Here is a 461,373-nt window from a genome sequence, read left to right as displayed (position 1 = left end):
AATGCGGGCGAAAGTCGATTTGTCGGTTTGCGCCTGGCGCACTTATGTCCTGATCGTGCGGTATCCACCCTTTCTACATGCGGCACTGGCTGGCGGATTGGGCTACGGGATAATCATTGCATTCAACACCTGTGCACCGTTGATATTGCAGGGGCGTTTTGAATGGAGCGCGGCGCAGTACGGCTGGCTGGGCTGGCCGATCAGCGCGGCGTATCTGGTGGGCGCGTTGATGGTCAATCGCTTCGTCGCTCGCGCGGGACGGTTGATGATGATGGGGTGGGGCGTGACGTTGGTGTTGGCGGGAACGACAGTGATGTTGCTGGGCAGTGTGTTTGCCAGCGAGCTCGCCGTACTGCTGTGGCTACCGTATTGCCTGGCCATAGTGGGGCAGTCGATGAGTTACCCGATCAGTTTGTCACTGGCCAGCGATGAATCACCGATAAGTGGCTCCTATGCCATGGCGCTGAGCGGTTTCATGCATCAGTGGATGGCCGCATTGATTGGCGGTGTGGCGAGCCTGCTGGTGAGTCAGCAGGCATGGCCATTGTCGCTCTTGTGTGTGGCATTGGCGGGCGGTGCAGGGGTGTGCGTCGCCCGCTGCCGTGCAGATCAAAACGCGCTGCGAAAAATCTCCTCGATCTGACGCTGATCCGCCCGTCGTGGGTTGGTCAGACCGCATGCATCCTTTAGCGCATTACTCGCCAGCAGCGGAATATCCTGCAATTTGGCGCCAAGTTCGCGCAGGCCGGCGGGAATTTCCACGTCCTGGGACAGGGCGCGAATCGCGACGATAGCGGCCTGCGCGCCCTCTTCCGGGGTAACGCCCTTGATATCAGCCCCCAACGCGCGCGCCACGTCACTCAAACGCTTGGCGCTGACACTGGCATTGAAACTCTGCACGTGGGGCAGCAGCACCGCATTGCACACGCCATGGGGCAGGTCGTAGAGGCCGCCGAGCTGATGCGCCATGGCGTGCACGAATCCCAGCGACGCGTTGTTGAACGCCATGCCCGCGAGGAACTGCGCATACGCCATGTTTTCCCGTGCGGCTATGTCGCTGCCATCGCGCACGGCCAGGCGCAGGTTGGCGCTGATCAGTTCGATCGCCTTGATTGCGCAGGCGTCGGTGATCGGTGTGGCGGCGGTGGACACGTAGGCTTCGATGGCATGCGTCAAGGCATCCATGCCGGTGGCAGCGGTGAGGCCCTTGGGCATTGCGACCATCAATGCCGGGTCGTTGACCGACAGCAGCGGCGTGACATTGCGGTCGACGATGGCCATTTTCACGTGGCGGGTTTCGTCGGTGATGATGCAGAAACGGGTCATCTCACTGGCCGTGCCGGCGGTGGTGTTGATCGCCACCAGCGGCAATTGCGGCTTGCTCGATTGATCGACACCCTCATAGTCGCCGATACGCCCGCCGTTGGTGGCGCACAGGGCGATCCCCTTGGCGCAGTCATGGGGCGAGCCGCCGCCCAGGGACACCACAAAATCGCAGGCGCTCTGTTGCAGCAGCGCCAGGCCTTTTTCGACGTTTTCTACCGTGGGGTTGGGCCTGGCGCCATCGTAGACCACCGAATCGATGTCCTGCAGCGCAAGCTTTTCGGCGACCATGCTGGCCATGCCGGCTTTGCACAGGCCCTGGTCAGTGACGATCAACGCCTTGCGAAAGCCGTAGTTGCGTATAGCAATCATGGCTTCGTCGAGGCAGCCGATGCCCATGATGTTGACGGCGGGAATAAAGAACGTGCTGCTCATGGTCGATCCTCAGGGGCTTTATGCCCACAGAATCCACCGGTACCACTTGCCGCATCTTGACCAGGATCAACGCCGGCTCGTGATAAAGTCACCGTCCAGCCGATTTCGAGTAGACCCGCCGCAATGAAGGATTTCCAGGATATTGACGCCCACCTTGAAGACTGGAGCGCACTGCGCGGCGCCATCGACTTCAACGGGATTCTGATCGGCAACGGCGCAAGCCGCACGATTTGGGAAGACTTTGCCTACGACTCACTGTTTGAAAACGCCCGCACAGTGGAAGAAAAGCCACTGGGCCAATCCGAACTCAGCGTATTCGACGCGCTGCAAACCCGCAGCTTCGAGCAGGCCCTGGGCGCACTGAAAACCACCAGTCGCGTCAACAAGGCCCTGGCAGTCAGCTCGGCGGCGCCACGCAATCGCTACTACGCGATCAAGGAAGCGCTGATCAATACGATCCACGCCGTGCACATCCCCTGGCGTCTGGTGCAGCCCTCGACCCTGACGGCCCTGAACACCGAAATGGCCCGCTACGCCACAGTCTTCACCAGCAACTACGACCTGCTCAACTACTGGGCGATCCTGCACACGCCGGGTATCGACGACCTGTTCCGCAGCGCCGACTCAAGCTTCGACCTGCGCGATACCCGCACCGACGCCACGCGTATCCTGTACCTGCACGGCGGCCTGCACCTGGTGCGCAACCTCGACGGCACCGCACGCAAACTGCCGTCCACCGACAGCACATTGCTCAGCAGTTTTGCGATCAACAACACGATCAAGACCCTGGACGACGTGCCGCTGTTCGTCAGTGAAGGCCCGGTGCACGAGAAGCTCAAGACCATCCGCAGCTCGGATTATCTGTCGTTCTGTTATGAACAGTTGCTCACCCACGAAGGCGCGCTGTGCATCTTCGGCCATGGCCTGGGGCCGCAGGATAAACACTTGGTGGATGCGATCCGCCAGGCCAACATCACCACCCTGGCGATTTCGGTATCGGGGCGCAGCGACGGGTTTATTCGTCAGCAGAAGCAGCGGTATTCGCAGTTATTCCAAGGCACCGGCATGGAACTGAAATTCTTTGCCGCGCGTACTCATCCACTGGGTAATCCGGCGCTGTCGGTGCCAGTCGAACACTGATCCAGTGAACGAAGAAGACCAAATGTGGGAGGGGCTTGCTCCCGATAACGGTGGATCAGCCAATGAATGTGTCGGCTGACACACCGCCATCGGGAGCAAGCCCCCTCCCACATAGGCCCCGCGCTTAGTTCAAGAAACTATCGGCGCGCAGCAGGGTTTCCAGGCAGTGTTCGGTGATGTGGTAGAACGCCTTCAATGCCTGAATCTTCTCCAGCAACGGCGCAGTGTCCACCGGCTCGGCGCGTTTGACCGCCAGGATCATCTTGTTCTTGTTGGTGTGCTCCAGCGAGATGAACTCAAACACCTTGGTCTCATAACCACAGGCTTCGAGATACAAGGCGCGCAAGCTGTCGGTGACCATTTCTGCCTGTTGGCCCAGGTGCAGGCCGTATTGCAGCATTGGCTTGAGCAGCACCGGGCTCTGGATCTGCAGGCGAATCTGTTTGTGGCAGCACGGCGAGCACATGATGATCGACGCGCCGGAACGGATGCCGGTGTGAATCGCGTAGTCGGTGGCGATATCGCAGGCATGCAGGGCGATCATCACGTCCAGCTCGCTCGGCGCGACGCTGCGCACGTCGCCGCACTTGAATACCAGCCCTGGGTGTTCCAGGCGTGCGGCGGCGGCGTTGCACAGGGTTACCAGGTCTTGACGCAGCTCGACACCGGTCACTTCGCCTTCGGCCTTGAGGGTGTTGCGCAGGTAGTCGTGGATCGCAAACGTGAGGTAGCCCTTGCCCGAGCCGAAATCGGCGACGCGCACGGGTTGGTCCAGCTGCAACGGCGAGGATGTCAGCGCATGGCTGAACACTTCGATGAACTTGTTGATCTGCTTCCACTTGCGCGACATCGACGGGATCAGCGCTTGGCTGGCGTCGGTCACGCCCAGGTCGGCGAGGAACGGCCGGCTCAGGTCGAGGAAGCGATTTTTCTCGCGGTTATGCTCGGCAGATGGCGCCTCACGCAATTGTTGCGGCTTGCTTTTGAACAGCGAGCTTTTGTTCTTCTTGCTGTATTCCAGCTGAGCTTCGTCCGTCAGCGACAACAAGTGTGCGTTCTTGAACGAGGCTGGCAGCAGCTCGGCAATCGCCGCCACGGCGTCGGCCAGCGGGAAGTTCTTGGTAATGTCGCGGGTCTTGTAGCGGTAGACGAAGGACAGGCAGGGCTGCTCCTTGACCGTCACGGGCTTAATGATCAGCCGCTGCAGTTCGGCTTCCGTGCCCACGTATTTGGCCAACACCAGCTTGATGAAGGCGTTCTGCGCCAGGCTTGCGCTCAGCAGTTCGATGAACTGGGCGTGATGATCCGGCGCAGGGCTGGCAGGTTGAGCGGTGACGGACATGAACAAAAACGCCTCGGGCAAAGAATGCGGGGCATTTTAGGGGGGATAACTGGCCAGGGCACGGAGTTATTTGACCAATGGTACGTTCCAACAGCCAAAGTAGATCCAAATGTGGGAGGGGGCTTGCTCCCGATGGCGGTGTGTCAGTCAACTTATTCATTGCCTGACATACCGCCATCGGGGGCAAGTCGAATCGTCGCACCGCCCCTCCCACATTTTAGAACGGTGTTGGCTGGGCTATTCGAGTACGACCAGACGGTTCGGCAGTTCATTACGCGTCTGCGTCACCGGCACATGCACCTTGAGCAATTCCCCACACGCCTCGATGCAGGCAATGAACCCCGCCAACGTCTGCCCCTGCTTCACCTGCTGGGTAAACGCCTTGACGATGCCATCCCAGTTGCTGTCATCCAGCCGTTTGGAGATGCCCTCATCCACCAGAATTTCCACATAACGCTCGGCCTCGCTGACAAAAATCAGCACACCGGTGCTGCCCAGCGTGTGGTGCAGGTTCTGCTCGAGGAACTGGCGGCGTGCCAGGTTCGAGGCGCGCCAGTGGCGGACCGAGCGAGGGATCAAGCGGGTGGTGACCTTGGGCAGGCGAAACAGCAGGCACAACACAATGAAGGTCGCCCACTGCGCCAACAACAAGGTGTACATGGTCAGGTAGCCCGACAGGTAATGCACCACCCCGGGTACCACCAATGCGATCAGGCTGGCCCACAGCAACGGAATGTAGGCGTAGTCATCGGCGCGTGCAGCCAGCACCGTGACCAGCTCGGCGTCGGTCTGTTGCTCGACCCGGGCGATCGCTTCGGCCACTTGGCGCTGCTCGTGTTCAGTCAGTAATGCCATGGTTGTAGATGCTCTTTTCTCGTTATTGTCATTACCAGCCGCCCGACGCCCCGCCACCGCCGAAACCACCACCGCCGCCGCGAAAACCACCGCCGCCGCCTCCCCCACTACCACCGCCGCCACCGCCACCGCCGCCACCTCCACGCCCGATGAGGCTGAGGATAACCAGCAGGATAGTGCCCACCGGCAGGCCCATGCGATGACACAGCCACAACACGCCGATCAGCAGGATGAAGAAACCGATGGAGAGCGCGGGATTATCTTTCGGCGCGGACCACGGATCCGCCACACGGGCCGGCACGGCCAGCGGTTCACCGCCCACCACCTGGATCATCGCCGCGACACCGTCGCTGATGCCCTGGCTGAAATTGCCGGCCTTGAACTTGGGCGCGATCACCTGGTTGATGATCACCCAGGACTGCGCATCCGTCAGCACGCCTTCCAGGCCGTAGCCGACTTCGATGCGCAACTTGCGCTCGTCACGGGCGACGATCAACAGTGCGCCGTTATCCTTGCCCTTCTGGCCGATCCCCCACTGGCGGCCCAATTGATAACCGTAATCTTCAATCGGCACGCCCTGCAGGTCGGGCACGGTGACCACCACGATCTGGTCACCGGAGGTCTGTTCCAGCGCCTGCAATTGCTGCGTCAGTTGCTGGCGCACCGCCGGGTCGATCATCTGGGCGTTGTCCACCACCCGCCCGGTCAACGCCGGGAAGGTCAGGGCCGCCTGGGCCACGCCCACGCAGGCCAGCAGCCACAGCGCCAGGCCTATCCGTAATAAACGCATCGACACCTCAAGGCAGCGTTATTTGAACTTCACCTGCGGCGCCTTATCGGCATCGGCGCTGGTGGCTTCAAATGTGGCGCGGATCGGCAGGTCGCTGTACATCACGCTGTGCCACAGGCGGCCTGGGAAGGTGCGGATTTCGGTGTTGTAGGCCTGCACGGTCTGGATGAAATCGCGACGGGCCACGGCGATACGGTTTTCAGTGCCTTCAAGCTGCGATTGCAGGGCCAGGAAGTTCTGGTTGGCCTTCAGGTCCGGATAGCGTTCGGACACCACCATCAAACGGCTGAGTGCGCCGCTGAGGCCGTCCTGGGCTTGCTGGAACTGCTTGAGTTTTTCCGGGTTGTCGAGGGTGCTGGCATCCACCTGGATCGAGGTGGCCTTGGCCCGCGCCTCAATCACGGCGGTCAGGGTGTCCTGCTCATGGGCGGCATAGGCCTTCACCGTTTCCACCAGGTTGGGGATCAGGTCGGCACGGCGTTGGTACTGGTTCTGCACCTGGCCCCAGGCCGCCTTGGCCTGTTCGTCGAGGGTCGGAATGTTGTTGATGCCGCAACCGCTCAATACGCTGCTGATCAATAACAGCGCCGCGGCTTTCAAGCCCCAGCGGTAACCTTGTGCTGCTTGCATGGTGTATCTCCTGCCAATCTGGATGGAATGTGATGACTAACCCTATAAACCACGCGCTTGGGGCATAATCCGCCACCACTGGAATGCTTCGAGCCAATCAGCTACAAAGATGCCCAGCGCGAAAAAGAGTTCAGAGTGTGCTGCATTTATCTGAACAACACCCGAACAACAATAGACGCTCCCCACATTTTGGCCGATCAGCCTGACCGCTGTGCAGTGAGCCGAAAAAGGATATTCATGAAGAAGCTGTGTTTGCTCGGCCTTGTTGCCACTCTGGCCAGCCACCCCGCATGGGCAGAAACAAAGCCTGCTGCGCTTGACGACAAGGACGCCTTCGTCAGCGACCTGCTCAAGCAGATGACCCTCGATGAAAAGATCGGCCAATTGCGCCTGATCAGCATCGGCCCCGAGATGCCCCGCGAGCTGATCCGCAAGGAAATCGCCGCCGGCCGCATCGGTGGCACGTTCAACTCCATCACTCGCCCGGAAAACCGTCCCATGCAGGACGCGGCCATGCGCAGCCGGTTGAAGATCCCGATGTTCTTCGCCTACGACGTGATCCACGGCCACCGCACGATTTTCCCGATCAGCCTGGCCCTGGCCTCCAGCTGGGACATGGACGCCATCGGTCGCTCCGGGCGCATCGCCGCCCAGGAAGCCGCCGCCGACAGCCTCGACATCACCTTCGCGCCGATGGTCGACATCTCCCGTGACCCGCGCTGGGGCCGCACCTCCGAAGGCTTCGGCGAAGACACGTACCTGGTGTCGCGCATTGCCGAAGTCATGGTCAAGGCGTTCCAGGGCGCCAGCGCCGCGAACGCCGACAGCATCATGGCCAGCGTCAAGCACTTCGCCCTGTACGGCGCGGTAGAGGGCGGGCGCGATTACAACGTGGTCGACATGAGCCCGGTCAAGATGTACCAGGACTACCTGCCGCCCTACCACGCGGCGATCAAGGCCGGTTCCGGCGGCGTGATGGTGGCGCTCAACTCGATCAACGGCGTGCCCGCCACCGCCAACACCTGGCTGATGAACGACCTGCTGCGCAGGGACTGGGGCTTCAAGGGCCTGGCCGTGAGCGACCACGGTGCGATCTTCGAACTGATCAAGCACGGCGTGGCCAAGGACGGGCGTGAAGCCGCCAAGCTGGCGATCAAGGCCGGCATCGACATGAGCATGAACGACACGCTGTACGGCAAGGAACTGCCGGGGCTGCTCAAGTCCGGCGAGATCGAACAGAGCGACATCGACAACGCCGTGCGCGAAGTGCTCGGCGCCAAATACGACATGGGCCTGTTCAAGGACCCGTACCTGCGCATCGGCAAGGCCGAGGATGACCCGGCCGACACCTATGCCGACAGCCGCCTGCACCGTGCCGACGCGCGTGACATCGCGCGCCGCAGCCTGGTGTTGCTGAAAAACCAGAACCAGACGCTGCCGCTGAAAAAATCCGCGACCATCGCGCTGGTCGGCCCGCTGGCCAAGGCGCCGATCGACATGATGGGCAGCTGGGCCGCCGCCGGCAAACCGGAGCAGTCGGTGACGCTGCTGGACGGCATGAACGCCGTGATCGGCGATAAAGGCAAAATCATTTACGCCCGCGGCGCCAACATCACCAACGACAAGGCCGTGGTCGACTACCTCAACTTCCTCAACTTCGACGCCCCGGAAGTGGTGGATGACAAGCGTGCGCCGCAAGTGTTGATCGATGAGGCGGTCAAGGCGGCCCAGAATGCGGACGTCGTCGTGGCCGCTGTGGGCGAGTCCCGTGGCATGTCCCACGAGTCTTCCAGCCGTACCGACCTGAACATCCCGCAAAGCCAACGGGACCTGATCAAGGCCCTCAAGGCCACCGGCAAACCGCTGGTACTGGTGCTGATGAATGGCCGGCCGCTGTCGATTCTGGAGGAAAACCAACAGGCCGACGCCATCCTGGAAACCTGGTTCGCCGGCACCGAAGGCGGCAACGCCATTGCCGACGTGCTGTTCGGCGACTACAACCCGTCGGGCAAACTGCCGATCACCTTCCCGCGTTCGGTGGGGCAGATTCCCACCTACTACAACCACCTGAGCATCGGCCGGCCGTTCACGCCGGGCAAACCGGGCAACTACACCTCGCAGTACTTCGATGACACCACCGGCCCGCTGTTTCCGTTTGGCTATGGCCTGAGCTACACCACGTTCAGCCTGTCGGACATGGCGCTGTCGTCCACCACCCTGAACAAGACCGGCAAGCTCGACGCCAGTGTCACTCTGAAAAACACCGGCAAGGTCGATGGCGAAACCGTGGTGCAGCTGTACATCCAGGACGTAGCCGGCTCGATGATCCGCCCGGTGAAAGAGCTGAAGAACTTCCAGAAGGTCATGCTCAAGGCGGGAGAGGAGCGCACGCTGCACTTCACCATTACCGAGGAAGACTTGAAGTTCTATAACGCCCAGCTGAAATTCGCCGCAGAACCGGGTGAGTTCAATGTGCAGATCGGGCTGGACTCGCAGGATGTGCAGCAGCAGAGCTTTGAACTGCTTTAAAGCCTGAACTCGGTCAAAAATGTGGGAGGGAGCTTGCTCCCGATAGCGGTAGATCAGTAACAAATATGCTGACTGATCCACCGTTATCGGGAGCAAGCCCCCTCCCACATTGACCTCATTGATCTTGTTAGCCGCGTCGATCCAACAGGTTCACCACCAACCGATCAATCCATCCCCACACCCGCTGCTTCACCCGCCGCCACAACGGCCGGGCCTTCCACGCTTCCAGGCTGACCGCCAGGCTCTGGGCAAAATCACGCTCGAAACTGCCCGCCACCGCCGCCGTCAATGCCGGGTCCAACGCCTCCAGGTTGGCCTCCAGGTTGAAGCGCAGATTCCAGTGGTCGAAGTTGCACGAGCCAATACTGACCCAGTCGTCCACCAGCACCATCTTCAAATGCAGGAAGCACGGCTGGTACTCGAAGATCTGCACCCCCGAACGCAGCAAACGCGGGTAATAACGGTGCCCGGCGTAGCGCACCGACGGGTGATCGGTGCGCGGGCCGGTGAGCAGCAAGCGCACATCCACCCCGCGCCCGGCCGCGCGGCGCAAGGCACGGCGCACGCTCCAGGTGGGCAGGAAGTACGGCGTGGCCAGCCAGATCCGCTGCTGGCTGCTGTTCAAGGCGCGGATCAGCGACTGCAGGATATCGCGATGCTGACGGGCGTCGGCATAGGCAACCCGCCCCAGGCCCGGCCCGGTCGCGGGCACCTTGGGCAAACGCGGCAAACCAAAGTGGGTGGCGGGCTTCCACTCGCGGCGGGCGGCGTTGGCGTGCCATTGACGATCGAACAGCGCCTGCCAATCCAGCACCAACGGACCGCTGATCTGCACCATCACTTCATGCCAGTCGGCGGTGTCCTGGCCCGGCGTCCAGAACTCATCCGTCACACCGGTGCCGCCAACCACCGCGATACCCTGGTCGACCAACAACACCTTGCGGTGGTCACGGTACAGGTTGCGCATCCAGCGCCGCCAGCTCAGGCGGTTGTAGAACCGCAACTCCACACCCGCGTCGGTCAGGCGCTTGCGCAGCCCGAGGGTAAACGCCAGGCTGCCGTAATCATCGAACAGGCAACGCACCTGCACACCGCGTTCAGCTGCGAGCACCAGCGCCTGCACCATCGCTTCGGCGCAGGCGCCGGCTTCCACCAGGTACAACTCCAGATCGACCTGCTGCTCAGCCCGCGCAATCCCGGCCAACATCTGCGGGAAGAAACTCGGCCCGTCGATCAGCAACTCGAAACGGTTGGCGCTGCGCCACGGGAATACCGCGCCGCCCACGTCAGCGCGCCGTAAAGATCAGCACCGCACCCACCGGCACCGACAAACTGATCGATTTAAGACCTGCGACCTTGCGCAGCGCGGCTACGCCTGGCGCGAGGTCAAAATCCTCGGCATGCAGCACCACCGGCTCCAGGGTCACCACCTGGAAGCGCCGGTCATCCAGGCGCGTGGCCAATAGCTCGGCCGTGTAGGTCTGGGTCTTGCCATGCAAGGTGATGCTCAGCGGCAGGCGCAACTCCAGTTGCGCGCCAGAGGCCAGGTCATTGATCGGTTGCAGGTTGATCTGAGTGCTGACCAACGCTTCGGGAAACTGCTTGATCTCGAACAACTCTTTGCGCATGCGCTCGTCACGCAGCGGGACGCCACTGTTGATCGACTCCAGCTCCACCTGCACCTGGGCCGCGCCCTGGCTGTCGACCTTGCCATGCAGCACGAGGAAGCGCTGCACTTCGGCGATTTCAGTGTTTTTGGTGGTGACGAAGGACAGGCGTGAAGACTCGTTATCCAGGTACCAGTCGGCATGGGCAGGCACAGCGGCACAGGTCAGCAGTGCAAAGACCAAAGGTTTGAGATTGAACATAAAGGCTCATGGGGCAAAAAATCTGGATGAACCTTAAGCGCAATCTCACGAACGGCGCAAATCCAATGTGGGAGGGGGCTTGCCCCCTCCCACAGGGGTGATGTGTATATTCAGGGGTACAGGCGACAGCCCTGACGATCGCCCAGCCACCGTGCCGTGTGCGTACGCCCCAGCCCACTCGCCGTCACTTCACTGCGTTCCGGCTTGTCGATCAGCGCGCTGGTCGGCACGTACTGCTTCACGTAACCCCGGCAATACTGCGCCGGGTTGTTTTCCACGTACCTGCACGAGCAATACTCCTTGGCCGTGTACGCCGCGATGATGTCGGGAAAGGCTTGCAGGTTGATGCGCTCATGCCACACCCAGCCCAACAACACGAGCAACAGCAGCAGCAAAACACTGATAAACGGATGACGACGGATCATGACCGCACCGCCGCCAGCACGCGTTTGAGCAGTTCGTTATGTCGGTAGCTGCCGTCGCGGTCATCGCCGTAGCGCACGATGACCAAGTGTTCATCGGGCAGCACGAACAGCGCCTGGCCCCAGTGCCCCAGTGCGGCGAAGGTGTCGGCCGGTGCGTCGGGCCAGGGTGCGGGCGTGCCCTGGTTGAGCCACCATTGCCCGCCTGGCACGGCTTCATCCTGGCCCGCTTTGTAATTGGCGAAGGGTTGACGATTGAACGCGACCCACTCCCTGGGCAGCAATTGTCGTTCGCCCCAACGCCCGTCCCGCGCCATCAACAGCCCGACCCGCGCCAGATCGCGGGCGGTGAGGTAGGCATAGGATGAGGCGACAAACGTCTCGTCGGCATCGGTTTCCCAGGTTGCAGTGCGAATGCCCAATGGCTTGAACAGCGCCTCCCACGGGTAGCTCATATAAGCCTTGTGCCCGAGCATGCCTTTGAGCGCTGCCGACAGAATATTGCTGTCGCCGCTGGAGTAACGGAAAGCCTGGCCGGGTGCATCGGCGGCCTCGGTCTCGGCCGCGAATTGCGCCATATCGGCGCGGCCACGGGTGTAGAGCATCGCCACTACCGAGGATTTGAGCGGCGCGTATTCATAGTCTTCCTGCCAGTCCAGGCCCGAGGCCCAGTGCAGCAGGTCGGCCATCGTCACCTTGGGGTGCTGTTTCATTGGTGGGTAAAAGCGCGCGGCGGGGTCGTTCAGTTTGAAGCGGTTTTCGCCGTAGGCCACCCCCAGTACGGTCGCCATCAGGCTTTTGCTGACCGACCAGGTCAGGTGCGGCGTGCTGGCGCTAGTGGGCGCTGCGTAGCGTTCATAGATGATCTGGCCGTCGCGGATCACCAACAGCGCGTCGGTACGAATACCTTGGCGAGTGTTGTCGTCACGGGGCGGGAATGCGTAGGCATTCAGCGCGTCGACAGCAGGACCTTCGATCAACCTGCCCGTCACCCAGTCATGGCCAGGCCAGGTTTCAGCACGTGCACTCACGGTGATGAATAACAAGACAACGCACAGCAGGCCTCTGACCATGGACGCAAACTCAAGGGGCATTCAAGCCCGCGAGCCTAATCCAGGCCGATGACAGATTGACGACAAGGGGCCTGTCATCCAACCGTCACCGTAACTTCATGGAGATGACACCGAGCCTACATAGCCTGAGTTTGGACAACAAAGTCGACTGGCCGCACAACCTGGCCGGCACTCGGAGACTCGCTATGACTCAGCTCGCCCGCATCAGCGACACCGGCAATGAACGCCGCCTGCAAGCCGAACGCCTGGTTGGCGCCGCGGCCTTGCAGGAAGCCCAGGCCCTGCGGTTCAACGTGTTCAGCGGCGAGTTCAACGCCAAGCTGAAAGGCGCGGAACTGGGTCTGGACATGGATGACTATGATGTTCACTGCAGCCACATCGGCGTGCGTGACTTAAACAGCGGTCGGCTGGTGGCCACCACCCGTTTGCTCGATCACCAGGCCGCCAGCACCTTGGGCCGGTTCTACAGCGAAGAGGAATTCAGCCTGCACGGGCTGCTGCACTTGCAGGGCCCGATCCTGGAAATCGGCCGTACCTGCGTCGACCCGGCCTACCGCAATGGCGGCACCATCGCGGTGCTCTGGGGCGAGCTGGCCGAGGTGCTCAACGAGGGCGGCTACAGCTACCTGATGGGGTGCGCGAGCATCCCGATGCACGACGGCGGCATCCAGGCCCACGCAATCATGCAGCGTCTGCGCGAGCGCTACCTGTGCAATGAACACCTGCGCGCCGAGCCGAAAAAGCCCCTGCCGGCGATGGACCTGCCGTCCAACGTCATCGCCGAAATGCCACCGCTGCTCAAGGCTTATATGCGCCTGGGGGCGAAGATTTGCGGCGAGCCGTGCTGGGATGAAGATTTCCAGGTGGCCGACGTGTTCATCCTGCTCAAGCGCGATGAGCTGTGCCCGCGCTATGCGCGCCACTTCAAGGCAGCCATGTGATGGGCCGCCTGCGCGTGTACGGGCGCATCGCCCGGGTGCTGCTGGTGGTGGCGCTGGGCTTGACCATGGCCAGTGTGTTTGGCCTGTTCGAGCGTTTGGGCGTGGCCAATTCGATGGTGCGGCGCCAGCGTTGGTCGCGGTTCTTCATGGCGCGGTTGACCCACGCCCTGCCCTTTCGCGTGACGGTGCACGGCCAGTTGCCGCAAACGCCGATGCTGTGGGTCAGCAATCATGTGTCCTGGACGGATATTCCGCTGCTGGGCATGGTGACGCCGCTGTCGTTCCTGTCCAAAGCCGAAGTGCGCACCTGGCCGGTAGCCGGCTGGTTGGCGGCGAAAGCCGGCAGTTTGTTCATTCGCCGTGGCTCGGGTGACAGCCAGTTGATTCGCAAACAGATGACCCGTCACCTGGAGCAACAGCACCCGCTGTTGATGTTCCCCGAAGGCACCACCACCGACGGTCGCAGCCTGCGCACGTTTCACGGGAGATTGTTGGCCAGTGCGATCGATGCGGACGTGTCGCTGCAGCCGGTGGCGATTCGTTATCTGCGCAATGGCGAGGTGGACCCACTGGCACCGTTCATTGGCGATGATGATCTGCTGTCGCACCTGATGCGGCTGTTTGCCCATGACCAGGGCGATGTGGAGATTCACCTGCTCAAGCCGATTGCCTGCGCCGGACAGGAACGCGCGGCGCTGGCGTATCAGGCGCAGCAGGCGGTGCAAAGGGCGTTGTTTGGGCCGTTGCCGGAAGCCGAATTGGAAGACACTCGGCCCGCCTATGCGGCCTAAGCGGGCACGGTCAAATGTGGGAGGGGGCTTGCTCCCTCCCACATTCAGTTTTGTGTAGCCAGTTGGATTTGTGCGAATGCCTGTAGCTCTGGGTAGAACTCACTGAAGTCTTTGCTCAGCGGTTCATACAACACACGCAACTCCTGCATCGCATACCCCAACTCCTCAGGCAGGGTCAACCGCCGCGAGATCCCGCGCAACACCTGCTCCATCACCGCGAACTCACGATACGAGCCCAACCAGTCATCCGCCGCCATATATGGCGCAATCTGCGCCAGCCGTCCCGGCAACTGCGGTTCGGCCGCCAGCACGCGGTACACCTGCGCGGTGAAGTGCTCCAGCGGTTGGTCGGCATACCGCGCCCAGTCCCGCGCCAGGCAATGATCGAAAAACACATCAAGCACGATCCCGGCATAGCGCCTGCGGGTCAGGCTGAAACGCGACAACGCCTCCCCTACCAACGGGTGGCTGTCGGTAAAGCGGTCGATGGAACGGTGCAATTGGATCGCCGCTTCGATCGAGGGACTGAACTGGCCCTGCAAGCGGCCTTTGACGAAATCGCCATACAGGCTGCCCAGCAGTTGCGCAGGCAGTTGGCCGCCCAGGTGCAAGTGTGCGAGATAATTCATGGCGCGCAGTCTACCACCGCCGCCAACGTATCGTTATAACCCGATATACCCAATTCGACTGACCTCAGAGCAAAATCATATTGGTATATCGGGATATAACGATTTAAGGTTCGCCTCATCGCGATATAACGTTTTACGACACCGAGCCTCTGCCATGCCCTTCGACCTCGACGACATAATAAAAGCCCTGGCGCACCCAGTACGACGAGACATCCTCACCTGGCTGAAAGACCCGAAAGTGCAATTTCCCGAGCAACTGCACAATCACGAATACGGCATCTGCGCCGGGCAGATCGACCAGCGCTGCGGCTTGTCCCAGTCGACCGTGTCGGCCCACCTGGCCACGTTGCAACGGGCCGGCCTGATCACCAGCCAGAAGGCCGGGCAGTGGCATTTTTTCAAACGCAATGAGGACGTGATCCAAGCCTTCCTCACTGCGCTCTTCACCGAACTCAGCGCCCCCGGCGATGCCGAGCTGGCCCCCACGACCCACTGATCAACTTGAGACAAAGGTGCTTTCCCATGCCGACTATTTTCGATCCCATCAAACTGGGCGACCTGGAACTGAAAAACCGCATCATCATGGCGCCGCTGACCCGCTGCCGTGCCGACGCCGGCCGCGTGCCCAATGCGCTGATGGCCGAGTACTACGTGCAGCGTGCATCCGCCGGGCTGATCCTCAGCGAAGCCACCTCCGTAACGCCCATGGGCGTGGGCTACCCGGACACGCCGGGCATCTGGTCCAACGACCAGGTTCGCGGCTGGTCCAATGTGACCAAGGCGATCCACGGCGCGGGCGGCAAGATCTTCCTGCAACTGTGGCACGTCGGGCGCATCTCCCATGAGTCGTACCTGAACGGCGAAACCCCGGTGGCGCCGAGCGCGATCCAACCCAAAGGCCACGTCAGCCTGGTGCGCCCACTGGCCGACTACCCGACCCCACGCGCCCTGGAAACCGCTGAAATCGCCGACATCGTCGACGCTTACCGCACCGGCGCCGAAAACGCCAAGGCCGCCGGTTTCGACGGCGTTGAAATCCACGGTGCCAACGGCTACCTGCTCGACCAGTTCCTGCAAAGCAGCACCAACCAGCGCACCGACCAGTACGGCGGTTCCCTGGAAAACCGTGCGCGCCTGCTGCTGGAAGTGACCGATGCCGCCATAGAAGTCTGGGGCGCCGGCCGCGTGGGCGTGCACCTGGCACCGCGTGCTGACGCTCATGATATGGGTGACGCCAACCTGACGGAAACCTTCACCTACGTGGCCAGTGAACTGGGCAAGCGTGGCATCGTCTTTATCTGCGCCCGTGAAAAAGAAGGCGCAGACAGCCTCGGCCCCCAACTGAAAAAAGCCTTCGGCGGCGTGTACATCGCCAACGAACGCTTCACCAAAGACAGCGCCAACGCCTGGCTGGCCGCCGGCAAGGCCGATGCGGTGGCCTTCGGCATACCGTTCATTGCCAACCCGGACCTGCCGGCACGCTTGAAGGCCGATGCGCCACTGAACGAGCCGCACCCGGAAACCTTCTACGGTAAAGGCCCGGTGGGTTATATCGACTATCCAACGCTGCCGATCTAATAGATAGTCGGACACAAAATGTGGGAGGGGGCTTGCCCCCGATAGCAGTGGTTCAGTCAACCCATCATTGACTGACACACCGCCATCGGGAGCAAGCCCCTTCCCACATTTTGCCTGTGTGTAGCCCCTTGGAAACATCGCTTCACAGAACCGCAACAAAATCGCTACAAAATACTTAGGCCGCTACCTATCAACCGCCCGCCAGCGCGTATATAAAGTCATCCCTTCAATCAGGCAGAAGGACGATTGACCATCCTTAGGCTTTACTGTTGACACAACTGGACGTAATTACGCATTTTGTCTCAATTGCGCAGGCTGGGGCTCAGGCGCAGCATGTCCAGCCCGGCATCCACCCAGCGTTCGGCGTCCTGATGCAATTGAAAGCTGTCGGGCACCAACAGCCACTGGCCGATCAGGCCTTGGATGAAGGCATGAATGCACACCGCTGCACGGGTGGTATCGAGATTTTCCGGTAATTGCCCACGATGCACCGCATTACGCAACGTCAGGCCGATGCGCAGGTTGCACTCCAGGGTATGGGCCTGGCGCTGGCGGCGCATGTCACACATTTCATCGGTGAATTCGCACTTATGGAACAAGATCTCGTTGATGCGCCGGGTTTTCGGGTCCAGAGCCACTTGATGATAAAGATGAATCAGCAGCTTGCGCATGCACCCCAACGGGTCGACTTCATCCTCGCTTTCACTCGCCCGGGCCAATTCGTCCAAGGGTTCGTGCAGCGTGTCGAGCAGCGCCTGCAGCAAGTCGGATTTGTTGCTGAAATGCCAGTAGATGGCACCGCGCGTCACGCCCGCCAGAGCGGCGATGTCCGCCAGCGTGGTCCGCGCAACGCCCCGTTCATAAAAGGCTTGCTCGGCGGCTTGGAGGATCTGGCTGCGCGTTTCCTGAGCTTCCTCTTTGGTGCGACGAACCATGGCAGTAAAACCTCAATCAGAACACTTGGGACTATCGTTAACGCAAGGTTAATAGACGCGAACGATCATCAGAATAATTGTGGGACGACACCGTCATGGGCGCCGAACGTACTAAAATCGAGGCTTTGGGCGGTGCTTTGTCTACATTCCGCCCTGCCTGTCAAGAGTTTACAAACAACCATGAACGTAAGTATATTGCGTAGCAAGCTACTTATCTACTCACAGCTTGTTTTTCACCCTTCCACACTTCTTGTGCGCACCCTGCGCGCCTGACCCGAGGATCTTCATGCAACTTAAGCCAGCTGTTACCGCTCTGGTCACTGCCGTCGCCCTGGCATCGCTGCTCAGCGGATGTAAAAAGGAAGAAGCGGCACCGCCCGCTCAAACCCCTCAGGTCGGCGTGGTCACCATTCAACCGCAAGCCTTTACCCTGACCACCGAGCTGCCAGGCCGCACCACGGCCTACCGCATTGCCGAAGTGCGCCCGCAGGTGAACGGCATCATTCTCAAGCGCCTGTTCAAGGAAGGCGCCGACGTGAAGGAAGGGCAGCAGCTCTACCAGATCGATCCGTCGGTGTATGAGGCCACGCTCAAGAGCGCCCAGGCCAAGCTGACCCAGACCAAGTCGATCACCGATCGCTACAAGCAACTGGTCGATGAGCAAGCCGTCAGCCGCCAGGAATACGACACTGCCGTCGCCGACCGCATGACTGCCGAGGCCGACCTGCAGAGCGCGCAGATCAACGTGCGCTACACCAAGGTATTCGCGCCGATTTCCGGGCGCATTGGCCGTTCTTCGGTGACCGAAGGCGCGCTGGTCAGCAACGGCCAGGCCGACGCCATGGCCGTGATCCAGCAACTGGACCCGATCTACGTCGACGTCACCCAGTCTTCGGCAGAAATGCTCAAACTGCGTCGCGACCTGGAAAGCGGCCAACTGCAAAAAGCCGGCGACAACGCCGCCATGGTCAAGCTGACCCTGGAAGACGGCAGCGACTACGGCCACCCAGGCAAGCTGGAGTTCTCTGAAGTGTCGGTCGACCAGACCACCGGTTCCGTGACCCTGCGCGCCGTGTTCCCTAACCCTGACCATGTGCTGCTGCCCGGCATGTTCGTGCACGCCCAACTGCAAGCCGGTGTGAACAGCAAGGCCATTCTCGCGCCGCAACAAGGCGTGACCCGTGACCTGAAAGGCATTCCGACCGCACTGATCGTGAACAAGGACAACAAGGTCGAGCAACGCGTACTGGTTGCCAATCGGACTTCCGGCGCCTACTGGCTGGTGGAAAAAGGCCTGGACGCCGGCGACCGCGTGATCACCGAGGGCCTGCAATTCATCAAGCCGGGCATTGAAGTCAAGGTCAAGGACGCCGACAACGCCAAACCCGCCGGTACTGCTGCAGCGCCTGCTGCCGCTGCTGGTCAAGGGGAGTAATCCATGTCGAAATTTTTTATCGACCGTCCCATTTTTGCCTGGGTAATTGCCCTGGTGATCATGCTGGTCGGGGCACTGTCGATCCTGAAGTTGCCCATCAACCAATACCCGGCCATTGCGCCAACCGCTATTGATATCCAGGTGACCTACCCAGGCGCGTCCGCACAAACCGTGCAGGACACCGTGGTGCAGGTCATCGAGCAACAGCTCAACGGTATCGACAACCTGCGCTATGTGGCCTCGGACAGTAACTCCGACGGCAGCATGACCATCACCGCGACGTTCAACCAGGGTACCAACCCGGACATCGCCCAGGTGCAGGTGCAGAACAAGCTGAACCTGGCGACCCCACTGCTGCCGCAAGAAGTGCAGCAGCAGGGTATCCGCGTGACCAAGTCGGTGAAGAACTTCCTGATGGTGATCGGTCTGGTGTCGGAAGACGGCAGCATGACCAAGGACGACCTCTCCAACTACATCGTGTCCAACATCCAGGACCCGATCTCCCGTACTTCGGGTGTGGGTGACTTCCAGGTGTTCGGTTCGCAGTACGCCATGCGTATCTGGCTCGACCCGGCCAAGCTGAACAACTTCCAGCTGACCCCGGTAGATGTCAGCAACGCCATCAAGGCCCAGAACGTGCAGGTGGCCACCGGCCAACTGGGCGGCCTGCCTGCCCTGCCCGGCACCCAGCTGAACGCCACCATCATCGGCAAGACCCGTCTGCAAAGCGCTGAAGAGTTCGCCAAGATCCTGATGAAGGTGAATGCCGACGGTTCCCAAGTGCGCTTGGGCGACGTTGCGCGTATCGAACTGGGCGGCCAGAACTACAGCATCAGTGCACAGTTCAACGGCAAGCCGGCTTCCGGTATGGCGATCAAGCTGGCAGCCGGTGCGAACGCCCTGGACACCGGTAAAGCGATCCGCGCTACCGTTGCGTCCCTGGAACCGTTCTTCCCGCCTGGCATGAAAGCCGTGGTGCCGTACGACACGACCCCGGTGGTGACCGAATCGATCTCCGGTGTGGTGCACACCCTGGTCGAAGCGATCGTGCTGGTGTTCCTGGTGATGTTCCTGTTCCTGCAGAACTTCCGCGCCACCATCATCACCACCATGACCGTACCAGTGGTATTGCTGGGTACCTTCGGGATCCTGGCGGCGTTCGGCTTCACCATCAACACCCTGACCATGTTCGGCATGATCCTGGCCATCGGCTTGCTGGTGGACGATGCCATCGTCGTGGTGGAAAACGTCGAACGGGTGATGGCCGAGGAACACCTGTCGCCCAAGGAAGCGACGATCAAGTCCATGGGCCAGATCCAGGGCGCCCTGGTGGGTATTGCCCTGGTACTGTCGGCGGTACTGCTGCCGATGGCCTTCTTCGGCGGTTCCACCGGTGTGATCTACCGCCAGTTCTCCATCACGATCGTGTCGGCGATGGCGTTGTCGGTACTGGTTGCCCTGATCTTCACCCCAGCCCTGTGCGCCACCATGCTCAAGGCGATCGACCCGGAAAAACACGGCCAACCCAAGCGCGGCTTCTTTGGCTGGTTCAACCGCACCTTCGACAGCGGCGTACTCAAGTACGAGCGCGGCGTGGGCGCGATGATCAAGCACAAAATCCCGGCCTTCCTGGTGTACGTGCTGATCCTGGCCGGCATGATCTGGATGTTCACCCGTATTCCGAGCGCGTTCCTGCCTGAAGAAGACCAGGGCGTGATCTTTGCCCAGGTGCAGACACCGGTAGGCTCCTCGGCGGAACGCACGCAAAAAGTCATCGATGACATGCGGGCCTTCCTGCTGCATGACAAGGAAGGCGAGCCAGGCGAAGGCAAGGGTGTGAAATCGGTGTTCACCGTGAACGGCTTCAACTTTGCCGGTCGTGGTCAAAGCTCGGGTCTGGCCTTCGTGATGCTCAAGCCTTGGGACGAGCGTGATTCGTCCACGTCGGTATTCGAGATTGCCAAGCGCGCCCAGGGCTACTTCATGCAGACCTTCAAGGACGCCATGGTTTTTGCCATCGTGCCGCCGTCGGTTCTGGAATTGGGTAACGCCACCGGCTTCGACGTGTTCCTGCAAGACCAGGGTGGTGTCGGCCATGACAAGCTGATGGCAGCCCGTAACCAGTTCCTCGGTGCGGCAGCCCAAAGCAAGATACTGGCGGGCGTGCGGCCCAACGGCGTGAACGATGAGCCGCAGTACGAACTGACCGTCGATGACGAGAAAGCCAGCGCCCAGGGCATCAGCCTCTCGGACATCCAGCAGACCCTGGCCATCGCCTTGGGCGGTAGCTACATCAACGACTTCATCGACCGTGGTCGTGTGAAGAAGGTGTATGTGCAGGGTGACGCGGCCAGCCGTATGTCGCCGGAAGACCTGGACAAATGGTACGTGCGCGCCGACTCCGGGAAAATGGTGCCACTGTCGGCCATTTCGTCGGGCAAGTGGATCTACGGCTCGCCGAAGCTCTCGCGTTATAACGGTGTAGCGGCGATGGAAATCCTCGGCACGCCGGCGCCTGGCTACAGTACCGGTGACGCGATGGCGGAAGTCGAGCGCATTGCCAAGGAACTGCCGGCCGGCATCGGCTATGCGTGGACAGGCCTGTCGTACGAAGAACGTCTGTCCGGCTCCCAGGCGCCTGCGCTGTACGCCCTGTCGCTGCTGGTGGTGTTCCTGTGCCTTGCGGCATTGTACGAAAGCTGGTCGATTCCGATCGCGGTGATCTTGGTAGTGCCACTGGGTGTGATCGGTGCACTGATCGCCACCAGCATGCGCGGCTTGTCCAACGACGTGTTCTTCCAGGTGGGCTTGCTGGTGACGGTGGGCCTGGCGGCGAAAAACGCCATCCTGATCGTGGAGTTCGCCAAAGAGCTCCACGAGCAGGGCAAGGGCATCGTCGAGGCGGCCATCGAGGCGTCCCGCATGCGTCTGCGCCCGATCATCATGACGTCCATGGCGTTCGTGCTCGGCGTATTGCCGCTGGCGATTTCCACCGGCGCCGGCTCAGGCAGCCAGCACGCGATCGGTACCGGCGTTATCGGCGGTATGATCACGGCCACTGTGCTGGCGATCTTCTGGGTGCCACTGTTCTACGCAACCGTGTCCTCCGCTGGCGAGCGTAAAAAGACTGAAACCAAGCAAACTCCTAAAGAGGCTGGCCAATGAGCAAGTCGCTACTTTCCTTAGCCGTCACCGCATTCGTGCTCAGTGGCTGCTCGCTGATCCCTGACTACCAGCGCCCCGAAGCGCCGGTAGCAGCGCAGTTCCCGCAGGGGCCGGCATATTCGTCGGCCCAGGCGCCGGGCCAGGCTGCCGCCGAGCAAGGCTGGAAGCAGTTTTTCCATGACCCTGCCCTGCAACAGTTGATCCAGACTGCGCTGGTGAACAACCGTGACCTGCGCGTCGCGGCCCTGAACATCGACGCGTATGCGGCGCAGTACCAGATCCAGCGTGCCGACCTGTTCCCGGCCGTCTCGGCCACTGGCAGCGGCAGCCGTTCGCGTACTCCGGCGCGCCTGTCGCAGACCGGCGAATCGACCATTGCCAGCCAGTATTCGGCAGGCCTGGGGATCAGCTCTTATGAGCTGGACCTGTTCGGTCGCGTGCGCAGCCTGAGTGAAGAAGCGCTGCAGCGATACTTCGCCACCGAAGAAGCGCGACGCAGCACCCAGATCAGCCTGGTGGCCAGTGTGGCGAATGCCTACCTGACCTGGCAGGCCGACAAGGAACTGCTCAAGCTGACCCAGGACACTCTCGGCGCGTTCGAGCAGAGCTTCAAGCTCACCTCGCGCAGCAACGAAGTCGGCGTGGCCTCGGCCCTCGACCTCAGCCAGGCGCGCACCTCGGTGGAAAACGCCCGCGTGCAGCTGGCCCGCTATACGCGCCAGGTGGCCCAGGACGAAAACAGCCTGACCCTGCTGCTGGGCACCGGCCTGCCGGCGAATATCGCCAGCAAGCCGCTGTCGGATGACCTGCTCAGCGAAGTCCCGGCCGGCTTGCCGTCGGACCTGCTGCAACGACGTCCCGACATCGTTCAGGCCGAGTACAACCTCAAGGCCGCCAACGCCAACATCGGTGCGGCCCGCGCGGCGTTCTTCCCGAGCATCAGCCTGACCGCCAGCGCCGGTACCGCCAGCCCGAACCTGGGCGGCCTGTTCAAGGGCGGCTCGGGCACCTGGTCCTTCGCGCCGCAGATCAACATCCCGATCTTCAACGCCGGTAGCCTGCGCGCAAGCCTGGACTACTCGAAGATCCAGAAAGAGATCAACGTGGCCAACTACGAGAAGGCCATCCAGACCGGCTTCCAGGAAGTCTCCGACGGCCTCGCCGCGCGTGCGACCTACAAGCAGCAACTGGATGCACAACGTGGCTTCGTCGCCGCCAACCAGGACTACTACCGCCTGGCCGAGCGTCGCTACCGCATCGGTGTGGACAGCAACCTGACCTTCCTCGATGCCCAGCGCCAACTGTTCAGTGCCCAGCAATCGCTGATCACCGACCGCCTGGCGCAGCTGACCAGCGAGGTCAACCTGTACAAGGCCCTCGGCGGTGGCTGGAACGAGCAGACCGCTAAAAATGAGCCCGTGAAAGAAGAGGCTCCGCCGCTGAAGTTGTTCTAATAGCGCCGATGTAAACAAACCGCCTCCCTCACCGGAGGCGGTTTTTTTTACGCCGGCTTTTTATCACCAACTTGCGTTCGATCATCGCCCACAACCCGCCCTCCCCCACTTTCATCGCCCCCGCACCGCCGCGCACCATGGCCGCCACCTGCATAAACCCAATAACAACAGGTCCGAAACCATGAGCACTTTCCACCCGCGCCGGCTGTTGCTGGCTACTGCGGTCGCCAGTCTTGCCCTCCCCGTGGTCGCCGAAGAACACGGCTTTCTCGAAGATGCCAGCGCCAACCTCAACCTGCGCAATTTCTTCTTCAATCGCAACTACACCAACCCGACCAAAACCCAGGGCGGCGCGCAGGAGTGGACGCAAAGTTTCATCTTCGACGCCAAGTCCGGGTTCACTCAGGGCACGGTCGGCTTCGGGGTGGACGTGCTGGGCCTGTACTCGCTCAAGCTCGATGGCGGGCGCGGCACCGGCGGCACTCAGTTATTGCCGCTGGACCACGACGGCCGACCGGCCGATGAGTTCGGGCGCCTGGGCGTGGCATTCAAGGCGCGTTTTTCCAGAACTGAAGTGAAAGTCGGCGAATGGATGCCGGTGCTGCCGATCCTGCGCGCGGACGATGGCCGCTCACTGCCGCAAACCCTGCGTGGCGGGCAGATCACATCCAAGGAAATCGAGGGCCTGACCCTGTATGGCGGTCAGTTCCGTGCCAACAGCCCGCGCGACGACAGCAGCATGGGCGACATGTCGATGACCGGCAAACCTGCGTTCACCTCCGACCGCTTCAACTTCCAGGGCGCCGAATACGCCTTCAACGACAAACGCACGCAAGTCGGGGTATGGAATGCCCAGCTCAAGGACATTTACAGCCAGCAATTCGTCAATCTGATCCACAGCCAGCCCGTGGGCGACTGGACCCTGGGCGCCAACCTGGGGTTTTTCTACGGCAAGGACGACGGCAGCGCCCGCGCCGGCAGCCTGGACAACAAGACCTGGTCCGGCTTGTTATCGGCCCGCCACGGTGGCAACACCTTTTACGTCGGCCTGCAAAAGCTCACTGGCGACAGCGCCTGGATGCGGGTCAACGGCACCAGCGGCGGCACCCTGGCCAACGACAGCTATAACTCGAGCTACGACAACGCCGAGGAAAAATCCTGGCAAGTGCGCCACGACTACAACTTCGCCGCCCTTGGCATACCCGGCCTGACCTTGATGAACCGTTATATCAGCGGCGGCAACGTGCACACCGGCACGGTGACCGACGGCAAGGAATGGGGACGCGAAAGCGAATTGGGCTACACCGTGCAAAGCGGCAGCCTGAAAAACCTGACCCTGCGCTGGCGCAACTCCAGCATGCGTCGCGACTACAGCAACAATGAGTTCGATGAAAACCGGTTGATCGTCAGCTACCCGATAAGTCTGCTGTAAACCGGCGCCGCAGTTACTGTATGGTGCGCGCCTGCCGCTGCTGATCGACCCAGCAGCGGCCTTTTATTCGGGCCCGCGCACAGCATGAAAACCTTCGCTACAGCACTCGCAGTGTTTGCCCTGGCCCTGGGCCTGGCCGGCTGTATCGGTGCGCCCATCGCCCTGACGCCGCAGACCGAACAGCGCCTGCAAGCGCAGGCGCCGATCCGCTTCCTGCTGACCTTCGATGATGGCCCCAGCGCATCGGGGTACAACAACCCGACCCGTTCGGTGATGGCCGACCTGGCGCACAACCCGGTGCTGCCAGGGATCAAGGCGGTGTTCTTCCTGCAGACCGAAGCGGCACGCTCCGGCGGCAGCGCCCGGGGGCGCAAGACCATGGAGCGCGAGTACGCCGCCGGCCATGTCCTGGCCTTCCATACGGCCACGGCGTTTCACACCAACCACCGCTGGCTGAACGATGCCGAGCTGGAACGCACACTCACCGAAGGCGCCGCGCACATTGCCGCCATCACCGGCACGCCACCCCTGCTGGTGCGACCACCGTTCTGGAACTACGACCGCCGCACCTTCGCCGCCTACCAGCGCCACGGCATGCAGGTATTACTCACCGACCTGAGTGCCAATGACGGCAAAATCTGGGGCTTCAACGCCAGCCCGCGCCGCCGCGCCAACCTGTACCGGCAGCTGTCGGTGGTGCGTGAACGCATAGCCTTGGGCGAATTGCCGACGGTGGACGGCGTGATACCGGTGGTGGTGACTTTCCATGACATCAACCGCTACACCGCGCGGCATATGCAGGAGTACCTGCAGATCCTGATGGACAGTGCACGCATCAACGGGATGACTACCGCCGCCGAGCCGTTCTACACCGACACCGCTGCGCTGCAACGCGCGGCGCTGGCACGCACGGTCAAGGATGTGAACGAGCCGGTGCATCTGCCTGGGGTGTGGAATTGGGTGTGGGATGCCGATATGCGCTGATGCCTGAAATTCATGGCCTACAGAGATCTAATGTGGGAGGGGGCTTGCTCCCGATAGCGGTGGTTCAGTAAATGTGTCTATCACTGATATACCGCTATCGGGAGCAAGCCCCCTCCCACATTTGCCTGTGTTCCAGAGTCAGGTCTCGCGGGACTCGACACCCAACTCATCCCACACCGATTCCGCCAGATGAAACGTCGCATTCGCCGCCGGTATGCCGCAGTAGATCGCGCTCTGCATCAGCACTTCCTTGATTTCGGCGCGGGTCACGCCGTTGCTCGCGGCGGCACGTAGATGCAGCTTCAACTCTTCGGTGCGGTTCATGCCGATCAGCATGGCAATGGTGATCAGGCTGCGGGTGTGCCGGGGCAAGCCAGGACGGGTCCAGATGTCGCCCCAGGCATGGCGGGTGATCATTTCCTGGAACTCGCTGTTGAATTCGGTCAGCGCGTTGAGGCTGCGTTCGACATGGGCGTCGCCCAGCACGTCGCGGCGCACTTGCAGACCCTCGGCATAGCGTTGTTTCTCGTCCACGAAAAGCTCCTCAGCGGCCCAGCAGAAATTCAATGACACGGTCGCTGAAGGCAGCGCCGGCCTGGACATTGGACAGGTGCGCCGCATAGAACTCGGCGTATTCGGCGCCCTGTACATGGTTCTGGATAAAGTGGCTGCCGGCAGGCGGTGTTACCGCGTCTTCCGTGCCGGCAATCACCAGGGTCGGTACCTTGATCGACGCCAACTGCTCACGCAAATCCGCATCACGCACCGCCGCGCAGTTGGCGGCATACCCCTCGGGCGAGGTGGCCGCGAGCATGTCGGTGATCTGCTTGGCCTGGTGGGGATGGGCGGCGGCAAAATCGGCGGTGAACCAGCGTGCAATCGAGGCATCGCGCAGCGCGACCATCGCCGCCGCGCCATCGCGCAAGACCATTTCGATACGCGGGTTCCACACCTCTGGCGTGCCGATCTTGGCGGCGGTATTGCACACCACCAGGCGGTTAAGCCGCTTCCCTGCGTTGATGCCCAGCCACTGGCCGATCAGCCCGCCCATGGACAGCCCGCAGAAATGCGCGCGCTGAATATCCAGCGCATCCAGCAACGCGAGCACATCCTGGCCCAGTTGTTCGATGCTGTAGGGCCCTGCGGTGACCAGGGACTTGCCATGACCACGGGTGTCGAAGCGCAGCACACGAAAATGCTCGGTGAACGCCGGAATCTGGATGTCCCACATATGCAGGTCGGTGCCCAGGGAATTGGACAGCACCAATACCGGCGCATCGACGGGCCCATCGAGTTGGTAATGCAGTTCGCCCTCGGCGAGTTGTACGAAAGCCACAGCGGTCTCCTTACGCAGTCAATCCAAAGTGTTCGGTCACGGCGCGGCTGACCCAGGTCTGAGCCTGGCCCAAGTAGTGGGCCGGGTCGAGCAAACGGTCCAGTTCGGCCGACGACAACTCGGCGGTGATCTGCGCCTCGTCCGCCAGCACCGCACGTAAATGGCGCTGCTCGGCGACGGCGCGTTTGCAGCACTGCTCCAGCAGGTGATGCGCGGTTTCACGGCCCAGGCGTTGGGCCAGCACGATGCTGACGGCTTCGGCCAGCACCAGGCCCTGGGTCAGGTCGAGGTTGCGGGCCATGCGCGCGGCATCCACCTCCAAGCCATCGCTGAGCAGCAGCGCCTGTTGCAGCGCACCCGATACCAATCGGCAGATCTCGGGCAAGGTTTCCCATTCGGCATGCCACAGTCCCAGGCTGCGTTCGTGCTCCTGGGGCATGGCACTGAACATCGTCGCAACCAGGCCGGGCACGCGGGTCGCGGCGCTGATCAGCACGGCAGCGCCGACGGGGTTGCGCTTGTGCGGCATGGTTGACGAACCGCCCTTGCCCGGCGCCGAGGGCTCGAACACTTCCGCCGCTTCGGTTTGCATCAACAGGCTGATATCGCGGCCCAGCTTGCCAAGGCTGCCGGCGATCAGGCCCAGCACGCTGGCGAACTCCACCAGGCGATCACGCTGCGTATGCCAGGGCTGATCGGGCAAGCTCAGTTGCAGCTCTGCGGCCAAGGCTTGCGCCACCGGCATGGCCTGCTCGCCGAGCGCCGCCAGGGTGCCCGACGCCCCGCCAAATTGCAGCACCAGCAAACGCGGTTTCAATTCCACCAGCCGCTGGCGACTGCGCGTTACCGCGCCCAACCAGCCGGCGATTTTCATGCCCAGGGTGACCGGCGTGGCGTGTTGCAGCCAAGTGCGTCCGGCCAAGGGTGTTGACGCATACCGCTGCGCCTGGGCGGCCAGCACATCGCCCAGGCGCGCCAGGTCCGCTTCGATCAACCCCAGCGCGCGGCGCAGTTGCAGCACCAGGCCGGTGTCCATCACATCCTGGCTGGTGGCGCCCAAGTGCACATAGCGCTCGGCCCCGGCATCTGCTTCGGCAATCAGCTTGCCCAGCGCCTTGACCAATGGAATCGCCGAGTTACCCGCCGTGGCAATCGCCACGCTGAGCGCGTCCACGTCATACAACGAGGCCAGGCAGGCCTGGGCAATCGGTGCCACGGCGGCCTGCGGGATCAACCCCACCTGGGCCTCGGCCCGGGCCAGCGCGGCCTCGAAATCCAGCATGCCCTGCAAGCGGCCCTGATCACAGAACACCTCGGCCATGCTGTCAGCGGTGAAATAAGCGTCGAACAGTTGGTTGCTCGTGCGCAGTGTCATAGCTCATCCCTTACAAATCATGGTGCAAATAAGCCGCCTGCTTGGGCAGACGCAAGCTGAACAGGAACGCCACCGCCATCATCGCGGTGACGTACCAGTAGAAGGTGTTTTCCATACCGATGGACTTCAGGCTCAACGCGACCACTTCCGCCGAACCGCCGAATACCGCGTTGGCCACCGCATACGCCAGGCCCACGCCCAGGGCACGCACCTGGGGCGGGAACATCTCGGCTTTGACCAGGCCGCTGATCGAGGTGTAGAAGCTGACGATCGCCAGGGCCAGGGTAATCAGGACAAAGGCCAGGAACGGACTGGTGACGGTTTTCAGGGTCAGCAGAATCGGCACCGTGAACAGCGTGCCGAGGCCGGCGAACCAGAGCATGGAATTGCGCCGGCCGATCTTGTCGGCCAGCATGCCGAACAGCGGCTGCATGCACATGTAGAGAAACAGCGCACCGGTCATGATGTAGCTGGACGTCTTGGCGTGCATACCGACGGTGTTCACCAGGTACTTCTGCATGTAGGTGGTAAAGGTATAGAAAATCAGCGAGCCGCCGGCGGTGTAGCCCAGCACCGTGATGAACGCTTTGCCGTGGTCACGGAACAGCGCAACGATACTGCCGGCGTCCTTGTCTTCACGCATTTCCTTGCTGGTGGTTTCCTTGAGGGTACGACGCAGCAGCAGGGAGATCACCGCCGCAATGGCGCCGATCACGAACGGAATCCGCCAGCCCCAGGCGCGTAATTCTTCTTCGGTGAGGATCTGTTGCAGGATTACCACCACCAGCACCGCCAGCAATTGCCCGCCGATCAGGGTCACGTACTGGAACGAGGCGAAGAAACCGCGCTGGCCCTTGAGTGCCACTTCGCTCATGTAGGTGGCGGTGGTGCCGTATTCGCCACCCACCGACAACCCCTGGAACAGCCGCGCCACCAACAACAGCGCCGGGGCCCAGGCGCCGATATCCTTGTAAGTGGGCAGGAAGGCGATGACCAGGGAGCCGGCGCACATCATCAGCACCGATATCATCATTGAGTTCTTGCGGCCATGCTTGTCGGCCACCCGGCCAAACAGCCAGCCTCCGATGGGGCGCATCAGGAACCCGGCGGCGAATACGCCAGCGGTGTTGAGCAGTTGGACGGTGGGGTCATCCGACGGAAAAAACGCCGGGGCAAAGTAGATGGCGCAGAAGGCATAGACGTAGAAGTCGAACCATTCGACCAGGTTGCCGGAGGAAGCACCGACAATCGCAAAAATCCGTTTGCTGCGTTCTTCTCCGGTGTAGTGACTGGTTTTTGTTGTCATGGTTTTTACTCAATGGGAACGGTTAAAGCCTAGACATACTTTGCAACAACCATGTTCCGCAAGCAGACTTTTCGGACAGTGTTGCCTGGGAGGGCCCCTATCGGGGGCAAGCCCTAATGCCAGTCAGTTAAGAAGTAGAAAGGGTAAAAAGTAACCTGTGGCGAGGGAGCTTGCTCCCGCTGGACTGCGCAGCAGTCCCATTTTTGGGGCCGCTTCGCGGCCCAGCGGGAGCAAGCTCCCTCGCCACAGGTACAGTGTTCGTCCTTAACTGACTGGCATTAGGGCAAGCCCCCTCCCACACTTGATAGGCGGCGCGGTCAAAATGTGGGAGGGGGCTTGCCCCCGATGAGGCCCTCCAGCCAACTCAGTAATCGAAGAACACCGTTTCCTTATCTGTCCCTTGCAAAATTACATTCCACTGATGCACACCCGCCGCATCCGGCTTGGCAATCAAAGTGCCGCGCCGCTCGGCCGGCACACACGCCAGCAGCGGGTCATCACCATTCAACGCTTCACCGTCAAAATAAATCCGCGTCAGCAGGTGCTTCACCAATCCTCGGGCAAACACCAGCACGACAAGATGCGGCGCCTGGGTCGTGCCCTTGAGCCCCGGCACGCTGCCCGGCTTGATCGTGGTAAAGCGAAAGCGCCCTTCGGCATCCACCGGCACGCGGCCGAAGCCTTCAAAGTGGGGGTCCAGCGCTTTGTCCTGCTCGTCTTCAGGGTGGGCGTACTTGCCGGCGGCGTTCGCCTGCCAGACCTCGAGCATGGCGTCGTTGACCACCTCACCATTGCCGTCCAGCACCTGCCCGCTGATCGCCACGCGCTCGCCGAGGGTGGCGGCCACGGTCAGGTCTTCGCGGTTAAGCCAGGTCAGGCCAATGTGGTAATACGGCCCGACGGTGTGGGACGTGGTTGCGTAAAGGCTCATCTCATTTCTCCATCGGCGTGGCGTCGCGGCCGCGCAGGACGATGTCCCAGCGGTAGCCGAGGGCATAGGAAGGAATGGTTTTTTCCAGGTCGAAGCTGGCGATCAGGCGTTGCTTGGCGCGGGTGTCCGGCACACAGTTGTAGATCGGGTCGTATTCGAGCAGCGGGTCGCCGGGGAAATACATTTGCGTGACCAACCGCGTCAGCACACTCGGGCCGAACAGCGAAAAGTGGATATGCGCCGGACGCCAGGCGTTGTGGTGGTTGCCCCACGGGTAGGCACCGGGCTTGATGGTCTGGAACTGGTACCAGCCCTCGGCATCGGTAACGGTGCGCCCGGTACCGGTGAAGTTCGGGTCCAGCGGCGCATCGTGCAGGTCGCGCTTGTGGTTGTAGCGGCCGGCAGCGTTGGCTTGCCAGATCTCCACGAGGATGCCCGGCACCGGCAGGCCGTTCTCGTCCAGCACACGCCCGTGAATGATGATGCGCTCGCCCTGGGGCTCGCCTTCATGCTGGGCGGTGAGGTCGTTGTCCTGGGCCTCGATACGCTCGGCACCGATGGTCGGGCCGGTGATTTCCGACAACGAATGGGGCAGGAACACCAACGGCTGGGACGGCGAACGCAGGTTCGTCGACTGATAGGCCGGGTGCAGGTAATCAGGTTGAGTGCCCGCTTGCGGGCGCCGGTAACCGGGCTTGTCACTCATGGAGCAATCCTCTCTTGTTAGATGCGTTCAATCGCCAGGGCCAGGCCTTGGCCGACGCCCACACACATAGTCGCCAGGCCTTTACGGCCGCCGGTTTTTTCCAGCTGATGCAGGGCGGTCAGTACCAACCGCGCACCGCTCATGCCCAAGGGATGGCCCAGGGCGATGGCGCCGCCGTTGGGGTTGACCTGCGGCGCATCGTCGGCGAGGCCCAGCTCGCGCAGCACCGCCAGGCCTTGGCTGGCGAAGGCTTCGTTGAGCTCGATCACGTCAAAATCGGTGATCGCCAGCCCCAGGCGCTCCACCAGCTTGCGCACCGCCGGCACCGGACCGATGCCCATCACACGCGGGGCGACGCCGGCACTGGCCATGCCCAGTACCCGGGCGCGGGCGGTGAGGCCGTGTTTTTTCACCGCCTCGCCAGAGGCCAGGATCAGCGCGGCAGCGCCATCGTTGACCCCCGAGGCATTGCCGGCGGTCACGGTTTTGTCCGGGCCATTCACCGGTTTGAGTTTGGCCAGCGCCTCCAGGGTGGTGTCCCTGGGATGCTCGTCGTGCTCCACCAGGGTTTCGCCTTTTTTATGGGCGACCCGCACCGGTACGATTTCTTCGGCGAAGAAGCCGGCAGCTTGCGCGGCGGCGGTACGCTGCTGGCTGCGCAGGGCGAACGCGTCCTGGTCGGCGCGGGAAATGTGGTAGTCGTCGGCGACGTTATCGGCGGTCTGCGGCATCGCATCCACGCCGTACTGGGCCTTCATCAACGGGTTGATAAAGCGCCAGCCAATGGTGGTGTCTTCCAGTTTCATGCTGCGCGAAAACGCCGCATCGGCCTTGCCCATCACGAACGGCGCGCGGGACATCGACTCGACGCCACCGGCAATCGCCAACTCCATCTCGCCGCTGGCAATCGCGCGAAAGGCCGTGCCGATGGCGTCCATGCCCGAGGCGCACAGGCGGTTGAGGGTCACGCCTGGGGTGCTTTCCGGCAGACCCGCCAACAGCAGCGCCATGCGTGCCACGTTACGGTTGTCTTCGCCGGCCTGGTTGGCGCAGCCGAGGAACACTTCATCAACGGCATTCCAGTCCACCGTCGGGTTGCGCTCCATCAGTGCCTTGATCGGCAAGGCCGCCAGGTCATCGGCACGCACCGTGGACAGGCCACCGCCGAAACGACCGATGGGGGTTCGAATAGCATCACAGATAAAGACATCACGCATCAGGCTTCTCCCGGCGCTTGGCCATGGGCGGCCGCGGTGCGGGCTTCAAGGTTACGCAACGCGCTCAGTTCAACCTCGGTCGGCTCGGCGGTGGTCTCGACCTGCTCGGCAAACCGAATGGCCCAGCCGGTCGCCGCTGTCACCTGCTCACGGGTCACGCCCGGGTGCAACGCGGTGACCACGAACTCATGGGTGCCCTCCTCCGGCTCCATGATGCACAGGTCGGTAATGATGCCGACGGGACCGGCGCCCGGCAGGCCCAGGCGTTTACGCGAATCGCCACCTTCGCCGTGGCCGACCGAGGTAATGAAATCCAGCTTGTCGACAAACGAACGGGACGACTGTTTAAGGATGATCAACACGCTCTTGGCGGAACCGGCGATCTCCGGCGCGCCGCCGGCCCCCGGCAAACGCACCTTGGGCTGGTGATAATCGCCGACCACGGTGGTGTTGATATTGCCGAAACGGTCAACCTGAGCCGCGCCAAGAAAGCCCACGTCGATGCGCCCGCCTTGCAGCCAGTAGCGGAAGATCTCACCGGTAGGCACCACCGTATCGGCGGTTTCCGCCAGTTCACCGTCGCCGATGGACAGCGGCAGCACCGATGGCTTGGCGCCAATCGGGCCGGACTCGTAGATCAGCACCACGTCGGGCGACGAGGTCAGGCGCGCCAGGTTGGCCGCCTTGGACGGCAGGCCGATGCCGACAAAGCACACCGAGCCGTTCTTGAGGCGACGCGCGGCGGCGACGGTCATCATTTCATTGGTGGAGTAAGCCATCACTTGGCCTCCTGCGCAGCAGCCAGCTTGGCCTGGAATTCACGGAAGTCGGCGGTGCCGTGTATGTATTCGTCGATCCAGGCGGTAAAGGTCCCACGGTCGCGGGCAATCGGGTCCCACGCCTGGTAGAAACGGTTGTCCCGCTCGTTGTAGCCGTGGGCGTAGGACGGATGCGCGCCACCGGGCACGTGACACACGGCGGTCAGGGCCCAGGTCGGCAATACGCAGCTATTCATCGGCGCGTTCAGGTCATCGACGATTTCCTCGACGGTGACGATGCAGCGCTTGGCCGCCAGGGCCGCTTCCTTCTGCACGCCGAGAATGCCCCAGAGCAGCACGTTGCCCTTGCGATCGGCCTTCTGCGCATGGATCACCGTGACATCCGGGCGTACCGACGGCACCGCCGCCAGCACCTCGCCGGTGAATGGGCAGGTGACGGTCTTGATCAGCGGGTTGACCTTGGGCAAGTCGGAACCGGCGTAGGCACGCAACACCGCAAACGGCAGGCCGGAGGCGCCGGCGACGTAGGCATTGGCCAGGTCGGCATGGCTGTGTTCTTCGATCTCCAATGGCTGCGGCCAGTGTTTTTCCACGGCGTCGCGCAGGCGATGCAGGGAACCCACACCAGGGTTGCCGCCCCAGGAGAAAATCAACTTGCGCGCACAGCCGGCACCGATCAACTGGTCGTAGATCAGGTCAGGCGTCATACGCACCAGCGTCAGGTCTTTCTTGCCCTGACGAATGATTTCATGACCTGCGGCTGTAGGGATCAGGTGAGTAAAGCCTTCGAGCGCGACGGTATCGCCGTCGCTCACGAAGCGCTTGACTGCATCACGCAGGGTAAGAATTTCAGCCATGGGGTTGGGCTCCCGGTGTTGATCGAAAAAGGCGCTGAGGTGGCGCCGAAGTGCTTGAAGATTAAGCCGGGGAAATGGGTGGAACAATCCGATAATCGACTCAGTGTTCGGTTATCGAACGAATTGTTGCCTACCCTAATCTCCTCAACGAACACGATTCAATGTGGGAGGGGGCTTGCCCCCGATAGCGATATATCAGTCAGGAATTAGTCAACTGACCCACCGCTATCGGGAGCAAGCCCCCTCCCACAGTTAACCGCGCCAGACGTCAGGTCGCGTCGGCATGGCTGACCATGCCTTTGATCACCACGGCAGCGGTGGCCAGCGCTGCCGGAATCACCAATGCCGTCAGCACCTGCTCGAAATTCCAGCCCAGGCCCAGCAAGGTAGCCCCCATCCACGCTCCCAGAATTGCACCGAAACGGCCAATACCGAGCATCCACGACACGCCGGTGGCGCGGCCTTGGGTCGGGTAGAAACGCGCGGCCAGGGAGGGCATCGCCGATTGCGCACCGTTGACGCACATTCCGGCAATCAGCACCAGGGTTGCCAGTAAGGTGATATTGCCCAGGCTCTGCCCCACCGCGTAGGCAAATACCCCGGCCAGCAGATAGAAAGTGCCGATCACCTTGTGCGGGTTGAACCGGTCCATCGCCCAGCCCACGCCCACTGCGCTCAATACGCCGCCAAACTGGAACAACGCGCCGATGAACGCGGCCTGTTCCATGCTGGCGCCACTGTCGCGCATCAGAGTTGGCAGCCAACTGGTGAGCAGATAAACGATCACCAGGCCCATGAAGTAGGTAAGCCACAGCAACAACGTGCCGGCGCTGTAGGTGCCAGAGAAAATCACCGCGAGCACGTTGCGTGTCTTGACGGTCTTCTGCTCCGGCACGCTGAAGGCGCTAGCCTGGGCAACGATAGCGGGCTCAATGGGAGACAGGGCCTTGCGCACCTTGTCGGTGCCACGGTTGCGCACCACCAGGTAACGCGCCGATTCCGGCAACCACACCAACAGCACGGCGGCCAGGATCAACGGCAGGATGCCGCCGATCAGCAACAGGCTGTGCCAGCCGAACGCCGGGATCAACTTGGCCGAGATAAACCCGCCACCGGCCATGCCCAGGTTGAAGCCGCAGAACATGCTGGTCACCAGCAGCGACTTGTGCCGCTCGGGCGTGTATTCAGAAAGCAGCGTGGTGGCGTTGGGCATGCCGGCGCCAAGGCCCAGGCCCGTCAGGAAACGCAACACCAGCAGTTGGTCGACATTGCTGCTGTAGGCCGATGCCAGGCTGAAGGCGCCAAACACCAGCACCGCGCCCACCAGCACGCCTTTACGCCCGAAGCGGTCGGCCAGCGGGCCGGAACCCAGCGCGCCGAACACCATGCCGATCAATGCGGCGCTCATCACCGGGCCGAGGCTGGCGCGGTCGATGCCCCAGTCCTGGGACAGCGCGGGCGCGATAAAGCCCATGGCGGCGGTGTCGAGGCCGTCGAGAAAGACAATCAGGAAACACAGGATCACCACACGCCATTGATAACGCGACAACGGCTGGGCGTTGATGAAGGACTGCACGTCCAAGGTGGTACCGACAGAGGGCTGATTCATTATTTTTATTCCACACCGATGGCGGGTCAGCGACCGGGGGTCGCCGTTATTATTGGAGCGCTTGGGAGCGCTGCCGCACATTAATGAGCCAGGGGAAACAGCGTCAATCGATCAAGCCGGGATCTGTGCGGTCACCGAACACTTAGGCAAACAGTTGCGTACTCAGCTCGCGACTGGCGCTGAGCATGCTCGGCAGGAAGCGCTGCTCCAGCTCGCTGCGGCTGACCCGCCCGGCATGGGTACTCACATTGAGCGCGGCCAACACCTGGCCGGACGCGTCGTACACCGGTACGGCGATGGAGCGCAGGCCCTGCTCCAGTTCCTGATCGACGATGCACCAACCCTGCTGACGAACCTGTTGCAGGCATTCGAACAAAGCCTCAGGCGTGGTCAAGGTGCGACTGGTCTTGGTTTGCAGGTCGGCGTGGTCGAGATAATCCTGCAGCGAGGCATCGTCCAGGGCGGCCAGCAGGATACGGCCCATGGAGGTGCAGTACGCCGGCAAGCGGCCGCCCACGGAAAGGTCCACGGAAATCAGGCGCTGAGTGGTGGCGGAACGGGCGATGTACAGAATGTCGTCGCCTTCGAGGGTCGCCATGTTGCAGGCTTCGTGAAGCTGTTCGCTCATGCGGTCCAGATAAGGCTGGGCCGACACGGCCAAAGGCGTCGATGACAGATACGCATGGCCAAGCGTCAGCACTTTGGGCAGCAACGAGTAGGTACGGCCATCGGTGGTGGCGTAACCGAGTTTGATCAAGGTGTGCAGGCAACGGCGCACGGCGGCGCGGGGGATTTCGGTGCGGTGACTGATCTGGGCGATGGTCAGGTGACGCTTGCGCTCCTGAAACGCCTGCACCACGGCTAGGCCACGGGCCAGGGAGGTCATGAAGTCCGGATCACCGGTGAAGGCCTGGATGCGCTTGGCGGGTGAAGCCACGATCGGCGGCGCCACGGACGCGAAAGAATTGCGCAATTGATCGTTCATTTCAGGGATCCTTTTTCTTGTTTTCAACCACAGAAGGGCTGGCTGTCATTTCTAGCCGCGCCAGTAGAGATGTACAAGACGGGGCCGGCAACATTGGGCGATTATCGGACGATCATTCGATTATCGCAATTTTCAGTGGCCAAGCCTGTTTCAAAGCCTTGTGGAAGAAAAACCAGATGACCATGGATAGATATGTTCAGCCAACACTTACGTTGTGATGTAACAAAACCCGCATATGAAGTTGATGCTTTTAACTTTATGCCGATAGCGTTATTCACATGCATCGCTATAATGCAGCCTGTGCAGAGGTCAGCCCAATTTACCTGTTGGGATCAGAGCTCGCCCGGCGCCGCATACTCGAGCGCAGGGTCGATTAAAGTATCGGATTGAAAAAGCGACCGCGGGTCCCCACTTCAAACTTGGACGGTCCGTCTGTTCAAGTTCGTACACCCCAGGGCCGCCTTTTGGCATGACGTTGCACTTTTATTAAACTCAACTCAATTAGGTACAACTGTGACGAAAGATGAACTGCGCGCGGAACTTGAGCGCCAGGAGCAACGTTACAAGGATGTTTACGGCGGGGAAGTCACCACCTACGCCGCCCAGCCTGAGCCGGAACGTAAGCCATGGCGCAAGCGCGCCAGCCTGCTGGACCAGGCATTCGCCCAGGAAATCCAGAAAATCGAGCAGGAACTCAAGACCGAAGAGCCCTGAGTGCTCTTTGGGTTGGTCCCAGGGTTTTGCTGCCTCGGCCGGCCCGCCACCGGACGAGGGCAGCACGCATTAGCCGCCGCTGGTCGGCGCCCTACTGCCGCCAACGAATTTTCATACAAATGTTTCACACATGACGTTTTCGTGACGAAACCGTGTCTTTTCGCGCCCCGGCGTTAAAAATCAAAGACTTGCCAAAGCCCCGAAAACCCTGGGATACGCCCGTTTCCAGCGGTTTTTTTCAAAGTAGATTGTTACCGATGAGCAGCTAATGCATCGATTACTGAGGTTTTCTGGCATAATCGCGCCCCCTTACGACCGGGTCAGAAAACCTTCATGATCGATTTATTCAGCGGACTGGATGCTTGGGTTCTAGTGAGCCTGTTGCTCGCCCTGGCCTTTGTCCTCGCCTTCGAGTTCATCAATGGCTTTCATGACACCGCTAACGCGGTGGCCACAGTCATCTATACCAAAGCGATGCCGCCACACCTGGCGGTGTTCTTCTCCGGGGTGTTCAATTTCCTCGGCGTGCTGCTCGGTGGTGTGGGTGTCGCCTACGCCATCGTGCATTTGCTGCCGGTGGAGTTGCTGATCAATGTGAACACCGGCCATGGTCTGGCGATGGTCTTCTCGTTGTTGGCGGCGGCAATCACCTGGAACCTGGGCACCTGGTACTTCGGGATCCCGGCCTCCAGCTCCCACACCCTGATCGGCTCGATCCTCGGCGTGGGCCTGGCCAACGCCCTGATCAACGATATTCCCCTGGCTGACGGTGTGAACTGGCAGAAAGCGATCGATATCGGTGCGTCCCTGGTGTTCTCGCCGATGGCCGGTTTCCTGGTCGCAGCCCTGGTGCTGATCGGCCTGAAGTGGTGGCGCCCGCTGTCGAAGATGCACAAGACCCCGGACCAACGCCGCAAGCTTGATGACAAGAAGCACCCGCCGTTCTGGAACCGCCTGGTCCTGGTGATTTCCGCCATGGCCGTGAGCTTCGTGCACGGCTCCAACGATGGGCAGAAAGGTATCGGCCTGATCATGCTGGTACTGATCGGTATCGTGCCGGCGCAGTTCGTGCTCGACCTGGGCAGCACCACCTACCAGATCGAACGGACCCGCGATGCCACTGTGCATCTGAGCCAGTTCTACCAGCGCAACAACGCCACCCTCGGCGAGTTCCTGGCACTGGGCAAAAGCGTGAAGGACGACCTGCCGGGCAAGTTCCAGTGCAACCCGCAGCAGACCGAGCCGACCATCAACGCGCTCGTTGACACGCTCAAAGGTGTGTCCGACTACCACTCGTTGAATGCCGACCAGCGCATTGAAGTGCGTCGCTACCTGCTCTGCCTGGACGATACCGCGAAGAAAGTCGGCAAGCTGCCTGGCCTGGATGCGCGTGAGAAGTCCGACCTCGACAAGCTGCGCAAAGACCTGACCGCCACGACCGAATACGCGCCGTTCTGGGTGATCCTCGCGGTCGCACTGGCCCTGGGCCTGGGCACCATGGTGGGCTGGAAACGCGTGGTACTGACCATCGGTGAGAAGATCGGCAAGCAAGGCATGACCTATGCCCAGGGCATGTCGGCGCAGATCACCACCGCCACCATGATCGGCTTTGCCAATATCTTCGCCCTGCCGGTGTCCACCACCCACGTGTTGTCTTCTGGCGTGGCCGGTACCATGGTCGCCAACAAAAGCGGCCTGCAAGGCGGCACGGTCAAGACCATCCTGATGGCGTGGGTGCTGACCCTGCCGGCAACCGTAGGCCTCTCGGCCGGGTTGTTCTGGCTGGCGTCCAAGGCGCTGGGCAGCTGATAGCGGCCTGCAATGAACAAGGTGCGATTCGCGAGAATCGCACCTTTTTTTATGGCCCTGATGATCGTTCCCACGCTCTGCGTGGGAATGCGCCCCGTGACGCTCCGTGTCACCCATGCGCAGGCCTCAACAGCGGGACGCGGAGCGTCCGAGGCGGCATTCCCACGCAGAGCGTGGGAACGATCGGCCAAAAAAAAAGGCGACCGAAGTCGCCCAAAATGCCTTGCGTGCCCTGTAACCCGGAAAGACTTATGGTTTTTTACGCTTGTGTGCGTCTTTCCAGATAAAAATGCCAAACCCTACAAAAAACAGCACCATGAGGCTTACGGTCAGCACTCCGGCAAATACCACATTATCGATAAACATGACCGGCCTCCTGCACTTGCCCTGTTGCGATAGGGCTAAGTTAATCGAGAAGGCGGATTGGAAAATTGACGGGGATCAATGTCGCCCTCGACGGGGCGTAAAGAAAGGCAATAACTGACCTGCATCAATGGAGGCCAGTTGATTCAACGTTTTTTCGGCTTGTTCTTCGATTTCTTCTTGGCCTTACCCAGGGGCATGGCCTGTTCAAACGCCTGGCGCACTTCATTCAGGCGTTTGTCATTGAGATCATGCACACGCTTGGCGCGCTCGGCATTCAGGTCGATCAGCTTGTCATCATCACTCATGGCTTGGCTTACGTTATGGCGGGAATGTCGCAATAATGCGGCCTCCTCCGCTCGACCGCAAATCAGCCGGCGATCAAACCTCGATATCCACCCACAGGCCCTGGCGCGGCGCGTCTTCAATCAGCGGCGCCACGGGGACAGTGTTGTCGGCGTTGAGCAGATCGCCGGGGATCGGCAGGTGCTGCTCGGGGTCCTCGCTGGCTTCACGCTGACGCTTTTGCTGCTCTTGCTGACGGCGCTGTTCTTCGCGCAGCAAAAAGGTCGATTGCTCGGCATCGCCTTTTTTCAGGTCGATGGTGCTCTCGTTGGAGCCTTGTTGAACCGGCACCACGGGCGGGATATCCGGCTTCTGGCGTACCGGATCGAGTTGTGACGTGACCGGCACAACGCTGACGGGCAGCATGGGTGGCAACATAATCTTGATTCTCCTGATCAACAGGCTGTCGGCGCGCCCCGGGGCGACTTGAACATTCGCTGGTCAAGCTGTGACCCAGTCGACAGTTATGAGTGCCCGCCACCCGTCGATTCGCCCTGCGGGCCTGGGCGCTGACGCAGTACTTTTTGTCAGAGTACTTTTTGTCAGAGTACTTTTTGTCGGAGTCCTTGGGCGTGAGGCCTTGTTCCGTTAAGATAGTCGGCTTTTTCACGGCGGGAGTCAGGCAGCATGGCGCAGCAGTATCAACCGGGGCAACGCTGGATTAGTGACAGCGAAGCAGAGCTGGGGTTAGGCACCGTTCTGGCACAGGACGGCCGCTTGTTGACCGTGCTCTATCCGGCCACTGGCGACACCCGCCAGTATGCGCTACGGAATGCGCCCCTCACCCGCGTGAGGTTTTCGCCGGGCGACAGCATCACCCATTTCGAAGGCTGGAAGATGACCGTGCAGGAAGTCGACGACGTCGACGGCCTGCTGGTTTACCACGGCCTCAACGGGCAGAACGAACAGGTCACCCTGCCGGAAACCCAACTGTCCAACTTCATCCAGTTCCGCCTCGCCAGCGACCGCCTGTTCGCCGGGCAGATCGACCCGCTGGCCTGGTTCTCGCTGCGCTACCACACCCTGGAACACACCAGTCGCCAATTGCAGTCCGCACTGTGGGGCCTGGGCGGCGTGCGTGCGCAACCGATTGCCCACCAACTGCACATCGCCCGTGAAGTCGCTGACCGTATCGCGCCACGGGTATTGCTGGCCGACGAAGTGGGCCTGGGCAAGACCATCGAAGCCGGCCTGGTGATCCATCGCCAGCTGCTGTCGGGCCGTGCCAGCCGCGTGCTGATCCTGGTCCCGGAAAACCTGCAGCACCAGTGGCTGGTGGAAATGCGCCGGCGCTTCAACCTGCAGGTTGCGCTGTTCGACGAAGAGCGCTTTATCGAAAGCGATGCCACCAACCCGTTCGAAGACACTCAGCTAGCGCTGGTCGCCCTGGAATGGCTGGTGGACGACGAGAAGGCCCAGGACGCGCTGTTTGCCGCGGGTTGGGACCTGCTGGTGGTCGACGAAGCCCACCACCTGGTGTGGCACGAAGAAAAAGCCAGCGCCGAGTACTCGCTGGTCGAGCAACTCGCCGAAGTGATTCCCGGCGTGCTGCTGCTCACCGCTACGCCGGAACAACTGGGCCAGGACAGCCACTTCGCGCGCCTGCGCCTGCTGGACCCGAACCGTTTCCACGACCTGCACGCCTTCCGCGCCGAAAGCGAGAACTACCGCCCGGTGGCCGAAGCCGTGCAGGAGCTGCTGGACAAGGGCCGCTTGTCGCCCGCCGCGCACAAAACCATCCAGGGTTTCCTCGGCAATGAAGGCGAAGCCCTGCTCACCGCCGTCAACGATGGCGACAGCGAGGCCAGCGCGCGCCTGGTGCGTGAACTGCTCGACCGCCACGGCACCGGCCGCGTGCTGTTTCGCAACACCCGCGCCGCCGTGCAGGGCTTCCCCGAGCGGAAACTGCACGCCTACCCGCTGCCGAACCCAGACGAATACATGGAGTTGCCCCTGGGCGAACATGCCGAGCTGTATCCGGAAGTCAGCTTCCAGTCGCAGCCGGACATCGAGGAAGACAACCGCTGGTGGCGCTTCGACCCGCGCGTGGAGTGGCTGATCGACCAGCTGAAAATGCTCAAGCGCACCAAGGTCCTGGTGATCTGCGCCCACGCCGAAACCGCCATGGACCTGGAAGACGCGCTGCGCGTACGTTCCGGCATTCCGGCCACGGTGTTCCACGAAGGCATGAATATCCTCGAGCGCGACCGCGCCGCGGCCTACTTCGCGGATGAAGAGTTCGGCGCCCAGGTGCTGATCTGTTCGGAAATCGGCAGTGAAGGCCGTAACTTCCAGTTCTCCCACCACCTGGTGCTGTTCGACCTGCCGTCGCACCCCGACCTGCTGGAACAGCGCATCGGCCGTCTGGACCGGATCGGCCAGAAACACGTGATCGAACTGCACGTGCCGTACCTGGAAACCAGCCCGCAAGAGCGCCTGTTCCAGTGGTACCACGAAGCGCTGAACGCATTCCTCAACACCTGCCCGACCGGCAACGCCTTGCAGCATCAGTTCGGCCCGCGCCTGCTGCCACTGCTGGAAAACGCCGACGACGGCGAATGGCAGGCCCTGATCGACGAAGCCCGTACCGAGCGCGAGCGTCTGGAGCAGGAACTGCACACCGGTCGTGACCGCTTGCTGGAGCTCAACTCCGGCGGTGCCGGTGAAGGCGATGCGCTGGTCGAAGACATCCTCGAGCAAGACGACCAGTTCGCCCTGCCGATCTATATGGAAACCCTGTTCGACGCCTTCGGCATCGACAGCGAAGACCATTCGGAAAACGCACTGATCCTCAAGCCCAGCGAGAAGATGCTCGACGCCAGCTTCCCCCTGGGCGACGACGAAGGCGTGACCATCACCTACGACCGTAACCAGGCGCTGTCCCGTGAAGACATGCAGTTCATCACCTGGGAACACCCGATGGTGCAAGGCGGCATGGACCTGGTGCTGTCCGGTTCCATGGGCAACACCGCCGTGGCGCTGATCAAGAACAAGGCGCTCAAGCCGGGCACCGTATTGCTCGAACTGCTGTATGTCAGCGAAGTGGTTGCCCCGCGCTCGCTGCAACTGGGTCGCTACCTGCCACCGGCAGCGCTGCGCTGCCTGCTGGATGCCAACGGCAATGACCTGTCCGGCCGCGTGTCGTTCGTGACCTTGAACGAGCAGTTGGAAAGCGTGCCCCGGGCCAGCGCCAACAAATTCGTGCAGGCCCAGCGCGACCAATTGACGCCGCGCATCAATGCCGGCGAAGAGAAAATCGCCCCGCGTCACGCCGAACGTGTGGCCGAGGCCAAGCGTCGCCTGGCGGCAGACACCGACGAAGAGCTGGCGCGCTTGACCGCGCTGCAAGCGGTCAACCCGACCGTGCGCGACAGCGAGCTGGTCGCCCTGCGCAACCAGCGCGAGCAAGGCCTGGCCATGCTCGACAAGGCGGCGTTGCGACTGGAAGCGATTCGGGTGTTGGTCGCGGGTTGAGTACCGCCCTGCCCTGGTGAATAGAGGCCCGCGCAATACGGGCCTTTTTTTCACTGGCAAATGGCTGTGGCTGTGAGGGCCTCATCGGGGGCAAGCCCCCTCCCACACTCGAATGTATTCACAGTTCAAATGTGGGAGGGGGCTTGCCCCCGATAGAGTCACCGCGATCTCAAGCCGTAGCCAACGCCGGCACCTCCACCGCACTTAGCCCCTCTTTCATCCGCTTGGCATCGCGCACAAAACTGCGCGACGCCTGGAACAGAAACAGCATGGTCAGGAACAACGCCACCGGAATCAGGTACATGGCGTCGTGCAAACCTACAGCCTTGTAGGCCTCGGTCATCTGCTCGGCCCCCGCCGCATACATCGCCGCATGCGCAAAGTGATCAGACAGCCCGCCCACCACAATCGGCCCCATCCCACCGCCCAGCAGATACAAGCCGGCAAAGAACAACGCCATCGCCGTGGCCCGCAGGCGCGGTTCAACCACGTCCTGGATTGCCGTGTACACGCAGGTATAGAAGTTATAGGCAAACAACCAGCCCACACTGAACAGCGCGACGAACACGCCGATCTCGATCCGCCCGGCATGCAATGCCCAGGCGGTGGTGAGCGTGGAGATGATCAGACTGCACGCGGCAAACAGCAGCCGGCCATTGGCGACCCGCTGATGGATCTTGTCGGCAATCCAGCCGCCCAGGGTCAGGCCCACCAGGCCGGTCACGCCGACGATGACACCGGTGGCCACCGCTGCGTCCTGCAACGGCATCAGGAAGTAACGCTGCAGCATCGGCACCAGGAACGAGTTGCACGCATAGGTGGCGAAGTTGAAGCACAGCCCGGCCAGCACCAGCCACAGGAAGGTCGGCACCGCGAGTACGCGGCGGATCGGGCGGTCGACGCGTTCCTGGGGCACTTGCACCGTTTCCGCCGCGCCGCGTTTGGGCTCCTTGATGTAGAACATGAATACCGCGAGGATCAGCCCCGGTACGGCGGCGATAAAGAACGGCGCACGCCAGCTGTCGAACGCCTTGACCATCCAGCCAATGGTGAAGAACGCCAGCAGCAAGCCCAACGGCAGGCCCAGCATGAAAATGCCCATGGCGCGCGCGCGGCGGTGGGCGGGAAACAGATCGCCAATCAATGAATTGGCGGCGGGGGCATAGCTGGCTTCCCCGATGCCAATGCCCATGCGCACCACCAGGAAACTCCAGAAACTGCCGGCCAGGCCATTGAGCGCAGTCAGCCCGCTCCAGGCAAACAAGCCCCAGCCCATCAATTTGCTGCGCGAGCCGGTGTCGGCCAGGCGCCCCAGCGGCAGCCCGGCGATGGCATAGACGATGGTGAAAGAGGTACCGATGATGCCGAGCTGAAAGTCGCTCAGGTGCCATTCCATGCGGATCGGCTCGATGATGATCGCGGGAATGGTCCGGTCGAAGAAGTTGAACAGGTTGGCGAGGAACAGCAGGAACAGAATGCGCCAGGCATTCGCCGCTTGGGTCGAGTTCTGCATGGGTCCGTCTCTTTTATTGTTATGAGAGCTGCGATGCCCACTGCATCCTGCTCAGGTATCTGCAACATAGTCAGACTGGCGGCGCTTGTCTGTAATGATTCGTAAAGCTGATAGGACGTGATTTCACCCGACATTACGGGGCTTTCCCTACAAAAAATATATGTGTGCGCCCCCCTTCCCAACGGCCAGCGCCCGGATAGAATGGCGAGCCTTCCCGCAGTCCCCCTTACCTATTCTTAATCGATGACGCCCATGTCCGAAGCCAGTCCGTGTCTGAATTGCGGTGCCTGCTGTTCATACTTTCGTGTGTCTTTCTTCTGGGGCGAGTGCGCCTCATCGGGCGGCACCGTGCCCGATGACCTGGTGGTGCAGATCAACCCCACCCGCGTGGCGATGATCGGCACCGACCAGAAGCCCGCACGCTGCTGCAGCCTCGAGGGTGAAGTGGGCAAAGGCACGCGCTGTTCGATTTATGAACAGCGCTCAAGCCCCTGCCGCGAGTTCGACGCCTCCTGGAGCCAGGGCGTGCAGAACGTCGATTGCGATGCTGCCCGTGCTGCCTTCGGCCTGGCGCCGCTCGAAGAGCCGCTTTTTGCGCTGGATTTGCCCATCAGCGCTTAGCATCAAACGCTATGACTGGCATGCAAAAAGAGTTGTATCAAAGTGCCATTATTCCTGGAAAATCCCGCGAGGCTTCTATACTCGACCTCATAGGTCATCGCCTGAGGCAATGACGCGACACTATGACGGGACACGCTATGGAATGGCTGGGACTGCACTTTTTCACCGACCTTCCAGACAACGGGCACTTATTACTCAATTGCAGTCATAACCCCTTTCTGGTGCTGCTGGCGTACCTGGTCGCCTGCGCGGCCGGCTTTGGCACGCTGGACATGGCCGAGCGCGTCGGTCATGTCGAAGACCCCACCGCCCGCCGTCGCTGGTGTTGGTTGGGCGCCGGTTGCCTGGCGGGCGGTATCTGGTCGACCCACTTCATCAGCATGCTGGCCTTCCAAGCCCCCGTCGCCATTCATTACGAATTGCTCATGACCTTCGCCTCGTTGGTGATTGCCCTGATCGCTTCGCTGTTCGCCATGCAAACCCTCGGTCATGCGCACCTGCGGCTCCATCAGTACCTGCTGGCCTCGGTGTGGATGGGGCTGGGTATCGCGCTGATGCACTACGTCGGCATGTCAGCCATGCGCTCCCAGGCCCAGGCCTACTTCGACTCCGGGCTGCTCATGGCCTCGGTCGCGATTGCCATCGGCGCAAGCCTGGCAGCGTTATTGCTGTCGAGCTACCTGCGCGACGGTACCGGCGTGTTTCATCAATTGCTCAAATACGCCGCCAGCCTGGTGCTGGGCGCCGGCATCCTGAGCATGCATTTCACCGGCATGGCGGCCATGCAAATGCTGATACCGGACGGCGCGGATCTGTCGTTGCCCGTCAATAACAATCCGCTGCAACTGAGCCTGTCGGTGGCGACGATCACCTTGCTGGTTGTCGGCAGCAGCATCAGCGCAGCGTTGGCCGACAAAAAGCTGCAGCATAAGGAACGCGATTTGCGCCGGGTCAACGCACTGCTCAGCGAGCTGGACCAGGCCCGTGCCTCGCTGCAACAGGCGGCCCATTACGACGCGCTGACCAGCTTGCTCAACCGGCGTGGCTTCAATCAGATCTTCGCGGAAAAGGTCGCGGAAAAAACCGCGACACGCGGCATGATGGCGGTGATCTTCCTCGACATCGATCATTTCAAGCGCATCAACGACAGCCTTGGGCATGATGCCGGTGACCAATTGCTCTCCGTGCTGGCCAGCCATATCAAAGGCTCGGTACGCAGCCATGCCGACGTGGTCGCGCGTTTTGGCGGGGATGAATTCTGCATTCTGATCAATATCCATCATCGCGACGAAGCGCGGCACCTGGCCCAGCGCATCATGCAAAAAATGAAGGAACCCATCGAGTTGGCAGGCCGGCGCATGGTCATGACTACCAGCATCGGTATCAGCCTGTTTCCCGACGATGGCCAAACCTGTGAAGAACTGCTGAAAACCGCCGACCTGGCGCTTTACCAGTCCAAGGATGCTGGGCGCAATAGCTTGCACTTCTTCAGTTCCAACCTGAAAACCCGCGCTTTCCTTGAGTTGCAACTTGAAGAGCAACTGCGCGCGGCCCTGCGCGGGCGCAATGAGTTGGTGCTGTTTTATCAGCCGATCTTCGACATGAAGCTGGGCAAGGTCACGCGCCTGGAGGCCCTGGTGCGCTGGCAGCACCCACAATATGGGTTGCTGGCGCCGAACCGGTTTATCGGGATTGCCGAGAATAACGGCTTGATTGCCGAACTGGACCACTGGGTATTGCGCCAGGCTTGTCATGACTTGAGCCTGTTGTCTGATCGCGGCTATAGCGAGTTGACCATGGCCGTGAATTGCTCGGCCCTGAACCTGGCCCGTGATGAACTGGCGGATGAAATCGAAGCGGCCCTGCGCTTTGCCGGCATTGCCGCCAATCGCCTGGAGCTGGAAGTCACCGAAAACGCATTGATGGGCAATATCAGCAGCACCCTGGCCCTGTTGCGGCAAATCCGCGCCTTGGGCGTATCCCTGGCGATCGATGACTTCGGCACCGGCTATTCATCCCTGGCCTACCTCAAGCGCCTGCCGCTCAACACCTTGAAGATCGACCGGTCGTTTATCCAGGACATACCCAGGTCCACCGCCGACAGCGAAATCGTCCAGGCCATCATTGCCATGGCTCATACGTTGCACTTGGAGGTGGTGACCGAAGGGGTGGAAACCCAGGCGCAATTCGAGCTGTTGCAGCAGCATGGCTGCGATTTCATTCAGGGTTATCTGCTGAGCCCGGCGGTGGCCTTCAGCGACATCATTGGCGTCATGCAAGGCATGCAGATACGCAACCCGCTCCACACATTCAGCGCAGACGGTAATAAAGACGCCCCGCCGCCAAAGGAACCTGCCCCGACGTGCATCAGCACGCCTTCAGTCGTCAGGCCCATCCGCTGACGTGGCAGGCTGCCAGTAGTCGGGCGCCAATACCTTGAAACAATTTCCCAGCCGTTACGCCAGCGCTCCAACTGTTCCCGTGACGTTAACGTCACCGTCACCTGTGACCTTTCTCTACGGCAACGTGCCATCACGGGGGAAGCGGTTACTCCGCTACACACTTGCGCAGGCGCGAGCCGTGCACCCATTTGGCTCAGTGGTTTCTTACGCTGCCCTTTCCTGGATCAAAATCCACGGCGAGACCACCACCGCCCACAGGCCCGGGTCACGCGTGACCAAGTCCACCGTCCGCGTCGCAGACACTTCGCCAAGACTCCCCGCAGCCAGCCAGGCAGCGACTTTGTCGCGATTGTCTTCGGCCATCGCTTCGGCCGCTTCGATCAAATCCACGCCGGCGTCGACCCACAATAGGGCACCCTTGGCAAAGAACGGTTCGAGCTCCTTCCAGAAAATTTCGGCGGTTTCACCGAGCAGCTTGGCATAGAGGGTGCTAGGTTCTTGCGTCATGGGAGTTCACCTGAGTAAAAAATCGGCGCAATCATAACGTCGTGTCTCAGTTGGAAAAACCCAGTAGCAAATAAGCTGGCGATTGAAAGTGTCGGAAAAGCCAAGGAATGCTCGGAAGGCTGGCATTACCCCGCCGCAATTCTGTCTTTTTCTTTCATTTAAGCGACACAACCCGGTTTTGCCCCCAGCAGCCAGCTTTCCAAGCGATCAACCGGCGCTCTACACTGTACCGGTACAGTTGCCAGGGCATCGCCGGGGGATATCCGAGATATCTGATCCGGTTCTGCAGCTCACAAGGCCGCTAGAACTATAAAAAATACAACAGTAAGAGTGGAGCACTATGAATAAGGCTACTAAGCAGATTTCCAAACTGTTTGCCGCTATGGTCCTGGCTGGGGTTGCCGGCCATTCGTTCGCAGCCGACACCATCAAGATCGGCATCGCCGGCCCCAAGACCGGGCCTGTAACGCAATATGGCGACATGCAATTCATGGGTGCCAAGCAGGCCATCGCCGACATCAACGCCAAGGGCGGCGTCGACGGCAAAATGCTTGAAGCCAAGGAATACGACGACGCGTGCGATCCGAAGCAAGCCGTTGCCGTCGCCAACAAAGTGGTCAACGACGGCGTCAAGTTCGTGGTCGGTCACCTTTGCTCCAGCTCCACTCAGCCAGCCTCCGATATCTATGAAGACGAAGGCGTCATCATGATTACCCCGGCTGCCACCAGCCCCGAGATCACCGCCCGTGGCTACAAGCTGATCTTCCGCACCATCGGCCTGGACAGCGCCCAGGGCCCGGCGGCCGGCAACTACATCGCCGACCACGTCAAGCCGAAGATCGTTGCCGTACTGCACGACAAGCAGCAATACGGTGAAGGCATCGCCACCGCCGTCAAGCAGACCCTCGAGAAGAAAGGCACCAAGGTTGCCGTCTTCGAAGGCCTGAACGCCGGCGACAAGGACTTCTCCTCGATCATCCAGAAACTCAAGCAAGCCAACGTCGACTTCGTCTACTACGGCGGCTACCACCCTGAGCTGGGCCTGATCCTGCGCCAAGCCAAGGAAAAAGGCCTGAACGCCAAGTTCATGGGCCCAGAGGGCGTCGGCAACGACTCCATCTCGCAAATCGCCCAGGGCGCTTCCGAAGGCCTGCTGGTGACCCTGCCTAAATCCTTCGACACCGACCCGGCCAACAAAGCCATCGTTGAAGAGTTCGCCAAGAACAAGCAGGACCCAACCGGTCCGTTCGTGTTCCCGGCCTACTCGGCCATCGAAGTGATCGCCGGCGGTATCAAAGCCGCGAAGAGCGAAGACACCGCCAAGGTGGCCGAGGCCATTCACGCGGGTACCTTCAAGACCCCGACCGGCGAGCTGAGCTTCGACGCCAAGGGCGACCTGAAGGACTTCAAATTCGTGGTCTACGAATGGCACTTCGGCAAACCAAAAACCGAAGTATCCCCTCAGTAAGCCAGGCATTACTGGTCAACAAGCCCACTGTGAAAGCAGTGGGTTTTGTTTTACGAGGTTTATGGGCCATGTCACCCGCGATCCGGGCGCTGGCTCACCTGAAAATCTTAAAACCGTCACCAGCGGTTCGCTGGCAAACGCTTTGTGCAAATGTGCTCACAGAACACAGCGCAGGGCCGGAACATGACTCCACCAGTGAAATGCGTATCGGGTTTTTAGGAGCGCTGTAATGCCTGAGATCTATCATTTTTTCCAACAGCTGGTTAATGGCCTGACCATTGGCAGCACCTATGCCTTGATAGCCATTGGCTACACAATGGTTTACGGCATCATTGGAATGATCAACTTCGCCCATGGCGAGGTGTACATGATTGGTTCCTACGTGGCCTTCATCGCCCTTGCCGGGCTGGCCATGATGGGTATCCACTCCCTGCCGCTGTTGATGACCGCTGCGTTCCTGGCATCGATCGTCGTGACCAGTGCCTATGGCTACAGTATCGAGCGCGTTGCCTACCGCCCCTTGCGCGGCAGCAACCGGTTGATCCCGCTGATTTCCGCCATCGGCATGTCGATTTTCCTGCAGAACACCGTATTGCTGTCCCAGGACTCCAAGGACAAGTCCATTCCCAACCTGATCCCGGGGAGCTTCTCCTTCGGCCCCGGTGGTGCGCAAGAAGTACTGATTTCCTACATGCAGATCCTGGTCTTTGTCGTCACCCTGGTGGCGATGCTCGGCCTCACACTGTTCATTTCCCGCTCTCGTCTGGGGCGCGCCTGCCGGGCCTGCGCCGAAGACATCAAGATGGCCAACCTGTTGGGCATCAACACCAATAACATCATCGCCCTGACCTTCGTGATCGGTGCCGCGCTGGCGGCGGTCGCGGCCGTATTGCTGAGCATGCAGTACGGCGTGATCAACCCCAACGCCGGTTTCCTGGTGGGCCTCAAGGCCTTTACCGCGGCGGTGCTGGGCGGTATCGGCAGTATTCCGGGCGCCATGCTCGGTGGGCTGGTGCTGGGTGTGGCCGAAGCCTTTGGCGCCGATATCTTCGGTGACCAGTACAAGGACGTCGTGGCGTTCGGCTTGTTGGTCCTGGTGTTGTTGTTCCGTCCGACCGGCATCCTGGGCCGTCCGGAGGTTGAGAAAGTATGAGCAGATATCTTAAATCGGCGTTTTTCAGCGCCTTGCTGGTGTGGGCCGTGGCCTTCCCGGTACTCGGCCTCAAGCTGAGCATTGTCGGCATCAACCTGGAAGTGCATGGCACCGGCCCCGTGACCCTGACCATCATCGCCCTGTGCTCGGTGCTGATGTTCCTGCGCGTGCTGTTCACCCAGCAGGTCGGCGCCCTGTTCAAGGGCAACCGTGCGCCGTTGGTGTCGCCCAAGGTCAGCCAATTCCTGACCCTGCCGCGCACCCAGCGCTACATCATCATCGGCCTGATCGTGGCCGCGTTGATCTGGCCGTTCTTCGGCTCGCGCGGTGCAGTCGACATCGCCACCCTGATCCTGATCTACGTGTTGCTGGGCCTGGGCCTGAACATTGTGGTGGGCCTGGCCGGCCTGCTCGACCTGGGTTATGTGGGCTTCTATGCGGTGGGTGCCTACACCTACGCGCTGCTGTCGCACTACCTGGGTTGGAGCTTCTGGGTCTGCCTGCCACTCGCCGGCCTGATGGCGGCCACGTTCGGCTTCCTGCTGGGCTTCCCGGTGTTGCGTTTGCGCGGTGACTACCTGGCGATCGTGACCCTGGGCTTCGGTGAAATCATCCGTCTGTTCCTGCGTAACCTCACCGATATCACCGGCGGCCCCAACGGCATCAGCAGCATCCCCAAGCCGACGTTCTTCGGGCTGTCGTTCGACCGCACCGCGGCAGAGGGCATGCAGACTTTCCACGAGTACTTCGGGATTGCCTACAACCCGGTGAGCAAAGTGGTGTTCCTGTACCTGGTAGCGCTGTTGCTGGCACTGGCGGCACTGTTCGTGATCAACCGCCTGCTGCGCATGCCGATTGGCCGCGCGTGGGAAGCGCTGCGCGAAGATGAAATCGCCTGCCGTGCACTGGGCATGAACCCGACAGTCATCAAACTTTCGGCCTTCACCCTTGGGGCAACATTCGCCGGTTTCGCCGGCAGCTTCTTCGCCGCACGCCAAGGCCTGGTGACCCCGGAGTCGTTCACGTTCATCGAGTCGGCGATCATCCTCGCCATCGTGGTACTGGGTGGCATGGGCTCGCAACTGGGTGTGATTCTGGCCGCGATCGTGATGATCCTGCTGCCGGAAATGATGCGAGAGTTCAGCGAGTACCGCATGTTGATGTTCGGCGCCATGATGGTGCTGATGATGATCTGGCGCCCTCAAGGCCTGCTGCCCATGCAACGTCCACACATGGAGCTGCGCAAATGAGCCGCGAGATCCTGAAAGTCGAAAATCTGAGCATGCGCTTTGGCGGCTTGCTCGCGGTCAACGGCGTCGCCCTGACCGTCAAAGAGAAGCAGGTCGTCGCGCTGATCGGCCCCAATGGCGCCGGCAAAACCACGGTGTTCAACTGCCTCACCGGTTTCTACAAGCCGAGCGGCGGCAGTATCCTGCTGGACGGCCAGCCGATACAGGGCCTGGCCGGTCACGAGATCGCCCGCAAGGGCGTGGTGCGCACGTTCCAGAACGTGCGCTTGTTCAAGGACATGACAGCGGTCGAGAACCTGCTTATCGCCCAGCACCGTCACCTGAACACCAACTTCTTCGCAGGCCTGTTCAAGACCCCGGCGTTCCGCAAGAGCGAGCGCGAAGCCATGGAGTACGCGGCGTATTGGCTGGACAAGGTCAATCTCACCGAGTTCGCCAACCGCCCGGCCGGCACCCTGGCCTATGGTCAGCAACGTCGCCTGGAAATCGCCCGTTGCATGATGACCCGCCCACGGATCCTTATGCTCGACGAACCGGCGGCGGGCTTGAACCCCAAGGAAACCGAAGACCTCAAGGCGCTGATCGGCGTGTTGCGTGAGGAAAACAACGCCACCGTGCTGTTGATCGAACACGATATGAAACTGGTCATGAGCATTTCCGACCATATCGTGGTGATCAACCAGGGCACGCCGCTCGCCGACGGGACGCCGGAGCAGATCCGCGACAATCCCGAAGTGATCAAAGCCTATCTGGGGGAAGCGTAAAATGCTGCAATTCGAAAACGTTTCCACTTTCTACGGCAAGATCCAGGCTCTGCACAGCGTCAACGTGGAAGTGCGTCAGGGTGAGATCGTGACCCTGATCGGCGCCAACGGCGCTGGCAAGTCCACGTTGCTGATGACCCTGTGCGGCTCGCCCCAGGCCCACAGCGGCAGCATCCGCTACATGGGTGAAGAGTTGGTGGGCAAGCACTCCGCCGAAATCATGCGCAAGAGCATTGCGGTGGTACCGGAAGGCCGTCGCGTGTTTTCGCGCCTGACCGTGGAAGAGAACCTGGCCATGGGCGGGTTCTTTACCGACAAGGGCGATTACCAGGAACAGATGGACAAGGTGCTGCACCTGTTCCCTCGGCTCAAGGAGCGCTTCAGCCAGCGCGGCGGCACCATGTCCGGCGGCGAGCAGCAAATGCTCGCCATCGGGCGGGCATTGATGAGCAAACCCAAGCTGTTGCTGTTGGACGAGCCTTCCCTGGGCTTGGCACCGATCATCATCCAGCAGATCTTCGACATCATCGAGCAACTGCGCAAGGACGGGGTAACGGTGTTTTTGGTGGAACAGAACGCCAACCAGGCGCTGAAAATCGCCGACCGGGCCTACGTGCTGGAAAACGGCCGGGTGGTGATGCAGGGCACCGGCGAGCAATTGCTGACCGATCCTAAGGTGCGTGAGGCCTACCTGGGCGGTTAAAACGGTCGCTGGATGAACCGGCTTTAAAGTGTGGGAGGGGGCTTGCTCCCGATAGCTGAGTGTCAGTCAGTATATTTATCAACTGACCCACTGCTATCGGGAGCAAGCCCCCTCCCACATTTGCTTTGTGTGATGCTCAAATTTTTTTCCGGCTGGCTTGTAACGAAGTTCGTCCCCCTCTCTCTAGTGGTGCAAGCAGGCAATCAAGCCTGCCAACTCGACCACTGCTGGAGATACCCCATGACCACCAAACTGTCCGCTGCCGCCCTCCTCCTGGCCCTCGGTTCGACCCTGAGCCTGACCGCCCTGACCACCACCGCCCATGCTGCCGACGACATGCAGAAATGCTTCGGCATCGCCGAGGCCGGCAAGAACGACTGCGCCGCCGGCGCTGGCACCTCGTGCGCCGGTACGTCCAAAACCAAGGACCAGGCCAACGCCTGGAAACTGGTCCCAGCCGGTACCTGCCTGAAAACCCCAAGCACTACCTCGCCGACCGGTTTCGGCCAGGAAGCCGCTTTCACCGCAAAGTCCTGAAGCCCAGCGCGACCTGAGTACTGATGATGACCCTTTCATCCCTGCAAGCCGTCTCCCAGGCTCAGGCATCCGGCCTGCCGCGTCGGGCCGGATTGGGACTTAAGACCCAGCACTTCACTGAAGTGCTCGGCTCTTCACCAGACATTGGTTTCTTTGAAGTGCATGCCGAAAACTACATGGTCGCCGGCGGCCCTTTTCACCATTACCTGGGGTTGATCCGCGAACGCTACCCACTGTCGTTGCACGGCGTGGGCCTCTCCATCGGTGGCGAAGGTCCGCTCGACCCTGAGCACCTGGCACGGTTGGCCGGGCTGATCGAACGCTATCAACCCCACTCATTTTCCGAACACCTGGCCTGGTCCAGCCACGGCGCGGTGTTTCTCAATGACCTGCTGCCCCTGGCCTACGATGCACAAACCCTGGCGCGTGTCTGCGCGCACGTAGATCAGGTGCAAAGCACGCTCAAGCGGCCGATGCTGCTGGAAAACCCATCCACTTATGTGCAGTTCCAACGCTCCACCCTGGACGAAGCGGAGTTCATCAGCGACGTCATTCGGCGCACCGGCTGCGGGTTGCTGCTGGACGTGAATAACGTCTACGTGTCGTGCATCAATCATCAGCGCGATCCGCTGGCCTACATCGATGCCTTACCTTTGCACGCAGTCGGCGAGATCCATCTGGCCGGGTTTGCCGAAGACAGCGACAGCCTGGGCGACAGGCTGCTTATCGATGATCACGGTGCGCCGGTCGATGACGCGGTGTGGCAGCTATACGCGCAACTGCTCAAGCGCACGGGGCCGGTAGCCACGCTGATCGAACGGGATAACCAGGTGCCGAGCTTCAGCACGCTGCACGCCGAGGCCAGGCACGCCGAATGGTATCTGTCGCAGGTGATGTCATGAGCTTTCAGGACGCGTTCACCAACGCCCTGCTCGCGGCGCACGGTTCCTGCCCGGAGGGGGTGTTCAGCAGTAACGGCGCCGACCCCGCCAGCCGCTTTGCGGTGTATCGCAATAACGTCCACAGCTCGTTGATCAATGCCCTGGCGGCCAGTTACCCCGTGACGCTACAGCTGGTGGGCGAGGAGTTTTTCCGCGCCATGGCTGGCGTTTTCGTCCAGGCCAACCCGCCCACCAGCCCGCTGATCAACGCGTACGGCAGCACATTGGCCGAGTTTATCCAGGCATTCGCACCAGCCGCCAGCGTGCCCTACCTGGCGGATGTCGCGCGGCTGGAGCGCCTGCGGGTGCGTGCTTATCACGCGCCCGACATTCCGGCGCTGTGCCAGCACGCTGTTCTCCAGCATCTGCAAGGTCAAGCAGGCGTAGAGCGGTTGAGCCTGACGCTGCATCCATCGCTCGCCACCTTGAGCTCTCCTTACGCGGTCGTGACGGTATGGGCCGCGCACCAGGCGGACGGCGACCTCGCTGGCGTGGCCGGATGGCCTGCCCAGAACGCGTTGGTGTTGCGCCACGGGTTGGCGGTCAAGGTCTTCGCCATCGACAGCGGCTCGGTGGCCTTTATCAACTGCCTGAACCAGGGCGCGGGACTGGAGATGGCGGTGGAGCATGCCTTGCAGGCCTCCTCCGAATTCGATCTGCATCGGTGCCTGACGCTGTTGATCAGCCACGACGCCATTACTCATTTACCCCTGGAACCCAAGGTATCGCCATGAACAATTCCGCCGCCAGCCTGCTGAAACAGGCCATCGCACTTTTTGAAAAAATTCCCTACAGCCTGATCGCCTTTATCGCGCGCTTCTCTATCGCGGCGGTGTTCTGGAAATCCGGACAAACCAAGGTCGAAGGGTTTGCCATTGATCTGATCAGCGGCACCTTCCAACTCGGCGCCCCCAAACTGGCCGCCTCGACCTTGCCGTTATTTCGCAGCGAATACCACGTGCCGCTGTTGTCACCCGAAGTCGCCGCGCACCTGGCAGCGTTTGCCGAGCACTTTTTCCCGCTGCTGATCCTGCTGGGATTCGCCACGCGATTCTCGGCCCTTGCCTTGATCGGCATGACCCTGACCATTCAGTTGTTTGTCTATCCGGACGCCTACCCGACCCATGGCACCTGGATCGCGCTGTTACTGCTGCTGGTGGCTAAGGGCCCGGGCCGGCTGTCCATCGACCACTGGATCGCCCGTCACTCCCGCTGAAGACGGTCCAGGGCCGCGCCGCTGCGCTTGAACCAGTCCACCAAATAGTCGGCCAGTACCTGGGTGCGCCGCGGCAGGCCACCTTGATAGGGATGCACCAGGTACATCGGCTGGCTGCGCGTTTGATAATCGCGCAGCAGCCAGCGCAATCGACCCTCCGCCAATTCCGTTGGTAGCAGGTAGGACGGCAGGCGCGCGATACCGGCGCCCACCAATGCGGCTTTCTTCAAGAGGTTGTAGTGATTGGACGCGAAAGTGCCACTGACCCGCACCCGCAACAGCTCATGCTGCTGGTGGTACAGCCACTCCTCGCGGCCGCTGTAGTGACTGTTGAGCAAACAGGTATGGCCCGCCAGGTCCGCCGGGTGCAGCGGTTCACCGTGCTGTTCCAGATAGGCCGGACTGGCGCAGGTCATCTCGTGCCAGGCCAGCAGCGGCTTGATCACCAGGCGCTCATTCTCGATGGCCCCCGAGCGTACGCCCAGATCGAAGCCGTCTCGCGCCAGATCCCGATAGCTATTGTTGAGCTCCAGCTCGATCTGCACCTGTGGGTAGTGCTTGGAAAATTCCAGCAACAAGCCATCGAAGAAGGTTTCTCCCAATGACACCGGAACCGTCATACGTACTGGCCCGGCCAAATCATCCTTGAGTCGGGCCAAGGCCTGACGCGCACGCTCCACCTGTACCACCAGCGCCTGTGCCTGGGGCAGCAAGGCCGCGCCTGCGGCGGTCAGGCTCAGCTTGCGCGTGGTGCGATGCAACAGCACCACGGCGTACTGCGCTTCGAGCTGGCTGATTCGCTTGGACAACTGGCCCTTGCTGCACCCCAGTTGCTCCGACGCCACGGTGAAACTGCCGGCTTCGATCAACACGGCAAACGCCGCCAGGTCATCCATTTCGCTCATGGATTGTTTCCAATTGAAAACCAAAGGTTGCCTATTAGCAGGTTTATCCTGTGAAAAAGCCACCCTAGACTCAACCTTCACCCAGCCTCTGAAGGAACAACACGATGAAAATTCTTTTGATTGGTGCCAACGGCACGATCGGTTCAGCGGTCAAGGCAGAGCTGGCGCAGCGTCACGAGGTGATCGCCATCGGCCGCCGCAGCGGCGACTTCCACGTCGATATCAGCGACAGCGCCTCGATTCGCACGCTGTTCGAGCAGACCGGCAAGTTCGACGCGCTGGTGTGCGCGGCAGGCAGCGTGAACTTCGTGGCGCTGGGCGACATGAGCGAAGCCGACTTCGAACTGGGCCTGCGGGACAAGCTGATGGGCCAGGTCAACCTGCTGCTGATCGGCCGGGAGTTCGCCAATGACGGCGCGTCGTTTACCTTTACCAGCGGCATTTTGAACCGCGATCCGATTCGCACCGGCGCCTCGGCGGCCCTGGTCAACGGCGCGCTGGATGCCTTCGTCAAAGCAGCGGCAATCGAACTGCCACGCGGCTTGCGCATTAATGCCGTGAGCCCGACGGTGCTGGTGGAAGCCATGGGCAGCTATGCGCCGTATTTCCGTGGATTCAAACCGGTCGCCGGCGCTGAAGTGGCCTTGGCCTATGCAAAAAGTGTCGAGGGCTTACAGACCGGTCAGACCTTTGTCGTGGGCTGAGTTTCAGATCTGTAAGAATCGCCTGAAGCTGGGCCACGGGCTTGTGATGCGGCGCGAGCCTGCGTAACGTGGCGGCACTTGTCTGGAGACCGAAAATGCGTGCCGCCTCGACCCTAACGTTGCTAGCCCTGTTCCCCTTCTTCGCCGCTTGCCAGATGTTCGACAGCGAGCCCGCCAAGCTGTCTACCGCCGGGCTGACCCGCATGCAAGGTGAATTGACGGCGGTGGACGGCAAGCTGTTGTTCCAGCCCTGCAACGACCAGCGCAACTACGTGGTCAACGACACCGGTGGCACCAGCATCCTGCAGGAAGCCGCCTCGCTGGCCGGTCAGCAGGGCGCGTTGTTTGCAGATTTGCGTGGCAAGTTTTCCGGCGTTGCCAGCGGCACCCAGGGTTCGGTGGACCTGCAACAGCTGTATCGCGTCGAGCGCTCGACCTCAGCCTGTGGCGACCCGGACTTCAAGCGCATGATCCTGCGGGCAAACGGCCATAAGCCGGCCTGGGCGATGAGCGTCACGGCCAAGGGCATGGTGCTGGAGCGCGAAGGCCAACCGCCCCTGGCAGTGCCTTATGTCGAAGAGCAACTGGGTGACGGGCGCTTCAACCTGATGACCGACGCCAATAACCAGCACATCGAATTGTGGGTCGCCCCGCAGCGATGCGTCGACAGCGTGAGCGGCAGCCTGCAGCACATGACCGCCCAATTGCGTGTCAACGGCCAGGTCCAGCGTGGTTGCGCAGCCTTTGGTGGCTCGCGGGACGACTGATTGCGTCCTGCGCTGTTTTTTAACCTGACGGAAAGACGCCATTGGGGCTTATAATCGCCGGTTTGCAAAACAGCCGGCCTTCTTGCCCGCCGCCTACCGGATCCTGTCATGTTACGAATCACCGAACTCAAGCTGCCCATCGACCATCCCGAAGAAGACCTGCGGCCCGCCATCGTGCAGCGCCTGGGCATCGCCAGTGATGACCTGCTCGATTTCACCCTGTTCAAGCGCAGCTACGATGCCCGCAAGAAGTCCTCGGAGCTGTGCTTCATCTACACCGTCGACTTGAATGTAAAGGGTGAAGCCGCCCTGCTGCTCAAGTTCGCCGATGATCGCAACGTCAATCCGGCGCCGGATGTCAGTTACCACGTAGTGGGGCAGGCACCGGAAGGCTTGGTCGAACGGCCGGTGGTGGTCGGTTTCGGCCCATGCGGCATCTTCGCCGGGCTGCTGCTGGCACAGATGGGCTTCAAGCCGATCATCCTCGAGCGTGGCAAGGAAGTACGCCAGCGCACCAAGGACACCTGGGGCCTGTGGCGCAAAAGCGTACTCAACCCCGAGTCCAACGTGCAGTTCGGCGAAGGCGGCGCCGGGACCTTCTCCGACGGCAAGCTGTACAGCCAGATCAAGGACCCGAAATTCCACGGTCGCAAGGTGCTGCATGAGTTCGTCAAGGCCGGCGCCCCGGAAGAGATTCTCTATGTCAGCAAGCCGCATATCGGCACGTTCCGTCTGACCGGCGTGGTGGAAAACATGCGCCAGCAGATCATTGCCCTGGGCGGTGAAGTGCGCTTCGAAAAACGGGTTACCGACGTCCTGATCGAGGAGGGCCAGTTGAAGGGCGTGATCATCGACGGCGGCGAGCAGATCCTCTCCAGGCACGTGATCCTCGCCTTGGGCCACAGCGCCCGCGACACTTTCCGCATGCTTCACGGCCGTGGCGTGTATATGGAGGCCAAGCCGTTCTCGGTGGGCTTCAGGATCGAGCACCCACAGTCGCTGATCGACGCCGCGCGCCTGGGCAAATACGCCGGGCACCCGAAACTCGGCGCCGCCGATTACAAGTTGGTGCACCACGCCAAGAACGGTCGCTCGGTCTACAGCTTCTGCATGTGCCCTGGCGGCACCGTGGTGGCCGCGACGTCGGAGCCCAATCGCGTCGTGACCAACGGCATGAGCCAGTATTCGCGCAATGAGCGCAACGCCAACTCGGGCATCGTGGTCGGTATCACGCCTGAGGTGGACTACCCAGGCGGCCCGCTCGCCGGTATCGAACTGCAGGAGCGCCTGGAGTCCCATGCCTACGTGCTCGGCGGCAGTAATTACGAGGCCCCGGCACAGTTGGTCGGCGATTTCATCGCAGGTCGGCCGTCCACGGCCATCGGCAGCGTAGAACCGTCCTACAAGCCTGGGGTAGCCCTGGGTGACCTGGCCCTGGCCCTGCCGGACTTCGCCATCGAAGCTATCCGTGAAGCCTTGCCGGCGTTCGAAAAGCAGATCAAAGGCTACTCGCTGCACGATGCGGTCTTGACCGGTATCGAGACGCGCACCTCATCGCCGCTGCGCATTACCCGCAACGAGTCGATGCAGAGCCTCAACGTGAAAGGCTTGTTCCCCGCCGGTGAAGGCGCAGGCTATGCCGGGGGTATCCTGTCGGCGGGCGTCGATGGCATTCGGATTGCCGAGGCTTTGGCGCGGGACATGCTAGGCATCAAGGCCTGAGAACGCCGCTGTACACATGTGGGAGGGGGCTTGCCCCCGATAGCAGTCGTTCAGTCGGAGCATCTTTGACTGATACACCGCAATCGGGGGCAAGCCCCCTCCCACATTTGGTTTGCGGTATATCAGATATTGGCGCGCAGGACAGTGTCGGGTAGCGCATCACCGCGTTCGACACTTGCTGCGACTGCGGCGATCAGGCCCTCCAACTCATAGCCCTGCGCCGCCAGCCACGCCTGATCATAGTAAGTCGTGGCATAGCGCTCGCCGCCATCACACAAGATCGCCACGATCGACCCCGACTCCCCCGCCGCTTTCATCTGCTGCGCAGCTACCAGAGCACCGATCAGGTTGGTCCCGCTGGAACCGCCCACGCGCCGCCCCAACCGCTCGGCCAGGTAATGCATGGCCGCCAGAGACAGCGCATCCGGCACCTTGACCATCGCATCGATCACAGCGGGCAAAAACGAGGCTTCGACCCGTGGCCGGCCAATCCCTTCGATCCGTGAGCCGCAGTCCAGACGCAGGCTGGCGTCGCCGCTCAGGTAATAATCGAAAAACACCGAACGTTCGGCATCGGCACATAGCACTCGCGTGCAATGCTGGCGATAACGCACATAGCGCCCCAGGGTCGCGGTAGTGCCGCCAGTTCCGGGGCTGGAAATCAGCCAGCTCGGCTCCGGGTGCTGCTCGAAACGCAATTGCTGGAAGATCGACTCGGCGATGTTGTTGTTCGCGCGCCAGTCGGTGGCGCGCTCGGCGTAGGTGAACTGGTCCATGAAGTGGCCGCCGCTTTCCTGGGCCAAACGTTCGGATTCGGCGTAGATCTGCGTGGGATCCTGCACCAGATGGCTCTTGCCACCATAAAAGGCGATTTGGGCGATCTTCTCCTGGGAAGTGGTGGCGGGCATCACGGCGATAAACGGCAGGCCGAGCAGGCGCGCAAAATAGGCTTCGGAGATCGCCGTCGAACCGCTGGAGGCCTCGATCACGGGGGCGTGCGGCTTCAGCCAGCCATTGCACAACGCGTACAGGAACAGCGAGCGCGCCAGCCGATGTTTCAGGCTGCCGGTCGGGTGGCTGGATTCGTCCTTGAAATACAACTCGATACCCGGCAAACCCGGCAATGGCAAAGGGATCAGATGGGTGTCTGCGCTGCGCTGGAAATCCGCTTCAATGATACGAATGGCTTCGCGGGCCCAGGGACGGTGATCGCTCATGAGGAGGTTTCTCTAAGAATTTCAGCCCCGATATTAGGGGGTTTCCTACACTGCACACAGATACAGTGAGGACTCAATTGGACACACAATTGCTAGGCTTTGAAACAAGGCCCGCTCTGACCAACGCTTATAACAAATAAGAATATAACTTTTGTTTTAACAACTAACGGTACGGGTTAGGGTACCCACCTATTGAACCTGGATTGGAGAGCATCCCTTGCCTCTGCGAAGCACTTTCACCCGTTTTTTCCAGCTGGAAGCCGCCAGCGGTCTGTTGTTGATTGCTGCTGCCGCGTTGGCGCTGATTATCAACAACTCACCTTTGTCGCACCTGTATGGCGCCTTTCTCGACACTCCGGTGGTGGCACAGGTTGGCGCGCTGCAAATCGCCAAGCCCGCCTTGCTATGGATCAACGACGGCCTGATGGCCCTGTTCTTCCTGCTGATCGGCCTCGAAGTCAAACGCGAGCTGCTCGATGGGCACCTGTCCAAACCGTCCCAGGTCGTACTACCCGGCGCAGCGGCTATCGGCGGCATGGTCGTCCCCGCGCTCATCTACTGGGCGTTGAACAAGGACAACCCTGCAGCACTCGCCGGCTGGGCGATCCCGATGGCCACGGATATCGCCTTTGCGCTCGGCGTCCTGGCGCTGCTGGGCAAGCGCGTGCCGGTGTCGCTGAAACTGTTCCTGATGACCCTGGCAATCATTGACGACCTGGGTGCCATTATCGTCATTGCGCTGTTCTATTCCGCCGACCTGTCCGGCGCGTCCCTGGCGGGCGCAGCGGCCTGCCTGATCGCCCTGATCGCGATGAACCGCCTGGGGGTGGTCAAGCTCGGGCCGTACATGATTATCGGCCTGATCCTGTGGGTGTGCGTGCTCAAGAGCGGCGTCCACGCCACCCTGGCCGGGGTAACCCTGGCGTTCTGCATTCCACTGCGCACCAAAAATGCCGAAACCTCGCCCTTGCTGACCCTGGAGCATGCGCTGCACCCGTGGGTGGCCTACGCCATCCTGCCGCTGTTCGCGTTCGCCAACGCGGGGGTGTCCCTCACCGGCGTCAGCCTTGAGAGTTTCACCCACCACGTGCCCATGGGCATCGCCGCCGGCCTGTTGATCGGCAAGACCATCGGTGTGTTCGGCCTTACCTGGCTGGCCATCAAGACCGGCATCGCCTCACTGCCCAGCGGTGCGAACTGGGGCCAGGTGCTGGGCGTGGCGATCCTGTGCGGCATCGGCTTTACCATGAGCCTGTTTGTCGGCTCACTGGCATTTGTACCGGAAGTCAGCGAGTTCGCCGGAGAAGATCGCATGGGGATTCTGACCGGGTCGATAATTGCGGCGTGTATTGGTTATGCGGTGACGGCGATGGCGAGTCGCAAGAAAGCCGTTATTTCATAGTTGAGGTGACATCCAAACACCAAAAAGCCGCCTCGACCTGAATCGAGGCGGCTCCACTTCTCAGACCTTACAGGTCATCAAAGCTGTCCCGCAGGAATACCCATACGTGATAAAAACGCAGGGCATTCACTAAGAACGGCGTCGATACTAGCTGAGCGGCCCGTCGAAGGTGTGACCAAGCACAGAATGACTCGTAATATTTATTGCCATTTTTTTCTGACAAAAAAAGTATCAGAAGCGATAGTTCCTCTTAGAGCTGCATCTTGCGTGAAGCATCAACCGACAGTAGTATTCCGACATGTCATTGCGTTCTGTGAGCATGCAAGCCAAGCTTCATAATGGCCTTGCGATAAAAAACCGCCCTACTAAGGCGGTTTTTTATTGCCTGCAACTTATGCGTTTTTAAAAAGATCAGGCCCACAGGCAAAAAACCCCAACCAGTCACCCGGTTGGGGTTTTTCTTTACTTGTTGCTTACGCTTTTAGCGAGTAACGCGGCTGGTGCCGTCGACCGTCATGATGCGCACACGGTCGCCAATTCGGAAAATTTCATTTTCCTGCACGGCTTGTACGTAGGAACGCATGCTGCCGTCGTCTTCACGAACGGTGATTTCCACGCCCTGGGTACGGGTCAGGCCTTCTTCGGTGGCCGAGCCCAGCAGGCCACCGGCTACCGCGCCGATCACAGCGGTAACGATGCTGCCACGGCCGCCGCCGATGGCGCTGCCGCCAACGCCGCCGATGACCGCACCCGCAGCACCGCCGATTGGGGTCTTGGTGCCTTCGATCTTGACCGGACGCAGGGATTCGATGGTACCCATGCGGACGGTCTGTACACGACGCGCCTCGTCACGGGAGTACGAGTCGCCGGTCAGACTCGAGGCGCAGCCACCCAACAGCAATGACAGGGTGGTAAAGCAGGCAACTAGTAAAACGGACTTACGCATAGCATCAACTCCAAAGGACAGGTATTCATTAAACGCTGCAGCCTGGCGCCTGTCACGGCGAGCCAGGCAGAAAAGTGCTTTCATTCAGCCTGAGTACAGGCTGTCGGCACCACACAGCTCGACGAACGGTAGCTTAACCAAAACATGCCATAGCGTGGTTAGTCAGTGTAGCCATACAGCCGAAAACGCCGAAGTCTCCTGCATAAAGACTTCGGCGCAAAGGGCATGATTCAAATTAGATGACGAAAGGGGACGCTCAGGGCGCCAGACGCTCGCGCGTCCATTGGCCCGCTTGCAGCCGATAGTTGAGACGGTCATGCAGGCGGCTGGCGCGGCCTTGCCAGAACTCGATGCGCTCGGGCAACAAGCGATAACCCCCCCAATGCTCGGGGCAGTCGGGCTGGGTGTCGCTGAAACGCTGTTCGGTCGCCTTGAGCAGCGCCTGCAGTTCTTCGCGATCACCAATGACCTTGCTCTGCGGCGATGCCCACGCCCCGAGGCGGCTGCCCAGAGGTCGTACCTGATAATACGCATCCGATTCTTCAGGCGTGACCTTGACCACGCGACCTTCAATGCGCACCTGGCGCTCTAGGGTCGGCCAGAAAAAGGTCATTGCCGCGAATGGCCGCGCCGCCAGTTGTTCACCCTTGGCGCTCTGATAGTTGGTAAAGAAGGTAAAGCCCTGCGCATCCAGGCCCTTGAGCAACAAGATGCGACAGTGCGGTCGACCCTCCTGGTCGACCGTGGCCAGGGTCATGGCATTGGCCTCCACCGGTGCCTGCTCGGTTTTCACCGCATCGGCGAACCATTGGTGGAACAAGGCAAACGGCTCGTCCGGGGCCTGGGCCTCGCTCAAACCGTCCCGTGTGTAGTCACGGCGCATATCGGCCAGTGCCTGGGTCATGCGGCGTTATCCTTCTGGTTCAACGGATCAGTTTTTCGCCTGGTCGTTACTCGCCGGTGCAGCAGCCTTGGCCTTGGCCGGAGCGGGTTTCTTCGCAGCCGGTTTGGCCGGGGCTTTTTTTGCGGCTTTAGCAGCTGGCTTGGCGGCGGCCTTCTTGGCTGGCGCTTTCTTCGCAGGGGCTTTTACCGCCGGGGCCGGTGCGGGAACATCCTGCACGGCAACCATTTCCGCCACAGGCGGGGTCTTGCCCGAGTTGTACTTGTTCAGCAGCGCCAACATAGTTGTACGCTGAGTGAACATGATTTCCATGCGACGATTCAGCGCACGGCCCTGGGAACTGTCGTTGGCAGCGCGTGGCATCAGGTCGCCCATGCCACGCAGCATCAGGCGATCCTGCTTCAAACCGCTGAGGCTGAAAATCGAGGCAATCGACTGCGCACGTTCTTTGCTCAGCGCCTGGCTGGCCGGCGCGCTACCGGTGGCATCCACGTGGCCCAGCACCAGTACGGCGGTCTTTGGATCCGCTTCGACGGCCTTGGCGACGCGAGTGAACGGGCCCAGGGTCACCGGCAGCAGCATCGCTGGACGTTTCGGGTTGTAGGAGCCGTCCACCGGGGCAATCACTACCAGCACGTTGTCACGACGTTCCAATTGCAGGTTGCTGTCCTTGATGGCGGCACGCAGGCGCGGCTCGTAATCGTCCAACCAGGCCTGGGTGATTTTCGGATCAGGCATCGGCACGTTGGTCACATCGACCTTGGCCAGCGGCTTTGGCTTGGTGTCGAACGGCCACCACCAGTGGGCTTCGGTATCGGTCTTGGCCACGACCGGAGCACCGTCCGGAGCCGGGGTTGCGGCCTTGAGGTCAGCTTTCAGGTCGGCCTTGGCCTCGGCGGCCTTTTCGTCGGCGCTCTTGGTGGAGAAGGGCCACCAGCTGGAGCCTGTGTCAGCCTTGGCTGCCGGAGCAGGTGCTGCGGCAGCGGCAACAGGCGCGGCATCCTTGGCGCCGGCAGCGGGCTTGGCGTCCGGCTTGGCGTCGGTTTGGGTCACTGCGTCCTTGGTAGCCGCCTTATCAGACCCAAATGACCACCAGTGCCCACCTTCGGCATCATTCTGTGGTGTTTGTGCACAGCCGGTAATAGTGAGGCACAGCGCCAGTGCCAAGGACTTGTTCGATAACATGAGATATCCACAAAATGAGAAAAAACCAGGGGGGCCAGGTGCCCCGTTAAACCGACGCTTAAAGAACATTGAAGTTACATCATTGCGTTCAGCGTCTTCTTATACGTGTCTTTGTAACAAAAAATTGTGAAACAGCAAGGGGTTTATAGACAACCGGCCAATATTCCGACCAACTTCTGCGCACGTGGGTCCATAAGTACATAGGGCCCCAGGGTATTAGTCACGAAACCGAACGCTACATCATGCTCAGGGTCGGCAAACCCTACCGAGCCCCCTGCCCCGGGATGCCCAAAGGCGCGCGGGCCAAGGCCGAATGTCGCATTGGGCAACTGCGGTTGATCCAACATGCAACCCAGGCCGAAACGGGTTTGGGTCAATAAGGTTTTATCCGGGCCAATACTGTGTTCACGGGTCAATTGTTCGAGCATGTCGCTTTCCAGCAAACTACCGTCCAATAAACCGCTATAAAACCCGGCCAGGCTCCGTGCATTCCCGTGACCATTTGCCGCCGGTTGCTGCATACGCCGCCACTCGGGTTTATTAGTGCTGGTCAGAATAGACGGCGGGTTGGCAAATGCACGGGTAGTCATGGCCGTGGGTTCACGCATCATTACTTGAAGTAACCGTTGTGCCGCTGCATCGCCCATATTGCCTTTGCTGCGAGCTATATGGGCGACACGATAGAATTCTTCGTCCGCCAGGCCGACGTGAAAATCCAGCCCCAATGGCCGCGCCACCCGGGCCACGATGGACTCTCCAGGCCCGCGCCCGTCGGCACGGCGCAGCAGCTCGCCGACCAGCCAGCCATAGGTGATCGCCTCGTAGCCATGGCCTTGGCCGGGTGTCCACCACGGCGCTTCGGCCGCCAGGGTATCGACCATCAGTTGCCAGTCGTACAGGGCTTCGGCGGGCAGCATCTCGCGGATCGCCGGCAACCCGGCCTGGTGGCAGAGCAACTGGCGCAGGGTGACGGACTCCTTGCCCGCCGCCGCGAATTCCGGCCAGTACTCGGCCACGGGCGCGTCCAGCTTCAGCTTGCCTTCGGCCACCAGTTGCAGCGCAGCGACCGCAGTGAAGGTCTTGGTGCAAGAGAACAGGTTGACGATCGTGTCGCTGTGCCAGGCTTCGGCGCCGTCCTTGTCGGCGGTGCCGGCCCACAGGTCGACGACCGTCTCGCCGCCGACTTGGATGCAAAGTCCGGCGCCGCGCTCCTGAGGGTCATCGAACAATGCGGCGAACGCTTCACGTACCGCTTCGAACTGGAGCTCGTAATGACCCTGAATCTGCACCTGAGCGACCTCGAAAAACATCATGAAAAGTGGCCGACATTGTTCCAGCCATTAGGGGTTTTGTGAACCCATCAACGACGAATCAATGCCCATTTGCGGAGTGCCCGCCGGCGTGCCCGGCGCCCTGGCCTGCGTCTTTGCCGGCCTGGCCTGCCCGGCCGCCCTCGCTCTCGCGTGCCGCGCCGGCCGCCTTGGCTTTTTCGGCCGCTTTACCCAACTGCTCGACCGCCGCGAGATTGCTTTTGCGCACGCTGTCGACAAAGCCCTGAAAGGGCACGTCGGTAATGCCAACGAGGCCGAAGTGGCCGTTTTCACCGTCCAGCAAACGCCCGGTCACCGGCTGGTCCAGGTACTGGAACCAGTGCACGCCGACAATCGACGGCTCCGCCATGGCTTGCTTGAGGAAGGCCGCGTACGCCGCGCCACGCTCTTCTTCGGCGGCCAATTGGGTGACGCCGCCCCAGAACGGGCCACGGTCGGTCGAGCCAAAATTGAATTCGGTGATCAGTACCGGCTTGTCGAGTGCACGCAGGGCGGCGAAGTCATAACCATCCTGGGGCTTGAGGGTGTACATGTTGAAGCTCAGCACATCGCAGTACTGGGCACAGGCTGCCACGGCTTCGGGGGTGCTCACCGCATAACGCCCACCCAGCAGCAACTGGTTGGGCGCGTGCCATTTCAGCGAATCGGAGATGGTCTTGAAGTAGGCGTCGGCGAAGGTCTTCTGGAAATACTTGAAGTCAGCCTCGATTTCGGGATGCTCCGGGTTAGGCATCGGCGGCTCGAAGCCAGGGTCTTCCATCAGTTCCCAGCCGGCCAGGTGGATGCCCCAGGCTTTCGACAGACCTTCTTCATTGCGGTATTTGTCGCGCAGTTGCTTGAGGAAGGCACGCTTGGCCGGTACGTCGGTGGTCATGCGCAGGGTGCCGTAGGCCAGGGCGTAACGGGATTTTGCATCTTCGCCAGGGCCGGCCCAGGCCAGTTCGTTGTCGGCAAAGAAGCCGATCAGCCACGGGTCGTCGCGATGATCGCGAGCGGCAATGGCCACGGCGCGTTCAGTGGCCATGGCGAAACGTGGGTCGAACGGGTCGGGCATGCCGCCCCACCAGTCGGTGCCGGTGCTGATGCTGGCGTAGTCACCCACAATCGACAGCGGCAAGGTGTAGGGCACGCGGTCGGCCGTGGCCAGGTCCGGATCGCTCCAGTTGCCCACGGTGTTGAAGCCCCAGGCTTGCAGGCGATCGAGGGTGTGGCTCACCCAGCGCTTCTGGTCGAAACCGTCGGTGCCGGTTTCAGTGCCATAGGTGCGCTGCAGGTTGGCGCCATAAAAATCATACCAACGCCCTGCGCCAAAACCGCGCCCCTCGCCCGCGCCGTTGCCGGTGCGGTTATCGCCGCTGCCGTAGTACTTGTCGAAGGGCTCGCCGGCCTTGGGCAGCGCCGCAAACATCCACTCACGCCCGGCCACGTAGGTCTGGCTGTTGTCCGGGGCCACGGTGTTGACACCCAGCGAGTAGAACGGATGGCCTTGGGGTGTGACCAGATACCAGCGACCGTCGCGCTTTTCGGTGCGGAAGAAACCGCTGGCGTCGAACGCCGGGCCCTTGTTCCAGCCGCCGTATTGATCCAGGGACGACTTGTCACGCTCGGCAAGCCACACCTTCAGTTGTTGTTGCTCCTTGGCCGCCGCAGCCTTGAGCTGCTCGTCGTTGCTGACTTTTTCCGGCCAACGTGCGCGGGTGGACTGACCGTAAGCGTCCACCAGTTCGCTGTAGGCAGCTTTCATCACCGGCTCGCTGTCCTGCACGCCAAAGCGCTCCAGCAGGATGCTTTGGGCGGCATTCGGCTTGATCATCGACAGCGTCACCGACACCACCTGGCTGCGGTCGATTTCCCCGGCACTGGCGGCCAGCAACACACGCTGGCCGTCCACGGTCATGGGCATCGGCGGGCCGGCCTTCATGCCCTGGCTCAGCGGCGAGTGGGCTTGCAGCGGCACCAGCAAGGTCTGGGCGGGGCCGGCCGGCAGGTCGATGCGACTGACCAGGGTCTTGCCGTCGGCACTTTGTACTTTTACGTAGAGGGTCAACGCCCAGTTCATGGCGCTCTGGATACGCAGGCTCATGGCGCCCGACTGCGACCAGTCCCACACGCCCGTTTGCGGGCTGAGCACCAGGCTCGGCTCGGCCGCCGGGTTGAAGGTGATGCGGCGCAGCACCTCGCCTTCGGGGGTTTGTTCGGCGTTGTATTGCGGCAGGCTGGCGTCCTGGGTCGCCACCTTGACCACATCGGCGGGCCGGACGAAATTGAACAGGGTTTGTTGCCCGGCCGGCGCGGCCAACAGCGGCGCGGCGAACAGCAGGGCAAAAAGAGCAGGCAGCGTGCGAATCATACGAACAAGGTTCTCCCAAACGGCCGATGGCTGGCCTGATGACATACAGTGAGATAGACCACGCAGTGGACGAATTCGCCCACGGTGGCTTAAGAAATTTCGCGCCTGAACGGCGGCAAGGCATTCAGGATGGCCTTGCCATAGCGCTGGGTGACCAGGCGACGATCGAGCAAGGTGATGGTGCCCCGGTCCTGCTCGGTGCGCAGCAAGCGCCCGCAGGCCTGCACCAGTTTCAGGGAAGCATCGGGCACCGAGATTTCCATGAACGGGTTGCCGCCTCGGGCTTCGATCCATTCGGCCAGCGCGGCTTCAACCGGATCGTCCGGCACCGAGAATGGGATCTTGGCGATGACCACGTGTTCGCAATAGGCGCCGGGCAGGTCTACGCCTTCGGCAAAGCTCGCCAGGCCGAACAACACGCTGGAATCACCGCCATCGACCCGCGCCTTGTGCTTGTTCAAGGTTTCCTGCTTGGACAAGTTACCCTGGATAAACACCTGTTTACGCCAGTCGCGATCAAGGCCGTCAAACACGTCCTGCATCTGCTTGCGCGACGAAAACAGCACCAGGGTGCCCCGCGAGCCTTCCACCAATCCGGGCAGGTCGCGGATGATCGCCGCCGTGTGCGCCGGCGCGTCCCTTGGGTCGGCCTTGAGGTCGGGCACCCGCAGCACGCCGGCGTCGGCGTGGTGAAACGGGCTCGGCACCACCGCAGTGACGGCCTTTTTCGGCAGGCCGGCGCGCATGCGGAAGCGGTCGAAGGTGCCAAGGGCGGTCAGCGTGGCCGACGTCACCAGGCAGCCGTAGGCTACGTTCCACAGGTTGCGGCGCAGCATTTCGGCGGCAAGGATCGGGCTGGCATTAACCTCGATATCGAACAGCGCACCGCTTTCCGACAAGGTCAGCCAACGCGCCATGGGCGGGTTGTCTTCCGGGTCTTCGACGGTAAAGGCGGTCCACAACTCCCAGTTGCCCTGGGCGCGGGACAGCAGGCTACCGAACAGCGGGTACCACTCTTCGGCCTGGTTGCTGGCGATGCCGATATTGACCTCGCCATCCATGCCTTCCTTGAGCAAGTCCGTGAGACGGGTGAACAGGTCGGTCAGGCGTGAAAAGCCTTTCTTCAGTTCAATGCCCATTTCGCGCATATGCTCGGGAATCATCCCGCCAACAAACCGGTGACGCGGCCGCTCACGGCCTTCCACGTCTTCGCCGGGCTTGAAGTCGGCCACCTGCTCGCAGGCGCTGAACATGAACTGCTGCTGGGTCTTGATCTCCCGAGCCAGCTCGGGCACCTGTTCGATCAGCTTGCCCAGGTCACCGGGCAGCGGATGCTGGGCGAGCAGCTTGGCGAGGTTCTTGGCGGTGGTTTCCAGCCAGTCGGCGGTAGAGCGCAGGCGCGTGTAATGGGCGAAGTGGCCGATGGCCTTGTCCGGCAGGTGATGGCCTTCGTCGAACACGTACAGGGTGTCGCGCGGGTCCGGCAATACGGCGCCGCCGCCCAGGGCCAGGTCGGCCAGCACCATGTCGTGGTTGGTGACGATCACGTCGACCTTGCCCATGCCTTCGCGGGCCTTGTAGAAGGCGCACTGGCCGAAGTTGGGGCAATGGCGGTTGGTGCACTGGCTGTGGTCGGTGGTCAGGCGCGCCCAGTCGGAATCCTCCAGGGCGGTGGGCCAGCTGTCGCGATCACCGTCCCATTTATTGCCGGCGAGTTTCTCGATCATGCTGGTGAACAGCTTCTGGCTGGCCTCATCGACCTCGATCTTGAAGCCTTCTTCTTCGAACAGCGAGGCCGTGGCGGTCTGCGCGTGGCCTTCCTGCAGCAACACATCGAGCTTGGACAGGCACATGTAGCGGCCACGCCCCTTGGCGAGGGCAAAGGTAAAACTCAAGCCGCTATTGCGCATCAGGTCAGGCAGGTCTTTGTAGACAATCTGCTCCTGCAGTGCGACGGTCGCCGTAGCGATCACCAGGCGCTTGCCTGCGGCCTTGGCGGTGGGGATCGCAGCCAGGCTGTAGGCCACGGTCTTGCCGGTGCCGGTGCCGGCCTCGACGGCCACGACCGCCGGTTCGCCCGCACGGCGGCCCTCGTCGTCAGTGTCGATATCCCCGAGGACTTTCGCCACTTCGGCGATCATCAGGCGTTGGCCGTAGCGCGGTTTCAAGCTCTTGGCTTCGAGAAAACGCGTATAGGCGCCCTGGATCGTAGTTTTGAGTTCAGTGCTGATCATGGATAGTCGGGCGCAAAAAACGCTGGATAAATTTTCAGTGGTTCGGATCGGCCGCTATCATACCCCGCTAATTAATCCCGCGCAGAACGGAGTACCACAATGACCGCGTTTAGCCTCGCTTACACCCTGCATGTATTGGCCGCCCTGATCTGGGTCGGCGGTATGTTTTTCGCCTGGATGATCCTGCGCCCCGCCGCCATGGCGGCCCTTGAGGGCCCTGCCCGGCTGAAGCTGTGGGCAAATGTGTTTCAACGTTTTTTTGTATGGGTGTGGGTGGCGGTGCTGATTTTGCCGATCAGCGGCGTCGGCCTGTTGCACCTGCGCTTCAACGGCTTTGACACCGCACCGCGTTATGTACAGGTGATGATGGGCTTGTACCTGGTGATGACGGCGCTGTTTATTCGCATCCAGGCGTTGAAGTTTCCGGCGCTGAAGACGGCGGTGGCGGCCGAGGACTGGCCGGCGGGCGCGGCTGCATTGGGGCAGATTCGCAAACTGGTGGGCGTTAACTTGATTGTGGGGCTGGTGGTGGTGGCGATTGCTTCGGCTCGGCCGATGTTCTAAGCACAGCGCCAAGCTTCAAGCCTGAAGCTGCAAGCTTTGAACTTGCAGCTTTAAACTTGAAGCTTGAAGCTACGGCGCTTCAGAGCCGTTGAATGGTCACAGTCCCCGCAGGCCCAGCCGGCCCCGGCTGCCCTTCCAACCCAGGCCGGCCTTTGTCGCCGCCATCGGCGCGGTACACCAGGCAGCCCTTGGACTGCCCGCCCTTGCCAGGTTTGCCCGCTACACCGGCCAAACCACCGGCGCCGCCGTCCACCAAGACCTTGATCTTGTCGCCAGGGAAATCCTGGGGCAGCTCAATACGCACCGCCGCACCCGACGCCCCCGGCAACCCATCGCCGCCGTTATCGCCATTGAACCCGCGCCCGGCTGAACCCCAGGTGCAACCCGGGTCGACGCCATTGGCGCCATCCAGCCCCGCATACCCTTGGGCACCGGCGCCACCACGGGCATCCACCGACAGTTCTTCAGCCGTCAGCGAATCAATGCGCAAGGTCAGGTCACGCCCGGCTTTGGCCGGTTTTTCATGAGTGCCGGGTGCGCCTCGGGAAGTGATCTGGCTGCCGTGCTCCAGTTGCGCCTGGCGCACCTGCAACTGCAGCGCGGTATTGCCGGGGACAATCGCGATGCGGGCGTCACGCCCCAGATGCAGTTCTTCCACCGCGATCTGACTGATGGTGGCCGGAATCAGCAGGGTGCCGTAGTCCGCCACGTCCAGGCGCTCCAGTTGCAACACGCTGGTGCTGCTGGGCAGGCGCATCAACGAGTTGGTTTCGACACTGACACTCTGGGCCAGGGCAACGGGGCTGACCAACAGGGCCAGCAGAAAAACCTTACGCATCATGGGGCTCCCGAGTGTTTTCAAATTTTTCTTTGGACGCACAGTAACGACTTCTGCAGGCGCTTTGCCAGTGAAGGATCAAAAAACTTCGCACGCAACGACTCAAGTGCCGGCGGTATTACCCTGATGCTCTAGGCCCGCACGCCCAGGCGCGCTAGTCTCTACGGTCCTGATGTGAGGATCTGCGATGACCGCTGGAATTTCTGCCCGTACGCCCCAGCAAGCGTTGGCTGCGCTGTTGGACCTGCACGCTCCCAAACGCCTGCTGCTGTTGGGCGCCAGCCACTTCCCGGCACTGGATGCGTTTAAAACGGCGCACCCCGATGTGCATGTCAGCGTCGCGCAACCCGGGCCACTGCCTGCCGACCTGGCGGCGCAGCGTTTTGACCTGGCGCTGGTGGTCGATTGCCTTGAACACCTGCCCAAACCCCAGGGTCTGAGGTTATTGGGTGGTATCCGTAACCTCAATGCCAGTCGCATCGCGGTGCTGGTGGACATGGATGCCTGCGCCTGGAAGGACACCGACTTTTTCTCCCTGGCGTTGCAAGCCGGTGAGCGTTTCCAGCGTGATGAGCAAGTGCTGACGCTGTTTACCTACGATCTGCTTGACTATAAACAAGTGCCGGACTGGCTCAACGCCCGCTTCTGGGCCAATCCGGAAAATTTTGGAAAGTATTGGTGGTAACACGATGAGTACATCCATTTGCCCCTGCGGCAGTGGCAATCTGCTGGACGCCTGCTGCGGCCATTACCACGCCGGCCACCCGGCACCCTCTGCCGAGGCGCTGATGCGTTCGCGTTACAGCGCCTACGTGTTGGGACTGGTGGACTATCTGGTGAGCACCACCCTGCCGGCGCAGCAAGCGGGCCTCGATCGCAACGCGATTGCCGCCTGGAGCGCTCAAAGCACCTGGCTCGGCCTTGAGGTGGAAAGCTCAGAAGTGTTCGGCGGCCAGCCGGAGCACGCCTTTGTCACCTTCACGGCGCGCTGGCACGACAGTGCTGGTGAACACAGCCACCGTGAACGCTCTTCTTTCGTACAGAACGAGGGGCACTGGTACTTCATCGATCCGACGGTGGAGGTGAAGGCCGCGCGTAATGATGTATGTTTGTGTGGCAGCGGACAGAAATTCAAGAAGTGCTGTTCCAGCTACTTTTAACGACCTGACAGGGATAACGCCAATGCACCGCACCTTCAGCTTGATGCTGGCGTTAACCCTGGGCCTTACCGGCTGCGCCTCGTGGTTCGAAGACGATTCGCCGCCGCCCCACGTCTCCCTGGTGAATGTCGAAGTGGTGCGGGCCAAACTGCTGGAGCAGAAGTTCAAGCTCTACTTTCGCGTGGACAACCGCGACGACGCTGACCTGACCGTGCGTGGCCTGATCTACAAGGTCACCCTTGGCGATCTGGTGCTGACCGAAGGTGAGTCCAACGAATGGCTGACCGTGCCGCCGCGCAGTCATAAATTCTTCCGGGTGTCGGTGCGCACCAACCTGTGGCCACGCATACGCGATGTAGTGCAGATGCTGAAGAATCCCGACCGCCCCGTGCCCTATCGCCTGGAAGGCGAGCTGAAAACCGGATTATTCATCGGTAATGACGTGCAGGTGGCCCACAATGGCGAGATAATCCCCGGCGATTTTATTCCGGAGCGACATCGATGACTCAGCAACCCCATGTCCATGGTCCTGACTGCAACCACGATCATGCTCACGATCACGGTCACGATCACCATGATCACGACCACGGCCATGTCCACGGCCCGAACTGCGGCCACGCTCACCAGGAGCCGGTGCGCAACGCCTTGAAAGATGTTGGTCGCAATGACCCTTGCCCCTGCGGCAGCGAGAAAAAATTCAAGAAGTGCCACGGCGCTTAAGCCACCCAATATCCAATGTGGGAGGGGGCTTGCTCCCGATAGCGGTGTGCCAGTTGACATAGGCATCGACTGGATGACCGCTATCGGGAGCAAGCCCCCTCCCACATTGATTTGCGCATAAGCCTGAGTACTCACGTAATTACAAAACTCCCGCTTGCGTCGTTTCGCCGCGCTCACTAACGTAGCGCCTTTAATGACGCTACCCCCCGCAGGAGCTTTGCCATGGCCTCGCCAGCCCTTACACATTTTCTTCCCCGGTTCGGCGTTGCCGCGGCAGTGGCCAGTGCGTTAAGCCTGGCCGGTTGCCAGCTCCAGAGCACCCAGGACACCCTGCCCCCCATGGCCGGCGTACAGCCGATCAAGGGCCTGGCGCAAAACGTGTCGATACGCCGCAACGCCCAGGGCATGCCGCTGATTGAGAGCAACACTTTCCACGACGCGCTGTTCAGCCTCGGCTATGTACACGCCAGCGACCGGATCACCCAAATGGTCACCCTGCGGCTGCTGGCCCAGGGCCGTCTGGCGGAAATGTCCGGCCCTGAGGTACTCGATGTCGACCGCTTCATGCGCGCGGTCAACCTTAAAAAGAGCGCCGGCGAGCTGTACAACGCCTCATCGCCACGGCTCAAGCGGTTCTTTGAAGTCTACGCACGGGGCGTTAACGCCTACCTGTTCCGCTACCGCGACAAGCTGCCGACAGACCTGGCCCAGACCGGCTACAAGCCCGAGTACTGGAAACCGGAAGATTCGGCGCTGCTGTTCTGCCTGCTGAATTTCAGCGAGTCGAGCAACCTGCAGGAAGAAATTTCGTCGCTGGTGCTGGCGCAGAAAGTCGGTGTCGACAAGCTCGCCTGGCTTATCCCAAGCGCGCCGGACGAGGCCATCCCGCTGGCCGAAGCCGATAAGCTCAAGGGCGTGAACCTGAGCCAGATCACTGGCCTCGCCGGGTTGGACACGGTCAGCCAGCAACTCAACAGCCTCAATGCCCTGGGCGTGACCACGTCCAGCAACTGGGCCATCGGACCGCAACGCAGCCGCAGCGGCAAAAGCCTGCTGGCCAACGACCTCGCCGCCCAGCCGCAAGCGCCGTCACCGTGGAGCTATGTGCAGATCCGTGCCCCGAAATATCAGGCGGCCGGCGCGTCGATTGCCGGCCTGCCGACCCTGCTGTCGGGCTTCAACGGCAAGGTCGCGTGGAGCATGAGCGCGGTCAAGGGCGATACCCAGGACCTGTTCCTGGAGAAGGTCAAACGCCAGGGCAGCGCGTTGTACTACGAGAACAACGGAAAATGGCTACCGGCCGGTGTGCGTAACGAGACCTTCTTCATCAAAGGTCAACGCTCGGTTCACGACGTGGTGTACGAAACCCGCCACGGCGCCTTGCTCAACAGCAGCCAGGCCCTCACCAGTGGTTATGGCCTGGCCCTGCAAACCGCCGATTTGAAGGACGACAAGAGCCTGGATGCGTTCTTCGACCTGTCCCGCGCGCAAAACGCCGGTAAGGCCTCGGACGCCACCCGCGAAATTCGCGCCATTGCGTTGAACATGATCTTCGCCGACGCCAGCAACATCGGCTGGCAAGTCACCGGCCGCTTCCCCAACCGCCGCGAAGGCGAAGGCCTGCTGCCCTCGCCGGGCTGGGATACGCGCTTTGACTGGGACGGTTACGCCGACGCCATGCTGCATCCCTATGACCAGGACCCGGCGCAAGGCTGGATCGGCACCGCCAACCAGCGCACCGCCCCGCGTGGCTATGGCATGCAGCTGTCCAATTCCTGGGATGCGCCGGAGCGCAGCGAGCGCCTGGCGCAACTGGCCAATGCTGGCAAGCATGACAGCCGCAGTCTGATCGCCATGCAATACGACCAGACCACCCTCTTTGCCGCCAAACTCAAAGGCATGTTCCAGGCGCCGGGCATGGCTCAGCCGCTGAAACAGGCAATCGATGCGCTGCCTGCGGCCGAACAGGCCAAGGCGCGCGAAGCACTGGGCCGCCTGATGGCCTTCGATGGTCGCCTTGCGCCAACGTCCGCCGACGCGGCGCTCTACGAGCTGTTCCTGCAAGAGAGCGCCAGACAGATCTTCCTCGACAAACTCGGTCCGGAGCAGAGCGCCAGCTGGAAAGCCTTTGTCAGCAACGCCAGCCTGTCCTACTCAGCCACCGCAGACCATTTGCTGGGCCGTGAAGACAGCCCGCTGTGGGATGACACGCGCACGCCGCACAAAGAAGACAAGCCGGCGATCCTCGCACGCACCCTGGCCGCCACGATCAGCACCGGCGACAGTCTGCTGGGCGCTGATCACAAGGCCTGGCAATGGGGCAAGCTGCACACCACCACCTGGAAAACCACCAGCGGCCAGGTGATCCGTGGCCCGTTGGCCAGTGGTGGCGACCACAACACCCTGAACCCGGCACCGTACCGCTGGGGGCAGGACTTCAATGCGGCCCAGACGTCGGCGTTGCGCATGATTGTCGACTTCGGCCAGCCGGAACCGATGATGGGCCAGGGCGGCACCGGCCAGTCCGGCAACCCGGCCAGCCCGAACTATGCCAACGGCATCGACCCGTCGCTCAAGGCGCAATACCTGAGCTTCCCGATGCAGCCGCAGAATTTTGACAAGGTGTATGGCAAGACCCGGTTGACCCTGACACCCGGCAAGTAACCCGGCGCTCTGATCGTTCCCACGCTCTGCGTGGGAATGCCTTTTGCGACGCTCCGCGTCGCGCGAACCGAGCCGAGTTTCAGCTACCGTGCACAGGTGACGCAGAGCGTCACGGGTTGCATTCCCACGCGGGAGCGTGGGAACGATCCTTGATAGCAGTAGTTCAGTCAATGAATGTGTTGCCTGTCACACCGCTATCGGGAGCAAGCCCCCTCCCACACTTGGACCCCACGCATTCAGATAGAACTTCTCTCACCGTCATATCCTCCTAAATGATAAGCCCATCTCCTCGGTCATCCCATGGACCTTGTCATTGCCCGACCCGAAGGCCTCTATTGTCCCGCCGGGGATTTCTACATCGACCCCTGGCGCCCGGTGGAACGCTCCGTCATCACCCATGCCCACGGCGACCATGCCCGCACCGGCAATCAACATTACCTGGCCGCCGCCCCCGGCGAAGGCATCCTGCGTTCGCGCCTGGGCCAGGACATCAACCTGCAAACCCTGGCCTACGGCGAACAGTTGGTGCACCACGGTGTGACCTTGAGTTTTCATCCGGCCGGGCATGTGTTGGGCTCGGCCCAGGTGCGCCTGGAATACCAGGGCGAAGTCTGGGTCGCGTCCGGCGACTACAAGGTCGAGCCCGATGGCACGTGCGCGCCGTTCGAACCGGTGCGCTGCCACACTTTTATTACCGAATCTACCTTTGGCCTGCCGATCTACCGCTGGCAGCCGCAGGCGCAGATTTTTGCCGGTATTAATGACTGGTGGCAGGCCAATATCGCTGCCGGCAAAGCCAGCGTGCTGTTCTGCTATTCCTTCGGCAAGGCCCAGCGCATTCTGCATGGCATCGATGCCAGCATCGGCCCGATCCTCAGCCATGGCGCCGTCGAGCCGTTGAACCGGGTGTACCGCGAAGCCGGGGTGTACATTCCGCAAACGCTGTACGCCGGCGACTTCAAAAAAAACGACCCGCTGCTGCGCCAGGCCTTGATCATCGCCCCGCCCTCCACCAGCGGCAGCACTTGGATACGGCGCTTTGGCGATTACAGCGACGCGTTCGCCAGCGGCTGGATGCGCCTACGCGGGACTCGGCGGCGGCGCGGGGTCGACCGTGGCTTTGTGCTGTCGGACCACGCCGATTGGCCCGGACTGTTGTGGGCCATCGAACAGACCGGCGCCGAACGGGTGATGGTCACCCACGGCTCGGTCGGCGTACTGGTGCGCCATCTGCGCGAAAAAGGCCTGGATGCCCAGGGGTTCAGCACCGAATATGGCGATGACGAAGAGGAGGCCAGCGCATGAAAGCCTTCGCCGAGCTGTACGCTAACCTCGACGCGACGACCTCCAGCAATGCCAAGCTCGCGGCGCTGCAAGACTACTTTCAGCAGGCACCGCCGGAGGATGCGGCATGGGCGGTGTACTTCCTCTCCGGCGGGCGGCCGCGGCAACTGGTACCGACCCGTCTGCTGAGGGATATGGCGACACAAGCGGCGAGCATCGAGCCGTGGTTGTTCGAAGAGAGTTACCAATCCGTCGGCGACCTGGCCGAGACGATTTCCCTGCTGCTACCCGAATCGACCTACACCTCCGAAGACGGCCTGGCGGTGTGGCTGGAAGAAAAACTGCTGCCGCTGCGCGGCCTTGCGCCCGCTGAACTGGCCGAACGCCTGCCTGCGCTGTGGGCGCAGCTGGATCAACCGAGCCTGATGGTGTGCATCAAGTTGATCACCGGCAGCTTTCGCGTGGGCGTGTCCAAGCTGCTGGTGACCCGCGCGCTTGCCGCCATGGCCGGGCTCGACAGCAAGCGCGTGGCGCAACGGCTGGTGGGCTACACCGACCTGTCCAATCGCCCTACGGCTGCGGGCTACCTCAAGTTGATCGCTGCCGAATCGTCCGACGAACATGCGCAACGTGGCGGTCAGCCCTATCCGTTTTTTCTCGCCCATGGCTTGGCGCAACCAGTGGAGCAGTTCGATGCCCTGCTCGGCTCCCCCGCCGACTGGCAGGTGGAATGGAAGTTTGATGGCATACGCGCGCAACTGGTCAAGCGTGAGGGGCGCCTGTGGGTGTGGTCGCGCGGCGAAGAGCTGGTGACCGAGCGTTTCCCCGAGCTGCACAGCCTGGTCAGTGGCTTGCCGGATGGCACGGTGATCGACGGTGAGATCGTGGTCTGGAAGGACGCGGTGCAACCCTTCGCCCTGCTGCAGCAGCGGATCGGCCGCAAAACCCTGAGTAAAAAAGTGCTGGAAGATGCGCCGGTGGCGGTGCTGGCCTACGACCTGCTGGAGCATCAGGGCGACGACTGGCGCAACCACACCCTGGCTGAACGGCGTGCGCAGCTCGAAAGCGTGATCGCAGCGTGTGACCAACCGGTGTTATTGCCCTCCCCGCTGCTTGAGGGGCCAACCTGGCAAGCGTTGGCCGAGCAGCGCGAAGCCTCCCGCAGCCTGGGTGTGGAAGGCATGATGCTCAAGGATCGCAAAGGCCTCTACGGCGTGGGCCGCACCAAGGATATGGGCCTGTGGTGGAAGTGGAAGGTCGACCCGTTCAGCGTCGACGCGGTGTTGATCTACGCTCAGCGCGGCCATGGCCGGCGCGCCAGCCTGTACAGCGATTACACCTTCGCGGTGTGGGACGGCCCGCCGGGCAGCGAGCGCACCCTGGTGCCGTTCGCCAAGGCCTATTCCGGGCTGACTGACGAAGAAATGCGCAAGGTCGACGCGATCGTGCGCAAAACCACGGTGGAAAAATTCGGCCCGGTCAGCAGCGTTACGCCGAGCATGGTGTTTGAGTTGGGTTTCGAAGGCATCGCCCTGTCCAAGCGGCATAAAAGCGGGATTGCGGTGCGGTTCCCACGGATGTTGCGTTGGCGCCAGGACAAACCGGTGGAGGAAGCCGACAATCTCGCCACGCTGCAGGATCTACTGACCTGACACAAATCAACTGTGGGAGGGGGCTTGCTCCCGATGGCGGTGTGTCAGTCACAGCATTTGTGTCTGATCCACCGCCATCGGGAGCAAGCCCCCTCCCACATTTAGATTTCCGTTCGATCTTAAATGGTGCACTACTCTATCAATGCCCACTAATGGGCATTTCCTACGCTCAAAAATCCCTCATCCCACCTTTTAAAACGATCATTCGGAACTATGGTGCAGAAATTGCTACTTGGGATCCGTCTGACACCGTTCAGTAACAGTCCTAAATGCGCCACAAGCGCTTATCTTGGTTTCCAGGGAATACATAATGAAAAAAGCATTGCTGACCCTTTCTGCACTGGCTCTGTGCATGGCTGCAGGTGTTGCAACCGCCAAGGAATACAAGGAATTGCGTTTCGGTGTCGATCCCTCCTACGCGCCGTTCGAATCCAAAGCCGCCGACGGCAGCCTGGTGGGCTTCGACATCGACCTGGGCAATGCCATCTGTGCAGAGCTGAAGGTCAAGTGCAAATGGGTTGAAAGCGATTTCGACGGCATGATTCCGGGCCTGAAAGCCAACAAGTTCGACGGTGTGATTTCGTCCATGACCGTGACCCCGGTACGTGAGAAGGCGATCGACTTCTCCAACGAGCTGTTCTCGGGGCCAACCTCGCTGGTGTTCAAGAAAGGCGCCGGGTACTCGACGCCTGAGTCGCTCAAGGGCAAAACCGTGGGCTACGAGCAGGGCACCATCCAGGAAGCCTACGCCAAGGCTGTGCTGGACAAGGCCGGCGTGACCACCAAGGCCTACGCCAACCAGGATCAGGTGTATGCGGACCTGACGTCCGGCCGTCTCGATGCCTCCGTGCAGGATATGCTGCAGGCTGAACTGGGTTTTCTGAAGTCCCCAGCCGGTGCTGGATACGAAGTCAGCGCAGCAATCGATGATCCGCTGCTGCCGTCGAAAACCGCGATCGGTATCAAAAAAGGTAACACTGAGCTCAAGGCTCTTTTGGATAAAGGTATCAAAGCGTTACACGATGATGGCACCTACGCCACTATTCAGAAGAAACACTTTGGCGATCTGAACCTGTACAGCGGCAAATAATGCCTGGGGCGCCCCTTTTTTGAAGGGGCGCTTTTTTATCGCCATAGGTCCTGATTTATGTTCGAAGATCTGTTGCAAACCCTCGGGCTGAGCGCGTTCAGCTTGAAGGGTTTCGGCCCGCTGTTGCTGCAAGGCACCTGGATGACCCTTAAATTGTCGGTGCTGTCCCTGGCCGTCAGCGTGTTGCTGGGCCTGCTCGGCGCCAGCGCGAAACTCTCCAGCCTGCCCTTCCTGCGTATCCCCGCCCAGCTCTACACCACCTTGATTCGCGGCGTACCCGACCTGGTGTTGATGCTATTGATTTTCTACAGCCTGCAAACCTGGCTGACCGGCCTGACCGACGTTATGGAATGGGAGTACATCGAGATCGACCCATTCAGCGCCGGGGTCATCACCTTGGGCTTTATCTACGGTGCCTATTTCACCGAGACTTTTCGGGGCGCGATTCTCGCCGTGCCCCGTGGCCAGCTGGAAGCCGCCACCGCCTACGGGCTCAAGCGCGGCCAACGGTTTCGCTACGTGACCTTCCCGCAGATGATGCGCTTTGCCCTGCCGGGCATCGGCAATAACTGGATGGTGATGCTCAAGGCCACCGCCCTGGTGTCGATCATCGGCCTGGCCGACCTGGTGAAAGCCGCCCAGGATGCCGGCAAGAGCACCTACCAACTGTTCTACTTCCTGGTGCTCGCCGCGCTGATCTACCTGTTGATCACCAGCGCGTCCAACTTCGTCCTGCGTCGTCTTGAACGGCGCTACGCCGCAGGCTCACGGGAGGCCGTGCGATGATCGAGCTTTTGCAGGAATACTGGCGCCCCTTCCTTTATAGCGACGGCCAGCACATCACCGGCCTGGCCATGACTATGTGGCTGCTCAGCGCGGCACTGGTGATTGGGTTTGTGGTGTCGATTCCACTGTCTATCGCCCGTGTCTCGCGCAGGCGCCTGGTGCGCTGGCCGGTGCAGTTCTACACCTACCTGTTTCGCGGCACGCCGCTCTACATTCAGTTGCTGATTTGCTACACAGGCATCTACAGCATCGCCGCCGTGCGCGCGCAACCGGTGCTCGATGCGTTCTTTCGCGATGCGATGAACTGCACGATCCTGGCCTTCGCCCTCAACACCTGCGCCTACACCACGGAAATTTTCGCCGGGGCGATCCGCAGCATGGCCCACGGCGAAGTCGAAGCGGCCAAGGCCTACGGGCTGAGCGGTTGGAAATTGTATGCCTATGTGATCATGCCGTCGGCGCTGCGCCGTTCGTTGCCTTACTACAGCAACGAGGTGATCCTGATGCTGCATTCGACCACCGTGGCGTTCACCGCCACCATCCCGGACATCCTCAAAGTCGCCAGGGACGCCAACTCGGCCACCTTCATGACCTTTCAATCGTTCGGCATCGCCGCCCTGATCTACCTGGCCGTGACCTTCGCCCTGGTCGGCCTGTTCCGATTGGCCGAACGCCGCTGGCTGGCCTTCCTCGGGCCGAGCCATTAAGGAGCTTTCATGCGTCATCAGCAACATGACCTGATTGCGCCGGTGCCTGGCACGGCGCGGCAGATTCACAGTTTCCATTTCGGCCCGGAACAGGCCGACCGCAAGATTTACATCCAATCGTCCCTGCATGCCGATGAACTGCCGGGCATGCTGGTGGCCTGGCACCTGAAGGCGCAGCTGGCGCAGTTGGAGGCTGCCGGGCGCATGCGCAGCGAAATCGTCGTGGTGCCGGTCGCCAATCCGGTGGGGCTGGAACAGGTGCTGATGGACATCCCCCTGGGCCGCTACGAGCTGGAAAGCGGGCAGAACTTCAATCGCCTGTTCGTCGACCTCAGCGACGCGGTCGGCGATCAGGTTGAAAACTCGCTGAGCGATGATCCCCAGCACAACGCCCGATTGATCCGCACCGCGTTATCCGACGCCCTCGCCGCGCAAACCGCATCGAGGCAATTGCAATCCCAGCGCCTGGTGCTGCAACGCCTGGCGTGCGATGCCGACATGGTGCTGGACCTGCATTGCGATTTCGAAGCGGTGGCGCACCTTTACACCACGCCCGAGGCCTGGCCGCAGGTGGAGCCGTTGGCGCGTTACCTGGGATCGGAGGCCAACCTGCTGGCCACCGACTCCGGCGGGCAGTCCTTTGATGAGTGTTTCACACTGGTGTGGTGGCAGTTGCGGCAACGCTTCGGCGCGCGCTTCCCCATCCCCCTGGGCAGTTTTTCCGTGACCGTCGAGTTGCGCGGCCAAGGCGACGTCAACCACGGCCTCGCGACCTTGGACTGCCAGGCGATCATCGATTACCTGATTCACTTCGGTGCGATTGAAGGCGACACGACGCCCCTGCCCGCGCTGCCCTACCCGGCCACGCCATTGGCGGGTGTGGAGCCGGTGACCACACCCGTGGGCGGCTTGCTGGTGTTCAGCGCCTTGCCGGGGGAATACCTGGAAGCAGGGCAACTGGTCGCCGAAATCATCGACCCCATCACTGACCGCGTAACGCCCGTGCACTGCCAGCATGCCGGCCTGCTTTACGCCCGTTCGCTACGCCGCATGGCCACTGCCGGGATGGTGATCAGTCATGTCGCCGGCACTGAGGCCTACCGCAGCGGCTACTTACTTTCGCCTTGAGGATGCACGCCCCATGTACAAATTGACCGTTGAAGGCCTGCATAAAAGCTATGGCGACAATGAGGTGCTCAAAGGTGTCTCGCTCAAGGCCAGGACCGGTGACGTGATCAGCCTGATCGGCGCCAGCGGCTCGGGCAAGAGCACCTTCCTGCGCTGCATCAACTTCCTGGAAACGCCCAACGACGGCGCCATGACCCTGGACGGACAAACCATCCGCATGGTCAGCGACCGCCACGGCATGCGCGTGGCCGACGATGCCGAGTTGCAGCGCTTGCGCACACGACTGGCGATGGTCTTCCAGCACTTCAACCTGTGGAGCCACATGAGCGTGCTGGAAAACATCACCATGGCGCCGCGCCGGGTGCTGGGGTGCAGCAAGAAAGACGCCGAAGACCGCGCCCGGCGCTACCTGGACAAAGTCGGCCTGCCCGCGCGGGTGGCCGATCAATACCCGGCATTCCTGTCTGGCGGCCAGCAGCAACGGGTAGCGATTGCCCGCGCGTTGGCGATGGAGCCCGAGGTGATGCTGTTCGACGAACCCACCTCGGCACTGGACCCGGAGTTGGTCGGTGAAGTATTGAAGGTGATCCAGGGCCTGGCCGAAGAAGGCCGCACCATGATCATGGTGACCCACGAAATGAGCTTTGCGCGCAAGGTTTCCAGCCAGGTACTGTTCCTGCATCAAGGCCGGGTGGAAGAGCAAGGTGCGCCGGCGGACGTGCTGGGCAATCCGAAGAGCGAGCGCCTGCAGCAGTTTTTGAGCGGCAACTTGAAGTAAACCTTTGTGACGCCTGGAGGGTCTGTGCAATAGAGCCTCCAGAGCGTCAGCTGCCGCATGGCAAAACCCGTCGACTTCGCAAAACAATGGTTTGCCACCCGTGGCTGGCGTGCGTTCGCATTCCAGAAAGAAGTGTGGAAGGCCGTCAAGGACGGTCAATCCGGCTTGCTGCATGCCAGTACCGGCGCGGGTAAAACCTACGCGCTGTGGTTCGCCGCCCTCAATCGTTTCGCCATCACGCGCCCGCCCGCTACCGGCAAGCGCAAGGCGCCGGCCGAACCACTGACCGTATTGTGGATCACACCGATGCGCGCCTTGGCCGCCGACACCGCGCGCGCCCTCGAGGCGCCGCTGGCGGCCTTGCAGATCCCCTGGAGCGTTGGCCTGCGCACGGGCGACACCAGCAGCGGCGAACGCGCCCGCCAGACCCGCCGCCAGCCCACTGTACTGATCACCACCCCGGAAAGCCTGACGCTGATGCTTGCGCGCGCCGACAGTGAGGTCAGCCTGGCGCATCTGCGCATGGTGGTGGTGGACGAATGGCATGAACTGATCGGCAATAAGCGCGGTGTGCAATTGCAACTGGCGTTGGCACGGCTGCGACGCTGGCACCCCGACTTGCTGGTCTGGGGCATTTCCGCGACCTTGGGTAATCAGGCCCACGCGCTGGATGTATTGGTCCCACAGGGTGGCGGGGTCAATGTGCAGGGGCAATCGCCCAAACAGTTGCTGGTTGACACACTGCTGCCTCCCATCGCCGAACGCTTTCCCTGGGCCGGCCATATCGGTTTGAAAATGCTCCCGCAAGTGGTAGCCGAAGTAGATGCCAGTAGCAGTTGCCTGGTGTTCACCAATACCCGGGCGCAGTCGGAAATCTGGTACCAGGCGCTGCTGGAGGCCAGGCCGGAGTGGGCCGGCCTGATTGCGCTGCATCACGGCTCGCTGTCGCGCGAGACCCGGGACTGGGTGGAACGTGCGCTCAAAGACGGCCAACTCAAGGCGGTGGTGTGCACCTCCAGCCTGGACCTGGGCGTAGATTTCCTGCCGGTGGAGCGGGTGTTGCAGATAGGCTCGGCCAAAGGTGTGGCGCGCCTGATGCAACGCGCCGGCCGCTCGGGGCATGCACCGGGACGGCCATCACGGGTGACCCTGGTACCGACCCACAGCCTGGAGCTGGTGGAAGCCGCCGCCGCAAAGGATGCGATTGCCCAGCGACGCATCGAAGCCCGCAAATCGCCCCATAAACCCCTGGATGTGCTGGTGCAACATCTGGTCAGCATGGCCCTGGGCGGCGGGTTTGTTCCCGATGCGCTGCTGGCGGAGGTCCGCGGGGCCTGGGCCTACCGCGATCTTACCGACGCCGATTGGACCTGGGCGCTGGCCTTTGTACGCCATGGCGGACTGTCGCTTACCGCCTACCCGGATTACCGCCGCGTAGAGCCCGACGAACAGGGCATCTGGCGCGTACCCGATGCACGACTGGCACGCCGCCATCGCATGAGCGTGGGCACCATTGTCAGCGATGCGAGTATGCACCTGAAGTACTGGAGCAAAGGCGGTGGCGGCAAAAACCTCGGCAGTGTCGAGGAAGGTTTTATTGCGCGACTCAAGCCGGGCGACGGCTTTCTGTTCGCCGGACGCCTGCTGGAGTTGGTGCGCGTGGAAAACATGACCGCGTACGTGCGCCGCAGCACCGCGAAAAAAGCCGCCGTGCCGCGCTGGAATGGCGGGCGCATGCCGCTTTCCAACGAGCTGGCGCAGGCAGTGATCGAGCGCTTCGACGCGGCGGCGCAGGGTCGTTTCGACGGCCCGGAGATGCAGGCGGTGCAGCCACTGCTGCTGACACAACTGCGTTGGTCCGGCCTGCCGACCCGTGATCACTTGCTGGCGGAGTTTCTCAAGTCGCGCGAAGGCTGGCACCTGTTTCTCTACCCCTTCGCCGGGCGTCAGGTGCATCTGGGGCTGGCGAGTCTGCTGGCGTGGCGCGTCAGCCGGCAGCAACCCGTGACCTTTTCCATTGCGGTCAATGATTATGGGTTGGAATTGCTGAGCGCCACCGAGGTGCACTGGCCCCAGTTGTTGACCGAGGCGCTGCTCAGCCCAGAGGATTTGCTCACGGACGTGGCAGCCAGCCTCAACGCCGGTGAACTGGCGTTGCGGCGCTTTCGCGAAATCGCACGCATCGCCGGGCTGGTGTTCGCCGGTTACCCCGGCGCGCCGAAAAGCACCCGGCAGGTGCAGGCCTCCAGCGGCCTGTTCTTCGAAGTGTTCAAACAATATGATCCGCACAACCTGCTGCTGACCCAGGCAGGGGAAGAAGTCCTGCGCAACGAACTGGACATTCAGCGCCTGGAAGAGACCTTGCTTCGCTTGTCGGCGCTGCAGCTGGACCTGCATCTGATCCAACGGCCAACCCCCCTGGCCTTTCCGCTGCTGGTGGAGCGAATGCGCGAAAGCCTGAGTTCGGAAAAACTCTCGGAGCGCATTGCGCGGATGGTCAAGGACCTGGAAAAAGTCGCGGACAGAGGGAAAGCTTGATGGTGTGTTCGGTAACGCTTGAGGGTGAGCAAGTATGGTTGCTGGCGGACAAGGCGATGTACTGGCCGGAGCATCAATACTTGCTGATCGCCGACGCTCACTTCGGCAAGGCCTCGGCCTACCGCAGCCTCGGGCAACCCGTGCCCCAGGGCACCACGAGCGAAAACCTGCAGCGCCTGGATCGGTTGCTGGCGGCCTTTGCCTGCGTTCGAGTAATCTTCCTCGGAGATTTTCTCCACGGCCCAGGCTCCCACGCCAGCGGCACCCTGGGCGCGCTCAGGGCCTGGCGAGCGCGCCACGCTGAGTTGCCGATCACGTTGATTCGCGGCAATCACGATCAACGAGCAGGCGACCCGCCTGCCGACCTGAACATCGAGGTGGTGACGGAGCCACTATTGATAGGGCCGTTCGCGCTACAGCACGAGCCGCACGCCCATCCCAGCCATCATGTGCTGGCCGGGCATGTCCATCCGGTGTATCGCTTGCGCGGCAAGGGCCGGCAAAGCCTGCGCCTGCCGTGCTTCCAGATTGGCAAGCGGGTCAGCCTGCTGCCGGCGTTTGGCGCCTTTACCGGCGGTTACGCAGTGGAGCTGGACGATGAGCGCCGAATCTTTGTGATCGGCGATCATGAGGTCTGGCCGGTTCAGTGACGCGCAGGCGTGTGTGCTGGATCAGGCAACAGGTGCGGGAGGCGGCTCATCCGGCAGGGTGGGCTCACCCGGTTCGGTAGGCTGCTGCGGATAGTCCGGGTCAGGTTGGCCGGGGATGCCGCCCGCATAAGCAGGGTCGGCCATCAAGGACCAGGCCAGAACACCAATCTGGTTGGGTTCAAGCCGGGCAAGTTCTGCGCTGATTCGCGGGTTGATCTTCATAGGGCACTCCTCAAGCGTGGCTCGACGCGTTTTACACGCGCCGAAGCAGTACACCTAGATAGAGTCAATTTCCGCAGACTAATTCCCTTTACCCGTAGGAGCTTTCGATCAAGCGCGTGGGAGCGTGACGCCACGCTGGCCCTGATACTTGCCGGCACGGTCCTTATAGGACACTTCGCACGCCTCGTCGGACTGCAGGAACAGCATTTGCGCCACGCCTTCGTTGGCGTAGATTTTCGCTGGCAAGGTGGTGGTGTTGGAGAACTCCAGGGTCACATGGCCTTCCCACTCGGGTTCCAGCGGGGTCACGTTGACGATGATGCCGCAACGGGCGTAGGTGCTTTTACCCAGGCAGATGGTCAATACGTCACGCGGGATACGGAAGAACTCCACGGTGCGGGCCAGGGCGAAGGAGTTTGGCGGGATGATGCAAACATCGCTCTTGACGTCGACGAAGCTTTTTTCGTCGAAGTTCTTCGGATCGACGATCGCCGAGTTGATATTGGTGAACACCTTGAATTCATCGGCGCAGCGCACATCGTAGCCATAGCTGGAGACTCCGTACGAAATCACGCGCGCGTCGCCTTCACCACGGATCTGGCGCTCGACGAACGGTTCGATCATGCCGTGTTCCTGCGCCATGCGGCGAATCCACTTGTCCGATTTGATGCTCATGGCGGTGTCCTGAATGCGAGGTGAAAAAATTCTGTGGGGCATCTTACCGGGGCCGGCTGTGGGGTTCAAAGGGCGCAGGACTTTTAATGACGAATGCACCGGCCTCCATTACCCGCAGCCAACGGGGCCGGGGCTCTTGGCGCGACTTTCGGGGACAATAAATACCACCGCCAGTCACGAAAATAGAGAAACCTTCGGAAATACCATTGGCACGTTCCGGAAAAAGGGTTAAGGTGGCGTCACTGTGTTGCTTGTGTCACTGAGAATCTCTACACGATATGTTGAATTTCGATCCAACCATCTCCAAGAATTTTTCCTGCTCTTTGCACTCAGTCTCGGCCAGGGCTTTTCCTGAGTCGCAGTTAACTTTGTTCAAGGAGTTACACCATGTCTAATCGCCAAACTGGTACCGTTAAGTGGTTCAACGATGAAAAAGGCTTCGGCTTCATCACTCCACAATCCGGTGACGACCTGTTCGTTCACTTCAAAGCTATCCAATCCGACGGCTTCAAAAGCCTGAAAGAAGGCCAACAGGTTTCTTTCATCGCTACCCGCGGTCAGAAAGGCATGCAAGCTGAAGAAGTTCAAGTTATCTAACTTGTACTGACTTAGTCGAAAAGACCCCGCCCTTAAAAGCGGGGTTTTTTTATGCCGATCGTTCCCACGCTCTGCGTGGAAATGACTCTTGTGACGCTCTGCGTTACGCCATGGGACGCAGAGCGTCCTGGTGCTGCATTCCCACGCGGAGCGTGGGAATGATCAGCAAACGATGGGCATAAAAAATGTGGGAGGGGGCTTATACCCCCTCCCACATTCGACATTCAAGCAGCGTTGTTTATTGAAACAACGACTCACTCGACAAGCCGTTCTTCTCGAGGATCTCGCGCAAGCGCTTGAGCCCCTCTACTTGAATCTGCCGAACCCGCTCACGGGTCAGGCCGATCTCCAGGCCTACGTCCTCCAGGGTGCTGCTCTCATGGCCGCGCAGGCCGAAGCGGCGGATCACCACCTCGCGCTGCTTATCGGTGAGTTCCGACAACCACTGGTCGATGCTTTGGGACAGATCATCATCCTGCAACAGCTCGCACGGATCTGTCGGGCGATCATCTGTCAGGGTGTCCAGCAGGGTTTTATCCGAATCCGGACCCAGCGAGACATCGACCGAAGACACCCGCTCATTCAGGCCGAGCATGCGCTTGACCTCCCCTACCGGTTTTTCCAGCAGGTTGGCGATTTCTTCGGGCGAAGGTTCATGATCGAGTTTTTGTGTCAGCTCACGCGCTGCCCGCAGGTACACGTTGAGCTCCTTGACCACATGGATCGGCAACCGGATCGTACGGGTCTGATTCATGATCGCCCGTTCGATGGTCTGGCGAATCCACCAGGTGGCATAAGTCGAGAAGCGAAAGCCCCGCTCAGGGTCGAACTTCTCCACCGCCCGGATCAAGCCCAGGTTGCCTTCCTCGATCAAGTCCAGCAGCGACAATCCGCGATTGACGTAGCGTCGGGCGATTTTAACCACCAGGCGCAGGTTGCTTTCAATCATGCGTTTGCGCCCAGCCGGATCGCCCTTCTGCGACAGACGCGCAAAATGGACTTCTTCTTCGGGGGTGAGCAGAGGGGAAAAGCCGATTTCATTGAGGTACAACTGGGTCGCGTCGAGCGCCCGCGTGTAATCAATGTACTTGTGTTGCTTTAACGCGGAGGAGTTTTTGGATTTGGTGCGAACTGAGGGTGGTGATGCCCCCTCATTATCTGACATCGGTTCCGTAGCGATACCGGTCTCCATAAGGAGAACCTCATCGTCGATGTCAAACTCCGGCGCTTCTTTACTGAGAGCCATTGTTATAGTCCTTTGGTGAGTTCGACCTCAAGCTCAAGCGACGCCTTTATCCTTGGCAACGCTGGAGCCTGTTCCTTCTACGTGAGGGAACAGGCTGGCAACACATCAACGACGGGGTAGGAATTGCAGTGGGTCTACAGGTTTCCCCTGGCGGCGAATCTCAAAGTGCAGTTTCACCCGGTCTGTACCCGTTGAACCCATTTCGGCAATTGTCTGTCCGACCTTGACCTGCTGCCCCTCCCGAACCAACAACCTGCGGTTATGACCGTAGGCACTGACGTAGGTATCGCTGTGTTTGATGATGACCAGCTCGCCGTAGCCCCGTAGACCACTCCCGGCGTACACCACTGTCCCATCAGACGCAGCCAAAACAGGCTGTCCCAAATCCCCGGCGATATCAATGCCTTTATTCAAACTGCCGTTTGAAGAGAATTTTCCAATTAATACGCCGTTTGAAGGCCATCCCCAACCGGTCGGCGCGGGCCCTGCAGGTGGCAACGGCGCGGGTGCCGGCTTGCTCGCCACCGAAGGTGCGGCGGTACCTGCAGGCCTGGTGATAACCGTGGTTTTGCTCGAAGAAGAAGCCGAAGATCCCGACTTTGTCACAACTGCCGTGGGCGCCGAACCGGCGCGGCCATCGAAGCGAATCGTCTGCCCCGGATGAATCGTATAGGGCACGGGAATGTTGTTACGAGCTGCGAGCGCCTTGTAATCCCAACCATAACGGAAGGCGATCGAGAACAGCGTATCGCCCTTGCGCACGACGTATTGGCCGGTGGTCACCGTCGGCTTCTGCGGTGCCGCATTGGTGCGGTCAACTACCCACGCACCGCCGGATGGCGTGCTCGAGCAGGCTGCCAGTAAGGAACTCAAGACAAGGCCAAGCACCAGTCGCTGAAAGCTTGTTTTACTCATTCGCTGCGCAGGACCTGTGAGACTCACCCGCCGCTCCCTTTGTGGTGGCTGAACGTTAACGCCTGTATCAGGCTTGAAAGATGACGCAAGTATAACTGGGCATTGGCTTTTTACCGGCACACGAGTGAAACGAAAACTTCATCATGTTTAACTCCGGCGCCTTCCCTCGTTGAATCTATAGACCCCGCTGTAAGACACATCTGCGCCTGTGGAATTCACTGCCTGGAAATAAATGATCAGGCCAGCGGGCCGTTGAGCAGCGGCACGAAGCGCACAGCCCCGAGCACATGCCGGGAAAAGCCATCGTCCTCGCGAATAATGAGCATCAATTGTTGCACTTCGCCGGAGCCCACCGGGATGACCAGCCGGCCGCCGGGCGCCAGTTGATCGAGCAGCGCTTGCGGCACATCGGTGGCCACCGCAGTGACAATGATGCCGTTATAGGGCGCCAATGCCGGCCAGCCTTCCCAGCCATCGCCCCAACGAAACACTACGTTACGCAGGTTCAGCTCCACCAGGCGCTCTTTGGCGCGGTCCTGCAGCACCTTGATGCGCTCGACCGAGAACACCCGTTCGACCAACTGAGACAACACGGCGGTCTGATAGCCGGAGCCGGTGCCGATTTCCAGCACCTTGTCCAACGGCCCGGCGGCCAGCAACAGCTCGCTCATGCGGGCGACCATATAAGGCTGGGAGATGGTCTGGTTGTGGCCGATCGGCAACGCCGTGTCTTCGTAGGCGCGGTGCGCCAGGGCTTCGTCGACAAACAGGTGCCGAGGCGTGCGCCGGATCACTTCCAGCACCTGCGCATTGGACAAGCCTTCTTCGTACAGACGCTGGATCAAACGCTCGCGCGTGCGCTGGGAAGTCATCCCGATGCCACGGCGCAGCAAGTCGTCTTGTTCACGAGCCATCAGCGCAGTCCCTCCAGCCAGCCATCAAGTCCACTGAAGGCATCACTGAAGGTGCGATCGAATTGCAACGGGGTAATCGATACATAGCCTTGCATCACCGCATGAAAGTCCGTGCCCTCGCCACCATCCTCGGCATCGCCGGCCGCGGCGATCCAATAGCCTTCCTTGCCACGCGGGTCGACCACCTTCAAGGGTGCCGCCGCACGGGCACGGTGCCCCAGCCGCGTCAGCTGGATACCGCGAATATGGTCAAGAGGCAGGTTGGGGATATTGACGTTAAGCACAGTGCGCGGCGGCAGGTTCAGGGACGCGTGCGCTTGCACCAACTTGCGCGCGTAGTACGCCGCCGTCGCCAGGTTATCCAGTTGCCGTGAGGCGAAGGAAAAGGCGAACCCGATACCGCCGAGAAAACGCCCTTCAAGGGCGGCCGCCACGGTGCCGGAATACAGCACGTCATCGCCCAGGTTCGCGCCCAGGTTGATGCCCGACACCACCAGGTCCGGCGCGTGCTCCAACAAGCTGTTGATCGCCAGATGTACGCAGTCGGTGGGGGTGCCGTTCACGCTGATAAAGCCATTGGCCAGCACCTTGGGGTGCAACGGACGGTCGAGCGTCAGCGAACTGCTGGCGCCGCTCTTGTCCTGGTCGGGGGCCACCACCACGCATTCGGCGTAATCCGCCAGCGCAGCATGAAGCGCGGCGAGGCCGGGTGCGGTGGCACCGTCATCGTTTGATATCAGAATACGCATGGGTTGTCCGTCGGCCCCACCGGCACTAGATCAACGAGTTCGCGCACCAATACAGTGGCGAAGCATCCAGCCGGCAGGACGAATTCCAATTGCAGAATGTCAGGCCCGGGATAATGCCACGTCAACCCGCCAATGGGCAGCCGCAGAATGCGACGTTCTTGGCTCATTCCCGCATTCACCAGCCAATCACGCAGGTCAGCTTCTGCGGCGGCGACAGATTGTTCCAATTCATAGGTACGACCTTTCGCCGGAGACTCGCCCTCCCCCCACTGCGGGCCGGTGGGATGCAGGTCGAGGATCGCCAGGCGCGGGTCGCTGCATTCAGCCTCCCCGGCCGGGAAAAAGCTGCGGCTGTCGGTGAAGGCCAGCAAGTCGCCGACTTGGGCGCGCTGCCAGGAGCCGTCGGCGACACGCGCCGCCAACACTTTGTTGAACAGCAAGCTACGGGCGGTGGACAGCAACCGCGAACGCACATTGCGCTGTTCCGGCAAGGCCTTGCGAGCCGCCCAGTCACGGGCATCGACGACATTGCCGCCATTATGGCCAAAGCGCTGGGCACCGAAATAGTTGGGAATACCGTGCTGGGCAATCTGTTGCAGACGCGCGTCGATGGCGGCGGTATCACCCTTCAACTGGGTCAGGCGCAAGGTAAAGCCGTTGGCCGCATGGGCGCCGCGCTGCAGCTTGCGTTGGTGCCGGGCGGTTTTCAGGATCCGGAGGGTGTCGTTCTCGGCGGCACGCATGTCCGGGTCGGCCTTGCCGGGCAATTGCACGCTGAACCACTGGCGGGTCAATGCCTGGCGATCCTTGAGCCCGGCATAGCTGACGGTGCGCAAAGGCACGCCAGCCGCCTTGGCGATACGCCGCGCCGCTTCCTCGGTATTCAGGCCGCGCTTCTCCACCCACAACCACAGGTGCTCGCCTTCGCCGGTCAGCGGGATGTCGAGCACTTCGTCCACCTGAAAATCTTCGGCAGTGGCCTTCAGGACCGCGCTGCCCAACGCTTCGCCATAGGCACGCGGGCCCAGCAACTCAAGTTCGTTCATGCGCGCAGCAACAAGGCGACGGAGTGCACGGCGATGCCCTCTTCACGACCGGTAAACCCGAGCTTTTCGGTGGTGGTGGCTTTCACGTTGACTTGGTCCAATTCTATTTGCAGGTCTGCGGCAATCAGGGCGCGCATCGATTCGATATGCGGGGCCATTTTCGGCGCCTGGGCCACGATGGTGTTATCGACGTTGCCGACCTTCCAGCCTTTGGCGTGGATCAAGCCGACGACATGGCGCAGCAGCACGCGACTGTCGGCGCCCTTGAAGGTGGGATCGGTGTCCGGAAAGTGCTTGCCGATATCACCTAACGCCGCTGCGCCGAGCAATGCATCGCTCAAGGCGTGCAAGACGACGTCGCCGTCAGAATGAGCCAGCAGCCCATGGTGGTGTGCGATACGCACGCCGCCCAAGGTGATGAAATCGCCTTCAGCGAAACGGTGCACATCGTAGCCGTGGCCAATACGCATAAAAAAACGCCCCGATTTAATTCAGGGCGTGATTCTACCTACTTTTGCCTCACATTAACCGAGCAAAGCACGACCATGATGGCGCAAATGGTCATCGATGAAGCTGGCGATAAAGAAGTAGCTGTGGTCGTAGCCGGGTTGCAGCCGCAGTTCCAGCGGATGACCGGCCGCCTTGGCGGCTTGCTGCAAGGCCTCGGGCTTGAGCTGCACGGTGAGGAAATCGTCGCGATCGCCCTGGTCCACCAACAGCGGCAACTGTTCCGACGCTTCGCTTATCAGCACGCAGGCATCCCATTCGCGCCACTTCGAGCGCTCTTCTCCCAGGTAACGGGAGAAGGCTTTCTGGCCCCAGGGGCAGTCCATCGGATTGTTGATCGGCGAAAACGCCGACACGCTCTGGTAACGCCCAGGGTTGCGCAGCGCGCAGACCAACGCACCGTGGCCGCCCATCGAGTGGCCGCTGATGCCCCGCTTGTCTGACGCCGGGAAATGCGCCTCCACCAACTCCGGCAATTCCTGCACCACATAGTCATGCATCCGATAATGCCTGGCCCAGGGTTCCTGGGTGGCGTTCAGATAGAACCCGGCGCCCAGGCCAAAGTCCCAGGCGCTATCCGGGTCATCCGGCACACCGGGGCCGCGCGGGCTGGTATCCGGCGCCACGATGATCAAGCCCAGCTCGGCGGCCATGCGATGGGCACCGGCCTTTTGCATGAAGTTCTCGTCGGTGCAGGTCAGCCCGGACAGCCAATACAACACCGGTAGCTTGCCGCCCTGCTCCGCCTGCGGCGGCAGGTAGACGGCGAAGGTCATGTCGCAATCAAGCACAGCGGAATGATGCTTATAGCGTTTATGCCAGCCGCCGAAGCTTTTCTGGCAGGACAGGTTTTCCAGACTCATGGCCGACCTCAGAAATGGATGACGGTACGAATGCTTTTGCCTTCATGCATCAGGTCAAACGCTTTGTTGATGTCTTCCAGGCCCATGGTGTGGGTGATGAAGGTATCCAGCGGGATCTCGCCGGTCTGGGCCATTTCCACGTAGCTTGGCAATTCTGTACGCCCGCGTACGCCGCCGAAGGCCGAGCCGCGCCAGACGCGACCGGTCACCAGTTGGAACGGACGGGTGGCGATTTCCTGGCCGGCACCGGCCACGCCAATGATCACCGACTCGCCCCAGCCTTTATGGCAGCACTCCAGGGCCGCACGCATCAGTTGGACATTGCCGATGCACTCGAAGGAAAAGTCCACGCCGCCATCGGTCAAATCGACAATCACGTCCTGGATCGGGCGGTCATAGTCTTTCGGGTTGATGCAGTCGGTCGCGCCCAGTTGCTTGGCGATTTCGAACTTGGCCGGGTTGATGTCGACGGCAATGATGCGGCCAGCCTTTGCTTTCACCGCGCCAATCACCGCCGACAGACCGATACCGCCCAGACCGAAGATGGCCACGGTGTCACCCGGCTTGACCTTGGCGGTGTTGATCACCGCGCCGATACCGGTGGTAACGCCACAGCCCAGCAGGCAGACCTTTTCCAGCGGCGCTTCTTTAGGAATCTTGGCGACGGAGATTTCCGGCAGCACGGTGTACTCGGAGAAGGTCGAGGTACCCATGTAGTGGAAAATCGGCTGGCCCTTGTAGGAGAAACGCGTAGTGCCGTCAGGCATCAAGCCCTTGCCCTGGGTGGAACGGATGGCCTGGCACAGGTTGGTCTTGCCGGACAGGCAGAATTTGCATTGACCGCATTCCGGGGTGTACAGCGGGATCACATGGTCGCCGACGGCCACCGAGGTTACGCCTTCGCCAATGGCCTCGACCACGGCACCGCCTTCATGGCCAAGGATCGACGGGAAGATCCCTTCCGGGTCTGCGCCTGAAAGCGTGTAGGCGTCGGTATGGCACACGCCGGACGCGACCACGCGCAACAGCACTTCGCCCGCCTTGGGCATGGCGACATCGACTTCCACAATCTCAAGGGGTTTCTTGGCTTCGAAGGCTACGGCGGCGCGGGACTTGATCATCCGGGGTTTCTCCATGGAGTAAAAGTTGATTGGACCAGTGTAAAACATGGCTGATTGATTAATAATCCAGGTAAAAGCAAAACATTATTGCTGTATAGGGACAATGGTCATGCTGGAAAATCGCTGGGAAGGCATTGATGAGTTCGTCGCCGTGGCCGAGTGCAGCCAATTCACGGCGGCGGCCGAGCGCCTGGGGGTATCGTCGTCCCATATCAGCCGCCAGGTGGCGCGCCTGGAAGAACGACTGCAAACCCGCCTGCTGTATCGCAGTACGCGCAAAGTGACGCTGACCGAAGCGGGCCAGACGTTCCTGCAACATTGCCAGCGCTTGCAGGACGGTCGCGAAGAAGCCCTGCGCGCCGTGGGTGACCTGGCCAGCGAACCCAAGGGCATGTTGCGCATGACCTGCGCCGTGGCCTATGGCGAACGCTTTATCGTGCCGCTGGTAACAGCGTTCATGGCGCTCTATCCACAGTTGCGCGTCGATATCGAGCTGAGCAACCGCCCGCTGGACCTGGTGCACGAGGGCCTCGACCTGGCGATTCGCCTCGGGCGCCTGCAAGACTCACGCATGGTTGCCAGCCGCCTGGCTGCGCGACGCATGTATTTGTGTGCGTCACCTTCCTACTTGGCCCGGTATGGTCGACCACACAGTTTGTCGGAATTGAGTCGGCACAACTGCCTGATCGGCAGTTCGGATATCTGGCAACTGGCCCAGGACGGCCGCGAATTTTCCCAGCGGGTGCAGGGCAACTGGCGCTGCAACAGTGGGCAGGCGGTGCTGGACGCTGCGCTGCAAGGCATGGGGCTGTGCCAGTTGCCGGACTATTACGTGCTGGAGCACTTGCACAGTGGCGCGCTGGTGTCGCTGCTGGAGGCGCATCAGCCGCCGAATACGGCGGTGTGGGCGTTGTATCCGCAGCAGCGGCATTTATCGCCGAAGGTCAGGAAGTTGGTGGATTTCTTGAAGGAGGGGTTGGCTGGGAGGCCGGAGTACAGCGGGTGATTATTTGTTGCCTGACCAGGCCGCATCGGGGGGCAAGCCCCCTCCCACATTTTGATCTGTGAACCCAATCAAATGTGGGAGCTGGCTTGCCTGCGATGAAGTCGACGCGGTGCGCCTGACTACCTGCGGTTAACCCAGCGCAACCGCAGCCACTCAAGATCTTCCGGCCGCGTCACCTTGATGTTGTCCGAACGCCCTTCGATCAGGCGTGGTGCCTGGCCGGACCATTCCATGGCCGAGGCTTCATCGGTGATCACCGCATCGGCCACCAGGCTGTCCGCCAAGGCGCGGTGCAAGGCGCCCAGGCGGAACATCTGGGGCGTAAAGGCCTGCCAGATCAGGCTACGATCAACGGTCTCGACGACACGGCCGTGTTTGTCGACGCGCTTGAGGGTGTCACGGGCCGGCACGGCCAGCAGGCCACCCACGGGATCGTCAGCCAGTTCACCCAATAGCTTGTCGAGATCATCACGGCTCAGATTGGGCCGCGCTGCATCGTGCACCAGCACCCAATCTTCATCACGGGCGCCCAGAGCATTGAGCTGCAGCAGCGCATTGAGCACGGAACCTGAGCGCTCCGATCCGCCATCCGCACGCTGAATACGCGGGTCGGCGGCACACGCCAGGGTGGGCCAGTAGGGGTCATCAGCCGCAAGACTGACCACCAGCCCTTGCAACGCAGGGTGGTCAAGGAAACAGCCAAGGCTGTGTTCGAGAATGGTGCGCCCGCCCAGATGCAGATACTGCTTGGGACGGTCGGCGGCCATACGGGCACCAACACCCGCGGCCGGAATCACGGCCCAGAAGGCCGGTAACTCGGTGTTCATTGGGCCAACTGGTAGAGGGTTTCGCCCTCCTTGACCATGCCCAGTTCATGACGCGCCCGCTCTTCGACGGTCTCCGTGCCTTTTTTCAGCTCAAGCACTTCGGCATCAAGCACGCGGTTGCGCTCCAGCAGACGTTCGTTTTCGGCGTGCTGGTCGGCAATTTGCTGGGTCAGCTCTTCCACCTGCGCAAAGCTGCCGTTACCGACCCATAGGCGGTACTGCAGGCCAGCCAGCAACAAGAGCAAGACGAGGAACAACCAATTGGGACTGCGCATCGAAATCCGGGTATCCAGTGAAAAAAGACAGTCATGCAAACCTTTTGCAGCAACTGATAGCACGAAGCCTGGATAAACCAGGCTTGTGCTTGTCAGTCAGCAGATTAGCGCCGAAATGCCCACTGTCGTGAGATTTCCGACGCAATCGGCCGACTTTTTACCATTTACTGCTCAGCCGCGAAACTCGCTGCGACCGTTGTACTTGGCTTTACCCGCCAATTGCTCTTCGATGCGCAGCAATTGGTTGTACTTGGACACGCGGTCGGAACGGCACAGGGAACCGGTCTTGATCTGGCCCGCCGAGGTACCCACGGCCAGGTCGGCAATGGTCGAATCCTCGGTTTCGCCGGAGCGGTGCGAGATCACGGCGGTGTAGCCCGCAGCCTTGGCCATCTGGATGGCTTCCAGGGTTTCGGTCAGGGTGCCGATCTGGTTGAACTTGATCAGGATCGAGTTGGCGATCTTCTTGTCGATGCCTTCTTTCAGGATCTTGGTGTTGGTCACGAACAGGTCGTCGCCCACCAACTGGATTTTTTCACCGATCTTGTCGGTGAGAATTTTCCAGCCGTCCCAGTCGGACTCATCCAGGCCGTCTTCGATCGAAATGATCGGGTAGCGCTGGGTCAGGCCCTTCAGGTATTCGGCAAAGCCTTCGGAGTTGAACACCTGGCCTTCGCCGGACAGGTTGTACTTGCCGTCCTCAAAGAATTCGCTGGCAGCGCAGTCCAGGGCCAGGGTCACGTCGGTGCCCAGTGTGTAGCCGGCGTTGGCCACAGCTTCGGAGATCACTTTCAGTGCATCTTCGTTGGACGCCAGGTTCGGCGCAAAACCACCTTCGTCACCCACTGCAGTGCTCAGGCCACGGGCCTTCAGCACAGCCTTGAGGTGATGGAAAATCTCGGTGCCCATGCGCAGGCCTTCGGAGAAGGTCTTGGCGCCAACCGGCTGCACCATGAATTCCTGGATGTCGACGTTGTTATCGGCGTGCTCGCCACCGTTGATGATGTTCATCATCGGCACCGGCATCGAGTACACGCCCGGCGTACCGTTCAGGTTGGCGATGTGCGCGTACAGCGGCAGGTCCTGGTCCTGGGCGGCGGCCTTGGCGGCGGCCAGGGACACGGCGAGGATCGCGTTGGCGCCCAGGCTGCCTTTGTTTTCGGTGCCGTCGAGCTTGATCATCGCGTGGTCCAGGGCTTTCTGGTCCAGCGGGTCCTTGCCCAGCAACAGGTCACGGATCGGGCCGTTGATGTTGGCTACCGCCTTGAGTACACCCTTGCCCAGGTAACGGCTCTTGTCGCCATCACGCAGTTCCAGCGCTTCGCGCGAACCTGTGGAAGCACCGGACGGCGCGCAGGCGCTGCCGATGATGCCGTTATCGAGAAGCACGTCGGCTTCGACGGTGGGGTTGCCACGGGAGTCGAGAACTTCACGACCTTTGATGTCGACGATTTTTGCCATTGTTGTAAACACTCCAAAGTTGACGAAAACGACGCAGCTGAAGGAAATCTTTTGACCGACCGCAAGGGTGGAACAACAGGGCAAGCTTGCAGACGACAAGGCTCAGGCCTGGGGCCTGAGCATAAAGCGTGGGAAATTCTACCGGAGAAACGACGCTTACGCGGTCTCTACCGTCGGAAAACTCTTGACCAGTTCGTCCAACTGTTTGAGCTGGGCCAGGAACGGCTCCAGCTTGTCCAGGCGCAGGGCACAGGGGCCGTCGCACTTGGCGTTGTCCGGGTCCGGGTGGGCTTCCAGGAACAGGCCGGCCAGGGACTGGCTGATGCCCGCCTTGGCCAGGTCCAGCACCTGGGCACGGCGACCGCCGGCGGAATCGGCGCGACCACCGGGCATTTGCAGCGCGTGGGTCACGTCGAAGAACACCGGGTATTCGAACTGTTTCATGATGCCGAAACCGAGCATGTCCACCACGAGGTTGTTATAGCCGAAGCTCGAACCACGCTCGCACAGGATCAACTGGTCGTTACCCGCTTCCACGCATTTGCTCAGGATATGTTTCATTTCCTGGGGCGCGAGAAACTGGGCTTTCTTGATATTGATCACCGCGCCAGTCTTGGCCATGGCGACCACGAGGTCGGTCTGGCGCGACAGGAAGGCCGGCAACTGGATGATGTCGCACACCTCGGCGACCACGGCAGCCTGCTCGGGCTCGTGGACGTCAGTGATGATCGGCACGCCGAAGGCTTGCTTGATGTCCTGGAAGATCCGCATGCCTTCTTCAAGGCCCGGGCCGCGATAGGAGGTCACGGACGAACGGTTGGCCTTGTCGAAGCTGGCCTTGAATACATAGGGGATCCCCAACTTCTGGGTAACCCGCACGTACTCTTCACAGACCTGCATCGCCATGTCGCGGCTTTCCAGTACGTTCATGCCGCCGAACAGCACCATGGGCTTGTCGTTGGCAATCTCGATGTCGCCTACGCGAATGATCTTCTGGGCCATCAGGGTTATGCCTTCTTCTGATGTTGCGTCAGTGCCGCTTTGACGAAACCGCTGAACAGCGGGTGACCGTCGCGCGGCGTCGAGGTGAACTCAGGGTGGAACTGACAGGCCACGAACCACGGATGATCCGGTGCCTCGACCACTTCAACCAGCTTGCCGTCACCGGAGCGGCCGGAAATCTTCAGGCCCGCTTCCTTGATCTGCGGCAGCAGGTTGTTGTTCACTTCGTAGCGGTGACGGTGACGCTCGACGATCACGTCCTTGCCGTAGCAGTCGTGTACCAACGAACCGGCTTCCAGCAGGCAGTCCTGTGCGCCAAGGCGCATGGTGCCGCCCAGATCGGAGGCTTCGGTACGGGTTTCGACGGCACCGGTGGCGTCTTCCCACTCGGTGATCAGGCCCACGACCGGGTGGCCGCTGGTGTGATCGAACTCGGTGGAGTTGGCGTCTTTCCAGCCCAGCACGTTACGAGCGAACTCGATGACGGCCACTTGCATGCCCAGGCAGATACCCAGGTAGGGCACCTTGTTCTCGCGAGCGTATTGCACGGCGGTGATCTTGCCTTCCACCCCACGCAGGCCGAAACCGCCGGGAACGAGGATCGCGTCCACGCCTTCGAGCAGGGCGGTGCCCTGGTTCTCGATGTCTTCGGAATCGATGTAGCGCAGGTTGACCTTGGTACGATTGCTGATGCCGGCGTGACTCATCGCTTCGATCAGGGATTTGTACGCGTCGAGCAGTTCCATGTACTTGCCGACCATGGCGATGGTGACTTCATGCTCAGGGTTGAGCTTGGCGTCGACCACGGCTTCCCACTCGGACAGGTCCGCGCCGTTGCACTGCAGGCCGAAACGCTCGACCACAAAATCATCCAGGCCCTGGGAATGCAGGATGCCCGGGATCTTGTAGATGGTGTCGGCGTCTTCCAGGGCGATCACCGCACGCTCTTCAACGTTGGTGAACTGCGCGATCTTGCGACGCGAGGAAATATCGATCGGGTGGTCGGAGCGGCAGACCAGCACGTCCGGCTGCAAGCCAATGGAACGCAGTTCCTTGACCGAGTGCTGGGTTGGTTTGGTTTTGGTTTCGCCGGCAGTGGCGATGTACGGCACCAGGGTGAGGTGCATCAGCATCGCGCGCTTGGCGCCGACTTCGAAACGCAACTGGCGAATGGCTTCGAGGAACGGTTGGGATTCAATGTCACCCACGGTGCCACCGATCTCGACCATCGCCACGTCGGCATCGCCCGCGCCCTTGATGATGCGGCGCTTGATTTCGTCGGTGATGTGCGGGATCACCTGGATGGTTGCACCCAGGTAGTCACCACGGCGCTCCTTGCGCAGCACGTGCTCGTAGACACGGCCGGTGGTGAAGTTGTTGTTCTGGGTCATGGTCGTGCGGATGAACCGCTCGTAGTGGCCCAGGTCCAGGTCGGTCTCGGCGCCGTCATGGGTGACGAACACTTCACCGTGCTGGAACGGGCTCATGGTGCCCGGGTCGACGTTGATGTAGGGGTCCAGCTTGAGCATGGTGACTTTAAGCCCCCGCGCCTCCAGGATGGCCGCCAATGAAGCGGAGGCAATGCCTTTCCCCAATGAAGAAACAACACCGCCCGTGACGAATATGTAGCGCGTCATGAAAAACCCTAGAAGTCTGCGTTAAAGCGGTACGAGCCGCCGGGGAAAGCGAAGAGAGGCCGAAGCCCCCGATCACCTGCATTAATCACAGTGCACCTTTCAAAAAAACCGCCGCGTTGTGACAGACCAGCAATGGAACACCGGTACGTTGATCGCTACACATTTTTTGGAATCGCCCAGCAAAGACTGCTTGGTAATCGGCAACTGCTGCGATTCAGGCGAATCCACAGAAGTTGTATCAAGAAGGGAGCGTAGTCTACCGGAAAGGCTCTATCAGCTCAAACCTTGATCGCAGGTCTGTGGCAACCAATGCAATTGCCAGTCGTTCGGCGTGCCGGCCCATAGCCCCGCAAGGGTTGGGACAGCCAGCAATCGCTCGCCCCGATAGAGCAGCGGCAATCTGCCACGGACAAACCCAGGCATGCCGCACTCATTGAACAGGCGTTTCAGGTCGCGCCGGCCACGGCCTGGCACTTCGATGATTTCACCGCCCTGGCGGTAGCGGATTTCCAGCGGACCTTCAGGCGCCTCGCCAATCAGTTTCAACTGACCATTGCCGGGTAACTCCAATGGTTTTTGCGGATGGGGCCAGCTCACCGATGCGTCGGAAAATTCCGACCATGTAGAGGGCAGCCACCAGATGCGCTCGCCGCTGCGGTGCAGCTCGCCGTCAGCCAGACGCCATAGGGGCTGCGCATCATCCTTGGCATCGCGCATGGAATACCAGCCAGCCCAGTGGTCGCTGTCGGGCAGGCGGGTGAGTGGAGCCAGCCAATGGCGCAGCGCGTTGCGCTGGCGTGCATCGGAAAGCTCGCGCAAGGGCGCGAGGGCCAGGGAGCGCAAAGGCAACCAGGGAAACAGCGAGGGGTGATCGGCGCGCTGCAGGTCCATGGCGGCCAGCTCATCGAGCAAGCCTTGGGCTTGCTCCAGATGTTCAGCCGTGCGGGCCAGGCTTGACACCACTTGAGGCCAGCGCTGCGCCAGCACCGGGAAGACGCGGTGCCGCAGATAATTACGGGAGAAACGTGGGTCAGCGTTCGAAGGGTCTTCGATCCACTGTAAATGATGGGCCTGGGCGTAGGCTTCCAGCTCGACACGCGTGACGTCCAGCAGCGGGCGCACCAGATGACCTTGCGCCAAAGCGCGATGCGCGGGCATTGCCGCAAGCCCACGCACCCCGGCGCCGCGCAGCAGGCGGAACAACAGGGTTTCAGCCTGATCGTCGCGATGCTGGCCGGTGAGCAGCACCTCCCCTGCCCCGGTCACCTCGGCAAAGGCCAGATAACGCGCGTCACGGGCCGCGCGTTCAAGGCTGGCGCCGGGCTGTACCTGCACGCGCATCACCCGCAAGGGCACGTTTAAGCCGTCACACACTCGCTGACAATGGCCGGGCCAGGCGTCAGCGGCAGTTTGCAGGCCATGGTGAACATGCACAGCACGCAGAGGAGGAATGTTTGCCAGAGAAGCCAGCAGATGCAACAGGACGGTGGAATCGAGCCCACCCGAAAAAGCGACATGCCAGGCCGGGGCGTTGCGCCAGGGGGCCAGGGTTTGCAGGAGCTTGGCGGATAGGAGTGGCTTCATCAGATAGTAACGCCGCAAACCTGGAATACGTTGGCCAAGCATACACAAAGCAAATGTGGGAGGGGGCTTGCCCCCGATTGCTGAGTGTCAGTCACCGAATCTCGTGACGGGTCCACCGCTATCGGGGGCAAGCCCCCTCCCACATTGAGTTACGGCGTCGGCTTAGAGACCGTAGCTCATCAGACGCTCGTAACGACGGGCCAGCAGCGCTTCGTTATCCAGCTTCTTGAGCATCGCCAGTTGCGAGCCCAGTTCGGCACGGATAGTCGCGGCAGCCGCAGCCGGATCACGATGCGCGCCGCCCAATGGCTCGGCGATGACTTTATCAACGATCCCCAGGCCCTTGAGGCGATCAGCGGTGATGCCCATGGCCTCAGCAGCGTCCGGCGCCTTTTCGGCGGTTTTCCACAGAATGGAGGCGCAACCTTCCGGCGAAATCACCGCGTAGGTCGAATATTGCAACATGTTCAGTTGATCGCAGACGCCAATGGCCAGTGCTCCGCCGGAACCACCCTCACCGATCACGGTGGCGATGATTGGCGTCTTGAGGCGCGCCATGACGCGCAGGTTCCAGGCAATCGCTTCGCTCTGGTTGCGCTCTTCGGCATCGATACCTGGGTAGGCACCTGGGGTGTCGATGAAGGTCAGGATTGGCATCTTGAAGCGCTCGGCCATTTCCATCAGACGGCAAGCCTTGCGGTAGCCTTCCGGACGCGGCATGCCGAAGTTGCGACGCACTTTTTCGCGCACTTCACGGCCTTTCTGATGGCCGATCACCATTACCGGCTGGTCGTCCAGCCGAGCGATACCGCCCACGATAGCCGCGTCGTCGGAGAAATGGCGGTCGCCATGCAGCTCGTCGAACTCGGTGAAGATGTGCTGAATATAGTCCAGGGTGTACGGACGGCGCGGGTGGCGAGCCAGGCGCGCGATCTGCCAGCTGGTCAGCTTGCCGAAAATGTCTTCGGTGAGCGTACTGCTCTTGTCTTGCAGGCGGGCGATCTCATCGCCGATATTCAGCGAATTGTCATTGCCGACCAGGCGCAGCTCTTCGATCTTGGCCTGCAGGTCAGCGATCGGCTGTTCGAAATCAAGAAAATTCGGGTTCATAAGCGTCCGTCTTGGGTCGACGGCCAAGGGGTGCCTGGCCAGCCGGTTGTCTATTCGCGCCCTACCTTAAGGGAGAGGCGCGTTTAGGTCGAGATTAAATGTTTGGCCGAGATCAGGCGAATACTCTTCAGGGAAAAGCAAGCGCCTGGCCATCAGCGGTATTGGAGAAAGACGTTGTCACGGCCGAACTGGTCACGCAATGCTTGAATCAAGCCGTCAGCGGGATCGATTCGCCAGGTCTCGCCAAACTGCAACATGGCCTTGGCGTCGTTGCCGGTGTACTCCATGGTCACCGGGCACGCACCACGGTGACGCTTGAGCAGGTCACCCAACCAGCGTAGCTGATCGCCCTTGAGCGCCTCGGTCTTGACCTTCAGGCGCAGGCTTTCGGCCAGGTTGGTACGTGCATCTTCCATGCTCATCACGCGCTTGATGCGCAGGCGCAGGCCGCCGGAGAAGTCGTCGTTGCTGACCTCCCCTTCCACCACCACCATGGCGTCGGTCTGCAGCAGCGACTGGGCGGAGTGGAACGCGTCGGCAAACAGTGACGCTTCGATCCGGCCCGAGCGGTCGTCGAGGGTGATAAAACCCATCTTGTCGCCCTTCTTATTTTTCATCACCCGCAGGGCGATGATCATGCCGGCAACCGTCTGGGTATCCCGGGCCGGCTTCAGGTCGATGATGCGCTGACGGGCGAACCGGCGAATCTCGCCTTCGTACTCGTCAATCGGGTGACCCGTGAGGTACAGGCCCAAGGTGTCTTTCTCACCTTTGAGACGTTCCTTGAGAGTCAGCTCCTTGGCCTTGCGGTGGTTGGCATACACATCCGCATCTTCTTCGACGAACAGTCCGCCAAACAGGTCGGCGTGGCCGCTGTCATGGGTACGGGCAGTCTGTTCGGCGGCCTTGATCGCTTCTTCCATGGCGGTGAGCAACACCGCGCGGTTGCGGTCGATATTGGCCTGGTAAGCCTTCGGCTCATCATGGAAATACGGACCGAGACGGTCCAGCGCACCGCTGCGGATCAAGCCATCGAGGGTGCGCTTGTTGATACGCTTGAGGTCAACCCGCGCGCAGAAGTCGAACAGATCCTTGAAAGGCCCGTCCTGACGCGCCTCGGTGATGGCTTCCACCGGCCCCTCACCCACGCCTTTGATCGCGCCGAGGCCATAAATGATGCGGCCTTCGTCGTTCACCGTGAACTTGAACTCCGAGGCGTTCACGTCCGGCGCGTCGAGGCGCAGCTTCATGGTGCGCACTTCCTCGATCAAGGTCACGACCTTGTCGGTGTTGTGCATATCCGCCGAGAGTACCGCGGCCATGAACGGCGCCGGATAGTGGGCTTTCAACCAGGCGGTCTGGTACGACACCAGGCCGTACGCAGCGGAGTGGGATTTGTTGAAGCCGTAACCGGCGAATTTCTCTACCAGGTCGAAGATGTTACCGGCCAGGTCCGCGTCAATATTGTTGGTGGCGCAGCCCTCGATGAAACCGCCGCGTTGCTTGGCCATTTCTTCGGGTTTCTTTTTACCCATGGCGCGACGCAGCATGTCCGCACCGCCGAGGGTGTAACCCGCCATCACCTGGGCGATCTGCATCACCTGTTCCTGATACAGGATGATGCCGTAGGTTGGCGCCAGTACCGGCTTGAGGCCTTCGTACTGATAGTCGGAGTGCGGGTACGCCAGTTCGGCGCGGCCGTGCTTACGGTTGATAAAGTCATCAACCATGCCCGATTGCAGCGGCCCCGGACGGAACAGGGCCACCAGTGCGATCAAGTCTTCCAGGCAGTCGGGCTTGAGCTTTTTGATCAGCTCCTTCATGCCGCGCGACTCAAGCTGGAACACCGCAGTGGTTTCGGCTTTTTGCAGCAGGCTGTAGGTCGGTTTGTCGTCCAGCGGGATAAAGGCGATATCCAGCGGTTCCTCGCCGACCTTGGCGCGGTCGCGGTTGATGGTCTTGAGCGCCCAGTCGATGATCGTCAGGGTGCGCAGGCCGAGGAAGTCGAACTTCACCAGGCCGGCCGCCTCCACGTCATCCTTGTCGAACTGGGTCACCAGGCCGCCGCCCTCTTCATCGCAGTAGATCGGCGAGAAGTCGGTCAGCTTGGTGGGCGCGATCACCACGCCACCGGCGTGTTTACCGACGTTACGCACCACACCTTCGAGCTTGCGTGCCATGTCCCAGATTTCGGCGGCTTCTTCATCGACCTTGATAAAGTCGCGCAGAATCTCTTCCTGTTCGTAGGCTTTTTCCAGGGTCATGCCCACTTCGAACGGGATCATCTTCGACAGGCGGTCGGCCAGGCCGTAGGATTTGCCCTGCACCCGTGCCACGTCGCGGATAACCGCCTTGGCCGCCATGGAACCGAAGGTGATGATCTGGCTGACCGCATTGCGACCGTATTTCTCGGCCACGTACTCGATCACGCGGTCGCGACCGTCCATGCAGAAGTCGACGTCGAAGTCGGGCATGGAAACCCGTTCCGGGTTGAGGAAACGTTCGAACAGCAGGTCATATTCCAACGGGTCGAGGTCGGTGATCTTCTGCACGTAGGCCACCAGCGAGCCAGCACCTGACCCCCGGCCCGGACCGACCGGTACGCCGTTGCTCTTGGCCCACTGGATAAAGTCCATCACGATCAGGAAGTAACCGGGGAACCCCATCTGGATGATGATATCCAGCTCGAAATTCAGCCGGTCGACGTAGACCTGGCGCTTGGCTTCGTAGTCTTCGGTGGTGTCCCTGGGCAGCAGCACGCTGAGCCGCTCTTCCAGGCCGTCGAACGACACCTTGCGGAAGTACTCGTCGATGGTCATGCCATCGGGAATCGGGAAGTTGGGCAGGAAGTGCTTGCCCAGCTTCACTTCGATATTGCAGCGCTTGGCAATCTCGACGGAGTTTTCCAAGGCCTCGGGCAAGTCGCTGAACAGCTCGGCCATTTCCTCGGCGCTTTTGAGGTACTGCTCTTCGCTGTAGTTCTTGGAGCGACGCGGGTCATCCAGGGCCCGGCCCTCGCCGATGCACACGCGGGTCTCGTGGGCCTCGAAATCTTCCTTCTTGATAAAACGTACATCGTTGGTTGCCACCAGCGGCGCGCCCAGCTTGTCGGCCAGGGCCACGGCGGCGTGCAGGTGCTCTTCATCGTTGGGGCGATTGGTGCGCTGCACTTCCAGGTAGAAGCGGTCAGGGAACACCTGCATCCACTCGCGGGCGAGCACTTCGGCTTCCTGCGGGTTGCCGCCGAGCAGCGCGATACCGATCTCGCCCTCTTTGGCGGCCGAGAGCATGATCAAGCCTTCGCTGGCTTGCGCGACCCACTCGCGCTCGATGATGATCGAGCCGTTGCGCTGACCATCGATGAAGCCACGGGAAATCAGTTCGGTCAGGTTGCGATAACCCACGCCGTTCATCGCCAGCAGGCTGATGCGGCTCAGGGGGTTATCCGGATCCTTGTTGGACAGCCACAGATCGGCGCCGCAGATCGGCTTGATACCTGCGCCCATGGCGTTTTTGTAGAATTTGACCAGGGAACACATGTTGTTCTGGTCGGTAACCGCTACCGCTGGCATGTTCATGCCCACCAGGGTCTTGACCAGCGGTTTGATCCGTACGAGGCCGTCGACCAGGGAGTATTCAGTGTGCAGGCGTAGATGAACGAATGAAGCCGGCATAGTGATCCTGTGCAGTAACGTGGAAACAACAAGGCCCGGGATTGTACCGGGCCTTGAGCAAAACATCAGCCTCGCGACTACACCTCGCTGAGGCTCTCGCGCAGCTCATAAGCCTGGCGCACCGGGGCGAACGAGCGGCGATGGATCGGCGTAGGGCCGAGTCGCGCCAAGGCTTCCAGATGAACGGGCGTCGGGTAGCCCTTGTGGCCGCCCATGCCGTAGCCGGGGTAAATCAAGTCGAACGCCGCCATTTCGCGGTCGCGGCTGACCTTGGCCAAAATCGACGCCGCCGCAATGGCCGGCACCTTGCTGTCACCCTGGACCACGGCTTCAGCGCGCATCGCCAGCTGGGGGCAACGATTGCCGTCGATCATCGCCAGCCTGGGCGTGATATGCAGCCCTTCAACCGCACGCTGCATGGCAAGCATGGTGGCGTGCAGGATGTTCAGTTCATCGATTTCTTCTACTTCTGCCCGAGCGATATGCCAACTCAGGGCTTTTTCGCAGATCTCGTCATAGAGCTTTTCACGGCGGGCTTCGGTGAGCTTTTTCGAGTCATTGAGGCCAAGGATCGGACGGTTCGGGTCGAGAATCACCGCCGCCGTTACGACCGCACCGCACAGCGGGCCGCGCCCGACTTCGTCGACACCGGCGACCAGTTCGTGGGCCTGTGCAACCAGGCTGAAATCCAGGCCCATCTGCGTACTCATAAGGCTTCCTGTCTATGGCCGATCAAGTTCAACACGGCATCAGCCGCCTGGTTCGAGGCATCACGCCGCAGAGTGCGATGAATCGAATCGAAACCACGGGTCTGCTCTTCGCCGCCGTCAATCAAGGGTAGCAGCGTTTGTGCAAGTGCCTGGGGCGTAGCATCGTCCTGCAACAACTCCGGCACCAACAACCGTTGGGCCAGCAGATTGGGCAAAGAAATATACGGGCTCTTGACCATCCGCTTGAGAATCCAGAAGGTCAGCGGCGCCAGGCGATAGGCCACAACCATGGGACGCTTGTACAGCAAGGCTTCCAGAGTGGCGGTGCCTGAGGCGATCAGTACGGCATCGCAGGCGGCCAGGGCCAGGTGCGACTGACCGTCGAGCAGGGTCAACGGCAGGTTGCGCCCTTCAAGCAGTGTTTCGATTTGTGCGCGACGCTGCGGGCTGGCGCACGGCAGTACAAAACGAATGCCCGGCTTGAGCGCTTGCAGACGTTCGGCAGCATCAAAGAACAGGCTACCCAAGCGCCCGACTTCACCGCCCCGGCTACCCGGCATCAGTGCGACCAGCGGGCCATCGGGCAACCCCAGTTCGGTACGCGCTGCGGCACGGTCGGCCTGCAAAGGAATGGCATCGGCCAGGGTATGCCCGACAAACCGCACCGGCACGCCCTTCTCTTCGTAGAACCGCGCTTCGAACGGCAGCAGGGTCAGCATCAAGTCGCAGCCTTCACGAATCTTCAGCACGCGCTTTTGCCGCCACGCCCACACGGACGGGCTGACATAGTGAACCGTCTTGATCCCGGCCTGGCGCAACTTGAGTTCAATGTTGAGAGTGAAGTCCGGGGCATCGATACCGATAAAGACGTCGGGCTTTTCTTCGATCAACGTCTTGATCAGTAGCTTGCGACGCGCGAGCAACTCACGCAGGCGCCCCAGTACTTCTACCAAACCCATGACCGACAGGCGCTCCATCGGAAAGTAGGAGGTGAGGCCTTCGGCCTGCATCAGCGGGCCACCGACGCCAATAAATTCGATGGTCGGGTGCTGGACCTTGAGGGCCCGCATCAGGCCGGCACCGAGAATATCGCCGGAAGCTTCGCCGGCGACCAGTGCGATACGCAACTTGGCCATGGTCAGCGGGTGATGCCGCGAGTCGACGCCTGGATCGAGTCGCGAAACACCGCGACTTCCGGGAACGACGCTGCCGGCTCGGCCAGTTCGGTCAGGGCCTGCTCAACCGTCAGCCCTTGACGGTAAACCGTCTTGTAGGCGCGGCGCAGGGCTTGGATCGCGTCGTCGCTGAAGCCGCGACGGCGCATCCCTTCAAAATTCATGCTGCGGGCCTCAGCGGGGTTGCCGAACACCGTGACGAATGCAGGGACATCCTTGCCGATGGCGGTGCCCATGCCGGAAAAGCTGTGGGCGCCGATATGGCAATATTGGTGCACCAGGGTGAAACCGGACAGGATCGCCCAGTCGTCCACATGCACATGCCCGGCCAAGGCGGTGTTGTTGACCAGGATGCAGTGGTTGCCGATCACGCTGTCGTGGCCGATATGCGCATAGGCCATCACCAGGTTGTGATCCCCCAGCGTGGTCTCTGCCCGATCCTGCACGGTGCCACGGTGAATGGTCACGCCTTCACGGATGATGTTGTGGTCACCGATTACCAGGCGCGTTTCTTCACCCTTGTACTTCATGTCCGGGGTGTCTTCGCCTACCGAGGAAAACTGGTAGATGCGATTGTGTTTGCCAATGCGGGTCGGACCCTTGAGGATCACGTGCGGCCCGATGACAGTCCCCTCGCCGATTTCCACACCTGCGCCGACGATCGACCAAGGGCCGACCTCAACGTCGGCGGCCAGTACGGCCGACGGATCGATGATTGCGCGAGGGTCAATCAAACTCATAGTTTGCGTTCCGCGCAGATGATCTCGGCAGAGCACACCGGCTTGCCATCCACCGAGGCCTGGCATTCGAATTTCCAGATCTGGCGCTTGCAGCTGATGAACTTGGCTTCCAGGATCAACTGGTCACCCGGGGTGACCGGATTGCGAAAACGCAACTTGTCGGAGCCCACGAAATAGTAGAGCGTGCCGTCGGCAGGCTTGAGGTCGAGCATTTTGAAACCAAGGATACCGGCAGCCTGGGCCATTGCTTCGATGATCAACACGCCCGGCATGATGGGATGCGCAGGAAAGTGACCATTGAAAAACGGTTCGTTGATGCTGACATTCTTGTAGGCACGAATGCGCTTTTCCTCAACATTGAGGTCCACTACTCGGTCCACCAGCAGGAACGGGTAACGGTGAGGCAGGTATTCGCGAATCTCGTTGATGTCCATCATTTCGGGGGGAAGCCTGTAATAAAGATTGGGGGCGGGCGGACTAAAAGCACGCCCCGCTAGCAAATCAAGGAGGCAGTCTAGCGGCTGTGCACACTTGATATGGAAATGGTATCAGCCTTCTGATGAAGCATTACCGCCAGGGGTCACGTCTGCAACACGCTTTTCCAGCTGTTTGAGACGTCGCGCCATGTCGTCGAGCTGCCTCAGACGCGCTGCGCTCTTGCGCCATTCAGCCGCTGGCTGCATGGCGGTACCGGATGAATAAGCCCCTGGCTCGGTAATCGAGTGAGTGACCATGGTCATGCCGGTGATGAAGACGTTGTCGCAAATATCGATATGCCCCACCAGCCCCACGCCACCGGCGAGCATGCAATGCTTGCCGATTTTGGTGCTGCCGGAAATCCCCACGCAGGCGGCCATGGCGGTGTGATCGCCAATCTGCACGTTGTGGGCGATCTGAATCTGGTTGTCGAGCTTCACGCCATTGCCAATCACGGTATCGGCCAGGGCCCCGCGATCGACAGCGGTGTTGACGCCGATCTCTACGTCGTCGCCGATCAATACGCCGCCCACCTGGGCGATCTTGTGCCAGACACCCTTGGCGTTGGCAAAGCCGAAGCCTTCACCGCCGATCACCGCGCCCGACTGAATGACCACCCGCTGCCCAATACGCACATCGTGGTAAAGGGTGACGCGAGGCGCCAGCCAGCCATCGGCACCGATGACGCAACGCGCGCCGATAAAGCAATGCGCGCCGACGGTGACGCCTGCGCCAATACGCGCGCCGCTTTCGATCACGGCAAAGGCGCCAACGCTGGCCGCCGGATCGACCTGGGCGTCCTCGGCGATCACCGCTGACGGGTGAATACCGCCAGCCGCCTCAGGCTTGGGATCGAACAGGTGCGACGCTTTCGCGTAGCACAGGTAGGGGTCGTCCACTACCAGCGCATCCCCGATAAACCCTTCGGCGTCAGCCGCCTTCAGCAACACGGCTGCGGCTTGGCAATCGACCAGGTATTTACGGTATTGAGGATTTGCGAGGAAGCTCAACTGAGCTGGGCCAGCCTCCTGCAAGGTGGCTAGCCCAGTGATGTCTTTCTCCGGGGAACCACGCAAGGTGGCTCCCAGGAACTCGGCCAACTCGCCGAGCTTGATGGTCGCGGTCATGGTTTACTTCAGCTGGTTCATGCGCTCGATCACCTGGCGGGTGATGTCGTATTGAGGCTTGACGTCAATCACTGCGCCACGCTCGAACACCAGGTCAAAGGCACCCTTCTTGATGACTTCTTCCACGGCGCTGTCGAGTTTCGGCTTGAGCTGCTTGAGCATTTCGCGGTCGGCAACAGCCTTGGCTTCGTTCAGTTCCTTGGATTGGAACTGGTAGTCACGGGCCTTTTGCTTGAATTCAAGCTCCAAACGCTCGCGCTCGCCTTGCTGCATCTTGTCACCACCGGCAACCAGACGGTCCTGGATGCCTTTGGCGCTGCTTTCCAGGGTTTTAAGCTTGGTCAATTGCGGACCGAATTTCTTCTCTGCATCCACGGCGTACTTCTTGGCCGCGTCAGATTCCAGCAGGGCCATCTGATAGTTCAGCACGGCGATTTTCATTTCGGCGAAGGCCGGGGTGGTTACCAGCACAGTGGCCAGCAGGACCAATTGAGTCAACTTACGCACGATGTACTCCTACAGAATCCGTTGTCGTTATCTTAGGTCAGACGCTTAGAACGTCTGGCCAAGGGAGAATTGGAAAATCTGGGTTTCAGCGTTATCCGGTTTCTTGATCGGCATGGCCAGAGCAAAGCTCAACGGGCCCAACGCAGTCACCCAGGTCACACCCACACCGACGGAGCTGGCCATATTGCTCAGGCTCACATCGTTGCACTGGGTGTTGGACTTCACGCCACTCGGGTTGGTGATCTGGTCGCACTTGGAGTCGAACACGTTACCGACGTCCCAGAAGACCGAGGTGCGCAGGGAACGCTGATCTTTCACGAATGGCAACGGGAACAGAATTTCCGCACCACCCTGGATCAACACGTTACCACCGAAAGGCAGCGGGTCGTTGTCGGAGTCCACTTGCGTGCCCTGGTTACCAGTAAACGCCTGACCACGGCTCGGCGTACCACGAGGACCCAAGGTGCTGTCCTTGAAACCACGTACCGAGTTGAAACCACCCGCGTAGTAGTTCTCATAGAACGGCAAGCCATTGGTCGAACCATAACCGTCGCCATAGCCCAGCTCGGTGTGCAGGCGCATGGTGTAGTTGTCGCTCAACGGCTGGAACAACTGGCCACGGTAGTCGAGCTTGAAGAACGACAGGTCGCTGCCCGGCGTGGTGACTTCCGCAGTCAGGCTCTGGGAATGACCACGGGTCGCCAGTACGCCTTTGTTCAGGGTCGACTCGGACCAGCCGGCAGACGCCTTGAAGTTCAGGAACTTGTCGCCTTCACGACGGGTGAAGTCGAAAATTTCATCCACGGTGTACACACCGGTCTTGATCTCATCCTGCTGCGCGGTCAGGCCGAAGGTCAGGCGCGAGGTCTCACTGATCGGATAACCCACGTTGACGCCGGCACCGAGGCTGTCGATCGCATAGCTTGCAACGTCGACGTCGAGGTCTTTGTAGTCGGTGGTGCGGTAGAAGGCGTTGTAGCCCAGGCTCACACCATCTGCAGTCCAGTAGGGGTCGGTGTAGCCGAAGTTGTATCGGCTCTGGTATTCGCTTCGGGTCAGGCCGATGGATACACGGTTACCGGTACCGAGGAAGTTGTTCTGGGTGATGGAACCACCCAGGATCAAACCCGCGCTCTGTGCAAAACCGACGCTGGCGGTGATCGAACCCGAGGCTTGCTCTTCAACGGCGTAGTTCACGTCGACCTGGTCATCCACACCCGGTACGGCCGGAGTTTCGACGTTGACTTCCTTGAAGAAGCCCAGGCGCTCAAGACGGGTCTTGGATTGGTCGATCAGGTAAGTCGACGCCCAACCGCCTTCCATCTGGCGCATTTCACGACGCAGCACTTCGTCCGAGGACTTGGTGTTGCCACGGAAGTTGATGCGGTTGACGTAGGCACGCTTGCCCGGATCGACGACGAAGGTGATGTCCACGGTGTGGTCTTCATCGTTCGGGGTCGGCACGCCGTTGACGTTGGCGAAGGTATAGCCTTCGTTACCCAGGCGACGGGTAATCAGCTCCGAGGTGGTGGTCATCAGCTTGCGCGAGAACACCTGGTCTTTCTGGACCAGCAACAGGGACTTGACCTGGTCTTCAGGCACCTTCAAGTCACCGCTGAGCTTGACGTCACGAACCTTGTACTTCTCGCCTTCGTTAACGTTGACGGTAATGTAGACGTGCTTCTTGTCCGGGGTGATGGACACCTGGGTCGAAGCGATGTCCATGTTGATGTAGCCACGGTCCAGATAGTAGGAGCGCAGGCGTTCCAGGTCACCGGACAGTTTTTCACGGGCGTACTTGTCATCGTTCTTGAAGAACGACAACCAGTTGGTGGTCTTGAGTTCGAACAGGTCGATCAGGTCTTCATCCGCGAACTTGGTGTTGCCCACCACGTTGATGTGCTGGATGGCCGCCACGGTGCCCTCGTTGATATTGACCTTCAGGCCTACCCGGTTACGCGGCTGCGGGATGACTTCCGTCTCCACGCTTGCCGAGTAGCGGCCCTGGGCAACGTACTGGCGTTGCAGCTCGTTACGCACACCTTCGAGGGTGGCGCGCTGGAAGATTTCGCCCTCGGCCAGGCCCGACTGCTTCAACCCCTTCATCAGGTCTTCAGTGGAGATGGCCTTGTTACCTTCGATCGTGATGCTCGCGACGGAAGGCCGCTCGACGACGGTGATGACCAGGACGTTGCCTTCGCGACCCAGTTGGATATCTTGAAAGAACCCGGTTTTGAACAGCGCACGAGTGGATTCCACCAGGCGACGATCATCAGCCTGTTCCCCGACGTTCAACGGCAAGGCACCAAAGACGCTACCCGCGGAAACCCGCTGGAGGCCGTTGACGCGAATATCGGAGATGGTGAAGGACTCGGCGTGAACTTCGGCGATCATCAATACGGTGAGAACCGCAGTTAGCAGCAGACGTTTCATGAAGTCCTTTCTTATTCCAACTGGCAATAAACAAACTGCCGCAAAATGCGGCAGATTCGCAATTCAGCGAAGCGTTACAGTCGTCCCAGATCGTTGACCAGAGCTAACAACATCACTCCGACAACCAAACTGATACCGATCTGTATCCCCCAACCCTGCACCCGATCCGACAAGGGGCGACCACGCACCCACTCGACCAGATAAAACAGCAGATGCCCCCCATCCAACACTGGAATGGGCAGCAAATTCAGAACTCCAAGGCTGATACTCAGATAAGCCAGGAAATTCAAGAAATCCGCGACACCCGACTGGGCAGAAGCGCCCGCCACTTTAGCAATGGTTATCGGTCCACTCAAGTTTTTTACCGAGAGCTCGCCGAACAACATTTTCTTCAGGGATTCGAGGGTCAGCACGCTCATGGTCCAAGTGCGTTTAGCACCCTCGCCAATCGCTGCCAACGGCCCGAAGCTGATCTCTCGCACCATCGATGGCGGCCACTCGACACCTTTGACCCCGGCACCCAGGTAACCCCCGGCAGCCTTGGCCTCACCACGCACCGACAAGGTTACAGGGACGTCGATTTGAGCACCTTCGCGCTCAACTTTCAGCACAATTTTCGTATCAGGGCGTACACGTACCAGGTCGACCACTTGCTGCCAATCGCCCAGCGCCTGGCCGTCAAGGGCCAACAGCCGGTCGCCGGTTTTCAGGCCTGCGGCCTGGGCCGGGCCTTTAGGGTCCAGCTCGGCGAGTACCGGCGGCAACGCCGGACGCCACGGACGGATGCCCAGGGACTTGATCGGATCCGGCTCGTCAGCGCCTTGAAGCCAATGGTCCAAGGCCAGCTCACGCGGGCTTTCGGCACTGGAATCCGGCTCACGCACCACCACATTGACAGTGCCGCTCTCACCCAGTCGCCGCACCAACTGCAAATTGACCGCGCCCCAACCCGTGGTGGGCTCGCCATCAATCGAAACAATTTCCTGCCCTGCCACCAGCCCGGCCTTGGCCGCCATACTGCCCGTCTCGACCGCGCCGATGACCGGACGCACTTGCTGGCTGCCCAGCATGGCAAGGACCCAGAAGAACACCATCGCCAAGAGGAAATTGGCAATCGGGCCGGCAGCGACGATGGCGATGCGCTGACGAACGGTCTTGCGGTTGAAGGATTGATCCAACCGGTCCGCAGGCACTTCGCCTTCGCGCTCATCGAGCATCTTCACATAGCCACCCAGCGGGATGGCTGCAATCACGAACTCGGTGCCATGACGGTCATGCCAGCGAACCAGCGGCATGCCGAAACCGACGGAAAAGCGCAATACCTTGACGCCGCAACGACGCGCCACCCAGAAGTGGCCGAATTCGTGGAAGGTAACCAGCACACCCAGAGCAACCAGGGTGCCGACAATCATGTAGAGCGCACTCATCTAATTTCTCCGCATTTCAATCCAAGGCCTGAAGGCGCTTACCCGCCTACAGCCTGACGCGCGTTGCGGCCCAGCCATTGCTCGGCCAGGGCCCGAGCCTTTGTATCGGCCTCGAACACGGCCCCCAGGTCATCCACAGCCACAACCGGCTCAGAATCCAGAACGTCCTCGATGATACTCGCGATCTGCGGAAAGCGGATGCGCCGTTCGAGAAACGCCGCCACGGCCACTTCATTGGCTGCATTGAGCATGGCTGGCGCACTGTTGCCCGCCTCAGCCGCTTGCCGGGCCAGACGCAGGCACGGGAAGCGCTGTTCGTCCGGCGCCTGGAAATCCAGGCGCGCGATGGCAAACAGGTCCAATGGTGCCACACCGGAATCAATCCGCTCCGGCCAAGCCAGGGCATTGGCGATCGGCGTGCGCATATCCGGGTTGCCCAATTGCGCCAGTACCGAGCCGTCCACGTAATCCACCAGGGAATGAATCACACTTTGCGGGTGAATCACCACCTCCACCTGATCAGGCCGCGCATCGAACAACCAGCACGCCTCGATCAGCTCCAGCCCTTTGTTCATCATGCTTGCCGAGTCCACGGAGATTTTGCGCCCCATGGACCAGTTCGGGTGCGCGCACGCCTGGTCGGGCGACACATGCTCCAGCTCATCCACCGGAGTCTGCCGGAAGGGGCCACCGGACGCAGTCAGCAAAATCCGGCGCACGCCGACCTGGCCCAGGCCGCGGGCAAAATCAGCGGGCATGCACTGGAAGATCGCGTTGTGCTCGCTGTCCAGGGGCAACAGGACCGCCCCGCTCCTGCGCACGGCCTGTATAAAGAGCGCGCCGGACATGACTAGGGCTTCTTTATTGGCCAGCAGGATTTTCTTGCCCGCATCGACGGCAGCCAGTGTGGGGCGCAAACCCGCAGCGCCGACAATAGCTGCCACGACCGTGTCCACTTCGGCGTCCGCAGACACCTGGCACAGCCCCTCCTCGCCCACCAGCACCTGGGTGGCAAGGCCGGCGGCCCGCAGATCATCCTGCAGGCTTCGCGCGGCAGCGGCCTGCGGCACCACGGCAAAGCGCGGCGAATGACGCACGCATAACGCCAGCAGTTCATTCATGCGCGTAAAGCCGGTCAGGGCGAAAACCTGGTAACGATCGGGGTGACGGGCGATGACATCCAGGCTGCTCAGCCCGACCGAGCCCGTCGCTCCAAGCACGGTGACCTGCTGCAGACGGCTCACGAAGCGATCATCCACAGCAACACGGCAAAGATCGGCAACGCGGCGGTGAGGCTGTCGATACGGTCCAGCACACCACCGTGACCTGGCAGCAGATTGCTGCTGTCCTTGATCCCGGCCTGGCGCTTGAACATGCTCTCGGTGAGGTCGCCCACCACCGAAATGAATACCACGACGGCAGCCCCCAACAGGGCCAGGAAAATCTCTTTCACCGACCAGTCGCGCCACACACCGACCGCCAGCGCGATCAGCAGCGTCAAGGCCAGCCCGCCGTATACGCCTTCCCAGCTCTTGCCTGGGCTGACGGCCGGCGCCAGCTTACGCTTGCCAAAGGCACGGCCTGAAAAGTAAGCGCCGATGTCAGCGCCCCAGACCAGCACCATGACCGCCAGGATCAATTCGTTGCCATTCGGGAAACGCTTGATTTCCACCAAGCCTTGCCAGGCCGGCAGCAGGATCAGCAAGCCAATCACCAACTTGCAGGCCACACTGGACCAGTGACCGCTGGTGCGTGGATAGGTCAGCACCAGGAACGTCGCCAATGCCCACCACAGTACCGACGCCCCGAGCACCCAGGGCGCAATATCGGGCAGGATGTACATCAGGAACAGCAACAGCGCGACGACCGCGGCGTACGCCACGCGTGGCAATTGGTCGCTGAAGCCCGCCAGACGCGCCCATTCCCATGCGCCGAGGGTTACCACCAGGCCGATGAACAGTGCAAAGCCGGAACCCTCGAGCAGGAAAAAACCACACAAGGCAATCGGCAGCAGGATCAGTGCTGTGATGATTCGTTGTTTAAGCATTTAAACCCGGGCTCCAGCTTCGATCTGCTCGCTCGTTTTACCGAAGCGACGCTGACGGGAAGCGAAATCGGCCAGCGCATTGCGCATGGCATCGTGTTTGAAGTCCGGCCAGAACAGGTCGGAGAAATACAACTCGGTATAGGCTAGCTGCCACAGCAGGAAATTGCTGATGCGGTGCTCACCACCGGTACGGATGCACAAGTCCGGCAACGGCAGGTCGCCGGTCACCAGGCAGGTTTGCAGCAGTTCGGGCGTGATGTCGTCGGGCCGCAAATGACCGGCCTGCACTTCGCGGGCCAGTCGCTGCGCAGCCTGGGCGATATCCCATTGGCCGCCGTAGTTGGCCGCGATTTGCAGCACGAAACGGTTGCTGCCGGCCGTGATAGCCTCGGCTTCACGCATGGCTGCCTGCAGCTCCGGATGGAACCGGGAACGGTCACCAATGATGCGCAGGCTGATGCCGTTGTCATTGAGGCGCTTGGCCTCGCGCCGCAGCGCCTTGAAGAACAGGTCCATCAAGGCACTCACTTCTTCGGCGGGCCGCTGCCAGTTCTCGCTGGAAAAGGCAAACAGCGTCAGCACTTCGACCTTGGCCTCGGCGCACACTTCGATGACAGCGCGCACCGCATCGACACCCGCTTTATGCCCGGCAACACCGGGCATAAAGCGTTTTTTCGCCCAGCGATTATTCCCATCCATGATGATCGCGACATGGCGCGGCACCACAGAGGGCACAGTCTGCTTGGTCTTTTCCATGAAGGCGTCCTGACCCCTTATACGGCCATCAGGTCCTTTTCTTTTTCTTCGGTGGCCTTGGTGATCTGGGCCTCCGCATCCTTGGTCAACTTATCGATATCGGCAACGGCACGGCGCTCTTCGTCTTCGCTGATTTCCTTGTCCTTGACCAGCTTCTTCAGGTCACCCAAGGCATCGCGACGGATGTTGCGCACGGCAACCCGTGCATCTTCTGCCGCGCTGCGCGCCTGCTTGGTGAAGCCCTTGCGGGTCTCTTCGGTCAGGGCAGGCATGGAAATCAACAACAACTCGCCCAGGTTGGTCGGGTTGAGGTTCAAGCCGGCACTCTGGATAGCTTTGTCGACCGCCCCGAGCATGTTGCGCTCGAAGGCCACGACCTGCAGGGTGCGCGAGTCTTTTACGGTGATGTTGGCCACCTGGGTAATGGAGGTGTCCGTACCGTAGTAGGGCACCATCACGCTGCCCAGGATGCTCGGGTGAGCCTTGCCGGTACGAATCTGGCCGAATGCGTGGCTCAGAGACTCCAGGGATTTGTGCATACGCTCTTGAGCGTCTTTCTTGATTTCGTTGATCATTGTTGGCCTTCCTCGATCAGAGTCCCTTCTGCGCCGCCGTGTACGATATTCAGCAGGGCGCCGGGTTTGTTCATGTTAAATACGCGCAGCGGCATCTTGTGGTCGCGGCACAGGCAGATAGCCGTCAGGTCCATCACACCCAGCTTGCGATCCAGCACTTCATCGTAGGTCAGATGATCGAACTTCTCGGCATGCGGGTCTTTGAATGGATCTGCAGTGTATACGCCATCCACCTTGGTCGCCTTCAACACCACGTCTGCGTCGATTTCGATAGCACGCAGGCATGCGGCCGAATCGGTGGTGAAGAACGGGTTACCGGTGCCCGCGGCAAAGATCACCACTTCCTTGGCGTTCAGGTGGCGCATGGCTTTGCGGCGATCGTAGTGATCGGTCACACCGACCATGGAAATAGCCGACATCACGATGGCCGAGATATTGGCACGCTCCAAGGCGTCACGCATGGCCAGGGCGTTCATCACAGTGGCCAGCATGCCCATGTGGTCGCCAGTGACCCGATCCATGCCGGCAGCACTCAGTGCCGCGCCGCGGAACAGGTTGCCACCACCGATCACCAGGCCCACCTGAACACCGATACCGACCAGTTGGCCGACTTCGAGCGCCATGCGGTCAAGCACCTTGGGGTCGATCCCGAACTCTTCCGAGCCCATCAGGGCCTCGCCGCTGAGCTTGAGTAGAATGCGTTTATAGCGAGCCTGATAACCACTGCCCTGCTGAGCCATTGCGAATCTCTCCTGCGGCGTATTTTTTAAAAAATTCTTGGCAAGCCGTTTACGGCTTGCGTTCACTCTAGCTGGACGCCATCACAGCGCCATCGGAACACGGCTTTGTAAGCCAGTTCCGAGGGGAAGCCAAATAAATTCGCCTTCCCATTTGAAAAGAGGCTGCGCGCGTGAGCGGGCAGCCTCTTTCGGGCGACAGTTGAAAACTGTCTTATTGCTTGGCGGCAGCCAGCTGGGCAGCAACTTCTTCAGCGAAGTTGTCGACCGGCTTCTCGATGCCGTCGCCTACTTTGAAGTAGGTGAAGGAAACGATTTCAGCACCGGCTTTCTTGGCCAGCTCGCCAACCTTGATTTCAGGGTTCTTGACGAACGCCTGCTCAACCAGGCTTGCTTCAGCCAGGAACTTGCTGATACGGCCCTTGACCATGTTCTCAACAATGTTTTCTGGCTTGCCTTTGATTTTTTCTTCGTTCAGCTGCAGGAACACAGCTTTTTCACGCTCGATCGCTTCGGCAGAAACTTCCGAAGGCAACAGGAACTCAGGGTTGCTGGCCGCTACGTGCATAGCGATATCTTTGGCCAGTTCAACGTTGCCGCCTTTCAGGACAACTGCAACACCGATCTTGTTGCCGTGCAGGTAACCACCTACCACGTCACCTTCAACGCGCACCAGGCGACGGATGTTGACGTTTTCGCCAACCTTGCCGACCAGTACCAGGCGATCCGCTTCTTGAGCTTCGATCAGCGGAGCGGCGTCAGTCAGTTTGTCGGCGAACGCTTTTTCAACGCTGGCGGCAACAAATGCCTTGAAGTCGTCCTGCAGAGCCAGGAAGTCGGTCTGCGAGTTCACTTCCAGCAGTACTGCGGACTTGCCGTCTTCTTTCAGAGCGATAGCGCCTTCAGCAGCCACGTTGCCTGCTTTCTTGGCGGCCTTGATGGCGCCGGAAGCACGCATGTCGTCAATGGCTTTTTCGATGTCGCCGTCGGCCTTTTCCAGGGCCTTCTTGCAATCCATCATGCCTTCGCCGGTACGCTCACGCAGTTCTTTAACCAACGCTGCAGTAATTGCTGCCATTTTCAAATTCCTCTTGGATAGGTTTTCAACCATTCCACCCGATCGAACGGGGGATCAATTCTTCCCGAATATCCGTTGTAGGCTGCTGCACGTTACAGAGCAACGATGCGCCGCCACAAGTGGGCGCCAACAAATGGTTTTCGAGGTGGCAAAAAGGGGGCCAAGCCCCCTTTTTGCTTACTGAGTCAACGCCAGGGCGTCAATTACTCAGCTGCGGCTACCGGAGCTTCTTCAACGAACTGCTCGGTACCACCAGCAACGTGGTTGCGACCACGGATTACAGCGTCAGCCATCGAACCCATGTACAGCTGGATAGCGCGGATTGCGTCATCGTTACCTGGGATGATGTAGTCAACGCCATCCGGGCTGCTGTTGGTATCGACTACGCCGATAACAGGGATGCCCAGCTTGTTGGCTTCGGTGATCGCGATGCGCTCGTGATCAACGTCGATAACGAACAGTGCGTCAGGCAGACCGCCCATGTCCTTGATACCACCCAGGGAACGATCGAGCTTTTCCAGGTCGCGAGTGCGCATCAGCGCCTCTTTCTTGGTCAGCTTGGCGAAAGTACCGTCTTCGGCTTGCACTTCAAGGTCACGCAGACGCTTGATGGAAGCACGGATGGTTTTGAAGTTGGTCAGCATGCCGCCCAACCAGCGGTGATCGACGTACGGCGAACCGCAACGTGCTGCTTCTTCAGCAACGATCTTGCCAGCGGAACGCTTGGTGCCGACGAACAGGATCTTGTTTTTGCCCTGGGCCAGGCGCTCTACGAAAGTCAAAGCTTCGTTGAACATTGGCAGGGTTTTTTCAAGGTTGATAATGTGGATCTTGTTACGCGCGCCGAAAATGTATTTGCCCATTTTCGGGTTCCAGTAACGGGTCTGGTGACCGAAGTGCACACCGGCCTTCAGCATATCGCGCATGTTGACTTGGGACATGATAGTTCCTTAATTAAGTCGGGTTTGGCCTCCACGTATCCCAATGACCAACCAGCGGCTTCAAGGCCTCCGGCACCCAGGTCATCGTGTCGACACGTGTGTGGATTTAAGCTCTGCGGGGCATCCCCGGAAAGCGGCGCATTTTATACCACAGCAAGGGCGAAAACGGAACCCGCAATCACATTTGCCGCAAGCTTCCTTGCGCCAACCCTTTGAATGGCGCCGATATACCCCCACTCTATAGAGAGAAGCGATCGTCAGGGGCTCATGGTTTGTCGCCCGCGTCTGTTAGAATCGCGTTTTTTTGTGGCGTGTGCGAAGTGTCGCACGCCCGTGAACCGTATTGATTTCAGCGCGTCGCGCTAGAGAGAGCCTGTATGACCGTTAGTTTGAAAACCGCCGAAGACATCGCCGGCATGCGCATCGCCGGCAAACTGGCCGCCGACGTGCTGGAAATGATCGCCGAACACGTCAAGCCCGGCGTCACCACCGAAGAACTGAACCAGATCTGCCATGACTATATTGTCAATGTGCAAAAGGCCATCCCGGCCCCACTGAACTACAAAGGCTTTCCCAAGTCGATCTGCACCTCGGTCAACCACGTGGTGTGCCACGGGATCCCGGGTGACAAGCCGTTGAAGGACGGCGACACCCTGAACATCGACGTCACCGTGATCAAGGACCGCTACTTCGGCGACACCAGTCGCATGTTCCACGTCGGCAACGTGCCGGTCTGGGCCGAACGCCTGTCCCAGGTGACCCAGGAATGCATGTACAAGGCCATCGAGATCGTCAAGCCAGGCTGCCGCCTGGGCGATATCGGTGAAGTGATCCAGAAGCACGCCGAAAAGAACGGCTTCTCGGTGGTGCGCGAGTTCTGCGGCCATGGCATCGGTACCGTATTCCATGAAGAGCCGCAGATCCTGCACTACGGCCGCGCCGGCACCGGCATGGAACTCAAGGCCGGCATGACCTTTACCATCGAGCCGATGATCAACCAGGGCAAGGCCGACACCAAGGTGCTGGGCGACGGCTGGACCGCCATCACCAAGGACCGCAAACTCTCGGCCCAGTGGGAGCACACCCTGCTGGTCACCGAAACCGGCTACGAGATTTTCACCCTGCGCGCCGATGACACAATCCCACGCGTTTCGGCCTGATAGCTTGCCCAGGTTTTCCCACAGCGTGTTGTGAATGACTGACAGATAGAAAGGAAAGCCGATCGATGCCCCAGGTGGATCCCGAACTCTTCGACCGTGGCCAGTTCCAGGCCGAACTGGCGCTGAAGGCAAGCCCTATCGCCGCGTTCAAGAAGGCGATCCGCCAGGCCCGCGAGGTGCTCGATGGGCGCTTTCGCAGCGGCCGCGACATACGCCGGCTGATCGAGGACCGCGCCTGGTTCGTCGACAATATCCTGCAAAAAGCCTGGGAACAGTTCAGCTGGAGCAGCGAGGCGGATATTGCCCTGGTGGCGGTCGGCGGCTACGGTCGTGGTGAGTTGCACCCCTACTCCGACATCGACCTGCTGATTCTGCTGGACAGCGCCGACCATGAGATTTTTCGCGATTCCATAGAGCGGTTTCTGACGCTGCTGTGGGACATCGGCCTGGAAGTCGGCCAGAGCGTACGCTCGGTGGACGAATGCGCCGAAGAGGCCCGCGCCGACCTGACCGTCATCACCAACCTGATGGAAAGTCGCACCATCGCCGGCCCCGAGCGCCTGCGCCAACGCATGCTTGAAGTCACCAACACCGCACACATGTGGCCGAGCAAGGATTTCTTCCTGGCCAAGCGTGCCGAGCAAAAGGCGCGGCACCACAAATACAACGACACCGAATACAACCTGGAACCCAACGTCAAAGGCTCGCCGGGCGGGCTGCGCGATATCCAGACGATCTTGTGGGTGGCCCGTCGCCAGTACGGCACCCTGAACCTGCGCGCCTTGGCCGGCGAGGGCTTTCTGGTGGAGAGCGAAAACGCCCTGCTGGCCTCGTCCCAGGAGTTCCTGTGGAAAGTACGCTACGCCCTGCACATGCTTGCCGGGCGCTCGGAAGACCGCCTGCTGTTCGACCACCAACGCTCCATCGCGACCTTGCTGGGTTTTGAAGGCGAAGACGCCAAGACCAGCATCGAAAGCTTCATGCAACAGTACTACCGCGTAGTGATGAGCATTGCCCAGCTCAGCGACCTGATCATCCAGCACTTCGAAGAAGTGATCCTGGCCCCCGAAGACGAAGCGCCGCCGCAACCGATCAATTCGCGCTTCCAGCTGCACGACGGTTACATCGAGGCGCGCAACGACAACGTATTCCGCCGCACGCCGTTCGCCATGCTGGAAATCTTCGTGCTGATGGCCCAGCAGCCGGAAATCAAAGGCGTGCGCGCCGATACCATTCGCCTGCTGCGGGAAAACCGTCATCTGATCGACGATGAGTTTCGTCATGACATCCGCAACACCAGCCTGTTTATCGAACTGTTCAAGTGCAAGATCGGCATCCACCGCAACCTGCGGCGGATGAACCGCTACGGCATCCTCGGGCGCTACCTGCCGGAGTTCGGCTTTATCGTCGGGCAGATGCAGCACGACCTGTTCCACATCTATACCGTGGACGCCCACACCCTCAACCTGATCAAGCACTTGCGTAAGTTGCAGTACACCCAGGTGTCAGAGAAATTCCCACTGGCCAGCAAGCTCATGGCCAAGCTGCCCAAGCCGGAATTGATTTACCTGGCCGGCCTGTACCACGACATCGGCAAGGGCCGGCATGGCGATCACTCGGAGATCGGCGCGGTGGATGCCGAAGCGTTCTGCCAACGCCACCAGTTGCCGTTGTGGGACAGCCGCCTGATCGTCTGGCTGGTGCAGAACCACCTGGTGATGTCGACCACCGCCCAGCGCAAGGACTTGTCCGACCCGCAAGTGATCCACGACTTCGCGCAGATCGTCGGCGATGAAACCCGCCTCGACTACCTCTACGTGCTGACCGTCTCCGACATCAACGCCACCAACCCGACGTTATGGAACTCCTGGCGCGCCAGCCTGTTGCGCCAGTTGTACACCGAGACCAAGCGCGCCCTGCGCCGCGGCCTGGAAAACCCGGTGGACCGAGAAGAGCAGATTCGCCGCACCCAAAGCGCGGCCCTGGATATCCTGGTGCGCGGCGGCAACGACCCGGACGATGTCGAACAACTGTGGTCGCAACTGGGTGACGATTATTTCCTGCGCCACACCGCCGGCGATGTCGCCTGGCACACCGACGCCATCCTTCAACAGCCGGCCGATGGCGGCCCTCTGGTCCTGATCAAGGAAACCACCCAGCGCGAATTCGAAGGCGGCACGCAGATCTTCATCTACGCGCCGGACCAACATGACTTCTTCGCCGTGACCGTGGCGGCTATGGACCAGCTCAACCTGAACATTCATGACGCCCGGGTGATCACCTCCAGCAGCCAGTTCACCCTCGACACCTACATTGTGCTCGACACCGAAGGCGACTCGATTGGCGACAATCCGGTGCGTGTGAAGAAGATCCGCGAAGGCCTGACCGAAGCCCTGCGCAACCCGGATGATTACCCGACCATCATCCAGCGCCGGGTACCGCGCCAGCTCAAGCACTTTGCCTTTGCGCCGCAGGTGACGATCTCCAACGACGCCCAGCGCCCGGTAACCGTGCTGGAGCTGAGCGCGCCGGATCGGCCAGGCCTGCTGGCACGCATCGGCGGGATTTTCCTGGAGTTCGACCTGTCGCTGCAGAACGCCAAGATTGCGACCCTCGGCGAGCGCGTGGAAGACGTGTTCTTTATCACCGACGCCGATAACCAGCCGCTGTCCGACCCTGAGCTGTGCCGCCGTTTGCAGGATGCGATCGTGGAGCAATTGAGCGTGACCCAGGAACCTGGCGTCGCGCTGACGCGCCTGACGATTTGAAACGCCGGCGTATATGGGAGGGGGCTTGCTCCCGATAGCAGTGGATCAGATAAGATCAGCTGACTGACACAACGCAATCGGGAGCAAGCCCCCTCCTACATTGAATTTTCGCCGGCAACCAGACCGCGTGCCGACAACTGAATTGACGAGACTTGCGATGAACAATGCCCTGAACCAGCTGCAGCCTTACCCATTCGAGAAACTGCGCGCCCTGCTCGGCAGCGTCACCCCCAACCCGGACAAACGCCCGATTGCCCTGTCGATTGGCGAGCCCAAGCACAAATCACCGAGTTTCGTGGCTGAGGCGCTGAGCAACAACCTGGACCAGATGGCGGTGTACCCGACCACACTGGGCATCCCCGCATTACGCGAGGCCATTGGCGCCTGGTGCGAGCGCCGCTTCAACGTACCTGCAGGCTGGCTGGACCCGGCGCGCAATATCCTGCCGGTCAACGGCACACGCGAGGCACTGTTCGCCTTTACCCAGACCGTGGTCAATCGCGATGACGACGCGCTCGTGGTGAGCCCGAACCCGTTCTACCAGATCTACGAAGGCGCCGCGTTCCTCGCCGGCGCCAAGCCGCATTACCTGGCGTGCCTGGACACCAATGGTTTCAACCCGGACTTCGATGCCGTGTCGCCAGACATCTGGAAACGTTGCCAGATCCTGTTCCTGTGCTCTCCGGGCAACCCGACCGGCGCGCTGATTCCGGTGGACACCCTGAAAAAGCTGATCGCCCTGGCCGATGAGCACGATTTCGTGATCGCCGCCGACGAGTGCTACAGCGAGCTGTACTTCGATGAGCAAACCCCGCCGCCAGGCCTGCTGAGCGCCTGTGTCGAACTGGGTCGCCAGGACTTCAAGCGTTGCGTGGTGTTCCACAGCCTGTCCAAGCGCTCCAACCTGCCGGGCCTGCGTTCGGGCTTTGTCGCTGGCGATGCTGAGATTCTCAAGGCTTTCCTGCTGTATCGCACCTATCACGGCTGCGCAATGCCGGTGCAAACCCAGCTGGCCAGCATCGCCGCCTGGCAGGACGAAGCGCACGTACAGGCCAACCGTGACCTGTATCGCGAGAAGTTCGACGCAGTGCTGGCGATCCTCAAACCGGTGCTGGATGTGCAAAGCCCGGACGGCGGCTTTTATTTGTGGCCGAATGTGAACGGGGACGATGCTGCTTTCTGCCGTGATTTGTTCGTGGAGGAACATGTGACGGTGGTACCGGGCTCTTACCTGTCCCGCGAAGTGGATGGCTTCAACCCAGGCGCCGGGCGTGTACGCCTGGCATTGGTTGCACCGCTGGCCGAATGTGTCGAAGCGGCTGGGCGGATTCGCGATTTCATCCAGCGCCGCGGTTGAGACACAAGCCGCTCCCAACGGGGCGGCCTCCAGCGTTGTTTCTTGCAACCATTGAGAGGGAACAGAAACACGCAAACCTTACACCTAAGTTCATATAAACACTTAGGTGACCCGCATGACGCTCACGACTTCGCCCACTTCGCCTTATGCTCATTGCGTCACTGCGCCGCTCAATAGAAGTAAGCGCGGCGTCGCCATGCCCGACAAGCTCTGGCCTCAGCATTCGGTGCTGACTATCTCCCTGCTGAACATGACCCCAGAACAAAAAGCGTTGGTAAAGCACAACATCAACGCATGGCCCCCCCATACCAGTCTCTACTTCAAGTTCACCGACAGCCCCAATGGCGATATCCGCATCACTGCGGACGCTGACACGAGAGCAGGATGGTCAAACGTGGGCACCGACGCAAAGAAGGTGCCTTTATCCGAACCGACCATGGGCATTAACTTCACAGTCTCGCCAAGCAGCGTCGCCGCAACGATCCAGCATGAATTCGGCCACGCCATCGGCCTCAAACATGAGCATCAGCACCCCGATCGGACATTGGACCTGAACAGGCAGAACATCTATGACGAATATGCATCGAGAGGAGAACCCTCCTATAAGGCCAAGAACGATATCCTCCGCCCCTTCTCGCGCAAAGAGGTAAAGACTTCAAACTATGATGACAAATCCATCATGCACTATGGGATTCGCGCCTCACACCTGAATAGCGGAAATCCCATCCCGCGCAACTTCAAACTGTCTGAAGGCGATAAAAGCTTTGTGCAGTCACTGTACCCTGAAGATAAAACACTGCTCGGCAAACTGCTCAGTACCGGCATCCGCGCAATGATCAATGCCCAAACTACTTGACGCTGCCCAAGTTCGCTTCACTCATATCCAGATCCGCCAGAACTTCGCGCAATACATCATCGCCAATTTGATGTTGCCGACTCAAACGGTACAACTCCAGCCGCTGCGCGCGCAGCCCCTTGAGCCGCAGCTTGCGTTCCAGCAGGTCCATCTGCAGCGCCAGGGCCTGGGCTTCGGCGGAATCGTTGAATACCTCAAGCTGGTGGCGATATTCCGACATCAATCGCGCCTTGAGCTCAGTGGCCAATGCCGCTTGAGCCGCATCCGACACTGCGGTTTCATCAGGTTCTTCAGCCTCCAGCGCATGGATCGCTGCCACGGCGGTTTTTTTCCAGGCCTCGCGAACCTCCCGGTGACGCTTTTCATCGGGGCTCTTTTCGATCCCGCGAAGCAGCAACGGCAGCGCGATACAGGCGGCGACCAGCGACAACAGAATGACGCCGGCCGCGATAAAGATCAGCAGGTCGCGCTCCGGAAAAGCCTGGCCCGGCGCCAGCAGCAATGGCACCGACATCACGCCCGCCAGTGTCACCGCACCGCGTACGCCGCCCACCGTCAGCAGCCAACAGGATCGCGCCGTGGGTACCAAGGTCAGCTCGCTTTTCCCACGCACACGACGCAGCAAGCCTGACAGCCGCCAAATGCTTTGTACCCAGATAAAGCGCAACACCACCAGCACCACGAAGATCGCAACCACGTCCAGGCAGCGGTACATCAAGGCCGGCCACAACGTCGGCTCATGACTCACCACTGCCTTGATGATGTCCGGCAGTTGCAGGCCCAGCAGCAGAAAGATCAGGCCGTTGAAGGCAAACTCCAGCAGCGACCAGACACTGCGATTGAGCAGGCGTGTACTGGTTTGACGCGGCAGCAGGTCCAGCCAGCTCTGCATCATGCCCGCCGCCACGGCCGACAAAATGCCCGACGCGCCCAAGCGCTCCGCCAGCACGTAGGCCGCGAACGGCAGCAGCAACATGAACACAACGTGGGTGGCCGGGTCATCCCAACCCCGTGCAATCATCCAGGCGCGCAGGCGACCGACCAGCCAGCTCAACGCCACACCGACCGCCAGCCCACCCACTGCGACCAAGACAAAGGTCAGGCTGGCATCGGCCAGGGAAAACACCCCGGTCAACGCGGCAGCCAGGGCAAACTTGAAGGTCACCAGGCCCGACGCATCATTCATCAAGGCCTCACCCTGGAGCATGTGCATCAAGGGCGTAGGCAGGCGATTCTGGGCAATCGCCGACACCGCCACGGCATCCGTCGGCGACAACACGGCCGCCAGGGCAAAGGCTACCGGCAACGGAATCGTCGGCAGAATCCAGTGAATGAAGTACCCCGCGCCGACCACCGTAAACAGCACCAGCCCCACGGCCAAGGTCAGGATCGGCCCGCGCAGGCGCCACAGCTCACGCTTGGGCATGCGCCAGCCATCGGAAAACAGCAGCGGCGGCAAGAACAGAAACAGGAACAGCTCCGGGTCCAGCGCCACATGCAGCCCCAACGTGGGCCAGGCCAGCAGGGCCCCGGCGGCAATCTGTACCAGCGGCAGCGGCAGAGGAATGATGCGCCCGACCAGACGCGACACGCTGACCAGCATCAGCAGGATAAGAACGGTGTAGGCGGTTTGCATAACGCGGGTTTCCCAGACAATCGACTTGCAACGACACACATGAGGCAACAACTGGCCGTTGAAGTGCCATATTACCCGGCTATGGTAACCGGCTATGCGGCGCACTGCCCTTTGCACAAACGTCGCACAGCGCTGACGAACGGCGCCGAAACGCGCTGGGCGTGGCATAATCCGCGATCTTTCATTTTTCATTCGTCCAAAGGGGGCAATTCCTTGACCGCTTCAAGCAAAACCTTGCACCTTTTCGGCATCAAAGCCTGCGACACCATGAAAAAGGCGCGCACCTGGCTTGATGAGCACGCTGTGAGCTATGAGTTCCATGATTACAAAACGGCCGGTATCGACCGCGAACACTTGACCCAATGGTGCGACGAGCACGGTTGGCAGGTGGTTTTGAACCGTGCGGGCACCACCTTTCGCAAACTCGAAGACGAACGCAAAGCCGATCTCGATCAGTCGAAAGCCATTGAATTGATGCTCGCGCAACCCTCGATGATCAAGCGCCCGGTGCTCGATCTCGGTGACAGAACCCTGATTGGCTTCAAGCCAGATAGTTATTCGGCGGCCCTCAAGTAGGCCAGCCTTCCATTTTTGTAGAGGTAACAGCATGTCCAATTCCCTGTTCAGCCTGGGCTTCGGCGTCGGCACTCAGAACCGCCAAGGTGCTTGGCTGGAAGTGTTTTACGCACAGCCCTTGCTCAACCCGTCGGCTGACATCGTCGCGGCCATCGCGCCGATCCTTGGCTACACCGAAGGCAACCAGGCGATTACCTTCACCGTCACCCAGGCCCTGCAACTGGCCGACGCGCTCAAAGGCGTCGACGCCACCCAGGCCGCCCTGTTGAGCCGCCTGGCTGAAAGCCATACGCCGCTGGTTGCGACCTTGCTGGCCGAAGACGCCGCCCTGACCTCCACGCCTGAGGCCTACCTCAAGCTGCACCTGCTGTCCCACCGCCTGGTCAAACCCCACGGCCTGAACCTGGCCGGCGTGTTCCCGCAACTGCCGAACGTGGCCTGGACCAGCCAGGGCGCCATCGACATCGCCGAACTGGCCGAACGCCAGTTGGAAGCACGCCTGCGCGGCGAGCTGCTGGAAGTGTTCTCGGTGGACAAGTTCCCGAAAATGACCGACTACGTCGTACCGAGCGGTGTGCGTATCGCTGATGCCGCCCGCCTGCGCCTGGGCGCCTACGTGGGCGAAGGCACCACCGTCATGCACGAAGGTTTCGTCAACTTCAACGCCGGCACCGAAGGCCCGGGCATGATCGAAGGCCGCGTATCGGCTGGCGTGTTCGTCGGCAAGGGTTCCGACCTGGGCGGCGGCTGCTCGACCATGGGTACCCTGTCGGGCGGCGGCAACATCGTGATCAAGGTCGGCGAAGGCTGCCTGATCGGCGCCAATGCTGGTATCGGTATCCCGCTGGGCGACCGCAACACCGTGGAGTCCGGCCTGTACGTGACCGCCGGGACCAAAGTTGCCTTGCTGGACGAGAAGAACCAACTGGTCAAAGTGGTCAAGGCGCGTGAACTGGCCGGCCAACCGGACCTGCTGTTCCGCCGCAACTCCGAGACCGGTGCCGTGGAGTGCAAAACCCACAAATCGGCCATCGAACTGAACGAAGCGCTGCACGCTCACAACTAAGCAGCCACTCGATGCCCCAGCGGGCCGCACCTTCGGGTTGCGGCCCGCTTATACGAGTCTTGAACATCATGCTTGTGCCCTCCCCCTGGCGTGCCGACTTCCCAGCCATCGCCACCCTGCAACGGCAAGACCAGACCTACCTGGACAACGCCGCCACCACGCAAAAACCCCAAGCCCTGCTGGATGCAATCAGCCATTACTACGCCAATGGCGCAGCCAACGTGCACCGTGCCCAGCATTTGCCGGGAGCCCATGCGACCCAGGCGTTTGAAGACAGTCGCAGCAAGGTTGCGCAGTGGTTGAATGCGGGTGACAGCGGGCAGGTGGTGTTTACCCACGGCGCGACCTCTGCGCTGAACCTCCTGGCCTACGGCCTCGAGCACTTATTCGACGCGGGCGATGAGATTGCCATCAGCGCCCTGGAGCACCACGCCAACCTGTTGCCCTGGCAGCAACTGGCCAGACGTCGCGCACTGACGCTGGTGATACTGCCCCTGGACGCTGACGGCGTGATCGACCTTGACTCCGCTGCCCGGCTGATCGGCCCGCGCACGCGGCTGTTGGCGGTCAGCCAGTTATCCAACGTACTCGGCACCTGGCAGCCGCTCGACGCCTTGCTCGGGCTGGCCCGCAGCCACGGCGCGCTGACGGTGATCGACGGCGCCCAAGGCATTGTCCATGGCCGCCACGACGTGCAGGCTCTGGGCTGCGACTTCTATGTATTTTCCAGTCACAAACTGTACGGCCCAGACGGGGTCGGCGTGCTCTACGGCCGCCATGAAGCCTTGCATCACCTGCGCCACTGGCAGTTTGGCGGAGAAATGGTGCAGCAGGCGGACTACCACAGCGCCAGCTTCCGCCCTGCCCCCCTGGGTCTTGAGGCGGGAACGCCACCGATAGCTGGCGTGATCGGCCTGGGTGCGACCCTGGATTACCTGATCTCGCTGGATCCACAGGCGGTGGTCAGGCATGAAGCGGCACTGCACGATTATTTGCTGCGCGGTTTAAAAGCGCGCAATGGCGTGCGCATACTCGGCGCGCCGCAAGTGGCGCTGGTCAGCTTTGTGGTCGAGGGCGTGCATAACGCCGACCTCGCGCACCTGCTGACCGAGCAGGGGGTCGCCGTGCGTGCCGGTCATCACTGTGCGATGCCGTTGCTCAAGATGCTGCAGCTGCCGGGGGCGATTCGCGTGTCCCTCGCGCTGTACAACGACTCCGATGACCTGGAGCGCTTCTTTGAAGCGCTGGACCAGGCGCTGGAGATGCTGCGATGAGCTTGCCGGTGGATGCGGTGGCCGCGCTGGAAGCCTTTCAGTCAGTCGGCAGTTGGGAACAACGCGCCCGAATGCTGATGCAATGGGGTGAGCGCCTGCCCGCCTTGGCGGATGAGGACAAGGTCGATGCCAACCTCGTACAGGGCTGTGAGAGCCTGGTGTGGTTGGTGGGGCATTTGCACAATGGCCACTGGCAGTTTGCCGCCAGCAGCGAGGCGCGGATGATTCGTGGACTGGTGGCGTTATTGCTGGCGCGGGTGAATGGGTTGTCGGCGGCTGAGTTGCAGGCGGTGGACTTGCCCGACTGGTTCAATCAACTCGGGCTTTCCCGCCAACTGTCGCCGTCACGCAGCAATGGCCTCAATGCAGTCTTGCAGCGCATGCGCGAACTCAGCCATACATAAAACCAAATGTGGGAGGGGGCTTGCCCCCGATGGCTGAGTGTCAGTCGCTGAATAAGCTGATTGATCCACCGCTATCGGGAGCAAGCCCCCTCCCACATTTTCAGGCAGGCTTGACCCGCTCCGACGGCCGGCGCACCCCGGCCACAATCTTGTCCACCGCCTTGGTCGCCGCCACCATGCCGAACGTAGCGGTCACCATCATTACCGCGCCAAACCCTCCCGCGCAGTCCAGCTTCACGCCATCGCCGACAAAACTCTTCTGCAAACAGATGCTGCCGTCCGGCTTGGGATAGCGCAGCTGCTCGGTGGAAAACACGCAGGGCACGCTGTAATGGCGGGTTACCGTGCGTGAGAAGCCATAGTCACGACGAAGAGTGGAGCGCACTTTCGAGGCCAGCGGGTCGTTGAAGGTGCGGTTCAGGTCGCACACCTGGATCAGCGTCGGGTCGATCTGCCCGCCGGCGCCACCGGTGGTGATGATCTGGATCTTGCGGCGTTTGCACCAGGCAATCAGCGCCGCCTTGGCGTTGACCGCGTCGATACAATCGATCACGCAATCGATGTTCGGGGTGATGTACTCGGCCATGGTGTCGCGGGTAACGAAGTCCGCCACCGCATGCACGGTGCAATCCGGGTTGATACCGCGCAGGCGTTCGGCCATCACCTGGACCTTGGGTTTGCCCACGGTGCTGTCCAGCGCATGCAGCTGGCGGTTGCTGTTGCTGACGCAAACGTCATCCAGGTCAAACAGCGAAATCTCGCCCACCCCGCAACGGGCTATCGCTTCCGCCGCCCACGAGCCCACGCCGCCGACGCCGACGATCGCCACATGGGCCGCTTTCAAGCGTTCCAGGCCTTCAATGCCATACAAGCGGGCGACGCCTGCAAACCGCGGATCTTCTGTGCTCATGACCATTACCCTAAAAACCGGCGCGCATTATGGACTACGCCGCGACAAGTTCGAAGCTTCCAGCTACAAGTAAAGAACTTAGGTGAACATTCGCGGACTAACGTCCGGCTTTTCTCTGTCTGCTGTACGCTCAGGGAAAGGCCGGTGTAGGATGCGCGCCGTTCGGTGCAGGCCGACACCTCTTTTCGTTCCACACCCTTTGGAACCCGAAATAACCATGGCATCGCGTAAATTTGGACTCAACCTGGTGATCGTGCTGGCAATCGCCGCGCTGTTCACTGGCTTCTGGGCGCTGATCAACCGCCCGGTCACCGCTCCCAACTGGCCCGAACAGATCTCCGGGTTCTCTTACTCGCCGTTCCAGCAAGGCCAGTATCCTCAGAAAAACCAATACCCGTCTGACGACCAGATGCGCCAGGACCTGGCGATCATGAGCAAGCTGACGGACAACATCCGTACCTACTCGGTCGACGGCACCCTGGGCGATATTCCCAAGCTGGCCGAAGAGTTCGGCCTGCGGGTGACACTGGGGATCTGGATCAGCCCGGACCTTGAGCGCAACGAACGCGAAATCCAGCGCGCCATCGAAATCGCCAACAGCTCGCGCAGCGTCGTGCGCGTGGTGGTCGGTAACGAAGCGTTGTTCCGTGAAGAAATCACCCCGCAGGACTTGATCGTGCTACTGGACCGCGTGCGTGCAGCGGTCAAGGTGCCGGTGACGACTTCCGAGCAGTGGCACATTTGGGAAAAAAACCCGGAACTGGCCAAGCACGTCGACCTGATCGCCGCGCACATCCTGCCGTTCTGGGAATTTATCCCCATGGACAAGGCCGGCCAGTACGTACTCGACCGTGCGCGGGACCTGAAGAAACTGTTCCCGAAAAAGCCGCTGCTGCTGTCGGAAATTGGCTGGCCGAGTAACGGACGCATGCGCGGTGGTAATGAAACCTCACCTGCCGACCAGGCGGTTTACCTGCGCACGCTGGTGAACAAACTCAATCGCCAGGGCTACAACTACTTTGTCATCGAGGCGTTCGATCAGCCTTGGAAAGTCAGCGACGAAGGCTCGGCGGGCGCTTATTGGGGCGTATTCAACGCCGCGCGTCAGCAGAAATTCAACTTTGAAGGCCCGGTGGTCGCAATTCCGCAGTGGCGCGTGCTGGCCATCGGTTCGGTGGTGCTGGCGCTGCTGTCCCTGACCCTGCTGATGATCGACGGCTCGGCCCTGCGCCAACGCGGTCGTACCTTCCTGACGTTTATCGCGTTCCTTTGCGGTTCGGTGCTGGTGTGGATCGGCTACGACTACAGCCAGCAATACAGCACCTGGTTCAGCGTGACCGTGGGCATTCTCCTGGCCCTCGGTGCCCTGGGTGTGTTTATCGTGCTGCTGACCGAAGCCCACGAACTGGCGGAAGCGGTGTGGACCCACAAACGCCGACGTGAATTCCTGCCGGTCGAAGGGGAATCGGACTACCGTCCGAAAGTGTCGATCCATGTGCCGTGCTACAACGAGCCGCCGGAGATGGTCAAACAGACCCTCGACGCCCTGGCCGCACTCGATTACCCGGACTACGAAGTCCTGATCATCGACAACAACACCAAGGACCCGGCGGTATGGGAACCGGTGCGCGACTACTGCGAAACCCTGGGCCCGCGCTTCAAGTTCTTCCACGTCGCGCCCCTGGCCGGTTTCAAGGGTGGCGCGCTGAACTACCTGATCCCGCACACCGCAAAGGACGCCGAAGTGATCGCGGTGATCGACTCGGACTACTGCGTGTCGCCCAACTGGCTCAAGCATATGGTGCCGCACTTCGCCGACCCGAAAATCGCCGTGGTGCAGTCGCCCCAGGATTACCGCGACCAGAACGAAAGCACCTTCAAGAAGCTCTGCTACGCGGAATACAAAGGCTTCTTCCATATCGGCATGGTCACCCGCAACGACCGCGACGCGATCATCCAGCACGGCACCATGACCATGACCCGTCGCTCGGTGCTCGAAGAACTCGGCTGGGCCGACTGGTGCATCTGTGAAGACGCCGAACTGGGCCTGCGCGTGTTCGAAAAAGGCCTGTCGGCGGCGTATTACCACGACAGCTACGGCAAGGGCCTGATGCCCGACACCTTTATCGACTTCAAGAAACAGCGTTTCCGCTGGGCCTACGGTGCGATTCAGATCATCAAGCGCCACACCGCCAGCCTGCTGCGCGGCAAAGGCACTGAGCTGACCCGTGGCCAGCGCTATCACTTCCTCGCGGGCTGGCTGCCGTGGGTGGCCGATGGCATGAACATCTTCTTCACCGTGGGCGCGCTGCTGTGGTCGGCGGCGATGATCATCGTGCCGACCCGCGTCGATCCGCCGTTGCTGATCTTCGCGATCCCGCCGTTGGCGTTGTTCGTGTTCAAGGTGGGCAAGATCATCTTCCTCTACCGCCGTGCGGTCGGGGTGAACCTCAAGGATGCCTTCTGCGCGGCCCTGGCCGGCCTGGCGTTGTCGCACACCATCGCCAAAGCGGTGCTGTACGGCTTCTTCACCACCAGCATTCCGTTCTTTCGTACACCGAAAAACGCGGATAACCACGGCTTCTGGGTGGCGATTTCCGAAGCCCGCGAAGAAATGTTCATCATGCTGCTGTTGTGGGGCGCCGCCTTGGGGATTTACCTGGTGCAAGGCCTGCCGAGCAATGACATGCGCTTCTGGGTGGTGATGTTGCTGGTGCAGTCGCTGCCGTACTTGGCGGCGCTGATCATGGCGTTTTTGTCGTCGCTGCCGAAACCGGCGCCGAAGGCAGAGCCTGTCACCGCCGTGTAAAAACTTGCGCAATGCACTAAACGGCGGCCTCTGGCCGCCGTTTTGCTATAAGATAACGGCCGTTTTACACGCCTTGCACACATCACTGTAGGAGCGAGCTTGCTCGCGAAAATCGTTAACGATGAAGCGGGTACCCTGAATGCACGCGGAGCCCTTGCGTTTTTCGCGAGCAAGGGCTAGCCGCCCGCCTCGCTCCTACAATTAGAACGTCGCTGTCTCGATTTCCGGAGTTTTCCCATGACGGCCCATGCCGACCTTTCGCCGACCCTTCAACTCGCCATCGACCTGATCCGTCGCCCGTCGGTCACGCCGATCGATGCCGATTGCCAGAAGCTGATGATGCAGCGACTGGGCGACGCCGGTTTTGCGCTCGAGCCGATGCGCATTTTCGAGGTGGATAACTTCTGGGCCACCCATGGCAACCAGGAAGGCCCGGTGCTGTGCTTTGCCGGCCACACCGACGTGGTGCCGACCGGGCCGGTGCAGGCCTGGCAGAACGACCCGTTCGACGCGCTGATCGACGAACACGGCATGCTGTGCGGCCGTGGCGCGGCGGATATGAAAGGCAGCCTGGCGGCGATGCTGGTGGCGGCGGAGCGTTTTGTCGCCGACTACCCGGACCACAAAGGCTCGGTGGCCTTCCTGATTACCAGCGATGAAGAAGGCCCGGCGCACCATGGCACCAAGGCCGTGGTCGAGCGCCTGGCCGCACGCAACGAGCGCCTTGACTGGTGCATCGTCGGCGAGCCATCGAGCACGACACTGGTGGGCGATGTGGTCAAGAACGGCCGTCGTGGCTCCCTCGGCGCCACCCTGACCGTGCGCGGTGTACAGGGCCACGTGGCGTATCCGCACCTGGCGAAGAACCCGATCCATCTGGCCGCACCGGCATTGGCCGAACTCGCCGCCGAGCATTGGGATGACGGCAACACCTTCTTCCCACCGACCAGTTTCCAGATCTCCAACCTTAATTCCGGCACCGGCGCCACCAACGTCATTCCCGGCGACCTGACAGCGGTGTTCAACTTCCGTTTCTCCACCGAATCCACCGTGGAAGGGTTGCAGCAGCGGGTCGCAGCGATTCTGGATAAACACGGCCTGGACTGGCATGTGGACTGGGCGCTGTCGGGGCTACCGTTCCTCACCGAGCCGGGCGCATTGCTCGACGCGGTATCGGCCAGCATCAAGGCGATCACCGGGCGTGAAACCAAGGCATCCACCAGTGGCGGCACCTCGGACGGCCGTTTCATTGCGACCCTGGGCACCCAGGTGGTCGAGTTGGGCCCGGTGAATGCGACGATCCATCAGGTCAACGAGCGCGTCCTCGCCAGCGACCTCGATGTGTTGACCGAAATTTACTACCAGACCCTGATCAAGTTGCTCGCCTGATGCTTGCCTGCCCCCTTTGCAGCGCCCCGCTCACTGCGGTGGACAACGGTGTGGCGTGCCCCGCCGGGCACCGTTTCGACCGCGCGCGCCAGGGTTACCTGAACCTGTTGCCGGTGCAGCACAAGAACAGCCGCGACCCCGGCGATAACCTGGCGATGGTCGAGGCGCGCCGCGACTTCCTCAATGCCGGGCACTACGCCCCTGTGGCCAAGCGACTGGCGGAGCTGGCCGCCGAACGCGCGCCACAACGCTGGGTGGACATCGGCTGTGGCGAGGGCTACTACACCGCGCAAATCGCCGATGCCCTGCCCGACGCCGACGGCTACGCCCTGGATATTTCCAAGGAAGCGGTCAAGCGCGCGTGCAAGCGCAACCCGGCGCTGACCTGGTTGATCGCCAGCATGGCCCGCGTCCCATTGGCCGACGCCAGTTGCCAGTTTCTCGCCAGCGTGTTCAGCCCGCTGGACTGGCAGGAAGCCAAGCGCCTGCTCAGCCCTGGCGGCGGCTTGATGAAGGTGGGTCCCACCCGCGGCCACCTGATGGAGCTGCGCGAACGCTTGTACGACGAAGTGCGCGAATACACCGACGACAAACACCTGGCGCTGGTGCCGGATGGCATGGGCTTGGCGCACAGTGAAACCCTTGAGTTCACACTGCGCCTGGCCGAGCCCGGGGACCGCGCCAACCTGCTGGCCATGACCCCTCACGGCTGGCGTGCGAGCGCCGAGCGCCGCAGCGAGGTGATCGAAGCCGCCGAGCCGCTGCAGGTCACCGTGTCGATGCGCTACGATTATTTCGTGCTTCAATAACCGACTTTTCAGCACCCGCGAATGGATTTTCGAATCCCGCAACGAGGAACATCCATGCGCCAACCCGATATTGAGATTTACCTGAAGGACGCCGACGTCGACTACAAGGCCATCGCCGCCTGGCTGGGCGCCGCCCTGGGCCCGTGCACCGACTGGGTCCAGAAGGGCCAGACCTACAAGTGCAAAGCCGGCAACGTGCCGGTGACCTGGCTGCCAAAAGCGGTCGGCAAATGGAACAGCCTGTACCTGGAAAGCGATCAGACGCCGTGGGACGACGACATCGCCTGCGCCCGCGCCGCGTTTGCCGCATTGAATGTTGAAGTGCGCTGCGCGCCAGGGACTTGGGTCGAGGAAGAGGGCGAAGACAGCGCTGACACCTGGATTCGCATCAGCGCAGACGGCGAAGAACAGATCACCTGGAAAACCGCCTGACCCCGAACGCTGCAAACCCAATCAAAAATGTGGGAGGGGGCTTGCTCCCGATAGCGGTGGATCAGTCGATTTATTCAGCGACTGACACTCAGCAATCGGGAGCAAGCCCCCTCCCACATGGGTTTGGCGGTGTAGCAAATTACAGGCCGACCACATCCTCCGCCTGCAAGCCCTTATCGCCTGTCACCACGGCGTATTCCACCTGTTGGCCCTCGGCCAGCGAGCGGTGGCCGTCACCGCGAATGGCGCGGTAGTGCACGAACACATCCTTGCCGTCTTCACGCTGGATAAAGCCATAGCCCTTGGCGTCGTTGAACCACTTCACACTGCCGGTTTCGCGCGTTGTCATCTGTTCACTCCCACTGGTTTTTATTATTGAGTCGCTGGCGTTGAACTGCCGAGTATAAGACACGTTCAAAAACCATCAACCCAACTTTACATCGCCGCTTTTTTGCCGATTTTCGGTGAATACGGCACACTACCCGCCCGAGCGCCTGCTCGGTTTTTTCCACTTGAAGCAGTTCGCCTATGACCCGCTCCCCGTTCCGTCGTCTGGTGTTTGGCACCTTGCGTCGACTGCTGTACCTCTGGGTTCGCTCGGAGACGATCAACCAGTCGTCCCTCACCCTTAACCTGGACCGCAGCCGGCCGGTGTTCTACGTCCTGCAATCGCCCTCCCTGACCGAATTGGCCGTGGTCGATACCGAGTGCACCAAGGCCGGCCTGCCGCGCCCGGTGCTGCCGGTTTCGGTAGGCCCGTTGATGGAACCCGCAGCGTTCTTTTACCTCACGCCGGACCCGGATTGGCTCGGCCGCCAGGACAAGCGCGGCACACCGCCCACCCTGACGCGCCTGGTCAACACCCTGACCGAACATGCCGAAGAGAATGCACAAATCATTCCGGTCAGCGTGTTCTGGGGCCAATCCCCCGCAAGTGAGTCCAGCCCCTGGAAACTGTTGTTCGCCGACAGCTGGGCGGTCACCGGGCGCCTGCGCCGGTTGTTGAGCATTCTGATCCTGGGTCGCAAGACCCGGGTGCAATTCTCCGCGCCCATCAACCTGCGTGAATTGATCGAGCACAATAAAGGGCACGAACGCACCGTGCGCATGGCCCAACGCATCCTGCGCGTGCACTTTCGTAACCTGAAGACCGCCGTGATCGGCCCCGACCTGTCCCACCGTCGCAACCTGGTGAAGGGCCTGGTCAATATGCCGCTGGTGCGCCAGGCCATTGCCGATGAAGCCGAGCGCGAGAAAATCTCGCCGGAAAAAGCCAAGGCCCTGGCGCTGCGCTATGGCAACGAAATCGCCTCGGACTACACCTACACGGCGATCCGCTTCCTGGAAGTGGTGCTGAGCTGGTTCTGGAACAAAATCTACGACGGCATCAAGGTCAATAACATCGAGGGTGTGCAACAGGTTGCCCAGGGCTACGAAGTGATCTACGTGCCTTGCCACCGCAGCCATATCGACTACCTGCTGCTGTCCTACCTGCTGTTCAAGAATGGCCTGACCCCGCCGCACATTGCCGCCGGCATCAACCTGAACATGCCCGTGATCGGCAGCCTGCTGCGTCGTGGCGGTGCGTTTTTCATGCGCCGCACCTTCAAGGGCAACCCGCTGTACACCTCGGTATTCAACGAATACCTGCACACCCTGTTCACCAAGGGTTTCCCGGTGGAGTACTTCGTCGAAGGCGGCCGTTCGCGCACCGGGCGCATGCTGCAGCCGAAAACCGGGATGCTGGCGATCACCCTGCGCAGTTTCCTGCGCTCTTCGCGCATGCCCATCGTGTTCGTGCCGGTGTATATCGGCTATGAACGGGTGCTGGAAGGCCGTACCTACCTGGGCGAGCTGCGCGGTGCGAGCAAGAAGAAAGAGTCGATTTTCGATATTTTCAAAGTGGCAGGCGCGCTCAAGCAGCGCTTCGGCCAGGTCGCGGTCAACTTCGGTGAGCCGATCAAGCTGGCGGAGTTTCTCGACCACGAGCAACCGGATTGGCGCTCTCAGGAACTGGGCCCGAACTACAAGCCGGCCTGGCTGAATGAAACCACTCACCGCCTCGGCGAGCAGGTGGCCCGCCACTTGAACGAGGCCGCTGCGGTGAACCCGGTGAACCTGGTGGCCTTGGCGCTGCTGTCGACCACTCGCCTGGCACTGGATGAGCAGGCCATGGCCCGCCAGTTGGACCTGTACCTGGCGCTGCTGCGCCGCGTGCCCTATTCACCGCATACCACCCTGCCGGAAGGCGACGGCCTGGCGCTGATCAAGCACGTCAAGGACATGAAGCTGCTGTCGGAACAGAGCGATGCCCTGGGCAAAATCGTCTATCTGGATGAGCAGAACGCCGTCCTGATGACCTATTACCGCAACAACGTGCTGCACATCTTCGCCCTGCCCGCGCTGCTGGCGAGTTTCTTCCAGAGCAGTTCGCGGATGAGCCGCGAACAGATCCTGCGCTACACCCATGCGCTCTATCCGTACCTGCAGTCGGAGCTGTTCATCCGCTGGTCTCTGGAGGAGCTGGATGCGGTGGTCGACCAATGGCTGGATGCGTTCGTCGAACAGGGCCTGCTGCGCTTCGAAAACAACGTGTACCTGCGCCCGGCGCCGAGTTCGCGGCATTTCGTGCTGCTGACGCTACTGTCCAAGAGCATCGCCCAGACCCTGCAACGCTTTTACATGGCGATCTCGCTGCTGCTCAACAGCGGCCAGAACAGCATTAGCGCCGAGGAGCTGGAAGACCTGTGCACGGTCATGGCCCAGCGGCTGTCGATCCTGCATGGCCTCAATGCCCCGGAATTCTTCGACAAGAGCCTTTTCCGACATTTCATCCAGACCTTGCTGGAGCAAGATGTGCTGCGCCGCGATGAAGCCGGCAAGCTGAGCTATCACGACCTGCTCGGCGAGCTGGCCGAAGGCGCGGCCAAGCGTGTACTGCCGGCGGACATTCGCTTGTCGATCCGCCAAGTAGCGTTGCATCGCGTCGATGGGGCGGCCGAGCAACCGGTGGAACCGGCGCAATCCCCACAAGATTGAACAAGGCGCCGGGCGGTTTCCGGCGCCGTTGATAAGGAGCTGCACCATGAAGAAGATCATCCTGCTGGGCCTCACGGCCCTGCTCGGAGCCTGCCAATCCATGTCTCCCACCCCCAAGGCCAGCCTCGACGGCGAAGTGTTCTACCTGCAACGCATCGCCCTGCCGCCTACCGCCACCTTGAGCGTCAGCCTGCAAGACGTGTCGCTGATGGACGCCCCGGCCGTGGTGCTCGCCGAACAGAAAGGCCCGATCAAAGGCCAGGTGCCGCTGCCGTTTCACTTAAGTTATGACCCGGCGCAGGTCAAGCCGGGCCATCGCTACTCGGTCAGCGCTCGCATCGAGGTAGATGGCAAGCTACTGTTCATCACCACTGAACGGCACGCCGTACAGCTCGACGGCCAGGATCAACAGCCGCTGCGCGTGCGCGTCGATGCTGCAGCCCACTGAATTCAACCACAAGGAAGCGCCCATGCTCCGTAACCCTCTTCGCCTCACGGCCCTGCTCACCGGCCTGCTGCTGGGCACCAGCGCCATGGCACTGGACCTTGGCAGCCTGTCCCAGGGCGACGCCAGCGGCGGCCTCAAGGACGCCTTGACCCAAGGCGCGCAGATCGCCGTGAAACAACTGGGCACGCCCGGTGGCTTCAGCAATAACCCCGACGTGAAGATCGGCTTGCCGGGCAAGCTGGGCAAGGTCGCTGACAAGTTGAAGATGTTCGGCATGGGCGATCAGGTCACCCAGCTCGAAACCAGCATGAACAAAGCGGCGGAAACCGCCGTTACCCAGGCTCAGCCGATTCTGGTCAATGCCGTGAAAAACATGAGTGTGACCGATGCCAAAGGCATCCTCAGCGGCGGCCAGGACTCAGCCACCCAGTACCTGAACAAGAGCAGTCGCGACCAAATCCGCGCCAAGTTCCTGCCCATCGTCAAGGCTGCCACCGACAAGGTCGGCGTGGCCCAGCAGTACAACGCACTCGCCGGCAAGGCGGCCGCGTTTGGCGCGGTGGACGCCAAAAGCGCCAATGTTGAAAACTACGTGACCGAACAGGCGCTGGACGGCTTGTTCAAGATGATCGCGCAGCAGGAAGAAACGATTCGCAAGAATCCGGCAGCTGCCGCCACCAGCCTTGCCAAGAAAGTGTTCGGCGCGCTGTAGACAGTGTATGCACCCGAGCAGGCGGGGAAGATCACCTGCTCGGGAGCCGCTCACTGCACCGTCAAAACAGCTTGCCGGCCAGCCCGCCAAAGATCACCGCACCCAGCGGCATCACGCCTACGCCGAACTTGATCGAGCCACCACCGCCATGGCAGTCGGGTTTGGGTTTGCACTTGTCATTACAGTCATTTGCAGGTGGCTTGGGCTTTGCGCAGTTACCGCCGCCGAAGCTGCTGCTGACAGAAACGCTCAACGATTTGCCGATGAAAAATCCCATTGGACACTCCTTGAATCATCAGATGTGAGATCCGGCCCGCCGGCGTGAAATCCGTCGGACTGAATACCTGTAATCAGGTAGTCCATGAGTGGCGAAACCTTAAGAAACGTTCCTTGCGAAGATTCCAATCATTGCCGCTTGACCCTGAACCACGCGGCGTAAAGCGCCGGTAGAAACAGCAGCGTCAACGCCGTCGCCACGATCAACCCGCCCATGATTGCCACCGCCATCGGCCCGAAGAACACACTGCGCGACAGTGGAATCATCGCCAGTACCGCAGCGAGTGCGGTCAGCACGATCGGCCGAAAGCGTCGGACCGTGGCTTCAATAATCGCTTGCCAGGGCGCCAGCCCCGCCTTGATGTCCTGTTCGATCTGGTCGACCAATATCACCGAGTTGCGCATGATCATCCCCGACAGGGCGATGGTGCCGAGCATCGCCACGAAACCAAATGGTTGACGAAACACCAGCAGAAACAGTGTGACGCCGATCAAGCCCAACGGAGCAGTCAGAAACACCATCGCTGTGCGTGAGAAGCTGCGCAGTTGCAGCATCAGCAAGGTCAGCACCACCACGATAAACAACGGCACACCGGCCTTCACCGAGTTCTGTCCACGCGCAGAGTCCTCCACGGTGCCACCGACCTCCAGCAAATAGCCGTCAGGCAACTCGGCACGCACGCCTTCAAGGGTCGGCAGGATCTGCTGGACCAGCGTCGCCGGTTGTTCCTTGCCATAGATATCGGCGCGCACGGTCACCGTAGGTAGACGGTTACGGTGCCAGATGATGCCTTCCTCAAAGCCATACTCAAGGGTTGCAATCTGCGCCAAGGCCACACTTTTACCGTTGTCGGTAGGTACGGCGAGGCTGGGCAGCAGCGACAACTCGGTGCGTTCGTGAACGGTGCCGCGCAGGAGGATTTCGATCAACTCGTTATCCTCCCGGTACTGGCTGACGGTGCTGCCGGTCAGGGAGCTTTGCAGGAATTTCGACAGATTGGCGGTGCTCACGCCCAGCGCGCGAGCGCGGTCCTGGTCGATATTCAGGTAGACAATTTTGCTCGGTTCTTCCCAGTCCAGATGCACATTGACCACGTGGGTGTTCTCGCGAACCTTGGTCGCCACTTTGCGCGCCAGGGCGCGGACTTCTTCGATGTGCTCACCGGTCACGCGAAACTGCACGGGGTAGCCCACCGGCGGACCATTCTCCAGGCGGGTGACGCGTGAACGCAGGTCAGGAAACTGTTCGTTCAGGGTTTCGATCAGCCAGGCGCGCAGGCTTTCGCGCTCTTCGATGGTGTTGGCCAGCACCACAAATTGCGCGAAGCTGGCCGCCGGCAGTTGCTGGTCGAGCGGCAGGTAGAAGCGCGGCGAACCGGTGCCCACGTAGGCCACGTAATTGCCGATGCCGGCGTGTTCCTTGAGCAAGGTTTCGAGGCGTTTGACCTGCTCGGCGGTGTTGCTCAGGGAGGCACCTTCGGCCAGTTTCAGGTCGACCATCAGTTCCAGGCGACCGGAGGCCGGGAAGAACTGTTGCGGCACGAAACGGAACAATGCAACCGAGCCGATAAACAACAGCAGCGTCAGGACGATCACCGTCTTGCGCCGACGTACGCACCACTCCACCAATCGTCTTACGCGCTGGTAGAACGGCGTGCCGTAAGGGTCAGGACCGTTGGTGCCGTGTTTGGCCGCATGAATCTTCGCCAGGTCCGGCAGAAGCTTTTCGCCCAGATAGGGTACGAACACCACGGCGGCAACCCAGGACGCCAGCAAAGCGATGGTCACCACCTGAAAGATCGAGCGGGTGTATTCGCCAGTACTCGATTGCGCGGTGGCAATCGGCAGGAAGCCAGCAGCCGTGATCAAGGTACCGGTGAGCATCGGGAACGCGGTACTGGTCCAGGCGAAACTCGCGGCCTTGAGCCGGTCGTAGCCCTGCTCCATTTTGATCGCCATCATTTCCACAGCAATGATTGCGTCATCTACCAGCAAACCCAAGGCCAATACCAGGGCACCCAGGGAGATTTTATGCAGGCCGATGCCGAGGTAGTACATGGCGGCGAAAGTCATCGCCAGTACCAACGGAATCGCCAACGCCACCACCATGCCGGTGCGCACGCCCAAGGAAAAGAAGCTCACCAGCAACACAATGGCCAACGCTTCAGCCAGCACCTGGACGAATTCGCCGACACTGGTTTTCACCGCTGCCGGTTGATCGGAGACCTTGCGCAACTCCATGCCCGCCGGAAGATTCTTCTGCAATCGTGCGAATTCACGCTCCAGGGCCTTGCCCAGCACCAGAATGTCGCCGCCGTCACGCATGGCCACGGCCAGGCCGATGGCGTCGGCGCCCATGTAGCGCATGCGCGGTGCCGGTGGGTCATTGAAACCACGGTGAATATCGGCCACATCGCCGATGCGGAAGGTTCGCTCGCCCACCCGAATCGGAAAGTTGCGGATCTCTTCCACGCTCTTGAAGTTACCCGACACCCGCAACTGCACCCGTTCGGTCGGGGTTTCAAAGAAGCCTGCGGTGGAGACCGCGTTCTGCTCCTGCAGCGCCTGCTGCACAGCGGCCATTGGCAGGCCGAGGGTAGCGAGCTTGAGGTTGGACAGCTCGATCCAGACCTTTTCGTCCTGCAGGCCAAGCAGCTCAACCTTGCCCACGTCCGGCACCCGTTGCAGCTGAATCTGGATGCGGTCGGCGTAGTCCTTGAGCACGGCGTAGTCGAAACCGTCACCGGTCAAGGCGTAGATATTGCCGAACGTGGTGCCGAACTCATCGTTGAAAAACGGCCCCTGGATATCCGGCGGCAGGGTCTGGCGGATATCGCTGATCTTCTTGCGCACCTGGTACCACAGCTCGGGAATCTGCGCCGAGTGCATGGAATCACGAGCGATGAAGGTGACTTGGGATTCGCCGGGCCGCGAGAACGAGACAATGCGCTCGTACTCGCCAGTTTCCATCAATTTTTTCTCGATGCGCTCGGTGACCTGGCGTGAAACTTCCTGGGCCGTGGCCCCAGGCCAGTTGGTCTTGATCACCATGGCCTTGAAGGTGAAGGGAGGGTCTTCGCTTTGCCCCAGCTTGGTGTAGGACAAAGTGCCGACCACCGCCAGCAGGATCATCAGGAACAGTACGATCTGGCGATTACGCAACGCCCATTCGGAAAGATTGAAACCCATCGGGGACTACTCCTTGGCCGCCAGATTCACCACACGGTTGGCGCGATCCACCGGGCGCACTTGCTGCCCCTCATGGAGCACATGCACACCCGCCGCAATCACCCAGTCGGTGGGCGCCAGGCCTTCGAGTACCGGCACGGTCTTCTCGCCAAACGCGCCGATGCGCACGGGTGTGCGCTTGAGGGTGTTATCCGGTTGCACACGCCAGACGTACGACGCGCCGTTTTCCGCACTCAGGGCAGACAGCGGCACCGACAGTGGAATCACACCGTCGACCTGTATGAATACGCGGGCGCTCTGGCCGAGTTCCGCCGGGACTTTACCGCCCGTGAACGCTACCCGCGCAGCGAAGGTGCGCGACTTCGGGTCGGCGGCGGGCGACAGCTCGCGAATGCGCCCGGCAAACCGTTGATCCGGCTGGCTCCACAGCTCAACCGACACCGGCTGGCCGATCTTGAAACGGCCGAAGCCTTGCTCAGGCAGGCTGATCAACACTTCACGCTCGCCATCGGTGGCCAGGGTGAACACAGTTTGGCCAGCGGAGACGACCTGGCCGACTTCAACCGCGCGCCTGGCGACGACACCGTCCTGGGGCGCACGCAGCACCGCATAGCCGGCCTGGTTGCTGGACACGTCGAATTCAGCATTGATCTGCTTGAGACGTGCCTCACCGGCTCGATAAAGATTTTCAGAATTGTCGTACTGGGACCGGCTAACCATCTGACGGTCCATCAGGGTCTTGTAGCGGTCACGCTCGGCGCGCACCAGGCTCAGGTTGGCTTGGGCAGCCGCCACTTGGGCACGGGAGGCTTCCAGTTGCAGGCGCACATCCTGGGGGTCGAGCTCTGCCAGGGGCTGGTTGGCCTTGACCCGCTCGCCCTCTTCCACCAGGCGCTTGCTGACTTTGCCACCGATGCGAAAGGCCAGATCCGGTTCATAGCGGGCGCGCACTTCACCTGGATAGCTGTCTATCGCCTGCGCCGAAGGCTGGGGTTGCACCACCATGGCCGGGCGAATAGTGGTTTGGACCGCGTCTTCGTGGCCGCAGGCGGCTAACAGGAAGACCAAGCTGACAGGCAACGCAAGGGGCAGGAACGTGCTGCGCATGCTGTAGGACCTTTCGCAAATGATGCTAGGAATAATTATACTGGCCGGTATGTTATTAATACCAAACTCACCAGTCCAGTATTAAAGGTGAAAATGTCCGACAATCCTATAAACACCAACAGCCCCGGGCGCCCCAAGGACATGGCAAAACGCCAGGCAATCCTCGAAGCCGCCAAAGTTCTGTTTTTGGGCAATGGCTATGCCAGTACCAGCATGGACGCTGTGGCGCTTGAAGCGGGGGTGTCGAAACTGACCGTCTACAGCCACTTCACCGACAAAGAAACCTTGTTCACTGCCGCCGTCGTCGCCAAGTGCGAGGAACAACTGCCGGTAATGTATTTCGAACTGCCCGATGCCATGCCGGTGCAAACGGTGCTGCTGAACATCGCGCGCGGGTTTCATCGGCTGATCAACAGCGAGGAGTCGGTGAACCTGCATCGCCTGATGATGACGACCGGCAATCAGGACGTGAAACTCTCACAGATCTTCTTCGAAGCAGGGCCCATGCGCATGTTGCAGGGCATGGAGCGTCTGCTCAGTCGAATCGACGAGAGTGGCGCCCTGAGCATCGACAAACCCTTCAAGGCGGCCGAACACTTCTTTTGCCTGCTCAAAGGCACGGCGAACTTCCGTCTGCTGTATGGCTGTGGCGGGCAATTGAGCGAGGCGGACGCCGAGGCGCATGTGCAGGAGGTGGTGGGGTTGTTTATGCGGGCTTACCGCCTATGAAGCCTTCGCCGTCTGGACTGGCGCTATCGCAGCATGGATATCTACACACTTTGCCGTCGCTCTGAACCTGTGACGGCTCGGGAGCCGAAGCCTCTCTAACTGACGCCCCGCGCTCCAAATGTGGGAGGGGCGGTGCGACGATTCGACTTGCCCCCGATGGCGGCCTGACAGACGACCAGGATGTTAGATCAGAGCGAGTACATATCCGTTGCTGCGGTAACGGCGGCTTAGGGTTCCGCCCTTACGGCGTCTCACTTTTGAAAAGCGCAAAAGTAAGCAAAACGCTCTTGCCCCACCACTCGGCACCTCGCCTAGGCTCGGTGTGCCCGTAATCCGACATTGATTTGGGGGGCCGCCGCCACGCGCCATCCATGGCGCGGGGCGGCTAAACCGGCATCCCTGCCGGTTTACCCCCCAAATCACTGTCGAATTCCGGCCAGCGTGGTTTAACGGGGCGCCTAAGATCAAGAGCAAGAGCGGCTCGCTTCGCATCGTGGTTAGCGTAGGCTGCTACGAAGTTGTGTAGATACCTATGCCGCGATGGGGCCCCTGAAGGCCGGATACGTTTTAAGGCTTGAGTGCTTTTTTAGGATAAATATCGTACCGACTGGATTTACCCTCCAGCGCATGGCTCGGCTTGGGCCCCTCAATGCACGGTGCCTTGCGCGGGCGCTTGACCACCACACGGTGGCTGGCCAGGGCCAACGCCGCTGCGAGCAAGGCCGGTGCGTCCGGGTCATCGCCGACCAGTGGCCGGAACAGACGCATTTCCTTCTTCACCAGGGCGGTTTTCTCACGATGCGGGAACATCGGGTCTAGGTAGATCACCTGCGGCGGCTCACCCTCCCAATTGCACATCACCTCGATGGAGTTGCCCTTGAGCAGCTGCATCCGCGCTACGATCGGCGCCACTTCAAAATCCTCTGCAGCGCGTGCCAGGCCATCTTCGAGCAAGGCGCCGATCAACGGCTGGCGCTCGACCAGGCTCATCTCGCAGCCCAGGCTGGCCAGCACGAAAGCATCCTTGCCCAGGCCCGCCGTGGCGTCGAGCACGCGCGGGCGAACGCCTTGGGCGATGCCCACGGCCTTGGCGATCATCTGCCCGCTGCCGCCGCCGTACAGCCGCCGGTGCGCTGCGCCGCCTTCGATAAAGTCGACCCGCACCGGCCCTGGCGCGTCAGGCCCGAGCTGTTGCAACTGCAGGCCTTGTTCCCCGACTTGCAGGGAAAAATCCGCATCATCGAGTTGCACAGGCAAGCCAAGCAGCGCCGCCCACTGCTCGGCGCGGGCCTGGAATCCTTCGGCCAAAGCCTCGACCCGAATGCGGCTGGCCGCTGGTTGTTCGCTCATCAATCGCTACGCTCAAAAATATTAAGGATCGGCAAACACCGGCCGATAAAAACAACAGTCAGGTATTTTGCCAGAGCTGAGCGTCGACCGAAAAAAATGTCAGACATTCTTCCCCTAACTATCGGTGTACTGCCGACCCACAACCACTACGGCCTGCGCAATACTCAAGCGCTGGCCGGGGTGAGCCATGTGTGGCAGGACTTCTTCGCCCGCGCCCTGGCCGAGCAGCTCGGTGCCACGCCGGGCGCGCTGGCCGCCATGGCGACTGCACCGAAAGACCCGGCGGTGGAACCCAGCGAAGGCGCCGACCTGCTCGCGCAGATCCTCACCCAGCGCGAGTGCGACGTAAAAGACACCGTGATCGCCCCGCCTGAGCCGCTGTTCCTGCCGATTGCCGAATTCGAGACCGAGTTGCTGCCACCCGCGGCGGCACCCTTTCCTGATGAAGACATCATCGCCCAGCAACGCCAGCAGAATTTCGAAAGCGGCTGGGTACGCCCGATTGTCCTGAGTGCAGGTCAACCCGTCGCTGAGCCGGGCCCGGCGCCGCAACCCCGCCCGCTGCACTTGCCGATTGCCGAGTTCGAGCTGGACTTGTTGCCACCGGCCGCGACTCCGTTCACCGAACAGGCCCTGGCAGAACAACAGAAGGCCCTGGATTTTGATTACCACTGGGCACGCCCGCTGATCGCCAACAACCTGCGCCTGGCCGCCTGACGCTTAGCGACACATCCACCAGCGGCCCATATCCAGATGGAAGTGGTTACGGTGCGCGGCGTTATAGTCGGGGCTCAACACCCCATTGAAAGCCTGACACGCACTGTCACGCACCTGACGCAAAAACCGTGCATCAGCGCCCTGCCCCGGCCAGTCCTTGAGCACACTGATACGACGTCCATCGGCCAGGCGAAACCCGGCGATATCCAATGCATTGGCCGACGCGTGCTGGCTGAGTCGGCCTTCGGCGCGGTTGTAGACATTGCGACAGGCAAAACTGCCCAGGTGATCGACCCGCGTCACCGCTTGGCCGTATATCGCCTGAGCCGCCGGTTGCAGGCTGTGGCGCTCGAACAAGGCAAACGCTACCGCCAGTGGGCAACTGGCCAGGAAGCTGCTGCTCAAGCCAACCTCTGCGCCCTGTACCCTCAAAGTGTTGCGCAGGGGGCAAGCGGCGTCGGCGCGCGAGTCGGCCTGATGGCTCACCCGCAACCCCGAGGTTTTCAGCACCTGGTCGCACAGCGCGGGATCATCCTGCAGCCGCCCCAGTTTGTAGCGCGTCAACAGGTTCGGACTGGCGTGCACGTCCAGCGGCGCCCATGGGTTCCATTCATGCGGCAACGGCACCCAGCCGCGCCATACGCCTACGGCCAGCGCGCCGCCGAGCACCAGCAACGCGCCCATCCACCTGATCGACCGCACCGCTTAGCCCTTGAAGAATCGATTGGCCTGGTCGAATGGCATCTTGCGCTCGGTGAAGGTAAAGGTGCCCAGCCCGTAGATTTCCTGCGCCGCCCGATAGAACTCGCCATAGGCCGCCAGGGCCAGGGCCGAGCCCACGCTGATGCGCCGCACGCCCAGTTCGTTCAACTGCGCGACGCTGAGGTTCAGGCCACCGGACATCAACACATTCACCGGTTTGGGCGCGACGGCCTTGACCACCGCCAGCACCTCTTCGGCACTGCGCAGGCCCGGCGCATACAGCACATCGGCGCCCGCTTCGGCGTAGGCTTGCAGGCGGCGAATGGTGTCGGGCAAGTCCGGGCGACCATGCAGAAAGTTTTCTGCACGAGCCGTCAGCGTGAAGGGAAACCCCAGGCTGCGGGCGGCGGCAACGGCAGCCTCGACGCGCTCGACGGCGAGGTCGAAGGGGTAGATCGGATCGACGGCAACTCCGGTGGCGTCTTCGATGGAGCCGCCGACGATACCGGTGGCGGCAGCTCGCAGGATGGTCTGGGCACAGCCTTCGGGGGTGTCGCTGAAGCCGTTTTCCAAGTCAGCGGCGACTGGCAGCGAAGTCGCCCGAACTATGGCTCCGGCATTGCCCAGAGTGTCTTCCAGCGACAGCGCGCCTTCCGCATCCGGCCGTCCCAGGCTGAACGCAAAACCCGCGCTGGTGGTGGCCAACGCTTCGAAGCCCAGGCTGGCAAGCATGATGGCGGAGCCGGCGTCCCACGGATTGGGCATGACAAAGGCACGATCGCGCGCGTGCAGGGCTTTGAAGGTTTCGGCGCGAAGGGTTTGGGCATCCATGACTGACTCCTGGCGGGAAAGAAGCCCTAGAGTAACCCCAGTTGCTCCGCGACGGGTTCTCGATGCAAGGTTGGCAGCGGCGCGAGCCCTGGCAAACGCGCCATCAACTGGTCGTGGAAACGCAAGGCCAATTGCGCGGCGAGGCGGTTGTCCGAGGTGTGCAGGAACATGTAGGGAGTGCGCCCCTCTTCGATCCAGCTGGCGATTTTTTCGACCCAGGGCTTCAGGAACGGGTCGTTGGCTTCAAGCTCGGGATGCCCGATAAAGCGCACTTGGGGAAACAGAGTCAGCGCCGCCGGGCGCGGAGGCACCCTGGGCTTTTTCGATTGGGCATGCAGGACGGCCGCCGAGGTGGAGGTGCAACTGAACAGCGCGCGCGGATCGAGGCAGACGCGTTCGACACCGCGATCGCGCAGCAGGCGGTTAAGCCTGCGCTCGGCCTCGCCTTTGGCGAAGAACTCTTCGTGGCGAACTTCAACGGCCAGCGGGCGATCGATGCCATCGAGGAATCCGGCCAGCTCACCGAGGCGCTGCGGGGTAAAAGCCTTCGACAGTTGCAGCCACAGCGGCGAAACGCGCTCGCCCAAGGGGCTCATCAAGCCGACGAAGCTTTCCGCCGCCGGCAACTGCTCGCGCAAGTCACCGGCATGGCTGATATCACCCGGGAATTTGGCGGTGAAGCGAAAGTGCTCGGGCATGATCTCGGCCCAGCGCTGCACCGTGGCGACCGAGGGGCGCGCATAAAACGTGGTGTTGCCTTCAACCGCGTTGAAGACTTGGGAATAGAGTGCCAGGTAATCATTGGAGCGCGCATCGGCGGGATACAGATATTCCCGCCAGGCGTTTTCACTCCAGGACGGGCAGCCGATGTAGTAAGGCAGACGCATCAGATGTGGATATCGAGACCCAGCACTTCCATATCCCATTCGACAAAGCCGGCGGTGGTCAGGTAGCTGGCCAGGGCAGTGGCAACGCTTTTGCTCATGGAGCGGGGGAAGACCATGTCTTGCTGACGGGCGGGAAGACCGCTGATGCGGGCTTGGGTGCTGGGCTGCGCGTCGGAGTGGACTTCAATGAAGTCTGGCGAGTCCTCGACGGAGTCGTCCACAGTAACGTTAGCCTTACGCGGCTTACGTTTGATTGGGTACGACTGTGAGGAAAAGCCATCAATACGCATAGGCGCGAACTCGCTATCAGTAATGGCATTTTAGTGGCGCGATCCGTAGCGCGCAAATGCTCTGGTGATAACTAGAACACATAATTGGAAAAAGGTTTAAAACCCTGCGCAAATTCTGACGATTGGCGCTATTTCCCGCAGATTTACCGCAATTCTGGCGTCAAATAATCCCTCGCTCTGCCTTGGTCTGTGCGACTTTATCGCGCAGGTACACCGGCGCCGCCAGATCCGCCGCAATCGCCTCGCCGCGCTCGAAAGCAAAGCGTGCAAGGGTCAGCAGGTCTTCGGCATGGGGCAGCATCGCAGCGTCCTGATTCGCGAGCTGCACCCCCATACGCTCGCCATAGCCCCAGCCAGTCCCGGCACCGAACCAGTCGCCGCTGGCATCATCGGGCAGTACTGATGACTCCGGCGCTTGCACGGCTTCCACGCCAATCAGGCGCATTTCACCGGCACTCTCGCGGTAGCAGCCCCAATAGACTTCGTCCATGCGCGCATCAATCGCCGCCGCCACTTGCGTGGCGCCATGCTCACGCAGCGCACGTTGGGCCAGTACCGCGAGGTTGGACACCGGCAATACCGGACGCTCCAACGCAAACGCCAAGCCCTGCACCACGCCAATGGCAATCCGCACACCGGTAAACGCGCCGGGGCCACGGCCGAACGCGATGGCATCCACGGCGGCCAGGCTGGTACCGGCGTCTTCCAGCAGTTGCTTGATCATGGGCAGCAGCTTCTGCGCGTGCAGCCGCGGGATCACCTCGTAGTGGCTCGTTACCTTGCCGTCGTGCAGCAAGGCCACGGAGCAAGCTTCAGTCGCGGTGTCCAGGGCCAGCAGGGTGCTCATGGGTGTGGGTGTCCAAGTCGAAAAAAAGTGCGCCAGTATAAACAACAACGGCCCGCAAGCGGGCCGTTGTGAATGCAGCCGATCAACCCATCAGCTCAGTGCTTGCAGCACCTTGGCAGTGATCGCCTCCACGGAGCCGACGCCAGGAATATGGCTGTATTTCGGCTTGCCCTGTTTAGCGGACAACTGCTGGTAGAAGTCCACCAGAGGCTTGGTCTGGGAATGGTAGACCGACAGGCGATGACGTACGGTTTCTTCGGTGTCGTCTTTACGCTGCACCAGGTCTTCACCGGTGACATCGTCCTTGCCAGCCACTTTCGGCGGGTTGTAGACGATGTGATACACGCGGCCCGAGCCTTCGTGAACGCGGCGACCGGCGATACGCTGGACGATTTCTTCGTCTTCAACCGCGATCTCGACTACGGCGTCCAACTCGACACCGGCTTTCACCAGGGCTTCAGCCTGGGGAATGGTGCGCGGGAAGCCGTCGAACAGGAAACCGTTCTTGCAGTCTTCCTGGCTGATGCGTTCCTTGACCAGGTTGATGATCAGGTCATCGGAGACCAGGCCGCCGCTGTCCATCACACTCTTGGCGATCAGGCCCAGCTCGGTGCCGGCCTTGACGGCCGCGCGCAGCATGTCGCCGGTGGAGATTTGTGGAATGCCGAATTTTTCAGTGATGAACTTTGCCTGAGTACCTTTACCGGCCCCGGGAGCTCCCAGCAGAATGACGCGCATCGATGTGCTCCTCAATTTTTTATAGAGATGACGCTCGGATTCGCCGCGTGGGGCCAATCTCGTAAAAATGTGGTTCCAGGCCGATCAAACGGCCAAAGGCTGATCAAGATACACAGCAGGCCCTTACCACACAAGCCGCCAAAAGTAGGAGAAACCCGCGCCAGGCATGCGTCAGCCAAAGGGTTTGCCTGGGCGCAACCTACCCCCTCAAACAACGACCGCCCGTTTCAGGGCGGTCGTCGCGGTTGATTCGCAAGCTATTGAGAACAGGCGAAAAACCTCAACCGGTGTTGCGCAAACCGGCGGCAATACCGGCGACGGACACCAGCAGCGCCTGTTCCAGAGGGCTGTCCTGCGCCGCTTCGCGTTGGCGCGAGCGAGCAAGCAATTCGGCCTGCAGCAGGTGCAAGGGGTCGAGGTAGGTGTTGCGCAGGCGGATGAACTCCAGGGTGTCCGGACTGTGGGCCAACAGCTGCGACTGACCAGTCAGGCCAAGCACCACGTCACACGCCTGCGACAATAGGTCGCGTAAGTGCGCGCCCAATGGCAGCAAGTCGGGCTGCACCAGGCGCTCATCATAGAGGCGGGCGATATCGGCGTCGGCCTTGGCCAGCACCATTTCCAGCATATCAATGCGCGTGCGGAAGAACGGCCACTGCTCGCGCATCTGCCCCAGCAACTCACCCTCGCCGCGCTCCAGGGCTTTGCTCAATGCCGCTTCCCAGCCGAGCCAGGCGGGCAGCATCAGGCGGGTCTGGGTCCAGCCGAAGATCCAGGGAATCGCGCGCAGGCTTTCAATACCGCCGGCGCGCCGCTTCGCGGGTCGACTGCCAAGCGGCAAACGCCCCAACTCCTGCTCCGGCGTGGACTGGCGGAAATACTCGACGAATTGCGGATTTTCCCGCACTACCGCGCGGTAGGCGCTGACGCCGTCGGCCGCCAATTCGTCCATCAGATGACGCCAGGCCGGCTCCGGTGGCGGCGGTGGCAACAGCGTGGCTTCGAGTACCGCCGCCAGATAGAGGTTGAGGTTCTGTTCGGCGATATCCGGCAGGCCAAACTTGAAGCGGATCATCTCGCCCTGTTCGGTGGTGCGGAACCGCCCCGCCACCGAGCCCGGCGGCTGCGACAGGATCGCCGCATGCGCCGGGCCACCGCCACGGCCGACGGTGCCCCCACGACCGTGGAACAACAGCAATTCCACTTGTTGCTCACGGCAGATATCCACCAGCCGTTCCTGTGCCCGGTACTGCGCCCAGGCGGCGGCGGTGGTGCCGGCGTCCTTGGCCGAGTCCGAATAGCCGATCATCACTTCCTGCGGGCCGTGCAGCCGCGCGCGATAGCCCGGCAGTTGCAACAGCCGCTCCATTACCGGCCCGGCGTTATCCAGGTCGGCCAGGGTCTCGAACAGCGGCACGACGCGCATTGGCCGCTGTACGCCCGACTCTTTGAGCAGCAACTGCACCGCCAGGACATCCGAGGCGGCGCCGGCCATGGAAATCACATAGGAGCCCAACGATGCGGCCGGTGCAGCGGCGATTTCGCGGCAGGTGTTCAACACCTCAGCGGTGTCCGCCGACGGTTTGAAATAACCCGGCAGCAGCGGTCGACGATTGGTCAGTTCTTTGCTCAGGAAGTTGATGCGCGTGTCTTCGTCCCAGTCTTCATACCGACCCAGGCCGAGATAGTCGGTGATTTCGGTCATGGCCGACGAGTGACGCGTGGAATCCTGGCGCACATCCAGGCGGACCAGGAACAGGCCGAAAGTGACAGCGCGGCGCAGGCAGTCGAGCAACGGACCATCGGCAATCACGCCCATGCCGCACTCATGCAGCGACTGATAGCACAGCTCCAAGGGGCCGAGCAGGTCGCGATTGTCCTGCAACACCTGCGCCGGTGCCGGTGTAGCGCCACTCAACGCGGCATGGGCCCATTGGCGCGTGGCGCGCAGGCGTTCGCGCAGTTGCTTGAGCAAGGCACGGTAAGGCTCGACGCTGTCCCCCACCTGAGCCAGCAACGCCGGGCTGGCCTGCTGCATGGACAGCTCGGAGGCGAGCTGATCGATATCGCGCAGATACAAATCCGCCGCCATCCAGCGCGCCAGCAACAGCACTTCGCGAGTGACCGGCGCCGTGACATTCGGGTTGCCGTCCCGATCGCCGCCCATCCACGAGGCAAATCGAATCGGCGCGGCCTCAAGCGGCAGACGCAAACCGGTGGCGGCGTGCAAGGCCTGGTCGGCCTTGCGCAAATAATTGGGAATGGCCTGCCACAACGAATGCTCGATGACCGCAAAGCCCCATTTGGCTTCATCCACCGGCGTGGGCCGGACGCGGCGGATTTCTTCGGTGTGCCACGCCTCGGCGATCAGGCGTTGCAAGCGTTCACGGATCTGCTCGCGTTCGGCGCTGGTGAGGTCACGGTGGTCCTGCAGCGCCAGTTGCGCGGCAATCGCGTCATATTTCTGGATCAGCGTGCGGCGCGCGACTTCGGTGGGGTGGGCGGTGAGGACCAACTCGATCTCCAGCCGCGCCAATTGGCGGGCCAGGGATTCGTCACTGTGGCCTTCGCTTTGCAGACGGGCCAGCAACTCCGGCAGCACACGGGACTCGAAGGGCGCCGGCTGCGATTCATCGCGCCGATGAATCAACTGGTACTGCTCGGCAATGTTGGCCAGGTTGAGGAACTGGTTGAAGGCCCGCGCTACAGGCAGCAGTTCATCTTCCTGCAGCTGATTCAGGCTCGCGCTGAGCTCAGCGCCCGCGCCGCGCCGGTCAGCCTTGGCGCCTTTACGGATCTGCTCGATCTTGTCGAGAAAAGCATCGCCGTATTGCTCTCGAATGGTGTTGCCCAACAGTTCACCCAGCAGGTGAACATCCTCACGCAAGCGTGCATCGATATCACTCATCAGCCAATCTCCAGCCAGAAATCCGGGACGCGCAGGTGTTCCAGAGTGCCGTCGGCGGCGCTTTCTGACAAGACACTTTAAACCTTGCGGCTTGCAGCTAGTCTCAAGGTTAAGTCGCCGGGTTATCCACACCGGTGGCTGGTCACTCATTATTGAGGTTGCCATGAAAATTCGAGACCTGCCCCAGCATTGGGAAGAAACCGCCAAGGGTCGACTGACCCAAACCCAATACGCGATTCATCTGGACGTAGAAGCCGCCGCGCGGCTGGCTGCCCTTGCCGAAATGTACCCCAAGCGCCACACCGAAGAGCTGCTTGGCGAACTGATCGGCGCCGCCCTCGAAGAGCTGGAAGCCAGCTTTCCCTACGTCAAGGGCCAGCAGGTGATTGCCACCGATGAAGAAGGCGATCCGCTGTATGAAGACGTCGGGCCCACACCGCGCTTTCTGACGTTGTCGCGCCGCTATCTGCATGATTTGTCAGCGAGTGCTGACGAACCGCAGCACTGATCCTCCCTTATTCAAACCGATTAAACCCCTGTATTCCGGGCCTTTCAGCGGCCCGGCGTACCGCTGCGCGGGGTGAAAGTTCCAATTTTCTGAGGCTGACCATTCAGTCAGATATTTTTTTAGGCAAATCGCCATCTCCGCTGAACTTTTGAAAAAAGCATCCGGTCACAGCCAGTAAGCCATCACTTGGAACGCTCGTTTGAACTGGCGTCATGTGCTTAACCGCCGGGCCCGCAAACGAACGCCACGATGGATTTTTCAGGAGTTATCCAATGGAGTTGAAGACGATGAAGACCAGCACTGCCAAATCCTCGTTTAACCACCTGCGCGGGCTCAAATTGGCCGCGCTGGCAATCGGCACCAGCTTCGTTCTGGCTGGCTGTGCCGGTAACCCGCCGACCGAGCAATACGCAGTGACCCAATCTGCGGTCAACAGCGCGGTCAGCGCCGGCGGTACCGAGTTTGCAGCCGTGGAAATGAAGTCGGCCCAGGACAAGCTCAAAGAAGCCGAAATCGCCATGCACGACAAGAACTACGACAAGGCTCGTCAGTTGGCTGAACAAGCCGAGTGGGACGCTCGTGTCGCTGAGCGTAAAGCCCAGGCTGCCAAGGCTGAGCAAGCGGTGAAGGATTCCCAGAAAGCAGTTGACGAGTTGCGTAAGGAAGGCATGCGCCCGGCTGCTATCCAGCAGAAGTAAGCCGCTGCCCCTTGACTGCATCGCACCTGATATCGAATTGAAAGGACGACACGACTATGCGTAAACAATTGATGATCCCTGCCCTGTTGGCGATGAGCGTTGCCTTGGCAGCCTGCTCCACCCCGCCGAACGCAAATCTGGAAAACGCACGGACCAATTTCACGGCCCTGCAAACCAACCCGCAGGCTACCAAGCTCGCAGCGCTGGAAACCAAAGACGCCAGCGAGTGGCTGGACAAGGCAGACAAGGCCTACCGCGACAAGGAAGACGAGAAGAAAGTCGACCAGTTGGCTTACCTGACCAACCAGCGTGTAGAAGTGGCCAAAGACACCATTTCTCTGCGTGAGTCCGAAGCCAAGCTGAAAAACGCTGGCGACGAACGTGCCCGCGCCCTGCTGGACGCCCGTGACGCGCAGATCAAGCAACTGCAAGACAGCTTGAACGCCAAGCAAACCGATCGCGGCACCCTGGTGACCTTTGGTGACGTACTGTTCGCCACCAACAAGTCCGACCTTAAGTCCAGCGGCCTGGTGAATATCACCAAGCTGGCTCAGTTCCTGCGCGACAACCCGGACCGTAAAGTGATTGTCGAAGGCTACACCGACAGCACCGGTTCCGACTCGTACAACCAGAGCCTGTCCGAGCGCCGTGCGGCTTCTGTGCAACGTGCACTGGCACAGCAAGGCGTGGATATCTCGCGTATCGTGACCCAGGGCTACGGCAAGGAATACCCGGTTGCCGACAACGGTAGCGTATCGGGCCGTGCAATGAACCGCCGCGTTGAAGTGACCATCTCCAACGACAACCAACCGGTCAAGCCACGTTCTTCCGTCGCTAACTGATTGGTTTAAGCAGCATGAAAAAACCCACCTTACGGTGGGTTTTTTTTGGGTTCGTCAAACTGGATGGTGCGGTGAGTATCGTCGGCAGGCATTTCGATTTTGGGGCCATAAGCATTTTGCGACAGCTTATCCATCAGTTGCTTGAGTTCATCGTCCTCAGCGTCTCGCCGCTCCAGCTTCTGATGCTCCCTGGCCATGTCCAACATGTTGCGTATTGCAGCAATGGTTATCGCCACATTCTAGGCCCCGCTTTGTGTAGTTTCATCGCTGTCTGTGGCATCTGACGCGATACGGTTCCAGATATCGCGTCAACAACAAAACCGGTCGCTTGATGCAACCTGAAAAACCGCCAATGAAGGCGGTTTTCCAGAGGCACCCATCAGTAGTCGACGGAGCCTGTACCTTGGGATGGCGGAGACTGGATCTGGCCCTGGCCCTGACCGTCGCTTTGTCCCCCGCTTTGGCCATCTTGTGCGCCTTGACCACCCTGCGCCCCGCCAGCTTTCTGGGCGAGCAGTTTCTTCAGCAGTTCCTCCAATGCCTTGAGAGGATCTTCGCCACCCGCACCGCTATTTCCCTGGTTTCCCTGAGAACCTTTGGATTTAAGCTCCTGAATCTGATTCTTTACATCTTGAATCTGTTGGTCGAGCCCCTGCTGCGAGCCCCCCTGGCGATTGCCCGTATTACCGACACCGCCCAGGCCACCCATGTTTGCACCACCCGATACGCCGTTGATTCCCGCCATAAACGCTCACTCCAACCAATGAATAAAATGGACTGATCGGCAGCGCCAATCAGTCCATATCTGTGGTGGGAGCGTCAGGATGGTTCCGCTCAGCCGGGCGGACTGACAGGTGACAAATCCATAATCTGTAGAGATAACGGCACTTTCCCACGGCGGGGAAGCCGGCTGTTACTGCTGCAGTTGTGGGGTTTCCTGCCCCATGCAACGCACTGCCTGCTTCTTGTTATTCACCAGCACGCCACTCAGGCCTTTCTGGTCGGTGTCGAACATCACCAATACGCCATCAATGCACTGCGCCACTTGAGCGGCAGGGGTCAACGAGATTTTGTAGTCCTCACCCGGCACGGTCTTGAGCATCGTGAAATCGCTGAGCAACAGCGCATCCTCCGGCTTGGCGAAGTGCAGGTAGCCGTAGTACCACAGGCAACCGACAGTACCGATGATGGTGCCGATGCCAGTGAGAATCAGCGGGATCATGTTGCGCTCTTCACTCATTGCGGGCTCTCTGATGGGTCAGCTTCAGGTAGGGGATAATTCGGGATTTCGCCGAGACGCCGCAGGCCGTTGAAGTGCAGCGGGTCATCCAGGTAACGCAGCATCACGGTTTGCCAGGTCTTGTCGGCAAATGTCTGCACATGCCCACCTCGCGTCAGTTGCAACACCCTGGGCGCCGGTGCCGCCTGGTACAGGCGGATACCGTTGGCCAAGGGCACGATCGGATCATCCAGGCTGTGAAACAGCAGCTTGGGCACGCCAGTCAGTCGGGGCATGGCGTTGATCGCGCTGTCGGCGTCGGGCACCAGCCAGGACAGAGGGACCTGCAACGGCCATGTTAACCAGGACGTGCTCAGGGCAAATTGTCCCACGTCACGATAACTGGCGGGCACGCCATCCAATACCAGGGCCTTGAGCCGGGACTGGCGCTCGGGGTGGGCCGCCAGATAATGCACGGCTAACGCACCGCCCAGGCTCTGGCCAAGGACGATCAGCGGCTGGCCGCGGACTTCGGGCGCCTGATCGAGCCAACTGAACGCGGCATCCACGTCCTGATAAATCGCCGGCAATGACGGCTTGCCTTCGGAGAGCCCATAGCCGCGATAGTCGAGCAACAGCACTTGGTAGCCCTGCTCCGGCAACCACCAACTCCCGCCCAGGTGCCAGGCCAGATTGCCACCATTGCCGTGCAGGTGCAGCACCGTACCTTTGAGTGGCACGCCGGGCTTGGCGGGTAGCCACCAGGCGTGCAGCTTTACGCCGTCGGCAGTTGTGAGGGTGACGTCGCGGTACGCAAGGTGGGCTTTTTGCGGCGTGAACGGCAGGCCGGGCTCCGGGTAGAACAGCAGGGAGCTGCAGCCGTTCAATGTGAGTAGCAGGCAAAGAATGCCGAGGATTCTCATCCGTTGAAGCCTCGTGGGTGAGTTGAAAATAGCCAGCATCCTTACAGGATATTGGAGTAGTCCGCCTCGATGCGGTCCAGGCTCAAATGGTTGAGGAAGTTGGAGAAGCACATCCACGCCGCCAGTGCGTTCATGTCGCGAAACTGTTCGGGCAGGTATTTGGGCGGCACTACCAGGCCTTCATCGACCAGCTGGCGCAAGGTGCGCATGTCTTCAAGCGTGGTCTTGCCGCAGAACAACAACGGCACTTGCTCCAACTTGCCCTTGCGCACGGCCAACTGGATGTAGTTGTAGACCATGATAAAGCCCTTGAGGTAGGACAGATCCTTGGTAAACGGCAAGCCAGTGGGCACCGAGCCACGGAACACGCGACTGGCGTTGCCGTAGCTTTCAGCCATTTCAAAGCCTTGCTCGCGGAAGAATTCGAACACCTGCAGGAAGTCGGCGCCCTCCTCCACCATATGAATGGCGCGGGTGCGGTTGGTCAGTTTGCGCAGCCGGCTGGGGTAGGAAGCGAACGTGATGATCTCCATCAGGATCGCCAGGCCTTCCTGGGTCACGGTGGATGAAGGTGGGCCCTTGGACAGGAACGTGCAGATCGGCTGGTTCTGGCCGTTGAGGGTGGTGCCCACATGCACCAGGCCTTCGTGCACTTCCAGGGCGCGCACGTCACGGTCGTTGAACATCGCGTCCGCGCGGATCTTGATGTAGTCGGCGCCCGCCGCCGCGTCGGCGACGATGCCATCGGATTCGAACACGCGGATGGTTTCTTCGGCCTCGCCGAACACTTTGTTCAAGCGCGTTTGCAGCAAGGCGACGGCGTCCTTGGCGGTCAAGGTCTTGGCTTCGTCCTTGAGGTCGCCACGGCCGTCGATATTGTTCAGATAGTCCGAGAGCATCAGGCCCAGATCGGCCAGGGTCGGGTCACCGGCGTGGAAGGCGTCGGACGCGGCGCCGTAGAGTTCCTGGGAAATCAGGCCGAAATCCTCGGTGCCACGGGCCTCGAGCATACGCACGACCATGCGGTACTCCCGGCACATACGGCGCATGATCTGCCCTACCGGGCTGAACTGGCCGAGGCGGCGGGTGATGTCGCGCTCGATGTTCTGGAATTCCAGCTTGACCGCACTGGAGTCGAACGACAACGGGCGGTTCAGGTAGTAATCGCGATCCACGGCGGGCATGGCCTTGCCCTTGGCCTTGAGAAAGCCCTGGCGAATATTCTCGTCCCACTTCACGGCGTCGAGGACGCGGATCGGCGTTTGCGCCAGCACAATGCGATCGGACAAGGTGCGTATCGTCTGCTGGTAATCGTCCACCCGGTGCTTCCTCTTTAAACGTGGCCTTGCTGGTATCAGACCGAAGCCAATACCAGGTGCATGTAACGCTTGAGTATCTCCAGCATCTCGTCACCGGTCAGAGGCTCTGCGCCGCCCAACAGGCCCTGATATTCCATCCGACTGATAATCGCCGTCAACACCTTGGCATCCTGTTGCGGCTCGCGCGAGCCCAATACCTGGAAAAACTGCCCGGTGCCCTGCAACAGGATCTGCTGGTGGGAGCGTACCAGTTCGGCCAGGCGCGGATTCAACAAGGCTTCCTGGCGGAAGGCCTGCTCGGCCATCAGGTATTCACGGCGGTTGGCCAGTTGACGCTGCACGTAGTCGGCGGTCAGCCGCGCAATATCATCGGCCAGCTGCGAACGCGACGCCGGGCTGCCATCGCCATAGGCGACCATCTCGCGCAGCAGGCCTTCGTTGCGTACCCACAGTTTGCCCATGAAGGCAGCGCTGCGCTCGACGTATTGGGCAAAGGTGTCGGTGAGCAGGTCATCGATGTCTTTGAAATAGTACGTGGTCGCCGACAACGGTACGCCGGCCTCCGCCGCCACCGCCCGGTGGCGCACGGCACGGACCCCCTCGCGGACCACGATGCGCATGGCCGCATCGAGAATGTCTTGCCGACGTTGTTCACTGCCCCGGCGGCTGGCCTTGCGGCCTTGGTACTGGACGCTTTCAGCCACGGCAGCGGCAATGCCGGCGGCGCCTTCTTGAGCCATTACGCGGTTCACCACACTTCCTCTTTTAAGTGTGACGCGGAGCGTCACAAGATGCGTTCCCACGCAGAGCGTGGGAACGATCAACCGGTCACCAAAACCTGGCGCTGTTTGCTTGACGCGGGTATACGCCACATAAAAAAGCCGCCTTATAAAAGGCGGCTTCGGATTTCGCTACGGTTACGCTTGTGGCCGCATGTGCGGGAACAAGATCACATCGCGGATCGACGGCGAGTTGGTCAACAGCATCACCAGGCGGTCGATGCCGATACCTTCACCGGCGGTTGGCGGCATGCCGTATTCCAGCGCACGTACGAAGTCGGCGTCGTAGTGCATGGCTTCGTCGTCGCCGGCGTCCTTGTCGGCCACCTGGGCCATGAAGCGCTCGGCCTGGTCTTCCGCGTCGTTCAGCTCGGAATAGGCGTTGGCGATTTCGCGGCCACCGATGAACAGCTCGAAACGGTCGGTGACGTTCGGGTTGTCATCGTTGCGACGGGCCAGCGGCGACACTTCGAACGGGTACTGGGTAATGAAGTGCGGCTGTTCCAGCTTGTGCTCCACCAGCTCTTCGAAAATCATCACCTGCAGTTTGCCCAGGCCTTCGAAGCCCAGCACCTTGGCGCCGGCTTTCTTGGCGATGGCACGGGCCTTGTCGATGTCGTTCAGATCATCGGCGGTCAGCTCAGGGTTGTACTTGAGGATCGAGTCGAACACCGACAGGCGCACGAACGGCTCGCCGAAGTGGAAGACCTTGTCGCCGTACGGCACGTCGGTACTGCCCAGCACCAGCTGCGCCAGCTCGCGGAACAGTTCTTCGGTGAGGTCCATGTTGTCTTCGTAGTCGGCGTAGGCCTGGTAGAACTCCAACATGGTGAATTCAGGGTTGTGCCGGGTCGAGACGCCTTCGTTACGGAAGTTGCGGTTGATTTCGAAGACTTTCTCGAAACCGCCGACCACCAGGCGCTTGAGGTACAGCTCCGGCGCGATGCGCAGGAACATTGGCAGGTCCAGCGCATTGTGGTGGGTTTCGAACGGCTTGGCTGCGGCACCACCGGGGATGGTCTGCAGCATCGGCGTTTCCACTTCGAGGAAGTCACGCTGCATCAGGAAGCTGCGGATGTGGGCGATGACTTGCGAACGCACGCGGAAGGTCTGGCGCACGTCTTCGTTGACGATCAGGTCAACGTAGCGCTGGCGGTAGCGCTGCTCGGTGTCGGTCAGGCCGTGGTGCTTGTCCGGCAGCGGGCGCAGCGATTTGGTCAGCAGGCGTACGCTGGTCATTTCGACATACAGGTCGCCCTTGCCGGAACGGGCCAGGGTGCCTTCGGCGGCGATGATGTCGCCCATGTCCCAGGTTTTCACCGAGGCCAGGGTTTCTTCGGAAAGGGTCTTGCGGTTGACGTAGACCTGGATACGCCCGGTCATGTCCTGAATCACCATGAACGAGCCACGGTTGAGCATGATGCGACCCGCCACCTTGACCGGGATCGCCGCTTCTGCCAGCTCTTCCTTGGTCTTGTCCGCGTACTGCTTCTGCAAGGCATCGCAGTAGTTTTCGCGGCGGAAGTCGTTGGGGAAGGCGTTACCCTTGGCGCGCTCGGCAGCAAGCTTTTCCTTGCGCAGGGCGATCAGGGAGTTTTCTTCCTGTTGCAGGGCTTGCGGGTCGAGTTGTTGGTCGCTCATGTCTTTTGAAATTCCATCACAGATACGTTTTCCCCAGCCTTCGGCTGGGGATCGCGAGGCAAGGACTAGGCGTCCCCCCCACTCCTACAGGGTTCTTTAGAGGCCCGATTTCAGGCTGGCTTCCAGGTATTCGTCGATATCGCCGTCGAGCACCTTGTCGCAGTCGCTGCGTTCGATGTTAGTGCGCAAATCCTTGATCCGCGACGCATCGAGCACATAGGAGCGGATCTGGTGACCCCAACCGATGTCCGACTTGGTGTCTTCCAGTGCTTGAGAAGCGGCGTTGCGCTTCTGCATTTCCTGCTCGTACAACTTGGCCCGCAACATTTTCATGGCGGTGTCCTTGTTCGCGTGCTGGGAACGCTCGTTCTGGCAACTGACCACGGTGTTGGTCGGTACGTGGGTGATACGCACGGCCGAGTCGGTGGTGTTTACGTGCTGGCCACCGGCACCGGAGGAGCGGTAGGTGTCGATACGCAGGTCGGCCGGGTTGATCTCGATTTCCACCTTGTCATCGATCTCTGGCGAGACGAAAACAGCGGAGAACGAGGTATGGCGACGGTTGCCGGAGTCGAACGGGCTCTTGCGCACCAGGCGGTGTACGCCGATCTCGGTACGCAGCCAGCCAAAGGCGTATTCACCCTTGATGTGCACGGTGGCGCCCTTGATGCCCGCCACTTCACCGGCCGACAGTTCCATGATGGTCGCGTCGAAACCGCGCTTGTCGGCCCAGCGCAGGTACATGCGCAGCAGGATGTTGGCCCAGTCCTGGGCCTCGGTGCCGCCGGAACCGGCCTGGATGTCCAGGTAGGCGTTGTTCGGGTCCATTTCGTGGCTGAACATGCGGCGGAATTCAAGCTTGGCGAGGTTTTCCTCGAGACGGGCCAGCTCGGCGACGACATCGCCCACTGCGCCTTCGTCATCTTCTTCGACGGCCATGTCCAGCAAGTCGCGGCAGTCGGCCAGGCCGGTGTTCAGTTCGTCGAGCGTGTCGACGATCTGCGCCAGCGCAGCGCGCTCGCGGCCCAGTTCCTGGGCATATTCAGGTTTGTTCCAGACACTCGGATCTTCAAGCTCGCGATTGACTTCGGTCAGGCGCTCATGCTTTTGATCGTAGTCAAAGATACCCCCGAATAGTTTCGGAGCGCTCGGACAGGTCCTTGATGGTGTTCAGGATCGGGTTGATTTCCATGGCGGGCAGCACTCGTTGGCGAACTTTTGAAAGCCGGCGAGTATAACGGCAAACGCCTGGAAACGGCAGCCCGCCTGGTCGAAAAGGCGCGATTTTGTACACAATCCCAAGGCCAGACAGCGATGCAAATGTGGGAGGGGGCTTGCCCCTGATGGCCATGGATATCTACACAACGTGTAGCAGTCTATGGTAACCACGATGCGAAGCGAGCCGCTCTTGCTCTTGCTTTGGATCTTGATCTCAGTCGCCCCGTTAACCACGCTGGCCGAACGCAGGCTTGAATCCGTGGGTAACCCGGCAGGACGCCGGGTTAGCCGCCCTGCGCCATGGATGGCGCATGGCGGCGGCCCACGGATTCAAGCCTGCGTTCGGGCACACCGAGCCCAAGCGAGGTGCCGAGTGGTGGGGCGAGGACCTTTTGGTTACTTTTGGGTCCTTCCAAAAGTGACCCGCTGTAAGAGCGGAACCATAAGCCGCCGTTACCGCAGCAATGGATATGTACTCGCTCTGATCCAACATCATGGTCGGCTATCAGGCCGCCATCGGGAGCAAGCCCCCTCCCACATTTAGGTCGCGGGGCATCAGTTTGAGAGGCTTCGGCTCCCGAGCCGTCACAGGTTCAGGGCCGTGCCAAAGTTGTATAGATACCCATGGCTATCAGGGGCAAGCCCCTCCCACATTTGGCTTTGAGTCGGCCTTGAGTTACTCGATGCCGACCTGATTGCGCCCATTGTGCTTTGCCATGTACAACCCCTTGTCCGCTGCCATGATCAACTGGCGGCAATCCGTACCTTGCACCGGGGTCAGGGTCGACAAGCCAATGCTGATGGTCAGGCTCGCGCCCTCAGCCGGTGCGATATGCGGGATGTTCAGCGCGGCCACTGCCATGCGCAGTTTTTCCGCGACCAGCCGCGCACCGCCCGGTGAGGTGTTGGGCAGCACCAGGGCGAATTCTTCACCGCCGTAGCGCGCCGGCAGGTCCGAGGGGCGGCTGCTGGCTTCGCGGATGGTGGCGGCGACTTTGCGCAGGGCTTCGTCGCCTTCGACGTGACCGAAGCTATCGTTGAAGGTCTTGAAGAAGTCCACGTCGATCATCAACAAGGAGAGCTGGGTCTGGTCGCGCATGGCACGGCGCCATTCCAGTTCCAGGTATTCGTCGAAGTGACGGCGATTGGACAGCCCGGTCAGGCCATCGGAATTCATCAGCCGTTGCAGCACCAGGTTGGTGTCCAGCAACTGTTGCTGGCTGACCCGCAGCGCGCGGTAAGCCGCGTCCCGCTGCAACAGGGTCATGTAGGAGCGCGAGTGATAACGGATGCGCGCCACCAATTCGATATTGTCCGGCAGCTTGACCAGGTAATCGTTGGCCCCGGCCGCAAAGGCTGCGCTCTTGATCAGCGGGTCCTCTTTGGTGGAGAGCACGATGATCGGGATATTCGCCGTGGCCGGGTGATTGCGGTATTCGCGCACCAGGGTCAGGCCGTCGAGGCCGGGCATGACCAAGTCTTGCAGAATCACCGTCGGCTTGATGCGAATCGCCTGGGAGATCGCCTGGTGCGGGTCGGCGCAAAAGTGGAAGTCGATGTTTTCTTCATGGGCCAGGCCGCGCCGCACGGCTTCGCCGATCATGGCCTGGTCGTCGACCAGCAGCACCATGGCGGCGTTTTCGTCGGTCTTGAAGCCGTCGAGTTGTAAATCAATCATGTGCAGTCACCTGAATTACTGCCTGCAAACCAGCACAGCGGGAGATGTTCGATCATTTTGCAAAGACCTCCAGCAGTCGCGGCGCAATTCTGTCCAGTGGGCGAATTTCAACAGCGGCGTCAATCGCCGCTGCCGCTTTGGGCATGCCATACACCGCCGAACTGTTCTGGTCCTGGGCGATGGTCAAATATCCTTGTTCTCGCATCAACTTGAGGCCCTGGGCCCCGTCGCGCCCCATGCCGGTCAGCAGTACGCCGACGGCGTCACCGTTCCAATGGCTGGCGACACTTTCAAAAAACACATCGATGGAAGGCCGGTAAATTTCGTTCACCGGCTCTGCGGTATAGGCTAGCGTGCCATTTTTCAACAAGCGAATATGGTGGTTGGTACCGGCCAGCAAGACCACCCCGCTTTGGGGCGGCTCCCCTTCACGGGCCAGGCGCACCGGCAGGCCCGACGCACTGCTCAACCACTCGGCCATTCCGGCGGCAAACACCTGATCCACATGCTGCACCAGCACGATCGCGGCAGGAAAGTCACGCGGCAACCCCTTGAGCAGTACTTCCAGGGCCGCGGGGCCACCCGCCGACGAACCAATGGCCACCAGGCTTTGGCGCTTGCCGGTGCTGCGCTGCGGCGCGGTTTCAGCGCGCACACGGCTGCCGCGCTGGCCGATCAGCCAGCCAATATTGAGGATCTTGCGCAACAACGGCGCCGCCGCATCCTTGGGGTTGCCCACCCCCAGCGCCGGCGTGTCCACCACATCCAACGCGCCGTGGCCCATGGCTTCAAAGACCCGGCTGACGTTGGCCTGGCGGTCCACGGTGACGATCACGATCGGGCATGGCGTGTCGGCCATGATCTGGCGGGTCGCTTCCACGCCGTCCATCACCGGCATGATCAAGTCCATCAGGATCAAATCCGGGATCACCTCAGCGCAACGCTGCACCGCTTCCAGGCCATTGCTGGCGACCCATACCACTTCATGGGCAGGCTCGAAACTCAAGGCGCGACGCAACGCCTCGACGGCCAACGGCATGTCATTGACGATTGCAATCCTCATGCCCGGGCGCCTCCAATCAATTCAACCACGGCGTCGAGCAGGGCGTCGTCGTGGAAGCTGGCTTTGGCTAAATAATAGTCGGCGCCGGCGTCGAGGCCACGGCGTCGGTCTTCTTCGCGGTCCTTGTAGGAAACCACCATCACCGGCAACGATTGCAGGCGACTGTCGCGGCGCAAGAGTGTGACCAATTCAATACCGTCCATGCGTGGCATATCAATATCTGTGATAAGCAGGTCGAAATCCTCGGAGCGCAATGCGTTCCAGCCATCCATGCCATCGACCGCAACGGCCACTTCATAACCGCGATTGAGTAATAACTTGCGTTGCAGCTCACGCACAGTCAGCGAGTCGTCCACCACCAGCACGCGCTTGCGCGGCGCCTCGGTGGCCTGCTGGCTGCGCCTTGCGATGCGCTCCAGGCGGCCGGTGTTGAGCAACTTGTCCACCGAACGCAGCATGTCTTCCACGTCGACGATCAAGGCCACCGAGCCATCGTCGAGCAACGCGCCTGCGGAAATATCCTGGACCTTGCCCAGGCGAGCATCCAGCGGCAACACCACCAGGGTGCGCTCGCCGATGAAACGTTCCACGGCAATCCCATACACGGCATCGCGCTCGCGGATCACCACCACTTTCAAGGTTTCCGAAGGGGTCTGCCCCGGTGGACGCTGCAACAGCTGAGTGGCGGCGACCAGGCCGACATGCCGGCCCTCGTGCCAGAAATGCTGGCGACCTTCCAGTTGCACAATGTCCTCGGGGGCCAGGTCGCACATGCGTTCGATGTGCGCCAGCGGGAAGGCATACGCCTCTTCGCCGACTTCCACCACCAGGCTGCGCACCACCGACAAGGTCAACGGCACCTCCAGATGAAAACGGCTGCCCTGCCCTGCCGCCTGCTCCAGCACCACCGCGCCGCGCAATTGACGCACCATATGCTGCACCGCATCCAGGCCCACGCCGCGACCGGAGACTTCGGTGACCTTGTCGCGCAAGCTGAACCCCGGCAGGAACAGGAACGTCAGCAGTTCCTCCTCGCTCAGGCGCAGCGCGGTTTCTACGGGGGACAGGTGCCGGTCGACAATGGTGCCGCGCAGGCGCTCAAGGTCGACGCCGTTACCGTCATCGCTCAACTCCAGCACCAACAGCCCGGCTTGATGCGACGCGCGCAGGCGAATCAAGCCTTCCGCCGGCTTGCCCGCCAGCAGCCGCTGCTCGGGCATTTCGATGCCGTGATCGACAGCATTGCGCAATAAATGCGTCAGGGGCGCCTCAAGCTTTTCCAGCACGTCGCGGTCGACCTGGGTTTTTTCCCCTTCGATCTCGAGGCGCACTTGCTTGCCCAGGCTGCGACCGAGGTCGCGCACCATGCGCGCCTGCCCGGCCAGCACATCGGCAAACGGGCGCATGCGACAGGCCAGTGCGGTGTCGTAGAGCACCTGGGCCCGCTGGCCGGCCTGCCAGGCGTACTCGTCCAGTTCGGCATTTTTTTCCGCCAGCAGCGCCTGGGCTTCGCTCAACAAGCGGCGGGTATCGGCCAGGGCTTCCTGGGCCTCGAGGTTCAAATCGACGACCTTGAGGTGACCGTCCAGGACATCCAGGGCCCGCAGGCTGTTGCTTTGAATGCGTTTGAGGCGCTGCAGGCTGGCGAGGTAAGGCTTGAGTCGCTGGGTTTCCACCAGCGACTTGCTGGACAGGTCCAGCAGGCTGTTCAAGCGCTCGGCCGTGACCCGCAGCACGCGCTCGCCGCCTTCGGTCATAGCTTTGCTCTGACGCGGCGGCTCGCTCAGTACGGCAGGCGCAAGTTCCGGTTCCGGCGCTTCGATCACCGGCGCGGCAGCCGGCTCGGGTTTCGGCGCGACCAGGGCGCTGGATTGCGACGGGTCCAGCAAGCGCTCCATCAGCGCCACATAGGCTGCAATATCCGCAGGCCCGACGTCATTGCCCGGGGTGGCGATGCGCATCAGTAAATCCGTACCCTGCAGCAACGCGTCGATATGTTCGGGCTGCAGGTACAAGCGGCCTTCCTGGGCACTGACCAGGCAATCCTCCATGACATGGGCCACGCTGACGCCAGCCTCCACACCGACAATCCGCGCCGCGCCCTTGAGCGAATGCGCGGCGCGCATGCAGGCCTCGAGCTGGTCGGCCTGGGTTGGGTTGCGCTCCAGGGCCAGCAGGCCTGCGCTGAGCACTTGGGTTTGCGCATCGGCTTCCAGGCTGAACAATTCCAACAGCGAAGCGTCGCGCATCTGGTCGGGGGTCATGCGAGGCTCCGGGTCACGGCGGACAGCAATTGGGCTTCGTCCAGCCAGCGCAGGCTGCGACCTTTCCACTGCACGACACCCTGAGTGAAGCGCGCGCTGGCCTGGGTGCCGGAGGCCGACGCGGCGTTCAAGGTGCGCTCATCAATGGCATGGATGCCATCCACTTCGTCCACCGGCATGACCACCGGGCCATCCTGCGCGGCAATAATCAACATGCGCGGCATGATGCGCCCGCCGGTGGCGCCGGTGCTGCTGCTGTCCAGGCCGAGCAATTCCACCAGCGACAAGCAGGCCACCAATGCCCCGCGCACGTTAGCCACGCCCAGCAAGGCCCGGGAACGCTGGTGAGGCAACGAGTGGATCGGTTGCAACGGCGCCACTTCCACCAGGCAACGGGTGGCAATGCCCAGCCATTCTTCGCCGAGGCGGAACATCAGCAAGGAGCGGGTGACCACCTGATGGTCGAGCTCGCCAGCCGCCTGCGCAGGCCGGTCGTCCTGCTGCAGCGCATAGCGGTCGAGCAGGCGCGTGGCGGCGGCGGAATACACCGAGCAGTTGCGGCAATGGATGTGTTCTGCCAGCAAGGGGCAGGATTTGTCGCCATGAATGCCGATGCGGTTCCAGCAGTCATCAATGGCTTGGGTGTCGGCCAGGGTCAGGTCCAGGCCTGCGGTGCCGAGCGCGTCAGGGCTACTCATCGTTTGGACTCACTGTCAGCTCGCTCGCTACGCGCGGCGCGCGCCTGCAAACGGCGCGCCCCCGCACTGTCGCCCTGGGACTCGAGCAACGCGGCCAGGTGCATCAAGGCCTGCGGATGCTGCGGTTCCAGGTACAAGGCTTTGCGGTAATAACTCTGCGCCTCCACGGCGCTGCCGGCGACATCGCTGAGCAGGCCCAGCCAGTAGAACACGGCGGCGGCCGGCGGATGGCTGTTCAAATAACGTTCGCAGGCAGCACGGGCCTCGGCACTTTTGCCTTGATTGGCGAAGGTGGCGATCTGGTTGAGCATCTCGCCTGCCTCCGGGGGCGGCGCTTTGACCGGTGCCGCCTGGGTGCCGGCCGTGCTGAACGGGCGCGGCTTGAGCGCGATCGGCGCCGGACTGCGCTGCGACGTGGGCGCCGGCATCGGTACAAACACCGGGGCGGGTGCGACCGGTTCCACATGCCGACTGAACGCAAAGGACTGCGGCACGCCAATCGAGCGCATGCCATGGCGCCCCAGCAGGGCACCTTCGGCCGGGCCGATAAACAGCACGCCGTCCACGTGGGTCAGCTCCTTGAGCACATCGAAGACTTGCTTCTGGGTCGACTGGTCGAAGTAGATCAGCAGGTTGCGACAGAACACAAAGTCGTAGGTGGGCTCGTTGGCCAGCAGGGCCGGGTCGAGCAAGTTGCCGACTTGCAGGCGTACTTGTTCGCGAACCCGGTCGGCAATGCGATAGGCACCGCCGTCTTCAGTGAAGTGACGGTCGCGAAACTCAAGGTCGCCGCCGCGAAACGAGTTCTTGCCGTACACGCCGCGGCGCGCACGCTCCACCGACAGCGGGCTGACGTCCATGCCCTGGACTTTGAATTGGTGCGGTGCCAGGCCCGCGTCAAGCAGGGCCATGGCGATCGAATAGGGTTCTTCGCCGGTGGAGCATGGCAGGCTGAGAATGCGCAACGCGCGCATCTGCTTGATTTCGGCCAACCGTGCGTGGGCCAGGCGAGCCAAGGTGGCAAAGGACTCGGAGTAGCGGAAAAACCAGGTTTCGGGGACGATCACCGCTTCGATCAGCGCCTGCTGCTCATCATGGGAGCAGTGCAGGAGCTGCCAGTACGCTTCTGCTGTCTGCGCCTGGGACAACTGGCAACGCTGGCGCACCGCGCGCTCGATGATCGCCTCGCCCACCGAGGCGACGTCCAGGCCGATGCGTTCTTTAAGGAAGGCCCAGAAGCGCGGATCACTGCTCATAGGCTCAACTCGCTGGAAAACAGCAAGGTGCGCACGTCATCGGTCAACAGCTCGGCGACGCCAATCCATTGCATCAAGCCCAGCGCATCTTCGCGCACCGGCCCCAGGTAAGGCGCCTGGCGGTTATCCAGGCCATAGGGCTGGAATTCGGCGGGGTCGCAACGCAAGGTGTCGGTAGCCTGTTCCAGAATCAGCCCCAGCCAACGCGCTTCGCTCCAGGGCTGTGGCTGATAATTGACCAGCACCAGCCGCGTGCTGGTACGCGCTTGGGCCGCAACGCCGAACGTCAAGGCGCTCAGGTCGATGACCGGCACCAGCGCGCCGCGATGGGCAAAGATACCCGCCACCCACACCGGTGCATGAGCGATGGGTTTGAGCGGCAGGCGCGGCAGCACCTCGACCACTTCCGTCGCCTTGAGGGCAAAGCGTTCATTGCCGATGTGGAACACCAGGAACAACGCCTTTTTCGCTGCCGGGACGGCGCCGCGTTTAGCCGCGAGGTCGCTCATCAGACTTTGAAACGCGACACGCCGCTGCGCAGACCGACCGCAACCTGGCTCAGTTCATCGATGGCAAAACTGGCCTGGCGCAGGGACTCGACGGTCTGGCTGCTGGCATCGCCCAGTTGCACCAGCGCGTGGTTGATCTGCTCGGCGCCGGTGGCCTGGGCCTGCATGCCTTCATTGACCATCAGCACTCGCGGCGCGAGGGCCTGCACTTGATGGATGATTTGCGACAGTTGTTCCCCCACTTGCTGCACTTCGAACATGCCTCGGCGCACTTCCTCGGAGAACTTGTCCATGCCCATCACGCCGGCCGACACCGCCGACTGGATCTCACGCACCATCTGCTCGATGTCGTACGTCGCGACGGCGGTCTGGTCGGCCAGGCGGCGCACTTCGGTGGCGACCACGGCAAAACCGCGCCCGTACTCACCGGCTTTCTCGGCCTCGATGGCGGCGTTGAGGGACAGCAGGTTGGTCTGGTCCGCCACTTTGACGATGGTCACTACCACTTGGTTGATGTTGCCGGCCTTTTCATTGAGGATCGCCAGCTTGGCATTGACCAGGTCGGCGGCGCCCATCACCGAGTGCATGGTTTCTTCCATGCGTGCCAGGCCCTGCTGACCGGAACCGGCGGCGACCGAGGCCTGGTCGGCGGCGGTGGACACTTCGATCATGGTGCGCACCAGGTCCTTGGAGGTCGCGGCGATTTCACGGGAGGTGGCGCCGATTTCAGTGGTGGTGGCGGCGGTTTCAGTGGCGGTCGCCTGCTGCTGCTTGGAGGTGGCGGCGATCTCGGTCACCGAGGTCGTGACCTGCACCGACGAGCGCTGTGCCTGGGAAACCAGAGCGGTCAGTTCGGTCATCATGTCGTTGAAGCCGGTTTCAACCACGTTGAACTCGTCCTTGCGCTCCAGGTTCAGGCGCTTGCTCAGGTCGCCGGTGCGCATGGTTTCGAGGATATCGACGATGCGCTGCATCGGCGCCATGATTGCGCGCATCAGCAGCAGGCCACACAGCGCGGCGGCAAGAATCGCCAGCAGCAGCGAGACGCCCATGCTGATTTTCGCGGCCTCGACGGCACTGTCGATGGCGTCGGTGGCGCCGTCGGCGACCTGTTTATTCGCGAGGATGATGTCATTGAGTTTCATGCGGCCGGCGACCCAGGCGGGCGTCAGTTGTTCGTTGAACAGCTTGAGTGCCTCGGCGGCGTTGTTGTTCTGCTGCGCCTCGAGCACCTTGGCGAGGGTCTGGTTGTAGCTCTGATGCAGCTTTTCGAAGGCATCGAACTCGTTGCGGTCCTGAGTGGAGCTGATGGTTTTCGTGTAATCGGCCATGTACTTTTCAAGGCGCGTTTCGAAAGACTTGTAGCCTTGCTTTTCGACCTCGGAAACGCCCTGGTTCTTGTGGATCCCCACCAACTCCTGGGTTTGCAGGTAGCTGTCGACCCAGGCGCTGCGAATCATCGAGCTTAAAAACACGCCAGGCACGGCGTCGTCCCGGACCAGGGTTTCGCTGGATTCGATTTTCAGCAGCCGCGAATACGAGAGCACGACCATCAGCAGCATGATCGCGATGATTACCGCAAAGCTCGCCAAAATCCGTTGGCGCAGGGTCCAGTTCTTCACAGTAATTCCTCGCAGGGCCATTCAAATGGAGGGGAGTATAGCTGAGCGCGGGCGTCTACTAATCAATGGTTTTAGGGGGTTTAGCAACAGTGCCAGTACTGGGCTGCGCCATTGCGGCAACTCAGCCAGACTCGATTTAATGTGGGAGAGGCTTGCTCTCTCCACACTTGAATGGATGCACGGCGCTGCTTATGTGTTGAGGCGTACCTGTTTCTCCAGCTCTGCCTTCAACCCCGGCTCAAGTTTCAGCTGGCGTGCCAGTTCGTCCAGGTAGGCCTTCTCCATGAAGTTTTCCTCGTCCACCAGCATCACGCTGGCGATGTACATTTCGGCGGCCATTTCCGGGGTGCTGGCGGCGCGGGCGACGTCGGCCGGGTCGAGGGGTTTGTTCAGCTCCGCGTGCAGCCAGGTTTGCAGATCGCGGTCGTTGTCGAGTTTGGTGAACTCGCCTTCGATCAACGCGCGTTCACGCTCATCCACGTGGCCGTCGGCCTTGGCGGCGGCAACCAGCGCCTTGAGAATGCCCTGACTGTGCTGCTCGACCTGGGCCGGCGGCAGGCGGTCGATGGTCTGCGGCTCACCCTGGGGCGCGCTGGCCTGCTGCGCCTGCCAATTGCCATAGGCTTTGTAGGCGATGACCCCCAAGGCAGCCAGGCCGCCGTAGGTCAGGGCCTTGCCGCCGAATTTGCGGGCCTTTTTGTTGCCCAGCAGCAAGCCCATGGCGCCGGCCGCCAGTGCGCCACCGCCGGCGCCACCGAGCAAACTGCCGAGCCCGCCGCCGCCAAGCAGCCCACCGAGGGCGCCTTTGTCGGCTGATGGGCGCTGGCCGCCAGCCTTGTTCTGCAACATGTCCTGACCAGACTTGAGCAACTGATCGAGCAATCCACGGGTATTCATGCGTAGCCTCCAGACACTTGGGTTCGTAGGACCAATAGGCCCCCAGCGTAAAACTAAGTGCCAAAAAGCCCCGATCTAGAGTGCTTCCAGATGTAACGCTCACCCTGATATCAGAAATGTCTTGCTGCACAGCGGCGCCATCATCCCGCCATCAATGATTTTTCCTTCACCATCGAACCGCTTAAGCTATCCGGCGTCTGTTTATTGTCCGTTGCGTTTGGCCGAAGGCATGTCCGAACCGTTATTTCTGATCCGTTACGTGCCAGGAACGGCGCGGGATTCGCTCACGACAGGTTGTCTCTATGCACCGCAGGAATTTGCTCAAAGCGTCCATGGCCATTGCGGCCTACACCGGTTTGTCGGCCAGTGGCCTGTTGGCCGCGCAGGCCTGGGCCGGCAACCGTGCCGCCGATGGCAAGGCCGTTGCATTCGATTTTGAAACGCTCAAAGCCCAGGCCAAGCAGCTCGCCGGCAGCGCGTATAAAGATACTCGGCAGGTGCTGCCGCCCACCTTGGCGACCATGACGCCACAGAATTTCAACGCCATCGGCTATGACGCCAACCATTCGTTGTGGAAGGAACTGAAGGGGCAGCTGGACGTGCAGTTTTTCCACGTCGGCATGGGTTTCAAGACGCCGGTGCGCATGCACAGCGTCGACCCCAACACCCGCGAGGCCCGCGAAGTGCATTTCCGCCCTTCGCTGTTCAACTATGAAAAAACCACTGTCGACACTAAACAACTGACCGGTGATCTGGGTTTTTCCGGCTTCAAACTGTTCAAGGCGCCGGAGCTGGACCGGCATGACGTGCTGTCGTTCCTCGGTGCCAGCTACTTCCGTGCAGTGGACTCCACCGGCCAGTACGGCCTGTCGGCGCGCGGCCTGGCGATTGACACCTATGCGAAAAAACGTGAGGAATTCCCTGACTTCACGCAGTTCTGGTTCGAAACCCCGGACAAGAACGCCACCCGCTTCGTGGTCTACGCCCTGCTCGATTCGCCCAGCGCTACCGGCGCCTACCGCTTCGATATCGACTGCCAGGCCAATCAAGTAGTGATGGCCATCGACGCGCATATCAACGCGCGCACCGCCATCGAACAGCTGGGGATTGCGCCCATGACCAGCATGTTCAGTTGCGGCACGCATGAGCGGCGGATGTGCGACACCATCCACCCGCAAATTCACGACTCGGACCGACTGGCCATGTGGCGTGGCAACGGCGAGTGGATCTGCCGCCCGCTGAACAACCCGGCCAAGCTGCAATTCAACGCATTCGCCGACACTAATCCCAAAGGTTTTGGCCTGGTCCAAACCGACCACGAATTCGCCAGTTACCAGGACACGGTGGACTGGTACAGCAAGCGCCCCAGCCTGTGGGTGGAACCCACCACCGCTTGGGGTGAGGGCTCGATCGACCTGCTGGAAATCCCGACCACTGGCGAAACCCTCGATAACATCGTGGCCTTCTGGACCCCGAAAAAGCCGGTGGCGGCCGGTGATTCGCTCAACTACGGCTACAAGCTCTACTGGAGCGCCCTGCCGCCGGTGAGCACACCGCTGGCCCAGGTCGACGCGACCCGTTCAGGTATGGGTGGGTTCACCGAAGGTTGGGCCCCGGGCGAGCATTACCCTGAGGTGTGGGCACGCCGCTTTGCCGTGGATTTCAAGGGCGGCGGCCTGGACCGTTTGCCACCCGGCACGGGCATCGAGCCGGTGGTCACCTGCTCCCACGGCGAGGTGAAAGACTTCAGCGTGTTGGTGCTCGATAACATCAAGGGCTATCGCATTCTGTTCGACTGGTACCCCACCAGCGACAGCGTGGAGCCGGTAGAGCTGCGCTTGTTTATCCGCACCCAGGACCGCACCTTGAGCGAAACCTGGCTGTATCAGTACTTCCCGCCCGCGCCGGACAAGCGCAAATACACCTGAACCATCTGTGGCGAGGGAGCTTGCTCCCGCTGGGCCGCGAAGCGGCCCCAAACGATGGGACTGCTGCGCAGTCCAGCGGGAGCAAGCTCCCTCGCCACAGGTACCGTGTTCGCCTTGCCTGAAGGGCGTCGTGGCGAGCCCGTTTCGTCATTCAGAACCGCGACACGGTTTTCATCGCCCCGATCAGATAGCGCATCGCTACCTGGTCGCTCTCGGTCAGGGCGCGATAATGCGCCAGCAATTCAACTTCATCCGAACTCAAACTGCGGCCACGCAAGGACATCCTGCGGGTCAGAAAAGATAACACCCCACCCGCTACACCATAGGACTTGGCCATGGACTACTTCTCCTGATATCGATCCAATACTCCTGCCTTAAGCTTAGAAAGAATCCAGTTACGTGTGGGATTTTTTTAGAGTATTAACTTAAATAATTAGATCGGTAATAAATACCTACAGTCGATTCCCATGCATTCGTCGCTTAAATCCGCCTTCTTCATATAGGCGAGCAAAAAAAACCCACCGGATCAGGGTGGGCTCTGTAGGCATACGCTAAGGATCAATCCCTGAGATCGGACTCATGAATCGGCTGGTCGCGGTGCGTCGCCCGCTGATATTGCGCCGGCCAGATCGCCTTGCGCCCGCCCAGGTCATCGTCGGCATGCAGCGGCCAGTACGGATCGCGCAACAATTCACGGGCGAGGAAGATGAGGTCGGCCTGGCATGTGCGCAGGATATGTTCGGCCTGGGCCGGTTCGGTGATCATGCCGACCGTGCCGGTAGCGATGCCCGACTCTTTGCGCACGCGCTCGGCAAAGCGCGTCTGGTAGCCGGGACCGGTGGGGATTTCGGCGTTGGCGGCGGTGCCGCCGGAGGACACGTCGATCAGGTCCACGCCCAGGTCTTTCAGCCGGCGCGCCAGTTCGACGGTTTCATCGGGGTTCCAGCCGTCCTCCACCCAGTCGGTGGCCGACACGCGCACAAACAGCGGCAAGTCCTGGGGCCACACGTCGCGCACCGCGCGGGTGACCTCCAGGACCAGGCGGATGCGGTTTTCGAACGAACCGCCGTACTGGTCCTGACGCTGGTTGCTGATGGGCGACAGGAACTGATGCAGCAGGTAACCGTGGGCGGCATGGATCTCTACCACTTCGAAACCGGCAGTCAAGGCACGCTTGGCGGCGGCGACGAAATCGGCGATCACCTGCTGGATCTGCCCTTCGTCCAGCGGTTTGGGTTGAGTGTGCTGGGGGTCGAATGCGATAGGCGATGGGCCGACCGGCACCCAGCCACCGTCTGCCGGCTTGACGCTGCCATGCTTGCCGATCCAGGGCCGATACGTGCTGGCCTTGCGCCCGGCGTGCGCCAGCTGAATACCGGCCACCGCGCCTTGGGCCGCAATGAAGCGCGTAATGCGTTGCAAGGGTTCGATCTGTTCGTCTTTCCAGAGGCCCAGGTCCTGGGCGGTGATGCGGCCATCGGCGGTCACGGCGGTGGCTTCGGTAAAAATCAGCCCGGCGCCACCGACGGCGCGGCTGCCCAGGTGCACCAGATGCCAGTCGTTGGCCAGGCCATCCTCACTTGAGTACTGGCACATCGGTGAGACCGCGATGCGGTTCAACAGGGTGAGTTGACGCAGGGTGTAGGGTTCGAGCAGCTGACTCATGGCGCACCTCTTCGGGTTCTGTGGGCAAGCTCCAAGGCTCTCTTACATGGTGCTTAGAGCCTAGTCGACAACGACGGATCGCACAGGGTTCAGAGGTAAACGGTTCAGAAGTAAACCGGGAGCCATTGCCGGCTCCCGCAGGGCAGCGCCTTACATTTCGACCTGGGTGCCCAGTTCGATCACCCGGTTGACCGGGAGCTTGAAGAAGCGCAGGTTGCCGTTGGCATTCTTCAGCATGAACGCGAATAACGCTTCGCGCCAACGCGCCATGCCCTTGATGCGCGAGGCGATCACGGTTTCACGGCTGAGGAAGTAGGTGGTGCGCATCGGGCTGAAATCCAGTTCGTCCAGATGGCACAGCTTCAGCGCCTCGGGCACGTCCGGCTCATCGGTAAAGCCGAAGTGCAAGATCACCCGGAAGAACCCTTCGCCATAGGCGTCTACTTCGAAACGCCGCGTCGCAGGCACACGCGGGATGTCTTCGTAGACCACGGTCAGCAGCACCACCTGCTCGTGCAGCACCTGGTTATGCAGCAGGTTGTGCAACAGCGCGTGGGGCACGGCGTCAGGCCGCGCCGTGAGGAACACCGCCGTGCCCTGCACGCGATGGGGCGGCTGCACGCGGATACTGCTGATGAATATCGGCAGCGGCAGGCCACCTTCGTCTAGGCGCTCGACGAGCAATTGCTTGCCGCGCTTCCAGGTGGTCATCAGCACGAACAGCACGATCCCGGCCAATACCGGAAAGGCGCCGCCCTGGATGATCTTCGGCACGTTGGCGGCAAAGTACAGCCCGTCCACCAACAGGCAGCAGAGCAACACCGGCACGGCCAGCACCGGCGGCCATTTCCACAGCAGCAGCATCACCGCAGACACCAGGATCGTGGTCATCAGCATGGTGCCGGTCACCGCTACGCCATAGGCCGACGCCAACGCACCGGAAGACTCGAAGCCCAGCACCAGCAGGATCACGCCGACCATCAGCGACCAGTTCACCGCGCCGATATAGATCTGGCCCTGTTCGGCGCTGGAGGTGTGTTGAATGTGCATGCGCGGGATATAGCCCAACTGGATCGCCTGGCGCGTCAGCGAGAACGCACCGGAAATCACCGCCTGGGAGGCAATCACCGTGGCCAGGGTCGACAGCACCACCAGCGGGACCAGCGCCCAGCTCGGCGCCAGCAGGTAGAACGGGTTGCGGGCCGCTTCCGGATCGCCCAGCAGCATGGCGCCCTGGCCGAAATAGTTGAGCACCAGCGCCGGCAGCACCAGGATGAACCAGGCGCGGGCGATGGGTTTGCGGCCGAAGTGGCCCATGTCGGCATACAGCGCTTCCGCCCCGGTCAGGGCCAGCACCACCGCGCCGAGGATGGCCACGCCAATTCCGGGGTGCGCCTCGAAGAAGCGCACGGCCCACATCGGGTTCATGGCGCTGAGCACCTCAGGGTGCAGGGTGATGCCATACACGCCGAGGCCGCCAAGCACCAGGAACCAGGTCACCATCACCGGGCCGAACAGCTTGCCGATGCGGTCAGTGCCGTGTTTCTGGATCAGGAACAGCGCCACCAGTACCACCAGCGCGATAGGGACTACCCACCGTTCCAGGCCATCGAAAGCCAGTTCCAGGCCCTCGACGGCCGACAACACCGAAATCGCCGGGGTGATCATGCTGTCGCCGTAGAAAAGCGCGGCGCCGCACAAGCCGCACACCACCAGGAAACTGCGCAACTTCCTGCGCTCCCCCGCTGCCCGGCGCGCCAGGGCAGTCAGTGCCATGATGCCGCCTTCGCCCTGGTTATCGGCGCGCAGCACAAACAGCATGTACTTGATCGACACGACCCAGATCAGCGACCAGAAGATCAGCGCCAAAATCCCCAATACGCCGTCATGGTTGACCTGCACTCCATAACCGCCGTTGAACACCTCTTTAAGGGTGTAGAGCGGGCTGGTGCCGATATCGCCGTACACCACCCCTACCGCTGCCACCAGCATGCCAATCGGCTTGGCGTTTGAATGCTCGGCACCCGCTGCCTGACTACTTGCCTGACCCATCAACCACTCCTGCCCTTTGACCTGAGGTCTTTTATAAACAACGTGCCCAAACGGCCCCTAGCATGCGCTGTTTTACTTCACGTAACAGACGTTTTGTTGACCTTAGGATTTTACCTACGCGCAACGGCGCGAAGCATAGCGCAGCACTCGTCGCATTTCCCTGCATAAAGCTGGTCAAGTGCGTGGCCCGCCGCTAGAATTGCGCACTTTTTGATCAGAGGCGTCACAAACGCCCGTATACCGCCGTGTCGTGCCCGACTGGCGGCGTCATTCAATACCGAGGTTAGACATGTCCACCACCATCGCAAAAGCCAACCCCAAGGTCGGCTTTGTATCCCTGGGTTGCCCGAAGGCTCTGGTTGACTCCGAGCGCATCCTCACGCAACTGCGTATGGAAGGCTATGACGTCGTGTCCACTTACCAGGACGCCGACGTGGTGGTGGTCAACACCTGCGGCTTTATCGACTCGGCCAAGGCTGAGTCTTTGGAAGTGATCGGCGAAGCCATCAAGGAAAACGGCAAGGTCATCGTGACCGGCTGCATGGGCGTGGAAGAAGGCAATATCCGTAACGTCCACCCAAGCGTGCTTGCCGTGACCGGCCCGCAGCAGTATGAGCAGGTGGTCAACGCCGTACACGCCGTGGTGCCGCCGCGCCAGGACCACAACCCGCTGATCGACCTGGTGCCGCCGCAAGGCATCAAGCTGACCCCGCGTCACTACGCTTACCTGAAGATTTCCGAAGGCTGCAACCACAGCTGCAGCTTCTGCATCATTCCGTCGATGCGCGGCAAGCTGGTCAGTCGTCCGGTCGGCGACGTGCTGGACGAAGCCCAGCGCCTGGTCAAATCCGGCGTGAAAGAGCTGTTGGTGATCTCCCAGGACACCAGCGCCTATGGCGTCGACGTCAAATACCGCACCGGTTTCTGGAATGGCGCGCCGGTGAAAACCCGCATGACCGAACTCTGCGAAGCCTTGAGCAGCCTGGGCGTGTGGGTGCGCCTGCATTACGTTTACCCGTACCCGCACGTTGACGAGCTGATCCCATTGATGGCCGCCGGCAAGATCCTGCCGTACCTGGACATCCCGTTCCAGCACGCGAGCCCCAAGGTGCTCAAGGCCATGAAACGCCCGGCCTTCGAAGACAAGACCCTGGCACGCATCAAGAACTGGCGCGAAATCTGCCCGGACCTGATCATTCGCTCGACCTTTATCGTCGGTTTTCCTGGCGAAACCGAGGAAGACTTCCAGTACCTGCTGGACTGGCTGACCGAAGCCCAGCTGGACCGCGTCGGCTGCTTCCAGTACTCGCCGGTTGAAGGCGCCCCGGCCAACCTGCTGGACCTGGCCGTGGTGCCGGACGACGTCAAGCAAGACCGTTGGGAGCGCTTCATGGCGCACCAGCAGGCGATCAGCTCGGCGCGCCTGCAACTGCGCATCGGCAAGGAGATCGAAGTGCTGATCGACGAAGTCGACGAGCAAGGCGCGGTTGGCCGTTGCTTCTTCGATGCGCCGGAAATCGACGGTAACGTGTTTATCGACGACGCCAGCGGCTTGAAACCCGGCGATAAGGTGTGGTGCACGGTGACTGACGCCGACGAGTACGACTTGTGGGCTGAAAAGCGCGATTGATTGTAAAAAAATGAAAAAGCCCCGCTCCTGAACAGGATGCGGGGCTTTTTTACGTCTATCGTTTTGCCCATCACTCCCAATAAGGCAAAGGGTCGCGGGCATGCGTCAGCATTCGGTCATCCACACACCTAAAACCTGCGACTACCCAGAGTTGACACGCATTTGGGAGGCCTCGGTGCGGGCTACCCACGACTTCTTGCCGGACAGCTACATCCTGCGCCTGAAAAACCAGGTGCTGACTCGCTATCTGGACGCCGTGATGCTGATCTGCACCAAGGACGCGCGCCAACGCATCACCGGGTTCGCCGGAGTGGCTGCGGGCAAGGTCGAAATGCTGTTTATCGACCCACCCTTTCGAGGCCAGGGCCTGGGCCGGCAATTGCTGCGCTATGCGATCGAGTGCATGAATGCCGATGAGCTGGATGTGAACGAGCAGAACCCCCAGGCGCTGGGGTTCTATTTCAAGCAAGGCTTTGAAGTGGTCGGACGCACGGAACACGACGGCCTGGGCCAGCCCTATCCGTTGCTGCATATGCGCCTGCGCCAGCAGCAGCACATAGGCAGTGGCTGACCACCTTTTGAATCGCGCTTTATCAATAAAGCACCGCGCTGAAATGGGGCCGGGATTAACCGGCCCCACACAGGTACAATAGCCGCCCCCTTTTGTTACGGCCCTTGTCATGACTGACCCCATACGCCTCTCCAAACGCCTTATCGAACTGGTCGGTTGCTCCCGTCGGGAGGCTGAGCTGTTTATCGAAGGCGGCTGGGTCACGGTGGACGGTGAAGTGATCGATGAACCACAGTTCAAGGTCACCACCCAAAAGGTCGAGCTGGACGTAGAAGCCAAAGCCACCGTGCCGGAGCCGGTGACCATCCTGCTGCACGCTCCGGCGGGCATGGATGCCGAGACGGCCATGGCGTCGATCAGCGCCGAGACGCTGTCGGAAGAGCACCGCTTCAGCAAGCGCCCGCTCAAGGGTCATTTCCTGCGCCTGACCGCCAGTGCCGACCTGCAAGCCAAGGCCAGCGGCCTGCTGGTGTTCACCCAGGATTGGAAGATTCTGCGCAAGTTGACCGCCGATGCCGCCAAGATCGAGCAGGAATACGTGGTGGAAGTCGAGGGCGACATGGTGGCCCACGGCCTCAACCGCCTGAACCACGGCCTGACCTACAAAGGCAAGGAGCTGCCGGCCGTGAAAGCCAGCTGGCAGAACGAGAACCGCCTGCGGTTTGCGCTGAAAAACCCGCAGCCGGGGGTGATCGCGTTGTTTTGCGAAGCCGTTGGCTTGAAAGTCGTCGCCATCCGGCGCATTCGCATCGGTGGCGTCTCCATTGGCAAGGTGCCCGTGGGCCAATGGCGTTACCTGTCCGGCAAAGAGAAGTTCTAAGCCGGTGCCCTTTTCCCGACACTGCCTGACTGGGCAGTGTCTACCCCGTTGAAAACCAGGATTGCCCACCATGATTCACAACGACGTACTGCGCAGCGTGCGCTACATGCTCGACATCAGCGACAACAAGATGGTCGAGATCATCAAGCTCGGCGGCATGGACGTAACCAAGGAAGACGTGCTGACTTACCTCAAGAAAGATGAGGAAGAAGGCTTCGTGTTTTGCCCGGATGAGGTGATGGCGCATTTCCTCGATGGCTTGGTCATGTTCAAGCGCGGCAAGGACGAAAGCCGTTCGCCGCAGCCGATCGAAACCCCGGTGACCAACAATATCATCCTGAAGAAACTGCGCGTGGCCTTCGAATTGAAGGAAGACGACATGCACGCCATCCTCAAGGCTGCCGAGTTCCCAGTGTCCAAGCCGGAGCTGAGCGCGCTGTTCCGCAAGTTCGGTCACACCAACTACCGCACCTGTGGTGACCAGTTGCTGCGCAACTTCCTCAAGGGGTTGACGCTGCGGGTTCGCGCGTAAGCCATGAGTTATCAGGTCGCGCCCGTCGGCTTCGTACGCTCCTGCTTCAAGGAGAAGTTCGCTATCCCGCGCCAGCCGCAACTGGCGCCGGCTGCCCGTGGTGTGCTGGAGCTGATGGCGCCGTTCGATGGCGGCGAAGCCGTGCAGGGCCTGGAACAGGTCAGCCATGTGTGGCTGCTGTTTCTGTTCCACCAGGCGCTGGAAGACAAGCCACGCCTTAAAGTGCGCCCGCCACGCCTGGGCGGCAACACCGCCATGGGCGTATTCGCCACCCGCGCGACCCATCGCCCCAATGGCATCGGCCAGTCGGTGGTAAAGCTGGACAAGGTAGAACCGGGGCGCCTGTGGATTTCCGGGATTGATTTGCTCGACGGCACGCCGGTGCTGGATATCAAGCCGTATGTGCCCTATGCCGACAGCGTTGATACCGCCACCAACCGCATCGCCAGCGGTGCGCCGCAGCTGATTGGCGTGCAGTGGCTCAAGACTGCACTGCAACAGGCCCAGGGCCATGCGCAGCGTCTTGGCGAGCCGTTAGTGGAGTTGATCGATCAGTGCCTGGCGCAGGACCCGCGCCCTGCCTACCAGACGCCCGGGCCTGAACGCGAGTACGGTGTGCAGTTCTGGGATGTGGATGTGCGTTGGCACTATCCCGAGGCGGGGCTGATTTGTGTGCTGGAAGTGGTGCCGGCCAAATAAACCGGAAACAAATGTGGGAGGGGGCTTGCCCCCGATAGCAGTGTGCCAGTCACTCATCTATGACTGATCCACCGCAATCGGGGGCAAGCCCCCTCCCACATTTTTTATCGCGTTTATTTTTCGACGAACGCACGTTCGATCAGATAATCACCCGGCTCACGCATGCGCGGCGAAACTTTCAGACCGAAGCTGTTCAGCACTTCGCTGGTCTCGTCCAACATGCTTGGGCTACCGCACAGCATGGCACGGTCGTCTTCGGGGTTGATCGGTGGCAGGCCGATGTCGCTGAACAGCTTGCCGCTGCGCATCAGGTCGGTCAGGCGGCCCTCGTTTTCGAACGGCTCGCGGGTCACGGTCGGGTAGTAGATCAACTTGTCACGCAGGGCCTCGCCGAAGAATTCGTTCTGCGGCAGGTGCTCGGTGATGAATTCGCGGTAGGCGACTTCGTTGACGTAACGCACGCCGTGGCACAGGATCACTTTTTCGAAGCGCTCGTAGGTCTCCGGGTCCTGAATCACGCTCATGAATGGCGCGAGGCCCGTGCCGGTGCTGAGCAGGTACAGGTGTTTGCCCGGCTTCAAATCGTCAAGCACCAGGGTGCCTGTCGGTTTTTTGCTGATGATGATCTCGTCGCCTTCCTTCAAATGCTGCAACTGGGAAGTCAGCGGGCCATCCGGCACCTTGATGCTGAAGAATTCCAGATGCTCTTCCCAGTTCGGGCTGGCAATGGAGTAGGCGCGCATGAGCGGGCGGCCGTTGGGCTGTTGCAGGCCGATCATCACGAACTGACCGTTCTCGAAGCGCAAACCCGGATCGCGGGTGCACTTGAAGCTGAACAGAGTGTCGTTCCAGTGATGAACACTGAGGACACGCTCGTGGTTCATGTTGCTCATGTACGGGGACTCCTGGAAATGGGCCTGCGCCACAGATGAAGTGCGCAATTGCACAGCATTCTAATGGCGGCGACAATATCTGTTAACTGGATTATTAAGATAAGGGTTATCGGTTATATCGATATGCGATTCACTCTCCGTCAACTGCAAGTCTTCGTTGCCGTCGCCCAGCAGGAAAGCGTCTCCCGCGCTGCTGGCCTTCTGGCCTTATCCCAATCCGCCGCCAGCACGTCGATTACCGAGCTGGAGCGCCAATCCAGCTGCCAATTATTCGACCGCGCCGGCAAACGCCTGAGCCTCAATGCGCTCGGGCATCAATTGCTGCCTCAAGCGGTGGCCCTGCTGGACCAGGCCAAGGAGATCGAGGACCTGCTCAACGGCAAGTCCGGCTTTGGCTCACTGGCCGTGGGCGCCACCCTGACCATCGGCAATTACCTGGCCACCCTGCTGATCGGCAGCTTCATGCAGCAGCACCCCGAGAGTCAGGTGAAACTGCATGTGCAAAACACTGCGCATATCGTGCATCAGGTGGCGCATTACGAAATTGACCTGGGTCTGATTGAAGGCGATTGCAGCCATCCGGACATCGAGGTGCAGACCTGGGTGGAGGATGAGCTGGTGGTGTTCTGCGCGCCCCAGCATCACTTGGCCAAGCGTGGCGTGGCCAGCATGGATGAGCTGACCCATGAGGCGTGGATCCTGCGGGAACAAGGCTCAGGCACGCGCCTGACATTTGATCAGGCTATGCGCCATCATCGCAGCGCGCTGAATATCCGCCTGGAGCTGGAACACACCGAGGCGATCAAACGAGCAGTGGAGTCGGGTTTGGGGATTGGTTGCATTTCGCGACTGGCACTGCGCGATGCATTCCGGCGTGGCAGCCTGGTGCCGGTAGAAACCCCGGACCTGGACCTGGCCCGGCAGTTCTACTTTATCTGGCATAAGCAGAAGTACCAGACCTCGGCGATGCGCGAGTTCCTGGAACTGTGCCGCGCTTTTACCGCCGGGGTTCAGCGCAGCGACGAAATCGTATTGCCGAGCATCGCATGATCGTTAGATCAGAATGACCGCCCACACCAGCGCGATCATGGTCAGGGCCACGAATTGCGCGGCGCTGCCCATGTCCTTGGCGTTTTTCGACAGCGGGTGGCGGTCCAGGGAAATGCGGTCGATCGCCGCTTCCACCGCAGAATTGAGCAATTCGACGATCAGCGCCAGCAGGCACACGGCAATCAGCAACGCCCGTTCGACGCGGCTGACCTGCAGGAAAAAACTCAACGGAATCAGGATGACGTTCAGCAGTACCAACTGGCGGAACGCCGCCTCGCCGGTGAAAGCCGCGCGCAGGCCATCCAGGGAATAGCCCCCTGCGTTGAAGATACGTTTGATACCGGTTTGACCCTTGAAAGGCGACATAGATGTAGGCAACTGAACCAAAGAAGTGGGGAAGCTAGATCACGCAAAGTCAAAAAAGCGTGAACCGGTTGTAACTTAATGCTGCGAAATTGACTCAAGTTGTTGCAAGAGCAACGCCGCCTGGGTGCGCGTTCGCACCCCCAACTTGCGGAAAATCGCCGTGACGTGGGCCTTGATGGTCGCTTCCGACACGCTCAGCTCGTAGGCAATCTGCTTGTTCAACAAGCCCTCGCAGACCATGGTCAATACGCGGAACTGCTGGGGCGTCAAACTGGCCAAGCCATCACGAGCCGCCTTGGCTTCGTCGGACACGTTGATTTCTTCAAACGCTTGCGGTGGCCAGGACACATCGCCGTCCAGTACGGCACGCACAGCCTTTTGGATATCTTCCATCGCGCTGGACTTGGGAACGAAGCCGCTGGCGCCGAACTCCTTGGAGCGCACCACCACATCGGCGTCTTCCTGGGCCGAGACCATCACCACGGGAATCTGCGGATATTGCCCGCGCAGCAGCACCAACCCCGAAAAACCATAGGCGCCGGGCATGTTCAGGTCGAGCAGCACCAGGTCCCAGTCGGATTTTTCAGTCAGGCGGGCTTCCAGCTCGGCAATGCTGGCGACTTCGACCAGGCGCACGTCCGGGCCAAGGCCCAGGGTTACGGCCTGATGCAGCGCACTGCGAAACAGCGGGTGGTCATCGGCTATCAGGATTTCGTATGTGGCCATTGATTAAATGATCCTGTTTTTAGGGGAGCCCTGATGGGTTCAGGGTCCGCCAGTACACAAGGCAACAGCCAGGCAGCCATCGCCACGGGGCACGCTCAACGTCAAAAACATGCGAAACAACGTCGAAAAACCAAGCTAGCGCCCCAATCGGCGCCCAGCATGCCCAGCGCAGCCTGGGGGGTCAAGCGCTACGCCCATGGGGATTTTAGCGGGTTACGCGATTAAGGTGCCATCATGCGAACGTCGAGGGGTCAGGCCGCGGGGATATAAGGCGCCAAACGCGTGTGGGCACTGTCCGTCGCGTCCAGAGGCAACTGAAACTTGGCGGCCAGATAATGCGTGCTGAATACATCGAGGTAGGCGTCCAGGACTTCGCTGGCGAGCTGATCATCGGCCAACTCCAGACACAGCGCGGCAACCTCGGCGGTGCAGAAATGATCATCACGCTTGGAGCGGCGCAACTTGTAGCGTGACAGCTGCTCCGGCGCCAGGCTCAGCACAGGCAAATGCTCCAGGTAGGGGCTCTTGCGAAACATCTTGCGCGCTTCGCTCCAAGTGCCGTCCAGCAGGATGAACAGTGGGCGCTTGCCCGCCTGGGTATTCACCGCGCTGACCACCCGCTCGGGCGCCACGAATTCGCCGGGGAACACGATGTACGGCTGCCACTGCGGATCGGCCAGCAAGGTGAGCAGGTCCGGATCGACTTCGGTGCGCGACCAGGCGAACGCCGTGGTGTCGTCGATAACGTCGGCGATCAGCCAGCCGGTATTACTGGGCTTCATCGGTTCGACGTCGTGCATCAACAGGCACATGGCAGCGTTGGCCTGAACCGTTGGTCGCCATGCGCACAGGCAATACTCGGGAATCACTCGGCAACCGGAGCACCGCTCGGCACGCGATCCCCGATTAAGGAAAGGCCTGACGGCTCGGGCCAGGCGCTCGGTACGCAAGCGGGAGACGGCGTGGCTCATCGGATGCGCCATACGGACGGGTAAATCGACACAGGGTCACTCAAGAGCAATTGAAGTGCGCGCAGTTTACCAGCGATACGCCTGGCTGTAGTGGCAAGCGCTCACCTATAATTGCGCGCCACTGAACGCACAGCGCAGTGGCTGGTCTATGCACCAGTAACCGAATCAGGAGAGTTTGATGCTGCGTTCCATGCTGCGCCTCGTTGCCCCATCCGTCGCTATCGCGCTGGCCTTGCCTGTGGGCGCCCACGCAGCCTCGCTGCTGGAGGCTCAAATGAACCGGAAGCTGCAAAGCGTCGCGACCGAAAGCAACAAGGACCTGCCCCGGGAAATCGATGAAAAAACCCTGGAAGTGGCCTACACCGTTGAAGGCACGCAACTGATTGATCATCTGAGCGTGCTGCCTGACCGCGCCGAACAGATGCGTGCCAATCCCAAGGCGGTATATTTCCAACTGGGCCGCAGCGTATGCACCAACCCAGGCTACCGAGAACTGATGGCGAAGGGCGCGGTGATGCGCTACGAAATTACCGAGAACAAGACCAACCGTCCTGTAGCCTCGGTAAAATTCGCCGAAGCCGACTGCCCGGCTCCAACCAAGAAGAAAAAGTAACCCTGGCTTGCCATTCGCGCGTGGCTGCCTGGCGACGCGCCCTCCCCCGCTTCAACGACTGACGCCATGGCGAGTGACCAATAAGCGGTTGCCAGCCAAGGGTTTTTCGGCCCATGATCGCATCATTCCATCCGCCCGCCCGCAGCAGCATTCACTGCTGTTCTGCAACGTTTTTTCAGGGCAAAAGAGGCCTGCCCTCCTGCGGCAAGCACGACACATGCAGTGTCGCGGCCCCTGCCGACGCTCGTCGGCTACCCAGGCCCTGTGAAGAAGGAGAAGTTGAATGCCTTATGAATCGAATGACTCCCTGCTCCAGCTTTTTGAACAAAATGGCACCGACCTCACTCAACAAGTGGACGCGCAACTCCAGCTGATCGCCCCCAACAGTGCAAATATCCCCTTGTATCGCGACATGATCCTCACCGTTCTGCGCATGGCCCAGGATGACCGCGACCGTTGGAACGCCAAGATCACCTTGCGCGCCATTCGTGAGTTGGACCATGCCTTCCGTGTACTCGAACAGTTCAAGGGGCGGCGCAAGGTGACGGTGTTCGGCTCGGCACGTACGCCAGTGGAAAGCCCCCTGTATGCATTGGCTCGAGAAGTAGGCGCAACGTTGGCGCGTTCCGACCTGATGGTCATCACCGGCGGCGGCGGCGGCATCATGGCTGCGGCGCATGAGGGCGCGGGCCTGGAGCACAGCCTGGGGTTCAACATCACCCTGCCGTTTGAACAGCATGCCAATCCGACCATCGACGGCACCGACAACCTGCTGTCCTTCCACTTCTTCTTTACCCGCAAACTGTTTTTCGTCAAGGAAGCCGACGCACTGATCCTGTGCCCGGGTGGTTTCGGCACCCTGGACGAAGCCCTGGAAGTGCTGACCCTGATCCAGACCGGCAAAAGCCCACTGGTGCCGGTGGTACTGCTGGACGCACCCGGCGGCGGCTTCTGGCAAGGCGCTCTGGATTTTATCCGCAGCCAGCTGGAGGCTAATCGCTATATCCTGCCGACCGACCTCAAGCTCATACGCCTGGTCTACAGCGCAGAAGAAGCCGTGGACGAGATCAATCGGTTTTATGCCAACTTCCATTCAACGCGCTGGCTGAAGCGTGAGTTCGTAGTGCGCATGAATCATCCACTCAGTGATCGAGCCCTAGCGCATTTGCAGGATGAGTTTGCCAGCCTGCGGCTGAGCGGAGCGTTCCAGCAGCTTGCCTACACAGGCGAAGACCATGACGAGCCAAGGTTCAGTCATTTGACGCGACTGGTCTTCAACTTCAATGGCCGCGACCAAGGGCGATTGCGCGAATTGGTGGATTACATCAACTTGCCGGAAAACTGGGTCCAGGCTCAGGGTGAGACGCAGCAGCGGGTGACGCCACAGCCTGCGTGATTTTTTGCAGGCGAAAAAAAAGGCCCACTATTTTCATAGTGGGCCTTTCGTTTTGTGGCGTTCAGTCGTCCATGTCCCGACCGCTTAACAAGCGGCTGATCATGTCCATCGAAAACCCGCGATAGCTCAGGAAGCGGCCTTGTTTCGCACGCTCCCTGGCATCAATCGGCAGATGGCCTGAAAACTTGCGGCGCCAAGTCTCTTCCAACTGCGACTGCCAACTGATACCGCACTCACGCAGGGCGAGGTCGATATCGGCACGTTGCAGGCCGCGCTGGCTCAACTCTTCGCGAATCCGCGCAGGGCCATAACCGGAGCGCGCGCGGTAGGACACAAAGCTTTCGAGGTATCGGGCTTCCGACAGCAGCCCTTCTTCCGTCAAACGGTCGAGGGCCGTTTCGATCATTTCAGGCTCTGCGCCGCGCTGACGCAATTTGCGCGTCAGCTCGACTCGACCATGCTCGCGACGTGCGAGCAGGTCCATTGCAGTGCGCCGAACGGCAACGAGTGTATCCAGTACAACAGTCATCGTTTGCTTCAGATGTCAGTGTCGGCTTCTTCCATCTCGTCAACCGGCTCACGGTTGGCGGCGGCTTTGACGTCTGGCGCAGGGGTCAGCAGCTTGTCGCGAATCTGCTTTTCAAGCGTGGCGGCGATATCCGGGTTGTCTGCCAGGAACTTGGCCGAGTTGGCCTTGCCCTGACCGATCTTGCTGCCGTTGTAGGCATACCAGGCACCGGACTTCTCGACAAAACCGTGCAGCACGCCCAGGTCGATCATCTCGCCGTTCAGGTAGATGCCTTTGCCATAAAGAATCTGGAACTCTGCTTGGCGGAAAGGCGGGGCTACCTTGTTCTTCACGACTTTGACGCGGGTTTCGCTACCGACAACCTCGTCACCTTCCTTCACCGCGCCGGTACGACGGATATCCAGACGAACCGAAGCGTAGAACTTCAGCGCGTTACCACCGGTGGTGGTTTCCGGGCTGCCGAACATCACACCGATTTTCATACGGATCTGGTTGATGAAGATCACCAGGCAGTTGGCGTTCTTGATGTTGCCGGTGATTTTACGCAGCGCCTGGGACATCAGGCGGGCTTGCAGGCCCACGTGCATGTCGCCCATTTCGCCTTCGATTTCTGCCTTGGGTACCAGGGCAGCCACGGAGTCGACCACGATCACGTCGATGGCGTTGGAGCGCACCAGCATGTCGGTGATTTCCAGGGCTTGCTCACCGGTGTCTGGCTGGGAAACCAGCAGGTCGTCGACGTTGACGCCCAGCTTGCCGGCGTATTCAGGATCCAGGGCGTGCTCGGCATCGACGAATGCGCAGGTGGCGCCCATTTTCTGAGCCTGGGCAATCACCGACAGGGTCAGGGTGGTTTTACCGGAAGATTCAGGACCGTAGATCTCAACGATACGGCCTTTTGGCAGGCCGCCAATGCCGAGCGCGATATCCAGACCCAGAGAGCCAGTGGAGATAGCCGGGATTGCCTGACGGTCGTGATCGCCCATACGCATTACGGCACCCTTGCCGAATTGACGTTCGATCTGACCCAGGGCCGCAGCCAAGGCTTTCTTCTTGTTGTCGTCCATTAAAGTCCTCACGTAATCAATAAGGCCTGACGGCCAACACCTGTATAAGTAGACAGTATTGTTCCACAAAGATCGAAGATCGCCTACCCCTGATTGTCTATTTCTGCTGCAGCTCGTCGCAACAAGCCCTCCAGCGCGGCTTTTACCGTTTGTCGCCGGACTTCATCGCGGTTACCGGGGAAGTGCGCAAGCTCGGCCGTGACCTCATCGCCCACGCCGAACGCCAGCCATACCGTGCCCACCGGCTTGTCCCGCGTACCACCGTCCGGGCCCGCCACGCCGCTGACTGCCACGGCAAACCGCGCCAGGCTTTTTTCCTGTGCCCCTCGCACCATTGCTTCGACCACTTCCTGGCTGACGGCGCCAACTTTGGAAAACAGCTTTTCCGGTACGTTCAATTGCCGGGTCTTCTGTCGGTTGGAATAGGTAACATAGCCCGCCTCGAACCACGCCGAACTGCCCGGTATGCGCGTGATGGCTTCGGCGATACCGCCGCCGGTGCAGGACTCGGCGGTGGTGACATGGGCATTGAGCACCTGCAAACGGCGCCCCAGTTCAGCAGCCAGTTGAGTGATTTCCTTCACGGTCATCTCCAGGAATGGGCGGTGGTTCGCCTACCCTACAGCAGCCCATCGGTCATGCAAGTTGCAGAGTGCATCAAAAGACTAACGCGCGACGGCCCGCACATAGGCCTGGCAGGCACGCAAGGCGATCAGGGCGTTGTCGCCGTCGTCGGTGATGCGGATAATTCGCTGAGCATGCGCCGGGTCAAGTCGGGCTCGTGGGGCTGCATGAACCACGCCGCCGGGGGTGGCGCAGGCGGGCACAAGCGCGCCGCCGGCGGGATCGGTGGCGTCGAGAAGGACTGACAACCGCACATCAGCAGTGGCCAGGCGGTCGCGCAGAGCAGCTTGGTTACGTTGGGCATCGCTCAACTCCTGGGTGTGTTGTTGGTCACTGGCGTTGAGCTGTTGCTCCAGGGCCAGGCGTTTTTGTTGTTCTGCCTGTTGCTGTTCGAACGCGGCCTGGCGCTGCTGACCAAGTGCCAGCGCATGACCCGCCGCCTGCTGCTCAAGCTGCGCACCATAGCGCCAGGCCTGCACTTGCCACACCAGCGCAAGCAGCAGGCAAATGCCGACCCAGCGCAACCAGCCTAGGAAACGCATAGCACTGCCTTTGCCCGTTCCCACAATTGCACGCGATCCTGCAGGCCGTTCAGGCCGCCGTTGATACGCCGGGTAATCGTGGTGAACTGGTCCTTGTCGGCCAATTCGTTGAGGCCGTTGGTTTGCCAGAACCAGGCGGCGGATTCGCAGGCCCATTGGGGTTGTTCAAGCAACTGCGGTTGCTGCAGCAGGCGATCATCGCCAAACAGTGCCTGGCTGCACGCCAGGTAGTTGCGCCGTCCCGTGACCTGAATCAGCCCCCTCCCCCGGTACTTCTGCCCATCACCATCCGCCACCGGTGTATTGCCCAAGCGGGCAGACAGGGTGCCGGTGTCGTACTTGCTGAGGTAGTGATCGCTGCCCAGCTCGCGCACGTAGCGCAATTCGGCGGATTCGTGGCCGATCTGGGCGAGGAAGGCGGCGATGCGTTTGGACGTGTTTATTTGCCGATTCAACATTGCTGAATTGAGGGCCGAGGTGAAAACGCTCGCTTGAGTGCCGGCGTGGGGAAACACTTGCCGGAGCTGGTCAAGGGTCATGTGATGACCTTTCTACGAGCCACCGCACGCGCCGCCAGAATTGCCTCAGGCACCGGCGTTTTATCCTCCATGAACCGCAGGCTATACCAGTCAGTAGAAGCCAGATAAGCCAGCGCCTCGCGAGAATCCGCTTGCGCCTTGACGTCTTGCGGGGTCTGGGTTTTCTCCAGTTTCGTCAGGTCAAACATCGTATTTACGCTCCTGCGATTGGGCTGCCTGGAAAGGGGGCTCCACAGGCTCAAGCGGAAAAGGAACGGGACCGGCCGATACCTGGAGCCTTCCGCTCTGCCACATATAGGCAGGCGCACACGCGTTGACGGCGAGTTTCAGAGTCAACTCAATCTCACCTTTACGCCGACTGACTGGCCCGGCAAATAAATCATGCTCGATCGCCGCCATGGGCAGGGTCATACCTTCAGGGATCGCTGAAAGATCAATCCTCTGGTCATTCACGATCAGTGTTTCTCCGTCTACAAAAGCCGTTGTCGGCGTCGCGATACCGATAGGTCGAAATGGAACGTGGTGAATGATCATGCGTGCCATCTCCCGATTGCAGTCATCGTCACGATGTTGTTAAGGGTTTGGTCGGACAAAAAGAAATAGGAACCTGCATTACCATAGGATCTGGCGGTAGTGTCCCAGTTGACCGATGGATAAACGCTGTGGAAAACCGCCACAGGCGTATCTGCGAACCCCGCCAGCCATCCCACATTGCGCGCAACACCTGCGGTGTAGCCGGTAAAACGTTGCTGACATATCTGCAGGCCGCCAGCGAAACGGAAATACCAATTGTCAAGCGTGCCGCCCCGCTCAATGAGCCCGGAGTTGATCGGTAACACGCCTGACGGGCCGGCGTCGAACACCCCGGAAATTGCATTGCCGTTATGCAAAATGCTGCGCCAATTGGGCGCAGTTGCGCCTGGGTTCACGCTGAACTGGCGAAAGTGAATACCATCACCCGATACGGCCATCGACAACTGCGCGCGCCATTGCGGATCATGTCCCCAGGCCTGTGAAAGCACACTGATCGCACCAAAGCCCGGTACACCGTCGGGGTGGTTGTAATAGCTGTACAGGCCGGTGTTGGCTTTATTGGGCGAGGCGGTTTGGGCTGACGACAGTCCTATCAACTCGCCCGGTGTCACACCTTGTCCGAATCCCAGGGCGAAGACCGACGTATTGATTTCGGCACGCCATGGAGACCACAGGCCATCCCCACGTCGACCTCGCGTAAAAATTGACTCATCAAGCATGGCTTTCGCGGTTTGCCAAACATAGCCGCCCGAGTTGGCAACCTGCAGGATCTGCACAAATGGGTTGGGCAAGTTGACACCGCCATTACCGAACTGAAACAGCCCGCTGACGCGTGGCAATTCATTGGCATCGTCGGTGGGCTGTTTCGGAATGGGCTCGGCGCCCCAGCCTGCATGGCCCATCATGGCCACCCGACCTGGGGTAAAATCATCACTGGCGGTGACTACGTTTTGAGTAGCGGCAGTTCCCAATTGAGCTTGACGGGCGAACAGTTCTTGGGTCATTGCATTGATCTTGATGCTCGCACTGCGTGGGGTATCACCGCCCACGCCAGTAGGTGCCGCACCAATATTGATTTCTTGGCGTGCCATTGGACTCTCCATAGTCAGGGCAATAAAAAACCGCTCAAAGGCGGCTTTATGGGTAAACGTATCGCTCAGGTAGGACGGCGCGGGCGCAACTCTATAGCTGGATAGCCTTCGGCGCCCAGCGTCCATCTGCGCACCTGGGTGCGGTAGTCACGCCATTGGCGATCTGTGCCTGGAAGAGCATCAGGATCAACGTCTTCCAGCGCGATCAATTGATCAGCAATAAATGCCATTTCCGCTGCCCGCCATATAGCCTGCGCCTCTATGAGTGGTTGCAACAGCACGTCAGCCCTTGCATGAGCAGTCGTCAGTTGCGACCAATCGATATTTTCAATGGTCACGGTCAACCTCCTTGAATTCCGGCACTTCGATCATCCCATTCTGGTCAATCGTCATATCAACAGGATGAACTCCATCGAAATTAAACCCCGACACAACAGGAACAAACAGCGATAAGCAAAGTTGTTCATCTTCAACGCTGACACGGTGCGCAAACCATGAGCTTTTCACCGCGATCGGCGCAATTAGTTCGTCCCCGGCCTTCATCCGGGAGAAATCGAACAGTTCGCCGTTTACTTCAATTTGATACGGCCCGACACGTCGATACTTCACGCTGTCGAGACGTTGTTGCGCAATGAACTGGATCTTCATTATCCCCACATCCCTATCATGTTCACGATAAATGACTGGGGCAACGTCTGATCCGGATAAATCACACAGCTGGATCCGGTCGCGTATCCCTTCAATGTTGTCCAGGCATGACTTGGAATCTGGTTAGGCGTACAACTGGCGTACCCCACAAAAGGTAAATACAAGGCGATAGTTATCGGCAAGGCCGCTGTCGTACCTCGATTGTATTGCACTGAATACAGCATCAAACCGGTGGCAAACTTGTGCCATTGGTGGATGCTTCCGTCTCCATCCGTTACGCCGCCTGACTCCATCAACGCGCCTGCCGGTACACGCCCTCCTGCCGCTGCGCTGAAGCCGACCGTGCCTACCGCTGTTGACTGGTCATATACCAGCCGCCAAGGTGACCAGTTGCCGTCGCCATATACGCAGCGAGTCCAAGTGGGTTTACTGACCGCTGCGGTACCACCGATGATGACGGTCCAGACCTGATGCACAGAATCGCCTGTATAACCAAACGTTTCGAGGACTCCATAGGTGTAACCGGGAGGCCGAGTACCTGGCGCGTCAGCGTGAACGTAGTAGCGACCTCGCTGGGCCCTGTCATCGATATTCTTGACATACAGAACAACGTTGCCGCCCAAACCAAAATCGCCGGCCTGCAGCACCTGCTTCCACGGGCTCCAGACGCCTGCCCACAGAAAACGCGTAGAGCGCCCCGGCCCATTGAGCGCAATGGCTTCCTGAGAACAGAACGACCCATCACTGGCCCCAACCACCATGACGTAACAATACGTCATACCTTCGATCTTAGCGCCCGGACCGTCCAGTCCTCCGTTTCCGAAAATATAATTCCCGGTTCGTATGCAATCGTTGAAGCTGGCGGTATCGGCCATCACCACGGGATGCCCTGAAAGCCCCCAGTCCCCGTATTTCAAGACATTCTGGTTAAACGGCCTGACGTCGCCGTCAGGTGTCGTGTTTCGGTTCGCCGCCGTGCCCAGCAGCGCATCACGCGCATAAAGCTCGGTCATCATGGCGTTAATCTTGACGTTTGCACCACGCGGAGTATCACCTCCAATACCGGTGGGTAACGCGCCCAGCAATATTTCTTGTCGTGACATATACATCTCCAGACGCCGCAACGGCGGCCCTTGCAATTAGACAATTAACCAAAAAATGGCGGGGTCGCTCAACGACTCTGCCCCCTTCAGAGACAATGACAACCAAGCCCCTATAGACCAGTCACGTCAGCGATCAACATTCTCTGCGGAGCGCCCCGATTTGGAATCTGCCAGACCCGAGCGACCGCCCATGCGTGAGTCCATTGATACTTGGTCATATATTTGCATTTGAATTTCCCATCAGTTGAAAGGCAGGCGATCCGAACACTGTTGTAACTGGCGCTATAGTTCCTGCCCGACGCTCGTACCAGACGGTAATAGTAATGCGCATTGGAGAACTGGAACGCCAGCTTCCTGGCGCCCTCTGTATAGTCCGTCTGATATTGGTAAGGCGGTGGCAGGTCTTCAGTGGCAACTGACACATAGGGGTCAATAAACACTCCGGCAAGCTTAAGAAATGGCCGTCCAGTCGAAAACTTGAGTTCGCCACTTTCGTTGTAGACTTCGAGACCATTTTTTCCTGGGTTAGGCATTACAGGTCCAAACGAGTAACATTCAAAAGAAGCGCCGACGACATCAGAAAAAATCCGTCCTCCCTGTTCGATCATATGATGACCATCCGGTGATCTATAAAAGCGTAGCGCACTTCCATCCTGAGGAACTTCAGCACTGCCGACATAACTGACAAAGTTAAAACCAGGACCGTTTATATTGAAATTCTGGGTAACTAATGTAGTTTTCCCGTAAAGCACCAGATTTGGATAATCCGACCCAGCGACCTTAAACCCTTTATTATTTAAAACCTCGAAGCCACTCATCAGAATGCCACCACTACAAGAAGTCGTGATCCGGAGAAGCCACCAGCATAGTAGGCGTCATCTAATCGCCAATGGATGGACTGTCCGCTCTTCCAAACGGTCAAGACTTGGGTGTCGCCTTGAAAGTAAGCGAAATCCAAACTGGCCTCTTCAATATCAGGGTACATTTTGCTTCCCGTACCAAGTGATGGTTGGAATATATCAATCACACGTCCGTAGCGCCCAGTACCGTCCATATAAAGAGCCCCCGTTGGACCATAGACCTCTATTCCAGCACTCATGACCAGATACCTGCACGCAGGCACAACTTACCGTTACCGTAAAATATCTGAATCAACTGGTTGGTCATGGTAAGCCGACCGCCGCCCTCAACGTTACCATTGAACTCTACTCCACCGTCCTTACTCAGTTTCCAACCCGTCTTACCCACCTCATAGTTATCAGACTTAAGTTGGTCTCCGATTTTCAGCATATTGATAGAGCCATCCTGGATATACGCAGACTTGATATAAGTCTTATCACCACTGACTGCAAACGGGCTAGTTCCACGCTCCCCGTTGAGGATGACAAAACTGTCAGCGGCAACAATAAACCGACTTTCCAATACACCTGACGCGCCGCCCTCCAAACCTAGCCCGATCCCCGCGTACTTATAGCCTCCCTCAGCCGCCACCTGCATTCGCACAGACCAATTGGCTGCCAGTTTTCCCCTTGTGTCTGCAATCGCGGTTGCGTTTGTTTGTATGCTGACTGATTGCTGTGCAACTTTAGCCTGAACGGTATCGATACTCTGAGCGAGCGTACTGTCGGCCGAAGCCAGGGTAGTTAATTTCGATTCAATGGAAGCGGAGTTGTCCTTGAATCGCGTATCCAGCCTGGTTACCCGCAAGGCAAGCGCTTCATCGCGAGTCGCTGAAGCAGTGTCCACTTGGGAAACACTCGCTTGAGCTTGGTTTAACCGCACTTCAAGGGCGTCGGTCTTCATCGCTTGGACACTGTCGCCTTCGGCAATGGCCGACAGCACCGACCACGTCCCCGCCATCGAAAGATCATCGCCGGCAAACGAAGTTACGTCATCGCCAGACAACTTCGGATTAACCTGGGCGTATACCCCATCTGTTTTTTGCGAGGTACTTGTCAGCTTGCCATCCACAGTCGCGACTTGAGTTTTGAGCCCACTCAATCCGGTCGACGTAGCCGTCAACCCACTGGCCGGATCATCAATCTGACTGCGCACGCTGTCGAGCTTCTGAGCTTGCGCAGTGGCCTTGCCATCAACCACTTCGATTGCGGTTTTATTCTGCTGGATCTGCGTCGCCAGAGCATTGGTGGTTTGCAGGAGAGAGCCTATGTCCAGCCAAAAGGTGGCGCTCGGCGGAGCATTCATAACCGGTACGGCTTTGAGCGCTTGATACAGACGATCGCCTTGGCGTACAAAATCACCCACGACGTAGGTTTTCGAAGCGTCATACAACACTGCACCGCTGATCTGGTCGACCAGCCCCGTCAGCTCTTCGCGGGCGTTGTCCAAACGCTGATTGACCGAACCAACACCGCCTCCATCAATCAACTCGATGCGCTCAAGGAGATGTTTGCCCAGTTCTGTCTCGCCTACCTGCCCGGCAATCAGATCCAGGATCGGCGCAGCATCCGCGCTGGCCTGCCCCCTTACTCCTGCCCCAGTTGGAAACCACGGCCCGATATTGCCGGTACGGTCCACCAATCTCGCCCAGAAGAACAACGACGTCCCCGCCGCCAGCCCCATCATGGTCAAATCAGTCTGCGGATACGCGTAATCCCCCAACTTGGTCGCCAGTGCCAGGTCGGAAGTTTTCCCATACCAGATTTCTGTACGCTGCAAATCCGCCGTGCTCACCCCCTGCGGAATCTGCCATTTCACCTTGATCGCAAAGACCAATGATTCAGTTGTCAGCGCGGCCACGGTCGGCGGCAAGGTCGTCTTGCCATTGAGCACGGTCTCCACCGACTCGCTGTATAACGAGCCAATGTCCAACGCGTTGATCGCCCGCACCTTGGCCACATAACGCCCGGCATAAATGGCGGACACCTCGATAGAACTACCACCCGTGCGGCCAGCGTAGACCCATTCACCGTCGTTCTTGCGCCAGTAAGCCTCATAGGCAATGGCATTGGCCGCCCGCTGCCACTCGATGGTCATGACATTGACCGCGCTGCCCTGCTCGACGAAATGGTCATTGCTGACGGTCACGCCGGTCGGGGCCACTTGCACGCTCGGCGGGATCACGGTGATAGGTGGGCTGTCGATTTTGGCGCCGTTGTCGATGGCGGCAAATTTACTCGGCACGTGCTTGACCGCGCTGAGGCTGTATTTGATTTCGTCATCCGAAAAGTCTTCGGAAATCGACAGCACGCGGAACTGTTGCAAAGCCAGGGTCGCGGAGTCGATGGCCCAGATCGATTGGACCGGGGGCAGTTCGTCGAGCTTGGTTTGCAACACAACCAACTGCTCATCCGCACCTGCGGCGCTGACGGACTTGACCTCCCGGGATACAGCCTTGCCGTTGGGCATCACCAGGGTGATGGTGTCACCTGCGGCTGCCGTAACTTCTGCATCCAGGGTCAGGGTGTCGAGGGTCGCCGCGCGAAGGCGCCCGCCAATACGGCGGCCGGCGCGGTCGTTGTCGGCCACGCGGATGATCTGGCCGGGCCGCGCCAGGGTGCCGTCGAGGCCAACCGTGAAAGTCACGCTTTCGGTTTCCAGGCGGTTGGTGAGCAACGCCCATTTGCCGATGCGCTGGGCTTGCGCCTGGGAGGTGCAACCGGTGGCACTGATTTCGGTTTGCTGGATGCCATAGCGGGCGATGCCTTCGGCGTCGTCGACGTATTGCACCTTCTGGCGATAGAAATCCGTCGGGTCATTCCAACTGACCAGGGCGACTGTGTAGCGGGTCTTTTTCGCCGAGCCGCCATAGATGAACTGGCCGCCGATCACGTTGGCGTTGGAGTAGGTGTAGACCGGGTCTTCCGGCATATCCGCCACCGCCATCACTGACCCTGCGCCCCAATAGGACATGCCGCGGAACGTGGTCGCCAGGTCTTGCAGCACCTTCAATGCGTCGGCACGTACCGACAGGTACAGGTTGCAGGTGAAGCGCGGCTCGGTACCGCCCTTGCCGTCGGACACCGGTTGGTCGCAGTACTGGCCGATGCGGTACAGCTCCCACTTATCCACTTGGCCGGCGTTGAGCAGGTGGCCGAGCCCATAGCGTTGGTGCAACAGCAGATCGTAATAGATCCAGGCCGGATTGTCGGTCCAGGCGGATTTGAACGTACCGTCCCACACGCCGTTATATACGCGGGTTTGCGGATCGTAGTTACTTGGCACCCTGATGATTCGCCCACGCAGTTCGAAGGAGCGCGAGGGGATCGATTGAAATTGCGCGGCGTCGAATTGCAAGCCGATCAGTGCCGAGCCGGGATAGCGCAGCTTGGCGTCAATCACCTCGGTGGACGACTCCACAGTGGTGGTGTCGGCAATCGCGCCACTGGTGGAATTCGGTGTGATCCGGCGCACGCGCAGGGTCCAGCCGACTTTCGCAGGGGGCAAGTCAACGCGGTGGGAACGTTCGTACTTGGTGGTGGTTTTGCCGCTGAACGCGGCCGCCAACACTTCGGTAAAAGCACCGCCATCGGTGGACAGGTCGATGGCGTACTGCACGGTATAACCGTTGGTGTCGCCATTGCTGGTGTTGGTCTGCGACAACCGCGTGACGGCCAGGCGAACCCGTACTGCGGAGAGTTGCAGGTTGGAATAGGACTTGGTCCAGGGCTGGTCGCTGCGCAGCTCGATTGACACCGGGCTTTCGTTTTCCACCGCAGGGAAACCCGGGATATGGGTCTGGTCCTGGCTGCCATTGCGGGTGTCGAGGGTCACGCCACTGAAGTTGAGGCTGCCATCGGCGTTGGCCAACGGGGTCTCGTCGAGAAACACCGAGCGCTTATCGTTTTTCAGACCGACAATCTCGCCTTCGCTGACGAGATCGAGGATACGGGCATAGGCCGTACTTTGCAGGCTGTCTGGCGCCTCCACGGAGGGGCGGGGCTTGGACGCGCCGCCTTTGCTGCCAGCGAGAGTGAGGTCAGTCATGGCTTTCCTTCAGGCGAAATAAAGCCCGCACTCGGCGGGCTGGTTGAAGAGCAGGAACGTTAGAGTTGATCCTGGGTGTAGATCCCGGCGCTGATCACCGAGCTGCCGACGATCAGTTGGCCGTAAAGCAGGCCTACCGGGTTGCCCTGGGCACTGGTGTTGACCGGTCCGTTGAAGCTGTAGCTGGCGCGGTTGTTGGGGCCATCTTGCGCCGCCAGGCCCTTGGGCACGGGTGACAACATTTGCATTACCCCGCCCATTACCATGGAAGCGCCCATCATGATCAGGCTCGAACCAAACGGTGCGCCAGCACCAAAGGTGCCGCCCGTGATAATCGCGCCAACGACGATCAGCACCGCACCGACAATGGTCTGCAGGGCACCTGCGCGCTTGCTGCCGATCAGCACTGGCGCCAGGCGGATGTCGTCATTGCCGACAGGGGCACCGAGGCGCTCCTGGGGAATGTTTTGCTTGCCCATGAACACCGAATAGGTCAGCCCGTTGTCTTTGGATTCCATCAGGAAACGTTCAAAGCCAGGCAGGAGGATGCTCAGGGCCCGGATGGCTTCTGAAACGCTACTGACCGCCAATCGATGCACTCTGCCAAAGCGCGCACCCAGCACGCCATACAGACGAACCGTGCGCACCTTTTCAGTGGCGGCTTGTTGTATGGCTGGCACGCAAGTTGGGGAATCGGGAGTCACCGCAATCTTCCTCATAGTTGGTCCTGTGCATAAATGCCCGCGCTGATTACCGCGCTGCCTACCGTCAACTGACCATAAAGCAGACCCACCGGGCTGCCTTGAATGCTGGTATTGACCGGCCCATTGAAGCTGTAACTCGCACGGTTTTCCGGACGATCCATGGTGCCCAGGCCTTTGGCCATGGGTGACATCAACTGCGCGACGCCACCCATGGCCATGGAAATCCCCATGCTCGCGGCGAAGGTCCAACCGGTGGTGGATGAAGCACCGATCAAGGCAGAGGAACTGCCCGAGGCCAGACCGCCAGAGAAGTACGACGCAGCCACAATCAGCGCCACGCCAATAATGGTTTGCATCGACCCTGCGCGCTTGCTGCCCATCAGCACCGGTGCGATACGGATATCCGCAGCGCCTGGAGGTGCCTTGAGGCGATCCTGGCCAATGTTGTCGCGGCCCAGGAAAATCGAATACGTCACGCCCCGGTCCTTGGACTCCATCAAGAAACGCTCGAACCCCGGCACCAGAATGCACAGCGCATGGATCGCTTCCGAAGCATTGCTCACCGCCAGCCGATGCACACGCCCGAAGCTCGCGCCCAGGCTGCCGTAGAGGCGCACCGTCCTGACTTTTTCATGATGCATGACATCCTCCAGGCGAATGATCCGCCGATGTGGTTAGTGTTTGGCCCGCAGGCCATGTCGCCAATAGCTGACCGTCACCTCGCCCCAATAGCCGCCGTAGGTATCGCGCTTGCTATCGCGACCATACAGGTGGTGCAGGATGGAACCTGAAGCCGGGTAATGCTCGGGTTCGCTTTGCAGCAAACCATCAGCCAAGTAGATCGCGGCATGGTTGGGCACTGGCGACCGGATCTGCATCAGCACGATATCGCCCTGTTGCAGTTGGCTGACCTGCACGAAGCCAGCGGCCGGCAGGTTGTCCAGGTAGAGGTTGCCGCCCTTGTCCCACCAACCGTCTTCACGCTGATAGTCGCCAAGCTCGATGCCCAGCTCGCGGCGGTAGTAGTCGAGGATGATGCTCAGGCAGTCATGCACGCCGTGGGCGAAGGCACGACCGATCAGGGGCGCCTGGTAGCCGTTTGGCGTGCAACTGGCCCATTTACCGGTACGCACCTGTCCGTCGTCGTCGGTGCGTACTTCAACAATGTGCCAGGGCAACCCGGAGGCTTCGCACGCCACGCGGTCTGCTTCACTGGGTGTCGCTGGACAATCCGGATGGCTGTGCACTACTGCGAGGATCTCGCCCCGCTCTTCGGCGGCGGCGTAGTCCTCGGGCGCCAGACGAAAATGTTCGCTGGGCGTGCTCGCCGTATTTCGACACGGCACATACACACGCTTGCGCCCTTCACGAATCAGCAGGCCGCAGCACTCATGGGGATACGCGGCCACGGCGTGCCGGGCAATCGCCGCCAGGTTGGTCTTGTTCATGCTCAGCTCCGCAACAGTCCGGCTGCCGGGAATGAGCCGTAGGGCAGTGGGTTGTTCTCGCCGAAACGTAGCTTGCAGCTGGTCAGCCGCCCACCGCATTTATCCTTGGCCGCGTCTGTGACGATCACGTCATTGGCATCTGCCACCGGGCCGCCGTTGTAGCCGCAATAGGGGCCGCGGTAACCGCCACAGCTGAGCCACCAGCACACGTTGGCGACAATCTGTCGACGTGGCAGTTGCACGCCATTGAAGTCCAGCGCGCTGGCCAGTTCGAACTTCACCGTCTCGCTGCTTTCCGCGACTTTGCGCTCGACATACCAGACGTCCGGCGGCAACTCCTCTTCCGGGTCGGCTTCAGGCTGGCCGTCGAGGTATTTGACCAAAGTGCGATGGCGGATCAGCCGCGCGCCTACCAGATCTTCGAAATACAACACCAACGCCGTGATGAATCCACCGACATTACCCACTGCCAATGTTGGCGTAGGTTGGGTGCCCTGCCCCGACATTTCGAAGCCTTCGGCCTGGATCGGCCAAGGCGAATATTCGTGGCCCTGCCAGAAGATAGGCGACTCTTGGGGATAACCGTGAAACCGGTACAGCTCGGCGCCGAGGGTGGTGGCGTCAAGCTCGAAAAGCTCCACCCAGGCCCCGGGCTCCAGGGTCTGGATATCTGCAGTGATGGGCATATGATTCTCCGGGCAAAGAAAACCCCGCACAGGCGCGGGGTGTGGGCGCCGCAGTTGGCGCTAGGGGTGGAAGGCTTGCTCGAACGTAGCCGTCAGGGAGTACAGCCCGGCGCCCATTGGCGTCGGTTGATACCCCTTGCAGCGATACAACGCAGGCGCTGCCAGTGGCGCGGTCCAACTGAACGCTTTTGCGCCGGCGTGACGGTCCAGGAAAGCGACGATCGCTGTGATCCGTGCTTCGTCGCCCACGAACGTCAGTGGCCAGGACTGGGTCTTGTTGTTGATTCCATCGGCAGCCGTTTGCTGGTAGCCGTCGCCGAACTTGGCCGACTTCAGGCGAAACTCGACGCTACCGACGGGCTCCACCTTGGGCACCCATGTGAAAGTTTCCGTACTCATGTTTTCTCCCGGCTTAGGCCGTTGGTGGTCAGCGACCGTTGATGGCCGACCAGATTTGGCCGCCAGGCTTGAGGTCACGGGCGATCTGCTCGGCGGCGCCCTGGCGGGCAGAGCCTGCATAGGCTCGGGCGACGTTCTGGGCATTCGTGTCGGTGCCTGAGCCTTGGCCGTCGGCAACGTTGATGGTTTGCTGGATCACCACTTGGTTGCTGCTGGTGCTGCCCGTCTGGCTGCCGCCCAGTGCGCGCACGCCAAGGGAACCGTCGGAACCACGGCTCAGCGGCATGATGGCTTCGGGACCGGCTTCGCCGAAGAGGGCCATGGGGGCCACGGTCGGCCCTGCTGCAACGGAGTTGGTGAAAGCGCCACCTTTGGCAAACTTCAAAGGAGACCCATAGGGCGTCAACCCATTGGTACTCATTTGCGGATTGAACGTGTTTGTATAAGGCCCGACCTGAGTCGTGGTGGGTGCGCCCCCACTCCACCAGGCGCTGAGCGCCGAACTGGCAAGCCCGAACAACGAACTCAGCGCACTGGACGCCGCCGTCTTCGCCGCCATCGTAGCCATGTCCTTGAGCACCGATGTGGCGAAATCTGAAAAGTTGAATTTGCCGGTGGTTGCAAACGTCAGCACCGCTTGGTCCATCTTCTCGAAAGCACTGCTGAACACTGCCTTGGATTGCTCGGCCGCAGTGCCCGCCTTGTTCGAATACTCCTCGAAGGCACTGCTCGCCCCCTGGCGCCAGTCATCGAGCAACTGCGTCATTTCGGCGAAGTTACTTTTCACCTGCCGGGTCTTTTCATCGTTCAGAAATGCCATGACTGCTTCATCACCCGACGGCTTCGGTACAGCATCTGCGTACGCCCCACCCGCCGGAAACGTAAGCCCCGCGCGCTCGGTGTACGAGCCGCCAAAATCATTCTGCGCCCCCTGGCTCTGCTTGAGCACCTCCACCAACCGCGCATTTTTCTGGATAAATTTTTCTGCCGCATCCGTGGCCGGGTCATAGGCTTTTTGAAAAGCCTTGAACTGGCCGGATGTGACCTGTAACGCCGCTGCGGCAGAAGCGCTGACCTTTTTGCCGGCGTCCTCGATCTTCTGCTGCATCTCGCGCATGCTGTTTTCGGTAATCCGTGACGCCTTCGCCAGGGCCTGCTCCAGGCTGCCGAGGTTGAGCGTCAGATTACCCTGGGAAGCAGTTGCCATAGGTTTCTCCGGGTCATGGATAAAACCCGTCGAAACGGGTTTCAAGGAAAGTGGCGTCGTCCTTAACGCCACTCGTTCATCGCACGTTCGAGTGACACACCCCGGCGCAGCTCATGGGGCATGAAGTCAATCAGCTCAGCCGTGCCGCCGCCCAGCCGGTGGGTCTGCAGCGCTACCAACGCGCTGCCCGCCTCCAGCCGCCTACCGGCGTGCAGGGAGCCATATCGGTCGATATAGCGCCCCCAGGCCAGGGCTTCGTGGTAGGTCATGCGTTCCTTGGCTTCGGCGATCGTGCGGCCGCCCACTCCGTTCAGCACCAGTTCGTGCCAGAACTCATCGGCGGCCGTCAGCTCTTTGCGCCACCACCCTGGGTGCCATTGACCTCATTGACGGCATTGAGAATCACGAACCCCAATGACGGTTCAAGGCCGAAGGCATCGTCGTAACTCAGCGCTTCATCGCCCTGTGCGCCCAGTGACACTGAGGCTGCGAGGTAGCTGGCGTTGCGGCTCTGTGCCGACTCGCCCTGGCTGAACAGACGCTCGATCACACCGAATGACTGGCGGCGGATGTGCAACGTGAAGGTATCGGTCACTTCCTTGCCGGTTTTGCTGTCCAGGTGCGTCCAGCTGATGTCTTTCTTCACCGGCTGGCCATCGACGATGCCGCCCTTGGCTTTCAGTTGTTTGAGGTTCATGGCGTCTCTCAGGCTTTCTTGATCCAGGCGCTGCCGCCGGTGCGTTGGATGGTGACGGTGGTGGTCACGACTGCATTCAGTGCGAAGTTGAACGGAAAGTCCGAGACGTAGCCGTCGAAGGTGAACCAGGTGCGGGTAGCCGGCAGCTCAAAGCCATCGCCCTTAGCGTTGACGGCTGGCAGCACGTCCTTGCCGTCGGACCAGCCCACGGCCCACTTCACACCGGTATCGCCCTTGGCTTCAGACAGCTGGTGCAGGCGGATATGGCTGGCGTTGGTCGGGTCGGCGTTCAGGCCCAGGCTCGCCGTGCCAGGGGTGCGCAAACCTTTCTTATAGCTGCGCTCTTCGGCATTGAGGCTGGTGTCTTCGATCTGCTCGGCCGGCGCGCCGCCCGGTTCGAACGAGGTGGCGTGCTCGATTTCCAGGACGGTGTAGGGCCCGGTGCCGGAGACCGGCGGGACGAGGGCAAAAATCTGGGTACCTTGGGTAAGAATCGACATCGAGTGTTCTCCATGAACAATAAAAAACCCGCGAAGGCGGGCTGTGGGGTGCAACGGTTGTGCTGCGGCGTACAAGGCAGGTCGAGACGGGATCAGGGCGCCGGCTTGCCATCCAGGTAAGGCGGTGCATTCGGGTCCGGCTCTCGGCTCTTGATCACGTCGACCAATGCCTGGTTGCTCTGGGCCAACAGTCGAATGGCCGCATTGAGCGCCACCTGGCCATCGGTCTGGGTTTGCAGGGCGGCGATCAAGCGGTTGATCGCGGCCAAATCTTCGTCGTTCATAGGCATCTTGGTTCCTGTATCGCGTCGGGTAGGCAGGTGTGTGGGAAGCTTCAACAGTGCGCAGCGGTGACGATCAAGACGCCAATCCACTGGCCATGATCGAACTGCGATACCCCGTCGCCGGGTCGCCGACGTGGGTGACCTTGGTAATCGACCAACGCCCCTGCATGTACGAAGGCCAGGTGTCATCCAGCACGAGCAGCCCTTCGGCGGCGAGTAATGGATTACCTGGGCAATCGATCTGTAATTTCAAACCTTCACGACCCACACGGCGCAGTTCGCCTTCAGCCACGGCGCGGGCTTCGGCTTCGTTCTGGCAGCCCTGGCGCAAGGTCTTGAACGGGGCAATCCCGACCTGGACCACGTGCTGCTTGCCGGCGGCGGCGTCCCACCAGGTCACGCGGCTGCCCATGTACTTGGAGCGCGACTTTTCATCGAGCTTGGCGGTGATAAAGGCGTAGTCACCCGGGCGGTTGTCTTGTGTCACCGACAACTTCACTTCGGGCAATAGCTGACCCGAGAGTGATTTGGCCTGCCCCGCTTCGGCCAGCACATAGAGCTCGTTGAATGGTTTGGTGACCGCGTTGTAGCGCTTGGCAAGGCGCGTGATGAAGGCCATATCGCTTTCGTTGGACTGGTCGATATGCTCAATCGCAATACCGTCCAGCGCCGGTGCCACACGCGGTGAAAAACCGTGACGGCTGACCAGTTGGCGAAACAATGCACCCAGGGTTGTCGGCCCATGGCTGGCGGAACGACGCTGTCGATAGCCGCTTTTATCCACCACGCTGAAGGGCGCGGCGGTGGCCACGATCATCAGGCGCATCGGAAACAGCACCGGGGTTCGTTGGGTGACGACAAACTCGCCTTTTTCCACCAATCCGGTTTCCTGATAACCGACGCGCAGGCCGATCTTGCCACTGAGGCTGGGCAAGCCCTCAAGCCCTTCGATATTGAGCGTCAGTTCCAGACGGTCGGTCTCGATGCCAGCGGCGTCGGTGTGGCTCCAGTGCATCAAGCGGTGGTTGAGCAGCGCCGCGTTGGCGCCGTAGAACTCTACGATCGGCGTAAATCCTTGTGCCATACGCCCTCCTCAATCCCACGCCAGAACGGGTCGTACGGCAGCTGGCCGAGCTTGCATCTCAGGCACGATCACCCAAATGCCGGCTGGCAATACCGAGCCGTATTCGGCCAATTCGGGGTTTAAGCGCCAGAGGGTTTCCTCCGCCGCGTCGTCGCAACGGCCCAGCTCGCGGTAGAGCAACAGGTTGACCGAATCACCGGCGATACTTCGCACTCTACGCATTGACGAATTCCTCCAGCTCAAGGGTCCAGGTCATGACCATGGCGGTGCCGTCGTCGATCACGTTGCCCTGGGTTTCCACCACCGAATTGATCCGCCACAGCCCCCAGTTACGGCCGATGCCATCGACCAGCGGCAACGGCGTCCGCGTATTCTGCAGTGCGCGCAATTCGTCCAGGCGTTGCATGCCGATGGCGTACATGGCCGTGCCGCTGAACGTGAGTTTTTCCAGCTTCTGGCCGTTCTGCCGTGACTGGGGCTTGCTGGCAATAATCGCCAGGTCACTCCAGCCTCCGTCGCTGTTGCGGATCAACGATGAGTAGGCAAAGCCTCGAGACAAACCAAAGATAAAATCGCCGAGCACCATTTGTTGTCGCATCAATCACCTCCTGGGGGATCGGTCAGGGCCGCGTTGCGCCGGATGCCGAGGGAATCGGTGACCATTGGCACGCATTGAAATTGCAGGGCCTGGATCACCTGGTTGACGACTTGCTGCGCATCGGCGGGGTTGACGCCAGTGATCTGGATACTTGGCGAGATCGTGACCTGGACGTTATCGGTACGCGCACTGTTGAGTTCCTTGCTCAGCGCGTTTGGCGCCGGCAGGCGATCATCTGCACCGAACAGTTTGTCTCCGAGCCAACTGCCCGCTTCGCTGCCGAGCAAGCCGCCGATGGCGCCACCGACTGCGGTACCGACGCCAGGCAAGATCAACGTGCCTATCGCGGCGCCAGCGGACGCGCCGGCCCAGGCGCCACCGGCGGTGCTCAGGCCGGCCGCCACAGCGTTGGCATCACCCTGGCGCACGCCTTGGACCACGTCCATGGCGGTGTCCACATACTTCAGCGGGCCGAGGCGGCGGGCACCGACTGACTCCAGTTTACTCATCACTCCCAACAACCCGGAGGCCGGTATTCTTGCCGAGTGAACCGCAGGCATGGCCGAACGCCCACGTTCGGATATCTGCGCGTGCGGCTGGGCAGGTGCGCGAGCTTGCGAAGGCATGGGTACGTGCCTGCGCTCCAAGGCGTCATTCAGCCCCGGAGCTGGGGCCGGTTGCCGGAAATCAGTGTGATTCGTCTGGCTGTTAACCGGGGTGCCACGCGGTTGCAAACCTTGTGTGGCCGCTCCGGCATGGAAGCCATTCGACTGAGCTGCGGGAAAAGACGTGGCGATGCGCTCGGACACCCTACGCAGCGTTGCCATCACACCGCCGCTTCTCAGGGCGGCAAGCCGAGTGGATGCGCGCTTTGCCGCAGGCGCCTGTTTACTCTGCGCGCCCTGGTTCCTTTGCGGGTTTCGGGTCTTTTGTCGTTTCTGCGACTTGCTCCTCTGGGGATTCCTCTTCCCGCCAGAAGCGCCTCTGCGGCTAACGCGGCGACTGCTCAATGGGGCCTGGGCAGCGCAGGAGCAGCAGCACGATTTATCCTTTTCGAAGCCGTCGCTCTTGAACAGTTTGCCAGCCACCCCAGGCAGCTTGCCCAGCGTCACGTCGACCAAGTTGCCAGTCACTCGGGTTTTGATCGTGTCTCCCAAGCCCGAAAAAAAGCCGCTCATCACAGGTGAAATCACCGCCTCAGCGGATTTGAGAGCGGTGGCTGCAGCCGGCGATTGACCGGCCCAGGCGTTGGCGCGGTCCATCACACCGGCCTTGGCGCTCAGCCACGCTTTTTCACCCCACAGCGGCGCGGGCTCAAGCGTCGTGGAAAGCCGCTCTTCACTCTTTGAGGACGCCTCACGCAGTTCCGTCAGCGTCTTTTCCCGGGTGACGGGCGCAGCAAACGATTGTTCAAAGGCGGCGACCGGATCGAGACTCTTTACCTCGCGCAGCATCATGGATTCATGGGTCAGGCGCAGATCTTGCGATGTGCTCGACTTAACATCAGTCGTGACCCTCTGTTCGTTCCGGTTTTTGATTCTGGATGGCTCAATGTCCACCGATTCAAGCTGCGACAAGGCGGTTTCAAGCGCGTCCACACTATCGCGCAGTAACCCCAGCGACAGCGATAGACCACCGAGAGCAAAGCTTGCGTTGGTCAGCGCCAAGCTTGTCGTGGACACTGGCGCCGCCTCTGCCAGGCTTTCAGACGCCAAAGCGCCTGGCTTGACAATAGCGGCACCCTTCGCGGCGTCTGCGTTGCTGAATACACCCTGGCCATCCTTGACCAGGGCATACGCGAGCGAATACTGGTCCTGCATCCCGCTTACTCCTGTTTAACGCCAAGGCGTGTGATCGCGATGTCGTAGCGGCGCAATGCTTTTCCGGCGTCCCAGTCGAGGATTTCCGCCTCATTGACTGAGTAGATCAGCGGCACCACATCGAGGATTACTTCGATGTCGCGCTCCGAAAGAAGTCCGCCGGTTGATTTAAAAAATCGTCGATACGCTCCTGCAGTTCGGTCCAGTCGGGCACGGTCAAACCGGCCAGGTCGGGAATCATCAGGCCGGTGCAATGAGCGGTGATGAACTCGGCACGCTCTTTGTTAGTGGCGAGTTTTTTCATCACCTTGGTAGCGCGCAGCGCCGGCATTTCCAGGGGCAGTTCGGCAAGGGTTCGGCCGGCGGCATCCAGAGGCAATAGCAGTTGGACGGGTTGGTCGTGAGTTGTGGCGTTCTGTTCATTCAGGAAGAACGACGCAGGACGCGTCGACATCTCATGCACGTACTGGGAAATGCTCACGTAGTCCGGGCGTTTGAGTTGGTCGAGCTCTTTTTCCGACAGGCCGGTGGCAAGTTTCGCCAGTTCGAAAAACTGGTCGTCCTCGTCATCACCGGCCCGGGCCAGCGCATCTTTTTGCGCCGCGTAGAACAACGGTTTTAGTTGAACCTGCTGGATCGTCGCGCCGGTGTCGGCGGTGATCGGCGAGAGCAGGTGGTGCAGCGGTGGCATCCAGGCCATGGGACAATTCCTTGTTAAAACTGTATGAAAACACCACCGTTCCAAGCTGGACGCAAGTGATGTGGGAGCTGGCTTGCGTGCGATGGCATCGCCTCGGTACCGCAGGCAAACCAAGTTGCCTGCATCGCGGGCAAGCCCGGCTCCCACATTGCTTGTGCCCGCTTTAGAGCGCAGTAATCCTTAAGGCATCAGGACAGCGCGGCGGGCATCGCCAAGAATGTCGACACCGTTGAGTACGAACTTTTGGGTGCGCACGTCGATATCGATCACCGAAATGCCATTTTCCAGGCGGTTGTAGGTACGGCAGGACAGTTCCAGAGTGGTGGTGGCCTTGTCGCCCATTTTCAGCTTCGCCTCCTCAAGGGATTTGAGCTTGCCGCCGACGGTGTGGTAGGTGAAGTAGGTCTTGCCGTCCTGATCCTGGCCGGCTTCACGCACGTTCAGCAGGATGTCGTCGCCCATGCGCACGCCCAACGCCAGCATGATTTCCGGGCCGGCACCCTGGAGGATCAACTTGGCGTTCAGCACCTTGCCGCTCTTGGCCATTTCCTCGGCGATGAAGCGCCCGCCGGACATGGCTTCCATGTCGAATTCGATCTTCGGCGGGGTGAACTCTTCCACGGTTGCCGACAACGGCAGGCCTTGAAGGGTGGCCGCAATGGCCTGTCTGACTCGGTTGGTAAACATTAGAGAACGTCCTCCAGGAACTGCTCGATGATTTCATCGCGGGCGTTGAGTTGATAAACCATGTGTTCGTTCGGTGCGTAGCGGCCGTAGTCGATGACGATGAACCAGGTGCCGTTCTTGTATTTCTCGACGCTGTTCAACTCCGGATGCAGGTAGACGCTGCCGCCAGGGATGGTTTCGTCGGCAACCAGGGTTTGCAGCCAGTCATTGATGCGCTTGACCTCCTGGTCCATGAAGGACTTGGTGAGGTTCTTGGCCATGGCCTTCTGGCCGGCCTTGACCAGCTTGCGGCTGATGGCGTCTTCGAGGCCAACGTAGCTGATGAACTTGCCGGTGATGGAACGGTTACCCAGCAGCGAGAAACCGCCGAGCACCGTGCGGGCGTAGTAGCTCACGCCGTAACGGTTGAGCAGGTCGCCTTCGGTGGAGGTGTCGAGGATGTTGTATTCGACGACGCGGGAAACGTCTTCGGCGAAGGTCACCTGATTACCAGGGCTTTCCCATTGCTTGACCTTGGCAAGCGCGGCGATGGCCAACGAGGACGGCGACAGGAACACGTTCTTTTTCGCGGCCTTGGAATACACCGAAGGCATGTTGTGCACCAGCAGGCAACGGTCGAAGCCGAGGTCGGCACCGCCCAGTTCGCCGCTGTAGGTCACTTGATCGGCAACCGAAGCGTCCTTGCCATCCAGCACCACACGCGCCTTGATGCGTTTGCCGAAGGAGGCGAACTCACCGGCCACAGCCTTGGTGCCGGTAAAGCCCGGTGCACCGATGATGGTCAGGTCTTCAGGCACGCTGCCCAGGGCAGCCAGGCCGAGTTTGCGGCCGGTGACGGGGTCGTTGCCGCCGATCACATTGTTGACCGTGTCGGCCGGCGTGGCGCCTTCTTCGACGATGACCACATAGACCGGCACCTTCACCACTTTGAGGATCTGGTACACCGCCTGGAACAGCGTGCCCGACTCGGCACCGGTAGGGTCCAGCAGCGCCTGGGTGGTAAAGCTGTTGATGCGGAACGGGGCGTTTTTCGGGATCGAGGCATGGGCGTTGGGGGCAGTGCCCACCAAGCCGATGACGTTATCACCCAGGCCACCCATGGCCTCGGGGGATTCGGTGGCATTCACGGTGATGCCGTTGTGCTCGAAGTTCAAAACCTCAGCCATGATTAGTCAGCCTTCTTGGGGGTGGAGTTGAGGACGCTGGTCAGTTCCAGGCGGCCGGCGGTGCGCAGGGCGGATGCTTCGACGTCCAGCAATTCAAGCTCCTCGCCAGCGGTGGACCAGTGGCCGTTACCGATGGGGAAAGGGATGAGGACGGTGTAGGTTTGGCGGGTGGGCATGGGTGGAAATCTCCGGGTGGAAAATGCAAAAGCCCCTGTGGAAGGGGCTTTGGGGAGGCGAAAAAAAACCGCTTTCGCGGTGGGGTTATTTCAGGAACGTGGGCAACAAGGGCCACTCCAGCGCCGATGGTTCAGCTGCCTGTTCAGGAATATCACGCAATGCTTTGCGATAGGCCGCCACTTCAGTTCGTTGCGCATCGGAAGCGGGATAATCGGGCAGTTGAGTGAAATCGGTTGCCCTTAGCAACTGGTCCCGACGCGCACGGATGGCAGCCCATTCAATTTCAGGTGTCGGCGTAGCAATCTTAAATGTTGGATTTTCGACGTTAGATAGTTCAGACATTTCCATTCCTCCTTAACTAAAAATCACAGTGTCAGCCAACGAGACTTTGGTTTTAAGATCACCGAGATTAAATAGACGACCATTACCGACACGCATGGTGTCTATACGCACAGTGGTGTAGTAAATATTTGGAATCAAAATTCGCATGACAATATTGCCATTTGCGTCTACGTAAACGGCTGGAGTCATATTCCCGAACGTGGACGCGTTGTGCAGCGTCCGATTCGGCTGATAGCAATAACCAACGAGCGTTTCGTCGATAATTTTTGCCGTACCGTAGCTATACCCCTTGATGTTGAACCAGAACATCTCAGAATTGACATTGATATTCAGGGGGATCTGAAAATGTATATAAACGTTGGTACTGGCTCCCAAGTCGGCTGGCTTAAAATCACCTATCGCCAAAGCCTCGTATACGCCACCTGTACCATAGACGTGCCCTTGGAAAATTGTACTGCGGATGGTGCCCGGATAATTTGGATCGCCTTCGACATCTTTTAGACTGCGCCACTCATTGAACTGAGCCAGCGCACCTGCCATCGTCGCATTGATACTTCCAATTTTCCCATTAACCGCAGCGGTCAAATTATTCGCTGCTGTCACCAGCGATGTAATAGTCGATTCTAAACTCACGTGTAACTCCTTAATTTGTTAATGCCCTAACGGCTCGCTTCCAGCGTTATCACACGAAACAACAACTCGGTTTGACGCGCCATATTGTCAATATTCGCAGTGGCAAGTACCGCAATATCCTCCGCCAACAAAATATTGAGATTATCTCCCCCCACCACAATCGTCACGCTATCCGCCGGCAACGGCGAAATATCCAGCGTGAACTTCTGCAGTACCCGCGCCGCCGCTGCTTTATACGTCAGCAACTTCCCTGCCACGGAATACACCGCCAGCAAGGTTCCACTGGCGAGGTAAAAACCGAACTCGCCAATCTCATACTCACCGTCGCCGTCAAACAGCGCGGCCATCCTGAGTTGGCGCTCGCCCAGGTCTTCGTAATCCACGATGGCGACCCGTTGGCGCTCATCGTGCAAGGCCACTTCTGTGCCATCAGGGTTGTAGCGGCCAGTGCCGGCGCCGATGTGGGTGATTTCGGCTTTGAGGCCCTGGTTCTTTGCCTGCAGCACTTCATCCAAACCCTTGGAGGTGAAGCGCACCAGGCGCGTGATTTCATCTGTCATGGCTGCGCCCTGAGGTCGTAGTCGTTAATGGTGTAGTGCCGGGCAACGCCGACACTGTTAAGTCGAGCAGCCAATGCAAACTCCGGCAGCGCGCCGTTTAAATACAGCTCGCCGTCGCTTAGCGGGGCATGAAGGACCTGCGTCAACGCAAGCCGACCTTCGGTTTCGTGAACAACCGTAATCGTCGCCTGATCCCGCTCGCTTTTGGCTGCGTTGATGCGGCGGATCAGCCGGTTGTGGTCGCCACTGGACCAACTGCGCCCAATGATCGCCTGCACGTCGAAGGTATAGGGCGTACCGATTGGCCGCTGCTGATACCAGGCGCTGATGTTGGGGGTGAATCCCAGTGACTCCACCGCATAGCTCAGCGCCTTGGGTGTGCCGGCCTGGCGCTGGATCTGCCAGGACAAGGCCACGGTCAGGCGCTTTTCCGATTCGCTGGCGTCGGCATCCCATTCACTGACGCCGCGGTCGGCGGCCAGGTAAGGAAGAAATTCGCTGGGAGTTTGCAGTGGGTTCATCAACGCCGGAAACGGCGGCGTGACTCGCTCGAGCAACTGGCCGAAGCCCAAGTCCAGGGCCTTTTCCAGCGGTGAACTGTTGGCCGGCAACAAACTCGCGTCAGGTTCACTCATAGCGTACGCACCTCCACCTCGACACCCGTGCAATACGGGGCCTGGAACGCGCTGCTGACAATCGGCGCCAGCGGTTCAAGGATTTGCAGTTGCGCCGCCCCTGCACTGTGGATGGCGTAGTCGATCCAGCTGGGGTCGACGCGCCCTTCCAGGCGATGACAGGAGTCCGCGTAAGTCTGCAGCAATTGCTGCGCCGCCACTTGGGTCAGGCCCGAGTCCGGGCCGGCGTTGATTTTGGCGATGACGCGAATCTTGTAGGGTTGAATTTGTGCGCCCTGGACGGTGACGAGATCGGTTTCCGGCCGTACATCCGGCCGTGCGAAATGTCGGCGTACACCGTCAAGCAAATCGGCAGATGGGGTACCGTCGCCCTCACGAGACAACACGGTGACCATCACCTCGCCGGGCGCGGTGCGACGGCCATTGCCGTCCTTGACCTGTGCCGCATAGCCGTCCGGGTCGAAGGTGTAGTTGACGGTCACCACGCCCGGCGAGGCGCTCTGTACCTTGACGGTGGGTCGCTCGCCAAGGGTGAACACTTCGCGGCGATACTGCATCCGCGAGCCGGCAGCCGGGGCATGGGGCGCGAGGTAATAGCGCAAGCGCGCATCGTCGTCGCTTTCCAGGGTCGGCGGCACGGGCGGGAAGGCCGCCGGATCACCGGGATCGAGCACCTGGCGTTCAAGGCCCATGTCAGCCAAGCGCGCATCCAGATTACTGCCGGTGGCCCACCACGCCAGCATCTGCTTGATGCGTGCATTGTATTTGCGCTCATGGGTTTGCAGGCGCACGCAAAAGGCCTCGAGCGCCAACGTCAGCAGTTCACTTTCGTTGTCGAGGCTGACCTTGAGTTTGGCCGCGCTTTGCGGTGCACGGGTGGCGACGTAATCGACCACGAACGCCTTGAATTCGGCGAGCAGCGGCTCGAACTCATCGACTGCAATAATCGCCGGCTCGGCCAGTTGGTTCTGGCCAGGGATCAGCATGCTCATGTCACGACCTCGAAGGATTGTTGGCGGTTTTTCCAGGTGCCGGCAAAGCGCAGCAGCAGCCCGGCGCCCTGGCGAGTGGCGACGATGACCTCGGGCTGGAAATCGCCGATGCCGTTCTGCGCGTTGTAAAACGCTTGGGCGGCGTGGCTTTGAGCGAGCAGCAGCAGGTCATCGCCAAGGTTCTGCCCGAGCAGTTGCGGGATCAGCGAGCCATACAGCGGACGCTTCTGCCGCGTGCCGACGGGTGTGGTCAGCGCTCGGGTGGCGCGCTGCACGAATTGCAGCCAGTCATCAACGGCTGCCCCGGTGTTGCGATCGATGCCGATCATGGAATGTCCTTATCAGGGGCTGATGACTCGACCTTGGTGGTCTATCACCGGGCCGCTGAAGTGAGCGCCGCCGGCATCCAGCAGCAGTGCGGTGCCGCCGATTTGCAAGGTGATGCCCTGCGGGCTGAGGGTCAGGCTGGCGGCGCCGACCTTGACGTCGACCTGTTCGCGGGAAGCGCTGAACGTCGTCGGCCCGTTGACCCAGTTGAACGTATGACTGGCGTCGTCGTAGTCGCTCTGTGTGCCGTCCTGATGGCGCCGCCGGGTCAAGGACGGCACAGTGGAAACAGGCGGAAAGCGACTACTGTTGAGGCCGAACAGCGCCACAGACTGTGAGCCCCCTTCCCCACCGCCGTAGTTGAGCAGCAGGCATTGCTCGCCCACGGATGGAATACGGGTTTCGGTTTGCGCACCGGCGCTGGGGTTGAAAAAGCGGATGGCCGGCGTGAGCAACTCGCCGTGGCTGACCCTGCAGGTATTGCTGGCGGCGTCGACCTGTTGGCAAACGCCGATGCGGCAGAAGCTTTCAGCGCGTCGGTAGAGGTCTTCGAGTTGGGCCTCCATCTCCGCCAGGCGCTCGACAATCGGCCCCAGTTGCATGCGTAACAGCGCGTCGAACATGGGCTACTCCGCCAGTGGCTTGTATTGATCGGGGTCATCGATGTCCAAGACGTCCCAGGTAGAGGCAAAAAGCGGTTGGCCTGTAGGATCATCGAGCAACACGGGTCCGAGGTAGAGGGTTTGAGTGAAGGACACTGTCCAGGTGTCGTAGGCTGTTGCCGCGGTCGTACGCCCAGAGGGAGCGGCGACGATATTCATTGGCAAATCGCACTGGGACTGGGGCAGGCTCCAACGGTTGTCCAGCACCAGGTCCATCAACTGGCTGGCCAGGTCGCAGGCATCGAACGGCAAGGCGCCGGGGGCAACCATGACGGTGAGCGAAATGGCCAGGGCATGGGCCTTGCGGCCTTCGCGAGAGCGGATGCCAGGACCATTGCCTTCAACGGTGACCATCACGCCGGTTTTTTCGCCGTCGCTCTGGAAGTCCTGGTGGCTGCCGACCCTGAGGTCGGGGAAGGCTGCATGCAGCGCCACGCCGATAGCCTGGGGGAGTTGGGATGGCTTTTCGATAAGGGTCATTTGAGTAGCGTCCTTGCGGTTACTGCGGGTCCTGACGGGAGCCTTCATTGATCCCGATGCGCTTGGCCGCCCAGCGCTCATAAAGGCCGATGGCCACGTCGGCACCAGCCATGGCGGTCAGGCAACCAATGGCGCCGGCGGTCCAGATGGACATACCGGCGGCGTAGCACAGCATCAGGGCCGAAACCCCGCAGACCATGCACGCCCCGGAGCGGAGCGCCAGGCGCCGAATCAGCGACCAGCCGCGGGCGCCCTCCTTGTCGGCGCGCCACATTTCGCCGGACACCCCGCCGATCAACGCCAATATAATCACCAGCCAGATAGGCATTTCCGCTAACGCTTGTTGTTCGTTTGTCATGTCACGCCTCCTGGCTGAGCACTGAATAGTCCGTTTTTCAATTACACATACTTCGATAGGTAGGCATTCCAAAAAGCCCGGTTGCCCAGGCTTTTCAGTAATGCTGTCTGCGGACTTTCGGCGCTACTGGCGCGGTACGGTCCTTTCCTCAATGTTTTTCCGACCACGATCCCTGTCTGCCGGATAACTGCTTCTGGTGCTTTACGCTGCACACCCGGGTCAGTTGCCAACCCTCTGAACCGTTAAGGCCGGTTCATCGCTGCCTGTTTTTGAAGCGCTACCACTAAAGAGCGTCGGCATCCTTGCCGGTGTCGCCTGGCATCCTTGCCATCGCTTCGATGGCGTCCTTGCCGGTGTTGCGTGCCTTCCTTGTCTTCCTTGGCAGCATCCTTGCCGCCTCCACCAGGCCTTGTTGGCTGGCTTGAGATGAAGAATATGCATGTACGCATATACAGTCAATGCACAAATGCATTTATTTTTGCTTGGTTCATGCGCTCGTGCATCAAGAGCCCGTGGGCAAAGGGTTTGCCGGTTTTCCCCAGGCGAAAAAAAACCCGCTCGTTGGCGGGCTTTGTCTTACGTAAGTAGGTCAGCGGGCATACATGCCCCACCAGAACACATGGCCGAGGATGCTGATCTGCTCATCCTGGATATCCTGGAAGCTGTAGTCCTCGTCCGGATGCTCGTCACGATTGAAACTGCGCAGACGAATCCCGGACGGCAGGCGGTAGAGCTGTTTCACCCGCAGCTGGCCATTATGATTGATGGCGTACAGGTCACCATCGACAATATCGCCAATCCCGCTCTTGCCGGCATTCACCCCCACCGTCGCGCCATCGCGAAGCACCGGCAACATACTGTTGCCACGTACCGTCACGCATTTGGCCTGGTCGAACTGCACGCCGTTATGCCGCAGGCTGCGCTTTCCAAAGCGCAGGCTGGCCTTCTCGCTTTCCTCGATGACGAATCTTCCTGATCCAGCAGCCAATTCAACCTCACGCAGAAAGGGGATCGACACCTCGTCATCATTAACGGGGGTGTCGTCGTCCCACAGGCTTATGTCCTTGAGTTCCGAATGCATCGGGTCGCGCCCGTCATCACGCAAGGTACCTACCGCTGCGCGTCCGCGCAGGTGGTCGGTGCTGACGCGGAAGTATTCGGCGATGCGTGAGATGTGTTTGTCCGACGGATCAACGATCTTGCCGCTGAGGATCCGGGACAGGGTGGATTGAGGCACGCCAGTGCGCCGATGAAGCTCCGTGGGGGAGATTCGGTCGCGATCCAGCAGCTCTTTCAAGACGATAGAAACGTTGCGTTTTTGCATAACCGGAATAGTGACGAGAGTTTTTGCGAATGGCAAATGCTAATTTGCATATTTATGCATTAAACAAGCTGATTAGGCGAATCTGAAACAAAATACTGTATATACGAACAGTCAAACAGCCTCTATCATTCCGTGCGACTTCATATACTCGCAGGCGACCGGATGTAAAAGGGCGCAGATTGACAGCCGCCCTTGCTTATCGACAATTCAGGGCCTATGTATAAACTCTGTAACAACCTAGCCAGCAACGACGGAGGTGCTCATGGCTTATTCAGCTCTAGCTGTCGCTAACGCCTTCATTGAACGCGCGAAGGAAGGCAAGCTTTCAGGCCTGACGCCGATGAAGCTGCAAAAGCTCCTGTTCTATACCCAGTCCTGGCATCTGCGCGAGCGGGATCAACCGCTTATGGATGACCACTTTGCCCGCTGGCAATATGGCCCGGTCATTCCATCGCTTTACCATGAGTTGAAATCCTACGGCAGCCGTCCCGTGACTTCGCTGCTCAGCAATTTGAAGCCCGACGACGAAGACATTGTCTTTGTTACACCGAGGGTTCCTGAGAGCGATACCTACACCCATCGTTTGATTGACCGGATCATTAACAAATACGGCAAATGGTCCGGCACTCAACTGTCCAACCTTTCCCACGAGGACGGCACAGCCTGGGCCCTCAAGGGCGCCGACGGTTCCGCCATTGACTGGGAAGACATGGCAGCACTCATTCACCCAAAGAGCCGCATCCGTGAGTGAAGAACTCGACAACCTGGAACTCACCCTGCCCCCCATGGCAGGGCCTGACCAGGACTCCCAAGCCGGTGGCGAGCAAGCCATAGGCACCGACGATGAAAGAAACCAGAATCTGAAAGACCAGAAGGCCGAAAGGCAGCTGCGCAAGAAATATGCGGGGCGCGCCTTTTGGTTTGCTGCCTGCGGCGTGATCTTCTGGGCGGTCCTCCTCGTGTGGAATGGCTGGTCGACGTATTACTCCGGTAAAGCGCCGTTCTCGGATAACGTGTTAATGGCCATCACCACCGCAACTTCGATCAATCTGTTTGCGGCTTTCCTGGGTGTTATCAGAGGTTTGTTTCCTGCCAGCGGTCGCAGGGCAAAGTAAAGCCTCTACAGACGGCACTTCGTGCACCTTTAATGCATAGCCGTTTTTCTTCCCGCGTATTACCTGGCCTTTTGCAAACTGCGAACCCCCGACCTCGCGTGTTAACCTTGCCGCCATCGCAAAAAATGCTGGGCCAAGCGCGCCCTTTGCCCCATCACTTTCAACGAATTTGCCTATTACCCAATGAGTAAAAACGCCTCCGATCTATCCTCCCACACCCCAATGATGCAGCAGTACTGGCGCCTGAAGAACCAGCACCCTGATCAGTTGATGTTCTATCGCATGGGCGACTTCTACGAGATCTTCTATGAGGATGCGAAGAAGGCCGCCAAGTTGCTGGACATCACCCTGACCGCTCGTGGGCAATCGGCGGGACAGTCGATTCCGATGTGTGGGATTCCTTACCATTCGTTGGAAGGTTACTTGGTCAAGCTGGTGAAGCTGGGCGAGTCGGTGGTGATCTGTGAGCAGATCGGCGATCCGGCGACCAGCAAGGGGCCGGTGGAACGCCAGGTGGTGCGCATTATTACGCCGGGGACGGTGAGTGATGAGGCGCTGCTGGATGAGCGGCGCGATAACTTGATCGCGGCTGTCCTGGGTGATGAGCGTTTGTTCGGCCTGTCGGTACTGGATATCACCAGCGGCAATTTCAGCGTGCTGGAGATCAAGGGCTGGGAGAACCTGCTGGCGGAACTGGAGCGTATCAACCCGGTGGAGTTGTTGATTCCGGACGATTGGCCCAAGGACCTGCCGGCGGAGAAGCGCCGTGGGACCAAGCGGCGCGCACCGTGGGATTTCGAGCGAGATTCGGCGCTTAAAAGCCTGTGTCAGCAATTCTCCGTGCAGGACCTCAAAGGCTTCGGTTGCGAAACCTTGACCATGGCCATCGGCGCCGCCGGCTGCCTGCTCAGCTACGCCAAGGAAACCCAGCGCACGGCCCTGCCGCACTTGCGCAGCCTGCGCCATGAGCGTCTGGACGATACCGTGGTACTCGATGGCGCCAGCCGTCGCAACCTGGAACTGGATACCAACTTGTCGGGTGGGCGTGACAATACGCTGCAATCGGTAGTCGACCGCTGCCAGACCGCCATGGGCAGCCGCTTGCTGACCCGCTGGCTGAACCGTCCGTTGCGAGATTTAAGCGTGCTGCAAGCGCGTCAGTCTTCCATTACCTGCCTGCTGGACGGCTATCGTTTTGAAAAGCTGCAGCCGCAACTCAAAGAGATTGGCGATATAGAGCGCATCCTGGCGCGAATCGGCCTACGCAACGCGCGTCCACGTGACCTGGCGCGCCTGCGTGATGCCCTCGGTGCCCTGCCGCAATTGCAGGCGGCGATGACCGAGTTGGACACTGCGCACCTGCAGCAGTTGGCCGTCACCGCCGGCACTTATCCGGATCTCGCGGCCCTGCTGGAAAAGGCCATTATCGATAACCCGCCGGCGATCATCCGTGATGGCGGCGTTCTGAAGACGGGTTACGACAGTGAACTGGATGAGCTGCAGTCGCTGAGCGAAAACGCCGGGCAGTTCCTGATCGACCTGGAGGCGCGCGAAAAAGCCCGCACCGGGCTGGCCAATCTGAAGGTCGGTTACAACCGGGTGCACGGCTATTTTATCGAGTTGCCGAGCAAGCAGGCCGAGTCGGCGCCTATCGATTATCAACGTCGCCAGACCCTCAAAGGCGCCGAGCGGTTTATCACTCCAGAGCTTAAAGCCTTCGAAGACAAGGCGCTGTCGGCCAAAAGCCGCGCCCTGGCGCGGGAAAAAATGCTCTATGAAGCCTTGCTTGAAGACTTGATCAGCCGCCTGGCACCGCTACAAGACACCGCAGCCGCCCTGGCGGAGCTGGATGTGCTGAGCAACCTCGCGGAGCGTGCGCTGAACCTGGATTTGAACTGCCCACGGTTTGTCAGCGAACCGTGCATGCGTATCGTACAAGGGCGCCATCCGGTGGTAGAGCAGGTGCTGACCACGCCGTTCGTCGCCAACGACCTGTCGCTGGACGACGACACCCGCATGCTGGTGATTACCGGTCCGAACATGGGCGGTAAATCCACCTACATGCGCCAGACCGCATTGATCGTGCTGCTGGCCCACATCGGTAGCTTCGTGCCGGCGGCCAGTTGCGAGCTGTCCCTGGTGGACCGGATTTTTACCCGGATCGGTTCCAGTGATGACCTGGCCGGCGGGCGCTCGACGTTCATGGTGGAAATGAGCGAAACCGCCAATATTCTGCATAACGCCACCGAGCGTAGCCTAGTGCTGATGGACGAAGTCGGGCGCGGCACCAGCACGTTCGACGGCCTGTCGCTGGCATGGGCGGCGGCCGAACGCCTGGCTCATTTGCGCGCATATACGTTGTTTGCTACCCACTACTTCGAACTGACCGTGTTACCGGAAAGCGAGCCGCTGGTAGCCAACGTGCACCTCAATGCCACCGAGCACAACGAGCGCATCGTGTTCCTGCACCATGTGCTGCCGGGCCCGGCGAGCCAGAGTTATGGCTTGGCGGTCGCACAATTGGCCGGTGTGCCAAATGATGTGATCACCCGCGCCCGCGAGCACCTCAGCCGCCTCGAAACCATGGCCCTGCCCCATGAAACGGTCGTCGCCAGCCCAGCCAAGGCCAGCAAGAAATCCGCCGTGCCGCATCAGAGCGATATGTTCGCCAGCCTGCCCCATCCGGTACTCGATGAGTTGGCTAAGCTCGACGTGGATGACTTGACCCCACGCAAAGCGCTCGAAATGTTATATGCACTGAAGACTCGGATATAACGCTGACGCTTGCAAGCTGGTAGACTCTCGCGCGGTTTGGGATGCTGCGGGCTATGAGCCTGGCCTGCAGACTATCGCTCCCGAACCTCGCGAGCCCTGCCACACAGGGTTTCGCTGCCGCCGCCTGAGGAGAAAATTAGAAATGACCTTCGTCGTCACCGACAACTGCATCAAGTGCAAGTACACCGACTGCGTAGAAGTGTGTCCGGTGGACTGCTTCTACGAAGGCCCGAATTTCCTGGTCATCCACCCGGACGAGTGCATTGACTGCGCCCTGTGTGAACCAGAATGCCCGGCCGTTGCGATTTTCTCCGAGGACGAAGTCCCGGCAGAGATGCAGGAATTCATTCAGTTGAACGTCGAGCTGGCAGAGATTTGGCCGAACATCACTGAACGCAAAGATCCGATGCCCGATGCAGCGGAGTGGGACGGCAAAAAAGGTAAGATTGCACAGCTCGAACGCTGATAGCGTCACCGTCCCAAAAGGCCCCTTGCCAGACTGTGTGAAAACCTAGCAATCTGCGCAGAGCTCAAAGAAAATGCTCCGTATCGAAAGATACGGAGCATTTTTCGTTATGGCCTACATTCAAGGCGAGTCCCGCAGCCAGACCAGCCTGTTTCCGGTCTCGCTGGATGAGTTGATCCCTGAGGATCACCTTGTTCGCGTCATCGACCTCTACGTCGCCAAGTTGGATCTGGTGCAACTGGGCTTTGATAAAGCGCTGCCCAAAAGTACAGGTCGCCCTGCGTATGATCCTGCCGATCAGCTAAAACTCTATCTCTACGGCTATTTCCAGCGGATTCGTTCATCGCGTCGTCTCGAAGCGGAGTGCCAGCGCAACATCGAAGTGATGTGGCTGATCAACCGGCTGAAACCCGACTTCAAAACCATCGCTGACTTTCGTAAAAACAACAAACTGGCTTTTGTGGCGACGTGCCGTGCCTTCGTCCGGTTTTGCCGCGTGGCCGGCCTGATCGCGGGCGACTTGGTGGCCATTGATGGCAGCAAGTTTCAGGCAGTGGCGTCCTCGCGGCGTCACATGAGTCTCAAACAACTCAAGCGTCAGGAAGAGAAACTGGATAAGCGCATTGCTCAGTATCTGGCCGAACTGGATGAGGCTGACAAGGCCGAGGCGGGAGAGGTGATTGATCGCGGCGCGATTAAAACAGCGCTGGCACAGCTTGAAGTTCGCCAGCAGGACAATCAGAGCTGCCAGGCGCTGATGAGCTCGATGGCCCTCGAACAGTTCAACACCCACGAAAGTGATGCCCGAATGATGCGCACGCCAACAGGGCCGCGGGTGGCTTACAACGTACAAACTGCCGTAGACGCCGCACACTGCCTGATTCTGCACCACGAAGTGACCCAGGACGGCGACGACCGAAAACAGCTTGAGCCAATGGCCAAGGCCGCCAAAGAGCACTTGGAACAAGAGGCCTTGAGCGTGACGGCCGATGCTGGCTACTCAAACGGCCAGCAGTTTCAGGCCTGCGAGGAGGCTGCCATTACCGTCTATGTGCCACCGAATCGCTCCGCTAACCCAGGCGGTGAGGAGCTCTTCGAGCGCAAAGACTTTACCTACGAAGCCAAACATGATCGTTATCAATGCCCAGCGGGCAAGTGGCTGACGCTTAAGCAGCGCAACAAGGGAGATCGGATCTATCAGGCCGATGTCAGTGATTGCACTGCCTGCTCGCTCAAATCCCAATGCACTGGCGCCCAACGCCGTTATGTCTCGCGCCATGCCCATGAGGAAGCCTTTGAGCGAATGGAGCAGCGAATGCTGGCCCATCCGCAGATGATGGTCAGCCGAAGATCCATCGTTGAGCACCCTTTCGGCAACCTCAAGCAATGGCTGTTTGGGAATGGTCGCTTCCTGCTGCGCCAGTTGGAGGGAGCAAAAGCAGAAATGGCATTGGCGGTGAATGCTTACAACCTCAAGCGAGCGATTAGCGTGCTCGGAGCCCGCCAGTTGATGGCGCTGATGGGCTGAAAGGCCTTTTTCCGTCTGTTACTCACACAAAACAAAACGCCCCGAACAAGTTCGGGGCGTTTGTTGGGCTGGCCTTCAGTGCGTTTTCACACAGTCTGTTGCGGGCCTTTTTGCGTTTCTACGTAGCCGGTTTCACTTTTCTACAGGCGAAAAAAGGGGCGGTATGACCCGCCCACATTTTTTCCTTAGTCCCTGTATTCCTTTTCATCGTCCTGATGAATCGCATCCTGCGACATTCCTTCAAACCATCATTCCTTGATGGCCGTGCCAATCCGTGGACACAGGGCTGATGTTAGAGAATCCCAAAATAAGTTCAACGGGATCCAACTGGGCGACTGCAGGGCGCGGGCGTTTACACAGAGATGAATAACTGTTTTATTTCAATCAGTTAGAAACATCGCTCACGGATTCGAGACGCTCACACCCTGTAAAAAAACCGAATACCTACAAAAAAGTAAGCGAATGCTTACACAGGTTGCTGCGGAAAAAGCGTAACGAGCCTGACAGGTCACGTTCCTACGCAAGGTTCAGTCGTCGCTGACCGTGATCGTCGGCATCGCAGGGGCAATCGCTTCCTGCAGCACTATTCTCGCGCCCACATGGCGGGCCAACTTCTGGTAGACCATAGCAATCTGACCATCGGGCTCGGCAGCCACAGTGGGCTTGCCGCCGTCGGCCTGTTCACGAATGGCCATCGACAGCGGCAACGAGGCCAGCAGTTCGACGCCGTATTGAGTCGCCAGCTTCTCGCCACCACCCTCACCGAACAGGTGCTCGGCATGGCCGCAGTTGGAGCAGATGTGAACGGCCATGTTTTCCACCACACCCAGCACCGGGATGTTGACCTTGCGGAACATTTCCACGCCTTTCTTCGCGTCCAGCAACGCCAAGTCCTGAGGCGTGGTGACGATCACCGAGCCGGCCACCGGGACTTTCTGCGCCAGGGTCAGCTGGATATCGCCAGTACCGGGCGGCATATCGATTACCAGGTAGTCCAAATCGCCCCAGGCGGTCTGGGTGACCAGTTGCAGTAACGCACCGGAGACCATCGGCCCGCGCCAGACCATCGGCGTGTTGTCATCGGTCAGGAAAGCCATGGACATGACCTCCACGCCCAGGGACTCGATCGGCACAAACCATTTCTGGTCCTTGACCTTCGGCCGTGTACCTTCGGCGATGCCGAACATCACACCCTGGCTCGGACCATAGATATCGGCGTCGAGGATGCCCACGCGCGCGCCTTCACGGGCCAGGGCCAAGGCCAGGTTGGCGGCGGTGGTGGATTTGCCCACACCGCCCTTGCCCGACGCCACGGCGATCACATTCTTGACGTTGGCCAGGCCAGGGATCTGCGCCTGGGCCTTGTGCGGCGCGATCACGCACTGGATATCGACCTTGGCCGAGCGCACGCCATCGAGGCCTTCGATGGCTATTTGCAACATCTGCGCCCATCCGCTTTTGAACAGGCCAGCGGCATAGCCCAGTTCCAACCGGACCGATACCTGGTCACCCTGGACCTCGATAGCCCGTACACAGCCGGCACTGACCGGGTCCTGGTTCAAATAGGGGTCGGTGTACTGGCGAAGAACGGCTTCCACCGCTGCGCGATTGACGGCGCTCATGGGCAACTCCCGAAAAAAGACTGACTGAAACAGGCGGCTATCCTAACCGTTCCAGGCCGCCAGCGGCATGCTTTCGCAGGGATGGAAAATTCTGAAACAGCACCACGGGGTGAAATAAATTTCCCGGCGCTTTATAGTGGCCGACCTCCGTTTCATCAAGTAGCCGAGCCCCATGTCCGAGCCACGCAAGATCCTCGTCACCAGCGCCCTGCCCTATGCCAATGGTTCCATCCATCTTGGCCATATGCTTGAGTACATCCAGACCGATATGTGGGTGCGCTTCCAGAAGCATCGCGGCAATCAATGCATTTACGTCTGCGCGGACGACGCCCACGGTTCGGCCATCATGTTGCGCGCCGAAAAGGAAGGCATCACCCCGGAACAACTGATCGCCAATGTGCAGGCTGAACACAGCGCCGACTTTGCCGAGTTCCTGGTGGATTTCGACAACTTCCATTCGACCCACTCCGACGAAAATCGTGAGCTTTCGAGCCAGATCTACCTGCGATTGAAGGAAGCCGGGCACATCGACCAGCGGTCGGTCACCCAGTACTTCGATCCGGAAAAGAAAATGTTCCTGGCCGACCGCTTCATCAAGGGCACCTGCCCGAAATGCGGCACCGCAGACCAGTACGGCGACAACTGCGAAAAATGCGGCGCGACTTATGCCCCGACTGATTTGAAGGATCCGAAGTCGGCCATCTCCGGCGCCACCCCGGTGCTCAAGGATTCCCAGCACTTCTTCTTCAAACTTCCGGATTTCCAGCAGATGCTGCAAACCTGGACGCGCAGCGGCACCCTGCAGGACGCCGTGGCCAACAAGCTCGCCGAATGGCTCGACAGCGGCTTGCAGCAGTGGGACATCTCCCGCGATGCGCCGTACTTCGGCTTTGAAATCCCGGGCGAGCCGGGCAAGTACTTCTACGTGTGGCTGGATGCGCCGATCGGCTACATGGCCAGCTTCAAGAACCTCTGCGACCGCACGCCAGAGCTGGACTTCGATGCGTTCTGGGGCAAAGACTCCACCGCTGAGCTGTACCACTTCATCGGCAAGGACATCGTCAACTTCCACGCGTTGTTCTGGCCGGCGATGCTCGAAGGTTCGGGCTTCCGCAAGCCGACCGGCATTGCCGTGCACGGCTACCTGACGGTGAACGGGCAGAAGATGTCCAAGTCCCGTGGCACCTTTATCAAGGCGCGCACCTACCTGGACCACCTGTCGCCGGAGTATCTGCGTTACTACTATGCATCCAAGCTGGGCCGTGGCGTCGACGACCTCGACCTGAACCTGGAAGACTTCGTCCAGAAGGTCAACTCGGACCTGGTCGGCAAGGTCGTCAATATCGCCAGCCGTTGTGCCGGGTTCATCCATAAGGGAAATGCGGGGGTACTGGTCTCTGAAAATGCCGCTCCGGAACTGACCGATGCGTTCCTGGCCGCCGCGCCGAGCATCGCCGACGCCTATGAAGCCCGTGACTTTGCCCGTGCAATGCGCGAAATCATGGGCCTGGCTGACCGTGCCAATGCCTGGATTGCGGACAAGGCACCCTGGTCGCTGAACAAGCAGGAAGGCAAAGAGGCCGAGGTTCAGGCGATCTGCGCCACCGGCATCAACCTGTTCCGTCAGTTGGTGATCTTCCTCAAGCCGGTGCTGCCGCTGCTGGCCGCCGACGCAGAAGCGTTCCTCAACGTCGCGCCACTGACCTGGAATGACCACGCCACGCTGCTCAGCAACCACCAGTTGAACGCGTTCAAGCCCCTGATGACCCGCATAGACCCGGTGAAAGTCCAGGCCATGACCGACGCTTCGAAAGAAGACCTGGTCGCCAGCCAGACAGATACCGGCTCGACTGCGCCCGCAGGTAACGGCGAGCTGGCCAAGGACCCTATTTCCGATGAAATCGAGTTCGACACCTTTGCCGCCGTGGACCTGCGCGTTGCACTGATCGTCAAGGCCGAAGCCGTGGAAGGTGCCGACAAGCTGCTGCGCCTGACCCTGGATTTGGGCGGCGAGCGACGCAATGTGTTCTCCGGTATCAAGAGCGCTTACCCTGACCCGTCCAAGCTCGATGGTCGCCTGACCATGATGGTCGCCAACCTCAAGCCACGAAAAATGAAGTTTGGCATGTCTGAAGGCATGGTGATGGCGGCTGGCCCTGGCGGCGAAGAAATCTACCTGCTGAGCCCGGACAGCGGCGCCAAGCCGGGTCAACGCATCAAGTAAACCCTGCAAGATGCCCTGGCGCTTCGGCGCCGGGCTTTTCAGCCTGCCTGCACCGGTGGGCCTGGCGTCAACGCTATGATCAAAGCATGAACCTCATTCAACGTATCGACGCGCTGCTACCGCAGACTCAATGCGGCAAGTGCGGGCACCCGGGCTGCAAGCCTTACGCCGAAGGCATCGCCAACGGCGAGGCAATCAACAAGTGCCCACCCGGAGGCCAGGAAACCATCGCCGGGCTCGCGCAATTGCTGCGTGTGCCAGTGCTGGCCCTGGATACCAGCCGTGGAGACGCGCCGGCGCAGATCGCCTATATCCGTGAGGCCGAATGCATCGGTTGCACCAAATGCATCCAGGCTTGCCCGGTGGACGCCATCGTGGGCGCCGCCAAGTTGATGCATACGGTAATTATCGACGAGTGCACCGGTTGCGACCTGTGTGTAGCGCCCTGCCCTGTCGACTGCATCGAGCTGCGCCCACTCGCTGACGTCTTGCCTATCGTGGGCGGCCTGGCGGGCAGCGATCACGAACGGCACGAACGTGGCCTCAAACGCGACCGCGCTCGGCGGCGTTTCGAACAGCGCAACGCGCGCCTGCAACGTGAGGAAGCCTGCAAGCTCGCCGAACGCCTGGCGCGGGCCAAGCGCAAGGCCCCGGTGGCCGCGGCACAAGCCGATCCCCATCAGGCCGCTCAGGATGCCGCGATCAAGCAAGCCAAAATCAATCTCGCCATGAGCCGTGCTCAACTGCACAAGTCCCTGAAGGCGTTTGGGCATCCGCCGACTTATGAGCAGCAGTCACAATTGATTGTCCTGCAAAGGCAGTTCGAAGCCTCGGAGCAGGCGCTTGCCGCGCTGGAAGGCAACAGCCCGCCAACGCTGCCGACCACCCAGGGCCCTGAGCTCAAACGCGCCAAGATTCAACTGGCGATGCGCCGGGCCGAGTTGAAAAAGGCCCAGGATCAACAAGCTGATGAACAACAACTGGCCAGCCTGAGCGCCGCGCTGAACGCCGCCGAGCAGACGCTGCATGATGCCGAGGCCGACGCCACCGGCAACACCTGACCCACAGCTGATGCTGCACTGTGTATCGCTTCAATCCCGTCGACCGCCTGCAAGGAAACGTCCGCCCTTATGAACGCTGCAAAACGCCTGGAAATTTTCCGCAGGTTTCACGAAGACAATCCGGAACCCAAGACTGAACTGGCGTACTCCTCGCCGTTCGAGCTGTTGATCGCGGTGATCCTGTCGGCCCAATCCACCGACGTTGGCGTCAACAAGGCCACGGCCAAGCTATTCCCGGTGGCCAATACGCCAGAGGCTATTTATGCCTTGGGTGTGGAGGGACTATCGGAGTACATCAAGACCATCGGCCTGTACAACAGCAAGGCCAAGAACGTGATCGAGACGTGCCGCCTGCTCATGGAGCTACACGCCAGCGAAGTGCCGCAAACCCGGGAAGCCCTGGAAGCGCTGCCCGGAGTCGGGCGCAAGACCGCTAACGTGGTGCTCAACACCGCATTCCGTCAACTCACCATGGCGGTGGACACCCATATTTTTCGCGTCAGCAATCGAACCGGCATCGCTCGCGGCAAGAATGTGGTCGAGGTCGAAAAACAACTGATGAAATTCGTGCCCAAGCCCTATCTGCTCGATTCACACCATTGGCTGATTCTTCACGGGCGCTATGTTTGCCAGGCGCGCAAGCCTCGATGTGGCAGCTGCAGGATCGAAGATTTATGCGAATACAAGCACAAGACATCCGACGATTGAGGGTTCCGGGGTTTTCTCTATCCATCGATTGAAAAAATCTTTTTTACCCGTTCGTGGATTATCGCTATAAGGGGCGCCAACGGCAGTCTTAGCCTGGAGTGAACCTATGAGCACTGGCAAAGAACAAATCGAAGTTGATGACGACCTGGTGGAGCTGGAAGACGATGAGGCGCCAGCGCCCGTCGCAGAGGTAGCCAAGACCAATTTGAGCAAACGCCGAACTATCGACAATCTTCTGGAAGAGCGACGCTTGCAGAAACAATTGGCCGATTACGACTTCGATCTTTGACCCTCTGGCAGACGGTCGGAAGCCTCCCTGACGGGGGCTTTTTTGTGCCGGTTGTTACACGAACGTCAGAGCGGCGGAGCGCCCTGCTCACACCAAGCCATTGCGTTGGGCCAGTTCTATCAAGTCGACCAGGGAGCGGGCATTGAGCTTCAATAGCAGGCGCGTCTTGTAGGTGCTGACGGTCTTGTTGCTGAGGAACATGCCATCGGCGATTTCCTTATTGGTTTTGCCACGGGCCAGTTGCTGGAGCACCATCATTTCCCGCCCCGACAAACGTTCAACCATGTCGGCTTCACTGGCGTTGCCCATCGTGGAGCGTACCGAATTGAGCGCCTGGTTCGGGAAATAGCTGTAGCCGGAAAGCACTGCCTTGATGGCGCTCAGCAACTCGGTCAAATCCTGCTGCTTGCACACGTAGCCGGCAGCCCCGGCCTGCATGCAGCGCATGGAAAAATGACCAGGTGCCTGGGACGTCAGCACCAGTACCTTGAACGATACGGCTTGCTTGGTTGAAGCTAACCGACAAATAACTTCAAGGCCATCGAGCTTGGGTATTCCAATATCCAGTATGACAATGTCCGGCATATGTTCCCGCGCAAGTTGTAACGCATCGACACCGTTATCAGTCTCGGCAACGACCTCATAACCATGACGCTCCATTAGCATGCGCACAGCAAGCCGAATGACGGGATGATCATCCACGATCAGCACTTTATTCATGAGAAAGTCCAATTTCGCTGTTCGAATTATTTAGAGAAAGCACAATAGCCTAGTCATCTGCTAGTTGGCATAGCGTCCCCCCCGAGCAACAGTAGGCAGAGACCCAACCCACAGCAAGATAGGAATTAACCTACAAAAATTCGCCAACTTTGAGGTATTCGGCTTTATGGAGCCTTTCAGACCTTTCCCTGCTCGTACATATTTTGAGTGAAATATCCTCATCCCCGTGCGTACGCGGTAAACGTGGCGCACACGTCTTTCAGGAAATGCCCCTTGTATGACGCCGCAACGTAAACGAAGGGCTAAAAAAACCGCATCAGTTTCAGTTCCATTTAACATATTTATACACACTCCATTTTCCTACAGAAAATTCCATAAATTACATATCAATTGCTCCTGCATGAGTGAAAATTCTGTAAGACATAGTTCCTATGCAGATGTAAAAAACCTTTCCTTGGAGAAGTAAAATGCTGAAATTAAAAAAAACAGCTGCATGGATTTGAAGCAGAATCCTTAAACAAACACTAAACGTTTGTAAACGTCGCACCTCAATTAATGCCCATATGGGTATATTCAGGACAAAAAAAAGCCCCTTGCATAAGGGGCTTTTTCAGGACAAGCGAAACAGTCAGAACAACTTGCGGCCTTTGTTGGCCGCGATGCGCATGCGCAAGGCGTTCAACTTGATGAAGCCGGCTGCATCCGCCTGATTGTAGGCACCGCCATCTTCCTCGAAGGTAGCGATGTTGGCGTCGAACAGTGATTCATCAGACTTGCGACCGGTCACGATCACATTGCCCTTGTACAGCTTCAGGCGCACGACACCGTTCACATGAGCCTGGGAGGCGTCGATCATCTGCTGCAGCATCAGACGCTCAGGGCTCCACCAGTAACCGGTGTAGATCAGGCTGGCGTACTTGGGCATCAGCTCATCTTTGAGGTGGGCCACTTCACGGTCCAGGGTAATGGACTCGATGGCGCGGTGAGCGCGCAGCATGATAGTGCCACCCGGTGTTTCATAGCAGCCGCGGGACTTCATACCCACGTAACGGTTCTCGACGATGTCGAGACGGCCAATACCGTGTTCACCACCGATACGGTTCAAGGTTGCCAGTACGGTGGCTGGGGTCATCTCGACACCATCCAGCGCGACGATATCGCCGTTGCGGTAGGTCAGTTCCAGATACTGCGGCTTGTCTGGAGCGTTCTCCGGGGAGACGGTCCATTTCCACATGTCTTCTTCGTGCTCGGTCCAAGTGTCTTCCAGCACGCCGCCTTCATAGGAGATGTGCAACAGGTTGGCATCCATCGAGTAGGGGGACTTCTTCTTGCCGTGACGCTCGATCGGGATCGCGTGCTTTTCAGCGTAATCCATCAGCTTTTCACGGGACAGCAGGTCCCATTCACGCCAAGGTGCGATCACTTTCACGCCAGGCTTGAGGGCGTAGGCACCCAATTCGAAACGCACCTGGTCGTTGCCCTTGCCGGTGGCGCCATGGGAAATGGCATCTGCGCCGGTTTCGTTGGCGATTTCGATCAGGCGCTTGGCGATCAGCGGACGGGCGATGGAGGTACCGAGCAGGTACTCGCCTTCGTAGACAGTATTGGCGCGAAACATCGGGTAGACGAAATCGCGGACGAACTCTTCGCGCAGGTCGTCAATGTAGATCTCTTTCACGCCCATGGCTTGCGCCTTGGCACGTGCAGGTTCGACCTCTTCGCCCTGACCCAGGTCAGCGGTGAAGGTCACCACTTCACAGTTATAAGTATCCTGCAGCCACTTGAGGATCACCGAAGTGTCCAGGCCGCCGGAATACGCGAGAACGACCTTGTTTACGTCGGCCATGCCATCACTCCACGGGGTTGTACGGAAAGGCGACGATTCTACCGATCAAAACCGTGAAATTACAGGGGCGCGACAGCAAATGAAGATAAAGCGACAGATTATGTCGAACGCGCGACCGATGGTCGCACGTTATGAGGTGGCGGCGGGGTTGCTGGGTGCGGCGGCCTGGGGTGCCGGTTTCTCGGGCGCCGCTACGCGCTCGAGCTGCACGTTGACCCGACGGTTGCGGGCGCGGTTGGCGGCATTGGTGTTGGGCGCCAAGGGGTAGCTTTCGCCGTGGAAGCGCAGGGTGATCTGCGACTCCTGGATGCCATTGGCCTTGAAGTAGTCCATCACCGCCAAGGCGCGGCGTCGCGAGACATCGCGGTTGGTCAAGCGGTTGCCGCTGTTATCCGAATGGCCGTTCAACTCGATATGGTTGACGGTGGGGTCGGCCTTCATGAACGCGACAATCACCGACAGCTTCTTCTTGGCCGCGGCATCCAGCTCGATGCCACCACCGGGGAAGCCGACTTCCGTCTGCTTGACCTGATCGTAATTCATCGGCAACAACTTGGTAGTACACAGCTGATAGTCGGTGTAGGCCTTGTTGAATTTCACCGGCAGCAGGCGAATCTCCGAGTAACCACCCTCGCGACCGTAATGTCGCACGGTCGGGCTGCGTCCTTCGAGCAAGCCGGTAAACAGCCGCCCGGCCTGGGCCTGGGAGCTGTTAAACAGCACATCACCACTGCCGACGCGTACCGCACCGAGGTTGATATCGCCGCGGCCCGGTTGCCAGGGCGCGGCGGCGGCCAGTAACGTGGCAGAGCCGGCACCAAGCGAACCGTTATAGGCTTTCAGACGAAATGTCGCCTGCTCACCCGCCCGGCGCACGAACTCACCCGAGCCGAAATCGGTGATCGGCTGGGTCAGTCGGCACTCGAACTGATCGCCCTCCACCTTCCACTCAATATTCTCCAGACGTGTCTGGAACGTGAGGGCCATCGCGGGCAGGCTGGCGAACACACTGAGCAGGGCTAGATAATGCTGGCGCACGGGAGGCTCCACTGGTTTCTACAACACTTCAAAGCGTCATACATCGTTAAGGCATACCCAGAGCTATCGGTCGCATCCTGCAAAACTTGATAGCGAGTGCCTGCACGAGTCTTTTCCGGTAGCATTCCCTCCAGATTGACCCGCCTGGAATCCCCAATGTCCGACCGCCTGACCCTGCTGCGTCCCGACGACTGGCATATTCATCTTCGCGATGGTGCTGCGTTGCCCCAAACCGTGGCCGATGTAGCGCGCACGTTTGGCCGTGCCATCATCATGCCTAACCTGGTACCCCCGGTGCGTAACGCGGCCGAAGCCGATGCCTATCGCCAGCGAATCCTCGCTGTGCGCCCGGCCGGCAGCCGCTTCGAACCGCTGATGGTGCTTTACCTTACCGACCGCACCCAGCCTGAAGAAATTCGTGAGGCCAAGGCCAGCGGTTACGTTTACGCCGCCAAGTTGTACCCGGCGGGCGCGACCACCAACTCCGATTCCGGCGTCACCAGCATCGACAAGATCCTGCCGGCCATCGAAGCCATGGCTGAGGTTGGCATGCCGCTGTTGATCCACGGTGAAGTCACCCGTGGCGATGTCGACGTGTTCGATCGCGAGAAGATCTTCATCGACGAGCACATGCGCCGCGTGGTCGAGCTGTTCCCGACGCTCAAGGTGGTGTTCGAACACATCACCACCGCAGAGGCCGTGCAGTTCGTCACCGAGGCTTCGGCCAACGTCGGCGCGACCATCACCGCACATCACCTGTTGTACAACCGCAACCACATGCTGGTGGGCGGGATTCGGCCGCATTTCTACTGCTTGCCGATCCTCAAGCGCAACACCCATCAGGTGGCTTTGCTGGATGCCGCCACCAGCGGCAGCCCGAAGTTCTTCCTCGGCACCGACTCCGCGCCCCACGCGCAGCACGCCAAGGAAGCCGCCTGCGGCTGCGCGGGGTGCTACACCGCGTTTGCTGCCATCGAGCTGTACGCGGAAGCGTTCGAACAACGCAACGCCCTGGACAAGCTCGAAGGCTTCGCCAGCCTCAATGGCCCGCGCTTCTATGGCCTGCCGGCGAATACCGACCGCATCACCCTGGTTCGTGAAGACTGGACCGCCCCTGCCAGCCTGCCCTTTGGCGAGTTGACCGTTATCCCGCTGCGCGCCGGTGAAACACTGCGCTGGCGCCTGCTGGAGGAAAGCAAGTGAGTGAAGACCATTACGATGACGACCAGGAACACGCCGGTGGGGGCGGTTCGCGCCACCCGATGGCCGAACGTTTCCGTGGCTACCTGCCTGTCGTTATCGACGTAGAAACCGGCGGCTTCAATTGCGCCACCGATGCCTTGCTGGAAATTGCCGCGACCACCATCGGCATGGACGAGCAAGGCTTCGTGTACCCGGAACACACCCACTTCTTCCGCGTCGAGCCGTTTGTAGGGGCCAACATCGAAGCGGCAGCCCTGGAGTTCACCGGGATCAAGCTCGATCACCCTTTGCGCATGGCAGTGAGTGAAGAAGCGGCGCTGACCGACATCTTCCGTGGCGTACGCAAGGCACTGAAGGCCAATGGCTGCAAACGCGCGATCCTGGTCGGGCACAACAGCAGTTTCGACCTGGGCTTCCTGAACGCCGCCGTGGCGCGCCTGGACATGAAACGTAACCCGTTCCATCCATTCTCCAGCTTCGACACCGCTACGCTCGCCGGCCTGGCCTATGGTCAGACCGTACTGGCAAAAGCCTGCCAGGCAGCCGGTATCGATTTCGACGGTCGCGAAGCCCACTCGGCCCGCTACGACACCGAGAAGACCGCCGAGCTGTTCTGTGGCATCGTCAATCGCTGGAAACAGATGGGCGGTTGGGAAGACTTCAACGACTGAGGTTGAATCCCGCGCATAAAAAAACCGGCCTTTCCAGGCCGGTTTTTTTTACCTTGAATCTGGCTTACAGCTTGCCAGCGTTCTCGGTCAGGTAAGCCGCAACACCTTCGGTAGAAGCGGTCATGCCTTTGTCGCCTTTTTTCCAGTTGGCAGGGCAGACTTCGCCGTGCTCTTCGTGGAATTGCAGAGCGTCGACCAGACGGATCAGCTCTTCCATGTTACGGCCCAACGGCAGGTCGTTGATGATCTGCGAGCGCACAACGCCCTTGTCGTCGATCAGGAACGCGCCACGGAATGCCACGCCGCCTTCGGACTCAACGTCGTAGGCCTTGGCGATATCGTGCTTCATATCGGCTGCCATGGTGTATTGGACTTTGCCGATGCCGCCATCATTGATGGCGGTGTTGCGCCAGGCGTTGTGAGTGAAGTGGGAGTCGATGGAAACGGCGACCACTTCAACATTGCGCGCCTTGAAATCGTCCATGCGGTGATCCAGAGCGATTAGCTCGGATGGGCAGACGAAGGTGAAGTCCAGCGGGTAGAAGAACACCAGGCCGTATTTGCCTTTGATGGCTTCAGACAGTTTGAAGCTGTCTACGATTTCGCCATTGCCGAGAACGGCGGGTACGTCGAAATCCGGGGCTTGTTTGCCGACGAGTACGCTCATTGGATATCTCCTGATGAAGGGGTGACGATTGAAGTAACAGGACCAGCGTCGAGTCTGCCTTGTCTCAGCGACAAACCTGTGACGCGGTCACGCTTCGTAAAGACTGACCATCATACACCGAAAAAACCGTTCGTCAGCGCGCAGGCAATGTGCGTGCGATCGTTGATGAAACTACTTTGACAATCATTCTCGTTAACATTAAGATCCATCGCACTCAAGCCCTAAACCCGCGACGGTTCTCCCTTATGTATGTGTGCCTCTGTACTGGCGTCACCGACGGACAAATCCGCGAAGCAATCTATGAAGGTTGCTGCAGCTACAAGGAAGTGCGCGAAACCACCGGCGTTGCCAGCCAGTGCGGTAAATGCGCATGCCTCGCCAAGCAAGTGGTACGGGAAACCCTCACGCAGTTGCAGACAGCCCAGGCTGGCGTGCCCTACTCAGCAGAATTTACACACGCTTAAATAGGCGTGTTTTAAGAACCGGACTCCGTGTCCGGTTTTTTTATGCCTGCAATTCAATTAGTTAGCGTCAAGACGCGGAACACAAACATTCTTATTCCGATTAATTTTCATTTATTATTCAATAACTTAGGTTTGACATCGGGTTTTTCGCCGCTCAAACTCTGCCCCTACACAGCGATTACAGGGCAGGACCCCAGTCATGAAAGGCGACATCACAGTCATCCAGCAACTCAACAAAATCCTTGCCAATGAACTGGTCGCGATCAATCAGTACTTTCTGCATGCACGCATGTATGACGATTGGGGCCTGGAAAAGCTGGGCAAACGCGAATACAAGGAATCGATCAAGGCCATGAAGGACGCCGATGCGCTGATCAAACGCATCCTGTTCCTAGAAGGCCTGCCGAATGTACAGGACCTGGGCAAGCTGAATATCGGCGAGCACACCCAGGAAATGATCAGCAGCGACCTGGGCTTTGAACGCAAGAGCCACAGCGACCTCAAGGCCGCCATCGCTCACTGCGAAGCCACTGGCGACTACGGCAGCCGCGAATTGCTCGAGGATATCCTTGAAGACCAGGAAGAACACATCGACTGGCTTGAAACCCAACTGGGCCTGATCGATAAAGTCAGCCTGGAGAACTACCTGCAATCGCAGATGGGCGAATAACCCCCGTAGTTCTTGTTTTACTGTAGGAGCGAGCTTGCTCGCGAAAAACGCCCAGGCAACGCGTTTATTCTGGATAAACGCGGGGGCCTTAAGTGCTTCGCGAGCAAGCTCGCTCCTACAGAGAAGCCAAAAAAAGCCCCGCCCTCTTACGAGAGGCGGGGCTTTTTATTGCGTGGCCTTTTACCAAAGCATCAAGCTTCAGTCTTGGCTGCCGCTTTTTCCGCTGCATCTTTGATCAACGCTTGCAACGAGCCATCAGCCGCCATTTCAGTGATGATGTCGCTACCGCCAACCAGTTCACCGGCCACCCACAACTGCGGGAAAGTCGGCCAGTTGGCGTATTTAGGCAGGTTGGCGCGGATTTCCGGGTTCTGCAGGATATCCACGTAAGCGAACTTCTCGCCACACGCCATGATGGCCTGGGACGCTTTCGCGGAGAAACCGCACTGGGGAGCGTTTGGCGCGCCTTTCATGTAAAGCAGAATGGTGTTGTTGGCAATCTGCTCTTTGATCGTTTCGATGATATCCATGGAACACCTCTGCAGGAACTTTGCGACTCACGGGTCGGCACGGTGGCGCATTGTAACGCAAAAAACCTGCAGGATGCTCGGGCGCGCCGACAGCCAGCCTCACGCCGCTGCAACTTTCACGGGCACGCCATTGAGCGCCGCATTGCCGGAGAGCTCGTCCAACTGCCGCTCATCGGTTAAATCATTCGCACTTGCCCCCGGCTGACCGCTGGCGATGCTCATCTGCACACCTGGGCGCCCGTGCCCCCAGCCATGCGGCAGGCTGACCACGCCAGGCATCATGTCCGTGCTGGCGACCACCTCGATTTCGACCATGCCGATGCGTGAGCTGACCCGCACCCGCTGACCGTCGCTCAGTTGACGACTGGCCAGGTCATCAGGATGCATCAGCAGTTGATGGCGCGGCTTGCCCTTCACCAGCCGATGATAGTTATGCATCCAGGAATTATTACTGCGCACATGGCGACGACCGATCAACAGCAGTTCGTCAGCCACGGGCGCCGGTTGCGCCGCAAAACGCGCCAGGTCCGCCAGGATCACTAGCGGCGCCGCCTGCACCTTGCCATCGGCGGTTTTCAGCCGCTCGGCCAGGTTTGGCTGGAGCGGCCCCAGATCCACGCCATGGGGATGATCGGCCAGCATCGCCACCGACAGCTTGCGCGCAGATGCGTCCCCGTAAGTCCCGGCGCGCAACCCGAAGTCGATCATCTGCGCGGGTGGCATCGTCGGCTTGAGCACCACGCCGGTATGGGCCGAGAACGCCTTGGCCAGGCCGACAAAGATTTCCCAGTCGTGCAGCGCACCTTCAGGCTTGGGCAGGATCGCGCGATTGAAGCGCGTGACGTTGCGCACTGCGAACATATTGAAGGTGGTGTCGTAGTGATCATTCTCCAGTGCCGACGTGGACGGCAGGATCAGATCGGCATAGCGCGTGGTCTCGTTGATGTAGAGGTCGATACTGACCATGAACTCCAACCCATCCAGCGCCTGCTCCAGCTGCCGGCCGTTGGGCGTTGACAATACCGGGTTGCCGGCCACCGTCATCAGGGCGCGGATTTGCCCTTCGCCTTCGGTGAGCATTTCCTCGGCCAGTGCAGACACCGGCAGCTCTCCCCCGTACTCGGGCCGCCCGGACACGCGGCTCTGCCAGCGATTGAAATGCCCGCCGCCGGTCGAGGCCACCAAATCCACCGCCGGTGTGGTGCACAAGGCGCCGCCTACCCGATCCAGATTGCCGGTCACCAGGTTGATCAGTTGCACCAGCCAATGACACAGCGTGCCGAACGCCTGGGTGGAGACGCCCATGCGCCCGTAGCACACCGCTTTATCCGCCGCCGCGAAGTCCCGCGCCAGTTGGCGGATCTGCTCGGCAGGCACCGCACACTGACGGCTCATGGCCTCGGCGGTAAACCCGGCGATCGCCTGGCGCACGGTCTCCAAACCTTCAACCGGTAAATGGCTGTCGCGGGTCAAGCCCTCGGCGAACAGGGTGTTGAGCAGCCCGAACAACAAGGCCGCGTCACCGCCAGGACGCACGAACAGGTGCTGATCGGCAATCGCCGCCGTCTCGCTGCGGCGAGGGTCGACCACCACCACTTTGCCGCCTCGGGCCTGAATGGCCTTGAGGCGCTTCTCCACGTCTGGCACGGTCATGATGCTGCCGTTGGAGGCAAGAGGATTGGCGCCCAGGATCAACATGAAGTCGGTGTGGTCGATGTCCGGAATCGGCAGCAACAGGCCATGGCCGTACATCAGGTGGCTGGAGAGATGATGGGGCAGTTGGTCTACCGACGTCGCGGAGTACCGGTTACGCGTCTTCAACAGGCCGAGAAAGTAGTTGCTGTGGGTCATCAGCCCGTAGTTGTGCACGCTGGGGTTTCCCTGATACACCGCCACCGCATTCTGCCCATGCCGGGCCTGAATGCCCGCAAGGCGTTCGGCTACCAGCGCAAACGCTTCTTCCCACGGGATTGGTTGCCATTCGTTACCCACCCGCAACATAGGCTGGTGCAGGCGATCCGGGTCATTCTGGATATCCTGCAACGCCACCGCTTTCGGGCAGATATGTCCCCGACTGAAGGTGTCCAACGGGTCGCCCTTGATCGAGGTGATCGCCAGGCTGCCGTCGTCGCCTTGGCTGGTTTCCAGGGTGAGGCCGCAGATCGCTTCGCATAGGTGGCAGGCACGGTGATGGAGAGTCTTGGTCATGGCCAGTCTCTTTTATAAGGGCTTTGTTCAACTATGGGCCGCGACCGCTCGGTGCGCCAGCAACGTTCGCGCGGTGAATCGGCAGCCATAGGCCAAAGCACGGCCAAGAGTGACCAAATGTTTCGGAAACCTCCCCGCACGCGCCTGAAACCGCTAAAACCACGCCCGAAGCCGCCCCTGCGCATTGCAAAAGGTCTCGACGCCAGTGTACAAATGGGCCGCTGCTGTCAGGAAATCGTCTTCAAAAGCGCTTCGGCGCCCTGCTTGAACACCCTTAAAAACCGTAGCCCTATTGGTAAGACGCGACATTTAATGTCAATATCGCGCCTTCCCCTATTTCGTCGCCCCGTGCGGCTTTCGCCGCAGGTCTCGCCCGTTGCCACAATAAACAAGGCTTTGAGTATCTGCGGTCTGTTGCAAAAGGTAGTTAATGATGAGCGCAAGGCACTTTCTCTCCCTGATGGATTGCACGCCCGAAGAGCTGGTCAGCGTGATCCGTCGAGGCATTGAGCTTAAAGACCTGCGTAACCGCGGCGTACTGTTCGAGCCTCTGAAAAACCGCGTGCTCGGGATGATTTTCGAGAAGTCCTCGACCCGCACCCGCTTGTCCTTCGAAGCCGGCATGATCCAACTGGGTGGCCAGGCGATCTTCCTGTCGCCGCGCGATACCCAATTGGGCCGTGGCGAGCCGATCAGCGATTGCGCCATCGTGATGTCGCGCATGCTCGACGCCGTGATGATCCGCACCTTCGCCCACAGCACCTTGACCGAATTTGCCGCCAACTCGCGCGTGCCGGTGATCAACGGCCTGTCCGATGACCTGCATCCGTGCCAGTTGCTGGCCGACATGCAAACCTTCCTCGAGCACCGCGGCTCGATCCAGGGCAAGACCGTGGCCTGGATCGGCGACGGCAATAATATGTGCAACAGCTATATAGAAGCCGCGATCCAGTTCGACTTCCACCTGCGTATCGCCTGCCCCGAGGGTTACGAACCCAGCGCCGAGTTCATGGCCAAGGCCGATGGTCGCGTGCAACTTCTGCGCGATCCGAAAGACGCAGTGGTCGGCGCCCATCTGGTCAGCACCGACGTCTGGACCTCCATGGGCCAGGAAGACGAAACCGCCAAGCGCCTGGCCCTGTTCGCGCCGTTCCAGGTGACCCGTGCCCTGCTCGACCTGGCCGCGCCGGACGCGCTGTTCATGCACTGCCTGCCCGCCCACCGTGGCGAAGAAATCAGCCTCGACCTGCTCGACGACCCACGCTCGGTCGCCTGGGACCAGGCCGAAAACCGCCTGCATGCGCAAAAGGCCCTGCTCGAATTTCTCGTTCCGCCGTCGTACCACCACGCATGAGCCAGCCATTACTGCTGAACCTGCGCAATCTGGCATGCGGCTATCAAGATCAACGGGTGGTGCAGAACCTCAATCTGCACCTCAACGCTGGCGACATCGGCTGCCTGCTGGGCTCCTCGGGCTGCGGCAAGACCACCACCCTGCGTGCAATTGCGGGGTTCGAGCCGGTGCACGAAGGTGAGATCAGCCTGGCGGGCGAAGTGATCTCCAGTGCCGGCTTCACGCTGGCACCCGAGAAACGTCGTATCGGCATGGTGTTCCAGGACTACGCGCTGTTTCCTCATCTGAGCGTGGCCGACAACATCGCCTTCGGCATCCGCAAGCACCCGCAAAAAGACCGCGTGGTGGCCGAATTGCTGGAACTGGTCAACCTCAAAGACCTGGGCAAACGCTTCCCCCACGAGCTTTCCGGCGGTCAGCAACAACGTGTCGCCCTCGCTCGCGCCCTGGCGCCGGAGCCGCAGCTGCTGCTGCTGGACGAACCCTTTTCCAACCTGGATGGCGAACTACGGCGCAAGCTCAGCCATGAAGTGCGCGACATTCTCAAGGCGCGCGGCACCAGCGCGATCCTGGTCACCCATGATCAGGAAGAAGCCTTCGCCGTCAGCGATCACGTGGGCGTGTTCAAGGAGGGTCGTCTTGAGCAGTGGGACACGCCCTACAACCTCTACCACGAACCGCAGACGCCGTATGTGGCCAGCTTTATCGGCCAGGGCTATTTCATCCAGGGTCAATTGAGCTCGCCCGAGTCCGTCAGCACTGAGCTGGGTGAGCTGCGTGGCAACCGTGCCTATACCTGGCCCACCGGTGGCGCGGTGAAGGTGCTGCTGCGCCCGGATGACATCGTCTATGCGCCGGACAGTGCACTCAAAGCGCGGATTGTTGGCAAGACCTTCCTCGGTGCGTCGACCCTGTACCGCCTACAGTTGCCGACCGGTGCGCAGTTGGAGTCGATCTTCCCCAGCCACGTCGATCAGCAGATGGGCACGGATGTGGGCATTCGAGTGGCTGCCGAGCACCTGGTCCTGTTCCAGGCGTAAGCCGCTACCTTGTGGGAGGGGGCTTGCTCCCGATAGCGGTGGGTCAGTCAGCTTATCTCTAGCTGGCCCACCGCCATCGGGGGCAAGCCCCCTCCCACATTTGATCACCACAGGACTGATCATTAGGCCCGGCCAATCGGCGCGAAGATGGCCTGGGTATGTTCAGCCAAAACCCTGGCTGGTAACTCTACTTCCAACCCTCTCCGGCCGGCGCTGACAAAAATCGTCGCAAACGGCTGCGCCGTCACATCGATGAACGTGCGCAAGCGCTTCTTTTGCCCCAAAGGGCTGATGCCGCCCAACAGGTACCCGGTGGAGCGCTGCGCCGCCGCAGGGTCGGCCATTTCGACTTTCTTGACGCCCGCCGCGTGAGCCAGGGCTTTCAGATCCAGACTTCCGACGACCGGCACCACCGCCACCAACAATTCGCCCTTCTCACTGCTGGCAAGCAAGGTCTTGAACACCTGCGCCGGGTCGAGAGCCAATTTCTCCGCGGCCTCCAGGCCATACGAAGCCGCCTTGGGATCGTGCTCATAACTATGGATGCGATGTTCGGCGCGAACTTTTTTCAACAAATCCAATGCGGGGGTCATGACCTCTCCGGGCTTAGCAAACTGAGACTCGATTCTAGGCCAACCCCGCACAAAACGCTCTAGTCCGTCCTATCCGCCAACCCTATTTAATGTGATGAGCGTGATCATTCATCAAACCTATAGTTCGAAAGTGACTGGCAGTTCACTTTCGACCTTTGACAGCGGTCATTCTTGTCTATATTTTTTCGTTTCCGAATACTGTAGGAATAGCCCTCGGTACTCGAGCAGTAAGCCGTGACACAGGATGGGGATCCTCGTCACGGTGAAAATCGCGCAACGGCCCGTTGAGGCCTGCGCCAGACAAGAACAACAACTGAGGTTTTCCATGACAACTGCTCTTCAACAGCCTTCACTTTCGAGCCAATGCATGGCCGAATTCCTCGGCACTGCGCTGCTGATCTTCTTCGGTACCGGGTGCGTCGCTGCGCTCAAGGTCGCGGGTGCGAGCTTTGGCTTGTGGGAAATCAGCATTATCTGGGGGGTCGGCGTGAGCATGGCGATCTACCTGAGTGCCGGTATTTCCGGGGCTCACCTCAATCCGGCGGTGAGTATCGCCCTGTGTATTTTCGCCGATTTCGAAAAACGCAAACTGCCGTTCTATATCCTCGCCCAAATCGCCGGCGCCTTCTGCTCCGCCGCGCTGGTGTACACGCTCTACAGCAATCTGTTTTTCGATTACGAACAAACCCACCACATGGTACGTGGCTCCCAGGCCAGCCTGGAGTTGGCCTCGGTGTTCTCCACCTATCCTCATGCATTGCTCAGCACGGCCCAGGCGTTCCTGGTGGAAATGGTCATCACCGCGATCCTGATGGGTGTGATCATGGCCCTGACCGACGACAACAATGGCCTGCCCCGTGGCCCGCTGGCGCCGCTGCTGATCGGCCTGTTGATCGCTGTGATTGGTAGCGCGATGGGCCCGCTGACCGGCTTTGCGATGAACCCGGCGCGGGATTTCGGGCCCAAGCTGATGACCTTTTTCGCCGGCTGGGGTGAAATGGCCTTTACTGGCGGTCGCGATATTCCTTACTTCCTGGTACCGATTTTCGCGCCGATTGTGGGCGCATGCCTCGGCGCCGCAGCGTATCGCGGGCTGATTGCCCGTCACCTGCCGAGCGCCGCACCTGCTATAGCTGAAACAACTGACACGGCTGTCAACGGCAACACCCGCATTTCCTGAAAGCGCCAGCCAGGGTCCCTGCCCTTCGTGACCCCGGCTGATTTCTGACTTCCTTATTTCGTCCAAGGCAATTGACATGACCGACCTTCAGAATAAGAACTACATCATTGCCCTCGATCAGGGCACCACCAGTTCCCGCGCGATCATCTTCGATCGTGACGCCAACGTGGTGTGCACCGCCCAGCGCGAATTCGTCCAGCATTACCCGCAGGCGGGCTGGGTCGAGCATGACCCGATGGAAATCTTCGCCACCCAGAGCGCGGTGATGGTTGAGGCGCTGGCCCAGGCTGGCCTGCACCACGACCAGGTCGCCGCCATCGGCATCACCAACCAGCGCGAAACCACCGTGGTGTGGGACAAGGTCACCGGCCGCCCGATCTACAACGCCATTGTCTGGCAGTGCCGCCGCAGTACCGAGATCTGCCAGCAGCTCAAGCGCGACGGCCACGAGCAATACATCAGCGACACCACTGGCCTGGTCACCGACCCCTACTTCTCCGGCACCAAACTCAAGTGGATCCTCGACAACGTCGAAGGCAGCCGCGAGCGTGCGCGCAACGGCGAGTTGCTGTTCGGCACCATCGACAGCTGGCTGATCTGGAAATTTACCGGCGGCAAGACCCACGTCACCGACTACACCAATGCTTCGCGCACCATGCTCTTCAACATCCACACCCTGGAATGGGATGCGAAGATGCTGGAGATTCTGGACGTTCCACGGGAAATGCTGCCGGAAGTTAAATCTTCGTCCGAGATCTATGGCCGCACCAAAAGCGGCATCGCTATCGGCGGCATTGCAGGCGACCAGCAAGCCGCGCTGTTCGGCCAGATGTGCGTCGAGCCCGGCCAGGCCAAAAACACCTATGGCACCGGCTGCTTCCTGCTGATGAACACCGGCGACAAAGCGGTGAAATCCAAGCATGGCATGCTCACCACCATCGCTTGCGGCCCGCGTGGCGAAGTGGCCTACGCACTGGAAGGCGCAGTCTTCAACGGCGGATCCACCGTGCAGTGGTTGCGTGACGAGTTGAAAATCATCAACGACGCCCACGACACCGAATACTTTGCCGGCAAGGTCAAGGACAGCAACGGCGTTTACCTGGTCCCGGCCTTCACCGGCCTGGGCGCGCCGTACTGGGACCCGTATGCCCGTGGCGCATTGTTCGGCCTGACCCGTGGCGTACGCGTGGATCACATTATTCGCGCCGCCCTGGAGTCGATCGCCTACCAGACCCGTGACGTACTCGACGCCATGCAACAGGACTCGGGCGAACGCCTCAAAGCCCTGCGTGTGGACGGCGGCGCCGTGGCCAACAACTTCCTGATGCAATTCCAGGCCGATATCCTCGGTACCCAGGTCGAACGCCCGCAAATGCGCGAAACCACCGCCCTCGGCGCTGCTTACCTGGCAGGCCTGGCCTGTGGCTTCTGGGGCAGCCTGGACGAGCTGCGCGGCAAAGCGGTGATCGAGCGCGAATTCGAACCACAGCTCGATGAAGCGGCTAAAGAGAAACTCTACGCAGGCTGGCAAAAAGCAGTCAGCCGCACCCGCGACTGGGAGCCGCACGAAGGCGCCGAATAAGCCAAGCGCCGGATCTACACCGGTTGTAACTGGCAGGGAGCGGATTCCTGCGTCATCATGGGCCACTTTTGTATGGCAGCCCAAAGGACGCCCCATGAATCTGCCTCCCCGCCAACAACAAATCCTCGAACTGGTCCGCGAACGCGGCTACGTCAGTATCGAGGAAATGGCGCAGTTGTTCGTTGTCACCCCGCAAACCATCCGCCGCGATATCAACCAGCTGGCGGACGCCAATCTGCTGCGCCGCTACCACGGCGGCGCGGCCTATGACTCCAGTGTCGAGAACACCGCGTACGCCATGCGTGCCGACCAGATGCGCGATGAAAAACAGCGTATCGGCGAAGCCATCGCGGCGCAGATCCCCGATCACGCCTCATTGTTCATCAATATCGGCACCACCACCGAATCCATCGCCCGTGCGCTGCTCAATCACCATCACCTGAAAATCATCACCAACAACCTCAACGTCGCCACCATGCTCAGTGCCAAGGACGACTTCGATGTGTTGCTGACCGGCGGCAATGTGCGCCGTGACGGCGGCGTGGTAGGCCAGGCCAGTGTTGATTTCATCAACCAGTTCAAGGTCGACTTTGCGTTGGTGGGTATCAGTGGCATTGATGAGGATGGCAGCCTGCTGGATTTTGACTATCAGGAAGTACGGGTTTCCCAGGCCATCATCGCCAACGCGCGACAAGTGATTCTGGCCGCAGACTCCAGCAAGTTCGGGCGCAACGCCATGATCCGCCTGGGGCCGATCAGTCTGGTGGACTGCCTGGTGACTGATCAGCAGCCGGTGCCGGCGCTGGTGCAGTTGTTGAATCAGCATAAGGTTCGTTTGGAAGTCGTCTGACTTCTCGTTCCCACGCTCCGCGTGGGAATGCACCGCAGGACGCTCCGCGTCCGCTGTGACGCAGAGCGTCATGGGCTCAATTCCCACGCGGAGCGTGGGAACTATCAGTTCACAAATTTTCCTTTCCCTACCCTTCGATGAGTTTTTTCAATCGAAGTTGGGTGGCTGCGCGCGCATTTATCAGCTACCATTTTCGCAAATGAACATTAATGTTCGAATTCCAATACGAAAAGATCGCGAGGCCAGCCGATGAACCCTTCTACCTTGCCTGCACCACCGCTTGCCGAAGTCTATGACGTTGCCGTAATCGGCGGCGGGATCAATGGCGTTGGCATTGCAGCAGACGCAGCCGGGCGCGGTTTGTCGGTATTCCTTTGCGAAAAGGACGACCTGGCCAGCCACACGTCTTCTGCCAGCAGCAAGCTGATCCACGGTGGCTTGCGCTACCTGGAACATTACGAGTTCCGCCTGGTACGCGAAGCCCTGGCCGAGCGTGAAGTACTGCTGGCGAAGGCCCCGCACATCGTCAAGCAGATGCGCTTCGTGTTGCCGCACCGTCCGCACCTGCGTCCGGCCTGGATGATTCGTGCCGGCCTGTTCCTGTATGACCACCTGGGCAAGCGCGAGAAACTGGCCGGTTCGAAAAGCCTCAAGTTCGGTGCCGACAGCCCGCTGAAAAGCGAAATCACCAAAGGCTTCGAATATTCCGACTGCTGGGTCGACGACGCCCGCCTCGTGGTGCTCAACGCTATGGCCGCGCGCGAGAAAGGCGCGCATATCCACACCCAGACCCGTTGCGTCAGTGCCCACCGCAGCAACGGCTTGTGGGAAATGAACATGGAACGCGCCGATGGCAGCCTGTTCTCGATCCGCGCCCGGGCGCTGGTGAACGCCGCCGGCCCCTGGGTCGCCAAGTTCATCAAGGACGACCTGAAGCTGGATTCGCCTTACGGCATTCGCCTGATCCAGGGCAGCCACCTGATCGTGCCGAAACTCTACGAAGGTGCGCATGCGCACATTCTGCAGAACGAAGACCAGCGCATCGTCTTCACGATTCCGTACCTCAATCACCTGACCATCATCGGCACCACAGACCGCGAATACACCGGTGATCCGGCGAAAGTTACGATCACCGAAGGTGAAACCGACTACATGCTCAAGGTGGTCAACGCCCACTTCAAGAAACAGCTGAGCCGTGACGATATCGTCCACACCTATTCGGGCGTGCGCCCGCTGTGCAACGACGAATCGGACAACCCGTCGGCCATTACCCGCGACTACACCCTGTCGCTGTCCGGCGGCAGCGGCGAGGCGCCGATCCTGTCGGTGTTCGGCGGCAAGCTGACGACTTACCGCAAGCTGGCCGAATCGGCCATGGCGCAACTGGCGCCGTACTTCACCCAGATGCGCCCAAGCTGGACCGCCAAGGCCAGTCTGCCGGGCGGCGAAGACATGACCACGCCAGAAGCCCTGGCCGAGGCCATTCGCAGCAAGTTCGACTGGGTGCCGAGCGAGATCGCCCGTCGCTGGTCGACCACCTACGGCAGCCGCACCTGGCGCCTGCTGGAAGGTGTGCAAACCCTGGCTGATCTGGGCGAGCACCTGGGCGGTGGCCTTTACACCCGCGAAGTCGATTACCTGTGCGCCGAAGAGTGGGTGACCCAGCCTCAGGACGTGCTGTGGCGCCGCACCAAGCTGGGCCTGTTCACCACTGCAGCAGAGCAGGACAACCTGCAACGCTACCTGTCCAAGGTTGAACAGAACCGCAGCAAGACCGAAGCGGCCTGACCGCTCCCCACTGTAGGAGCGAGCTTGCTCGCGAAAAACCTGAGAGCGCCGCGTTAATTCAGAATAAACGCGGCGCTTTTGCGTTTTTCGCGAGCAAGGGCTAGCCGCCCGCCTCGCCTACAATGTCCGGGCTGGGCATTCGGTTATCCGAACGCAATACCTCCCATCATTCGGTTTGCCGTACCCGCACACCGAACCGCTACCGTCACACAAAGTTAATAATCATATAAATCATGGAGTTAAGCTTTTGTCTCGGGTATGGCACGACTCATGCTCTACACTTCCTGACGATTGCCTGAGACGCCTCAGCAGCCGTCAAGGCATTCGCTGTACAAGAGAGCCGTTTAGCTGGCTTTATAAGAAAAACAAATGTCGAGGAAGTATTGATGCGCATCGTTCCCCATATCCTGGGCGCAGCTATCGCTGCTGCTCTGATCAGCACTCCAGTTTTCGCCGCCGAACTCACCGGCACGCTGAAAAAAATCAACGACTCCGGCACTATCACTCTCGCTCACCGCGACAGCTCTATCCCGTTTTCCTACATTGCGGATGGCTCGGGCAAACCCGTTGGCTATTCCCATGACATTCAACTGGCCGTCGTTGAAGCCCTGAAAAAAGACCTGAACAAGCCCGATCTGAAGGTCAAATACAACCTGGTGACATCGCAGACCCGTATTCCGCTGATCCAGAACGGCACCGCGGACCTGGAATGCGGCTCCACCACCAACAACGCCGAACGCGCCCAGCAAGTTGACTTCACCACCAACATCTTCGAAATCGGCACCCGTCTGCTGGTCAAGAAAGACAAGGAGGGCAAGCCGACCTACGTTGACTTTGCCGACCTGAAAGGCAAGAACGTCGTGACCACCGCCGGCACCACATCCGAGCGCATCATCAAGGCGATGAACGCCGACAAGCAGATGGGCATGAACGTCATCTCCGCCAAAGACCACGGCGAATCCTTCCAGATGCTCGAAAGCGGCCGCGCGGTTGCCTTCATGATGGACGACGCCCTGCTGGCCGGCGAAGAAGCCAAGGCCAAGAAGCCGGATGATTGGGTCATCACCGGTACTCCACAGTCGTTCGAAGCCTACGCGTGCATGGTTCGCAAAGGCGACCCGGACTTCAAGAAAGCCGTGGATGACGCAATCGCCAGCCTGTACAAGTCCGGCGAAATCAACAAGATCTACGCCAAGTGGTTTGAAAGCCCGATTCCACCAAAAGGCCTGAACCTCAACTTCCCGATGAGCGACAAGGTCAAGGAACTGATCAAGAACCCGAGCGACAAACCGGCTCCGGAAGTAAAGATCTAAAACCTGGCTAACCTTATCGCCTGAGGGAGCCAAACTCCCTCAGGCGTTTGTAATTACCTGCTGGCTTTAACTTGGAACACTCGACCTGGCGGTTTTCGAGCCGATTGCGTGTGCCTGACGTTCAACGTCAGGAGGGAACGGACTGTCCCAAGCGGGTGCTTGTACATCGATCGATCTCGAGGGGAGACCCTAATGAATTACAACTGGGACTGGGGCGTGTTCTTCAAGTCCACCGGCGTTGGCAGCGAGACTTATCTCGACTGGTACATCGCCGGCCTGGGCTGGACCATCGCCATCGCTGTCGTGGCATGGATCATCGCCTTGCTGCTGGGCTCCATTCTGGGGGTCATGCGCACCGTGCCAAACCGCCTCGTATCGGGCATCGCGACCTGCTACGTGGAACTGTTTCGTAACGTGCCACTGCTGGTTCAGCTGTTCATCTGGTATTTCCTGATACCCGATCTGCTGCCGCAGAACCTGCAGGACTGGTACAAACAAGACCTGAACCCGACCACCTCGGCCTACCTGAGCGTCGTCGTGTGCCTGGGCCTGTTCACCGCCGCCCGTGTGTGTGAACAAGTGCGCACCGGCATCCAGGCGCTGCCCCGTGGCCAGGAAGCCGCCGCGCGCGCCATGGGCTTCAAGCTGCCGCAGATTTACTGGAACGTGCTGCTGCCCCAGGCCTATCGCATCATCATTCCGCCGCTTACCTCCGAATTCCTCAACGTGTTCAAGAACTCCTCCGTGGCGTCCTTGATCGGCCTGATGGAACTGCTGGCGCAAACCAAGCAGACCGCCGAGTTTTCGGCCAACCTGTTCGAGGCCTTCACCCTGGCCACGCTGATCTACTTCACCCTGAACATGAGCCTGATGCTGCTGATGCGCGTGGTCGAGAAGAAAGTCGCGGTGCCCGGCCTGATCTCCGTGGGGGGTAAATAATGGACTTCGATTTCAGCGGTATCATCCCCGCGATCCCGGGCCTGTGGAACGGCATGGTCATGACCCTGCAGTTGATGGTCATGGGCGTGGTCGGCGGCATCATCCTGGGTACGATCCTCGCGCTGATGCGCCTGTCGTCCAGCAAGCTGCTGTCCCGTGTGGCCGGCGCCTATGTGAACTACTTCCGTTCGATCCCGCTGCTGTTGGTGATCACCTGGTTCTACCTGGCGGTGCCGTTCGTGCTGCGCTGGATCACCGGTGAAGACACGCCGATCGGCGCGTTCACCTCCTGCGTCGTGGCCTTCATGATGTTCGAAGCCGCGTACTTCTGCGAAATCGTGCGGGCCGGCGTGCAGTCGATCCCCAAGGGCCAGATGGCCGCCGCGCAGGCGATGGGCATGACCTACGGCCAGACCATGCGCCTGATCATCCTGCCCCAGGCGTTTCGCAAGATGACCCCGCTGCTGCTGCAGCAGAGCATCATCCTGTTCCAGGACACGTCGCTGGTCTACACCGTAGGCCTGGTGGACTTCCTCAACTCTGCCCGTTCCAACGGCGACATCATCGGCCGCTCCAATGAGTTCCTGATCTTCGCCGGTGTCGTCTACTTCATCATCAGCTTTTCCGCCTCGCTGCTGGTCAAGCGTCTGCAAAAAAGGTTTGCCGTATGATCTCTATCAAGAACATCAACAAGTGGTATGGCGACTTCCAGGTGCTGACCGACTGCAGCACCGAGGTTAAAAAAGGCGAAGTGATCGTGGTGTGCGGGCCGTCCGGCTCGGGCAAGTCCACCTTGATCAAGTGTGTGAATGCGCTGGAGCCGTTCCAGAAGGGCGACGTGATCGTCGACGGCACCTCCATCGCCGACCCGAAGACCAACCTGCCGAAACTGCGCTCGCGCGTGGGCATGGTGTTCCAGCACTTCGAACTGTTCCCGCACCTGACCATCACCGAGAACCTGACCATCGCGCAGATCAAGGTGCTCGGCCGCAGCAAGGAAGAAGCCACCAAGAAGGGCCTGCAACTGCTGGAGCGCGTCGGCCTGTCGGCACATGCCCACAAGCACCCAGGCCAACTGTCCGGTGGCCAGCAACAACGTGTGGCGATTGCCCGCGCCCTGGCCATGGACCCGATCGTCATGCTGTTCGACGAACCGACCTCGGCGCTGGACCCGGAAATGGTCAACGAAGTGCTCGACGTGATGGTGCAGTTGGCCCACGAAGGCATGACCATGATGTGCGTGACCCACGAAATGGGCTTCGCCCGCAAAGTGGCCGACCGCGTGATCTTCATGGACGCCGGCAAGATCATCGAAGACTGCCCGAAAGAAGAGTTCTTCGGCGACATCAGCGCCCGCTCCGAACGTGCGCAGCACTTCCTTGAGAAAATCCTGCAGCACTAAAACAGCCTCACTCCCACCCTGTAGGAGCGAGCTTGCTCGCGAAGAACCCAAGAGCACCGCGGACATCCAGGATGCACGCGTCATCGTTGACGTTTTTTGCGAGCAAGCTCGCTCCTACAGTTGGCCGGAGGGCGGTAGCTGACCCAAGGCATCTGTGATGAAATGCGACCCCACCCCCTATCGCGCTGCGCCGCCATCACTTGCCGTGAAGCCTCGCCTGATACGTCAACTGTTCCTGCCGCCGTTGATCATCGCCCTGATGATCGGCTTGGGTTATATCGGCTTCTGGGTCAGTGAGTACTATGGCATCCGCACCCTCAGCGACAACGGCGAACGCCAGTTGGAGTTGCACGCTCGCACCGTCGAAAGCGAACTGAGCAAATACACCTACCTGCCCAGCCTGCTTGAGCTGGAGTCCAGCGTTTCCCTGCTCCTGGCTGACCCCAACCAGGAAACCCGCAAGACCGTCAACGATTACCTCGAAGGCTTGAACCGCCGCAGCCGCAGCCGCGCCATCTACGTGATGGACACCACCGGCCGGGTGCTGGCCACCAGTAACTGGCGCGACGCCGACAGTTACCAGGGTGAAGACCTGTCCTTTCGCGCCTATTTCCAGAACGCCGTGCGCGGCCAGCCCGGTCGTTTCTACGGCATCGGCAGCACCAACGGCGAACCCGGCTACTACCTGGCCCACGGCCTGGAAGAGCATGGCAAAATCATCGGCGTCGCCGTGGTCAAGGTCCGCCTGGAGGCGCTTGAAGAGCGCTGGCAACGCGCGCGCCTCGAAGCTTTTGTCAGCGACGAAAACGGCATCATCATCCTGTCCAGTGACCCGGCCCGCCGCCTCAAGGCCGTGCGTCCCCTGAGCGAAGACACCAGGGACCGGCTGGCTAACAGCCTGCAATATTACTGGGCGACACTGGACGCCCTGGAACCCCTGGCCCGCGAGCGGCTGAACGAAGGCAGCGAAAAGCTGACCTTCCCGGCCAACAGCGAAGTGGTCAACGACAAGCAAGAAGTCAGTTACCTGGCGCAAACCCGGCCACTGAATGACACACCGTGGAACTTCACCCTGCTCACCCCGCTGAATGAACTACGCCGCGCCGCGATCAACCAGGGCATCCTGGTCGCCGTCGCGTTTGGCTTGGTCGCGTTTTTGCTGATTGCCTGGAACGAGCGGCGCAAGGTCATCGCCACCCGCCTCGCCGCACGGGAGGCCTTGCAGGAAGCCAACAGCCAGCTGGAACGACGGATTGCCGAACGCACCGCCGACCTGCGCGCCAGCAATGAACGCCTCAAAGGCCAGATCCGCGAACGGCGCCAGGCCGAAGAGACTTTGCGCCGTGCCCAGGACGAACTGGTGCAGGCCGGCAAACTCGCAGCGATCGGCCAGATGTCCACCAGCATCGCCCACGAATTGAACCAACCCCTGGCCGCGCTGCGCACCCTGTCCGGCAACACCGTGCGCTTCCTCGAACGTGGGGCCCTGGACACCGCCAGCGCAAACCTCAAGACCATCAACGAACTGATCGATCGCATGGGTCGCATCACCGCCAGCCTGCGCTCGTTCGCCCGGCGCGGTGACGACCAGGGCGAAGCGAACCTGGCCAAGGCGGTGGACGCCGCGTTCCAGGTGCTCGGCGCGCGCCTGGACAACCTGCCCCTGGCCGTGCACCGTGACTTCACCCATGCCCAGTTGCAGATCGATCAGACGCGCCTGGAGCAGATCCTGGTCAACCTGATCGGCAACGCCCTCGATGCGATGCAGGCGCAACCGGCGCCGCAGTTGTGGCTGGAAGGCCAGAGCGCCGAGGGCAAATATCGCCTGCGGGTGCGCGACAATGGCCACGGCATCGACCCCGAGGCACGCAAACACCTGTTCGAGCCCTTCTTCACCACCAAGCCCGGCGAGCAAGGGCTGGGCCTGGGCCTGACCCTCTCCGCAAGCCTTGCGGCGGCCACCGGCGGCAGCCTGGCCGTGGAACATCCGGCCGCTGGTGGTACCGCGTTTGTCCTGAACCTGCCGCTGGCGGGCGCTGAAAAAGTTGAGTCGACATGAATATTGAACCCCAAGACCTCACCGTCCTGATCGTCGAAGATGACCCCCACGTGCTGCTGGGTTGCCAGCAGGCATTGGCGCTGGAAGACATCCCCAGCGTTGGCGTGGGCAGTGCCGAAGAAGCGTTGGCCCATATCGGCGAAAATTTTGCCGGCATTGTCATCAGCGATATTCGCCTGCCGGGTATCGATGGCCTGGCCTTGCTCACCCGCCTCAAGGCGCTGGATAAAAGCCTGCCGGTGGTGCTGATCACCGGGCATGGCGACATCTCCATGGCGGTCGGCGCCATGCGCAACGGCGCCTACGATTTCATGGAAAAACCCTTCTCCCCCGAACGCCTGGTAGACGTCGCCCGTCGTGCCCTTGAACAGCGTGGGCTGGCGCGGGAAGTCTGGTCGCTGCGGCGCCAACTGGCCGAGCGCGATTCGTTGGAGGGCCGCATCATCGGGCGCTCGCCGGCGATGCAAAACCTGCGCGAACTGATCGCCAACGTTGCCGACACGTCGGCCAACGTGCTGATCGAAGGCGAAACCGGCACCGGCAAGGAGCTGGTCGCGCGCTGCCTGCATGACTTCAGCCGGCGCCACGCCCACCAGTTCGTCGCCCTGAACTGCGGTGGGCTGCCGGAGAACCTGTTCGAAAGCGAGATTTTCGGCCACGAAGCCAACGCGTTTACCGGCGCCGGCAAGCGCCGCATCGGCAAGATCGAGCACGCCCATGAAGGCACGCTGTTTCTCGATGAAGTGGAGAGCATGCCGATCAACCTGCAGATCAAACTGCTGCGGGTCCTGCAGGAACGCACCCTCGAACGCCTGGGTTCGAACCAGAGCGTGGCCGTGGATTGCCGGGTGATCGCCGCCACCAAGTCCGACCTTGATGAACTGAGCCGCGCCAGCCAGTTCCGCAGCGACCTGTACTACCGTCTCAATGTGGTCACCCTGGAACTGCCGCCACTGCGCGAGCGCCGTGAAGATATCCTGCAGTTGTTCGAACACTTCCTGCAGCAGTCCTCACTGCGCTTCGATCGCATCGCCCCGGAGCTGGACAACCAGACCCTGTCGAGCCTGATGAGCCACGACTGGCCGGGCAACGTACGCGAACTGCGCAACGTCGCCGAACGCTTCGCCTTGGGCCTGCCCGCGTTCAAGAAAAGCGGCACGGGCGGCAGCGCCCACGGCCTGGCCTTTACCGAGGCGGTGGAAGCCTTTGAACGCAACCTGCTCGTTGACGCCCTGCAACGCAGCGGCGGCAACCTGACCCAGGCCAGCCAGGAACTGGGGATGGCCAAGACCACGCTGTTCGACAAGGTCAAAAAATACGGGTTGAGTCACTGATGGATCTATTCTTGAAAGCCGCCCTCGGCGCGGCGGTGGTGCTTATATTGGCCGCACTGGCCAAGACCAAAAACTATTACATCGCAGGCTTGGTGCCGCTGTTTCCGACCTTCGCGCTGATTGCCCACTACATCGTCGGCAAGGGCCGCTCGGTCGAGGATCTGAAGACCACCATTGTGTTTGGGATGTGGTCGATCATTCCGTACTTCGTGTACTTGGCGACGTTGTATGTGATGGTGGATCGGATGCGGCTGGAGGCGTCGCTCGCCGTGGCCGCAGTGGCCTGGTTGATGGCGGCAACCGTCCTGGTAAGCGTCTGGGTACGCCTGCACACCTGACACACCACAGTCCAAATGTGGGAGGGGGCTTGCTCCCGATGGCGTTGGGTCAGTCAATAAATTCATGGCTGACATACCGCTATCGGGAGCAGCCCCCTCCCACAGTTTTAATCACAGTGTGTCAGCGGATTATTTTGTCGACTTGGATGCCCAGCTTCTTCAGGCGGTACCAAAAGCTGCGCTCCGAAATCCCGATCTTCGCTGCTGCCGCGGCCTGCACGCCGTTGCTCTCCTGCAACGCCGCCAGAATGTAGGCTTTCTCCACTTCCGCCAGCGCCGCATCCAGGTCCTGCGGCACACCCGGCCCGTCGCTGAGGATCGCCGTCACCCCGCCCTCGCTCGGTTTCGAAGCAAACAAATACCCCGGCAAATCGATATCCTCGATCACCGGCGAAGCCGCTACGATGGTCGCTCGTTCCACGCAGTTTTGCAGCTCACGGATATTGCCCGGCCAGTGGTACGCCGCCATGGCCTGCAAGGCTTCCGGGCTGAACCCGGTGATGCGTTTGCCGGCGGTCGCGCTGAGGGTGCGGGCGAAGTGCCGGGCCAGGGGTGCGATGTCTTCCACGCGCTCGCGCAGGGCCGGCAAAGGAATCGGGAAGACATTCAGCCGGTAATACAGGTCTTCGCGAAATTCCTTGTTGGCCACCGCGTCCAGCAGGTTCTTGTTGGTCGCGGCGATCACCCGCACGTCCACCTTGCGCTCGCGGGGATCACCCACCGGTTCGATGACCCGTTCCTGCAAGGCGCGCAAAATCTTGGCCTGCAAGGCCAACGGCATATCACCGACTTCATCGAGGAACAGCGTGCCCTTGTCGGCCTGCATGAAGCGCCCTACCCGGTCGGCCACGGCGCCGGTGAAAGCGCCTTTGCGATGACCGAACATTTCGCTTTCCAGCAGCCCCTCAGGAATCGCCGCGCAATTGACCGCCACGAACGGTTGGTCGGCACGGCTGCCATGCTTGTGGATCGCGCGGGCGACCATTTCCTTGCCGGTGCCGCTTTCGCCGGTCAGCAGGATGGTTGCGCTGCTGTCGCGCACCGAGTCCACCGCCTGCAGCACTTTACGAAACGCCGGACTGTCACCCACCAAGCTGTCGAACTGTGCATGTTCATCCAGCTCGGCACGCAGGCGCGCGTTATCGCGCATGATGTCGCGAAACTGCAGGGCCTTGGCCACGGTGATGTCCAACTCGTCGATATCGAACGGCTTGGCAATGTAGTCGTAGGCACCATTGCGCATCGACTGCACGGCATTTTTCACCGTGCTGTAGGCCGTCATCACGATCACCGGCAACTGCGGGTAGCGCTGCTTGATCTCGGCCAGCAACGCCGGCCCGTCCATGCCCGGCATGCGCCAGTCGCTGATGACCAGGTCGATGTCCTCCTGCTCCAGTACCTTGAGCGCATGCAGGCCATTGCCGGCGGTAAACACCTGGATGCCGTTCTGGCTCAGGGCGGATGACAACAGGTCGCAGAGCTTGGGCTCGTCGTCGACCACCAATACGTTATGCGTCATGCCCGTTCTCATCCTCGCCGTCGTCTTCACCGTTAGCCGGAATGTACAGGTTGAAGGTGGCGCCGGCATCTTTCTCACTGAGGCACTCGATGCTGGCGTCGTGACTCTCCATGATCGAATAGACCTTGGCCAGGCCCAGCCCCGTGCCCGAGGCCTTGGTGGTGACGAACGGCGTGAAAATGCGCTCGACCATATCCGCCGGGATGCCCTGGCCGGTATCGGCGATGCTGATCACCGTGTTATCGCCCGCGCTACGAATACCCAGGGTGAGGCGCCCGCCTTCAGGCATCGCGTCGATGGCGTTGAGAATCAGGTTCAGACAGGCCTGCTTGAGCTGCTTGGCATCCGCGTAGAGCGTGGCGTCGGGCGCCTGGTCGTCAATCTGTGCATCGATATTGTGAGTACTCAACTCCGGGCCACAGAAGCCGAGGATGTCTTCCACCAACGGGCGGGCCGGTTGCTGTACGCGGATCGGCGGATTGGGCTTGGCGAAGTCGAGGAATTCGGTGATCAGGTCGTTGATCCGGCTGACCTCGCTGATGACGTACTCCAAGTGGCGCTTGTCGGCGTCCGGAAGGTCGGCGCGCCGGTGCAACAGTTGAGTGGCCGTCTTGATGATGCCCAGCGGGTTGCGGATTTCATGGGCCAGGCCCATGGCGACTTCACCCAGGGCATGCAGACGATCACGCCGGCGCAGTTGGGCTTCCAGGTGATGCAATTCGCCCAGGCGTTCAGTCATGTGGTTGAAGGTGCTGCTCAGTTGCGCCAGCTCGTCGCCGCCGCTGACCTCTACCCGGTGCGCGTAGTTGCCGGAGATCACCGCATTCACGCCTTGGGACAAGTCCCGCAGCGGCTGGGTCAGGCGCCGCGACACCCACACCCCTGCCGCCAGTGAAAGCGCCGAGCTGACCAGGAAAATCAGCACGAACAAGTTGCTCTGATTCACCAGCCCCACCAGGCTCGTGTGGCGCAGCAGGCCGCTGAAGATTACGCCTTGCAGCTCGCCGGCATCGTTGAAAATCGGCCAGTACAAGCCGCTGTACTGGTTGGTGAACTGCTCGCTCGGCTGCCGGGTGCTGCGCAGCTCGGCTTCGACATTCTTCGGGATGCGCGCCGGGTGGTTTTCGAAGCGCTGGGTGGAAAATATCTCGGAAAACCCCGTGGCATTGGCCAGGTACAGGCGCAGGTCAAGGGAATGCACATCGGCCACGCTGGTAAGGAAGCTGCTGTCCAGGTAGGTGGCCACCAGCAACAGATAATCGACGCCATCGCGGTTGGTCTCGAAGGTCGATACCACCAGGCCCGTGCTGACGCCGGCCACCTGTACGGTCTGCAACACCGTGTTGCTGGTCAGATTGATCTGCTTGACGATGTCGTCGGCGGCGGTGCTGAACACCACCTTGTGATCACTGCTACGAATCAGCGCCACCACATCGATGTCGGTGGCATCGGCGATGTCGGCGGTGAGCCGGTCATGCCGTTCGGCCTGCCGCGATGAGGGTGGGCTGGTGTAGCGCAGGAACAGCTTGGCCATGCGCGCGTTGTCGTGAAGGATGTCGCCGATCTCGTCCTTGACGATCTTGGTCGACTCCTGCAGCCAGATACGCACGTTGCTGTCGAAAATCTGCGACAACGTGGTGGCGGCCAATTCCGCCGCGATCATGGTCGGAATGACGCTGACCAGCCAGAAGGCCAGCACCAGCTTGCGCTGGACGCTCCAGCGCGAAATGGCAAAGGGGCGGGCTTTCTGGCGGGTCTTGGTGATCATCAGGTTTCGCTTATCGCAGCAGCCATGGCAGGGTCGGAACGATCCGGTCGGAACAACATTTTGACTAACTTGAGCACGCCGTTGACCCACCGATTGCGGTGGCGGAAGAACAGGCTGTTGCCCTGGAACTGGCAGCCCAGGCGCAGTTTACTGGCATACCCGGCCTGGCCGCACTCGTACACCGCAATATTGTGTTGAATACAGTAGTCGACATTGGTCAGCCAGCTACGGAAGTACAGGTTGTACTCACGGCTGAACGCGATGTCATGCCCGAAAAACTTATCGATCAGCCGATGCTCGTCGAGCAGGATCAGGTTGAACGCCACCAGGTGCTCGTCCACCCAGTAAAGAACACACACCGCACGCGCTTGCAGCTGTTCGAGAATCCCGGTGAAGTAACCGGCGGGCAGGCGTTCGAACTGCAAATCCGCGCGCATCAGCGTGGCTTCATAGAGGCGCATGACCTCGGGCAGCACATCATCGATGTTGTGCCGCCACTCCACCCGCGGCCCCGGTGCGCGCAGTTTGCGGCGCAGATCTTTGCGCGTGGATTTACCCAGCGAGCCAAGGTAAGCGTCCACTGAGCCGTAAGGCAGCGGCAACACGCCCGTGGGCAGGCTCGGCATGCTTTGAAAGCCAGCCGCACGGCAACTTTCGGCCCAATGCGGGTCGTTGCTCGGTGCGTCCTTGACCGCCAGCAGGCCGATGCCAAAGTCATCCGCATCCCGGCGCGCGACCTCCAGCAAGTGCTTGAGCAACTGCGGGCGCCGCGCATCCGCCACGCCACTGGCAAAACCGACGTCGCAGCGCTCGGCCACCGGCGAACCGAGGGCATACAAACCCAGTTGCAACAGACCCGGCCACAGTCGCGCCACACGTTCGGTCAAGCGCTTGCCGGCGCCCGACAGTGTCGTGTCGAGACGATAATGGGTGATGAACGCGACAGCCACTGCCGCCAGCGTTCCCTCTTCGTAAACCGCCAGGTAACGCCACTGAAAGTCATCGATCGCGGCGTTTTCCACGGCGACGTAGTAATCCCAGTCTTCCAGCGCACCGGGAAAACACTCATTCCAGGCATCGCGCTGGATAGCCCGGATGGTGGGGAAGGCTTGGGTGGTTATCACATCTGATCCCTTTGTGGCGAGGGAGCTTGCTCCCGCTGGGCTGCGAAGCAGCCCCCTCAACAGCAGTGAGTTCTTCCAGCTAAAAAGAGGCCGCCGGTTTCAGGGCAGCTTCGCTGCCCAGCGGGAGCAAGCTCCCTCGCCACAACAGCTCAGGTTCGACGGACCGAATGCGCTGCTCGATAAACTCGGCGCTCAACTCGATGACCCGGCGGTATTGCAGGTCGACGGTGATCATGTGGTAGCAGTTATCCAGCAGGATCTTGGTCACCGGGCCACCGAGGTGGCGCTCCACGTAATCGGCGTTCCAGCGGCTGGTGATGTCGTCCTCGATGGAGTGCAGCACCAGCGTCGGTACCTTGACCTCGGGCATGCGTTTCCTGACCACGGCGTTCAGGCGGTGCAACTCGCGCACGGTGATACCTTCCATGGTCAACAACCCCGCCTCGCTGCTCTCGCCTTGCTTCATCTGCCGCTCGACGACGGCCCGCAGGCGTTCGTTCTTGATGCCGTAGGGCGGCTTTTCTTCGAAGCTGCACAGGTGCACGCCGAACGGAATCTTCATCAGCAACGGCGTGAGAAACGCCAGTTTGTTGATGCTCCAGCCGTCGTACTTCAAGGTGGTGGAATACATCAGCAGCCCGGCAACCCGCCCAGGGTGTTCGGCAGCCACATACATCGACATCACCGCGCCCATGGACAAGCCGCCAACGAACACTTGCGCGTGACGCCGCTCGATCTGTACGAAGGTCTTGCGCACCCCTTCGTACCAGTCCCGCCAGCCGGTGGCCTGCAAGTCGCTGTTATCACCGCAGTGCCCGGCCAGGGTGGGCACGTACACCGTGCAGTTGCCCGCCTTGACCAGCCCCCTGGCGACCTGGCGCAATTCCGTCGGGGTGCCGGTCAGGCCGTGGATCAACAGGATCCCGACCGGACCTTCACCGAGAACGAAGCCGGCATCACCTTCACCGAGGTCGATCTCGCCGACACTCACCGTGTGGTCGCTCGCACCAGCAGTTGCTCGAGCAGCTTCAGGCCCAGCTCGATTTCCGGGTAGCTGATTTCCAGGGACGGCGCCAGGGTGATCACGTTCTTGTAGTAGCCGCCCACGTCGAGGATCAGACCGAGCTTCTGGCCATCCACCAGCATGTCGCCTTTCATGCCCTCCTCGACCATGTAGTCCAGGGTTGCCTTGTCTGGGGTGAAGCCGTCCGGGCCGCAGATTTCGCAGCGCAGCGCCAGGCCCAGGCCGTCGACGTCGCCGATGATCGGAAAACGTTTCTGCAAGTCCTGCAGGCCTTCAAGGAAGTATTTGCCCTTGGCCATGACCATTGCGCCGTAGTCGACTTCGCTGGTCATCTTGAACATTTCCAGGCCGACCGCCGTACCCAATGGGTTGGAAGCGAAGGTGGAGTGGGTCGAACCTGGCGGGAAGATTTTCGGGTTGATCAACTCTTCACGGGCCCAGATGCCCCCCAGCGGGTTGAGGCCGTTGGTCAGCGCTTTGCCGAACACGATCACGTCCGGCTGCACGTCGAAGTGTTCGATCGACCACAGTTTGCCGGTGCGGTAGAAACCCATCTGGATTTCATCGGACACCATCAAAATGCCGTGCTGGTCCAGCACATGCTTGAGTTCGCGATAGAAGTTCATCGGCGGGATCACGTAACCGCCGGTGCCCTGGATCGGCTCGACGTAGAACGCCGCGTATTCGCACTGGTTGGTCTTCGGGTCCCAGACGCCGTTGTATTCAGTCTCGAACAACCGCGCAAATTGCTGCACACAGTGGCTGCCGTACTCTTCCTTGGTCATGCCCTTCGGGCCACGGAAGTGATAAGGGAACGGGATGAAGTTGGCGCGCTCGCCAAAGTGGCCATAGCGGCGACGGTAGCGGAAGCTGGAGGTGATCGACGAGGCGCCGAGGGTGCGCCCGTGGTAGCCGCCTTCGAAGGCGAACATCAGGCTCTTGCCGTTGGACGCGTTACGCACCACTTTCAACGAGTCTTCAATCGACTGCGAACCACCGACGTTGAAGTGCACGCGACCGTCGAGGCCGAACTTGTTCTTGGCGTCCACCGCGATCATTTCCGACAGCTCGATCTTGCCCTTGTGCAGGTACTGGCTGGCAATCTGCGGCAGGGTGTCGATCTGTTGTTTCAATGCGTTGTTCAGGCGCGGGTTGGCGTAGCCGAAGTTGACGGCCGAGTACCACATCTGCAGGTCGAGGTAAGCCTGGTCTTCGGTGTCCCACACGTAGGAACCTTCGCAACGGCTGAAAATACGCGGCGGCTCGATGTAATGCACGGTGTCGCCGTAGGAGCAGTACTTGGCTTCCTTATCCAGAAGGATCTGGTCTTCAGTGGTAGCGATACGGATATCAGACATGATGGAAAATTTCCTGAGTGTCGGCAGTAAAGGATGTGGCGTTGGCGGCGATGCCTTGTGGCAGTTGCGCCAGCAATGCGGGCACTTCGGCAAAGGTGTCGAAGCGCGCGTGGGGAATCTGGTGGGCGACGCAATACTCGGCGAGGCTGCCCTTGGCGAACACGAAGTCGGCGGTGGAGGCCACGCACATATCGGACTTGCCGTCGCCGATCACCAGCACGCGCTTGTTGCGCGGCGTGGATTTGCATTTGCAGTTGCCGGAAGCGGCGCGGCAGGCATCGCTGGCATACGGGAAGCCGATGCGCCAGCTGTTCTGGTCGACCTGGCGCAGACGGTTGGCGAGGATCGGCAGCAAGGTCACGTAGTTGCGCGACAGAATGCGCGCGATGCCCTGCTCGATGCCGTCGCTGACCACTTCGATGGTCGCGCCCAGGCCCATGACGTGATCGACGAAGTCCGGAAAGTCCGGGTCGATCTCGACGCTATCGAAATAGGCCAGCAACTCGCTCGGGGTCGCCTTGATCAGCGCCAGTTGGCGGCTCAGGCATTCGCGTGAGCCGATATGCCCGTCCAGCCATTCCTGTTCGATGGTTTCCCATTCGGGGCCGGCGAAGCGTTGGAGGACGTTGTCGATGACATCGGTGGGGGTGATGGTCCCGTCGAAGTCACACACGATATGCCATTGAATCATTGCGTCTACCTTTGGAAAGAGGCGCGCTGTATGCGCTTGCCTTACCGGTAGAGCAGGGAGCGTGCCAATTGGTCAACGCCCAGCGGGGCTGGGGGTTTGCCGGATATTCCGGGCGACAGGTGCGCCGCAAGCTACAATTTTTGTAGCTTGCTACAAACAAGATGAGTGCTTGCGCAGGCGCCAGGGTTTGCGCGTTCATGCGCGCCTGTTCACTCATCAGGAACTGTGACCATGTTAAGGATCACATGCGCTGCGCTCGTCGGACTGCTGAGCCTGAGCGCCCAGGCCGGTGGCATCACCGGAGACGTCGGCGCAGGCGTCAGCTACCAACCCCACGACCCGACCGGCAGCCGCTATGAAACCCGCCCCGTGCCCTACCTGGACCTGGACTGGGGCGACGTCAGCCTGAGCACCGATGACGGCTTGACCTGGAGCGCATTGAACGCCCACGGCCTCACTGCCGGCCCGTACATCAATTATTTGTCGGGCCGTACCTCCAACGGCGCGCTGCAAGGCCTGCGCAATGTGTCGGACATGGCCGAGATCGGCGGTTTCGTCCAGTACGCGCCGGCCGATTTCTGGCGGGTCTACGCGCAGCTGGGCCAGGCCGTGGGCGGTGGTCATTCCCAGAGCGGGGTGCTGGGCAAGGTCGGCGGTGAACTCGGTTACCCGCTGGGCGGTGGGATTATCGGCAGCAGCGGCCTGGTGGCGCACTTTGCCGACGCGCGCCAGAACCAGACGTTTTTCGGGGTGGACGATAACGAGGCGGCCGCCACGGGGTTCAAGGCCTATAACGCCAGTGGCGGTTTCCAGAACGTCACCTTGAGCCAGAGCTTCCAGTTCCCCCTGGCGCGCAACTGGTCATTGCTGACCAGCGCGAGTTGGGTGCACCTGGTCGGCTCGGCGGCCAACAGCAGCATCGTCAGGCAAGCCGGCGAGGTGAACCAGGGCCAGGTGCAGACGGCGATCAGCTACACATTCGATTAAATGTGGGAGGGGTTTACTGTAGGAGCGAGCTTGCTCGCGAAAAACCTGAGAACGCCGCGTTAAACCAGATTCGCTGCGTTATCGTTGACGTTCTTCGCGAGCAAGCTCGCTCCTACAAAAAGCCCTAACTGACAGGCATTAGGGCAAGCCCCCTCCCACATGGGATCGTGTTTCAGTTTTCTTCGCCCTCGGCCAGCAACGCGATGCCTGCAATAATCACCACAACGCCCACCCAATGCAGCGGGCTGATGTGCTCCCCCAACCCCAGCCAAGACCCCAGCAACACCGCCACGAACACCAGCGAACTCAACGGGAAGGCCAACGACAGACTGCTGCGCCGCAGGATCAGCATCCACACGAAAAACGCGCTGATATAACTGGCAATCGCCGCCAGAATCCCCGGGTTGCGCGCGACATCCGCCAGCCACTGCCAGGTAAAATCCATCTGCCCCAATTGATCACCGGCCACCTTGGTAAACAACTGCCCGGCACTTTCAGTGGCGATCAACAGCGCCCACAGCACCAGCGTGCCAAGCCGCCCATGCAACCAGCCCGTGTCGACGGTTTGCGTACTCATGCCTGGCCCCCCGCAATCGCCACCAACATCACCCCAACCGTAATCACCAGCGTGCCCAGCCAACGCCGTCGGCTGACGGTTTCCTTGAGCACTACCCTGCCCGCCAGCACCACCAGGCAATAGGCCAACGCCGCCAGCGGAAACAGCAGGCTCAATGGCGCACGGGACAAGGCTTCGAGCCAGACGAAAAACTCGATGACATAGGCCCCGATGCCGGCCCAGAGCAGCGGCGCATTGAACACCTGGCCCCAGAACGCGCGCAGACGGAAACCGCCATCGAGTTGCGGCAGACGGTCCACGCCCAGCTTGAAACACAACTGGCCGATCACATCGAGCACGATGGAAAGCGCCAGCAACATCACCACGGTCAGGCTCACGGGAACAACTCCTCGAACAGATCGATCAGCGCCGCATTGGTCGCGGCATTGCGCTGCAAATCCTGCGCGCTCCAACGCTCGGGCGGTGGCTGGTCGGACTTGGCTTCCCAGCGCTTGAACGCGTTGCTGAAGGCCGGCGCGGCGAACTCGCCGCACACGTCGATGCCGATGATGCGTTTATGCGCGGCCAACGCCCGCAGGGCCTGGAGCAAGTGGCTCAGGCGCATGCCGCCCTGGTCCCAGTTGGTGGCGGCGTCTTCACTGGCGAGCACGTCTTTGTCGAGGGTGATCCAGACCGCGTCGGTGGGCAGGCTGGCGATCATCTGGTCCAGGAACGTGGTCCAGTCCAGCTCCGCCAGGTTGCGCCAGTGCAGGTGATTTTCCTGCTGTCGGTGCCCGGCGCCATCGCCAACCCGGCCCCAGACTTTCGAGGGCGGGTGCTGCCAGGGGAACAACTGCAACTGCCCGCGCTTGAGGGCGCCGAGGTTACCGCCGCGCAGTTGCGGGTTATGCAGGTCGTCACTGCAAGGGCCCAGGGTGACGATGCGTTTGATCGCCGGCATTTTCAGCGCGCGGTTGACCCACGAACCACAGTGGCGCTTGGGCGCAAAGCGCACCCAGTCGGGGTGGTTGTCGAAGTGGATCAGGCTGATGGGTTCTTTCAAGTCGGCGAGAAACGCCGGCGTGAGGTGGTGATAGTCGCCGGAGCCGACGAACAGGATTTCCGGGCGCGCATCCCTGGGCCGTGGCCGCTGGGCCAGGCGCTCGACGAAACGTTTCCAGGTTTTTTCGGTGGACCACAGGCGCAGTTTCGGGCCCAGGTCCAGCAGATCCAGGCGCGTGGCCCGGCCGCTGGCCAACCGCTGGGCAATCGGCGCCTGAGCGGTGAGGCTGTGGTCGAGGTCAAGAATATTCAAGGCAGTATTTCATCCCTAATGGCAGCGCCCAACCGCAGGCCGGGTGGGCTTCAGGGGGTCAATGCAAGGGATGGGCCAGGGGATATATCGGGACCTACACAAAACCAATGTGGGAGGGGGCTTGCTCCCGATGACGGTGCATCAGGCAATACATGTGCTGACTGATACACCGCTATCGGGAGCAAGCCCCCTCCCACATTGTGCTTACTGCTTGGCTTCGGCGATGATCTGACGAATCGCCCCAACAAATGCCTCAGCCGGCTGCCCACCGCTCACGGCATACTGGTCGTTGAACACGATGGTCGGCACCGAGGTCACGCCACGGGTGATCCACAGCTTCTCCTGCTCACGCACCTCTGCTGCATATTCGTCGCTGGCGAGAATCTCGGCGGCGCGCTTGAGGTCCAGGCCGACGCTTTCAGCGATGATCGCCAGGGTCGCGTGGTCGGAGGGGTCCTGGCCGTCGGTGAAATAGGCTTTGAACAGCGCCTCCTTGAGGTTGTATTGCAAGCCTTCCAACCCGGCCCAATGCAACAGGCGGTGCGCATCGAAGGTGTTGTAGATGCGGCTCTGGCCATCGGTGCGAAAGGCAAAGCCCAACGCGGCGCCCATGTCGCGAATGCGCTCGCGGTTGGCCTGGGACTCTTCGGCGCTGGAGCCGTATTTCTCAGTGATATGTTCCACGATGTTTTGCCCGTCGGCGGGCATGTTCGGGTTCAATTCGAACGGCTGGAAATGAATCTCGGCCTGCACCTCGGCGCCAAGCTCATCAAGGGCCTCGGTCAAGCCGCGCAGGCCGATGATGCACCAGGGGCAAGACACGTCGCTGATGAAATCGATTTTCAGGGGAGTACTCATGGGCAGGCCACCTCGCTGGCATTAATGCGCCGCAAAAGCGACACGATACACCACCTTCACAGCAGCTTCGAAGGCGCGCCCAGGTCGATCTGCGCCCAGTGCGCGGTATCTTCGCGATGGGCTTGCAGGTAAGGCAGCACCGCCGCCAGCAACGGCGCCTTGAACGCTTCCTGGAAACGGTGGGCCAGGCCTGGAATCAATTTCAACTGGCTGCCCTGGATATGCGCGGCCAGATGAACGCCGTGCATCACCGGCAGCAACGGGTCGGCGGTGCCATGAACCACCAGGGTCGGCACCCGCAGCTGGTTGAGCAACGGCACGCGGCTCGGCTCGGCGAGGATCGCCATGATCTGGCGCTTCACGCCTTCGGGGTTGAACGCACGGTCATAGGACAGCGCCGCCTGATGCAGCAATGCCTGGCGATCGTCCTGCACATTCGGGCTGCCCAGTGCCGCAAGCAAATCCGCCTGCTGTTCCAACGCCACCTCACGATTAGGCGCGCTGCGCCGCGACAGCAACTGCACCAGTGCCGCATTCGGGGCCGGCAGGCCTTCGGCGCCGGAGCTGGTCATGATCAGGGTCAGGCTTTCCACCCGCTGCGGCGCCATCGCCGCCAGGTGCTGGGCGATCATGCCGCCCATGCTCGCCCCCAGCACGTGAAATTGCCGGACCTGCAATGCGTCCATCAAGCCCAAGGCATCGTCGGCCATGTCGGTCAGCGTGTAAGGCGTCGCCACCGGCAGGCCGAGCTTGTAGCGCAGCACCTCGAAAGTCAGGTTGGCGCTGGCCGGTGCCTGGCGCCAAGTGGACAGGCCAACATCGCGGTTGTCGTAGCGGATTACCCGAAAACCTTGCTGGCACAGGGCGACAACCACTTCGTCAGGCCAGTGGATCAACTGCCCGCCCAGGCCCATCACCAGCAGCAAGGCAGGGTCGGACGCACGCCCGATACTCTGGTAGGCGATGCTTACCTGAGCCAGGTCGACCGTTTGGGTCGGGACATTGACGTCACATCGAGAAGCCGCAAAAGACGGCAGGCCGAACAACAGAGCGGCCAGTAAAAGCAACACGCGCATGAAAAACACCGAAACGCAGAACCCCAGTAGAGCGCGAGTCTGATGAAGTTTGTTCAAGCGCGCTGCCACAGTTCGATGACAGTTTGATGAAGAGTGCCAGGCGGTCCTGGTCGACATGCGCTGCAACATGAGACAAACTCACGCCATTGTGCTTCGTCACAAATTGTATTCATGGAGAGCCCGTGCTCGAGATCCGTCACCTCAAGACCCTGCACGCCCTGCGCGAAGCCGACAGCCTGGTGGAGGCGGCCGAGCGCCTGCACCTGACCCAGTCCGCGCTGTCTCACCAATTCAAGGAACTCGAAGAGCGCCTGGGCATGCCGCTGTTCGTGCGCAAGACCAAACCGGTGCGTTTCACCAGCGCCGGCCTGCGCCTGCTGCAACTGGCGGACGCCACCCTGCCCCTGCTGCGCGGCGCCGAGCGCGACATCGCACGCCTGGCCGGCGGCACCGCCGGGCGCCTGCACATGGCCATCGAATGCCACAGCTGCTTCCAGTGGCTGATGCCGACCATCGACCAGTTCCGCGACGCCTGGCCCGAAGTCGAGCTCGACCTGGCCTCGGGCTTTGCCTTCGCGCCGCTGCCGGCCCTGGCCCGTGGCGACCTCGACCTGGTGGTGACCTCCGACCCGCTGGAGCTGCCGGGCATCACTTATGTGCCGCTGTTCACCTACGAAGCCATGCTCGCCGTGGCCAATCAGCACTCGCTGGCGAATAAATCCTACATCGTGCCGCAAGACCTGCTGACGCAAACCCTGATCACCTACCCGGTGGAGCGTGATCGCCTGGACATCTTCACCCGCTTTCTGGAGCCGGCCGACGTGGAACCCGCCCAGGTGCGCACCTCGGAACTCACGGTGATGATGATGCAACTGGTGGCCAGCGGCCGTGGCGTGTGCGGCATGCCCCATTGGGCGCTGCACGAGTACAGCTCACGTGGTTATGTGAAGGCCAAGCGGCTGGGCGAGAAAGGTTTGTTCGCCACGCTGTATGCGGGGATTCGGGCGGACATGCTGGATGCGCCGTACATGCGTGACTTCTTGCTGACGGCCAAGGACACCTCATTTTCGACGCTCGATGGCGTGAGTGCGGTGCGCTGAGGCCCGCGACAGGCCTCCCGTTACCTGCATGGGTATCTACACAACTTTGGCACGGCTCTGAACCAGTGACGGCTCAGGAGCCGAAGCCTCTCTAACTGATACCCCGCGACCTAAATGTGGGAGGGGGCTTGCCCCCGATTACGGCCTGACAGCCGACCAGGATGCTGGATCAGTACAAAAAGCCCCAACGTAAGCAAAACGCTCTTGCCCCACCACTCGGCACCTCGCTTAGGCTCGGCTGTCCGAGACACATGCACCGCTGGGCCCCTTGGCGCCGCGCCTACACTCGACCCTCACATTCATCCGGGCGCACGGCACCCTCGCTCAACCTGCGCCCTTTAGTAAGGGTTCGCGCATGCACACTTCATTGCCTTCTTCCCCAGCCCGACAGGGTGACGATCCACAACCGATCCAGGCCAAAGACAAGCCTCTCGTCACTTTTCAGCCTGTGACGTTGCCTGTGGTTCCCCCGGCGTCTTCGACCGAGGACCAGCAGGAGCACCTCATCGGCGAGCTCGCCAAACTCAACGTCCAAACCAACGACCTGATACAGGCACAGCCAAGCCTGGGCAGGGTGTATCAGCATAAATTGACTGAAGCCTTTCCCCATTCGCCCCGGCCCATCAACGCCAACCAGATCTTTTACAGCCGTTACCGAGAGGACCAGGAGGGGCAACGGCAACTCTTGTCCAGCGAACCGTTGGGGTCGTTGCTCACTCGGTTGCGCGCGACAGACGGCGGCACCTATTTGACCCAACAGAGCGGTGCCTTCTACCGGGAACCCAACACACTGGACGCGGACAAGCACCTGTCTTCAAACGGCACGGCGGCGCAGCTGGCCGGCTCGACGGAAATCGCCGTCATCCAAAGTCTGAACGCGTTCTGGGACACCGCCGAGGACGACCAACCCGACCCGGAGGAACAACTGATTGCCTTGCGTCGCCAGGTGCTGGCCCATCAACTGGCGCTGCGCACGGTGGATGGCACGTTATCGGCGGCCGGGCGGACACTGGCCGACAATGTGCTCAAGTACCCCACTGCGGCGGCGCGGGAAAAGGCCTTCGCCATCGACGACAGGCCCGCGGTATACCGACTGATGCTGGAGGACGGCAGTGAGCTCGCCGCCGCATTCATCCTCAACGCCACGGGCAAGACTCCGCCTACGGGCAGCGTGATGCTGTACAGCCCGGGCGAGGCGTTTGAGGAATATGAAAACCTGGACCGTTTGAATCAAGCCGTGGCGGCGCGCATACGCGAAGGCGGCCCGGCCGGCAAGCGCCTGCTCGCAAGCCTGTCGAAAACGGCCCGCGCAGGGCTGCCCGGTTTGCCCGTGCTGGCCGCAAGCCCGCCAACGATAGAGGCCGATATCGTGGCGCACTGTGTTCGCTCAGTACGAATTCGACAATATTTTGCTGTGCGCGAAGCCCTGCGCAAGGAAACATTGCCGGTGGCCGGCGAACTCGATCTGGCGGCGGACACCACCCAGTATCTGGACATCGCCGATGCCTTTGTCACACGTAATCTGCGCCTGATAGAGGTGCGCGAACCCGAGTGGCTGAAAACTGCCGACGCGCACGACCAGGCCCGCTACAGGCAATTGGAACAGGCGATGAGTGACAGCAATGCGGCGCTCATGCCTTTTCTTGAAAAGGTTCAGACACTGGAAGCGTTTTCACTCGAACACACAGACAAGATCCTGAAACAACTGAAACCGGCCTATGCCGACGTGGATATTGCCCCGTATAAAAGCCTGGTTCGTCTGCGTCTGTCCTCCTCCCTGCCGGTGGAGTTGACGGGGTATCGCGACGAGAACACCTCGGTCGTTTACATCACCGCCGATGAAAAAATAAACATCCCACGGTTTCTGGAAGGCCAGACACTGACCCGTGGCACCTGGAAGAGCCGGGTCGTCATAGACCTGCGCACACTGGGCAGTTACGCCCAGCGCAACGTCGACCCATGGTCCGCGCATGACTTCCACAGAACCATCAGCGCCACCGCCACCCTTGTCGATACCGACGGCAACACCAAGGGCACGCTTGGCGATTCGGATTTACGCGCGCTCGCCCAAGAAGCCGACATTGGAGGAAAATACGCCGAGTACCTGAGGTCAACCTTTGCGCAGGGCAGCGAAGGCAACAGCTTCGCCACCGCCTGGCAGCGCGCCAACGCGGCGAAAATGCACAAGGACGCCCTGGAGAGCCGGCTGAATCCCGATGTTCACAAGCTGTTTATATTCAAGACGCCCGGGAGCGGGCTTGACTGGATAAAGGCGGTGGTCGAGTACCCCGATTCCACAGAACGCCCCCGGGTCAGCGCGTCCGAGATCGACGTGAACCTGTTGGTGATGGGCGGCGCACTGGATGAAGGCCGAGGGGGGCAAGTGATCAACGGCGTGTTGATCATTCAGCGAAAAGGCACCACGCCTGGCGGCGTCTGCGTGCTGTATACGCCGGATGCCCCGGATGGAGCGCCGTTCAGGGAACTGGCCAACGGCCTGAGAGAGCTGGACGCGCTGAAGGCAAAACCGCAATGGCGAGCCTACTTCAGCGCGCGCATGGCCACTAACGATGCGCACGAGCGCTCACGGATCTTCAGCGACACACGCGGCGTGCACCGCTATGCCTTAACAACGATAACCGGCAATTTTCACGCGTATTTGTATCTGGTGCAGCTTGGGTTTCAACTCGCGCATGCCGCTTTCCGTTCACGCAGCAATGCGCAGATTTCCCGCGAGTCCACCGTAAACGCCTTTATGTTCGGCATTGAAGTGGCCGATCTTTTTATCGGCCTGGTGCCCGGCAAGGCCGCACAGACGTTTGTGCGCAGGGGCATAGAGAAAGGGCTAGGCCTGACCAGACAACTGGGCCGCCGTATGCCGGGGCTGGTCCGAAAAATCGGCACCCACCACAGGGCACACATCGCGGTCACAAAGGCTTCGATCCGGCCGTTGGAGCCGGCCTGGGTCGATGTTGCCGCGTATCGGTTGCCCCAACCGATCGACGCATTCTTTGATGTGGAAGAATTTGCCCAGGCGAACCACTACACGCTGTGGCGCACATCGGGCAACGCCCCGTGTTTTTTTGACAAACACAATAATCAACTGATCGCGATGAGGGACGAAGGCGGGCGTTATCACCTGTTTCAGTCCTTTGTCGAAGACGGTGCGCGCTATGTAAAAGACCCGGCAGGAAACAGCGCGAACTTTATGGTGGTGCCGGGCGACGCAAAAAGCTGGAAGCCACGTTTCGAACGCACGACAGCGGGCGGCGGCACGGTGATGGGCATGCTGCGCGGGCTCACGCCTGAACAGCAAGTCGATGCCGACCTGATCGCGGCGCTTGGTATCTACTCAACAGATGAGCAGTTAAGGTATTTCGAACCCCTCATTAAAGAAATGACGGAGCCACAGAAGCGAACACTGCTGGCGAACGCACGAGAGCAGATGGGTAATATCGACGAAGCCACCTTTCGTCGCAGGGTCTCGGGGCAGCGGAATTTAAGCCCACGCGCCAAAAATGAATTACGTGACGCATTGTTGAGGCTGCATTCGGAGACGGACATCTATGTCCACATAAACAGATCAACCTCGAACCTGGTCCCTCCCCTGCTCCCGTTGGACAAAGATAAATTATTTAAAAAAATAAAAAGACTAATTGGCAAAAACGATAACTTTTCAAAAGAAATCCGAGCCTCCATTAGAATTCAGGACCCCGACACAAACGCACAGTTTGTAGGTTATGCGATCACACCCAAGCAGATGAAGAGCCTGGATAAATTTGATGAAAATTATAAACTTTCAACTTGGTCATCGGATTCGCTCAAGGCGTTTCTAAACGAAAAAGGACGCCAACAAACGCTTACCCGAATAGCTACCGATAATAAAATTACGCGCGAAGAGGCGCTGGAATCGCTTTTGTCGAACCCTGAAGTACAAAAATCCTTAACCCTGTTCAGAACAATAAAATTCAAGGAAAAGCTCAAGGAACTTGGCGTGGTCTCCTACGCCGAGGACTTTAAAAAATCCGGCATTCCCTATGTCGCCATGTCACGCGGTACATACAAGAGTGGTGAGTCTGGCGTAAGAATGATCGACAGTGTCGCCGTCACGGATTTTGAAAATAACCTCCCTCGGTTTTCAGCGTCTTTAGAGTTTGACGCCCCCCGTGTACCCATCAAAAAAATTGAAAAACCATCCCCTGCACCGACACCTTCCCCGGCTCCCCCAACGGCCCGAGACCCCGCGGTCAACATCGTGAAGCAGGACGAGTTGTTAGAAGCGCAAAGCCCGCTGCTATCAGAGAGTGCGAGAAACAAACTCGAGCAGATCACTCAGGACATTCAGGCAGGTCGTGTCAGCCGCAAAAAAATCGGCAACTACACCTATACTGATTTACCCCAGATAGAGGCAGGCGCGGGCCGTGGTCGATGGCGGGTGGCCATTGAGCGCACCGCAAAAGAGGATGGCAAAGATGTCTTCGTACTCCGAGGTATCTTTGATTATCACGATACCCGGTCGGTCGCCTGGGGAATGTAATGCCCCCTTAACCCTCGCCGCGCAGCTCACGCCACATGTGGATCTTGTCGAAGTAGTCCAGGCCCACCCGCACCGCCAACGGTTCCAGGCCGTACTGGATAAAGCCGCAGTGCCGGTACAACGCAAAGGCGGCGTCATTGCCGGCGGTGACGGTCAGTTGGACCACCTTGAGGTGCGGGTGCTCGCGTGCCTGGTAGAGTGCCGCCTGCACCAACCGGCGGCCCAGGCCGTTGCGTTGATGGGCTGCAGTCACGTACATGCCGAACAACGTCACCTTGTGCCGCGCTTTCTCCCGAGGCTCGAACGCCAGGCCGACGATGCCGACCAGTGCGTCGCCGGCATATGCGCCGAGCAAACGGTCCAACGCACCGTCCAGGCGCTTTTGCCACCAACTCAACGGCATCGCTGCGCGCTCGGCGACGCTGGAGGTGAACGCCTGGGGATAAACATCATAGGCCTCGAGCATCAATGCCCGATAGGCCTCGGCATCGCAGGCGTTGAGTGGGCGAATCGTCATGCGCCGAGCAGCGACGCGCGGTAGAGCGGCAGGATCTGGTCACGGCTCAGCGGCGCCAATGGCAGGCCGCCGTCGCCCATGGGGTCGATCCAGCGTATTTCTTCAATTTCAGCGGCCGGGGACACCGCCACGTCGATGTGCAGCTGGAACATGTCGGCCTGCACGGTGAAGCCCGGCTCGTTGGCCGCAGGCCCAGAGAACTGCCCGAGGTACACCGCTTGTGCCGGATCGATATGCAGGTTCAGTTCTTCCCGCAGCTCGCGGGCCAGCGCCTCGACCGGTTGTTCGCCAGCGTCAATCTTGCCGCCGGGCTGCATGAAAGCCAGGGTCCCGCGTTTGCGCACCAGCAAGGTCTGGCCGTGTTTGTCGATCAGGACCGCGGCAGCGATGCGGATAATTGAAGGGCTCATGTGGGAATCGTTATCTCGTCGGGTTGTTTGATAAATACGCTGTATTTTGCGCCCTCCATCGACTCGAACGCGATCAGCTTGTCCACCAGCGGCAGGTTCAGCACCTTGCCGGCGTTGAGCAGAAGCATGCCGTTGTCGGCGTTGAGGTTGCGCGCCAGGACCATGCCGTCTTCAAGTTCGCGGGTGGTGAGGACTTTGACCGTGGGGTCGCCCAGGGTCACGTCGCTGAGGAAGGTGGCGCAGGCCTGCACAAAATCCTCGACCAACTCCGGGTCGTAAAGGCGCCCGGCGTACTTGCGGATATACAGCAACGCTTCGTCGCTGTTCAGGTGCCGCTCCAGGATCAGGCCTTTTTGCAGCTCGATGAAGTCCACGGCCAGTTTCAGCAGCCGTGAACCCGCCGGGATCGCCTCGCCCTTGAGGTGGTCGGGAAACCCCGAGCCATCCCAACGCTCCTGGTGATGACGAATGATCCGTGCGGCGTCCTTCATCGGCTCCAGGGTCATCAACAGCGACTCGCTCTGGGTCGGGTATTCGCGATACAGCGCGCGGTCGGTGCTGTACAGCTTGTCGGACGGCGCAACCATCATGCTGTCGGTCCAGCTCAGTTTGCCGATGTTGTACAGCGCCGCAGCCATGGTCAGGTCGCGGGTGCTGGCTTCATCCATGACCTGGGCGGCGCAGTACACGCGGATCAATTCGATCAACGCGCGGTTGGTCTGCTTGTCCTTGGGCAGCCGCAGGTTGGCCAGCAACGAAAACACTTCGGTACCGGTCACGTAGCTGCGCTTGAGCTCGTCGTAGGCCAGGTCGAGCATGTCGGCGGTCTGTTGCAGTTCGGCGGTACGCGCCGTCACACGCTTTTCCAGCGTGGCGTTCAGCGCTTTGAGCTGGTCGTTCTGCTCCCGCGCAAGGCGTTCAAGCCGCTGATGTTCGAGGGTCTGCTGCAAGACCAGCTGCAACTCTTCGTCATTCCAGGGTTTGCTGATGTAGCGGTGAATCTGCCCGTCGTTGATCGCCTTGACGATGGTGGTCAGGTCGGCGTAACCGGTGAGCAGGATGCGGCCGGTGGCCGGGTACAGGCGGTGGACTTGCGCCAACAGCGTGGCCCCGTCCATACCGGGCATGCGCGCATCGCTCATCACCAGGTCGATGGGCCGGGTTGCCATGATTTCCAGCGCCTGGGCGCCGCTGGTGGCCAACACCACCTCGTAAGGCTGGTTGCGCAACAGGCGGCGCAGGCTGTTGAGGATCGACTCTTCATCATCGACCAGCAGCACAGCGGACTTCGTAGCGAGTTGTTCATCCATGGCGACTCTGCCTTCAAATTAAACGATGTGAAGCTCAATTGAACCGGTGCGCCGTGCCGATCCAGGCCAGCAGCGCGAAAATGCTGTTGATTTGACGCCAACTGGCCGTCGATATCAAGGGAGCTCAGCTATGCTGTCACTGCATGTTCACACCCCTTTGATTGTAAAACCAGGGAAGGAATCGTTATGCCGTCGAGTCTTCTGCACAGGCGCAGGGCACCATGACCCCGGAATCAGGGCGGGCCAACCGTCGCATCCTGATCGTCGATGACACGGCTTCGATCCACCAGGATTTTCGCAAGATCCTCTGCGCCGACGAGCACGGCGAGCCCTCCCTGGACACCTTGGAGTCGGCCCTTTTCGGCACCGCCGCGCCGGTACGCCAGACATTCGAGCTGGACTCCGCCTACCAGGGCCAGGAAGCGTTGGCGCTGGTGAACAAGGCCCTGCAGGCCCAGGCGCCCTATGCGCTGGTGTTTATCGACATGCGCATGCCCCCCGGTTGGGACGGTCTGCAAACCATCGAACAGCTGTGGAACGTCGACCCCAACCTGCAAATTGCCCTGTGCACGGCCTATTCCGACTACTCCTTCGAGGCGATCGAAGCGCGCTTGAAGTACAACGATCAGTTGCTGATCCTGAAAAAGCCGTTCGACCACCTGGAAATCCGCCAGATGGCCAGCGCCCTGACGTGGAAATGGCAACTGGCCCAGGACGCCGCGCTCAAGGTGATCAGCCTGGAGCGCACCATCGAAGAACGCGTGCAGGAACTGCTCAAGGTCTCGCACCTGTTGCAATACGACGCCCTCACCGGGCTGCCCAACAGTACGCTGCTGGGCGACCGGCTGACCCAGGCCATCGCCCTGGGCCGGCGACATGACACGCAACTGGCGGTGATGTTTATCGGGCTCGACCGCTTCAAGCGCATCAACAATGCCCTGGGCTACCCGGTGGGCGATGAAGTGCTCGAGCAGGTCAGCCAGAACCTGGTGGCAACGGTACGGGCCTCTGATTCGGTGTTTCGCTACGGCGCCGATGAATTCGTGATCCTGCTCAACGATATCCAGCACCCCCAGCAAACCCAGCACATTGCGCAAAAAGTGCTGAATGCCATCAGCGCGACGCGGCACGTCGCCGGGCAGGACCTGAGCGTGACCGCGAGCCTTGGGATCAGCGTTTACCCCAACGACAGCGCCAACGCGGTGGGGTTGATCAAGCAGGCTGAAACCGCCATGCGCACCAGCAAGGAACGCGGCCCGAACGACTTCAGTTTTTATACCGAAGACATGAACCTGCGCGCCCGGCACCAGCAAAACCTGGAGAGCGCGCTGCGCCAGGCGCTGGAGCGCGATGAGTTGGTGCTGCACTACCAGCCCAAGCTTGCGCTGGAATCCGGGCGGATCGTCGGCGCGGAGGCACTGACACGCTGGTCTCATCCAAGGTCCGGCTGGATCAGCCCGGCCGAGTTCATTCCGGTCGCCGAAGACAGCGGCCTGATCGTGCGCCTGACCCAGTGGGTACTGCGCCAGGCCTGCGCACAAGCCCAAGCCTGGCGACAGATGGGCCTGGCGCCGCTGCGCATGTCGGTGAATATTTCGGCGATCGACTTTCGCCAACGCAACTTCGTCGACAACCTGGCCGCCATCCTCGAACAAACCGGCCTGCCGCCCGCCCTGCTGGAGCTGGAAATTACCGAAAGCGTGCTGATGCAGAACGTCGATGAAACCGTGGCGATCCTGCAAAGGATCAAGGCGCTGGGGGTGCGCCTGGCCCTGGATGATTTCGGCACCGGTTACTCCAGCCTCAGCTACCTGCGGCGCTTTCCCATCGATGTGCTGAAGATCGACCAATCCTTCGTGCACGGCCTGAGTATTAATAGTCAGGACGAACAACTGATCAGCGCTATCATCGGCATGGGTAAAAGCCTGAAACTGGAAATAATTGCCGAAGGCGTGGAAACCCTCGACCAACTGAATTTCCTCAAAGCCCAGCGCTGTGAGGAGGGCCAGGGTTTTCTCTTCAGCAAAGCGTTGGCGCCGCAGGATTTCGTCCAGTTGCTGCAGGTGGGTAGCGCGACACTGATGCCCGATCAATAGCCCCAGGCCGCAAGGAGTGCTCGCTTGAGCCATGTTTCAACTGCCCGTACCGGCTTCATTCTCGCGTTGTGCCTGGGCAGCGGCGCACCGCTGGCCGCCGCACCGCTGAACGAGGCGCTCAAGCCCATGCCGGCAATACCGGCGCTGGACCCGGCCAAGGTTGAACTGGGCCGCCAGTTGTTCAACGAGCCGCGCTTGTCGGCGAATAACACGCTGTCCTGCGCCAGTTGCCACCGCCTGGAATCCGGCGGTGCCGACAACAAGCCGTTTTCGATCGGCTTTGACGGTAAACCTGTGGTGCTCAACACGCCTTCGGTGTTCAACGCCAGCCTGAACTTCAAGCAGTTCTGGAATGGTCGGGTAGACACGCTGGAAGCACAGGTTGATCAGGTGGTCACCAGCCCCGTGGAAATGGGCAGTGACTGGAACACCGTGGTGCAGAACCTGGCGGCCGTGCCCGTCTACCAACGCGCCTTCGCCCAGTCTTACCCCGATGGCCTCAGCGCCGCCAACGTGCAAAACGCACTGGCTACCTACGAGCGCACGCTGCTTACGCCCGACTCGCGGTTCGATCAGTATCTGCAGGGCAACACCGCGATACTGACCACCCAGGAAAAGTACGGCTACCAGCGCTTCAAGGAGTACGGCTGCATCGCCTGCCACCAAGGCGTGAACATCGGCGGCAATATGTTCCAGAAATTCGGGGTGATGGGCGACTACTTCCAGGCACGCGGCAACCCGCAGGAGTCAGACCTGGGGCGCTACCTGCTGACAAAGGACGAAGAGGACCGCTATGTGTTCAAGGTGCCCAGCCTGCGCAATGTCGCCGTCACCGCACCGTATTTTCACGACGCTTCGGCCAAGACCCTGGAAGAAGCGGTCGATGTGATGTTCAAGTACCAACTGGGGCGTAACCCGACCCAGGAAGACAAGGACCTGATTATTCAATTTCTCAAGACCCTGACCGGTAACTGGGCGGGCAAGCCATTATGAGACGTTTGTCACGCCTGTATCGCCGCCGCGCCAGTCAGGTGCTGCTTGGCCTGATGACCCTGTTCCTGGCCTCCACACTGGTGTTTTTGTACCTCAAGTCTTCCCGCGACCAGACGGCCACTTATACCCAGTCGCGAGACCTGATCCGCCAGCTCCAGCAGCTCAATGCCCAGTGGGACAGCGAAGTGCTCAAGGCGCGGATCGCGCTGACCCACAACTACGACCCGCTGGTGATGCCCCTGACGGAAATGACCCGGATCGGCGCTGAACTTGCGAGCCGCGACTCCTACCACAGCGCTGCCGACCTGCCGGGTTGGCAAGCCAGCCAGGCGGCCTATCAGGCGGCCATCCAGGACAAAGCCCGGCTGGTGGACCAGTTCAAATCCCACAACGCGGTATTGCGTAATTCGCTGGCGTTTCTGCCGACCGCCGAAGATGACATCCAGGCCCAATTCAACAGCATTGACGACGAAGGCCGCCTGCAAATGCAAAGCGTGGCCACCGACACCTATGACCTGCTGCTCAGCAGCCTGGAGTTCGCCCAAGTCACCAGCGACGAGCGCGCCGCCGATATCCTGGTGGGCCTGGGCAAACTGGCGATCAACAAACAGAGCCTGCCGGTTGAGTTCCGGGCGCCGGTGGACATCCTCAGCAATCATATTTCGCTGATCCTGCGCGAACAGCCCGTGGTCAACAGCCTGCTCGAACGGATTGCCGCTGTACCCGTGGCCGAGCACCTCGACGCGCTGACCACCCACCTCGATCAGGACCAGCAGGCCGCCGACCTCATCGAACATCAATACCACCGCTACCTGCTGGTGTTCTCGACGTTGCTGGTGGTGCTGCTGCTCTACCTGGCCGTGCGCCTGCTGCGCAGTTTCGCCGAGATCAACCGCGTCAACCGCGCCTTGCAGTCGGCCAACGAAACCCTGGAACAACGGGTGGAACGGCGCACGCAACAACTCAAGGACGCCCAGAGCGAGCTGCTCGACAGCGCCCGCCAGGCAGGTATGGCAGAGATCGCCACCAACGTGCTGCACAACGTCGGCAACGTGCTCAACAGCGTGAATATTTCCGCCGACCTGGTCAGCCGCAAACTGCGCAGCAGCAAGGCCTTGGGCCTGGGCAAGGCCATGCAACTGATCAACGCGCACCAGGGCGACCTGGGCACCTTTTTCACCGAGGATGAAAAAGGCAAATTGCTTCCGGGCTACCTGAACCAACTGGTGGACGCGATTGCCATCGAGCAGCAAGGCATGAGCGATGAGCTGGCGCAGCTGAGCAAAAGCGTCGACCACATCAAGGACATCGTCTCGACCCAGCAATCCTATGCCGGCGCTTCCAAGCTGCTGGAGCCTGTGGATATCGGTGCCCTGATGGACGATGCCTTGCGCATGAACGCCGGCGCCCTGAGTCGTCACCACGTCACGGTGGTCAAGGAATACGCGCCGGTGCCGCAGATTCTGGGGGACAAACACCGGTTGCTGCTGATCATGGTCAACCTGATCAGCAACGCCAAGTACGCCATGACCGGTCTTTCCGAGCGGCCACGGCAAATCACCCTGAGGGTCGAACAGGTAGATGACCAGACCCTTAAAATCAGTGTGAAAGACGACGGCGAAGGCATACCGGTCGAGAACATGACGCGGATCTTCACCCACGGCTTTACCACCCGCAAGGAAGGCCACGGTTTCGGCCTGCACAGCTGCGCCCTGGCCGCCGTGGAAATGCACGGCCAACTCACGGCTCACAGCGACGGACCGGGCCTTGGCGCGGTGTTTACCTTGACGATTCCCCTGACCCTTGTCGGAAGTACCGCATGAACCAGCCTCCCAACCGGCGCATCCTGCTGATCGATGACACCCCGTCCATTCATGAGGATTTTCGCAAGATCCTGATGCCGAGCGCGCCATCCAACGAGGCGCTGGACGAGATGGAGTCGGCGCTGTTTGGTGACACCGCCACGCCGCAAGCCCAGGCGTTCGAGCTGCACTGCGCCTATGGCGGCGAAGAAGGCCTGGCCTTGCTGAGCACCGCCATGGCCGAGCAACGCCCTTACGCGTTGGCCTTCGTTGACATGCGCATGCCCCAAGGCTGGGACGGCGCGAAGACCATCGAGCAACTGTGGAAGGTCGCACCCGACCTGCAAGTGGTGGTATGCACCGCGTACTCGGATTATTCCTGGGATGACCTGCTGTCGCGCCTGAACGCCTATGACCGCTTGCTGATCCTGAAAAAGCCGTTCGACAACATCGAAGTCCAGCAAATGGCCAACACCCTGGCCAATAAATGGGACATGGCCCGGCGCGCATCCCTGCAAACCCAGCATCTGGAACAGCTGGTGGAACAACGCACCCAGGCGTTGCAGTTGGAAATCAACGAGCGCAAGCACCTGGAAAGCCAGTTGGTGCAGTCGGAGAAGCTGGCCTCACTGGGGCAACTCGCGGCCGGCGTCGCCCATGAGATCAACAACCCGGTGGGCTTCATCTCATCCAACCTCAGCACCCTCGACAGCTACTTCAACCAGTTGCAACAGATGCTGGAGGCTTATCAACAAACCGAAGCGCTGATCCCGGCGCAGGACCAGCGCGAGCGGCTCAAGGCCTTGCGCACAGAACTGGAACTGGAGTTTCTCAAGGAGGACATTCCGGTGCTGATCCGCGAGTCCAAGGACGGCATTGGCCGCGTGGTACAGATCGTCAAGGACCTGAAGAACTTCTCGCGGGTGGATAACGACCAGACCTGGCAGTTCGCCAACCTGCAACAGGGCATCGATTCGACGCTGAACATCGTCGCCAGCGAACTCAAGTACAAGGCCGATGTGGTCAAGCACTACACGCCCCTGCCGGACATCGAATGCCTGGCCTCGCAGCTCAACCAGGTGGTGATGAACCTGGTGATCAACGCCGCCCAGGCCATGGGGCCGGAGCGCGGCACCATCACCATCAGCAACGGCGTGGACGGCGACACCATCTGGTTGGAAGTGGCGGACAACGGCTGCGGCATTGCTCCCGACACCGTGCAGAAGATCTTCGACCCGTTCTTCACCACCAAGCCGGTGGGCGAAGGTACCGGGTTGGGGCTGTCATTGTCCTACGGCATCGTCAAGAAACACCGGGGGCATATCTCGGTCAGCAGCGAGCTGGGCAAGGGCACGACGTTTCGGGTGGTGCTGCCGATTCGGCAGACGGCGGCGTAGGGCACGCCGCCGGGTACGGCCAGTGACCCATCAAGCCTGCAGCGCTATTTTTTGCTGGCGCAGCGTCGCGGCCAGGTCTAACAAGCCTGAACCTTCGCGCAGCCCTTTTTTGACGGACTCAGGCGTGGCGTCGTTCCTTACCACCGCATTGAGGTAACCGTTGGCTATCGCCTGGTAATCGCCGGTAACCGCACCGAGAAGCGCCTTGTCAAAACCGTCTTCGCGGGTTTTACGAAACCCGTCCAGCGCCCCGCTGATGGTGCCATCAAGGCCTGGCTTAGCCTTTGCAATTCCCTGCAACACGTTGCTCATGCCTGGGATAAACCACAGGCTCTTGGCCGCGTCAGCGGCAAACCGCTGGAATTTTCCCGGTGGGGTGCCGTCGCGCAACGCGTGGGAAGTGTGGTGGTGCTGAGCGGATTGCATCCGCTGCTCAGGGTCGATCGAGGCGGACGCGCCTTGATGAATGATGGAAGGGCCGAAAGCGGCAGATATGTTCGACATGAGCGATGACTCCAAGAGCATGAGAGAAAGGCGTCCTGCACGATAGTGGCCGCCTTTCGCCGAACGGTTCCATGGCTCGCGCCTGACAAATGCCGCCCCAGAGCCTCCGATCCTTGTCCCCTGTTTCAGTACGGGCGCAGAATGGCGGATCGACCTCGAGAGTCCGAACCAAGGAAAACCGTATGAGCCTGTCGTTACTAAGCCGTTACGCGTTCTTTGCCGTATGCACCCTGTTCACCCTTGCCAGCCTGCCCTTTATCGAACATGAATGGCTGTGGCCCATCACGATAGTCACCGGCCTGCTCAGTTTGATCGGCATTTTCGACCTGCTGCAAAGCCCCCACGCCGTGCGCCGCAACTACCCGATCCTGGGCAATATCCGTTATCTGGTGGAAGCCATCCGCCCGGAAATCCGCCAGTACCTGCTCGAATCCGACAGCGATGCCCTGCCCTTCTCCCGGGCCCAACGTTCGCTGGTGTATTCGCGCGCCAAGAACGAAACCGCCGACAAGCCCTTCGGTACCTTGATCGACGTCTATCAGTCGGGCTTTGAATTCATCGGCCACTCCATGCGGCCCGCCCCGTTGAGCGACCCGAGCGCGTTTCGCGTAATCGTCGGCGGCCCGCAGTGCACACAGCCGTACTCGGCGTCGGTGTTCAATATTTCGGCGATGAGTTTCGGCTCACTGAGCGCCAACGCCATTCGCGCGCTGAACCAGGGCGCCAAACTCGGCAACTTCGCCCATGACACCGGCGAAGGCAGCATCAGCCCCTACCACCGCGAAAACGGCGGCGACCTCACTTGGGAGCTGGGTAGCGGTTACTTCGGCTGCCGCACCAGTGACGGCCGCTTTGACCCGGAACGCTTTGCCACCCAAGCGCAGGACCCGCAAGTGCGCATGATCGAGATCAAGATGAGCCAGGGCGCCAAACCCGGCCACGGCGGGATCCTGCCCAAGCATAAAGTCACCCGGGAAATCGCTGACACCCGCGGCATCATGATGGGCGAGGACTGCATCTCGCCGTCTCGCCACAGCGCATTTTCCACACCGATCGAACTGATGCAATTCATCGCCCGGCTTCGCGAGTTGTCCGGCGGTAAACCGGTGGGGTTCAAGTTCTGCCTGGGCCACCCCTGGGAGTTCATGGGCATCGCCAAAGCCATGCTCGAAACCGGCATCCTGCCGGACTTTATCGTGGTCGACGGCAAGGAAGGCGGCACCGGCGCGGCACCGGTGGAATTCACCGACCACATCGGCGTGCCGCTGCGCGAGGGCCTGCTGTTCGTGCACAACACCCTGGTGGGCCTGAACCTGCGCGACAAGATCAAGCTCGGCGCCAGCGGCAAGATCGTCAGTGCCTTCGACATCGCCAGTGTGCTGGCCATCGGCGCCGACTGGGCCAACTCGGCGCGCGGCTTTATGTTCGCCATTGGCTGCATTCAGTCGCAGAGCTGTCACACCAACAAATGCCCGACTGGCGTCGCCACTCAGGACCCGCTGCGCCAACGTGCGCTGGTGGTACCGGACAAGGCCCAGCGCGTGTTCAACTTCCACCGCAATACCCTCCACGCCCTGGCCGAAATGCTCGCCGCCGCCGGGCTGGAACATCCTTCGCAGTTGTCGGCCAAGCACTTGGTGCGACGCATGTCGGCGACCGAGATCAAGCTGTTCTCGCAGCTGCATGTGTTCCTCAAACCGGGCGAGCTGCTCACCGGCGAGGTGAACGGCGAATTCTATTCGCGGATGTGGCAGATGGCGCGGGCGGACAGTTTTGAACCGCAGGAAGTAGCCGCCGCCTGATTCACACGGTTGAAGCCTGCCCGGCCTTCGGGCAGGCCATTGAGACATTCGGTAATACCCAGCCTTTTGCAATCGCTTACAAATACCGCCAACCTGCGCCCGCCCGACGTGCGGCGTACGACAACGCGCGCGCTCGCCACACTTACTCAACAACTTGTTCAAGAGCCCGCTGCCATGCTGAACGGACGCGACCCGCGCATCGATTTTTTTCGGGGCCTGGCGTTGATCTTCATTTTCTGGGATCACGTGCCCCACAATCCCCTGGCCCATGTCACCGTGCAGAACTTCGGGTTCAGTGACGCCGCCGAAATCTTCGTATTCCTGGCCGGCTACGCGGCGGTGCTGGCGTACGGCAAGATCCTGCAGCGTGAGGGTTATTTCATCGCCTGTTTAAGAATCCTGCGCCGGGTGTGGACGCTCTACGTGGTGCATATTTTCCTGCTGGCGCTGTTGATGGGCATCGTGATATTGGCCAACAGCCATATCGAAACCCGCGACCTGGTGCAGGAGATGGGCCTGGAGTATTTCCTCAACAATACCCAGCAGGCCCTGGTCGATGAATTGCTGCTGCGGTTCAAGCCCAACCTGACCGACCCTTTGCCGTTGTATATCGTGCTGATTCTGAGCCTGCCCCTCACGCTGCCGTTGCTGTTGCGTGTGCCGAGGGTCGCGGTGGGCGTTTCTGTGGCGGTGTACCTGCTGGCGCCCTGGCAGGGCTGGAACCTGCCGGCCAGCAACGGCGGGGTCTGGTACTTCAACCCGGTGACCTGGCAGTGCCTGTTTATCCTCGGCGGCGCAGCGGCCTTGCGATCGGCACGCCCGGCCGACCAGCGGCCCGTGTTGCGTCAACCGTTGTTCCTGGCGGCTGCGGCTTATGTGCTGACGAGCTGCGTGATCACCCTGTCGTGGCGCTGGCCCGAGGTGCACGATGCCTGGATGCCACGCCTGATCGGCGAATGGCTGTACCCCATCAGCAAGACCGACCTGTCACCGGTGCGCTTGCTGCACTTTTTGGCCCTGGCCTATGTCACCGCCAAATTGCTCCCCGGTGTCGGCTGGACGCAACATGCACTGGCCCGGCAACTGGGGCGGATGGGGCGCTACTCGCTGGAAGTCTTTTGCCTGGGTGTGGTGTTGGCGCCGTTGGCGGACATGGCCAACGCCCTGACCGGTGACACCTTCTCCATGCAGATATTCACCGCGCTGGTGGGGGCCGCAGTGATGATGCTGTTTGCCGCATGGCTGGAATTCAACAAGCAATTGGACCAGCGCAGAGCCGCTGTGCCCGCGCCTGGTTAGTGCCGAGCTGATTGACATGTGGGAGGGGGCTTGCCCTAATGCCAGTCAGTTAAGGCTTTTTGTAGGAACGAGGCGGGCGGCTAGCCCTTGCTCGCGAAAAACTCACAGGCACCGCGTTTATTCAGGAAGCACGCGTTATCGTTGACGTTTTTCGCGAGCAAGCTCGCTCCTACAGACGGTGGTGTACGCTTAACTGACTGGCATTAGGGCTTGCTCCCGATGGCGGTGGGTCAGCTGCACATTAGCTGACTGACACACTGCCATCGGGAGCAAGCCCCCTCCCACATGGGTTTTGCGGCGCCATCGGGCAAGCCCTCAGGCTGCAGAACGCACCGCCCCATTGGTCGGCTGCAACTTGAACACGTAGAACAACACCGTCAACAACACCAGAAACGCAGGCCCTACATACAGCGCTACGCGGGTGTCCGGGAAGTAAGCCATCAGGCCCACCACCAGCACCAGGAACGCCAGCGCCAGGTAGGAGCTGACCGGGTACAGCCACATGCGGTACTTGAGGCCCGCCTGCTCGGCCGGGCTCAGGCCTTTGCGGAATTTGAGCTGGGCCAGCAGGATCATCAGCCAGGTCCAGATCGCGCCGAAGGTTGCGATGGAGGTGACCCACACGAATACCTGGTCCGGCACCAGGTAGTTGAGCAACACGCCCAGCAGCAAGGCAAAGATCGACAGCAGCAGCGCTTTACGCGGCACGCCATTGCTTGATGTGGTGCCGAACGTCGCGGGCGCCTGGCCGTTCTGCGCCAGGCTGTAGAGCATGCGCCCGGTGCTGAAGATGCCGCCGTTGCACGACGACAGCGCGGCGGTGATCACCACGAAGTTGATGATGCCCGCTGCGGTCTTGATACCCAGGCGCTCGAACGTCATCACGAACGGGCTGCCCTGGGTGCCGATTTCATTCCATGGGTAGATCGACAGGATGACGAACAACGCGCCCACATAGAACAGCAAAATGCGCCAGAACACCGAGCCGATGGCGCTGGGGATGGTCTTCTGCGGGTTGCGCGCTTCACCGGCGGTGAGGCCGATCATCTCCACGCCCAGGTAGGCGAACATCACCATCTGCAACGACATCAATACGCCTTGCACGCCGTTGGGCATGAAGCCGCCATGGCTCCACAGGTTGGAAATGCCCAGCGCCACGCCGTCATTGCCGAAACCGAAAGCGATGATGCCGACGCCGCCGATCACCATGGCAATGATGGTGACGATCTTGATCAGCGCGAACCAGAATTCGAACTCACCGAAGGCCTTGACCGCGATCAGGTTGATGGTGCCCATGCTGATCAGCGCCGCCAGGGCCCAGATCCAACGCGGGGTGTCGGGGAACCAGACGCCCATGTACACCGCCACGGCGGTGATTTCCGCGATGCAGGTCACCAACCACAGGAACCAGTAGTTCCAGCCGGTCAGGAAACCGGCCAACGGGCCGAGGTAGTCCTGTGCATAACGGCTGAAGGAACCGGCGACCGGGTTGTGTACGGCCATCTCGCCGAGGGCACGCATGATCACCAGGATAGCCAGGCCACCGATGATGTAGGACAGCATGATGGCCGGGCCGGCCATTTCGATGGCCTTGGCCGAGCCGAGGAACAGGCCGACACCGATACAGGCACCGAGGGCCATCAGGCGAATATGCCGTTCACCCAATTCGCGTTTGAGCGGGCCGCCTGAAGCGGTCTCGCCATGGGGCAGTTGGTTGCCGACTGGCATAGGGATACAACCTCATCTTGTTATTGGATTGTCCGTCGAGTTTCCACGGTGCAAGCCGGTAAGCCTGCGCCCTTGTTGAAACCGGGGCCGCCTCATGGACGGGCCTGTCTTGCCAGGCAAGATCAACGGGGCGTGCAGTATAAAAAGCCCGGAGTAGGGCCTTTCACTATAAAAACGAGGCAATTTAGGGGAAGCATGGGTCAAAATGCAATTTTACAGGAGCATCTGACCTGCATCGGGCGACAAAACGTCGCGGAGGCGCCACTGCAGATCCACCGGAAAATTCCTACACTCAAAACACAATTCCCTCACACCCAGCCATCAGCGACTAAACTTCGGGCAAGTCCGATCTATCTGCGTGAAGGGATCAATCGACTATGGGCGCACTGTGGCAAACCGAATCGAGCAAGGCTGCGAAAGTACATGGCAGTTCGGACCCAGCGCCTTTATCCAAAAATAAACCCAGGCCTCGTTACGCACGGCGCCTGTTCTGGTTGATTGTGTTGATGGCGCTGGCGGCCCTGGGGTTTGCCGTCGCCAAGGAGCTGCGCACCTCACGCCTGCAGGCCCAGGAACTCAGCCGCTTGGCACGTGACCTGACCTATCGGTTGGAGCCCGGCCCCAGCCCGGCAATCGCCTATCCCGGCGCTGGCCCCTTCGACCGGCGTCTCGGTTACAGCGACCTCGGCACGTTCCTGCCACGCTTGCTCAAACGCGGTTATGTGATTGAAACCCAGGCGCGCTTTTCGGCCGAATTGATGGACTACAGCGCCAAGGGCCTGTTCGTGCCCTACGCGGAAAAAATCCAGGCCGGGCTGTCCATCACCGACTGCCGCGCCGTGCCGCTCTACCAATACAACTATCCGCAACAACTGTACGAAAACTTCGCTGCGATCCCGCCGGTGGTGGTCAACAGCCTGCTGTTCATCGAGAACCGCGACCTGCTCGACCCGGCTCAGCCCGAAGCCAACCCGGCGGTGGACTGGCCGCGCTTCGCCAAAGCGGCCTGGTCACAAGTGGCCAGGCTCCTGCATTTGCCCGGGCAGACCGCCGGTGGCAGCACCCTCGCGACCCAGCTGGAAAAGTACCGTCACTCCCCCGACGGCCTGACCCTGTCGGGCGGCGAGAAACTGCGGCAGATGTTTTCCGCCAGCGTACGCGCCTACCATGATGGTCCGCAGACCTTGCAGGCACGCCGCAATATCGTGCGCGACTACCTCAACAGCGTGCCGTTGTCTGCCGTGCCCGGTCACGGTGAAGTGCATGGCCTGGCCGAAGGGTTGCGGGTGTGGTACGGCGCCGACTTCAACCGCACCAACGCCCTGCTCGCCGACAGCAGCACGCAAAACCTCGGGCAAAAAGGCCTGGCCCTGCGTGAAGTGTTGTCATTGATGATCGCCCAGCGCCGGCCCTCGCACTACCTGTCCAAGGGCCACGCCGAACTGGCGAACCTGACCGACAGCCACATTCGCCTGCTCGCGCAGAACGCGGTCATCGACCCGGCCCTGGCACAGGCCGCCCTGGCCAGCCAGGTGAGCTATCGCGATTGGCTGCAACAGCCGACGATTCAACCGATTGAAACCAACAAAGGCATCAGTGTTGCCCGCAGCCGCCTGGCCGCCCTGCTCAATCGCCCGCTGTACGACCTCGACCGCCTGGACCTGTCCGCCACCAGCACCTTGCAGGATGACTTGCAAACCCAAGCCACCACCTACCTCAAGCACCTGGCCGACCCCGCCTTCGCCGGGCAACTCGGCTTGCTCGGCCCACGCCTGTTGACGCCCGCCAGCACCGCGCAAGTGCGCTACAGCTTCACGCTCTATGAGATGACCGCCGATGGCGCACGGGTGCGGGTACAGACCGACAACACCGACCAACCCTTCGATATCAACGAGAGCAGCAAGCTGGAACTGGGCTCCACCGCCAAGCTGCGGGTGCTGACCACTTACCTGCAAATCATCAGCGAACTGCACGAGCGTTACGCCGGCCGGCCCCCTGCCGAGCTGAAAAAGATCAGCGTCGACGAGCAGGATCGCCTGTCGCGCTGGGCCGTGGATTACCTGGCGCAAAACCGCGACCGGAGCCTGCCGAAGATGCTCGACGCGGCGCTCGAGCGGCAATATTCGGCCAGCCCCGGCGAACGCTTTTTCACCGGTGGCGGCCTGCATCACTTCAATAACTTTCGCAACGAAGACAACGGGCGTAACCCCACGCTGCGCGAGGCCCTGCGTGAGTCGATCAACCTGCCGTTCATTCGCCTGATGCGCGACCTGGTGCGCTACAGCACCTATCAGGGCCCCAACAGCAGCGCCGAGTTGCTCAAGGACGACAGCGACCCACGCCGCCAGGAGTACCTGGCGCAATTCGCCGACCGCGAGGGCACCACCTTCCTGCTGCGCTTCTGGAAGCGCTACCGCAACAAAGACACCCAGGCCCGGCTCGACACCTTTCTCGACAGCATGCACCCCACCGCCATGCGCCTGGCCGCAGTGCACCGTTATCTGCTGCCCCAGGCCAACCAGGACAGCTTCAACCGTTTCGTGCGCGCGCACCTGCCCACCAAGGCCCCGGAAAAACTCACCGACGAACGCCTGGCCAAGCTCTACAAGGATTACGGTCCCGGCGCCTACGACCTGCCGGACCAAGGCTATATCGCCAAGGTCCATCCACTGGATTTGTGGCTGCTCGGTTACCTGCTGAACCACCCCGACGCCACTTTCACCCAGGCCGTCGCCGCCAGTGAGCACGAACGCCAGGAAGTCTACGGCTGGCTCTTCAAGAGCCGCCACAAGAGCGCCCGCGACAGTCGCATCCGCACCATGCTGGAGATCGAAGCGTTCCTGGATATTCATCAACGCTGGCAGGCTGTGGGCTACCCGTTCGATCACCTGGTGCCGTCCCTGGCCACCGCTATTGGCAGCTCGGGAGACCGCCCGGCGGCCCTGGCGGAGCTGGTCGGGATCATTCTCAATGACGGCGTGCGCGAGCCGACCGTGCGTATCGACAGCCTGCACTTTGCCGCCGGCACCCCGTATGAAACCCGCTTGGTCAACAACCCGGACCGAGGCAAGCGGGTCATGCCCAGTGAAGTCGCCAACGCCTTGCGCGAGGCGTTGTCCCAGGTGGTGGATGCCGGTACCGCAAAACGTGTGGCCGGCAGCTTCAAACTGGCTGACGGCACACCCCTGGCCATGGGCGGCAAGACCGGCACCGGCGACAACCGCATCGAAGCAATCGGTGCCGGCGGGCGCCTACTCAGCTCCAAGGCGATCAACCGCACCGCCACCTTTGTGTTCTATATCGGCGACCGCCATTTCGGCACGCTGACCGCATTCGTCCCCGGCGCCTCGGCCCAAGGCTTCACCTTCACCTCGGCATTGCCGGTGCAAGTGCTCAAGGGCATGGCGCCGCTGCTCAGCCCTTATCTGCAACCCGGCAGCCGGACGCAGTGCCAGCCGGGGGAGCCCGGCACATTCAGTGCACAAATTCTGCATTCGCACACCGAACAACCCGCACATTTCAGTCCCGACTTAGCTGCAATATATTGAACGTTTGTTCTTGATTTCGACGGATAGGCTAAGCACTCGAGCCACTTAACGAGTTCAACTTGATGCCTATACGTTCACTGCCTTTCAGCACGCCTGCGCGCGCCTATAAAGGCCCTCACTATGACTTGATCAAACAAACAATTCCGGACTGGCTTGCCACGACCTCCCTGGCCCGGGCCCATCAGATGAGCGCCGCCGACCTTTCTCGACTGCCCGCTTACACCCGCGCCCTCCCCGCACAGCATCAAGCCCTGCAGACGGCCAATGCTGAAGGCTGGCGCACGCAAAACGCCGTGGACCGACAACTGCGCGACATACAGGACGTGTATGCCTTTGCCGAACCCCTGCTGAAACAAGCCATTCTGGACAAGTACCACCTTGACCTGGACGTCAAAGCAACGTTTCTGCACCTGTATATCGCCAAGAAACTGCCTTGGTACGCCCACAGTTTTTTCAAGGGCGTGACCGGCCGCAAGGTGTCATTGCTCGACGCGGCCTTGCAGAACTTTGCCGCCGGGGAATCCTTCGAAAGCGACTCCAGCTATATCACCCGTCCCGACTACCGTGGCCACTTCCAGCCCCTGGCGTTGAGCGACACGATGTCCATCCCACAGTTCAAGGCCTTGTGCCGTGAACTGGACCTCGGCGCACGCTATCAACAACACCTGAACGACTACTTGCTGCCAACGGACCTCAGCGCTCGCACCACCTTGAAAAACCAGGTCATCGCCAGCCAGAAAGCCGCGCTCAAGGCGGCGGCACACCTGGCTTACCTGCCCACCGACGGCCAACAGGTCGCGGACCTGAGTGCCGCGACCTACCACGTGTTGATGCGTGCGTTGCGCGGTGAACGGGGCGTGATGCGGTTCTATCAACTGCACATCCTCGATGCTTCACTGAGCGGTATCCTGCTGATCGCCGCTGACCTGGATCGGGTTTCCAGCGCCTCGAAACTGATCGCCTACATCCCCCATGACCCCGAGAGTCCGGTCAAGGAGTACACCTCCAGCCTTGCGTTCATGCTCGACCTGACCCGCAAGCTGCAAACCAATGCGTCGATACCGTCTCGCCAGGGGCAAACCTACCAACAGTTCTTCAGCCAGTTTGTCGACCATAATCAACGCGGGCATTTCTTTGCCGGACTCAGTCAGCGGCTGTCCAACGTTCGGTGGCACCCGGCGCAGCCACTGGACCCGCGCCCTCAATGGCGGGAAGCGCCGCTGGACAATCCCAAACTGCACTTCTCCTCGCCCGCCATCGAGGGCGATCTATGGGAATACCGCTACCAGCAATCCTTCAACAAGATATTCAACGACGCACGCAGCATCGCGGTGCCCACGGCCGACGCCGACAGAGCAGAGCGCTGGGCCTGGTGGGACAACTTCACAAAAATCCTCTCGGATATTTTCAATGTCGCGCTGCTGGTCATCACTCCATTCGTGCCGTTCCTCGGCGAGCTGATGCTGGCATACACCGCCTACCAACTGGCCAGCGATGTGATCGAAGGCGTGGTAGACCTGGCCGAAGGGCAGTTCATAGAAGCCGCCGAACACCTCGTCACGGTCGCAACCGATACGATCCAACTGGGACTCTTCGCCGTCGGTGGAGAAGTCGCGAGCGCGTTCAAACGCTCGCTCTTCGTCGACAATTTGCGCGCGGTTGAAGTCGACGGGCAACAGCGCCTGTGGAACCCGGACCTGGCGCCTTACGCCCACGACAACCTGCAGCTGGCGAGCGATTCTCAGCCCGATGAACTGGGCCTGCATACGTACCAGGACCAGAAAGTCCTGCCGCTGGATAACCGGCACTACGTCATCGAACACGACGCCATCCACCATGCCCATCGCATCAAGCATCCCACCCGTCCCGACGCCTATTCACCCAGCATCGAGCATCACCCCAGTGGCGCGTGGGTGCATGAAGGCGAGGCCCCCAACACCTGGGACAGCGAGACGCTGCGTCGGCGCCTCGGGCCTTCGGTGGAGGACCTCAGCCCCGCCCAACTTGAACAGGCCTGCCAGACCAGCGGCACCCACGACGACGCCTTGCGCATGATGTATGCCCAATGCGACACCCCACCGCCGCTATTGGCCGACAGCCTCAAGCGGATAAAGCTGCGCCAGCAACTCGAAAGTGCTCCGCAGCAGGTTCGCACCGGGGCCAGTGCGGACCTGCCGACCAACTGGACGGTGCAAACCACCACCGAACTCCAGGGTTGGCCGGCAAACAAAGCCATCCAGGTGTTCGTCAACAGCGACTTGACCGGCCACTCCATCGTCTACGGCGCCACTGACGCCAGCGCTGCCAACACTCTGCGCCTCAGCTATCAGGCTGTGGAAGCCGGCCAGTGGTTCGAACAGGTCATCGCGTTCCTGAGCGATACCGAGCGGATGGCCTTGCTTGCAGCGCCCGGCGCGCAAACCCTGCCCAAACCCGTCATGGCGCTGCGTGAGCGCCTGGCCAATGAGTTGGTGCAGCAGAACACCAGCGTGTTCAACCACCTTTACAGCACCCATGAAGCGCTCAATACCCCGCAGGGCCGACTGATTCAACAGCAGTTTGCGCTATTGCCCAAAGACCTGGTGGCCACGTTGCTGCTGCGCACCTCCCCACAAGAGTCGAGCGTGATGAGCCTTGAACGGCGCATCCCCTTGCGCCTGAAAAACCTGGCCCGGGAACTGGCCAATGAAGTCCGCGCCAGCCATGCCAGTGAAGGCCTCTACCACGACGCCTTGCTGACCCCGGACACCGAGCGCATGGCCCTCAATATCGTGCGCCTGCACACCGATGCCCTGGGCGACTTGAACATTGCCATTCACGATCAGACGCCCAGCGGCAGCCTGCGTTGCCAGGTGGGGCCGGCCGACGCGGGCACGAAAAAAATACTCCTGTACAAGGGCCAGGGGCGTTACCAACTGCACGCTGCGTCGCCTTCCACCCCGACGCCGCAGTACAGCTTTTATGAAGCGTTGTTGCGCGTGGTCCCCACGGACACGCTTGACTACCGGCCAGGTCAAGGCGCGAACTTCAAGGAATGGCTCAAAGCGCAACTGGCGCCACCGGCCGAACGCCGCAGCGTGATAGCGGACAGCCCGCTATCCCCAGCTGAGCAGCGCACCACACAACACTTACTGCAAAAACCCATGTGGGGGGCTTTCCGCCGATGGGTCCTGAGGCAACCCCCACAGCCGCCGACCCCTCGGGAAACGCTGATGAAGCTGTGCCCGCGTTTGACTGAGGAGCAGATCCAGAAAGTGCTGCCCCACCTGAGCACTCTGCAAGGCGAGCAACTGCTCGGCACACTTGAAGCTGACCATGCGACGCTGCGCGAAGACATGAACAGGTTCCGCAAAAAACCACTCGTAGATCCCATGGCAAGCACCGATCAAGCCCTGCTTGAAATACACACTCGAAACCAGGTCATCCATGAGTTGACTGCCTGCTGGGAAGACGGTGCCTACCTGCGCATGCAACCGATGGAAGCGAAAACCCGCGGTACCCTGCTGGACTTGAACGGGCTGGCCCTGGGTCTTCACCTGGAACGCCTGGGACCACTGCGAGCAGACTTCAGTCATGTCACCCGCTTGAAGCTCAGCGGCTCAGCGCTGGGCGATCGCGAATTACCCTTTCTCGATAATTTCCACAACCTGCGCAACCTGGACCTGTCGGCCAATCGTCTCGACAAAGTGCCGTCGCAGATATTGCCCATGAACGGCCTGACCGCCCTGAACCTGGGTGACAACCCTATTGCATGGTCGCCCTCCGACCACGCCACGCTTAAACAATGCCCACAGTTGCGCGCGTTGAATCTGGAAGGAAATACCCGCCTGGAAACCCCACCGGATGTCAGCCAAATGCCGGAGCTGCGCCTGCTGGTACTCAATAGAACCGGTATCACTCAATGGCCGCAAGGGCTGGAAAGCCCGAGGCCCGCTCTGCTGGAGCTGGACCTGAGAAACACGGCGATCAACACCGTCCCCGTGTTTGCGCCAGAAACTCCCGCCGCCAGGATTGTGGCCAACAGTTGGCTGGATATGCCCAGGCTTGAATTCGAGGATGAACAACGCTTCGTCAGTTATCGCCGGGCCCAGGGGATCGACCCTTACCGCACCACGCCTCGCGGCGGTAAAACCGACAGCCAATTCTGGATGGTTGGCCTGACACCTGAACAGCGCAACACGGCACAGAAGGTGTGGGACGAGGTGGAAGCGGAACACGGCTCCCAGGGTTTGTTCGAGGTGTTCAGACTGTTGCAGCCGCCTGCTGGTTTTCAAACCGAAATCGATGCGCAGTTGTTTGAACAAGGTCGCGAGGACCTCTCCCAGCGAATCTGGCAGGTGGTGTTTCGTGCCTATGAGAACACCGGGTTTCGCGAGCGGGTATTCAGTTTGGCCGGCGCACCGTCCCTGTGCGCAGATGCCGGGGCCCATACGTTCAACCGCATCGGCGTGGAAACCCTGCTGGAAATCATCCGCAATGACAACAGCCCTCACCTCGAACGTCACCTGGTGACACTGGCCAAGCAGACCTGGCGCCTGGAGCAGATCAACCAAATCGCCCACAAGGAAATCCAGCATCGCATCGCGCCAGAAAGCGAGGGCGGATTGGGCCAGACGTTTGGCAGCGGTGAAAACCAGGTCGATGACGTGCAGGTGTACCTCGCCTACCAAACCGGGCTCAAACGCCGTCTCGACCTGCCGTGGCTGTCCGAACACATGGTCTACCGCAGCACGGCCGGGCTGACTCAAGAACACCTGGATACTGCGGTGCGCCAGGTTATCGAGCTGTCCCAGGGCGACGGCCTGGTCAATGGCATTCTTGAGCAACCGTTCTGGGCCGACTACCTGCATGACGCCCATCTGGAAGCGTTCAAGGCTCAAGCCGAGAAACGCACACACGCCGGCAGCCAACTGGAGGATCTACGGGATGCCCACACGCAATGGATCGGCGCCGAGGTGACGCCTGAGCGCAAGGCACGTTTGCGCGAGCAGATCATCACGCTGGCCAATGAACTGACGATCCCCCATACCGTGGTGCTGGCCGAAGAACCCTTCTCCGATGCCACCGTGCGACGGCTTTACAGCGACATCCAGGATGACTACAACGAATTGGCGCGCCGTTTGACGCGACAGGCACTGCTGGACGCGTACGAATAACCGAACGCGTCACAAGCCACTGCCGGTCACTGTTTCACCCGCAGAGCATCACACCTCGGAATCCCAGATCACCGTGACCATGCCCGAATAGGAACTGCCCGGCTGCTTGAGCATGTCGGCCACGTCATCCCTGGTCACCTCAAAGTGCAGGGTGCCTGGCCGATCATTGACGTAATAGCGCGGATGGAACAGCTCGGTACCAACGCCGTCGAGGCGCAAGGGGCGACGGCTGACAGCCTGATCGTCCTGACCGGCCAAGCCATAGGGCAGGCTGACGGCAACCTGCACGGGTACCTCATCGCCATTGTTATTGCGCAAACCACAGGTATTGCCTGCAATAACGGAGCATTCAAGTTGCATCTTGAAACGCGAACTGGCGGCGATCACAAAGGTTTGATCGCGAAACAACCGCGACGGCGTACGTCCATGATTGAGCCAGTTTTGCCACCCCCCCTGGGGGACCAACTCGATGCGGTTACCCCCCGCAGGGATATCGACCTTGAGGGCATGTTCCACACTCAGGACAAAATTGAGCGTCACCCTGTCGATATTGGGGCTCAGTTCATCCCCCATATCAAAGTCCATGCCCCTGCCAATGGCGTAAGACAACGCGCCACGGTACTCACCGGCCTGCATGGTCAACGGGTTTGGGGTGCGCAGTTCATACGCATAGTCGAGCCCGCTCCAGCGGAAGTAAGGAATCGTCACCGACGGCGTCCTTGCACATGCCCCGGCGCCCTCGGGCGTCAGCCAGAAAAACTGGGCATAGGCGAGAGCCGCCACGAGAAAGTTGGTACTCACGCAGGGAGCCGGGGCGGACTGCCACGCCGACTGCCAGGGTACCCCTGGGCGCGCCCAGGCACTCACCCCCGGCGGATAGGACATATTCCAGCCGCCACCGACACCGGCAATGCGCATCTGCACGATTTCTGTGTCGCCGGACCCGTGGACCACCTCCACATCCCGCCAACTGGAAGGCACTGTGAGCATGAAGCCTTGTCTCGGGTCTTCATGATCCGCTTCAATCCCTTTTCCCGTAACGAACGCAAGCTGTGGAAGCCTGAGGCTGAAAATACCCAGTTGCTTGCAACGGGCCGCCATCCACTGAGCGCAGACGCCCGCCTGGGGCGTTTTATTCTCAAACTGGTTGACCATCGGGTTGGATGGATCGGGAACGAACGTCGCCCGGATCTCCTGATCCGCAGCCTGTGCAGGCCACGAAAATACGCTGGCTGCCAGCATCAGCGCGACGGATAGTTTTTTGCGTATGGGCATCACGTTACCTACTTTGTTATTCACCTGACCGAGGCCGACACGTACAGGTACTGGGCCGAGACGATTCAGCCGTTTACTTCCACAATCCTGTCAGTCCCGCCTTCCACCACATGAAAGCGATACACGCGCCCGGCCTGTTTCTCGAAACTGAACACCCGCCCCGGGAAGATGTGGTTTTTGGTAGTGGGTGCACAATCGTTTCGATTGCTGGCCGAACAGTCCTTGAACTCATCCACCACCACCACCGTGTTGCCGGCGTTGCGCAAGGTGTAGTTGCGGCCACCGTTTTCGATCCGAGTGTCATAACGGCTGTCCTTGGGCCGCACGAAAAATACCGTGCCGTAGCCGGCCATCACCCGCACGCCGCCCGCGATCTTGTCCTCATAAGCCTTGCGCTCCTCTTCCGTGGCCAGGAACTCGTCGTCTTTCTCCGGCGCCACGGGCAGGTAGCGCACCCGGAAGTAACGCTCGCGGTCACGTTCGCCCATAAACACAAAACGCGTGTTCTGCATGCCGGTGGCCGGCACGATCAGGCGCGCCGGGCTGGCGATCAGAGCGTCCGACTGGTTCTTGATCGGGACTTCGTCATACGTGCCGTCAGGCTTGTAGAGCATCTCGGTCACGCTGATCTTGACGAAGGCGGTACTGGTGCCGCCATTGAATATGCGCTTGAGGTAGTTGTTTTTATCGCCGCTCAAGTAGTCGTAAAAATCCCCGACATGAATGGCCGGCCCGGCCTGGACATTGACGGACCACAGGCAGAACACCAATACAGCAGATAGATATTTCATAAGCACCTCGCTAAATCGCCCGACATCACGGCCTCACCGCATCAAACAGCAGATGTACGCTGCCAAAGTATTCACCCGCCGTATAACCGCCCTCAGGCTCTACCGCGGCAATCTCCAACAACACCCGTTTACCGGCACGGGCTTCGGCTTCCGGCACCACCAGGGTTTCGTCCAGGCTCAACACCTGGCCGTTGAAGGTGACGTTCAACGCAATCGAACGAGGACCGTTGGACAGGACGGGCGCCTGGTTCAGGCGCGCCGCAATGCCGCCGCCGCTGTTCTTCACATCGAAGTGTTCACGTAGCGGTTTAAGGGTGCCCGGCACCAGTTGCCAGGCCATTTCCTGCTCACGCTCCAGGAATCCGGGGTTGATCGGCAGCACATAAAAGTCGCGGGTGGGAATGGTCACCGACACGTCGAAGACCTGCACTTCGCGAATGGCCAAGGCCTGGGCACTGAGCAACACCCCGATCACCAACAACATCCCCAGGACGACTTTGCGGAATTTGCCCGCATGGGCTCTCTCAATGACCATCAGCCTTTGACCTCATGTGTGTTTTTCTCGCCGCCCTCGATCAAGGTAAAGCGGTAGGTACGACCGGCCTGCTTGGTAAAGCTGAAATCGCGACCGGGCAGGATGTGGCTCTTGGTAATGGGCTGGCAGTCCTGGGGTTCAGCGGTGGAGCAGTCCTTGAACTCATCGACCACCACCACGCTGTTGCCCGCGTTGCGCAACCCGTACTCGCCCTCACGCTCTTCGGTGCGCGTGTCAAACCGGGTGGTTTTGGGGCGCACGAAAAACACCGTGCCGAATCCCGCCAACACCGTGACGCCTGCCGACAGGCTGTTTTTGTAGGCCTCGCGATCGTCGCTGGAGACGCCAAACTCATCGTCTTTTTCGGGCATTACCGGCACGAAGCGCAGGCGAAAATAGCGTTCGCTTTCGCGCTCGCCCAGGTACAGCAAGCGGGTGCTCTGCATGCCATTGGCCGGTACGATCATGCGCGCCGGGGTGGCCATCAGACCGTCCCGGGCGGTGTTGTCGGCGTTGCTCTTAAGCTCCACTTCCTGCGACGTACCGTCAGCGTTGTAGACAATTTCCATCACCGTGACCTTGATAAACGCCGTGCTGTCGCCGCCATTAAAGACACGCTTGAGGTAGGTGGATTTATCGCCGTCGAGGTAGTCGTAGAACACCCCGACGTTGATATTCGGCGCGGCCTGTGACAGCGGCAGCCAGCAGAGCGCGCACAGCGCGAATAGATGTTTCATGGACATGTACCTCAAAGCTCCGAATCCCAAACGACCGTCACCTGCCCCGAATAGGTGGTGCCTCCTTGCGCCACCATCGTGTCGGCATGTTCTTTCTTGACCTCGAAGTGCAGCGTTCCGGGTCGACGGTTAACGTAAAAGCCTGGCTGGAACAGCTCGGTGCCGGCACCGCTCAACAGCAACGGCTGGCGAATGACGCCGGCGCCATCGCCACGGCTCAGGCCGTGGGGCAGGCTCACGCTGATATCAACGGGCACCTCGTGGTCATCGCCATTTTTCAGCGCGCAGGTGTCGCCGATCACGCGTTCACACGCCAGCTGCATCTTGAAACGCGAAGACGCGGAGATGTTGAAGGCCTGGTCGCGGAACAATCGTGAAGGTTTTCGGCCCTGGTTCAGCCAGGCTTGCCAGCCGCCTTGCGGGACCAGTTCGATGCGGTTGCCGCCCGGTGGGATCTCGACCTGGAGGGAGTGCTGCACATCCAGGCTGAAGTTGAAGGTGATCGAGTTTTGCTGGGGTATCACCACGTCACCGAAGTCAAAATCACCGCCGGGCCCCATGGTGTAGGTGAGGCTGCCGACGTATTCACCCGAAGACATGCCCAACGGATTGGGCGTCTTGAGTTCGTAGGCATACTCCATCTGCGCAAAGTTGATGTAGGCCAGGTCAATGGAGGGTTTTCGGCTGCAGACACCTGCCCCTTCAGGCACCAGCCAGAAGTACGCAGCCGCATTCAAACTGGCCACCAGAAAACCGGTGCTTTGACATGGACTTGGGGCAGAACTCCATGCTGTCTGCCAACGCCCCCCGAGCGGTTGCGCCCAGGCCGCCAGGCCCGGTGGGCGAGGAATATCCCAGGGTGTGCCGATACCGGCGATGCGCATCTGCACCGTCTCGGTTTCCCCGGTCGCCCTATGGGTCACTTGCAGGTCGCGCCAACTGGAGGGCAGCTTCAACATAAAACCCTGGCGTTCATCTGCATGGTCGGCCAGTACCGGCTGCGTGGTCCGCGCCCGAAAATCAGGCGCCCGGAGGCTGAAAATATTCATCTGTTTGCAGCGCGCCGGCATATGGTTTGCGCAGACGGTGCTGATGGGCGTGGTGTTTTCGAATTTGTTCTGCATCGGGTTACTGGGGTCTGGCGTGAACACCGCAGTGATGTTCTGGGTCAGGCCCAGCGCCGATGAGCTGAACAGCAGCGCCGCGCCCACGGCGCCAATATGGCGGAACACTGTTCTGATGGGCTTCATGGTGGTGCGTAATCTCATCATGATACTCAACCAGCGGTCGGAGCATTAAAGGTGGAATCGGCCAGGGTGTCCGGTGTGCAACGCAGATCACCGATCATCAGCACATTGTTTTCACTGGGGGCCGTGGTCGGGTCGAGGCGGAACTGGCACAGCAGTCGATTGTTGTGGCGCACTTCCAGGGTCGGCGAGCTGGCGTTCATCTCCAGGGAGAAGAAACCATCCACTTCACTCACCCCACGGGTGGCGTGGTTGATGACGTGATGGCCCTTGAGCGGTTTGCCCTGCGGGTCGACCAGGCGCCCGAGGACGGTCACGGTTTGCATCACGTTGACCTTGAGGTATTCCACCCCGCCCTTGTTCAGGTGGTAACTGACACGGTGCGGCTGGATCGAGGCCGAAGGCGCGTGGTTGCCCTCGAAGTCAAACGTCACCGCGCCACCCTTGTAGGCCGTGATCGGGATAAAATTGCGCCCAATCCGCAACGCGGTGCTGCCGCCACTGAAGTCATCGGCGCGCAGGGCGATGTCGTCGATATCGGTCTCGACGTCGACAATCATTCCCGCGCCGGTACCGGAATACTGGCTGGTGAGGACCATCTTCTGGCGGCCGAGGGCGAGGGTGCTCTCCAGGTTCAAGCCACCGCTCAGCTCATTGTTGAACGACGATTGCTGCACAAACGCATCGCCCTGCAGGGCGTCGGTTTCAAAGCTGGCCATGCCCGACATGCCGATGCCGTAGGTGTCGGTAATTGCCGTGGCCGAGACGCTTTGCAGCAGGTGATCTTGCAGGTCTTTGCGATAGGTCACAGAGGCGTTGTTATCGCGTGAGCCGTCCCGGGCGGTGCGCGTCCCGAGGCTGGCGGACCACTGTTCACCCGGGCCGCCAAGGGCCAGGCTGACACTCAGATCGACGCCGCGATTACGCTTGTCGCCAGTGCTGGCACTGCCCGGCCGGTCATACAAGGACAAGCGCCAGTTGGCGTCGCTGCCAAACAGATGGGTGCGCTCGCTCCAGCCCAGGTCCAGGCCGACACCTTCTACGTTACCTTCGGTGTGGGACAGTCTGGCACTCACCGAACGCAAGTTACTGAGCCGGTGATTCAGGGAAATCGAGGAGTTACTGGTCTGGCCGACAAACACATTCACCTGGCGAATGCGCGTGCCATCGGGCAGGTATTCGTAGGTGTTGCGGGTGTCCAGCCAACTGCGGGTATGGTTAAACACCACCGTACCGGCGCCATAGTTATAGAGCCCGTTGAGGTCGACACCGGTGCCGTAGTTGTCGGTCTGGTAGACGTTGGCGTACACGCTGGCGGAGCTGGCCAACGTCCAGTCGATGGAGGTGCCGTATTGCATGCGGTCTTTAACCTGGCGCCCCGAAACGCCCAACACCACGCGCGGGTGGGCCAGGTAGTTGAGGGAGACGCCAGCGGTCGTGTCGCCACTGGACTGTTCATCCCAGTTGCTGAGCAACTTGCTTTCCTGGCCGGCAAATACGTTATAGCGCCAGCGGTCATCGTTGTTGCGCCAGTTGTTGGGCTTGTAGACCAACTCCTGGGTGGTGTTAGTGACCTGGCCGTCTTCTATCAGGCGCACTTCGACCTCATAGATCCCGCCGGGCAACGGACGTGTGTCCAGGTTCTGCAGGCCACTGGTGACGGGCTGGGTGTTGATCAACAGGCCATTGCGATAAATCTCCACCGAACCCTGGCGGTTGGCGGTAATGGCAATCGGATAGATGCTGGCCTTGGGGTTGTTGATCATCAAGGTGTCGGAGCTGCCGTACATCACGCCGATGGCGGTGTCGGGGCTGGCGCCGAAGGTGCGCAGTTGCCGGGTGAGACCCTCGGCATTGGGCGTGAAATAGCCCAGGCGCAGGAACTGGCCTTCCAGTTCGCGCTGGGTGTAGAGCGAGTACACCGCATGGTTGAGGGCGTCGTTATCGGGGCCGCCGAGGCGCGAAAACTGCGCGTTCAACACCTGGCTCCAATTGCCCAGGCTGCTGCTGGCGTCAATCCCAAAACGCCCGCCCGTGTCCTGGCCCTGGCCGCCGTTAAGGTTCAGTTGGTTACGCACAATCAGGCCTGCGCTGCCCTCGTGGGGAAGCTCGTGATAACGCCGGCTTTCGGTGTCGCGCTCGGCGTTCTCGGTCAGCAGTGAGACCAGGGATTTTTCCAGGTTGTAGTGCACGGCCAGCAACTGGTCGGGGCAATTACTCTCGCAGGCGCCCAGTGGCACTTGCTGCTTGAGGTACTCGGCCCAGCGCTCACGTTCATCGTCCTTGACCGGGCTTCCTTCATGGTCGTTAAACGAAAGCAGGGTCAGGGTGTCTTCACGAGACAAGACAATCATTGCCTCCCCTACGAACTCTTGGTCACGCTCAACTCGAACGGCCAGGGGCACATCGAAAAAGTGCTCTTCAAAGTCCGCCGGCAAACCCTTGGCCTGAGCCAGCAAACTGCGCGGTGTTGTGCCATCGGCCACTGGAGCAGCTAACGCACCCGCACAAAACAACAGGGCAAGCGCTGCCGCGATGGGAGTCATCGGGAACATGAACGGAATACTCTGAATACGGATTTTCAACACAATAAAGACCGATCAACCGACAGGGACACTGCCTGTTGATCGGTAATCGCTACCCAATAAAACGACGCTTACGGGTCAACTTATTGCGCTCACAGGGTGACGCGAGGCTCGTGGTCGAAGACCACGGTGAAGTTGGTGGTGAAGAGACCCGCATCCGTGTCGGCAGGTTTGGCTGGAACAATAACCAGGTCAGCCTGGGTACCTGGAGTGGAACTGGCATCATCGACAACTTCCAGCGGCGAGCCGGTCAGGGTGACGCCGTTGAAGGAAGTGGCCAGGGCAATGGACGCAGTGCCGTTGCTCAGGGAAGCTGGACCGCCTTCGATGTAAGCCTTGATCGAACCGTCGGTATTTTTTACCGCGTAGGTTTCGCGCAGGCTGCTCAGGCTACCGGTCACGGTGTTGTAGGTCATGGTCTCATCGCGACCGAAGTCCGGGTTGAGCGGTTGTGCATGGAACTGTTTGGTAGGAATGGTTGCCTTGATGTTGATGACGCTGGTGGCTTCACCGGCGGCAAAGACGCTGGAAGAACCGAAGGCCAACATAACCAGTGGCAGCACGAAAGCAGTTTTCTTGAGCATTATTAGGTACCTGTATATCGCATTAATTGAGTTGAAAGCCCGATCAGCTTGCAACTTTCTCACGCATTTAAAGAGCACAGCTTTGCAAGATCCGACTGTGTCTTAGGACGCAGGCATATCTTCCACCGAATTAAAAACAAAGTAAGCCAGAGCCTTCTCTATAGCATGTAGCCATAGGCCATATAACCAGTGAGACAAAAACAAAAAAGCCAAATAATGCCATCAGCACCTGTAATACATATCCTACAAAGGCACTATAAACTCATGACTTACGCGCGCTAAAAACCCGGACTGTCAGAAACGTATTACATGGCGATATAACGAGGCTTAATTAAACATCTAATTAGAGTATTAACTCAATCTTTTAATCCTGTCTTAGTTTTTTAATAACTCGGTATGTTCGTCATTACCAGTCGTCATCGCCTTTGGCTGCCGCCGAACCGCTCATCGGAGAAGGCCTTTACGCAGGATAAGATATATCTTAAGTTGTATCTTGATTTTTCAGAGAGCACGACGATGAAAGACCCTCATTCCCACCGCGCAACCGGTAGCGGCCGCGACATCTTTGACAAACGCTCCAGCCGCGAACGGGCCGAGCGTGGTCCGCGCGTCTTTGCGCCGGGTGATCTGAAATTGCTGCTACCGGCGCTGATCGCCGAAATGCCCTGCCACGGCTACGACCTGATCCGCCGGATCGAAACCCTGTTCGACGGCGCCTACAGCCCCAGCCCCGGGGTGATCTACCCCACGCTGACCTTTCTCGAAGAAAGCGAATTGATCACGGGCGACGCCGAGGGCGGAAAAAAACGCTACACCATCACCGATGCCGGTCGTCTCTTATTGAGCGAACAGGCGGTTGCCCTCGAAGGCATTCGCATGCGCATGGACGTAAGCAAACGCTCGCTGCGCGGCCAGGACCGGCCACCGGAAATCCACGAGGCGGTGCACAACCTGCGCCATGCCTTGCATTCGCACCACGGGCGCTGGAGCCCGGACGAAATCACGCGGGTCGCGGCGCTGCTCAACCGCGCCGCGCAAGCCATTGCCGACGGGAAAGACCAATGAACACACAAGCCATTCACCGCGTGACCCACGACATCAAACGCCGCCGCCTGCAGGTACTGCGGGTGGTGGACATCACCCCGCGCATGCGCCGCATTACGTTGGGCGGCCCGGAACTGGCGGGCTTTGTCAGCCTGGGCAGCGATGATCACATCAAGCTGCTGTTCCCAAAGAACGCCGCCGAACAAGCGGCCCTGGAAAGCCCGACGTTCACCATCAAGGGCGACGGCCCGCAACCGGCGATGCGCGATTACACGCCACGGCGTTACGACCTGAGCATTGGCGAACTGGTTATCGACTTCGTGCTGCACGGCGATGGCCCTGCGTCTACCTGGGCCGAGCAGGCGCAAGTCGGCCAGCACCTGTATATCGGCGGGCCACGGAGTTCGATGATCGTGCCGGATATCTTCGACAGCTACCTGCTGATCGGCGATGAAACCGCCCTGCCCGCCATCGGCCGGCGCCTGGAAGAACTGCCCGCCGGGCGCAAGGTGCTGGCGGTGATCGAAATTGCCGATGCCGCAGAGCAGCAAGTGCTGCAGAGCGCGGCGGATGTCGAAATTATCTGGGTGGTGCGCGGCGAGGCAGACCTGCTCGAGGTCGTGCGCAACCTGACGTTGTCCGGCGGAAAGTTGTACAGCTTTGTCGCGACCGAAACCAAGCTGTCGCGCCAGGTGCGGCGGGTGTTGCTGGATACCCACAAGGTCAATGAGGAGTACCTCAAGGCCGTGGGCTACTGGCGGGCAGAAGGCAGTGAAGAAGATTAAACCTGAATTCGGTCAAAACTGTGGGAGGGGGCTTGCTCCCGATAGCGGTGGATCAGTAAATAAATTTGTTCTGACACACCGCCATCGGGAGCAAGCCCCCTCCCACACTGACTGTGCCCACTTTAGATCGTGGGTCACCTTTTCAGGCGGTTATCCAGCCCCACTACCGCCAACGCAATGACGATAAACCCCAGCAAAATCCCCCCGGCATTCAAGAACACCTGCGGGTAACCCAGGCTGTCCACATCCATGAACGGGTACTGATACTGCCCCAGCAAATGCCCGCGCAACAGCACATAGGCGAAGTACACCAGGGGGTAAACCACCCACCCGGCAATGTGCTTGAGCCGCAAGGTGCCCTTGGGCACGCACCGCCACCAATAGATCAGAAACAGCACCGGCATCACGTCGTGCAGCAATTCATCGGCAATGAATTGAAAGCCCTCGGGGCTCCATAAGTGCCGCAGCAACAGGTTGTAGGCCAGGCTTACCACGACAATGCTCGCGGCAATACCACTGCTGATAACCGGCGCGAGGAAAAACCGCTTGCCGGCAGATTCGCGCTTGACCAGCCAATAGCTCAGCACCACGACGACCAAGGTATTGGTCAGCACCGTGAAAAAACTGAAGAAACTGATCAAGCCGCCCAGCAGGCTGGCGCCGCTGGACCAGCGCGAATACAGGATCAGGTATTGCTGAATCGCCAGCCCCACCCAACCGGCCAACGCGGCCGCCGCCACAAAACGCTTCACGGGCTCAGTCCAGCGGGCGTTTGGTGCGCATCAGCTTGACGTACAAGCCTTCGACTTTTTCCCGCGCCCATGGGGTCTTGCGCAGGAAGGTCAGGCTCGACTTGATGCTGGGATCGCTCTTGAAGCAGCGGATATCAATGCGTTCGGCCAGGCCTGCCCATTCGTAGTGTTCCACCAGGGTGGTGAGGACGTGTTGCAGGGTCACGCCGTGAAGTGGGTCGTTGCTTGTCGCGGTCATGCCGGGCCTTTTGCGAGAGAGAAAACACAGCCGCGCACCTTAGCGGACGGGGCGTACCGGTGGAAGCACTGCATTGAATATAGCCCGTTGGTAAAAGTTCCCCTTTTCAGCGAAAAAAGAGATGTTATATTGTAACGATACTTATCAAGATCTTGCCAAGGAATGTCCGATGTCGCTCTCCTGTCTCTGGCGCCTGTCGCCCCTCGCCGCCGCCCTGCTGATCTGCTCCGAAGCCCACGCCCTGGAACTGCCATCGCAAGTCATCACTGGCAATCCCCTGGGCAGCGCGCAACTCGCCTCGCCCACCACCGTGCTGGAGGGCGACGAGCTGACCCTGCAACAAAAAGGCAGCCTGGGCGAAACCCTGAACAAGCAGCCGGGCGTGTCGTCTTCGTACTTTGGCCCCGGTGCCAGCCGGCCGATCATTCGTGGCCAGGACGGTGACCGTATTCGCCTGCTGCGCAACGGCGTGGGCGCGCTGGATGCGTCGTCACTGTCCTATGACCACGCCGTGCCGCTGGACCCGATCAACGTCGAGCGCATTGAAATCGTGCGCGGCCCGGCGGCTTTGTTGTACGGCGGCAGCGCCATCGGCGGGGTGGTCAACACCTTCGACAACCGCATCCCCACCACAGCCATCGAGGGCATCCACGGTGCCGGTGAACTGCGCTACGGCGGTGCCGACACCACGCGCAGCAGCGCGGGCAAGCTGGAAGCCGGCGACGGCACCTTCGCCTTGCACCTGGATGCCAACGCGCGGGAGTTCAACGACCTGAAAATTCCCGGTGATGCGCGCAGCCGTCATGCGCCCGAAACCGACGCTGGTCCCGGCAAAAACGGTCGCCTGGGCAACAGCGACGGGCGCCAGGATGGCGGCGCGGTGGGCGGTTCATACACCTGGGACGATGGCTACGCGGGCCTGTCCTACAGCAACTACGACAGCAACTACGGCTCGCCCGCCGAGCAGGATGTGCGCATCCGCATGCAACAGGAGCACTACGCGTTCGCCTCCGAAATCCGCAACCTGCAAGGCCCGTTTACCTCGGTGAAAATCGACGCAGGCTACACCGACTACCAGCACCGCGAAATCGAAGGGGGCGAGACCGGCACCACCTTTAAGAACAAAGGCTATGAAGCCCGCTTGGAAGCCCGCCACCAGCCCATCGGGCCATTCGACGGCGTGGTCGGCGCGCAAGTGACCCGCAACGAGTTTTCGGCCCTGGGCGAAGAAGCCTTCGTGCCCCAGACCGATACCAACGCCGGCGCACTGTTCATTCTTGAGCAGATGCATGCCACCGAGCGCCTCACCCTCAGCCTCGGCGGGCGCCTGGAACATACCAGCGTCGACCCGGATGCCAAGGGCAACGCGCGCTTCGCCAATGCCGACAAGGCCAATACCTTCACCGCAGGCAGCCTGTCGTCTGGCGCGGTCTACAGCCTGACGCCGATCTGGTCGTTGGCCGCCACCCTGGGCTACACCGAGCGCGCCCCGACGTTCTACGAGCTGTACGCCAATGGCGCGCACGTCGCCACCGGCACTTATGAATTGGGCGACGCCAACCTGTCGAAGGAAAAAGCCGTGTCCAGCGACCTGGCCCTGCGCTTTGACAATGGCACCCACAAGGGCAGCTTCGGCGTGTTCTACAGCCGCTTCTCCAACTACATCGGCTTGCTCGGCACTGGCCGTACATTGAACGACGAAGGTGAAGAGGACGCAGGCGGTATTCCCGAGTACACCTACTCCGGGGTACGCGCACGTTTCGCCGGCTTCGAAGCCCAGGATCACTGGAAACTCGGCGAGGGCGCCTACGGCAAGTTCGCCATGGAGCTGTCGGGCGACTACACGCGTGCAACCAACCTGGACACCGGCGAAGCCCTGCCGCGCATTGCGCCGCTGCGCTTGAACAGCGGTTTGCTGTGGGAGCTGGATCGCTGGCAGGCGCGTATCGACGTAGAACATGCCGCCGGCCAAGGCCGCGTGCCGGATAACGAAAGCGGCACCGATGGCTATACAACCCTAGGCGCGAGCGCCGGTTATCACTTCAATGTCGGCGGCAGCCAGTGGCTGGCGTTCGTCAATGGCGAAAACCTGACCAACCAGACCGTGCGCTACGCCAGCTCGATCCTGCGCGATATTGCGCCGGCGCCGGGGCGCAGCGTGCAAGTCGGCATCCGCACCACCTTCTAACCCACGCCCGAACGATCGTTCCCACGCTCCGCGTGGGAACGCAGCCCGTGACGCTCTGCGTCACGTGTGCCCGGTAGTTGGCGCGACGCGGAGCGTCGCAGGAGGCATTCCCACGCAGAGCGTAGGAACGATCAGCCCCCTCCCACAGTTTTCTGCAGCGACGATCTGTCACTGTTACCAAATCTGAAATGATGCATCTTGCGATTCACCCTTTCTCTAAACGCCCCGCCGCATTATCCTTCGCAACAACCTGAAACGCTTCACCCCCGGTCTGACCCCATTTGCCGAATCTTCCCTTCACGCAAAGACAGCGCTGTCTTAAATCGACCTGCGCCTGGGGGTTTATTGCCCGCCTGTGGATAACCCAGTTATCCACAGAAAAAACCAAAAATAACGCTGAACCAAGCCCGCGCCGAATCGTCATCTACAGTGAGTGAAGCACGGGCTTACATAATTCCAACGTAACGGAGAAACACACTATGAGCACTGATGGTGCCTCGAGCTCAAGCCGCCTGCTGCCCAGGTTGCTAGGCGTCTTGCTGCTGATCATGGGGCTGGCCTTGCTGGCCGGTGGGGTCAAGCTGAGCATGCTCGGCGGCTCGCTGTATTACCTGCTGGCCGGTATCGGCATTGCCCTGACCGGCGTCTTGCTGCTGGCCACCCGCCGCGCTGCGCTGGGCCTGTACGCACTGGTGCTGTTCGCCAGCACGGTGTGGGCGCTATGGGAAGTCGGCTTGGACTGGTGGCAGTTGGTGCCGCGCCTGGCCCTGCTGTTCGCCTTGGGCATCGTCATGTTGTTGCCATGGTTTCGCCGTCCGTTGCTGCGTGGTCAAGCCGCGCCGCTGGGCACCGGCGCGCTGAGCGTGGCCGTGGTGCTGGCGGGCGCTGCCGCCCTGGCCAGCCAATTCACCAACCCCGGCGAAATGGTCAAGACCGGCCAACTGGACCGCGATGCTGTGCCTGGCATGGCCAGCGCTGCGCCTGCCCAGGCCGATGGCGACTGGAACTCCTACGGCCGTTCGGCCTTCGGCGACCGTTACTCGCCGCTGGCCCAGATCACCCCGGAAAACGCACACAAGCTGGTGCCGGCGTGGACCTTCCGTACCGGTGACATTCCGGGCGCAGGCGATCCCGGTGAAACCACTGCGGAAAACACCCCGCTGAAAGTCAACGGCATGCTGTACGTGTGTACCCCGCACAGCCAAGTGATTGCCCTGGACCCGGACACCGGCAAGGAAATCTGGCGTTTCGACCCGAAGATCACCACCCAGGGTGCCGAGAACTTCAAGGGTTGGGCGCACATGACCTGCCGTGGCGTGTCGTATCACGATGACGCCGCCTACGCCTCCGAGCAGAGCCCGACTGGCAGCGCCAGCCCGGCCGCCGCGCCGACCGCCTGCCCGAAACGCATCTTCGTGCCGACTGCCGACACCCGTCTGATCGCCCTGAACGCCGACACCGGCAAGATGTGCGAAGACTTCGGTGACAAAGGCCAAGTCGACCTGCGTGCCAATATCGGCACCTTCGCCCCAGGCGGTTACTACTCCACTTCGCCACCGGCCGTGACCAAAAACCTGGTGGTGATCGGCGGTCACGTGACCGACAACGTCTCCACCGACGAGCCAAGCGGCGTGATCCGTGCGTTCGACGTGCACACCGGCAAGCTGGTGTGGAACTGGGACAGCGGCAACCCGGACGACACCACCCCGTTGGCCGAGGGCAAGACCTACACCCGCAACTCGCCGAACATGTGGTCCATGTTCGCCGTGGATGAAAAACTCGGCATGCTCTACCTGCCGATGGGCAACCAGATGCCCGACCAGTACGGCGGTGACCGTACCGATGACTCCGAAAAATACGCTGCCGGCCTGACCGCCCTGGACATCGACAGCGGCCACGTGAAGTGGACCTTCCAGTTCACCCACCACGACCTGTGGGACATGGACGTGGGCGGCCAGCCTTCGCTGATCGACATCAAGACCGCTGACGGCGTCAAGCAAGCGGTGATGGCGTCGACCAAGCAAGGCAGCATCTACGTGCTGGACCGTGCCACCGGCCAACCGGTAGTGCCGATCAATGAAATCCCGGTACCACAGGGCGCCGTTGCCGGCGATCGCACCTCCCCTACCCAGCCCAAGTCCGACCTGAACTTCATGCCACCGCCGTTGAAAGAACGCGATATGTGGGGCGTGACACCGTTCGACCAGATGCTGTGCCGGATCGACTTCAAGTCGATGCGCTACGATGGCCCGTTCACGCCGCCGTCGCTGCAAGGCTCGATCGTCTACCCAGGTAACTTCGGCGTGTTCGACTGGGGCGGCATCTCGGTTGACCCGGTCCGCCAGATCGCTTTCGTGAACCCGAGCTACATGGCGTTCAAATCGAAACTGATCCCGGCCGCCGACATCGCCAAGCAAGGCCCACGTGTCAGCGAAACCCAAGGCGTACAGCCGAACAAAGGCGCGCCGTATGGCGTGATCCTCGAAGCGCTGCTCTCGCCGCTGGGCCTGCCGTGCCAGGCGCCAGCCTGGGGTTACGTGGCGGCGGTCGACCTGACCACCCACCAAACCATCTGGATGCACAAGAACGGCACCGTGCGTGACAGCTCGCCGGTTCCGATCCCGCTGACCATGGGCGTGCCAAGCCTGGGCGGTACCTTCACCACTGCAGGTGGCGTGGCGTTCCTGAGCGGCACCCTCGACCAGTACCTGCGTGCCTACGACGTGAAAAACGGCAAGCAACTGTGGGAAGGCCGCCTGCCTGCAGGCGCGCAAACCACCCCGATGACCTACACCGGCAAGGACGGCAAGCAATACGTGCTGGTCATGGCCGGCGGTCACGGTTCCCTGGGCACCAAGCAGGGTGACTACGTGATGGCGTTCAAACTGCCGGATTAAGTAAACCCGGCGGTAAAACAAAGGCGGCTACCCGATGGGTAGCCGCCTTTTTTGTGCACGCCTGATAAGCCGTCGTGGGTTTTACAGGCAACGTGCGCGCATGAAATCGCCCCAACGGCGCACCAGGTAGTTGTGCTCGTCCATCACCGAATTCCACACCGCAATGTGCCCCATGCGCTGCTCATAGGAGCCGCCGTCGCGCACCTCGCCGATGTCGATCAATGGCAAGCCATCGCTGCCCGACAGCTCTTCACGCGCAGGCTTGCCGGCGTACCAGTAATCCCACTCGGCGCTGCTCAGATGATCGCGGGTACGCGCCGGGTTACCGATGTAGTAACCCTGGCGCGCCATCACCGCCCCCGGCCAGCCGGACAACCACCAGTTCAGGTAGGCATAGGCCGCATCCAGCACAGGCCCCTGGGCATGGCGCGACAACGACAAGCCGCCGAACCAGGCGCGATAGCCTTCGCGCGGCACGGCGAGCCGGTATTTCACCCCGGCACGGTGCAGGCGCATCAAGGTCGGCGACCACAGGCTCTGGATGTCGATGCTCGGGCTGAGCATCAATTGCGCGGCTTCTTCGTCGTCCGACCAGAACGCCGCAAAGTGCCCCTCCTTCTGCTTGCGCACCAGGATTTCGGCCAGCACGTCGATCTCCTCGATGCTCATGTTGCCGATGTCCCGGAACTGCGCCAGCCCCGCACCCTGTACGGCCAGCGCGGCATCCAGGGCGCCGATGGCGGCGTCGCTTTGCAGGGCGGTGCGTGCGCGCCACGCCGGGTCGAGCAGCCAGCCCCAGCTTTCGTTGCCGTGGCAGAAACCTTCGGGCAAACGCTCGGGGCGATAGGCAAAACTGTCGGCGTTGTGGGTCAGCGGCAGCATGCTGATGCGCTCGGTTGCGCTGCTGCCGAGGCTGCCGTCGTGCTGCACGAACAGCCGCTCACTCGGCACGCTGCCACTGCCCAGGCGGTCGTTGGGCGAGAGTCGACCACGCTTGGGCAGGTCGTTGATCTCATGCCACAGCGCGATGCGCCGCGTGTCGATCGGCTGGATCGCCCGCGCCGGCCACACAAAGTCGACGTTGTGGAACCACTGGTCGTACAGGTCGTAGCTGTCGGGCTGCATCACCGCGATACGCTGGGCTTGTTCCACATCATGCACCTGGTACACCAGGCGAATGCCCAGCTCCTGCTCGGCCCGCACGCGCAGGCATTCGAGCAAGGTCACGGAGGTGCCGAGCACGCGCAGTGTGATCATGCCGCGAACCGCCGCGCGAACACGTCGAAGGAACGGCGCAACAGCGCGGGGTCGAGGCCGCGCAAGATGAACACCAGGCGCGACTGGCGCTCAGTGCCAGGCCAGGCAGGCAAATGCACCGGGGCATGCAGGCAGTGCTGCACACCATGGATGACGATGGGGGCCGAGCTTGCGTTCACGTTGAGCAGTCCTTTGACGCGAAGGATTCGTTCGCCGTGGCATCTTAGCAGCATCGACAACCACACCCCGAACCCGACCCAGTCCAGCGGTTGCTCGAAGCTCAGGCAGCACACCTGCGCCGCGCCATGATTAACCGTGGCGGGTTGATGCAGCTGCCAGCGACTGACCTCGACGGCAGGCTCGGCGCCGCGCACACCCTCGCCGAGCAGCAGTTGATCGCCGCTGTGAATCGCCTGGGTATCGAGGATCAACGTACCGCCGTTGAGCGCGTGCAGATGCTCGCGCAGCGCGGCGCAATCGTCGACCAGGTCGGTCTTGCTCAGCAACAGCCGGTCGGCCGCCGCCACCTGGGCCAGCCACTCCGGGTGCAGGCGTTCCTGCAAGGCGGCATGGCTGGCGTCGACCAGGGTGGTCACCAGGCCGATATGAAAACGCCCGCGCAGTTGAACGTCGTTGTTCAGCGTGGCGAGGATCGGCGCGGGGTCGGCCAGGCCGGTGGTTTCCAGGATCACCCGTTTGAAGGCCGGGATTTCCCCGCGTTCACGGCGTTGCAACAGGCCGAGCAGTGCGTCTTTCAACTCGCCGCGAATCGAGCAGCACACACAGCCGCTGGGCAGCAGGACGGTGTCTGGTGCAACCTCTTCCACCAGCAGATGATCAATGCCGACATCGCCGAACTCATTGATCAGCAACGCGGTGTCGCCCAGGCTTTCGCCCTGCAACAGACGCTTGAGCAAGGTGGTTTTGCCGCTGCCGAGGAAACCGGTGATCACATTCAGAGCAATACTCATATTTACCTCCGCCCACTGTAGGAGCGAGCTTGCTCGCGAAAAACCCGAGAGCGCCACGTACATCCAGACAACACGCGTTAGCGTTGACGTTTTTCGCGAGCAAGCTCGCTCCTACAGTGGGGTGTTTTCCAGGTGGTCAAGTAGACGCGGGTCAAGGGGATCCAGCGGCCGGCCGAGCATGGTTTCGGCCGCCTGCCAGAGTTGATCCAGGCCGCTGGCCAGGGCCTGTTTGCCGGTCGCGCCGAGCAACAGGTACGACGCGCCCTGGAAATCCTCGACCTTGAGCCGAAACACCGCCAGCACCTGGTTGATCGCCGCGATCCGGCGCAGGCGCTCGCGGCGCCTGGGCAGTGCATCGCCCAAGGGGTCGCTCCAATGCACGTCTTCGCCGAGCAAGCCACAGAGTCCGCACATGGCTAAGCCCCGCTCATGGCATGACATCGCCGGCGTTCGGGCCGAGGGTCTGGCCGACGAACAGATTACCGCCCGGGGTACTGGCCAGCAGCACGGCGGTGGGCGCGACTTCGTCCGCCAGGCCGAATCGGCCCAGGGGCAGTTCGGCGGCCTTGGCGCGTTTCCAGCTGTCGCTGATGCCGCCCACCAGCGGGGTTTCGATCGGGCCTGGGGCGATAGCGTTGACCAGCACATTGTCCTTGGCCACTTCCAGGGCCAGGGACTTGGTGAAGCCGATCACCCCGGCCTTGGCCGCCGCGTAGTGGCAAAGCTCGGCACCGCCCTTGATGCCCAGTTGCGAGGCAACGTTGATGATCCGCCCCCAGCGCTGCGCGAGCATATGCGGCAAGGCGCGTTGGCTGGCGATGAACACGCTGGTGAGGTCGACCCGCAGCATGTCGTTCCACATCTCGAGGGACAGATCGACGCAACGCGCCTGGGTCAGCATGCCGGCATTGTTGACCAGGATGTCGATCCCGCCGAAGTGCTCGACGCACCGGTCGACACTGGCCTGGGCGCCTTCGACGGTACCGACATCGGCCAGGCATTCGAACACCTCGGCACCCAGGTTGCGACAGGTGATCGCGACCTCGGCAAGGCTCGCGGCGTTGCGGTCGGCCAACACCAGGCGTGCGCCCTCGACCGCGTAAGCCTGGGCAATGGCGGCACCGATGCCGCTGCCGGCCCCGGTGATGACGGCGCGGCGGTTATTCAACAGGCTCATTTTTATTTCCTCATTGATCGTTCCCACGCTCTGCGTGGGAATGCCGCCTTGGACGCTCTGCGTCCGCTGTTGTGACGCGAAGCGTCACGCTGATGCATTCCCACGCGGAGCGTGGGAACGAGCGCGGTCAGTCAGGCCAGCGCACGGTCAGGCCGCCGTCGATGATGATGCTTTGCCCGGTCACGTAGCTCGCTGCATCACTGGTCAAGAACTGCACCAGCGACGCCACTTCATCCGCCCGCCCTACCCGGCCCAGCGGGATTGCCTTGGCAGCCTTGGCCAACCCTTCAGGCCCCAGCGAATTCTTCGCATCCAATGACTGCGGCGTCTCGATCAACCCCGGGATCACCGCATTGCACCGAATGCCCTTGGCCGCCAGTTCCACCGCCAGCGAACGACACAACCCCGGCACCCCGGCCTTGGCCGCCGCGTAATGGCTGTGCTCCTGCCAGCCATACACGCCGCCGGCAATCGAAGAAATTGCCACCAGCGCGCCGCCTTCGCGCATATGCCGGGTCGCCGCGCGGAAGGTGCGCATCACCCCCGTGAGGTCGATATTGAGCATCTCGTCCCACAACGCGTCGGTCATCTCCAGCAACGGCGCGCGACGCAACAAGCCGGCATTGGCCACGGCGTAATCGAGGCGCCCAAAATGCTGCACCGCCTGCTCGGCCATGGCATCCACCGAGGCGCTGTCGCCCACGTCCAGCGCCAGCATCAGGCATTCGCCGCCGGCTTCTTCCACCAGGGCAACCGTGCTTTGCGGGTCATGGGGATCGGCCGGGTAATACCCGCCCACCACCGCCACGCCGCTGCGCCCGTAGGCCACGGCAAGGGCTTGGCCGATGCCGCTGGCAGCACCGGTAATCAAGGCAACTTTACGGTTCATCGAGAACTCCTTACTGAACGGTTTCCGGACGCACATGGCGCGCGGCAAACATCAACGCGCCGGACAAGAAGCACGGCAGCGCGCCGAACCACAGCGCGGCGGTCTGCCAGTCGCTGCCGGCGGACAGCACCTGGGTGGCGCCAAACCCGGCCAACACGGCGCCGATCGGGCCCATGGCATGAATGATCGCGCCACCGGTGGCGCGGATGCTGGTGGGGAAGCTTTCGCTGATGAAGAACAGCGCCGCCGAGTACGGCCCGATCAGGAAGAACAGGCCCAGGCTGTACAGCCCAACCACCATCGGCATGTTGCTCGGGCCGAACAGCATCCCGGCGAATGCCAGGCCGCCGAGCATCCAGCCCAGGCCGATCACGTTGCGCCGCCCGATCTTGTCGCCCATCCAGCCGTGGCTGAGGTACCCGCAATAACCCACCAGGTTCGACAGCACGAGGATGATCAGCGAGCTTTCGAACGAGATGTGGTGCACGCTGACGATCACCGAGGTGCCCAGCACGCTGAACACCTGGATCGCCGCCCAGTTGAGCAACAGCGCGGCGCCGATCACCAGGGTGGCGCGCCGCGCCGGGCCCCGGAATGCGGCCTTGAGGCCGGCCTTGCTGTGTTCGTCATAATCCACGCCGTAGGTCACGGCGACGTTCTGCGCCTCGCTCACCGCACCGCGTTTACGCAGTTGGCTGATGCGCTGGTGAATCTGGAACTGCGGGCTCTCCTTGAGCTTGCGCGCCATGATCGCGATCACAATGGCCGGGATCGCGGCGAAGACGAAGCAGCCCTGCCAGCCGATAATCGGCAGCAGCAGCGCGGTCAACCCCGCGGCGATCAAGGCCCCGACCGGCCAGCCGCCTTGTACCAGGCTGTAGATGAAGCCGCGACGCTTGGTCAGTTTCGGGTCTTGCGAGGCGCCGTACAGCTCACTCAGATACGTCGCATTGACGGTTTCCTCGGCATACCCCAGGCCACCCAGCGAGCGAATCAGGATCAGCGGCGACTTGCCCCACGCCCCGCCGATCGCGGTGAGCGCCGAGCACAGCGCGGAGCCGGCCACGGTCAGAATAATCCCCTGGCGGCGCCCCAGTTTATCGACGATGGGACCGATGGCGAACGCGACCACCGCCGTGCCCACCGCCACCCAGGTCGCGATTTGCGCCTGCTCCACTTCACCCCAGCCAAAGTGCCGGCCGATCTCCGGCAGCAAAGTGCCGAACAGGATGAAGTCATACACCGCGAACACCCAGGCAAAGAACGCGATCCAGGTGGCGAAGCGCACTTCCTGGGACGTCAGTTGCCGGGGTTTCCAGCCGGTCAGGTCAAGCTTGTTGTAGATAGACATGGAGCGCGCCTCGGGAGGTGGAGTGGGCTTTCTGTAGGAGCGAGCTTGCTCGCGAAAATCGTCAACGATGACGCAGGCATCCTGAATGCACGCGGTGCTCTCAGGCGTTTCGCGAGCAAGCTCGCTCCTACAGGGTTCGGGTCAGGTGCGGGGTTGACGGCGGATAAAGTCGTCGGCGATTTCATCGAAGGTGACGAAGCGCACGCCGGCATGGCTCTGGATGTGTTCGATCAGACGCTCAAGCATCAGCAGCACTTGCGGCCGGCCGGACACGTCGGGGTGGATGGTCATGGTGAACACCGCGTGTTCATGCTCGCGGTAGACCCAGTCGAACTGGTCGCGCCACATTTCTTCCAGGTGACGCGGGTTGACGAAGCCGTGGCTGTTGGGGGCTTTCTTGATGAACATCATTGGCGGCAGGTCGTCGAGGTACCAGTTGGCCGGGATTTCCACCAAGTCGGTTTCCTCGCCGCGCACCAGGGGTTTCATCCAGGTGTCGGGGTGCTGGCTGTAGTCGATCTTGGTCCAGCTGTCGCCCTTGCGCACGTAGTAGGGATGGAAGTCGTTGTGCATCAGGCTGTGGTCGTACTTGATGCCTTTCTTCAGCAGCAGCTCGTTGGTGACTTTACTGAATTCCCACCACGGCGCGACGTAGCCGGTGGGGCGCTTGCCGGTGACCTGGGTGATCAGTTCGATGGATTTATCGAGGACGATTTCTTCCTGCTCGGCGGTCATCGCGATGGGGTTTTCGTGGCTGTAGCCGTGCACGCCGATTTCGTGGCCGGCGTCGGCCACGGCCTTCATCTGTTCGGGGAAGGTTTCCATCGAGTGGCCGGGGATAAACCAGGTGGTGCGCAGGCCGTAGCGCTCGAACAATTTGAGCAGGCGCGGCGCGCCGACCTCACCGGCGAACAGGCCGCGAGAGATGTCGTCCGGCGAGTCTTCACCGCCGTAGGAACCGAGCCAGCCGGCGACGGCGTCAACGTCGACGCCAAATGCACAGAGGATGTCTTTAGCCATGGTGTGTCTCCTTAGGGTTGAGGGCGGTTTCGACCGACAGCGCGGCCCTGAGCAGGCGCGCGTCTTCGCCACAAGGGGCGCTGAGCAGCAGCGCGGTGGGCAGGCCCAGGGCGTCGCGGCCGCTGGGCAGGCTGACGCCCGGCATGTCGAGCAGGCTGCCGGGCATGGTCAGGCGCAGGGTCGCCAGGTTGGTGCTGACGAACAATTCGTCGTCGGCCTCCAGCGGTGCCAGCGCCGGGGCGACGTGGGCGACGGTCGGGGTGATCAGCAGAGCGCCGTCGAGGTCGTCGCTCAGTTGGTTCTGCAGACGCCTGCGGGCGTCAGTCAGGTGGATCAGTTGGCTGGCTGGCAAGCCGCGCGCGGCTTCGAGGCGGCGACGCACGCGGGGGTCGAGCTGCTCGGCGTCAGGGCTGTCGAGCAGGGCCTGGTGCAGGGCGAAGGCTTCGAAAGCGCCAAGCCAGCCGTGCTGCCGGATCAGGTCGAGGGCGGCCTGGAAGGTGGCGCAGGGGCGCAGATCGATCAACGCGCCGGCAGCCTTGAGCTGGTCCACCGCGCGCAGCAGGTTATTGCGCACCGCCGGTTCAATGCCTTCCAGCGCGCCTTGCTCGAGCACGAAACGCTGGCCCTTCAGGCTGCGGGCAACGTGGGTTTGCGCACGGCCATGGAGCAGGTCGTCGATGACCAGGGCATCACGCACGCTGCGGGCCAGCGGGCCAAGGCTGTCGAGGCTGCGCGCCAATGGAAACACACCGTCGCGGCTGTAGCGGCGGCAGCTGCTGCGGTAGCCCACTACGCCATTCAAGGCGGCGGGAATGCGGATCGAGCCAGCGGTGTCGGTGCCCATGGCAATCGGCACGATCCCGGCCGCCACGGCCACGGCCGAACCCGATGACGAGCCGCCGGGAATCCGCGGCTGGTCGCTGCTGTTGGGGTTGTAGGGCGTGCCAAAATGCGGGTTCAGGCCCAGGCCCGAATACGCCAGCTCACTGAGGTTGGTCTTGCCCACGCTGACCATCCCGGCGCGGCACAACAGCCCCACGCTTGGCGCATCGAGCAAAGCGGCCGGCGCCTCGCGGCGATAAGCGGCGCCTGCGGTGGTGATGCTGCCGGCCACGTCAAACAAGTCCTTCCACGCCAGGGGCACGCCGTCGAACACACTCAGCGGCTGGCCGGCACGCCAGCGCGCAGCGGACGCTTGCGCCTCACGCAAGGCACGCTCGGTGCACAGCGAGATGAACACGCTGGGCGCCGTGCGTGCGTGGGCAAGCGCTTGTTCGAGCACTTGCACCGGGTCGCTGCGACCGGTGGCGTACGCTTCGGCCATTGACGTGGCGTCTGACATGAAGATCACCTCATAAACGTATATATTTATAAAATGTACGTTTTGTAGAGGCAGCTTTCGTGCCAGTCTCTTTATGTGTCCGCGCGTATTATTTCGGCTTTTCGCCAATATCCACGGGATAGAGGCTTTTGTAAGAAGCAAAATAATTCGAGGTCAGCGCTGGGCCTGCTCCTCAATGAAATAACGTATCTTTGATGAATAAATACATTTTGGTGCAAAAAAGTAACAGTCCTGCGCCAAAGGCCCCAAAAAAGTGCCACCGACGTGGCGCGGAGTGACAGGCCCATCTATGAGAGAATCCCCGGCCATCGTCACGCCCTAGCACTCATGACCCAGAGAAACAGATGAAACCAGTGTCCGCCCCGGCATCCCGTTACGCGATGATTCACAAGGTGATGCGTGACGCAATCGTCAACGGCACCGCGCGCCACGGGCTTGTGTTGCTGGAAGCGCCGCTGGCCGAGCTGTTCGGCACCAGCCGCGTGCCGGTGCGCAAGGCGCTGGACTTGCTGCACGATGAGGGCCTGATCTGCCGATTCAACGGCCGTGGCTACCTGATCAATCCAGAAGGGCTGGCCGTGGAGCCGCTGCGCCTGCCCCTGAGCCACGCGCACCTGGGCCTCAACGGCGACGACGAACTGGTGGACACTCGGCCCCTGGGCGAGCGGATCGTCGAGGAAATCGGCGCGGCGCTGTCCACCTGCATCGCCTTTGGACATTACCGCCTGGACGAACAAGCCGCCGCCGACCACTACGGCGTCAGCCGCGCCGTGGTCCGCGAAGCGCTGATGCGCCTGCGCGACCGTGGCCTGGTGGAGAAAGAGCCCTACTCCCAATGGTTGGCCGGGCCGCTGACCGCGCGGGAAGTCACCGAAGACTACGAACTGCGCGCCTGCCTCGAACCCGAGGCCTTGCGCCAGAGCGCGCCGGGCCTCGAGCGGGAAGTCCTCGAAGCCATGTTGCAGCGGGTCACGGCCGCCCAGCAAAACCCGCAATGCAGCCTCGAAGCCATCGAGCAGATCGAGGAGGACTTGCACCAGCGCTGCCTGGCCGGCCTGCAGAACCGCAAGATCGCCGCGCTGATCCGCCAGGGCCAGAGCCCGATGATCATCAGCCGGATTTTCCATCGATTGCTGGGGATCGGCGCCGATCCGGCCATGCTTGCCGAACATCGCCTGATCCTGGAGCTTTTGCTGCATGGCGCTTTCGACGCGGCCGCGCTGAACCTGCGCGAGCACCTGCAGCGCGCGCGGCAGCGAATGTTGCAGCGCTTGAAGGTGCTCTCGGTACTGCCCGAGCAGCCACTGCCGGCCTACCTCCACAAAATCAGCTGACCGCGTCGCTGCAGTAACTTTATGTAATATGTTCCTATCTCACCCCTACCATTGAAACCACCGCTGCCCTGCCCCATCTAAGCTGCATACTTCCTTATGCAGGTGCCCCATGAGCGACCAGCAAGACGTCCCTGATTACGACCTGAACGACTACGCCGACCCCGAAAACGCTGAAACTTCGTCCAACACCGGCCTGGCCCTGCCTGGGCAAAACCTGCCGGACAAGGTCTACATCATCCCGATCCACAACCGGCCGTTTTTTCCGGCGCAGGTGTTGCCGGTCATCGTCAATGAAGAACCCTGGGCCGAAACCCTGGAGTTGGTGAGCAAATCCGACCACCATTCCCTCGCCCTGTTTTTCATGGATACACCGCCCGAAGACCCGCGCCACTTCGACACCTCTGCCCTGCCGCTGTACGGCACCCTGGTCAAGGTGCACCACGCCAGCCGCGAAAACGGCAAGCTGCAATTCGTGGCCCAGGGCCTGACGCGCGTGCGCATCAAGACCTGGCTCAAGCACCACCGCCCACCGTACCTGGTGGAGGTCGAATACCCGCACCAGCCGAGCGAGCCGACCGACGAGGTCAAGGCCTACGGCATGGCGCTGATCAATGCGATCAAGGAACTGCTGCCGCTCAACCCGCTGTACAGCGAAGAGTTGAAGAACTACCTCAACCGCTTCAGCCCCAACGACCCGTCGCCGCTCACCGACTTCGCCGCTGCGCTGACCTCGGCCACCGGTAACGAGTTGCAGGAAGTGCTCGATTGCGTGCCCATGCTCAAACGCATGGAAAAAGTTTTGCCGATGCTGCGCAAAGAGGTCGAAGTCGCGCGCCTGCAAAAAGAACTCTCGGCCGAAGTGAACCGCAAGATCGGCGAGCATCAACGCGAGTTCTTCCTCAAGGAACAGCTCAAGGTCATCCAGCAAGAGCTGGGCCTGACCAAGGACGACCGCAGCGCCGATGTCGAACAATTCGAGCAGCGACTGGTGGGCAAGACGCTGCCGGCCCAGGCGCAGAAACGTATCGATGAAGAACTCAACAAGCTGTCGATCCTCGAAACCGGCTCGCCGGAATACGCCGTCACCCGTAACTACCTGGACTGGGCCACTTCGGTACCGTGGGGCGTGTATGGCGAAGACAAACTCGACCTGAAACACGCGCGCAAGGTGTTGGATAAGCATCATGCGGGCCTGGATGACATCAAGAGCCGCATCCTCGAGTTCCTCGCGGTAGGCGCCTATAAAGGTGAGGTCGCCGGTTCCATCGTGCTGCTGGTGGGCCCGCCGGGCGTGGGCAAGACCAGCGTCGGTAAATCCATCGCCGAGTCCCTGGGGCGGCCGTTCTACCGCTTCAGTGTCGGCGGCATGCGCGACGAGGCCGAGATCAAGGGCCACCGCCGCACCTACATCGGCGCGCTGCCGGGCAAGCTGGTGCAGGCGCTCAAGGATGTGGAAGTGATGAACCCGGTGATCATGCTCGACGAGATCGACAAGATGGGCCAGAGCTTCCAGGGCGACCCGGCCTCGGCGCTGCTTGAAACCCTCGATCCCGAGCAGAACGTCGAATTCCTCGACCACTACCTGGACCTGCGCCTGGACCTGTCCAAGGTGCTGTTCGTGTGCACCGCCAACACCCTGGACTCGATCCCCGGCCCGTTGCTCGACCGCATGGAAGTGATTCGCCTGTCGGGCTACATCACCGAAGAAAAAGTCGCCATCGCCAAGCGCCACCTGTGGCCCAAGCAGCTGGAAAAAGCCGGTGTGGCAAAAACCAGCCTGAGCATCAGCGATGGCGCCCTGCGTGCGTTGATTGATGGCTATGCGCGGGAAGCCGGTGTGCGTCAGCTGGAGAAACAACTGGGCAAACTGGTGCGCAAGGCGGTGGTCAAGCTGCTGGATGAGCCGAATTCGGTGATCAAGATCGGGAACAAGGACCTGGAAGCCTCCCTGGGCATGCCGGTGTTTCGCAATGAACAAGTGCTGTCGGGCACCGGTGTGATTACCGGCCTGGCCTGGACCAGCATGGGCGGCGCGACCTTGCCGATCGAAGCGACGCGCATCCACACGCTCAATCGCGGCTTCAAGCTCACCGGGCAACTGGGTGACGTGATGAAGGAATCTGCAGAAATCGCCTACAGCTTCATCAGCTCCAACCTGAAGTCGTTTGGCGGTGATCCGAAGTTCTTCGATGAAGCCTTCGTCCATTTGCACGTACCGGAAGGCGCCACGCCAAAAGACGGACCGAGTGCGGGCGTGACCATGGCCAGCGCGCTGCTGTCCCTGGCACGCAACCAGCCACCGAAAAAAGGCGTGGCCATGACCGGTGAACTGACGTTGACCGGGCATGTGCTGCCGATTGGCGGCGTGCGTGAGAAGGTGATTGCGGCGCGGCGCCAGAAGATCCACGAGTTGATCCTGCCGGAGCCCAACCGTGGCAGCTTTGAAGAGCTGCCGGAGTACCTGAAGGAAGGCATGACGGTGCACTTTGCCAAGCGCTTTGCGGATGTGGCCAAAGTGTTGTTCTGACAGTTATGTAGTGCCTGAGCTGGCGCTATCGGGGGCAAGCCCCCTCCCACACTTTGATTTGTGAATGCCTTCAAGTGTGGGAGGGGGCTTGCTCCCGATGAGGCCAGACCTGCCAACACAACCCCCTCCTGTCACACCTTGTCTCATCTTCGGTTATGCTCGCCCTTCGTCGTGTACAACCGGAGCCCCCATGACCGTTGCCCGCCTGTTTCTCCCCTTGAGCCTTGCCTTGTTGTCCGCGTGCGCCAGCGCGCCGAAGCAAAACATCAGCGTGGATGACCAGAGCGCCTGCCCGCTGCAGCTCAAATCCGGTCAGAACCTGATCCTCACCCTGCCCAGCAACCCCACCACCGGCTACCGCTGGGCCATCCAGGACTCCGCCGGCGGCGTGTTGCGGGCGCTGAGCCCGGAGGTGTACAGCAGCAGCGAATCCGGCGTGATCGGTGGCGGCGGCCAGTCCACCTGGCGCTTCCAGGCCTTTACCGCCGGGCAAGGCCGTTTGCGCCTGACCTCCCAGCAACCGTGGGAGCCGGAGGCCGAACCCGCCCAGACGTTCGACTGCGCCATTACGGTGAACTGACGGGCTGACCTCAGCCGCTGCCGGCCCTCGGCGTTCCATCAGACAACCCGCGCATCCGCGGGCCAAGTTGGCTAAAATGCCGGCCTTTCCTTCCTCGTCGCCGGAACAACCGTGAGCAAAGAACCCGATCGCCTATTCGCCCAGCCCCTGCCCCAGGTGCCGGACTTCGCCTTTAACGAAGACGTGGTGCGGGTGTTCCCGGACATGATCAAGCGCTCGGTGCCCGGTTACCCGACCATCGTTGAAAACCTCGGCGTGCTCGCCGCCCAGTTCGCCCAGCCGGGCAGTGTGCTGTATGACCTGGGCTCGTCCCTGGGCGCCGTGACCCAGGCCCTGCGCCGCCATGTGCGTACCGACGGGTGCCGGGTGATCGCGGTGGATAACTCGACGGCGATGGTCGAACGCTGCCGCGAATACCTCAATGGCCAGGATTCGATGTTCCAGGAATTGCTGCCGGTGGAGGTGATCGAGGGCGATATCCTCGCCCTGCACTTCCAGCCGGCCTCGGTAGTCGCGCTGAACTTCACCCTGCAATTCATCGCCCCCGATGAACGCCTGGCGTTGCTCGGGCGCATCCGTCAGTCGCTGCTGCCGGGCGGTGCGCTGATCCTCTCGGAAAAACTGCGCTTCAACGATGCCCAGGAACAGGCGCTGCTGACCGACCTGCATATCGCGTTCAAACGCGCCAACGGCTACAGCGAGCTGGAAATCGCCCAGAAGCGCAGCGCCATCGAAAACGTCATGAAGCCCGACAGCCTCGAAGAACACCGCGAACGCCTGCTGGCGGCCGGGTTCTCGAAAGTCGTGCCGTGGTTCCAGTGTCTTAACTTTGCCTCGTTGATTGCCTTGCCATGATTGATTTGTCTCCCCTCGCCCGCCATCTGGTCGGCACTCCCTTGGCCGTGTGGGCCCAGGGCCTGCAAGCGCAGCTCGATAGCAAAATGGAAAAAGGCCATGGCGACCTGGAGCGCTGGCAAAGTGCATTGGACGCATTGCCGAAGATCCAGCCCAGCCACGTCGACCTGCTCACAGGCCTGGTGTTGGACACTGAATGCGATGACGCCACCCGTGCGCAAATGCACACCGCGCTGATGGGCCTGAGCCCGTGGCGCAAGGGGCCGTTCCACCTGTTCGGCGTGCATGTGGACACCGAATGGCGCTCGGACTGGAAGTGGTCGCGGGTGGCGCCGCACCTGGATTTGAACGGCAAGCGCATCCTCGATGTGGGCTGCGGCAACGGCTATTACATGTGGCGCATGCTCGGCGCCGGCGCCGACAGCGTGATTGGCGTCGACCCGAACTGGCTGTTTTTCTGCCAGTTCCAGGCGGTGCAGCGGTACCTGTCAGCACCCAGGGCCTGGCACCTGCCGTTCCCGTTCGAAGACTTGCCGGCGAACCTTGAAGGCTTCGACACGGTGTTTTCCATGGGCGTGTTCTACCACCGTCGTTCGCCGATCGAACATCTGCTGGCGCTGAAGGACACCCTGGTCAAGGGCGGCGAACTGGTGCTGGAAACCCTGGTGGTGGAAGGCGACCAGCAACAGGTGCTGGTACCGGAAGACCGCTACGCGCAGATGCGTAACGTATGGTTCCTGCCCTCGGTCCCGGCGTTGATGCTATGGCTGCGCCGTGCCGGTTTCAGTGATGTGCGTTGCGTGGATGTGAGCGTGACCACGGTGGAGGAACAGCGTGGGACCGAGTGGATGAAATACCAGTCGCTGAGTGACTTTCTCGATCCGGAAGATCACAGCAAGACGATCGAGGGGCTGCCGGCGCCGATGCGGGCGGTGATCATCGCCAAAAAGTAACCCCGCCCTTGCTGACTAAACAGAGGACAAAATGTGGGGAGGGGGCTTGCTCCCCGATAGCAGTGTGTCAGTCAGCATGGTTGTAGCTGACCCACCGCCATCGGGAGCAAGCCCCCTCCCACATTTGCTTATCAGTGTTCTTTAGAGCGGTGGCTTGGCCCGGCGGGCCTTGAAGAACTCGCTCAATACCGTCCCACACTCTTCAGCCAGCACCCCCCCCTCAAACAACACCCGATGATTCAAAAAGCCCTGGGTAAAAAACTGCCCCTGGCTCTGCACAATCCCGGCCTTGGGCTCCAGCGCGCCATACACCACCCGCGCCACCCGCGAATGCACGATCAGGCCGGCGCACATGCTGCACGGCTCCAACGTCACATACAGCGTGCTGCCCACCAGGCGATAGTTGCTGATCGCTTGCGCAGCGGCGCGGATGGCGACCATTTCGGCATGCGCGCTTGGGTCATTGCCGCTGATCGGGCAGTTGAAACCCCGGCCAATGATCTCACCGTTTTGCACCAGAACCGCGCCCACCGGCACTTCGCCCAGCGCCGCGCCCTGGGCGGCGAGTGCCAGGGCTTCGCGCATGAAGGTTTGGTCGCGGCTGCGGTCGATGATTGCCGGGCGGATCTGGCGCATCACGCCACCTCGATGGCGGCCATCAGGCCGGTTTCCATATGGTCGATCACATGGCAGTGGAACATCCACACGCCTGGGTTATCCGCCACCAACGCCACGCGGGCGCGTTCGTTCTTGCCCAGCAGATAGGTGTCGGTGAAATACGGGATGACCTTGTGGCGGTTCGAGGCAATTACCTTGAAACTCATGCCGTGCAGGTGGATCGGGTGCTGGTACTGGGTCATGTTCTTCAATTCGAAAATATAGCTTTTGCCCTTCTCCAACTTGGCGATCGGGCGGTCGGCGCAGGTTTTGTCGGTGATGTCCCAGGCCTGGCCGTTGATCTGCCACAAGCTCGGTGGCTTGCCGTTGTCGAGGTTGACCGACACCGAGCCGACCCACTCGAAATTGAAGTTGAGTTTTTCCGCATTGGCCAGGTCCGGTTCGGCAACCGGGTTGGGCGGCAATGCGGGTGGCCATTCGGTCGGCGCGTCGGTATTGGCCACCGAGCGGAACGTACCCAGACGCACCGGGCCATTGCGGATCGACAGCTCTTCGCCCGCTGGCGGCGCCTTGATCGCCAGGCAAATACGCATCCCAGGGCCCAGCCAGTATTCCTTGCCCAGCGGGCGCGGCTCGATGGGGTTGCCGTCCAGCGCGTAGATCTGCGCTTCGACATCCGGGATGTTGAGGCGATAAGTCAGGGTGTTGTCGAGGTTGAGCAGGCGCACGCGGGTGATCTGCCCGGCCGGCAGGTCGATCACCGCCTGGGCCACGCCGTTGATGGTGGACAAACGCCCTGCCGTACCGCCACGCGCCGCCTCGCGGGGAATACTGAACGCCACGAAGGCGCCCTCTTCGTCCACGTGCCAGCTTTTCAGGCTGAGGGTGCGCTCGTGCTTGAAACCGGTGGGCTCGCGTTCTTCGATGATCAACGGCCCGACCAGGCCACGGCCGAGTTCTTCGCTGCTGTTCACATGGGGGTGGTACCAGTAGCTGCCGGCGTCGGGCACGCGGAACTTGTAATCGAAGTATTCCCCTGGCAATACCGGCAATTGCGAGACGTAGGGCACGCCGTCCATTTCCAGCGGCAGGCGGATGCCATGCCAGTGGATGGTGGTGGCGACCGGCAGGTGGTTGATAAAGCGCACCCGCAGCCATTCGCCCTGGCGTACGCGCAGCTCGGTGCCCGGCGCAGAAGGGCCGAACGCCCAGGCTTGGGTGGTGTGGCCCGGCACCAGTTCCACATCGAGCGGCGCGGCGATCAGTTGATAGTCGCTTCCTGCGTTGGCATCGGCAACCTTGCCCAGCCAGTAGCGATAGGCGCCACCGGCGCCCACACCTACGACGGCCAGGCCAGCAAGGCCACCGAGGATCTGTCGACGGGAAAACGATTGGGACACAACAACCTCACGTATCGGTCGCAGGCCGGGGCCCGCAAAGGGCAGATACGATACACCTGCGCGGGCTAAACAGTAAGGGTTCGCATTGCCGCATGGTGCAATTCTACAATTCACTGGGGTCCCAATGTGGGAGGGGGCTTGCTCCCGATAGCAGGGTGTCAGTCAGTACATATATTGACTGATCCACCGCTATCGGGAGCAAGCCCCCTCCCACATTGGATTTGCATTGTTCTTTAGTGCTTGGCAGCCGCCAGGATCAGCGCCTTCATCTCGGCCACGGCGCCTTTGAACCCGACGAACAGCGCATGAGCCACCAGCGCGTGCCCGATGTTCAGTTCGTTGATGCCCTTGATCGCGGCCACGGCTTCGACGTTGTGGTAGTGCAGGCCATGGCCGGCGTTGACGATCAGGCCTTCAGTGAGGCCGCAGTTCACACCGTCGATGATGCGTTGCAGCTCCTCGGCCACTTCGGTCGGCGTGGTGGCGTCGGCGTAGCGGCCGGTGTGCAGTTCGATCGCCGGCGCGCCGACGCGGCGCGAGGCTTCGATCTGGCGCTCGTCGGCGTCGATGAACAAGGACACTTCGCTGCCGATCTTCGACAGGCGCTCCACGGCAGCCTTGATCCGCGCTTCCTGGCCGGCCACGTCGAGGCCGCCTTCGGTGGTCAGTTCCTGGCGGGTTTCCGGCACCAGGCAAATGTGCGCCGGGCGGATGCGCTCGGCGAACGCCATCATTTCCTCGGTGACGCCCATTTCGAAGTTCATGCGGGTCTGCAGCACGTCCTTGAGCAGCAGCACATCGCGCTCCTGGATGTGGCGGCGGTCTTCGCGCAGGTGCACGGTGATGCCGTCGGCACCCGCTTCTTCGGCGTCCAGCGCAGCCTTGACCGGGTCAGGGTAACGGGTGCCCCGGGCCTGGCGCAGGGTGGCAACGTGGTCGATGTTAACGCCAAGAAGAATGCGATTGCTGGTGCTCACGGAAGCGCTCCTGAAAAGGGAAAGAATCGGTGCACAGCATACACGGGGATGTCAGGGCTTTCGAAACAACTCGCGACTGACCAGCGGCCGTCCGCCCAGGTGCACGGCCAGGGCCTGGCGCATCAGGCGCTTGGCGGCGGACAAGGCGCCGGGGGCGGTCCAGTCCGCCTCGCTCATGGCCAGCAGTTCGGTGCCCTGGAACAGACCGGGTTGCAACAAGTACACACGCTCGAGGCCTGCATCCACTTGCAGGCGATACATGCCATCGGCGGCGACGGGATCACCGTGCAGGTCGTTGTGCAGTTCAAAACCGTAGCCCAGGTCATCCAGCAGGCGCCATTCGAAGGCGCGCAGCAGCGGCTCCAAGGGGCGGCCTTCAGCGAGGGCGAGCAAGGTGGCGGCGTAGTGATCGAAGACCGCAGGGTGCGGGTCTTCGGCGGGCAACAGGCGGATCAGCAGCTCATTGAGATAGAGCCCGCTGAACAGCGCATCGCCATTGAGCCAGGCAGAGGTGCCAACGCTTTCCAGGCGGCCCACGTTCTTCAACTCGCCCTTGCCACGAAACTCCACGTCCAGCGCCACGAAGGGCCGCGCCAACGTACCGGCCTTGCCCCGCGCGCTGCGCAAAACCGCGCGCAGGCGACCTTGAGGCGTGAGGAAGTCCACCAGCGCGCTGGTCTCACGGTAGGCGCGGCTGTGCAGGACGTAGGCGAGCTGGCTGGGGGGTGGGGTTGGGGACATGGGTTCTCGATCTTGAAAACAACATAAACCTAATGTGGGAGGGGGCTTGCTCCCGATAGCGGTGGGTCAGTTAACACATAAGTGACTGACAGACTGCCATCGGGAGCAAGCCCCCTCCCACATTTTTTTGCCCTGCGGTGTGCTTAGAGGTCGCCGTAGCCGAGGGAGCGCAACGCACGCTCATCATCGGACCAGCCACCCTTAACCTTCACCCACAGGTTAAGCATGATCTTGGAATCGAACAGCAATTCCATGTCCTTGCGCGCTTCGGTGCCGATGCGCTTGATGCGCTCGCCCTTGTCGCCAATGATGATTTTCTTCTGGCCGTCACGCTCAACGAGGATCAAGGCATGAATGTGCAGGGTTTTGCCCTGCTGCTTGAACTCTTCGATTTCAACGGTGATCTGGTACGGCAGCTCGGCGCCCATCTGGCGCATGATTTTCTCGCGCACCAGTTCGGCGGCAAGGAAGCGGCTACTGCGGTCGGTGATCTGATCTTCCGGGAAGAAATGCTCGTTCTCCGGCAGGTAGCCGGCGATCACGCGTTCCAGGGCTTCGAGGTTGTGGCCGTGCTGCGCCGAGATCGGCATGATCTGGGCGTTTGGCAGTTGTTCCTGCAGCCAGCTCAGGTGCGGCATCAGCTCGGCTTTGTCTTCGATGCGGTCGGTCTTGTTCAGCGCGACGATCAAGGGGCCGGTGACGTACTGCACACGCTCGAGGACCATCTGGTCTTCGTCGGTCCACTTGGTGCGGTCAACCACGAAGATCACCACGTCGACGTCTTTCAACGCCGCCGAAGCGGTCTTGTTCATGTAGCGATTAAGCGCTTTTTCGCCGCCCTTGTGCATGCCAGGGGTATCCACATAGACCGCTTGCACGTTGCCTTCGGTCTTGATGCCCAGCATGTTGTGGCGGGTGGTCTGCGGCTTGCGCGAGGTGATCGCGAGCTTCTGGCCGAGGATGTGGTTCAGCAGCGTGGACTTGCCCACGTTCGGGCGGCCGACGATGGCAACATAGCCACAGCGTGTTGCGGTTGAATCAGTCATGGCCATTCTCCACGCCCAGGGCAATCAGTGCTGCAGCGGCCGCTACCTGTTCGGCAATACGACGGCTCACACCCTGACCTCGGCTTTTTTCGTTCAGTAAGGTGATTTCACATTCCACGAAGAACACGCGGCAATGCGGCTCACCCTGGATATCCACCACTTCGTAACGTGGCAGTTCGCAACCGCGCGATTGCAGGTATTCCTGCAGGCGGGTCTTGGGATCTTTGTTGGTGTCGACCAGCGTCAGGCTCTCGATTTCCGACGCCAGCCAGGCGACTACGCGCTCCTTGGCCGTTTCCATCCCTGCATCGAGGTAGATCGCACCGATCAATGCTTCCAGGGCATCAGCCAGGATCGACTCGCGCCGGAAACCGCCGCTTTTCAATTCACCGGAGCCCAGCCGCAGGTACTCGCCCAGGCCGAACCCCCGGGCCAGCACGGCCAGGGTCTCGCCTTTCACAAGGCGTGCACGCAGGCGCGAAAGCTGGCCTTCACGGGCCTGGGGAAAACGCTCGAAGAGCGCCTCACCGGCGGCGAAGTTGAGGATGGCGTCACCGAGGAATTCCAGGCGCTCGTTATTGCGCCCTGCAAAGCTGCGGTGTGTGAGGGCAAGGACCATCAGTTCCTGGTCCTTGAAGGTGTAGCCGAGCTGACGCTCGAGACGACTGAGAGAAACGGTCACGGTTTATCCATATCTAGTTGGTGGCACCGGCGGCCATCGACGATTGACGCAGTGTTCAAATTCAAATCCTGATGGGTGCTGCGGGGCAGCGGAAAATGTCCAAGCCCCAGAAAAGCATTCGGCGCTGTGTTCACAGCGCCGCTTGTATTACTTGATCAGCCCTACCCGCGAGAAGTTCGGCAGGTGGCTGAGCTTGGGTTCCGGCCAACTCATCCAGACCGCGAAGGCTTTGCCGACAATATTCTCGTCGGGCACCATGCCCAGCAGGTCCTTGGGAATACTGGGGTCGTCCCAGTAGCGGCTGTCATTGGAGTTGTCGCGGTTGTCGCCCATCATGAAATAGTGCCCGGCAGGCACTTTCCACTGACCATCGGGCATTGCGCGGTAGCGGCTCATTTCCTTGCGGATCTGGTGCTCTACCGTACCGAGTTTTTCCTGGTACAACTCGGCGCTGCCCAAGGTGTTCGGCTCGGCGCCCAGCAGTTTCTCGGCCACCGACTCACCGTTGACGAACAGGCGCTTGTCACTGGTGTAGCGGATCACGTCGCCCGGCAGGCCGACCACCCGCTTGATGTAGTTGACGTTCGGGTCGCTTGGGTAGCGGAACACCATCACATCGCCGCGCTGGGGGTCACCGACTTCGATGACCTTCTTGTCGATCACCGGCAAGCGGATCCCATAGGAAAACTTGTTCACCAGGATGAAGTCGCCCACGTCTAGGGTAGGTTTCATCGACCCCGACGGGATCTGGAACGGCTCCACCAGGAACGAACGCAGCACCAGCACGATGAACAACACCGGGAAGAACGACTTGCCGTATTCAACCAGCAAGGGCTCCTTGTTCAGCTTCTCGACCACCACCGCATCAGGCTGGCTGACGCTGCCCTGATAGGAGGCGATAGCCGCCCGCCGACGCGGGGCGAAGAACACCAGATCGAGCAACGCCAGGAGGCCGCAAACGGCGACGGCGATGACCAGCAACAGCGGGAAATTTAGTGACATAGGACCTAACTATCCAACCTGAGCACCGCAAGGAAGGCTTCTTGTGGAATTTCCACGTTGCCCACTTGCTTCATGCGTTTTTTACCGGCCTTTTGCTTCTCAAGCAGTTTGCGCTTACGGCTTACGTCACCGCCGTAGCATTTGGCCAGTACGTTCTTTCTGAGTGCCTTGACGGAGGTCCGCGCAATGATCTGCCCGCCGATGGCGGCCTGGATCGCGACGTCGAACATCTGGCGCGGAATCAGTTCTTTCATCTTCTCGGTCAACTGGCGACCTTTATAGTGCGCATTGTCCTTGTGCACGATCAGTGCCAGGGCATCGACCTTGTCGCCGTTGATCAGCACATCCAGTTTCACCAGATTAGCCGATTGGTAACGATCGAAATGGTAATCCAGCGAAGCATAGCCGCGGCTGGTGGATTTGAGACGGTCGAAGAAGTCCAGGACCACTTCGTTCATCGGCAAATCGTAGGTCACTTGTACCTGGGTACCGAGGAACAACATGTCGTGCTGCACGCCACGTTTTTCGATACACAGGGTGATGACGTTGCCCAGGTGTTCCTGCGGAACCAGGATATTGGCCCGCACGATCGGCTCGCGCATGTCTTCGATGGAAGACAGATCCGGAAGCTTGGACGGGTTGTCGACGTAAATCGTTTCACCGGTTTTCAGCGCCAGCTCAAAAATAACCGTCGGCGCGGTGGTGATCAGGTCCAGGTCGTATTCGCGCTCCAGGCGCTCCTGGATGATCTCCATGTGCAGCATGCCCAGGAACCCGCACCGGAAGCCGAAGCCCAGGGCGTCGGAGCTTTCCGGGGTGTACTGCAGGGACGAGTCGTTGAGGGTCAGCTTCTGCAGGGCTTCACGGAAGTCCTCGAAGTCGTCGGAGCTGACCGGGAACAGGCCGGCGTAGACCTGCGGCTGGATGCGCTTGAAGCCCGGCAGCACGTCGACATCGGGGGTGGAACTCAAGGTCAGGGTGTCACCTACCGGCGCGCCGTGAATGTCCTTGATACCGGCGATGATGAAGCCCACTTCACCGGCTTTCAGGTCGGTGGTGGCGGTGTGCTTGGGGTTGAACACACCGACGCTGTCCACCAGGTGGATCTTGCCGGTGGATTTGACCAGGATCTTGTCGCCCTTCTTCACGCGGCCGTGGCGCACGCGCACCAGGGACACGACGCCCAGGTAGTTGTCGAACCAGGAATCGATGATCAACGCCTGCAGCGGATCTTCGTAGTTACCGGTAGGGGCCGGGATGGTCTTGACCAGGCGCTCGAGCACTTCGTCGACGCCAAGGCCGGTCTTGGCGCTGCACTCGACGGCGTCGGTGGCGTCAATGCCGATGATTTTTTCGATTTCTTCCTTTACGCGGTCCGGATCGGCCTGGGGCAGGTCGATCTTGTTCAGCACCGGCATGACCTCCAGGCCCTGCTCGATGGCGGTATAGCAGTTGGCCACGGACTGAGCCTCGACGCCCTGGCCGGCGTCGACCACCAGCAAGGCACCTTCACAGGCCGCCAGCGAGCGGCTGACTTCGTAGGTGAAGTCAACATGGCCGGGGGTGTCAATGAAGTTCAGCTGGTACTTGATGCCGTCTTTGGCGGTGTAGTACAGGGTGACGCTATGGGCCTTGATGGTGATCCCGCGTTCACGCTCGAGGTCCATGGAGTCCAGGACCTGGGCTTCCATCTCACGCTCGGCAAGGCCGCCGCACATCTGGATGAATCGATCGGCCAGCGTCGACTTGCCATGGTCAATGTGGGCGATGATGGAGAAATTGCGGATATGACTCAAATCACTCACGGATCAACACTCAAAAAGGCTGCAGGCAGATTGCCCGCTGAAAAATAGCCGGGAATTGTACCTGATGCTCAGGCCAGACGTCATCTTTGCTGACGAGCACAAAAAAGCCCCGTTTCCGCGGGGCTCAATATTGTAGGAGCGAGCTTGCTCGCGAAGATCGCCAACGATAATGCGCTCATCCTGGACGAACGCGGCGTATCGCAGATTTTCGCGAGCAAGCTCGCTCCTACAGTGGGGGCATTCAGCGTGCGCGCAATCAACCGGCTCGGCGCAACAACCAGAACCCGGCCACGGCGCAGATAAACGTCGGCACCAGCACCGCAAACAGCGGCGAGAAGCCGAATACCAGGCTCGACGGCCCCAGCAGGTCCTGGGCGATGCGGAAGGTGAAGCCCACCAGCACGCCGGTAAATACCCGCTGGCCGAGGGTCACGGAACGCAACGGGCCGAAGATGAAGGAGATCGCCATCAACACCAGCGCGGCGGTGACCACCGGCTGCAGCACCTTGACCCAGAACGCCAGCCAGTAGCGGCCATTGTTCAGGCCCTGGTCCTTGAGGTAGTGGATGTAGCTCCACAGCCCCGAGATCGGCAGGGTTTCCGGGACCATGATCACGGTATTGAGCAGTTCCGGCTTGAGCGCGATGTCCCATGCCTGGGTGGGCTCATTGACCACTTCGGTACTGGCCTTGATGCCTTGGCCCACGTTATGGAAGAGCGTGGTGGTGACGTCGCTCAGTTGCCATTTTTCACCGTCATACTGCGCGCGCTTGGCGAAACTGGAGCTGAGCATGTGCCGCTCCTTGTCGAACGTGTAGCGCGTCACGCCGATCAACAGCCCACCTGGCTGCACAGCGTTGATGTGGATGAACTGGTCACCCTGGCGGTGCCACAGGCCGTGCTTGGAACTTTGCGCATCGCCCGAACCCTGGGCCAGGGCGCGATTGGCCTGGGCGGTGGCTTCGGACGGTGGCGCGACGTATTCGCCGATCAGCACGCTGCACGCCATCAGCAGCAGCATTGGCTTCATCACCGCCCAGACGATACGCCCGATGGACACGCCCGCCGCGCGCATGATGGTCAATTCGCTGTTGCTGGCCAGGGTGCCCAGGCCGATCAGGCAGCCGATCAGGCCGGCCATCGGCATCATGTCGTAGAGCCGGCGCGGCGCGGTCAGCGCCACGAAGCTCAGTACGTCGGTGACCGTGTAGGTATCGGTGACGTTGCCCACTTCGTCGATGAACGCAAACAGCGAGGCCAGGCCCAGGATGATGCCCAATACCGCCAGGATGGCGATCAGTACGCTGCTACCAATGTAGCGATCGAGCTTAGCCACGAGCCAACTCCTTCAGGCCACGACGGCTCTTCATTTTCAAACGGATAGGCTCCCAGTAGAGAAGCCCCAGGCCGATCACCAGGAAAATCCCGTGGACCCACCACAGGCCCAGGGCGGGCGGAATCTTGCCCTTTTCCAGGGAGCCACGGGCGGAAATCAGAATGGTCAGGTACGCCATATACAACAGGATCGCCGGCAGCAGCTTGAGGAATCGGCCCTGACGCGGGTTGACGCGCGACAGCGGCACGGCCATCAAGGTCACGATGAATACCAGCAGCGGCAGCGACAGGCGCCATTGCAGCTCGGCGATCGAGCGCAGCTCCTGGCTACCGAACAGCGATGCGGTCGGGAGCGCATCGCGGTCGGTGACTTCGTCGCTGATATCGGGCTTGGGCAGCATCACGCCGTAGGTGTCGTACTTGATCACGCGGTAATCGGCCAACCCCGGGCTGCCATCGTAGCGATAGCCGTTGTCCAGGATCAGGTAGCGGCTGCCGTCGGGGCGCACTTCCTGGCGGCCGCCGTCGGCCACCAGGATCGAGATGCCACGGTCTTTCTGGTCCTTGCCGAGGTTTTTCTGGGAAATGAACACACCGCTCAGGTTGGAACGGTCTTCGGTCATTTCTTCGGTATAGGTCACGCGCGTGCCGTCGTTGAGCGCCTGGAAGCGCCCGGGTTCGAGGGTGTCGAACTCGGTCATCGCGTCCTGCTTGTTCAGCAACAGCTGGAACTGCATGGCCCCCTGAGGCGCCAGGCTCAGGCTCAACCAAGCCACCAACAGGGCAACGCCGGCGGCCGGCACCATGGTCATGGCCAGCAGGCGCTGCTGGCTCATGCCGGTGGCCGACAGCACGGTCATCTCGCTTTCGAGATATAGCCGGCCATATGCCAGCAGGATGCCAAGGAACAGGCCGAGCGGCAGGATCAGTTGCAAGAAGCCCGGCAGGCGAAAGCCCATGATCAGGAACAAAGAGCCCGGATCCAGGGCGCCCGAGGCGGCCTGCGCAAGGAATTTGACGAAACGACCACTCATGATGATGACCAGCAATACCGCACTCACGGCACTCAGGGTCAACAGGACTTCGCGGGATAGATAACGGAAGACGATCAAACCAGACACTCCAGGGTTGTCAGGCTAAGGCGGCCAAACAAGCAAGCATACCGAGTCGACCCGTTTGCGCGGGCCGGCTAAAAAGATGGCGCATTATCCTGTGATTGACCGCGCCTGTCACTGCGCAACCTCATGCGCACGCACAAAGCGTGCGTCGAGGGTTGTCAGGCTCCGCCGCCGAGGTTCAAACTGCGGCCTTTGTCGCTGGCGGTTTACAAGGCTGCCACGCTTTAAAGCCTGGGTACACATGCCAGGCTCACCGACCGTATAAGGGACCCGAAAATGGAATTGGTTGTAAAAAGCGTTAGCCCCGAAACGTTGAAAACCGCCACCCTCGTGGTCGCTGTCGGCGAAGGCCGCAAACTCGGCGTTGCCGCCAAGCAACTCGATGAACTGAGCGGCGGCGCCATCAGCGCCGTGCTCAAGCGCGGCGACCTGGCCGGCAAAGTCGGCCAGAGCCTGCTGCTGCAGAGCCTGCCAAACCTCAAGGCTGAGCGCGTATTGCTGGTGGGCGTGGGCAAAGACGCCGAGCTGGGCGACCGTCCATTCCGCAAGATCATCAGCGCCGTCCTCACCACCCTTAAAGGCCTGGGCGGCAGCGATGCGGCACTGGCACTCGATGAAATCGTCGTAAAAGGCCGTGACAGCTACGGCAAGACCCGTCTGCTGGCCGAAAGCCTGGTGGACGGCGGCTACGTTTTCGACCAGTTCAAGAGCCAGAAAGCCGAACCGCGCGCGCTGAAAAAAATCACCCTATTGACCATCAAGGCTGCCCAGGCTGAAGTCGAGCGCGCCGTCACTCATGCAACGGCTATCGCCAACGGCATGTCGTTCACCCGCGACCTGGGCAACCTGCCGCCGAACATCTGCCACCCAACCTTCCTCGGCGAACAGGCCAAGGCGCTGGGCAAAGAATTCAAGGGCCTCAAGGTCGAAGTGCTGGACGAGAAAAAGATCAAGGACCTGGGCATGGGTTCGTTCTATGCCGTGGGCCAGGGCAGCGACCAGCCGCCACGCCTGATCGTGATGCAGTACAACGGCGGTAAGAAGTCCGAGAAACCGTACGCCCTGGTCGGCAAGGGCATCACCTTCGACACCGGCGGCATCAGCCTCAAGCCGGGCGCCGGCATGGATGAGATGAAATACGACATGGGCGGCGCCGCCAGCGTGTTCGGCACCCTGCGCGCCGTGCTGGAACTCAAGCTGCCGATCAACCTTGTGTGCATCCTGGCCTGCGCCGAGAACATGCCGAGCGGCGGTGCTGCGCGCCCAGGCGATATCGTCACGACAATGAGCGGCCAGACCGTGGAAATCCTCAACACCGACGCCGAAGGCCGCCTGGTGCTGTGCGACGCGCTGACCTACGCCGAACGCTTCAAGCCGCAGGCGGTGATCGACATCGCCACCCTGACCGGTGCCTGCGTGGTTGCCCTGGGCGCCCACACATCGGGCCTGCTGGGCAATAACGACGAGCTGATCGAGCAATTGCTCAGCGCCGGCAAGGCCGCCGACGACCGCGCCTGGCAACTGCCGCTGTTCGACGAGTACCAGGAGCAACTGGACAGCCCGTTCGCCGACATCGCCAACATCGGTGGCCCGAAAGCCGGCACCATCACCGCAGCGTGCTTCCTGTCGCGATTTGCCAAGAACTTCAATTGGGCGCACCTGGACATCGCCGGTACTGCATGGACCAGCGGCGGCAAGGACAAGGGCGCCACTGGCCGTCCGGTACCCCTGCTGACCCAGTACCTGCTGGACCGCGCCAAGGCCTAAACACCTGCCCACTGCCTACCACCGTCAACTGTAGGAGCGAGCTTGCTCGCGAAGAGCGCCAACGATAACGCGTTCATCCTGGATGAACGCATTGTTCTCAGGTTCTTCGCGAGCAAGCTCGCTCCTACAGTTCACGGCGGCAGCCCAGGAACCGCAATGACCCAAGTCGATTTCTACATCCTGCCCAGCGCCGATCCTTCGGCGCGGCTGGACTTTGCCTGCAAGCTCACCGAAAAAGCCTGGCGCATGGGCCACCGCATCTACCTGCATTGCAGCGATGCCGCCCAACGCGAGGACCTCGATGCCCGCCTCTGGCGCTTCAAGGGCGAAAGCTTCGTGCCCCACGGGCCCGCCGAATCCGAACCCGACGGGTTGGTCGTGCTGGGTTTGGGCGACAGTTGCGGCGACCACCATGACCTGCTGGTCAACCTCGACCTGAAAGTGCCGGCCTTCGCCAAGGCATTCGCCCGTGTGGCGGAGGTGGTGGTGGAGGACCCGGCTATTCGTCAGGCCGCGCGGGAGAGTTTCCGTTTCTACCGCGAACAGGGCTATTCTCTGCAGGATCACCGGCTACAACGACTTTGAGTACATGATGGACACGCCCAACCCGATGAAAAAAGACGACCACTTGCTGGACGACCTCGAGTCCATCCGTCAGTTGCTCGGTGATGATGACCTGCAACCGCCGCTGTTGACCGAATCGGTCGAGGCCGGCGTACAGATTCCGTTGTTGTCCGACATGCTCGACAACCAGGCCGCTGCACCCAAGCCCGTGGCCGCGCCGCCCGCTCCCGCCGCAGAAAAAGCGCCCGACGCATTGCTGCTGCACCTGGACAACGAACTGCGCGCCGCCGCGCAACTGATCATGCAAGACGTGATCGCCGATTTTGCCCCGCATATCGAAGCCGAGATCAAGCGGCGGATGGATGCGCGGATGGAGCGGTTGCTCAGCCAGTACCAGTCTTAAGCCACACAAAGATCCAATGTGGGAGGGGGCTTGCCCTCGATAGCTGAGTGTCAGTCAGTGATGTTGTGACTGATCCACCGCTATCGGGAGCAAGCCCCCCTCCCACATTTGCTGTACGCCAACTCGCCCTCCTCGCCCTGCCCCGTTATACTTGCCGGCTTTCCTGAATAAATGCCAACTAGGGTCCCGCCGCGCATGGATAAGACCTATCAGCCCCACGCTATCGAAACTTCCTGGTACAACACCTGGGAGTCCGAGAACTATTTCGCCCCACAAGGTGCGGGCGACTCGTACACCATCATGATCCCACCGCCGAATGTCACTGGCAGCCTGCACATGGGCCATGGCTTCAACAATGCGATCATGGATGCGTTGATCCGTTTCCGCCGCATGCAAGGCCGTAACACGCTGTGGCAGCCGGGCACCGACCACGCCGGCATCGCCACCCAGATGCTGGTGGAACGTCAACTGGAAGCCACCGGCCAAAGCCGCCACGACCTGGGCCGCGAGAAATTCCTCGAGAAAATCTGGGAATGGAAAGACCAGTCTGGCGGCAATATCAGCCGTCAGATCCGTCGCCTGGGTTCGTCAGTTGACTGGAGCCGCGAGCGTTTCACCATGGATGACGGCCTGTCGGAAGCGGTGAAGGAAGCCTTCGTGCGCTTGCATGAAGACGGCCTGATCTACCGCGGCAAGCGCCTGGTCAACTGGGACACCAAGCTGCACACGGCGATTTCCGACCTTGAAGTGGAAAACCACGACGAGAAAGGTTTCCTGTGGAACCTCAAGTATCCGCTGGCTGACGGCGCCAAGACCGCTGAAGGCAACGATTACCTGATCGTCGCCACCACCCGTCCGGAAACCATGCTCGGCGACGCCGCTGTCGCGGTTAACCCGAACGACGCGCGCTACCAGGCGCTGATCGGCAAGTTCGTCGAGTTGCCACTGGTTGGCCGCCGCATCCCGATCATCGCCGACGACTACTGCGACCCTGAATTCGGCACCGGCTGCGTGAAAATCACCCCGGCCCACGATTTCAACGACTACGAAGTCGGCAAGCGCCACAACCTGCCGCTGCTCAATATCTTCGACAAGAACGCGGCTGTTCTGCCGGCCTGCCAGGTATTCAACCTGGACGGTACGCTGAACGAGAGCATCGACGGCAAGATTCCGGCCGAATACGCCGGCCTCGACCGTTTTGAAGCGCGCAAGCAGATCGTTGCTGCCTTCGACGCCGCCGGCCTGCTGGTCAGCGTTGACGACCACGGCCTGAAAGTGCCGAAGGGTGACCGTTCCGGCACCATCATCGAGCCGTGGCTGACCGACCAGTGGTACGTGTCGACCAAGCCGCTGGCCGAGCCTGCGATTGCCGCCGTTGAAGACGGTCGCATCCAGTTCGTGCCCAAACAGTACGAGAACATGTACTTCTCGTGGATGCGCGACATCCAGGATTGGTGCATCAGCCGTCAGTTGTGGTGGGGCCATCGCATTCCGGCCTGGTATGACGAGTCGGGCAAGGTCTACGTAGGCCGCGACGAAGCCGAAGTGCGTGCCAAGCACCACCTCGGCGCCGACATCGCGCTGCAACAGGACAACGACGTACTGGACACCTGGTTCAGCTCCGGCCTGTGGACGTTCTCCACCCTGGGCTGGCCGCAGCAGACCGAGTTCCTGAAGAAATTCCACTCCACCGACGTGCTGGTCACCGGCTTCGACATCATTTTCTTCTGGGTTGCCCGGATGATCATGCTCACCATGCATTTGGTGAAGAATGAAGACGGCACGCCGCAGGTACCGTTCAAGACCGTCTACGTGCACGGCCTGGTGCGCGATGGCCAGGGCCAGAAGATGTCCAAGTCCAAGGGCAACGTCCTGGACCCATTGGACATCATCGACGGTATCGACCTGGAGACCCTGGTGCAGAAACGCACCTCAGGCCTGATGCAGCCGAAACTGGCGAAAAAGATCGAGAAGCAGACCCGCGACGAGTTCGCCGACGGCATCGCCAGCTACGGCACCGACGCCCTGCGTTTCACCTTCTGCTCGCTGGCCTCCACCGGCCGCGACATCAAGTTCGACATGGGCCGCGTCGAAGGCTATCGCAACTTCTGTAACAAGATCTGGAACGCAGCGCGTTACGTGCTGGATAAAGGCGAAGACTGCGGCCAGAACGGCGAAGCTTATGAGCTGAGCCTGGCTGACCGCTGGATCATCTCGCAGCTGCAGCGTACCGAAGCCGAAGTGACCCGCCAGCTCGACCAGTTCCGGTTCGACCTGGCCGCGCAGGCCCTGTACGAGTTCATCTGGAACCAGTATTGCGACTGGTACCTGGAACTATCCAAGCCAGTGTTGTGGGACGAAAACGCGCCGGTCGAGCGCCAGCGCGGCACCCGTCGCACCCTGGTGCGCGTGCTGGAAGTGGCATTGCGCCTGGCGCATCCGTTCATGCCGTTCATCACCGAAGAAATCTGGCAGCGCCTGGCGCCGCTGGCCGGTATCGAAGGCAAGACCATCATGCTGCAACCTTGGCCTGTGGCCAACGAAGCACGTATCGATGAGGCCGCCGAAAGCGATATCGAATGGCTCAAGACCCTGATGCTCGGCACGCGCAACATCCGCGCCGAGATGAATATCGGTCCGGGCAAGCCGCTGGCCGTGTTCGTCAAGAACGCCAGTGCCGAAGACCAGCGTCGCCTCAGCGAGAACGATGCGCTGCTCAAGAAGCTGGCCAAGCTGGAGTCAATCACCGTATTGGCCGACGGCGCAGAAGCACCGCTGTCCGCCACTGCGTTGGTCGGCGACATGGAAGTACTGGTGCCGATGGCCGGCTTGATCGACAAGGGCGCGGAACTGGCCCGTCTCGACAAGGAAATCCTGCGTCTGCAAGGCGAAGTGCAACGAGTGGGCGGCAAGCTGTCCAACTCGGCGTTCGTCGACAAGGCACCGGCTGAAGTGATCGACAAAGAACGCGCCAAACTGGCCGAGGCTGAACAGGCCTTGGGCAAGCTGGCGGAGCAACATGCGCGGATTTCCAGCCTGTAAGGGCCAAACCGTGTGAAAAAAAGAGACCTTCGGGTCTCTTTTTTTTGCCGGCAGTTCCTGTGTATGCAATCAATGTGGGAGGGGGCTTGCCCCCGATGGCGGTGGGTCGGCTGGCAGATAAGTGACTGACATACTGCCATCGGGAGCAAGCCCCCTCCCACATTTGACCGAGGGCACCTCAAGAATGTGTGACAATGCCCACCACTTTGAGCCAACACCAGAATCATCATGACCGCCCCCACTACGCCAAAACCTCCACGCAAGAAGCCTAAAACCGCAGCCACGGCCAAACCCGTCGCGCCGCGCAAAGAGGCCACCCTGCACCCGCGCAACCGCCACACCGGCCGTTACGACTTCCCGGCGCTGATCAAGACCACGCCGGAACTGGCGCAATTTGTGATCATCAACCCCTACGGCAAGGAAAGCATCGACTTCGCCAACCCGGACGCGGTGCGGGTGTTCAACCGGGCGCTGCTCAAGGCTTTCTATGGCATCCAGCACTGGGACATCCCGGCAGATTACCTGTGCCCGCCGGTGCCGGGGCGTGCCGACTATGTGCACTGCCTGGCCGACCTGCTGGCCAGCGTCAACGACGGCAAGATTCCGCGCGGTTCCATCGTCAAGGTGCTGGACATCGGCATGGGCGCCAATTGCGTCTATCCGCTGATTGGCTATATGGAGTACCGCTGGAACTTCCTGGGCTCGGAGGTCGATCCTATCGCCGTGGCCGCCGCCAAGGCCATCGTGCAGTCCAACGACCTGAGCAAAGTCATCCAGCTGCGCCTGCAACCCAATCCCAAGCATATTCTGCTGGGCCTGCTGGAGCCTGCCGAGCGCTTTGACCTGACCATGTGCAACCCGCCGTTCCATGCCTCGATGGATGAAGCGACCAAGGGCAGCGAGCGTAAATGGCGCGCCTTGGGCAAAGCCGATCCCAAGCGCAAGTTGCCGGTGTTGAACTTCGGCGGCCAATCGGCCGAGCTGTGGTGCGAGGGCGGTGAAGCGCGTTTTGTCACGCAATTGATTGCTGAAAGTGCGCACTTTGCCCACAAGGTGTTGTGGTTCAGCACCCTGGTGTCAAAAGCGTCAAACCTGCCGGCGATCGAGACCGCGCTGAAAAAAGCCGGCGTGTTGGAAAGCCAGGTGGTGGAAATGTCCCAGGGGCAGAAGCAAAGCCGCTTTGTGGCCTGGACCTTCCAGACCAAGAACGAACAGCAGCTCTGGCGCCAGCGCTGGGTTCGATAGCGTCACCTGTAGGAGCGAGCTTGCTCGCGAAAAACGCCAAGACTTCACGTTCATCCAAGACGGGCGCGTCATCGTTAACGACCTTCGCGAGCAAGCTCGCTCCTACAAATCGCAGGCAACAAAAAACCGTGCCCGGATCGCTCCGGTGCACGGTTTTTTTTACTGCGTCTTACTTGTTAACAGCGTCGGTCAGGCCTTTGGCCACAACCAGCTTGATAACTTTCTTGGCAGCGATTTCGATGGCAGCGCCAGTCGAAGGGTTACGGCCAGTACGGGCAGGACGCTCGGTCACTTTCAGTTTGCCAACGCCTGGCAGAGTGATTTCGCCGCCATTTTCCAGCTGATCAGCAACAACCTGGCTCAGTTGGTCCAGCAGAGCGCGCACGGTAGTTTTCGGTGCGTCTACTGCTTCAGCCAGGTCGGCGATCAGTTGGTCTTTAGTAATAGCCATTGTGGTGTTCCTTCCCTATCAAATTCATATGGATTGCAGAGTGCAGTGTCAGCCGTCGAGCCCGACCTTCTTGGCCTGGCACCCCGGCTATAACCTCGGAGAACGGGGTTATAGATGCTTGAAACGGGGATTGGTTCGACCTGACAAATGCTGAATGCACGCTTAACGCCGAGACTTGGCGTAAGACCGGGCAAAACTAGCACAGAGACGGGGAAATATCCGCCTCAACATACCCATTTGGTCAGCTTTATCGCTCTAAACCGTGAAAAAAAGGCATATACCCGGTCGGACAACGTCCAAAACGCCCTTCCAGGCGCGTCTTGACCAATGGGTGCGGTACACTGGGCAACTTTTTGGGGAGGCTCACCGCTCCCCTTCAACCAGCCGAGAAGCCTATGCCGATCCGTCATTGCATCGTCCACCTGATCGACAAAAAACCCGACGGCACACCCGCAGTTCTGCATGCCCGTGACTCGGAGCTGTCCGAATCCGCCGCCATCGAGAACATGCTCGCCGACCTCAACGAGAGCTACAACGCCAAACAAGGCAAGGCCTGGGGTTTCTTCCATGCCGAGTCCGGCGCGCACCCGTTCAGCGGCTGGTTGAAGGACTACTTTGACGGTGGCCAGGATTTCACCGCGTTCAGCCGTACGGCCGTGGAGCATCTGCAGAAGCTGATGGAAGAGTCCAACCTGTCCACTGGCGGCCATGTGCTGTTTGCCCACTACCAGCAAGGCATGACCGACTACCTGGCTATCGCCCTGCTGCACCACAGCGAAGGTGTGGCGGTGACCGACGAGCTGGACGTGACCCCCTCGCGCCACCTGGACCTGGGCCAACTGCACCTGGCGGCGCGGATCAACGTCTCCGAGTGGCAGAACAACAAGCAGTCCAAGCAATACATCTCCTTTATCAAAGGCAAGAACGGCAAGAAGGTCTCGGAGTATTTCCGCGACTTTATCGGCTGCCAGGAAGGTGTCGACGGCCCGGGCGAAACCCGCACCCTGCTCAAGGCGTTCAGCGACTTCGTTGAAAGTGAAGACCTGCCGGACGAATCGGCCCGCGAGAAAACCAAGACCCTGGTGGACTACGCCAGCAGCCAGGCCAAGCTCGGCGAGCCCATGGGCCTGGAAGAACTGTCCGGTTTGATCGATGAAGATCGGCCCAAGGCGTTCTACGACCACATCCGCAACAAGGACTACGGCCTGTCGCCGGAGATCCCTGCCGACAAACGCACCCTCAACCAGTTCCGCCGCTTCACCGGCCGCGCCGAAGGCTTGTCCATCAGCTTTGAAGCGCACCTGCTGGGCGACAAGATCGAATACGACGAAGCCGCGGGCACCTTGATCATCAAAGGCCTGCCGACCCAACTGACCGATCAGCTCAAGCGCCGTAACTGATGCTTGGCGGCGTGCTCAAGAAAGTCCTGCTGGTGCTGCTGGTGGTCGTGGTGATTCAGAACTGGGGCAAGATCGAGCGGCTGTTCAACCCCTCGCAGGTGGTTTCGGAGCAGGTACGCGCCTCGGCGCGCGTGGTGCTCTACGCCACCGAGTGGTGCGGCTACTGCAAGCAGATCCGGCGTTTCCTGGACCAGAAAGGTATTCCTTACCAGGCCTTCGATATCGAAAAGGACGCCCAGGCGCGCAAGGCGTATGAAGGATTGGGCGGCGGCGGGATTCCGTTTGTCGACGTCAATGGCACGTTGATCCGCGATTACGACCCGGATGCGATCATGGCGGCGTTGAAATAACCCAATCTATAAAACACCACAGGTCAAATGTGGGAGGGGGCTTGCCCCCGATAGCAGTCTGTCAGCCAGCCTATGGGTAGCTGACCCACCGCAATCGGGGGCAAGCTCCCTCCCACATTGGTTTTGTGGTACGGGCTTAACGCACCACAATCATCCGGCCCAGCACTGTGCTCTGCTCAAAGCCCAGCACCGCTTGCAGGGCATTGAGCACCGCTAGCGGGTCCTTGCTTGGAAAGCTGCCGCTGACGCGTCTGGCGCCCATCTCGTCATTGAGCAACAGGATGCGGCCGGGATAATAGCGAGCCAAATCCTCGATCACCTCGGCCAGCGGCGCCTTGTAGTAATTAAGCCACCCATCGCGCCAGGCCAGGCGTGCTTCGCTGTCGACCGCATGCAGCGGTTCGGCTACACCCTTGGCGTAAGCCACTTGCTGGCCTGCCGTCAGAATTTGCTGCGGCGCCTGTTTGGAGGGCGTCACCCCAACCCGACCGGACAACACGGTCACCTGTGCCCCCGCCGGTTGCAGGCGCACTTCGAACTGCGTGCCCAGCACTCGCGTTTCTCCGCTGCCCGCCTCGACCATAAACGGCTGGCCGGTGTGGACAACCTGGAAAAATCCGGCCCCTCGACGCAGCTGGACATGCCGCTCGCCGTGGCTGAAATCCACGGCAATGGCGCTGTCGGTGTCGAGGGTAACCTGGGACTGATCGGCCAGGATGACGGTGCGCACCTCCCCTGGCGCCGTCACGTAATCGGCGCCGAAGTCATCCACCCAGCGCGACGGTTGCCAACCGGCGCCCATCGCCACCATCAACAACACACAGGCGGCCATGGCCAAGGCGCCAGACCAACGCAAGGTGCGCGAGCGCGTGGAACGGTTCATCGCATTGAGATAGCCCTGCAACGCCTGCGCGTCTTCGTCCGCCAAGGCGCGTGCCGGTACTTCGCTCAACTCCCACAGCACCTGGACCTGGGAATAGGCGTGGACATGGGCGGGGTCGGCCCGCAGCCATTGGCTGAAGCTGGCTTGATCGCCACTGCTGGGCTGGTCGTGCAGCAGGCTCAGCCAGGCGAGCGCGGCCTGTTCCTGGGCGGGCGTGGGCGTGACGTTCACGGTGCTTTTCCTGGCGTGCGTGGGGGCGACGGTTCGTCCAGGCTCGCCTTGCAGGCTTGGAGGGCACGCATCATGTGTTTTTCCACAGCGCTCTGGGACACGCCCATCGCCTTGGCGATTTGCGCGTATTTGCGGCCGTGGATGCGGTTGAGCAGGAAAATCTGGCGAGTGCGCTCGGGCAAACTGCGCAAGGCAGCTTCGACATGCCGCAAATCATTGCCCGCTTCAAGGGCCGCCTGGGGTTCGCAGCCCTGGTTGCCCTGTTGTTCCGGCAGCCAGCCTTCATTGCTGCGCACGCGGGCGCCTTCGCTGCGTAAATGGTCGATGGCGATATTGCTGGCGCAGCGCAGCAGGTAGGTGCTGAGCTCTTCGACCTGCACCAGTGGGCGACGCCAGAAGCGCAGGAACAGGTCTTGCACCAGATCCGCCGCCGTGGCGCGGCAACCGACACGGCGGCTGACCAGCGCCTCCATCTGCGAACGCTGGGACAGGAACACCTGCAGGAAATGCGCCCGCCCCCCGGCGGCGTCCGGGTGCGAACGGTCTTGAGGCTTCGGCGCAGGGCTGATCATCCTGGGCAACTCAGAACAGGCCGAACGCCGCGACCGGGCTGGCCAGCAGGCCCACGCCCGCGAGGCTCAACGCCAGCCGTGGCCGATACGGCAGCAGCAGTACCAGCATCAAAGCGCTGAGCATCAACACCGCGCACCACTCCACCAACCCCTGGCCCCAGCCCATGGCGGCCACCGCTGGCCAGGGCGACAGCGCCAGCAGCGACCAACCGGCCGCACGCAACCCCAGACGCCGTAAAGGCGAAGGTTTGCTGCGCAGCAACTCGCCGTGATGACGGTCGATCGACAGGCACAGCGCGGTAAACCCGGCGTAGCACATGAGCAGCGCGAGCAGCATTCAGCTGGCCTCCTGTTTGAACGTCAATGCACCTGCGCGCGGCGCCTTGGACTGCGTCGCCGCACGGTGCTGCATCTTCCAGGCGGCCCAGCCCAGGAACAGGCCGCAGGCCAGGCACGTCAGGTCGAAGCCGGCCATGGCCCAGTCGCCACTCACCAGGGAAACGCCCAAATGGTGGGAGGTGGTCAGTGCATTGACCAACGGGATGGCCACCAACAGCAGCGCCCCCACGCTCAATTGCTCGACCCAAGCCGGGCGGCCGCGCCGCAACAGCGCGTGCAGCAGGCTCAGGGCCCAGGCGATAAAGAAGGCGCGCACTTCCCAGTCGGAACGCTCGGCGAAGCTCACCGGCAACAAACGGTTCGCCCAGAAGAACAGTGCGACGGCGATCACCAGGCCGGACATGCTGGCAATATTCAGCACCTCCACCAGGCGCAGCTCAAACGGCATCACGCCGGTTTTGGCGTGCTTGAGCTGGCGCTTGCCCAGCCAGATCACCAGCCCGGTGCCGATCATCGCCGTGCCGGCCAGGCCACAGACGAAGTACAGCCAGCGCAGCACCGGGCCGGCGAAATGGCCCATGTGCAAACCGTAGAAACCGCCGCCGATGACCGCCGGCAACGAGGGCTCGCCACTGGCGCGCAACAGCTCGCCCGTGGTGCCGCTGAACGATAGGCTGCTGCCGAAATCATGCACCACGCTGTCGGACCCGGCGCGGAACACATTCACCGAGGCGTTGACGTCACTCGGATTATTCACCGCCAGGCGTCCGACATGCCCACCCGCCCACTGTTGCTGCGCCTGCTGGTACATCGGCCACAATGCCAGCAAGGTGCCCGGCTGGCCGAGCGCCGGCGCATTATCGGAACTGGGGAACACCTCATTGAAGAACCCACTGCTGTCGTTGCCATACGAAGCCATGATCGGCGCCGGCATCACCATGTTCATGAAAATCACCAGGCTGCTGTAGGTGATCATCAGGTGGAACGGCAACACCAGCACGCCCACCGCGTTGTGCCCGTCCAGCCAGGAACGCTGGCCCTTGCGCGGACGGAAGGTGAAGAAGTCCTTGAAGATTTTCTTGTGGGTGATGATGCCGGTGATCAGCGCGACGAACATCACCATGGCGGCGATGGTCGACAACCAGCGGCCCCACGGGTAAGGCATTTGCAGCTGGAAGTGGAAACGGTAGAAGAATTCGCCACCCATGCTTTCACGGGCTTGCACCGCTTGGCCGCTGACCGGGTCGAGGATTTTCTGGGTGAAATTGCCGCGCTTGCCGGGCTCGACCTTGTCTTGCCACATCACCGACAGGCCGGGGTCGCGGCGGGTGGGCAAGGTGATGAACCAGCGCGCGGCGGTAGGCGCCTGTTGCTGCAGATAGCGCTGCGCCACGGCGAGGCTGCGCGCGTCGTCCAACGGGTGGGCCTGCACTTCGGGCTGCATCCAGTGGGTTATTTCGTCCTTGAAATAAGCCAGGGTGCCCGTCAGGAAAATCGCGAACAGCAGCCAGCCGAAGATCAACCCCGCCCAGGTATGCAGCCAGGCCATGGCTTGGCGAAAGCCTTCCTTCATGTGCGCGCCACCCAGAAACCGATGCCCGCCAGGGTGGCGAACAGCGCGCTTGGCAGCATCACCCCCGCCCAGGCACGCCATGCCGTGCGGCAGGCAAAACACCAGAGCACTGCCAGCAGGTAGAACACGAACGAACTCATCATGCCGGTGATCACCGCATCGGCGCGGGTCGTGGGCAGCCACAGTGCGAGGCAGATAGCGGCCAGGGAGGCCATCAGATAACCGCCGACCACCGCCGCCAGCACCCGGGAGGTGACGGCAAGGCGATAGGACGCGGGCAGTGGGGTTTTGCTGTTCATGCGACAGGCGCCAAGTTCATCAGCGCGCAATATTAATGATAAATATTCTCATAAGCAAAAGAGAACGGATGAATCACCGGCTTCGCGGATTGCCGAACCTCGTCCCCGCCCCTACAATGCGAACAATTCTTGTTCTCTAAAGCATGCCGATGCTGATGGAGTGATCCCGTTGCCACCGTCCAACACCGTCGAAGTTCTGTATAACGACCATCATCACTGGCTTACCGGCTGGTTGCGACGCAAGCTCGGCTGCCCGGAAAGCGCCGCCGACCTGGCCCAGGACACCTTCATCCGTGTACTCAGCGCACGGGAAGCGCCAACGCTGAACGAACCCCGCGCCTTTCTCACCACGGTCGCCAAGCGCGTGCTGTTCAACTTTTACCGTCGCCAGGACTTGGAACGCGCCTACCTCGATGCCCTGGCACAATTGCCGGAGCAGGTAACGCCGTCTGAGGAAGACCGCGCCATCATCCTGCAAACCCTGGTGGAGCTGGACCAATTGCTCGACGGCTTGCCGATCCAGGTCAAACGCGCCTTCCTGCTGGCCCAGCTCGATGGCCTTACCTATGCGCAAATCGGTGCCCAGCTGGGCATCTCCATTGCCACGGTCAAACGCCATCTGCATAAAGCCGCCCTGCGCTGCTACTTCGCCCTATGAATATCTCGCCCCCCGTCGCCGAACAAGCCGTGCACTGGTTGCTGAAAATGCAGCAAGGCACGCTCGACCCGCGCCAACAGGCCGCCTGGCAGCAATGGCTGGATGCGCACAGCGAGCACCAGCGCGCGTGGGACCACATCCAACGCGTCAACCAGCGCCTGCGCGGCGTGCCTTCGCCCCTGGCGCACGCGGCGTTGAATGCACCGGCGTCCAACAGCCGGCGCCAGGCGCTGAAGCTGCTGTTGCTCCTCGGCGCCGGTTCGGCGGCAGCCTGGAGCCTGCGCCAGCAGCGTATTCTGCCGCCGCTGACCGCCGACTTCCGCAGCCCCGTCGGCCAGCGCCGCACCGTGCAGTTGGCCGACGGCAGCCAGTTGCAGCTCAACACCGGCAGCGCGGTGGATGTGCATGTCGATAGCCAGCAGCGACTGATCCGCCTGCTCGAAGGTGAAATCCTGCTGACCGCCCGCGCCGGTGCCACGCCGCTGCGCGTACTCACCAGCCAGGGTCTGCTCAGCAGCCAGGCGGCGCGACTGAACGTGCGGCAGTTCAGCGACCATACTCAACTGGCGGTGCTCGACGGCCAGGTCGACGTGATGCCCAACCACTACAGCGGCCTGCCGCTGACCGTCGAGGCCGCGCATCAGGTCAATTACACCCGCAAAGGCTGGGACAGCCCTCGCCCCACTGACGCCAACAGCGGTGCCTGGGCAGACGGCATGCTGGTGGCTGCGCATATGCGCCTGGAGGATTTCCTCGGCGAACTCGGGCGCTACCGTCGCGGCCAGCTCAATTGCGACCCGCAGGTGGCAAACCTGTTGCTGTCGGGCAGCTATCCACTGGATGACAGCGAACGCATCCTCGACCTGCTGGAAGTCAGCCTGCCGGTCACCGTGCGACGCTTTACCCGCTACTGGGTGACGGTTCAGGCCCGCGCCTGAAATTATTCAGAAAAACAGTGAGCCGTTTTCCCGTCCTCGCGTGACAGAGAAGGAAAGCCACCTTGATCCTTCCTTCTCAGGACCGCCCTTCATGCCCCTGCAACCGACGCTTCTTGCCCGTACCCTGCGCCAACTCCTACTCGGCGCCAGCCTCAGCCTGACCGCGCTGCCCCCAGTGATGGCGGCCGAAGCCAAGGCCTATCACATCGCACCGACCAGCCTGGAAGCGGCCCTGAACCAGTTCGGCCGCGAAGCCGGCGTGCTGGTGTCTTTCGGCTCCGAGGTCACCGCCGGCCTGCAAAGCCCGGGCTTGTCGGGCACCTACAGCACCGCCGAAGGCCTGAATAAACTGTTGGAAGGCAGTGGCCTGCAAGCCCGTGCCGAGGGCGACAACGCCTACAGCCTGCAACCGGCCAGCGCCCCGGTTACCCTCGAACTGCAGACATCCAACGTGGTCGGCGACTGGCTCGGCGATGCGGCGCAGACCAACGTGTTCGAACACCCCGGCGCGCGCGATGTGATCCGCCGCGAAGCCTTCGAACGCCAGGGCGCGACCCAGGCCCGCGACGTGCTCAACCGCATCCCCGGCGTCAACGCCCCGGACAACAATGGCACCGGCAGCCACGACATGGCGCTGAACTTCGGTATTCGCGGGCTCAACCCACGCCTGGCGTCGCGCTCCACGGTATTGATGGACGGCATTCCCGTGCCCTTCGCACCGTATGGCCAGCCGCAACTGTCATTCGCACCGATCAGCATGGGCAACATGGACGCGGTCGACGTGGTACGCGGCGGCGGCGCGGTGCGCTACGGCCCGCAAAACGTCGGCGGCATCGTCAACTTCGTGACCCGCGCGATCCCGGATGCGCCCACCGTCAAAGGCGGCCTGCAAACCGAAACCAGCCCGTCCTCCAGCCACGACGGCTTCAAGACCACCGGCAACCTGCTGGCCGGTGGCACCGCCGACAATGGCCTGGGCGGCGCGCTCCTGTATTCCGGCACCCGTGGCGGCGACTGGCGCGAAAACAGCGACACGCGCATTGACGACCTGATCCTCAAGGGCAAATACCAACTGGACGACGCCAACAGCTTCAACGCCATGGCGCAGTACTACGAAGGCCAGGCCGATATGCCCGGCGGCTTGAACGTCAAGGACTACAAGGCTGACCCGTACCAGTCGACCCGCCCCTACGATAAGTTCTGGGGCCGCCGTACGATGGTCAACTTAGGCTACCGCTACGAGCAGGACCGCCGTGAGTTCACGGTCAACAGCTTCTTCACCAAGACGCTGCGCAGCGGTTACCTCGACCAGGGCAACTTCCTCTCGCTGTCACCGCGCGAGTACTGGGTACGCGGCCTGGAAACCCGCTTCGCCCAAGGCTTCGACCTCGGCCCCACCACACACGAGGTCGGCGTCGGCTACCGCTACATCAATGAAGCCGGCCACGAGCTGCGCTACCGCACGCCGATTGCGGCCAACCAGCAAATCCCGACCACCGACAGCCGCAACGACCGCGACACGCGCGGCGGCACCGAGGCCAATGCGTTCTTCATCGACGACCGCATCGATATCGGCAAGTGGACCCTCACGCCGGGCATTCGCTACGAGATGATCAAGTCCCAGCAGACCAACAAACTGAGCAACGTCAACTACAAAGGCGACTACAACACTGCGCTGCCGGCGTTGAACGTGCTCTACCACCTCACCGACGACTGGAACCTCTACGCCAACACTGAAGGCTCGTTCGGCAGCGTGCAGTACAGCCAGATGCCCAACCGCGTGAGCAGCGGTGAAGTGAAACCGGAAAAAGCCCGCACCTGGGAGCTCGGTACGCGCTATGACAACGGCAGCCTGCGCGCGGAAATCGGTGCGTTCCTGATCAATTTCGACAACCAGTACGACAGCAACCAAACCAATGACACCGTGATCGCACGCGGTGAAACGCGGCACCAGGGCATCGAGTCGAGCATCAACTATGCCCTCGACGGCTTGAACCCGGCACTGGCCGGCTTCGATGTGTACGCCACCTATGCGTATGTCGACGCGACCATCCGCGAAGACGGCCCGAACAAAGGCAACCGCGTGCCCTTCTCGTCCAGGCACAAAGGCACCCTCGGCGTGGGTTACACCGAAGGCCCTTGGAAGCTCAACCTGGACAGCAGCTACCAGAGCAGCCAATTCGCCGACAACGCCAACACCCAGGCCGAAAGCGCCGACGGCGCAAATGGACGCATCCCCGGCTACATGCTGTTCAGCAGCCGCGCAGCGTATGACTTCGGCCCACAGCTGTCGGACTTGAACGTGGCGGTCGGCGTGAAGAATATCTTCAACAAGCAGTACTACACGCGCTCGTTCGACGATAACAACAAGGGCAAGTACGTAGGTGAGCCGCGCACGGTGTACGTGCAAACGTCTATCGCGTTCTGACTGCCTGCCTTTGTAGATCACAACAAATCCAAATGTGGGAGGGGGCTTGCTCCCGATGGCGGAGTGTCAGTCAGTATATTTTTAACTGACCCACCGCTATCGGGAGCAAGCCCCCTCCCACATTTGGACCGAGTACCGCTTAGAGATCCGATGAGGTCTTTTAACTCCCCGCCAGGCAACTGGGGGTGGCCGCGATCAGCGCATCAATGGCGCATCGGGTCTTGGCCGGCATGTGCGGCGCCGTCGGCCAGATCACGTGGATGGGGGCTGGCTGTTCGCGGAAATCGGCCAGCACCGCCGCCAGTTGCCCGCGCAGCGCATAGTGGGCGATCAACCAACTCGGCAGCCAGGCCAGCCCCACACCCGCGATGGCCGCATCGGCCACGGCCTGGAGGTCGTCCAGCACCAAGGGCGTGACCAACCGCGAGCGATGGGCGCTGTTGCTGCGGTAAGCAATACCACGATGAGCCGACAAGTCTTCGATAAAGGCGATGGGCCCCCTGCGCTGCAAATACACGGGCGACGCCGCCAAGCCCATGACCTGCTCGCCCAGGCGCCGCGCACTCAAGCGGTCGGTATCCGGCAGCGGGCCGATGCGCACGGCGATATCGAAGCCTTCCTGCACCAGATCGGTCATGCGGTCGGAGAAACTGATCTCGATCTCCAATTGTGGATAGCGGTCCATCAAGCCCCACAACGCAGGCGCGGCATAGTGGTGACCAAACGCCAGCGGCAAACTCGCCCGCAAGCGCCCGCGTGGCTGGTGACGGCCGCTTTCCAGCACCGACTCGGCCGCCTCCAGCTCTGCCAGCGCGCGCAGACAGTGCTCGTAGTACGCCTGCCCATCCTCGGTCAGACGCTGGCGGCGCGTAGAGCGTTGCAACAGGCAAGTGCCCAGCCGCGCTTCCAACCGCGCCAGGCCCTTGCCCACTGCCGAACGGGTGAGATTCAGGCGCTCGGCGGCTGCGCTCAGGCTGCCGCTCTCGACGATCTGCACGAACAGTTCGACGCCATCGAAACGTGGGGTGGTCATACTAATTTGTCGCCCTGCATTCCCTTATCCTTGGAAAAATCATCGCAAATGAAGAATCAAATTCCCGAGAGAATAATCCCTCCCACTCTCGAAAGGAACATCCCATGCCACCCGTCGCCACGCTATCGGCCCTCAGCCCACCGCATGTCGCCAGAAACGGCCTGGCGCTCACCGCCGTGTGCCTTGTGGCCCTGATGTTCGGCCTGGAAATCTCCAGCGTGCCGGTCATCCTGCCCACCCTGGAACGCGAACTGGGCACGGGGTTTCAAGATGCCCAATGGATCATGAATGCCTACACCCTGGCCTGCACCAGCGTGCTGATGGCGGCGGGCACCCTGGCCGATCGCTTTGGCCGTCGACGCATGCTGGTGCTGTGCCTGTGGGTCTTCGGTCTGGCCTCGCTGGCCTGCGGCTTGGCCAACGACGCATCGACGCTGATCGTGGCGCGTTTCGTCCAGGGCATCGGCGCCGGCGCGATGATGATCTGCCAGTTCGCGATACTGTCGCACTTGTTTCGGGAACCGGCGGCACGCGCCCGGGCATTTGCGATCTGGGGCGTGATTGCCGGAGTGGGCCTGGGGTTCGGGCCGATGGTCGGTGCGCTAATCCTGGCAGTCGCGGACTGGCGCTGGGTATTTCTCGCGCATGTGCCGCTCACCCTGCTCACCTTGGTGCTGTTGCGCATCAGCGTGCAGGAATCCCGCGACCCGGCCAGCCATCGCCTCGATATCGCCGGCATGCTGACCTTGACGCTGGCGGTGTTCGCCCTGGTGTATTTCATCACCCAGGGCACCGAGCACGGCTTCGCCACACCGGGCATGCTCGGCTGGGCGGGTTTGGCGCTGGTGGCGTTGCTGCTGTTCATCGTGGTTGAAAAGCGCAGCGCCCATCCGATGTTCGATTTTTCGGTGTTGCGCATCCAGCGCTTCACCGGTGCACTGATGGGCTCGATCGGCATGAACTTCAGCTTCTGGCCGTTCATGATCTACCTGCCGCTGTATTTCCAGGCGGGCCTGGGCTACGACACCCTGACCACTGGCGGCGCCCTGCTCGCCTACACCTTGCCCACCTTGCTGGTGCCGCCGCTGGCCGAGCGCCTGGCCCTGCGCTACGGTGCCGAACGCATCATCCCCGTGGGCCTGGCGACTATGGGTGCGGGATTTCTGGCAATGGCCGCCGCCAATGGCGTCGCGCAGCCAAGCACGCTGCTGGTGCTGCTCAGTTGCGTGATCGCCGGCATCGGCCTGGCGCTGACCAACTCGCCCACCACCAACACCACCACAGGCGCCGTCTCGGCTGATCGCGCGGGCATGGCCTCGGGTATCGACTTCAGCGCACGGCTGATCACCCTGGCGCTCAACATCGCGTTGATGGGCTTGGTGCTGTTGCTGGGGATTGGTCATTACCTGGCCGAGGTCATGCCGCCAAGCACGGCAATAGATTGGCCGGCCCTCAGCCAGCACATCGCGGCGGGCAAGCTGGACGCGCCGGGGTTGGTGTTCGACGAGACCCGGGCGGCGCTGCGCAACGGCGCCGGCTGGGCCATGCTCTTTGCAGGGTTGGGTGCTTGCGGGCTGGCGATGCTTAGCGGGTATTTCTTCAAACAGCGCCGTTAAACGAAAAACGGGCCTGCATGCGCAGGCCCGTTTTCAATGGGGAGTGAAAAAAACCATCAGCCGTTGAACACGGCCCGTTCTTTTTCCAGAAACTCCTGTTCAAGCTCATCTTCATTGACTTTGGTGGTCGGCTGGTTTTTACCGGCAGCGCGGGGCTTGCCTTGCAGTTTGCCGAACAGATGCTCCAGCGCGTGGTCGAGCTTGGTGGCCGCGCCATCGATCGCTTGTTCCAGCGTATCGGCCTTGTGCAGCACCGAAAGCGGTTGGTGCCCTTTTGGCCGGGCCTCCAGGCGGCAGCTTAAATCGTGGGGACCGGGCTTGTCGCCGTTCTCATCCCGCAGGTAGACCTCGACACGGGTCAGGTCTTCTTCATAACGTTCGAGCGTGCTCTCAATGGTAGTACGTACCCACTCCTCCAGTCGGATGCTGCTTTCAATATGGTTATCGCTATTGACTTGGATTTGCATAGTTCTTCCCTTATTTCAGCTAGCTCGCCAGAGATCACAAACTGCAACACCGGGGTGGTGAAACCATGACCTCCTGATTACACAATTGAGCACTCGCTGAAACAATTCAACCCCTTTGCAAAGATAAATCCTACATTACAAATTAACCCTGACGACAAGCAAAAACGCTGTTAGGGTGGGGAGTTAGTTACATCTTCTTACCCCTGAATATCCTCACAATTGCCCCGCTCCCATTGGGTGCAGTGCCCGGAAAATCCCCGCCTCCTCCACCAGCCAATCATGCACCGCGCGCACGCCCGGATGGTTCAAGGCGCCTGGCGCGTACAGCAGCACGTAGCGTTTGTGGTTGGGCACGGCCAGGCCGAACGGCACGATCAGGCTGCCGCGTTCCAGTTCATCATTGAGCAATGTGCGTCGCGCAATCGCGACGCCCATACCGGCGATGGCGGCTTCGATGGTCAGGTGGTTGCGGTTGAAGGTGTGCCCGCGGCGTACATCGGCGTCCTGGTAACCAATGGCATTCAGGTAAAACTCCCACTCGGCATACTCATAACTCCCACGCCAGGCGGTGATGTCGTGCAACAGCGGGAAATGCACCAGGTCCGCCGGCCCATGCAGCGGCGGGCGCCCGCGTAGCAGGCTGGGGGCGCAGACCGGAAAGATCTGTTCGTCCAGCAGCGCTGTGGATAAAAGGCCTGGGTAGCTACCGTCGTTCAGGTCGATGGCCAGGTCGAAGTCGCCCTCGTGCAGGGCGATGCTGCTGTCTTCGGCGACCAGGCGCAGTTGAATGTCTGGAAAGCGCTGCTGCAAGCGTGGCAGACGCGGGGTCAGCCACTTGCCAAGAAACGACGGGATCGAACGCAGGCGCAAGGTGCCGCTGATCATCCCAGCGTCCAGACGCTGTAATTCGGCGTCAATGCTGCCATAGGCCTCCCCCACCACCGTCGCCAGCCGCTGCCCTTCGGCGCTGAGCTCCACGCCCCTGGCGCGCCTGTGAAACAGTCGAAAGCCCAGGCGCTCCTCCAACTGGCGAATCTGCTGGCTCACCGCCCCCGGCGTGATGTGCAGTTCTTCGGCGCAGCGGGTGAACGACAAATGCCGTGCAGCGCATGAAAACACATGCAGCCAGACATACGTCTGGCCATGAAGGGGACGGATCATAGCGTTTAGTCCTGCTAAAGAGTGTCTTAGGATAATTCGTTGGTCAGTGCCGATCCAGAGGCTCAGTATCGCGTCAATTCCGCCTGTTCTACAAAACATGGCAGCGATTTCTACTCCATTGCTTGTAAGGCTTTAGCATGGCTATCAGTGTTTTCGATCTATTCAAGGTGGGCATTGGCCCGTCCAGCTCCCATACCGTCGGCCCGATGCGCGCTGCGGCGACCTTTGCCCAGGCATTGACCGACCAAGGGTTGCTCAGTGAAACCCGCCGCGTCGAAGTGCGTTTATACGGTTCGCTGTCAGCTACCGGCGTCGGCCACGCCACCGACCGCGCCTGTGTGATGGGCTTGATGGGCGAATGGCCGGATCGCATCGACCCCACCTCGATCAACGCACGCATCCAGCAACTGCGCGAGTCCGGCCAACTGCTTCTCGCCGGCCAGCAGAACATTGCCTTCGACTGGCACACCGACCTGTTGCTGCTGGATGAAAGCCTGCCCTACCACCCCAACGCCATGTCCCTGCACGCCTATGGCGACGGCGGCCTGCTAAGCGAGCAAACCTATTATTCGGTGGGCGGTGGTTTCATCATCGAAGCTGCCGAAGCCGCATCGGGCATTGCGCCGACCAGCGATGTGCAATTGCCCTACGACTTTTCCAGCGCCGCTGAACTGCTGGCCTTGTGCAACCAGCACGGCCTGCGGGTTTCGCAGTTGATGATGGCCAACGAACGGGCGTGGCGCAGCGACGCAGACATCCGCAGCGGCCTGCTGCATATCTGGTCGGTGATGCGCGAGTGCGTGGAACAAGGCCTGCGCGATGAAGGCATTCTGCCCGGCGGCCTGGATGTACCGCGTCGCGCTGCGAAATTGCACCGCAGCCTGTTGGAAATCGGCAAGCCCAACGTGATCACTTCGACCTTATCAGCCATGGAGTGGGTCAACCTGTTCGCCCTCGCCGTCAACGAAGAAAACGCCGCTGGCGGACGCATGGTCACCGCACCGACCAATGGCGCGGCAGGGATCATCCCGGCGGTGCTGCATTACTACATGAAGTTCAACGCCGACGCGTGCGATGACGACGTCGTCAATTTCTTTCTGGCTGCCGCCGCCGTCGGCATCCTCTGCAAGAAGAACGCCTCGATCTCCGGTGCCGAAGTCGGCTGCCAGGGCGAAGTCGGCTCGGCCTGCGCCATGGCCGCCGCCGGGCTGGCAGAGATCCTCGGCGCTACACCTGAGCAACTGGAAAACGCCGCCGAAATCGGCCTGGAACACAACCTCGGCCTGACCTGTGACCCTGTTGGCGGGCTCGTGCAGGTGCCGTGCATCGAGCGCAACGCCATCGCGGCGGTCAAAGCGATCAATGCCACCCAAATGGCCCTGCGCGGCGACGGCAAGCACTTCATTTCCCTCGACCGGGTGATCCGCACCATGCGCGATACCGGCGCCGACATGCATGACAAATACAAAGAAACGTCACGGGGCGGCCTGGCGGTCAGCTGGGTGGAGTGCTGACCGGGATGACTGCGCCGTCAGCGGTCGTTTTTTGCGTACTGCCCTGAAACGGATCACCGTTCCCAGGCACAACCTGTATCAAATGTGGGAGGGGGCTTGCCCCCGATAGCGGTGTGTCAGCCAATAAATGCTCGGCTGGAAGACCACTATCGGGGGCAAGCCCCCTCCCACATGGGTTGCTGATCGTCTGGCAGAGCGCTGTACGGCACGGCCCTTGCTGTACAGCCTCTGAGGAAAACGGACTTTGGCCGGTGGTCAGGCACCACGAACTATTCCCGACACCGGTCGTCAATGACTGCATGTTCTTATCAGGCGGTAACGCACCATGGACAACCCTTTTCAGATCATCACCGACACCTTCAGCCCCCAATACCGCGTCAACCTGAGCATCCAGCGGCTGGACGGCAGCATCATGCTCACGCTCTCCGATGAAAGCGGCGTAGTGGCCAAACGCATGATCAGCGCCGAACAACGCAACGACCCGCAACGGCTCAAGCGCCTGGTGCAGAGCATCCAGTTCGGCATCGCCATCGAGCAGGGTCACAGCGCCATGGAAATCCTCGCGGTAATGACGGATGGCGACAATCACGAGCTCTTGCAGCGCCCGCCCACCCGTAGCCTGCCGTTCAGCGTCGGGCTTTAAAGCTCGCCCTTCTCGGTTTCCAGGCTCGCCTCGCCCTTGCGACGCGGGCCTTCGACCTTCACCGACGGAAAGGCCGACGACGCGTAGCGCACCACTAGGATCGCGAAGGCCAGCAGCAGAATCCCACCGCACAGGTAGATAATGCCCACATCCGGCGGGTTGTGATGGGACACGTTGGAGATCAGCAGACGCGTCAGCGCGGTGATCGCCACGTAGATCAGGAAGCGCACCGGCATGTGGTTGGTCTTGAAATAAATCCCGACCATGGCGCCCAATTCCAGGTAGATGAACAGCAGCAAGATGTCATCGATCTTGATATGCCCGTTCTCCAGCATCCCGAGAAACTCCATCACCGCCGCCCAGGCAGTGACCGCCCCGATGGCGAACAGCGCCAGGTAGTGGAACGACTCCACAAACAGATTGCCCAGCGACTCGGCCAGCCCATGGACTTGCTGGCGCAGCTTTTCGGCCCAGTTGATTTTCACGATGATGTTTCCTTAGGTCGGCTCGACCGGATAATGCGGGAGGGACGTGACGGTTGTTCTGCATGCAGAAAAAAGGCCAGAGGCCGGGTAGTGAGATGGTGGCAGGCTGATATTAGGCACTTAATCGGCTTGATGGAGTGAAAGCTTCGACTCGATGAGTGCGTTCATCTCGCTCATGACTTCTTCATGAGAAATGCCTGAGCATGGGTCATCCAAGGCTTTTTGCACCTTGGCTCGAAACCATTGGTCGTAGGCCGAATCGTCATCCCTGCTTTGAGGGCTTTCAAAACACTCATTTTTCATATGAACGCCTCTTGTGTGGCGAGGGAGCTTGCTCCCGATGGGGTGCGCAGCGCCCCCAATGCCTGTCACTGTGATCTCTCTCGAAGTACACCTTTGCCTGAATTGGGGCTGCTGCGCAGCCAGCGCGAGCAAGCTCGCTCGCCACAACCAACTCGCTCGGCAAAGGTGTTGAGGGCCTCAGACGGGCGCGACTTGTTCCAGCGCCCGGTCCACCAACAAACCGCCTAGTTCTAACAGTTGGTGAATAGCTAACGCCAAGCTTCGTTGAGGACCTTCAAGGTCGAAGGCCAGCGTGTCGGCCATTTCACGGGCGCTGTTCAAGGTTTCACTGGCGTTGGCCAGCAAAGTTTCCGTGTCATTGTTAGGGGTTACACTGAAAAGCGTGACAGGCGGCTCTGGATTCAGATGGTCGGTATTGACTGAGGTATTTCTTTCCATGGTACGACTCCAAAAGTAAACACGTAGGTTCTCCTTCCCTTAAATCGAGCCGCCAAGCTCGGCCATGCGAATGCACAGCCCGTGAAAAGTAAATCACCGTAGGATTGCGCAGCAACCCCAACGTGCTGTGCGAAATTTCCGCTGTAGCAAACCCCCATTTCCCAACTACATTAAAAACCTACTATCCAAACCCCCGCGTTTGGCTTATGCTTTTCGCTGTATATAAATACAGTAGTCGCAAAAGACAACTATCGTGAAGGCATGTGAGGTGGTGAATGGCCGTCGAAGTGGTATACCGCAGCAGCCGAGATCTGGAGCGTTTGTTCATGGATAAAGCCGAAGCTGACCGTCATGACAAAATGCTTGAACTCGCTGAGTTGCTGGCAGAAGTGTTGCAAAAAGCCGTGCCGTCCTTGAGCGAGCAGCAGGTGGAGGAAGCCGGGATCTACATGGCGAAGAACCGCGATGTATTTGCCAAGGCGTTCAAGAGCCAACCGGATGCGTTGTCCGAGTTGCTGAACGCGGCGGCGGAATAAAGCCCGAATTGAACAGGCCCTGAATCATGGATTCAGGGCCTTTTTAATGCCTGGTCATTGGTACAGCAGGCGCTCGGCGAGTTCGTCTGCGACCCGTGCCGGGGAGCGTTTTTCGGCTTGGGCATGGGCGTAGACTTCGGTCAGGCGCTTGCCGATGTTGGACAGGTGCGCGGTGATGCTCGCCAGCTCGGCGCCGCTGTGTTTGAGCGCGACGTAGATCAGGCCGCCGGAATTGATTACGTAGTCCGGGGCGTAGAGGATGCCGCGCCCTTCCAGTTGGTCGGCCACTTGCAGGTTGGTCAACTGCGCGCTGGCGGAGCCGGCCACGGCGGCGCAGCGCAGTTGGCCGACGCTCTGGCGATTGAACACCGCACCCAGGCCGCAAGGCGCGAGGATATCGCAGGGCGTGCTGAGCAAAGCGTCGTTGGCGATGGGGTGGGCACCCAATTGCTCCATGGCCAGTTGCACCTTGCCATGGTCGATGTCGCTGACCAACAGTTCGGCACCCGCCGCGTGCAGTTGTTCGGCCAGGGCGTAACCGACATTGCCCAGGCCCTGCACCGCCACGCGCAGGCCTTCGAGGTTGTCGCTGCCCAAGCGGGCCATGGCGGTGGCGCGGATGCCGGTGAACACCCCCATGGCCGCATGCGGTGCAGGGTCGCCGGCGGCCGTGGTGCTGGTGACGAACCGGGTGTGTTGGGCGATGCAATCCATGTCGGCGACCGAGGTGCCGCTGTCGATGGCGGTAATGTAGCGCCCGCCCAGTTGCTCCACACAGCGACCGAAGGCTTCAAACAGGCTTGCGCGGCTCTCCACATGGGCGGGGCGCAGGATCACCGCCGTGCCGCCGCCCACCGGCAAGCCCGCCAAAGCGGCCTTGTAGCTCATGCCTTGAGCCAGGCGCGCGGCATCCGCCATGGCACTTTCATCATCGGGGTAGGCAAGATAGCGACAGCCGCCCAAAGCCGGGCCCAGGCGGCTGTTATGAATGGCGATGATCGCCTTCAGCCCGCTCACCGGGTCGACGCTCAGGTGCAGCGATTCCAGGCGGGTGCTGTGCATGAGCGCAAACATCGTCGTGCTCCCGAATCACTTCTGGTAGTGGCCCAAGTATAGGCTGACAACAGCAAACTGCTCGATCGCACTGGAATAAGCGTCCCCGTTTCGTGGGACCCGCGGCATAAGAGCGTGGGATATTTACTTAAGATGCTGGACGAAAATTCGCAGCAAGGCTAAAACGAGGGCATCCGCCGGAGAATGCAATGAATCCCCGCACAGCCTTTTTCGCCTGCCTGGACCGTTCACCCCCTGCGCTGTTCGAAGCCGCGCTGTGGATTGCGGCCGAGCATGATGCTGGCGTACAGCCACAACTGATCCTGCAGGCGTTCGGCCTGCTGCAACAACAGGTCAGCCTGGGCATGCCCACGTTGCCGGCCGATGAACTGGGCCAGCCGCTGCTGCGCTGCATGAACGACCTTGGCTTTGCCCAGGATGACTTCACCCCGCTGCGCCCCGCCGCCGCGTTGCTGGACAAGGTATTGCAACGTAAACGCGGGCAACCCCTGGCCCTGGGCCTGATCGCGCTGGAGCTGGCGCGGCGCCTGGAGATTCCCCTGGTCGGGGTGAATTTCCCCGGCCACTTCCTGCTGCGGGTACCCGGCGCCGATCACCTGCTGGACCCCTGCGGCGGTCGGCGGCTGTACCCCAACGACTGTCGCGAACTGCTGCACCGCCAGTACGGAGCCAATCTCAAACTGCAGGCAGAGCACCTGCACAGCGCCGATCCGCGCGCGATCCTGCAGCGGCTGTCACGTAACCTGCGCCAGCTGTACCTGGCCAACGACGAACCACTGGCCGCCCTGATGGATGCCGAACGTGTGCTCGAGCTGGGCAATGCCAGCGCCGCCGACTACCTGGCGCGGGCCAGCCTGTATCAGCGCCTGGACTGCCCGAGCGCCGAACGCTTTGACTTGGAACACGCGCTGATGCTCAGCGAAGACCCTATCCAGCGCCTGCGCCTGACCGAGCGGCTGGGGCACCTGCCGCCCAATTCCGTGGTGCATTAGGGCGCCTTGAGCAGGTCGCCCGGCGACGGCTTCATGGCTTCGCTCGTACCTGGCGACCGCACCTGAATAATCAAAAGCGCAGCAATCACCGCTGGAATCGCACAGAAGAAGAAAATCTGCTGCACCGGAATATGCATCGCCAGCAGCAGGCTGCCGAACAACGGCCCCAGGATCGAGCCGAATCGCCCCACCCCCAATGCCCAGCCCGTACCGGTGGCGCGCACGTGCGCCGGGTAGAAATTACTGGCGAACGCATTGAGGGTCAGTTGCCCGCCGATGATGCAGAACCCGGCGGCAAACACGCACGCCACCAGATAACGCGAATTGTCATGGTTCAGGCCCAGCAGCACCGTGCACACCGCCGCCGCTGCCAGCACAGCGGACAACAGGCGCACTTTGCTTTTCAGCCGATCGGCGAACCAGGCCATGCCGATAGCGCCCAATGTACCGGCGAACAGGAACATCGAGGTCACCAGGTTGGCCTGGTTCAACGCCAGCCCGCTTTCGAGCAACAGCGACGGCAGCCAGCTGATCATGAAATACAGCAGGATCAGGCTGACGAAAAAGGTCGCCCAGATCAGCACCGTGGGGCGCGCGTAGCCGTTACGGAACAGCTCCACCACGGTCAACCGGCTGCCCTGCTCCTGGCGATTCTGTGCCTCGCTCGCCAGGGGCGCCCGCCAATCGGGCAACATGCGCGCCGTGACCTTGTGCAAGCGCGCATAGGGCGGCGCATCGCGCAGCAGGCGCGGCAGGGATTCGGGCAACCGCCACACCAGGAACGGAAACAACAGCAGCGGCGTAACACCGCCCGCCAGGAACACCGCCTGCCAACCGAAACCGTCGATAAACCCCGCCGCCACAAACCCACCGGCCGCGCCGCCGAACGAGAAGCCACAGGCTGCCAGGGTCACCATCAGGGTGCGCATGCGTGGCGGCGAATATTCCGACATCAAGGCCATGGCGCTGGGCATCGCGCCGCCCATGCCGATGCCGCAGATAAAGCGTGCGGCCATCAGCGTGGTCAGGGAGTTGGCGAACACCATCAATACCGTGAGGCTGGCGTAGATAAGCACACAGCCCAGCAGGATGCGCCGCACACCGAACCGATCCGCCAGTGGCGTCACCAGCAGCGAGCCCACTGTGAGGCCGAGCAGGTTGGCGCTGAACACCGGGCCGAACGCGGCTTTTTCCAGGCCCCAGTCCTTGGCCAATGCCGGCACGACATAGCCGAGCACCTGGGCGTCGTAGCCATCGGTCACCAGCAGCAATGCCAGTAGCAGGAGAATCAACCACTGATAGCGCGACACCGGACGGGCGTCGAGTGCCGCGCGAAAGCTGGCAATCTGATTGTGCATCGCAAGGTACCTTTCATTATTTTTATTGGCTGGCGCTGATCAAAAACTGTGGGAGGGGGCTTGCTCCCGATGGCGGTGTGTCAGTCGACATATTCATAGCTGGCACACCGCTATCGGGGGCAAGCCCCCTCCCACATTTTGTTTCTGTGCAAGTTATGGGAATTATGGTGTGTCAGGTTGATTGGCCGGGTGCGCCTGCACGAACGCCGGATGCTGCGCCGCCAGTGCGGCCACCCGCCCGATACGCGGGTACGCCGCCAACGGCACCTTGAAACGCTCGGCTGCATACAGCTGCGGAATCAGGAACGCATCGGCCATGCCCGGCTGCTCGCCAAAGCAGAACCCGTGATCGCCAATCAACTGCTCCACCGCACCGAGGCCCTGGCTGATCCAATGCGCGATCCACTCAAGCAATTGCGCCTCATCATGGCCCCACTGGCGCAGCAGGTTCTGGGTGCTGGAGTTGTGCAACGGGTGGATATCACAGGCGATGATCGACGCCACGGCGCGTTCGTGGGCACGCGCCGCCAGGTCTTTGGAGAGCAGCGGTACCTGGGGATAACGTTCCTCCAGGTATTCGACGATTGCCTGGGACTGAATCAACAGGCCACCCTCATCGCTGCGCAGCGCCGGCACACGCCCTTGTGGATTGATCGCCAGGTACTCGGGCTGGTGATTGGCGCCGCCAGCCGGCACCAGCAGGTTGACCGGCACCGCCGTGAAGTTCAGGCCCTTGAGTGCCAGGGCGATGCGCACCCGGTAGGACGCGGTCGAACGATAGTACGTATAGAGTTCCATCACCCCCGCCCCCTCAGCGTGCGCCGACCACGGTGCCACGGCATTCGCCGAAACCGATGGAGGCAAAACCTTCGCGGTTGCAGCGCGCACGCAGGATGATTTCATCGCCGTCTTCGAGGAATTTACGCACCTCGCCGGAGGCCAGCTCAATCGGTTTTTTGCCGCCTTCAGTGATCTCCAGCAGGCTGCCGAACTGCCCCGGCTGCGGCCCCGACAACGTGCCCGAGCCAAACAGGTCACCGGCTTGCAACTGGCACCCATTGACACTGTGGTGCGCAACCATTTGCGCCACGGTCCAGTACATATGCTGGGTGTTGCTCAGGGTCAGGCGATGGGCCGGCAGGTTCTGTTCACGCATCGATGCGGTGGTCAGCAGCACTTCCAGCTCGATATCGAAGGCGCCCGCCTTTTGATCGCGAGGGTCCAGCAGGTAGGGCAACGGCTGCGGATCGCCTTCGGGCCGCGGCGGTTGCGCCTTGCGGAACGGCTCCAACGCTTCGGCCGTGACTACCCAGGGCGAGATGCTGGTGATGAAGCTCTTGGACAGGAACGGCCCGAGCGGCTGGTATTCCCAGGCTTGGATATCGCGTGCCGACCAGTCGTTGAGCAGGCAGAAACCGGCGATATGTTCGGCCGCATCGCCGATGGCAATCGCGTCGCCCATGGTGTTGCCCTGGCCGATCCAGATGCCCAGTTCCAGTTCATAGTCCAGGCGGGCGCAGGGGCCGAAGGTGGGCTCGGCCTGGCCGGCCGGCAGTGTCTGGCCCTTGGGGCGGCGCACATCCGTACCCGAGGGACGAATGGTCGAGGCGCGGCCGTGATAGCCAATCGGCACGTACTTGTAGTTGGGCAACAGCGGGTTGTCGGGACGGAACAGTTTGCCGACGTTCTGCGCGTGTTCGATGCCGACGTAGAAGTCGGTGTAATCATTGATTTTGGCCGGCAGGTGCATCTGGCAATCGGCGGCACGGTGCAACACCTGCGCCTCACGGGTTTGCAGCTTGCTGTCTTCGGCGAGCAGTTCCAGCAGGCGCTCGCGCAAGGCTACGCGTGGGCCGCGGCCGAGTTCGAAAAAGGCGTTCAACTGGCCGCCCGCAGTCGCCTCGACCGCACGCCGCGCTTCACCGTCAAATTCATCCAGGGCGGCGTGCAGGTCAAGGATCGCGTCGCCAATCGCCACGCCACTGCGCGGCGCCGAGCCGTTGATGCTGAACACCCCCAGCGGCAGGTTCTGCAGGGGGAAATCCGCGTGACCGTTGGCGCAGGCGACCCAGCTGCGGGTCTGTGTGGGTTGAGTCATGGGTTATCTCCGATTCGGGTTGAAGGTGGCGGGCAGCGAAGCCCAGCACGCGTCATAAGCGGGTTGCAGTTGCGGGCATTCCAGGGCGAACTGGGTGGGGCGCAGCACCTGGCTGGTTTCGAACATGAATGCCATGGTGTTATCGATCTTGTGCGGCGCCAGCTCGGCATTGATCGCCTTGGTACAGGTCTCGCCGTCCGGGCCATGGGCGCTCATGCAGCTGTGCAGCGACGCGCCGCCGGGCAGGAATCCCTCGGCCTTGGCGTCGTAGGCGCCCTGGATCAGGCCCATGTATTCGTTCATCAGGTTGCGGTGGAACCACGGCGGGCGGAAGGTGTTCTCGGCCACCATCCAGCGCGGCGGGAAGATCACGAAGTCGAGGTTGGCCAGGCCGTGCACGCTGGTGGGCGAGGTCAATACGGTGAAGATCGACGGGTCCGGGTGATCGAAACTCACCGTGCCGAGGGTATTGAAGCGACGCAGGTCGTACTTGTACGGCACGTTATTGCCGTGCCAGGCGACCACGTTCAGCGGCGAATGGTCGAGCTCGCAAGCCCAGAGTTCGCCGAGGAATTTCTGCACCAGCGTGGTCGGCTGCTTGAGGTCTTCGTAGTGGGCGACCGGGCTGAGGAAGTCGCGCGGATTGGCCAGGCCGTTGCTGCCGATGGGGCCCAGGTCTGGCAGGCGCAGCGGTGCGCCATGGTTTTCGGCGACGTAACCGCGCGCCTGGGCATCGAGCAGTTCGACGCGGAACTTGAGCCCGCGTGGCAGTACCACAATCTCCAGCGGCTCGACCTCCAGCACGCCCAGTTCCGTGGCGATCCGCAAACGGCCCTGTTCGGGCACGATCAACAGTTCGCCGTCGGCATTGAAGAACACGCGCTCCATCGAGCGGTTGGCGCGGTAGGTGTGGACGCTGATGCCTGACGGCCTTTGCGACGCCGCGTTGGCGACCATGCCTACGAGCCCGTCGATAAAGTCAGTCGGCTCGCCTGGGATGTCCAGCGGGTTCCAGCGCAGCCGGTTCGGCGTCACCGCGCCCAGAGGTCCGCCGGCCAACTGCCGCTCCAATTTGCTAAAGGCCGGGTGATTGGCCGATGGCTGGATGCGGTACAGCCAGGTACGCCGGGCTTCGCTGCGCGCCATGGTGAACGCGGTGCCGGAGAACAGTTCGGTGTACAGCCCGTAGGGCGCTTTCTGCGGCGAGTTCTGGCCGACGGGCAGCGCGCCGGGCAGGGCTTCGCTGGCGAATTCATTGCCGAAGCCCGACAGGTATTCGAGGTTCATGGAGCATCCTCTGGGGGTCAGTTGTTTTTATCGTAATCCAGTTACGCTTAACGTAATTTGATCACCATGGACCGTCAAGCTATAAAGACGCCCACTCATCTCTCGGATTCTCGCTCCCCCATGGAAAAGCCCCGCGACACCGGTAAACAGAAAGTCCGCTCGGCCGAAGTGGGCACCGATATCCTCAAGGCCCTGGCCGAACTGTCGCCGGCCACTTCACTGTCGCGCCTGGCCGAGCATGTGCAGATGCCGGCGAGCAAGGTCCATCGTTACCTGCAGGCGCTGATCGCCTCGGGCTTTGCTGAACAGAACGCCGCCACCAACCACTATGGCCTGGGGCGCGAAGCCTTGCGCGTAGGCTTGGCTGCGCTGGGCAGCATGGATGTGCTGAAAGTCGGCGCGATGCCCCTGGCGGAGCTGCGCGACGACCTGAATGAAACCTGCTTTCTGGCGGTGTGGGGCAACCAGGGTGCGACCGTGGTGCAGATCGAGCCGGCAGTGCGCGCGGTGACGGTGGTGACACAACTGGGTTCGGTCTTGCCGCTGCTCAGTTCGTCCACCGGGCTGGTGTTCAGTGCGTATCTGCCGACACGGGAAACCGTGGAGTTGCGTGAGCGCGAAATCCAGGCCGGCACCGCCCATGCCCTGGCGGATGACCAGGCCTACGCCATCACCTGCGAGCAGATCCGACACCGTGGCCTGCACTTTGTGCATGGTTTGCTGATGCCGGGGGTGGATGCGTTGTCGGCGCCGGTGTTCAACGCGGTCGGGCAAGTGGCGGCGGTGATGACCGTGGTCGGCCCCACCTCGCTGTTCCATGCCGATGAAGACGGCCCGGCGGCGCAGCGCTTGCTGGCGGCGACCCGGGCCGTGAGTTGGCGCATGGGCTATCAGCCCTGAGTCAGTCGTGCCACTGCGCGAGGGCCACGGCCAGGCGGTTTTCCAGAGCATGGATGCTGGCGGTGTCGCTCAGGTAGTTATTGCTGATCATCGCAAACACCAGTCGCCGTCCTTGGGCATCTGTGAGGTAACCGCTCAGGGACGACACCCCGCTCATGGAACCGGTCTTGCCGTGCAGGTTGTTCTCGGCGGCCGTGGCGCGCAGCCGATAGCGCAAGCTGCCGCCGGTCATGCGATCGCTGTTGCCGGCAATTGGCAATGCGTTGTACCAGGCATCGAACCACGGCTGTTTGCTTGCGGCCAGCAGCAGGTCGGTAAGGGTCTGCGACGACAGCAAATTACGCCGTGACAGGCCCGAGCCGTCCACCTGGCTCAAGGTGCTCGTATCCAACCCCTGACGCTTGAGGAACCCTGCCACGGCCACGGCACCCGCCGCCGCCGTGCCGCTATTGGCGGTCTGCCGGCCCATGGCTTTGAGCAAGGCTTCGGACATGGTGTTGTTGGAGAGCTTGAGCAGCGGCGTGATCAATTCCTGCAAGGGCGCCGATCGATGCTCGGCCAGCAATGTCGCCGTGGCCGGACTTGCACCGCCCATGATGCGACGGCCCTGCACCCTGATGCCCTGTTGCGCCAGCGCTTGTTCAAACAGATTGGCCACCCACTGCGTCGGCTCCCACACGCTGACCAATTGCTCGCTCTGCCTGCCCGGCGCAACGGTGCCGCTGAGCTGCAACAGGTTGGTGCCATGCCGGCGGTTGATCCCATAGCTGTTGCCCGGCCCACTGACGGCGCGGTTGCTCAATTGCAGGTAATCGCTGGGCGGGTAGAGGTCGACACTCACCGGCAAACCGGCCCGCACCGGCGCCTTGGCGGTGACCAATACGCTGCCTGCGTCAAAGTCAGCATTGGGCGACACCGTCAACGCGGAAATCTGCGCGCCGTAGTAGGTGGTTTCATCATCGTGAGACCAATCGACGCCCAGGCGTTCGGCATCGAACCAGGTATCGTCGAACACCAGGTCGCCCTGGACCTGGCGGATGCCCTGGCTGGCCAGTTGCGCCGCCAGGGCCTGGTAGTCGGCGAGCTGCAGGGTCGGGTCGCCGAGGCCGCGCAGGTACAGGTTGCCTGTCAGGCGATCGCCCTGGCGCGTGCCGTCACTGAGCAGCTGCGTGGCGAAGCGGTACTGCGGCCCCAGCACGTCCATAGCCGCTGCAGTGGTCAGCAGCTTGAGGTTGGAAGCCGGTACCAACCGCGTGCTCGGATTGTGTTGATACAGCGTGTCGCCACTGCGCACGTCGCGCACCGTCAGTGAAACCGTGGCGCCACGCAACGCCGGGTCGGCCAACAGTTGGTCGAGCGCCGCTGGGGTGGCGGGGTGTGAAACGCTGGCGCAGCCGCCCAGTAACAAGCTCAAGCCGACCAGCAGCGCGCAGGTGTGTAGCCATCTTCCAAAGTGCATCAGTAGCGTTTTCCGTAGGCATCGAATGCCGGCAACGCTAACAGCTCAGGTGTCAATGTGGGAGGGTGCAATCCCCCTCCTCCACAAAAAAGCAAATCCGGTCAGAAGGTAAGGGTGCTGGACACCGACACCTGCCGCGCATCACCGATGGACACGAACTGGGTGTTCACCGAAGAGGTGTAGTAAGTGCGGTCGAAAAGGTTTTTCACATTGAGCTGGAACTTGACCTTCTGCCCGTCGATTTTGGTGTCATAGCTGGCGAACGCATCGGCCACGGTATAGCTCGGCAATTCGAAGCTGTTGGCCGCATCCCCTGCCCGCTCGCCCACGTAGCGCGCACCGGCACCGACGCGCAGTTGATCGCCACCCAGCAGGCTGCCGAAGTCATACACGGCAGACAGCGACGCGGTATTTTTCGCCACGTTTTGCAGGCGATTGCCTTTGAGCGTCGGGTCGTCGGTGACCTCGGCATCGGTGTAGGCGTAACTGCCGATCAGGCTCCACTTATCGCTCAGTTGGCCGCTGGCATCCAGCTCCAGGCCACGGGAACGCACCTTGCCCGCCACGCTGTAGACCGAGGTCAGCCCCTCGCCCACCTGCACCAGCACGTTGCGCTTATCGATGGTGAACAGCGCGGCGCTCGCGGTGATGCGCCCCGGCAGGTCGAACTTGGTACCCAGCTCCCAGGCCTTGGATTCTTCCGGCTGCAGGCTGCCCTCCAGCACCGTTTTGTTGGCCAGCGGCGCAATGGTGGAGTTGGGTTTGAACGACTCGGTGTAGCTGCCGTAGAACGACAGTTCGTCGGTGTAGCGATACACCAGCCCGGCACGCGGCACCCACTTCTGGCCGTTGCCGTCGGTGTTGGCAGTGAACGGCACGCCTTTACCGGCGTATTGGTCGTACATCTGGTAGCGCGCGCCGCCCACCAGGATCCACTGGTCGTTCAGGTGCAGGGCATCCTGGAAGAACAGCGAATCGCTGCGCAACAGATCGGTCTGGTTGCTGTCCGGCGCACTGACGTTGGAGCCCGCCACTTCGTTGCCGTAGACCGGATCGTTGTAGTTGAAACTGCCGCGTGGCGCCTGGCGAATCAGCTCGGCGCGGTGGATTTTGCGGTATTCATCGTCCAGCCCGAACACCAGGTCGTGGCGCATGCCGGCCACGTCGACCTTGCCTTCAAGGCTGGCGGTGGCGAAGCGGTCAGTGGTCAGCGCGCCCTGGGTGCCGTCCATGCTGCGGGTGAGGGTGCCGTTGGTGTTGACCTTGACCACGCGCACCTGGCTGGCGTCATAGGTTTCACGGTTCCAGCTGTAGCCGAAGTGGGCTTTCCAGTCGTCGTTCAGGTCGTGGTCGACGGTCAGGCGGTACAGGTCGGAGCGACCTTCCATATCGTTGAACGGCTCATCCAGGCGGCGGGTCGCGGGGATGTTCAGCGGGTGGTTGGTTTTTGGGTCAATCGCCGTGCCGCGGTCGAACGGCGACAGAAACTCGCGGTGCTCATAGGCAAACACCACTTGGGTCGCGTCGCCATACCAACCCAGCGACGGCGCCACCAGGGTTTCACGGTGGGTGCCGTAGTTGCGCCAGTAGTCTTCGTCTTCATGGTCGACGATCAGGCGATAGGCCAGGCCGCTGTCGCCAATCGGGCCGGTGGTGTCCAGGCTGCCGCCACTGCCATTCTTGCCGCTGCCAAAGGTCGAGCCGCGCGCGGTCAAGGACGTGGACTGCACCAACTCGGGCTTTTTGCTGATGATGTTGACCACGCCGCCCGGGTCCTGGATGCCGTACAGCAACGACGACGGCCCCTTGAGCACTTCCACGCGGTCGGCGGTGGCGTTCAACGCACGGCCCTGCACCACCGGCATGCCGTCCTTCATGATCGAGCCGTTACGGTTGTCGCCGAAGCCGCGCAGCATCACCGCGTCCTGGGTGCTGCCAAGGGTGTTGGACTGGGTGATGCCGCTGATATTGCCCAGCGCGTCATCCAGGTTGCGCGGTTGTTGATCGCGCAAGACCTGGGCGGGTACCACGTTGACGGTTTGCGGGGTTTCCAGCAGCAGGCCCTGGGAGCGCATCACCGAGCTGGTCGGCGGCGGCTGGTAGCTGGTGCTGTCCTGGCCAGGGCTGGCGGCGTTGATGGTGGTGGCGCCGAGATTGACCGCGCCGTCGGCGGGCAGCGGTTCCAGCGCCAGGGTACGGGCGTCGATCTGGCGGAAGGTGAAGCCGGAGTTGCCCAGCAGGCGTTGCAGCGCCTGGGTCGCGCTCATCTGCCCGTTGAGCGCCGGGGCGTTGAGGCCGTAGGGCGCTTCATCGGTATAGATCACGCTGATCCCGGTGACCCGGCTGAAATCACTCAGCGCCTGGGGCAATGGTTTGGCCGCCAGAGCAAACGTGAATTGGGCGCTTTGCTGTTCCTGCGCCTGTGCCACGGCCACGGCCAGGGGCAGCAACGCCAGCGCCGAGACTGAAAATACCGAGGCTCCCAGCCACTGTTTGAGCCTACCGCCCGCCGTCGATTTCATGCTGTGAGCACCCGTGTAAAAACGCTGTTAATGCGAATTGATCGCAGTTTCAAGCACTACACGGATGGGCGAGCGGTTTACCTCACCCTTGTTTGCAAATATTTTGTTATGGCGCCTGATGGGAACCTGTCAGTCAGCCTGATGAAGCACTGGTCGCCAGGCACTCCTTGGCGCTCTTCTTCAATTTCTTGATCAAGCGTTCCTGGCGCAGTGCTTCGCCTTTGCTCGCACATTGCTCGGTGTACACCAGCGCAACGGCGGGGCTGGAGAGGAAAAACCGCGCGCCCTTGCCGCTTTGATGGGTGGCGAACCGGCGCACCGGGTCATTGCTGATGCCGCAATACAGCGAGCCATTGGCGGCGCGCACCAGGTAGACGAACCAGGGTTTGGATTCAGGCGTGTTCACGACGGGATTCGGCACTGTACAGAAGCACCCAGCTTATCAACGACCGGCCTGGAATGCCTTCAAACCTTTGCGCGCCTGGGCGCGTACGGCGTTTTTCACCAAGGGCGTCCAGCCCAGTAACAGGCCCTTGGTGCCCAATGCCTGGCGCGACCAGCGCCACAGGTCGAAATGGTCGTGATGCTCGCAAATCCTGCCTTCACGAAACACGAAGCGCGCCTGGATATCGTTGACCACCGTATTGCCGGTCGCGCTGAACAGGTATGTCGCCACCCAATGCGCGCTGCCCGCGTTGCCCTCGCTGCGCACGTTGTCAAAGGTCAGGGAAAAATCCTTGGCTCGAGTGGTGAGCATGCGCCACATGTCGCCGGCGTCCTGCCCGCGCAGTTCGCCGAAGGCCGGATCGCTGAACACCACGTCCTGGGTATAACAGGCGGCCATGGCTTCGGCATCCAGGCGCTGAAAGGCGCTATAGAACTCAGTGATCAGGGCGTTATGGGCATCACTCATGGGCAGTTTTCGCAGGATGAACAGGGATGCCGAACGATAGTCCGCGTAACAAGAGAATGCCATTGCTTTCTACGGCACCATTCCCGTATCGCGCGCATAAGCAAACAAATCGACATCCGTCGAAATACTCAAACGTTGCATGGCCGTGCTTTTCTGCTTGCTGATGGTGGAAATACTGCGGTTGACCTGCGCCGCAATCTGGCTGACGGTCATGCCGCTGGCCAACATTCGCACCACCTCGCGCTCCTTGTCGGACAATTTAGGCTGCCCGGACTGGTCGCCCACTCCCGACTCCACCAGCTGCAAGCGCAGGGATTCGCTGGTGAAGGTCTGGCCCGCACACACGGCCTTGATCGCCTGGGGCAACTCTTTGGCCGAAGCACTCTTGGCGACCACGCCGCGCACACCATGGGAAAAAGCTGCACGCAAGATGGCGATGCTGGCGAACATCGTCACCACAATCACCGGCACCTGCGGATACTGGCGGTGCAGCAGGCCCAACAAACCGTAGCCATCGGCCTGCTGGCCGCCTGGCATGGCGAAATCCGTGACCAGCACGTCGCACGGGGTTGTGCTCAACACGTCAAGCAACTGATCAGGACCGTCGGCCTCACCGACCACTGTGCATCTTCCATTCGCCTCGATCACGACCCTTTGCCCGATGCGAACAATAGGGTGATCGTCAGCAATAATTACTCGAAGCATAGGTACCCACGAATGATTGCAACTTGAATCAGCGCAAAATACCTCCGCCGGCAATCATCAACAACAGCTAACAAAGCGTCACTTGCAGCCACGCCCAATGTTCTGTACTAGCTAAATTTTTGCCTACAAAACAACAGGAAAACACCTACAGTCAAAACCAGCTCACTCGGAAACGAAAAGCCCTTGCAGGCGCGGATTCAGAGACGGGACAAGTATTTGAGATAAACGCACAAACGTGCCTGGAACAGCTCCAGTTGCACCGAGTGTGAAGCAACATCGCCGGACTGGACCTGCTCGATCAATTGCGTGGCAGTGGACTCAAGGTCGCTGCCGCCCAGAAATACCAGGCTACCCACCAGGCGATGCAGGCGTTCGGCAACCAGTGAGGCGTTGCGCGTTGAACAGGCTTGGCGCAAGACGCGATAGTCTTCCCAGGCTTCCACCAGCAGGCCTTCGAGCAGCTGATCGACGATCGCGTCGCTGCCAAACGTCGCGACAAGCGTGTCGCGGGTTGGCCAGCCAGGGGCTGGCGCAGTCTCCTGGCCGGCTTGCGGAGCATCACTGCCAGGCAGCCAGTGCAGCAGCACGGCGTGCAATTGTTCCAGGGTCAGTGGCTTGAGCAGCCAGGCATCCATGCCCGCTTCGCGACAGCGCCGGGGGGTATCGTTTTGCAGATTGGCGGTCAAGGCAATGACCGGTACTCGCCTCAATCCGTGGTCGTGCTCATGCTGGCGAATGGCGCTGGCCATGCTGTAACCATCCATAAACGGCATCTGGCAATCGCAGATCACCAAATCAAAGGGCCGGCGGGTAAACGCCTTCAGCCCCATGAACCCATCGGCGGCCAACTCGTACCCCAGGCCCAGTTTCTGCAACATCCAGCCCAACAGCAGCCGGTAGGCTGAATGATCCTCCACCACCAGGATATTCATGTGCTGCCAATGAAGCGGGGGGACAACCGGCAGATCTGGTTTGCGGCTCGCTCCTGGGGTTGAACCTTGCGGCGAAACCATCACTCCCTCTCCATGGCTATTGATCCAGCGGCAACCTGTGACACTGATGCAATCGCCATGGGGGCCCTATGCAGGAATGATTGCCTAATCCTTTTGGGCGTTATCGACCAGAAACAGATAACCTTTTGAGTGATTGAAAGCCGATACAACAACTACGAAAAAGCCACTATCCACTGGCAGCGCACTGGAGTGGCGTGCCATGCAGGCACTGTCGAAAGTGTCTGCCTTCAGACTTTCTCGCTGGTGACGTTTACGTAGCGTGCACGACCGGCGCCAAGGCCCGCGATAATCGCGCCGAGTCCGATCACGGCTAAGATCCAACCGATCGCCGCCCAACCGCCGGTCCAGTCATGCACCAGGCCGACCGCAAACGGGCCCATCGACGCGAGGGTGTAGCCAATGCCCTGGGCCATGCCTGACAGGTTGGCGGCAACATGGGAATCCCGGGAGCGCAGCACGATCAAGGTCAGCGCCAGGCTGAAGGTACCGCCCTGCCCCAGGCCCAGCAGTATCGCCCAGCCCCACAGGCCATCGAGTGGCGCATACAGGCAACCGAACAGACCGCCGAGCGTCAGCAGCATTACCACCACGATTGCCAGGCGCTGGTCCTTGCCGCGTGTGGCCAGCCACGGCGCGGCCAGGGAACTGAACAACTGCAGGATGATCGAGCCCGACAGCGCCAGCCCGGCCTCGGTGGCGCTCAGGCCGCGGCCGATCAGGATCGATGGCAACCAGCCGAACACGATGTAGGCCAGGGAGGATTGCAGGCCCATGTACACGGTGACCTGCCAGGCCAGCGGGTCGCGCAGCAAGCCCTTGACCCGGTAAGCCACCTGATGGGCGCTGTGTTTCTGGCCGACCTGAGGCAACCAGAACAGCGCCGCCACCAGGGCCGGGACCATCCAGAAGCCCAGGCCGATGGCCCAACTGCCCGCGAAATAATGGCTCAAGGGCACGGTCGCGCCAGCAGCCAGGGCCGCGCCCAGGCACAGGGCCATGGAGTAGACACCGGTCATGGCGCCGGCCTGCCTGGCGAAATCACGCTTGACGATGCCCGGCAGCAACACACCGATGATGCCGATGCTCGCACCGGCCAGCAGGCTACCGGCGAACAGCCCGAATTCCCCGAGAGAACTGCGCAGGATGATGCCGCCGGCGAGTGTCAGCAGAATCCCCAGGACCACGCGCTCGGCGCCAAAACGCCGGGCCAGGATCGGCGCCAGCGGCGCGAACAGCCCCAGGCACAGCACCGGCAAGGTGGTCAGCAAACCGGCCCTGGCCCCCGACAAACCCAGGCTGGCGGACACTTCGCTGAGCAGCGGCGACAGGCTCGACAACGCCGGGCGCAGGTTCAACGCCACCAGGACCAGGCCGAGCAGCAACAGCCACGGCCGGCTGACCACCGGCTCGTGCTGCTGGACCAGCTCGTCGTCGGCTTCGGCATCGATCAGCAGTTCTTCCAGTTCGGTTGCACGTTGCTTGCTTGGGGCTTCAAGGTTCATTGATCAACTGCCGGCAGAGGGATTTGGCGCGTTCCGGGTCTTGGTGTTCCACGGCGTCGAGCAGGGCGATATGCAGGTCGAACACGGCCTGGCGACGCGGCGAGGTGTTCAGGGTCTGGCGCAGTTGGGCGCCGACGATGCTTGAAAAATAAAGGTACAGCTCGCTTAGGGCTGGGTTGTGCGCCGCGTCCACCAAGCGTTGGTGGAACACCAGGTCGGCGCTGATGTAGGCCTCCAGTTCACCGTGATACAACGCGGCGCTGGCCTGGAGGGCTTGGCGTAGCGCGACGAGGTCGTCATCGCTACGGCGCAACGCCGCGAGCCCGATGGCTTCCACTTCGAGGATCTGCCGCGTTTCCTGCGCCTGTTCCAGCGAGCAATGGGACAACGCACGCATCGCCCCCAGCGGGTCGGTCATCGAACGCAAATAGCTGCCATCGCCCTGGCGGATTTCGATCAAGCCGGAAAACGCCAATACACGCATGGCCTCTCGTACGGTGTTGCGGCTGATGCCCAGCTCGGCAGACAGCTCCGGTTCGGTGGGCAGGCGTTCGCCGATGGCCCATTTTCCTTCGGTTATGCGCCAGCGCAACTGCTCCAGGGCCTGGTCCACCAGGGAGCGTTTGATCAACGGGGCGATGTCTGTCATGAGCTTTACGCTTTCGTCCAATCATAGGATGAATTTTCCTACAGCCTATTCGGAGTTGCCTACAAAGGCAACGCACTAGGATTTTCAGGCAGGAAAAAGAACAGAATTTTCGATTGGTAAAATTACCCTCAGAGGGTAATTATTGGACTCAGGTGTCTTATGGAAAAGTACACACCTCATTACGATCTGGCGGTGATCAAGGCGGATGTCAGGCGGCTGGGAGAAAGAGCATTCACCCGTGCGGCCAAGGAAACAGGAAAGGGTCTCGACCTGGATATCAGCGAGATGCAGGCGATCGTTTACGAACTGAAAAACCGGATGTTGTACAAGTCGATGACCACCTATGCCGATCATCGGGTCTGGCAAGACGTCTACCACATCCATTCACATGGTCTGGAGATTTACATCAAGGTCACTTACTGCTCTGGCAGTAACCCACCGGTGATCTCCTTCAAAGGGATGAACCCATGAAAACCCAACAATGCTGTATTTGTGGTGCCCCCGACGCCATGACACGCTTTGAAGGCCGCAGCGAAACTCTGCGCATAAAAGGTATGGAGCGGCGCATTGATGATCTTTCGGGCTGGGAATGCCAAGTTTGCGAGGACGGCATGTACGACCCCGACAGCAGCGAACGCCATGCCAAGGCAGGTGATGAACTGCTCCACGCCGCCCGGCGGATGATGGGCGTCGAACTCAAGCGTATTCGCCGCAAGCTGCAGCTCACGCAGAAAGAAACCGTGCAATGGCTGTCCGGCGGCGGGCACAACGCTTTTTCACGCTACGAACGCGGCGAAATAACACCGCCCAAACCGCTGATGGTGTTGATGCGTCTACTGGATCGTCACCCGCACTTGCTCACCGACGCCAAGGAACTGGCCGAGGGCGCAGACCTGCGCAACGCCTTTACCTACACCCTCAATAACGAAACGCCAGAAGCCCTCAAAGCCTCTTGATCCTCCAAACAATAAACCCGGCACCAAGGCCGGGTTTAGTGTTCAAGCATCATCCACTCATCAATGCAGAATCTGGCTCAAGAACAACTTGGTCCGATCATTCTGCGGGTTGTCGAAGAAGTCATTCGGCGCCGCCTGTTCTACGATCTCGCCCTTGTCCATGAAGATCACGCGGTTGGCCACGGTGCGGGCAAAGCCCATTTCGTGGGTTACGCACAACATGGTCATGCCGTCTTCGGCCAGGCCGATCATGGTGTCCAGCACCTCTTTCACCATTTCCGGATCGAGGGCCGAGGTCGGTTCGTCGAACAGCATGATTTTCGGCTTCATGCACAACGCGCGGGCAATCGCCACGCGCTGTTGCTGACCGCCGGAAAGTTGCCCCGGAAACTTGTGGGCCTGCTCCGGAATGCGCACGCGCTCAAGGTAGTGCATGGCGATTTCTTCGGCCTTGCGCTTGGGCATCTTGCGCACCCACATCGGCGCCAGCGTGCAGTTCTGCAAGATGGTCAGGTGCGGGAACAGGTTGAAGTGCTGGAACACCATGCCGACTTCACGGCGGATCGCCTCGATCTGCTTGAGGTCGTTGGTCAATTCCACGCCATCGACCACGATGCGGCCCTGCTGGTGTTCTTCCAGACGGTTGAGGCAGCGGATGGTGGTGGACTTGCCCGAACCCGACGGGCCGCACAGCACGATACGCTCGCCCTGCTTGACGTTGAGGTTGATGTCTTTCAACACATGGAACTGGCCGTACCATTTGTTGACGCCCTGCATCTGGATAATGCCTTCAGGGCTCACAGGCTGTTTGATCGCTTCGCTCATCACATCAACTCCTAACGCTTGTGGCCTGTGTCGAGCTTGTGTTCCAAATGAATGGAATAGCGCGACATACCAAAACAGAAAATCCAGAACACCAGGGCGGCGAACACATAGCCTTCAGTGGCCATGCCCAGCCATTTCGGGTCGGCGGCGGCTTGCTTGACGCTGTTGAGCAGGTCGAACAGGCCGATAATGATCACAAGGCTTGTGTCCTTGAACAACGCGATAAACGTGTTGACGATCCCCGGGATCACCATCTTCAAGGCTTGCGGCAGGATCACCAGGCCCATCGAACGCCAGTAGCCGAGGCCCATCGCTGCGGCCGCTTCGTACTGGCCCTTGGGAATCGCCTGCAAACCACCGCGCACCACCTCAGCCACATAGGCCGACTGGAACAGGATCACGCCGATCAACGCGCGCAGCAGCTTGTCGATGCCCATGCCTTCGGGCAGGAACAACGGCAGCATCACCGAGGACATGAACAGCACGGTGATCAACGGCACGCCGCGCCAGAATTCGATGAAGGTCACGCAGACCACACGAATGGCCGGCATGTTCGAACGTCGTCCCAGCGCCAACATGATGCCCAGGGGCAAGGCGCCGGCGATGCCGACGGTGGCGATCACCAGGGTCAGCATCAGGCCGCCCCATTGGCTGGTCGCCACGTTGGCCAGGCCGAAGATCCCGCCATGCAGCAGGAAGAACGCGATGATCGGGTACAGCACCAGAAAGCTCAGGCCGTAGACCGCCTTGCGTTGAAAACGCGAGATGAACAACGGCGCCACGCCGACGATGGCCAGCCATACGGTGAGGTCCACGCGCCAGCGAAGGTCGCCGGGGTAGTAGCCGTACATGAACTGCCCGAAGCGCTGTTGGATGAACACCCAGCAGGCGCCCTCCTTGGTGCAATCGGCGCGCGTGGTGCCGACCCAGTTGGCGTCGATGATCGCCCAGCTCAGAATCGGCGGCACCACCAGGTAGATCAGGTAGAACGCCAACAAGGTCAGCAGGGTATTGAGCCAACTGGAAAACAGGTTGGCGCGCATCCATGCCATCGGCCCGAAGACTTTGCTCGGCGGCGGCATATCAGGTTTGAACGTATGCGAACTCATGCAGGTTTCCTCACCGCTCGATCAGCGCAATGCGCTTGTTGTACCAGTTCATCAGCAGGGAAATGCTGATGCTGATCGCCAGGTACACGCTCATGGTGATGGCAATGACTTCGATGGCCTGGCCGGTCTGGTTGAGCACCGTGCCGGCAAACAGCGAAACCATTTCCGGGTAACCGATACCGGCGGCCAGCGACGAGTTTTTCGCCAGGTTCAGGTATTGGCTGGTCAACGGCGGAATGATCACGCGCAACGCTTGCGGGATGATGACCTTGCGCAACGTCGGCCCGGGGCGCAGGCCCAGGGAACGCGCCGCTTCGGTCTGGCCGTGACTGACGGACTTGATGCCCGAGCGCACGATCTCGGCGATAAACGCCGCGGTATAAACCGTCAGCGCCAGGGTCAGTGCCAACAGTTCGGGAATCAACACCCAGCCGCCGACAAAGTTGAAGCCTGAAAGCTTCGGCATTTCCCAGTGCAGCGGCGCGCCGAAGATCAATGCGCACAACGCCGGGATCACAATGAACAGCGCCAGGCCCACCCAGAATTTATGGAAAGGTACGCCGGTCGCTTCAAAGCGCTTGTTGGCCCAGCGCGCCATCAGCACGATTGCCGCAATCGCCACCACGACGCTGACCACAAACGGCCAGAAACCGTCAGCGGCAAGCGCTGCCGGCATATTCAGGCCACGACTGCTGACAAAAAAGGTATCGCCGAAGTTATGACTGTTACGCGGCCCCGGCATGGTCAGGAACACCGCGAAGTACCAGAACAGGATCTGCAGCAGCGGCGGAATGTTGCGGAACACTTCCACATACACCGTCGCCAGCTTGTTGATCATCCAGTTCGGCGACAGCCGCGCCACGCCAATGACGAACCCGAGCAGGGTCGCCAGGATCACGCCGATAAAGGTCACCAGCAGGGTGTTGAGCAAACCGATCACAAACACCCGGGCATAACTGTCCGATTCGGTGTAGTCGATCAAATGCTGCGCGATGCCAAAGCCGGCACTGCGCTCAAGAAAGTCGAACCCCGAGGTGATGCCCCGGTGTTGCAGGTTGGTCTGGGTATTGTTGAAGAGGTACCAGCCCAGCGAGACCACCGCCACTATCGTGATGATCTGGAAGAGCCACGCACGCACTTTGGGATCGCTGAAGCTGAGCTTCTGCTTGGGTGCGCCGATTTGATTTTGCATGAAGTGCCCCGGAAAGAATGGAACAGAACATCACCCGGCGGTTGGCCCACCGGGTGACAGAACCATCAGCGATCAGCGCACAGGAGGTGCGTATTGAATGCCGCCGGCGTTCCACAGGGCGTTCAGGCCACGGTCGATTTCCAGCGGGGTGCTCTTGCCCAGGTTGCGCTCGAACACTTCGCCGTAGTTACCGACTTGCTTGACGATCTGTACGACCCAGTCTTTCTTCACTTTCAGGTCTTTGCCGTATTCGCCGTCAGCACCGAGCAGACGCGCGACGTCCGGGTTCTTGGTGGACTTGGCTTCAGCTTCGACGTTTTTCGACGTGATGCCGGCTTCTTCAGCGTTGAGCATGGCGTAGCCAACCCAGCGCACGATGGCCAGCCACTCGTCGTCGCCATTACGCACGACCGGGCCCAGCGGTTCCTTGGAAATGGTTTCCGGCAGAACCACGTAGTCCTTCGGCGCGGCCAGCTTGCTGCGCTGGGCGAACAGTTGGGACTTGTCGGAGGTCAGTACGTCGCAACGCCCGGATTCCAGCGACTTGGCGCTTTCATCGGAGGTGTCGAAGGTGATCGGGGTGTATTTGAGGTTGTTGCCACGGAAGTAGTCGGAAACGTTCAGCTCGGTGGTGGTACCGGCCTGGATGCAAATGGTTGCACCGTCCAGTTCCTTGGCGCTCTTGACGCCCAGCTTGTTGTTAACCAGGAAGCCGATGCCGTCGTAGTAGGTGATGAAGCCCGGGAATTTCAGGCCCATGCCCGCATCGCGAGAGCTGGTCATGGTGGTGTTGCGCGACAGGATGTCGACTTCGCCCGATTGAAGCGCGGTGAAACGCTCCTTGGCGTTCAACTGGCTGAACTTGACCTTGGTTGCGTCACCGAAAACGGCGGCGGCCACGGCGCGGCACACGTCAGCGTCGATCCCGAGGATCTTGCCGCTGGCATCCGGCACCGAGAAACCCGGCAGGCCGTCACTCACGCCACACTGCACGAAGCCTTTCTTCTGCACGGCATCCAGGGTGGCGCCAGCTTGGGCAAAACCACTGACACCCAATACAGCGGCCGCGGTCACGATGGCCAGGGTGGATTTCAATACCTTCATTCAAACCTCCAGTTGCTCTTGTTGTGTCGGAGCTCCAACCTCAGCGCACCCTTATGAGGCGATATCGACCCGTGTTGGCTTTTTTTGGGGTCGAGCAGCATGAGATTTTTGCGGTAATTCCAGTTGCTTTCCCACAAGCGGCAGTCACTGATAGTGTTACCGCCCTAGGAGAGTTCTGACATCGACCTACACATAGCAAGGCCCGTACCAGAGTGCTGGCTGAGTCGCTGACGGCGATGTTCAATGGCAAAAGATTCACCCTTGCGACATTCTCTTAACAGATCAACCTGTCGCGCACCGTTCCGACGCACTTAATCGGAGCGCCCGCACAGCTATGGAGCAGACATGACCGAACCCTTGATCCTTGAGCCCGCCAAGCCCGCAGATGCCTGTGTTATCTGGCTGCATGGCCTGGGCGCCGACCGCTACGACTTCCTGCCGGTAGCCGAAATGCTGCAGCAAACTTTACTGACCACCCGCTTCGTTTTGCCCCAGGCGCCCACCCGTGCGGTGACGATCAATGGTGGCTACGAGATGCCGAGTTGGTACGACATCAGGGCCATGAGCCCAGCCCGTTCCATCAGCCTGGAAGAACTGGAAGCGTCGACCACAATGGTCACGGATTTGATCGAGGCGCAGAAGAGAACCGGGATAGACGCTTCGCGGGTTTTCCTGGCGGGCTTTTCCCAGGGCGGCGCAGTAGTTTTCCACACTGCGTTTAAACAATGGCAGGGCCCGCTGGGTGGCGTGATCGCCCTCTCCACTTACGCGCCGACCTTCGACGATGAGCTGGAATTATCCGCCAGCCAGCAACGCATCCCTGTCCTGTGCCTGCATGGCCAGTATGACGAGGTGGTGCAAAACGCCATGGGCCGCAGCGCCTACGAGCATTTAAAGCACCGTAGTGTCACCGTGACATGGCAGGAATACCCAATGGGCCACGAAGTGTTACCCGAAGAGATACGCGATATCGGCACCTGGCTGACCGAGCGCCTGCGCTGAAACCCGCGTTGATGTAGTTGTATGACAGACGCACTACGCCGCGCCCGATTCTTGCATTACACTGGCCGGCGTACATTCCTTAACCAATTAATGAGATGACCGTGCTCAAAGCACTCAAGAAGATGTTCGGCAAAAGCGAGGCTGAGCCGCTCGCGCCTGTTCCCAGTGCTCTCGCTCCCAAGCCCGGCAACCGCAATGACGCTAGGCAGCCCGAGCGGATCGCACCTGCCGCCGCACCGAAAACAGCCTCGGTGACACCGCCCGAACAGGCCGAGCCCGCAGAGATCCTCGCCGCGCCTGTCGCCAAACCACGCCGCGAACGCGCGCCCAAGCCGCCCGTGACGCCGTGGAAACTCGAAGACTTCGTCGTCGAGCCCCAGGAAGGCAAAACCCGCTTCCATGACTTCAACCTGGCCCCGGAACTGATGCACGCCATCCAGGACCTGGGCTTCCCGTACTGCACGCCGATCCAGGCGCAGGTGCTGGGCTTCACCCTCGCCGGCAAAGACGCTATCGGCCGTGCCCAGACCGGCACCGGCAAGACCGCCGCGTTCCTGATCTCGATCATCACTCAACTGTTGCAGACACCGCCGCCGAAAGAGCGCTACATGGGCGAGCCGCGCGCGCTGATCATCGCGCCTACGCGGGAGCTGGTGGTGCAGATCGCCAAGGACGCTGCCGACTTGACCAAGTACACCGGCCTCAACGTGATGACGTTCGTCGGCGGCATGGACTTCGACAAACAGCTCAAGCACCTCGAGGCCCGTCATTGCGACATCCTCGTCGCGACCCCAGGCCGCCTGCTCGACTTCAACCAGCGCGGCGACGTACACCTGGACATGGTCGAAGTGATGGTGCTGGACGAAGCCGACCGTATGCTCGACATGGGCTTCATCCCACAGGTGCGTCAGATCATTCGCCAGACTCCGCCAAAGGCCGAGCGCCAGACCCTGCTGTTCTCCGCGACCTTCACCGAAGACGTGATGAACCTCGCCAAGCAGTGGACCACCGACCCGTCCATCGTCGAGATCGAAGCACTCAACGTCGCCAGCGAAAACGTCGAGCAACACATCTACGCCGTCGCCGGTGCCGACAAGTACAAGCTGCTCTACAACCTGATCAACGACAACGGTTGGGAGCGGGTGATGGTATTTGCCAACCGCAAGGACGAAGTACGCCGCATCGAAGAGCGCCTGGTACGTGATGGCGTCAACGCCGCGCAACTGTCTGGTGATGTGCCACAGCACAAGCGCATCAAGACCCTGGAAGGTTTCCGCGAAGGCAAGATCCGCGTGCTGGTGGCCACCGACGTGGCCGGACGCGGGATTCACATCGACGGCATCAGCCACGTGATCAACTTCACCCTGCCGGAAATGCCGGATGACTATGTGCACCGGATCGGCCGGACCGGTCGTGCGGGCGCTGCCGGTGTGTCGATCAGCTTTGCGGGCGAAGATGACTCGTATCAGTTGCCGTCGATCGAGACGCTGCTGGGGCGCAAGATCAGCTGTGAAACGCCGTCGACGCATTTATTGCGTGCCGTGGAACGTAAGCGCACATAAGGAACAAGCCCTTGTGGAGCGAACTCGCTCCACAGGTATGCCACACCGACACAGGCTGGCACTACCCCCGATACAATTCCCCCATGATGGGCTGGCGTACGCGCGATGCCTCGTCTCTGAATGACTGATAGTAGCCGGCACTGCTGCTTGGCATGTCCAGCAAGGGACTGCCCGTTGCTTGCGACTGGGGCTGGGCCGAAGCAGCCCCGCCATCACCGCCCCCCTGCGGGGCGGGTTTGGCCGGCAATAAGAATCTACTTTCGAGCGAACGACCTAGGTTAGTAAACCTCAAAATCGCCCGTAGACCCCCGATAAGCTGGCTGAGTGGGGTGACGCCAGCTTTATCAGTAAACTTGTAGCTTAAGCCCAACAGACGTTGGCGTGCCGCGAATAGCGCACTGCCGAGGGGGGTGTCTGTCAGTTTGCCAATACCCGTGAACTTTGCAGCAGCAGAGTTGTAGGCCATATGCGCCGAGGTATAGGCCCCCGCCGCACTCACTGCCAATGAGGCCAGAGAGAATCCGAGAGACGTCCATCCAAGATTACGGATGTGGCCCGAACGGTCCCATCCCATGGCCTTGTCGACCTCGGCAATAGTCATCGCTGTGACACTCAGCGTTCCACTTACAACGCCAAGCCCCGCCCCGACGGTAAGCGCAATTTTGGAGGCGATAACCCACCCCGTTATGGTTGCCGTAGCCGTAGCGGCAGTCGCAGCGGCAGTCGTAGCGGCAGTCGCAGCGGCAGTCGCAGCGGCTGCGCCGGCTGTATACGCAGCTACCGCTCCCGCAAGAGAAACTGCCCCAAACCCTAGCGTTACCACCGACAGCGCCAACGCAACGCCGGTCAACGCCCACTTCAACCAAGTTGGCCACAACCCGTTAGGGTCCATCAGGTTGATCGGGTTACCGGCACAATAGGCGTAGCTGTTGATCCCTCCCTCATCAAACGGACTCAACGGATCGGGCTGCAAGAACATCATCAAGTCTGGATCGTAGGCACGCTGACCGTTGCCCAGGAAATACAGGTTGATCGCCGCATCCAGCCGCTGGCCGTTGAATGCAGGCAGTTGCAAATCGGCCAAGGTGCGGGGTGTACCGTCATCCAGAGGGATCTGCGTATCACCATAAGGCGTGTAGTGGCGACCCACAGGTGCCTGGCCCGGGGACGAAATCCCGCGGACGCTGCCGGCGGCATCGTTCATATGCAGTTGCGGGCCTTCCACCCCGCCAGTACGCGCCATCACCTGGTCCGCACCGTCGAAGTAGCGAATCTTCCTGCTGCCTTCAACCAGGGTATCGAGGCGGCCCCCGGCGTATGCCAGCATCACGGGCGGTTCATTGCCGCGAGACGCGACGACCTGCCGGGCTTCGGCATCGTACTGATAGTTGTAATTGAAGGCATTGGCCTGCACAGCGGTCAGTTGCTCGAAACCATCATAGGTATAGGCCTGGCCTGCGGGACTCGTCTGCAAGTTGCCGGCGGCATCATAGGCCGCTGTGAAATTCTGTACCGGAAGCGTGTGAGTCAGGCGGGTCAGTTGGGTGGGGTCAGCGCCGGTGAAAAAACGCTCGCACGTATCTTGGGTGCCATCGGCAAAAGTGGTCACTACCCGTGTGATGTTATTGAGGTTATCAAAGCTGAAGTCTTGCCCGGTGATGGCACGCCCCAGCCGATCCTTCGGATGCTCGAGGCCTTCACAGCGGTAGGTTCTAAGTCGCAGGTAGGCATCGTAGGCGAAGGTTTCACCGATCACCACCTGTGAACTTGCATTCCGGAGAAACCGAGTCGCCAACATACTGTTGGTGTGATAGGTGCTGCTCATCACCTGCAACAGCGCGCCGTTTTGCTCAAAGCGGCGCTCGGCTTCCCGCCCCAGCGAATCGTAGGACACCTTGGTACCGACTCGCGTACTGTCATAGGCGGTGGTCAGGCTCTCGGGCCGGCCCAACGTATCGTAGGACTGTTCAATGACCATGGGTCCGGTGGTCATCCGGGAGAATCGTCCGTGGATATCGTACTCAAGTAGGCTGCTCTGGCCATCGGCAGCCGTTTGATGAAGCAGGCGCCCTGCCGGGGAATAGCTGTACTGCGCGGTCAAGGTGGTGCCGCTGGCGGTTTGAACGTCCTTTTCGGTATGGCCGTTGGCATCCAGAAAGAACTCATGGATAAGGCCATTGGTCTCCGAACGGGTCAACGCTCCGTTAATCGGGTCATGCCGATAGGTGCTCACGGGGAGCCCTGTCATCTCAATCTGACTCGCTACATCCAACTCCTTGTCATAGGTCAGGCTCTGACGAACTCCCCGGGGGGTCACCATGGCGATCGGCTCGATCCACCCCGCCTCGTACTCCCAGGTCGTAGCCTGCCCCGTCCCTCGTGCCTGGCTGGCCATTCGGCCCAGGCTGTCGTAAGTCCGCGTCCCCAGCCGCTTACCATCGACCGTAATCGCAGTGGCCAGTTCAGCACTGGTACCTGGGGCATAGTCGGTTTTACGCAGCCGTTGCGGGGTACCGTCTACCGGTTTTTGAAGAGCCGTCTGCAGTCGGCCAAACGTATCGTAGGCAAATTCAGTGCTGTTTTTGCTGACATCCAGTACCGACAGGCATCGGCCCAGGCCATCGTAGGTGCGCGACTCCACTTCGACTTTATTATTATTGGCGTCCAGCCGTTCCACCTTTATCGGTTGGTTATGCGCATTGAAATAGCTCACCAGCCGCTCACCGCCTGCAACGCCTTCCTCTGTTTGATTCAGCAGCGGGTCGTACTCATTGATCTCCACACGGCCATCAGAACGAGCCACACGGCTGGCATTGCCCCAACGGTTGTAGGAATGGGTGCTCTTCAGTGAAATCTGTCGGTCGGCCAGATAATCGAAATTGACCGTCTCCACGGTTTGCCCAAGCGCGTCATACCGCCACGTTGCGGTGGCACGCTCCTGGTCCTGGTTCGGGCCAATCAGTTGAGCCTCGGATACCTGACGACCAGCGCCGTCGAAGTAGGTAATGGCCTTGTTACCTTGTGCATCCGTGGTGATCAGATGGGCACGTTTATCCTGCGTTGCAAAATGGTAGGCATAACGTCGACTCGCTTGCTGCGGTTTTCCGGGGGAAACCGTTTCTTCGATCAGTCGGCCGCTGACATCAAACGCCAGGGCCAGGGTGCTGCCACCGTCTCGCGCCATCGACAGCAGCCGTCGATTGACCAGCGACAGCGTGCGCACCGCCTCAAGCCACTGCCCCTCGCGCCCCGTCAGGCGTCGGGTTTCCACAAGGTTGTCACCTGTAATGGTGTAACTGAAATCACTGACCAATACCTGCCCGTCGACCGTACTGGTGCTGCTCTTCAGCCGGCCAGCCAGCTCGTCGGGGGTTTCGTAGTAGCTTTGCTGCATCGTGAGCCCGCCGGCCTGGCTGCTCGACTGCTGCAGAACAAAGTAACTGCTGCCCGTCTGCGGCACACGGGTATGGGTGTACTCCGTGAGCACGGGTGCAGGCGTGCCTCCCACAGGTATGAGGCGCTCTTGCTTGAGGTAGCGCGGGAATAAATTATGGGGGTCAGCCGGGCACTTGCCGCTCTCGCCGGCAATCGGGTAGTAAGTGTATTCGGTGCGAATCCCGGAGGTTTCGGTGCGGCTTAGTTCGTTGCCGTAGTCGTCTGTCTCGATCTGCTGGATTTCTTCGCGCGCCGTGCCACCGGCCACCAGTTCATAGCGCTTGGTGATGGTTTTCGGCAGTTGGAGGTTGGGGGGTTGGGCGGGGAACAGGCCGGGGACCACGTTATAGGCGATGGTAGTCTTGGCCCGCGTACCTTCACGCAGTACTGATTCTTCGGTCAGCAGGTGGAACTTGTTGTAGGTGGTACAGGTAACGGTCAGCGCGGCATTGTCATTTGCCGAGTCGATGGCTTGCTCCTCAGTCCAATAGTTATAGGCGCCGCCAATCAGATACAGATTGTCCTCCCCTTCATGAAAACCACCGGAATAGGGGAACCCGGTAAAGTTTGTGCCAGAACTATAACTATAAGTCCGGATCATGGGAGGTTGATTGGCACCTGGGGTTTGCGTCCAACTGGACACCTGTGGGATGAACTGGTTATTGCCATATTGATGGCCGTTCTCGGTGTAGCTGATCCGTTCATCCCCACCCATAGGCAGTTGCATCCGCTCGATCGCCACCAGGCCATTACGAAACGGTGTCCTGTAGGTAAATTGATAGGCCGCGACCCCAGGCGGGCCACTACGGTCATAAGGGGCGGTAACACCTGTGAGGCGACCATTGGTCTGAGTAAACCGCATGCGCGCATAACGACCGCCCTCCACCCGCGCATCAGCCGTTTGCAGGGCTCCACTCGCATAGGTCAGCACCAGCAACTCTTCCTGCTTGTGATTGAGAACCCGCTCAAGAGCGCCGCCCGCGGCGTAGCGGAAGGTGAACACTTCACCATTTTCGAATCGTATGGAAGTGATCCGATAAGGGAGCGTGCTGCTGATACGCTGCAAAACTTCGACAGTGCCATCCCGATAAATCACATGGAGCGTGGCTTCATCTGTGCGTCTTACTACCAAATCTTTGAGTTTTCGATCTTTGAACACCATCATGCCGCCAACTGAAGGCATACCTTGGGTCTTAAACTGCTCGCCACTGAGCAAGGTAAGTTGGGAGTTGGAGAGATCAAACTGCGTATTACTCAGCCGCCAACCCAATCCGTAAGGCGCACTTTCAGAGCTGAGCATGGAGAATGACAAAACAATGCTGCGACTGACTTCAAGAGGCCCTTGAGGGGAGAATTGCGACAAACGGATCTGGCATCCATATTGACCTGTACGCGGATCGACTGAACCGCTTAAGTACGAGGAAAAATTAAATGCATTAGAATATACATTCATGTCAAGCCCCTGCTCTCAAGAAAAATCACGGCAATTTAATCAGTTCTCATAATCCAACAACTGAATATTATTTCCAATTCGTTGCATCGTATATGCATGCATGCAACCATAATTATCCAGCAGACGCCAAGGTGTTCTGACTTCTCCCTCAGGCATGCCTTTCTTACCGGAAACCCACATCGCACGCATGATCGTATTTACTCGATTAAATGGCACACTGTGAGTAGGATCTGGCAATGTTTTGTGAATATCATAAATCTTAGGATTTGCTCCAGGGATATCGTGCCCTATAACGACGCCAACCTTTCTATAATACTTGTCAGACTTATGAACTAAGGTTGTCTGAAAGTATCTTCCTTCATCAAAGAGCCGCATAGGTGAATCCAGCCCCAGCTGGGAGACAAACTTCAATCCAGGCGGCGGCAGCCAATACCAAACATCAATATCGGTCCCCGAACCAAACTCCCAATAAGCATGATCCACAGTACGTACAAGATCAGCAACCCTTACTCTAAAAGGCTGCCGAGGAGAAATATGCACCCAACTATCGAAGTTGATTTCAGCATCAGAAAAGTTCGTAGTATAAACCTTGCCACCTATAACGATCCTGGCCATAAACCTTCTGGACTCAATTGAAACGCCCGTCTCTAAACGCATAAAACGATCAATTACCTCTATAGCATTCGTCGAGCCCATATTTTGCTGTGTAATTTGCTCCTCTACCTCGTCCCCTTCTGCGCCTTCTAAACTTCGATTCCACAGTCCGATCTCATATATATTTCGAGCTGCATCGCACGCCCATCCGGCAGGTAAAGGCTGATTCACATTTGCCGAATACAGCGTGATCGTAGCACTGTCTTTCTCGTCCGCCCGTGGCTGTACATCCTCCCAAAGACCATCAATTCCTTCCTGCTCCACACCGAGCTCAATAGACACTTTGCACTGGTGCCGGCTATTGGCATAGAGCGCATCCGTTGAGTCTTGGCCATTGGTAAGGATAATTCGCAAGTGTTTAGGCCGTCGTTTTAATTGAACGGGCGCTACATTCATGCGATTACCACCTTCATGCGGTACAATTTTGAATGCATGAAGTGTTCCGAAGTTATCCCGCAGCAGCCATTTACTCTGCGTATCATTCTGCGGAAGATTCGGTATCTGTGTGTGAAGCCTAACGGCACACATGACGCGATTCCACTTCCGTAGAAAAGCCGGATCCTCACCCGGACTTAATGCCGGAAGATTTTGGTGAACCATACTCAAACGCAAATCAACACTCGTTGCACCCTTGAAAACGCCTCCCTTATAAGCATTCGAAAAACCATAAGATGTCTGAAAAACCGTACCTTCATTCGGCACATACAACGGCTCGACCAATCCATAATTATCAACAAAACGCAAACCATTCACACCGTCCCAGTAATACATATCCACATCGACACCAACACTATCAAAAGCATAATAGTCAGTAATTAAATCAAGTTCTGTAGAGAGCAATACGGGCGGCGCGACGGGAGCAATAAACACCGATGACTGGAAGTCAGTCGGGTATTCGGAATAGCTACGGGTGACACCTTCGCCATCCAATATAATGGTTGCCATGAACTGTATAGGTTCAAGTGATGAAATTTCCTCGACGCGCACATATCGGTGGATAATTTCTATACGCGGATCGACAATAACACTATTTGGCCCAGGCCCGCCTGGTGCTTCCCCCGTGCGATTCCAAAGCCCTGAATCGTATTCATTTTTCTCGGTATCAAACACCCACCCGACCGCTTCACTTTGATCAACCGACATTAATACAGGTACGATTTTTATACTGGCGCGCTCGCTATCAGTTAACGCAACATTGTTCCAAGAACCCAGCCTCCCTATAACCTCTTTTAAAACTTCAACAATAATATCAACCTGATGATGCCCATTGGCATACAGCGCATCCGTATAGTCGGTACCGTCAGCAAATCTGACTTTAAAGTGTGAAAGTCTCATATTATTTGATTGCCTGATCATTTTACTCTCCAAAACTCAATGTCAGCCGACGCACAGAGACTGGTCAAAATCAATTCAACCTGAAACATCACACACCTAAATGCCTAAATGCCTAAATGGCCGAGTGCTTAAGAAGATTAGAGATCAATAAATTAAATGAGGTAACTGTCAGAACTGACAGTCAGGTAGATTAAATCGAAATAAGTTAATAAGGTTTAATAATCTAAATACCAGCGATGGCTACTTGTTTATGCAAGCGCCACCGATTGATGAACAGTCAAGCTTTCCAACGATCCGCCGCCACATGATCACTGTCCCGCCCTTCCACCCAGCGCGGCCCTTCACTGGTGTTTTCCTTCTTCCAGAACGGCGCGCGGGTCTTCAGGTAGTCCATCACAAATGCACAGGCATCGAATGCGGCCTGGCGGTGGGCACTGGCGGCGCCTACAAAGACAATGGGCTCGCCGGGTTCCAGGGCACCGATGCGGTGCAGCACCTCCAATTTGAGCAGCGGCCAGCGTTGCTCGGCCTCGACGGCGATCTTGGCCAGGGCCTTTTCGGTCATGCCGGGATAATGCTCCAGGAACATCCCCGCCACTTCGCGGCCATCATTGAAATCGCGCACATAGCCAACAAAGCTCACCACCGCGCCCACGCCCACATTGGCCGCATGCATCGCGTTGACTTCGGCGCCGGGATCAAAGGCTTCGACCTGCACACGAATGGCCATGTTCAGCCTCCGGTCACGGGTGGGAAAAAGGCGACTTCATCACCGGCCTGCAACGGCTCGTCGAGGGAGCACAGCTCCTGATTGCGAGCACACATCAGGCTGGTTTCGTTGAGCACTTTAAAGTCCGGCTCAACCGCCAACGCTTGGCGCACGGCGTCGACCGTCGCGAAGTCGCCTTCCATCTCCAGCGAATCCAGGCCAATCGCTTCGCTGTAACGCGCAAAAAACAATACGTTGATGCTCATGCCTGGTCCGCCTTGAAATGCCCGCTTTTACCGCCAAGCTTTTCCAGCAGGCGAATACTTTCGATGGTCATGCCCCGGTCCACGGCCTTGCACATGTCGTAGATCGTCAGCGCTGCGACGCTGGCGGCGGTCAGCGCCTCCATCTCCACGCCGGTCTGGCCGGAGAGTTTGCAGCGCGCCAGGATATGCACCGAGTCTGCGCCGTCGGCGCTCAGTTCGACCTTGACGCCCGTCAACATCAACGGGTGGCACAGAGGGATCAGGTCGCTGGTTTTTTTCGCCGCCTGGATACCGGCAATGCGGGCCACGGCAAATACGTCGCCCTTGGGATGAGCGCCGTCGACAATCATTTTCAGGGTCTCGGGCAACATGCGCACGCGCGCTTCGGCCACCGCTTCACGGAACGTCACGGACTTGTCGGTGACGTCGACCATGTGGGCGCGACCTTGGGAATCTAGATGAGTCAGCACAGCGATACTCCTGATCAGGAGCACCGATTGTAAACCTTGTAGGAGCGAGCTTGCTCGCGAAAAACCAGAGAACAACGCGGGGCAGCAGATGCCCCGCGTTATCGTTAACGTTCTTCGCGAGCAAGCTCGCTCCTACAGGAATGGTTACAGATGCGACTCGGCGTATTCAGCCAGGATCGAACGTGGCACCCCTTGCAGCGCGATGTGCACGCCGTTCGGGAAGTCTTTGAAGCGTTCCGTCAGGTAGGTCAGCCCGGAGCTGGTCGCGGACAGGTAAGGGGTGTCGATCTGTGCCAGGTTGCCCAGGCACACCACTTTGGAACCGGCGCCGGCACGGGTGATGATGGTTTTCATCTGGTGCGGGGTGAGGTTCTGGCATTCATCGATCAGGATCAGGCTTTGCTGGAAGCTGCGGCCTCGGATGTAGTTGAGGGATTTGAACTGCAACGGCACTTTGCTGAGGATGTAGTCGACGCTGCCATGGGTGTTTTCGTCATCCATGTGCAAGGCTTCGAGGTTGTCGGTGATCGCCCCCAGCCACGGTTCCATTTTTTCCGCTTCGGTGCCGGGCAGGAAACCGATTTCCTGGTCCAGACCCTGCACGCTACGGGTGGCGATGATGCGGCGATAGCGCTTGGTCACCATGGTCTGTTCGATAGCAGCGGCCAGGGCCAGGATGGTTTTGCCGGAGCCGGCGGCGCCGGTGAGGTTGACCAGGTGGATGTCCGGGTCGAGCAGCGCGTACAGCGCCAGGCTCTGGTAGATATCGCGCGGTTTCAGGCCCCAGGCTTCCTGGTGCAACAGGGGTTCCTGATGCAGGTCGAGGATCAGCAGCTTGTCGACCTGGATCTCTTTGATCCAGCCCACGAAGCCCTGCTCGTCGACGATGAATTCATTGATATGCACGGCCGGCAGGTTGTCGATCAACTGCACCTGGTGCCAGGTGCGGCCATGGTCCTGGCGGGTTTCGACCTTGCTGACGCGGTCCCAGAACGAGCCGGTCATCATGTGATAACCGCGCGACAACATCGACACGTCGTCAACCAGCTGGTCGGTGCTGTAGTCCTCGGCCGCGATCCCACACGCTCGGGCCTTGAGGCGCATATTGATGTCTTTGGTCACCAGCACCACACGCAGGTCCTTGTCGCGCGCGTGCAGGTCGATCAATTGGTTGATGATCTTGTTGTCGTTGAGGTTTTCCGGCAGCAGGCTGTTGGGCTCGTTGCGCTTGCTCATCAGGATCGACAGCAAACCCTTGGGCCCGCTTTTGCCGCGCTGGATCGGCACGCCGACTTCAACGTCCTCGGGCGAGGCTTCACCCAGGGTTTTGTCGATCAGGCGGATGGCCTGGCGGCATTCGGCGGCGACGCTGTGATGGCCGCTTTTGAGTTTGTCGAGTTCCTCCAGCACGATCATCGGGATGGCGACATGGTGTTCTTCAAAGTTAAGCAGTGCGTTTGGATCGTGAATCAGTACGTTGGTATCAAGCACATAAAGGATTGGCTGGTCGGAAGAAGGGGTGCGTCCATGATCATCCATACTCGGTCACCTTTGTGGGAGCCAGTCGACGCAATACCTGGGCGGTGCTGCGCCTCGATTCGACCACCGACCGCAGCTTGAGTGACATCAAGTGCGGTGCCCACATGAGGAGTCTTGGAAGACGCCACCTGTGTTGCAGGGTTCGGCGATCTGACTTCGTAATACCGCAAAACCCATGACAGGAAAAAGCACTTTGACGCTTTTTTGAAGTTTATTTTTCAGGATGACGAATAGCACTAGCCGAGTGCCAGGCAGGCCGTTAAAGTCGGAAGTCCGCCTGCTGCGAAATGTCGCAGCAAATAACCCCGAAAATGCCTCTCGCCCAACGGGGCCGGGCATTTTCAGCGAAACGCCTCGCGGCACTCCTGCCAACCCAAGCCACTTTGCGCCGCTGCCTGCAACAGCAGCGGCAATGCCACCCGCGCCTTGTCCTGGGTGTCGTGAAACACAATCACCCCTTTGCGCCACAGCAGCATCAGCGTCAGCACCCGTTGCGCCGATTCCTCGGCCTTGAGCTTGCCCGGATCGTCCTGGGAGTCGATGTCCCATAACGCCACCTGCAGACCTTGCGCCTGAAAGAACCCCTGGCTGTCCGCACGGCGCTGCCCATAAGGCGGCCGGAACAGCGGCACATAATTTTCCGGCAGCAGGTTCTGCACCAACGATGCGCTGCGGATGATCGAGTCTTGCCAGTCGACCCAATGGCTGTGGGAGCGATATTGCCAGCCCTGGCTGCCCACGCACTGCCCCTGGTACAGCGCCTGCACATCGGCGGCCGAGCTGCGTTCCACACGGGTTTGCAGGCTGCTGCCGAGGGCGAAGAACGTAGCGTTCATCTTTTGCTGGCGCAGGTAGTCGGCGAGCCAGTCGGTATTACCGCTGACCGGCGCCGGGCCGCCGTCGAAGGTCAGCAGGAACATCCGGTCATTGAGTTCATCACCATTGCGTTCATGATCACCGAAGCGTGCGACTTCGCTGCTGATCTGCGGCAACAACGCGGCCTTGCGCAGCAGTTCGTCCAGATAGCGCCCATGGAACTGCCGGCTGGGGGCGGCCCAGCCTATATAGAAAGAGTTGTCACTGACCTCGAATTTGCCGGCCTGCTCGCGCAGGTCGTCCATGTTTTCCACCAGGTAGCAGAACGAGGCGTCTTGCTCACAGCTCTGCTGGGCAAACGTGTAGTTCTCCAACAAACGTTGCCAAAGCTGGCGGCGCAGGTCGTCGATGGCCGCCAGGTTGATGATCTTAAGCCCCAGGCGTTGCTTGAGCGCAGTTTCGTCCTGGGCTTCGCTGAGGATCAAGCCATGGGCAAACATCAGGATTTCTGCACGCGAGGCGACGTCGAACAGCGCCGGGCTGCCGAGTTTTTCCGGCCAGGTGGCGCGGTCGAGGCTGGCGACATCAACCGGCGCGGCCTGCACGTTCAGGCACCACAGGCACGCCGTCACAAAAAGCGCTAATCGCACTTGGGGTCTCCCTCTCCAGAGTTGCCGGCCATCATAGCGGATCGCGCCTATCACCATCATAGGTGGAGTCAAACCGCCCCAACCCCTAGAATCGCGTCCACGCTACACGCCACGATTTCTGGAGCCAACTTCATGCTGATGGTGATTTCCCCCGCCAAGACCCTCGACTTCGAGTCAAAGCCGGTAACCCCGCGCTTCACCCAGCCGCAGTACCTCGACCATTCCCAAGAACTGATCGAGCAACTGCGCGAACTCAGCCCGGCGCAGATCAGTGAGTTGATGCACGTGTCCGACAAGATCGGTGGCCTCAACGCCGCCCGCTTCGGCAGCTGGACGCCCGCTTTCACGCCGGCCAATGCCAAACAGGCGCTGCTGGCGTTCAAGGGCGACGTATACACCGGCCTCAACGCCGAAACCTTCAGCGACGCCGACTTCAGCTACGCCCAGGACCACCTGCGCATGCTCTCCGGCCTGTACGGCCTGCTGCGCCCGCTGGACCTGATGATGCCGTATCGCCTGGAGATGGGCACCAAACTCGCCAACGCCCGTGGCAAGGACCTCTATGCCTTCTGGGGCACGCGCATCAGCGAGTGGCTCAATGAGGCGCTGGCCGAACAGGGCGACGATGTGCTGCTCAACCTGGCGTCCAACGAGTATTTCTCGGCGGTCAAGCGCACGGCCCTGAACGCACGGGTCATCAATACCGAGTTCAAGGACCTGAAGAACGGCCAGTACAAGATCATCAGCTTCTACGCGAAAAAAGCCCGGGGCATGATGAGCCGGTTCGTGATTCAAGAGCGGATCAACGACCCGGCCAGGCTCAAGCAGTTCGATGCGCAGGGTTATCGCTTCAATGCGGAGCAGTCCAAGCCGGACAACCTGGTGTTTTTACGCGATCACGCACCGGAATAAGGCCAGCCAGGCACTGAATTACAAATGTGGGAGGGGGCTTGCTCCCGATGGCGGAGTGTCAGTCACTGAAGTAATGACTGATCCACCGCTATCGGGAGCAAGCCCCCTCCCACATTTTGTTCTGTATTCCAAATGAGAATCGTCATTTATTTGGCGTCAGAAAAACACCCAGACACAACTCTAACAATTTCTTCACTCGACACTCGTCGGTTTTTTTCGTAGTGGCACCAGTTTTTTTAAACAGTAGTGGCACAAAACTATCTCAACGTGCCAACTCCCCACAACTACTGGCCTAAATAGCAAGTGCTATCACTATAGTACCAGTGCCATCTTTCCTAATATTTCAAAAAATTTCCGGAAACAGGATGAGCGGCCAGGAACTTCATCCTGAAGCACCGCTCATACCACCGGTAACGAAATTCTCTGCTGCTGTAAGAGATGACTTACATAACGACCAACGGAAGTAGTCAAGTTGTCATCGAACACTTTGACTCTATGGTCACAACATCAACTGATCGAGTTAAGGGTGGCGATAAGTACGTATTGCTATCCCCTACAGGCCAAGGCAGCGCCTGACCTGAATGAGCCGTGCATTCACTCAAGGCATTGATAAAAAAGGCATTTTGCCTGCATCAAGACCTTGCAGCACCGGCGCCGGAGCCTTCCTCCAAGGGAGCCCGGCTGCATTTCAGGGCAAGCCCCAATAATAAGGCCTGGTCGCGCACAACTTGAGTGCAATAGTTAGTCACTCGTTATTCAACATGCCTGCACGCGGTAAGTCGGCGTCTATTCGCCCAACTTTCGCGGCATCAGTGACGCTTGCAAACATGAACTCCGGCCATCTAATGGCATGATTTAAATACAGAGGTAATTGCGATGCGCATCAGCATATTTGGTTTGGGTTACGTTGGCGCAGTGTGTGCCGGTTGCCTGTCTGCCCGTGGCCACGAAGTGGTCGGCGTAGACATCTCCAAGGAAAAGATCGACCTGATCAACGCCGGCAAATCGCCGATCGTTGAACCGGGTCTGGGCGAGCTGTTGAGCCAGGGTATCCAGACGGGCCGGCTGCGTGGCACTACCAACTTCGCCGAAGCCATTCGCGATACCGACTTGTCGATGATTTGCGTCGGCACGCCGAGCAAGAAAAACGGCGACCTGGAACTCAACTACATCGAATCGGTATGCCGCGAGATCGGCTTTGTCCTGCGTGACAAGACCACCCGCCACACCATCGTGGTGCGCAGCACCGTACTGCCCGGCACCGTGGCCAACGTGGTGATCCCGATCCTCGAAGACTGCTCCGGCAAGAAAGCCGGCGTCGACTTCGGCGTTGCGGTCAACCCGGAGTTCCTGCGCGAATCCACCGCCATTGCTGACTACGACCAGCCGCCAATGACCGTTATCGGCGAATTCGACACCGCCTCCGGCGATGTCCTGCAGTCGCTGTACGAAGAACTCGACGCGCCGATCATCCGCAAGGACATCGCTGTCGCCGAGATGATCAAGTACACCTGCAACGTGTGGCACGCCACCAAAGTCACCTTCGCCAACGAGATCGGCAACATCGCCAAGGCCGTCGGCGTCGATGGCCGTGAAGTGATGGACGTGGTCTGCCAGGACAAAACCCTCAACCTGTCCCAGTACTACATGCGCCCAGGCTTCGCGTTCGGCGGCTCGTGCCTGCCAAAAGACGTGCGCGCCCTGACCTACCGCGCCGGTTCCCTGGACGTGGAAGCGCCGCTGCTCAACTCGCTGATGCGCAGTAACGAGTCCCAGGTGCAGAACGCCTTCGACATCGTTTCCAGCCACGACAAACGCAAAGTCGCCCTGCTGGGCCTGAGCTTCAAGGCCGGTACCGATGACCTGCGCGAAAGCCCATTGGTGGAACTGGCGGAAATGCTGATCGGCAAGGGTTACGACCTGAGCATCTACGACAGCAACGTCGAATACGCCCGCGTACACGGTGCGAACAAGGACTACATCGAAGGCAAGATCCCGCACGTGTCGTCCCTGCTCAACTCGGACTTCGACGCTGTGATCAACAACTCCGACGTGATCATCCTGGGTAACCGCGACGAGAAATTCCGTGCCCTGGCGCACAACGCCCCGGACGGCAAGCAAGTGGTCGACCTGGTGGGCTTCATGTCCAAGGCCACCAGCGTAAGCGGCCGTACCGAAGGTATTTGCTGGTAACAGCAACGGCAAGTTTCAGGCTGCAAGTGTCTTTATCCCCAGCGCTTGCAGCCTGAAACCTCCTCTCCTTGCGGATGACGCTTATGTCCAAGTTAAAACATGTATTCCTGCAAGCCGCCGGTTGGCTGTTGTTCCTCAGCCTGCTGATGGGACTCGCCCTGGCGTTGCCGGCGAGCACCTTCGATTCGCAATCGAAGAACTTTATTTTCCTGATTGGCGCCGTCGGTATCTGGCGCTACTCGATGGGTGCAACGCATTTCTTTCGCGGCATGCTGTTCCTCTACGTGGTCTACCCGCACCTGCGCCGCAAAGTGCGCAAGCTGGGCAAGGCCGCCGACCCATCCCATGTGTTCCTGATGGTCACCAGTTTCCGTATCGACGCGCTGACCACCGCGCAGGTCTACAGCTCGGTGATTCGCGAAGCCATCGAATGTGGCTTCCCCACCACCGTGGTCTGCTCGCTGGTGGAAATGTCTGATGAGCTGCTGGTCAAGAGCCTGTGGGAAAAACTCAACCCGCCGGATCACGTCAAGCTCGACTTCGTGCGCATCGCCGGTACCGGCAAGCGTGACGGCCTGGCCTTTGGTTTTCGCGCCATCTCGCGCCACCTGCCGGATGACCGCGCCGTGGTTGCCGTGATCGATGGCGACACCGTGCTCGCCGAGGGCGTGGTGCGCAAGACCGTGCCGTGGTTCCAGTTGTTCGGCAATGTCGGCGGCCTGACCACCAACGAGTTCTGCGAAGTGCGCGGCGGCTACATCATGAGCGAGTGGCACAAACTGCGCTTCGCCCAACGCCACATCAACATGTGCTCCATGGCCCTGTCCAAGCGCGTGCTGACCATGACCGGGCGGATGTCAGTGTTCCGCGCCAGCGTGGTGACCGACCCTGGCTTTATCGCCGATGTGGAAAGCGACTCGCTGCAACACTGGCGCCTGGGCCGCTTCAAGTTTCTGACCGGCGACGATAAATCCAGTTGGTTCAGCCTGATGCGCCTGGGCTACGACACCTTCTACGTGCCCGATGCCGCGATCAATACCGTGGAGCACCCGCCGGAAAAGAGCTTCATCAAGGCCAGCCGCAAACTGATGTTCCGCTGGTACGGCAACAACCTGCGCCAGAACTCTCGCGCCCTGGGCCTGGGTGTACGCCGCCTCGGTCTGTTCACCAGCGTGGTGCTGTTCGACCAGCGCGTGTCGATGTGGACCTCCCTGCTCGGCCTGACCGTGGCGATCATCGCCACCTTCAAGTACGGCGGCGCTTTCATCCTCGCGTACCTGCTGTGGATCGGCATCACCCGCCTGATTCTCACCCTGCTGCTGTCGTGCTCAGGCCACAAGATCGGCCCGGCCTACCCGCTGATTCTCTATTACAACCAGATCATGGGCGCGTTGGTGAAGATCTACGTGTTCTTCCGCCTTGATCAACAGTCCTGGACCCGCCAGGACACCAAACTGACCCGCGATTTGGCCAGCTTTCAACGTTGGTTCAACACCTGGTCGTCTCGGACCATGACCTTCTCCGCCGGCAGCATCTTCGTTGCCGTGTTGCTGATGATGGTCTGACCCTGCCAAGCCTGAATTAACCAAGGAATTACACCGTCATGAACAGCCAAGTAAACGCCAACGTTGTCCACGAATCCGAAGCCCAGCGCCAGCACGCCCGGGTAAAAATCCCGGCCAAGCTGCGCTTTTTCAACAGCGACCGCACGCCGACCGAGGCCAAGGTCATCGACCTGTCCGCCGGCGGCCTGGCGTTCACCGCCACCCAGCCGCTCACCGTCGGCCAGGTGCACAAGGGTCGCCTGCAATTCGTCATCGATAACCTCGGCCTGGCGATGGACGTGGAGCTGCAGATCCGCTCCTACGACCGCCAGACCGGCCGCACCGGTTGCCAGTTCCAGAACCTCGATGCCCAGGACATTTCCACCCTGCGCCACCTGATCACCTCGCACCTGTCGGGCGACATCGTGACCATGGGCGACGTGCTCGCCACCCTGCAACGCGACAACTTCACCAAGGCGCGCAAGGTCAAGGACGGCGGCAGCGGCATGACCGCGTTCGGGCGCCTGCGCGCCGTGACGTTCAGCCTGGCGATCTTCCTGGTGGGCCTGGCGGCCTTCGGTTTTGTCTTCAAGTCGCTGTACGGCATGTATTTCGTCAGCCACGCCCAGGCCGGGCTTGTCAGCGTGCCGGGCATGAACGTGACCATGCCGCGCGACGGCACCGTGCAAAGCCTGCTCAAAGGTGACGCGGTAGCGGCCAAAGGCGCGCCACTGGCCACCTTCAGCACCAGCATGCTCGACGTGCTCAAGGGCCACCTGGACGAAGACCAACTGCAACCGGCCAAGGTCGAAGAGCTGTTCGGCAAGCAAATGACCGGCACCCTGACCTCGCCGTGTGATTGCGTGGTCGCCCAGCAATTGGTCGCCGACGGCCAGTACGCCAGCAAGGGTGATGTGATCTTCCAATTGGTGCCACGCGGCAGCCAGGCCAACGTGGAAGCACGCTTCACCTATCGCCAGTTCGGTGATGTGCGCCCAGGTACGCCGGTGAGCTTCCAGGTCGCCGACGAAGAACAGGTACGCACCGGCACCATCGTCAGCAGCACCAGCTTGAACAGCGCCGATCTGTCTTCGGACATCCGCGTGCAGATCAAGCCTGACGCCCCGCTGGACAGCACCTACGCCGGCCGCCCGGTAGAAGTCACCAGCGACCGTGGCCCTTCGCTGAACTGGCTGATCGATAAAGCCATGGCTCACGGTCTGTAAGCGAGGACATGCCTGTGAACCCTATTTCAAGAACAACACAATCCCTGTGGGAGCGGGCTTGCTGTGGCGAGGGAGCTTGCTCCCGCTCGACAGAGCAGCTGGAGCCGGCTCTTGGGGGCGCTTCGCACCCCAGCGGGAGCAAGCTCCCTCGCCACAAACGCCGGTCCCACATGGGTTCGGTGGCGTTGCTGGCTGTTGCGGTGAGCCTGGCCGGTTGTGCCGGCCTGCCTGACCAACGCCTGGCCAACGAAGCACTGAAACGCGGCGACACCGTCACCGCGCAACAGAATTACCAGCAACTGGCCGACTTGGGCTACAGCGAGGCCCAAGTGGGCCTGGCCGACATCCAGGTAGGCACCCGTGACCCGGCGCAAATCAAACAGGCCGAAGCCACTTACCGTGCTGCGGCGGACACCTCGCCCCGCGCCCAGGCACGCCTTGGCCGCCTGCTGGTGGCCAAGCCCGGCGCCACCGAAGCCGAGCACCACGAAGCCGAAAGCCTGCTGAAAAAAGCCTTTGCCAATGGCGAAGGCAACACCCTGATCCCGTTGGCGATGCTGTACCTGCAATACCCGCACAGCTTCCCCAACGTGAATGCCCAGCAGCAGATCAGCAAATGGCAAGCGGCGGGTTATCCAGAGGCCGGCCTGGCCCAGGTGCTGCTGTACCGCACCCAGGGCACCTACGACCAGCATCTGGATGATGTGGAGCGCATCTGCAAAGCCGCGCTGAACACCACCGATATCTGCTACGTCGAGCTGGCCACGGTCTATCAGAAAAAAGCCCAGCCGGAACAACAGGCCGAACTGCTCAAGCAGATGGAAGCAGGCTACAGCCGTGGCACCGTCACCGCCCAACGTGTCGACAGCGTCGCCCGTGTGCTGGGCGATGCCACCCTCGGCACGCCGGACGAGAAAACCGCCCAGGCCCTGCTAGAAAAAATCGCCCCTGGCTACCCGGCGTCCTGGGTCAGCCTGGCGCAACTGCTCTACGACTTCCCCGAACTGGGCGACGTCGACCAGATGATGAAGTACCTCGACAACGGCCGTGCCGCCGACCAGCCGCGCGCCGAACTGTTGCTGGGCAAGCTCTACTACGAAGGCAAATGGGTGCCCGCCGACGCCAAGGCCGCCGAAGCCCATTTCGAAAAAGCCGTGGGCCGTGAAGTGGCCGCCGATTACTACCTCGGCCAGATCTACCGCCGTGGCTACCTGGGCAAGGTCTACCCGCAAAAAGCCCTGGACCACCTGCTGACCGCTGCGCGCAACGGCCAGAACAGCGCCGACTTCGCCATCGCCCAACTGTTTTCCCAAGGCAAGGGCACCAAGCCCGACCCGCTGAACGCCTATGTCTTCAGCCAGTTGGCCAAGGCCCAGGACACGCCAGAGGCCAATGAGCTGGCCACCCAGCTTGAAGCCCCGCTGACGCCTGAGCAACGCGCCGAAGGCCAACGCCTGGTGCAGCAGGAACTGGCCGCCCGCGGCACCCTGGCCCAAAGCACGCTGCAACTGCACGCCCTGCAAGAAGAAGACGGCGAGGAATCCCTATGAAGCTCAACCCATTCGTCAAGGCCGGCATCGGCCTGTCCTTCGCCCTGCTGTGGTCGTGCCCGACCCTGGCCGCGCTGACCGAAGCCAAGAACTTCGGCCTGGAAGTCAAAGCCACCGCGCAGTCCGAAGACGACCGCGACCTGGGTACCCAGAAAGGTGGCGACGTCAACGGTATCGGCCTCGACCTGCGCCCGTGGATCTACGCCGAAAGCGGCGCGTGGAGCGCCTACGCCATGGGCCAGGCGGTGGTTTCCAGCGACATCATCGAGACCGACACCCTGCAGCAGTCGGCGGATGACACCACCGAACAATCGAGCAACGACGACCGCAAGGCCAAGAAGAACTACCTGGCCCTGCGCGAGTTCTGGGTCGGCTACAGCGGCTTCACGCCCTACCCCGGCGAGCTCCTCAAGTTCGGTCGCCAGCGCCTGCGCAATGACGACGGCCAATGGCGCGACACCAATATTGAAGCGCTGAACTGGACCTTCGACACCACCCTGCTCAAGGCCAACGTCGGCGCCGCCGAGCGTTTCAGCGAATACCGCACCGACCTCAAGGAACTGTCGCCCAAGGACAAGGACCGCCAGCACTTCTACGCCGACGCCGCCTACCAGTGGACGCCGGGCCAGTGGATCGGCCTGCGCGGCCACCACACCCATGACGACGGCAAGCTCGACTACGCCGAACCGGGCGTGGCCAGCGACCCGTTGGACAAGCGCGAAAACGGCGACCTGACCTGGCTCGGCATCGAAGCCAACAGCGACGCCTATAACTGGCGCAACACCAACACCGTCAACTACTGGGCGAGCATCACCGGCATGCGTGGCGACCGCGACACCGTCAACGCGTTGAACGCCGACGGCACCCGCCCGACCAACGCCAAGCGCAGCGATGACGTGAGCGGCTGGGCCACCGATATCGGCGTGCGCCTGCGTCTCGACCCGCAGTGGCAAGTGGGTGCGGCCTATTCGCGCGCCAGTGCCGAGTACGAACAGAACGGCCTGCAAAGCAACCGTTCGAACTGGACCGGTACCCAGTCCCGCGTGCATCGCTTCGGCGAAGCGTTTCGCGGCGAAATGAACAACATGCAGTCCATGAGCCTGTTCGGTTCCTGGCAACTGCGCGAGGACTACGACGCCAGCCTGGTGTACCACAAGTTCTGGCGCGTCGACGGCAACAAGCCGGTGGGCAGCAACGGCATCGATGCGGTGCAGAACAACACCGATGACGTGACCGGCGCGATCCTGTCCAGCACGTCCCTGCCCCTTGAAGACGGCAAGAAAGACCTGGGTCAGGAGATGGACCTGGTCGTCACCAAGTACTTCAAGAAAGGCCTGTTGCCAGCCGCGCTCAGCCAGTCGATCGACGAGCCGTCGGCGCTGGTGCGCCTGCGCGCCGGTGTGTTCAAACCGGGCGATGCCTATGGCAGCCAGGTCGACTCGTACATGCACCGCGCCTTTGTCGACGTGATCTGGAAATTCTGATGGGAGCCTGCGCAATGAATGCTCAAAGCCTACTCGTCGCGGCAATGCTGGTGGCCAGTGCCCCAGCGTTCGCCGATACGGCGGCCAAGGCGCCGACCATCGCCAAGGAACTGCAACAGGCCAAGACCTACACCATTTCCAGCCCGCCGACCGCGCCGCTGGAAATGGCCAAGCCGGCGCTGCCCGATCTGTCGGGCTACACCGCTGCGGCCATGGAAAAGAAAATCGTCAAGACCAAGGCGGGCAAAGTCAGCATCCGCCGCATGATGCAGGAAGACGCCCTCAAGGACTTTATCGGCGGCGATAACAAGATGGCCGAATGGGTGGTGCGCCAGCACGGCATTCCCCAGGCGATCTTTGTCGACGATGGCTACATGAACCTCAAGGACTTGCTGGGCAAGGTGCCCAAGCAGTACTTCAGCGAGACGTCGCCGGGTGTGTTCCTGGCCAAATTGCCAATCGTGGTCGGCCGTAAAGGCATCCTCGATATCGACAAGCAGACCCAGGAGTTGCGCCTGTCCCAGCAAGCCGGTTCGTTTCTGATCAACGACGGCCAACTGTTCGTGCGTGACACCAAGGTCACCGGCTGGGATGAAAAAACCAACGGCCCGGCGCTGTTCAAGTCGCCCAAGGAATTCCGCCCGTTCCTGCTGGCCTGGGGCGGCACCGAGACCTACATTTCCAAGACCAAAATGACCAGCTTCGGCTACGCCAACAGTAAGTCGTACGGGGTGAGCATTTCCCAGTACACGCCGAACATGGCCAAGGTGCTCAAACGCCCTGAGCCGACCGGCTGGATCATCGATTCCGAGTTCTCGGACATGTGGTACGGCTTCTACTGCTACGAGACCACCGGTTTCGTGGTCAAGAGCAACACCTACAAAGACAACATCGTCTACGGCATTGACCCGCACGACCGGTCCCACGGCCTGATCATCGCCGACAACACCGTGTACGGCACCAAGAAGAAGCACGGCATCATCATTTCCCGGGAAGTGAACGACAGCTTCATCTTCAACAACCGCAGCTATGACAACAAGCTCTCGGGCCTGGTGATCGACCGTAACAGCGTGAACAACCTGATCGCCGACAACGAGATCTACCGCAACCACACCGACGGCATCACCCTCTATGAGAGCGGTGACAACCTGTTGTGGGGCAACAAGGTGATCAGCAACCGTCGCCACGGCATCCGCATACGTAACAGCGTGAACATCAAGCTGTACGAAAACACCGCCATGGCCAACGGCCTGACCGGTGTGTACGGCCACATCAAGGATCTGACCGACACCGACCGCGACATCGCCCTCGACCCGTTCGACGCCAAGGTCTCGCTGATCGTGGTCGGCGGTGAACTGGCGGGCAACGGCAGCGGGCCGTTGTCCATCGACTCGCCGCTGAGTATCGAGTTGTACCGCGTGTCGATGCTGGCGCCGACCAAATCCAGCGGCATCAGCTTCTCCGGCGTTCTTGGCGAGCGCCAGGAAGAGATTCTCGACCTGCTGGTACGCCAGCAGAAAGCCGTGCTGATCGACCCTGTCGAACGCCAGACCGAAATGCAGGACTGAGGATGACCCTTATGCACCCACACATGATCAAATTGCTGAGCCTCTCGGGTCTGACCCTCGGCCTGCTCGCGGCCAGCCAGGGCGTGCGCGCCGACGAGGTGAAAGCGCCGACGTTCACCGCCGAGCCGTGCTGCAGCCTGTGCCCGGCCGCCCATGACGCGAAGAACTACACCACGCGCTACCAGCAGAACTTCACCACCCTGGTGCAAGCCCAGGGCGACTGGCTGTTCCGGACCCAGGAAGACCTGCGTACCGAATTCGACACCACCCCGGCCGGCTACAAGCGCATGCAGCAACTGCACGATGCGTTCAAAGCCAAGGGCGTGGAACTGGTGGTGGTCTACCAGCCGACCCGTGGCCTGGTGAACCGCAACAAGCTCAACCCCGAGGAAAAGGCCAAGTACGATTTCGACAAGGCCCTGACCAACTACAAGACCATGCTCGGCCGTTTCGCCAAGATGGGCTACGTGGTGCCGGACCTCTCGCCGTTGACCAACGAGCAGTTGCCGGATGAACTGCCGGCCCACGACTTTTACTTCCGTGGCGACCAGCACTGGACGCCTTACGGCGCCCAGCGCACCGCGAAAATCGTGGCGGCCAAGGTCAAACAGATGCCGGAATACGCGGAAATTCCCAAGCGCGAATTCGAGACCAAGCGCTCGGGCCGCATGGGCAAGACCGGCACCCTGCACAACATGGCCGGGCAGCTGTGCGGCACCAGCTATGCAATCCAGTACATGGACCAATTCACCACCGAGCCCAAGGGCGAAGCCGGTGACGGCGACCTGTTCAGCGATTCGGGCAACCCGCAGATCACCCTGGTGGGCACCAGCCACAGCGGCAAGAACTACAACTTCGCCGGCTTCCTGCAGGAGGAAATCGGTGCCGACATCCTCAACGTCGCCTTCCCCGGCGGTGGCCTGGAAGGCTCGATGATCCAGTACCTGGGCAGCGAAGAGTTCCAGAAAAACCCGCCAAAGATCCTGATCTGGGAATTCTCGCCGCTGTACCGTCTCGATCAGGAAACCATCTACCGCCAGATGATGGCGCTGCTCGACAACGGCTGTGAGGGCAAGACCGCACAGATGTCAGCCAGCACCACGCTCAAACCAGGCAAAAACGAACTGATGGTCAACAGCGCGAACAAAGACCTGCGCAACGCCAACCATCAGGTCGATATCCGCTTCGCCGATCCTTCGGTGAAAACCTTGCAAGCCACCCTCTGGTACATGAACGGGCGCCACGAGGACATCAAGATCGAAAAACCCGAGACATCCGATACAGACGGGCGTTTCGCCTTTGAATTGCGCACCGATGAAGACTGGGCCTCGCAGAACTTGCTGGCCGTGGAAGTGCAGGGCCCGGAAAAGGGTGCTGCGGCGCAGAAGGTCGAAGCGAAAATTTGCACACGCAACGTATTCCCAAGCGGTGGTCAGCAGACCGCCCAGCTCGGGAAGTGAGGTTACTTATGCAAAAGTTATTGCTGCCCACCCTGCTAGGCCTGGCGATGTTTGCCGGCTCCGTCAACGCCGCCGCACCCCTGCGGCCGCCTCAGGGCTATTTCGCACCGATCGAAGCGTTCAAGACCGGCGACTTCAAGGAAAACTGCGACGCCATGCCGACGCCCTACACCGGGCCTCTGCAATTTCGCAGCAAGTACGAAGGCTCCGACAAGGCGCGTTCGACCCTGAACGTGCAATCGGAACAGGCCTTTCGCGACAGCACCGCCGACATCACCAAGCTGGAAAAAGACACCAGCAAGCGCGTGATGCAGTTCATGCGCGACGGTCGTCCGCAGCAACTTGAATGCACGCTGAACTGGCTGGTGTCGTGGGCCAAGGCCGACGCCTTGATGTCCAAGGACTTCAACCACACCGGCAAGTCCATGCGCAAATGGGCGCTGGGCAGCATGGCCTCGGCCTATGTGCGCTTGAAATTCTCCGACTCGCACCCGCTGGCCAACCATCAGCAGGAATCGCAACTGATCGAGGCCTGGTTCAACAAGCTGGCCGATCAAGTGGTGAGCGACTGGGACAACCTGCCGCTGGAAAAAACCAACAACCACTCGTACTGGGCCGCCTGGTCGGTGATGGCAACGTCCATCGCCACTAACCGTCGCGACCTGTTCGATTGGGCTGTCAAGGAATACAAGATCGGGGTGAACCAGGTCGACGACCAGGGCTTCCTGCCCAACGAATTGAAGCGTCAGCAACGGGCTTTGTCGTATCACAACTACGCCCTGCCGCCACTGTCGATGATCGCAAGCTTTGCCCTGGTCAACGGTGTGGACCTGCGCCAGGAAAACAACAGTGCGCTCAAGCGCCTGGGCGACAAGGTACTGGCCGGGGTGAAAGACCCGGACATCTTCGAACAGAAGAACGGCAAGGAGCAGGACATGAAGGATTTGAAGCAGGCGATGAAATTCGCCTGGCTTGAGCCGTTCTGCACCCTCTACACCTGCGCCCCGGATGTGCTCGAACGCAAGCATGGCATGCAGCCATTCAAGACGTTCCGCCTGGGTGGTGACCTGACCAAGGTCTACGACCCGACGCACGAAAAAGGCAACAAAGGCAGCTAGTCGCTGATCGTTCCCACGCAATGCGTGGGAATGCAGCACGGGACGCTCTGCGTCCCAAAGCGTGACGCAGAGCGTCACAAGAGGCATTCCCACGCAGAGCGTGGGAACGATCAAAGCCTCCCCCGAAATCGTGGGGGGGTTTGGGGGGGCTCTGGCCCTTGACTGTTGGTTAAACATGGAGAGATCGGGATGGTTTTCTCGTCCAATGTGTTCCTGTTTCTGTTCTTGCCGATCTTTCTCGGCTTGTACTATTTGAGCGGGCAACGCTATCGCAACCTGCTGCTGCTGATTGCCAGCTATGTGTTCTACGCCTGGTGGCGAGTGGACTTCCTGGCTTTGTTCGCCGCAGTGACCCTGTGGAATTACTGGATCGGCCTCAAGGTCGGTGCCGCCGGTGTGCGCACCAAGCCGGCCCAACGCTGGCTGTTGCTCGGCGTGGCGGTCGACCTGTGCATCCTCGGCTACTTCAAGTACGCCAACTTCGGCGTCGACAGCATCAACGTGATGATGAAGTCGATGGGCCTGGAGCCGTTCATCCTCACCCACGTGCTGTTGCCGATTGGTATCTCGTTCTACATTTTCGAGTCCATCAGCTACATCATCGACGTGTACCGTGGCGATACACCGGCGACGCGCAACCTGATCGACTTCGCGGCGTTCGTGGCGATCTTCCCGCACCTGATCGCAGGCCCCGTGTTGCGTTTTCGTGACCTGGCCGACCAGTTCAACAACCGCACCCACACCCTCGACAAGTTCTCCGAGGGCTGCACGCGGTTCATGCAGGGTTTCATCAAGAAGGTGTTTATCGCCGACACCCTGGCGGTAGTCGCGGACCACTGCTTCGCCCTGCAAAACCCGACCACGGGCGATGCCTGGCTCGGTGCGCTGGCCTACACCGCACAGTTGTATTTTGACTTCTCCGGCTACAGCGACATGGCCATCGGCCTGGGCTTGATGATGGGTTTCCGCTTCATGGAAAACTTCAAGCAGCCGTACATCAGCCAGTCGATCACCGAGTTCTGGCGGCGCTGGCACATCAGCCTGTCGACCTGGTTGCGCGATTACCTGTACATCACCCTGGGCGGCAACCGCAAAGGTACGCTGACCACCTATCGCAACCTGTTCCTGACCATGCTGCTCGGTGGCCTGTGGCACGGCGCCAACATCACCTACATCGTGTGGGGTGCCTGGCACGGCATGTGGCTGGCGATTGAAAAAGCCATCGGCCTCAACACCGCGCCGCGCAGCTTCAATGTGCTGCGCTGGGCCTTCACCTTCCTGCTGGTGGTGATGGGCTGGGTGATCTTCCGCGCGGAAAACCTGCACGTCGCCGGGCGCATGTACGGTGCGATGTTCAGCTTTGGCGAATGGTCGCTGTCGGAACTCAACCGCGCCAGCCTCACCGGCCTGCAAGTGGCGACCCTGGTGGTGGCCTACGCAACGCTGGCGTTCTTCGGCCTGCGCGATTTCTACCGCAATCGCCCTGCCGACAAGACCAAGCCGAGCGATCCGAGCCTGATCAAAGCCGTACCGGGCGACAACCCCGGCAGCATCCACGAGCCGGGCTTCACGGTGGGCCGTGACGCCGCCGTGCAACCGGCCTACTGGACCGCTGACTGGCCACGCTACGCCATGCGCGCCGCCGTGCTGCTGCTGTTCTTGGCGTCGATCCTGAAACTGTCGGCGCAGAGTTTCTCGCCGTTCCTTTACTTCCAATTCTGAGGGAGCCGACCATGACCCGTTCATTACGCGTCCTCTATATCGGCCTGTTCCTGGTGGTGCTGTTGGCCCTGGGCGCCTGGTCGCTGCGCAGTTTCTTCGGCTTCAGCACCAATGCCGATGCCACCGTGCTCAACGGTCGCTGGACCAAAGCCGTCGAGACCCATTACGACGACGAGTTCCCGATCAAGCGCCTGGGCACCAACCTCTGGGCGGCGCTGGACTACAAGCTGTTCAATGAAGGCCGCCCTGGCGTGGTGCTGGGCCGCGATCACTGGTTGTACAGCGACGAGGAGTTCAACCCCGCCGTCAACGAAGACCAGAACCTGCAAGACAATTACGCGCTGGTCGAAGGCGTGCGCCAGAAGCTCAAGGCCCAGGGCATCCAACTGGTGATGGCGATCGTGCCGGCCAAGGTGCGCCTGTATCCGGAGCATCTGGGTGAAGTGAAACCGGCGAGCATTCACGCCAACCTGTACCAGGACTTCCATGCCCGTGTCGCGGCGGACAAGATCATCGCCCCGGACCTGCTCGGCCCGCTGCAACAGGCCAAGCTGGGCGGCAAGCAAGTGTTCCTGCGCACCGACACCCACTGGACCCCCGACGGTGCCGAAATCGCCGCCAAGCAATTGGCCAAGGCGATTGCCGACAAGACTCCGCTGAGCGGTGAGCCGCAGCGCTTTGTTACCGAAGCGGAAAAGACCGAGCCGCATAAAGGCGACCTGCGTCTGTTCCTGCCGCTGGACCCGCTGTTCGAAAACCTGATGCCGCCTAAAGAGCCGCTGGAAAAACGCGTGACACACCTGGCCGAAACCCAGGGCGACGACGCGCTGTTCAGCGACAGCCAAACCCCGGTGGCACTGGTCGGCACCAGCTACAGCGCCAACCCCAACTGGAACTTCGTCGGCGCCCTCAAGCAAGCCCTGGGCAGCGACGTGGTCAGCTACGCCGAAGACGGCCACGGCCCGATCCTGCCGATGCTCAGCTACCTGAAAAGTGATGACTTCAAGAACAGCCCGCCGCAGGTGCTGATCTGGGAGTTCCCTGAACGCTATCTGCCCGTCAATAACGAAATCGGTGATGCCGACCCGGCCTGGGTTGCGCAGCTTAAAGAAGCCGGTTCGCGCCAACAAAACATGGCACAGAACATCCCCGCTTTTAAAAATCAGAAATCCGAGACGCCCGACCGGGCGCAAAACTGAAAGAGAGGTAACTCACATGACTTTCACTACAACTCCTCGTCGTCTCGCCAAGACCCTGGCTATCGCTGCCGGCCTGAGCTTCGTATCGATGTCCGCCTTCGCCGGTGGTGACGCCGCGCTCTACGGCCCTACCGCGCCAAAAGGTTCGAGCTTCGTGCGCATCTACAACGCCAGCAACCAGGAAGTCAGCGCCACCGTTGGCAGCACCAACCTCAGCGACGTCGCACCGTTGGCCAGCAGCGACTTCAGCTTCATGCCCGGTGGTGACTACAGCGCCAAGGTCGGCAGCCAGACCGTGCCGGTCAAGCTCGCCGCCGATCACTACTACACCCTGGTCAACAACAGCAGCGGCCAGCCGCAACTGATCGAAGAGCCGCCGTTCAAGAACAAGCAGAAATCCCTGGTTCGCGTGCAGAACCTCAGCGACAAGGCCCTGACCCTGAAAACCGCCGATGGCAAGACCGACGTGGTCAAGGCGGTAGCCGCCAAAGGCCGTGGCGAACGTGAAATCAACCCGGTGAAGGTGAGCCTGGCGCTGTATGACGGAGACAAGAAAGTCGGCGATGTGAAGCCGGTTGCCCTGGAGCGCGGTGAAGCAGCGGTGCTGTACGTCACCGGTTCGGGTTCGAGCCTGTCGCCGGTCTGGGTGAAACGCCCGGTGTCGACCCGCTAACTATTTCCCGGACTGAACGCAATCTACTGTAGGAGCGGGCTTGCCCGCGAAGAACGTCAACGATGACGCAGCGCCTTTGGTTTATCACGGTGCTCTCAGGTTTTTCGCGAGCAAGCTCGCTCCTACAGGGGATCGAGGCGCCGGTTCGGATCGAGACAAAAACAAGAGTGAAACGACAAACCTTCGTAGCTCTGACCCAAATTGATTCAAGGAGAAACACATGATCCCAGTAATCCTTTCCGGTGGTAGCGGCTCACGTCTTTGGCCGCTTTCCCGTAAACAGTTCCCAAAACAATTCCTGGCCCTGACCGGCGAGCACACGCTGTTCCAGCAAACCCTGGAGCGCTTGGTGTTCGAAGGCATGGACTCACCGATCGTGGTCTGCAACAAGGATCACCGCTTCATCGTCAACGAGCAGTTGAGCGCGCGCAAACTTGAATGCCAACGCATCCTGATGGAACCGTTCGGCCGCAACACCGCGCCGGCCGTGGCCCTGACCGCGATGATGCTGGTCAATGAAGGCCGTGACGAGTTGATGCTGGTGCTGCCCGCCGACCACGTCATCGACGACCAGAAAGCCCTGCAACGCGCCCTGGCTCTGGCCACCGTGGCGGCCGAGCGCGGCGAAATGGTGCTGTTCGGTGTACCGGCCACGCGCCCGGAAACCGGCTACGGCTACATCAAGTCCACCAACGATTCGCTGCTGCCCGAAGGCGTGAGCCGCGTACAGCAGTTCGTGGAAAAACCCGATGAAAAACGCGCGGTCGAGTTCGTCAAAAGCGGTGGCTACTTCTGGAACAGCGGCATGTTCCTGTTCCGCGCCAGCCGTTTCCTGGAAGAGCTGAAAAAGCACGATCCGGACATCTACGACACCTGCGTCCTGACCCTGGAGCGCAGCGAGCAGACCGCCGACACCGTGACCTTCGACGAAGCCACCTTCGCCTGCTGCCCGGACAACTCCATCGACTACGCCGTGATGGAAAAAACCCAGCGCGCCTGTGTGGTGCCACTGAGCGCCGGCTGGAGCGACGTCGGTTGCTGGGCCTCGCTGTGGGCGGTCAACGAAAAAGACGCCAACGGCAACGTGAGCAAGGGTGACGTGGTCATCCAGGACAGCCGCAACTGCATGGTGCATGGCAACGGCAAGCTGGTCTCGGTGATCGGCCTGGACAATATCGTGGTGGTGGAAACCAAGGACGCGATGATGATTGCCCACAAGGACAAGGTCCAGGGCGTCAAGCAGATGGTCGCCACCCTCAATGAGCAGGGGCGCAGCGAAACCCAGAACCACTGCGAAGTGTATCGTCCGTGGGGCTCCTACGATTCGGTGGACATGGGCGGGCGGTTCCAGGTCAAGCACATCTCGGTCAAGCCGGGCGCCTGCCTGTCACTGCAGATGCACCACCACCGCGCCGAACACTGGATCGTGGTCAGCGGCACCGCTGAAGTCACCTGTGACGACAACGTTTTCCTGCTGTGCGAGAACCAGTCCACTTACATCCCGATTGCCTCGGTGCACCGCCTGCGCAACCCGGGCAAGATCCCGTTGGAGATCATCGAAGTGCAATCGGGCAGCTACCTGGGCGAAGACGATATCGAGCGCTTCGAAGATATCTACGGCCGCTCGACGCCGATCGAACGTGGTGTTTCCGTGAAAACTATCGCGCAATAAAGGAGTCGTACAGAAAGCCCCCCGCCCAGCCGGCTGCGTCCCCTATCCGCAGCCGGTCAGGCGGGGGCTTTTTAGTGCACGGCGTCGCACCTTGCAAACCCAAACTGTTGGCCGTGCAGGGCATCAAGATGCCGACCCAGGCAGCGGGCCCGCAGCTCAATAGCAGGCCACCATGGGTTACTTGGCCCAGTTCCGCGGGGCAAAGGCATTGTAATCACCCGTCCCGTGATCCTTGCCAGCCTCTTTATAAGTGCCCTTGCCAATTTTTTCAGCCGTTTTGCCTCCCCATATCAAGGCCGTACCCACCGCTTTGGAGCTTGCACCACCTGATTTCGTCATGCTCTGTCCAACCACTTTTGCCATCCCCCCAGCTAGCGTCAAGGCAGCCCCTTTGGTTTTATCCGAGTTCATCGAAAGCCTAGGGGAAACGTATGAACTGAGTTGGTCGCTGATACCTTGCATGACAGTCTGCCGCAAGCTTGTCAGCCCCAGGTTCTGCATACGCGGCAATGATGTTGAGCCGACCTCTGGATTGGGCGCTTGACTGATTGCTGCCGACACAGCGGGCGGTACCGGCGCCATAGGTGCGCTGAGGGAGGTCAACACGGGTGTGGCGATATTTGAGACGGTCATATAAAGCACCTGAATTCATGAATCTACGGTTGGGCACCTTCCTGGCTTTCAAGGTCATTCCTTGTAAAGACTTCGTGGCAAAAGAGAGCGATGCAGTTCCTGCATCAGAGGGAATAGATACCTGCGCACGAGGGAAAGCAGCGCTGCACCATAGGCAATCGGCCCGCCCCACGAGTAGGATGTTTTATCCCTGTGCGAGGTTGTGTGTATGTTCTTTGGTGTGTTGCTGATCATCACCTGGCTGGTCCTGCTGCTGCGCTATCCGGCCAAGGCCCTGCCGGTGTCGCTGGCCGCTGCCGTCGGCCTGGGTTTGGTGGCAGTCTGGGTGGTCTGGCTCGACAACCGCGAAGCCGCGCAACTGGCCAGCCTGGAACTGCGCGTCAGCTACGCTGCGCAGGAATGCCCTGCCGACCGCCCATTGAAGCTGACGCTGAACAACGGCAACGATGTACCGCTGACCGAACTGCGCTGGCGTATCGCCGCCTATGCGCCGGGCGACACCGTGAACCTGGCCGACAACGTGTACGCGGCCCCGCGCTATCGCGGCCCCGGCGAACTGCAGGCCGGTGCGACTTGGGACGACTGCCTACCCGTCCCGCCGTTACGCCCCGGCTACCGCCCACAAACCCTGGAATTTCGTGCCGAGCACCTGCAAGGCAGTTTCTCGGACTAGAAGGATTGCCCCATGCCCAACGTACTGATCACCGGTTGCTCCAGCGGCATCGGCCGCGCCCTGGCTGATGCGTTCAAGTCCGCCGGCTTCGAGGTGTGGGCCAGCGCCCGTCGCGACGAAGACGTCGCCGCCCTTAGCGCCGCCGGCTTCAATGCGGTAAAGCTGGACGTCAACGACAGCGCCGCCTTGCAGCACCTGACCGAGCTGTGGGGCGAACTGGATGTACTGATCAACAACGCCGGCTACGGCGCCATGGGCCCGCTGCTCGATGGCGGCACCGAGGCGATGCAACGCCAGTTCGAGACCAACGTGTTTTCCATCGTCGGCGTGACGCAGGCGCTGTTTCCCGCCCTGCGGCGCGGCAGAGGCCTGGTCATCAATATCGGCAGCGTCTCCGGCGTACTGGTCACACCCTTCGCCGGGGCCTACTGCGCGTCGAAAGCCGCCGTACATGCATTGAGCGACGCCCTGCGCATGGAACTGGCGCCTTTTGGCGTGCGCGTCATGGAGGTTCAACCCGGTGCGATTGATACACACTTTGCAAAGAATGCCGGAGCCCAGGCCGAGCTGTTGATCAATGAACAGTCGCCGTGGTGGCCGTTGCGCGAGGGCATTCGTGCGCGCTCCCAGGCCTCGCAGGACAAGCCGACTTCGGCCAGCAAGTTTGCGGCGGATGTGCTCAAGGCCGTACAACAAACCCAGCCACCGCGCCTGTTGCGCTCGGGCAATGGCAGTCGAGCGTTGCCTTTGATGGCGACGCTGTTGCCCAAAGGGTTGCTGGAGACGATGTTGAAGAAGCGCTTTGGGTTGGGTGGCGTGTTGTAAGCATCTATGAAGCGCACCTGCCAAAACCTGGGATGAGTGCCATAATCGCCGCCTGCCTATAGACACTGACTGGCCCCACAAGGGTAATGCGATGGAAATCAGAAAAATTCGACTGAATAACGTCGGTCGTTTTACCGACTTGGAAGTCGCCTTTGCGCCGACCGAAAAGCATGCGTCGAAGGTGACGGTGTTTGTGGGGAATAATGGGGCGGGGAAGACGACGATTCTAAGATCGCTGGCCACCTCTCTAAGCTGGTTGGTTGCAAGAACTCGATCCGACAGCGGCAGCGGCAGCCCTATTGAAGAAAGCGCCTTACGCAACGGTTCAAACGTTGCGTCAATCTCTATCGAGGCCGAAGAACTGTATGTTGACTTCCATTGGTCTTTGGCAAAGTCCAGGCGGGGTCGGAAGGCAAAGGTCACCAGCGAACTCGGCGACGCATCAGCTCTGGCTAGTGTTTATAGGGACAATTTAACGCGTGACGAAAACACGTCTGTTCCCCTCATTGCCTACTATCCAGTCGAACGTTCAGTACTTGAAGTTCCCCTGAAGATTAAAACCCGGCACAGCTTTAGCCAGTTGGACGGCTACGATAACTCCTTAAACCGAGGTGTAGACTTTCGCCGCTTCTTCGAATGGTTCCGGGAGCGAGAGGACAGTGAAAACGAAACCGGTATTTCAGCCAGTGCATTAGCAGAAGTGCAAAAAATCATTGGCACGCCGGACAGTCAGTTATGGAAATACCTGGAAAAAGCACACGCCTCATCTCGTGATCGACAGTTAACAGCCGTCCGTTCCGCTGTAGGAGCGTTCATGCCTGGGTTCACTAACCTGCGTGTCCAACGTCGACCACATTTGCATATGGCTATCGATAAATCCGGCCACACGTTGGATGTCTCCCAATTGTCACAAGGCGAAAAGTCCATGATGGCCTTGGTTGGCGACATAGCCCGTCGTCTTGCCATGATGAATCCTTCCCTGGAAAACCCACTACAGGGCTACGGCGTCGTGCTCATCGACGAAGTAGATCTCCATTTACACCCTAAGTGGCAACGCCGCCTGATCCACCAATTCACAGAAACCTTCCCCAACTGCCAGTTCATCCTGACTACCCACTCGCCACTGGTAATCAGCGATAGCAAAGACGTCCTATGCTATGTCCTCGATGACGGCGAATTGGAAGAGCGCAATGGCCTCTACGGCCTCGATGCCAATCAGGTACTGCTCAGTGTCATGGACACCGACGTTCGCAACAGCAAGGTTCAAGCCCGGCTTGATCGCCTGCTAGAGCTGCTGCAAGACAAAAAATTAAAAGAGGCAAAAACCCTCTTCGAAGAACTGTCCACCGACTTGCCCGCCGGTCATATCGAACTGACCAAAGCCGCCCTTCTGATTCGCAAATTGGAGTTGCGCAGTGCGTAAGATCACCAAAGGAGATGAGCCAGCCGCCCTGACACAATGGAAGCGTACGCACCCGAATGGCGGCTATACAGATTTAAGCCCCCAGGAAAGAACCTGTATCCGAGAAGCCTGTATCGAAGAACAACATGGCCTATGTGCGTATTGCTGCCACGGAATCACATCAGGCAGCGCCCACAACGAACATGTTGAGGCCAGGCAAACAGCGCCACACCGTTCGTTGGACTTCTCTAATATCGTTGCCAGTTGCAACCGTAGTAAGCAGTGCGGCAAAGCGCACGCCCACCAGGTTTTGCCGCTTACCTCCTTGATGAATGAGTGCGAAACCGAGCTGAAATTTTATCTGTCCGGTCGTGTGGAAGGCCTGACTCCCAGAGCAGTAACCTCTATTCAAGTACTGAACCTTGGAAACAGTCGTGAAAACAATCGCGCCCTGTTCGGCGCCAGAAAGTCCATCCTGGATGCACTGCTCTATGACAGCGGTATGGACGGCGATGACCTTGAAGTCGCCGATTTCGACTTGTTGATGATACTAAGGGAGGAGCTGCAACAACCCGACGCCAACAACCGCCTGAAACCCTTCGCCCCCGTTCTGGTGAATGTAATTCGCCATTTAAGCGCCTGAAAGTGAGTACACCATGATCGACTACAGCGACTTTTTCGAAGAAGTGATCCAGACCCACGTCGAAATCGAGCAATGGTTTGCCGGCGTCGCGCCCGAAGGCACCCTGCAGAGCCTGCTCGCGCGCTTCTCGCCCGAATTCAGCATGGTCGCGCCCGCCACGGGTACGCGGGTCAACACAGCCGGGGTGAATGCCCTGTTCACTCGGCTGGGTGGCATGCGCCCAGGTTTGAAAATCACCTTGAGCGAAATGACCGGCATCGACCGGCATGCACGCGGTGCCACGGTGACTTATCGCGAGCATCAGGTTGATGACAGCGGTACGCAGACGGATCGACGGGCGACGGTGGTGTTCGAGAAGCAGGCCAGTGGTGCGCTGTTGTGGCGCCATTTGCATGAAACTTTTATCAAGGCCTGACTCGATTGAAGAATGTGGGAGGGGGCTTGCTCCCGATAGCGGTGATTCAGTCATGGATTCAGTGACTGACACTGCGCTATCGGGGGCAAGCCCCCTCCCACATTTTAGTTCTGTGCTGGATTGACGATCACGGTGCAGGTAATCCCCGCCGCCAGCAGCACGCCTTCCGGCACTTCATCAATGTGAATCCGTACCGGCACGCGCTGGGCGAGCCTCACCCAGTTGAACGTAGGGTTCACATCGGCAATCAGCTCGCGGCTCTCGGGGTTGTCGCGGTCGTAGATGCCGCGCGAGATGCTTTCCACGTGGCCTTTGAGGGTCTCGCCACTCATCAGTTGCATGTCGGCCTTGTCGCCGATTTTGACGTGGGGCAGCTTGGTCTCTTCGAAAAAGCCGTAAACCCAGAACGAATTCATATCCACCACAGCCATCTTCGCCTCGCCGATGCGCGCATAGTCGCCGCGATGCACGTTGAGGTTGGTGACATAGCCGTCTACCGCCGCCACGACGTGGGTGCGTTTCAAATTGAGTTCAGCCGCTTCCAGTTGCGCCAGCGCGTGCTGGTAATCAGCCAGGGCCGAGTCGGCAATGTTGCTGGCGTCGTCGCGGTTTTCCCGGGAGATCACCAGGGCGTCAAGGTCGGCGCGGCGATGGGCGTTGAGCTTGCGCATTTCCCAGGTGGCTTTGCGCGACGCCACCAGCGACTGCGCCTGCTTGACCGCGATGCGGTAGTGCTCGGGGTCGATCTGCATCAACAGGTCGCCCTTCTTCACCAACTGGTTATCACGCACCGGCACGTCCACCACTTCGCCAGTGACGTCGGCAGCGACGTTGATGATATCGGCGCGTACACGGCCGTCGCGGGTCCACGGCGTTTCCATGTAGTGCACCCACAACGTGCGGCCAATCCAGATCGCCAACGCCAGCACCAGCAGTGTCGCGAGCAGGCTGAAAAACTTTTTCATCGGGGCATTCTCAACGGTAGACGCTCAGCGCCAGGGCGCCGAACAGGCAAACGAACAGGCTCAGGCGCAGCAACGCCGGGTGCCAGAAAAACCGGTACAGGTCGAACCCGGCCAGGAAACGGTCCAGGGCCCAGGCCAGCACAGCCGCGATCAGGAACATCAGGGTCATGCTCGGCATGTAGAGGCCGTGGAAGGCTATTTCACGGGGCATTCGAATGTCCTTTAAGGGCCGCCAGCGGCGATTGCGGGTCCAACAACGAGGTGCGGATAAAGTGCAGGTAGCTTTTCACACGGCGCAGGGCCGAGGTGTCGAAGTGCGGCGCGAAGGGTTCGTCGGTGGCCTGCACGCGGCTGATCGCATGGTCGACGGCGATCAGCCCGCGCTCCAGGTTGCTGGCGCTGGGCTGCAGGAACAGCCGCACCAGCGAGCGCCCCATCACGCGGATTGCCTGGCGCCAGGGCTGGGATTCGGCGTACGCCGGGTGCACCGGCAGGATCGCCTGTTCCTTGCGCAATTCGATGATCGCGTGGCCGACCTCCAGCACCACGAACATCCAGCGCAGCAGCTCGCGTTGCACCTGCGGCTGGCCGGCGGCGAGGCCATAGGCCTGGTGCAGCAGGTCACGGGTGCGGCTTTCGAAACTCGACGCCAGGCCCTTGAGCTTGCCGCTGATCGCGTACACCACTTGCTCGCGCAGGTCTTGCTCGAGGCGACGCCACAGCCAGCGGCTATTGGGCGGCAGGATGATTGCCCCGGCCGCCGCGCATACCAGCATGCCGATGATCATGGCGATGTAGTCGTTGATAAAGCTGTAAGGGTTGTAGAGCGTCAGGTTATCCGGCACCGAGCCGGTGCTGAAGAAGATCAGCAAGCCCACGCCGACCCCGGCGTACTGCGGGCGTGAGGCGAGAAAGGCGCCGAAAATGATCACCGGCGCCAGCATCACGCACAGCAGCGCGAAGCCATCGATCAAGGGAAACACGAAGAACATTTCGACGAAGCCCACCAGCGCACCGATCAAGGTGCCGCAGGCCATCTGGAAGGCCATGCGCTTGGGGTTGGGCGTGGCGGCGGACAGGCCGACGGTGGCGGCCGCGATCAAGGTCATGGTGGCGCCGCTGGGCCAGGCCGTGGCTACCCAATAACTGCCGAGGACGACCAGGATGAACGAGGCGCGTATCCCGGCGGCGGCGCAGGCCAGCCAGTTGGTTTTCGGCGTGTAGGCCTGGTCCCAGTCTTCCCGCGCGTGGCGGTGATCGGCCAGGGACGCATGGGTTTGCGCATAGTTGTGCAGGTCGTCGACGAAGCGGTACAGCAGCTCGTAGGCGGTATGAAAATCCAGTTGTTCGGCTTCAGTGGGGGCGCTTTGCTGGAAGCCGGCGCGCAGGCTGCGCACCTTGGCAGGCAAGCTGTCCTTATAGGCACTGAGCAAGTTGACCAACCGTGCCGCGTCGGGGCTGGTCAGCGCCTGGCCGGAAAACCCGTCGAGCACTTCGGCCAGGTCCTGCAGGCCGGGCTTGATCGCGGCGACCACGTGATCGGCTGCGTCGGCGCGCAACCGCGCCAGCAACTGGTGCAAGGCGTTGAAGCGCGTGGTGATGCTCATGAACTCGCTGTTGAGGCGATTGAGCCGGCCGTTGCGCCGGCGCATGTGCGGGTCTTCGAACACGGTGACGCTGCGCAAACCTTCCAAGCCCACTGCCTCGGCGATAAAGCGCACGTTGGTGCTTTCAAAGCCTTCACGCTGACTGCGACCGCGCAGACCGTCGGTGACGAACAGCGCGAACACCCCAAAGCGTTGATACAGCGCATTGCGCATCGCGGCGCTGGAGGTCTGCGGCAGTATCGCGGCGCTGACCAGCGTCGAGCAGAGAATCCCCAGGGAAATCTCCAGCACGCGCCACACCGCCGCCATAAAGGCGCCGTCCGGGTGGGCCAGCGCCGGCAAGCCGACCATCGCTGCCGTGTAGCCGGCAAGCACGAACCCGTAGGCGCGAAAGTTACGGTTACGCGTGGCACCGGCGGTGCAGATACCCACCCAGATGGCCAGGGCGCCGAGGAACAGTTCGGTGTTCTGCGCAAACAAGGCGATCAGCAACACCATCACCGCCGAACCGGCCAGGGTGCCGAGAAAGCGGTAAAAACTCTTGGCGAATACCTGGCCGCTCTGCGGTTGCATCACGATAAATACCGTGATCATCGCGGTGCGCGGCTGCGGCAGTTCCAGGCGCATCGCTAGCCACAGCGTGAGGAACGCAGCGAGCAGCACCTTGAAGATATACACCCAGGTCACGCCATCGCTGCGCGCCCAGTCGAAAAAACCACGGCGCCACTCAAGGGCGTGCAGCCAGCGCAGGGGGGCAGGCAAAGGAATCATGGCCATCTACTCAGTGATCGAACACGGCCAGCGCCGCAGGGGGCTTGCCGGGGAGGGTCTTGTCGTTGCGCGGTACATCATCGTCGGCACCGAGGCCACCGCCCAAGGCAGTCACCAGTCCGGCGTGAGCACTCAGGCGTGCGGCCTGTACGTGTTGCTCTATCTGTTGCTGGCGAAACAGCAGGGTCTGGGCGTTCAGCACATTGAGGTAGTCGGTGAAGCCGCGTTGATAGGCGATGATCGCGATGTCGTAGGTTTTCTGCGCCGACGCCACCGATTGCGCGGCAAACGCCGCCTGTTTGTCCAAGGACTCGCGACGGATCAGTTGGTCACTGATGCCCTTGAGCGCATTGACCAGGGTTTGGTTGTAATGCGCCACGGCGATGTCGTAACCGGCGCTGGCTTGCCCCAGTTGCGCACGCAGACGCCCACCGTCAAAGATCGGCAGGGTAATAGCCGGGCCGACGTTGTAATTGAATTTGCTGCCCGCAAGGAACTCCAGCATGCCGCCACCGGTGGCCATGAAACCGAGGCTGCCGACCAGATCGACGTTGGGGTAGAAGCCTGCATGGGCGACGTCGATGCCACGCGCCTGCGCCGCCACCTGCCAGCGACTGGCGACCACATCCGGACGCTGGCCGAGCAATTGCGCAGGCAAATTCGAGGGTAATTTCAGCGCAGCGGCCAGCGACAGGCTGGGGCGTTTCAACCGGGCGCCCTCGCCCGGACCTTTGCCGGCCAACGCCGCCAGCTGGTTGCGGCTCAGGGCGATTTCCTCATCGAGCGCGTCCAACTGACGGTGGGTTTCCGGCAGCGGGGTCTCGGCCTGGCTGACGTCGAAGTGCGTGCCGATCCCGGCGTCCAGGCGTTTGTTGGCCAGATCCAGCATCTGCTGTTGCTGGGCCAAGGTGGCGGCGACGATGTCACGATCGGCGTAATGCAACGACAACTGGATGTAGGCGCGCACCACGTTGTTCTGCAGCTCGAGCTGGGCCTGGCGCGCTTGGGCTGCGCTCATATGAGCCAGGTCGACGGCACGCTCGGTGGCGTTGCTTTCGCGGCCCCACAGGTCGAGTGCGTAACTCAAGCCCAGGGATGCATTGTTATCCCAGGTGTTCGCACCGCTCAATTCGCCGGGGCCGTAGAACTGATCCTTCGGCCAGTTGTGGCGTTTGAGGGTGGTGTCGCTGTCGATCTGCAGGGACTCGGCAGACTCCGCCACCCCGGCCATGGCGCGCGCTTCACGCACCCGTGCGGCGGCCATGGCCATACTCGGGCTGTTTTGCGTGGCAAGTTCGACCCAGCGGTTCAGTTGCGGATCGCCGTAGGCCTGCCACCATCGGGCGGTGGGCCAGTGGGCGTCGCTGGCGGCGTTCTGGATCGCTTCGTCCGTGGCCAGCTCGTTGGCATTCAAGGATTGGCCCTGGGGGCCGATTCCTGCGGTTCCGATACAGCCGCTGATGGCGAGCGTAAAGGCCCAAACACTGAGAGTCTTCAGCTCTCTGCTGATGCGACGCGGCACGCTGACGAATTCCTGAGAGGGTGTTACGGGGAGAGGTGGCGCAATTCTAGGGCCCGCGATGAGCGCCGATAAGCTGTCATTCCTGTGAATCTTTGTTACCGTTAAGGCGATAATCCGTTGGTAGGGATCACTGGACGGCGCAACTTTCTGTCACAATTTGCCATCTCCCTTGAGAACACCCCATGGACACTTTGCAAAACATGCGCGCGTTCAGTTGCGTTGCAGAGGCCGGCAGCTTCACCGCCGCCGCCGCGCAGCTGGACACTACCACCGCCAACGTCTCGCGCGCGGTCTCAAACCTTGAGGCCCACCTGCAAACCCGCTTGCTCAACCGCACCACTCGCCGCATCGCGCTGACCGAGGCCGGTAAGCGCTATTTGCTGCGCTGCGAGCAGATCCTCGCCTACGTCGAGGAAGCCGAGGCGGAAGCCAGCGACGCCCATGCGCGTCCCGCCGGGCAATTGAAAGTGCACACCATGACCGGTATCGGCCAGCACTTCGTGATCGACGCGATTGCCCGCTACCGCCGCACCCATCCCGACGTGACCTTCGACCTGACGCTCGCCAACCGCGTGCCGGACCTGCTCGATGAGGGCTATGACGTGTCCATCGTACTGGCCAGCGAACTGCCCGATTCCGGTTTCGTCTCGCAACGCCTGGGCATCACCTACAGCATCGCCTGCGCCTCGCCGGAATACGTCAAGGCCAAGGGTTGCGCACAAAGGCCCCAGGATTTGCTCAATCACGCCTGCCTGCGTCTGGTCAGCCCGGTAATCCAGCTGGATAAATGGACCTTCAACGGGCCCGAAGGCCAGGAAAGCGTTGCGGTGAACAGCTCGCCGTTTTTGGTCAACTCGGCCGACGCGATGAAAACCGCGATCACCAGCGGCATGGGCGTCGGCCTGCTGCCGGTGTATGCCGCGATAGAAGGTTTGCGTAACGGCACGCTGGTGCGGGTAATGCCCAACTACCGTTCCCAGGAGCTGAACCTGTACGCCATCTACCCGTCGCGCCAATACCTGGATGCGAAGATCAAGACCTGGGTGGAATACTTGCGCGGTTCGCTGCCGGAGATTCTCGCGGCACATCAAGCGGAATTGGTGGCATACGAGTTGAGCGGCACCCTGAGCGGTGCGCGTTTGGCCAACTGATTGCTGGCAGACGATAAAGAACCTTGTGGGAGGGGGCTTGCCCTCCCACATGGGTTCAACGGGGTCCTGACAATATGTTAGGTTGCTTGGCATTCTTCCGTAGTCGATGAGCCCGCCTGCAATGAAAAAGACTGTCCTTGCCTTCAGCCGTGTCACCCCGCAAATGATCGAACGCCTGCAACAGGATTTCGAGGTGATTGCGCCCAACCCCAAGCAGGGGGACATCAACGCCCAATTCAACGAAGCCCTGCCCCACGCCCACGGTCTGATCGGCGTGGGCCGCAAGCTGGGCCGCGAACAGCTTGAAGGCGCGCGTCAGCTGGAGGTGGTGTCCAGTGTGTCGGTGGGCTACGACAACTACGATGTCGCCTACTTCAACGAGCGCGGGATCATGCTCACCAATACCCCCGATGTGCTCACCGAAAGCACCGCCGACCTGGCCTTCGCCCTGTTGATGAGCAGCGCACGCCGCGTGGCCGAACTGGACGCCTGGACCAAGGCCGGCCAGTGGAAAGCCAGCGTTGGCGCCCCGTTGTTTGGCTGCGATGTACACGGCAAGACCCTGGGCATCGTCGGCATGGGCAATATCGGCGCGGCCGTGGCCCGGCGTGGGCGCCTGGGCTTCAATATGCCGATCCTGTACAGCGGCAACAGCCGCAAGAGCGCACTGGAACAAGAGCTGGGCGCACAGTTTCGCAGCCTGGACCAGTTGCTGGCCGAAGCGGATTTCGTTTGCCTGGTGGTGCCGCTAAGCGACAAGACCCGTCACCTGATCAGCAGCCGGGAGCTGGCACTGATGAAGTCCAGTGCGATCCTGATCAACATCTCCCGTGGCCCGGTAGTGGACGAGCCCGCGCTGATCCAGGCCCTGCAGACCCAGCGCATTCGTGGCGCCGGGCTGGATGTGTATGAAAAGGAACCGCTGGCCGAGTCGCCCCTGTTCCAGTTGAGCAATGCGGTGACGCTGCCGCATATCGGTTCGGCGACCCATGAAACCCGCGAAGCCATGGCCAACCGCGCGCTCGACAACCTGCGCAGCGCCCTGCTCGGCCAACGCCCGCAGGACCTGGTGAACCCACAAGTGTGGAAAGGCTGACACCCCGCCCTGTTGGAACGCGCTTGTTGTGGCGAGCGAGCTTGCTCGCGCTGGAGTGCGTAGCGCTCCCAGGCTTTTTGGGGCCGCTTCGCAGCCCAGCGGGAGCAAGCTCCCTCGCCACAAGTCACACCTTTAGTTTTTCGTGAGAGGGTCGATAACCTTCCATAGATCGCCACCCCTGATCCACAGAAGGTTTTTATGCCCACCACCAAAGCCCGCGCAGACTCACTTTCGCTTCTGCTCTTTACCTTGCGCAGCGGCAAGCTGATGGCGATCAACCTGCTGAAAGTCAGCGAAATCATCCCCTGCCCTCCGCTGACCAAACTGCCGGAGTCGCACCCTCACGTCAAAGGCATTGCCACGTTGCGCGGTAACTCGTTGGCGGTGATCGACTTGAGCCGCGCCCTGGGCGAGATGCCGTTGCAGGACCCGAACGGCGGCTGCCTGATCGTCACCGATGTCAGCCGTTCCAAGCAGGGCTTGCACGTGCAGGCGGTGAGCAAGATCGTGCATTGCCTGACCACCGATATCCGCCCACCGCCCTATGGCTCCGGCGGCAATCGCGCGTTTATCACCGGGGTGACCCAGGTGGAAGGCGGCCTGGTGCAGGTGCTGGATATCGAGAAAGTCATCCATGGCATCGCCCCGGCACCGATAGAAGTCGCGCCGACCGACCTGACCATGGAAGAAGCCGAAGTCCTCGGCCATGCACGCATCCTGGTGGTGGATGACAGCCAAGTGGCGCTGCAGCAATCGGTGCATACGCTGCGCAACCTCGGGCTGACGTGTCACACCGCGCGCAGCGCCAAGGAGGCCATCGACGTGCTGCTGGAGCTGCAAGGCACGGGCGAGCAAATCAATGTGGTGGTGTCGGACATCGAAATGTCCGAGATGGACGGTTATGCCCTCACCCGCACGCTGCGCGAAACTCCGGACTTCCAGCAGCTCTACGTGCTGTTGCACACCTCCCTGGACAGCGCGATGAACAGTGAAAAAGCCCGCCTGGCCGGCGCCGATGCAGTGCTGACCAAGTTTTCCTCCCCCGAGCTGACCAAGTGCCTGGTGGTGGCTGCGCAAACCGTGGCGCAAAAGGGTTTGTAAGCCTTGGCTGAGTATTTCCAGCTGCTGCGACGCGACCTGACCGGCAGCCTGCCGGCGCCGCAGTGGCCGGCCAACACCCAGCTGGATCACTATCGCGATGAACTGGCCCCGGCGATTCACGCGGTACTGCGCATGACCCAGGACCAGGGCGGTGGCCGTGTCGCGGGCCTTGAGCAATGGCGCCGGCAATTCGTTGCCGATGCCGAGTTCGACCCCTCGTTGTGCCTGGTAGCCAGTAACGCCGAGGGCATTCTCGGCGTGGCGCAATGCTGGACCAGTGCCTTTATCAAGAACCTCTCGATACACCCCTGCGCCCAGGGCCAGGGGCTTGGCCGAGCGTTGCTGCTGCATGCCTTCCACGTTTTCAAGCAGCGCGGCGAACCCTATGTGGACCTCAAGGTGCTGGAGAGCAATCTGCGCGCGCGGCAGCTGTATGAAAGTGCAGGCATGCGGTTCGTCCTGCGCGACGTGGTTCCTGAGGACTGACGTTCACTGGCGCATAACTTGCTTCCAGAGAGCCCAAGCGGTGGATAGAGGTAAAAACCCGTCACTGCCCAAGCTTGCCCTCTGACCTTGCCTGGTGACAGATCCGCCATGAATACTCACTTTTCCTGCGTAGGTTGTGGCAAATGCTGCTCCGATCACCACGTACCCCTGACCCTCGACGAAGCCCGGCAGTGGGCGGCGGACGGTGGCAATGTCATTGTTCTGGTAGAAGGTTTTCTCGCCAGCGGCCTGGGTTTGCCCCAGCAGCAGCGTGAACATGCCGAACGCCGTTCAGTGGTGGTGCCCAGCGGCAATACCCAGGCATTCGTGGCGATCACCTTTGCGGCCTACAACGCCGGGCGCTGTCGGAATCTTGACGAAGACAATCGCTGCGGCATCTATGAACGACGTCCGCTGGTGTGCCGGATCTATCCGATGGAGATCAATCCGCACATCCCGCTGAACCCGAGCGCCAAGGATTGCCCGCCGGAATCCTGGGAACAGGGGCCGGCGTTGATTGTGGGCGGGGAATTGATGGATGCTGAACTGGCTGAACTGATCCGCCGTTCACGCCAGGCCGACCGTGACGATGTGCAAACCAAGGAGGCCGTGTGTGCCTTGCTGGGGATTCGTACCACCGCACTCAAGGGCGACGGCTTCACGGCGTATTTGCCGGATATGAATGCGTTTGCCCAAGCCATTGCGCTGGCAACTGACCAACCGATCACGGCCAACGAGTGGGTGTTTCACGTCTCCGGGATGGATATTGCCGAACAACTGCTGGATGCCGGGGCGCAGATTGCTACCGAAGTGCCGGCCAATTACGCGTTTATCCCGTTGCGGGCGGCTTGAGGCTCGACGGGTTCACGGGGGCGGTGTCGAGGCGGTAGGGCTGGAGGATGCGCTGGTACTCGCCGTTCTGTTTGAGTTGCTCAAGGGCATGATTGAGTTCGGTACGCAACACGGTATCGGTTTTGCGCAGTGCAATCGCGACACTGTTGCCCAACAGGTCAGACGATACCGGCGGGCCCATGAAATCGAAATCCATGCCTTCAGGCGTATCGAGCAAGGCCTCTCGGATTTCCACGGCGCCCTGCAGCGTCGCATCGATCTCGCCTGCAACCAGGCCGCGCACCAGTTGGTCATTGAGCCAATAGCTCTCGATGATCACACCGGCCGGCGCCCACTGCGACCGGGCAAAGGCTTCGCGATTGCTCCTGACCAACACCCCGACCCGCTTGCCCTTGAGTAACCGCTTGTGCGGGCTCAGGCCCGAGTTTCTGCGGGCCACCAGCCAGGTGGTGATCGGGTAGAGGTCATCGCTGAAGTTGACTCTCTGCTGTCGACTCAAGGTCGGTGCCATCCCCATGATCGCGTCGAATTGCCGGGCATCGAGGGCGGGGAAGTTTTCCATGACGATCTGGTCGACCCACGTGCAATGCACATTGAGCTGCACGCACAGGGCGTTACCCAATTCGATATTGAGCCCCACCAATTGCCCTTGCGGATTACGGCTTTGAAAGGGGGGAAAATGCGCCGCGACAGCGAAGCGGATTTCGCGTCGCGGCGGCTCGGCGGCGGCCACGGCCTCCACCGATAACAGGAGGGCAAGCGCCACACAGAGATGTATCAAAGCCACGGGAAACGTCCTTTTCCGGAGAGAGCTGCGTCGCCATGTCCCGATACAAATGATCAGGGCAAGGCGATGCTGCGCAAGCTTTCAAGAAACGGTCGCGGACCTACAATAAGAAATATCGACGCGAGTTGTAGGCAACTGCCTATACGGCGAATATGCGCATTACTCTCAACGTTTACCCATCGAACGACGCGTACCCGGCGGCGCCATGCCTGGCGTTTTGGTATGGCCATTCTTCGCGCCACCTTTGTACCAGGGCTGGGCGGCCTGCTTGGCCCCGGCCAGTTCACCCGGGTTGAAAGGGAACTTGAACGCCGGGATTTCGGCTTTTTCAACGCCGTCGGCATCGACGAGGTCGACCGCTTCAACGGCGGGTTGGATCGGGGAAGTCATGGGATGCTCCGAGGTGCGCAAAAGATGAAGCGGGCCCGGCAAGCGGGCCACAGTGGCGCGCAGTATACCTGCGCGCCCCGGATCTTTAAGCGTCGTCGTACGAATGGTCGCCGCTTAACTGACAGCGCTGTCAGATAGCCGTCACTCTGCTGACCCGATCAAAAGGCTATAACGGTCATTCCACGTTTCCGATCCTTTGCCTGGCGCCACCTCTATGCCCACAAAACGAAACACGGCCCTGCTGGTGGGCGCCCTTCTGGTCCTGGCGCTGGCAGCCTGGACCTTGACTCGGCCCGCCAAGGCCCGGCTGGCGGCACCCAGCGCCATTCCCGTGCGCGTGGTGAGCGTGGCGCAACAGGATGTCCCGCGGTTCGTCAGCGGCATTGGCACGGTGTTGTCGTTGCACAGCGTGGTGATCCGCCCGCAGATCGATGGCATCCTCACCCGCTTGCTGGTCAAGGAAGGCCAACAGGTAAAGGCCGGCGACCTGCTGGCGACCATCGATGACCGCTCGATCCGCGCCAGCCTCGACCAGGCCAAGGCGCAGTTGGGGGAAAGCCAGGCGCAACTGCAAGTGGCGCAGGTCAACCTCAAGCGCTACAAGGAATTGAGTATCGACGACGGCGTGTCGAAGCAGACCTACGACCAGCAACAAGCCCTGGTGAACCAGCTCAAGGCCACCGTGCAGGGCAACCAGGCGGCGATTGATTCAGCTCAAGTACAACTTTCCTACACCCAGATTCGTTCCCCCGTCAGTGGTCGCGTTGGCATTCGCACGGTGGATGAAGGCAACTTCCTGCGCATGAGCGATACCCAAGGGTTGTTCTCAGTCACCCAGATCGATCCGATCGCGGTTGAGTTCTCCCTGCCGCAGCAGATGTTGCCGACCTTGCAAGGCCTGATCGCCGCCCCGCAAAAAGCCAGCGTCGATGCCTACCTGGGGGCCGATACCGACGGCCAGACCGGCGACCTGCTGGGGGAAGGCCGCTTGAGCCTGATCGACAACCAGATCAGTTCCACCACCGGCACCCTGCGCGCCAAGGCCGAGTTCCCGAACAGCGCGCAGAAGCTGTGGCCGGGGCAACTGGTGACCATCAAGATCCAGACCGCCCTCGACAAGAACGCCCTGGTGGTGCCGCCGACGGTGGTGCAGCGTGGCCTGGACTCACATTTCGTGTACCGGCTCAACGGTGAGCAGGTGGAAGTGGTGCCCGTGCAAGTCACCTACCAGAACAGCGAGCTGAACATCATCAAGGGCGTGCAGGCCGGGGACGTACTGGTCAGCGATGGCCAGTCGCGGCTCAAGGCCGGCGCTCAGGTGCAAGTGCTCAAGGAACCGCCGCAGGTGATCCAGACCGTCGACGCCAAGGTGCAGCCATGAGCGGCAGCCGCTCGCCTTCGGCCTGGTGCGTCGATCACCCGGTCGCCACCCTGCTGCTGACATTTGCCTTGGTGCTGCTGGGGATCATTGCCTTCCCGCGGCTGGCCGTTGCGCCACTGCCGGAAGCGGAATTTCCGACGATCCAGGTCACCGCCCAACTGCCCGGCGCCAGCCCGGACACCATGGCCTCATCGGTGGCGACGCCGCTCGAGGTGCAATTCAGCGCCATCCCCGGCATGACCCAGATGACTTCCAGCAGCGCCTTGGGCTCAAGCCTCTTGACCCTGCAATTCACTCTGGACAAAAGCATCGACACCGCCGCCCAGGAAGTGCAGGCCGCGATCAATACCGCCTCCGGCAAGCTGCCCAGCGATATGCCGAGCCTGCCGACCTGGAAGAAGGTCAACCCGGCCGACAGCCCGGTACTGATCCTCAGCGTCAGCTCCGCGAGCATGCCGAGCACCGAACTGAGCGACTACGTGGAAACCCTGCTGGCGCGTCAGATCAGCCAGATCGACGGTGTCGGCCAGATCAACATCACCGGCCAGCAGCGCCCGGCGATTCGCGTGCAGGCATCCCCCGACAAGCTCGCGGCGGTCGGCTTGACGCTCGCGGACATCCGCCTGGCCATCCAGCAGTCCAGCCTGAACCTGGCCAAAGGCGCGATCTATGGGGCCAACAGCGTGTCGACCCTGTCGACCAACGATCAACTGTTTCACCCTGACGAATACGGCCAGTTGATTGTGTCCTACAAGAACGGCGCACCCGTGCAACTGCGGGATATCGCCAAAGTCGTCAACGGTTCGGAAAACGCCTACGTGCAGGCCTGGTCCGGCGATACGCCGGGGGTCAACCTGGTGATTTCGCGCCAGCCGGGGGCGAATATCGTCGACACGGTCGACCGCATCCAGCAAGCACTGCCGCGCCTGGAAGCCATGCTGCCGGCCTCGGTGCAGGTCAGCGTACTGACCGACCGCACCAAAACTATCCGCGCCTCGTTGCATGAAGTGGAAATGACTCTGCTGATCGCGATCCTGCTGGTGGTGGCGGTGATGGCGCTGTTCCTGCGCCAGCTGTCGGCGACGTTGATTGTGTCTGCCGTGCTCGGTGTGTCGCTGGTGGCCAGTTTCGCGCTGATGTATGTGATGGGCTTCAGCTTGAACAACCTGACCCTGGTCGCCATCGTGATTGCCGTGGGCTTTGTGGTGGACGATGCGATTGTGGTGGTGGAGAACATCCACCGTCACCTGGAGGCCGGCCTGGGCAAGCGCGAAGCCGCGATCAAAGGCTCCGGCGAAATCGGCTTTACCGTGGTGTCCATCAGCTTCTCGCTGGTGGCGGCGTTTATTCCACTGCTGTTCATGGGCGGCGTGGTCGGGCGGCTGTTCAAGGAATTTGCGCTGACGGCCACCTCGACCATCCTGATTTCAGTGGTGGTTTCGCTGACCCTGGCGCCCACCCTCGCCGCACTGTTCATGCGTGCGCCAACCCATCACGCCCATGCCAAACCCACCTTCAGCGAGCGCCTGCTGGCCGGCTATGCGCGCAACCTGCGGCGTGCCCTGGCCCATCAACGCAGCATGGCGGCGATCTTCGTGGTGACCCTGGCCCTGGCCGTGGTCGGCTATGTGTTTATCCCCAAGGGCTTCTTCCCGGTGCAGGACACCGGTTTCGTGCTGGGCACCAGCGAGGCGGCAGCCGATGTGTCGTACCCGGACATGGTCGCCAAGCACAAGGCACTGGCCGACATCGTCAAGGCCGACCCGGCGGTGCAAGCCTTCTCCCACTCGGTGGGTGTGACCGGCAGCAACCAGACCATCGCCAACGGGCGCTTCTGGATCGCCTTGAAAGACCGGGGTGATCGCGATGTGTCGGCCAGCCAGTTCATCGACCGCATCCGCCCGCAACTGGCGAAGGTGCCGGGCATCGTCTTGTACCTGCGCGCCGGCCAGGACATCAACTTGAGCTCCGGCCCCAGCCGCGCCCAGTACCAATACGTACTCAAGAGCAACGACGGCCCGACCCTGAACACCTGGACCCAGCGCCTCACCGAAAAACTGCGCAGCAATCCGGCCTTTCGGGACCTGTCCAACGACCTGCAATTGGGCGGCAGCATCACCCACATCACCATCGACCGCCAGGCTGCCGCGCGTTTCGGCCTGACCGCCACCGACGTCGACCAGGCGCTGTACGACGCGTTCGGCCAGCGCCAGATCAACGAATACCAGACCGAGATCAACCAGTACCAGGTGGTGCTGGAGCTGGACCGCCAACAGCGCGGCAAGGCCGAGAGCCTGAACTATTTTTACCTGCGCTCGCCGCTGACCAACGAAATGGTGCCACTGTCGGCGCTGGCCAGGGTCGACCCACCGAGCGTGGGGCCGTTGTCCATCAGCCATGACGGCATGTTCCCGGCCGCCAACCTGTCGTTCAACCTGGCCCCCGGCGTGGCGCTGGGGGATGCGGTGATCATGCTCAACCAGGCCAAGAACGACATCGGCATGCCCAGTACGATCATCGGTAATTTCCAGGGCGCGGCCCAGGCCTTCCAGAGCTCGCTGGCCAGCCAGCCGTGGCTGATCCTCGCGGCGCTGGTCGCGGTCTACATTATCCTGGGCGTGCTGTACGAGAGCTTCGTGCACCCGCTGACGATCATTTCCACCTTGCCCTCGGCGGGCCTGGGGGCGCTGATCATGCTGTGGCTGCTGGGCCAGGACTTTTCGATCATGGCCTTGATCGGCCTGGTGCTGCTGATCGGCATCGTCAAGAAAAATGGCATCCTGATGATCGACTTCGCCCTGGAGGCCCAGCGCGTACGCGGCCTGGCGCCTGAGGACGCGATCTACGAAGCCTGCGTCACGCGGTTCCGGCCGATCATCATGACCACCCTCGCCGCCCTGCTTGGCGCGGTGCCGTTGATGCTCGGCTCAGGCCCTGGCGCGGAATTGCGCCAGCCATTGGGCATCGCCGTGGTCGGCGGCTTGCTGGTGAGCCAGGCGCTGACGCTGTTCACCACGCCGGTCATATACTTGTACCTTGAACGACTTTTCCACAGGCCCAAACCAGCGATCGAGCTGGCGACCACACACTGAGGCCAAGGCCCCGCCCTGGAACAAAAGGCTGATGCGCGTCCTGATTATTGAAGATGAAGAAAAAACCGCGGACTACCTGCACCGCGGCCTGACGGAGCAAGGTTACACCGTCGATGTGGCGCGCGAAGGCGTCGAGGGCTTGCACCTGGCGCTGGAGAACGACTACGCGGTGATCGTGCTCGACGTGATGCTGCCGGCGCTCGACGGGTTTGGCGTATTGCGTGCTTTACGCGCACGCAAACAGACCCCGGTGATCATGCTTACCGCCCGCGAGCGCGTGGAAGACCGCATCCGTGGCCTGCGCGAAGGCGCCGACGACTACCTGGGCAAGCCGTTTTCCTTCCTGGAACTGGTGGCGCGCCTGCAAGCGTTGACCCGCCGCAGCGGCGGCCATGAGCCGGTGCAGGTGACGGTTGCCGACCTGTGGATCGACCTGATCAGCCGCAAGGCCAGTCGCAACGGTGTGCGCCTGGACCTGACCGCCAAGGAGTTCTCGTTGCTCAGCGTATTGGCGCGGCGCCAGGGCGAAATCCTGTCCAAGACGGCGATTGCCGAGATGGTCTGGGACATCAATTTCGACAGCGACGCCAACGTGGTCGAAGTGGCGATCAAGCGCCTGCGCGCCAAACTCGATGGGCCGTTCGAACACAAACTGCTGCACACCATCCGGGGCATGGGCTACGTGCTGGAGAACCGCAGTGCCGACTAACTCCATCGCCCTGCGCCTGAGCGGGATGTTCACCCTGGTGGCGCTGCTGATCTTCGTGCTGATCGGCGGCGCGCTGTACCAGCAAGTGGATCGCGGCCTGGGGTTGTTGCCGGGGGCCGAGCTGGATGCGCGCTACAGCGTGCTCGAATCCTCGGTGAACCGCTTCGGCACGCCCGAGCATTGGGTCAAGATCAAGGCCAAGCTCAAGCTGCTGGGGGAGGAAGACAAGCGCATTCGCTTCTGGGTGGTCAGCAGCGATCCAAGTTACGAATACGGTGAACCGGATGCGCAGATTCGCGCCTTTGCCCAGGGCCCGACCGGTAAACGCGACCTGCACCTGCCCGGCCACGATTACCCGTTCAAGGTGCTGGTGAGCCAGTTTGCCGCCAAGGACCAACGCCCACCGCTGCGCTTCATGATCGCCATCGACACCGAGAATTTCCGCGCCACCCAGCATCATCTGATGGTAGCGCTGATCAGCCTGGCGCTGGTCGGGGTGGTGATGGCCTCGTTGCTGGGCTTCTGGGTGTCGCGCATCGGCCTCAAGCCACTGGAAAAACTCTCGGACGAAGCACAGAAACTCGCGCCGCCCAAACTCTCCGGGCGCCTGCAACTGTCACCGCTGCCGCCGGAACTGAGCCAGTTCGTCAACTCGTTCAACGCCACCCTCGACCGCGTCGAACTCGCCTACTCGCGCCTCGAATCCTTCAATGCCGACGTGGCCCATGAACTGCGCTCGCCGCTGACCAACCTGATCGGCCAGACCCAGGTCGCGCTGACGCGCGGGCGTTCGGCCGAGCATTATTTCGAGGTGCTGCAATCGAACCTGGAAGAGCTGGAGCGGCTGCGCTCGATTATCAACGACATGCTGTTCCTCGCCAGTGCCGACCAGGGCAGCAAGGCCACCAAGCTGATTGAAAGCTCCCTGGCCGATGAAGTCGCCACCACCCTCGACTACTTGGATTTTATCTTCGAAGACGCCCAGGTTCAGGTGCGGGTACAGGGCGACGCCCAAGTGCATATCGAAAAAGCCCACCTGCGCCGCGCACTGATCAACCTGTTGAGCAATGCGGTGCAGCACACCGCGCCTGGGCAGGTCATCGACGTGAACATCGATGTGCTGGAGCACCAGGTAACGATCGGCGTGACCAACCCAGGCGAGGTGATTGCCAGCGAGCACCTGCCTCGACTGTTCGAACGTTTCTATCGGGTGGATGCGTCGCGCAGCAACAGCGGGGCCAATCACGGGTTGGGGCTGGCTATCGTCAAGGCGATTGCGTTGATGCATGGCGGCGATGTGTTTGTGCGCAGCGAAGACGGCGAAAATACCTTCGGCATCACCCTGCCCGTCTGACACGCCCCTCCCACACTGGGTACCACCGGCAGCCAACTGTTACGATTTGGGCAACAGTCATTATCTTGTTACACTCTGTATCGCACCGCTCGCCTGCGTTACTTTGACGCATCGATGAGCGCGACGGTAAAGACAGCCGAACCCTCACCCGAATTTCCCTCGACTTATTTCCAGGGCTCTACACTGGGAATCTGTCTTAAAGCCGCTGACTTCAGCGGCTTTTTTTTGCCGTAAAAAAGGCCAGGCACACCCCACGACACTGGCCGTTCATGATTGATCAAAGGAGCTCCACCGGTGAAGAACTCGCTGACATTCACCCCGTTATTCCTCGCCATCGCAGCAACGATCACTCCCCTTGCCCACGGGGCAGACGCCACGCCCACCGAGGGTTTCGTCGAGGGTTCGCACCTCACTATCGACACCCGCAACTACTACATGAATCGCGACCGTCGCGACCTGCATACCGATGACAGCAAGGAATGGGGCCAGGGCTTTATCGGTACCTTCACCTCCGGCTACACCCAAGGCACCGTAGGCGTCGGCCTGGACCTCAACGCCATGTTCGGCCTCAAGCTCGACGGCGGCGGTGGCACCGACGGTTCCAGCATCCTTCCGTACGGCAGCGGCAACGGCAAGGCGCCCGGCACGTTCTCCACCGCTGGCGGCACCTTGAAACTGCGCGCGTTCGATACCGAGTTGAAGGCCGGCGACCTGTTCCTCAACAACCCGGTGATCGCCGGCGGCATGACCCGCATGCTGCCGCAGACGTTTCGCGGCGTGAGCCTGGCCAACCACAGCCTCGACGGCTGGATGTTCGAAGGCGGCCAGGCCAGCTTCACCAAGCTCTACAACCAGAGCGGCCACCGGCGCATCGGCACCAGCTACGGCGCATTGCCAGCCAACGCCGACGCCCAGCACCTGAACTGGGCCGGTGTAGCGTTCAGCGGCATCCCCGGGTTGACCAGCAACCTGTACGCCGCCGAACTCAAGGACGTATGGCACCAGTACTACTACGACCTCGAATACACCTATGCACTGAACGACCTGGTCAGCCTGACCCCCGGCCTGCATTACTACCACACCCAGGACACCGGCCAGGCACTGCTGGGCGCTATCGACAACAACACCTACAGCTTGCATATGACCCTGGGCGTGGGCAACCACAGCGTCACCGCCGCTTACCAGCGGGTCAACGGCAACACGCCGTTCGACTACATTACCCAGGGTGACAGCGTGTACCTGGACAACTCCCAGCAATACTCGGACTTCAACGGCCCCAACGAGCGTTCGTGGAAGCTCAAGTATGCCTATGACTTCGCCGGTCTCGGCTTGCCTGGCCTGACGTCCGCCGTGTCGTATATCAGCGGCAAGACCGACCTGACCACGGTCGACCCGAACAGCCGGGGCTACAGCAACTGGTACAGCGCCGACGGCAAGAACGCCAAGCACTGGGAGCGCGATATCGACCTGAAATACGTGGTGCAGGGCGGCAAGGCCAAGAACCTGGCGGTACGCCTGCAATGGGCGACCAACCGTGGCGGCAATGGCTACTCGGCGGTGGATCGGGATGTGGATGAGTACCGCGTGATCGTGGACTACCCAATCAACGTGTTCTAACCCCGATCTCACTGACAAAGAAGATCCAATGTGGGAGGGGGCTTGCTCCCGATGGCGGTACATCAGCAACACATCAGCTGCCTGACACTCCGCCATCGGGAGCAAGCCCCCTCCCACATTTTGCTTCTGCGCCATCTTCCGGAGTTGCTACTACGCTAAAGGCATCCTCAGAGCAGAAGTACGCCCGATGAGTTCAAGCCTTGCCCGCCCTACCCGCCGCCCGGAACGCCTGCTGATCCTGAGCAGCACCCTCACGGTGTTGCTGATCGTGGGAATCGTCACCGCACTGTTGAATCGCGAACATGCCAACACCTTGCAGACCGCCAAGCGCACCGCCACTACCATTACCCAGTTGATCGATGCCGATGTGCTACGCAACGTCGAGCTCTATGACATGGCCCTCAAAGGCCTGATCGCCGCGACCGAGCGCACTGACCTGCAGGGCGTGTCCGCGAGCATCCGGCACCTGGTGCTGTTCGACCGCTCCGCCACAGCGCCGTACAAAGGCGACATCCTGTTGCTGGGCCCGAGCGGCGAGGTGATTGCCGACTCGTCCCTGCTCACGCCCAAGGCCGGCAACTTCGCCGACCGCGACTATTTCCAGATTCATCGCACCAATCCCGACATCGGGCTGTATATCAGCCGACCGTTCAGGGCCCGCTGCGAATGCGATGACCCGTGGCGCATTGCATTTAGCCGCCGCGTTTCGTCATCGGACGGGCGCTTCCTGGGTGTGGCTGTCGCCTCCATGCGTCTGTCGTACTTCCACCAACTGTTCAGCAGCCTGAATATCGGCAGCAACAGCACCATCAACCTGCTCAACCACCAGGGCATCCTGCTGGCGCAAGAACCGTTGCTGGAAGCGGATATCATCAACAAGGACCTGAGCCAGCGGCCCAATGTGGCGCGCATGCTGCGCGAGCGAGACGGCACTTTCCACAGCGTCTCCAGCCTCGACCAGCAGCCTCGGCTCTACAGTTTCTCGAACGTGGGCGATTTGCCACTGATCGTCGCGGTGGCGTTGGCCAGCGACGAAGTGTTCGCGCCATGGCGACGGGCGGCGTGGCTGGTCAGTCTCGCCACGGGGGTGCTGTGCATTGGCCTGTTGTGGCTGACCTGGGCGCTGTGCATGGAGCTGCGACGGCGTCACCGGGCCGAGCAGGTGCTGTCAGAACTGGCAGGTACCGATGCCCTCACTGGCCTGGCCAACCGCCGCACTCTCGACGAACGCCTGCGCCTGGAATGGGATCGCGCGCAACGTTCAACCGAGCCGTTGACGGTGCTGATGATCGACGTGGACCACTTCAAGGCCTTCAACGATCGCCATGGCCACCAGGGCGGGGACGACGCACTGCGCACGGTGGCGCAGGTGATCGACAGCAATATCCGCCGCCCGGCCGACCTTGCCGCACGTTACGGCGGTGAAGAATTCGCGGTGGTGCTGCCCGATACCGACGCCAAGGGCGCTTGGGTGATCGCCGAGCATATCCGCAATGGTGTTGAGCACTTGCCACGGCCGGCATGGGACGAGCAGCCGATCACCGTGAGCATCGGCATGAGCACCTGGGAGAAGCGCAGCGGTCTGTCCCTTGAAGACTTGCTGCTCAAGGCCGACCAGGCGTTGTATAAGGCCAAGCACAGTGGCCGCAATCGGACGATCGCCGGGACATAAAAAAAGGCCACCCGAAGGCAGCCTTTAAAACTAAAGAAGAGAGTTGTTACTTACACCGCCGCAACGGGACGCATGTAAGAGATCGGTGCGGTGCTGGCATCTTCGAAGGTCACGACTTCCCAAGCGTCTGTCTGCTCAATCAACTTGCGCAGCAGCTGGTTGTTAAGGGCGTGGCCCGACTTGAAGCCTTTGAACTCGCCTATCAGGCTATTGCCCAGCAGGTAGAGGTCACCGATTGCATCGAGGATCTTGTGCTTCACAAATTCGTCTTCATAGCGAAGGCCGTCTTCGTTCAGTACACCATCCGCGTCGACCACAATGGCGTTTTCAACGCTGCCGCCGAGTGCGAGGTTGTGCTTGCGCAGGTACTCGATGTCACTCATGAAACCAAAGGTACGGGCGCGGCTGACTTCTTTTACGAACGAAGTGCTGGAAAAATCCACGCTTGCACTTTGGGTGCGGTCACGGAATACCGGGTGATCGAAATCGATCTCAAAGCTCACTTTAAAGCCTTCGAACGGGACGAAGGTGGCGCGCTTGTCGCCGTCTTCTACTGTCACTTCCCGCAGAATGCGAATGAACTTCTTGGCTGCGTCCTGTTCTTCCAGGCCGGCAGATTGAATCAGGAATACGAAGGGTCCAGCGCTGCCATCCATGATCGGGACTTCGGACGCGGAGAGCTCGACGTAGGCGTTATCGATGCCCAAACCGGCCATGGCCGAGAGCAAGTGCTCCACCGTGTCCACTTTGACGTCACCGTTGACCAATGTGGTCGACATAGTGGTTTCGCCAACGTTTTCCGCGCGAGCAGGTATCTGCACCACAGGGTCCAGGTCGGCACGCACAAACACGATGCCGGTGTCGACAGGTGCAGGCTTGAGGGTCAGGTATACCTTTTCCCCGGAGTGCAGACCTACACCTGTGGCACGAATAATATTCTTCAGGGTGCGTTGTTTAATCATGGCTTGGACCGCTTCAGCGCAAATTGCGAACTGGTATCAACAAAGGCTGGCGATAATAGCAGACCAGACCTTTGCTGAACACCAATCACCTTCATAGCCCTGATACATTCCATTAATCGGCCTGACGACGCAGGAATGCCGGAATGTCCAGGTAGTCCAGATCGTCTTGCGGATTCGGGCTACGGGACGCCGCAGCACCGGCCTGAGCCTGGTTGCGCATCACGGTCGGACGGTCCAGGTCACGGTAGTTCACCGACGGCAGTTCCTGGCGCGAAGGCGCTGGAGCGGCCGCTTGCTGGCTGGCGTGGCTGGTATGGACGGTATTGTCGATGACCTTTACAGGCTTCTCGATTTTTGCACCCAGGCCGGTCGCAACCACGGTCACGTGCAGTTCGTCGCGCATGTCCGGGTCGATAACGGTGCCGACCTTGACCATGGCGTGCTCGGATGCGAAGGCTTCGATGATGCTACCCACGTCGGAGTACTCACCCAGGGACAGGTCGGGACCTGCGGTGATATTCACCAGGATGCCGCGCGCACCTTGCAGGTTCACGTCTTCCAGCAGCGGGTTGCGAATGGCTGCTTCGGTGGCTTCGCGTGCACGGTTCGGACCGCTGGCGCAGCCGGTACCCATCATCGCCATGCCCATTTCGCTCATCACGGTACGCACGTCGGCAAAGTCGACGTTGATCATGCCGGGACGCTTGATGATGTCGGAGATACCGCGAACGGCACCGGCCAGTACATCGTCAGCCTTGGCGAACGCGGACAGCAGGCTGGCGTCCTTGCCCAGGATGGTCAGCAGTTTCTCGTTGGGAATGGTGATCAACGAGTCGACGCTTTCAGACAGCAGACGGATGCCTTCGTCGGCGATCTGCATGCGCTTGCGGCCTTCGAACGGGAACGGACGGGTCACAACAGCGACGGTCAGAATCCCCATTTCCTTGGCCACTTCGGCAATGATCGGCGCTGCACCGGTACCGGTACCGCCGCCCATGCCGGTGGTGATGAACACCATGTTGGTGCCTTGCAGCACTTCGGCAATACGCTCGCGGTCTTCCAGGGCGGCTTGACGGCCGACTTCCGGATTGGCGCCAGCGCCGAGGCCCTTGGTCACGGCTGTGCCCAATTGCAGGATGGTCCGCGCGCCGATGCTTTTCAGCGCCTGGGCATCAGTGTTGGCGCAGATGAATTCAACGCCTTCAATGTTGCTCTTGACCATATGGTTGACAGCGTTGCCGCCGCCACCGCCGACACCGATTACTTTGATAACCGGGCTAGCGGGGATGTTGTCTACGAGTTCAAACATGTTCCCTCTCCTTTCGTTTTCTCTAGTTTTTTCGCCTACTGCTTATTACGGGTGTTGCGGTGTCGCGGTAAATCTTCAGAAATTGCCTTTTACCCAAGCCTGCAGCCGCTCGAACAACGGCGCTTTCGCTTCGTCATCGCTGCGGTAGCTGTCACGGATGCTCGGGCCCGACAGGGAAATGCCATCGGTCTGCTTTTGCAGCCCGTACAACAGCAAGCCCACACCGGTGGAATAAATCGGGTTACGCACCACGTCGCCGAGGCCTTTGACGCCATGGGGCACGCCCAGGCGCACCGGCATGTGGAAGATCTCTTCGGCCAGTTCGACCGCGCCTTCCATTTTCGAGGTGCCACCGGTCAGCACGATGCCGGCCGGGATCAGATCTTCGTAGCCGCTGCGGCGCAATTCGGCCTGGATCAGGGTGAACAGCTCGTCGTAGCGCGGCTCGACCACTTCGGCCAGGGCCTGGCGCGACAGCTCGCGCGGTGGACGGTCGCCGACGCTTGGCACCTTGATGGTTTCACCGGCACCGGCCAGCTTGGCCAGGGCGCAGGCGTAGCGGATCTTGATTTCTTCGGCGTACTGGGTCGGTGTGCGCAACGCCATGGCGATGTCGTTGGTGACCTGGTCGCCGGCAATCGGGATCACGGCGGTGTGACGGATCGCACCCTCGGTGAAGATCGCGATATCGGTGGTGCCGCCGCCGATGTCCACCAGGCACACGCCCAGTTCTTTTTCGTCGTCGGTCAGCACCGAGTAGGCCGAAGCCAACTGCTCGAGAATGATGTCGTCGATTTCCAGGCCGCAGCGACGCACGCATTTTTCAATGTTCTGTGCGGCGTTGACGGCGCAGGTCACTACGTGGACCTTGGCTTCCAGACGCACGCCCGACATGCCCAGTGGCTCGCGAACGCCCTCCTGGTTATCGATCACGTAGTCCTGGGGCAAGGTGTGCAACACGCGCTGGTCAGCCGGGATCGCCACAGCCTGGGCGGCGTCGAGGACGCGCTCAAGGTCGGCCGCGCTGACTTCACGGTCGCGGATCGCCACGATGCCGTGGGAGTTCAGGCTGCGGATATGGTTGCCGGCCACGCCGACGAACGCCGAGTGAATCCGGCAACCGGCCATCAGCTGCGCTTCTTCGATGGCGCGCTGGATCGATTGCACGGTGGACTCGATGTTCACCACCACGCCCTTCTTCAGGCCCCGGGACGGATGCGTGCCAATACCGACGATTTCGATCGTGCCGTCTTCACCGACCTCGCCCACCAGCGCCACCACCTTGGAGGTGCCGATATCGAGACCGACGATCATTTTGCCGCTTTGCACGTTTGCCATGGGTCCTGCCTCTTCTTAATTCTTCGCGACAGCGGGTTGTGCTGCCGTGGGCGCTACCGGTACACGCCAACCGACGGCCAGGCCGTTGGCGTAACGCAGGTCGACGCTCGCAATGTTCGTAATCTGTTCTTTCAAGGTTTTTTCATAGATGGCAATAAAGCGGCGCATCTTTTCCACCAAGCGGTCGCGTCCCAGCAACAACTCGATGCCCGGGCCGGAACTGCCTGCCCCGGTCGTCAGAAACCAGCTGCCCCGCTCACGCAATTCCAGGCGTGCGATGGAGAAGCCCAGTGGCCGCAGCATCTGGCTCAAGGCCTGGTATTGCTGCATCACTTGCTGTTGCGCCCGCTGCGGCCCGAACAGCTGCGGCAGGTGCTCATAGTTCGCCACTTCACGGGGCGCAAATGCCTGACCCTGGTTGTTCAACAACGCACCATCGCCCCAACGGGCCACGGGCAGCTGTTCTTCCAGGCGGATCGTTACCTGGTCCGGCCATACGCGGCGGACTTCGGCATGGGCGATCCATGGCATCTGTTCCAGCTCCGCGCGCATGCCGGCCAGGTCAATGGTAAAGAAGCTCGCCGCCAGGAACGGGCTGATGCGCTGCTGTACCGCTTGCTGGCTGATGTAGCTCAAGTCGCCCTGCACGCTGATCTTGGTGATCGGCCGGTCGGCATACGGCAACAGGCGCTGCGCCCCTTCGTAGGTGCCAAAGCCCAGTACCACCAGCAACACCGGCCAGAACAGCGCCTTGATGAAACCAAAGTTGGCTTTGGGCAGGCGCGCCGACATCGGCTCTTTGGCCACCATGCGGCTGGCACCCCGTGGCACCGGCTTGCGGCTCGGTGCTTGTGGGGGCTGATGACGAAGCGATGCGCCTTTCATGTGCTTAGCCTCTTGGCTCAATGCTGTCGGCCAGGATCGCCAGCACCAACTGCTGGAAATCCAGGCCGGCGGCACGGGCGGCCATAGGGACCAGGCTGTGGTCGGTCATCCCGGGTGCGGTGTTGACTTCCAGGAACCAGAAATTCCCTTGGTCATCCTGCATCACGTCTGCCCGCGCCCAACCGGCGATACCCAGCGCCTCACAGGCTTGCGCCGTGAGGTCCATCAATTGTTGTTCCCTGGTTGCGTCAAGGCCGCATGGAATCCGGTACTGGGTATCGGAAGCCACGTACTTGGCGTCGTAATCGTAAAAAGTGTGGGGCGTGCCCAATGCGATAGGCGGCAATACCTGGCCACGCAGGGTGGCGATGGTGTACTCGGGACCCTGGATCCACTGTTCCACCAACACTTGCGAATCGTAGGTACTTGCCGCTTTCCATGCGTCGATCAATTCAGCGGCCGAGTTCACTTTGGCCATGCCGATACTGGAGCCTTCATGGGCAGGTTTGACGATCAAAGGCAGGCCCAGTTCCTTGGCCGCGCAAATACAATCGTCTTCGCTGCGCAACACGGCGTGACGTGGCGTGGGAATGCCCAGGCTGTGCCACACCTGCTTGGTGCGCAACTTGTCCATCGCCAGCGCTGAAGCCAGGATGCCGCTGCCGGTATAGGGGATGCCGGCGCACTCGAGCAGGCCCTGCATGCTGCCGTCTTCACCGCCACGGCCGTGAAGAATGATGAAGGCGCGGTCGATCTTTTCGGCCAGCAGGCGGGCGAGGAGATCATCGCCCACGTCGATACCGAAGGCGTTCACACCGGCGCTTTGCAGCGCTTCAAGCACCGCATTGCCAGACTTGAGCGACACTGCGCGCTCGGCGCTCTTGCCGCCGAACAGCACGGCAACGCGGCCGAAGTCGGCAGGCGCGACAGTGGAGAACAGGGAGGCGTAGTCAGTGATCATTTCGACTTCCCCTTTTCGGCCGCAAGCGCTTCTTTTACGAACAATGGGCTGGCCAGCAATTTAGGCGCAAGCCCACCGATATCACCGGCACCCTGGCACAGCAGGATGTCGCCGGCGCGCAGCAGCGGCTTGACGATCGGCGCCAGGTCGACGCCGCGCTCAATGTAGATCGGGTCCAACTGCCCACGCTGACGGATGCTGTTGCACAGCTTGCGGCTGTCGGCGCCCGGAATTGGTTCTTCACCGGCCGGGTACACTTCCATCAGCAGCAGCACGTTGGCATCGGCCAATACATTGACGAAGTCGTCGTACAGGTCACGGGTGCGGCTGTAGCGGTGCGGCTGGTAGACCATCACCAGGCGACGCTCCGGCCAGCCACCGCGCACGGCCTTGATCACGGCGGCAACTTCGGTGGGGTGGTGACCATAGTCATCCACCAGCATCACCTCACCGCCTTCAACCGGCAGCTGGCCGTAGACCTGGAAGCGGCGGCCGACACCGGCAAAGCGCGACAGGCCTTCGACGATGGCTTCATCGCTGACGCCTTCATCGGTGGCAATGCAGATGGTCGCCAGGGAGTTCAGTACGTTGTGGTTGCCCGGCATGTTGACCGACACATCCAGCGGCTCGCGGTCGGGGCGCAGCACGGTGAAGAAAGTCTGCATGCCTTCCTGGCGCACATTGATCGCGCGCACGTCGGCGTCTTCGCTGAAGCCGTAGGTCACGGTAGGACGCTTGACCTGCGGCAGAATCTCGCGCACCACCGGATCGTCCAGGCACACCACGGCCAACCCGTAGAACGGCAGGTTGTGCAGGAAGTCGACGAAGGTTTTCTTCAATTTGTTGAAGTCACCGTCGTAGGTTGCCATGTGGTCTTCGTCGATGTTGGTGACGACGGCGACCAGTGGTTGCAGGTGCAGGAAGCTCGCGTCGCTTTCATCGGCTTCGGCGATCAGGTAGCGGCTGGTGCCGAGCTGGGCATTGGTGCCGGCTGCATTCAGGCGGCCACCGATGACGAAGGTCGGGTCCAGGCCACCGGCGGCGAACACCGAGGCGATCAGGCTGGTGGTGGTGGTCTTGCCGTGGGTACCGGCGACGGCGATGCCGTGGCGGTAGCGCATCAGCTCGGCGAGCATCTCGGCACGCGGCACCACCGGAATACGGCGCTCGAGGGCGGTGGCCACTTCCGGGTTGGACGTGTTCACAGCGCTGGACACCACCAGCACATCCGCCTCGGCGGCGTTTTCGGCGCGGTGGCCGATGAAGATCTGCGCGCCAAAGGACTTCAGGCGCTCGGTGACCGGCGACTCTTTCAAGTCAGAGCCGGACACCTGGTAGCCCAGGTTCAGCAATACTTCGGCAATCCCGCACATGCCCACGCCGCCGATGCCGACGAAGTGGATGCGACGGATGCGGCGCATTTCCGGTTGTGGCATGGCTTTCTGATTCTCAACCATGGGCCACCTCCAGGCAGATATCGACCACGGTGCGGGTTGCGTCAGGTTTGGCCAGGCGGCTTGCGGTGCTCGCCATGCTGTTGAGTCGTTCCGGTTGCATCAAAACCTCGGTCAGGCGTGCGGCCAAATCGGCGGCGCCAGTCGTTCTTTGCGGCAGCAGGAAGGCAGCGCCCTCCCCGGCCAAATATTCGGCGTTGCGGGTCTGGTGATCGTCGATTGCGTGGGGCAGAGGCACCAGCAACGACGGCAGACCGGCGGCAGCCAGTTCACTGACGGTCAGCGCACCAGCGCGACAGACCACCAGGTCGGCCCAGCCATAGGCGTGGGCCATGTCTTTGATGAAGGGCTGGACAGTCGCCTCGACACCGGCCTCGCGATAGCGCGTGGCGGTGACTTCATCGTGATGCTTGCCGGCTTGGTGGAAGATCTCCGGGCGCAATTCCACAGGGAGTTGCGCCAGCGCCTCCGGCAGCAATTTGTTCAGCGGCTCGGCGCCCAGGCTTCCGCCGAGGATCAGCAGGTGCGCCTTGCGTCCGACCAGCGCTTGGCGGGCGATGTCCATGAACAGCTCGGTGCGCACCGGGTTGCCGGTGGTACGGCGCTTGCTCGACGCGCTGAAGGTATTCGGGAACGCTTCACACACCCGCGCGGCCAATGGCACCAGCAAGCGGTTGGCGGTACCGGCAACGGCGTTCTGTTCATGCACGATCACCGGTACGCCGGCGAGTTTTGCCGCCACGCCACCGGGGCCGGTCACATAACCGCCAAAGCCGAGCACACACACAGGCTGCAACTCACGGATGACCTGGCGTGCCTGCCATACCGCCTTGAGCAACACGAACGGCGCCTTGAGCAGCGACAATTTGCCCTTGCCCCGCAAGCCCGTGACGTTGATCAGGTGCAGCGGCAAACCGGCGTTCGGCACCAGCTCGTTCTCGATGCCACGCGGCGTTCCCAACCAGTGCACGCTGTAGCCACGGTTCTGGAATTCGCGCGCGCAGGCCAGGGCCGGGAACACATGGCCCCCGGTGCCGCCGGCCATGATCAGCACGTTAGCGCCCATGGGTCGGCTCCTCGGCGAAGTCGCTTTCGCTGAACTCCATCTCTTCGCTGCCCAGGTGAGTACGACTCTCCCACTCGATGCGCAACAACAAGCCAAGGCAGGCGCAGCAAATCACCAACGAACTGCCGCCGTAACTGAGGAACGGCAAGGTCAGGCCCTTGGTCGGCAGCAGCCCGACGTTCACGCCGATATTGATCAGGAACTGGCCGATCCACAGGAACGACAAGCCGTACGCCACATAGGCGGCGAAATACTGTTTGGCCCTCTCGGCCCACAAGCCGATGTACATGCCGCGCACACACACGAACACGAACAACGCGACGGTGCACAGCGAGCCGACCACGCCCAGTTCCTCGGCCAGTACCGAGAACACGAAGTCGGTGTGCGCTTCGGGCAGGTAGAACTGCTTCTGCACACTGTTGCCCAGGCCCACGCCCAGCCACTCGCCGCGACCGAAGGCAATCAGCGCCTGGGTCAACTGGTAGCCGGAACCGAACTGGTCGGACCATGGGTCGGTAAAGGTAATCAGACGGGCCATCCGGTAGGGTTGCGCCTGCACCAGCACCGTCACGGCCGCGACCGCCAGCACCACCATCAAGGTGAAGCGGAACAGGCCGACGCCGCCCAGGAACAGCATCGCGGCGGCGGCGCCCATCATCACCACGGTGGCGCCGAAGTCGGGCTCCATCAGCAGCAGGCCGGCCATGGGCAGCAGCACGATGAATGGCTTGAAAAAGCCCATCCAGCTTTCGCGCACTTCTTTCTGACGGCGCACCAGGTAGCCGGCCAGGTAGATCACCACGAACACCTTGGCGATTTCCGAGGGTTGCACGTTGAAGGCACCGAAGCCGATCCAGCGCATCGAACCGTTCACCTCGCGGCCGATGCCGGGCAGGATCACCATCACCAGCAAGCCGAACGCCCCGATCAGCATCAGCCAACCCAGGCGCTGCCACGTGGCGATCGGGATCATCATGGTGACGATGCACGCGCCGAGGCCGATCACCAGGTACACCAGGTGACGGATCATCATGTACAGGGTGTTGCCCGACTGCACGGCGGCCACTTCGGAGGACGCCGAGGTGATCATCACCAGGCCCAGGCCGAGCAGCGCCAGGCAACCGGCGAGCATCGGGAAATCCAGGTCGATGCCGCGCCCGGTAATGATCGGCGACGGGTACGGCTTGATGATGTTTTTCAGGTTGAGGCTCATGCCAAAGCCTCCACGGCGCGGGCGAACAACTGGCCGCGCTCTTCATAGTTCTTGAACATGTCGAAACTGGCGCAGGCTGGCGACAGCAGCACCGCATCACCCGGCTGGGCCAGGGCTTTGCACTGGGCGATCGCGTCGTCCAGGGAGGTAGCGCGCACTTGCGGCACCGCGTCGCCCAGGGCTGCGGCGATCAGGTCCGCATCACGGCCCATCAGCACCACGGCGCGGCAATGCGCAGCGACCGGCGCTTTAAGGTCCTTGAAGTCGGCGCCCTTGCCGTCGCCACCGGCGATCAGCACCAGCTTGCCGTCGATATCGGCACCCAGGCCTTCGATGGCCGCCAGGGCCGCACCGACGTTGGTGGCCTTGGAATCGTTGTAATAGCTGACGCCGTCGAGGTCGCGCACCCACTGGCAGCGATGCTCAAGGCCGGCGAAGGTGCGCAGGCTGGCGAGCATGGCGTCGAAGGGCAGGCCCACCGCGTGGCCGAGCGCCAAGGCCGCCAGGGCGTTGGACTGGTTATGGGCGCCACGGATTTTCAGCTCGCGCACCGGCATCAGGTTCTGGAATTCGAAGGCCAGGTATTTCTCGCCGTTCTCTTCGCGAATGCCAAAGGCTTTGAAATCGGGCTTGCTCAGGCCGAAGGTCCAGCAAGGCATGCCTTCGCCTATCAGTGGACGGCTCAAGGCATCCTGGCGGTTGACCACAAACTGCTTGGCGCCCCGGAAGATACGATGCTTGGCCAGGTGATAGGCCGGCAGGCCGCTGTAGCGGTCCATGTGGTCTTCGCTGACGTTCAACACGGTGGCCACTTCGGCACCGAGGTCATGGGTGGTTTCCAGCTGGAAGCTCGACAGTTCCATCACGTACAACTCGACGTCGTCGCTGAGCAGATCCAGCGCCGGCACCCCGAGGTTGCCGCCCACCGCCACGCGCTTGCCGGCAGCCTTCGCCATTTCGCCGACCAGGGTGGTCACGGTGCTTTTCGCGTTGGAACCGCTGATGGCGACGATCGGCGCCTTGGCGTGACGCGCAAACAGGTCGATATCGCCGGACAGCTTCACGCCACGCGCCGCTGCGGCCTGCAGGGCCGGTGTGGCCAACGCCAGACCGGGGCTCACGTAAAGCTCATCGGCGCGGCACAGAAATTCGACGTCCAATTCGCCACAACGCACTTCCACGTGCGGGTAATCACGGCGCAGCGTGACCAGATCCGGTGGATTTTCCCGCGTGTCGGCCACGGCAAACGACGTGCCCCGGTTCGCCAGGAAGCGAACCAGGGACATGCCGCTCTTGCCGAGGCCGACAATGATGCGGAAGTGGTCTGAAGCGATCAGGGACACTCGTTTCTACCTCAGTTTCAGGGTGGCAAGGCCGACCAGTACCAGAATCACGGTGATGATCCAGAAACGGACGATCACGCGTGGCTCGGGCCAGCCCTTGAGTTCAAAGTGGTGGTGAATCGGCGCCATGCGAAATACACGGCGCCCGGTCAATTTGAAGGAAGCCACCTGGATGACCACCGACAGGGTTTCCATCACGAACACACCGCCCATGATGAACAGCACGATTTCCTGGCGCACTATCACCGCAATAGTGCCCAGCGCCGCGCCCAGCGCCAGTGCGCCGACGTCGCCCATGAACACTTGTGCCGGGTAGGTGTTGAACCACAGGAAGCCCAGGCCGGCGCCGATCAGCGCGCCGCAGAACACGATCAACTCACCTGCGCCCGGTACATAAGGAATCAGCAGGTACTCGGCGAACTTCACGTTACCCGACAGGTAGCAGAAAATGCCGAGGGCGCCGCCGACCATCACCGTCGGCATGATCGCCAGGCCGTCGAGGCCGTCGGTCAGGTTGACCGCGTTGCTGGAGCCGACGATCACGAAATAGGTCAGCACCACGAAACCGATGCCCAGTGGAATGCTGGCGTCCTTGAGCATCGGGATGATCAAGGTGGTTTCCACAGCGCTTGGCGCGGTGGTGTACAGGAAGATCGCCGCCGCCAGGCCGAATACCGACTGCCAGAAGTACTTCCAGCGGCTCGGCAGCCCCTTGGAATTCTTCTCGATCACTTTACGGTAGTCATCCACCCAGCCGATGGCGCCGAACAGCAGGGTCACCAGCAGCACCACCCACACGTAGCGGTTGTGCAGGTCAGCCCAGAGCACGGTGCTCACGCCGATGGACGACAGGATCAACGCGCCGCCCATGGTCGGGGTGCCGGACTTGGACAGGTGCGACTGCGGGCCGTCATTGCGAACCGATTGACCAATTTGCAGGTTCTGCAGGGTGCGGATCATCCACGGCCCCAGGAACAGCGACAAACACAGCGCGGTCAGTACACCCAGGATCCCGCGCAGGGTCAGGTACTGAAAGACCGCGAAGCCTTTGTGGAACTGTTGCAGATACTCAGCCAGCAGCAGCAGCATTAATGTTTCTCCGTACTTGAGCCACACAAGGCTGCGACGACGTTTTCCATCACCGCGCTGCGCGATCCCTTGATCAAAATGGTTGTGTGTGTGTCGTGTTCAGCCGCAGCCAACGCCTGGATCAATTCGCCCTGGGTCGCAAAATGCCGCGCGCCGGGGCCGAAGGCGCTTACCGCATGAGCCATGTTCGGGCCGACGGCGTAGAACGCGTCGACTTTATCGGCGGCATAGGCGCCGACTTCGCGGTGCCCTTGTTCAGCCCAGTCGCCCAATTCGCCGATGTCGCCAAGTACCAGCACTTTGCGGCCATCAAAGCCATTGAGCAGATCCACGGCGGC

At 60.8% G+C, this 461,373-nt stretch carries 423 protein-coding genes and 1 pseudogene (2 of these 424 only partly in view); 171 read left to right on the top strand and 253 right to left on the bottom strand.

Features of this window, described 5'->3' with window-relative positions; translation table 11 throughout:
- A protein-coding gene (locus tag C4J85_RS06730) for an MFS transporter (RefSeq protein ID WP_124406514.1) crosses the window boundary here: on the top strand, window positions 1-643 show its 3' portion. It extends 545 nt beyond the left edge of the window; 643 of the gene's 1,188 nt are visible here — the last part of the coding sequence; its start codon lies beyond the left edge, outside the window; it ends in the stop codon at window positions 641-643.
- Here the strand turns inward: C4J85_RS06730 and yiaY are convergent.
- Window positions 610-1,758: an L-threonine dehydrogenase gene (gene yiaY, locus C4J85_RS06725; RefSeq protein WP_124409275.1), complete on the bottom strand. Its 1,149-nt coding sequence runs from the start codon at window positions 1,756-1,758 to the stop codon at window positions 610-612. The genes C4J85_RS06730 and yiaY overlap by 34 nt on opposite strands.
- 123 nt (window positions 1,759-1,881) lie before the next feature.
- Here yiaY and C4J85_RS06720 point away from each other — a divergent pair, with 123 nt between their 5' ends.
- The gene (locus C4J85_RS06720) at window positions 1,882-2,898 is read left to right on the top strand and encodes a DUF4917 family protein (RefSeq protein ID WP_124366188.1); all 1,017 of its coding nucleotides are present in this window, start codon (window positions 1,882-1,884) and stop codon (window positions 2,896-2,898) included.
- A gap of 124 nt (window positions 2,899-3,022) precedes the next feature.
- On the opposite strand, the gene C4J85_RS06715 is transcribed toward C4J85_RS06720, so the two are convergent.
- The 4 genes from C4J85_RS06715 to C4J85_RS06700 all read right to left on the bottom strand — a co-directional run bounded on the left by C4J85_RS06715 (window position 3,023) and on the right by C4J85_RS06700 (window position 6,515).
- A complete protein-coding gene (locus C4J85_RS06715) occupies window positions 3,023-4,240 on the bottom strand; it encodes an SAM-dependent methyltransferase (RefSeq protein ID WP_124409274.1) in 1,218 nt (405 codons plus the stop codon).
- 237 nt (window positions 4,241-4,477) lie between these two features.
- A complete protein-coding gene (locus C4J85_RS06710) occupies window positions 4,478-5,095 on the bottom strand; it encodes a TPM domain-containing protein (protein ID WP_124403356.1) in 618 nt (205 codons plus the stop codon).
- 31 nt (window positions 5,096-5,126) lie between these two features.
- Complete coding sequence (locus C4J85_RS06705) at window positions 5,127-5,885, bottom strand: YgcG family protein (RefSeq protein WP_124409273.1); 759 nt, start codon at window positions 5,883-5,885, stop codon at window positions 5,127-5,129.
- Window positions 5,886-5,903: 18 nt separating this feature from the next.
- Complete coding sequence (locus C4J85_RS06700; protein ID WP_124361693.1) at window positions 5,904-6,515, bottom strand: LemA family protein; 612 nt, start codon at window positions 6,513-6,515, stop codon at window positions 5,904-5,906.
- 237 nt (window positions 6,516-6,752) lie between these two features.
- Between C4J85_RS06700 and bglX the strand changes: the two genes are divergently transcribed.
- Window positions 6,753-9,044, top strand: coding sequence for a beta-glucosidase BglX (gene bglX / locus C4J85_RS06695; protein ID WP_124409272.1), 2,292 nt, complete (start codon window positions 6,753-6,755; stop codon window positions 9,042-9,044).
- A gap of 127 nt (window positions 9,045-9,171) precedes the next feature.
- On the opposite strand, the gene C4J85_RS06690 is transcribed toward bglX, so the two are convergent.
- The 4 genes from C4J85_RS06690 to C4J85_RS06675 form a co-directional block, all read right to left on the bottom strand.
- Entirely contained in the window at window positions 9,172-10,329 is a 1,158-nt protein-coding gene (locus C4J85_RS06690) for a phosphatidylserine/phosphatidylglycerophosphate/cardiolipin synthase family protein (protein WP_124409271.1), read from the bottom strand.
- Between the two features lies 1 nt (window position 10,330).
- On the bottom strand, window positions 10,331-10,912 hold the full coding sequence (locus C4J85_RS06685; protein WP_124409270.1) for a YceI family protein: 582 nt from the start codon (window positions 10,910-10,912) through the stop codon (window positions 10,331-10,333).
- Between the two features lie 110 nt (window positions 10,913-11,022).
- On the bottom strand, window positions 11,023-11,337 hold the full coding sequence (locus C4J85_RS06680) for an amidase (protein ID WP_124409269.1): 315 nt from the start codon (window positions 11,335-11,337) through the stop codon (window positions 11,023-11,025).
- Window positions 11,334-12,407 (bottom strand): serine hydrolase, encoded by a 1,074-nt coding sequence (locus C4J85_RS06675; protein WP_124409268.1) that lies wholly within the window; start codon window positions 12,405-12,407, stop codon window positions 11,334-11,336. Before C4J85_RS06675 ends, C4J85_RS06680 begins: the two co-directional genes overlap by 4 nt.
- 185 nt (window positions 12,408-12,592) lie before the next feature.
- Between C4J85_RS06675 and olsB the strand changes: the two genes are divergently transcribed.
- Together olsB and C4J85_RS06665 are read left to right on the top strand one after the other, a co-directional pair.
- Window positions 12,593-13,348 carry an L-ornithine N(alpha)-acyltransferase gene (gene olsB / locus C4J85_RS06670; RefSeq protein WP_124366177.1) on the top strand — a complete coding sequence of 252 codons (756 nt, stop codon included), beginning with the start codon at window positions 12,593-12,595 and terminating at the stop codon, window positions 13,346-13,348.
- Window positions 13,348-14,139 (top strand): 1-acyl-sn-glycerol-3-phosphate acyltransferase, encoded by a 792-nt coding sequence (locus tag C4J85_RS06665; RefSeq protein ID WP_124409267.1) that lies wholly within the window; start codon window positions 13,348-13,350, stop codon window positions 14,137-14,139. Before olsB ends, C4J85_RS06665 begins: the two co-directional genes overlap by 1 nt.
- A 44-nt stretch (window positions 14,140-14,183) precedes the next feature.
- Here C4J85_RS06665 and C4J85_RS06660 read toward each other — a convergent pair whose 3' ends face one another.
- Window positions 14,184-14,768 (bottom strand): ACP phosphodiesterase, encoded by a 585-nt coding sequence (locus tag C4J85_RS06660; protein WP_124406503.1) that lies wholly within the window; start codon window positions 14,766-14,768, stop codon window positions 14,184-14,186.
- Between the two features lie 154 nt (window positions 14,769-14,922).
- Here C4J85_RS06660 and C4J85_RS06655 point away from each other — a divergent pair, with 154 nt between their 5' ends.
- Window positions 14,923-15,264, top strand: a complete 342-nt coding sequence (locus C4J85_RS06655; protein WP_124361685.1) for a helix-turn-helix transcriptional regulator — start codon at window positions 14,923-14,925, stop codon at window positions 15,262-15,264.
- A gap of 26 nt (window positions 15,265-15,290) precedes the next feature.
- Window positions 15,291-16,346: an alkene reductase gene (locus tag C4J85_RS06650; protein ID WP_124409266.1), complete on the top strand. Its 1,056-nt coding sequence runs from the start codon at window positions 15,291-15,293 to the stop codon at window positions 16,344-16,346.
- Window positions 16,347-16,648: 302 nt separating this feature from the next.
- Here the strand turns inward: C4J85_RS06650 and C4J85_RS06645 are convergent, their stop codons facing one another.
- A complete protein-coding gene (locus C4J85_RS06645) occupies window positions 16,649-17,281 on the bottom strand; it encodes a TetR family transcriptional regulator (RefSeq protein WP_124366172.1) in 633 nt (210 codons plus the stop codon).
- A 286-nt stretch (window positions 17,282-17,567) separates the two neighbouring features.
- On the opposite strand from C4J85_RS06645, the gene C4J85_RS06640 reads away from it, so the two are divergent.
- From C4J85_RS06640 to C4J85_RS06620, 5 genes are all read left to right on the top strand, one after another.
- Window positions 17,568-18,716 (top strand): efflux RND transporter periplasmic adaptor subunit, encoded by a 1,149-nt coding sequence (locus tag C4J85_RS06640; RefSeq protein ID WP_124361682.1) that lies wholly within the window; start codon window positions 17,568-17,570, stop codon window positions 18,714-18,716.
- A 3-nt stretch (window positions 18,717-18,719) separates the two neighbouring features.
- A complete protein-coding gene (locus C4J85_RS06635) occupies window positions 18,720-21,881 on the top strand; it encodes an efflux RND transporter permease subunit (RefSeq protein ID WP_124361681.1) in 3,162 nt (1,053 codons plus the stop codon).
- Window positions 21,878-23,335 (top strand): AdeC/AdeK/OprM family multidrug efflux complex outer membrane factor, encoded by a 1,458-nt coding sequence (adeC, locus tag C4J85_RS06630; protein ID WP_124361680.1) that lies wholly within the window; start codon window positions 21,878-21,880, stop codon window positions 23,333-23,335. Before C4J85_RS06635 ends, adeC begins: the two co-directional genes overlap by 4 nt.
- 181 nt (window positions 23,336-23,516) lie before the next feature.
- Window positions 23,517-24,767, top strand: coding sequence for an OprD family porin (locus tag C4J85_RS06625; protein WP_124409265.1), 1,251 nt, complete (start codon window positions 23,517-23,519; stop codon window positions 24,765-24,767).
- Window positions 24,768-24,851: 84 nt separating this feature from the next.
- A complete protein-coding gene (locus C4J85_RS06620) occupies window positions 24,852-25,751 on the top strand; it encodes a polysaccharide deacetylase family protein (protein ID WP_124409264.1) in 900 nt (299 codons plus the stop codon).
- A gap of 138 nt (window positions 25,752-25,889) precedes the next feature.
- Here C4J85_RS06620 and pcaC read toward each other — a convergent pair whose 3' ends face one another.
- The 11 genes from pcaC to pcaR all read right to left on the bottom strand — a co-directional run bounded on the left by pcaC (window position 25,890) and on the right by pcaR (window position 36,852).
- Window positions 25,890-26,285 (bottom strand): 4-carboxymuconolactone decarboxylase, encoded by a 396-nt coding sequence (pcaC, locus tag C4J85_RS06615; RefSeq protein WP_124366168.1) that lies wholly within the window; start codon window positions 26,283-26,285, stop codon window positions 25,890-25,892.
- Window positions 26,286-26,295: 10 nt separating this feature from the next.
- Window positions 26,296-27,087, bottom strand: coding sequence for a 3-oxoadipate enol-lactonase (pcaD, locus tag C4J85_RS06610; protein WP_124409263.1), 792 nt, complete (start codon window positions 27,085-27,087; stop codon window positions 26,296-26,298).
- Window positions 27,088-27,097: 10 nt separating this feature from the next.
- Window positions 27,098-28,462 (bottom strand): 3-carboxy-cis,cis-muconate cycloisomerase, encoded by a 1,365-nt coding sequence (locus C4J85_RS06605; RefSeq protein ID WP_124409262.1) that lies wholly within the window; start codon window positions 28,460-28,462, stop codon window positions 27,098-27,100.
- A 10-nt stretch (window positions 28,463-28,472) separates the two neighbouring features.
- Window positions 28,473-29,768, bottom strand: a complete 1,296-nt coding sequence (locus tag C4J85_RS06600; protein ID WP_065886164.1) for an MFS family transporter — start codon at window positions 29,766-29,768, stop codon at window positions 28,473-28,475.
- A gap of 364 nt (window positions 29,769-30,132) precedes the next feature.
- A complete protein-coding gene (gene pcaG / locus C4J85_RS06595; RefSeq protein ID WP_124403342.1) occupies window positions 30,133-30,699 on the bottom strand; it encodes a protocatechuate 3,4-dioxygenase subunit alpha in 567 nt (188 codons plus the stop codon).
- 1 nt (window position 30,700) lies between these two features.
- Window positions 30,701-31,405 (bottom strand): protocatechuate 3,4-dioxygenase subunit beta, encoded by a 705-nt coding sequence (gene pcaH / locus C4J85_RS06590; protein WP_124409261.1) that lies wholly within the window; start codon window positions 31,403-31,405, stop codon window positions 30,701-30,703.
- A 17-nt stretch (window positions 31,406-31,422) separates the two neighbouring features.
- Window positions 31,423-32,625: a 3-oxoadipyl-CoA thiolase gene (gene pcaF, locus C4J85_RS06585; protein ID WP_177412940.1), complete on the bottom strand. Its 1,203-nt coding sequence runs from the start codon at window positions 32,623-32,625 to the stop codon at window positions 31,423-31,425.
- Window positions 32,622-33,404 carry a CoA-transferase subunit beta gene (locus C4J85_RS06580; protein WP_177413563.1) on the bottom strand — a complete coding sequence of 261 codons (783 nt, stop codon included), beginning with the start codon at window positions 33,402-33,404 and terminating at the stop codon, window positions 32,622-32,624. The genes pcaF and C4J85_RS06580 overlap by 4 nt, the downstream gene beginning before the upstream one ends.
- The gene (locus C4J85_RS06575; protein WP_124406492.1) at window positions 33,401-34,258 is read right to left on the bottom strand and encodes a CoA transferase subunit A; all 858 of its coding nucleotides are present in this window, start codon (window positions 34,256-34,258) and stop codon (window positions 33,401-33,403) included. The genes C4J85_RS06580 and C4J85_RS06575 overlap by 4 nt, the downstream gene beginning before the upstream one ends.
- 268 nt (window positions 34,259-34,526) lie before the next feature.
- Window positions 34,527-35,867 (bottom strand): MFS transporter, encoded by a 1,341-nt coding sequence (locus C4J85_RS06565; protein ID WP_124406491.1) that lies wholly within the window; start codon window positions 35,865-35,867, stop codon window positions 34,527-34,529.
- 142 nt (window positions 35,868-36,009) lie between these two features.
- The gene (gene pcaR, locus C4J85_RS06560) at window positions 36,010-36,852 is read right to left on the bottom strand and encodes a pca regulon transcriptional regulator PcaR (protein ID WP_124361666.1); all 843 of its coding nucleotides are present in this window, start codon (window positions 36,850-36,852) and stop codon (window positions 36,010-36,012) included.
- 513 nt (window positions 36,853-37,365) lie between these two features.
- Here pcaR and C4J85_RS06555 point away from each other — a divergent pair.
- Window positions 37,366-37,566, top strand: a complete 201-nt coding sequence (locus C4J85_RS06555; RefSeq protein ID WP_003189295.1) for a hypothetical protein — start codon at window positions 37,366-37,368, stop codon at window positions 37,564-37,566.
- Window positions 37,567-37,899: 333 nt separating this feature from the next.
- Window positions 37,900-39,375 (top strand): inorganic phosphate transporter, encoded by a 1,476-nt coding sequence (locus tag C4J85_RS06550; protein WP_124361665.1) that lies wholly within the window; start codon window positions 37,900-37,902, stop codon window positions 39,373-39,375.
- A 249-nt stretch (window positions 39,376-39,624) separates the two neighbouring features.
- On the opposite strand, the gene ccoM is transcribed toward C4J85_RS06550, so the two are convergent.
- From ccoM to C4J85_RS06545, 3 genes are all read right to left on the bottom strand, one after another.
- Complete coding sequence (gene ccoM / locus C4J85_RS27825) at window positions 39,625-39,741, bottom strand: cytochrome c oxidase subunit CcoM (protein ID WP_034096309.1); 117 nt, start codon at window positions 39,739-39,741, stop codon at window positions 39,625-39,627.
- Between the two features lie 143 nt (window positions 39,742-39,884).
- On the bottom strand, window positions 39,885-40,046 hold the full coding sequence (locus tag C4J85_RS27440) for a hypothetical protein (protein WP_090408332.1): 162 nt from the start codon (window positions 40,044-40,046) through the stop codon (window positions 39,885-39,887).
- A 73-nt stretch (window positions 40,047-40,119) separates the two neighbouring features.
- A complete protein-coding gene (locus C4J85_RS06545; protein WP_124361664.1) occupies window positions 40,120-40,461 on the bottom strand; it encodes an aspartate-semialdehyde dehydrogenase in 342 nt (113 codons plus the stop codon).
- 249 nt (window positions 40,462-40,710) lie between these two features.
- Here C4J85_RS06545 and rapA point away from each other — a divergent pair, with 249 nt between their 5' ends.
- Window positions 40,711-43,557 carry an RNA polymerase-associated protein RapA gene (gene rapA, locus C4J85_RS06540; protein WP_124366157.1) on the top strand — a complete coding sequence of 949 codons (2,847 nt, stop codon included), beginning with the start codon at window positions 40,711-40,713 and terminating at the stop codon, window positions 43,555-43,557.
- Window positions 43,558-43,726: 169 nt separating this feature from the next.
- Here the strand turns inward: rapA and C4J85_RS06535 are convergent, their stop codons facing one another.
- Window positions 43,727-45,070 (bottom strand): MFS transporter, encoded by a 1,344-nt coding sequence (locus tag C4J85_RS06535; RefSeq protein WP_124366156.1) that lies wholly within the window; start codon window positions 45,068-45,070, stop codon window positions 43,727-43,729.
- A gap of 252 nt (window positions 45,071-45,322) precedes the next feature.
- On the opposite strand from C4J85_RS06535, the gene C4J85_RS06530 reads away from it, so the two are divergent.
- Window positions 45,323-45,691, top strand: a complete 369-nt coding sequence (locus C4J85_RS06530) for a YkgJ family cysteine cluster protein (RefSeq protein WP_124366155.1) — start codon at window positions 45,323-45,325, stop codon at window positions 45,689-45,691.
- A 137-nt stretch (window positions 45,692-45,828) separates the two neighbouring features.
- Window positions 45,829-48,093, top strand: a complete 2,265-nt coding sequence (locus tag C4J85_RS06525; protein WP_124409259.1) for a bifunctional diguanylate cyclase/phosphodiesterase — start codon at window positions 45,829-45,831, stop codon at window positions 48,091-48,093.
- 204 nt (window positions 48,094-48,297) lie between these two features.
- Here the strand turns inward: C4J85_RS06525 and C4J85_RS06520 are convergent, their stop codons facing one another.
- Window positions 48,298-48,600: a DUF2288 domain-containing protein gene (locus C4J85_RS06520; protein WP_124409258.1), complete on the bottom strand. Its 303-nt coding sequence runs from the start codon at window positions 48,598-48,600 to the stop codon at window positions 48,298-48,300.
- 340 nt (window positions 48,601-48,940) lie between these two features.
- On the opposite strand from C4J85_RS06520, the gene C4J85_RS06510 reads away from it, so the two are divergent.
- From C4J85_RS06510 to C4J85_RS06470, 9 genes are all read left to right on the top strand, one after another.
- Window positions 48,941-50,068, top strand: coding sequence for a branched-chain amino acid ABC transporter substrate-binding protein (locus C4J85_RS06510; RefSeq protein ID WP_027604422.1), 1,128 nt, complete (start codon window positions 48,941-48,943; stop codon window positions 50,066-50,068).
- Between the two features lie 229 nt (window positions 50,069-50,297).
- Window positions 50,298-51,221, top strand: coding sequence for a high-affinity branched-chain amino acid ABC transporter permease LivH (gene livH / locus C4J85_RS06505; RefSeq protein WP_003231100.1), 924 nt, complete (start codon window positions 50,298-50,300; stop codon window positions 51,219-51,221).
- Window positions 51,218-52,471 carry a high-affinity branched-chain amino acid ABC transporter permease LivM gene (locus C4J85_RS06500; protein ID WP_124361657.1) on the top strand — a complete coding sequence of 418 codons (1,254 nt, stop codon included), beginning with the start codon at window positions 51,218-51,220 and terminating at the stop codon, window positions 52,469-52,471. The genes livH and C4J85_RS06500 overlap by 4 nt, the downstream gene beginning before the upstream one ends.
- On the top strand, window positions 52,468-53,235 hold the full coding sequence (gene livG / locus C4J85_RS06495; RefSeq protein ID WP_027604424.1) for a high-affinity branched-chain amino acid ABC transporter ATP-binding protein LivG: 768 nt from the start codon (window positions 52,468-52,470) through the stop codon (window positions 53,233-53,235). Before C4J85_RS06500 ends, livG begins: the two co-directional genes overlap by 4 nt.
- 1 nt (window position 53,236) lies before the next feature.
- Window positions 53,237-53,938: an ABC transporter ATP-binding protein gene (locus C4J85_RS06490; protein ID WP_065932826.1), complete on the top strand. Its 702-nt coding sequence runs from the start codon at window positions 53,237-53,239 to the stop codon at window positions 53,936-53,938.
- Between the two features lie 240 nt (window positions 53,939-54,178).
- On the top strand, window positions 54,179-54,475 hold the full coding sequence (locus C4J85_RS06485; RefSeq protein WP_124366152.1) for a DUF2282 domain-containing protein: 297 nt from the start codon (window positions 54,179-54,181) through the stop codon (window positions 54,473-54,475).
- 23 nt (window positions 54,476-54,498) lie between these two features.
- Complete coding sequence (locus tag C4J85_RS06480) at window positions 54,499-55,377, top strand: DUF692 domain-containing protein (protein ID WP_124409257.1); 879 nt, start codon at window positions 54,499-54,501, stop codon at window positions 55,375-55,377.
- Window positions 55,374-56,150, top strand: a complete 777-nt coding sequence (locus tag C4J85_RS06475; protein ID WP_124409256.1) for a DUF2063 domain-containing protein — start codon at window positions 55,374-55,376, stop codon at window positions 56,148-56,150. The genes C4J85_RS06480 and C4J85_RS06475 overlap by 4 nt, the downstream gene beginning before the upstream one ends.
- On the top strand, window positions 56,147-56,632 hold the full coding sequence (locus C4J85_RS06470) for a DoxX family protein (protein WP_124409255.1): 486 nt from the start codon (window positions 56,147-56,149) through the stop codon (window positions 56,630-56,632). Before C4J85_RS06475 ends, C4J85_RS06470 begins: the two co-directional genes overlap by 4 nt.
- Here C4J85_RS06470 and C4J85_RS06465 read toward each other — a convergent pair.
- Complete coding sequence (locus C4J85_RS06465) at window positions 56,620-57,537, bottom strand: LysR family transcriptional regulator (protein WP_124409254.1); 918 nt, start codon at window positions 57,535-57,537, stop codon at window positions 56,620-56,622. The two genes, C4J85_RS06470 and C4J85_RS06465, sit on opposite strands and share 13 nt — an antisense overlap.
- A gap of 104 nt (window positions 57,538-57,641) precedes the next feature.
- Between C4J85_RS06465 and C4J85_RS06460 the strand changes: the two genes are divergently transcribed.
- The 3 genes from C4J85_RS06460 (at window position 57,642) to C4J85_RS06450 (ending at window position 60,730) form a co-directional block, all read left to right on the top strand.
- Window positions 57,642-58,241, top strand: coding sequence for a short chain dehydrogenase (locus C4J85_RS06460; protein ID WP_124409253.1), 600 nt, complete (start codon window positions 57,642-57,644; stop codon window positions 58,239-58,241).
- Between the two features lie 95 nt (window positions 58,242-58,336).
- A complete protein-coding gene (locus C4J85_RS06455) occupies window positions 58,337-59,008 on the top strand; it encodes a COG3650 family protein (RefSeq protein ID WP_124361650.1) in 672 nt (223 codons plus the stop codon).
- A gap of 108 nt (window positions 59,009-59,116) precedes the next feature.
- A complete protein-coding gene (locus tag C4J85_RS06450) occupies window positions 59,117-60,730 on the top strand; it encodes an NAD(P)/FAD-dependent oxidoreductase (RefSeq protein ID WP_124409252.1) in 1,614 nt (537 codons plus the stop codon).
- Window positions 60,731-60,852: 122 nt separating this feature from the next.
- Here C4J85_RS06450 and C4J85_RS06445 read toward each other — a convergent pair whose 3' ends face one another.
- A complete protein-coding gene (locus C4J85_RS06445; RefSeq protein WP_124409251.1) occupies window positions 60,853-61,947 on the bottom strand; it encodes a PLP-dependent cysteine synthase family protein in 1,095 nt (364 codons plus the stop codon).
- A 217-nt stretch (window positions 61,948-62,164) separates the two neighbouring features.
- Here C4J85_RS06445 and nhaA point away from each other — a divergent pair, with 217 nt between their 5' ends.
- Window positions 62,165-63,349, top strand: a complete 1,185-nt coding sequence (gene nhaA / locus C4J85_RS06440) for a Na+/H+ antiporter NhaA (RefSeq protein WP_124409250.1) — start codon at window positions 62,165-62,167, stop codon at window positions 63,347-63,349.
- A gap of 481 nt (window positions 63,350-63,830) precedes the next feature.
- On the opposite strand, the gene C4J85_RS06435 is transcribed toward nhaA, so the two are convergent.
- The 6 genes from C4J85_RS06435 to dinG all read right to left on the bottom strand — a co-directional run bounded on the left by C4J85_RS06435 (window position 63,831) and on the right by dinG (window position 72,296).
- The gene (locus tag C4J85_RS06435) at window positions 63,831-64,295 is read right to left on the bottom strand and encodes a glycine zipper 2TM domain-containing protein (protein WP_065886131.1); all 465 of its coding nucleotides are present in this window, start codon (window positions 64,293-64,295) and stop codon (window positions 63,831-63,833) included.
- 256 nt (window positions 64,296-64,551) lie between these two features.
- A complete protein-coding gene (gene pdxH, locus C4J85_RS06430; protein WP_124361646.1) occupies window positions 64,552-65,199 on the bottom strand; it encodes a pyridoxamine 5'-phosphate oxidase in 648 nt (215 codons plus the stop codon).
- Window positions 65,200-65,226: 27 nt separating this feature from the next.
- Complete coding sequence (locus tag C4J85_RS06425) at window positions 65,227-66,381, bottom strand: OmpA family protein (protein WP_124409249.1); 1,155 nt, start codon at window positions 66,379-66,381, stop codon at window positions 65,227-65,229.
- 143 nt (window positions 66,382-66,524) lie between these two features.
- Complete coding sequence (locus C4J85_RS06420; RefSeq protein WP_124408597.1) at window positions 66,525-67,670, bottom strand: serine hydrolase domain-containing protein; 1,146 nt, start codon at window positions 67,668-67,670, stop codon at window positions 66,525-66,527.
- A gap of 82 nt (window positions 67,671-67,752) precedes the next feature.
- Window positions 67,753-70,062 (bottom strand): beta-galactosidase, encoded by a 2,310-nt coding sequence (locus C4J85_RS06415; protein WP_124409248.1) that lies wholly within the window; start codon window positions 70,060-70,062, stop codon window positions 67,753-67,755.
- 89 nt (window positions 70,063-70,151) lie between these two features.
- Window positions 70,152-72,296 carry an ATP-dependent DNA helicase DinG gene (dinG, locus tag C4J85_RS06410; RefSeq protein WP_124409247.1) on the bottom strand — a complete coding sequence of 715 codons (2,145 nt, stop codon included), beginning with the start codon at window positions 72,294-72,296 and terminating at the stop codon, window positions 70,152-70,154.
- A gap of 99 nt (window positions 72,297-72,395) precedes the next feature.
- Here dinG and C4J85_RS06405 point away from each other — a divergent pair, with 99 nt between their 5' ends.
- Window positions 72,396-72,860 (top strand): CopD family protein, encoded by a 465-nt coding sequence (locus C4J85_RS06405; RefSeq protein ID WP_124409246.1) that lies wholly within the window; start codon window positions 72,396-72,398, stop codon window positions 72,858-72,860.
- 79 nt (window positions 72,861-72,939) lie between these two features.
- On the opposite strand, the gene C4J85_RS06400 is transcribed toward C4J85_RS06405, so the two are convergent.
- Window positions 72,940-73,698 carry a collagen-like protein gene (locus tag C4J85_RS06400; RefSeq protein ID WP_124409245.1) on the bottom strand — a complete coding sequence of 253 codons (759 nt, stop codon included), beginning with the start codon at window positions 73,696-73,698 and terminating at the stop codon, window positions 72,940-72,942.
- Window positions 73,699-73,885: 187 nt separating this feature from the next.
- Here C4J85_RS06400 and C4J85_RS06395 point away from each other — a divergent pair, with 187 nt between their 5' ends.
- From C4J85_RS06395 to pdeM, 14 genes are all read left to right on the top strand, one after another.
- Window positions 73,886-74,383: a DUF6231 family protein gene (locus tag C4J85_RS06395; RefSeq protein ID WP_124409244.1), complete on the top strand. Its 498-nt coding sequence runs from the start codon at window positions 73,886-73,888 to the stop codon at window positions 74,381-74,383.
- A 4-nt stretch (window positions 74,384-74,387) separates the two neighbouring features.
- On the top strand, window positions 74,388-74,858 hold the full coding sequence (locus tag C4J85_RS06390; protein ID WP_124406477.1) for a YchJ family protein: 471 nt from the start codon (window positions 74,388-74,390) through the stop codon (window positions 74,856-74,858).
- A 22-nt stretch (window positions 74,859-74,880) separates the two neighbouring features.
- Window positions 74,881-75,363 (top strand): LEA type 2 family protein, encoded by a 483-nt coding sequence (locus C4J85_RS06385; protein ID WP_124409243.1) that lies wholly within the window; start codon window positions 74,881-74,883, stop codon window positions 75,361-75,363.
- On the top strand, window positions 75,360-75,578 hold the full coding sequence (locus C4J85_RS06380; protein WP_124369900.1) for an SEC-C metal-binding domain-containing protein: 219 nt from the start codon (window positions 75,360-75,362) through the stop codon (window positions 75,576-75,578). The genes C4J85_RS06385 and C4J85_RS06380 overlap by 4 nt, the downstream gene beginning before the upstream one ends.
- Before the next feature lie 222 nt (window positions 75,579-75,800).
- Window positions 75,801-78,242 carry a penicillin acylase family protein gene (locus C4J85_RS06375; RefSeq protein WP_124409242.1) on the top strand — a complete coding sequence of 814 codons (2,442 nt, stop codon included), beginning with the start codon at window positions 75,801-75,803 and terminating at the stop codon, window positions 78,240-78,242.
- Window positions 78,243-78,542: 300 nt separating this feature from the next.
- A complete protein-coding gene (locus C4J85_RS06370) occupies window positions 78,543-79,547 on the top strand; it encodes a ligase-associated DNA damage response exonuclease (protein WP_124409241.1) in 1,005 nt (334 codons plus the stop codon).
- The gene (locus C4J85_RS06365) at window positions 79,544-81,178 is read left to right on the top strand and encodes an ATP-dependent DNA ligase (protein WP_124409240.1); all 1,635 of its coding nucleotides are present in this window, start codon (window positions 79,544-79,546) and stop codon (window positions 81,176-81,178) included. The genes C4J85_RS06370 and C4J85_RS06365 overlap by 4 nt, the downstream gene beginning before the upstream one ends.
- Before the next feature lie 310 nt (window positions 81,179-81,488).
- Window positions 81,489-82,268 carry a transporter substrate-binding domain-containing protein gene (locus C4J85_RS06360; RefSeq protein ID WP_122683522.1) on the top strand — a complete coding sequence of 260 codons (780 nt, stop codon included), beginning with the start codon at window positions 81,489-81,491 and terminating at the stop codon, window positions 82,266-82,268.
- Between the two features lie 57 nt (window positions 82,269-82,325).
- Window positions 82,326-83,054 (top strand): ABC transporter permease, encoded by a 729-nt coding sequence (locus C4J85_RS06355; protein WP_124369896.1) that lies wholly within the window; start codon window positions 82,326-82,328, stop codon window positions 83,052-83,054.
- Window positions 83,051-83,761, top strand: a complete 711-nt coding sequence (locus C4J85_RS06350) for an ABC transporter permease (RefSeq protein WP_124361632.1) — start codon at window positions 83,051-83,053, stop codon at window positions 83,759-83,761. Before C4J85_RS06355 ends, C4J85_RS06350 begins: the two co-directional genes overlap by 4 nt.
- A gap of 9 nt (window positions 83,762-83,770) precedes the next feature.
- Entirely contained in the window at window positions 83,771-84,889 is a 1,119-nt protein-coding gene (locus C4J85_RS06345) for a succinylglutamate desuccinylase/aspartoacylase family protein (RefSeq protein ID WP_124409239.1), read from the top strand.
- Window positions 84,890-84,902: 13 nt separating this feature from the next.
- Window positions 84,903-85,667, top strand: coding sequence for an ABC transporter ATP-binding protein (locus tag C4J85_RS06340; protein WP_065951958.1), 765 nt, complete (start codon window positions 84,903-84,905; stop codon window positions 85,665-85,667).
- A 57-nt stretch (window positions 85,668-85,724) separates the two neighbouring features.
- Window positions 85,725-88,205 carry a ligase-associated DNA damage response DEXH box helicase gene (locus C4J85_RS06335; RefSeq protein ID WP_124409238.1) on the top strand — a complete coding sequence of 827 codons (2,481 nt, stop codon included), beginning with the start codon at window positions 85,725-85,727 and terminating at the stop codon, window positions 88,203-88,205.
- Window positions 88,205-88,855 (top strand): ligase-associated DNA damage response endonuclease PdeM, encoded by a 651-nt coding sequence (gene pdeM, locus C4J85_RS06330; RefSeq protein WP_124409237.1) that lies wholly within the window; start codon window positions 88,205-88,207, stop codon window positions 88,853-88,855. The genes C4J85_RS06335 and pdeM overlap by 1 nt, the downstream gene beginning before the upstream one ends.
- A 21-nt stretch (window positions 88,856-88,876) precedes the next feature.
- On the opposite strand, the gene C4J85_RS06325 is transcribed toward pdeM, so the two are convergent.
- Together C4J85_RS06325 and dcd are read right to left on the bottom strand one after the other, a co-directional pair.
- Complete coding sequence (locus C4J85_RS06325) at window positions 88,877-89,077, bottom strand: hypothetical protein (protein WP_124366130.1); 201 nt, start codon at window positions 89,075-89,077, stop codon at window positions 88,877-88,879.
- A gap of 108 nt (window positions 89,078-89,185) precedes the next feature.
- Window positions 89,186-89,752, bottom strand: coding sequence for a dCTP deaminase (gene dcd, locus C4J85_RS06320; protein WP_048719838.1), 567 nt, complete (start codon window positions 89,750-89,752; stop codon window positions 89,186-89,188).
- A 387-nt stretch (window positions 89,753-90,139) separates the two neighbouring features.
- Here dcd and C4J85_RS06315 point away from each other — a divergent pair, with 387 nt between their 5' ends.
- On the top strand, window positions 90,140-90,349 hold the full coding sequence (locus tag C4J85_RS06315; protein WP_002554837.1) for a cold-shock protein: 210 nt from the start codon (window positions 90,140-90,142) through the stop codon (window positions 90,347-90,349).
- Window positions 90,350-90,587: 238 nt separating this feature from the next.
- Here the strand turns inward: C4J85_RS06315 and rpoS are convergent, their stop codons facing one another.
- From rpoS to C4J85_RS06275, 8 genes are all read right to left on the bottom strand, one after another.
- On the bottom strand, window positions 90,588-91,595 hold the full coding sequence (gene rpoS, locus C4J85_RS06310; protein ID WP_124361628.1) for an RNA polymerase sigma factor RpoS: 1,008 nt from the start codon (window positions 91,593-91,595) through the stop codon (window positions 90,588-90,590).
- Between the two features lie 105 nt (window positions 91,596-91,700).
- Window positions 91,701-92,537 (bottom strand): peptidoglycan DD-metalloendopeptidase family protein, encoded by an 837-nt coding sequence (locus C4J85_RS06305; RefSeq protein WP_124409236.1) that lies wholly within the window; start codon window positions 92,535-92,537, stop codon window positions 91,701-91,703.
- Window positions 92,538-92,746: 209 nt separating this feature from the next.
- Window positions 92,747-93,382 carry a protein-L-isoaspartate(D-aspartate) O-methyltransferase gene (locus C4J85_RS06300; protein WP_170827533.1) on the bottom strand — a complete coding sequence of 212 codons (636 nt, stop codon included), beginning with the start codon at window positions 93,380-93,382 and terminating at the stop codon, window positions 92,747-92,749.
- 41 nt (window positions 93,383-93,423) lie between these two features.
- Entirely contained in the window at window positions 93,424-94,173 is a 750-nt protein-coding gene (gene surE, locus C4J85_RS06295) for a 5'/3'-nucleotidase SurE (RefSeq protein ID WP_124361626.1), read from the bottom strand.
- The gene (gene truD / locus C4J85_RS06290; RefSeq protein ID WP_124409235.1) at window positions 94,161-95,219 is read right to left on the bottom strand and encodes a tRNA pseudouridine(13) synthase TruD; all 1,059 of its coding nucleotides are present in this window, start codon (window positions 95,217-95,219) and stop codon (window positions 94,161-94,163) included. The genes surE and truD overlap by 13 nt, the downstream gene beginning before the upstream one ends.
- Window positions 95,216-95,689, bottom strand: a complete 474-nt coding sequence (gene ispF, locus C4J85_RS06285) for a 2-C-methyl-D-erythritol 2,4-cyclodiphosphate synthase (protein ID WP_012722614.1) — start codon at window positions 95,687-95,689, stop codon at window positions 95,216-95,218. Before ispF ends, truD begins: the two co-directional genes overlap by 4 nt.
- A 54-nt stretch (window positions 95,690-95,743) precedes the next feature.
- Window positions 95,744-96,589, bottom strand: a complete 846-nt coding sequence (gene fghA, locus C4J85_RS06280) for an S-formylglutathione hydrolase (protein WP_124406468.1) — start codon at window positions 96,587-96,589, stop codon at window positions 95,744-95,746.
- An 8-nt stretch (window positions 96,590-96,597) separates the two neighbouring features.
- Complete coding sequence (locus tag C4J85_RS06275; RefSeq protein ID WP_124369889.1) at window positions 96,598-97,710, bottom strand: S-(hydroxymethyl)glutathione dehydrogenase/class III alcohol dehydrogenase; 1,113 nt, start codon at window positions 97,708-97,710, stop codon at window positions 96,598-96,600.
- A gap of 109 nt (window positions 97,711-97,819) precedes the next feature.
- Between C4J85_RS06275 and C4J85_RS06270 the strand changes: the two genes are divergently transcribed.
- Window positions 97,820-98,716, top strand: coding sequence for a LysR substrate-binding domain-containing protein (locus C4J85_RS06270; RefSeq protein ID WP_124409234.1), 897 nt, complete (start codon window positions 97,820-97,822; stop codon window positions 98,714-98,716).
- Between the two features lie 119 nt (window positions 98,717-98,835).
- Here C4J85_RS06270 and ispD read toward each other — a convergent pair whose 3' ends face one another.
- The 23 genes from ispD to rpsB all read right to left on the bottom strand — a co-directional run bounded on the left by ispD (window position 98,836) and on the right by rpsB (window position 125,016).
- Complete coding sequence (gene ispD / locus C4J85_RS06265; protein ID WP_124409233.1) at window positions 98,836-99,543, bottom strand: 2-C-methyl-D-erythritol 4-phosphate cytidylyltransferase; 708 nt, start codon at window positions 99,541-99,543, stop codon at window positions 98,836-98,838.
- Complete coding sequence (ftsB, locus tag C4J85_RS06260; protein ID WP_057723188.1) at window positions 99,540-99,818, bottom strand: cell division protein FtsB; 279 nt, start codon at window positions 99,816-99,818, stop codon at window positions 99,540-99,542. The genes ispD and ftsB overlap by 4 nt, the downstream gene beginning before the upstream one ends.
- A gap of 171 nt (window positions 99,819-99,989) precedes the next feature.
- The gene (eno, locus tag C4J85_RS06255) at window positions 99,990-101,279 is read right to left on the bottom strand and encodes a phosphopyruvate hydratase (protein ID WP_124366123.1); all 1,290 of its coding nucleotides are present in this window, start codon (window positions 101,277-101,279) and stop codon (window positions 99,990-99,992) included.
- Window positions 101,280-101,435: 156 nt separating this feature from the next.
- The gene (gene kdsA / locus C4J85_RS06250; protein ID WP_124366122.1) at window positions 101,436-102,281 is read right to left on the bottom strand and encodes a 3-deoxy-8-phosphooctulonate synthase; all 846 of its coding nucleotides are present in this window, start codon (window positions 102,279-102,281) and stop codon (window positions 101,436-101,438) included.
- A 5-nt stretch (window positions 102,282-102,286) separates the two neighbouring features.
- Window positions 102,287-103,918 (bottom strand): CTP synthase, encoded by a 1,632-nt coding sequence (locus C4J85_RS06245; protein WP_124361620.1) that lies wholly within the window; start codon window positions 103,916-103,918, stop codon window positions 102,287-102,289.
- Between the two features lie 273 nt (window positions 103,919-104,191).
- Window positions 104,192-105,502 (bottom strand): tRNA lysidine(34) synthetase TilS, encoded by a 1,311-nt coding sequence (tilS, locus tag C4J85_RS06240; RefSeq protein WP_124409232.1) that lies wholly within the window; start codon window positions 105,500-105,502, stop codon window positions 104,192-104,194.
- Between the two features lie 162 nt (window positions 105,503-105,664).
- Window positions 105,665-106,612: an acetyl-CoA carboxylase carboxyltransferase subunit alpha gene (locus C4J85_RS06235; protein ID WP_016976871.1), complete on the bottom strand. Its 948-nt coding sequence runs from the start codon at window positions 106,610-106,612 to the stop codon at window positions 105,665-105,667.
- A 152-nt stretch (window positions 106,613-106,764) separates the two neighbouring features.
- Window positions 106,765-110,286: a DNA polymerase III subunit alpha gene (gene dnaE / locus C4J85_RS06230; protein ID WP_124366120.1), complete on the bottom strand. Its 3,522-nt coding sequence runs from the start codon at window positions 110,284-110,286 to the stop codon at window positions 106,765-106,767.
- Window positions 110,287-110,363: 77 nt separating this feature from the next.
- Window positions 110,364-110,996 (bottom strand): ribonuclease HII, encoded by a 633-nt coding sequence (rnhB, locus tag C4J85_RS06225; protein ID WP_124366119.1) that lies wholly within the window; start codon window positions 110,994-110,996, stop codon window positions 110,364-110,366.
- Entirely contained in the window at window positions 110,993-112,132 is a 1,140-nt protein-coding gene (gene lpxB, locus C4J85_RS06220) for a lipid-A-disaccharide synthase (protein WP_124409231.1), read from the bottom strand. The genes rnhB and lpxB overlap by 4 nt, the downstream gene beginning before the upstream one ends.
- Window positions 112,133-112,134: 2 nt before the next feature.
- Window positions 112,135-112,911 (bottom strand): acyl-ACP--UDP-N-acetylglucosamine O-acyltransferase, encoded by a 777-nt coding sequence (gene lpxA / locus C4J85_RS06215; protein WP_124361615.1) that lies wholly within the window; start codon window positions 112,909-112,911, stop codon window positions 112,135-112,137.
- On the bottom strand, window positions 112,908-113,348 hold the full coding sequence (gene fabZ / locus C4J85_RS06210) for a 3-hydroxyacyl-ACP dehydratase FabZ (RefSeq protein WP_003172281.1): 441 nt from the start codon (window positions 113,346-113,348) through the stop codon (window positions 112,908-112,910). The genes lpxA and fabZ overlap by 4 nt, the downstream gene beginning before the upstream one ends.
- Before the next feature lie 111 nt (window positions 113,349-113,459).
- Window positions 113,460-114,515 (bottom strand): UDP-3-O-(3-hydroxymyristoyl)glucosamine N-acyltransferase, encoded by a 1,056-nt coding sequence (gene lpxD, locus C4J85_RS06205; protein WP_124409230.1) that lies wholly within the window; start codon window positions 114,513-114,515, stop codon window positions 113,460-113,462.
- Window positions 114,516-114,518: 3 nt separating this feature from the next.
- Entirely contained in the window at window positions 114,519-115,022 is a 504-nt protein-coding gene (locus tag C4J85_RS06200) for an OmpH family outer membrane protein (protein WP_003172279.1), read from the bottom strand.
- A gap of 45 nt (window positions 115,023-115,067) precedes the next feature.
- On the bottom strand, window positions 115,068-117,455 hold the full coding sequence (bamA, locus tag C4J85_RS06195; protein WP_124366116.1) for an outer membrane protein assembly factor BamA: 2,388 nt from the start codon (window positions 117,453-117,455) through the stop codon (window positions 115,068-115,070).
- 74 nt (window positions 117,456-117,529) lie between these two features.
- Window positions 117,530-118,882 carry a sigma E protease regulator RseP gene (gene rseP, locus C4J85_RS06190; protein WP_124409229.1) on the bottom strand — a complete coding sequence of 451 codons (1,353 nt, stop codon included), beginning with the start codon at window positions 118,880-118,882 and terminating at the stop codon, window positions 117,530-117,532.
- A 38-nt stretch (window positions 118,883-118,920) separates the two neighbouring features.
- The gene (gene ispC / locus C4J85_RS06185; RefSeq protein ID WP_124409228.1) at window positions 118,921-120,126 is read right to left on the bottom strand and encodes a 1-deoxy-D-xylulose-5-phosphate reductoisomerase; all 1,206 of its coding nucleotides are present in this window, start codon (window positions 120,124-120,126) and stop codon (window positions 118,921-118,923) included.
- Window positions 120,123-120,929, bottom strand: coding sequence for a phosphatidate cytidylyltransferase (locus tag C4J85_RS06180; RefSeq protein WP_124366114.1), 807 nt, complete (start codon window positions 120,927-120,929; stop codon window positions 120,123-120,125). Before C4J85_RS06180 ends, ispC begins: the two co-directional genes overlap by 4 nt.
- On the bottom strand, window positions 120,930-121,685 hold the full coding sequence (gene uppS, locus C4J85_RS06175; RefSeq protein WP_057723202.1) for a polyprenyl diphosphate synthase: 756 nt from the start codon (window positions 121,683-121,685) through the stop codon (window positions 120,930-120,932).
- Window positions 121,686-121,702: 17 nt separating this feature from the next.
- Entirely contained in the window at window positions 121,703-122,260 is a 558-nt protein-coding gene (frr, locus tag C4J85_RS06170; protein WP_057723203.1) for a ribosome recycling factor, read from the bottom strand.
- Window positions 122,257-123,000, bottom strand: a complete 744-nt coding sequence (gene pyrH, locus C4J85_RS06165) for a UMP kinase (RefSeq protein ID WP_003172271.1) — start codon at window positions 122,998-123,000, stop codon at window positions 122,257-122,259. The genes frr and pyrH overlap by 4 nt, the downstream gene beginning before the upstream one ends.
- A gap of 211 nt (window positions 123,001-123,211) precedes the next feature.
- On the bottom strand, window positions 123,212-124,075 hold the full coding sequence (tsf, locus tag C4J85_RS06160; protein ID WP_124361608.1) for a translation elongation factor Ts: 864 nt from the start codon (window positions 124,073-124,075) through the stop codon (window positions 123,212-123,214).
- Between the two features lie 203 nt (window positions 124,076-124,278).
- Window positions 124,279-125,016: a 30S ribosomal protein S2 gene (gene rpsB, locus C4J85_RS06155; RefSeq protein ID WP_048719953.1), complete on the bottom strand. Its 738-nt coding sequence runs from the start codon at window positions 125,014-125,016 to the stop codon at window positions 124,279-124,281.
- Window positions 125,017-125,393: 377 nt separating this feature from the next.
- On the opposite strand from rpsB, the gene map reads away from it, so the two are divergent.
- From map to C4J85_RS06135, 4 genes are all read left to right on the top strand, one after another.
- Window positions 125,394-126,176: a type I methionyl aminopeptidase gene (gene map, locus C4J85_RS06150; protein WP_005785707.1), complete on the top strand. Its 783-nt coding sequence runs from the start codon at window positions 125,394-125,396 to the stop codon at window positions 126,174-126,176.
- Between the two features lie 65 nt (window positions 126,177-126,241).
- Window positions 126,242-128,944, top strand: a complete 2,703-nt coding sequence (locus C4J85_RS06145; protein ID WP_124366113.1) for a [protein-PII] uridylyltransferase — start codon at window positions 126,242-126,244, stop codon at window positions 128,942-128,944.
- Between the two features lie 157 nt (window positions 128,945-129,101).
- A complete protein-coding gene (gene dapC, locus C4J85_RS06140) occupies window positions 129,102-130,301 on the top strand; it encodes a succinyldiaminopimelate transaminase (protein WP_124409227.1) in 1,200 nt (399 codons plus the stop codon).
- Window positions 130,302-130,416: 115 nt separating this feature from the next.
- Window positions 130,417-131,157 carry a M12 family metallopeptidase gene (locus C4J85_RS06135; RefSeq protein WP_124409226.1) on the top strand — a complete coding sequence of 247 codons (741 nt, stop codon included), beginning with the start codon at window positions 130,417-130,419 and terminating at the stop codon, window positions 131,155-131,157.
- Here C4J85_RS06135 and C4J85_RS06130 read toward each other — a convergent pair.
- A complete protein-coding gene (locus C4J85_RS06130) occupies window positions 131,150-132,793 on the bottom strand; it encodes a Na+/H+ antiporter (RefSeq protein ID WP_124409225.1) in 1,644 nt (547 codons plus the stop codon). The genes C4J85_RS06135 and C4J85_RS06130 overlap by 8 nt on opposite strands.
- Before the next feature lie 213 nt (window positions 132,794-133,006).
- Between C4J85_RS06130 and C4J85_RS06125 the strand changes: the two genes are divergently transcribed.
- The 4 genes from C4J85_RS06125 (at window position 133,007) to C4J85_RS06110 (ending at window position 136,113) form a co-directional block, all read left to right on the top strand.
- Window positions 133,007-133,369 carry an ArsC family reductase gene (locus C4J85_RS06125; RefSeq protein WP_099583364.1) on the top strand — a complete coding sequence of 121 codons (363 nt, stop codon included), beginning with the start codon at window positions 133,007-133,009 and terminating at the stop codon, window positions 133,367-133,369.
- Between the two features lie 31 nt (window positions 133,370-133,400).
- Window positions 133,401-134,435 carry a 2,3,4,5-tetrahydropyridine-2,6-dicarboxylate N-succinyltransferase gene (gene dapD, locus C4J85_RS06120; RefSeq protein ID WP_124366109.1) on the top strand — a complete coding sequence of 345 codons (1,035 nt, stop codon included), beginning with the start codon at window positions 133,401-133,403 and terminating at the stop codon, window positions 134,433-134,435.
- 68 nt (window positions 134,436-134,503) lie between these two features.
- Window positions 134,504-135,709: an aminotransferase class V-fold PLP-dependent enzyme gene (locus C4J85_RS06115; protein ID WP_124409224.1), complete on the top strand. Its 1,206-nt coding sequence runs from the start codon at window positions 134,504-134,506 to the stop codon at window positions 135,707-135,709.
- The gene (locus C4J85_RS06110) at window positions 135,706-136,113 is read left to right on the top strand and encodes a SufE family protein (protein WP_124409223.1); all 408 of its coding nucleotides are present in this window, start codon (window positions 135,706-135,708) and stop codon (window positions 136,111-136,113) included. Before C4J85_RS06115 ends, C4J85_RS06110 begins: the two co-directional genes overlap by 4 nt.
- Window positions 136,114-136,213: 100 nt before the next feature.
- Here the strand turns inward: C4J85_RS06110 and tcdA are convergent, their stop codons facing one another.
- On the bottom strand, window positions 136,214-137,023 hold the full coding sequence (tcdA, locus tag C4J85_RS06105; RefSeq protein WP_372237484.1) for a tRNA cyclic N6-threonylcarbamoyladenosine(37) synthase TcdA: 810 nt from the start codon (window positions 137,021-137,023) through the stop codon (window positions 136,214-136,216).
- Window positions 137,024-137,240: 217 nt separating this feature from the next.
- Between tcdA and C4J85_RS06100 the strand changes: the two genes are divergently transcribed.
- The 4 genes from C4J85_RS06100 (at window position 137,241) to C4J85_RS06085 (ending at window position 142,462) form a co-directional block, all read left to right on the top strand.
- Entirely contained in the window at window positions 137,241-139,832 is a 2,592-nt protein-coding gene (locus tag C4J85_RS06100) for a glycosyltransferase (RefSeq protein ID WP_124366105.1), read from the top strand.
- A 237-nt stretch (window positions 139,833-140,069) separates the two neighbouring features.
- Window positions 140,070-141,221 (top strand): succinyl-diaminopimelate desuccinylase, encoded by a 1,152-nt coding sequence (gene dapE / locus C4J85_RS06095; RefSeq protein ID WP_124409222.1) that lies wholly within the window; start codon window positions 140,070-140,072, stop codon window positions 141,219-141,221.
- Entirely contained in the window at window positions 141,221-142,030 is an 810-nt protein-coding gene (locus tag C4J85_RS06090) for a putative RNA methyltransferase (protein WP_124406454.1), read from the top strand. The genes dapE and C4J85_RS06090 overlap by 1 nt, the downstream gene beginning before the upstream one ends.
- A gap of 54 nt (window positions 142,031-142,084) precedes the next feature.
- Window positions 142,085-142,462 carry a hypothetical protein gene (locus tag C4J85_RS06085; protein ID WP_124409221.1) on the top strand — a complete coding sequence of 126 codons (378 nt, stop codon included), beginning with the start codon at window positions 142,085-142,087 and terminating at the stop codon, window positions 142,460-142,462.
- Window positions 142,463-142,601: 139 nt separating this feature from the next.
- Here C4J85_RS06085 and C4J85_RS06080 read toward each other — a convergent pair whose 3' ends face one another.
- Complete coding sequence (locus C4J85_RS06080) at window positions 142,602-142,811, bottom strand: cold-shock protein (RefSeq protein ID WP_124366102.1); 210 nt, start codon at window positions 142,809-142,811, stop codon at window positions 142,602-142,604.
- A 179-nt stretch (window positions 142,812-142,990) separates the two neighbouring features.
- Here C4J85_RS06080 and plsB point away from each other — a divergent pair, with 179 nt between their 5' ends.
- The 3 genes from plsB to C4J85_RS06065 are packed head-to-tail and all read left to right on the top strand — an operon-like array spanning window position 142,991 to window position 146,661.
- The gene (gene plsB / locus C4J85_RS06075) at window positions 142,991-145,501 is read left to right on the top strand and encodes a glycerol-3-phosphate 1-O-acyltransferase PlsB (RefSeq protein ID WP_124409220.1); all 2,511 of its coding nucleotides are present in this window, start codon (window positions 142,991-142,993) and stop codon (window positions 145,499-145,501) included.
- Window positions 145,502-145,547: 46 nt separating this feature from the next.
- Window positions 145,548-145,949 carry a YbaY family lipoprotein gene (locus tag C4J85_RS06070; protein WP_124361594.1) on the top strand — a complete coding sequence of 134 codons (402 nt, stop codon included), beginning with the start codon at window positions 145,548-145,550 and terminating at the stop codon, window positions 145,947-145,949.
- Window positions 145,950-145,971: 22 nt separating this feature from the next.
- A complete protein-coding gene (locus C4J85_RS06065) occupies window positions 145,972-146,661 on the top strand; it encodes a DUF4197 domain-containing protein (RefSeq protein WP_124361593.1) in 690 nt (229 codons plus the stop codon).
- Window positions 146,662-146,722: 61 nt separating this feature from the next.
- Here C4J85_RS06065 and C4J85_RS06060 read toward each other — a convergent pair whose 3' ends face one another.
- The 3 genes from C4J85_RS06060 to C4J85_RS06050 form a co-directional block, all read right to left on the bottom strand.
- Window positions 146,723-146,938 (bottom strand): hypothetical protein, encoded by a 216-nt coding sequence (locus tag C4J85_RS06060; protein ID WP_124366099.1) that lies wholly within the window; start codon window positions 146,936-146,938, stop codon window positions 146,723-146,725.
- 128 nt (window positions 146,939-147,066) lie between these two features.
- Complete coding sequence (locus C4J85_RS06055) at window positions 147,067-150,126, bottom strand: efflux RND transporter permease subunit (RefSeq protein WP_124409219.1); 3,060 nt, start codon at window positions 150,124-150,126, stop codon at window positions 147,067-147,069.
- Between the two features lie 6 nt (window positions 150,127-150,132).
- Entirely contained in the window at window positions 150,133-151,233 is a 1,101-nt protein-coding gene (locus C4J85_RS06050; protein ID WP_124409218.1) for an efflux RND transporter periplasmic adaptor subunit, read from the bottom strand.
- Window positions 151,234-151,326: 93 nt separating this feature from the next.
- Between C4J85_RS06050 and C4J85_RS06045 the strand changes: the two genes are divergently transcribed.
- Entirely contained in the window at window positions 151,327-151,962 is a 636-nt protein-coding gene (locus tag C4J85_RS06045; protein WP_124366096.1) for a TetR/AcrR family transcriptional regulator, read from the top strand.
- Window positions 151,963-152,529: 567 nt separating this feature from the next.
- On the opposite strand, the gene C4J85_RS06040 is transcribed toward C4J85_RS06045, so the two are convergent.
- Complete coding sequence (locus C4J85_RS06040) at window positions 152,530-153,312, bottom strand: class I SAM-dependent methyltransferase (RefSeq protein WP_124406448.1); 783 nt, start codon at window positions 153,310-153,312, stop codon at window positions 152,530-152,532.
- A 96-nt stretch (window positions 153,313-153,408) separates the two neighbouring features.
- Here C4J85_RS06040 and C4J85_RS06035 point away from each other — a divergent pair, with 96 nt between their 5' ends.
- Complete coding sequence (locus C4J85_RS06035; RefSeq protein ID WP_124409217.1) at window positions 153,409-154,029, top strand: energy transducer TonB; 621 nt, start codon at window positions 153,409-153,411, stop codon at window positions 154,027-154,029.
- A gap of 3 nt (window positions 154,030-154,032) precedes the next feature.
- Here C4J85_RS06035 and C4J85_RS06030 read toward each other — a convergent pair whose 3' ends face one another.
- The 7 genes from C4J85_RS06030 to ppc all read right to left on the bottom strand — a co-directional run bounded on the left by C4J85_RS06030 (window position 154,033) and on the right by ppc (window position 161,232).
- Window positions 154,033-154,713 carry an extensin family protein gene (locus C4J85_RS06030; RefSeq protein WP_124409216.1) on the bottom strand — a complete coding sequence of 227 codons (681 nt, stop codon included), beginning with the start codon at window positions 154,711-154,713 and terminating at the stop codon, window positions 154,033-154,035.
- A 21-nt stretch (window positions 154,714-154,734) separates the two neighbouring features.
- The gene (locus C4J85_RS06025) at window positions 154,735-155,562 is read right to left on the bottom strand and encodes an isocitrate lyase/phosphoenolpyruvate mutase family protein (protein ID WP_124366092.1); all 828 of its coding nucleotides are present in this window, start codon (window positions 155,560-155,562) and stop codon (window positions 154,735-154,737) included.
- A gap of 26 nt (window positions 155,563-155,588) precedes the next feature.
- Complete coding sequence (locus C4J85_RS06020) at window positions 155,589-156,449, bottom strand: DUF72 domain-containing protein (protein ID WP_124409215.1); 861 nt, start codon at window positions 156,447-156,449, stop codon at window positions 155,589-155,591.
- On the bottom strand, window positions 156,449-156,739 hold the full coding sequence (locus C4J85_RS06015; protein WP_124361584.1) for a hypothetical protein: 291 nt from the start codon (window positions 156,737-156,739) through the stop codon (window positions 156,449-156,451). Before C4J85_RS06015 ends, C4J85_RS06020 begins: the two co-directional genes overlap by 1 nt.
- A gap of 160 nt (window positions 156,740-156,899) precedes the next feature.
- Window positions 156,900-157,586 (bottom strand): tRNA (adenosine(37)-N6)-threonylcarbamoyltransferase complex dimerization subunit type 1 TsaB, encoded by a 687-nt coding sequence (tsaB, locus tag C4J85_RS06010; protein WP_124409214.1) that lies wholly within the window; start codon window positions 157,584-157,586, stop codon window positions 156,900-156,902.
- Between the two features lie 90 nt (window positions 157,587-157,676).
- The gene (gene adk, locus C4J85_RS06005) at window positions 157,677-158,324 is read right to left on the bottom strand and encodes an adenylate kinase (RefSeq protein ID WP_124361582.1); all 648 of its coding nucleotides are present in this window, start codon (window positions 158,322-158,324) and stop codon (window positions 157,677-157,679) included.
- A 280-nt stretch (window positions 158,325-158,604) separates the two neighbouring features.
- Window positions 158,605-161,232: a phosphoenolpyruvate carboxylase gene (gene ppc / locus C4J85_RS06000; RefSeq protein ID WP_124409213.1), complete on the bottom strand. Its 2,628-nt coding sequence runs from the start codon at window positions 161,230-161,232 to the stop codon at window positions 158,605-158,607.
- A 163-nt stretch (window positions 161,233-161,395) separates the two neighbouring features.
- Between ppc and C4J85_RS05995 the strand changes: the two genes are divergently transcribed.
- The 3 genes from C4J85_RS05995 to C4J85_RS05985 all read left to right on the top strand — a co-directional run bounded on the left by C4J85_RS05995 (window position 161,396) and on the right by C4J85_RS05985 (window position 163,280).
- Window positions 161,396-161,740 (top strand): pilin assembly protein, encoded by a 345-nt coding sequence (locus tag C4J85_RS05995; RefSeq protein WP_124366088.1) that lies wholly within the window; start codon window positions 161,396-161,398, stop codon window positions 161,738-161,740.
- 272 nt (window positions 161,741-162,012) lie between these two features.
- On the top strand, window positions 162,013-162,438 hold the full coding sequence (locus tag C4J85_RS05990; protein WP_124361579.1) for a DUF4398 domain-containing protein: 426 nt from the start codon (window positions 162,013-162,015) through the stop codon (window positions 162,436-162,438).
- Window positions 162,439-162,494: 56 nt separating this feature from the next.
- Window positions 162,495-163,280 carry an OmpA family protein gene (locus tag C4J85_RS05985; protein ID WP_104501912.1) on the top strand — a complete coding sequence of 262 codons (786 nt, stop codon included), beginning with the start codon at window positions 162,495-162,497 and terminating at the stop codon, window positions 163,278-163,280.
- Between the two features lie 29 nt (window positions 163,281-163,309).
- Here C4J85_RS05985 and C4J85_RS05980 read toward each other — a convergent pair whose 3' ends face one another.
- The 16 genes from C4J85_RS05980 to C4J85_RS05900 form a co-directional block, all read right to left on the bottom strand.
- Entirely contained in the window at window positions 163,310-163,516 is a 207-nt protein-coding gene (locus C4J85_RS05980; RefSeq protein ID WP_124361578.1) for a hypothetical protein, read from the bottom strand.
- A 143-nt stretch (window positions 163,517-163,659) separates the two neighbouring features.
- Complete coding sequence (locus C4J85_RS05975) at window positions 163,660-164,025, bottom strand: hypothetical protein (RefSeq protein WP_177413561.1); 366 nt, start codon at window positions 164,023-164,025, stop codon at window positions 163,660-163,662.
- A 168-nt stretch (window positions 164,026-164,193) separates the two neighbouring features.
- Window positions 164,194-164,520, bottom strand: coding sequence for a hypothetical protein (locus C4J85_RS05970; protein WP_124366087.1), 327 nt, complete (start codon window positions 164,518-164,520; stop codon window positions 164,194-164,196).
- Window positions 164,517-165,422, bottom strand: coding sequence for an alpha/beta hydrolase (locus tag C4J85_RS05965; protein ID WP_124409212.1), 906 nt, complete (start codon window positions 165,420-165,422; stop codon window positions 164,517-164,519). The genes C4J85_RS05970 and C4J85_RS05965 overlap by 4 nt, the downstream gene beginning before the upstream one ends.
- Window positions 165,423-165,463: 41 nt before the next feature.
- Window positions 165,464-166,741 carry a flavohemoglobin expression-modulating QEGLA motif protein gene (locus C4J85_RS05960; RefSeq protein ID WP_124361575.1) on the bottom strand — a complete coding sequence of 426 codons (1,278 nt, stop codon included), beginning with the start codon at window positions 166,739-166,741 and terminating at the stop codon, window positions 165,464-165,466.
- Between the two features lie 35 nt (window positions 166,742-166,776).
- Complete coding sequence (locus C4J85_RS05955) at window positions 166,777-167,493, bottom strand: TetR/AcrR family transcriptional regulator (RefSeq protein WP_124366085.1); 717 nt, start codon at window positions 167,491-167,493, stop codon at window positions 166,777-166,779.
- 165 nt (window positions 167,494-167,658) lie between these two features.
- Window positions 167,659-169,161: a lysine--tRNA ligase gene (gene lysS / locus C4J85_RS05950; protein WP_124361573.1), complete on the bottom strand. Its 1,503-nt coding sequence runs from the start codon at window positions 169,159-169,161 to the stop codon at window positions 167,659-167,661.
- Between the two features lie 96 nt (window positions 169,162-169,257).
- Window positions 169,258-170,353, bottom strand: a protein-coding gene (gene prfB / locus C4J85_RS05945) for a peptide chain release factor 2 (RefSeq protein ID WP_100226016.1) whose coding sequence is annotated in 2 segments (ribosomal slippage) — window positions 169,258-170,280 and window positions 170,282-170,353 — 1,095 coding nt in all. Because the reading frame shifts where the segments join, the coding sequence is not laid out codon by codon here.
- A gap of 702 nt (window positions 170,354-171,055) precedes the next feature.
- Entirely contained in the window at window positions 171,056-172,057 is a 1,002-nt protein-coding gene (locus C4J85_RS05935; protein WP_124366083.1) for a PleD family two-component system response regulator, read from the bottom strand.
- Window positions 172,058-172,109: 52 nt separating this feature from the next.
- Entirely contained in the window at window positions 172,110-173,120 is a 1,011-nt protein-coding gene (locus C4J85_RS05930) for a chemotaxis response regulator protein-glutamate methylesterase (RefSeq protein WP_124366082.1), read from the bottom strand.
- Window positions 173,117-175,384, bottom strand: coding sequence for a hybrid sensor histidine kinase/response regulator (locus C4J85_RS05925; protein WP_124409211.1), 2,268 nt, complete (start codon window positions 175,382-175,384; stop codon window positions 173,117-173,119). The genes C4J85_RS05930 and C4J85_RS05925 overlap by 4 nt, the downstream gene beginning before the upstream one ends.
- Window positions 175,381-176,082, bottom strand: a complete 702-nt coding sequence (locus tag C4J85_RS05920; RefSeq protein WP_124409210.1) for a chemotaxis protein CheW — start codon at window positions 176,080-176,082, stop codon at window positions 175,381-175,383. Before C4J85_RS05920 ends, C4J85_RS05925 begins: the two co-directional genes overlap by 4 nt.
- Window positions 176,079-177,338: a protein-glutamate O-methyltransferase CheR gene (locus tag C4J85_RS05915; protein ID WP_124409209.1), complete on the bottom strand. Its 1,260-nt coding sequence runs from the start codon at window positions 177,336-177,338 to the stop codon at window positions 176,079-176,081. Before C4J85_RS05915 ends, C4J85_RS05920 begins: the two co-directional genes overlap by 4 nt.
- Window positions 177,335-177,847, bottom strand: a complete 513-nt coding sequence (locus tag C4J85_RS05910; protein ID WP_124409208.1) for a chemotaxis protein CheW — start codon at window positions 177,845-177,847, stop codon at window positions 177,335-177,337. The genes C4J85_RS05915 and C4J85_RS05910 overlap by 4 nt, the downstream gene beginning before the upstream one ends.
- Window positions 177,847-179,469, bottom strand: coding sequence for a methyl-accepting chemotaxis protein (locus C4J85_RS05905; RefSeq protein ID WP_124366077.1), 1,623 nt, complete (start codon window positions 179,467-179,469; stop codon window positions 177,847-177,849). Before C4J85_RS05905 ends, C4J85_RS05910 begins: the two co-directional genes overlap by 1 nt.
- Before the next feature lie 189 nt (window positions 179,470-179,658).
- A complete protein-coding gene (locus C4J85_RS05900) occupies window positions 179,659-180,366 on the bottom strand; it encodes a tellurite resistance TerB family protein (protein ID WP_124409207.1) in 708 nt (235 codons plus the stop codon).
- A gap of 302 nt (window positions 180,367-180,668) precedes the next feature.
- On the opposite strand from C4J85_RS05900, the gene C4J85_RS05895 reads away from it, so the two are divergent.
- Entirely contained in the window at window positions 180,669-182,294 is a 1,626-nt protein-coding gene (locus tag C4J85_RS05895) for a glucan biosynthesis protein D (RefSeq protein WP_124366076.1), read from the top strand.
- A 151-nt stretch (window positions 182,295-182,445) separates the two neighbouring features.
- Here C4J85_RS05895 and C4J85_RS05890 read toward each other — a convergent pair whose 3' ends face one another.
- From C4J85_RS05890 to C4J85_RS05880, 3 genes are all read right to left on the bottom strand, one after another.
- The gene (locus C4J85_RS05890; protein WP_124366075.1) at window positions 182,446-182,631 is read right to left on the bottom strand and encodes a hypothetical protein; all 186 of its coding nucleotides are present in this window, start codon (window positions 182,629-182,631) and stop codon (window positions 182,446-182,448) included.
- Window positions 182,632-182,852: 221 nt separating this feature from the next.
- Window positions 182,853-183,959, bottom strand: coding sequence for an NADH:flavin oxidoreductase/NADH oxidase (locus C4J85_RS05885; RefSeq protein WP_124409206.1), 1,107 nt, complete (start codon window positions 183,957-183,959; stop codon window positions 182,853-182,855).
- Window positions 183,960-184,109: 150 nt separating this feature from the next.
- Window positions 184,110-186,011: a potassium transporter Kup gene (locus C4J85_RS05880; protein WP_124361561.1), complete on the bottom strand. Its 1,902-nt coding sequence runs from the start codon at window positions 186,009-186,011 to the stop codon at window positions 184,110-184,112.
- A gap of 289 nt (window positions 186,012-186,300) precedes the next feature.
- Here C4J85_RS05880 and rimO point away from each other — a divergent pair, with 289 nt between their 5' ends.
- The 5 genes from rimO to tsaA all read left to right on the top strand — a co-directional run bounded on the left by rimO (window position 186,301) and on the right by tsaA (window position 190,263).
- On the top strand, window positions 186,301-187,641 hold the full coding sequence (rimO, locus tag C4J85_RS05875; RefSeq protein ID WP_124406428.1) for a 30S ribosomal protein S12 methylthiotransferase RimO: 1,341 nt from the start codon (window positions 186,301-186,303) through the stop codon (window positions 187,639-187,641).
- Between the two features lie 100 nt (window positions 187,642-187,741).
- Window positions 187,742-188,212, top strand: coding sequence for a GNAT family N-acetyltransferase (locus tag C4J85_RS05870; protein WP_124366043.1), 471 nt, complete (start codon window positions 187,742-187,744; stop codon window positions 188,210-188,212).
- 109 nt (window positions 188,213-188,321) lie between these two features.
- Entirely contained in the window at window positions 188,322-189,032 is a 711-nt protein-coding gene (locus C4J85_RS05865; protein ID WP_124409205.1) for an rRNA pseudouridine synthase, read from the top strand.
- 70 nt (window positions 189,033-189,102) lie between these two features.
- On the top strand, window positions 189,103-189,564 hold the full coding sequence (locus C4J85_RS05860) for a DUF1456 family protein (RefSeq protein WP_124409204.1): 462 nt from the start codon (window positions 189,103-189,105) through the stop codon (window positions 189,562-189,564).
- A gap of 3 nt (window positions 189,565-189,567) precedes the next feature.
- Entirely contained in the window at window positions 189,568-190,263 is a 696-nt protein-coding gene (gene tsaA, locus C4J85_RS05855; protein WP_124409203.1) for a tRNA (N6-threonylcarbamoyladenosine(37)-N6)-methyltransferase TrmO, read from the top strand.
- Window positions 190,264-190,376: 113 nt separating this feature from the next.
- On the opposite strand, the gene fpr is transcribed toward tsaA, so the two are convergent.
- On the bottom strand, window positions 190,377-191,156 hold the full coding sequence (gene fpr / locus C4J85_RS05850; protein WP_003189055.1) for a ferredoxin-NADP reductase: 780 nt from the start codon (window positions 191,154-191,156) through the stop codon (window positions 190,377-190,379).
- 123 nt (window positions 191,157-191,279) lie between these two features.
- On the opposite strand from fpr, the gene C4J85_RS05845 reads away from it, so the two are divergent.
- Complete coding sequence (locus C4J85_RS05845) at window positions 191,280-192,206, top strand: LysR family transcriptional regulator (protein ID WP_010212678.1); 927 nt, start codon at window positions 191,280-191,282, stop codon at window positions 192,204-192,206.
- A gap of 3 nt (window positions 192,207-192,209) precedes the next feature.
- Here C4J85_RS05845 and C4J85_RS05840 read toward each other — a convergent pair whose 3' ends face one another.
- The 3 genes from C4J85_RS05840 to C4J85_RS05830 all read right to left on the bottom strand — a co-directional run bounded on the left by C4J85_RS05840 (window position 192,210) and on the right by C4J85_RS05830 (window position 194,269).
- A complete protein-coding gene (locus tag C4J85_RS05840; RefSeq protein ID WP_124361552.1) occupies window positions 192,210-192,572 on the bottom strand; it encodes a diacylglycerol kinase in 363 nt (120 codons plus the stop codon).
- A gap of 75 nt (window positions 192,573-192,647) precedes the next feature.
- On the bottom strand, window positions 192,648-193,298 hold the full coding sequence (gene erdR, locus C4J85_RS05835; protein ID WP_124409202.1) for a response regulator transcription factor ErdR: 651 nt from the start codon (window positions 193,296-193,298) through the stop codon (window positions 192,648-192,650).
- A 251-nt stretch (window positions 193,299-193,549) separates the two neighbouring features.
- The gene (locus C4J85_RS05830; protein WP_124409201.1) at window positions 193,550-194,269 is read right to left on the bottom strand and encodes a tRNA-uridine aminocarboxypropyltransferase; all 720 of its coding nucleotides are present in this window, start codon (window positions 194,267-194,269) and stop codon (window positions 193,550-193,552) included.
- 178 nt (window positions 194,270-194,447) lie between these two features.
- Between C4J85_RS05830 and C4J85_RS05825 the strand changes: the two genes are divergently transcribed.
- Together C4J85_RS05825 and C4J85_RS05820 are read left to right on the top strand one after the other, a co-directional pair.
- Entirely contained in the window at window positions 194,448-194,882 is a 435-nt protein-coding gene (locus C4J85_RS05825) for a PA3611 family quorum-sensing-regulated virulence factor (RefSeq protein ID WP_124366038.1), read from the top strand.
- A 283-nt stretch (window positions 194,883-195,165) separates the two neighbouring features.
- On the top strand, window positions 195,166-196,278 hold the full coding sequence (locus C4J85_RS05820; RefSeq protein WP_124366037.1) for a TIGR00730 family Rossman fold protein: 1,113 nt from the start codon (window positions 195,166-195,168) through the stop codon (window positions 196,276-196,278).
- Between the two features lie 61 nt (window positions 196,279-196,339).
- On the opposite strand, the gene recX is transcribed toward C4J85_RS05820, so the two are convergent.
- The 42 genes from recX to C4J85_RS05615 form a co-directional block, all read right to left on the bottom strand.
- Window positions 196,340-196,807 (bottom strand): recombination regulator RecX, encoded by a 468-nt coding sequence (gene recX / locus C4J85_RS05815; protein WP_124366036.1) that lies wholly within the window; start codon window positions 196,805-196,807, stop codon window positions 196,340-196,342.
- A gap of 8 nt (window positions 196,808-196,815) precedes the next feature.
- Entirely contained in the window at window positions 196,816-197,874 is a 1,059-nt protein-coding gene (gene recA / locus C4J85_RS05810; protein WP_005785454.1) for a recombinase RecA, read from the bottom strand.
- A gap of 83 nt (window positions 197,875-197,957) precedes the next feature.
- Window positions 197,958-198,458, bottom strand: coding sequence for a CinA family protein (locus C4J85_RS05805; protein ID WP_124366035.1), 501 nt, complete (start codon window positions 198,456-198,458; stop codon window positions 197,958-197,960).
- A gap of 81 nt (window positions 198,459-198,539) precedes the next feature.
- Window positions 198,540-199,040, bottom strand: coding sequence for a lysis system i-spanin subunit Rz (locus C4J85_RS05800; protein ID WP_124366034.1), 501 nt, complete (start codon window positions 199,038-199,040; stop codon window positions 198,540-198,542).
- Window positions 199,028-199,579, bottom strand: coding sequence for a glycoside hydrolase family 19 protein (locus tag C4J85_RS05795; RefSeq protein ID WP_124409200.1), 552 nt, complete (start codon window positions 199,577-199,579; stop codon window positions 199,028-199,030). The genes C4J85_RS05800 and C4J85_RS05795 overlap by 13 nt, the downstream gene beginning before the upstream one ends.
- Window positions 199,576-199,767 carry a hypothetical protein gene (locus C4J85_RS05790; protein WP_124409199.1) on the bottom strand — a complete coding sequence of 64 codons (192 nt, stop codon included), beginning with the start codon at window positions 199,765-199,767 and terminating at the stop codon, window positions 199,576-199,578. Before C4J85_RS05790 ends, C4J85_RS05795 begins: the two co-directional genes overlap by 4 nt.
- Entirely contained in the window at window positions 199,760-200,113 is a 354-nt protein-coding gene (locus C4J85_RS05785; RefSeq protein WP_124409198.1) for a hypothetical protein, read from the bottom strand. Before C4J85_RS05785 ends, C4J85_RS05790 begins: the two co-directional genes overlap by 8 nt.
- Complete coding sequence (locus C4J85_RS05780) at window positions 200,110-201,204, bottom strand: hypothetical protein (protein WP_124409197.1); 1,095 nt, start codon at window positions 201,202-201,204, stop codon at window positions 200,110-200,112. The genes C4J85_RS05785 and C4J85_RS05780 overlap by 4 nt, the downstream gene beginning before the upstream one ends.
- A 65-nt stretch (window positions 201,205-201,269) precedes the next feature.
- Window positions 201,270-201,542, bottom strand: coding sequence for a hypothetical protein (locus C4J85_RS05775; protein ID WP_124409196.1), 273 nt, complete (start codon window positions 201,540-201,542; stop codon window positions 201,270-201,272).
- Window positions 201,532-201,852 (bottom strand): hypothetical protein, encoded by a 321-nt coding sequence (locus C4J85_RS05770; protein ID WP_124409195.1) that lies wholly within the window; start codon window positions 201,850-201,852, stop codon window positions 201,532-201,534. The genes C4J85_RS05775 and C4J85_RS05770 overlap by 11 nt, the downstream gene beginning before the upstream one ends.
- Window positions 201,852-202,955: a pyocin knob domain-containing protein gene (locus C4J85_RS05765; protein WP_124409194.1), complete on the bottom strand. Its 1,104-nt coding sequence runs from the start codon at window positions 202,953-202,955 to the stop codon at window positions 201,852-201,854. The genes C4J85_RS05770 and C4J85_RS05765 overlap by 1 nt, the downstream gene beginning before the upstream one ends.
- 110 nt (window positions 202,956-203,065) lie before the next feature.
- Window positions 203,066-203,773 carry a hypothetical protein gene (locus tag C4J85_RS05760; RefSeq protein WP_124409193.1) on the bottom strand — a complete coding sequence of 236 codons (708 nt, stop codon included), beginning with the start codon at window positions 203,771-203,773 and terminating at the stop codon, window positions 203,066-203,068.
- Window positions 203,773-204,054, bottom strand: coding sequence for a hypothetical protein (locus C4J85_RS05755; protein WP_124409192.1), 282 nt, complete (start codon window positions 204,052-204,054; stop codon window positions 203,773-203,775). The genes C4J85_RS05760 and C4J85_RS05755 overlap by 1 nt, the downstream gene beginning before the upstream one ends.
- Window positions 204,051-207,902 (bottom strand): phage tail protein, encoded by a 3,852-nt coding sequence (locus C4J85_RS05750; protein ID WP_124409191.1) that lies wholly within the window; start codon window positions 207,900-207,902, stop codon window positions 204,051-204,053. Before C4J85_RS05750 ends, C4J85_RS05755 begins: the two co-directional genes overlap by 4 nt.
- Before the next feature lie 59 nt (window positions 207,903-207,961).
- Window positions 207,962-208,621 carry a tail assembly protein gene (locus C4J85_RS05745; RefSeq protein ID WP_228309406.1) on the bottom strand — a complete coding sequence of 220 codons (660 nt, stop codon included), beginning with the start codon at window positions 208,619-208,621 and terminating at the stop codon, window positions 207,962-207,964.
- On the bottom strand, window positions 208,618-209,247 hold the full coding sequence (locus tag C4J85_RS05740; RefSeq protein WP_005785432.1) for a tail assembly protein: 630 nt from the start codon (window positions 209,245-209,247) through the stop codon (window positions 208,618-208,620). Before C4J85_RS05740 ends, C4J85_RS05745 begins: the two co-directional genes overlap by 4 nt.
- Before the next feature lie 33 nt (window positions 209,248-209,280).
- The gene (locus C4J85_RS05735) at window positions 209,281-210,054 is read right to left on the bottom strand and encodes a C40 family peptidase (protein ID WP_124409190.1); all 774 of its coding nucleotides are present in this window, start codon (window positions 210,052-210,054) and stop codon (window positions 209,281-209,283) included.
- Between the two features lie 2 nt (window positions 210,055-210,056).
- Window positions 210,057-210,740 (bottom strand): phage minor tail protein L, encoded by a 684-nt coding sequence (locus C4J85_RS05730; RefSeq protein WP_124409189.1) that lies wholly within the window; start codon window positions 210,738-210,740, stop codon window positions 210,057-210,059.
- A 60-nt stretch (window positions 210,741-210,800) separates the two neighbouring features.
- Window positions 210,801-211,139 carry a phage tail protein gene (locus C4J85_RS05725; RefSeq protein WP_124409188.1) on the bottom strand — a complete coding sequence of 113 codons (339 nt, stop codon included), beginning with the start codon at window positions 211,137-211,139 and terminating at the stop codon, window positions 210,801-210,803.
- 28 nt (window positions 211,140-211,167) lie between these two features.
- Window positions 211,168-212,346 (bottom strand): phage tail tape measure C-terminal domain-containing protein, encoded by a 1,179-nt coding sequence (locus C4J85_RS05720; RefSeq protein WP_124409187.1) that lies wholly within the window; start codon window positions 212,344-212,346, stop codon window positions 211,168-211,170.
- A 62-nt stretch (window positions 212,347-212,408) separates the two neighbouring features.
- Window positions 212,409-212,663 (bottom strand): hypothetical protein, encoded by a 255-nt coding sequence (locus C4J85_RS05715; protein WP_043048867.1) that lies wholly within the window; start codon window positions 212,661-212,663, stop codon window positions 212,409-212,411.
- Between the two features lie 29 nt (window positions 212,664-212,692).
- Entirely contained in the window at window positions 212,693-213,043 is a 351-nt protein-coding gene (locus C4J85_RS05710; RefSeq protein WP_124409186.1) for a phage tail assembly chaperone family protein, TAC, read from the bottom strand.
- 8 nt (window positions 213,044-213,051) lie between these two features.
- Complete coding sequence (locus C4J85_RS05705; protein ID WP_124409185.1) at window positions 213,052-213,543, bottom strand: phage tail tube protein; 492 nt, start codon at window positions 213,541-213,543, stop codon at window positions 213,052-213,054.
- 92 nt (window positions 213,544-213,635) lie between these two features.
- Window positions 213,636-213,827, bottom strand: coding sequence for a hypothetical protein (locus C4J85_RS05700; protein WP_124409184.1), 192 nt, complete (start codon window positions 213,825-213,827; stop codon window positions 213,636-213,638).
- Window positions 213,828-213,900: 73 nt separating this feature from the next.
- A complete protein-coding gene (locus C4J85_RS05695; protein WP_124409183.1) occupies window positions 213,901-214,911 on the bottom strand; it encodes a contractile injection system protein, VgrG/Pvc8 family in 1,011 nt (336 codons plus the stop codon).
- Between the two features lie 9 nt (window positions 214,912-214,920).
- Window positions 214,921-215,133, bottom strand: a complete 213-nt coding sequence (locus C4J85_RS05690) for a tail protein X (RefSeq protein ID WP_124409182.1) — start codon at window positions 215,131-215,133, stop codon at window positions 214,921-214,923.
- Window positions 215,126-215,509: a phage tail protein gene (locus C4J85_RS05685; protein ID WP_124409181.1), complete on the bottom strand. Its 384-nt coding sequence runs from the start codon at window positions 215,507-215,509 to the stop codon at window positions 215,126-215,128. The genes C4J85_RS05690 and C4J85_RS05685 overlap by 8 nt, the downstream gene beginning before the upstream one ends.
- On the bottom strand, window positions 215,509-217,329 hold the full coding sequence (locus C4J85_RS05680; RefSeq protein ID WP_124409180.1) for a phage tail tape measure protein: 1,821 nt from the start codon (window positions 217,327-217,329) through the stop codon (window positions 215,509-215,511). Before C4J85_RS05680 ends, C4J85_RS05685 begins: the two co-directional genes overlap by 1 nt.
- 127 nt (window positions 217,330-217,456) lie before the next feature.
- Window positions 217,457-218,029, bottom strand: coding sequence for a phage tail assembly protein (locus tag C4J85_RS05675; protein ID WP_124409179.1), 573 nt, complete (start codon window positions 218,027-218,029; stop codon window positions 217,457-217,459).
- Between the two features lie 180 nt (window positions 218,030-218,209).
- Window positions 218,210-218,716: a phage major tail tube protein gene (locus C4J85_RS05670; protein ID WP_124409178.1), complete on the bottom strand. Its 507-nt coding sequence runs from the start codon at window positions 218,714-218,716 to the stop codon at window positions 218,210-218,212.
- Window positions 218,716-219,882 (bottom strand): phage tail protein, encoded by a 1,167-nt coding sequence (locus C4J85_RS05665; protein WP_124409177.1) that lies wholly within the window; start codon window positions 219,880-219,882, stop codon window positions 218,716-218,718. Before C4J85_RS05665 ends, C4J85_RS05670 begins: the two co-directional genes overlap by 1 nt.
- A 2-nt stretch (window positions 219,883-219,884) precedes the next feature.
- Window positions 219,885-220,058: a hypothetical protein gene (locus tag C4J85_RS27435; RefSeq protein ID WP_164484513.1), complete on the bottom strand. Its 174-nt coding sequence runs from the start codon at window positions 220,056-220,058 to the stop codon at window positions 219,885-219,887.
- An 85-nt stretch (window positions 220,059-220,143) separates the two neighbouring features.
- Entirely contained in the window at window positions 220,144-220,401 is a 258-nt protein-coding gene (locus C4J85_RS05660; protein ID WP_124409176.1) for a tail fiber assembly protein, read from the bottom strand.
- Window positions 220,402-220,413: 12 nt separating this feature from the next.
- On the bottom strand, window positions 220,414-221,034 hold the full coding sequence (locus C4J85_RS05655; RefSeq protein ID WP_124409175.1) for a hypothetical protein: 621 nt from the start codon (window positions 221,032-221,034) through the stop codon (window positions 220,414-220,416).
- Window positions 221,035-221,060: 26 nt separating this feature from the next.
- Window positions 221,061-221,594 carry a phage tail protein gene (locus tag C4J85_RS05650; RefSeq protein WP_124409174.1) on the bottom strand — a complete coding sequence of 178 codons (534 nt, stop codon included), beginning with the start codon at window positions 221,592-221,594 and terminating at the stop codon, window positions 221,061-221,063.
- The gene (locus C4J85_RS05645) at window positions 221,591-222,229 is read right to left on the bottom strand and encodes a phage tail protein I (protein ID WP_124409173.1); all 639 of its coding nucleotides are present in this window, start codon (window positions 222,227-222,229) and stop codon (window positions 221,591-221,593) included. Before C4J85_RS05645 ends, C4J85_RS05650 begins: the two co-directional genes overlap by 4 nt.
- Complete coding sequence (locus C4J85_RS05640; RefSeq protein WP_124406413.1) at window positions 222,226-223,221, bottom strand: baseplate J/gp47 family protein; 996 nt, start codon at window positions 223,219-223,221, stop codon at window positions 222,226-222,228. Before C4J85_RS05640 ends, C4J85_RS05645 begins: the two co-directional genes overlap by 4 nt.
- Entirely contained in the window at window positions 223,218-223,550 is a 333-nt protein-coding gene (locus C4J85_RS05635) for a phage baseplate protein (protein WP_124361531.1), read from the bottom strand. The genes C4J85_RS05640 and C4J85_RS05635 overlap by 4 nt, the downstream gene beginning before the upstream one ends.
- A 12-nt stretch (window positions 223,551-223,562) precedes the next feature.
- Window positions 223,563-224,171: a phage baseplate assembly protein V gene (locus C4J85_RS05630; protein ID WP_124409172.1), complete on the bottom strand. Its 609-nt coding sequence runs from the start codon at window positions 224,169-224,171 to the stop codon at window positions 223,563-223,565.
- A gap of 3 nt (window positions 224,172-224,174) precedes the next feature.
- Complete coding sequence (locus C4J85_RS05625; protein WP_124409171.1) at window positions 224,175-224,690, bottom strand: hypothetical protein; 516 nt, start codon at window positions 224,688-224,690, stop codon at window positions 224,175-224,177.
- A 19-nt stretch (window positions 224,691-224,709) separates the two neighbouring features.
- Window positions 224,710-225,048, bottom strand: a complete 339-nt coding sequence (locus C4J85_RS05620) for a phage holin family protein (RefSeq protein ID WP_124357270.1) — start codon at window positions 225,046-225,048, stop codon at window positions 224,710-224,712.
- A gap of 589 nt (window positions 225,049-225,637) precedes the next feature.
- Complete coding sequence (locus C4J85_RS05615) at window positions 225,638-226,372, bottom strand: XRE family transcriptional regulator (protein ID WP_124361528.1); 735 nt, start codon at window positions 226,370-226,372, stop codon at window positions 225,638-225,640.
- Window positions 226,373-226,634: 262 nt separating this feature from the next.
- Between C4J85_RS05615 and C4J85_RS05610 the strand changes: the two genes are divergently transcribed.
- The 5 genes from C4J85_RS05610 (at window position 226,635) to C4J85_RS05590 (ending at window position 232,256) form a co-directional block, all read left to right on the top strand.
- Complete coding sequence (locus C4J85_RS05610; protein ID WP_124366018.1) at window positions 226,635-227,123, top strand: Panacea domain-containing protein; 489 nt, start codon at window positions 226,635-226,637, stop codon at window positions 227,121-227,123.
- Window positions 227,116-227,487 (top strand): hypothetical protein, encoded by a 372-nt coding sequence (locus tag C4J85_RS05605; RefSeq protein ID WP_124366017.1) that lies wholly within the window; start codon window positions 227,116-227,118, stop codon window positions 227,485-227,487. The genes C4J85_RS05610 and C4J85_RS05605 overlap by 8 nt, the downstream gene beginning before the upstream one ends.
- Window positions 227,488-227,670: 183 nt before the next feature.
- Window positions 227,671-230,262 (top strand): DNA mismatch repair protein MutS, encoded by a 2,592-nt coding sequence (mutS, locus tag C4J85_RS05600; RefSeq protein ID WP_124366016.1) that lies wholly within the window; start codon window positions 227,671-227,673, stop codon window positions 230,260-230,262.
- 142 nt (window positions 230,263-230,404) lie between these two features.
- Window positions 230,405-230,728 carry a ferredoxin FdxA gene (gene fdxA / locus C4J85_RS05595; RefSeq protein ID WP_124361524.1) on the top strand — a complete coding sequence of 108 codons (324 nt, stop codon included), beginning with the start codon at window positions 230,405-230,407 and terminating at the stop codon, window positions 230,726-230,728.
- 109 nt (window positions 230,729-230,837) lie between these two features.
- On the top strand, window positions 230,838-232,256 hold the full coding sequence (locus C4J85_RS05590) for an IS1182 family transposase (RefSeq protein WP_164487851.1): 1,419 nt from the start codon (window positions 230,838-230,840) through the stop codon (window positions 232,254-232,256).
- Between the two features lie 527 nt (window positions 232,257-232,783).
- Here C4J85_RS05590 and apbC read toward each other — a convergent pair.
- Window positions 232,784-233,878 carry an iron-sulfur cluster carrier protein ApbC gene (gene apbC / locus C4J85_RS05585; protein ID WP_124409169.1) on the bottom strand — a complete coding sequence of 365 codons (1,095 nt, stop codon included), beginning with the start codon at window positions 233,876-233,878 and terminating at the stop codon, window positions 232,784-232,786.
- A gap of 172 nt (window positions 233,879-234,050) precedes the next feature.
- On the opposite strand from apbC, the gene metG reads away from it, so the two are divergent.
- From metG to C4J85_RS05565, 4 genes are all read left to right on the top strand, one after another.
- On the top strand, window positions 234,051-236,102 hold the full coding sequence (gene metG, locus C4J85_RS05580) for a methionine--tRNA ligase (protein WP_124409168.1): 2,052 nt from the start codon (window positions 234,051-234,053) through the stop codon (window positions 236,100-236,102).
- Window positions 236,103-236,188: 86 nt separating this feature from the next.
- Window positions 236,189-237,163, top strand: coding sequence for an electron transport complex subunit RsxB (gene rsxB, locus C4J85_RS05575; RefSeq protein WP_124409167.1), 975 nt, complete (start codon window positions 236,189-236,191; stop codon window positions 237,161-237,163).
- Between the two features lie 69 nt (window positions 237,164-237,232).
- A complete protein-coding gene (gene nth / locus C4J85_RS05570; protein ID WP_124361520.1) occupies window positions 237,233-237,871 on the top strand; it encodes an endonuclease III in 639 nt (212 codons plus the stop codon).
- A gap of 106 nt (window positions 237,872-237,977) precedes the next feature.
- Window positions 237,978-238,160, top strand: coding sequence for a PA3496 family putative envelope integrity protein (locus tag C4J85_RS05565; protein WP_124361519.1), 183 nt, complete (start codon window positions 237,978-237,980; stop codon window positions 238,158-238,160).
- Window positions 238,161-238,247: 87 nt separating this feature from the next.
- Here C4J85_RS05565 and C4J85_RS05560 read toward each other — a convergent pair whose 3' ends face one another.
- The 3 genes from C4J85_RS05560 to C4J85_RS05550 all read right to left on the bottom strand — a co-directional run bounded on the left by C4J85_RS05560 (window position 238,248) and on the right by C4J85_RS05550 (window position 241,764).
- Window positions 238,248-238,880, bottom strand: coding sequence for a response regulator transcription factor (locus C4J85_RS05560; protein WP_003188986.1), 633 nt, complete (start codon window positions 238,878-238,880; stop codon window positions 238,248-238,250).
- A gap of 628 nt (window positions 238,881-239,508) precedes the next feature.
- Complete coding sequence (locus C4J85_RS05555; RefSeq protein ID WP_065886002.1) at window positions 239,509-240,726, bottom strand: argininosuccinate synthase; 1,218 nt, start codon at window positions 240,724-240,726, stop codon at window positions 239,509-239,511.
- A gap of 129 nt (window positions 240,727-240,855) precedes the next feature.
- A complete protein-coding gene (locus C4J85_RS05550) occupies window positions 240,856-241,764 on the bottom strand; it encodes an OmpA family protein (protein WP_124366011.1) in 909 nt (302 codons plus the stop codon).
- Between the two features lie 156 nt (window positions 241,765-241,920).
- On the opposite strand from C4J85_RS05550, the gene pyrC reads away from it, so the two are divergent.
- Entirely contained in the window at window positions 241,921-242,967 is a 1,047-nt protein-coding gene (pyrC, locus tag C4J85_RS05545; protein ID WP_124361516.1) for a dihydroorotase, read from the top strand.
- On the top strand, window positions 242,964-243,638 hold the full coding sequence (rnt, locus tag C4J85_RS05540) for a ribonuclease T (protein WP_124361515.1): 675 nt from the start codon (window positions 242,964-242,966) through the stop codon (window positions 243,636-243,638). Before pyrC ends, rnt begins: the two co-directional genes overlap by 4 nt.
- A gap of 64 nt (window positions 243,639-243,702) precedes the next feature.
- On the opposite strand, the gene C4J85_RS05535 is transcribed toward rnt, so the two are convergent.
- Entirely contained in the window at window positions 243,703-244,305 is a 603-nt protein-coding gene (locus tag C4J85_RS05535; protein WP_124361514.1) for a peroxiredoxin, read from the bottom strand.
- 245 nt (window positions 244,306-244,550) lie between these two features.
- On the opposite strand from C4J85_RS05535, the gene C4J85_RS05530 reads away from it, so the two are divergent.
- Together C4J85_RS05530 and bfr are read left to right on the top strand one after the other, a co-directional pair.
- On the top strand, window positions 244,551-244,769 hold the full coding sequence (locus C4J85_RS05530; RefSeq protein WP_124365113.1) for a bacterioferritin-associated ferredoxin: 219 nt from the start codon (window positions 244,551-244,553) through the stop codon (window positions 244,767-244,769).
- 199 nt (window positions 244,770-244,968) lie between these two features.
- Window positions 244,969-245,439: a bacterioferritin gene (bfr, locus tag C4J85_RS05525; protein WP_124361513.1), complete on the top strand. Its 471-nt coding sequence runs from the start codon at window positions 244,969-244,971 to the stop codon at window positions 245,437-245,439.
- A 191-nt stretch (window positions 245,440-245,630) separates the two neighbouring features.
- Here bfr and grxD read toward each other — a convergent pair whose 3' ends face one another.
- Entirely contained in the window at window positions 245,631-245,969 is a 339-nt protein-coding gene (grxD, locus tag C4J85_RS05520) for a Grx4 family monothiol glutaredoxin (protein ID WP_110624405.1), read from the bottom strand.
- A gap of 99 nt (window positions 245,970-246,068) precedes the next feature.
- Entirely contained in the window at window positions 246,069-248,177 is a 2,109-nt protein-coding gene (locus C4J85_RS05515) for a molybdopterin oxidoreductase family protein (protein ID WP_124409166.1), read from the bottom strand.
- A gap of 433 nt (window positions 248,178-248,610) precedes the next feature.
- Between C4J85_RS05515 and argF the strand changes: the two genes are divergently transcribed.
- The gene (argF, locus tag C4J85_RS05505; protein ID WP_124403243.1) at window positions 248,611-249,531 is read left to right on the top strand and encodes an ornithine carbamoyltransferase; all 921 of its coding nucleotides are present in this window, start codon (window positions 248,611-248,613) and stop codon (window positions 249,529-249,531) included.
- Complete coding sequence (locus tag C4J85_RS05500) at window positions 249,528-250,571, top strand: ABC transporter ATP-binding protein (protein ID WP_124409165.1); 1,044 nt, start codon at window positions 249,528-249,530, stop codon at window positions 250,569-250,571. The genes argF and C4J85_RS05500 overlap by 4 nt, the downstream gene beginning before the upstream one ends.
- A 122-nt stretch (window positions 250,572-250,693) precedes the next feature.
- On the opposite strand, the gene ybaK is transcribed toward C4J85_RS05500, so the two are convergent.
- Window positions 250,694-251,164, bottom strand: a complete 471-nt coding sequence (gene ybaK / locus C4J85_RS05495) for a Cys-tRNA(Pro) deacylase (protein ID WP_124406407.1) — start codon at window positions 251,162-251,164, stop codon at window positions 250,694-250,696.
- A 325-nt stretch (window positions 251,165-251,489) separates the two neighbouring features.
- Here ybaK and C4J85_RS05490 point away from each other — a divergent pair, with 325 nt between their 5' ends.
- The 11 genes from C4J85_RS05490 to C4J85_RS05440 all read left to right on the top strand — a co-directional run bounded on the left by C4J85_RS05490 (window position 251,490) and on the right by C4J85_RS05440 (window position 263,949).
- Entirely contained in the window at window positions 251,490-252,344 is an 855-nt protein-coding gene (locus tag C4J85_RS05490) for an MIP/aquaporin family protein (RefSeq protein ID WP_124361508.1), read from the top strand.
- A gap of 76 nt (window positions 252,345-252,420) precedes the next feature.
- Entirely contained in the window at window positions 252,421-253,926 is a 1,506-nt protein-coding gene (gene glpK / locus C4J85_RS05485) for a glycerol kinase GlpK (protein WP_124361507.1), read from the top strand.
- A gap of 94 nt (window positions 253,927-254,020) precedes the next feature.
- Window positions 254,021-254,776 (top strand): DeoR/GlpR family transcriptional regulator, encoded by a 756-nt coding sequence (locus C4J85_RS05480; protein ID WP_124361506.1) that lies wholly within the window; start codon window positions 254,021-254,023, stop codon window positions 254,774-254,776.
- A 249-nt stretch (window positions 254,777-255,025) separates the two neighbouring features.
- Window positions 255,026-256,564, top strand: a complete 1,539-nt coding sequence (glpD, locus tag C4J85_RS05475) for a glycerol-3-phosphate dehydrogenase (RefSeq protein ID WP_124406406.1) — start codon at window positions 255,026-255,028, stop codon at window positions 256,562-256,564.
- A 386-nt stretch (window positions 256,565-256,950) separates the two neighbouring features.
- Window positions 256,951-257,877 (top strand): glutamate/aspartate ABC transporter substrate-binding protein, encoded by a 927-nt coding sequence (locus tag C4J85_RS05470; protein ID WP_124366004.1) that lies wholly within the window; start codon window positions 256,951-256,953, stop codon window positions 257,875-257,877.
- A 192-nt stretch (window positions 257,878-258,069) separates the two neighbouring features.
- Window positions 258,070-258,816, top strand: coding sequence for an amino acid ABC transporter permease (locus C4J85_RS05465; protein WP_024073702.1), 747 nt, complete (start codon window positions 258,070-258,072; stop codon window positions 258,814-258,816).
- Window positions 258,816-259,487, top strand: a complete 672-nt coding sequence (locus tag C4J85_RS05460) for an amino acid ABC transporter permease (protein WP_046071144.1) — start codon at window positions 258,816-258,818, stop codon at window positions 259,485-259,487. The genes C4J85_RS05465 and C4J85_RS05460 overlap by 1 nt, the downstream gene beginning before the upstream one ends.
- Window positions 259,484-260,218, top strand: a complete 735-nt coding sequence (locus C4J85_RS05455) for an amino acid ABC transporter ATP-binding protein (protein ID WP_124361503.1) — start codon at window positions 259,484-259,486, stop codon at window positions 260,216-260,218. Before C4J85_RS05460 ends, C4J85_RS05455 begins: the two co-directional genes overlap by 4 nt.
- Before the next feature lie 157 nt (window positions 260,219-260,375).
- On the top strand, window positions 260,376-262,277 hold the full coding sequence (locus C4J85_RS05450; RefSeq protein ID WP_124409164.1) for a sensor histidine kinase: 1,902 nt from the start codon (window positions 260,376-260,378) through the stop codon (window positions 262,275-262,277).
- Window positions 262,274-263,611: a sigma-54 dependent transcriptional regulator gene (locus C4J85_RS05445; RefSeq protein WP_124409163.1), complete on the top strand. Its 1,338-nt coding sequence runs from the start codon at window positions 262,274-262,276 to the stop codon at window positions 263,609-263,611. Before C4J85_RS05450 ends, C4J85_RS05445 begins: the two co-directional genes overlap by 4 nt.
- Entirely contained in the window at window positions 263,611-263,949 is a 339-nt protein-coding gene (locus C4J85_RS05440) for a GlpM family protein (RefSeq protein ID WP_124361500.1), read from the top strand. The genes C4J85_RS05445 and C4J85_RS05440 overlap by 1 nt, the downstream gene beginning before the upstream one ends.
- Window positions 263,950-264,070: 121 nt before the next feature.
- Here the strand turns inward: C4J85_RS05440 and C4J85_RS05435 are convergent, their stop codons facing one another.
- The 6 genes from C4J85_RS05435 to C4J85_RS05410 all read right to left on the bottom strand — a co-directional run bounded on the left by C4J85_RS05435 (window position 264,071) and on the right by C4J85_RS05410 (window position 271,433).
- Window positions 264,071-265,468 carry a sigma-54 dependent transcriptional regulator gene (locus tag C4J85_RS05435; RefSeq protein WP_124366001.1) on the bottom strand — a complete coding sequence of 466 codons (1,398 nt, stop codon included), beginning with the start codon at window positions 265,466-265,468 and terminating at the stop codon, window positions 264,071-264,073.
- Entirely contained in the window at window positions 265,458-267,236 is a 1,779-nt protein-coding gene (locus tag C4J85_RS05430) for a HAMP domain-containing sensor histidine kinase (protein WP_124409162.1), read from the bottom strand. The genes C4J85_RS05435 and C4J85_RS05430 overlap by 11 nt, the downstream gene beginning before the upstream one ends.
- Window positions 267,236-268,360: a GNAT family N-acetyltransferase gene (locus C4J85_RS05425; protein ID WP_124409161.1), complete on the bottom strand. Its 1,125-nt coding sequence runs from the start codon at window positions 268,358-268,360 to the stop codon at window positions 267,236-267,238. Before C4J85_RS05425 ends, C4J85_RS05430 begins: the two co-directional genes overlap by 1 nt.
- Before the next feature lie 79 nt (window positions 268,361-268,439).
- Window positions 268,440-269,351 (bottom strand): carboxylesterase, encoded by a 912-nt coding sequence (locus tag C4J85_RS05420; protein ID WP_124409160.1) that lies wholly within the window; start codon window positions 269,349-269,351, stop codon window positions 268,440-268,442.
- Window positions 269,348-270,742: an aspartate aminotransferase family protein gene (locus C4J85_RS05415; RefSeq protein WP_124365997.1), complete on the bottom strand. Its 1,395-nt coding sequence runs from the start codon at window positions 270,740-270,742 to the stop codon at window positions 269,348-269,350. Before C4J85_RS05415 ends, C4J85_RS05420 begins: the two co-directional genes overlap by 4 nt.
- Window positions 270,735-271,433, bottom strand: a complete 699-nt coding sequence (locus tag C4J85_RS05410; RefSeq protein ID WP_124409159.1) for an MtnX-like HAD-IB family phosphatase — start codon at window positions 271,431-271,433, stop codon at window positions 270,735-270,737. The genes C4J85_RS05415 and C4J85_RS05410 overlap by 8 nt, the downstream gene beginning before the upstream one ends.
- A 231-nt stretch (window positions 271,434-271,664) precedes the next feature.
- Between C4J85_RS05410 and C4J85_RS05405 the strand changes: the two genes are divergently transcribed.
- Window positions 271,665-272,420 (top strand): MipA/OmpV family protein, encoded by a 756-nt coding sequence (locus tag C4J85_RS05405; protein WP_124409158.1) that lies wholly within the window; start codon window positions 271,665-271,667, stop codon window positions 272,418-272,420.
- Window positions 272,421-272,592: 172 nt separating this feature from the next.
- On the opposite strand, the gene C4J85_RS05400 is transcribed toward C4J85_RS05405, so the two are convergent.
- The 5 genes from C4J85_RS05400 to C4J85_RS05380 form a co-directional block, all read right to left on the bottom strand.
- The gene (locus C4J85_RS05400) at window positions 272,593-272,997 is read right to left on the bottom strand and encodes an EamA family transporter (protein WP_124365994.1); all 405 of its coding nucleotides are present in this window, start codon (window positions 272,995-272,997) and stop codon (window positions 272,593-272,595) included.
- A complete protein-coding gene (locus C4J85_RS05395; protein ID WP_124365993.1) occupies window positions 272,994-273,374 on the bottom strand; it encodes an EamA family transporter in 381 nt (126 codons plus the stop codon). The genes C4J85_RS05400 and C4J85_RS05395 overlap by 4 nt, the downstream gene beginning before the upstream one ends.
- A complete protein-coding gene (locus C4J85_RS05390; RefSeq protein ID WP_124365992.1) occupies window positions 273,371-274,291 on the bottom strand; it encodes an arginase in 921 nt (306 codons plus the stop codon). The genes C4J85_RS05395 and C4J85_RS05390 overlap by 4 nt, the downstream gene beginning before the upstream one ends.
- A 204-nt stretch (window positions 274,292-274,495) precedes the next feature.
- Window positions 274,496-275,149, bottom strand: a complete 654-nt coding sequence (locus C4J85_RS05385) for a DsbA family oxidoreductase (RefSeq protein ID WP_124409157.1) — start codon at window positions 275,147-275,149, stop codon at window positions 274,496-274,498.
- Between the two features lie 56 nt (window positions 275,150-275,205).
- Entirely contained in the window at window positions 275,206-276,225 is a 1,020-nt protein-coding gene (locus C4J85_RS05380) for an alpha/beta fold hydrolase (protein ID WP_124409156.1), read from the bottom strand.
- A gap of 182 nt (window positions 276,226-276,407) precedes the next feature.
- Between C4J85_RS05380 and metR the strand changes: the two genes are divergently transcribed.
- Both metR and C4J85_RS05370 read left to right on the top strand, forming a co-directional pair.
- Window positions 276,408-277,325: a transcriptional regulator MetR gene (gene metR, locus C4J85_RS05375; RefSeq protein WP_124409155.1), complete on the top strand. Its 918-nt coding sequence runs from the start codon at window positions 276,408-276,410 to the stop codon at window positions 277,323-277,325.
- Window positions 277,326-277,680: 355 nt separating this feature from the next.
- The gene (locus C4J85_RS05370; RefSeq protein ID WP_124409154.1) at window positions 277,681-281,862 is read left to right on the top strand and encodes a dermonecrotic toxin domain-containing protein; all 4,182 of its coding nucleotides are present in this window, start codon (window positions 277,681-277,683) and stop codon (window positions 281,860-281,862) included.
- 7 nt (window positions 281,863-281,869) lie between these two features.
- Here C4J85_RS05370 and C4J85_RS05365 read toward each other — a convergent pair whose 3' ends face one another.
- Genes C4J85_RS05365 through C4J85_RS05355 form a run of 3 tightly spaced genes read right to left on the bottom strand, consistent with a single transcriptional unit; the run spans window position 281,870 to window position 284,099 of the window.
- On the bottom strand, window positions 281,870-282,379 hold the full coding sequence (locus C4J85_RS05365) for a GNAT family N-acetyltransferase (protein WP_124409153.1): 510 nt from the start codon (window positions 282,377-282,379) through the stop codon (window positions 281,870-281,872).
- A complete protein-coding gene (locus C4J85_RS05360) occupies window positions 282,376-282,789 on the bottom strand; it encodes an NUDIX domain-containing protein (RefSeq protein ID WP_124365987.1) in 414 nt (137 codons plus the stop codon). The genes C4J85_RS05365 and C4J85_RS05360 overlap by 4 nt, the downstream gene beginning before the upstream one ends.
- Window positions 282,786-284,099, bottom strand: a complete 1,314-nt coding sequence (locus tag C4J85_RS05355; RefSeq protein ID WP_124365986.1) for an HD domain-containing phosphohydrolase — start codon at window positions 284,097-284,099, stop codon at window positions 282,786-282,788. The genes C4J85_RS05360 and C4J85_RS05355 overlap by 4 nt, the downstream gene beginning before the upstream one ends.
- A gap of 221 nt (window positions 284,100-284,320) precedes the next feature.
- Between C4J85_RS05355 and C4J85_RS05350 the strand changes: the two genes are divergently transcribed.
- Genes C4J85_RS05350 through C4J85_RS05335 form a run of 4 tightly spaced genes read left to right on the top strand, consistent with a single transcriptional unit; the run spans window position 284,321 to window position 290,387 of the window.
- A complete protein-coding gene (locus C4J85_RS05350; protein ID WP_124409152.1) occupies window positions 284,321-286,195 on the top strand; it encodes a bifunctional diguanylate cyclase/phosphodiesterase in 1,875 nt (624 codons plus the stop codon).
- Window positions 286,196-286,219: 24 nt separating this feature from the next.
- The gene (locus tag C4J85_RS05345; RefSeq protein WP_124409151.1) at window positions 286,220-287,188 is read left to right on the top strand and encodes a cytochrome-c peroxidase; all 969 of its coding nucleotides are present in this window, start codon (window positions 286,220-286,222) and stop codon (window positions 287,186-287,188) included.
- On the top strand, window positions 287,185-289,011 hold the full coding sequence (locus C4J85_RS05340; protein WP_124409150.1) for a DAHL domain-containing protein: 1,827 nt from the start codon (window positions 287,185-287,187) through the stop codon (window positions 289,009-289,011). The genes C4J85_RS05345 and C4J85_RS05340 overlap by 4 nt, the downstream gene beginning before the upstream one ends.
- Window positions 289,008-290,387: an ATP-binding protein gene (locus C4J85_RS05335; protein ID WP_124365982.1), complete on the top strand. Its 1,380-nt coding sequence runs from the start codon at window positions 289,008-289,010 to the stop codon at window positions 290,385-290,387. Before C4J85_RS05340 ends, C4J85_RS05335 begins: the two co-directional genes overlap by 4 nt.
- A 30-nt stretch (window positions 290,388-290,417) precedes the next feature.
- Here the strand turns inward: C4J85_RS05335 and C4J85_RS05330 are convergent, their stop codons facing one another.
- Window positions 290,418-290,891, bottom strand: a complete 474-nt coding sequence (locus C4J85_RS05330) for a hypothetical protein (RefSeq protein WP_124409149.1) — start codon at window positions 290,889-290,891, stop codon at window positions 290,418-290,420.
- 182 nt (window positions 290,892-291,073) lie between these two features.
- Between C4J85_RS05330 and C4J85_RS05325 the strand changes: the two genes are divergently transcribed.
- Window positions 291,074-292,693 carry an FMN-binding glutamate synthase family protein gene (locus tag C4J85_RS05325; RefSeq protein WP_124409148.1) on the top strand — a complete coding sequence of 540 codons (1,620 nt, stop codon included), beginning with the start codon at window positions 291,074-291,076 and terminating at the stop codon, window positions 292,691-292,693.
- Window positions 292,694-292,867: 174 nt separating this feature from the next.
- The gene (locus C4J85_RS05320) at window positions 292,868-293,992 is read left to right on the top strand and encodes an OpgC family protein (protein WP_124409147.1); all 1,125 of its coding nucleotides are present in this window, start codon (window positions 292,868-292,870) and stop codon (window positions 293,990-293,992) included.
- A gap of 315 nt (window positions 293,993-294,307) precedes the next feature.
- Here the strand turns inward: C4J85_RS05320 and C4J85_RS05315 are convergent, their stop codons facing one another.
- Complete coding sequence (locus tag C4J85_RS05315; protein ID WP_124409146.1) at window positions 294,308-295,720, bottom strand: amino acid permease; 1,413 nt, start codon at window positions 295,718-295,720, stop codon at window positions 294,308-294,310.
- A gap of 377 nt (window positions 295,721-296,097) precedes the next feature.
- On the opposite strand from C4J85_RS05315, the gene C4J85_RS05310 reads away from it, so the two are divergent.
- Window positions 296,098-299,268, top strand: coding sequence for a transglycosylase domain-containing protein (locus C4J85_RS05310; RefSeq protein ID WP_124409145.1), 3,171 nt, complete (start codon window positions 296,098-296,100; stop codon window positions 299,266-299,268).
- 62 nt (window positions 299,269-299,330) lie between these two features.
- A complete protein-coding gene (locus tag C4J85_RS05305; RefSeq protein ID WP_124409144.1) occupies window positions 299,331-304,424 on the top strand; it encodes an NEL-type E3 ubiquitin ligase domain-containing protein in 5,094 nt (1,697 codons plus the stop codon).
- Window positions 304,425-304,472: 48 nt separating this feature from the next.
- Here the strand turns inward: C4J85_RS05305 and C4J85_RS05300 are convergent, their stop codons facing one another.
- From C4J85_RS05300 to C4J85_RS05270, 7 genes are all read right to left on the bottom strand, one after another.
- Window positions 304,473-305,723, bottom strand: a complete 1,251-nt coding sequence (locus tag C4J85_RS05300; protein WP_256657877.1) for a hypothetical protein — start codon at window positions 305,721-305,723, stop codon at window positions 304,473-304,475.
- Between the two features lie 41 nt (window positions 305,724-305,764).
- Complete coding sequence (locus C4J85_RS05295; RefSeq protein WP_124409143.1) at window positions 305,765-306,490, bottom strand: molecular chaperone; 726 nt, start codon at window positions 306,488-306,490, stop codon at window positions 305,765-305,767.
- A gap of 25 nt (window positions 306,491-306,515) precedes the next feature.
- Window positions 306,516-307,025, bottom strand: coding sequence for a CS1 type fimbrial major subunit (locus C4J85_RS05290; RefSeq protein WP_164487850.1), 510 nt, complete (start codon window positions 307,023-307,025; stop codon window positions 306,516-306,518).
- A complete protein-coding gene (locus C4J85_RS05285; RefSeq protein WP_124409142.1) occupies window positions 307,025-307,762 on the bottom strand; it encodes a molecular chaperone in 738 nt (245 codons plus the stop codon). The genes C4J85_RS05290 and C4J85_RS05285 overlap by 1 nt, the downstream gene beginning before the upstream one ends.
- Before the next feature lie 11 nt (window positions 307,763-307,773).
- Complete coding sequence (locus C4J85_RS05280; protein WP_256657876.1) at window positions 307,774-309,033, bottom strand: hypothetical protein; 1,260 nt, start codon at window positions 309,031-309,033, stop codon at window positions 307,774-307,776.
- Window positions 309,034-309,038: 5 nt separating this feature from the next.
- On the bottom strand, window positions 309,039-311,564 hold the full coding sequence (locus C4J85_RS05275; protein ID WP_124409141.1) for a CS1-pili formation C-terminal domain-containing protein: 2,526 nt from the start codon (window positions 311,562-311,564) through the stop codon (window positions 309,039-309,041).
- A 122-nt stretch (window positions 311,565-311,686) separates the two neighbouring features.
- Window positions 311,687-312,178 carry a CS1 type fimbrial major subunit gene (locus tag C4J85_RS05270; protein ID WP_124409140.1) on the bottom strand — a complete coding sequence of 164 codons (492 nt, stop codon included), beginning with the start codon at window positions 312,176-312,178 and terminating at the stop codon, window positions 311,687-311,689.
- A gap of 516 nt (window positions 312,179-312,694) precedes the next feature.
- Here C4J85_RS05270 and C4J85_RS05265 point away from each other — a divergent pair.
- Both C4J85_RS05265 and C4J85_RS05260 read left to right on the top strand, forming a co-directional pair.
- Window positions 312,695-313,243, top strand: a complete 549-nt coding sequence (locus C4J85_RS05265) for a PadR family transcriptional regulator (protein ID WP_124409139.1) — start codon at window positions 312,695-312,697, stop codon at window positions 313,241-313,243.
- A complete protein-coding gene (locus C4J85_RS05260; RefSeq protein WP_124409138.1) occupies window positions 313,240-314,007 on the top strand; it encodes a siderophore-interacting protein in 768 nt (255 codons plus the stop codon). Before C4J85_RS05265 ends, C4J85_RS05260 begins: the two co-directional genes overlap by 4 nt.
- 134 nt (window positions 314,008-314,141) lie before the next feature.
- Here the strand turns inward: C4J85_RS05260 and C4J85_RS05255 are convergent, their stop codons facing one another.
- A complete protein-coding gene (locus C4J85_RS05255; RefSeq protein ID WP_124409137.1) occupies window positions 314,142-314,759 on the bottom strand; it encodes a Pr6Pr family membrane protein in 618 nt (205 codons plus the stop codon).
- Window positions 314,760-314,763: 4 nt separating this feature from the next.
- Complete coding sequence (locus C4J85_RS05250) at window positions 314,764-314,997, bottom strand: VF530 family DNA-binding protein (protein WP_024073644.1); 234 nt, start codon at window positions 314,995-314,997, stop codon at window positions 314,764-314,766.
- A gap of 169 nt (window positions 314,998-315,166) precedes the next feature.
- Here C4J85_RS05250 and C4J85_RS05245 point away from each other — a divergent pair, with 169 nt between their 5' ends.
- Both C4J85_RS05245 and C4J85_RS05240 read left to right on the top strand, forming a co-directional pair.
- Window positions 315,167-317,185: a TonB-dependent receptor gene (locus C4J85_RS05245; RefSeq protein ID WP_124409136.1), complete on the top strand. Its 2,019-nt coding sequence runs from the start codon at window positions 315,167-315,169 to the stop codon at window positions 317,183-317,185.
- A gap of 479 nt (window positions 317,186-317,664) precedes the next feature.
- The gene (locus C4J85_RS05240) at window positions 317,665-320,082 is read left to right on the top strand and encodes a glucose/quinate/shikimate family membrane-bound PQQ-dependent dehydrogenase (RefSeq protein WP_124409135.1); all 2,418 of its coding nucleotides are present in this window, start codon (window positions 317,665-317,667) and stop codon (window positions 320,080-320,082) included.
- A gap of 81 nt (window positions 320,083-320,163) precedes the next feature.
- On the opposite strand, the gene C4J85_RS05235 is transcribed toward C4J85_RS05240, so the two are convergent.
- The 8 genes from C4J85_RS05235 to C4J85_RS05200 form a co-directional block, all read right to left on the bottom strand.
- Complete coding sequence (locus tag C4J85_RS05235; RefSeq protein ID WP_124409134.1) at window positions 320,164-321,339, bottom strand: PotD/PotF family extracellular solute-binding protein; 1,176 nt, start codon at window positions 321,337-321,339, stop codon at window positions 320,164-320,166.
- Window positions 321,336-322,310, bottom strand: a complete 975-nt coding sequence (locus C4J85_RS05230; RefSeq protein WP_124409133.1) for a GTP-binding protein — start codon at window positions 322,308-322,310, stop codon at window positions 321,336-321,338. Before C4J85_RS05230 ends, C4J85_RS05235 begins: the two co-directional genes overlap by 4 nt.
- Window positions 322,311-322,421: 111 nt before the next feature.
- Window positions 322,422-322,724, bottom strand: a complete 303-nt coding sequence (locus C4J85_RS05225) for a hypothetical protein (protein ID WP_124409132.1) — start codon at window positions 322,722-322,724, stop codon at window positions 322,422-322,424.
- A 13-nt stretch (window positions 322,725-322,737) separates the two neighbouring features.
- The gene (locus C4J85_RS05220) at window positions 322,738-323,487 is read right to left on the bottom strand and encodes an SDR family NAD(P)-dependent oxidoreductase (protein ID WP_124406373.1); all 750 of its coding nucleotides are present in this window, start codon (window positions 323,485-323,487) and stop codon (window positions 322,738-322,740) included.
- A gap of 127 nt (window positions 323,488-323,614) precedes the next feature.
- Window positions 323,615-324,376: an SDR family NAD(P)-dependent oxidoreductase gene (locus tag C4J85_RS05215; protein WP_124409131.1), complete on the bottom strand. Its 762-nt coding sequence runs from the start codon at window positions 324,374-324,376 to the stop codon at window positions 323,615-323,617.
- 10 nt (window positions 324,377-324,386) lie between these two features.
- Window positions 324,387-325,727 (bottom strand): MFS transporter, encoded by a 1,341-nt coding sequence (locus C4J85_RS05210; RefSeq protein ID WP_124409130.1) that lies wholly within the window; start codon window positions 325,725-325,727, stop codon window positions 324,387-324,389.
- A gap of 141 nt (window positions 325,728-325,868) precedes the next feature.
- Complete coding sequence (locus C4J85_RS05205; protein ID WP_010212857.1) at window positions 325,869-326,747, bottom strand: polysaccharide deacetylase; 879 nt, start codon at window positions 326,745-326,747, stop codon at window positions 325,869-325,871.
- On the bottom strand, window positions 326,740-328,089 hold the full coding sequence (locus C4J85_RS05200; RefSeq protein WP_124409129.1) for an amidase: 1,350 nt from the start codon (window positions 328,087-328,089) through the stop codon (window positions 326,740-326,742). Before C4J85_RS05200 ends, C4J85_RS05205 begins: the two co-directional genes overlap by 8 nt.
- A gap of 344 nt (window positions 328,090-328,433) precedes the next feature.
- On the opposite strand from C4J85_RS05200, the gene C4J85_RS05195 reads away from it, so the two are divergent.
- The 5 genes from C4J85_RS05195 (at window position 328,434) to cmoB (ending at window position 334,338) form a co-directional block, all read left to right on the top strand.
- Window positions 328,434-329,423: a GntR family transcriptional regulator gene (locus tag C4J85_RS05195; RefSeq protein WP_124406370.1), complete on the top strand. Its 990-nt coding sequence runs from the start codon at window positions 328,434-328,436 to the stop codon at window positions 329,421-329,423.
- A 109-nt stretch (window positions 329,424-329,532) separates the two neighbouring features.
- Window positions 329,533-331,950, top strand: coding sequence for an endopeptidase La (lon, locus tag C4J85_RS05190; protein WP_124365957.1), 2,418 nt, complete (start codon window positions 329,533-329,535; stop codon window positions 331,948-331,950).
- Between the two features lie 190 nt (window positions 331,951-332,140).
- Window positions 332,141-332,530, top strand: a complete 390-nt coding sequence (locus tag C4J85_RS05185) for a protease inhibitor I42 family protein (protein ID WP_124406369.1) — start codon at window positions 332,141-332,143, stop codon at window positions 332,528-332,530.
- Between the two features lie 111 nt (window positions 332,531-332,641).
- Window positions 332,642-333,385, top strand: a complete 744-nt coding sequence (gene cmoA / locus C4J85_RS05180; protein ID WP_124365955.1) for a carboxy-S-adenosyl-L-methionine synthase CmoA — start codon at window positions 332,642-332,644, stop codon at window positions 333,383-333,385.
- Entirely contained in the window at window positions 333,382-334,338 is a 957-nt protein-coding gene (gene cmoB, locus C4J85_RS05175; protein ID WP_124365954.1) for a tRNA 5-methoxyuridine(34)/uridine 5-oxyacetic acid(34) synthase CmoB, read from the top strand. The genes cmoA and cmoB overlap by 4 nt, the downstream gene beginning before the upstream one ends.
- Window positions 334,339-334,479: 141 nt before the next feature.
- On the opposite strand, the gene tadA is transcribed toward cmoB, so the two are convergent.
- The 10 genes from tadA to lptF form a co-directional block, all read right to left on the bottom strand.
- Window positions 334,480-334,974, bottom strand: coding sequence for a tRNA adenosine(34) deaminase TadA (gene tadA / locus C4J85_RS05170; protein ID WP_124403190.1), 495 nt, complete (start codon window positions 334,972-334,974; stop codon window positions 334,480-334,482).
- On the bottom strand, window positions 334,974-336,356 hold the full coding sequence (locus tag C4J85_RS05165) for a multicopper oxidase family protein (RefSeq protein WP_124409128.1): 1,383 nt from the start codon (window positions 336,354-336,356) through the stop codon (window positions 334,974-334,976). Before C4J85_RS05165 ends, tadA begins: the two co-directional genes overlap by 1 nt.
- A 233-nt stretch (window positions 336,357-336,589) precedes the next feature.
- Window positions 336,590-337,333: a pyridoxine 5'-phosphate synthase gene (pdxJ, locus tag C4J85_RS05160; protein WP_124365952.1), complete on the bottom strand. Its 744-nt coding sequence runs from the start codon at window positions 337,331-337,333 to the stop codon at window positions 336,590-336,592.
- A 51-nt stretch (window positions 337,334-337,384) separates the two neighbouring features.
- A complete protein-coding gene (gene recO / locus C4J85_RS05155; RefSeq protein WP_124361446.1) occupies window positions 337,385-338,074 on the bottom strand; it encodes a DNA repair protein RecO in 690 nt (229 codons plus the stop codon).
- Window positions 338,075-338,217: 143 nt separating this feature from the next.
- Complete coding sequence (era, locus tag C4J85_RS05150) at window positions 338,218-339,120, bottom strand: GTPase Era (RefSeq protein ID WP_029297473.1); 903 nt, start codon at window positions 339,118-339,120, stop codon at window positions 338,218-338,220.
- On the bottom strand, window positions 339,113-339,802 hold the full coding sequence (gene rnc / locus C4J85_RS05145; RefSeq protein ID WP_003188856.1) for a ribonuclease III: 690 nt from the start codon (window positions 339,800-339,802) through the stop codon (window positions 339,113-339,115). Before rnc ends, era begins: the two co-directional genes overlap by 8 nt.
- Before the next feature lie 147 nt (window positions 339,803-339,949).
- Window positions 339,950-340,804, bottom strand: coding sequence for a signal peptidase I (lepB, locus tag C4J85_RS05140; RefSeq protein WP_124369757.1), 855 nt, complete (start codon window positions 340,802-340,804; stop codon window positions 339,950-339,952).
- A gap of 5 nt (window positions 340,805-340,809) precedes the next feature.
- Complete coding sequence (gene lepA / locus C4J85_RS05135; protein WP_003210439.1) at window positions 340,810-342,609, bottom strand: translation elongation factor 4; 1,800 nt, start codon at window positions 342,607-342,609, stop codon at window positions 340,810-340,812.
- 256 nt (window positions 342,610-342,865) lie between these two features.
- Window positions 342,866-343,945, bottom strand: coding sequence for an LPS export ABC transporter permease LptG (gene lptG / locus C4J85_RS05130; protein WP_124361444.1), 1,080 nt, complete (start codon window positions 343,943-343,945; stop codon window positions 342,866-342,868).
- Window positions 343,938-345,056, bottom strand: coding sequence for an LPS export ABC transporter permease LptF (gene lptF, locus C4J85_RS05125; RefSeq protein ID WP_124365948.1), 1,119 nt, complete (start codon window positions 345,054-345,056; stop codon window positions 343,938-343,940). Before lptF ends, lptG begins: the two co-directional genes overlap by 8 nt.
- 282 nt (window positions 345,057-345,338) lie before the next feature.
- On the opposite strand from lptF, the gene C4J85_RS05120 reads away from it, so the two are divergent.
- The 5 genes from C4J85_RS05120 (at window position 345,339) to rlmF (ending at window position 352,083) form a co-directional block, all read left to right on the top strand.
- Entirely contained in the window at window positions 345,339-346,829 is a 1,491-nt protein-coding gene (locus C4J85_RS05120; RefSeq protein ID WP_124409127.1) for a leucyl aminopeptidase, read from the top strand.
- A 156-nt stretch (window positions 346,830-346,985) separates the two neighbouring features.
- Window positions 346,986-347,414: a DNA polymerase III subunit chi gene (locus C4J85_RS05115; RefSeq protein WP_124406365.1), complete on the top strand. Its 429-nt coding sequence runs from the start codon at window positions 346,986-346,988 to the stop codon at window positions 347,412-347,414.
- 7 nt (window positions 347,415-347,421) lie between these two features.
- Window positions 347,422-347,796, top strand: a complete 375-nt coding sequence (locus tag C4J85_RS05110; RefSeq protein ID WP_124411164.1) for a DNA polymerase III subunit chi — start codon at window positions 347,422-347,424, stop codon at window positions 347,794-347,796.
- Between the two features lie 195 nt (window positions 347,797-347,991).
- Window positions 347,992-350,838 (top strand): valine--tRNA ligase, encoded by a 2,847-nt coding sequence (locus C4J85_RS05105; RefSeq protein ID WP_124409126.1) that lies wholly within the window; start codon window positions 347,992-347,994, stop codon window positions 350,836-350,838.
- A gap of 228 nt (window positions 350,839-351,066) precedes the next feature.
- Complete coding sequence (gene rlmF, locus C4J85_RS05100) at window positions 351,067-352,083, top strand: 23S rRNA (adenine(1618)-N(6))-methyltransferase RlmF (RefSeq protein WP_124361439.1); 1,017 nt, start codon at window positions 351,067-351,069, stop codon at window positions 352,081-352,083.
- Between the two features lie 169 nt (window positions 352,084-352,252).
- Here rlmF and C4J85_RS05095 read toward each other — a convergent pair whose 3' ends face one another.
- Entirely contained in the window at window positions 352,253-352,534 is a 282-nt protein-coding gene (locus tag C4J85_RS05095) for an HU family DNA-binding protein (protein ID WP_003188840.1), read from the bottom strand.
- A 395-nt stretch (window positions 352,535-352,929) separates the two neighbouring features.
- On the opposite strand from C4J85_RS05095, the gene yejK reads away from it, so the two are divergent.
- Window positions 352,930-353,934: a nucleoid-associated protein YejK gene (yejK, locus tag C4J85_RS05090; protein ID WP_124361438.1), complete on the top strand. Its 1,005-nt coding sequence runs from the start codon at window positions 352,930-352,932 to the stop codon at window positions 353,932-353,934.
- Window positions 353,934-354,284, top strand: coding sequence for a glutaredoxin family protein (locus C4J85_RS05085; RefSeq protein WP_124409125.1), 351 nt, complete (start codon window positions 353,934-353,936; stop codon window positions 354,282-354,284). Before yejK ends, C4J85_RS05085 begins: the two co-directional genes overlap by 1 nt.
- A 136-nt stretch (window positions 354,285-354,420) precedes the next feature.
- Here the strand turns inward: C4J85_RS05085 and C4J85_RS05080 are convergent, their stop codons facing one another.
- Genes C4J85_RS05080 through C4J85_RS05060 form a run of 5 tightly spaced genes read right to left on the bottom strand, consistent with a single transcriptional unit; the run spans window position 354,421 to window position 358,181 of the window.
- Window positions 354,421-355,398, bottom strand: a complete 978-nt coding sequence (locus C4J85_RS05080) for a FecR family protein (protein WP_124409124.1) — start codon at window positions 355,396-355,398, stop codon at window positions 354,421-354,423.
- On the bottom strand, window positions 355,395-355,970 hold the full coding sequence (locus tag C4J85_RS05075; protein ID WP_124409123.1) for an RNA polymerase sigma factor: 576 nt from the start codon (window positions 355,968-355,970) through the stop codon (window positions 355,395-355,397). Before C4J85_RS05075 ends, C4J85_RS05080 begins: the two co-directional genes overlap by 4 nt.
- Window positions 355,971-355,980: 10 nt before the next feature.
- Window positions 355,981-356,307 (bottom strand): DUF3325 domain-containing protein, encoded by a 327-nt coding sequence (locus tag C4J85_RS05070; protein ID WP_124409122.1) that lies wholly within the window; start codon window positions 356,305-356,307, stop codon window positions 355,981-355,983.
- Window positions 356,308-357,882: a PepSY domain-containing protein gene (locus C4J85_RS05065; protein ID WP_124409121.1), complete on the bottom strand. Its 1,575-nt coding sequence runs from the start codon at window positions 357,880-357,882 to the stop codon at window positions 356,308-356,310. It abuts the gene before it with no gap.
- A complete protein-coding gene (locus tag C4J85_RS05060) occupies window positions 357,879-358,181 on the bottom strand; it encodes a DUF3649 domain-containing protein (protein WP_124406358.1) in 303 nt (100 codons plus the stop codon). Before C4J85_RS05060 ends, C4J85_RS05065 begins: the two co-directional genes overlap by 4 nt.
- 169 nt (window positions 358,182-358,350) lie before the next feature.
- Here C4J85_RS05060 and C4J85_RS05055 point away from each other — a divergent pair, with 169 nt between their 5' ends.
- The 3 genes from C4J85_RS05055 to fecA all read left to right on the top strand — a co-directional run bounded on the left by C4J85_RS05055 (window position 358,351) and on the right by fecA (window position 362,205).
- Window positions 358,351-358,839, top strand: coding sequence for a sigma-70 family RNA polymerase sigma factor (locus C4J85_RS05055; protein WP_124365938.1), 489 nt, complete (start codon window positions 358,351-358,353; stop codon window positions 358,837-358,839).
- Window positions 358,836-359,777: a FecR domain-containing protein gene (locus tag C4J85_RS05050; protein WP_124365937.1), complete on the top strand. Its 942-nt coding sequence runs from the start codon at window positions 358,836-358,838 to the stop codon at window positions 359,775-359,777. Before C4J85_RS05055 ends, C4J85_RS05050 begins: the two co-directional genes overlap by 4 nt.
- A gap of 91 nt (window positions 359,778-359,868) precedes the next feature.
- Entirely contained in the window at window positions 359,869-362,205 is a 2,337-nt protein-coding gene (fecA, locus tag C4J85_RS05045) for a TonB-dependent Fe(3+) dicitrate receptor FecA (protein ID WP_124409120.1), read from the top strand.
- 160 nt (window positions 362,206-362,365) lie between these two features.
- Here the strand turns inward: fecA and C4J85_RS05040 are convergent, their stop codons facing one another.
- The gene (locus tag C4J85_RS05040) at window positions 362,366-363,238 is read right to left on the bottom strand and encodes a LysR family transcriptional regulator (protein ID WP_124409119.1); all 873 of its coding nucleotides are present in this window, start codon (window positions 363,236-363,238) and stop codon (window positions 362,366-362,368) included.
- Window positions 363,239-363,342: 104 nt separating this feature from the next.
- Here C4J85_RS05040 and C4J85_RS05035 point away from each other — a divergent pair, with 104 nt between their 5' ends.
- Window positions 363,343-364,854, top strand: a complete 1,512-nt coding sequence (locus C4J85_RS05035) for an MFS transporter (protein WP_124409118.1) — start codon at window positions 363,343-363,345, stop codon at window positions 364,852-364,854.
- Between the two features lie 56 nt (window positions 364,855-364,910).
- Here the strand turns inward: C4J85_RS05035 and C4J85_RS05030 are convergent, their stop codons facing one another.
- Window positions 364,911-365,321, bottom strand: a complete 411-nt coding sequence (locus tag C4J85_RS05030) for an HPF/RaiA family ribosome-associated protein (RefSeq protein ID WP_016978251.1) — start codon at window positions 365,319-365,321, stop codon at window positions 364,911-364,913.
- A 213-nt stretch (window positions 365,322-365,534) separates the two neighbouring features.
- Window positions 365,535-366,482 (bottom strand): LysR substrate-binding domain-containing protein, encoded by a 948-nt coding sequence (locus tag C4J85_RS05025; RefSeq protein WP_124409117.1) that lies wholly within the window; start codon window positions 366,480-366,482, stop codon window positions 365,535-365,537.
- A gap of 137 nt (window positions 366,483-366,619) precedes the next feature.
- Between C4J85_RS05025 and C4J85_RS05020 the strand changes: the two genes are divergently transcribed.
- Entirely contained in the window at window positions 366,620-367,996 is a 1,377-nt protein-coding gene (locus tag C4J85_RS05020) for an L-serine ammonia-lyase (protein ID WP_124409116.1), read from the top strand.
- Between the two features lie 325 nt (window positions 367,997-368,321).
- Window positions 368,322-368,639 (top strand): DUF3509 domain-containing protein, encoded by a 318-nt coding sequence (locus C4J85_RS05015; RefSeq protein ID WP_124409115.1) that lies wholly within the window; start codon window positions 368,322-368,324, stop codon window positions 368,637-368,639.
- Here the strand turns inward: C4J85_RS05015 and C4J85_RS05010 are convergent.
- From C4J85_RS05010 to C4J85_RS05000, 3 genes and pseudogenes are all read right to left on the bottom strand, one after another.
- Window positions 368,636-369,124 (bottom strand): phosphate-starvation-inducible protein PsiE, encoded by a 489-nt coding sequence (locus tag C4J85_RS05010; protein WP_057724703.1) that lies wholly within the window; start codon window positions 369,122-369,124, stop codon window positions 368,636-368,638. The genes C4J85_RS05015 and C4J85_RS05010 overlap by 4 nt on opposite strands.
- A gap of 120 nt (window positions 369,125-369,244) precedes the next feature.
- Window positions 369,245-369,427: an antitoxin gene (locus C4J85_RS05005; RefSeq protein ID WP_124409114.1), complete on the bottom strand. Its 183-nt coding sequence runs from the start codon at window positions 369,425-369,427 to the stop codon at window positions 369,245-369,247.
- A gap of 177 nt (window positions 369,428-369,604) precedes the next feature.
- A pseudogene (locus C4J85_RS05000) lies at window positions 369,605-369,820 on the bottom strand (DUF6124 family protein); the annotation flags it as partial.
- A gap of 320 nt (window positions 369,821-370,140) precedes the next feature.
- Between C4J85_RS05000 and C4J85_RS04995 the strand changes: the two are divergent.
- Window positions 370,141-370,401, top strand: coding sequence for a YebG family protein (locus C4J85_RS04995; protein WP_003171979.1), 261 nt, complete (start codon window positions 370,141-370,143; stop codon window positions 370,399-370,401).
- 54 nt (window positions 370,402-370,455) lie between these two features.
- Here C4J85_RS04995 and C4J85_RS04990 read toward each other — a convergent pair whose 3' ends face one another.
- A complete protein-coding gene (locus C4J85_RS04990) occupies window positions 370,456-371,475 on the bottom strand; it encodes a Glu/Leu/Phe/Val dehydrogenase dimerization domain-containing protein (protein ID WP_124403169.1) in 1,020 nt (339 codons plus the stop codon).
- A gap of 188 nt (window positions 371,476-371,663) precedes the next feature.
- Between C4J85_RS04990 and C4J85_RS04985 the strand changes: the two genes are divergently transcribed.
- Window positions 371,664-372,467: a SirB1 family protein gene (locus tag C4J85_RS04985; RefSeq protein WP_124365929.1), complete on the top strand. Its 804-nt coding sequence runs from the start codon at window positions 371,664-371,666 to the stop codon at window positions 372,465-372,467.
- Here the strand turns inward: C4J85_RS04985 and C4J85_RS04980 are convergent.
- From C4J85_RS04980 to hmgA, 4 genes are all read right to left on the bottom strand, one after another.
- Window positions 372,464-373,825, bottom strand: a complete 1,362-nt coding sequence (locus C4J85_RS04980) for an aromatic acid/H+ symport family MFS transporter (protein ID WP_124409112.1) — start codon at window positions 373,823-373,825, stop codon at window positions 372,464-372,466. The two genes, C4J85_RS04985 and C4J85_RS04980, sit on opposite strands and share 4 nt — an antisense overlap.
- Before the next feature lie 162 nt (window positions 373,826-373,987).
- Window positions 373,988-374,623, bottom strand: coding sequence for a maleylacetoacetate isomerase (gene maiA, locus C4J85_RS04975; protein WP_124409111.1), 636 nt, complete (start codon window positions 374,621-374,623; stop codon window positions 373,988-373,990).
- Window positions 374,624-374,636: 13 nt separating this feature from the next.
- The gene (gene fahA, locus C4J85_RS04970) at window positions 374,637-375,923 is read right to left on the bottom strand and encodes a fumarylacetoacetase (RefSeq protein ID WP_124409110.1); all 1,287 of its coding nucleotides are present in this window, start codon (window positions 375,921-375,923) and stop codon (window positions 374,637-374,639) included.
- 3 nt (window positions 375,924-375,926) lie between these two features.
- A complete protein-coding gene (gene hmgA, locus C4J85_RS04965) occupies window positions 375,927-377,210 on the bottom strand; it encodes a homogentisate 1,2-dioxygenase (protein WP_124409109.1) in 1,284 nt (427 codons plus the stop codon).
- Window positions 377,211-377,330: 120 nt separating this feature from the next.
- Between hmgA and C4J85_RS04960 the strand changes: the two genes are divergently transcribed.
- Window positions 377,331-378,110: an IclR family transcriptional regulator gene (locus C4J85_RS04960; RefSeq protein ID WP_124403164.1), complete on the top strand. Its 780-nt coding sequence runs from the start codon at window positions 377,331-377,333 to the stop codon at window positions 378,108-378,110.
- 1 nt (window position 378,111) lies between these two features.
- On the opposite strand, the gene dacB is transcribed toward C4J85_RS04960, so the two are convergent.
- The 8 genes from dacB to C4J85_RS04920 form a co-directional block, all read right to left on the bottom strand.
- Window positions 378,112-379,569, bottom strand: a complete 1,458-nt coding sequence (gene dacB / locus C4J85_RS04955) for a D-alanyl-D-alanine carboxypeptidase/D-alanyl-D-alanine-endopeptidase (protein ID WP_124409108.1) — start codon at window positions 379,567-379,569, stop codon at window positions 378,112-378,114.
- Between the two features lie 101 nt (window positions 379,570-379,670).
- Window positions 379,671-382,091 carry a TonB-dependent receptor gene (locus C4J85_RS04950; protein ID WP_124409107.1) on the bottom strand — a complete coding sequence of 807 codons (2,421 nt, stop codon included), beginning with the start codon at window positions 382,089-382,091 and terminating at the stop codon, window positions 379,671-379,673.
- 133 nt (window positions 382,092-382,224) lie between these two features.
- Window positions 382,225-382,497 carry a GIY-YIG nuclease family protein gene (locus C4J85_RS04945; RefSeq protein WP_124361413.1) on the bottom strand — a complete coding sequence of 91 codons (273 nt, stop codon included), beginning with the start codon at window positions 382,495-382,497 and terminating at the stop codon, window positions 382,225-382,227.
- 36 nt (window positions 382,498-382,533) lie between these two features.
- A complete protein-coding gene (locus C4J85_RS04940) occupies window positions 382,534-383,004 on the bottom strand; it encodes a nuclear transport factor 2 family protein (protein WP_124409106.1) in 471 nt (156 codons plus the stop codon).
- Between the two features lie 69 nt (window positions 383,005-383,073).
- Window positions 383,074-383,709, bottom strand: a complete 636-nt coding sequence (locus C4J85_RS04935; protein WP_124365922.1) for a response regulator transcription factor — start codon at window positions 383,707-383,709, stop codon at window positions 383,074-383,076.
- Between the two features lie 197 nt (window positions 383,710-383,906).
- The gene (locus tag C4J85_RS04930) at window positions 383,907-384,641 is read right to left on the bottom strand and encodes a response regulator (protein WP_256657873.1); all 735 of its coding nucleotides are present in this window, start codon (window positions 384,639-384,641) and stop codon (window positions 383,907-383,909) included.
- Between the two features lie 308 nt (window positions 384,642-384,949).
- Window positions 384,950-386,224 carry a CynX/NimT family MFS transporter gene (locus C4J85_RS04925; protein ID WP_124409104.1) on the bottom strand — a complete coding sequence of 425 codons (1,275 nt, stop codon included), beginning with the start codon at window positions 386,222-386,224 and terminating at the stop codon, window positions 384,950-384,952.
- A complete protein-coding gene (locus C4J85_RS04920; RefSeq protein ID WP_124406339.1) occupies window positions 386,214-386,873 on the bottom strand; it encodes a FadR/GntR family transcriptional regulator in 660 nt (219 codons plus the stop codon). The genes C4J85_RS04925 and C4J85_RS04920 overlap by 11 nt, the downstream gene beginning before the upstream one ends.
- Before the next feature lie 159 nt (window positions 386,874-387,032).
- On the opposite strand from C4J85_RS04920, the gene C4J85_RS04915 reads away from it, so the two are divergent.
- Window positions 387,033-387,344 (top strand): type II toxin-antitoxin system MqsR family toxin, encoded by a 312-nt coding sequence (locus tag C4J85_RS04915; protein WP_124406338.1) that lies wholly within the window; start codon window positions 387,033-387,035, stop codon window positions 387,342-387,344.
- Complete coding sequence (locus C4J85_RS04910; protein WP_124409103.1) at window positions 387,341-387,829, top strand: type II toxin-antitoxin system MqsA family antitoxin; 489 nt, start codon at window positions 387,341-387,343, stop codon at window positions 387,827-387,829. Before C4J85_RS04915 ends, C4J85_RS04910 begins: the two co-directional genes overlap by 4 nt.
- A 60-nt stretch (window positions 387,830-387,889) precedes the next feature.
- Here C4J85_RS04910 and C4J85_RS04905 read toward each other — a convergent pair whose 3' ends face one another.
- From C4J85_RS04905 to C4J85_RS04890, 4 genes are all read right to left on the bottom strand, one after another.
- Window positions 387,890-388,654 carry an amino acid ABC transporter ATP-binding protein gene (locus C4J85_RS04905; protein ID WP_003171943.1) on the bottom strand — a complete coding sequence of 255 codons (765 nt, stop codon included), beginning with the start codon at window positions 388,652-388,654 and terminating at the stop codon, window positions 387,890-387,892.
- An 11-nt stretch (window positions 388,655-388,665) separates the two neighbouring features.
- Window positions 388,666-389,763, bottom strand: coding sequence for an amino acid ABC transporter permease (locus tag C4J85_RS04900; RefSeq protein ID WP_124409102.1), 1,098 nt, complete (start codon window positions 389,761-389,763; stop codon window positions 388,666-388,668).
- 10 nt (window positions 389,764-389,773) lie between these two features.
- Window positions 389,774-390,955, bottom strand: coding sequence for an amino acid ABC transporter permease (locus C4J85_RS04895; protein ID WP_124365915.1), 1,182 nt, complete (start codon window positions 390,953-390,955; stop codon window positions 389,774-389,776).
- Window positions 390,956-391,027: 72 nt separating this feature from the next.
- A complete protein-coding gene (locus C4J85_RS04890; protein WP_048723770.1) occupies window positions 391,028-392,059 on the bottom strand; it encodes an amino acid ABC transporter substrate-binding protein in 1,032 nt (343 codons plus the stop codon).
- Between the two features lie 345 nt (window positions 392,060-392,404).
- On the opposite strand from C4J85_RS04890, the gene C4J85_RS04885 reads away from it, so the two are divergent.
- Both C4J85_RS04885 and rhlB read left to right on the top strand, forming a co-directional pair.
- A complete protein-coding gene (locus C4J85_RS04885; RefSeq protein ID WP_124403153.1) occupies window positions 392,405-393,061 on the top strand; it encodes an alpha/beta hydrolase in 657 nt (218 codons plus the stop codon).
- Window positions 393,062-393,156: 95 nt separating this feature from the next.
- Window positions 393,157-394,623, top strand: coding sequence for an ATP-dependent RNA helicase RhlB (rhlB, locus tag C4J85_RS04880; RefSeq protein WP_124409101.1), 1,467 nt, complete (start codon window positions 393,157-393,159; stop codon window positions 394,621-394,623).
- A gap of 61 nt (window positions 394,624-394,684) precedes the next feature.
- Here the strand turns inward: rhlB and C4J85_RS04875 are convergent, their stop codons facing one another.
- The 7 genes from C4J85_RS04875 to C4J85_RS04840 all read right to left on the bottom strand — a co-directional run bounded on the left by C4J85_RS04875 (window position 394,685) and on the right by C4J85_RS04840 (window position 405,950).
- Window positions 394,685-399,511 (bottom strand): RHS repeat-associated core domain-containing protein, encoded by a 4,827-nt coding sequence (locus C4J85_RS04875; RefSeq protein WP_124409100.1) that lies wholly within the window; start codon window positions 399,509-399,511, stop codon window positions 394,685-394,687.
- Between the two features lie 39 nt (window positions 399,512-399,550).
- Entirely contained in the window at window positions 399,551-401,521 is a 1,971-nt protein-coding gene (locus C4J85_RS04870) for a hypothetical protein (protein WP_124409099.1), read from the bottom strand.
- Between the two features lie 256 nt (window positions 401,522-401,777).
- On the bottom strand, window positions 401,778-402,230 hold the full coding sequence (gene moaE / locus C4J85_RS04865; RefSeq protein ID WP_124409098.1) for a molybdopterin synthase catalytic subunit MoaE: 453 nt from the start codon (window positions 402,228-402,230) through the stop codon (window positions 401,778-401,780).
- Between the two features lie 2 nt (window positions 402,231-402,232).
- Entirely contained in the window at window positions 402,233-402,475 is a 243-nt protein-coding gene (moaD, locus tag C4J85_RS04860; protein WP_124403149.1) for a molybdopterin converting factor subunit 1, read from the bottom strand.
- The gene (moaC, locus tag C4J85_RS04855) at window positions 402,472-402,945 is read right to left on the bottom strand and encodes a cyclic pyranopterin monophosphate synthase MoaC (RefSeq protein ID WP_038849958.1); all 474 of its coding nucleotides are present in this window, start codon (window positions 402,943-402,945) and stop codon (window positions 402,472-402,474) included. Before moaC ends, moaD begins: the two co-directional genes overlap by 4 nt.
- Before the next feature lie 144 nt (window positions 402,946-403,089).
- Window positions 403,090-404,484 carry a PhoH family protein gene (locus tag C4J85_RS04845; protein ID WP_057724660.1) on the bottom strand — a complete coding sequence of 465 codons (1,395 nt, stop codon included), beginning with the start codon at window positions 404,482-404,484 and terminating at the stop codon, window positions 403,090-403,092.
- 341 nt (window positions 404,485-404,825) lie between these two features.
- A complete protein-coding gene (locus tag C4J85_RS04840; RefSeq protein WP_124409097.1) occupies window positions 404,826-405,950 on the bottom strand; it encodes a polysaccharide deacetylase family protein in 1,125 nt (374 codons plus the stop codon).
- Window positions 405,951-406,082: 132 nt separating this feature from the next.
- Here C4J85_RS04840 and yaaA point away from each other — a divergent pair, with 132 nt between their 5' ends.
- The 13 genes from yaaA (at window position 406,083) to C4J85_RS04765 (ending at window position 424,271) form a co-directional block, all read left to right on the top strand.
- The gene (gene yaaA / locus C4J85_RS04835; protein WP_124365907.1) at window positions 406,083-406,862 is read left to right on the top strand and encodes a peroxide stress protein YaaA; all 780 of its coding nucleotides are present in this window, start codon (window positions 406,083-406,085) and stop codon (window positions 406,860-406,862) included.
- 876 nt (window positions 406,863-407,738) lie between these two features.
- Entirely contained in the window at window positions 407,739-409,055 is a 1,317-nt protein-coding gene (locus C4J85_RS04830) for a nucleotide sugar dehydrogenase (RefSeq protein ID WP_124365906.1), read from the top strand.
- Window positions 409,056-409,138: 83 nt separating this feature from the next.
- Window positions 409,139-410,620: a mannuronan synthase gene (alg8, locus tag C4J85_RS04825; protein WP_164484512.1), complete on the top strand. Its 1,482-nt coding sequence runs from the start codon at window positions 409,139-409,141 to the stop codon at window positions 410,618-410,620.
- Window positions 410,621-410,658: 38 nt separating this feature from the next.
- Complete coding sequence (locus tag C4J85_RS04815) at window positions 410,659-411,825, top strand: alginate biosynthesis protein Alg44 (protein WP_124406327.1); 1,167 nt, start codon at window positions 410,659-410,661, stop codon at window positions 411,823-411,825.
- A 170-nt stretch (window positions 411,826-411,995) separates the two neighbouring features.
- Entirely contained in the window at window positions 411,996-413,375 is a 1,380-nt protein-coding gene (gene algK, locus C4J85_RS04810; RefSeq protein ID WP_124409096.1) for an alginate biosynthesis TPR repeat lipoprotein AlgK, read from the top strand.
- On the top strand, window positions 413,372-414,859 hold the full coding sequence (locus tag C4J85_RS04805; protein WP_124361390.1) for an alginate export family protein: 1,488 nt from the start codon (window positions 413,372-413,374) through the stop codon (window positions 414,857-414,859). Before algK ends, C4J85_RS04805 begins: the two co-directional genes overlap by 4 nt.
- A complete protein-coding gene (gene algG / locus C4J85_RS04800) occupies window positions 414,859-416,427 on the top strand; it encodes a mannuronan 5-epimerase AlgG (RefSeq protein ID WP_124409095.1) in 1,569 nt (522 codons plus the stop codon). Before C4J85_RS04805 ends, algG begins: the two co-directional genes overlap by 1 nt.
- A gap of 11 nt (window positions 416,428-416,438) precedes the next feature.
- Window positions 416,439-417,887 carry an alginate O-acetyltransferase gene (locus tag C4J85_RS04795; RefSeq protein WP_124406324.1) on the top strand — a complete coding sequence of 483 codons (1,449 nt, stop codon included), beginning with the start codon at window positions 416,439-416,441 and terminating at the stop codon, window positions 417,885-417,887.
- An 8-nt stretch (window positions 417,888-417,895) separates the two neighbouring features.
- Window positions 417,896-419,005, top strand: a complete 1,110-nt coding sequence (locus C4J85_RS04790; RefSeq protein WP_124409094.1) for a mannuronate-specific alginate lyase — start codon at window positions 417,896-417,898, stop codon at window positions 419,003-419,005.
- 189 nt (window positions 419,006-419,194) lie between these two features.
- Window positions 419,195-420,727 (top strand): MBOAT family protein, encoded by a 1,533-nt coding sequence (locus tag C4J85_RS04785; protein ID WP_124409093.1) that lies wholly within the window; start codon window positions 419,195-419,197, stop codon window positions 420,725-420,727.
- An 11-nt stretch (window positions 420,728-420,738) separates the two neighbouring features.
- Window positions 420,739-421,926, top strand: coding sequence for an alginate O-acetyltransferase (locus tag C4J85_RS04780; protein ID WP_124409092.1), 1,188 nt, complete (start codon window positions 420,739-420,741; stop codon window positions 421,924-421,926).
- 16 nt (window positions 421,927-421,942) lie between these two features.
- Window positions 421,943-422,599: an alginate O-acetyltransferase AlgF gene (locus C4J85_RS04775; RefSeq protein ID WP_124409091.1), complete on the top strand. Its 657-nt coding sequence runs from the start codon at window positions 421,943-421,945 to the stop codon at window positions 422,597-422,599.
- Window positions 422,600-422,819: 220 nt separating this feature from the next.
- Entirely contained in the window at window positions 422,820-424,271 is a 1,452-nt protein-coding gene (locus tag C4J85_RS04765) for a mannose-1-phosphate guanylyltransferase/mannose-6-phosphate isomerase (RefSeq protein ID WP_124365899.1), read from the top strand.
- 177 nt (window positions 424,272-424,448) lie between these two features.
- Here the strand turns inward: C4J85_RS04765 and C4J85_RS04760 are convergent, their stop codons facing one another.
- Window positions 424,449-424,904 (bottom strand): hypothetical protein, encoded by a 456-nt coding sequence (locus C4J85_RS04760; protein ID WP_124409090.1) that lies wholly within the window; start codon window positions 424,902-424,904, stop codon window positions 424,449-424,451.
- Window positions 424,905-425,112: 208 nt separating this feature from the next.
- On the opposite strand from C4J85_RS04760, the gene C4J85_RS04755 reads away from it, so the two are divergent.
- From C4J85_RS04755 to C4J85_RS04735, 5 genes are all read left to right on the top strand, one after another.
- Window positions 425,113-425,577, top strand: a complete 465-nt coding sequence (locus C4J85_RS04755) for a multidrug transporter (protein WP_124409089.1) — start codon at window positions 425,113-425,115, stop codon at window positions 425,575-425,577.
- A 12-nt stretch (window positions 425,578-425,589) separates the two neighbouring features.
- The gene (locus C4J85_RS04750) at window positions 425,590-426,402 is read left to right on the top strand and encodes an SDR family oxidoreductase (protein WP_124409088.1); all 813 of its coding nucleotides are present in this window, start codon (window positions 425,590-425,592) and stop codon (window positions 426,400-426,402) included.
- 91 nt (window positions 426,403-426,493) lie between these two features.
- Window positions 426,494-427,825: an AAA family ATPase gene (locus C4J85_RS04745; protein WP_124365895.1), complete on the top strand. Its 1,332-nt coding sequence runs from the start codon at window positions 426,494-426,496 to the stop codon at window positions 427,823-427,825.
- On the top strand, window positions 427,818-428,447 hold the full coding sequence (locus tag C4J85_RS04740; protein ID WP_124406318.1) for a TIGR02646 family protein: 630 nt from the start codon (window positions 427,818-427,820) through the stop codon (window positions 428,445-428,447). Before C4J85_RS04745 ends, C4J85_RS04740 begins: the two co-directional genes overlap by 8 nt.
- A gap of 13 nt (window positions 428,448-428,460) precedes the next feature.
- Window positions 428,461-428,862, top strand: a complete 402-nt coding sequence (locus C4J85_RS04735; protein WP_124365893.1) for a DUF4440 domain-containing protein — start codon at window positions 428,461-428,463, stop codon at window positions 428,860-428,862.
- A 104-nt stretch (window positions 428,863-428,966) separates the two neighbouring features.
- On the opposite strand, the gene C4J85_RS04730 is transcribed toward C4J85_RS04735, so the two are convergent.
- From C4J85_RS04730 to C4J85_RS04715, 4 genes are read right to left on the bottom strand one after another with little or no spacing between them, the layout of a single operon-like run.
- The gene (locus C4J85_RS04730; protein WP_124409087.1) at window positions 428,967-429,827 is read right to left on the bottom strand and encodes an HlyD family secretion protein; all 861 of its coding nucleotides are present in this window, start codon (window positions 429,825-429,827) and stop codon (window positions 428,967-428,969) included.
- Between the two features lie 10 nt (window positions 429,828-429,837).
- On the bottom strand, window positions 429,838-430,038 hold the full coding sequence (locus C4J85_RS04725) for a DUF1656 domain-containing protein (RefSeq protein ID WP_124361378.1): 201 nt from the start codon (window positions 430,036-430,038) through the stop codon (window positions 429,838-429,840).
- Window positions 430,028-432,205, bottom strand: coding sequence for an FUSC family protein (locus C4J85_RS04720; RefSeq protein ID WP_124409086.1), 2,178 nt, complete (start codon window positions 432,203-432,205; stop codon window positions 430,028-430,030). Before C4J85_RS04720 ends, C4J85_RS04725 begins: the two co-directional genes overlap by 11 nt.
- A 10-nt stretch (window positions 432,206-432,215) precedes the next feature.
- On the bottom strand, window positions 432,216-433,727 hold the full coding sequence (locus C4J85_RS04715) for an efflux transporter outer membrane subunit (RefSeq protein WP_124409085.1): 1,512 nt from the start codon (window positions 433,725-433,727) through the stop codon (window positions 432,216-432,218).
- Between the two features lie 182 nt (window positions 433,728-433,909).
- Here C4J85_RS04715 and C4J85_RS04710 point away from each other — a divergent pair, with 182 nt between their 5' ends.
- From C4J85_RS04710 to C4J85_RS04690, 5 genes are all read left to right on the top strand, one after another.
- A complete protein-coding gene (locus C4J85_RS04710; protein WP_124361375.1) occupies window positions 433,910-434,878 on the top strand; it encodes a LysR family transcriptional regulator in 969 nt (322 codons plus the stop codon).
- Between the two features lie 121 nt (window positions 434,879-434,999).
- The gene (locus C4J85_RS04705; protein ID WP_124409084.1) at window positions 435,000-435,974 is read left to right on the top strand and encodes a D-glycerate dehydrogenase; all 975 of its coding nucleotides are present in this window, start codon (window positions 435,000-435,002) and stop codon (window positions 435,972-435,974) included.
- A gap of 198 nt (window positions 435,975-436,172) precedes the next feature.
- Window positions 436,173-437,075: a chemotaxis protein CheV gene (locus C4J85_RS04700; RefSeq protein WP_124409083.1), complete on the top strand. Its 903-nt coding sequence runs from the start codon at window positions 436,173-436,175 to the stop codon at window positions 437,073-437,075.
- A gap of 3 nt (window positions 437,076-437,078) precedes the next feature.
- Window positions 437,079-437,561, top strand: a complete 483-nt coding sequence (locus C4J85_RS04695; protein ID WP_124365887.1) for an N-acetyltransferase — start codon at window positions 437,079-437,081, stop codon at window positions 437,559-437,561.
- A gap of 108 nt (window positions 437,562-437,669) precedes the next feature.
- Window positions 437,670-438,413, top strand: coding sequence for a YkgJ family cysteine cluster protein (locus tag C4J85_RS04690; RefSeq protein ID WP_124369697.1), 744 nt, complete (start codon window positions 437,670-437,672; stop codon window positions 438,411-438,413).
- Here C4J85_RS04690 and C4J85_RS04685 read toward each other — a convergent pair.
- Together C4J85_RS04685 and C4J85_RS04680 are read right to left on the bottom strand one after the other, a co-directional pair.
- Window positions 438,391-439,200, bottom strand: a complete 810-nt coding sequence (locus C4J85_RS04685) for a transporter substrate-binding domain-containing protein (RefSeq protein ID WP_124365885.1) — start codon at window positions 439,198-439,200, stop codon at window positions 438,391-438,393. The genes C4J85_RS04690 and C4J85_RS04685 overlap by 23 nt on opposite strands.
- Window positions 439,201-439,365: 165 nt before the next feature.
- Window positions 439,366-439,590 carry a hypothetical protein gene (locus tag C4J85_RS04680; protein ID WP_124409082.1) on the bottom strand — a complete coding sequence of 75 codons (225 nt, stop codon included), beginning with the start codon at window positions 439,588-439,590 and terminating at the stop codon, window positions 439,366-439,368.
- Between the two features lie 214 nt (window positions 439,591-439,804).
- Here C4J85_RS04680 and C4J85_RS04675 point away from each other — a divergent pair, with 214 nt between their 5' ends.
- From C4J85_RS04675 to C4J85_RS04650, 6 genes are all read left to right on the top strand, one after another.
- On the top strand, window positions 439,805-440,971 hold the full coding sequence (locus C4J85_RS04675; protein WP_124409081.1) for an efflux RND transporter periplasmic adaptor subunit: 1,167 nt from the start codon (window positions 439,805-439,807) through the stop codon (window positions 440,969-440,971).
- Entirely contained in the window at window positions 440,968-444,063 is a 3,096-nt protein-coding gene (locus C4J85_RS04670; RefSeq protein ID WP_124409080.1) for a multidrug efflux RND transporter permease subunit, read from the top strand. The genes C4J85_RS04675 and C4J85_RS04670 overlap by 4 nt, the downstream gene beginning before the upstream one ends.
- A gap of 31 nt (window positions 444,064-444,094) precedes the next feature.
- Entirely contained in the window at window positions 444,095-444,772 is a 678-nt protein-coding gene (locus C4J85_RS04665) for a heavy metal response regulator transcription factor (RefSeq protein WP_124361366.1), read from the top strand.
- Window positions 444,762-446,126, top strand: a complete 1,365-nt coding sequence (locus C4J85_RS04660) for a heavy metal sensor histidine kinase (RefSeq protein ID WP_124409079.1) — start codon at window positions 444,762-444,764, stop codon at window positions 446,124-446,126. The genes C4J85_RS04665 and C4J85_RS04660 overlap by 11 nt, the downstream gene beginning before the upstream one ends.
- A 294-nt stretch (window positions 446,127-446,420) precedes the next feature.
- A complete protein-coding gene (locus C4J85_RS04655) occupies window positions 446,421-447,743 on the top strand; it encodes an OprD family porin (RefSeq protein ID WP_124409078.1) in 1,323 nt (440 codons plus the stop codon).
- Between the two features lie 187 nt (window positions 447,744-447,930).
- Entirely contained in the window at window positions 447,931-449,415 is a 1,485-nt protein-coding gene (locus tag C4J85_RS04650) for a sensor domain-containing diguanylate cyclase (RefSeq protein ID WP_124409077.1), read from the top strand.
- A 50-nt stretch (window positions 449,416-449,465) separates the two neighbouring features.
- Here C4J85_RS04650 and lpxC read toward each other — a convergent pair whose 3' ends face one another.
- The 11 genes from lpxC to murF form a co-directional block, all read right to left on the bottom strand.
- Window positions 449,466-450,377, bottom strand: coding sequence for a UDP-3-O-acyl-N-acetylglucosamine deacetylase (gene lpxC, locus C4J85_RS04645; RefSeq protein WP_003171886.1), 912 nt, complete (start codon window positions 450,375-450,377; stop codon window positions 449,466-449,468).
- Between the two features lie 112 nt (window positions 450,378-450,489).
- A complete protein-coding gene (ftsZ, locus tag C4J85_RS04640) occupies window positions 450,490-451,686 on the bottom strand; it encodes a cell division protein FtsZ (RefSeq protein WP_003216225.1) in 1,197 nt (398 codons plus the stop codon).
- Between the two features lie 75 nt (window positions 451,687-451,761).
- Window positions 451,762-453,024 carry a cell division protein FtsA gene (ftsA, locus tag C4J85_RS04635; RefSeq protein WP_057724626.1) on the bottom strand — a complete coding sequence of 421 codons (1,263 nt, stop codon included), beginning with the start codon at window positions 453,022-453,024 and terminating at the stop codon, window positions 451,762-451,764.
- 15 nt (window positions 453,025-453,039) lie between these two features.
- Window positions 453,040-453,909 (bottom strand): cell division protein FtsQ/DivIB, encoded by an 870-nt coding sequence (locus C4J85_RS04630; protein WP_057724625.1) that lies wholly within the window; start codon window positions 453,907-453,909, stop codon window positions 453,040-453,042.
- A 4-nt stretch (window positions 453,910-453,913) separates the two neighbouring features.
- Window positions 453,914-454,870: a D-alanine--D-alanine ligase gene (locus tag C4J85_RS04625; protein WP_124409076.1), complete on the bottom strand. Its 957-nt coding sequence runs from the start codon at window positions 454,868-454,870 to the stop codon at window positions 453,914-453,916.
- Window positions 454,867-456,327 carry a UDP-N-acetylmuramate--L-alanine ligase gene (gene murC / locus C4J85_RS04620; protein WP_124369687.1) on the bottom strand — a complete coding sequence of 487 codons (1,461 nt, stop codon included), beginning with the start codon at window positions 456,325-456,327 and terminating at the stop codon, window positions 454,867-454,869. Before murC ends, C4J85_RS04625 begins: the two co-directional genes overlap by 4 nt.
- Complete coding sequence (gene murG / locus C4J85_RS04615) at window positions 456,320-457,390, bottom strand: undecaprenyldiphospho-muramoylpentapeptide beta-N-acetylglucosaminyltransferase (RefSeq protein ID WP_124365877.1); 1,071 nt, start codon at window positions 457,388-457,390, stop codon at window positions 456,320-456,322. The genes murC and murG overlap by 8 nt, the downstream gene beginning before the upstream one ends.
- Complete coding sequence (gene ftsW, locus C4J85_RS04610; protein WP_124365876.1) at window positions 457,380-458,603, bottom strand: putative lipid II flippase FtsW; 1,224 nt, start codon at window positions 458,601-458,603, stop codon at window positions 457,380-457,382. Before ftsW ends, murG begins: the two co-directional genes overlap by 11 nt.
- On the bottom strand, window positions 458,600-459,946 hold the full coding sequence (gene murD / locus C4J85_RS04605; RefSeq protein WP_124409075.1) for a UDP-N-acetylmuramoyl-L-alanine--D-glutamate ligase: 1,347 nt from the start codon (window positions 459,944-459,946) through the stop codon (window positions 458,600-458,602). Before murD ends, ftsW begins: the two co-directional genes overlap by 4 nt.
- 6 nt (window positions 459,947-459,952) lie before the next feature.
- Complete coding sequence (gene mraY / locus C4J85_RS04600) at window positions 459,953-461,035, bottom strand: phospho-N-acetylmuramoyl-pentapeptide-transferase (protein WP_124361357.1); 1,083 nt, start codon at window positions 461,033-461,035, stop codon at window positions 459,953-459,955.
- Window positions 461,035-461,373, bottom strand: the 3' portion of a protein-coding gene (gene murF / locus C4J85_RS04595) for a UDP-N-acetylmuramoyl-tripeptide--D-alanyl-D-alanine ligase (RefSeq protein WP_124409074.1). It continues 1,032 nt past the right edge of the window; 339 of the gene's 1,371 nt are visible here — the last part of the coding sequence; its start codon lies off the right edge, out of view; the stop codon is at window positions 461,035-461,037. The genes mraY and murF overlap by 1 nt, the downstream gene beginning before the upstream one ends.

The organism is Pseudomonas sp. R4-34-07 (assembly GCF_003852375.1).
GTDB lineage: Bacteria > Pseudomonadota > Gammaproteobacteria > Pseudomonadales > Pseudomonadaceae > Aquipseudomonas.
Note: the sequence above shows the minus strand (reverse complement) of the source record. Positions and strands in the feature narration are given on the sequence as shown.

Coding starts and splice junctions, on each gene's coding strand:
- yiaY (WP_124409275.1), bottom strand. CDS start 1,758: ATGAGCAGCACGTTCTTTATTCCCGCCGTCAACATCATGGGCATCGGC.
- C4J85_RS06720 (WP_124366188.1), top strand. CDS start 1,882: ATGAAGGATTTCCAGGATATTGACGCCCACCTTGAAGACTGGAGCGCA.
- C4J85_RS06715 (WP_124409274.1), bottom strand. CDS start 4,240: ATGTCCGTCACCGCTCAACCTGCCAGCCCTGCGCCGGATCATCACGCC.
- C4J85_RS06710 (WP_124403356.1), bottom strand. CDS start 5,095: ATGGCATTACTGACTGAACACGAGCAGCGCCAAGTGGCCGAAGCGATC.
- C4J85_RS06705 (WP_124409273.1), bottom strand. CDS start 5,885: ATGCGTTTATTACGGATAGGCCTGGCGCTGTGGCTGCTGGCCTGCGTG.
- C4J85_RS06700 (WP_124361693.1), bottom strand. CDS start 6,515: ATGCAAGCAGCACAAGGTTACCGCTGGGGCTTGAAAGCCGCGGCGCTG.
- bglX (WP_124409272.1), top strand. CDS start 6,753: ATGAAGAAGCTGTGTTTGCTCGGCCTTGTTGCCACTCTGGCCAGCCAC.
- C4J85_RS06685 (WP_124409270.1), bottom strand. CDS start 10,912: ATGTTCAATCTCAAACCTTTGGTCTTTGCACTGCTGACCTGTGCCGCT.
- C4J85_RS06680 (WP_124409269.1), bottom strand. CDS start 11,337: ATGATCCGTCGTCATCCGTTTATCAGTGTTTTGCTGCTGCTGTTGCTC.
- C4J85_RS06675 (WP_124409268.1), bottom strand. CDS start 12,407: ATGGTCAGAGGCCTGCTGTGCGTTGTCTTGTTATTCATCACCGTGAGT.
- olsB (WP_124366177.1), top strand. CDS start 12,593: ATGACTCAGCTCGCCCGCATCAGCGACACCGGCAATGAACGCCGCCTG.
- C4J85_RS06665 (WP_124409267.1), top strand. CDS start 13,348: ATGGGCCGCCTGCGCGTGTACGGGCGCATCGCCCGGGTGCTGCTGGTG.
- C4J85_RS06660 (WP_124406503.1), bottom strand. CDS start 14,768: ATGAATTATCTCGCACACTTGCACCTGGGCGGCCAACTGCCTGCGCAA.
- C4J85_RS06655 (WP_124361685.1), top strand. CDS start 14,923: ATGCCCTTCGACCTCGACGACATAATAAAAGCCCTGGCGCACCCAGTA.
- C4J85_RS06650 (WP_124409266.1), top strand. CDS start 15,291: ATGCCGACTATTTTCGATCCCATCAAACTGGGCGACCTGGAACTGAAA.
- C4J85_RS06645 (WP_124366172.1), bottom strand. CDS start 17,281: ATGGTTCGTCGCACCAAAGAGGAAGCTCAGGAAACGCGCAGCCAGATC.
- C4J85_RS06640 (WP_124361682.1), top strand. CDS start 17,568: ATGCAACTTAAGCCAGCTGTTACCGCTCTGGTCACTGCCGTCGCCCTG.
- C4J85_RS06635 (WP_124361681.1), top strand. CDS start 18,720: ATGTCGAAATTTTTTATCGACCGTCCCATTTTTGCCTGGGTAATTGCC.
- adeC (WP_124361680.1), top strand. CDS start 21,878: ATGAGCAAGTCGCTACTTTCCTTAGCCGTCACCGCATTCGTGCTCAGT.
- C4J85_RS06625 (WP_124409265.1), top strand. CDS start 23,517: ATGAGCACTTTCCACCCGCGCCGGCTGTTGCTGGCTACTGCGGTCGCC.
- C4J85_RS06620 (WP_124409264.1), top strand. CDS start 24,852: ATGAAAACCTTCGCTACAGCACTCGCAGTGTTTGCCCTGGCCCTGGGC.
- C4J85_RS06605 (WP_124409262.1), bottom strand. CDS start 28,462: ATGACACTGCGCACGAGCAACCAACTGTTCGACGCTTATTTCACCGCT.
- C4J85_RS06600 (WP_065886164.1), bottom strand. CDS start 29,768: ATGACAACAAAAACCAGTCACTACACCGGAGAAGAACGCAGCAAACGG.
- pcaG (WP_124403342.1), bottom strand. CDS start 30,699: ATGAGCCTTTACGCAACCACGTCCCACACCGTCGGGCCGTATTACCAC.
- pcaH (WP_124409261.1), bottom strand. CDS start 31,405: ATGAGTGACAAGCCCGGTTACCGGCGCCCGCAAGCGGGCACTCAACCT.
- C4J85_RS06575 (WP_124406492.1), bottom strand. CDS start 34,258: ATGGCTGAAATTCTTACCCTGCGTGATGCAGTCAAGCGCTTCGTGAGC.
- C4J85_RS06565 (WP_124406491.1), bottom strand. CDS start 35,867: ATGAATCAGCCCTCTGTCGGTACCACCTTGGACGTGCAGTCCTTCATC.
- pcaR (WP_124361666.1), bottom strand. CDS start 36,852: ATGAACGATCAATTGCGCAATTCTTTCGCGTCCGTGGCGCCGCCGATC.
- C4J85_RS06550 (WP_124361665.1), top strand. CDS start 37,900: ATGATCGATTTATTCAGCGGACTGGATGCTTGGGTTCTAGTGAGCCTG.
- ccoM (WP_034096309.1), bottom strand. CDS start 39,741: ATGTTTATCGATAATGTGGTATTTGCCGGAGTGCTGACCGTAAGCCTC.
- C4J85_RS27440 (WP_090408332.1), bottom strand. CDS start 40,046: ATGAGTGATGATGACAAGCTGATCGACCTGAATGCCGAGCGCGCCAAG.
- C4J85_RS06545 (WP_124361664.1), bottom strand. CDS start 40,461: ATGTTGCCACCCATGCTGCCCGTCAGCGTTGTGCCGGTCACGTCACAA.
- rapA (WP_124366157.1), top strand. CDS start 40,711: ATGGCGCAGCAGTATCAACCGGGGCAACGCTGGATTAGTGACAGCGAA.
- C4J85_RS06535 (WP_124366156.1), bottom strand. CDS start 45,070: ATGCAGAACTCGACCCAAGCGGCGAATGCCTGGCGCATTCTGTTCCTG.
- C4J85_RS06530 (WP_124366155.1), top strand. CDS start 45,323: ATGTCCGAAGCCAGTCCGTGTCTGAATTGCGGTGCCTGCTGTTCATAC.
- C4J85_RS06525 (WP_124409259.1), top strand. CDS start 45,829: ATGGAATGGCTGGGACTGCACTTTTTCACCGACCTTCCAGACAACGGG.
- C4J85_RS06520 (WP_124409258.1), bottom strand. CDS start 48,600: ATGACGCAAGAACCTAGCACCCTCTATGCCAAGCTGCTCGGTGAAACC.
- C4J85_RS06510 (WP_027604422.1), top strand. CDS start 48,941: ATGAATAAGGCTACTAAGCAGATTTCCAAACTGTTTGCCGCTATGGTC.
- livH (WP_003231100.1), top strand. CDS start 50,298: ATGCCTGAGATCTATCATTTTTTCCAACAGCTGGTTAATGGCCTGACC.
- C4J85_RS06500 (WP_124361657.1), top strand. CDS start 51,218: ATGAGCAGATATCTTAAATCGGCGTTTTTCAGCGCCTTGCTGGTGTGG.
- livG (WP_027604424.1), top strand. CDS start 52,468: ATGAGCCGCGAGATCCTGAAAGTCGAAAATCTGAGCATGCGCTTTGGC.
- C4J85_RS06490 (WP_065932826.1), top strand. CDS start 53,237: ATGCTGCAATTCGAAAACGTTTCCACTTTCTACGGCAAGATCCAGGCT.
- C4J85_RS06485 (WP_124366152.1), top strand. CDS start 54,179: ATGACCACCAAACTGTCCGCTGCCGCCCTCCTCCTGGCCCTCGGTTCG.
- C4J85_RS06480 (WP_124409257.1), top strand. CDS start 54,499: ATGATGACCCTTTCATCCCTGCAAGCCGTCTCCCAGGCTCAGGCATCC.
- C4J85_RS06475 (WP_124409256.1), top strand. CDS start 55,374: ATGAGCTTTCAGGACGCGTTCACCAACGCCCTGCTCGCGGCGCACGGT.
- C4J85_RS06470 (WP_124409255.1), top strand. CDS start 56,147: ATGAACAATTCCGCCGCCAGCCTGCTGAAACAGGCCATCGCACTTTTT.
- C4J85_RS06465 (WP_124409254.1), bottom strand. CDS start 57,537: ATGAGCGAAATGGATGACCTGGCGGCGTTTGCCGTGTTGATCGAAGCC.
- C4J85_RS06460 (WP_124409253.1), top strand. CDS start 57,642: ATGAAAATTCTTTTGATTGGTGCCAACGGCACGATCGGTTCAGCGGTC.
- C4J85_RS06455 (WP_124361650.1), top strand. CDS start 58,337: ATGCGTGCCGCCTCGACCCTAACGTTGCTAGCCCTGTTCCCCTTCTTC.
- C4J85_RS06450 (WP_124409252.1), top strand. CDS start 59,117: ATGTTACGAATCACCGAACTCAAGCTGCCCATCGACCATCCCGAAGAA.
- C4J85_RS06445 (WP_124409251.1), bottom strand. CDS start 61,947: ATGAGCGATCACCGTCCCTGGGCCCGCGAAGCCATTCGTATCATTGAA.
- C4J85_RS06435 (WP_065886131.1), bottom strand. CDS start 64,295: ATGCGTAAGTCCGTTTTACTAGTTGCCTGCTTTACCACCCTGTCATTG.
- pdxH (WP_124361646.1), bottom strand. CDS start 65,199: ATGACCCAGGCACTGGCCGATATGCGCCGTGACTACACACGGGACGGT.
- C4J85_RS06425 (WP_124409249.1), bottom strand. CDS start 66,381: ATGTTATCGAACAAGTCCTTGGCACTGGCGCTGTGCCTCACTATTACC.
- C4J85_RS06415 (WP_124409248.1), bottom strand. CDS start 70,062: ATGATTCGCACGCTGCCTGCTCTTTTTGCCCTGCTGTTCGCCGCGCCG.
- dinG (WP_124409247.1), bottom strand. CDS start 72,296: ATGATCAGCACTGAACTCAAAACTACGATCCAGGGCGCCTATACGCGT.
- C4J85_RS06405 (WP_124409246.1), top strand. CDS start 72,396: ATGACCGCGTTTAGCCTCGCTTACACCCTGCATGTATTGGCCGCCCTG.
- C4J85_RS06400 (WP_124409245.1), bottom strand. CDS start 73,698: ATGCGTAAGGTTTTTCTGCTGGCCCTGTTGGTCAGCCCCGTTGCCCTG.
- C4J85_RS06395 (WP_124409244.1), top strand. CDS start 73,886: ATGACCGCTGGAATTTCTGCCCGTACGCCCCAGCAAGCGTTGGCTGCG.
- C4J85_RS06390 (WP_124406477.1), top strand. CDS start 74,388: ATGAGTACATCCATTTGCCCCTGCGGCAGTGGCAATCTGCTGGACGCC.
- C4J85_RS06385 (WP_124409243.1), top strand. CDS start 74,881: ATGCACCGCACCTTCAGCTTGATGCTGGCGTTAACCCTGGGCCTTACC.
- C4J85_RS06380 (WP_124369900.1), top strand. CDS start 75,360: ATGACTCAGCAACCCCATGTCCATGGTCCTGACTGCAACCACGATCAT.
- C4J85_RS06375 (WP_124409242.1), top strand. CDS start 75,801: ATGGCCTCGCCAGCCCTTACACATTTTCTTCCCCGGTTCGGCGTTGCC.
- C4J85_RS06370 (WP_124409241.1), top strand. CDS start 78,543: ATGGACCTTGTCATTGCCCGACCCGAAGGCCTCTATTGTCCCGCCGGG.
- C4J85_RS06365 (WP_124409240.1), top strand. CDS start 79,544: ATGAAAGCCTTCGCCGAGCTGTACGCTAACCTCGACGCGACGACCTCC.
- C4J85_RS06360 (WP_122683522.1), top strand. CDS start 81,489: ATGAAAAAAGCATTGCTGACCCTTTCTGCACTGGCTCTGTGCATGGCT.
- C4J85_RS06355 (WP_124369896.1), top strand. CDS start 82,326: ATGTTCGAAGATCTGTTGCAAACCCTCGGGCTGAGCGCGTTCAGCTTG.
- C4J85_RS06350 (WP_124361632.1), top strand. CDS start 83,051: ATGATCGAGCTTTTGCAGGAATACTGGCGCCCCTTCCTTTATAGCGAC.
- C4J85_RS06345 (WP_124409239.1), top strand. CDS start 83,771: ATGCGTCATCAGCAACATGACCTGATTGCGCCGGTGCCTGGCACGGCG.
- C4J85_RS06340 (WP_065951958.1), top strand. CDS start 84,903: ATGTACAAATTGACCGTTGAAGGCCTGCATAAAAGCTATGGCGACAAT.
- C4J85_RS06335 (WP_124409238.1), top strand. CDS start 85,725: ATGGCAAAACCCGTCGACTTCGCAAAACAATGGTTTGCCACCCGTGGC.
- pdeM (WP_124409237.1), top strand. CDS start 88,205: ATGGTGTGTTCGGTAACGCTTGAGGGTGAGCAAGTATGGTTGCTGGCG.
- C4J85_RS06325 (WP_124366130.1), bottom strand. CDS start 89,077: ATGAAGATCAACCCGCGAATCAGCGCAGAACTTGCCCGGCTTGAACCC.
- dcd (WP_048719838.1), bottom strand. CDS start 89,752: ATGAGCATCAAATCGGACAAGTGGATTCGCCGCATGGCGCAGGAACAC.
- C4J85_RS06315 (WP_002554837.1), top strand. CDS start 90,140: ATGTCTAATCGCCAAACTGGTACCGTTAAGTGGTTCAACGATGAAAAA.
- rpoS (WP_124361628.1), bottom strand. CDS start 91,595: ATGGCTCTCAGTAAAGAAGCGCCGGAGTTTGACATCGACGATGAGGTT.
- C4J85_RS06300 (WP_170827533.1), bottom strand. CDS start 93,382: ATGACTTCCCAGCGCACGCGCGAGCGTTTGATCCAGCGTCTGTACGAA.
- surE (WP_124361626.1), bottom strand. CDS start 94,173: ATGCGTATTCTGATATCAAACGATGACGGTGCCACCGCACCCGGCCTC.
- truD (WP_124409235.1), bottom strand. CDS start 95,219: ATGAACGAACTTGAGTTGCTGGGCCCGCGTGCCTATGGCGAAGCGTTG.
- ispF (WP_012722614.1), bottom strand. CDS start 95,689: ATGCGTATTGGCCACGGCTACGATGTGCACCGTTTCGCTGAAGGCGAT.
- fghA (WP_124406468.1), bottom strand. CDS start 96,589: ATGAGTCTGGAAAACCTGTCCTGCCAGAAAAGCTTCGGCGGCTGGCAT.
- C4J85_RS06275 (WP_124369889.1), bottom strand. CDS start 97,710: ATGATCAAGTCCCGCGCCGCCGTAGCCTTCGAAGCCAAGAAACCCCTT.
- C4J85_RS06270 (WP_124409234.1), top strand. CDS start 97,820: ATGCTGGAAAATCGCTGGGAAGGCATTGATGAGTTCGTCGCCGTGGCC.
- ispD (WP_124409233.1), bottom strand. CDS start 99,543: ATGAACACCGAGTTACCGGCCTTCTGGGCCGTGATTCCGGCCGCGGGT.
- ftsB (WP_057723188.1), bottom strand. CDS start 99,818: ATGCGCAGTCCCAATTGGTTGTTCCTCGTCTTGCTCTTGTTGCTGGCT.
- eno (WP_124366123.1), bottom strand. CDS start 101,279: ATGGCAAAAATCGTCGACATCAAAGGTCGTGAAGTTCTCGACTCCCGT.
- kdsA (WP_124366122.1), bottom strand. CDS start 102,281: ATGGCCCAGAAGATCATTCGCGTAGGCGACATCGAGATTGCCAACGAC.
- C4J85_RS06245 (WP_124361620.1), bottom strand. CDS start 103,918: ATGACGCGCTACATATTCGTCACGGGCGGTGTTGTTTCTTCATTGGGG.
- tilS (WP_124409232.1), bottom strand. CDS start 105,502: ATGAAGCCACTCCTATCCGCCAAGCTCCTGCAAACCCTGGCCCCCTGG.
- C4J85_RS06235 (WP_016976871.1), bottom strand. CDS start 106,612: ATGAACCCGAATTTTCTTGATTTCGAACAGCCGATCGCTGACCTGCAG.
- dnaE (WP_124366120.1), bottom strand. CDS start 110,286: ATGCCGGCTTCATTCGTTCATCTACGCCTGCACACTGAATACTCCCTG.
- rnhB (WP_124366119.1), bottom strand. CDS start 110,996: ATGAGTACGCAGATGGGCCTGGATTTCAGCCTGGTTGCACAGGCCCAC.
- lpxB (WP_124409231.1), bottom strand. CDS start 112,132: ATGGCCAAGTTGCGTATCGCACTGGTCGCCGGCGAAGCTTCCGGCGAT.
- lpxA (WP_124361615.1), bottom strand. CDS start 112,911: ATGAGTTTGATTGACCCTCGCGCAATCATCGATCCGTCGGCCGTACTG.
- fabZ (WP_003172281.1), bottom strand. CDS start 113,348: ATGATGGACATCAACGAGATTCGCGAATACCTGCCTCACCGTTACCCG.
- lpxD (WP_124409230.1), bottom strand. CDS start 114,515: ATGACCGCGACCATCAAGCTCGGCGAGTTGGCCGAGTTCCTGGGAGCC.
- bamA (WP_124366116.1), bottom strand. CDS start 117,455: ATGAAACGTCTGCTGCTAACTGCGGTTCTCACCGTATTGATGATCGCC.
- rseP (WP_124409229.1), bottom strand. CDS start 118,882: ATGAGTGCGCTCTACATGATTGTCGGCACCCTGGTTGCTCTGGGTGTG.
- C4J85_RS06180 (WP_124366114.1), bottom strand. CDS start 120,929: ATGCTTAAACAACGAATCATCACAGCACTGATCCTGCTGCCGATTGCC.
- uppS (WP_057723202.1), bottom strand. CDS start 121,685: ATGGAAAAGACCAAGCAGACTGTGCCCTCTGTGGTGCCGCGCCATGTC.
- frr (WP_057723203.1), bottom strand. CDS start 122,260: ATGATCAACGAAATCAAGAAAGACGCTCAAGAGCGTATGCACAAATCC.
- pyrH (WP_003172271.1), bottom strand. CDS start 123,000: ATGGCTCAGCAGGGCAGTGGTTATCAGGCTCGCTATAAACGCATTCTA.
- tsf (WP_124361608.1), bottom strand. CDS start 124,075: ATGGCAGCAATTACTGCAGCGTTGGTTAAAGAACTGCGTGAGCGTACC.
- rpsB (WP_048719953.1), bottom strand. CDS start 125,016: ATGTCCCAAGTCAACATGCGCGATATGCTGAAGGCCGGTGTGCACTTC.
- map (WP_005785707.1), top strand. CDS start 125,394: ATGACCGTTAGTTTGAAAACCGCCGAAGACATCGCCGGCATGCGCATC.
- C4J85_RS06145 (WP_124366113.1), top strand. CDS start 126,242: ATGCCCCAGGTGGATCCCGAACTCTTCGACCGTGGCCAGTTCCAGGCC.
- dapC (WP_124409227.1), top strand. CDS start 129,102: ATGAACAATGCCCTGAACCAGCTGCAGCCTTACCCATTCGAGAAACTG.
- C4J85_RS06135 (WP_124409226.1), top strand. CDS start 130,417: ATGACGCTCACGACTTCGCCCACTTCGCCTTATGCTCATTGCGTCACT.
- C4J85_RS06130 (WP_124409225.1), bottom strand. CDS start 132,793: ATGCAAACCGCCTACACCGTTCTTATCCTGCTGATGCTGGTCAGCGTG.
- dapD (WP_124366109.1), top strand. CDS start 133,401: ATGTCCAATTCCCTGTTCAGCCTGGGCTTCGGCGTCGGCACTCAGAAC.
- C4J85_RS06115 (WP_124409224.1), top strand. CDS start 134,504: ATGCTTGTGCCCTCCCCCTGGCGTGCCGACTTCCCAGCCATCGCCACC.
- C4J85_RS06110 (WP_124409223.1), top strand. CDS start 135,706: ATGAGCTTGCCGGTGGATGCGGTGGCCGCGCTGGAAGCCTTTCAGTCA.
- tcdA (WP_372237484.1), bottom strand. CDS start 137,023: ATGAGCACAGAAGATCCGCGGTTTGCAGGCGTCGCCCGCTTGTATGGC.
- C4J85_RS06100 (WP_124366105.1), top strand. CDS start 137,241: ATGGCATCGCGTAAATTTGGACTCAACCTGGTGATCGTGCTGGCAATC.
- dapE (WP_124409222.1), top strand. CDS start 140,070: ATGACGGCCCATGCCGACCTTTCGCCGACCCTTCAACTCGCCATCGAC.
- C4J85_RS06090 (WP_124406454.1), top strand. CDS start 141,221: ATGCTTGCCTGCCCCCTTTGCAGCGCCCCGCTCACTGCGGTGGACAAC.
- C4J85_RS06085 (WP_124409221.1), top strand. CDS start 142,085: ATGCGCCAACCCGATATTGAGATTTACCTGAAGGACGCCGACGTCGAC.
- C4J85_RS06080 (WP_124366102.1), bottom strand. CDS start 142,811: ATGACAACGCGCGAAACCGGCAGTGTGAAGTGGTTCAACGACGCCAAG.
- plsB (WP_124409220.1), top strand. CDS start 142,991: ATGACCCGCTCCCCGTTCCGTCGTCTGGTGTTTGGCACCTTGCGTCGA.
- C4J85_RS06070 (WP_124361594.1), top strand. CDS start 145,548: ATGAAGAAGATCATCCTGCTGGGCCTCACGGCCCTGCTCGGAGCCTGC.
- C4J85_RS06065 (WP_124361593.1), top strand. CDS start 145,972: ATGCTCCGTAACCCTCTTCGCCTCACGGCCCTGCTCACCGGCCTGCTG.
- C4J85_RS06060 (WP_124366099.1), bottom strand. CDS start 146,938: ATGGGATTTTTCATCGGCAAATCGTTGAGCGTTTCTGTCAGCAGCAGC.
- C4J85_RS06055 (WP_124409219.1), bottom strand. CDS start 150,126: ATGGGTTTCAATCTTTCCGAATGGGCGTTGCGTAATCGCCAGATCGTA.
- C4J85_RS06050 (WP_124409218.1), bottom strand. CDS start 151,233: ATGCGCAGCACGTTCCTGCCCCTTGCGTTGCCTGTCAGCTTGGTCTTC.
- C4J85_RS06045 (WP_124366096.1), top strand. CDS start 151,327: ATGTCCGACAATCCTATAAACACCAACAGCCCCGGGCGCCCCAAGGAC.
- C4J85_RS06040 (WP_124406448.1), bottom strand. CDS start 153,312: ATGAGCGAACAACCAGCGGCCAGCCGCATTCGGGTCGAGGCTTTGGCC.
- C4J85_RS06035 (WP_124409217.1), top strand. CDS start 153,409: ATGTCAGACATTCTTCCCCTAACTATCGGTGTACTGCCGACCCACAAC.
- C4J85_RS06030 (WP_124409216.1), bottom strand. CDS start 154,713: ATGGGCGCGTTGCTGGTGCTCGGCGGCGCGCTGGCCGTAGGCGTATGG.
- C4J85_RS06025 (WP_124366092.1), bottom strand. CDS start 155,562: ATGGATGCCCAAACCCTTCGCGCCGAAACCTTCAAAGCCCTGCACGCG.
- C4J85_RS06020 (WP_124409215.1), bottom strand. CDS start 156,449: ATGCGTCTGCCTTACTACATCGGCTGCCCGTCCTGGAGTGAAAACGCC.
- C4J85_RS06015 (WP_124361584.1), bottom strand. CDS start 156,739: ATGCGTATTGATGGCTTTTCCTCACAGTCGTACCCAATCAAACGTAAG.
- tsaB (WP_124409214.1), bottom strand. CDS start 157,586: ATGAGCACCCTGCTGGCCCTGGACACCGCGACTGAAGCTTGCTCCGTG.
- adk (WP_124361582.1), bottom strand. CDS start 158,324: ATGCGCGTCATTCTGCTGGGAGCTCCCGGGGCCGGTAAAGGTACTCAG.
- ppc (WP_124409213.1), bottom strand. CDS start 161,232: ATGAGTGATATCGATGCACGCTTGCGTGAGGATGTTCACCTGCTGGGT.
- C4J85_RS05995 (WP_124366088.1), top strand. CDS start 161,396: ATGAAAATTCGAGACCTGCCCCAGCATTGGGAAGAAACCGCCAAGGGT.
- C4J85_RS05990 (WP_124361579.1), top strand. CDS start 162,013: ATGGAGTTGAAGACGATGAAGACCAGCACTGCCAAATCCTCGTTTAAC.
- C4J85_RS05985 (WP_104501912.1), top strand. CDS start 162,495: ATGCGTAAACAATTGATGATCCCTGCCCTGTTGGCGATGAGCGTTGCC.
- C4J85_RS05975 (WP_177413561.1), bottom strand. CDS start 164,025: ATGGCGGGAATCAACGGCGTATCGGGTGGTGCAAACATGGGTGGCCTG.
- C4J85_RS05970 (WP_124366087.1), bottom strand. CDS start 164,520: ATGAGTGAAGAGCGCAACATGATCCCGCTGATTCTCACTGGCATCGGC.
- C4J85_RS05965 (WP_124409212.1), bottom strand. CDS start 165,422: ATGAGAATCCTCGGCATTCTTTGCCTGCTACTCACATTGAACGGCTGC.
- lysS (WP_124361573.1), bottom strand. CDS start 169,161: ATGAGCGACCAACAACTCGACCCGCAAGCCCTGCAACAGGAAGAAAAC.
- C4J85_RS05935 (WP_124366083.1), bottom strand. CDS start 172,057: ATGATTGATTTACAACTCGACGGCTTCAAGACCGACGAAAACGCCGCC.
- C4J85_RS05930 (WP_124366082.1), bottom strand. CDS start 173,120: ATGAGGATTGCAATCGTCAATGACATGCCGTTGGCCGTCGAGGCGTTG.
- C4J85_RS05925 (WP_124409211.1), bottom strand. CDS start 175,384: ATGACCCCCGACCAGATGCGCGACGCTTCGCTGTTGGAATTGTTCAGC.
- C4J85_RS05920 (WP_124409210.1), bottom strand. CDS start 176,082: ATGAGTAGCCCTGACGCGCTCGGCACCGCAGGCCTGGACCTGACCCTG.
- C4J85_RS05915 (WP_124409209.1), bottom strand. CDS start 177,338: ATGAGCAGTGATCCGCGCTTCTGGGCCTTCCTTAAAGAACGCATCGGC.
- C4J85_RS05910 (WP_124409208.1), bottom strand. CDS start 177,847: ATGAGCGACCTCGCGGCTAAACGCGGCGCCGTCCCGGCAGCGAAAAAG.
- C4J85_RS05900 (WP_124409207.1), bottom strand. CDS start 180,366: ATGAATACCCGTGGATTGCTCGATCAGTTGCTCAAGTCTGGTCAGGAC.
- C4J85_RS05895 (WP_124366076.1), top strand. CDS start 180,669: ATGCACCGCAGGAATTTGCTCAAAGCGTCCATGGCCATTGCGGCCTAC.
- C4J85_RS05890 (WP_124366075.1), bottom strand. CDS start 182,631: ATGGCCAAGTCCTATGGTGTAGCGGGTGGGGTGTTATCTTTTCTGACC.
- C4J85_RS05885 (WP_124409206.1), bottom strand. CDS start 183,959: ATGAGTCAGCTGCTCGAACCCTACACCCTGCGTCAACTCACCCTGTTG.
- C4J85_RS05880 (WP_124361561.1), bottom strand. CDS start 186,011: ATGGGTCAGGCAAGTAGTCAGGCAGCGGGTGCCGAGCATTCAAACGCC.
- rimO (WP_124406428.1), top strand. CDS start 186,301: ATGTCCACCACCATCGCAAAAGCCAACCCCAAGGTCGGCTTTGTATCC.
- C4J85_RS05870 (WP_124366043.1), top strand. CDS start 187,742: ATGCGTCAGCATTCGGTCATCCACACACCTAAAACCTGCGACTACCCA.
- C4J85_RS05865 (WP_124409205.1), top strand. CDS start 188,322: ATGACTGACCCCATACGCCTCTCCAAACGCCTTATCGAACTGGTCGGT.
- C4J85_RS05860 (WP_124409204.1), top strand. CDS start 189,103: ATGATTCACAACGACGTACTGCGCAGCGTGCGCTACATGCTCGACATC.
- tsaA (WP_124409203.1), top strand. CDS start 189,568: ATGAGTTATCAGGTCGCGCCCGTCGGCTTCGTACGCTCCTGCTTCAAG.
- fpr (WP_003189055.1), bottom strand. CDS start 191,156: ATGAGCAACATGAACCACGAGCGTGTCCTCAGTGTTCATCACTGGAAC.
- C4J85_RS05845 (WP_010212678.1), top strand. CDS start 191,280: ATGCGATTCACTCTCCGTCAACTGCAAGTCTTCGTTGCCGTCGCCCAG.
- C4J85_RS05840 (WP_124361552.1), bottom strand. CDS start 192,572: ATGTCGCCTTTCAAGGGTCAAACCGGTATCAAACGTATCTTCAACGCA.
- erdR (WP_124409202.1), bottom strand. CDS start 193,298: ATGGCCACATACGAAATCCTGATAGCCGATGACCACCCGCTGTTTCGC.
- C4J85_RS05830 (WP_124409201.1), bottom strand. CDS start 194,269: ATGAGCCACGCCGTCTCCCGCTTGCGTACCGAGCGCCTGGCCCGAGCC.
- C4J85_RS05825 (WP_124366038.1), top strand. CDS start 194,448: ATGCTGCGTTCCATGCTGCGCCTCGTTGCCCCATCCGTCGCTATCGCG.
- C4J85_RS05820 (WP_124366037.1), top strand. CDS start 195,166: ATGCCTTATGAATCGAATGACTCCCTGCTCCAGCTTTTTGAACAAAAT.
- recX (WP_124366036.1), bottom strand. CDS start 196,807: ATGACTGTTGTACTGGATACACTCGTTGCCGTTCGGCGCACTGCAATG.
- recA (WP_005785454.1), bottom strand. CDS start 197,874: ATGGACGACAACAAGAAGAAAGCCTTGGCTGCGGCCCTGGGTCAGATC.
- C4J85_RS05800 (WP_124366034.1), bottom strand. CDS start 199,040: ATGCGTTTCCTAGGCTGGTTGCGCTGGGTCGGCATTTGCCTGCTGCTT.
- C4J85_RS05795 (WP_124409200.1), bottom strand. CDS start 199,579: ATGACCCTTGACCAGCTCCGGCAAGTGTTTCCCCACGCCGGCACTCAA.
- C4J85_RS05790 (WP_124409199.1), bottom strand. CDS start 199,767: ATGTTTGACCTGACGAAACTGGAGAAAACCCAGACCCCGCAAGACGTC.
- C4J85_RS05785 (WP_124409198.1), bottom strand. CDS start 200,113: ATGATCATTCACCACGTTCCATTTCGACCTATCGGTATCGCGACGCCG.
- C4J85_RS05780 (WP_124409197.1), bottom strand. CDS start 201,204: ATGGCACGCCAAGAAATCAATATTGGTGCGGCACCTACTGGCGTGGGC.
- C4J85_RS05770 (WP_124409195.1), bottom strand. CDS start 201,852: ATGAAGATCCAGTTCATTGCGCAACAACGTCTCGACAGCGTGAAGTAT.
- C4J85_RS05765 (WP_124409194.1), bottom strand. CDS start 202,955: ATGTCACGACAAGAAATATTGCTGGGCGCGTTACCCACCGGTATTGGA.
- C4J85_RS05760 (WP_124409193.1), bottom strand. CDS start 203,773: ATGAGTGGCTTCGAGGTTTTAAATAATAAAGGGTTTAAGGTCGCTGGG.
- C4J85_RS05755 (WP_124409192.1), bottom strand. CDS start 204,054: ATGAGTGCTGGAATAGAGGTCTATGGTCCAACGGGGGCTCTTTATATG.
- C4J85_RS05750 (WP_124409191.1), bottom strand. CDS start 207,902: ATGACTGACCTCACTCTCGCTGGCAGCAAAGGCGGCGCGTCCAAGCCC.
- C4J85_RS05745 (WP_228309406.1), bottom strand. CDS start 208,621: ATGAGGAAGATTGCGGTGACTCCCGATTCCCCAACTTGCGTGCCAGCC.
- C4J85_RS05740 (WP_005785432.1), bottom strand. CDS start 209,247: ATGCATCATGAAAAAGTCAGGACGGTGCGCCTCTACGGCAGCCTGGGC.
- C4J85_RS05735 (WP_124409190.1), bottom strand. CDS start 210,054: ATGAACAAGACCAACCTGGCGGCGATTGCCCGGCACGCCGTGGCCGCG.
- C4J85_RS05730 (WP_124409189.1), bottom strand. CDS start 210,740: ATGCCCATCACTGCAGATATCCAGACCCTGGAGCCCGGGGCCTGGGTG.
- C4J85_RS05725 (WP_124409188.1), bottom strand. CDS start 211,139: ATGAGTACGGAAACTTTCACATGGGTGCCCAAGGTGGAGCCCGTCGGT.
- C4J85_RS05720 (WP_124409187.1), bottom strand. CDS start 212,346: ATGGCAACTGCTTCCCAGGGTAATCTGACGCTCAACCTCGGCAGCCTG.
- C4J85_RS05710 (WP_124409186.1), bottom strand. CDS start 213,043: ATGAACCTCAAACAACTGAAAGCCAAGGGCGGCATCGTCGATGGCCAG.
- C4J85_RS05705 (WP_124409185.1), bottom strand. CDS start 213,543: ATGTCGATTCTTACCCAAGGTACCCAGATTTTTGCCCTCGTCCCGCCG.
- C4J85_RS05700 (WP_124409184.1), bottom strand. CDS start 213,827: ATGAACGACGAAGATTTGGCCGCGATCAACCGCTTGATCGCCGCCCTG.
- C4J85_RS05695 (WP_124409183.1), bottom strand. CDS start 214,911: ATGGCACAAGGATTTACGCCGATCGTAGAGTTCTACGGCGCCAACGCG.
- C4J85_RS05690 (WP_124409182.1), bottom strand. CDS start 215,133: ATGCGTAGAGTGCGAAGTATCGCCGGTGATTCGGTCAACCTGTTGCTC.
- C4J85_RS05685 (WP_124409181.1), bottom strand. CDS start 215,509: ATGCGACAACAAATGGTGCTCGGCGATTTTATCTTTGGTTTGTCTCGA.
- C4J85_RS05680 (WP_124409180.1), bottom strand. CDS start 217,329: ATGCAGGACCAGTATTCGCTCGCGTATGCCCTGGTCAAGGATGGCCAG.
- C4J85_RS05675 (WP_124409179.1), bottom strand. CDS start 218,029: ATGGCCTGGATGCCACCGCTGCACCACCTGCTCTCGCCGATCACCGCC.
- C4J85_RS05670 (WP_124409178.1), bottom strand. CDS start 218,716: ATGTTTACCAACCGAGTCAGACAGGCCATTGCGGCCACCCTTCAAGGC.
- C4J85_RS05665 (WP_124409177.1), bottom strand. CDS start 219,882: ATGGCTGAGGTTTTGAACTTCGAGCACAACGGCATCACCGTGAATGCC.
- C4J85_RS27435 (WP_164484513.1), bottom strand. CDS start 220,058: ATGCCCACCCGCCAAACCTACACCGTCCTCATCCCTTTCCCCATCGGT.
- C4J85_RS05660 (WP_124409176.1), bottom strand. CDS start 220,401: ATGTCTGAACTATCTAACGTCGAAAATCCAACATTTAAGATTGCTACG.
- C4J85_RS05650 (WP_124409174.1), bottom strand. CDS start 221,594: ATGACAGATGAAATCACGCGCCTGGTGCGCTTCACCTCCAAGGGTTTG.
- C4J85_RS05645 (WP_124409173.1), bottom strand. CDS start 222,229: ATGAGTGAACCTGACGCGAGTTTGTTGCCGGCCAACAGTTCACCGCTG.
- C4J85_RS05640 (WP_124406413.1), bottom strand. CDS start 223,221: ATGAGCATGCTGATCCCTGGCCAGAACCAACTGGCCGAGCCGGCGATT.
- C4J85_RS05635 (WP_124361531.1), bottom strand. CDS start 223,550: ATGATCGGCATCGATCGCAACACCGGGGCAGCCGTTGATGACTGGCTG.
- C4J85_RS05630 (WP_124409172.1), bottom strand. CDS start 224,171: ATGTTCGACGCGCTGTTACGCATGCAACTGGGGCCGATTGTCGAGCGC.
- C4J85_RS05625 (WP_124409171.1), bottom strand. CDS start 224,690: ATGACCCTTATCGAAAAGCCATCCCAACTCCCCCAGGCTATCGGCGTG.
- C4J85_RS05620 (WP_124357270.1), bottom strand. CDS start 225,048: ATGACAAACGAACAACAAGCGTTAGCGGAAATGCCTATCTGGCTGGTG.
- C4J85_RS05615 (WP_124361528.1), bottom strand. CDS start 226,372: ATGCAAAAACGCAACGTTTCTATCGTCTTGAAAGAGCTGCTGGATCGC.
- C4J85_RS05610 (WP_124366018.1), top strand. CDS start 226,635: ATGGCTTATTCAGCTCTAGCTGTCGCTAACGCCTTCATTGAACGCGCG.
- mutS (WP_124366016.1), top strand. CDS start 227,671: ATGAGTAAAAACGCCTCCGATCTATCCTCCCACACCCCAATGATGCAG.
- fdxA (WP_124361524.1), top strand. CDS start 230,405: ATGACCTTCGTCGTCACCGACAACTGCATCAAGTGCAAGTACACCGAC.
- C4J85_RS05590 (WP_164487851.1), top strand. CDS start 230,838: ATGGCCTACATTCAAGGCGAGTCCCGCAGCCAGACCAGCCTGTTTCCG.
- apbC (WP_124409169.1), bottom strand. CDS start 233,878: ATGAGCGCCGTCAATCGCGCAGCGGTGGAAGCCGTTCTTCGCCAGTAC.
- metG (WP_124409168.1), top strand. CDS start 234,051: ATGTCCGAGCCACGCAAGATCCTCGTCACCAGCGCCCTGCCCTATGCC.
- rsxB (WP_124409167.1), top strand. CDS start 236,189: ATGAACCTCATTCAACGTATCGACGCGCTGCTACCGCAGACTCAATGC.
- nth (WP_124361520.1), top strand. CDS start 237,233: ATGAACGCTGCAAAACGCCTGGAAATTTTCCGCAGGTTTCACGAAGAC.
- C4J85_RS05565 (WP_124361519.1), top strand. CDS start 237,978: ATGAGCACTGGCAAAGAACAAATCGAAGTTGATGACGACCTGGTGGAG.
- C4J85_RS05560 (WP_003188986.1), bottom strand. CDS start 238,880: ATGAATAAAGTGCTGATCGTGGATGATCATCCCGTCATTCGGCTTGCT.
- C4J85_RS05555 (WP_065886002.1), bottom strand. CDS start 240,726: ATGGCCGACGTAAACAAGGTCGTTCTCGCGTATTCCGGCGGCCTGGAC.
- pyrC (WP_124361516.1), top strand. CDS start 241,921: ATGTCCGACCGCCTGACCCTGCTGCGTCCCGACGACTGGCATATTCAT.
- C4J85_RS05535 (WP_124361514.1), bottom strand. CDS start 244,305: ATGAGCGTACTCGTCGGCAAACAAGCCCCGGATTTCGACGTACCCGCC.
- C4J85_RS05530 (WP_124365113.1), top strand. CDS start 244,551: ATGTATGTGTGCCTCTGTACTGGCGTCACCGACGGACAAATCCGCGAA.
- bfr (WP_124361513.1), top strand. CDS start 244,969: ATGAAAGGCGACATCACAGTCATCCAGCAACTCAACAAAATCCTTGCC.
- grxD (WP_110624405.1), bottom strand. CDS start 245,969: ATGGATATCATCGAAACGATCAAAGAGCAGATTGCCAACAACACCATT.
- C4J85_RS05515 (WP_124409166.1), bottom strand. CDS start 248,177: ATGACCAAGACTCTCCATCACCGTGCCTGCCACCTATGCGAAGCGATC.
- argF (WP_124403243.1), top strand. CDS start 248,611: ATGAGCGCAAGGCACTTTCTCTCCCTGATGGATTGCACGCCCGAAGAG.
- C4J85_RS05500 (WP_124409165.1), top strand. CDS start 249,528: ATGAGCCAGCCATTACTGCTGAACCTGCGCAATCTGGCATGCGGCTAT.
- ybaK (WP_124406407.1), bottom strand. CDS start 251,164: ATGACCCCCGCATTGGATTTGTTGAAAAAAGTTCGCGCCGAACATCGC.
- C4J85_RS05490 (WP_124361508.1), top strand. CDS start 251,490: ATGACAACTGCTCTTCAACAGCCTTCACTTTCGAGCCAATGCATGGCC.
- glpK (WP_124361507.1), top strand. CDS start 252,421: ATGACCGACCTTCAGAATAAGAACTACATCATTGCCCTCGATCAGGGC.
- C4J85_RS05480 (WP_124361506.1), top strand. CDS start 254,021: ATGAATCTGCCTCCCCGCCAACAACAAATCCTCGAACTGGTCCGCGAA.
- glpD (WP_124406406.1), top strand. CDS start 255,026: ATGAACCCTTCTACCTTGCCTGCACCACCGCTTGCCGAAGTCTATGAC.
- C4J85_RS05470 (WP_124366004.1), top strand. CDS start 256,951: ATGCGCATCGTTCCCCATATCCTGGGCGCAGCTATCGCTGCTGCTCTG.
- C4J85_RS05465 (WP_024073702.1), top strand. CDS start 258,070: ATGAATTACAACTGGGACTGGGGCGTGTTCTTCAAGTCCACCGGCGTT.
- C4J85_RS05460 (WP_046071144.1), top strand. CDS start 258,816: ATGGACTTCGATTTCAGCGGTATCATCCCCGCGATCCCGGGCCTGTGG.
- C4J85_RS05455 (WP_124361503.1), top strand. CDS start 259,484: ATGATCTCTATCAAGAACATCAACAAGTGGTATGGCGACTTCCAGGTG.
- C4J85_RS05450 (WP_124409164.1), top strand. CDS start 260,376: ATGAAATGCGACCCCACCCCCTATCGCGCTGCGCCGCCATCACTTGCC.
- C4J85_RS05445 (WP_124409163.1), top strand. CDS start 262,274: ATGAATATTGAACCCCAAGACCTCACCGTCCTGATCGTCGAAGATGAC.
- C4J85_RS05440 (WP_124361500.1), top strand. CDS start 263,611: ATGGATCTATTCTTGAAAGCCGCCCTCGGCGCGGCGGTGGTGCTTATA.
- C4J85_RS05435 (WP_124366001.1), bottom strand. CDS start 265,468: ATGACGCATAACGTATTGGTGGTCGACGACGAGCCCAAGCTCTGCGAC.
- C4J85_RS05430 (WP_124409162.1), bottom strand. CDS start 267,236: ATGATCACCAAGACCCGCCAGAAAGCCCGCCCCTTTGCCATTTCGCGC.
- C4J85_RS05415 (WP_124365997.1), bottom strand. CDS start 270,742: ATGTCTGATATCCGTATCGCTACCACTGAAGACCAGATCCTTCTGGAT.
- C4J85_RS05410 (WP_124409159.1), bottom strand. CDS start 271,433: ATGATTCAATGGCATATCGTGTGTGACTTCGACGGGACCATCACCCCC.
- C4J85_RS05405 (WP_124409158.1), top strand. CDS start 271,665: ATGTTAAGGATCACATGCGCTGCGCTCGTCGGACTGCTGAGCCTGAGC.
- C4J85_RS05400 (WP_124365994.1), bottom strand. CDS start 272,997: ATGAGTACGCAAACCGTCGACACGGGCTGGTTGCATGGGCGGCTTGGC.
- C4J85_RS05385 (WP_124409157.1), bottom strand. CDS start 275,149: ATGAGTACTCCCCTGAAAATCGATTTCATCAGCGACGTGTCTTGCCCC.
- C4J85_RS05380 (WP_124409156.1), bottom strand. CDS start 276,225: ATGCGCGTGTTGCTTTTACTGGCCGCTCTGTTGTTCGGCCTGCCGTCT.
- C4J85_RS05370 (WP_124409154.1), top strand. CDS start 277,681: ATGCACACTTCATTGCCTTCTTCCCCAGCCCGACAGGGTGACGATCCA.
- C4J85_RS05365 (WP_124409153.1), bottom strand. CDS start 282,379: ATGACGATTCGCCCACTCAACGCCTGCGATGCCGAGGCCTATCGGGCA.
- C4J85_RS05360 (WP_124365987.1), bottom strand. CDS start 282,789: ATGAGCCCTTCAATTATCCGCATCGCTGCCGCGGTCCTGATCGACAAA.
- C4J85_RS05355 (WP_124365986.1), bottom strand. CDS start 284,099: ATGGATGAACAACTCGCTACGAAGTCCGCTGTGCTGCTGGTCGATGAT.
- C4J85_RS05350 (WP_124409152.1), top strand. CDS start 284,321: ATGACCCCGGAATCAGGGCGGGCCAACCGTCGCATCCTGATCGTCGAT.
- C4J85_RS05340 (WP_124409150.1), top strand. CDS start 287,185: ATGAGACGTTTGTCACGCCTGTATCGCCGCCGCGCCAGTCAGGTGCTG.
- C4J85_RS05335 (WP_124365982.1), top strand. CDS start 289,008: ATGAACCAGCCTCCCAACCGGCGCATCCTGCTGATCGATGACACCCCG.
- C4J85_RS05330 (WP_124409149.1), bottom strand. CDS start 290,891: ATGTCGAACATATCTGCCGCTTTCGGCCCTTCCATCATTCATCAAGGC.
- C4J85_RS05325 (WP_124409148.1), top strand. CDS start 291,074: ATGAGCCTGTCGTTACTAAGCCGTTACGCGTTCTTTGCCGTATGCACC.
- C4J85_RS05320 (WP_124409147.1), top strand. CDS start 292,868: ATGCTGAACGGACGCGACCCGCGCATCGATTTTTTTCGGGGCCTGGCG.
- C4J85_RS05315 (WP_124409146.1), bottom strand. CDS start 295,720: ATGCCAGTCGGCAACCAACTGCCCCATGGCGAGACCGCTTCAGGCGGC.
- C4J85_RS05310 (WP_124409145.1), top strand. CDS start 296,098: ATGGGCGCACTGTGGCAAACCGAATCGAGCAAGGCTGCGAAAGTACAT.
- C4J85_RS05305 (WP_124409144.1), top strand. CDS start 299,331: ATGCCTATACGTTCACTGCCTTTCAGCACGCCTGCGCGCGCCTATAAA.
- C4J85_RS05295 (WP_124409143.1), bottom strand. CDS start 306,490: ATGAAATATCTATCTGCTGTATTGGTGTTCTGCCTGTGGTCCGTCAAT.
- C4J85_RS05290 (WP_164487850.1), bottom strand. CDS start 307,025: ATGGTCATTGAGAGAGCCCATGCGGGCAAATTCCGCAAAGTCGTCCTG.
- C4J85_RS05285 (WP_124409142.1), bottom strand. CDS start 307,762: ATGAAACATCTATTCGCGCTGTGCGCGCTCTGCTGGCTGCCGCTGTCA.
- C4J85_RS05280 (WP_256657876.1), bottom strand. CDS start 309,033: ATGATGAGATTACGCACCACCATGAAGCCCATCAGAACAGTGTTCCGC.
- C4J85_RS05275 (WP_124409141.1), bottom strand. CDS start 311,564: ATGTTCCCGATGACTCCCATCGCGGCAGCGCTTGCCCTGTTGTTTTGT.
- C4J85_RS05270 (WP_124409140.1), bottom strand. CDS start 312,178: ATGCTCAAGAAAACTGCTTTCGTGCTGCCACTGGTTATGTTGGCCTTC.
- C4J85_RS05265 (WP_124409139.1), top strand. CDS start 312,695: ATGAAAGACCCTCATTCCCACCGCGCAACCGGTAGCGGCCGCGACATC.
- C4J85_RS05260 (WP_124409138.1), top strand. CDS start 313,240: ATGAACACACAAGCCATTCACCGCGTGACCCACGACATCAAACGCCGC.
- C4J85_RS05250 (WP_024073644.1), bottom strand. CDS start 314,997: ATGACCGCGACAAGCAACGACCCACTTCACGGCGTGACCCTGCAACAC.
- C4J85_RS05245 (WP_124409136.1), top strand. CDS start 315,167: ATGTCGCTCTCCTGTCTCTGGCGCCTGTCGCCCCTCGCCGCCGCCCTG.
- C4J85_RS05240 (WP_124409135.1), top strand. CDS start 317,665: ATGAGCACTGATGGTGCCTCGAGCTCAAGCCGCCTGCTGCCCAGGTTG.
- C4J85_RS05235 (WP_124409134.1), bottom strand. CDS start 321,339: ATGATCACACTGCGCGTGCTCGGCACCTCCGTGACCTTGCTCGAATGC.
- C4J85_RS05230 (WP_124409133.1), bottom strand. CDS start 322,310: ATGAGTATTGCTCTGAATGTGATCACCGGTTTCCTCGGCAGCGGCAAA.
- C4J85_RS05225 (WP_124409132.1), bottom strand. CDS start 322,724: ATGTGCGGACTCTGTGGCTTGCTCGGCGAAGACGTGCATTGGAGCGAC.
- C4J85_RS05220 (WP_124406373.1), bottom strand. CDS start 323,487: ATGAGCCTGTTGAATAACCGCCGCGCCGTCATCACCGGGGCCGGCAGC.
- C4J85_RS05215 (WP_124409131.1), bottom strand. CDS start 324,376: ATGAACCGTAAAGTTGCCTTGATTACCGGTGCTGCCAGCGGCATCGGC.
- C4J85_RS05210 (WP_124409130.1), bottom strand. CDS start 325,727: ATGTCTATCTACAACAAGCTTGACCTGACCGGCTGGAAACCCCGGCAA.
- C4J85_RS05205 (WP_010212857.1), bottom strand. CDS start 326,747: ATGGCTAAAGACATCCTCTGTGCATTTGGCGTCGACGTTGACGCCGTC.
- C4J85_RS05200 (WP_124409129.1), bottom strand. CDS start 328,089: ATGTCAGACGCCACGTCAATGGCCGAAGCGTACGCCACCGGTCGCAGC.
- C4J85_RS05195 (WP_124406370.1), top strand. CDS start 328,434: ATGAAACCAGTGTCCGCCCCGGCATCCCGTTACGCGATGATTCACAAG.
- lon (WP_124365957.1), top strand. CDS start 329,533: ATGAGCGACCAGCAAGACGTCCCTGATTACGACCTGAACGACTACGCC.
- C4J85_RS05185 (WP_124406369.1), top strand. CDS start 332,141: ATGACCGTTGCCCGCCTGTTTCTCCCCTTGAGCCTTGCCTTGTTGTCC.
- cmoB (WP_124365954.1), top strand. CDS start 333,382: ATGATTGATTTGTCTCCCCTCGCCCGCCATCTGGTCGGCACTCCCTTG.
- tadA (WP_124403190.1), bottom strand. CDS start 334,974: ATGCGCCAGATCCGCCCGGCAATCATCGACCGCAGCCGCGACCAAACC.
- recO (WP_124361446.1), bottom strand. CDS start 338,074: ATGTCCCCAACCCCACCCCCCAGCCAGCTCGCCTACGTCCTGCACAGC.
- era (WP_029297473.1), bottom strand. CDS start 339,120: ATGACTGATTCAACCGCAACACGCTGTGGCTATGTTGCCATCGTCGGC.
- lepB (WP_124369757.1), bottom strand. CDS start 340,804: ATGTCACTAAATTTCCCGCTGTTGCTGGTCATCGCCGTCGCCGTTTGC.
- C4J85_RS05120 (WP_124409127.1), top strand. CDS start 345,339: ATGGAATTGGTTGTAAAAAGCGTTAGCCCCGAAACGTTGAAAACCGCC.
- C4J85_RS05115 (WP_124406365.1), top strand. CDS start 346,986: ATGACCCAAGTCGATTTCTACATCCTGCCCAGCGCCGATCCTTCGGCG.
- C4J85_RS05110 (WP_124411164.1), top strand. CDS start 347,422: ATGGACACGCCCAACCCGATGAAAAAAGACGACCACTTGCTGGACGAC.
- C4J85_RS05105 (WP_124409126.1), top strand. CDS start 347,992: ATGGATAAGACCTATCAGCCCCACGCTATCGAAACTTCCTGGTACAAC.
- rlmF (WP_124361439.1), top strand. CDS start 351,067: ATGACCGCCCCCACTACGCCAAAACCTCCACGCAAGAAGCCTAAAACC.
- C4J85_RS05095 (WP_003188840.1), bottom strand. CDS start 352,534: ATGGCTATTACTAAAGACCAACTGATCGCCGACCTGGCTGAAGCAGTA.
- yejK (WP_124361438.1), top strand. CDS start 352,930: ATGCCGATCCGTCATTGCATCGTCCACCTGATCGACAAAAAACCCGAC.
- C4J85_RS05085 (WP_124409125.1), top strand. CDS start 353,934: ATGCTTGGCGGCGTGCTCAAGAAAGTCCTGCTGGTGCTGCTGGTGGTC.
- C4J85_RS05075 (WP_124409123.1), bottom strand. CDS start 355,970: ATGATCAGCCCTGCGCCGAAGCCTCAAGACCGTTCGCACCCGGACGCC.
- C4J85_RS05070 (WP_124409122.1), bottom strand. CDS start 356,307: ATGCTGCTCGCGCTGCTCATGTGCTACGCCGGGTTTACCGCGCTGTGC.
- C4J85_RS05065 (WP_124409121.1), bottom strand. CDS start 357,882: ATGAAGGAAGGCTTTCGCCAAGCCATGGCCTGGCTGCATACCTGGGCG.
- C4J85_RS05060 (WP_124406358.1), bottom strand. CDS start 358,181: ATGAACAGCAAAACCCCACTGCCCGCGTCCTATCGCCTTGCCGTCACC.
- C4J85_RS05050 (WP_124365937.1), top strand. CDS start 358,836: ATGAATATCTCGCCCCCCGTCGCCGAACAAGCCGTGCACTGGTTGCTG.
- fecA (WP_124409120.1), top strand. CDS start 359,869: ATGCCCCTGCAACCGACGCTTCTTGCCCGTACCCTGCGCCAACTCCTA.
- C4J85_RS05040 (WP_124409119.1), bottom strand. CDS start 363,238: ATGACCACCCCACGTTTCGATGGCGTCGAACTGTTCGTGCAGATCGTC.
- C4J85_RS05035 (WP_124409118.1), top strand. CDS start 363,343: ATGCCACCCGTCGCCACGCTATCGGCCCTCAGCCCACCGCATGTCGCC.
- C4J85_RS05030 (WP_016978251.1), bottom strand. CDS start 365,321: ATGCAAATCCAAGTCAATAGCGATAACCATATTGAAAGCAGCATCCGA.
- C4J85_RS05025 (WP_124409117.1), bottom strand. CDS start 366,482: ATGATCCGTCCCCTTCATGGCCAGACGTATGTCTGGCTGCATGTGTTT.
- C4J85_RS05020 (WP_124409116.1), top strand. CDS start 366,620: ATGGCTATCAGTGTTTTCGATCTATTCAAGGTGGGCATTGGCCCGTCC.
- C4J85_RS05015 (WP_124409115.1), top strand. CDS start 368,322: ATGGACAACCCTTTTCAGATCATCACCGACACCTTCAGCCCCCAATAC.
- C4J85_RS05005 (WP_124409114.1), bottom strand. CDS start 369,427: ATGAAAAATGAGTGTTTTGAAAGCCCTCAAAGCAGGGATGACGATTCG.
- C4J85_RS04995 (WP_003171979.1), top strand. CDS start 370,141: ATGGCCGTCGAAGTGGTATACCGCAGCAGCCGAGATCTGGAGCGTTTG.
- C4J85_RS04990 (WP_124403169.1), bottom strand. CDS start 371,475: ATGTTTGCGCTCATGCACAGCACCCGCCTGGAATCGCTGCACCTGAGC.
- C4J85_RS04985 (WP_124365929.1), top strand. CDS start 371,664: ATGAATCCCCGCACAGCCTTTTTCGCCTGCCTGGACCGTTCACCCCCT.
- C4J85_RS04980 (WP_124409112.1), bottom strand. CDS start 373,825: ATGCACAATCAGATTGCCAGCTTTCGCGCGGCACTCGACGCCCGTCCG.
- maiA (WP_124409111.1), bottom strand. CDS start 374,623: ATGGAACTCTATACGTACTATCGTTCGACCGCGTCCTACCGGGTGCGC.
- fahA (WP_124409110.1), bottom strand. CDS start 375,923: ATGACTCAACCCACACAGACCCGCAGCTGGGTCGCCTGCGCCAACGGT.
- hmgA (WP_124409109.1), bottom strand. CDS start 377,210: ATGAACCTCGAATACCTGTCGGGCTTCGGCAATGAATTCGCCAGCGAA.
- C4J85_RS04960 (WP_124403164.1), top strand. CDS start 377,331: ATGGAAAAGCCCCGCGACACCGGTAAACAGAAAGTCCGCTCGGCCGAA.
- dacB (WP_124409108.1), bottom strand. CDS start 379,569: ATGCACTTTGGAAGATGGCTACACACCTGCGCGCTGCTGGTCGGCTTG.
- C4J85_RS04950 (WP_124409107.1), bottom strand. CDS start 382,091: ATGAAATCGACGGCGGGCGGTAGGCTCAAACAGTGGCTGGGAGCCTCG.
- C4J85_RS04940 (WP_124409106.1), bottom strand. CDS start 383,004: ATGAGTGATGCCCATAACGCCCTGATCACTGAGTTCTATAGCGCCTTT.
- C4J85_RS04935 (WP_124365922.1), bottom strand. CDS start 383,709: ATGCTTCGAGTAATTATTGCTGACGATCACCCTATTGTTCGCATCGGG.
- C4J85_RS04930 (WP_256657873.1), bottom strand. CDS start 384,641: ATGAATATCCTGGTGGTGGAGGATCATTCAGCCTACCGGCTGCTGTTG.
- C4J85_RS04925 (WP_124409104.1), bottom strand. CDS start 386,224: ATGAACCTTGAAGCCCCAAGCAAGCAACGTGCAACCGAACTGGAAGAA.
- C4J85_RS04920 (WP_124406339.1), bottom strand. CDS start 386,873: ATGACAGACATCGCCCCGTTGATCAAACGCTCCCTGGTGGACCAGGCC.
- C4J85_RS04915 (WP_124406338.1), top strand. CDS start 387,033: ATGGAAAAGTACACACCTCATTACGATCTGGCGGTGATCAAGGCGGAT.
- C4J85_RS04910 (WP_124409103.1), top strand. CDS start 387,341: ATGAAAACCCAACAATGCTGTATTTGTGGTGCCCCCGACGCCATGACA.
- C4J85_RS04905 (WP_003171943.1), bottom strand. CDS start 388,654: ATGAGCGAAGCGATCAAACAGCCTGTGAGCCCTGAAGGCATTATCCAG.
- C4J85_RS04900 (WP_124409102.1), bottom strand. CDS start 389,763: ATGAGTTCGCATACGTTCAAACCTGATATGCCGCCGCCGAGCAAAGTC.
- C4J85_RS04895 (WP_124365915.1), bottom strand. CDS start 390,955: ATGCAAAATCAAATCGGCGCACCCAAGCAGAAGCTCAGCTTCAGCGAT.
- C4J85_RS04890 (WP_048723770.1), bottom strand. CDS start 392,059: ATGAAGGTATTGAAATCCACCCTGGCCATCGTGACCGCGGCCGCTGTA.
- C4J85_RS04885 (WP_124403153.1), top strand. CDS start 392,405: ATGACCGAACCCTTGATCCTTGAGCCCGCCAAGCCCGCAGATGCCTGT.
- rhlB (WP_124409101.1), top strand. CDS start 393,157: ATGACCGTGCTCAAAGCACTCAAGAAGATGTTCGGCAAAAGCGAGGCT.
- C4J85_RS04875 (WP_124409100.1), bottom strand. CDS start 399,511: ATGAATGTATATTCTAATGCATTTAATTTTTCCTCGTACTTAAGCGGT.
- C4J85_RS04870 (WP_124409099.1), bottom strand. CDS start 401,521: ATGATCAGGCAATCAAATAATATGAGACTTTCACACTTTAAAGTCAGA.
- moaE (WP_124409098.1), bottom strand. CDS start 402,230: ATGGCCATTCGTGTGCAGGTCGAAGCCTTTGATCCCGGCGCCGAAGTC.
- moaD (WP_124403149.1), bottom strand. CDS start 402,475: ATGAGCATCAACGTATTGTTTTTTGCGCGTTACAGCGAAGCGATTGGC.
- C4J85_RS04845 (WP_057724660.1), bottom strand. CDS start 404,484: ATGGATGATCATGGACGCACCCCTTCTTCCGACCAGCCAATCCTTTAT.
- yaaA (WP_124365907.1), top strand. CDS start 406,083: ATGCTGATGGTGATTTCCCCCGCCAAGACCCTCGACTTCGAGTCAAAG.
- C4J85_RS04830 (WP_124365906.1), top strand. CDS start 407,739: ATGCGCATCAGCATATTTGGTTTGGGTTACGTTGGCGCAGTGTGTGCC.
- alg8 (WP_164484512.1), top strand. CDS start 409,139: ATGTCCAAGTTAAAACATGTATTCCTGCAAGCCGCCGGTTGGCTGTTG.
- C4J85_RS04815 (WP_124406327.1), top strand. CDS start 410,659: ATGAACAGCCAAGTAAACGCCAACGTTGTCCACGAATCCGAAGCCCAG.
- algK (WP_124409096.1), top strand. CDS start 411,996: ATGGGTTCGGTGGCGTTGCTGGCTGTTGCGGTGAGCCTGGCCGGTTGT.
- C4J85_RS04805 (WP_124361390.1), top strand. CDS start 413,372: ATGAAGCTCAACCCATTCGTCAAGGCCGGCATCGGCCTGTCCTTCGCC.
- algG (WP_124409095.1), top strand. CDS start 414,859: ATGGGAGCCTGCGCAATGAATGCTCAAAGCCTACTCGTCGCGGCAATG.
- C4J85_RS04795 (WP_124406324.1), top strand. CDS start 416,439: ATGCACCCACACATGATCAAATTGCTGAGCCTCTCGGGTCTGACCCTC.
- C4J85_RS04790 (WP_124409094.1), top strand. CDS start 417,896: ATGCAAAAGTTATTGCTGCCCACCCTGCTAGGCCTGGCGATGTTTGCC.
- C4J85_RS04785 (WP_124409093.1), top strand. CDS start 419,195: ATGGTTTTCTCGTCCAATGTGTTCCTGTTTCTGTTCTTGCCGATCTTT.
- C4J85_RS04780 (WP_124409092.1), top strand. CDS start 420,739: ATGACCCGTTCATTACGCGTCCTCTATATCGGCCTGTTCCTGGTGGTG.
- C4J85_RS04775 (WP_124409091.1), top strand. CDS start 421,943: ATGACTTTCACTACAACTCCTCGTCGTCTCGCCAAGACCCTGGCTATC.
- C4J85_RS04765 (WP_124365899.1), top strand. CDS start 422,820: ATGATCCCAGTAATCCTTTCCGGTGGTAGCGGCTCACGTCTTTGGCCG.
- C4J85_RS04760 (WP_124409090.1), bottom strand. CDS start 424,904: ATGACCGTCTCAAATATCGCCACACCCGTGTTGACCTCCCTCAGCGCA.
- C4J85_RS04755 (WP_124409089.1), top strand. CDS start 425,113: ATGTTCTTTGGTGTGTTGCTGATCATCACCTGGCTGGTCCTGCTGCTG.
- C4J85_RS04750 (WP_124409088.1), top strand. CDS start 425,590: ATGCCCAACGTACTGATCACCGGTTGCTCCAGCGGCATCGGCCGCGCC.
- C4J85_RS04745 (WP_124365895.1), top strand. CDS start 426,494: ATGGAAATCAGAAAAATTCGACTGAATAACGTCGGTCGTTTTACCGAC.
- C4J85_RS04735 (WP_124365893.1), top strand. CDS start 428,461: ATGATCGACTACAGCGACTTTTTCGAAGAAGTGATCCAGACCCACGTC.
- C4J85_RS04730 (WP_124409087.1), bottom strand. CDS start 429,827: ATGAAAAAGTTTTTCAGCCTGCTCGCGACACTGCTGGTGCTGGCGTTG.
- C4J85_RS04725 (WP_124361378.1), bottom strand. CDS start 430,038: ATGCCCCGTGAAATAGCCTTCCACGGCCTCTACATGCCGAGCATGACC.
- C4J85_RS04720 (WP_124409086.1), bottom strand. CDS start 432,205: ATGATTCCTTTGCCTGCCCCCCTGCGCTGGCTGCACGCCCTTGAGTGG.
- C4J85_RS04710 (WP_124361375.1), top strand. CDS start 433,910: ATGGACACTTTGCAAAACATGCGCGCGTTCAGTTGCGTTGCAGAGGCC.
- C4J85_RS04705 (WP_124409084.1), top strand. CDS start 435,000: ATGAAAAAGACTGTCCTTGCCTTCAGCCGTGTCACCCCGCAAATGATC.
- C4J85_RS04700 (WP_124409083.1), top strand. CDS start 436,173: ATGCCCACCACCAAAGCCCGCGCAGACTCACTTTCGCTTCTGCTCTTT.
- C4J85_RS04690 (WP_124369697.1), top strand. CDS start 437,670: ATGAATACTCACTTTTCCTGCGTAGGTTGTGGCAAATGCTGCTCCGAT.
- C4J85_RS04680 (WP_124409082.1), bottom strand. CDS start 439,590: ATGACTTCCCCGATCCAACCCGCCGTTGAAGCGGTCGACCTCGTCGAT.
- C4J85_RS04675 (WP_124409081.1), top strand. CDS start 439,805: ATGCCCACAAAACGAAACACGGCCCTGCTGGTGGGCGCCCTTCTGGTC.
- C4J85_RS04670 (WP_124409080.1), top strand. CDS start 440,968: ATGAGCGGCAGCCGCTCGCCTTCGGCCTGGTGCGTCGATCACCCGGTC.
- C4J85_RS04665 (WP_124361366.1), top strand. CDS start 444,095: ATGCGCGTCCTGATTATTGAAGATGAAGAAAAAACCGCGGACTACCTG.
- C4J85_RS04650 (WP_124409077.1), top strand. CDS start 447,931: ATGAGTTCAAGCCTTGCCCGCCCTACCCGCCGCCCGGAACGCCTGCTG.
- lpxC (WP_003171886.1), bottom strand. CDS start 450,377: ATGATTAAACAACGCACCCTGAAGAATATTATTCGTGCCACAGGTGTA.
- ftsZ (WP_003216225.1), bottom strand. CDS start 451,686: ATGTTTGAACTCGTAGACAACATCCCCGCTAGCCCGGTTATCAAAGTA.
- ftsA (WP_057724626.1), bottom strand. CDS start 453,024: ATGGCAAACGTGCAAAGCGGCAAAATGATCGTCGGTCTCGATATCGGC.
- C4J85_RS04630 (WP_057724625.1), bottom strand. CDS start 453,909: ATGAAAGGCGCATCGCTTCGTCATCAGCCCCCACAAGCACCGAGCCGC.
- C4J85_RS04625 (WP_124409076.1), bottom strand. CDS start 454,870: ATGATCACTGACTACGCCTCCCTGTTCTCCACTGTCGCGCCTGCCGAC.
- murC (WP_124369687.1), bottom strand. CDS start 456,327: ATGGTTGAGAATCAGAAAGCCATGCCACAACCGGAAATGCGCCGCATC.
- murG (WP_124365877.1), bottom strand. CDS start 457,390: ATGGGCGCTAACGTGCTGATCATGGCCGGCGGCACCGGGGGCCATGTG.
- ftsW (WP_124365876.1), bottom strand. CDS start 458,603: ATGAGCCTCAACCTGAAAAACATCATCAAGCCGTACCCGTCGCCGATC.
- mraY (WP_124361357.1), bottom strand. CDS start 461,035: ATGCTGCTGCTGCTGGCTGAGTATCTGCAACAGTTCCACAAAGGCTTC.